Below are 457,092 nucleotides of genomic sequence, written 5' to 3'. Positions count from 1 at the left end.
ACGTGCGCAAGCTCTACTACCGCACGGGCGAGGGCGCGCAGTGGGAACTCGCTGGCATCGAAACGGACGGCCGCTTCGATTCCCCGGTTGGTTTTTCCGCCGACAACAAGATCGCGTACCTGCAGAGCGAACAGCCGGACGGTCCCGACGCGATCGTCGCCATGGACTTGGCCACGCGTGAGCGCAAGGTGGTCCTGCGCGATGACGACACCGATCCGTCCGGCGTGATCTATCGCAACGGGACCCGGACGCCGGTGGGCTTCTTCTTCCACGACGGGAAGCTGCGCACCCAGTTCCTGGACGAGCAGTCAGCGGATGCGAAGCTGTACCACAGCCTGGAAGCAGCCTTCGCCGGCGAGGCCGTTGTGATCACGTCGAAAACGGCCGACGGACGGCTCGCCCTGGTGCAGACCTACAGCGACCGCAACCCGGGCGACTTCTATCTCTTCGATACCGTCGCCAAGAAGGCGTCGCATGTGCTCGCGCGCCGCGAATGGTTCGATCCGGAGCAGCAGCACGCGGAACAGCCGATCATGCTGAAGGCGCGCGACGGGCTGGCCCTTCACGGCTACCTGACCGTGCCGAAGGGCAGCAGCGGAAAGGGTTTGCCGCTGGTGGTGCTCCCGCATGGCGGTCCGTATGGCATCCGTGACATCTGGGGCTTCGATGACGAAGCGCAGTTGCTGGCCCAGGCCGGCTACGCGGTGCTGCAGCTCAACTACCGCGGTTCCGGTGGCTACGGGCGTGCATTCGAGCAGGCCGGCGTCCAGCAATGGGGCGGCACGATGCAGGATGACCTGACCGATGCGACGCGCTGGGCGATCGACCAGGGAATCGCCGACCGGAACCGCATCTGCCTGTATGGCGCCAGCTATGGCGGCTATGCGGCACTGATGGGCGCGGCCAAGGAGCCGACGTTGTACAAGTGTGCGGCGGGCTACGTCGGCGTGTACGACTTGCCTAAGATGCAGGCGGACACAAATCGCGATAGCGCGCGCCTGGGCAACTGGTCCAAGGAATGGGTGGGCAAGCCCGAGAACCTGGCCAGCGTGTCTCCCAACCGTTTCGCGGATCGGATCAAGATCCCCGTGTTCCTGGCTGCGGGTGGCGAAGACGAAACGGCACCCATCGAACACTCGAAGATGATGGAAGCAGCCCTGCGCAAGGCGGGCACGCCTGTGGAGACCCTCTACTACGACAACGAGGGGCACGGCTTCTACCTGGAGGAACACCGTCGCGAGTTCTACTCGCGCCTGCTGGCGTTCCTCAACCGGCACCTCGGGGGAGAAGTGGCGGCCGCCGCTCCGGCGCCCGCGACGGGAACCGCAGGCAAGAAGTAAACAAGCGTCAGACGAGAAACGGCACCGCAAGGTGCCGTTTCCATGTGTGCCGGCGGACATTCCCGGCCCGATGGGCATCCGTTCGCGAGCCAGCCGTGCTGCCCGCTACGTCGCCTGCGCCTGTCAACGGCGATCCCTGCGTGCGATCACTTCACGCCATGCATCATGCGGCGCAGCAGCGGCGAGGCCAGCAGCGCCGCGATGGCACAACCGACGCCCAGCCACATCAGGAAGTTGAACAGGTCCGCGTACTTCGCCGCGGCCTCGGCGACGTTCATGGTTTCACCTTCCGGCACCTCGATTGCCGCGAGCTTGCCGAAAAGTGCCGCCAGCGTTTCCGAGAACGCGGTGGCGAGGAACCACGTGCCCATCATCAGGCTCATCACGCGCGGCACCGACAGCTGGGTCACCGCCGAAAGGCCGACCGGGTACAGGCACATTTCCCCGAGTTCGAGCAGCAGATACGCGAGCACCAGCCACCACACGCTCGCCAGTTCGCCGGTGCTGCCGGCGTGTTGCGCGGCCCATACCAGGGGCAGGAAGCTCAGTCCGCCAAACAGCAGCCCCAAGGCGGATTTCGTCGGCTTGGACGGATCCAGCCCGCGCCTGTCCAGCCAGGCCCAGACCACTGCGAACAGCGGGGCGAGCAGGACGATGAACAAGGCGCCGAGGTAGGTCAGCGAACCGGCGGTCTGCGGCAACACCACCGCGTCGCGCAGCAGTGCGACCAGCATCGCCACTACCGTGGTGCCGAACAGCAGGCGCGGCAACGACGACGCCGGGTTGCGGTCCGACACGGAGGCGGCGATCACGAACGACACCGGCCCCAGCAGCAACGAATACGTCGACCAGGGCGCCGACGCCAGGAACAGTTGCAGGTTCCGCAGCCAGTCGGCGCTCCACCGGATCGTGGGCTGCGCCTGCACCAGCGATGGCGCGACGTCCTTGGTGAGCAGCCGGTCGGTGAAGGTGACCCACGAGCCGTAGGTCTGTTCGTACAGGGTGTAGAACACCAGCGCGGCGAAGATCAGCACCATCATCGCGCCCATGCGCTGCGCTTCGACCCGGGTGCAGCCGCGGGTGACGAAACCGACGTACCAGAAGCCGACGGCCAGGAACACCACCGACATCAGGACCAGGGCGAGGGTGGACTCGGCAATGAAGAAATCCACCACGCCGTAGCGGGCGGACAACCAGATCACGCCGAGTCCGACCAGCGCGAAGGCCAGCAGCGACGGCGCGTAGTCGCGCAACGGGGCCGCCGCGTCGCGGCGCCGCCACGAATGCCACATCGACCAGACGATCCCGGCCAGCGCCATCACCACGATCCAGTAGGTCCAGCGCACTACGTCGGCGCCGAGCTGGATCGAAGTGACCGCGTGCATCAGCCACGCGACCGGCAGCAGGCCGAGCACGGCTCCGCCGTAGATCATCCACTCGCGCGAGCGCGGCAGCGGCGCGGGCGGTTCGCCGATGCCGCGCAGGTACTTGCGGCCCCAGATGAATTGCGCGAGGCCGAGCAGCATGCCGATGCCGGCGGCGCCGAACCCGTAGCGCCAGCCCAGCGTCTGGCCGAGGTAGCCGCACACGATCGATGCGAACAGCGCGCCAAGGTTGATGCCGGCGACGAACAGCGAGAAGCCGGAATCACGGCGCGGATCGTTTTCCGGGTAGAGCTGGCCGACGATCGTCGACACGTTGGGCTTGAGGAAGCCCACGCCCATGATGATCAGCGACAGCGACAGGTAGAAGACGCGCAGCGCGCCTTCGTCGCGCACGACCACGCCGTTGACCACGGTTGCGGCGTGGCCCTCGACGGCCATGCCTGCATGGCCCGCCACCAGCAACAGCCCGCCGAAGATCACGGCCTTGCGCATGCCCAGGAAGCGGTCGGCAAGCAGGCCGCCGATCACCGGCACGCAGTAAACCAGCCCGCCATAGGCGCCGAGCACGTCCAGTCCCGCGCGGTCGCCGAACTTATGGTGCTGCAGCAGGTACAGCAGCAGCAGCGCCTTCATCCCGTAGAAGGAGAAGCGCTCCCACATCTCGGTGAAGAAACAGACGTACACGCCCTTGGGATGGCCAAGGAATTCGTCCGCGGCAGTGGCGGCCGGGCGGCCAGCGGCGGCGGTGGACAGGACTGACAAGCGGAACCCCCGGATCGATGTGCGCGCCGTCCCTGCGCAAAGTCGGGGCGAGTATAGCCACCCACTGCCAAGCCGGGCCGTGGCCGCATCGCGATCGGGTCTGCGATACTGCGGCGACCATCCTTGGGGGAATTCCACCCGTGAACCGACCAGACTCCCTGGCGACTCCGCGCACCGAGGTGACCATCCGCGGCCTGATCCTCGGCGTGATCATCACCGTGGCGTTCACCGCGGCGAACGTGTTCTTCGGCCTCAAGGCCGGCCTGACCTTTGCCACCTCGATCCCGGCGGCCGTCATCTCGATGGCGCTGCTGCGCAACTTCAAGAATTCGACGGTGCAGGAAAACAACATCGTGCAGACGGTGGCCTCGGCCGCCGGCACGCTGTCCTCGGTGATCTTCGTCCTGCCCGGCCTGATCATCATCGGCTGGTGGACGGGCTTTCCCTACTGGGTGTCGTTCGCGATCTGCGCCCTCGGCGGCATCCTCGGCGTGATGTATTCGATCCCGCTGCGCCGCGCGCTGGTCACCAACTCGGAACTGCCGTATCCCGAAGGCGTCGCCTGCGCCGAAGTGCTGAAAGTGGGCAGCCCCGGCGCGGAAGGCACCGCGCACGGCGCCGAGGAGAGCCGCGCCGGCCTGCTCGCGGTGATCTGGGGCGCGATCGTCGCCGCGGTATTCGCGGTGGTGGTCGCCACGCGCGTGTTTGCCAGCGACGTGGCCAGCTATTTCCGCGTCGGCGACCGTGGCGGCGTCACCGGTTTCGACTTCGCGCTGTCGATGGCGCTGTTCGCGGTGGGACACCTGGTCGGCCTGTGGGTCGGCATCGCGATGCTGCTCGGCGCGCTGATCGGTTGGGGCTGGGGCGTGCCGCACTTCTCCGAGATCGCCGCCGCGACCACGCAGGCCGGCACCGCCGTCGCCGACCTGGCCCAGCAGACCTGGAGCAAGCAGGTGCGCTTCGTCGGCGCCGGCACCATCGGCGTCGCCGCGATCTGGACCTTGGGCAAGCTGGTGAAGCCGGTGATCACCGGCCTGAACTCGGCGATGGCCGCCGCGAAGGTGCGCGCCGCCGGCAACATCGCCTCGCTGCCGCGCACCGAGCACGACATCCCGATCGGCGTGGTCGGCATGGTCATGGTCGCGTGCTTCATCCCGCTCGCGTTCCTGCTGGTGCAGTTCAGCAACGAAACCGGCCTGGGCGCGCACACCACCTCGCTGGTGATCGGCGGACTGATCTACATCGTGGTGATGAGCTTCCTGGTCTCGACCGTATGCGGCTACATGGCCGGCCTCATCGGTTCGTCCAACAGTCCGTTGTCGGGCATCGGCATCCTGGTGGTCATCGGTGCGGCACTGCTGCTGGTGTTCGGCATCAAGCCGATGCTCGAGCCCGGGCACGAAAAGGGCCTGGTCGCGTTCGCGCTGCTGGTCACCGCGGTGGTGTTCACCGTCGCCGCGATCGCCAACAACAACCTGCAGGACCTCAAGACCGGCCAGCTGGTCGACGCCACGCCTTCGAAGCAGCAGTGGGCGCTGGTGATCGGCGTCATCGCCGGCGCCGCGATCATCCCGGTGATCCTGGACATCGTGAACAAGGCCTACGGCTTCACCGGCGCGCCCGGCGTGGACCCGAAGCTGGCCTTGGCCGCGCCGCAGGCGGGGCTGATCTCCGCGCTGGCACAGGGCGTGATCGAGAACAACATCGACTGGAGCCTGATCCTGATCGGCGCCGGCATCGGCGTCGTGCTGATCGTCGTGGACGAGGTGCTGCGCCGCACGACCAAGGGCGCGCACCTCTCCCCGCTCGCGGTCGGCCTGGGCATCTACCTGCCGACCTCGGCGACGCTGATGGTGGTGGTCGGCGCGATCGTCGGCTGGATCTACGACAAGCGCGCCGAGCGCAGCGCCAATCCCGAGTCCACCAAGCAGCTCGGCGTGCTGCTCGCCTCGGGCATGATCGTCGGCGAAGGCCTGGTGGGCGTGGTGATCGCCGGCATCGTCGCCTTCAACCTGTTCCCGCTGGCGCTGGTCGGCGACGACTTTGCCGGCCCGGCCAAGTGGATCGGCGGCATCGCGTTCGTGGTCGCGGTATTCGCGCTGTACCGCTGGATCGAGGGCGTGGCCCGGCGTACCGCCGCAACCTGAGCGCGGACTTTGCAGGTCTGGGCCCTGTGACCGCCGGCCTTTGCGGCAGGCAGGGCCCACCGCCTACCATCGGGACTTTCGCACTTCCGTTCCGGAGTCCCGATGAACCTGCGCCACGCCGTCCTGCCGCTGCTCCTGGCGGCGGCCCTGCCTTCGTTCGATGCCGCCGCCGCCCGCGGCTTCGAGGTCCGCGACCTCGCCACGCTCGACCGCGTCTCGGCGCCCACGCTCTCGCCCAACGGCCGCCAGCTGGTGTTCGCCAAGCGCGTGGTCGATTTCGCCGCCAACAAGTCGGCGACGTCGCTGTGGATCGAGGACCTGTTCGCGCGCGACTCCGCGCCGCCGAAGCGCCTGACGCCGGAAGGCTGGAACGTGAATTCGCCGTCCTTCTCCCGCGACGGCAGCAGCGTGTACTTCCTCAGCGCGAAGTCCGGCTCGATGCAGCTGTACTCGATCCCGGCGCGCGGCGGTGAACCCGTCCGGCTCACCGATCTTCCCGGCGACATCGGCAGCTACAAGTTCTCGCCCGACGGCAAGCGCCTGGCCTTCAGCACCGATGCCTTCGTCGACTGCGGCAGCGACCTCGCCTGCAGCCCGAAGCGGATGGAGGAACGCGGCAAGCAGAAGAACAGCGGCGTGCTGTTCGAGCGGATGTTCATCCGCCACTGGGATGCCTGGAACGACGGGCGCCTGAACCGCCTGTTCGTGACCGACGTGCTCGCGGCGCCATCGATGGCGAAGTCGGCGACGCTGGTGGGCGCCGACGTGATCGGCGACGTGCCGTCCAAGCCGTTCGGCGACCAGACCGAATACGAGTGGTCCCCCGACGGCAAGCAGCTGGTGCTCAGCGCACGCAAGGCCGATGCCCAGGAACCGTGGTCGACCAACTTCGACCTGTACCTCGTCAATGCCGACGGTAGCGGCACGGCGAAGAACCTGACCGCATCGAACCCGGCCTGGGACACCACGCCGGTGTTCAGCGCGGACGGCAAGACGCTGTACTACCGCGCGATGAAGCGCCCCGGCTTCGAGGCCGACCGCTTCGCGCTGATGGCGATGGACCTGGCCTCGGGCAAGTCGCGCGAGATCGCCTCGCGCTGGGACGCATCGGCCAATGGCATCACCCTGTCCGCCGACGGCAAGCGCATCTACACCACGGCGCAGGAACTGGGCCAGGATCCGTTGTTCGCCGTGGCGGTCGCCAATGGCGAAGTCACCAACGTCTCCGGTCCGCAGGGATCGGTATCGGCGTTCGCACTCGCCGGGCCGACGCTGGCCTTCACCCGCGCCACGATCAAGAGCGGCGACCAGGTGTTCGTCACCAGCCCGGATGGGCACGCGCCCCAGCGCGCGATCACGCTCAGCGCCGGCGAGATGCTGCCGGACGTGCGTTTCGGCGACTACGAGCAGTTCAAGTTCGCCGGCTGGAACAACGAAACCGTGCACGGCTACGTGGTCAAGCCGTGGAACTACGAGAAGGGCAAGAAGTACCCGGTCGCGTTCCTGATCCACGGCGGCCCGCAGGGCAGCTTCGGCAACGGCTGGAGCTATCGCTGGAACCCGCAGACCTACGCGGGCCAGGGCTATGCGGTGGTGATGATCGACTTCCACGGTTCCACCGGCTACGGGCAGGCCTTCACCGATGCGATCAGCCAGCACTGGGGCGACCGTCCGCTAGAGGATCTGCAGAAGGGCTGGGCCGCGGCGCAGAAGCAGTATCCGTTCCTGGATGGCGAAAAGGCCTGCGCGCTCGGCGCCAGCTACGGCGGCTTCATGGTCAACTGGATCGCCGGCAACTGGAACCAGCCATGGAAGTGTCTGGTGAGCCATGACGGCGTGTTCGAGAACCAGGCGATGGGCTACGGGACCGAAGAACTGTGGTTCAGCGAGTGGGAGAACGGCGGCACGCCGTTCGAAAACCCGCAGGGCTACCAGAAATTCAACCCCGCCAACCACGTCGACAAGTTCCGCGTGCCGATGCTGGTGATCCACGGGCAGCAGGATTTCCGCATTCCGGCGGAGCAGGGCATCGCGTTGTTCGGCGCGTTGCAGCGCAAGGGCGTCGAGTCGAAGTTCCTCTACTTCCCCGACGAGAACCACTGGGTGCTCAAGCCGCAGAATTCCGTGCAGTGGCACGACACCGTGAATGCGTGGCTGAAGCAGCACATCGGCCAGTAAGGCGATCGGCTTCGGGTGTCAGAAAAGGCGGAGCGATGCTCCGCCTTTTCCCTTTCATGCCGACCTGGTCGCCGCGACTGCGGCGGCTAGCCTAAGCCCGCTGGTCAAGGCGCCAGCACGCTGCGCCGATGAACCTCTATCGCCGGCGCGGCGGCAGCGGCCCCGCGCTGGGCTTCGATCGCGACGTTCGAACTCGATTCCAAGGGTTGCGCCGCTGCCTGCGTCCTGTCGACGCCGGCGATGCGATGGCGGGCATCGTCCAGCGGCCCCTCGACGGCGAAGAGCGCGCCGTTCGCACCGATCACGACGTGGTCGATGCGCTGCATCCCGCCCTCGCGTGCCTTGGCGACGAGACTGCCTGCCGCGTTGCGGTACTGGTCCTCGCTCGCATAGCCCAGGGCCGCCGGCTGGATGCCATGCAATCCGTCCAGGGCTGCGGTGAACATTCGGTTGGCCGGGTGGGCGGGGTGGGCCAGGGAGGTGCGTGCCGCGAGCTGCTGCGATGCCAGCACCGCATCCATCCCGTGGACGTCGAGCCCGTGCTTGAGCGAACTGCCGGGGACCAGCCTCTTCCAGCCATGCAGCGGCTCCGGATCGGGCAGCTCGATCTTGTGGCCGATGGCGTCGGGCAACAGGCCGCGCGTAAGCAGGTTCTTCTCCTGCAGCGTCGTCAGGATTTCGTGGTCGACGGCGTAGCGGCGGATGAGGCCGCGCTCCGCGGCCTGCTGCGTAGCTTCCGGATCACGGTGGACGCGGCGGATCGTGGCGTCGTTCAGGCCGGAGGAGTTGAAGGTCACCGCGGGAGCCCCGGATGTCACGGCACCCAACGTTGCCAGGCCTCCCCCGAGTGAATGACCCGTGATTACCAAGTCTTGCTGGAATGCGTCGAAGGCCTTTCGCGACAGCCGTTCGGCCGCGGCGTACTGGGCATCTTCCAGCCCGATTCCTTGCCTTAGGTTATGGGTCCAGTCTTTTCCTTCATTCGTTCCGCGGAACGCCAGGACATAGCCCCCCTTGTCGTCCGCATAGACCCTGGCCATGAAGCCGGCGCGATCGTCGCGCAGCATCTCCTTCTTGATGCCGGCAGCTGCCAACTCCTGCTCGCTCAAAGGACGCCACCCCTGCACGCCTAGGCTGGTGTCGTTGTAGGAATCAGCCGCAATGTGGGCCAGGGCAATATCGATTTCGCGGGCATCTGTACCGCGAACTCGAGACGAAAACGAATCTTGCTGCGTCTGCAGTTCGGTCATGGTTGCGATCCTTCGCCTGTTCCGGCCGTATTAGGGAGTTCCGACGGCCTAGTTGTGTGACTTCACTTCGATTCCATTCGCGCGTAACCATTGCTCGATGCTCGACAGATCCGAGCGAGCGTCGGAACTCAGCAGCCGCTGGTCTCCCATGAACAGGTAATCCTGGAACGTTGATTTTCGCCCGTTCACGGCACGCGGGTCGGCGCCCGCATTCAAGAGCGCCAGCACCTTTCTGTAATTGCTGGTTTGTGCGGCGACATGCAGCGGTGTGTCACCCGTCGCATCGGAGGTGTTCGTATTCGCTCCCGCAGCAAGCAGTCGATTGAACTGCGCATCGCGATCACCCATCAGCGTGGCGCTCAGTAACGATTGCCCGGTGGCCTTGTCCTGAAGATCCGGGTCAACGCCAACCTTCAACAGAACGTCGAAGTAGGACGAATCATTCGCCATCGCAGCCAAGTGCGCAGCGGTGCTTCCGTCCATCCCTTGCAAGGCAGGATCTGCGCCCTCCTGAAGAAGAGCCTCGAAGGCGCGCTTGCTTTGATTGAAGATCGCCCACTCGAGCAGGGTTATGTTCTTGTCCCCGTGTGCCCGTAAGTCGGTGGACTTCGCAAGCGCATGCACGCGCTTGGCATCATTGTCGGCTATGGCGTCCGCCATCTCGGCAACGCGGCTATCGGCAAATACTTCGTGCACATCAACCTTGTGCATCAGCAGGTCCTCCTTGGCGCATCCAGGGCCGGCCAGGCCGGCGAGTACGACGAGCAACATCTGGCGCAATGCGGGTATTCGCATGGTGTCGTCCGATGACAGTGATCCCTTTTCAGACTACCGGACTGCCCCGGCGAATCAACCCCGGGCAGGTGCCGGATTTTGGGGGTATGCTCCGCGCCAGGGGCAGTCGAGGGGGCTGAGATGACCGACGATTTCCGCAAACCGCCGGAGCCGCACAAGGGGCCGGAGCGCCGCAAGGGCGTCGACCGGCGACAGGGCCATGACCGGCGCGAAATGATCCGCTTCGAGCCGGACAAGGACGACCGCCGCAGTGGCAAGGACCGCCGCAAGCGCACCGGGTGGGACACGGTTCGCTAGACGCGTCGCCGCTCGATCCTGGTCAACAGCAACGCGATCGGCCCTTGCCGTAACGGGCGTCCATGCGCTCGCGGAAGAAGGCTGCGCGGTCCATGGGCGCATCCAGCGGATGCCGCTCGCGCATGTGGGCGGCATACGCATCGTAGTCGGGGATGCCGATCGCCAGCCGCGCGGCGCGCGCCGCGTTGGACCAGATACCCCGGAACAATGCCCGCGTGGCGGCGATCATGACGCCGGCCTCGCCGCGACGCTATCCAGCGCCACGTAGTCGCTTTCGCGGGTCGTCGGGGCTCCGGCCCGCCGCGCGGCCAGTGCCGATCGGAAGCCGAAGAACACCGTCGCCAGCACCACCACGATGAACAGTGCGCACAGCACCGCATCGACGTGGTAATTGAACACCAGGCGCTGCATTTCCCCGGCCGACTTGGCCGGAGCCACCAGCTCGCCGCGGGCCATCGCATCGGAGAACTTGCGGGCGGCGGCCAGGAAGCCGATCTTGGCGTCGTCGTGGAAGATCTTCTGGGCGCTGGCCGTCAACGTGCACAGCAGCAGCCAGGCGGTGGGCAACAGCGGGATCCACAGGTACTTCTCGCGCTTCATCTTCACCATGACCACGCAGCAGAAGACCAGCGCAATGCCGGCGAGCATCTGGTTGGCGATGCCGAACAACGGCCACAGCGTGTTGATGCCGCCCAGCGGGTCGACGACCCCCTGGTAGAGGAACCAGCCCCAGCCCGCCACCGCGAGCCCGGTGCACAGGACGTTGGCCAGCCAGTTCTCGGTATGCGCCAGCGCGGGATGGGCCACGCCCAGCAGGTCCTGGATCATGAAACGCGCGACGCGGGTGCCTGCGTCCAGCGTGGTCAGGATGAAGAGCGCCTCGAACAGGATCGCGTAGTGGTACCAGAACGCCATCATGCCGGTGCCGCCCGCGATGCCGTGCAGGATCTGCGCCATGCCGACCGCGAGCGTCGGCGCGCCACCGGTTCGCGACAGCAGTGTTTCCTCGCCGATTTCTTTCGCCGTCGCGGCAAGCAGGTCGGGCGTGATCACGAAGCCCCAGTTGGAGATCGTCGCGGCCGCGGAGTCGACCGTGCTGCCGATCAGGGAGGCAGGGGCGTTCATTGCGAAATACACGCCCGGCTGCAACACGCAGGCCGCCACCAGCGCCATCACCGCGACGAAGGCTTCCATCAGCATGCCGCCGTAGCCGATGGGCCGGATGTGCGCTTCGCTGGACAGCATCTTCGGTGTGGTGCCCGAGCTGATCAGCGCATGGAAGCCGGACACCGCGCCGCAGGCGATGGTGATGAACAGGAAGGGGAACAGCTTGCCGGCGAACACCGGGCCGGTGCCATCGACGAAGCGCGAGACCGCGGGCATCTGCAGCTCGGGCATGGCGACGAAGATCGCCACCGCAAGCAGCACCACCGTGCCGATCTTGAGGAAGGTGCTGAGGTAGTCGCGCGGAGCCAGCAGCAGCCACACCGGAAGCACGGACGCGATGAAGCCATAGCCGATCAGCAGCCACGCCAGGGTGGTCGCCTCGAGCCGGAACAACGACGACCAGTGCGGATCAGCGGCGACCTTGCCGCCCAGCCAGATCGTGAGCAGCAGCAGGGCGAGGCCGACGACGGACACCTCGAGGATGCGCCCCGGCCGGAATAAGCGCAGGTACAGGCCCATCAGCACCGCGATCGGGATGGTCATCGCTACCGTGAACGTGCCCCACGGGCTCTGCGCCAGCGCCTTCACCACCACCAGCGCCAGCACCGCCAGCAGGATCACCATGATGAAGAGGATGCCGATCATCGCCGTGACGCCGGCGGCACCACCCATCTCGGTGCGGATCATCTCCCCGAGCGAGCGGCCATCGCGGCGCGTGGAGAAGAACAGCACGAGCACGTCCTGCACCGCACCGGCGAACACGACGCCGGCCAGGATCCACAGGGTTCCGGGCAGGTAGCCCATCTGCGCGGCGAGCACCGGGCCCACCAGCGGGCCGGCGCCGGCGATCGCGGCGAAGTGGTGTCCGAACAGCACCGACCGCTCGGTCGGCACGTAGTCCAGTCCGTCGTTGCGCCGCCACGCCGGCGTCGCGCGCGTGGCATCCACGCCCAGGGCGACCTGGGCGATGTAGCGGGAATAGAACCGGTATGCGATGGCGAATACTGAAATTGCCGCGGCCACCAGCCACATGGCGCTGATGGTTTCGCCCCGGTGCAGGGCCAGGGTGCCGAGGCTTGCGACGGCGACCACGGTCGCAAGGAGCCAGATGATCCAGGAAAAGCGCTGCATGACGTCCCTCCGGAGGAGGCCGCAGCGTCGCGCGTGGGACCGCCCCAGGTCAATCGGCGGGAAGTCCGCCTACTGGAACCGACGGACCGCTATCCGTGATTCAGAGCCACTTCGCCCGCTTGAACATGCCGTACAGCACCACGCAGATCACGACCATCGCGCCGATCAGGATCCAGTAGCTGTAGCGGCCCGCGAGCTCGGGCATGTGGGTGAAGTTCATCCCGTACCAGCTCGCGATCAGCGTCGGGGCGGCCAGCAGCGCCGCCCAGGCGCCCAGGCGCTTCACGGTTTCGCCCTGCTGCACGGCGACCAGCGACAGGTTCACCGTCATTGCCGCGGTCAGCATCTCGCGCAGGGTGTCGGTGCTCTCGTTGAGGCGCACGGTGTGGTCGTGCACGTCGCGGAAGTACAGCTGGATCTCCTCGTCGATCAGCGGCGTCCGCGCGCGCGCGAGCTGGCCGAGGATGTCCTGCAGCGGCGATACGGCCAGGCGCAACCGGGTCAGTTCGCGCTTGAGGTCGTACAGCTTGTGCACGGTGTTCTTGCTGAACTCCTCGACGAAGATGTCCTGCTCCAGTTCGTTGAGCTCGTGGCTGAACTCGTCGACGATGGGCATGTAGTTGTCCACGATCATGTCGAGGACGGAGTAGAGGGCGGCGCTGGGGCCGTGCGCGAACATGTCCGCCTCGCGCTCCATGCGTGCGCGGGCGGGGGCGTAGCTGCTGGATGCGCCGTGGCGCACCGTCACCAGGTAACGCGGGCCGATGAAGATATGGGTTTCGCCGAAGCGGATGTGGCTGTCGATCGTCTGCGCGGTGTGGACGGCGATGAACAGCGAATTGCCGTAGGTTTCCAGCTTGGGCCGCTGGTGCGCGTTGTGCGCGTCTTCCACCGCGAGGTCGTGCAGCCCGAACTCTTCCTGCAGCTTGTCGAGGATGCCTTCGTCCGGCTCGTACAGGCCGACCCAGACGAAACTGCCGTCGTCGACGGCGAGGACGTCACTGATGGCGTCGAGGCTGATGTCGCGCCTCTCGCCATCGCGGCCGTAGGCCACGCAGTTGACGACGCATTGGGGCAGGGTCGGATCCTTCATGCGCGGCATCGTGCCCCTTGCCGGCGATCCGGCGCAATACACGGCCGGCCGCGCGTCAGCCCCGGTTGCGCCGTGCGATTACCCAGGCGATGGCGACATGCACGGGCAGCAGCAGTGCGATCCAGTGCATGTTGGCCTGCGGCTGCGCGCTGACCCACCGCAGCAGCAGGCCGGCGCCGGCGCACAGCGCGATCAGCAGCGTAATGGCTGCGGCCCAGCGCCCGGGCACGCGTCCGCGCAGCAGGTGCCATGCGCCCGGAAGCGCGAGCCAGGCGAGCGGATTGAGCAGGAAGAGGTTGTGGTTGGCCCAGCCCATCACGTGGGCCGTCCCGAACCACAGGAACAGCAGCAGGGAGCCGATCGCTCCCGACAACACCCAGAACGGCATCACGGCCGCCGCGAACGCGCGCGGCCAGCGTAGGCCGAGCCGGGCGATGGCAAAGGCAGCGGCGATGCCCCACAGCCCCCACAGCCACCAGCGCAGGGGATTGGCTTGCGGTTCGGGGGCAATGCGGTGCGACAGGATGTCCTCGCGCCCGCGCACCAGCGGGCGGCCCGCGTCGTTCCTTGCCTCGAGCAGGATGTCGGCAAGTCGCCGCGGCACGAAGGCCTGTTCCCACAGCGTCATCGGCTGGTCCGCCGCCGGCCCGAGGCCCAGGTCGAACCCCAGCCACATCCAGGTCGCAGGGGACGCCAGCCGCAGCGCTTCGTCGCGCCAGGTCAGGCCCTGCGACCGGCCCTGGACCTGCTGCTGCAGGCGGCCGGCCAAGGCGCGGTCGACCGCGTCGCGAACGCGCGTGGAGCAGTTGTCCTTGAAATAGTCGTAGCGGTAGAAGGCATTTTCCGGGCGCGCGTTCTCGGCCAGTGCGGCGGCGACTTCGCGCGCCTGCGTGTCCTCGAGGTCGAGCCAGAGGACCTGCACGCCGCGGCCTTCCTCGCGGTACAGCACCAGGTCGTCCGCATACGGAACCGCAGCGAGCCGGTAGCGCATGTCGCCGCGGACGAAACGCGCGATGAAGTCCGGTTCGCTCGGGTCGAAGAATCCGAAGTTGTACGAGATCGCATCGCCGCTGCGCGGGTCGACCACCAGCACCGAGTCGTGGCCGAAGCGCTCCCAGAAGATCTCGCCGGGTTGCATCATCATGATGCCGACGCGCGGGACGGGATCACCAGTCGCCGCGGGAGCGGATGTGGGTACTCCGGCTTGCGACGCCGCGCCCTGCGCGAGCGCGCCGAGGGACAGCAGGTACAGCAAGGCCAGCAGCAGCCAGCGGGCGAGGCGGCTCACCCTTCCGTGCACGGCACGGAAGGGGACGTCGGCGTCATGCATTGCTGAGGACGTCGACGTGGAAGGCGTGCACGCGGCGCACGTCGGCGGAGGCGACGCGGAACACGAAGCGGCCCAGGGACAGTTCCTCTCCAGCTTCGGGCAGATGGCCGATCGCCGCGGTGACCAGGCCGCCGATGGTGTCGTACTCGTCGTCGTCGAAGTCGGCGTCGAAGCGCTCGTTGAAGTCCGAGATCGGCGTCAGCGCATCGACCACGAACAGGCCGTCGGCCTGCGCGCGCATCAGCGCCTGCGGGTCCTCGGCCTCGTCGTGCTCGTCGTCGATGTCGCCGACGATCTGCTCGAGCACGTCCTCGATCGTGACCAGGCCGGCGACCCCGCCGTGCTCGTCGATCACGATCGCCATGTGGTTGCGCGACTGGCGGAACTCGCGCAGCAGCACGTTCAGCCTCTTGGATTCGGGGATCAGCACCGCCGGGCGCAGCAGGGCATGGATGCTGCCCGGGCCGTTGTCGGCCACCACCCCGCGGAGCAGGTCCTTGGCCAGCAGGATGCCGAGGATCTCGTCCTTGTCCTCGCCATGGACCGGAAAGCGCGAGTGGCCGGACTCGACCACCTGCTTCATCAGTTCGAGGAGCGAGGCTTCGGCGGGCAGGGCGACCATCTGCGCGCGCGGGATCATCACGTCGCCAACCGTCAGGTCGGATACCGCGATGGCGCCTTCCATCATTCGCAGGGTGTCGGCCGCAATCAGGCCGTCGGCCTGGGCATCGCGCAGTAGTTCGACCAGGTCCTCGCGGGTGCTGGGCTCGCCGGAGAGCATCGTGCTGATGCGTTCCAGCCAGCCGCGGCGTCGTTCCTGGTTTTCCTGCGGGGTACTACTGTCGTCCTCGGACATGGGGTTTCGGCAACGCCCGGGGGATGGGCGGACCGGGAAAGTCTAGCGCGGATGGGCGCGACGGCGGCTACACGCTCGGGGAAGGCTGGTTCACGGCAGCGTGCCGGGGACGGCTCGATAATCGCCGGCGGGCCCCACGCGGAGGATTGCGAGATGCCTGAGAAACGTACGATCAGACGCGCACGGCAGGACCGGCGCGAGGGCAAGTCGGCCAGCACCCAGGCCGGCGAATTCGTCCACGAGGAAATCGCGCACATTCGCGAGGGCAAGCACGGCGCCCGTTCGGCCAAGCAGGCGATCGCGATCGGCCTGTCCAAGGCCCGGCGTGCCGGCGTGGACCTGCCGCCACCCAAGAAGGGCGAGGCGTCCGAGGAAACGCGCCGGAATGCGCGCCGCGACGTGGCCGCGGGCACCCGCACGGCTGCGGCCAGCAAGACGGCCAGGAAGGCCGCGAAAACGACCGCCAGGAAGACGGCTACGAAGACGGCCGTGGCAAAGCGTGGCGCCGCGAAGAAGACGGCGGTGAAGCGGCCTGCCGCGCGCAAGGCCAGCGCGGGGGCGAGCACTGCAACGCCATCGCGGAGCCGCTCCCGCGCCACGACCCAGGCCCTGAAACGCGAGGACCGCGCCGCCGCAAGCCCGCTGGCGTTGTCGCGGCAGGCGAAGAAGGCGGCGCGCAAGCGCACCACGGACGAGCGCTCCGCGGCCGCGAAGAAAGCCGCGCGCACCAAGGGCGCCGAAGGCCGTTCGGAAGCCGCGCGGAAGGCTGCACGGACACGCGCGCGCCACGACGGCAGGCGCCGGCACAACGGTGCGAGCGCGCACGCCTAGCGGTACGAAACGGCGATTCCTGGCGGGCGTGGCGCCTCAGGCGATGACGTAGGGATCCTCGATCCCCATGCCGGCCAGGATTTCCCGCTCCAGCTGCTCCATGCAGATCGCGTCGGCTTCGTTCTCGTGGTCCCAGCCGAGCAGGTGCAGCGCGCCGTGGACGGTCAGGTGGGCGTAATGCTCGACGAGCTGCTTCTTCTGCTCCTTGGCCTCACGCGCCACGACCGGTGCGCAGATCACCAGGTCGCCCAGCAGCGGCATCTTGACGCCCTTGGGCAAGCCTTCCGGCATCTCTGCCGGGAAGCTGAGCACGTTGGTCGCGTAGTCCTTGCCGCGGAAGTGGCGGTTGAGCGAACGCGCCTCCTTGGTGCCGACGATGCGGATGGCCAGGTCGGCTTCGCGGATGCGGTTTTCCAGGGCCGCGGCCACCCATTTGCGGAAGCTCACGGCTGACGGAACGCCATTGCGTGGAACGGCATAGCTGACGCTGACATCGAGACGAACCGGGCCTACGGTCATGCGTGTTGATCCTTGGCGAGGTGGAAGGGGAACCGTTGGCTCATCAGGCCGGCCCGGTCTGCGCGTCCGTTGCGTCGCGCGCGTCGTAGGCATTGACGATGCGCGCGACCAGCGGATGGCGGACCACGTCGCGCGATTCGAAGAAGGTGAAGCTGATCCCGTTGACGTTGCGCAGCACTTCCAGCGCATCCTTCAGCCCCGACTTCTGGTGCTTGGGCAGGTCGATCTGGGTCATGTCGCCGGTCACCACGGCCGTGCTGCCGAAGCCGATGCGGGTCAGGAACATCTTCATCTGCTCGATCGTGGTGTTCTGCGCTTCGTCGAGGATCACATACGCGTCGTTAAGCGTGCGTCCGCGCATGTAGGCAAGCGGGGCGATCTCGATGACGTTCCTTTCCAGCAGCTTGACCACCTTTTCCACGCCCAGCATTTCGTACAGGGCGTCGTACAGCGGGCGCAGGTAGGGATCGACCTTCTGGGTGAGGTCGCCCGGCAGGAAGCCGAGCTTCTCGCCCGCTTCCACCGCCGGCCGCACCAGGATCAGGCGCTGCACGCGGGACTCGTTCAGTGCCTCCACCGCCATGGCCACGGCCAGGAACGTCTTGCCGGTGCCGGCCGGGCCGATGCCGAAGTTGATGTCGTGGGTGGCGATGGCATGCAGGTACTTGGCCTGGTTGGCGCCGCGGGCGCGCAGGGTGCCGCGCTTGACGCGGATGACTACTTCCTGCGGCTCGATGTCGCCGGCGATGGTTTCGTCCGCTTCGTATTCGGTCAGGTGCAGGTGGATGTCCGGTTCCGTGAGCGTGCTGTTGGCCGCTTCATCCCACAGTTCGCGCAGCAGCTTTTCCGTCTTGTGCACGGAGGCTTCCGGGCCGTCCACGCGGAACACGTTGCCGCGGTTGGCGATCTCCACGCCCAGGCGCAATTCGATCATGCGCAAGTGGCTGTCGAAGGGGCCGCTGACATTGGCCAGGCGCTCGGCTTCGGCCGGATCGAGGGCGAATTCGGAAACGGTGCGTGAAGCCATCGTGATCGGTCGGAAGGGGGCGCCGAGGTGGAAGGAAAGCTTGCGCCTGCGCCGGACTTTTCGCAAAGCCGATCGGGCAGGTGGAGTGCACGCGAGCACGCCGCAGACTGCCGCGGGAATGCATCACGAAGCGGTGAATCGTGCACCGCGTCGGCGCGACAGTTCGCATCGACCGGCAGAGCGCCCACTCATCGTGCCTGCCGCCGCCGTGTTGGCGGCGTCATGTGCGGAGGCGAAGCGGGTTGCCGTTCGTCAGTTGCGCGTTGCAAATAATTGAGTGCTGAATTAATTATATGCCATGGCCGTCCGCTCCCGCCCTGCATCCGCCGCTGCCGCCGCAAAGGCCCCGAAGGCGGCGAAGTCCGTGCGCAAGCGCACGCCGGGCCGCCCCAGCGGCGATGCCCCTGACCTGCGCGCGCACCTGCTCGATGCCGCCATCGCCTGTTTCACCCGGGAGGGCATCGCGGCGACCTCGCTGCGCGCCATCGCCAGCGAAGCGGCCGTGACCCCGGCGCTGCTGCACTACTACTTTGGCGACAAGAGCCAGCTGGTCGACGCGCTCGTGGCCGAGCGCCTGCTGCCGGTGTTGGCGGAGATGCGCGGGGAGCTGGACGGCGCCGGGGACGATGTCGCGATGCTCATCGCGAGCTTCGTGCGCAAGATGAGCGAGCTGGTGGTGCGCTATCCCTGGTGGCCGGCCTTGTGGGTGCGGGAGGTGCTCTGCGAAGGCGGCATGCTCCGCGAACTGATCGTCTCCCAGGTTGCGCCGCAGCTGCCGCAATTGCTGGCGAAGCGCTTCGCCGCCGCGCAGCGCGCAGGGCGGCTCAACCCGGACCTGGATCCCCGCCTGCTCGTCGTTTCCCTGGTCGGGCTGACCTTGTTCCCGGCCGCGGGCGCGCCGATCTGGCGGGGCATCTTTGGCGCAGCCGACATCGATGCCACGAGCATCCGCGACCACGCGATCGCGCTGCTTGAGCATGGCCTGCAGACAGGGGAGGACCACCGATGACCACGTTGCGAACCGCGCTGCTGGCGATCTCGATCGCGCTGGCCGCGTGCGGGAAGCCACCTCCGCAGGCGCTGGGCACGCTGGAATACGACCGGATCACGCTGCCGGCGCCCGCGGCCGAGCGCATCGTGGAGATCAGTGTGCGCGAAGGCCAGCAAGTGCGGGCCGGGCAATCGTTGTTGAAGCTCGATCCCACGCGGATCGAATCGGCGACCATCGCGGCACAGCAGGAAGCGCAGCGGCAACGCGAGGCCCTGCGCGAACTCGAGGCCGGAGCCCGCGACGAAACCATCGCCCAGGCGCGCGCGCAGCTGGTCGCGGCGCAGGCGCAGGCGCGCGATGCGCGTGCGTACTACGCGCGGGTGCAGCCCTTGGGCGCGCGCAAGCTGATTGCGGCCGCGGAGGTCGATCGCGCCCGTGCGGCGGCCGGCAGCGCCGATGCGCAGGTGCGGGCGGCACAGGCGACGTTGCTCGAACTCGAGCACGGCACGCGCCGCGAACGCGTCGCCCAGGGCGAAGCCGCGCTGCGCGCGGCGGAGGCCCAGGCGAACGCACAGCAGGTCAGCCTCGACAAGCTCAATATCGTCGCGCCACGCGCCGGCCGCATCGATGCGCTGCCTTACCGGCTCGGTGACCAGGCGCCGGTCGGGGCGCCACTGGCGATCCTGCTGGCCGGCGATGCCCCGTATGCGCGGGTTTACGTGCCCGAGCCGATCCGCGCAAACGTGAAGGTGGGGCAGGTGGCGCGCGTCTACATCGACGGTCGAAACGGCTCCATTCCCGGCACGGTGCGCATGATCCGCAGCGAACCCAGCTTCACGCCGTACTACGCGCTCATCGGCGACGACGCGGCGCGACTGAGCTACCTCGCCGAGATCCTGCTCGACCCCGGCGCGCGCGAGTTGCCGGCGGGCATGCCGGTGCGGGTGGAATTCCAGCCATGAGCGCGCCAGCCGCTTCGTTCGGGGAGGCGATCCGTGCGCGTGGCCTGACCAAGCGCTTCGGCGCGCTCACGGCGGTCGACGCCGTCGACCTCAGCGTGCCCAAGGCCAGCGTCTACGGCTTCCTCGGTCCGAACGGTTCCGGCAAAACCACCACGATCCGCATGCTCTGCGGCCTGCTTGCGCCTTCGGCCGGCGAGATCGAAGTGCTGGGCCTGCGCATTCCGGAGCAATCCGAGGAATTGCGCCGGCGCATCGGCTACATGACGCAGAAGTTCTCGTTGTTCGAGGACCTGAGCGTGCGCGAGAACCTGGAGTTCCTCGCCGCCGTGCAGGACATCCCGAAGGCCGCGGCCGCGCGCCGCATCGACGAACTGGTGCAGCACTACCACTTCGAGGATCGCCAGAAGCAACTGGCCGGGACGATGAGCGGCGGCCAGAAGCAGCGCCTGGCGCTGGCCGGGGCGGTGATCCATCGCCCCGAACTGCTGTTTCTTGACGAGCCCACCAGCGCGGTTGATCCCGAGTCGCGCCGCGACTTCTGGGAGAAGTTGTTCGAACTCGCGGACGCGGGCACCACCATCCTCGTGTCCACGCACTACATGGACGAGGCAGAGCGCTGCCATCGCCTCGCCATTCTCGACCGCGGCGCGCTGGTCGCGGACGGGACTCCGGGGGATCTGGCGGCCCAGTTGGCGGGCAGGACGCTGGCGGTGCATGCCGAGCAACCGCGCCGTGCGCAGGCCGCGCTGCTGGCCGTGCCAGGGGTGATCAGCGTCGCGCAGATCGGCAACATGCAGCGCGTGCTGATGGCCGAGAACGGTGACGCCGCCGAGCGCTTGCGCGCGGCGCTGGCGCAGGCCGGTCTGCATGGCGAAGTGGATGCCATCGCGCCGAATCTCGAGGACGTGTTCGTCGTTGCCACCCGCGGCCGCGGCGATGACCAGGAGCGCGCCGCATGAACTGGCGCCGCCTGTTCGCCATCGTGCTGAAGGAGCTGCGGCAGATGCGCCGCGACCGCATCACCCTGGCGATGATCATCGGCATCCCGGTGATGCAGCTGGTGCTGTTCGGCTACGCGATCAACCTCAACCTGCGCGGGCTCGATGCCGCCATCGTCGACCAGGCCGGCACCAGCGCATCGCGCGCGCTGGTGATGGACATGCTCGCCACGGGCGTCATCGCGCCCGCCGTCCAGGCCAATACGCCGCAGGAGGCGATGGAGCTGCTGCGGCGCGGACGCATCAGCGTGGGCGTGGTGATCCCCCCGGATTTCGAACGTCGCCGCGCCGAAGGTCGCGAAGCCGTGCAGGTTCTGGTCGACGGCAGCGATACGGTCGTGCAGAGCGCGGCGATCCAGCTGGCGCAGCTGCCGCTGGACAGCGCCGCGTACGTGACCCACGTGACGGGCGCTCGCGAGACGTCGCGCCAGCAGATCGGCGTCGTCAGTTTCTACAACCCGGAGCGCCGTTCCGCCGTCAACATCGTTCCCGGCCTGATCGGGGTGATCCTGACCATGACCATGGTCCTGTTCACCGGCGTCGCCATCGTGCGCGAACGCGAGCGGGGCAACATGGAGTTGCTGATCGCCACGCCGGTCAGCCGCAGCGAGCTGATGGTGGGCAAGGTGCTGCCGTACGCGGTGATCGGGCTGGTGCAGACGACCGTGGTGCTCGCCCTCGGACTGACCCTCTTCCGGGTGCCGATCCGCGGCAGCGCGGTCGACGTCTATCTCGCGTCGGTGCTGTTGATCTTCGCCAACCTGACCCTGGGCCTGCTGATCTCGACCAAGGCGAAGTCGCAGTTCCAGGCGATGCAGATGACGTTCTTCGTGTTCCTGCCGTCGATCCTGCTGTCCGGCTTCATGTTCCCGTTCGCCGGCATGCCGCGCGTCATCCAGTGGGTCGCCGAGCTCCTGCCGTTGACGCATTTCCTGCGCCTGATCCGCGGCATCATGCTGCGTGGGGCAGGGTTGCTGGAATTGTGGCCCGATGTCCTCGCGCTGGCCGCCTTCACCGCCGTGATGATGACCCTGGCGATTTCCCGCTTCCGCAAACGGCTGGATTAGCCGCGCCGCGACCGCAGCGCGCGATGGCGCGAGTACGCCGCCACCGCTGACAGTAGGAACAATGCCGCCGCAACGGGCCACACCCAGGAAGGAACGCGGTCCTGCATGGGCACCTGGAACACGCCCTGCCAGATGCAGCCGGCCGCGATGCCGAGCCCCAGGTCCGCCAACGCAATGTGCAGGTGGCGGTTCGGGGTGCCCCGCGCCAGCAGCGGATTGCTCATGCCGCGGCGGGCGCCTCGATGGTCGCCACCCGGGCGCGCAGCGAGTTGCTCATCGCTTCGGTGATGACGACGTCGACGAACTGGCCGACCAGGCGCGCGTGGCCCGGGAAATTCACCGAGCGCATGTTCTCGGTCTTGCCGGTGAGTTCGTTGGGGTTCTTCTTCGACGGACCCTCGACCAGGACCTTCTGCACGCTGCCGACCATGGCGTCGCTGATCTCGCGCGCCTTGGCATTGATGGTGGCCTGCAGGCGCGAGAGTCGGGCGTGCTTCTCGTCGCTGCTGACCGTGTCTTCGAGGTCGGCGGCGGGGGTACCCGGTCGGCGCGAATAGATGAAGGAAAACGACTGGTCGAAGCCGATGTCCTCGATCAGCTTCATCGTCTTCTCGAAGTCCGCGTCGGACTCGCCCGGGAATCCGACGATGAAGTCCGAGGAAATCGAGATGTCCGGGCGCACTGCGCGCAGCTTGCGGATCTTCTGCTTGAACTCCAGCGCGGTGTATCCGCGCTTCATCGCCGCCAGTACGCGGTCGCTGCCGGCCTGGACGGGCAGGTGCAGGAAGTTGGCGAGCTTGGGCACGTCGCGATAGGCCTCGACCAGCGAATCGGAGAATTCGAGCGGGTGCGAGGTGGTGAAGCGGATGCGGCCGATGCCGTCGATCTCGGCGATCGCGCGGATCAGCAGGCCGAGGTCGGCGATTTCGCCGTCACCGTACGGGCCGCGATAGGCGTTGACGTTCTGCCCGAGCAGGGTGACTTCGCGCACGCCCTGCGAGGCGAGGTCGGCGACCTCGACCAGCACGTCCTCGAACGGACGGCTGATCTCCTCGCCGCGGGTGTAGGGCACCACGCAGAACGAGCAGTACTTGCTGCAGCCTTCCATGATCGAGACGAAGGCCGAGGGACCTTCGGCGCGCGGCTCCGGCAGGCGGTCGAACTTCTCGATTTCGGGAAAGCTGATGTCGACCTGCGGCAGGCCGGTCTCGCGCTTGGCCTGGATCAGCTCCGGCAGCCGGTGCAGGGTCTGCGGACCGAAGACCAGGTCGACGTAGGGCGCGCGCCTGATGATCGCGTCGCCTTCCTGCGAGGCCACGCAGCCGCCGACACCGATGACCACCGGCCTGCCACCCTGCTTCAGGGACTTCCAGCGGCCGAGCTGGCTGAAGACCTTTTCCTGCGCTTTTTCACGGATCGAGCAGGTATTGATCAGGATGACGTCGGCTTCCTCGACATTCGAGGTGAGTTCGAGGCCGTCGCTGGCGGCCAGCACGTCGGCCATCTTGGCCGAGTCGTACTCGTTCATCTGGCAGCCGTGGGTCTCGATGAAGAGCTTGCCCTTGGCCCGGGGGGCGGACGCCGCTGCAGCGTCGAGGATCGGATCGGTCATATGGGTTCTGAGGCCGGGAGGGCGGCGGTTATTCCGCACCGGGGCGCGCATTGTAGCGGCGGGTCCGCCCACCCGCAGGAAGGGGTGTCTGGCCGAAACGCGATCGTCGTCGCGTTCATATAAATCAAAGACTTGTCAAGCCTTCCGAATCCTAGGATAGTCCGCGACATGAAGGGGGCACGGGGAATTCTGGTCGCTTTGGCCGCGCTGGCGTCTACGCCCGCGTGGGCGGGCACGCTTTACCGGTGCGACGGTCCCGATGGCGCGCGAGCTTATGCGAGCAAGCGGGTCCCGGGCACCAAGTGCAAGGTGATCAGCTACACGGCCGACAAGCCTCGCGCGGCCAATGCCGCGCCGGTTGCGCCGCCCGCCCCCGCGAACGCAGGCAGCGCGGCCCCGGCCATGAATGTCGCCGGCTCGCCGGCCACCGTCGGCGCCAAGCCGCTGGGCAGCGAGACGGGCATGAAGGCCCGCTTCCTGCGCATGGGCTCGACGGTGACCTACTCGTACATCGATGCCAACGGCGTGCGCAACTACAGCAATCGCCGGCCGCAGGGCGTCGCCAACGTCAAGGTAACTCGGGTGCAGTTCCCGATCTTCCAGATCGAAAACTGCTACGCCTGTGGCGCCCTGCCGGGCGTCAACTTCGGCCGGATCCGGCTCAACACGGCGGCCTACGGCTCGGAGATTTCCAGCGCGGCCGCGCAGTTCGGCGTCGAAGAGGCGATCGTCCGCGCCATCATCCATGCCGAATCGTCCTACAACCCCGGCGCGCTTTCCCGCGTTGGCGCGCAGGGCCTGATGCAGCTGATGCCGGCGACGGCGCGCCGATTCGGCGTCAGCAATGCGTTCGACCCGGCGCAGAACATCCGCGGCGGCGTGCAGTACCTGGGCTGGTTGCTCAAGCGCTTCAACGGCGACCTCAAGCTGGCGGCGGCCGGCTACAACGCCGGCGAGGGCGCGGTCGCCAAGTACAAGGGCGTGCCGCCCTACGCCGAAACCCAGCGCTACGTGCAACGCGTGTCCCAGTTGGCCGATCGCTACCGCAGCGCGGGCAGCCAGGTGGCCTCGGCGGGATCGGCCGGTTCGCGCTGACCCTGCGCCCGGCGAAAAGGCGCCCGTCGTAGCGGTTCTGCAGCGCTGAGGTCCTGCCCGATTGTCGGGTCATTCACCGTTCCGTTACACTTCGCCGTCTTTTTAGCCGCGAGCCGTCGCCAGTGGCGGCGGCCGCGTGAACTTCCGTTTTTTAGTGCTTTGCGGAGTGCCGGATGGCCAACCAAGGGGACAGCCCCGTCAACCAGGGCCGCCGCCGTTTCCTGACAGCGACTACAGCCGTGGTCGGCGCAGTCGGGGCGGGATTTGTGGCGGTACCGTTCATCAAGTCGTGGAATCCGAGTGCCCGAGCCAAGCTCGCTGGCGCTCCGGTGACCGCCGACATCACCGGTCTGCAGGAAGGCCAGCGTCTGATCCTCGAATGGCGCGGTCAGCCGATCTGGATCGTCAAGCGCTCCAAGGCGATCCTGCAGGCGCTGCCGACCCTGGACGATCGCCTGCGCGATCCCAAGTCAGAGAATGCGGACCAGCAGCCCGAATACATCAAGAAGGCCAATCCTGAGCTGCGCTCGCTGAAGCCGGAAATCTCCGTGCTGGTCGGCCTGTGCACGCACTTGGGTTGCTCGCCGGAACTGAAGGCTGAGATCCGTCCCGAGCCGTTCGATCCGGAGTGGAAGGGCGGCTACTTCTGCCCGTGCCACAAGTCGCGCTTCGACATGGCCGGCCGCGTGTTCCAGGGCGTGCCTGCGCCGACCAACCTCAAGGTCCCGCCGCACTACTACGAAAACGACACGACGATCATCATCGGCGTCGATCCGAAGGGAGCCGCGTAAGCCATGGCGAACATCTTCACCCGTACTGCCAATGGCGTATGGAACTGGGTCAACGAGCGCGCGCCGGCGATGATGCCTGCGTACCGCAAGCACATGACCGAGTACTACGCGCCGAAGAACTTCAACATCTGGTACTACTTCGGCTCGCTCGCGCTGCTGGTGCTGGTCAACCAGATCGTCACGGGCATCTTCCTCACGATGCACTTCAAGCCGAGCGCGGCGGAAGCCTTCGCCTCGGTCGAGTACATCATGCGCGACGTGGAATGGGGCTGGCTGATCCGGTACATGCATTCGACCGGCGCCTCGCTGTTCTTCATCGTCGTCTACATCCACATGTTCCGTGGCCTGATGTACGGCTCGTACAAGAAGCCGCGGGAACTAGTGTGGATCCTGGGCATGCTCATCTACCTCGTGCTGATGGCCGAAGCCTTCATGGGCTACGTCCTGCCGTGGGGCCAGATGTCGTTCTGGGGCGCGAAGGTGATCATCTCGCTGTTCGGTGCGATCCCCGTGATCGGCAACGGTCTGACCGAGTGGATCATGGGCGACTACCTGCCGTCCGACGCCACCCTAAACCGCTTCTTCGCCCTGCACGTGATCGCGATGCCGCTGGTGCTGCTGCTGCTGGTCGTGCTGCACCTGGGTGCGCTGCATGAAGTGGGTTCGAACAATCCGGATGGCGTCGAGATCAAGTACGGCCCCAAGGGCAACCGCTGGGATGCGACCAAGCCGGCCGACGGCATTCCCTTCCACCCGTACTACACGGTGAAGGACATCTTCGGCACCGGCTTCTTCCTGATCCTCGCGGCGTTCATCATCTTCTTCGCGCCTGCGTTCGGCGGCTGGTTCCTCGAGCACGACAACTTCACCGAAGCCAACCGCCTGGTGACGCCGGCGCACATCAAGCCGGTGTGGTACTACACGCCGTACTACGCGATGCTCCGCGTCATCCCGCACAAGTTGTCTGGCGTGCTGGTGATGTTCGGCGCCATCTCGGTGCTGTTCTTCGTGCCGTGGCTGGACCGCTCCAAGGTCAAGTCCGTCCGCTACCGCGGCATCCTGACCAAGGTCATGCTGGCGCTGCTGGCCGTGTGCTTCGTGTGGCTTGGCAAGATCGGCGCGGGCCCGGGTACCGACCCTGTCGAAACGCAGATCGGCCGCGTGCTGACCTTCCTGTATTTCGCCTTCTTCATCACCATGCCGGTGTGGAGCAAGCTCGATAAGACCAAGCCGGTGCCGGAACGGGTGACGACGCATGACTAAGAAGAATTTCGTCCGCGCCCTCGCCGGTTTCGCCGCGGGCCTGTTGGTCTCCGCCACCGCGCTGGCAAGCGAAGGCGGCGACCTGATGCAGTCAGGCACCGACCTGGGTGATCGCGCATCGCTGCAGCGCGGCGCCGCGCTGTACATGAACTACTGCTCTGGCTGCCATTCGCTCAAGTACCTGCGCTATTCGCGCCTGGGCGAGGACCTGGGGCTCACCGAAGACGAGGTGATGCAGAACCTCAACTTCACCGGCGCCAAGTTCGGTGAGCAGATCCAGGTCAGCCTCAACGAGGCGGATGCCAACAAGTGGTTCGGCAAGATGCCGCCGGATCTCAGCCTGATCGCGCGCGTCCGCGGCAGCGACTGGATCTATACGTACCTGAAGTCGTTCTACCTGGACGAGTCGCGCCCGCTGGGCTGGAACAACAAGCTGTTCCCGAACGCGTCGATGCCCAACCCGCTGTGGCAGATGCAGGGCCTGCAGCACGCCGAATTCGGTGAGCCCGACAAGGCCACCGGCGACCGTCCGGTGCACGGCCTGAAGATCACCCAGCCAGGCACGCAGACCCCACAGCAGTTCGACCAGTCGGTCCGTGACATCACGGCCTTCCTCGAGTACGCGGGCGAGCCGGCGGCCCTCAAGCGCGAGAAGCTCGGCGTGTGGGTGGTCCTGTTCCTTGCCTTCTTCACCTTCCTGGCCTACCTGCTGAAGCACGAGTATTGGAAGGACGTGCACCACTAAGCGGTTTGTTCCCGAAACGCCCGGCCCCGCGCCGGGCGTTTCGCATCTGGTGGCCGGGGGGCGACTTTTTCAGGCAGTAACGCTAGTCTCGGAAAACTGGGCGACCGACCGCAGGGGGCGGGCGGCGCCATGGCCGGCGGGTAGGGCCGGTCGAATCCGAATGCAGGAGCAATCGATGATGGCGGCTAGTCCACGTATGCGTAATGCCCTGACCTTGTTTTCGTCCACCGACTGCGTGCTGTGCCACCGCGTGCGGCTGGTGCTGGCGGCCAAGGGCGTCACCTACGACCTGATTCCGGTCGACCCACAGAACCCACCCGAGGATCTGGTCGACCTCAACCCGTATCACTCCGTTCCGACCCTGGTCGAGCGCGACCTGGTTCTCTACGCGGCCAGCGTCGTCAGCGAATACCTGGACGAGCGTTATCCGCATCCGCCGCTGATGCCGGTCGACCCGCTCTCGCGTGCACGCCTGCGCCTGGCCATGCTGCGCCTGGAGCACGACTGGGTGCCGCAGGTGCAGGCGATCCAGTTGGGCAACAAGGTCCAGGCGGAGGCGGGGCGCAAGCGCCTGAAGGAACTGCTCACCGCTTCGGTGCCGCTGTTCAAGGCGAGCAAGTTCTTCCTCAATCCGGAAATGAGCCTGGCAGACTGCGCCATGGCCCCGATCATCTGGCGCCTGCCGGCGCTCGGCGTACCCCTGCCCAAGGATGGCAAGGTGATCGAGGACTACGGCAACCGCATCTTCCGGAACCCGGGCTTCACCCGCAGCCTCACGGATGCGGAGCGCAAGCTGCGCGACGTCCCGACCTGATCGGCGGGCGGTCGAGGCACAGGGCCCGGAATTCCGGGCCCTACCGCGTTCTGTGGCTGGCGCGCGGCGCTACACTTCCGCCATGAGTGAAGACAGCACCACCATGACCAGTCATCGCCCGTACCTGTTGCGGGCGCTGTACGAGTGGATCGCCGACAACGGAATGACGCCGCACCTGCTGGTCGATGCCACGCGACCGCACGTGCAGGTGCCCGTGCATGCGGTCAAGGATGGGCGGATCGTGCTCAACGTTGCTGAGCGGGCGGTGGCCGGCCTGCAGATGACCAACGACGTGATTCGTTTCAGCGCCCGATTCGGCGGCGTGAGCCATGCGGTATCGGTGCCGGTTTCCGCGGTGCTGGCGATTTACGCGCGCGAGACCGGGCAGGGCATGGCACTACCCGAGGAGTCGCTGGCAGGCGGCTCCGAGGAAGCGGAACTGGAGATCGAGAGTGACGGCGAAGAGACCGCGCACGTACCGCTCAGCGTGGTGCCGGACGACGGATCGCCGGACGATGGCGATGAGCCGCCCACCCCGACGCCGCGCCGCAGTGGACATCTTCGAATCGTGAAATGACCGGCTTCGCCGGTCGTTCCCTGTTCCGCCGCGGCACTAGTGCAGTTGCGCCACCGAGGGCATCACCGGGCCGCTGAACGACACCAGCCGGTCGCCGCGCAACACGAGGCGGCCGACATGGCGGTCCTCCCCGTTATGCGAATAGTCGAAGCGGAAGGTGCGCTCGAAACCGAGCCGGCCGTTGTCCTGCCGGCAGACCCGCAGGCCGACGGCGTGGACGCTGTGGTCCAGCCACTGCACGCCGGCAATGCGACAGGCGTCACGGCCCAGGGATTCAGCTCGTTCAGCTGCGGCGCGGCTCGCGTTCCAGAACGCGAACACCATCGCAGACACGATCATCAGGATGATTAGAGTCGGCATCGGTTCAAGGTAGTGGCGCAAAATGCGCGCTACAAGTCTACGTTCGCCGGGGAGGGGCGGCGTGCCGATGAAACTGGTTTTTCCGGGTGGGGAACACCCTCAGGTCCTGCTCGGTCCCGGCGTCAATCGCGTCGGCTCCGATCCGCAATCGAACATCGTCCTCGATACGCCGGGCGTGCTACCGCAGCATTGCCAGCTTCACGTCAGCGCAACCGGCGTCATGCTGGAAGTGCCCCCGGGGACGACCGTCAGCGTCAACGGCCGCCATGTCGATGGCCTGATTGCGCTGCGGCCCGGCGACAGCGTTACCTTCGATCACGTGCTCGCCCGGCTTGCCGCTGTCGAAAGCGTCGCGCGTGGGGGCAGCAGCTCGCCTGCTGGCTACCCGCGTGCGGCGAACGACGACCCGGGCGTGACCGCAGTGCGGCAGGCGACGCCGATGTACGTACTGCGCGGCCTCACCGGTGGCGCTTTCGGCCGCAGCTACCCGTTGCAGGGGCCGGTCACGATCGGTCGTTCTCCGGAATGCGACATCCACATCAACGACCTGGGGCTGTCGCGCGTACACGCACGACTCGTGCCGGGCGAGGATGGGGTCCATATCGAAGACCTGGATTCGACCAACGGCACGTTCCTCAACGACCGCCGCGTGATGAAGGAACGCGCGCGCAAGGGCGACGAGATTGGATTCGACAAGCTGCGCTTCCGCTTGTCAGGCGCGGCGGGGCAGGAACCGGTCCACGTCGTGGCGACCAAGTCGGCGCAGGCACCTGCCCGCAACGGGAACTGGCTCTGGATCGGTCTGATCGTGGCGGTCGCGGCCGCTTTGATCACCGTCGTCCTCGGAAACGGCTGATCGCCCCGGGGCGGGCCGCGCGGCCTGTCCCGTTGCAACTGCTTGGGGCCCTCAACCGGCGGGCGGCGGTCCCAGCTTCAACGACAGGTCGATGGCGCGGACGTGCTTGGTGAGTCCGCCGATTGAAATGCAGTCGACGCCGTCCTCGGCGATCGAACGCAACGTGCTCATGTCCACGCCGCCGGAGACCTCCAGCGGAATCGCCCCGTTGAACGGCGCGGAATGGGCGATGCGGACGGCTTGCCTGCGCGTGGCGGCATCGAAGTCGTCGATCAGGATGCGGTCGCAACCTTCGCGCAGGGCTTCTTCGAGCTGCGCCAGCGATTCGACCTCGACGATCAACGGAAGCGAGGGGTGCATTGCGCGCGCCGCGCGGATGGCCGCCGTGAGCGAGCCCGCGGCTCGCACGTGGTTTTCCTTGAGCATCACCGCGTCGTAGAGCCCCATGCGGTGGTTCACGCCCCCGCCCACGCGTACCGCGTATTTCTGCGCCAGGCGCAGGCCCGGAATGGTCTTGCGCGTATCGAGGATGCGCGCCCCGGTTCCGCGTACCGCTTCCACGTAGGTGGCGGTGACGGTGGCGATGCCGGACAGCGTCTGCAGGAAGTTGAGCGAAGCGCGCTCGGCACTGACCAGCGAACGCGCACGGCCCTGCAGGGTCGCGAGCACGGTGCCCTTGCGCACGCGATCGCCCTCGCGCACGCGCCAGTCGATGCGAACGTCCGGGTCGAGTGCCTGGTGGCAGGCGTCGAACCACGGCCGGCCGCACACGATGCTGTCTTCCTTGCACAGAACGTAAGCGCTATCGGCGACGTCCGGCAGCAACGCCGCGGTCACGTCGCCGCTGCCCAGGTCCTCGGCCAGCGCCCGCGCGACGTCGGCTTCGATCGCGTCGGCCGGCGGTGGCAGGACGTCCGCGTTCATGCCGCGGGGAATCCTTCGACCTGGGCCGAGGCAAGGGCCTCCTCGGCCAACAGCACCGGGATGCCGTCGTCGACGCGATAGATGGTCTTGCGGTCGCGCGTCACCAGCGCTTCGCGCAGGGCTTCGGTCTGGGCACTGCCGTCGCCGCGCAGCACGCTGCCGGCGGCGATGGCGGCGTTCAGGGCCTGGAGGCCGCGGCCGTCGAGCAACGCCAGCGGCTGGCGGGTGGTGGGGCACACGAGCAGGTCCAGCAGTTTGCGGTCCATGGCGATGAAGGCGCGGCGGAAGGCCGGTAGAATACCGTTTTGACGCCTGGAACCGTCATGGCAGCAAACGAACAAAGCCCGCTGGTCGGCATCGTCATGGGCTCACGCTCCGACTGGGAGACCATGCAGCACGCGGCAGCGAGGCTCGAGGCGCTCGGCGTCCCGCACGAAGTCCGCGTCGTTTCCGCGCACCGCACGCCCGACGTCCTCTTCTCCTACGCCGAAGCCGCTGCCGCACGCGGCCTGCGCGCGATCATCGCCGGCGCCGGCGGTGCGGCCCACCTCCCGGGCATGCTCGCCTCGAAGACCGCGGTGCCGGTGTTGGGCGTGCCCGTGCAGAGCAAGGCGCTCAACGGGATGGATTCGCTGCTGTCGATCGTGCAGATGCCCGCGGGCATACCGGTGGCGACGTTCGCGATCGGCAATGCAGGAGCCGCGAATGCCGGACTGTTTGCCGCGGCGATCCTCGCCCACGAGTTCCCGGCGATCGGTTCCGCGCTCGATGCCTTCCGCAGCAAGCAGACCGACGACGTGATCGCCAACGACGATCCGCGCAAGTGACGCCATGACGACGGTCGGAATCCTGGGCGGCGGCCAGCTCGCCCGCATGATGGCCCTGTCAGGTGCGCCGCTGGGCCTGCGCTTCCTGGTGATGGACACCGTGGCCGATGCGTGCGCGGGGCAGTTCGCTCCCCTGATCGTGGGTGACTGGCGCGACGAGAAGGCGTTGGGCGAGTTCGCCTCGAAGGTCGATGTCGCCACGTTCGATTTCGAGAACGTGCCGGCCGAGTCCGCGCAGTGGCTGGCGGAACGGGTTCCGGTATTCCCGCAGCCGCGCGCGCTCGCCGTGGCGCAGGATCGCCTCGCCGAGAAGACCCTGTTCCGCGAGCTGGGCATCCCGGTGCCCGAATTCGCGGCGATCGCTTCGCGCGAGGAACTCGACGCCGCAATCGCGCAGCTCGGCACGCCGTGCATCCTCAAGACCCGCCGCCTCGGCTACGACGGCAAGGGGCAGTTCCGCATCAAGACGCCGGCCGACGCCGCGGCGGCATGGGGAGCGCTGGGCGCGCAGGCCACGACGGTCGGCCTGATTCTCGAGGGTTTCATCGCTTTCGACCGCGAACTCAGCGTGGTCGCCGTGCGTGGTCGCGATGGGGAATTCCGCACCTGGCCGCTGACCGAGAACTGGCATGTCGACGGCGTGCTGTCCGCCAGCCTTGCACCGGCCAGGGTCGACGCGGCGATGACGCAGGCCGCCTTCGCGCACGCCCGGAAACTGGCGGAAGCGCTCGACTACGTCGGTGTCTTCGCCCTGGAGCTGTTCTGCCGCGATGGCGTGCTGCTCGCCAACGAACTCGCGCCGCGCGTGCACAACTCCGGCCACTGGACGATCGAGGGCAGCGAGACGTCGCAGTTCCAGAACCACCTGCGTGCCGTGCTCGGTCTGCCGCTGGGCGATACGCGCATGGTCGGCACGGCTTGCATGCTCAACTGGATCGGCGCGATGCCGGACGCCAACGCCGTGCTGCGCGAGGCCGGCGGCCATTGGCACGATTACGGCAAGGAACCCCGCGCGGGCCGCAAGGTCGGACATGCGACGCTGCGCGCGGACGCGGCGGTCGAACTCGCGGCCACCTTGCAGCGCGTGGGCGTTGCGCTGGGCCGCGAGGCGCAGGTAGCGCCGGTCGTGGCCTCGCTGGGCGGCTGAGCGGGATCGCTGGGAGTAGTGACAAGCGGCCGGGGTCTCCCGGTCGTCCTCTGTTGCGGGGTCAGCGCGCCAGTTGCCGCATGCGCAGGGTCAGTGCGATCGAATAGGTCAGGTAGTAGCCGATCAGTGCGGCGGCGAAGCCCAGCGTGAGCGGGCTGGCGGCGGCATTCGGCTGCGCCTGCATGAAGCCGCCGTGCATGAATCGCCATGCAAGGCGGCCGATCAGCAGCAGCGACAGGACGCCGCCGATCCACGGATTGGGCACGTAGCTGCGTTCGCCATCGACCAGGTCGATCCGCGTCAACGAGATCCCATACAGGCCCAGAAGCAGGCCGATACCCAATCCCGAAGCGACTGCCCAGCCAGCGCCAGGCACGAAGATGCCCGCCGCCACCAGCATCGCGATCACCAGCGCCAGCAGCGCCATGCGCGCAAGCGTGCGGCGCGGCTGCCACGGCTGGCGGCCGAATTGGCGGCGGATGCGCCGGTAATACATCAGGCCGATGCCGGCCGTCATCGCATAAGGGAGAAGAGCGGGTAATGCCGATGCGGCCATGGCCATGTCCTTGGAACGTCTGGGGAGCTTAGGGATTCCCGCACCATGCGCTAGGTGCCAAAGGTCAGATCCGGCAAAGAAAACGGCCGGGTTGCCCCGGCCGTTCGGTCTCGCTTGCGCCGCGTGGCGCCGATCAACGCAGGTTCGATGCCACGAAGTCCCAGTTGACCAGGTTCCAGAACGCCTCGAGGTATTTCGGGCGGGCGTTGCGGTAGTCGATGTAGTACGCGTGCTCCCACACGTCGCAGGTCAGCAGCGGCTTGTCCTCGCCCGTGAGTGGCGTGGCGGCGTTGGAGGTGCTGACCAGTGCCAGCGAACCGTCCGGGCGCTGCACCAGCCAGCCCCAGCCTGAGCCGAAAGTGCCGACCGACACCTTGGTGAATTCTTCCTTGAACTTGGCGAAATCACCGAAGGCCTTGTTGATCGCCTCGGCCAGCTTGCCGCTCGGCTCGCCGCCGCCGTTGGGCTTCAGGCAGTTCCAGTAGAAGGTGTGGTTCCACACCTGCGCCGCGTTGTTGAACATGCCGCCCTGCGACTTGCGGATGATGTCCTCGAGCGACATGTCGGCGAACTCGGTGCCCGCGATCATGTTGTTGAGGTTGGTCACGTAGGTCTGGTGGTGCTTGCCGTAGTGGTAGTCGATCGTCTCGGCCGAAATGTGCGGTTCGAGCGCGGCGCGGTCGTAGGGGAGGGCGGGCAGTTCGATGGCCATTGGCTGGCTCCTTGCTGGCGAGTGGAAGAGGGGGGCGCCCGGGCCGGCGGTCGGGGGCGGGGCGAAAGCTTTTACAATAGACATTGTATCCCCACGTTCAGCTGCCCGGTCCTCACGCACCGGGGACGCGTCATTCCACCCGCGTCGCCGCAGCCACCAAGCAGGAGTAGTCCATGTCTGTCATTGAGCGGATCCAGGCCGAAGTCGAAGGCCATCCGATCGTCCTCTTCATGAAGGGCACCGCACAGTTCCCCATGTGCGGGTTTTCCAGCCGTACCGTGCAGGCGCTCAAGGCCGCCGGCGCAAGCCAGCTGCACACCATCAACGTGCTCGAGGATCCGGAAGTGCGGGCCAACCTGCCGCGCTATTCCAACTGGCCGACGTTCCCGCAGCTCTTCATCAATGGCGAGCTGATCGGCGGCTGCGACATCACGCTCGAACTGTTCGAGTCGGGCGAGCTGGCCCGCATGATCAGCGAAGCCCAGCAGCAGTGAGCGCGGCTGCCTCTCCGGCTTCCGAGCTGGTCCTCAAGGATCGCGTCGTACTGGTAACCGGTGCGCACGGCGGTCTCGGCAGCGCCGCGAGCATCGCCTGCGCGCGAGCGGGTGCCACTGTCGTGCTGCTCGGCCGCAAGGTCCCCCGGTTGAACCGCGTGTACGACGCCATCGCCGCGGCGGGTTCCGAGCCGCTGCTGTATCCGCTCGATCTCGAAGGCGCTTCGGCCGACGATTACGCTGAGATGGCGCAACGCATCGAAGCGGAGCTGGGCCGTCTCGACGGCGTCCTGCACTGCGCGGCCAATTTTTCCGGACTGACGCCGCTGCTGCAGACCGATCCGGCGGCGTTCGCACGTGCCATCCACGTAAACCTGACCGCGCGCTGGTGGCTCACCCAGGCCTGTCTGCCGTTGCTCGCCAAGGCGGAGGACGCGGGCGTCGTGTTCGTGCTGGACGACCTGGCGCGCGTAGGTCAGGCGTTCTGGGGCGGCTACGGGCTGGCCCAGCACGCGCTCGCCGGGTTGGTCGGCATGCTGCAGACGGAACTGGCGAACTCGGCTATCCGCATCTGTGGCCTGCAGCCCGGCCCGATGCGCAGCCCGCTGCGGGCGAAAGCGTACGTGGAGGAGAGCGACAAGACCGCCCGCGATCCCGAAGCCTATGCGGAGGCCTGCGTTACCCTGCTGTCCGCAGCCGGCGCCGCGCACCGGGGTCGGATCTGGGTCCCCGACAATGCCTGACCGCCCGCGCCGATGACGATCGCCTCCGCCGCGCTACTTTTGTTCCTGATCCTGGATCCGCTGGGGAACATCCCGGTATTCCTCAGCCTGTTGCGCGGACTGCCGGCGCAGCGGCAGCGGATCGTGCTCGCGCGTGAGCTCACGATCGCCCTGGGCGTGCTGATGGTGTTCCTGTGGGGCGGCAAGTACGCACTAGAGCTCATGCACCTGCGGCAGGAGTCGGTATCGATCGCCGGCGGCATCGTCCTTTTCCTGATCGGCATCCGCATGATCTTTCCGCCGCCCGAGGGGCTGATGGGCGAATTGCCCGACGGCGAGCCCTTCATCGTGCCCATGGCCATCCCCTTGGTCGCCGGTCCCTCGGGCATGGCGGCGGTGATGCTCATGGGCAGCAACGATCCGGGCCGGCTGGCGGACTGGAGCCTCGCGCTCCTGCTCGCCTGGAGCGCGACGGCCGCGATCCTCTTCAGCGCGACCTACCTCTACAAGTGGCTGGGCACCCGGGTCCTGACAGCCGTCGAGCGCCTCATGGGCATGCTGCTGGTGGCGATTTCCGTGCAGATGTTCCTGGACGGGCTCGGGACCTACCTCCGCATCGTGCCGGGTCCCTGACCCCTCCCACTCCGGCTCAGGCCGCTGCGAGACTCGCGTAACCGGTCAAGAAATTGACATCGGTCCGCCATAGTATGGGTTAAACTGGCGTTAACCCGGCCGGGGTCGGCGGGTCACAGGGGCTCCAAATAAGTTTTCGCCATGAGGCCGGCTGGATGCGGGCCCGTCGCCGTTTGTCACCGATTTCTTCATTTTTCCGAGGCATCCGATCAATGACTCATTCGAACCGCGTCCGCATGTCGAAGCTTACGCTCGGCCTGCTTGCCGTCCTTGCAACCGCACCTGCATTCGCGCAGAGCACCTCCGCCGGCGTCGGCGGTATGGTCACCGACGCTAACGGCGCACCCGTCGTCGGCGCTGAAGTCACCATCACCCACGTCGAGTCCGGCACGGTCAGCCGCGCCATCACCGATGCCAGCGGTCGCTACAACGCCCGTGGCCTGCGCGTCGGCGGCCCGTACACCATCACCGTGACCAAGTCGGGTGCCGGCACGGACACCGAAGACGGCGTGTACCTGCCGCTCAACCAGATCGCCACGGTGGATGCGCACCTGTCGGCCGATGTCACCACGCTCGAGGCGGTCAAGGCCGTCGCCGTCACCGGCGCCAGCGTGTTCAGTGCCAACAAGATGGGTTCGGGTACCAGCGTCACCCAGCAGGAAATCGAAGCGCTGCCGTCGATGAACGGCAACATCCAGGATTTCGTGCGCCTGGATCCGCGCGTGGCCTTCACCGACCGCGCTTCGGGCAGCATCACCGCCGGCGGCCAGAACCCGCGTTTCAACAAGATCACGATCGACGGCGTTTCCGCGAGCGACACGTTCGGCCTGGAAGGCAACAACATGCCGACCATGCGCCAGCCGGTTTCGATGGAAGCGATCGAAGCGATCGACATCGACCTGTCGAACTACGACGTCACTGTCGCCGGCGCCGCCGGTGCCAACGTCAATGCCGTCACCAAGTCCGGTACCAACGATTTCCACGGCTCGATCTACGGCACGTACCGTGATGGCGACTGGTTCGGCGACTACCCGGCCCGCGTGGCGGGCAGCACGCTCGATGTCAGCGGCCTCGCATTCGACGAATACGAGAAGGAAGAGACCTGGGGTGCGACCTTCGGTGGTCCCATCCTCAAGGACAAGCTGTTCTTCTTCGCCAACTACGAGAAGTTCAAGCAGACCCACATCGGCCCGGCCGGCGGCAGCCAGGGCACCAACCCGCTCGACGCAGGCGCCGACTTCGACGCCGCGGACGTGGCTGAAGTACAGCGCATCGCTCGTGACGTCTGGGGCTTCGAGCCCGGCAGCCTGGCCGGTGGCGACACCGAGCTGGAAGAAAAGGCGCTGAAGGTCGACTGGAACATCAACGAGAACCACCGCGCCAGCCTGCGTTACAGCAAGCTCGACCAGACCCGCGTGCGTCCGGAAGCCTCCAGCGCCAGCGCTCTGTCGCTCAGCTCCAACTGGTACAACCACGAGAAGACCGTGGAAAGCTACGTCGGCCAGATCTTCAGCGACTGGTCCGACAACTTCTCCACCGAGTTCAAGGTTTCGCATCGCGACTACTCCGCGGTCCGCGTCAACCCGACGACCGCGCCGACCATCCAGGTCTACTTCGACGACGGCATCGCCGGCAACGGCAACGACGCTCCGATCGGCACCAACAACAACAGCACCAGCGGCCTCGACCTGATCCGCCTGGGCACCGAGCGCAGCTCGATGGGCAACGCCCTGCTGACCAAGACCTGGAATTACTTCGGTTCTGCCACCTGGACGTTGGGCGACCACGACGTCAAGTTCGGCGGCGAGTACAGCGACAGCGAGATCTACAACTTCTTCCTGCAGGACGCTTGGGGCAACTACAGCTTCTACGTCCCGAACACCCCGGCAGGCACGCCCAATTTCAGCAACCTGCTGAACGGCCGGTATTTCGACTACGACCTGCAGACCAACCCGACCGACCCCGCAGCGATCGCGGCACGGTACGACAACAAGAGCGTCGGCGTGTTCCTGCAGGACACCTGGTTTGCCACGTCGAACCTCACGCTGACCTTCGGCGTGCGCGCCGATCGTCCTGAAGCCAGCCCCAATCCGCCTTTCAACCAGTGCTTCGCGGCGGCCCCGGGCACGGCGAATGCCGCGTGCGGCGCCGGTTACACCGGCGGCTTTGGCATCGACAACTCGCAGACCTACAACGGCGACTTCATCATCCAGCCGCGCTTCGGCTTCAACTACACCTTCGACAGCGAGCGTTCCACGCAGCTGCGTGGTGGCGTCGGCCTGTTCCAGGGTGATGCGCCGCAGGTGTGGGTCGGCAATGCGTACAGCAGCACGGGCATGAACTACACCTCGTTCCAGAACCTGGTGTGCGTGGACGCGAATGCCGACGGCCGTTGCGACAACGGCGTGCAGTTCACCGCCGATGGCCTGAACCCGTCGGTCCCGGCAGCGGGCACCGGCGTGCGCAACGTCAATGCGATCGCCGAGGACTTCGAGCTGCCGTCGGTGTGGAAGGGCAACCTGGCGTTTGACCACGAGCTGCCGTGGTACGGCATCGTCGCCTCCGCCGAACTGCTGCTCACCGACGTCAAGAACGGCCTGTTCTACCGCACGCTCAACGTGGGCCCGGGCTACACCGACCCGTACGGCCGCACCCTGTACTGGAATCCCGCCAGCCCGAGGCCGTTCGGCAACACGGCCACCACGGGCGGCATTCCCGCCAATGGTGCGCGTTTTGGCCGCAACACCTACTTCGGCGACGTGTTCCTGATCGAGAACACCAACAAGGGCAAGGGCCAGCAGTTCACGGTCTCGCTGACCAAGCCGTTCGGCAGGGACAGCGACTGGTCGTGGTCGTTGGGCTACACCTATACCAATGCAGAGGAAGTGGCCGCGCTGACCAGCTCGACCGCCGGCTCGGGCTTCGGTTCGCAGTTGGGCTTCAACATCAACGAGCCGTCCACCAGCACCGCGCGCTACGAGATCAAGGACCGTTTCAGCGGCTCGCTGAACTGGAACCACGCGTTCTTCGGTGATCACGCCACCCAGGTCGGCCTGTTCTACGAAGGCCGCAGCGGCCGTCCGTACAGCTACATCTTCAATGGCGACGCCAACGGCGACAACCGCACCTTCAACGACCTGTTCTACGTGCCGGCCGGCCCGGGCGATGTGAAGTTCGGCTCGCTCAGCGCGACCGGCGTATTCACCCCGAACCCGACCATGGAAGCGGACTTCTGGCGCTTCATGGACGCCCATCCGGAACTGCAGCGCTACCGCGGCCAGGTGGCACCGGAAAATGCCTTCCGCGCCGGCTGGGTCAATACGTTCGACCTGCGCATCAGCCAGGAACTGCCGGGCTTCTTCGATGGACACAAGTCGAAGATCTGGCTGGACATCCAGAACGTCGGCAACCTGATCAACAAGGACTGGGGCCACATCATCGACTACGGCTTCAATTCCAATAACGCAGTTGCCACGCTGGTGGGCATCCACCAGGGCCAGTACGTGTACGGCTATCGCGGCGGTACCGAGTTCGGCCAGGCCACTGCGCTGGGCATCCCCACCAACGCGGACAGCCAGACCAACGGCGTCTCGCAGTGGTCGCTGCAGGTTGGCTTCAAGTACGAGTTCTGATCCGACCCACTGGATCACGCTTCAGGAAACGGCCGGGGAAACCCGGCCGTTTTTTTGTGGGCCCCGCTGCGTTAGAGTCATTGCGGAAACCGACGAAGAAGAATGAGCAGGGAAATGAAGGCCAGCATCGAATCCATCGACACCCGTCTGCCAACGGTGAACACCCACATCTATCCGCGCGGAGGGCTGGACGTGCTCTCCCGCACGGAAGTCGCCCGGCTGCGGGATGCCTCGGTCGGAGGCATGCACGACCTGTTGCGCCGCTGCGCACTCGCGGTGTTGACCAGCGGCAGCGCCTCGGACGATCCGCGCGCGGCGCGGGAGCTCTATCCCGATTTCGACATCGAAGTGCAGCAGCAGGATCGCGGCGTTCGCATCGACCTGCGCAATGCCCCCGCCATGGCGTTCGTCGACGGCGAAATCATCCATGGCGTTGCGGAGCTTCTGTTCGCGGCCGTGCGTGACCTTGCCTACATCGCCATCGAGTTGGGAGAGGAGGCCGGCCGCGACCTGGACAGCAGCGAAGGCATCACCGACTCGGTGTTCGGGTTGCTGCGAAACGCACGCCTGCTGCGTCCAGCCGATCCCAACCTGGTCGTGTGCTGGGGCGGTCACTCGATTTCGCGCGAAGAGTACGTATTCACCAAGCAGGTCGGCTACGAGCTGGGTTTGCGCGGGCTCGACATCTGCACGGGATGCGGGCCGGGTGCGATGAAGGGGCCGATGAAGGGGGCGACGATCGCCCACGCGAAGCAGCGCAAGCGCAACACGCGTTACATCGGCATCACCGAGCCGGGCATCATCGCGGCTGAATCGCCGAATCCGATCGTCAATCACCTGGTGATCATGCCGGACATCGAGAAGCGCCTCGAGGCCTTCGTGCGCCTCGGTCACGGAATCATCGTTTTCCCGGGAGGCGTGGGCACGGCGGAGGAGATCCTCTACCTGCTGGGTATCCTTCTACGCGAGGAAAATGCCGGCCTGCCGTTCCCGTTGATCTTCGCCGGTCCGACCACGTCGGCGCCTTACTTCGAGCAAATCGATCGCTTCATCAGGTTGACCCTCGGAGAGGAGGCGACGCGCCGCTACCAGATCATCACCGGCGACAGCGCCGAAGTCGCCAAGCGCATGACCGCCGGCATCCGCAAGGTCCGGGAACATCGCATCGCGCAGAAGGATTCGTTCTTCTTCAACTGGTCGGTGGAAATCCCCGAGGCATTCCAGCGTCCTTTCGTTCCGACCCACGAGGCGATGTCGGCGCTCAACCTTCATCATGGCCGCAAGCCACATGAACTTGCCGCGGACCTGCGCCGCGCGTTTTCGGGCATCGTTGCCGGCAACGTCAAGGAAGATGGAATGCGCCGTATCGAAGAGCGCGGACCGTTCGAAATCCACGGTGCGCCGGACATCATGCATTCGCTGGATGCGCTGCTGCGCGCGTTCGTCGAGCAGCGCCGGATGAAGATCGCAGGGGAGTACAAACCGTGCTACAGGGTTGTGGCCTGATCAGTTGCAGCTGGCCGTCGCCCACTGTGGCTTGACGGAAAGGTCGCCGGTGAAAGTGTAGGTCAGCGTCCCGCATCGATCGTCGGACTGCGCTCCGGTGCGCGTCGCCGTCACGACGTATCCATTCGCTCCTTGGCCGGAAAGCGCGAAGGTGTAGAAGGAACTGGTCGGCAATGCATCCCCAGGGTACTGGCCCGATGGGGCCGCGCCCTTCGCATACGAGGGATTGTCGGCGCGCCAGCGTTCCATCGCGAGCTGCATGCGGCCCATCGCGCTCATGGCATCGGAACGCCGGCTCTTCTGCACATATTCCTTGTACGAGGGCAGGGCGATCGCGGCCAGGATGGCGATTGCCGCCACGACGATCATGAGTTCGATCAAGGTGAACCCGTAGGACTTACCGCGCATGGCCTTTTCCCCAATGATTGGCTGCGTGAGTGTACATCCTAGGGACCAACCCGCCCTACCAGAAGCCGCTTGTCCCAGATGACCGCCCGATCATCGGTGCCATGCCCCCGGCGCCTCGATTCATGTCTAGGATGCGCCATGGAAAAGGGGAGATGCGCCGTGCAAAGGTCGCGAGGCTTCACGCTAATTGAGCTCATGGTCACAGTTGCGGTCCTGGCTATCCTGCTGGCGCTGGCATCGCCCTCGTTCTCCGATTTCTTCCAGCGCTATCGGCTGCGTGGCGCGGCCGACAAAGTCGTGAACACCCTGGCGAGTGCGCGTGCCGAAGCCGTCATGCGGAACCGTGACGTGTCCGTGGTTTTCAAGGGCAGTGCCGGAGCGTGGTGCATGGGTGCCAATGCCGCCGCTGACCCCACGACCCTTGGGGAAATGGTCGGCAATGCGGCCCCGTGCGACTGTACCGTAGCCAATAGCTGCAAAGTCTCCGATGGCAGGCAGCTCGTCGTAACGACCTCCGAGGTCAACGGCGTCACGCTTTCCCCCAACCCAGGCGCTTTGATGTTCAGCAAGGCCACGGGCGGCACATCGCCGGTGGGGACGATCGCAAATACCACCCTCGCGTCGCCCAACGGGAAGTTCAAACTGCGGCTCGATGTCTCCCCTCTCGGCAGGACGACGCTCTGCGTGCCCTCGGGCGAGCCGGCGATGGCGGGGTTCCAATCATGCTGAAACGGCAGATCCTCATGAATCGTCAATCAGGTGTGACGCTCGTCGAACTGATGATCGGCCTGGTGCTTGGTCTGATCGTGACCGGCGCTGCCATTTCGTTGGTGGCTTCCATTTCCCAATCCAACAGCGAAACCATCCGCGCGACCAGGCTTACGCAGGAACTCCGCTCCTTGTCCGACATCATTGCGCTGGAAACCCGACGCGCCCGCGGCGTCAAGGATCCATTGGCAAACGTCGGCACGGGTGGGGCAGGACCAGCGTCGGCGTGTGACATCGTGCCGGTGCCCAGCTCCACGTGTCTGCGCATCGGGTATGACTGCGATCCAGCCGCGGCTACGGGCAAGTTCCGGACTTTCACCTTCGCCAACGGTCAGATGCTTCTGGCAACCGACACCGCCGCGGCCCCCGCTTGCGGTGCCGGCAGCAAGTTGAACAGCAACGACCTGGCACTGGACGCGGTGAACATCTCCAGCGCAGCCGACGGTTCAATCAATGTCGTCCTCACCGGCCACTTGACGTCAGGTGCCAACTCTCCCTCCCGCACGCTGAAGCGGACGATCTGGCCGCGTTCGGCCGCCGTCGGTCCCTGATTAAGGACATGGCCATGTTCAAACGAACCCAGCAAACCGGCAATGTGCTGCTCGTCGTCGTCCTGCTGCTGCTGCTTGTCAGCGTGATGACGCTGTTCGCCCTCAATGTCGGCCTCTTCGAACAGCGCAGTTCCGGCAATGACCTGAGGTCCAAGCTGGTCACGGAGGTCTCCGAAGCCGGCCTGTCCGAAGGCATCGAATACCTGCGTCAGAACGCCGCGTCGGTCAGTGACATGACCAAGTGGGTGGCTTGCACGGATGCCGACACGACCCTTCCCTGTGGGGCGATCCAGCCCAACGCGCAGGTGCAGACGGTGGATGCCGGTGGCAATCCCATCACCGTGACGGTGACTCGTCGCTCCACCATGTATTACTGGAATGGCGGCGGCTTCGACTTCGACGGCGACGGTGCTGTAAGCGGCTGGGAAACCAAGATGCTGCCGTTCAACCATGCGATCGCCACGACTGGCAGCGGATTCGCCACCCGGTACGGCTCCGCCCCGGTCCTGTGCCGTGTCGCCTACAAGGAAAAGGACACCGACCCCACGGTCTGCACGAGCGATCCGGCGAAAATGTCGCCGACCAGCGTGCTCACGTTCGTGAGCGTGGGCAGCCTGCCAGATGAGGGCGCGCGATCCACCCTGGTGCAGACGGTGGGCAGCTACAACATCCTCAACAATCCGCCGGGCAAGCCGCCGGTGGTCGCGTCGGGTAGCGTGGACGTCACCGGTAGCCTGAATATCGTGACCAATCCCAATGCGGCAGGCGCCGGCGTGCCGGTATCGGTCTGGACCCGCAAGGACATGACCAAGACTGGTACGCCGAACACCTGTTACTACGACGAATTCACCCGTTTCACGAAGGGGAGCGTTACCCCGACGATCGAAGACAACGTCGTCGTTTGCGACGACTGCCAGTGCGACACCGAGCACACGATCTCCTACGACAAGTCCGGCAATGCCCAGGACGAGGACATCGACATTCTCGACATCGACGGGAATAGCGGCGTCAATCTGGACGTTCGTCCGCAGGATTTCCCCTGCGACCTGTTCGAGTTCGTTTTCGGCGTCAAGTCCTGGCAGGACACGGACGGGGACTACTTCTGCGAAACCAAGCTGATGACGCAGTACAAGAACCCCAACACCGGTGCCATGGTGACAATGGGTGCCGATGAGGCGTTCCTGTTCAAGAACGCTACGCATGTCATCCCCTCCGCGCAGACGACAGCGGCCAACCTGCTCATGCCGGGGCAAGGCGTTGCCGCCACCTACCTCAACGCCAACGCCTCTGGCCTGATCTGGTGCCAGACCACTTGTGACATCGGTTCGAATCAGCAAGTCGGTACGCCAGGCCATCCGGTGCTTTTGGTAGTGGACGGCTCGACAAAAATCCAGGGCCGCGTATTCGGGCTGATCCTGCTGCGTTCGCTGGCCGGCGGCCAAACTCTTACGCCGGCAGCGGGATTCAAGATGTCGGCGGCCGAAGTCCAGGCAGGCGGCAATGCCGTTCTCGACATGAACGCCGGTGCCGCGGTGTACGGTTCGGTTGTCGTCCAGGGCCAGATCAACAAGGCCAACGGCACGGCGGCGATCATCTACAACTCTGACGTCCTCGTTAACCTCGCCAACGATCCATCCAACCAGAAATTCTCGGGTGTCCCGGGTGGCTGGACGGACGACCGCGTCAGCTACTGACCACGGAGCAGGAAAATGGTTACCAAAGCCAATCGTTTGATCCGTGCCGTCCGTGGCTTCTCCCTGATCGAAGTCATGATCGCGGTCGTGGTCCTGTCCACGGGCCTCCTCGCACTGGCGGCACTTCAGGCCAACCTCGTGCGCAGCGCGGCCGACAGCAAGGCCAGGTCGCGCGTGGCCGCGCTCGTTAGCAGCCACCTCGATGCGATGCGGGCAGGGGGCTATAGCGGTGCGGCTACCATGGCCAAGCTGACTTGCGCCGGTGGCAATGACGTCTGCCAAGCGGAGACCGAAGGCGCGGTGGGAGGGCTCTCCATCGAGCACACGGTCAACGAAGTCGTGTTGGGCCCGAACGCACGCTACAAGACGGTTCGAATGGAGGCGCAATGGACCGACGCCGGCGGGCAAACCCGTAGCCTCTCCATGAACACTGTGCTGAGTCCCACCGCCCTCGACGCATCCGCGACACTGGTCGACAAGGACCTCTCGGGTGACAGTGCCAAGCAGCCCATCGTACGCACGACCAACCCTGCCACGCCGGGCATGATTCCGATCGCGGTCAGCGCGACGGACTCGACCGCGGCCACCAACCCGCGGCCGGAGCTGCTTTCCCAAGGCAACAACTCGTCGATCACGGGTACCAAGTTCGACGTCCTGACTTACACCAACGAAACCGGCGGCAACGCGCAGATCCAGCGCCGCGTGGAAACCACCGTGATCGCCTGTACCTGCCAGTACGGCGCCGGTGGCACCAACCTGCCGCTCATCTACCAAAAGGCGCAATGGCCGGCGGTCTGGACTGGTGAGCGCTATGACGTTTACAAGCCGGAGTCCACGACACTGCAAGCCCCGGGCTCGGCGATCAATTCGGGCCCGGCGTCGGGCGTCGAGCAGAGTCCGCTGTGCACGGAATGCTGCCGTGACCACCACGACACGGCGCGCACCGACGTAGCCAAGTTCGACCCCGAGCGCGTGCTGCAGCAGGGCGAGGCAGTGGATTCGCACTACGCCCGAGACAGCAATGGCAGCCTCGTGCTGGCGGACGCGGCAAAGAAGGGAACCTACGAGGAATCCTGCCGCATGATCCGCGTGGACGGTCTGTGGCGGACGGCGGCGGATATGTACAGCCGATACACCGGCCTGATTGCGACCGGTGTGGCTTCTGGCAAGACGGCCCCCGCGACTACAGGCGTCCCCGATGCGACCGCGGCTGACAACTACGGCGGCAGTCCGAGCAAGGGCATCACCGGCTTCGTGAAGGATTATCTCGCCGAGTTGATGAAGACGGCCTCGACCTACGTCGGCCCTACGGCGCTTTACGACAAGTACAAGCTCAACGACCCCGCAGAGCTGAGTATCAAGCGGCCGACCAAGACCGAAACCGACGAACGCTATCTCCACTTGCGCGGACTGTACGTCGATTACCTTGAAGACAAGGCGAAAGAGCGCATAAAGACCGCGTTGCTTCCGGCCAACTGCCCCGGCGGCAACAAGACCGAGTGCATCCTGCCGTACGTGCCGTTCACCACGGTCAACCTGACCGAACTCGCCTACTGGAAGTCGCAAGTGCTGAAGGGGAGTGACTACCTGGACGACACGTCGATCCTGAAGGTCGAGACGGCCAGTGCCCTCACCTACAACATCAACCAGCCTTATCGCGGTCGTACCAACGCGTTGAGCAACGCCAATAACACCGATACGGCGCATGCGGTCGCAACGATATCGAAGTCGAATTCGGGCGTGGCCGTGCTGCAGCAGGGTGTTGACCCCGATGACGAGTTGCTCGCTTCCGAGATACCCGACCGCCAGCAGTTCCGGGTGAGCGCCAGTGGATCAGGCTCGGGTGTGGACAAGTTCACCGTTCGCCTGGTCAGCCTGCCGCAGACGAGCGACAAGAATACTACGAACGATCCGAGTGTTGATTGGGCCACCGCAGCGGGAGGCGGCTCGTGCGGCGGAACACTCACCAGCAACAACGACAACGACCCCAACGACTACGCATGTGCGAACGTGCCGTCGCTTGGCATTGACGGTTCCGCGATCTTCTCCGGTTACCGCATCCTTGGCGACGAGTCCGTCACCATCACGGCTACCTGCAGTTACGTTGATGACAAAGGCAACGCGACGACCAAAACGATCACCGACAGCGCGCAACGCCCGTTCTACCGCAATTTCTCCGTGGTGAGCGCAACCGCCAATGGCGTCCCGGCCACCAAGATTACCGAGACCCTCAATGGTAAGCTGACGGAAAAGACTCAAGCGGACTTCTCGCCGCTGCCTAAAGATGCGCTCGTGATTGCCACGTTCCAAGAGGATGCCAAGATCCCGGCTACGGTTGGTTCGTGCACCGCCAAGAAACAGGGCCAAAGCTTCATCTTCGCCTCGATTACCTGGGTGAAGAGCTGGGAGTGACGGGTTGACGCCCAACGGGCGGGGCGGCATCATATGCGGCCTCGCCCGAATAGCTCAGCCGGTTAGAGCACTTGACTGTTAATCAGGGGGTCGTTGGTTCGAGTCCAACTTCGGGCGCCAGATTCAAAGCAGAAACCCGCCGAAAGGCGGGTTTCTGCTTTTTGGCACCGCTTCACTGGCGGCTGTACACGCAATTCCACGCGGCAGAGGCGGTCGGTTTGGCGGTGCGCAGGTTGCCTGCATTGGACAGAACCAGGGAAACGGCGCTGTCGATCCCCCGCGCGTCGCACAGGGTGAAGGTGACGTTGGATCCCGCGTTTCCGCCGTTGGGCTGGAAGACCAGTGCGGTGCGTCCCGCGGTCGTGCGCAGCTTCACCTGGTCTGGCAGGGGACGATGTTCCGATACGCGCGTTTCGTAGGCGTCGGCGATCCGATTGCGGTTGATGTCCGCGAACACCATCCAGCCGCGGTCCCAATTGGCAGAGCCGCTGCATTGACCGGGCACCGATACGGGGCACACCACCACCTCGCTGCCGGCATTGGCGGCGTGCCGAACGGCATCCAAGATGCTGGCCACCAAGTCCGAGCGGACGGCGCCGGAACTGGCGGCGGCCCTTGCTTGCGACCACGCGGGAACGGCGATCGCGAGCAGGACGGCTGCCACTGCCATCGCCACCAGCGCTTCGATCAGGGTGAATCCTTTCGTGGGGCGGGGCATTCGGGTACTCCGGTCGCGGAATGCCGGCATGCTGGCTGACCTGTTCACGACCGGCAGTCGGTGCGCGGCCCCGGATCCGGTAGGAAAAGTCCGCTTCCGCCCTCATAACCGGGACTGGCTAAACTCAACGATTGCCTTCTCCCCCGCAGGCTCATGAACGAACTCATCCATCCCGCAGGCTTCCAGCTGGTCGCCCCGTACCAGCCTGCCGGCGACCAGCCGCAGGCGATCGACAAACTCGCGGCCGGGTTCGAAGACGGGCTGGCACACCAGACCCTGCTGGGGGTGACCGGCTCCGGCAAGACCTACACCATCGCCAACGTCATCCAGCGGGTGCAGAAGCCGACGATCGTGATGGCGCCGAACAAGACGCTGGCGGCGCAGCTGTACGGGGAATTCCGGGCGTTCTTCCCGCACAACGCGGTCGAGTATTTCGTCAGCTATTACGACTACTACCAGCCGGAAGCCTACGTCCCGTCCTCCGATACCTACATCGAAAAGGACAGCTCGGTGAACGAACACATCGAGCAGATGCGCCTGTCCGCGACCAAGGCACTGCTGGAACGCAAGGACGCGATCATCGTCTGCACGGTTTCGGCGATCTACGGACTGGGCGACCCCAACGAATACTTCAAGATGGTCCTGCACATGGTGCGCGGCGAGCGCATCGAGCAGCGGGAGCTGATCCGGCGGCTCACCGAGATGCAGTACACCCGCAACGACACCGAACTGCGCCGCGCCACCTACCGCGTCCGCGGCGAGGTGATCGACGTGCATCCGGCCGAAAGCGACTCAGAGGCGCTGCGCATCGAGCTGTTCGACGGCGAGATCGAGAACCTCACCATGTTCGACCCGCTGACCGGGGAAACGCTGCGCAAGCTGCCGCGTTACACGATCTATCCCGGGTCGCACTACGTCACCTCGCGCCGCACCGTCCTGGACGCGATCACCGCGATCAAGGAGGAACTGCGGGAGCGCCTCGAGCAGCTGTATGCCCAGAACAAGCTGGTGGAAGCCCAGCGCCTGGCCCAGCGCACCCAGTTCGACCTGGAGATGCTGGCCGAAGTGGGCTACTGCAACGGCATCGAGAACTACAGCCGCCACCTCACCGGGCACATGCCCGGCGAGCCGCCGCCGTGCCTGTTCGACTACCTGCCGCCCGACGCATTGCTGGTGGTGGACGAATCCCACGTCACCGTCCCGCAGGTCGGCGCCATGTACAAGGGCGACCGCTCGCGCAAGGAGACGCTCGTGGAATTCGGCTTCCGCCTGCCGTCGGCGCTGGACAACCGGCCGCTGAAGTTCGAGGAATGGGAGGGGCGCTCGCCGCGCGCGATCTTCGTGTCGGCGACGCCGGGCCCGTACGAGCTGCGGCATTCCGAAGGGCAGGTGACGGAGCTGGTCGTGCGCCCCACCGGCCTGGTCGATCCCGAAGTCGAGATCCGCCCGGTCGGCACCCAGGTCGACGACGTGCTGGGCGAGATCAACGCCCGCGTCGCGATGGGCGACCGCGTGCTGATCACCACCCTGACCAAGCGCATGGCCGAGAACCTGACCGAATACCTGGGCGAGCACGGCATCCGGGTTCGCTACCTGCATTCCGACGTGGATACCGTGGAACGCGTCGAGATCATCCGCGACCTGCGCAAGGGCGTGTTCGATGTCCTCGTGGGCATCAACCTGCTGCGCGAGGGCCTGGACATGCCGGAGGTTTCGCTGGTGGCGATCCTCGATGCCGACAAGGAAGGCTTCCTGCGCTCGACCGGCTCGCTGATCCAGACCATCGGCCGCGCCGCGCGCAACCTGCGCGGCAAGGCGATCCTTTACGCCGACCGGGTCACGAAATCGATGCAGGCCGCGATCGACGAAACCGACCGCCGCCGCCACCGGCAAGTCGAATTCAACGCGGAACACGGCATCACTCCGCGCTCGGTCGCCAAGCCCATCGTCGACATCATGGAAGGTGCGCGGGTCGATCCGGACGCCCTCAAGGCGAAGGGGCGGGCGCGCAAGGTCGCGGACGAAGCCGCCGAATACGCGGCCCTCAGCCCCTCCCAGTTCGCAGCCCGGATCAAGGCGCTGGAGCAGAAGATGTACAAGCACGCCCGCGACCTGGAGTTCGAGGAGGCCGCCGCCGTGCGCGACCAGTTGCGGCGGCTGCGGGAGGCCGGGTTCGCGGCCTGATCCCAGGCGGGAGCAGAGTTGTCCGCCAGCAGCCGGAAGGAGGCAAAAAGTCTTGCCGCGGAGGGAGCTGCCGGGCTACACTGCGCGCCCCTTGCAGCAGGGTTCCAGCGCTGCAATGGGCGGTTAGCTCAGCGGTAGAGCACTACCTTGACATGGTAGGGGTCACAGGTTCGAACCCTGTACCGCCCACCAATTTAATCAATGGGTTAGGTTGGAAATCCCGGTCCGTCCGGGAGTAGTACGACAAAAGTACGACAAGAGGGCTCCTTGCGAAAGGGGCCCTTTTTGTTTTTTCCGGCTGCATCCTTCCCGCCAATGACTCCGTGGGGATCAAGGCTGACGCCAAGGCGTGGCTGCTCCGGCCGTGACCGGTGACTTATGCCCGGCCTGCAGGGAGTTTGTCCTAGCCGAGAGCACGGCGACCGCTTCAGCGAACTGATCAGCCGGTTCCAGCGTCAGGTCAATTCCGCCTCCGTCGATCCAGGCTACATCGTCGTGTACGTAGGAAGCTCAACCTGGATCAACGGGAGGCTGCGGAACTCTTCGGCGGTGGGATCAACGCCTTCTCCCGCTACGAGAACGGTAAGACCAAGCCGCCGCTGGCACAGGTGAAGTTGCTGCGCATATTGGCTGTCACCCCGAACCGCTCGATGAGATCTACTAGTAGTATTCGGGGATGTTTCGAAGGCTCGGTTGCGGCTTGATTCGATCGCCTCATACGACGGCCGAGACAATTTGGGGAGAACAAACTTGACCAAAATTTCTTGTGTCGACCTGTTCTGCGGAGCAGGCGGCTTGACCCATGGCTTCATGTTGGAGGGGCTGCCTGTTGTCGCGGGCATTGATCTAGACCCCGCGTGCCGTTTTCCATACGAGGCTAACAATCAGGCCCGATTCGTCGAACGTGACATCAGCAAGGTCACCACGGCTGAACTGAAAGCGCTATTTGACGATGCCGATCTAACGATCCTCGCGGGCTGCGCCCCGTGCCAGCCCTTCTCGACCTACGCACAGCGCTATGAGCTGGACGGGGAGGATGGCAAGTGGGGCCTGCTCTATCAGTTCGCGCGTCTCGCCAAAGGCTCCACGCCGGACGTCATCACGATGGAAAACGTGCCGAGCGTTGCCAAACACGAGGTTTTCCACGACTTCGTGGATACGCTGAAGCGGCTCGGGTACAGGGTTTGGTTCGATGTTGTCGACAGCTCTCGTTATGGCGTCCCGCAGATGCGGCGGCGGATGGTGTTGCTCGCTTCCAAGCATGGCGACATTGAGATGGTCGCACCGACCCACGAGAAGCCTAAAACCGTGAAACAGGCCATCGGTCGCTTGCGCCCTCTCAGCGCCGGTGAGTCCGCGCCCAGAGACAAACTGCACGTTACCTCGACGCTGTCCGAAACGAATCTCAAACGGATTAAGGTCTCCAAGCCCGGTGGCACGTGGCGTGATTGGCCCAAGCATTTGATTGCCGATTGTCACCGCGCGGAAAGCGGACGCACATATCCAGGCGTCTATGGGCGCATGGAATGGGACAAGCCTGCGCCGACGATGACGACCCAGTGCTATGGGTTCGGAAACGGGCGTTTCGGTCACCCCGAACAGGACCGGGCTATCTCCCTGCGGGAAGCCGCGATCCTGCAGAGCTTTCCGCGCGACTACGCATTCATCCCGTCAGGTGGCGAAGTGAGTTTCAAGGTACTCGGACGGCTCATCGGCAACGCGGTTCCCGTCGACCTTGGCCGCGCCATCGCCCGCAGCATCACCCATCACCTAGCGTCGGTTGCGGCCCGGTGATGGACTGATGGGGGAGCGCCCGATGCCCCGACTCGTGCCTTCGTCATCCGACGCTAGTCGCCGCATGGCGAAAGTTCGGCAGAAAGGGACGGATGCGGAGGTGGCATTGCGGCAAGAGATGCATCGCATCGGGCTGCGCTACAGGATCGACTACGAGGTTCTGAGGAAGCCCCGCCGTGTCGCGGACGTGGCGTTCCCCGGTCGAAAGATCGCCATCTTCGTCGACGGCTGCTTCTGGCATGGTTGTCCCGAGCATGCCACCTGGCCTAAGCGGAACGCGGAGTTCTGGCGAGAGAAGATCGAAGCGAATCGGCGGCGGGACGCGGACACAAACGACCGTTTGCGATCGATGGGCTGGACGGTGCTCCGGTTCTGGTCGCACGAGTCACCGACCGAGGCTGCCAGAACCGTCGCGCACATGGTCGCCAAGGCCGATACGAAGCATCCCGCTTCGTCGCCCGGCGCAAACAAGAAGAACTGAAAAGGAAGATCGCCACCACATGCCCACCCAGAACGAACGGCAACCTCAGGCATATCGCGCTCGCCCCGAACCAGGGCAGCTCGTCGAGGTGCGTCGTCGTCAGTGGGTGGTGGCCGACGTAGATGCCGCTGGACTGGAAACCGGAACCCCCCAACATTGCGTGACGCTCTCGTCGATCGACGAGGACGGTCTCGGCGAGGAACTGGAAGTCGTCTGGGAGATCGAGCCGGGCGCTCAGGTCATCGAGCGCGCGGGTCTGCCTTCGGTCACGGGGCAGGATGATTCGGGGATGCTCGACGCCTTCCTCGACGCCGTGCGGTGGGGCGCAGCCACCAACGCCGATCGCGGGTTCCTCCAGGCTCCGTTCCGCAGCGGCGTCAGCATCGAGGACTTCCAACTCGATCCACTGGTGCGAGCCATCGACATGGCTCGCGTCAATTTGCTCATTGCCGATGACGTTGGCCTTGGCAAGACCATCGAAGCTGGTTTGGTCATTCAGGAGTTACTGCTGCGGCATCGCGCACGCACCGTCCTGATCGTTTGCCCCGCGTCGCTTCAAGAAAAATGGCGCGTCGAGATGCTGGAGAAGTTCGGCCTCGATTTTCGCGTGGTGGACACCGACTTCATCAAGCAGCTGCGGCGAGAGCGAGGGATCCACGCCAACCCCTGGACGTCCCATCCGCGCCTCATCACGTCGATGGATTGGGCCAAGGGCGGCGAAGGCTTACGCGCGATGCGCGACGTCATTCCTCCGCACGTCGGCCATCCCCGCAAGTTCGATCTGCTGGTCGTGGACGAAGCACACAACGTCGCTCCCTCTGCAGGCGCGCACTACGCACTGGAAAGCCAGCGCACGCGTTTTGTCCGCGCCATCGGCCCACACTTCCAGCATCGCCTGTTCCTGACCGCAACGCCCCACAACGGCTACACCGAATCGTTCACTTCGCTGTTGGAATTGCTCGACGACCAACGCTTCGCCCGCAACATTATCCCCGACGAGAAGCGGTTGAGCCAGGTGATGATTCGTCGCCTGAAGAGCGATCTGGTCGACGCACAGGGTAATCCGCTGTATGCCCGGCGCACCTTGCATGCACTAACGGTTCCGTACTCTGCGGAAGAACGCGAGATACATCGCAAGCTGAACGACTACTGCGCCAGCCGTGAGAAGGACGCCGAGAGGACCGGCACCGGCTTCGGAACGGCTTTCGTCAATCGGCTCCTCAAGAAGCGTCTGCTCTCGTCGCCTGCCGCGTTCGCGTCCACACTCGAAAAGCACGCCGCTTCAATGTCGGGCGCGGCTCCCGTCTCGAAGCCGGATGCCATGACCGAACGCATCCTACGCAAGGCCATCCTGAAGGTCGACGAGGACTACGCCGACGATCGTGAAGTCGAGAACGCCCAAGCCGAAGCCATTGAGGAAGCGACACGCCGTGCGCCGCCGCTGACGCCAGAGCAGCGCGCGATGCTGGACGATTTGAGGGCATGGGCACAGCGCGCCCGAAATCAGGCCGACTCCAAGGCCAAGGCCATCCTCGACTGGCTCACGGCCAACCTCAAGCCGGGCGGCCAGTGGAGCGACCGCCGGGTGATCCTGTTCACCGAGTACCGCACTACGCACCAGTGGATACATCAAATCCTCGCCAGCCACGATTTCGGCGGTGAACGCCTAGCCCAGCTCCATGGCGGACTCTCTCAAGAAGAGCGGGAACCGATCAAGGCGGCGTTCCAGGCATCACCACAAGATTCACCGGTACGCATCCTGCTCGCCACGGACGCTGCGTCCGAGGGCATCGACTTGCAGAACCACTGCAATTTGCTCATCCACTTGGAGATCCCCTACAACCCCAACGTGATGGAGCAGCGCAACGGTCGCATCGACCGCCACGGCCAACGCGAGAAGGAAGTGCTGATCTGGCATCCGGTCGATGGCGGCGACACCAACGATGCATCGGTTGGCGGCCACGGCGAGGACATCCTGCGCGCCTTGCGGAAGCTGGACTCGATGCGCGCCGACATGGGAAGCGTCAACCCGGTGATCGCGCCGCAGATGTCCGGCCTCATCGAAGGCTCGCTGAGGGACTTGGACACCCGCCTCGCCGAAGCTCGGATTGCCCGAGCCAAGAACTTTGTCCGTGCCGAACGCGAGTTGAAGGAGCGCGTCGCCAAGCTGCACGAGCGACTGCTCTCCACCCAGGAGGACTTCCATCTCACGCCCGACCACGTCCTGATGGCTGTAAAGACCGGTCTCGCGCTGGCGGGCCGTCCGCCGCTGGAACCCGTCGCACTGGCGGGCGTACCCTCGGGCAGCGTCTTCCGGATGCCCGCGCTGTCCGGGTCCTGGGCGCGCTGTCTGGAGGGGCTGCGCCACCCACACACTCAGCGGATACGACCCATCACCTTCGACCACGCCGTTGCCAGTGGCCGTGACGACGTCGTGCTTGTCCATTTGAACCATCGCTTGGTGCAGATGTGTCTGCGGCTGCTGCGTGCAGAGATCTGGGCGCAGGACGACGTGAAGAAATTGCATCGTGTCGCCGTCCGCACGGTCCCTGACGGACACATCGACGGCCCTGCCGTGATCGTCGTCTCGCGGCTGGTCGTAACCGGCGGCAACCACCATCGGCTGCACGAGGAACTCACGGTGTCGGGCGGCTACCTCCGCGACCAATCCTTCCGCCGCGAGGAAGGCGTCACCCGCATCCAGCAATGGCTGGATGAGGCGAAGCCCATCACCGCAGCCCCCTCCTTATTCGATGCACTTCGCACCCGCTTCGACCGCCAGCAGGAAGCCATCCTGAAAACCGTCGATGCCCGTTCGAAGGAACGTCTCCGCTTCCTGACCGGCACCCTCCAGACCCGCAAGCAACAGGAAATCGACGACATAGGCACCGTGCTCGACGAACTCGAACGGGCAATTTCGGCGGAGTTGAGCCGAGACAAGGAGCCGGAACAGAGGGACTTCTTCGAAAACGAACGAGAGCAGGTCAGGCGTGACTCCGCCGCGCTGGAGGCTCGCCTAGCGCGCATCCCAGACGAACGCCGAATGGAAACGCAGGCCATCGAAGCCCGCTACGCCAAGCTCGACGACCGCACCTTTCCGGTCGCCTTGATCTTCGTCATTCCCGAATCCGCCGGAGGCTCCGTATGAGCATCCGCGATGTCCACCACGACTGGCTCTCGCTCATCGAGATTTCCGGCCCGTTCCTCGCCGTTCCCGTCCTGAAGGAAGCCTTTCCCCAGGGGCTGGAAGAACTTGATGCAACCAAGCGCAAACGGCTGCGCCAAGCCTACGACGAATGGCGTGAGGCGTTGGAAACCGACGATCCCCGCTTCGCCGATCTGCACGCGGCGTGGATCGACGAGGTCTTGTCGCGCGGGCTGGAACTCGACGAGGATGGTCGGGGCGACGTGCTCAAGCGCAATGACTGGTGCGCCGCCCACCTGAACGTCGCTCTGCCCGAACACGGTGTGAGCCTGTCGCCGGACTTCGCCGTCGTCTGCAACGGCGACCAGCCACTGATGCTCGTCCACGCCTACGGGCCGGACGTTGATCTCGATGCCACCCAGAAGCTGGACGGTTGGGCCAGCACACCGGCGGAACGCATGGTGACGCTCTGCCGCGCTACGGGGTGCCGTCTCGGGCTGGTGACCAACGGCGAACGCTGGATGCTGGTCGATGCGCCAGTGGGCGCGGTCACTACCTTCGCCAGTTGGTATGCGCGGATCTGGGCGCAGGAGCCCATCACCCTCCAAGCTTTCGTCCACCTCTTGGGAATGCGGCGCTTCTTCGTCGATGAGTCGGAGCGACTACCCGTGCTGTTCGATCGCTCGCTGAAGTTCCAGGACGAAGTGACCGACGCCCTAGGCGAGCAGGTGCGGCGCGCGGTCGAAGTGCTCATCCAATCGCTCGACAAGGCCGATCAGGACCGCGACCGCGAGCTGCTGCGCGACGTGAAGGAATCCGAACTCTACGAAGCCGCGTTGACGGTGATGATGCGGCTGGTCTTCTTGCTTTCCGCCGAAGAGCGCGGTCTGCTGCTCTTGGGCGACGAACGCTACGAGGCCAATTACGCGCTCTCGACGATGCGCATGCAATTGCGCGCCGAATCCGACGAGATTCTGGAGCGCCGCTGGGATGCGTGGTCGCGCCTGCTGGCCGTCTTCCGCGCCGTGTACGGTGGCATCGAACACGAAAACCTGCGCCTGCCCGCGCTGGGCGGCTCTCTGTTCGATCCGGATCGCTTCCCTTTCCTCGAAGGCCGCGCCCGTGGTTCCGATTGGCGTACCGACGTCGCCGAGCCGCTGCCGATCGACAACCGCACCGTCTTGTTGCTGCTCGAAGCCATCCAGCAATTCCAAGGGCGCACGCTGTCGTATCGGGCGCTAGACGTCGAGCAGATCGGCTACGTCTATGAAGGTCTGCTGGAGCGCACTGTCAAGCGCACCGCCGAGTTCACGCTGGAACTCGATGCCACGAAGAGCGCCCAGTCGCCTTGGGTCACCCTAGCCGAACTCGAATCCGCCCGGCTAGGCGGTGTCGCTCGCTTGGCCGCACTGCTTCAGGAGCGTTCCGGCAGTTCCGCCAGTCGCGTGCGCAACGATCTGGCCCGTCCCGTGGACGATGCACTCGCCGATCGCGTGCTGACAGCCTGCCAAGGAGACACGGCGCTACGCGACCGCATCAAACCCTTCGCCCACTTGGTGCGCACCGATCCTTGGGGTTACCCGCTGATCTATCCCGCCGGAGCCTTCATCGTCACCACCGGCTCCGACCGCCGCGAGACCGGCACCCACTACACGCCGAAGTCGCTCACCGAGACCATCGTCGCCGAGACGCTCACGCCCATCGCCTACGTCGGCCCGGCACAGGGCACGCCGCGTGCGGACTGGGCGCTGAAATCGCCCGCCGAAGTGCTCGACCTGAAGGTCTGCGACCCGGCGATGGGTTCGGGCGCATTCCTCGTGCAAGCCTGCCGGTGGCTCGCCGACCGGCTGGTGGAAGCATGGGCGCAGGCCGAGGCCCGGGGTCACACCGTCGGCGTCGATGGGCGAGTGGCGGATGCCGACGCCAACGTCGAGGCGCTGCCGCGCGACACCGAGGCGCGCACCATCGTCGCCCGCCGCCTCATCGCCGAACGCTGCCTCTACGGCGTCGATCTGAACCCGCTGGCGGTCGAACTGGCCAAGCTCTCCATCTGGCTGGTGACGCTGGCCAAGGGCCGTCCCTTTGGCTTCCTCGACCACAACCTACGCTGCGGCGACAGCCTGCTCGGCATCCATCGGCTGGATCAGCTCACCCAGCTTTCGATGAACCCCACGGGTCAAGGCCAGCTACGCCTGTTCGGCCAGAACGTCGAGCAGGCCGTGCGCGAAGCCATCGAGCTACGCTCACGCCTGCGCGAGATGCCCATCCGCGACATCCGCGACGTGGAAGCGATGGCGCATCTGGACTCTGACGCGCGCCGCAGGCTCGAAGTGCCGGAAAGCATCGCCGACGCCTTCATCGGGGAGGTGTTCGCATCGGGCGGCAATGGCGCGGGGCTGGAGAACACGCTGGCCTCGTTGACCATCCAAGCCGGCCAGGCCATCGACGGCGACCGAGACCTGCTCGCCTCAATGCACCGGAGAGCGATCGCCGCGCTCTCGACCGATTTGCCAGGCGACAAGCCAGCCCGTCGGCCTTTCCATTGGCCACTGGAGTTTCCTGAGGTGTTCGCGCGGGAGCGCGCTGGCTTCGACGGCATGGTTGGCAATCCGCCCTTTCTGGGCGGGCAACGCATCACCGGCGTCGCGGGTACGGCTTTCCGCGACTGGTTGGTCTCGCACATCGCCGAAGGGCGGCGCGGTTCGGCGGATCTGGTCGCCTATTTCTTCCTGCGGGGTTGGAGCCTGCTGCGCGAAGGTGGCGGCTTCGGGCTTCTCGCGGTCAACACCATCGCCGAGGGCGACACGCGGCAGGTCGGGCTGGAAGCGATGGTCGGCGCAGGCGCCGTCATCCATGCCGCCTACCCGAACGAACCCTGGCCCGGAAAGGCGGCGGTCGTCACCAGTCGGGTACATGTCCACAAGGGTGAGTGGCGGGGCGAGCGGTCGCTGCTCGGGCGGCCAGCTCCCTTCATCTCGGCCTTCCTGTCCGATCGTGAGGAATGGAGTCCGAAGCGGCTGAAAGCCAACGAAGGCATCGCGTACCAAGGATCGATCGTGCTGGGCATGGGCTTTGTGCTGTCGCCAGATGAGGCGCGTCAAATGCTGGATGCCGATACAAGAAACGCGGAAGTGATCTTTCCGTACATCAACGGTGATGACCTCAATTCAGATCCAGGGCAGAAGCCGACCCGTTGGGTGATCAACTTCTGGGATTGGCCCGAGGAACGAGCACGGAGCTATCGATTGCCCTTTGAACGGGTTGAGGAGCGCGTTAAGCCAGAGCGAAGCAAGAACAAGCGAAAAGAGCGCCGTGAACGATGGTGGCATTTCGCCGAAAAGACACCGGCGCTATACCACGCCATCGGTCGTGGGCACAATTTCGAGCGTCACCCGGTGGACTGGAATCCGCACCACCATCAGCGGAAGGTACTCGCGTGCTCTCTGGTGTCGAAGTACCTCGCCTTCGCTACAGTCGATACGCAGTGGATTTATGCGCACAGGCTTGCCATTTTCGCCACAGAGTCGATGTCCGCCTTCGCCCTTCTTGCTTCATCGATCAATGACGCATGGGCACGCAAGAACTCGTCGTCTCTAGAAACGAGGCTCAACTACTCTCCGAGCGATGCCTTCGAGACACTGCCTCTGTGCAATCTCGCAGATACGAGCCTTGAAGAGGTGGGGAAAAGTTACGAGGCTGAGCGACGGCAGTGCTCGCGAGCGCTGGGAGTCGGTTTGACTGATATCTATAACCGTTTCCACGCCGCCAACGATCAAGCACTTGACCTTGTGAGGCTGCGCGAGCTTCACCGAGAAGTCGACCTCGCTCTTGCGCGCGCCTACGGCTGGGACGACCTCGAACTCGGTCATGACTTCCACGAAGTACCGTACCTGTCGGAGAACGACTGCGTTCGCTTCACCATCTCGGAGACGGCGCGCGTCGAAGTGCTGCGGCGGCTTTCGGCGTTGAACCGTCAGCGATACGAGGAAGAAGATGCGCAAGGTCTGCACGGCAGCGCCACGCCACGCACTTCGACACGTGCCTCGCGTGCCAGTCGCACCGCCAGCGGTGAACCCCCGCTCGACTTCAACGCCACCTCTGCCAACGAGGGGCAGTATCTCAAAGTCGCCGAGCCCCGCGCCGACTACCGATCAGGGCCAGCCCACGCCATCCTCAAATATCTGAGCGCCGGTCCCGGCTGGCACGCTAAGTCCGACGTCCTTGCCGCAACCGGCATCACGGACGGCCAGTGGAACGCCGCGATCGCCGACCTGATCGCGGGTGGCAAGGTCGAACGCCAGGGCGAGCGGCGTGGAACTCGATACCGATTGATCGAATAGCGGAGTGATACGTATGCCATGGAGTCCAGGACAACTCGTCCGCCATATCGATGACCCGGCCAAGATCGGCACGGTCACCGATCAGACCCGTGCGCGTGCATCCGGCTCTCAGCATCGAGTGAACTGGAATGGCCGCCTGGACTGGCATTACGAGGAGGAGTTAGTTGAGGCTGACGCGGGCGGTGATGATCCTCTGGAACTGATTCGTGAGGAGCGTTACGGACGAGTGGACGATCTTCGCCAATTGCTGACGCATATCCATCTGGCAGGGCGTCTGTCGAACGTCGTCTACGCCATGGGTCTGACCCAGACCGACTTCTACCCGCATCAATACAAGCCGTTGCTGACACTGCTGGATTCACCCGTCAACGGCCTGCTGATTGCGGACGAAGTGGGTCTAGGGAAAACGATCGAAGCGGGATTGATCTGGACTGAACTGCGCGCCCGCTACGACATGCGCCGGCTGTTGGTGGTGTGTCCCGCGATGCTTCGGGAGAAGTGGCGGTTCGAGCTTTCGTCACGCTTCGGTCTGGATGCTCGCATCGTCGATGCGGAAACGTTGCGTCAAGAACTGGATTCGGCAGAGCATCGGGAACGCGCATGGATTGTCAGCTACCAAGGCATCCGGGTTCCGAGTGATTGGGATTCGACCAAGAGCGATACGCCCAAGCGGTCGGTTCGCGCCCGACTTGCCGATTTGCTCTACTTCCATGCCGATCAAGAACCGCTGCTCGACTTGGTGATCTTCGATGAAGCGCACTACATGCGCAACGAAGAAACGGGCGCATGGCGGACGGGTAGCTTGCTTAGAGATGTCAGCACGCACCAATTGATGCTTTCGGCTACGCCGATCAATCTTGGCTCGGACGACTTGTTCAACGTATTGCGATTGCTCGACCCAGATCATTTCGAGCATCCAGATGATTTCCGAAACGTCGTCAACGCCAACCGCCCGGTGATTGCCGCGAGTGACGTCGTGCGTGATCCGGCGAGCGATGCCGACAAGATCATGGCGGCAATCCGCGAAATCGAGTCGTCACGATGGTTCGAGAGATCCGAGCGCGTCGATCGTTTGATTGAGGAAGCCGAGTCGATCAAGGACTGGACGAACGCCAGGCGCATCGACATCGCTGCCAAACTCGAACGGCTCAACTTGCTTGCGCACATCGTCAGCCGCACGCGCAAACGGGAAGTGCAGGCCGATCGGGTGTTGCGTGACCCGACCGTGTTCGAGGCGGAAATGTCGCCAGTGGAGGGGGAGCTTTATCAGGCGATCACCGAAGGAACGCGGGAGTATGCGCTGGCCAATGGCATCGAGCACGGCTTCTTGCTCTCCACGCCACAGCGGATGGTCGCGTCCTGTCCGGCTGCCTTGTTGCGGACTTGGCGCGACGACGAACTCGACGCCGATGCCATGGCGGCGGTGATGGACGAGGTCGACGAAGACGAGGAGAAGCTGGCCGAAAGGACATCGGGCCTCAAACGCTGGCTGGCTACCAGAACGCTGCCAAAGTTCGGGTTTTCCGATCTGAGCAGAAACGACTCGAAGTTCGCCGAGCTTTCCAAAGCATTCAAGCGATTCATGGCCGAGGACCGGGATTCCAAGGCGATCGTGTTCACTACCTTTCGCGGCACGGCACGCTATCTCGTCGAGCGACTTTCCGCCGAGAACGTGGAGGCCGGATTGTTGATGGGTGGCGCAGACTTCGACAAGGAAGCCGTGATCTCTGCTTTCCGCGAGGATCGGAATTGCCGTGTATTGGTCTGCACGGACGTCGCTGCCGAGGGCGTGGATTTGCAGTTCTGCCGTCTCGTCGTCAACTACGATCTGCCATGGAACCCGATGCGCATCGAGCAGCGGATTGGGCGCATTGATCGCATCGGGCAACTGTCCAAGCGCATCTTGGTGTGGAACTTCGTTCACAAGGACACTATCGATGCGCTCATTCTTGGGAGATTGGCCAAGCGCATCGGTGTTTTCGAGAGCACCCTGGGGGAAACGGAGGAAATCATCGGTCAAGTCAGAAAGCTCGAAGACGTTTTATTGTCGAAACATCTGACCGTCGAAGAAGAAGCGCGCTTGATCGAGGAAGTGGCGCTGGCGATCGAGAATGCCAAGCGCAAACAGGAGGAACTGGAGCGAGAGGCGATCCAACTGGTGGCTCACGGTCAGCAGTTGCTGGGGCAGATCGAAGCGGCACGCGGCGATGGAAAGATTGTCACCCGTCATGATTTGATCCGATACGTCGATGGCTGCCTCCGGAACGTTCCCGGTTGTCGGCTCGGGGCGGCACATGGTGATCCCGACACGTTCGACATCGGCTTGAGTCCCGGCTTTGCTGCGGAGTTGGATGAGTTCGTGAGGCGGGAGAATCTGGTCGGGAAGACTGGTCTTGCTTCTGGCCAGACGAAGCGTTGTCGTTTCACCGACAGGATCACCGACAAGCCCAAACCCGGCGAGGAGATCGTTCATCGCTTCCACCCGATCGTTCGCTTCCTGTCGCGCAAGGCCGAAGGGGGCGGGGATCCCTTTCCGCTCTACGCGGCCAGAGTTGCCACCGAAGGCGTCGACGTGGGTCAATATGCGCTGATGACCCGATTGGCAAGTTTTTCCGGCGTGAAGGAGGAGGAGCATCTATTGGTCGCCGCCATACCGCTCGACCGTGAGCCGCCCCTCGACGATCGGTTGGCGGAAGCCTTGCTCGACTCGGTCAGGAAATCGGGCGACGACTGGCCGACGGTGGCGGTCGATGTCGCTCCGGAAGCAGGGGTGACCGCCGCAGAGCGATGCGAGGAACTGCTGAGGGATCGGTACAAGGCGATCAAGGATGAAAAATGGCGCGAGAACCGAGACCGCACCGACGTGCTTTCGCAGCTACTGGACGACCACATTCGCAAGAAACGTGAGGGCTTCGAGAAGCGGATCAGTAGCCACGAATACTATGCATCGCAGTATGGAAGTAGCCCGGATGGCAAACGACGCAAGGGTTTGGCGAATGCGGAGCGCAAGAAGATGGAAGATTTTCTGGCCCGAATGGAAACCCGCCGAGCGACGCTGGCACGCAAGAGCCAAGCCTTTTCAGCTGAAACGCGCGATATCTGCGTCTTGCTTGTGGATGTGGTGCCTGCGGGAGGTCGTCCTTGAAGGGCTGGAAAGAGCAACTGAGAGATCTCAAAACCGAGTTGCGCGAGTCGGGACGTGGTAAAGAGCGAGGTGATGAGCCACCCAAGATTGATTTCGAGCCACCACCGTCTTGGCTGGCCGGGGACCGTTCGATCCCGAAGAGCCAGCCTGCCCGAGATCCCGTTCGGCAGTCCGCCCCGTTAGACACAGTCGAGGTGCCTGCCGATAGGCCCACGGCACGACCCAGCAGGCCGATACCGCCGCCCTTCAGACCTCGCATGGATGGTGGATGTTCTTTGGTCATGCCGGTATGGAGTGACGCCGGTAGATCGTTGCAGCATCCCGAGCACCAGGGCGAAAGATCGACACCCATGGTCGTCAGGATCGGGGTGGATTTTGGAACCGCTTTTACGAAAGTAGCGATTCGAGCGGGCGTCGATCTGGTGCCCATCGAATGGCCTGCTGTCACGGGGGACGATTCGGAGACGGGGCGCTATGTGGTGCCCGGTTTCGTCGTTCGCGCGCCGGATGGCGAGTACTGTTGGCAGCGGCTCACCGAGGCCGATATCGAAGGGAATCTCAAGCTCCCGGTCATCGAGATGGCTGGAACGGATGAGTGTCCCATACCCAGCGTGGCGTATCTGGCGTTGGTCATCCGCTACGCAAGAGCATTCTTGTACCGGAACACGGAGATTGGACGAAAACTTGCAGGGCGATCGCTGCGCTGGGAACTGAATATCGGTTGCCCCACCGAACCGCATGAGAACCCCAAGGTCGTTCAAGTGTTTCGGCGAATTGCTCGAACCGCTTGGCAATTGGCGACTCGGGAACATCTCTGCGATTCCGACATCCAGGCCGCGTGGAAGGACGACGACACGGACATTGGTCTGGAGGTAGAACCGGGTGTTGTACCGGAGTTCGTCGCTCAAATCGCCGGGTATCTGGGGTCGCCGCAGCTGAAGGAAGGGCTGCACGCACTGATTGACATCGGTGCTGCCACCCTCGACGTAGCGACGTTCAATGTCGTCATGCGAAATGATCGGGCATCACTGCCAATTATCCCAATCTTCTTTTCAGCGGTTCGCCCCCTCGGAACTCACTATCTGCGCCACAACCGTCATTCCAGACTCGACCTCGATCTTTCGTGGAACGACGCATCGTCCGTTGAATCTGCCGATGAATTTGGGCATCGAAATGGCAAACCTCTGGATGAGGTCGTTGCGGTCGATGAGGTGTTCGTAGGCCAAGTCGCGCACAGCATTTTCGGAGTAATCGATGGGACTCGCACCAACGCACGGGGAGACCCGCGTAGTGCGGCTTGGCGAGATGGCTTGCCAGTATTCGTCACTGGCGGTGGGTCGAATTGCGTCCAGTATCGCCAAGCCATCGAGGTGGTGGAAAGCGAAGTGAGGTTGCGAGTGGAGCGGCAACTGGGTTCTACGAAGCACTTCCGACTCATCGAATTGACTCCAACTTCTGGAAATGTGAGACATATCGAAGCAGGCGGCAGGCTGACCGTGGCGTTCGGGTTGACGGAGGATGCCGAGAACATCGCTCGTGTCGTCCCACATCGTGACATCGAGCCAATCACCCAGGGCACGAAGGAACGTGTCGATCACGCGGATCTGTATGGAGACCGATGATGAATAATGATTCCAACACGGGGACGGCCAGCCATCCCAACGCATGGATCGCCGTCGATCATGGACTCGGCACCGATCGTTGGCTCGCGCCTAACACCCTCGTCTTGAAAGGCGAGCGTTCCCTTTACCAAGCCATCGCCGAGGACGATTGGGTGCTCGTGCTGAACCCCGCCGGGGAGATCGTCCGCGCCGGGCGTGTGCTACGGCTCCGCTCCGACCTCGAAACAACCATGATCTTCTTCGACCGGCTGTCCGCCACCGATGCCCCGCTGTCGGTCGCCAGTGTTTCGTTAGCCTCGTCGTCGGGAAACGTGGGGCGCATCCAGTGGGAAGAGTTCGTCGCGGCCTTGTCCACGGCGCTGCATCAGACCGTCGGCGGCGTGCCGCCGGTCGAGGATCGGGCCTACGTCCGCGAACTGCTGCAACTGGCCGTGGTGGACGACCTGCTCGGCCCGGCGGGCGGCCCGCACGAGCGCATCGTGGACATGAGCGTGCGCGACCGCTATCTGGTTGGCAAGCTGGCACCGCGTGAGGATGCCGCAGGTGGCATCGAAGGGCTGGAAGGTCCGTTGGCCGAGGACGAGGTCGAGGAGCCCACCGACCCCATCGTGCCCGGCCAGCACGAACCCGGTGCCGAGTTCGGCACGGCGACCGGACGGGTGGAACCCGAATCGGACAGTTCGGACGAGATCGACGCCGCCAGCAATCAGTCGCTGGTGCCTAGCAGCTTCGGCATGACCTTCTGCGTGGATGGCGACGCCGAGCGCATCGAGGTCGAGGCGCAATGGGGCAGCTACGAGCGCGTGCCCAACGAGGAACACGAGCTGACCAGGCCCAATGGGCAGAAGGTCAAGGTCTGGCGGCGCATTCCCTGCGGCGGAAAGCTGGTGCTACCGCTCACCGAAGGCGTGATTCCTCATCAGGCACCAGACGCGAGCCGTCCGGCGGTGCGCATACAGGGTTCTGTCCGCGCCAAGAACGCCAACGGCGATCGCTTGGTGACGCTGTTCCTGATCAACGCGCAAGAGGAACCCGACAGCAACCGCGACACGGCGTGGCTGTTCCAGCCGGAGTTGATCGTGCGCGCGGAGGCCGAGGCTTCCAAGCGCGCCATCTTCCGCCGCCGCCCCGTGCTGGACGCCGACGGGAACGATCCGGAGCGCGAATCGCTGGAGATGATCTATCGCAACCGCGTGGAGTTCGCGGTCGGGCATGGCGTCGCCGTCCACGCCGAGACGGCGGACGATGTGACGCTGGCCACCGAGGTCCGCACTGCCGTGTTGCCGCAGTACGAAGTGCAGGTCACGGAAACGCCGGGCCTCGACCCCGCTGACCGTCCGGCGATGAAGGAGATGGTGGCGAGTGGTCTGCTCGACATGCAGCGACTCGCCACGCTGGGCGTCACTGAATTGGTCGATGCCCTGAACGTGCTGACGAAGGACTACGCGGCGTGGATCGCGGAGCAGCGCGAGCGCATCGGCGAGGACGTAGTCGGATATGACGTGCAGGCCGCGCAGGCGCTGGATCGGTGTAAGGAAATCCAGACGCGCTTGCAGCAGGGCATCGACACGCTGAAGAACGACGAAAAGGCGCTGTCCGCGTTCCGCTTCGCCAATCGGGCGATGGCGATCCAGCGCGTGCGGAGTCAGTACGCGCTCGAAGTGCGGCGTGGACGTGACGTGACGGTCGATCAGTTCGACCAGCCAAAGAACCGGAGCTGGCGTCCGTTTCAGTTGGCGTTCCTGCTGCTGTCGATCCCATCGCTGGCCGACCCCACGCATCCGGATCGCGTGCAACCGATGGAAGCTCACGCCGATCTGCTGTGGTTTCCCACCGGCGGCGGCAAGACCGAAGCCTATCTGGGCGTGGCGGCGTTCACGATGGCGATCCGCCGTCTGCAAGGCAAGCTCGGCGGCTACGACGGCTCGCGCGGTCTGGCCGTGATCATGCGCTACACGCTGCGCCTGCTGACCTTGCAGCAGTTCCAGCGAGCCACCGCGCTGATCTGCGCGATGGAAAAGCTTCGGCGAGATTCTCGCGTTCAAGGTGATGAGTCACTTGGCAAGGAGCCTTTCACCATCGGACTGTGGGTCGGCAACAAGGTGACGCCGGGCACGACCGAGGAAAGTCACTACGCCATTCAAGCTCTACGTGATTCAGGAAAGAACAAAGCAGGACGTACTTCACCACTTCAGCTAACCAGTTGTCCTTGGTGTGGCTCCGCAATTGATCCCGGTAAAGATGTCGTTGTAGATAAGGATCGCGGTAGAACAGTGGTTTACTGCGGTGACAAAAAGAGCAGTTGCACGTTCTCTCGCGGCAGGTCGAGCAATCTGCCGCACCCCGGCATCCCTGTGCTGACGGTAGACGAGGAGATCTACCACCGCCCGCCGACGATGATGATCGCCACCGTGGACAAGTTCGCCATGATGGCGTGGCGCGGTCAGGTTCGCACGCTGTTCGGTCGCGTGAGTCAGGAATGCGATCGCCACGGTCTGCTGTGGCCTGGCTGCGATTGCACGGGCACTCACACCGCATCGAAGAATTCGCCAGCGGTCAAGGTCAAGAACATCGCGCCAATCCGGCCGCCCGATCTGATCATCCAAGACGAGTTCCACCTCATCAGCGGCCCGCTGGGCACGATGGTCGGGCTGTACGAATCCGCTGTCGATGAACTGAGTGGCTGGACGCTCGATGGCAAAACGGTCAAGCCGAAGATCGTCGCGTCCACGGCGACGGTGCGCAAAGCCAAGGAACAGGTGAACAACGTGTTCATGCGGCGCGTGTCGGTGTTCCCGCCGCACGGCTTGGACGTGGAGGACAACTACTTCTCGGTGCAGCGTCCGATCGAGGACCGGCCCGGACGGCGCTATCTTGGCGTGTGCTCGCCCGGCAGCTCGCGGCCCGCGATGCTGATCCGCGTCTATACCGCCTTCCTCACCGCCGCCCAAGCCCTGTTCGATCGCTTCGGCGAACCCGCCGATCCATACATGACGATGGTCGGCTACTTCAATTCGCTGCGCGAGTTGGGCGGGATGCGGCGTTTGGCCGAGGACGATGTGCAGACTCGTTCCTATCGCGTGCAGATGAGCATGGTCGATCGCCCCGCGCTAGCGCAGCGCAGCGTCAACAACATCCGTGAGCTGACCTCGCGCGTCTCCAGCCAGGACATCCCAAAGTACCTCGACGATCTGGAGATCAAGTTCAAGGTCGCGCTCGATGCAGCCGCCGGGAAGTACGTAACGAAATGGAGCGAGGGCGACACGCGCGCCATCGACGTGGTGCTGGCGACCAACATGCTGTCGGTCGGCGTGGACGTGAATCGCTTGGGCCTGATGGCGGTGAACGGTCAGCCCAAGGGCACGGCGGAATACATCCAAGCCACCAGCCGCGTGGGCCGTTCTTTCCCCGGTTTGGTCTGCACCGTGCTCACATGGGCGCGTCCGCGCGACCTCTCGCACTACGAGACCTTCGAGCATTACCACGCGACCTTCTACAAGCATGTGGAAGCGCAGTCGGTGACGCCTTTCTCGCCGCGCGCGATGGATCGCGGCCTGACCGGCGCGCTCCTCTCCTTGATGCGTCTGGAGAACGACGCCTTCAGCCCGAACGTGGGGGCAGGTGAGCTGGACAAGTCCGACAAGGCCGAAATCACCGAAGCCATCGACGTGCTGGTGAGGCGGGCATGGAACGTCAGCGAGACGCCCGCCATCAAGAATCTGGCCGAGCGCGAGCTGAAGGAACGTGCGGACGAATGGGCGAAGGAAGTTGGCGTGCCAGGTCGCACGCTGGCCTACGAGAAGCGAGGGGCGCAGGCCGCGACGATGGTCGGGCTGGTCAAGTCGCCGGGCATCCATGCGTGGGACAACTGGACGGTACCGATGTCGATGCGCGAGGTGGAGCCGGGCGTGCGCCTGATCATGAACACGGGACACATCTCGGACGACCACGACTGGAAGCCGCGGCCGGTGCCGAAGGACGAGGACTGACCATGACCACCAATAGAACACCCGTCGGGGAAGTCCGCCCCAGTCAACTGCTCTGGACATACGGGCCGGGAGCGTTGATTGATCTGCCGAGCCTCTCGGTGGTGACGCTGGGCATCGACCAGTGGGAGAAGGATCGCTGCCAGCCCATCGCAGAGCCACGCTTGCTTGCCGCCGTCCGCAAAGTTCTCGGCCCGCAGGTAGAGAACCTGCGCGTGCCGCCGTTCCAGAAGAGCGAACTCGTTGATCCGTGGTCGGCGGAGGCGAACATCGGTGTCCCCGTTCGTCCGTTCCCGCGCTGGATGCGGTGCGTCAAGTGCGGGCTGCTGTCGGCCTTCGACGCGGGGCTGTTCGAGATCAAGGAAAACCGCTTCCGTCCGGAGCGAACCCGCTTCGTCCACAAAGGATGCCGTGGCTCCAAGGGCGACCAGCCCGCGAAGGATGCAGATGCCGTTCCGGCGCGTTTCCTCTTGGCCTGCCGCGACGGCCACCTCGACGACTTCCCTTGGCGCTACTTCGTCCACGGGGGCAACAGTTCATGCATGGCTACGCTGCGTTTCTTCGAGAGCGGTGCCTCGTTGCAGACCGAGAATCTGTGGGTGAAATGTGATGGATGCGGCGCGTCGCGCAGCATGGCGCACGCCTTCGGCAAGGCCGGGAAGGAAAACCTGCCGAGTTGCCGAGGCAGGCATCCCCACCTTGATCATTTCGACGAGGAGTGCGATGAGGAGGCGCGGGCCGTCCTGCTGGGTTCGACGAACAGTTGGTTCCCGATCACGTTGTCTGCGCTCGCCATTCCGCAGGCGAAAGACCCGCTCGGCCAGTTGATTCAGGACGGCTGGGAGTTCTTCGACGATCTGGATTCCGAGGCTGCGGTCGCCGTGACGGTGAAGGCGTTGAAGAAGACTGGAGCCTTGCCGGGCATCGACAAGTACCCGGCATCGGACATCTGGGCGGCCATCGAAGCTCATCGCAAGGGAGGTGGACTGGAGATCGTCGGCGAGACCGACATCAAGGGGCCGGAGTGGGAAGTGCTGACGGCGGCCAATCCGCCTGCCGACTACCCGCACTTCATGAGCAAGAAGGTGGCTACGCCACCCGGCTTCGAGGACCGAATCGGTAGAGTGCTACTGCTGGAGAGGCTGCGCGAGGTCAATGCCTTGCTGGGCTTCACCCGTGTTGAAGCGCCCGAGGAGTCAAGCGATCCGAACGAGCGCCCGCAGATGGCGGGCCTCGCGCGCCGTAAGCCGGATTGGGTTCCGGCGAATCAGGTTCACGGCGAGGGCATCTTCATCCAGTTCGACGAAGCGGCGCTCCGGTCATGGGAAGCCAGCAATGGCGTTAAGCACGTCGATCGAATGCTAGAAGGCGGCCATCGTGGATGGCGAAACTCGCGCCACCTCGACCCGAACGGGGGCTACCCCGGCATCCGGTACGCCATGCTCCACACGTTGTCCCACCTGCTCATCCGCGAACTCGCACTGGAATGCGGCTACAACGCTGCGAGCATCCGCGAACGGATTTACGCCGACGCATCGAGCGCAAATCCTCAGGCTGGCATCCTCATCTATACGGCGGCCGCCGATTCCGATGGCACGCTGGGTGGCCTCGTCGATCTGGGCAAGCCGGAAAACCTCGGCCGACTGCTCCGGCAGGCGCTGAACCGATCGAAGATCTGTTCGTCCGATCCACTCTGCTCGGAGCATGACCCTGCAAAGGATCGCTCGCTCCATGCTGCGGCCTGCCATGCATGCAGCTTGGTGGCCGAGACCTCCTGCGAGCGGGGCAATCGTTACCTCGACAGATCGTTGTTGGTGCAGACCCTCGAACGAGGGGATGCCGAGTTCTTCGCGGGGCTGTGACATGGAAAAGCTGCTGGAAGCTGTCACAGCTGTGGCCTGCCTAGTGCCTCCAGAAAAGATCCGGGCCGTCGCATCGCGGATTCGTCAAACCGAATCTAGTCAGGCCACGACAGCACTGTCGGGGCTCGTCGGTACGCCCACGGCTTCGGCATTGTTGGATCAGCTTATCGCCGCCTGGCGAGCCACCACGATCAGTGCCGATGAACTCGCGTCGATGCTGCTAGCAGCCAGCCACGTATTCGCCAAGACCGCTTCCCAGCAGTCCACCGAGCTTGTCTGGACCGGTCCGACGACACCGTTCGTCTCGGCGCGTCGAACGGAACAGGCTCTCCTTCAGGTCCTCAACGCCGCCGAGCGAAGTTTGTTCATCACCAGCTTTGTGGCCTATGACGTCGCTGCCGTCGTGAAAGCATTGAATGCCGCGATCAATCGTGGGGTCGCCATCTCGATGTTGCTTGAGTTGTCCCAGGACCACGGGGGTAGTATCGGCTTCGATGTGATAGGCAAGATGAGAGTGCTGGTTCCTTACGCCCGACTATATGCTTGGCGCGACAAAGCGATCCCTTTCGCCGACGGGCGCGTCCACGCCAAAGTCGCCGTTGCCGACGGTATGGTTTGTTTCATAACCAGTGCGAACCTTACTGGGCATGCGATGGAAAAGAACATGGAGGCTGGAGTGCTAATCTCGGGTGGACACATCCCTAAGCTTCTGGATGACCATCTGCGATCACTGGTCGACACGAAGATAGTTCTTCCCGTATGAGTTTGAGTGAAGTTGAGGGCCCTGCTGTTTGCAGTGATGCTTCTCGTCCCCGCTTTCAGGGCTTTTCATTTCAGGGCGAGCGACGAGGACGGTTGTTGTAGGCTTCGGCCAAGAGCGGCACAAGCTTCAACAGTGCCACATGCGCGGCGAAGGCATCCTCGCGCGTTGCCTCTACATCGCCGTAGCGAACATCCGCCTTGCAGTCGATGGCTTGCAGGAGATCGGCAGGGAGCGTGACTGCGAAGTGGTCGCCGAAGGCCCTTCCAACGTAAGGGATGATGTGCCCCTTTTTTCTGTCCAGGTCTGGATGGTTCTCCATCTTCAGAAGACATTTCATGATCTTCTCGGCCGTCTGTGCCGTTTCCCACCAAGCCTTGCTCCACGCGATGCCCGAAATCAGGGCATCGACGCTGTGTGCGAAATCGAGCCTAGCCAGATCGAACATCGTATGCCCAGTGAAATCATCCATCGCATTGAGCGCGGGGACTCCGAGGCGAATTGAGGCGTCAATTGCATCGAACTCGGCTAACGACAGGCTCGCGGCAGAAGCCGGAGTGAAATCCTCGATGCCGTGGATCAGATTCAATGACCTCTTTATGGGTTGGCCGCCCGTATTGCTCCAATCCTTGTCCAAAAAGATCGGCGGGGCGCCAAAGATGACGCCGACATTCATGCGCCAGAGCGTGCCGCGGAGATCGAACGCAAAGGATCGGGCGTCGAAGTGAGGGTTGAAACGCTTCTTGTAAACGGCCTGAAACCACTCCGAGACGCGTTTCAAGGTTGGGTCGGACTCATCGGCGCCAATGCCGAGGATCGAGCCCATGAGAGGGGCCGAGAGGTGGAGCGTCCTGGCGACAAGCGCCTTGCCGGCGAAGGAGCGCTGGTGCGGCAGCACTTCGCGCGCGGCAAGGAATGCATCCAGCGAGACCATCATGGCTTCGAACTCGGCGTCGGTGGTGGGCCGGGTCTTCCAGTCCCACAAGTTGGCGTCCAGCGTGTGCATATCAGTTGAGGTTGTAGCCAGTAGTGCGGGTCATGAGGATCCTCTTCCAGTGGCTTTCGCGCGCATCGATCTCGCCGGGCGAGGACTGCAGGTCCGCAATCTCCAACAGGGAGAACCGCAAGTACTCATGGCGCTCGTTGGCCTTCAAACCCAACTCTTTAACCAATGCCTTGTTGCCGCCGTGACCGGTGGACGAATACATGCACCAGCGGCCCCAAATACCGCCCTCGCCATCGGCCTTGCCGACATAGAGCTTGCCGGTCTTCGTGTCAGTGATCAGGTAGATCCCCTTGACGCTCGAAAGTGCCGTGCGCCAGGACTCCGTGCCGGTGCGAAGGAGGATGTCCAGTTCGTCTTTGCTGATATCCACCCGCTTGTAGCCGGGGAAGGTGCCGACGCTTACCCTCTCGGCCAGGAGTTCGACAGCGGTTATATCGGCAACAGTTCGGCAGAGCACATACGACTGGCGGGCGTTGTAATCCGTGGTGCAGAAAAGTCGGCCTTCGAGAGCTTGAGTGCTCGCGATGCGTTCAAGGTCGTAGAAGAAGTGCGGCTTGTCTCCGGTCTTGTAGGTGTGGCCCGTTGGCCGAAACAGGCCGGCGAACAGCCAGAGCGAGCGAGGCAGGTCATGGACCAGGCTCACGACGACATCGCAGTTGAAGTTGTGGTGCTTCTGCCACCGCTGCCACTCGTCGAATTCACCGCGCTTGTAGACATCCATCGGGTGATCGATCCCGTTCCACCGGGCCAGATGAACCTTGGCCTTGCTGGGATCGAACGTGGGCTCTTGAAGCCGTAGCAGGTCGAACAGGCGCATGTGCCTTCCGGGGCTTTGGTGCGGGCCACCATTTTCCCTTCGCTACATGCCGCTGCACCAGCGCTTTATATGCCTCGGGTGAAGGCGGGTTCTTTCGCTTGTGCCGGCGGACATTACACAGCCAGCAGGCGGCAACGACATTGCTGGCCACATCGCGTCCGCCGTCCTGACGCGCGAGCAGGTGTTCTGCCGTGCAGCGGTGCGGTGCAGCAGAGCGTGGTCGCAATCCGAGCTCGGAAGGACAGGAGAGCCACATCGGGCGCTGGCAGTAATAGCAGCGGCCTGATTGAGAGTGGAAGGCGAGGGTGCGTAGGCGCGCGAGTTTCGGCATAGGGGCTCCAGGGAAGGGTTCCCGTCGCCTCGACAGAGGACGAAACGGGCACCTGGAGCCGACAGGCTATGCAGGCAAAACACCGGGGCTTAGAAGCCGAGCCGGCAGGAAGGTTATAGCTTCGGTCTAATCTCGACGCAACAACGAGGAGTCTTCCTACCGATCGTCGGGCGCTTGTCCTCTAATCAGATCGGAGCAACGCCCAGCCGTCATCACCGGCCGGCGCCGTGAAGGGGGTTCGGGGAGCTAACACACCCCACACAAGCGCTCGACGACATGGAGCCCCGGGACCACGGCGGGCAGGCCGTGGGGCCTCTGAGGTCACGCCACAGTGCGCTCGTCCGCTACGCTATTGCCATGGAACCCACCCTGCGCGCCGATCGCTTCGCTATTCTGACGGCACGCGCTGTCTGTCACGCCTGTAATGCACCAATGGCTGTGTCGGCGCTGCTCGTGCCTGCCTACCTCCAGCGCGACGAGGACGGCGACGAGTGGGTCGCGGTCGACGAGAGCGCACTGCTGACCTACGTAGAGGCCGTAGACGAAGCAACGCAGTCGGCCTGGAACGCTCGTGCGCCGCAGATCCTGCCAGCAGCGTCTAAGACTGCTGGTCTGACGTACCTGGCGAATGTTTGCGCCTGTGGCGCGTTGCAGGGTGACTGGTATCTCACGGAGCCCGACGGTCCCTTCTTCCCCTTGGACGACGCCGGCATCGCCGCCATCGACGTGGATTGGCTCGAAGCGCCAATCGAGGCGCGGGCGGGAGCATCGATGAGTAGCTGGACGGATGCGCTAATTGCTCGATCCCCTTTTCCGGATGGGTGTCACCCCCACCGCCCAAGACGCGCCGTCGGCGTCGCTAGGGTCTAGGCCGGCTCGATAACCTATCGTCGTGACAAGAGCGATGGCGAGGCGCCGACGCCGGTCTTAGCTCCTCCAGGTGCCACATCGGGCGGGTTGCTGCGATTGAGCAAGTCCGCTTTCCGCCATCCAGCGGCCCCCTGAATTGATTCGACCCGGAAGCCCGTAAGTTCGACGGCTAGCGTCCGAGTTGGGCGACCAAAGCCCGAATGTCCTCCACGCGCCACATAGCTATCCCGCCGTGCTTGATGGGCTTCGGGAAGCGTCCCGATTTAACTCCGGCGTACCAAGTGGCGCTACTGACGGGGATCATTCCAGTTATAGCTGGCCGCCCGTTGGCGGCTTTTCGGCCAATGATGTCCCAGATGCGTACATAGCCTTCCGTGGGCAAGCCGCTGGTGACCGGGGCGGTGGGAACAGGGGCGGCCGCTTGCGGAGAGTCTGCTGGCTGTAGCTGATTCGCCTGCAGCCGTGTGCCGGCCAGCTGCAGGGCGGTGCCGAAGGCTACTAGGGTCGTTCCTAGGTCAATCAGGACGTCCCCGGGAGTGTTCATGGCTGCCTCCGTGGGCATGCTTGGACTCAGTCGCGCGTTCCGCATCAGCATTCCCTTTTCGTGTCCAGTTTTTCTAATGGGAACCAAACTCCCTTGCTGACACAAGGCGCGCACTCGCTAAACTTGTCGCGCGGGCCTATAGCTCAATGGTTAGAGCAGAGGACTCATAATCCTTTGGTTCCAGGTTCGAGTCCTGGTGGGCCCACCATCTGCACCCGCCGCGAAGTGTGCTCGAGCCTTCCGAGCCGCTCTCCGCGACTGGCTGTTCGACGAGGCAAGGAAGTAGCCCCCTGCGATCGAGTTTGGCGGGCGCGTTGGATACGGGAGCACTGCCCTGTCAAAGCGCCATCCCGGCACCTGCGTTGCCAGGCTCCGCTTTGGGTCGATCTACCGGCGGACGAAGAACCTTAGAGCGGTGCAGCTACTCCTCGGCCACAGCAAGCTCGAGGGCACTGTCCGCTACCTTGGAATCGAGGTCGACGACGCGCTCGAGATTTCTGAGCAGACCGAGGCTTGAAGGTCCGGCTAGAAGCGGACGGACGCCAACGCCTGAATTAAGCCGAGCCGCGAAGCGACTTCGGCTTGGATGAATTGTTAGCCGCCAGCGACCGCCGTTGGACAACCTTGGACTGAAGCTCTTGGGCCCTCGTCAGAAAGCTTTCCCACTCCGCGACAAGGGCGTTGTATTGAGCCAGTTCTTCGGGGGTAAGGGATGACTCCGGACTACGCGGTGCGTAGCTGTGTACAGCGATATATTGCTCTATGCGCTGGATCCGGCTGGCCGCATCTGCCGGGAATCGGTTGACCAGGAACGTGCGCCAAGGTTTGTTGCCGCGAGAGTCATTGCAAGTCTGGCAGGCGGGCACGATGTTACCTGGCACCAGCTCTCCAAAATCAGTCACAGCCACAAGATGATCAGGGACTATGCCCCGATTCTCCGCCGACGCAGCGGCGCCGCAGTAGGCGCAAGTGCTGCCGAACTCGGCGAGGACCAATGCCCACTCCTGCTTTGAAACGCGGTGATCTGGAGCCACGATCTGGCGAAGACCCCGGCGAATGTTGTAGTTCATGCGCGAGAAGTGCTGAGTTCCTTTCATGGCAGCTTGAATTAAGCCGAGCCGCGAAGCGGCTTCGGCTTGAATGAATTGTTAGATGACTTAGCCGGCACGTCCCAACTCCCGCTCTGCCAGTCTTATTGCGGCCGCGATACGACGAAGAACCCGATCGCGATGAATGCTAGATGGCGCAATAAAAATATCTCCGAGGTTTCCGTACCGAAGCATATGCTTGGAGTACGGCTTGCTCACGCCTTCAAGTTCGATTCTTAGGACCGACTGCATGGGCCTTAAACCAAAAGCACTTATAGCCGCCTCCGCCGTTGCTACGAGGTTGTGACCCAGCGGTTTACGCAATTGGACAACGTACCTGTCGTAATCGGCAAGCAGTAGAAAGGCTTTTAGGGTTACTTCGACGCCTTGCCCAAGTAGATGCAAAGCGACGTACTCGGTTGGCTCTGAAGCGGGTTGGCGAGCGACGAGTAAATGCGAGCCAATAAATGCCTTGCCCTTTCCGTACATGGATAAGGCAGCGAGCTTCTTGCCGTACTTGGTGTTTGTCACAGCGGCCGTCGCGGGAATAATCTGAGTCATCTAACGCCTGAATTAAGCCGAGCCGCGAAGCGGCTTCGGCTTGAATGAATTGTTAGGCTGCTGTGTGGGAGCGAACGAACTCCCTGCCGAGCGGAGTTACCGAAAGCTTCTCGATGTCGCCAGTGACGAATTTGGCGTTTAGGGCCTTGGCGACGCAGTCTTCCAGATTGCAGTCGACGTTCTGCGGCCAGCTATTTGCCAGTAGGCGCGGTCCCAATTCTATGAGGCCGCTAGCATCAAGTGCTGACACAAGGCCACGCATGAAAAACAACAGGCATTGGTCTACTTTCGGCGTGGCAGGCTGCACCACCGGGCCGTCTGAAAGGAACTTGGTGTGGTCTCTGAGAATCATGAAAGCTCCTTGCGGCCGAACGCCTGAATTAAGCCGAGCCGCGAAGCGGCTTCGGCTTGAATGAATTGTTAGGGGGCAGCTGACCGCTCCAGTACGCTTACCATGCCAATGCGGTTCATTACGTGGTTGTAGCACTCTTTCATCCGCTCGTAATGCTCCTTGCTGAAGCGCATTACAGACCCTGGAAAGCCGCGAGATTCCACAAAAGCCCTCTGTGCCGTGTTCCATTCGCCATGTACATATGCGTTGCGGATGTACTTGACTGCGAGGAAGTCTTGAAACAACTCCGAGTCAACCGGCATGCGCCTATCTCTAAAAGCGTTCTCCAGTCGCTGAATTCGGCCCTCGTTGGGCCCTTGATCAAAGTATGCGTAGATGTCCTGCAGTCGGGGATTGTTAGTAGCCCACTCCTTAATCATGCACTCCACTCCGCCGATCATCATTACAGCCCACAGCCTTGCGAAGGATGAGTACTTGATGCTGTCTGGCACAACGGACTCGACAGGACTTGAGTTAACCAAGCCTTCAAGCATGTGGATGTAGATCTGATCGTCTGAGTACGCATCAATAAACTCTGGAACCATGACTGCCCCCTAACTAACTAATAGACGGACCCCGGGGTCCGGTTATACATCCGTGGCAGCGCAACAACCGACCCGCGGCAACCTCTTGATCCGGCGGCAGATTAGCGGCGCGACATCCGACTAACAAGCCGACGTATAAGCGGACCGACCGCGTCGGCAGGTCGAATGTCCGCTACGGGTCGTAAGTCGCCACTCGTCGCGCTCCGAAGCCTTTGGGAAATCTCGGAACCGGAAGCCGCTGGAATCGATGGGGATTCGCCTCACCGCCGGGCCGTGGAGATTCTAATTCGATTCGCCGGCCAGCCCGTCCGGCTTGGTGAAGGTGCGCATATGGTCCTGCCCCATGAGAACTTGACGGTATGCGTTCGCCGACACCTGCCATGCGGCGTCAGCGACTACTTGCTTGCAGCAACGATGTTTCCCCTGTCGGTACCCACTACCAAGGCTCAGCAACTTCAGCGATTGAACCACCGCGGGATCAGCGGATCGTGACCAAAGCGGCGTTCAGTTCCCTGAGTTGTCTGGAGAAGGCTCGCAGCTGTGGACGCTCGCCGCCCTTCCAGGCATTACGGGCAACCTTCGCCTTGCCGTTGGCGCTGCGAGGGCCGGTGGATTGCGACCACGGTTTCCAGCGGCGGATGGCCTCGGCCTGCTTTGACCTTCGTTCCGGTGTCCAGCAACTCATTCGTCGAATGCTCCAATACTTTGTTTGGCTGGTTCCTAGATTCACTACGCGCGAGGGCTTCGTCTTGCGGCGCGGAGCCGTTGTTCACCTGCTGCGGGCCGTGAGCGATATTGGCCTGCTTGGCGAACACGATGGGCGGGTTCTTCAGGTTGACCAGCGCTTCAATCGTCGCCCGTGATTGATTCTGCGCGCGCAGGGCCATGCGCATGTTGGCCTCGAATCCGGGGATCTGCGCGTGAGCCATCGCCCGTTCGGCCAGGTGAGTGAAAAGGCTTTCCAACGCAATCGCCTGCGAAACCAGCATGCCCTCGAGCCGATGCATCTCCCCGGCGTTGACGAGTTCTGTGTGCAGTTCGATATTGCGGACCAATTCACCCATGTCGGGCTCGCCGTAAATGCTCTTGGCATCCGTTGCGGAGATGACGCGGGCCGCCTTGCCCTCCGGATACGTGCAAGCGAAGGCCATGCTTTTCGCAAGGCTGTTCGACTCGGTTGCCGGTCCCGGCGTGGACTGCTCGGGCGGGGGGAGAGACTTCTGGTTGGAGCTACGGGTCATCAGTGGCGGTTCCTGTGCCATCGCTGCAACGGGACGTGGTACAGGATGCAGCCGCCGGGGAGCAGGGTTCGGCGCATTTGTCCCGAAGTTGGAAGGCGAGTCAGGCCAAGTGCGCGTTCCATGGCTTCCGCGTAACGGTCGCTGATCGTGCAGCCACGCCTCCGATTCTTCGGTTGAACTCCCATTCTCTCCACTCCCGGTGCGTGCGCGTGAATCCGAAGAGTCTCCCTCGGCCATGTAGTGAACGACTCCGAGCCGCTCAAGGGTGTAGAGAAAAGTCCACGACGGATATTCGCCCCCAGGCTCCTTCGGCGGCCGCGCTCGCCACGCGGTCGTAGATTTCGAGCATCGTGGCTTCACGGGTGAGGTACTCGAAGGTCGGCACCCAGTTCCCGTGTTCCTTGCCGCCGCCGGCGCGGCCGGACTTGTGCTCGTCATCGTGGCAGGCGGCCCAGTAGTCCACCCAGAACTCGCGGACGATCAGTTCGCTTTCGTAGTCCTTCCGGCAAATGTCGCGCGCGACGGCGAGGGACTTGGCGACCTGCTTCTGGCGCTTGTCGGCGCCGATGTCGGGATCGACGTTCGGCACGAGCCCGCCGTTGGCCTTGGTCAGTGGCGATGCGTTGAGGGTTTCGATGGCGTCACGGGTGACTTGCGCCAGATGGGCAGCGCGTGCAGCGACCGATGTCTTCCTGCGCTCGGTTTCGGATTCACCTCCTGCATTCGCTTCGCCCGCGGCAGCGGTCAGCGGCGCAGCCGTTGACGAACCTTTGGTGGATTCATTGGGAAGGTTCACTGGGAAGATTACGTAGGCAGGTTCGCCCATAGCCTCCGGACGAGTTCGCCCATACCCCGCGACAGGTTCGCCCGTACGGGTGGCTTTGCCGGTAGGGGCGGGTTCGCCCACACCCAGCCGGTACTCGTTCGCGGTCGTGAAGCCACCGCTCTTGCGGAGCAGGTAGCCGCAGTCACACAGGCGATTGATCGAGCGGGTGACAGTACGCGGGTCCGCGCTTGCGTCATCTGCGATCCGCCGGACGCTGGGCCACGCCGTTCCGGTGTCGCCGATCCTGTTGGTGATGACATACAGGACAGCGATATCGCTGCGCGAGAGGCGTGCATCGCACGCTGCTCGGCCAATCAGCTTCCAGCGCGGGAGCAGTTTGCTGGGCGTCGCTGTCCCGCTCTTGATGGCGACCACGTTCGTGTGCGGTTCGGAAACCACGGCAGCGACAGCCTTGCTCGCTGCGCCACCATTGACCGGCACAACGTCCCCCGACCCGTGCGAAGTGAGGCCCGCCAAGTCCATCGGCGGGCCTTCTTTTTCTTCAGTCGCCAGCATCGCTCGCCTCCAGCATCAAGGCTTCACGGAGGCGCAGCACCGCGCGTCGGTCGGCAATGTTGGCGGCTGTGGCGGGATCGGGACGGTCGGCCAGAGCGTGCAACTGGTGGCGGATGGCATCGCCGATTTCGGTCATGAGGGCCGCTATTAGGACAGCGCTCACTCGGAACGCTCCACGGACTGCGGAGCCAATGCGCGATAGATGGTTTCAATGCCCCACACGAAGTCGCACAAATCCTCGCCGTTCAGCTCGGGCCCAACGACGAGGCGGCCGTCAACAATCTGGCGGCAAAGGTCAGTAAGCACGAACGTTGCAAGGGAGTGATCGCCTTGGCCCGACTTGACCTCACCCTCCGTCTGCGGGCGCATTTGCCACTCCCGCATGAGCGGTAGGTGGTAGTAGTCAGCCATCAGACCACCTCCTGCAGCGCGGCAGCGGCGAGGCGCTCGGGCAGGGTGTCGAGGCTTTCCAGATAGACATAGCGGCGTCGTCCGATAAGAAACGTGCGAAGCAGGTTCTTACGGGCCAGTTCGAATGCGACGCTGCGCGAGATGCCGCGTTCGATTGCGGCGTCAACGAGAGGCTTGTAGTTCATGCGGTCTCCAAATTGATTTTCATGGGCTTCCGTGGATGTGACACGGTCCATGCGATCAACTTAAACAACGCTGTTTATTGAGGCAATAACCCTAGGGTATCGTTCTCCACGTTTCACAAACGTGGAACAGAGGAGTTTATTTCTGCGCGTTCGCCATAGTGGAAATTCATGCATCTACGCCAAAAACAGTGGCACTGCGAATGCATTTATTACCTGCGGGTAACCAAATTCCTGAAACGATTACCCGCAGGTAATTTTTCTTGTTAGGGAAATATTCATCCTCATGTTGGCGCAGATTGAAATTCTTTCTATCGGGTAAGTCGCCCATTTTGATGAGCGACTAAGCAACTGGCGGATTACAGAGCCAACCCGGCCAATGCCTTGGCGGCATGTTCACCACGCAGGTGGCCGTAGTGCTTTTCGATCATGCGAACAGAGGTGCCTGCCAGTTTGGCCACGGTCAGCAAGTCGAGGCCATCAACAACGAGGTCCGTAATGGTGCTGTGGCGCAGCGTGTACGCCGATGCGCCAGCGGGAAGTCCTGCAGCGCGTGCGGCCTCGTTAATCGGCGACCACCAAGAATCCTTGTCCCATGCCTTGCCTTCGATCCGCGCGAACAGCGGAGCCAGCGGCAGCTTCCCTTCGATCTGCTTCTTAAAAAACGCCACGTGTCCTTCGGGCAGCTTCAAATAGCGGCCTGCGCCAGCTTTGTCCTTACCGATCTTCAATGATCCAGTGCGGGCTTCAAAGTCCCTTGTCACGAACGCCGCCAGGGCGCCGGGACGCAACGGCAGCATAGAAAGACCACGACAGAATGCGGCGGCATCCTCCGGGAGCTTTTCAAGCAACGCGCGCCGCTGGTTCCTGTCGAGGTAAAGCTCACGGCGCCCGTCGGCCTCGGCCGGCTTCAGTGAATTCCGCCATGCGAGCGTCGTCTGTACCTCGCCGCGACCAAAGGCCGCATTGAGCGCTGCCCGAAACGGAACCATGTCGCGATTCACGGTTGCCGCAGAACGTTCGCGCGTTTTCTTCGGGCCTTCCTTATTCCGGGTTACCAGCGCCGGCAATTTTTCAAGCCGCGTCCGCCACTCCTTGACGTGATGTTCCCGAAGCCTCTGCAGCTTGATCGTGGCGATGGGGTCGTTGTAGACGTACTGAGCAAAGCGGCGCTTCACCTCAGCGTTGTCGCCAGCGTATTTTTCGCAGACCTCCTTCACGGTGGGGTCTTCGGTAGAACCGCCATGAGAGAGGTGACGGAACCATTCTTCGGCATTGCGCTTCGCAGCACTGAATCGCTCCTTCGCGAGCAGCGTGCCGTAGTCCCCGAGCGACTTGAACGAGCGCTTCCGAGTGTCAGGGTCGTAGAAGCGGCAAATCCAGCTTCCGGGCTTGCCCTTCAAGGAGGGGCGATAACCAAGGTCATGCCCCGTGGAGAGGTCATGCCAGTGCGGCTCTTTCTGCGGCTTCAGCTTTTCACGTTCTTCGACTTTGGAGAGATTGGGCATTGTCGCCTCGGATGGTTAGTGACCACCCTTGCTTTAAAAAGTACGACAAAAGTACGACAACACTCAGGGGATTCCCGCGCACTTTTCCGTACTCAAAACAAGGACTTCACTACTCCGCGGACTTCCATGGACCCCAATTCACACCCTTGACATGGTAGGGGTCACAGGTTCGAACCCTGTACCGCCCACCAGATTCACGCAACGGCGCGATCCCAGGATCGCGCCGTTTGCTTTTGGGCAGGCGAGTTGCTTTTGGGCTCAGGCGAGGGCTTCTTCTTCCGCCGGCTCCGCGTCCGCGCTGGCAGTCGTGGCGACCGCGCTGCGCTTCTTCTTCGGCTTGCCCTCGGCGGTCGCCATGGCCTGCTCCTGCTGGCGCTTGAAGATGGGGCAGAGCTCTTCCATGTAGTTGGCGTCGAAGTTCAGGCGTTCGACCAGGAAGTCGACGAAAGCGCGCACCTTGGGCGACTGCACCATGCCGCGGGGGAAGACCGCATTGAATTCGTACTCCGGACCGGTCCAGCCCGCGAGCACGCGTTGCACGAACCCATGTTCGGCCAGCGGTTTCATCATCACGTCGGCCGCCAGCACCAGTCCCTCGCCGCACAGCAGGGCGCCCTTGAGCGCGCCATAGTCGTTCGCGACGAACACCGGGTCGATGCGGAAGTCGGTGGTGCGCTCGCCGTCGCTCAGTCCCCAGACGAATCCGCTGCCGTTGCGCCGCGCCTTGTTCATCGCCAGCGTGGCGTGGTGCACCAGGTCGTCGGGATGCAGGGGCTCGCCATGGCGCTCGATGTACTGCGGGCTGGCGAACACCTGGGTGCGGAACACGGCGAGCCGCCGCGCGACGAGATTCGAATCGGGCAGGTTGCCCACGCGCAGGGCGACGTCGATTTCCTTGTCGATCAGGTCGAGCGGTTCGTTGCTGAGCAGCATCTCCACGCGCACTTCGGGATGGCGCGTGCGGAATTCGCCCAGCAGCGGCGCGATCTTGTCGATGCCGAGCGAGTAGGGGGCGGTGAAGCGCAGCCAGCCGCGCGGGCCACTTTGCAGCTGGCCGACGGCGCTTTCCGCCTCGTCGAGTTCGCGGGCGATGCGCTGGCAGTGTTCGAAGTACACGTTGCCCGCTTCGGTCAGCCCGAGCTTGCGCGTGGTCCGGTGCAGCAACTGCGCGCCCAGGCGCGTTTCCAGTTCCTGCACCTTGCGGCTGACGGTGGTCTTGGGAAGGCGCAGCGAGCGCGCTGCGGAAATGAAACTGCCGTGCTCGACGACCTTGACGAAGACCAAGGTGTCGTTGAGATCGCGGGTCATGGGAGGCGACTCCGGTGGGGACGGGCCGATTGGACCGATTTCGGGACAATTATTCCCTTAATCGGCGGCTAATCAAGTGCCTTCGGCGGGACTAATCTGCCCGCCAGTTCCCACTGGTAGTGCCGCCGTGCTGTCTTCGCCCCGCGCCCGTTTCACCTATGTGCTGGCCATGCTGGTGGCGTTCGCCGGCGTGCTGGGACTGGCTGGAATAGCCCTCAAGCAGGCGATTTCTGCCGGTGCCGCGGAAGCGTGGATGATGGCCGGCGTGTTGTCGGTGGTCGTCGCGCTGCCGCTGGCGCTGGTTCTGCTGCCAGTGGCCAGCTGGCTGCAGCAGCGCGCGCGCCGGACCCGAATCGTCCCGAATGCGGGAGAAAATGTCCCAGGAGTGGGACGGTGAAGCCCGCCGTCCTGATTCTGGGCGCGACCGGCGTCGTCGGCAGCGGCGCGGTCAAGGCGACCGTTGAAGCCGGCTGGCCCGTGGTTGCGGTGGCCCGCGATTCCGATGCCCTGGAGGCGCTTCGGCTCCGCTACCCGGCGGCCAAGTTGCAGACAGTGGTCGGTTCGGTGGGCGATGACGCCAGCGCGTCCGCCCTGGTGGCGGAGCTGCAGCGGAGCGCCCGGCCTTACCTGGGCGTCGTCGCGGCCTTGGGCATGGGTGAGGAGCGCGGCCGGCTGCTCGACCAGTCGTCGGACCAGCTTCGCCGCAGCTTCGATGAGGCCGTTCTGCCGCACCTGATCGCCGCGCGCCACCTGCTGCCATGGCTGGCCGACTCCGGGCGCAACTGCGGGTATGTCGTGATCGGTGGGCCAGGCGGCCGCAATCCCTGGGCCGGCTACGGCCACCGGTCCATCGCGGCAGCGGCCATTCGGATGCTAGCGCGCGTGCTGCACAGCGAGGCGCAGGCCTACGCGGTGCGCCTGCAACTGCTGGAGGTCGAATCGCCGGTGCGCACCGACGACAACGAAAAGCACGCCTGCGAGCAGTGGCCCTGCGTGGAACAGATCGGCCGCAAGGCACTGGCGCTGCTCAAGCACCGCAACGACGCCAGCTGCAACGACGCGGTCATCGACTACCGCGACTGCAAAGGCAGCGTGTCCGACGACCGCGACTCGCAGTCCCGGGCCGACCGTGTCGAAACCGCGCAGCCCCATTCGTCACCTTCACAGCACGCGGACTTGACCTTCCCATCGGGTCAAGCCCGATCGTCGGCGTCCACATCGCCGACATCCGCCGGATCGTCACCGCAAGAAATGGATAGCGACGCATCCCTGCTGCCAGCACGCTGTCTGCAGGACGTGCGCAAGCTGCTCGCAAAGATCACCCCCCCGAATACCCCCACGAACAAGAACCAGGAGCGTACGAAATGAGCCGCAGGAAACTCTCCCGCTCAGGACTGTTCCGGCCAGAAGCCGGATTGCCATGGCTGGCACTCGCGGCCGGCCTCACGATCATCCTCGCCCTGGCCGGTTGCAGCAGCGAAGCCGCGCCCAATGCCGGCATGCCGCCGCCGCCCGAGGTCAGCGTCGCCAATGTGCTGTCCAAGAACGTGCACCAGTGGGACGAATTCACCGGCCGCGTCGCGGCGGTGGAAACAGTCGAGTTGCGTCCGCGCGTGAGCGGGTACGTGCAGCGCGTGGCGTATGCCGAAGGCCAGGAAGTGCACAAGGGCGACCTGCTCTTCGTGATCGACCAGCGCCCGTACCGCGCGGCCCTGGATCGGGCCCAGGCCGACCTGGAGCGCGCGCGCGCCGAGTCGCGGCTGGCACAGGCGCAGGACGCGCGTGCGCAGACCCTGATCGAAGCCAAGGCGATCTCGCGCGAGGAGTTCGAGCAGCGCAAGGCCAACACGTCCGGCACGAATGCCGCCGTCCGCGCCGCGGAAGCGGCGGTCACGGCCGCGCAGCTCGACCTGCAGTTCACCCAGGTGCGTTCCCCGATCGAAGGTCGCGCCGGCCGCGCGCTGGTGACCGAGGGCAACCTGGCCCAGGCCGATACGACAGTGCTGACCACAGTGGTGTCGCAGGATCCGGTGTTCGTCTACTTCGAAAGCGACGAGCAGAGTTTCCTGCGTTATGCGGAGCTGGCGCGCAAGGGTGAACGCAGCGACACCAGGAACCCGGTCCGCGTCGGCCTGGCCAGCGAAAGCGGCTATCCGCACGAAGGCACGGTCGACTTCGTCGACAACCAGGTCGATCCGCGCACCGGCACCATCCGTGCCCGCGCGGTGCTCAAGAATCCCGATCGCCTGTTCACGCCGGGCCTGTTCGCCCGTGTGCAGCTGCAGGGCACCGGCGAGTTCAAGGCGCTGCTGATCGACGACAAGGCCGTGCTCACCGACCAGGACCGCAAGTACGTCTACGTGCTCGGGCCGAAGAACGCGGCGATGCGCAAGGACGTGGTCCTCGGACGCAGCATCGACGGCCTGCGGGTGGTCGAGTCCGGGCTGACGCCGGCGGACAAGGTGATCGTCCACGGCGTGCAGAAGGTCTTCTTCCCGGGCATGCCGGTCTCGCCCAAGGTCATCGCCATGGGCGCGCCGCCGCCGCAACTGATGGCGAGCGCCGCAGGCTCCAAGTAACACGCTCCACCCGCGGCGGTCGCCCGGTGCGACCGCTGCCGGATGCTTTCAGGCCACCGATCCTCCCCGTGTCCCCTCCCCCTCGCGGGGAGGGTCGGCCGGCCTTTTCCCTTCGCTTGCGCAGGCAAGGCCCAAGGAACTCACCATGGACTTCTCCAAATTCTTCATCGACCGGCCGATCTTCGCCGCGGTGCTGTCGATCGTGATCTTCGCCGCCGGCCTGATCGCCATCCCGCTGCTGCCCATCAGCGAATACCCCGAAGTCGTGCCGCCGTCGGTGGTGGTGCGCACCGTGTATCCGGGCGCGAACCCGAAGGTGATCGCCGAGACGGTCGCCACGCCGCTTGAAGAGGCGATCAACGGCGTCGAGCACCTGATGTACATGAAGTCGGTTGCCGGTTCCGACGGCGTGTTGCAGCTGACGGTGACGTTCAAGCCCGGCACCGATGCCGATGACGCCGCGGTGCGCGTGCAGAACCGCGTGGCCCAGGCCCTGGCCCGCCTGCCCGAGGACGTGCGGCGCCAGGGCGTGACCACGCAGAAGCAATCGCCCGTGTTCCTGATGGTCGTGCACCTGGTTTCGACCAACGGCAAGTACGACACGCTGTACCTGCGCAACTTCATGCGCCTGCACGTCAAGGACGAAATTGCGAAGATTCCCGGCGTCGGCGACGCGCAGCAGTTCGGCGGCGGCGACTACGCCATGCGCCTCTGGCTCGATCCCGACCGCATCGCGGCGCAGGGCATGACCGCCGGCGACGTCCTGCGCGCCGTGCGCGAGCAGAACATCCAGGTATCCGCCGGCCAGCTCGGCGCCGAGCCGATGCCCAACGGCAGCGACTTCCTCACGCCGATCAATGCCCAGGGCCGGCTGCGCTCGGTCGAGGAATTCCGCGACGTGGTGCTGAAGAGCGGGGCCAACGGCGAAGTCGTGCGCCTGGGCGACGTGGCGCGCGTCGAGCTCGCCGCGGGCGACTACACCCTGCGTGCGCGCCTGGATGGCCAGAACGCGGCGGCGATGGGCGTGTTCCAGTCGCCCGGCGCGAACGCGCTGCAGATCCGCGACTCGGTAGTGGCGAAGATGGAAGAACTCAAGAAGACATTCCCGCCGGGCGTGGAGTACCGCACGGTCTACGACACCACGATCTTCGTGCGCGACTCGATCAAGGCCGTGGTGAGCACGCTGCTGGAAGCCACGCTGCTGGTCGTGCTCGTCGTCATCCTGTTCCTGCAGACCTGGCGGGCGTCGATCATCCCGCTGATCGCGGTGCCTGTTTCCGTGGTCGGTACCTTCGCCGCCCTGTACCTGCTGGGCTTCTCGATCAATACGCTGTCCCTGTTTGGGCTCGTGCTCGCCATCGGCATCGTGGTGGACGACGCCATCGTGGTGGTGGAGAACGTCGAGCGCCACATCGAGCACGGCGCCACCCCGCTGGAGGCCGCGCACCTGGCGATGAAGGAAGTGTCCGGGCCGATCATCGCCATCGCGCTGGTGCTGTGCGCGGTGTTCGTGCCGATGGCCTTCCTCTCGGGCGTCACCGGCCAGTTCTACAAGCAGTTCGCGGTGACCATCGCGATCTCCACGGTGATCTCGGCGATCAACTCGCTGACGCTGTCGCCGGCCCTCGCCGCCAAGCTGCTGCGCAGCCACGACGCGCCCAAGGATGCGCTCTCGCGCTTGATCGAACGCGCGTTCGGCTGGGTGTTCCGTCCGTTCAACCGCTTCTTCAACCGCAAGTCGTCGCAGTACCAGGTCGGCGTGGGCCGGATCCTCGGTCACCGCGGACGCGTGTTCGGCGTCTATGCCGTGCTCCTGCTGGCCGCCGCGGCCGTCTTCCAGTGGGTGCCAGCCGGGTTCATTCCGACCCAGGACAAGCTGTACCTGATCGCCGGCGTACGCCTGCCGGAAGGCGCGTCGATCGAACGCACCGACGCCGCGCTGAAGAAGGTCGCCGCCGCGGCGATGAGCATCGACGGCGTCGCCCATGAAGTCGCGTTCCCGGGCCTGAATCCGCTGCAGTTCACCAACACCCCGAACAGCGGCGTGGTGTTCTTCCCGCTCAAGCCGTTCAACGAGCGCCACAAGTCCGCCAAGGAGATCAACGACGAGCTCAACGCCAAGATCGCCGGGATCCAGGAAGGCTTCGCCTTCTCGCTGATGCCGCCGCCGATCCTCGGCCTCGGCAACGGCCAGGGTTATTCGTTGTTCGTCGAGGACCGCGCCAACCTCGGCTACGGCGCGCTGCAGAGCGCGGTGCAGGCGGTGCAGGGCACGGCCGCGCAGACTCCGGGCATGCAGTTCCCGATCTCGAGCTACCAGGCCAACGTGCCCCAGCTCGACGCCGAAGTCGATCGCGTGAAGGCGAAGGCGCAGGGCGTGCCGCTGACCGAACTGTTCGACACGCTGCAGACCTACCTGGGCTCGGCCTACGTCAACGACTTCAACATGTTCGGTCGCACCTGGCAGGTCATCGCGCAGGCCGACGGCCAGTACCGCGGCCGCGTCGAGGACATCACCAAGCTGCGCACGCGCAACGTCAACGGCGAGATGGTGCCGATCGGCTCGATGGTCACCATCAAGCAGACCTTCGGCCCGGACCCGGTGCTGCGCTTCAACGGCTACCCGGCGGCCGACCTGCTCGGCGGCTACGACCCGCGCCTGATGTCCTCCGGCGAAGCCATGGAGAAGGTCACCGAGATCGCCGGCAAGGTGCTGCCCAACGGCATGGGCTTCGACTGGAGCGACCTGAGCTACCAGCAGGCCACGCAGGGCAACGCGTCGCTGGTCGTGTTCCCGCTCGCGATCCTGCTGGCGTTCCTGGTGCTGGCCGCGTTGTACGAGAGCTGGACGCTGCCGCTGGCGGTGATCCTGATCGTGCCGATGACGCTGCTGTCCGCGCTGTTGGGCGTGAAGCTCACCGGCGGCGACAACAACGTGTTCGTGCAGGTGGGCCTGGTGGTGCTGATGGGCCTGGCGTGCAAGAACGCGATCCTGATCGTCGAGTTCGCCCGCGAACTGGAACTGCAGGGCAAGGGCATCGTGGAAGCCGCGCTGGAGGCCTGCCGCCTGCGCCTGCGCCCGATCGTGATGACCTCGATCGCGTTCATCGCCGGCACGATCCCGCTGGTGCTGTCGCATGGCGCCGGTGCGGAAGTCCGCTCGGTCACCGGCATCACCGTGTTTTCCGGCATGTTGGGCGTGACCCTGTTCGGCCTGTTCCTCACCCCGGTGTTCTACGTCGCGCTGCGCAAGCTCGCCGGCCGGCCGCTGGTGCGCCATGACCACCCGGCATCGCTCGCGGCGCATTCGGTGACCGCGTCGTCCGTGCTGTAGGGCGGGCCCCGGCCCGCCATTCCGGAATCATTCGAAACCCCACACGGCGGGCCCCGGCCCGCCCTACGAAGGAATCCCCCATGTCTGCCCAGAACACTTCCAGGATCGCCCTGGTCACCGGCGCCACCCGCGGCATCGGTTTCGAAACCGTGCGCCAGCTCGCCAGCCAGGGCGTGCACGTGCTGCTCGCCGGCCGCGATCGCAGCAAGGCCGTGGAAGCCTCGCTGAAACTGCAGTCCGAAGGCCTGCCGGTCGAAGCCGTCGTGCTCGACGTGACCGATTCGGCCAGCATCGCCGCCGCCGCGCAGGAGGTCGAGCGCAAGTACGGCCACCTCGACATCCTCGTCAACAACGCCGGGATCATCCGCGACGACGCCAGCAAGCCGCGCTCGGCACAGTCGCTGCAGGCCTGGCGCGAAACGTTCGACACCAACGTGTTCGGCCTGATCGAAACCACGCAGGCGTTCCTGCCGCTGCTGCGCAAGTCCGCGGCCGGACGCATCGTCAACGTGTCCAGCGCGCTCGGCTCCCTGGCGCTGACCAGCGATACCTCCACGCCGTACAGCACGTTCCCGATTCCCGCCTACAACGTGTCCAAGAGCGCGGTGAACGCATGGACCGTGCAGCTCGCGCACGACCTGCGCGACAGCGGCATCAAGGTCAACACCATCCACCCCGGCTACGTCCGCACCGACATGAACAAGGGTGAGGGCGAACTCGAAGTGACGCAGGGTGCGGAGACCAGCGTGCAGATGGCGCTGCTCGACGCGGATGGGCCCAGTGGCACGTTCCAGTACCGCGGCGAGGTGCTGCCATGGTGAGCACGTCCGTCTCGTTGCGCGTCCTGTCGGTCGGCATCGCCGCGGCGCTGCTGGCGGCCTGCACGGTGGGGCCGGATTTCGTCCGCCCCGACCTGCCGGTGCCGGAGCATTTCGCTCAGGCGGCCGGCGATGCCCAGGCCGATTCGCAACTGGCCGCAGCGGCCACGCCCACCGCGAGTGTCGATCTCGTGACTGACCACGAGTTCTGGCGCGGCTTCAACGATCCGCTGCTGACGCGCCTGGTCGAGGAATCGCTGTCGGCGAACCACGACCTGCGCATTGCGCTCGCCACCTACGACCGCGCCAACGCGCTGCTGCGCGGGGCGAAGTTCGACTACTTCCCCACCATCACCGCCCATGCCGAGGCGTCCGACGGCCGTGCCAGCGCCGACCAGGCGCCGGGCGTATCGCGCGCCGATCGGGACGCGGAGAGCTACTCGGCCAGCGCGCAGGCATCGTGGGAACTCGACCTGTGGGGCCGCGTGCGTCGTGGCGTGGAGGCGCAGCGCGCCGGGGCGCAGGCCTCGGCCGCGGACCTGCAGGCGCTGCAGGTGGCGATCGTCGGCGAGGTCGTGCGCAGCTACGTCGACCTGCGCGGATTGCAGGAGCGGCTGCGCGTCGCCCGCGAGAACGCCGACAACCAGGCCGAAACGCTGCACCTGGTCGAGGCCCGCTTCAATGCCGGGCGCGGCACCGAATTCGATACCTCGCGGGCTCGCGCGCAGCTGGAAGCGACGCGCGCGCGGGTGCCGGCGCTGGAGGCGCAGGTCGCAGTGACCATGCATCGCCTGGCCGTGCTCACCGGCCGCACGCCGGATGCACTGATCGGCGCCCTCACGCCGCAGCAGGCCCTGCCGGCGCTGCCCGCGCGCATCGATCCGGCCACGCCGGGCGACCTGCTGCGCAACCGGCCCGACGTGGCGGCGGCCGAACAGCGGCTGCACGCCGCGACCGCCCGCATCGGCGTGGCAACGGCCGATCTGTTTCCGCGCTTCACCCTTGGCGGCCTGATCGGCTCGCAGGCGGTGGACAGCAGCGCCCTGTTCGAACGCGACAGCGAGACACGGCTGGTTGCGCTGGGCATCGACTGGTCGTTCCTCGACATTGGCCGCGTGCGCGCGCGCATCAAGGCCGCCGACGCGGACGCCGAAGGCGGGCTCGCGCAGTACGAGAAGACCGTGCTGCTGGCGCTGGAGGACACCGAGAACGCGCTGGTGCGCCACGCGCGTGCGCGAGTGGAGGACCAGCACCTGGAACAGGCGGCGCTGGACAGCGCGAAGGCCGCGCAACTGGCACGGGTGCGCTTCGAAGCCGGCGCCGCGGACCTGTTCGAAGTGCTCGATGCCGAACGCACGCAGCTGCAGGCGCAGGACGCCTTCGCCGACGGCCGCACGCGCAGCGTCAACAGTGCGGTCGCGCTGTACAAGGCCTTGGCCGGCGGCTGGCCGGAACGGATGCCGGAGCGGAAGAAGCTGGCGGACCGTTGAGCTCCAGGCCGACGCTGCAATCCTTCTCCCCGCTTGCGGGGAGAAGCGGGTGCCTAGCGGCGGAGATGGCGGGGGATGCAGGCCGGGCTGGCGTCCCGGCCAGGGAGGGCGCGCCAGTTCGGCGGAGGCGGGCCGCAGGAGCCGACCGCGCCAGGCACTCCCCGGTTAGCCAGAGTGTCTCCGCCTAAGAAGCAATTTGCCGCGCCGGAGCAGATAGGTCCATTCGGCAGGGAGATTTCCCTATCGCAAGAGCTCAAAGCTGCTTGGCTGGACAAAATCTGTCCATCGGAAGAGCAAATTGCTCCAACGCAAGGACTCGAGGCTGCTCGGTTGGACAAAATGTGTCCATCGGAAGGGCAATTTGCTCCATCGGAGGGACTCGAAGCTGCTTGGTTGGACAAAATATGTCCATCGGAAGAGCAATTTGCTCCGTCGGAAGGACTCGAAGCTGCTCAGTTGGACAAAATATGTCCATCGGAAGGGCAAATTCGCTCCGGCGGAAGAGCTCGAAGCTGCTCGCTCGGGCAAATCTTCTTCAGCGAAGGAGCGATTTGCTTCATTGAAGGATTGATTTGTCCCGCCGCCGTAGCCCGAAAGCTGTTCGCTTGGACAAAATATGTTCATTGACGGAGCGGCTTGCCTTCATCGAAAGAGCAGTTTGCTCCGCCGCAGCAGCCCAAGGCTCCTCGCTCGGACAAATTGCCTCCGTCGAGGCGGGTTCTTCGCTGCCGGACCCGGCGAGGCTCACTGGCGCAACGAGATATCCCGCATGGGCGGACAACCGGCCAACCCGGCGCCCACATTGCAGCCGGGCGCCGGCCGCCCGGAAACAGCGTCACCAGCCCGGTCCGGGTTGACTTGCCCGGGTCTGTCGCCAACCATTGACGCCCGTTTGGCGCGCGTCGCGTCCGACCGACACAGGATCCAGGTGGCCCGCGGCAATCCGCCGGTCGAGCGTGTGACATGAGCACTACCACCGCCCAGCGCTGAATCGCCCCCGAGGTCCCGGACACGGCGCCTCGCGGCGCCGTTTTCATTTGTACGTTTCGATTCCGCGGCCGCCGCCGCCGACCTTAAATGCAAAGACCCGCAAGCCGGGTACCCGAGTTCCCATGATCGCAATCACGCTCCCCGACGGCAGCCGCCGTGAGTTCGACAACCCCGTGACCGTAGGCGATGTCGCCGCCTCCATCGGCGCCGGCCTGGCCAAGGCCGCACTGGCCGGCAAGGTCGACGGCAAGCTCGTCGATACCAGCTTCCGCATCGACCAGGACGCCTCGCTCGAGATCGTCACCGACAAGCACCCCGACGCGCTCGAGGTGCTGCGCCATTCGACCGCGCACCTGCTGGCGCAGGCCGTGCAGCGCCTGTATCCGGGCGCGCAGGTGACGATCGGTCCCGTGATCGACAACGGCTTCTACTACGACTTCGCCTACGAACGGCCGTTCACGCCGGAAGATCTCCCGGCGATCGAGGCGGAGATGCAGAAAATCGTCAAGGAATCGCTGCCGGTCTCGCGCAGCGTGAAGTCGCGCGACGACGCCGTCGCCTTCTTCAAGGGCATGGGCGAGGCCTACAAGGCCGAGATCATCGAGTCGATCCCGGCCAACGAGGACCTCTCGCTGTATTCGCAGGGCGAGTTCACCGACCTGTGCCGCGGCCCGCACGTGCCCGGCACCGACAAGCTGCGCGCGTTCAAGCTGATGAAGGTCGCCGGCGCCTACTGGCGCGGCGATTCCAACAACCAGATGCTCAGCCGCATCTACGGCACCGCCTGGTTGAACGACAAGGACCTCAAGGCCTACCTGCACCAGCTGGAGGAAGCCGAGAAGCGCGACCACCGCAAGATCGCCAAGCAGCAGGACCTGTTCCACCTGCAGGAAGAAGCGCCCGGCCTGATCTTCTGGCACCCGAAGGGCTGGTCGGTGTGGCAGGTCGTGGAGCAGCACATGCGGCGGGTCTACCGCGAGACGGGCTATGGCGAAGTGCGCTGCCCGCAGATCCTCGACGTGTCGCTGTGGAAGTCCTCGGGCCACTGGGACAACTACAAGGACAACATGTTCTTCACCGAGTCGGAGAAGCGCACCTACGCGCTCAAGCCGATGAACTGCCCGGGCCACGTGCAGGTCTTCAAGCAGGGCCTGCACAGCTACCGCGACCTGCCGATCCGCTACGGCGAGTTCGGTGCCTGCCACCGCAACGAGCCGTCCGGCGCGCTGCACGGCATCCTGCGCGTGCGCGGGTTCACCCAGGACGACGGCCACATCTTTTGCACCGAGGACCAGATCGAGGCCGAGGTGACCGCCTTCCACCAGCAGGCGATGAAGGTCTATTCCGACTTCGGCTTCAGCGATGTCCAGCTCAAGATCGCCCTGCGCCCGGAACCGCGCCTGGGCGACGACGCCACCTGGGACAAGGCCGAGGGCGCCTTGCGCTCGGCGCTGCGCGCGGCCGGAGTCGAGTGGGAGGAGCTGCCGGGCGAGGGCGCCTTCTATGGCCCCAAGATCGAATACCACCTCAAGGACGCCATCGGCCGCACCTGGCAGCTGGGCACCATGCAAGTCGATTTCATGATGCCGGGCCGCCTGGGCGCCGAATATGTCGACGAACACAGCCAGAAGCGCCACCCGGTCATGCTGCACCGGGCCATCGTCGGCTCGATGGAGCGCTTCATCGGCATCCTGATCGAGCACCATGCGGGCCATTTCCCGTCCTGGCTGGCGCCGGTGCAGGCCGTGGTGGCCAATATCACCGACGCGCAGGCCGATTGGGTCGAGGAAGTTCGGAAAACCCTTACGAATCAAGGCTTCCGGGTTCAATCCGATTTGCGGAACGAGAAGATCGGCTATAAGATCCGCGAGCACACGCTGCAGCGCGTGCCGTACCTGCTGGTGGTCGGAGACCGCGAAAAGGAAAACGGCATGGTCGCGGTGCGTTCGCGGGGAGGGGAAGATCTCGGCACAATGTCCGTCGCCGATTTCGCCTCGCGTTTACGCAGTGAGAGCGTCCAGTAGCATTAAACCCCGGCCGCTCGGACGGCCGGCATCCGCCCCTCTAGCGACGGGCGACTTCTTGGAGATTGCAACATCAGTACCCCCGAAAAGCCGAATCGAAAGAACCAGGAAATCCGTGTACCGCGCGTACGCGTGATCGGTAGCGATGGCGAGATGGTCGGCGTGCTCACGCGCGACGAAGCCCTGCGCATGGCCGAGGACGAAGGCCTCGACCTCGTGGAAATCCAGCCGAACGCCGATCCGCCGGTCTGCAAGGTCATGGATTTCGGCAAGTTCAAGTTCGAGATGCAGAAGAAGGCGAACGAGGCCAAGAAGAAGACCAAGCAGGTCGAGATCAAGGAACTCAAGTTCCGGCCGGTCACCGACGAGGGTGACTACCAGATCAAGATGCGCAACATCCGCCGCTTCCTCGAGGAAGGCGACAAGGTCAAGATCAACATCCGCTTCCGTGGCCGCGAGATGAGCCACCAGGAGCTGGGGCGCGCCATGGCCGAGCGCATCGAGGCGGACCTGGGCGACGAGATCGTGATCGAGTCGCGCCCGCGCCTGGAAGGGCGGCAGATGGTGATGATGATCGCGCCGAAGAAGAAGTAAGGCCGGCGGCAGTCATCCGGTTCGAAGGGGCGCCTCCGGCGCCCTTTCCATTTCCTGGCGGGGTACCGCCGGATCCGCTCGCCCGGGCGCCCGTAAGCCCCGGAATTGCAAGGAAAACCATCTCCCTGCATAATGCGCGGCCCGGTTCGCCGGGTTTGCAGTTCGCAGTATCACGGAACCTGTCGGGATCCTTTTTGGATCAACGACTTACAAGCCGGCACGGGCAGGACGGAAAGACCGGATTCGGGGTCACAGACCCGGAATCGGCGCCCAGGCCAGTCATCGAAATCCGAAAGGACATCGCAATGCCCAAGATCAAGACCAATCGGGCGGCGGCCAAGCGCTTCCGGAAGACCGCTTCCGGCAAGTACAAGTGCGGCCACGCCAACAAGAGCCACATCCTCACCAAGAAGGCGACCAAGCGGAAGCGCAACCTGCGGCAGACGAACCATGTTCGTGCCGAGGACGCGGGCCGTCTGGACCGCATGCTTCCGTATCTCTGAGGAGGGCTAGAAAATGGCACGAGTTAAGCGTGGTGTGACGGCACGAGCCCGCCACAAGAAAATCCTGAAGCAGGCCAAGGGCTACTACAACGCCCGTCGCAAGGTCTTCCGCGTCGCCAAGCAGGCGGTGACGAAGGCCCTGCAGTACGCCTACATCGGTCGCAAGCAGAAGAAGCGCAACTTCCGTTCGCTGTGGATCACCCGCATCAACGCGGCGGCCCGCATCAACGGCATGAGCTACAGCCGTTTCATCAACGGCCTGCTGAAGGCCGGCATCACCCTCGACCGCAAGGTGCTGGCGGACATCGCCGTGCACGACGCGAAGGGTTTTGCGGCGCTGGCAGAGAAGGCGAAGAGCGCACTCGCAGCGTAAGTTGAGCGGCCGGTCTCCGCGTTCGCGGATCGCCGGGCGTACAACGCAATACACGCATGGGGAAGGGCGCAAGTCCTTCCCCATGTTTTGTTTTGGATTGCCATTTTTCCGGATCGCTCACGAATGAGTGGAATCGATTCCCTGACCCAGCAGGCCCTGGCCGACATCGCTTCGGCCGGAACGCCCGATGCGATCGAGGCCCTGCGCGTCGCGCTGCTCGGCAAGCACGGCAGCGTCACCGCGCAGCTCAAGCAGCTGGGCGCGCTGCCGCCCGACCAGCGCAAGACCGCCGGCGAAGCCATCAACCAGGCGCGCGACGCGCTCACTTCCGCGCTGCACGAACGCAAGGCCGTGCTGGAGGATGCCGCGCTCGACGCGCGGCTCGCGTCCGAATCCATCGATGTCACCCTGCCGGGCCTCGATGCCGGCCGCGGTGGGCTGCATCCGGTCAGCCGCACGATCGAGCGCATCGCCGACATCTTCGGCCGCCTCGGCTATGAATTGAGCACTGGCCCCGAAATCGAGGACGACTGGCACAACTTCGAGGCGCTGAACTTCCCCCCGCACCATCCGGCGCGGGCGATGCACGACACCTTCTACTTCGGCGACGGCCGCCTGCTGCGCACCCATACCTCGGGCGTGCAGGTGCGCTACATGCTCGATGCGGTCGCCAGCAAGAGCGGGCCGCCGCTGCGCATGATCGCGCTGGGCAAGGTCTATCGCTCCGACAGCGACCAGACGCATACGCCGATGTTCCACCAGTGCGAGGGCCTGCTGGTCGACGAGCACGCGAGCTTCGCCGACCTGAAGGGCACGCTGGCCGAGTTCGTGCGCGCCTTCTTCGAGCGCGATTTCGAGATGCGCTTCCGTCCGAGCTACTTCCCCTTCACCGAACCCTCCGCGGAAGTCGACATCGCCTGGCAGCAGCCGGATGGGTCGACGCGCTGGCTGGAAGTACTCGGCTGCGGCATGGTCCATCCGAACGTGCTGCGCAACGTGGGCATCGACCCCGAGAAGTACACCGGCTATGCGTTCGGCATGGGCGTGGAGCGCTTTGCGATGCTCCGTTACGGCGTCGACGACCTGCGCAGCTTCTTCGAGAACGACGTGCGCTTCCTCAGGCAGTTCGCGTGATCGCAACTGAGGTCTGAGCGAACGCAGGTTCCTTCAGATTGACAGCGACCCAAGGGCGGGCCCGGGCCCGCCCCACGGATAGAAACGATGAAATTTTCCGAAAACTGGCTGCGCCACCACGTCCCCACGAACGCCACGCGCGATGAACTCGCCGCCACGCTGACTGCGATCGGCCTGGAAGTCGAAGACATGACCGTGCTCGGGGAATCGCTCGACGGCGTGGTCGTCGCGCAGATCGTCAGCGCCGAAAAGCATCCCGAAGCCGACCGCCTGCAGGTCTGCCAGGTCGATACCGGCAGCGGCACCGTGCAGATCGTATGCGGCGCGCCGAACGCGCGCGCCGGCCTGAAGGCGCCACTTGCGAGCGTTGGCGCCAACCTGCCGGGGGGCATCGCGATCAAGGCCGCGAAGCTGCGCGGCGTCGAGTCCTTCGGCATGTTGTGTTCGGCCAAGGAACTGGGCGTCGATCCGGATGCCTCGGGCCTGCTCGAATTGCCGGCCGATGCAGGCGTCGGCATGCCGCTGGCCGACTATCTCGGCCTCCCGGACGCGACCATCGAACTCAAGCTCACGCCCAATCGGGCGGACTGCTTCAGCGTGCGCGGCATCGCCTTCGACGTCGCCGCGGCACTCGACAGTGAAGTCAGGCCGCTGGAAGCCGCAACCGTGCCGGCGGGCAGCGACAGCGCCATGGCCGTCGAACTGGCCGCCGGCGCCAGGGTGCCGCGTTTCGCCGGGCGCGTGATCGAAGGCATCGATCCGTCCATTGCCACGCCATCGTGGATGGCCGAACGCCTGCGCCGCAGCGGCGTGCGTCCGATCAGCTTCCTGGTCGACGTCACCCAGTACGTGATGCTCGAGCTCGGCCAGCCGATGCACGCGTTCGACCGGGACACACTGGAGGGCGCAGTCGTGGTGCGTCCGGCGCGCGCGGGCGAGGAGCTCAAGTTGCTCGACGGCCGCACCGTGGCGCTCGACGACGATTTCCTGGTGGTCTCCGACAGCCGTGGTGGCCATGCCGCACGCGCGGTTGCGCTCGGCGGAATCATGGGTGGATTCGATACGCGCGTGACCGACCAGACGCGCAATGTCTTCCTCGAAGCCGCGCACTGGGTGCCAGCGGCGATCATCGGCCGCAGCCGCAAGCTCGGCATGCACACCGACGCCGGCCACCGCTTCGAGCGTGGCGTAGATCCGGAACTGCCGCCGATCGCGGTCGAATACGCGACCAGGTTGATCGTCGAGATCGCCGGCGGCGTGCCGAGCCCGATGATCGACGTGGTCAACGCCGCCGACATGCCCAAGCCGCAGACCGTGGTCCTGCGCCGCGAGCGCCTGGCGCGCGTACTTGGGGTGCGCGTGGCCGATGCCGAAGTCGAGCGCATCCTGCGTGCGCTGGGCCTGGGGGTCGAGGCGGCCGGCGATGGCTGGCGCGTGACCGCGCCCACGCGCCGCTTCGACCTGGCGATCGAGGAAGACCTCATCGAGGAAATCGCCCGCATCCACGGCTACGACCGGATCCCGACGACATTGCCTGCCGGGGCAGCGCGCCTGGTCGCGCCGTCCGAGACCCGTGTCGACGAAGCCACGGCGCGCCGCCAGCTCGCCGCCCGCGACTACCTGGAGGCCGTGAGCTACGCCTTCGTGGACGCGGACCTGCTGGAGAAATGGGGCGTCGCCGACGGCGCCGTGCCGCTGGCCAACCCGCTCAGCGCCGAGCTCGGGGTCATGCGTACCTTCCTGCTGCCGGGCCTCGTCTCCGCGCTCGCGCGCAATGCCGCGCGCCAGCAGTCGCGGGTGCGGCTGTTCGAACTCGGCAACGTGTTCGCCGCCAACGGCGCGGACGCCCCGCTGGAGACCCAGCGCATTGCCGCCGCTGCATGCGGCAACGTGCGGGGTGAGCAGTGGTCGGAAAAATCGCGCCCGGTCGGCTTCCAGGACCTCAAGGGCGACCTCGAGAGCCTGGCCGCTGCAGCGGGGGCGGTGCTCGAGTTCCGTCCGTCGCGGCCGGCCTGGGCCCACCCCGGCCGCTCCGCCGATGTGTACCGCGACGGCGTGAAGCTGGGCTGGATCGGCCAGTTGCACCCGCGCCTGCAGCGCGCGCTGGACCTGGACGCCGATGTCGTCGCCTTCGAGGTGGAGCTGGCTGGCCTGCTGGCCCGCGCAGTTCCACGCGCGGGGGCGCTGTCGCGCTATCCGTCCGTCCGCCGCGACCTGGCGTTCGTCGTCGCCGAGGCAACCCCCTGGGCGGCCGTATCCGCGACCGTGAGACAGGCGGCGGGGCCATCGCTGCGGGAACTGGTGCTATTCGACCGGTACGCCGGCAAGGGTGTGGAAACCGGATTCAAGAGTCTGGCTATGGGCTTGATTCTGCAGGAAGAATCCCGCACGCTGACCGAGCGCGACGTGGATGCGGCGGTGGCGGCGGTGACCGCGGCCCTGCAGCACGAACATGGCGCGGTAATACGCGGCTGAAGCAGTTGAGGGTTTGCACCGATGGCATTGACCAAGGCTGAAATGGCCGAACGCCTGTTCGACGAAGTCGGGCTGAACAAGCGCGAGGCCAAGGAATTCGTCGACGCGTTCTTCGACGCGTTGCGTGAAGCCCTGGAGCAGGGCCGCCAGGTCAAGTTGTCGGGCTTCGGCAATTTCGACCTGCGTCGCAAGAACCAGCGGCCGGGCCGTAATCCCAAGACCGGCGAGGAGATTCCGATCTCCGCCCGGACCGTGGTGACCTTCCGTACGGGCCAGAAGCTCAAGGAACGCGTCGAGGCCTACACCGGAGCCGAGAATGCTTGACCCCGGCAGCAATCGCGAACTTCCCCCCATTCCCGCCAAGCGCTACTTCACCATTGGTGAGGTCAGCGAGCTGTGCGACGTGAAGCCGCACGTGCTGCGGTACTGGGAAACGGAATTCCCGATGCTCAGCCCGGTCAAGCGCCGCGGCAACCGCCGTTACTACCAGCGCCACGAAGTGCTGATGGTCCGGCAGATCCGTGGACTGCTGTACGAACAGGGCTACACCATCGGTGGCGCCCGCCTGCGCCTCGAGGGCGAGAACGCGAAGGAAGAGTCCGCGTTGAGCTCGCAGATCATCCGCCAGGTCCGGATGGAGCTTGAGGAAGTGCTCCAGCTGCTGCGCCGCTGAGCGACCGCCTCCGGCGCATCGCGGCGGAATCCAACTATCGCGGGGCTGTTGGCTGCGGCTATACTTGCCGCCCCGCTTCATCTACAACGCAACGCGATTTTCGGGGTATAGCGCAGCCTGGTAGCGCATCTGCCTGGGGGGCAGAGGGTCGTCGGTTCGAATCCGGCTACCCCGACCAATTCGATGAAGTGCAATGCCCGGCCAGCGCCGGGCATTGTCATTTTGGACGTCGTCGTCCCATGTCCGGCCATGGCATGTGAACTCGGACGACGTCGCGGTGTCAGTCCTTCACCGCCTCGGTGAGGCCACAAGGAGAGCAGTGGATGCGTGCGACCGTTCTGGGATGCCTGTTGTTGGCGTGCGTGGCTGGTCCGGCAGCGGCGCAGGAGGGGGCGCCGCCATCATCGGCTCCGATCCGCGATGAATCACCGGTAATCGTCTCGGGCGTGTTGCCGGGACCCGGAATGTGGAAGGTCACGCGCGGCGGGCACGTGATGTACGTGCTCGGCACCGTGTCGCCGCTGCCCAAGCGGATGGAATGGATCTCCCGCGATGTCGAGCAGGTTCTCGCGCAGGCGGGCGAGGTCGTAATCGCCCCCAGCTACATGGTCGACGCCGACGTCGGGTTTTTTGGCAAGCTCGCCTTGCTGCCTTCGCTGATCGGCGTGCGCAGGAACCCCGGTGACAAGAAGCTGCAGGACGTCGTACCGGCCGCATCGTACGCGCGCTGGCTGGTGCTCAAGCAGCGCTACATCGGACGCGACGGCGATGTGGAGAAGATGCGGCCGATCTTCGCGGCGAACGAGCTCTACCAGGCGGCGATCGAGGACAGCGGCCTGACCGGCAAGCGCATTGTCTGGCCGGTCGTCGAGGACGCGATCGACAGGCACGACATCAAGCTCACCAAGCCCCAGGTGAAAGTCACTCTCAAGGATCCCAAGGCGGCGCTCAAGGAGTTCCGTTCGGAATCGCTGGGCGACCTCGATTGCTTCGACAAGATGCTCGCGAACCTGGAGACCGACGTAAGCCGCATGGCCGAGCGCGCCAACGCCTGGGCGGGCGGCGACATCGCGGCACTGCGCGCCCTGCCGTTGGGCGAGCAGTACCAGATGTGCCAGGACGCGCTGCTGCAGGCATCGGTTGCGCAGAAGCGAGGCATCGGCAAAGCCGAAGCCGAAGTGCGGCAAGCGTGGATCGCGGCCGCGGAATCGGCGATCGCCAACAATCCTGTGAGTTTCGCGATGCTGCCGATGTCGGAACTGCTGAAGGCCGATGGTTACCTGGCGTCGCTGCAGGCGAAGGGATACGTCATCGAATCCCCCGACGCGCCCACCGCAACCGAATAGGGCGGCAGCTCAGGCGGCCACGATCTGCAGCTGGAGGCCGAGCCCGGCCATGTCTTCGGGCTCGCCACTGAGGTCGGCCTTCACCAGCGGACGGGCCTCCAGCCAGCGCTTGGACACCGTGAGCGTCAGCTGGCTGCCCTCGGCCTTCAGCTCGAGGCGCGGGATCTCGCCGTTCTCGTGCGAGCGGTGCAGCAACACTGCCAGGCGCAACAACGCCGCACTGCGCCGCGCGACCGCAAGCAGTCGGTCGGGCAGGGCATCGAACGCCGACTTGGGGATGCTGCGGCGATGGGTGCGGATCAGCGCGGCCAGGAAACGCTGTTGCTGTTGCGAGAAGCCCGCGATGTCGGAGTGTTCGACGACGTAGGAACCGTGCACGTGGTACTGGCTGTGCGCGATCACCAGGCCCAGTTCGTGCAACCGGGCCGCGCGCGCGAGCATCAGTCGATCGTCGGCGTCCATCGACCAGCTCCTGGCAACCTGGTCGAACAGGTCCATCAGCGTCTCCTCGACGCGCCGGGCCTGCTTCTGGTCGATCGCGTAGCGGACCATCAACGCCTCGACCGCGGAATCGCGCGGATCGTGTTCGCCGCCGCGGCCGAGCATGTCGTAGAGCACGCCTTCGCGCATCGCCGCCTTGCTGACCGCCATGCGTTGCAGGTTGAGCGCGGCGAAGGCGGCTTCGAGCACCAGCACGCCGCCGGCAATGACGGGGCGCCGTTCGGAGGAAAGCCCGGGCAGGTCGATGTCGTCGATGTGGTCCGCCTGCAGCAGGCGGTCGCGGACCTGCGGCAAGGCCTCGGCGGTGACCGCGCCCTTGGTGAGCTTCATCGCCGCGCAGATCTCGCCGATCGCCTTGTTCGTGCCCGAGGACCCGATCACCTCGTGCCAGCCCAGCGCGCGGTAGGTGCCGGTGAACTGCTGGAATTCCGCCGTCGCTTCCGTGAGTCCGTCGCGCCATTTCTTCTTCGACAGCTTGCCGCTCGGAAAGAAGCGGCGCGTGCTGGCGACGCAGCCCAGCTGCAGGCTTTCGCGCTCGATCGCCTCGAACCCGGTGCCGATGATGCATTCGGTCGAACCACCGCCGATGTCGATGACCAGCCGCAGCTCCCCCGGCTTGGACGGCTGGGCGTGCGCGACGCCCAGATACACCAGGCGCGCCTCTTCGCGGCCCGACACCACTTCGATGGCATGCCCCAGCGCGGCTTCGGCCGGGACCAGGAACGACTGCGGCGCGGACAGGCTGCGGACGGTGTTGGTCGCGATCGCGCGGATGCGCTGGGGCGGGATGTCCTGCACGCGCTGGCCAAAGCGCGACAGGCAATCGATCGCCCGCTGGCGCACCGCCGCATCGAGGCCGCCCTTGCCGTCGAGACCCTCCGCCAGCCGCACCGTCTCGCGGAGCCGGTCGACGATGCGCAGCTGCCCCAGCAGGTAGCGTGCGACCACCATGTGGAAACTGTTGGAGCCGAGATCGACGGCCGCGAGCATGTCGCCGTCTTCAAGGGGAAGGCGGGTGCTCGGGTAGAGGTCATTCATGTGTACATGATCCCATGTTCATGGAGACCGTCCCACCTCAGTCGATGCCGAAGAAGTGTGCGGCGCCCCATCCCGCGCCGCGCACTCGCCTTCAATCCTTGGTCAACTGCAGATCTTCGCCAGCAGTGCCCCCTGCGCGGAATGCGGAGGCTCGCCTTCCGCCGGCTGTCGGCGCTCGTAGCCGCCATCGGGCTGCAGTTCCCACGCGCTGACGTTGTCTAGCAGGTAGTTCGCCAGGGCCTCGTCGAACACGCGCCTGGAGAGGTCGGGGTCGACCAGCGGGAATGCGGTCTCGACGCGACGCAGGAGGTTGCGTTCCAACCAGTCGGCGCTGGAGCAGAACAGATCAGGCGCGCCGTCGTTGGCGAACCAATAGACGCGGTGATGCTCGAGGAAGCGCCCCACGATCGAGCGGATGCGGATGTTGTCGGAAATGCCCGGGACCCCCGGCCTTAGCGTGCAGGCGCCGCGCACCACCAGGTCGATCTGCACTCCGGCCTGCGAAGCCTGGTAGAGCGCACGGATCACCTGCGGTTCGTTGAGGGCATTCATCTTGGCGACGATGCGCGCGGGCTTGCCGGCCTTGGCGTTCCTGGTTTCGCGGTCGATGCGCTTGAGCACGCCGGCATGCAGGGTGAAGGGCGATTGCAGCAGGCGCTTGAGCTTGATCGCCGGAGCGAGGCCCGAGATCTGCTGGAAGATCTGGTGCACGTCGCTGCCAATGTCGGGATCGGAGGTGATCAGCCCGAAGTCGGTGTAAACCCGCGCCGTGCCGCTGTGGTAGTTGCCGGTCCCCAGGTGCACGTAGCGGCGCAGCTTGCGGCCTTCGCGTCGCACGATCAGCAGCATCTTTGCGTGCGTCTTGTAGTTGACGACGCCATAGACCACCTGCACGCCAGCGTCCTGCAGCCGGTCGGCCAGGCCGAGGTTGGCTTCCTCGTCGAAGCGCGCCCGCAGTTCGACCACCACGGTGACGTCCTTGCCGTTGCGCGCGGCCTGGACGAGGTGGTCGACGATGGGCGAATCCTTGCCGGTGCGGTACAGCGTCTGCTTGATCGCCAGGACGTTCGGGTCTTCGGCCGCCTGCTTGATCAGTTCGAGCACCGGCGCGAACGACTCGAAGGGATGGTGGAGGAGGATGTCGCGCTCGCCGACCATGTCGAACATGCCCTCCAGGCCATGCAGGACGCGCGGCTGGAACGGGGGGAACTTCAGGTCCGGCCGCTGCACCAGGTCATACACCTGGATGACGCGGTTGAGGTTGACCGGGCCGTTGATGCGGTACACGGCATTCTCCGGCAGGTCGAAGTTCTCCAGCAGCGTGCGCACGATGGGTTTGGGACACTGCTCGGCGATCTCCAGCCGCACGGCGCGCAGGTAGCCGCGCCCGGCGAGTTCGTCCCGCAATGCCAGCGCGATGTTGTCGACTTCTTCCTCGTCGACCACCAGTTCGGAATTGCGGGTGACCCGGAACTGGTACGCGCCCTCGACCTTCATGCCGGGGAAGAGCTCGTCGACGAAGCTGGACAGCACTGCCGACAGGAAGACGAAATCGGTCGGACCGCCGGAAACGTCCTCGGGCAACTGGATGATGCGCGGAAGCGAGCGCGGCGCGCGCACGATGGCCAGGTGTCCGGCGCGACCGAAGGCATCGCGGCCCTTGAGCACGACGACGATGTTTAGTGACTTGTTGAGGATCTTCGGGAACGGGTGCGCCGGATCCAGGCCGAGCGGCGAGAGGACCGGCATGATCTCCTCGCGGAAGTACGTGCGCAGCCATTCGGTCTGCCGGTCGGTCCAGCTGTCGCGGTGGAGCACGCGCACGCCGGCATCGGACAGGGCGGGCCGCAGCAGGTTGTTCCAGCATTCGTATTGCGCCTTGACCAGGTCGGCGGCGCGGTCGTGGATGCGGGCAAGCACGGCGGCCGGCGGCAGGCCGTCCGCCCCCGGCGCCAGGCCAAGGTCCTGGGCATGGCGCAGCGTGCCGGCGCGGATCTCGAAGAACTCGTCCAGGTTCGTGCACGAGATGCACAGGTAGCGCAGGCGTTCCAGCAACGGCATGCCGGGGTCCTGCGCCTGCGCCAGCACGCGGAAGTTGAAATCCAGCTGCGACAGTTCGCGGTTGAAGTACAGCGCGGGATCGCGCAGGCGGTCGGTTTCGCCGCCACCGTCGTAGCTGCCTGCCACTGCGGTGCTGATGGTCTGGTCGGTGGCGGACATCATGGCAGGGCGGCTCTCACGTCGATGGCATCCAGGGTATCGCGCGGGCGCACGCGCTCGGCGCCGAAATGGCAGGAAAACGTGCTGCCGCGGCCGACTTCGCTGCTGATCTCCAGCCGGCCCTGGTGCAGGTTCAACACGTGTTTGACGATCGACAGGCCCAGGCCGGTCCCGCCGCTTTCGCGCGACCGGCTATTGGACACGCGATAGAAGCGCTCGGTGATGCGCGGCAGGTGGCTGGCAGGAATCCCATAGCCGGTATCGCTCACTTCCAGCACGACGCCGGTGTTCTTGGCGAGCGCGCCACTGGCGAGTCGTTCGGGCCGGTCGTTGCGGAAGCGGATGGTGATGTGCCCGCCGGCAGGCGTGTAGCGGATGGCGTTGCTCACTAGGTTGGAGAACGCACTGTGCAGTTCCTTGCTGGAGCCGAACAGGTCCACGCCCGCGCTGTCCTCCACGCTGATCCCGTGCCGGTTCTGGCTCAACGCCATGGCTTCCCGGCGCAGCGTGTTGAGCATGCCCGGCATGGCGATCGTTTCCTCGTTCGCCAGGTGGTCGGCGGATTCCAAGCGTGAGAGCGTCAGCAGGTCCTCGACCAGCTGGGTCATGCGCTGGGACTGGCGCTGCATCTCGGCGAGCATCGGCGCCCAATCCGGATGCTCGGCAGGATCGAGCATGTCGAGGTAGCCGTGGACCACGGTCAACGGCGTGCGCAGTTCATGCGAGACATTGGCGACGAAGTCGCGACGCATCTGCTCCAGCTGCAGCAGCCGGGTTACATCGCGCGCGACCAGCAGCCACAGGTTCTCGGAATAAGGGATCAGGCGCAGGCTGAGCGTGACCGCAGAGTTCCACGGTGAGGTGACTTCGAGCGGATCGGCATTGCGTCCAGCCGCGAGCCAGTGCGCGAGCTGGAGGGGCTGCAGCCGGTTCGCGATCGGAGCGCCGATGTCCTGCGGGTAGCTCAGATGGAGCAGACCCAAGGCGGCTTCGTTGAACCACTGGATGCGCTGGCTGTTGCGCTCGACGACCACGATCGCATCGGGCAGCGCGGCCGCGGCCGCCCGGTAGGCGCGCAGCATTTCGATGAGGCGGCGCTTGCGCCCGCGCATTTCCTGCTGGCCACGGTGGAGCAGGCGGTCGAGCTCGTTCCAGGTGCCTTCGCCCAGCGGCGGCGTGTGGCGCTGCCGCGCCGTGAGGCGCATGAGCAGTTTGCGCAGCCGCCAGTAGTGCCAGGCCACCACGCCCAGGGCCGCCGTCGTGATCACCTGCCACGGATGGCCGATCAGCAGGCCGATCAACGCCGCCGCCGCCAGGACCAGGGCAAGCTGACCCAGGGTGCGGAACCAGGCGGAACGGGCGCGGGGTGGCATGGGCGGGTGAGTCCGTTCGGTCGGAGCGATTGAACGATTGTCAGGGAAAGGCGGTGCGCGGTATCGCGTGCGCATCGCATTTTGCCCCTGTTTGCCTGACGGCGGCGCGCTCCGCCACGGCCCCGCCTACGCCTCCACGGAGGCGGAAAAGCGGTAGCCGGCGCCCCGCACCGTCTGCACCATGCCGTCCAATTGATGCGGTTCCAGCGTCTTGCGCAGGCGGCGGATGTGTACGTCGACGGTGCGTTCCTCGACGTACACGCTGCCACCCCACACATGGTCCAGCAGCTGCGTGCGCGAGTAGACGCGTTCGGGATGGGTCATGAAGAAGTGCAGCAGGCGGTACTCGGTCGGGCCGATCTGCACCGGCTGCTCGCTGCCGTCGGTGTTGGCGAACACGCGATGCGCGGCGCCGTCGATGCGCAGCGGGCCAATACCGACGCTGCCATCCTCGTCGTCCTCGCGCGAACGGCGCAGCACGGCGCGAATGCGCGCAAGCAGTTCACGGGCGGAGAAGGGCTTGACCACGTAGTCGTCGACCCCGGCTTCGAGGCCGCCGACGCGGTCGTTTTCCTCGCCGCGCGCCGTGAGCATGATGATCGGGACTTCCCGGGTGAGCTGTTCCTTGCGCCAGCGGCGGGCGAGCTCGAGTCCACTGGTGCCGGGCAGCATCCAGTCGAGCAGGATCAGATCGGGAACGCGGTCGGCGATGGCCGCCTGCGCTTCGCGGGCGTCGCCCGCGTGGACCGGGTCGTACTCGCCCTTGCGCAGGGCGAAGGACACCATGTCGCGGATGGCGGGTTCGTCTTCAACGATGAGAATGCGCTTCTGCACGGGTCACCGGCGGGGGAAAGGGAGCCTGAAGCCGCCCCAGTACACTACCGTTTTGTGACCGCCCCATGACACCGTTTGGTCCGAGCGCGCGCCAGCACGCACGTCTCAACGACGTTTCAGGTCCTCGTCTTCGATGCCCTGCCGCTTGAGTTCGAGCACGGTGGGCGTGATCGCCGCGATGCGGGCATCGATCCGGGCGCGGGCGTAGTAGTCGAGGTCGGTGCGCCGCTTGAGCGTGTTGAGCTGGACCAGCGCGGCTTCGGCACGTCCGTTCAGGTACGCGGCTTCCGCATAGGCCTCGCCGGCGCGGACGGAGTCGCCGGCGATCTCGCTTGCCCGTGCGAAAACCTGCTGGAACTCCGGGTCTTCCGCCGACTGGCCCAGCAGGGGGCGCAGTACGGCCTGGGCGCGCTTGCCCGCCGCGACGGAGTTCCTTTCGGCCAGCACGCGGGCATAGGTCAGGGCCGCGGGCCGGTTTTGCGGCATCGCCCTGAGGATGGTCTCGAAGCGGTTGTCGGCCGCATCCGCCTTCCCGGCGCGGGCTTCCGCCTCGCCCAGCGCGAGCGTGATCCACTGGTCTCCCGGATGCCGCTCGAGCAGTTCCGCCAACGCGGTGGCCGCAGCCCCTTCCTGGTTGGCGCGCAGTTTCGCGACGGCCAGGCCATAACGCTGCGCATCGGTAAGCGGCTTGGCCTTGGCCAGACGCTCGTACTCGCGGATGGCGTCGCTCGGACTTTCCGCGCTCAGCACGCGCAGGCGTTCGCGGGCGTAGTCGAACTGGCCCGTCCCGCCTGCGAGGCCCGTCGAGCCCACTGTCAATCCGCCGGGCAGAAGCGGGTTGTCGCTACGGATATCCGCGTTGAAGCGCGCCGGCGCACGCGCCATCTTCGCCGCGAGATCCTTGGCTTCGCTGATGCGGGTCGTGGTGACCGGGTGGGTCATCAAGTAGCTGGGGGTCTCGCCGTAGTAGCCCGCCCGATTCGCACGCGAACGCGCATTGAGCGTGCCGAAGAAGCCGGCCATCGCGCCTGTGTCGTACTGGCTGCGGGACAGGGTCTGGATGCCGATGCGGTCCGCCTCGGCTTCATTCGAGCGGGTGTAGTCGATCTGGCGCTGGTACATGAGGCCCTGCGCACCGACCACCGCCGCCTGGATGGCGTCGTCCGAGGAATTGCCGCCCGCCGCCTGGGCCGCTACCACGGCCCCCAGCATCGCCAACAGGATCGGGATGCTGTCGCGCTGGGCGCGCTCGACGCTGCGCAGCACATGCTGTTGGGTGACGTGGGCGATTTCGTGCGACAGCACCGCGGCGACCTCGTCCTCGCGTTCTGCCGCCAGCACCAGGCCCGAATTGACGCCGACATAGCCGCCCAGCGTCGCGAACGCGTTGATCTGCCGCTCGCGCAGCATGAAGAACGTGAAAGGCTGCTGCGGCCTGTCGCTGTTGGCCGCGAGGCGCGTGCCCAGCGTGTCGAGCCAGCTGGAAACCAGCGGATCTTCCAGCGTGTAGTCGTAGTGGCGGAGCTGCGCCAGCATCATGCTGCCGTACTCCTGCTGCTTGCGCGGCGTCAGCAGTTCGCCGGCGGACGATCCGATGTCGGGCAAGCGCGATTCCTGCGCGCTCGCGCACATCGTGCCGAGGGCGAAAACGATCGCAGCGGAGAGCAGGGCGATGCGACGCAAGCGTTGATCCTCATGAATTGCCGGACTTGGGCAGGATGCGGTGGGGCAGGCCAGGCGGTGTGAATCCGGGGTTAATTGGTAGGAGCGGTCGGCGCTGGATTCCCATCACGCAAGTCACTGTTCCGCAAGCAGGGTGGAAAACGGGGGGCGCGGAGCCCATATTTCCGACCAGCCAAACTAACGCAAGTTTCCAGGAGACGGCTTTGAGTCACGCGCCTCGCATTCGAATCTACAGCACCGCGGTCTGCCCCTATTGCGTGGCCGCGAAGAATTTCCTCAAGAGCAAGGGCGTGGAATGGACCGAGGTCCGCGTCGATACGGACCCCGCCGAGCGCGAGAAGATGGTTGCGCTGACCCGCCGCACCAGCGTCCCGCAGATCTTTGTCGGCGATACCCACGTGGGCGGCTACGACGACATGATGGCCCTGCACCGTGCGGGTGGCCTCGAACCCCTGCTGGCAGGTGCGGCATGAGCGCCGGCAACGAAAAGGACCGGGTCGCCGAGTTCACCGCGTTCCGCAAGCGCATGAACGAACGCATCCTGGCCGAGCCCAACCAGGTGGTGCGGCGCTTCTTCGCGCTCGACACCCAGACCTATCAAGCAGGCGCCCTGGATGTGAAGACCAAGGAGCTGCTGGGGCTAGTCGCGTCCCTGGTCCTTCGCTGCGACGACTGCATCAGCTACCACGTCGCGCAGTGCAAGGAGGCTGGAGTCAACCGCGACGAGATGTTCGAGGCCTTCTCGGTCGGCCTCGTGGTTGGCGGCTCGATCGTCATCCCCCACCTGCGCAGGGCTGTGGATTTCCTCGACCAGTTGGAGTCCGGCAGCGCCGGCACCCCCGCCGCCCACGACCATGGTTGAAGGTGCGCGGGCGTACGGTCCTGCCTCGATCTGTCATAATTCCAAGTTCTAAGCCCCCTTACGGCGCCACGCCCCGAGCGTGGCGTCGGCCTGTCTGGAACTTCAAATGACGACGACAATCACGGTCATCCGCGGCGACGGCATCGGCCCGGAAATCATGGACGCTACGCTGCACGTGCTCGACGCGATGGACGTCGGCCTGCAGTATGAATTCGCCGACGCGGGCCTGGTCGCGCTCGAGAAGCATGGCGAGCTGCTGCCGGCCGCGACCATGGATTCCATCCGCAAGAACCGCATCGCGCTGAAGTCGCCGTTGACGACGCCGGTGGGCGAGGGCTTCTCCTCGATCAACGTCGAACTGCGCAAGCGTTTCGATCTCTACGCCAACGTGCGTCCGGCCAAGTCGTTCCCGAATACCAAGTCGCGCTTCCCGTCGGGCGTGGACCTGATCACCGTACGTGAGAACACCGAAGGCGCGTACATCGGTGAGGGCCAGTCGCTGTCCGAGGACGGCGAGACTGCGCTGCTCACGCAGAAGGTCACCCGCCGCGGTTCCGAGCGCATCGTGCGCTACGCCTTCGAGCTGGCGCGCAAGACCGGTCGCAAGAAGGTGACGGTGGTGCACAAGGCCAACATCCTCAAGTCGACCTCGGGCCTGTTCCTCAAGACCGCGCGCGCGGTGGCGGCGGAATATCCCGACATCCAGTGCAACGAGATGATCGTCGACAACACCTGCATGCAGCTGGTGATGAAGCCGGAGCAATTCGACATCATCGTGACCACGAACCTGTTCGGCGACATCATTTCCGACCTGTGTGCGGGCCTGGTCGGCGGCCTCGGCCTGGCGCCCGGCGCGAACATCGGCACCGACGCCGCGATCTTCGAAGCCGTGCACGGCTCGGCGCCGGACATCGCCGGCAAGGGCATCGCCAACCCGTGCGCACTGCTGCTCGGCGCGGCGCAGATGCTTGACCACCTGGGCCAGGTGGACAAGGCCGAGCGCCTGCGCGCCGCGATCATCGCGACGCTGGAAGCCAAGGATTCGCTGACCCCCGACCTGGGCGGGGAGGGCACGACCATGAGTTTTGCCCAGGCCATCGCCAGCCGGGTCTGAAGCGGACTTGCGGGGCTGAACGGGGCGCCATTGGCGCCCCGTTTCGTTTGGGCCCCGGCGGCAAGGGTGTACGCAGCGGAATTGCTGCATTCCGCGCGCGTTCTCGACAACCGTGTTGCTGCGCTGCAAAATCAGCACTTATATTTCTTCATCCAGATGAAAAGATGAATGACCATGCCGTGGCGGTTGCGCCGAATCCGCTCGCGCTGACGCCGCTGCTCCTGTTCTTGGCGCTGTTCTTTGGTGCTGGCGTGTACTTCACGGCCCACGGCGACGTCATGGGCTTCTACCAGATGCGGGCGCCGGTCGCGATCCTGCCCGCGCTGGCATTGGCCGCCTTCATTGCGTGGCGCCGGAAATTGAAGCCGCTGGAGACGCTGTTGCAGGGAATGGGAGACCAGAACATCGCCCTGATGTGCCTGATCTTCCTCCTCACCGGCGGGTTCGTCGAAGTTTCCAAGGCGATCGGCGCAGTCGATGCGATCGTCTCCCTGGGCATCGGCAACGTGCATCCGGCCCTGCTGCTGCCGGCCCTTTTCGTGGTGGCAGGTTTCATTTCGCTGTCGCTCGGCACCTCCATGGGCACCATCGCTGCAGTCGCGCCGATTGCGATCGGCATTTCGGACGCCTCCGGCCTGGATCGGGCGCTGGTGTTGGGGGCGGTAATCGGCGGCGCGACCTTCGGCGACAACCTCTCGGTAATTTCCGACACCGCGATCGTCGCCAGTCGCACCCAGGGCTGCGCCATGCGCGACAAATTCCGCGAAAACCTGAAGCTGGCCTTGCCGGCTGCAATTCTTACGCTGGTGGTGCTGGGCGTGGTCGGCGAAACCGCCCCGGTGCAGCCCCTCGAGCCGGCTTCGCCCTGGCTCGTCCTGCCGTACGTGGTGGTGCTGGCGCTCGCCGTGCTGGGGCTCGACGTGCTCCTCGTCCTGGGGATCGGCCTCGTGCTTGCGGGCGTGATCGGCGCCTTGCTGGCGGACGACTTCGGACTCGCGTCTTACGCCGCGCACATCTGGGATGGCTTCGAAAGCATGGTCGAAATCATCCTGTTGTCGCTGCTGGTTGGAGGCCTAGGTGCGCTCATGAAGGCTACTGGCGGCCTGGCGTGGCTGGCCCGGGTGATCGGCCGTTTCGCGCGCGGACACAAGAGCCGACGTGCCGGCGAGATCAGCATCGCGGCGCTATCGGCGACGACCGACGCATTCACTGCAAACAACACCGTCGCGATCCTCATCAGTGGCGGATTGGCGCGCGACATCGCGATGGAACATGGCGTGCCGCCGGCGCGCGCCGCGAGCGTGCTCGACATCTATGCCTGTGTCACGCAGGGATTGCTGCCCTATGGCGCCCAGATCCTGCTCGCGGCATCGCTTGGCGCGGTCTCGCCGCTGGCGCTGGTCGGCAACGTCCATTACGCGTGGCTGCTGGGGGCAGCGGCGATCGGTTTCATGTTGTGGCCGTCGCGGCAGCCCGTCCGGACTGCCGCAGCGCAAGCCGCGGCCGCCGAAACCTGAGCTCCGCTTCCTGGCGGCACGAGTTCTCGCCTACGGCAAGGACGCAGTCAATGACATTGACACTGCGGGCGCCGGACACCAAAATGTCCGACCTTTCGCGGCGTTAGGCGCGCACGAGAGTACCGGCTTCGGGGTATAGCTCAGCCTGGTAGAGCGCCAGCTTTGGGAGCTGGATGTCGTGGGTTCGAATCCCTCTGCCCCGACCATCCGCCCAACTGGTAGAAATCGCGGGTCAGCTAAGATTGGAATCTGGCGCCCGTAGCTCAACCGGATAGAGCACCGGCCTTCTAAGCCGGTGGTTGTGGGTTCGAGTCCCGCCGGGCGCGCCAGATTGCAGTGAAAAACAGGCTTTATGGTGGCTGTAGCTCAGTTGGTTAGAGTACTGGATTGTGATTCCAGTTGTCGGGGGTTCGAGTCCCCTCAGCCACCCCAGTTTTGCGAAGTTGGATTTGCTAATCGGAAACGGTTTGCTTACAATTTCGCTCCCGTTGTTCGGGGCCGTTAGCTCAGTTGGTAGAGCAGTTGACTCTTAATCAATAGGTCCAAGGTTCGAATCCTTGACGGCCCACCAAACACAAAACGCCCGGCCAAAAGCCGGGCGTTTTGCTTTGCGGGGGGGCGCCGGCTCCCGGCTAGAATGCGAACCACGCGAAAGTGGCGGAATTGGTAGACGCACTGGATTTAGGTTCCAGCGGGTAACCCCCGTGAGGGTTCGAGTCCCTCCTTTCGCACCATGCTTCAATCTCGAGCGACTCGACTCTCTTCTTCGGGCGAGGCGATCCCTCGGCGATGGCAGCTACAGAGCCTGGGCAGGAGCACCACCCGGCCCGCGCCAGACAGCCCAGGAAACCGATGCCGAACTGGCACCCGGCCCGGTTATCGGCGAAACTAGCAAGTTCCGCTGACGGCCGGTTCAGGCCTCGCCGCCGGCAGCAAACCGCCAACCAGCCTTCAAATATCGCCCGCGGGGAGACCGCGCGGCAGCAGGAGTCGTCAGCAATGCAAGCTTCGGTCGAAACCCTGGGCAATCTCGAACGCCGCGTCACCTTCACGCTTCCGGCCGACCGCCTCGAGAGCGTGGTGGACGGCCGCCTGCGCGAGATCGCGCGCGGCGCCAAGATCAAGGGCTTCCGCCCGGGCAAAGTGCCTGCCAAGGTGATCGAACAGCGCTTCGGCCAACAGGTGCGGGCCGAAGCCCTTGATGCGCTGCTGCGTGAAGGCTTCGGCAATGCGGTGCGCGAGCATTCGTTGCAGATCGCCGGCAGCCCGCGCATCGAGCCCAAGGAGGGCGATGAGCTGGCCTATGTCGCCACCTTCGAGGTGGTGCCGGACTTCGGCGCCGTCGACGTCACCAAGCTCAATGTGATCCGCCACACCGCCGAGGTGCTCGATAGCGACATCGACACGATGATCGACAACCTGCGCCTGCAGCGCCGTACCTGGAATCCGGTCGAGCGTGCCGCCCAGGAAGGCGATGCGGTCGAAATCGAAACCTGGTCGCAGGCGGGCGATGAGCGCGTGCCGGCCGAGGGCGTCGAGCGCGGCGCGACGGTGCTGGGCTCCGGCACCATGTTCGGCGCAATCGAGTCGGCGCTTGTCGGCATGAAGGCCGGTGAGGAAAAGACCGTCGACGTGGAGTTCCCCGCCGACTGGCGCGTTCCGCAGTTCGCCGGCCGCACGGTCAAGGTGCATTTGACTGCCACCAAGGTTTCCGAGCCGGTCCTGCCGCAAGTCGATGCGGGCTTCATCAAGAGCTTCGGCATCAAGAGCGGCGATGCGGACCAGTTCCGCGCTGACATCCGCAGCAACCTCGAGCGCGAGCTGAAGGGCGCGCTGATGACCCGCCTGCGCCGTGAAGTCGGCGAACAGCTGATCGCGGCCTACGCGCATGTCGAAATGCCGCCGCGCCTGGTCGAAGCCGAGGCCCGCAACATGGCGTTCCAGGCGGTGGAGCAGGCCCGTCGCCAGGGGCAGTACGTCCCCGAGGTCCCGGCCGATGCGTACCTGGGCTTCATGGAGCCGGCGCGCAAGCGCGTCCTGGTTGGCCTGCTGGTGGGCGAGATCGCCCGCAGCAACGATCTGCGCCTGGATCCGCGTCGCGTCACCGAGACCCTGAAGCTGATCGCGTCCACCTACGAGGAGCCGCAGCAGGTCGTCGACCTCTACCGCAACGACGCCCAGTTGATGTCGGGCCTGCAGGCGCGGGTGATGGAGGAGCAGGTGATCGACTGGATCGCCGAGCGCGCCCAGCACACGGAGCAGCCGCTGTCCTTCAGCGAAGCGATCCGCCAGTAAAGGCTGGACCTCGGGAGCCCAGGGCTCCGACTTTCGGGCGCGGCTCCAGCCGCGCCCGAATCGTTTGCAGTGGCCCGAAATCGCGGCTCCCGAAGATTGAACAAAGCTGGCGCGCGGCCACTTGCGCTGGCGCATCATTGGCCCCAACTTGCTGACATCCCAGACCCGCCAGGTGCCTTTCCAGATGGACAACCGAACCCGAGCCCTGAACCTCGTCCCGATGGTGGTCGAACAGACCAGCCGCGGCGAGCGCGCGTACGACATCTATTCGCGCCTGCTGAAGGAGCGGGTGATCTTCCTGGTGGGTGGCATCGACGACCACGTTGCGAACGTGATCGTGGCGCAGATGCTCTTCCTGGAGGCCGAGAATCCCGAGAAGGACATCAGCCTCTACATCAACTCGCCGGGCGGGATCGTCACGGCGGGCATGGCCATCTACGACACCATGCAGTACATCAAGCCGGACGTGAGCACGATCTGCGTCGGCCAGGCCGCCTCGATGGGGGCGCTCCTGCTGGCCGCCGGGGCCAAGGGCAAGCGCTACGCCCTGCCCAACTCGCGGGTGATGATCCACCAGCCGCTGGGCGGGTTCCAGGGGCAGGCCACGGACATCGACATTCACGCCCGGGAGATCCTGACCCTTCGCCAGAGGCTGAACGAGGTCCTGTCCAAGCACACCGGCCAGGCGCTGGAGACCATCGCCCGGGACACCGAGCGCGACAACTTCAAGAGCGCGGAAGCCGCCCGCGAATACGGCTTGGTCGACCAGGTGCTGGAACGGCGTCCGGACGAATCGATCCAGGCGGGCTGACACGCTGACAGCCGGCCATCCGAAATTATTGATTTCGAACACAAATACACATGAAATCCGGGCTGCAGGCGGCCCGGAACGCTGTGGTATTCTCGGGCTGCCGGTCAATCGGCAGCCAGTAGCACGCAAGGCAGGGGCATGAGCGACGAACGACAAGGCCGCGGAGACAGCAACAAGATTCTTTATTGCTCCTTCTGCGGCAAAAGCCAGCACGAAGTACGCAAGCTGATCGCAGGCCCCAGTGTCTTCATCTGCGACGAGTGCGTAGAGCTGTGCAACGACATCATCCGCGAGGAACTCGAGGAGAAGGCGCAGTCGGCGCGCAGCCACCTGCCCAAGCCGCGCGAGATCCTGGACGTCCTCGACCAGTACGTGATCGGCCAGCAGCGCGCGAAGAAGACGCTCGCGGTGGCCGTGTACAACCACTACAAGCGCATCGAGAGCCGGCAGAAGAACGACGACGTCGAACTTGCGAAGTCAAACATCCTTCTGGTCGGCCCGACAGGTTCGGGCAAGACGCTGCTGGCCGAGACGCTGGCGCGCCTTCTCAACGTGCCGTTCACGATGGCCGACGCCACCACGCTGACCGAAGCCGGCTACGTCGGCGAGGACGTGGAAAACATCATCCAGAAGCTGCTGCAGAAGTGCGACTACGATGTCGAGAAGGCGCAGCAGGGCATCGTCTATATCGACGAGATCGACAAGATCTCCCGCAAGAGCGACAACCCGTCGATCACCCGTGACGTGTCGGGCGAGGGCGTGCAGCAGGCGCTGCTGAAGCTGATCGAAGGCACGATCGCCAGCGTGCCGCCGCAGGGCGGGCGCAAGCATCCGCAGCAGGAATTCCTGCAGGTCGATACGCGCAACATCCTCTTCATCGTAGGCGGTGCCTTCGCCGGCCTGGACAAGATCATCCAGCAGCGTTCCACAGAAGCCGGTGGCATCGGTTTCGGCGCCAAGGTGAAGAGCACCACGCGCAAGACCGACACCAGCAAGGTCCTAGCCGACGTCGAGCCCGAGGATCTGATCAAGTTCGGCCTGATCCCGGAATTCGTCGGCCGCCTGCCGGTGGTCGCTACGCTCGAGGAACTCGATGAGTCGGCTCTGGTGACCATTCTCACCGAGCCCAAGAACGCGATCACCAAGCAGTTCAAGAAGCTGTTCGACATGGAAGGCGTCGAGCTCGAGTTCCGTCCCGATGCGCTCACGGCAATCGCCAAGAAGGCGCTCAAGCGCAAGACCGGCGCCCGCGGCCTGCGCACGATCGTCGAGAGTGTCCTGCTGGACACGATGTATGACCTGCCTTCCCTGGAGAACGTCAGCAAGGTTGTGGTGGACGAGTCGGTCGTCGAACACAAGTCCGACCCGTACCTCATCTACCAGACGCCGCCGGCGGCTCCAAAGCTCGCTTCGGCGGAATGAACACGAGGGCGGCGCAAGCCGCCCTTGTTGTTTTTGGGGTCATCCCCGGAACGGGAGCGTCGCCCGGCCCTTCAACGCCAGGCCAGACCCCGCCGCCGCCATTTGATCTGCGGCCCGCTCGTCGGCAACTTACTGATTCCCGGCGACTTTCCAGGCAAAAAGACAATCGGTGAACGCGGTCGCTTGCATCCTATGGCGGACAGCCCCATAACCGTCCGAAGTGCGGCGCCTTTCCCTGAATCGCGGCCGTTCTACGTATCCGCCTGATTGCCTGGAGTTGCCATGACCGTCTCTTCCGACCGCGAAACGATGAACCTGCCAGTGCTGCCGCTGCGGGATGTCGTCGTGTTCCCGCACATGGTGATTCCCCTCTTCGTCGGCCGCGACAAGTCCATCCGTGCGCTCGACCTGGCCATGGAATCCGATAAGCGCATCCTGCTCGTTGCCCAGCGTTCGGCCGAGACCGACGATCCAACTGGCAAGGACCTGTACGAGACCGGCACCCTTGCCCACGTATTGCAGTTGCTGAAGCTGCCCGATGGCACCATCAAGGTGCTCGTGGAAGGCGTGTCTCGTGTCATGGTCGACCAGGTCGGCGAGAGCAATGGCGCGCTGGCCGGGCGGGCGCAGGTCGTGGACCCGATCCTCGATCGCGATGAGCGCGAACTCGACGCAATCACCAGGTCGCTGATGGGTTTGTTCGAACAGTACGTGAAGACCAACCGCAAGCTGCCGCCGGAGTTGATGCAAACCCTCGCAGGCATCGATGAGGCCGGCCGCCTGGCCGACACCATCGCGGCGCACCTCGGCGTGCGTCTGGGCGACAAGCAGAAGCTGCTCGAAACGCATGCCGTCGGGGCGCGCCTGGAACAACTGGTCGGCCTCGTCGATGGCGAGATCGACGTGCAGCAGCTGGAAAAGCGCATCCGCGGCCGCGTCAAGTCGCAGATGGAGAAGAGCCAGCGCGAGTACTACCTCAACGAGCAGATGAAGGCGATCCAGAAGGAACTCGGTGAGATCGACGAGGCGCCCAATGACATCGACGAATTGGCCCGCAAGATCGCCGAAGCTGGCATGCCCAAGCCGGTCGAGACCAAGGCTCGCAACGAGCTCAACAAGCTCAAGCAGATGTCGCCGATGTCCGCCGAGGCAGCGGTGGTGCGCAATTACCTTGAGTGGCTGCTCGGCGTGCCGTGGAAGAAGCGCACAAAGATCCGCAAGGATCTCAAGGCGGCGCAGGACGTGCTCGATGCCGACCACTTCGGCTTGGAGAAGGTCAAGGACCGCATCCTCGAATACCTCGCCGTGCAGTCGCGCGTGGCAAAGATGAAGGGCGCGATCCTGTGCCTGGTCGGCCCGCCCGGCGTGGGCAAGACCTCGTTGGGCCAGTCGATCGCCAAGGCGACCAATCGTAAGTTCGTGCGCATGTCCCTGGGCGGCGTGCGCGACGAGGCGGAGATTCGCGGCCATCGCCGGACGTATGTCGGTTCGATGCCGGGCCGCATCGTCCAGAACCTCAACAAGGTCGGCAGCAAGAATCCGCTGTTCGTGCTCGACGAGATCGACAAGATGTCGATGGACTTCCGCGGCGATCCGTCCTCGGCATTGCTGGAAGTGCTTGATCCCGAGCAGAACACCGCCTTCAACGATCACTACCTGGAGGTCGATCTCGACCTGTCCGAAGTGATGTTCGTGGCGACCTCGAACTCCTTGAACATTCCCGGGCCGTTGCTCGACCGCATGGAAGTGATCCGGATCCCGGGTTACACGGAGGAGGAAAAGCTCAACATCGCCATGCGCTACCTGTTGCCCAAGCAGATCAAGGCAAACGGACTCAAGCCGGACGAGATCAAGGTTTCGGAAGACGTGGTGCAGGATGTCGTGCGCTACTACACGCGCGAGTCCGGCGTGCGCAACCTGGAACGCGAGTTGTCCAAGATCTGCCGCAAGGTGGTCAAGGAAATCGCGTTGGCTGGCCCGGCGAAGGCGAAGAAGGGCGGCAAGCCCAAGCCTGTCAGCGTCACTTCGAAGAACCTCGACAAGTACCTGGGCGTGCGCCGCTATGACTTCGGCCGCGCAGAAGAGCAGAGCGAGATCGGCCTGGTCACGGGCCTGGCGTGGACCGAGGTCGGCGGCGACCTGTTGCAGGTCGAAGCCACGCTGGTTCCGGGCAAGGGCCAGTTGCTGCTGACCGGTCAGCTCGGCGATGTGATGAAGGAATCCGCTTCCGCGGCGCTGTCGGTAGTGCGGGCGCGGACGGACCGTCTAGGAATTGATCTGGACTTCCTGCAGAAGCACGACATCCACGTGCACGTACCGGAAGGCGCGACGCCGAAGGATGGACCCAGCGCCGGCATTGCGATGGCGACCGCGCTGGTGTCGATGCTGACCAAGAATCCGGTCAAGGCCGATGTCGCCATGACGGGCGAGATAACGCTGCGGGGCAAAGTACTCGCCATCGGTGGCCTGAAGGAAAAACTTCTGGCGGCGCTGCGAGGCGGCATCCGGACGGTAGTCATTCCGGACGAGAACAAGAAGGATCTGGCCGACCTGCCCAAGGCGGTAACCCAAGGCATGAAGATCGTCACGGCGAAATGGATCGACGAGGTGCTCGACGTCGCGCTGGAACGACCCGTCACGCCAACGCCGGCTATTCCTCCCGGCGAACTGCCGGTGCCGGACGGCGTGCAATCCAGCGCTTCGCAGGTCGACGTCAAGCACTGAGGCCTTGCGGGCGAGGCGCCTCAGGCTTCCACATAGGTCCCTGGAAGCCGCGTCATTGCTGGCTTTCAGGGTTGCGGGTTGCGTAATCGCGCTGGTATAACGACGCCAGCCGCGTTGCCGCTGTCCAGCGCACCATGCGGTCCACTCGATCGGAGAGTTGCCTGCAAGCTTGGGGCTGTCCGGTTATCTGCATACCCGCGGCGTTCTGCCGCACATGGAGTCCATACGAATGAACAAGGGCGAATTTGTTAGCGCCGTCGCTGACGCTGCCGAACTTTCCAAGGCCGACGCCGCCAAGGCCGTCGATGCCGCTATCAGCGTCATCACCAAGGCGTTGAAGAAGGGCGATGCGGTCACCCTCGTGGGCTTCGGTACCTTCCAGGTGCGCGAGCGCGCCGCGCGTGAGGGCCGCAACCCGAAGACCGGTGAAACGATCAAGATCAAGAAATCGAAGAATCCGTCGTTCAAGGCCGGCAAGGCGCTCAAGGATGCGGTGAACTGATCGTTCGGTTCGATGCTTGTCAAGAAAAGCCCGGCTCTCGCCGGGCTTTTTGCTTTTGGGCGACGGCGGCAGCAGGAGCCACGGTGCGGTTGAGCGCGCGAGGCGCGGGGACGGATCGCCACGGCTGCGCTATCATTCGCGCCCTCGGGTGCTTAGCTCAGCGGTAGAGCGTCTCCTTTACACGGAGAGGGTCGGGGGTTCGAAACCCTCAGCACCCACCAGGCAGAAAAAAGTGCGGGTCGGGTGTTGCGCGGAATGATTCCGGCCTGTATTATTTTTGGCTCAGCGCGGAGTGGTAGTTCAGTCGGTTAGAATGCTGGCCTGTCACGCCGGAGGTCGCGGGTTCGAGTCCCGTCCACTCCGCCATCTTTCGAAACGCCCGCAGCGATGCGGGCGTTTCCTTTTTCCGGGCCAGCGTACCGGTACCAGCGCTCGACGGCGGGTCGAGACCGGCCCTACACTGCGCGGCTACGTCACAGAACCCGTCTCCCATGTTGCAAGCCATTCGCGAAAAGACTTCGGGCTGGATCGCCACCGTGATCCTTGGCTTCCTTGCGTTGCTCCTGGTGCCCTTCGGGATCAGCCAGTACGAGGTCCAGCGCACAGAGGACTATGCCGCGCGCATCGATGCGCCGCCGGCCTGGTGGCCGACCGCTCCCTCCTGGTGGCCCGTGTCGGCCCTGTGGGAGCACGAGGAAGTGACCCGCGACCAGTTCCGCAATGCGTTCGAGCGTGCCCGCCAGCAACAACGCGCGCAGCAGGGCGAAGCGTTCGATGCGAAGGCGTTCGAGAGCGCGGAGAACAAGTTGCGCATCCTCGATCAACTCGTGAACCAGCGCGTGCAGAAGCTCGCCGCCCACGCCGCAGGCGTGAGCGTCAGCGATGCGATGGTGAAGAAGGAGATCATGGGGATTCCGGCGTTCCAGGCCGACGGCAAGTTCGATTACCAGCGCTACCGCCTGGCGCTTGCGTCGCAGATCCCGCCGCAGACCGAGAAGCAGTTCGAAGCACTGGTGCGCGAAGGCCTCGAGGGATCGCTTATCAACGCCGCCGTGGGCGACAGCAGCTTCTACACGGCAGCGGAAACCGATCGCCTGCTCAAGCTCATGTATGAGACCCGTGATGCGAGCCTGCTGGTGCTGCCGCCTCCCGCCGCGGATACCGCGCCGGTCAGCGACGCGGAGGCGAAGAGCTGGTACGACGCGCACGCGGCGGCTTATCGGGCGCCCGAGACGGTGTCGATCGAGTACGTCGAGTTGAATGCTGCGGACCTCCAGGTGCCCGCGCCTGACGAAGCGGCACTGCTTGCGCGTTACGAACAGGAGAAGAAGCAATTCGTGGAGCAGGAGCAGCGCCTGGCATCGCACATCCTGGTCCAGGTTGCCCCCAATGCCGACCCGGCTGCGCAGAAGGCTGCTGAGGCGAAGGCCAAGCAGATCTACGCCCAGGCAAAGGCACCCGGCGCGGACTTCGCCGCACTGGCCCGCGCCAACAGCGATGACCCCGGTTCGAAGGATGCTGGCGGCGATCTCGGCTGGAATGCCAAGGGTGTGATGGATCCCGAGTTCGACAAGGTCATGTTTGCCCTCAAGCCGGGCGAGATCAGCGCGCCGGTGAAGACGAGCTTCGGCTGGCACGTCATCCAGTTGCGCGAGGTGAAGAGCGCCCAGCAGCAGGACTTCGCGCTGGTCCGCGAACGCCTGTTGCGTGAAGAGAGCGAGACCGCACGGGAGCGTGCGTTCAATGACCTGAGCGGCAAACTGGTCGATCAGGTCCTGAAGAACCCGTCTTCCCTGGCCCCGGCTGCGGCCGCGATGAACCTGCCGGTGCGGACCCTGGGGCCGGTGGCGCGCAACGCCAATGAAGGCATCCTCGCCACGCCGGCGGTCAAGCGCCAGGCTTTCGACGAGGCGCGCATCCAGGACGGCACCGTCAGCGATCCGATCGAGATTGGTCCCAACCACAGCGTGCTGCTGCGGGTGACGGCGCATACGCCGGAGCGGGCGCAGCCACTTGCTGCAGTGCGCGACCAAGTTCTGGCGGCGGTACATGCCGATCGCACGCGTAAGGCCGCGGAGAAGGAAGCAGACGCACTGCTGGCGCGCCTGCGCGCGGGCGAGACGCTGGCCCAGATAGCCGCCTCGAAGAACCTGCCGCCGCCGAACGTGCTGCCTGGCCTCCGTCGCGGAATGCCCGTGCCGGATCCCGCAGTGTCCGAGGCGATCTTTGCCGCTGCGGTTCCCGCCGCGGGCAAGGTCACTCCTGGCAAGAGCTCCCTGCCGGGCGGCAATGCCGTGCTGTTCACGGTCGACAAAGTGACGCCGGGCGACCTTGCCGGGATGCCGCAGGCGCAGCGCGACGGCATGCGCGACCAGCTGGCGAACGTCGCTGCCGAAGAAGAGCTCGAGGCGCTGGTGACTTCGCTGCGCAAGGGCATGAAGGTGAAGGTGGTCGAGCAGAACCTCTGACCGACGCGCACGAGATGAAACGAAGGCCCGGCTACGCCGGGCCTCTTCTTTTGGCAACTCCTGCATATCTGCCGATTGGCTCATCGATTCGAGCGAAAGCGGCCCATTCAATGTGCCGCCGGCGAACCTATCGTCGCCTCGGGAATTGCCCCAAAGGAGAGAGAAGATGAAGACGAAATCGCTCGTTGGTATGCGCCTGCCGCAACTGGTCGTGGCAGGAGCCCTGATGGCGGCGGCGTTGCCTGCGCTGGCGGAGGACGCGGCCGGCTGTGCGCGGCAGTTCGAGGTGGCCCAGCGGGTGGACATGGAGTCCTTCCGCGATTTCGACAAGGAAACCTGGCTTGCGAGCCACGACGAGCGCGCGGTGACCGTGTTCGCCAGCGGTGCGAAGCGGATCGGCATCGATGCCATCGCACAGACCATGGCCTCGCATTTCGCCAACCGGGAAGCGGTATGGACCTGGACCGAGCTGTATCGCGTCGTGGATGGCTGCCGCGCCGCCACCATCCTCTACGACACCGTCTACGAGATCCCGCGCATCGGTTTTCGCCAGCACGCACTGACGAGCGTTACCTACACGCACAACGGCAGCCAGTGGCTGTCGATCGCCGACCAGGGCACCCTGCTGCCTCCGTGAGGCAATGCGGAGCCGCAACCAGTCTTGGCTGGTTGCGGCCGTTGCTTTAGTTCAAGTCGAAATCGAACCGGCGCGATGGGCCATCTTCGATGGAAACGATGATGGTGTAGCGTCCTGCCGGGTCACCCGGTTCCACTTGCCACGCGTTGAAGATGTAGCCGCTGCGGGCGTCGACCTCGCGCTCGGTGACGATGGCGCGGTTGTCGCCCGAAACGGCACGCGCGCCGACGCGTTCGGTTCCCCACGTGCGCGGTGGCGCGGGAAGGCGCAGGTCTTCGCGCCAACGGATTCGAGAGCGGTTGGTCTTCAGGCGGATCAACCACCCGTATTGCTGGCCTGGTGCCAGGGGAACGTGGCGGGTGGACTGCAGTGCCACCTGTCCCGCCACTTGCGTGCGATAGACGCCGAACGTCGCCTGGGTGATGACGACCGGGGCCGCATTGTTCCGGCAGGACCCCACCGCGAGGCACGCCATCGCCACGAGGAAGGCGGCGGCGGTGAGGGGTTTGGCCTTCATCCGGGTGGAAGCGCGCGCAGGACGCGCGCCCCTGTCACGCCATCACTCGACGTCGAGTCCGGTCATCCCGAGGATGTTGTAGCCCGAGTCGACGTAGGTGACTTCGCCGGTGACGCCGGAAGCCAGGTCCGAGCACAGGAATGCGGCGACGTTGCCCACCTGTTCGATGGTGACCGTGCGGCGCAGCGGCGCGTTCTCCTCGACGTGGCCGAGGATCTTGCGGAAGCCGGCGATACCGGCGGCTGCCAGCGTCTTGATCGGACCAGCCGAGATCGCATTGACGCGCGTGCCTTCCGGGCCCAGGTTGTAGGCGAGGTAACGCACGGTTGCTTCCAGGCTTGCCTTGGCCACGCCCATCACGTTGTAGCCGGCCAGGGCGCGTTCGGCGCCGAGGTAGCTCAGGGTGACGATCGAGCCGTTGCGGCCCTGCATCTGCGGACGCGCGGCCTTGGCCATGGCGGCAAGCGAATACGCGGAAATGTCGTGCGCGACGGCGAAATTCTCGCGGGTCAGCCCGTCGAGGAATTGGCCGGCGATGGCTTCGCGGGGGGCATAGGCAATGGCGTGGACGAGGATGTCGAAACCGTCCGTCCACTGCTTGCCCAGTTCGGCGAAGCAGTTGGCGATCTGCTCGTCACTGGTTACGTCGAGCGGGATCACGATGTTGCTGCCGAATTCTTCGGCGGCCTTCTCGACGCGGGACTTGAGCTTGTCGGTCTGGTAGGTGAAAGCCAGCTGTGCACCTTCGCGATGCATGGCTTCGGCGATGCCGCTGGCGATGGAGCGTTCGCTGGCGATGCCGGTGATGAGAGCGCGCTTGCCTTGCAGGAAACCCATGACTCGTCCTCTTCTGTGGCCGCGTGGGGCGGCTGAGCAAAGGCTCTAGTGTAGCGGAGGTGGAGCGGGAGCCTCAGCCTGCGCGCCGCGTGTCAGGGAGTGCCGGCGCTGGCCGCTGGGGTATCGCCCGCGGCGATTTCCGCGTCGAGGAGCAGGACTGTCCCCGGTCGCAACACGTTGCCGCTGTGAAGGCCGTTGCGTTGGAGCAGATCCGCCACGCGTACGCCGTACCGTGCCGCGATCTTCGATGGGTTGTCACCGCGAACGACGGTATGCCGGCGGGCTGTGGTCGCCGGCGTTTGTGGCGTGCCCTCCGCCGGGAGCGGGCCTGCGGCCGGCATTGTCGGGGAGCCGGCGACGGCCATGGCGTCTGGGGTGCGCTCCGGCGCCACCATATCGACGGCGCCCGTGGCGGCTGGAGTCGTGTCCATCGCAACGGCAAGCAATCGCGCCGGCTTCCCGTTGCCACGGGTGATACGGCCTCCGGCAAAGGCCGGATTGAGTCTCCGCAATCGATCGGCATCCTGGCCGCTCTGTCGCGCCCACGCGGCGATGTCCGGGATATCGGCGGGAAGTGCGATCGCCGTCAGCGCAGGCACGGGGCGGTCCAGTGCCTGGAGCCACTCGTCGCGATCGTCGGCCTGCTCCAGCAGGCACGACAGCGCATGCAGCTTGCGCACGTAGGCGTGGGTGATCGGAGACAGTCCCGGCAGGGTTTCCGGCCGGGCGTTGCGAGCGGTCTGCCCGGCGCGCTTGAGCGCCCCGAGTACCCGGTATTCACCGGCGTTGTAGGCCATCACCGCGAGGCGCCAATCACCCGCGAACATCCCGTACAGGGTCTTGAGGTAACGCACGGCGGCGGCGGTCGAGTCCACCGGGGAAAGGCGGCCGTCATACCCCGCCCGCATCGGCACGTTATGGTTGCGGGCGGTGATCGCGATCATCTGCCAGAGGCCCGCCGGCCCCTGGGTACTGCGCGCCCCTGGCTTGTAGCCGCTCTCGACGAAGGGAATGAGTGCGAATTCGGTGGGGAGGTTGGCGGCGCGGACCGCGTCAACGACGTAGCCGAACAGCGGCAGCACATCGTCGTTGCGCGTCGCCAGCTGCCTGGGGGCGTGGGCGAAGTGGGCCTGCCAGCGGGCGCTGGCGTCGGCCTTGCAATTGGGATCGGCCAAACCGGCCCGGAAGCTCTGGTAGATCTCCCGTCCGTTGCGCGTGCCGCCTTGGGCCTGAAGGGCATCGGGAGCTGCTTCGGCTGCGGATGCGCACAGAGGGGCGGCCAGCAGCAATGCCAGCACGGGTGCCACGAGCCGATTGGTCATGACGCGAACCCGTCCTTCCAGCGGCGCAATTCGGCGAAGGCTTCAACGCTGTCCGCCGGCTCCCGGCCCAGGCGCCCGCGCAGTGACTGGCGAACTTCGGGCGCGTCGACGCGCAGGAATGGGTTGGCGGCCAGTTCGTCGGCCAGCGTGGTGGGCACGGTGGGCAGTCCGCGTTCGCGCATGGTCCGGGCCTCCTCGGAAAGGCGCCGCAGCGCCAGGTTGCCGGGTTCTACCACGCAGGCAAAGCGGCTGTTGTTAACCGTGTACTCATGTCCGCAGCAGACCCGGGTTTCCGGGGGCAGGGTTGCCAGTTTTGTGAGCGAAGCCCACATCTGCGCCGGGGTTCCCTCGAACAAGCGGCCGCAGCCGAGGCTGAACAGGGTGTCTCCGCAGAACAGCAGGCCGTGGCCATGGAAGGCGACATGGGTGAGCGTATGGCCGGGAATCTCGATGACCTCGAAGCGCCAGCCTGCGACTTCCACACAATCGCCTTCGCGCACCGTCCGGGTAGAGCGGGGAATCCGGGCGTCTTCCGGCCCGATCACCGCCAGGTCGGGCCAGGTCCGGAGCAGTTCCTCCACCCCGCCGATGTGGTCCGGGTGGTGATGGGTGAGCAGGACCGCCGAAGGACGCAGGCCGCTGTCCCGCGCCGCAGCGAGCACCGGGGCTGCCTCCCCCGGGTCGACGACCAGCATCGTCGTCCGGTCCTGGTCGGCCAGCGTCCAGATGTAGTTGTCCGCAAAGGCGGGCAGGGCGTGCAGGTGCATGTCGGCTCCTTGGACCATCCGGGCGGTGATCCCGCACAATCCGACCATGTCCCCGCCGCCCGCCAGCCGTCAATCCGAAGGGCCCTTGTCCTGGTTCGCGAGCACCGCGGGCCAGGGACTCCTTGCCGTGGAAACCGCGGCGATCTCCCGCGTGCTCGCGGGCATCCCGGCCTTGCCGTGGTGCTGGCTTGGCGTGCCGGGAGCGGCGCCGCCGGACGTCCCGGGCGGCCGTGGCGTGCTGTTGCGCCGCGAGGCGGCTAGCGCCGAGCTGCGCTTCGGAGGCGCGGTTCGCTGCGAGGTGCCATTGCCCATGGCCAACGAGAGTTTCGGCGCCGTGCTCCTGCAGCATGCCCTGGACGACGGCGTGGATCGGGATGAACTGCTGGGCGAGTGCGAACGCATCCTCGTCCCGGGGGGCACCTTGTGGCTCGCCGCACTGAACTCCTGGAGCCCGTATCGCGCGCGCTGGGGGCGCACCGGCCTGCATGCCCACGTCACTGGCGCGTGGCAGGCCTCGCTGCGGAGGGCCGGATTCGCGCTGGATTCGGTCAACCTGCAATGGCTGGGCCCGCGCTGGCGCATGGACCAAGGCGATATCGGCGTCGGCATGAACGACTGGCTGCGTGCGGGGATTGCCCTGAGTGTCAGCAAGCGCGTGCATGCGCTGATACCTCCGGCGCGCAAACACAGCTTCCGCCTGCAGGGCGCAGCGCATTCGCGCGTGACCTGGCGCTTCGAGGAGCTGCGATCCGAACAACTGCGACGGCAGGCGGCGACTCCCGACAGGCGATAATCCGCGAATGACTCAAGAAAAACGAAAAGCAGTCGAGGTCCACACCGACGGCGCCTGCCTCGGCAACCCAGGACCCGGCGGCTGGGCCGCACTGCTGCGATACGGCCGCCACGAACGCGAACTGGTCGGTGGCGAAGCGGCCACCACCAACAACCGGATGGAACTGATGGCCGCGATCTCCGGACTCGAGGCACTGACCGAAGGCTGCGACATCGTCCTGTTCACCGATTCGCAGTACGTGCGCCAGGGGATCACCGAATGGATGCCGGGATGGATCCGCCGCGGCTGGAAGACGGCCGGTGGCGACCCGGTCAAGAACCGCGAGCTGTGGGAACGCCTGCATGCCGCGACGGGGCGCCATCGCATCGAGTGGCGATGGGTGAAGGGACACTCGGGCGATCCGGACAACGAACGCGTCGACACGCTGGCGCGCAACGAGGCGGTGCGCTTCAAGCAGGTCGTGCCGGTGTCCTGAACACGCCGGCGCCTTCCAGGCCCAAAGGCTTTAAGCTCTTCCCGCACCTAACGGATTCCGCATGCGCCAGATCATCCTCGACACCGAAACCACCGGCCTGAGCTGGGCCAGCGGCAACCGCGTGGTGGAAATCGGGTGCGTCGAGCTCGTGGAGCGCCGCCCGACCGGGCGCACCTTCCACTGCTATCTCAACCCGGAGCGCGAATTCGAGGCAGGCGCCCAGGAAGTAACCGGGCTGACCCTCGACTTCCTCGCCGACAAGCCCTTGTTCGCCGCGATCGCCGAAGAGTTCCTCGCTTTCATCGAGGGCGCCGAACTGGTGATCCACAACGCCGCGTTCGACGTCGGCTTCCTCGACCATGAATTGAGTCGGCTGGGTCCGCAGTACGGCCGGATTTCCGACCGGTGCACCATCGAGGACACGCTGCTGCTTGCACGCCAGCGCTTTCCCGGCCAGCGCAATTCACTGGACGCGCTGTGCAAGCGGTTCGACGTCGACAACACCCATCGCCAGTTGCACGGCGCGCTGCTCGACGCCCAACTGCTCGCCGAGGTCTACATCGGGCTGACGTCCGGGCAGAGCGAAATCGGCTTCGAAGCCGGCGTCGAGTCGGCAGCCGCCGCTGCGGCCGCGGCAGTCATGTTCGAGGTCGACCTGCAGGCGCCGCGACCCCGCGTGACCGTCGCTGCTGACGAACTCGAGGCGCATGAGGCGCGCCTGGCGCAACTGCGGAAGAAAGCCGGCAAGGCCTTGTGGGATGCGTGGGTGGAAGTGGAAGCCGAGGCCGTGGCCGCGCCGGCGTTGGAAGCAGTCCCCGCCTGAGCAGCGGGCCCGGCATTGCCGGGTCAGTGGTTGCGCACCAGCACCACGGTGACGTTGTCGGAACCGCCGCCATCCAGGGCGGCGGCCACCAGTTCGTCCACGCACTCCTGCGCGCTGCAGTCGTCATGCGACAGCACGCTGGCGATGCTGCGGTCGTCGACTTCCTCGGTCAGGCCGTCGCTGCAAAGGAGCAACTGCATGCCGGGCCGGAGTTCGCCGGTCATGGTTTCCACGTTCAGGTTGCGTGGATCGGTCACACCCAGCGCCTGCGTCACCACGTTGCGGTGCGGATGGCTGCGCGCCTGCTCATGGGTAATAGCGCCGTTGGCGATCAGCTCCTGCACGTAACTATGGTCCTGGGACAACTGGACCAGTTGGTTGTCGCGCCACAGGTACACGCGACTGTCCCCGACCCAGGCTACTTCGAAGCGATTGCCGGCAACCTTGGCGGCCACGACCGTCGTACCCATCGGCAGCGCGTCGTTACGGCGGCGGGAGATGCGGATGATTTCCTCGTCGGCGATGCGGATCGCGGTGGCCAGTGGCGTGCCGTCGCGGATCTCGCGCACGATGGTCTCGCGGGCGAGGGCGCTGGCGACTTCGCCGTATTCATGCCCGCCCATCCCGTCAGCGACAAGCCACAGGCCCAGTTCGCTGTCCCCGTAATACGTGTCCTCGTTGAGTTCCCGCCGCAGTCCGACGTGCGTCAGGTGTCCGAATTCGATCATCTGGAGGAGTACCGCGCGCGGGAGGGGGTTTCGGATGGGTTAACGCGATAATCATGGCCGAGCGGCCGTGAGGCAAGCGCCCCGGACGTGGCACTTGGCCCTGAAAAAGCAAAACGCCCCTTGCAAGGGGCGTCGGCTTGAATCTGGCGGAGAGGGAGGGATTCGAACCCTCGGTGCGCTATAAACGCACGCCTGATTTCGAGTCAGGTACATTCAACCACTCTGCCACCTCTCCTGAAGTGGGCCGCGAATGATACGTGGCGGACCCACCCGGAGCAAGTTTCCGGCCGCGGCCGCTACACTGTGCGCTTCGTTGGCCGGCCCCAAGTCCGGCCGCTCACCAAGCCGCGGCGACTCGCCCGGCCCCAAGCACGGCCCTTCCCATGTCCGAAATCCAGGTTCCGGTGTCCTTTGGCGAACTGCTCGACAAGATCGCCATCCTGCAGATCAAGTCCGAACGCATGACCGATCCGGCCAAGCTGGCCAACGTCCGCAACGAGCTGTCGGCACTGGAGCAGACCTGGATGGCGCATCCCGCCGCCGGCAGGGACATCGTCGAGCTGCGCGCGGCGCTCAAGGCCGTCAACGAGCGCCTGTGGGTGATCGAGGACGACATCCGCATCAAGGAAAAGGCGCAGGAGTTCGATGCCGGGTTCATCCGCCTCGCGCGCGCCGTCTATTTCGAGAACGACGAGCGCGCGCGCATCAAGAAGGACATCAACCTCGCGCTGGGCTCGACGTATGTCGAAGAGAAGTCCTACCAGGACTACGGTAACGGCGAGGGCAGCACCGGGAACGCCGGATAAGACGGGTCCGTCGTTCGTTTCCAGCCGCAGGTAGCCAGCAGGTGCTTGCGGTGCAGCGGACCATGGTGATCCGCCGGGGGGCGTCCATCAGCCTCAAGGCATGGTCGCTGTCGCCAACGGCGCGTCGCGCCCGACGGCCCTGAGTGGCCTCACTCTGAATGGTCGGCGACATAGCGTTCGAACGCGCCGATCGCGTCGTCCACGGTCACCAGGTCCATCACGCCGTCGTGTTCGATCTTGGTGCCCCACTTCAGCTCCGAAGCGGGCTTGCCCAGGTACTTGCGGGCCGCAGCGTCGTAGCGGTCGACGCAATAACTGCGGTCCGAATACGGCCCGCTCCGCGCGGGGTTGCTGGCCGCATGCAGCCCCAGCACCTTGACGCCCATGGCGTTGGCGATATGCATCGGCCCGGAATCGGGCGTCATCACCAGGTCGGCGCGCTCGAGCAGGGCCGGCAATTGCTTCAGCGTGTCCTTGCCGACCAGGTCGAGCGCCGGGTGGGCCATGGCCGCGAGGATGGCATCGGCCGTTTCGCGTTCCAACTGGCTGCGCCCTCCACACAGGACCACGCGCCAGCCGCGCCTTGCTACGTGGTCCGCGACGGCCGCGTACCGGTCGGCACGCCAGTTGCGCAGGACGTGGCTGGAGCAGGGCGAGATGAGCAGTGTCGGCCGCCCCTCGTCGATCCATTGCGCATCGGCCCACTCGCGCGCCGCGTCCGGTACCGGCAGGTCCCAGCGGACCTGGGTCTGCTTGAGGCCGAGTGGTTCGCAGAAACTGCCGATGGCATCCAGGACGTGGATGCCGGGGCGGTCGGCGATGCGCTCGTTGATGAAGAGTCCGTGCAGGTCCTTGGCCCGCGAGCGGTCGTAGCCGATGCGCCGGGCCGCCGGAATGAAGGCCGACAGCAGGTTGGCGCGTGCGGCCACCTGCATCTGCAGCAGGGCGTCGAACCGGCTGCGGCGCTCGAGCAGCTGCATGCGCAGTGCGCGCATGCCGGCGAAGCCGCTCTTCTTGTCGTATTCGACGAAGTCCACGCCGGGCAGGCCTTCGAGCAATCGGTGCTCGCCCTTGCCGATGACCCAGGTGAGCGCGACCTGCGGCCAGGCCGCCTGCAGGGTCCGCACCAGTGGCACGACATGGGTCACATCGCCGAGCGCGGACAGGCGCAACAGGCAGATCGACAGGGGTGTTTGCGGCATGGGTCTTGCTAGACTCGCTGGATGACCGGCTATGACGCTGCCGAAGGATTGACGCCGTTCCGCGACGAGCGCGGCTACGGCGCGATTCTGTTCGACAACACGCGCGTGCGACAAGCCAAGGCCGAATGGTTTTCGCCGAGCTTCTGGGGCGAGCATGCGCGGCCGGTGGCCAGCGGCGGCCGTGGCGGCGCGTGGTTCGTGGACGCTCCGTTCGGGGCTTGCGTGTTGCGTTGCTACCTGCGCGGCGGGTTGGCCGCGAACTTCAGCCGCGACCGCTACTGGTGGCGCGGCGCGAATCGCACGCGCAGCTTCGCCGAATTCCGCCTGACCCGCGAAATGGCGGCCAAGGGCGTGCCGGTGCCAAAGCCAATCGCGGCGTTCTACCGGCGCGAAGGCCATTTCTACAGCGCCGCCATCCTCATCGAGCGCATCGACGACGTACGCACGCTCGCCGATCGCGCCGCCGTGGCAGGCGATGGTGCGCCGTGGGAGGAGGCGGGCCGGCTGGTGGCCCGGGTCCATCGCGCAGGCCTCGACCATGCCGACCTCAATGCCCACAACCTCCTGTTCGATCCCACCGGCCGTGGCTGGGTGATCGACCTGGACCGCGGCGAGCAGCGCATTCCTGCCACCGGGTGGCGCGAGGGCAACCTGTCCCGGCTCAAGCGCTCGCTGTTGAAACTGCGCGGGGATCGCCCCATCGAGGACGTGGAGCGGGACTTCGCCCGGTTGCGCGCGGCCTACGACCGCGTCTGGGCACGAGGCACCTGATGGTCTGGAGTCTGCGGTTGCAGGGCGTCGGCAATGCGTCGGCGGTCCAGCTGGGTTCGGCGATGGCCACCATCGAGCGCGACGGCAGGCCGTGGCTCACGGTCGACTGCGGCAACGAAGGCCTCAGCCATTACCTGGCCCAGTACGGCGAGGCCCCGCGCGCGCTGTTCATCACCCATACCCACCTCGACCATGTCGCGGGTTTCGAACGGCTGTTCGTATCGAGCTACTTCGACGAGGCGCGTCGCGGCCGCGTGCGCGTCTACGTGCCGGCCGCCCTCGTGCCGCTGCTGCACCAGCGCGTGGGCGACTATCCCAACCCGCTGGCCGAGGGCGGCGCCAACTTCTGGGATGCCTTCCAGGTCATCCCGGTCGGTGCTTCCTTCTGGCACGACGGCGTGCGCCTGGAGGTCTTCGCCACGCGCCACCATTGGCCCGAGACTTCCTTCGGTCTGCGCCTGCAGGGCAGCGTGGTCTGGACCGGCGACACGCGCCCGATCCCGGAGCAACTCGCGAAGTTCGCCGCCGACGGCGAACTTGTCGCCCACGATTGCGCGCTGCACGGCAATCCCTCGCACAGCGGTATCGACGAACTCGAGCGCGAATATCCGGCCGCGTTGCTGGCACGTTGCGTCCTGTACCACTACGCCAGCCGCGAGGAAGGGGAAATCCTCGCCGCACGCGGCCATCGCGTGGCGAAGGCGGGCGAAGTGATCGAACTGGCGGAACCGAGCGCGGCGCGGGCAGAGTCGTGAACGCATTGGGCAGTCAGGATCCTCGCGTCGTGGCGGATCCCCGCGACACGTTGGGACGGCCGTTGCGCGACCTGCGCCTGTCGGTGATCGAGGCCTGCAATTTCCGTTGTCCGTATTGCATGCCGGCGGATCGGGTACCGGACGACCACGGCTTCGACGCGGCAACGCGCCTGACGTTCGACGAGATCGATACCCTGGTGCGCGGGTTCGCGCGCAATGGCGTGAGCAAGCTGCGCATCACCGGCGGCGAACCCCTGCTGCGCAAGCGCCTTCCCGATCTCATCGCGCGCCTTGCCCGCATCGAGGGCCTCACAGACATCGCACTGACCACCAACGGGTCGCTGCTCGCCGCGCAAGCGGCCTCCTTGCGCGAAGCGGGATTGCACCGCATCACCGTCAGCCTGGACGCGCTGGACCCGGACTTGTTCCATTCGCTTTCGGGCGGACGGGGCAGGATTGCGGACGTGCTGGCCGGGATAGATGCGGCCACGGCGGCGGGGTTCGCCCCGATCAAGCTCAACTGCGTCGTGGAACGCGGCATCAACGAAGGCGAGGTCCTGCCGCTGGTGGAGTTCGCACGCGCACGCGGCCACGTCATGCGCTTCATCGAATACATGGATGTGGGCACCTGCAACGGCTGGCGCCGCGAGCGGGTCGTGCCGTCGGCGGAACTGCGCGATCGCATCCACGCGCGTTGGCCGCTGCGCGGGCTGGAGGCGCAGTACCGCGGCGAAGTGGCGTCCCGCTACGGTTTCGCCGATGGCAGGGGCGAAGTGGGTTTCGTCAGTTCGGTAAGCGAGCCGTTCTGCGGCGATTGCCACCGCGCGCGCGTGTCGGCCGATGGCCGCCTCTACACCTGCCTGTTCGCGGCCGAGGGCGACGATCTGCGTCCGGCAGTGGCGGCCGGGGAAGAGGCAGTCGCGCGGCACGTGGCCGCGCGCTGGGCGCGGCGCGACGACCGGTACAGCGAGCTGCGCGGCAGCGCCGGCGCGGCGCGCAAGCACGTCGAGATGTACCTCGTCGGTGGTTGACCTTGGCGCGGCTTCCGCTGTCCGCGTGATCGGCGCAGAATTCCCCGGTGAAGAAGCCAATCCGCAAGCCATTGACGCACATCGATCCGGCCGGACGTCCGGCGATGGTCGACGTCTCCGCCAAACCCATCACGGCGCGTGAAGCCGTGGCCGAGTGCCGGGTTCGTTTTCCCGTGGAAGTCGCGGCGCAACTGCGCACGAGCGGGCTCAAGAGCGCCAAGGGCGGCATCGTCGAAACCGCGATCGTGGCGGGCACCATGGCGGTCAAGCGCACGCACGAGCTGATTCCGTTCTGCCATCCGCTTCCGATCGACGGCTGCCGCATCGGCATCGAGTGGAGCGGGGAGCGCGAGCTGCGCATCGAATGCGCGGTCAGGACCACCCACCGGACCGGCGTGGAGATGGAAGCGTTGACCGGCGCCGCCATCGCGGCGCTGACCGTCTACGACATGTGCAAGGCCCTGTCGCATCGCATCGTCGTGGGTCCGGCCAAGGTGCTGGGCAAGCGTGGCGGTCGCCACGATTTCGGGGCGATGGGATGAGCGCCAAAGTCACCGTGCTGTACTTCGCCGCGCTGCGCGATGCCTCGGGGACCGCAAGCGAGCTGGTGGACACCGCCGCGACGGACCTGCGTGGGCTCTACAACGAATTGCAGGCCCGCCATTCGCTGCCGTTTCCGGCGCGCCAGTTGCGCGTGGCGGTCGACGGCGAGTTCGCGCGCTGGGAAGACGCGCCGCGGGAAGGCAGCGAGATCGCCTTCATTCCGCCGGTCAGCGGGGGGTGATGGGTCGATGAAGCGTTTTTCCCTCTCCGCCACCCCGTTCGATACCGCGACGTTGCGTGCGGAATTGCTGGACGACCGCGTGGGTGGCTACGCCAGTTTCGAGGGCTGGGTGCGCAACCACAATGCCGATCGCGCGGTGAAGGGCCTGCGCTATGAGGCGTACTCCGCGCTTGCCGATAGCGAGGGCGAGAAGATCATGGCCGAAGCGCTGGAACGATTCGCCGTGGTCGATGCGCGTTGCGTCCACCGTGTCGGCGACCTGGCGATCGGCGAACTGGCGGTCTGGGTCGGCGTGAGCGCCGCGCATCGCGATGCCGCGTTTGCCGCGTGCCGTTACATCATCGACGAGGTCAAGTCGCGGGTCCCGATCTGGAAGCATGAACGCTACGCGCAAGGCGATGCGGGCTGGCTGCACCCGGACCGGGCCGCTAATTCCTAGCCCAAGGGGCGAGGCGGACATCCGCCCGCCCCGTCCTTGCCCAGGTCTTCGCAGCTACGGTGCGTAGAGCGGATACAGGTTGCCTTCTTCGCGTTCGATGCGCATCACCAGCAACTTGCCTACGTCATCGTATTCCCGCATGAAGTCGTGCGCGTTGGCCGACGTGACGCGCGTCTGCTGGTAACGCCTGACGAAATCCACCACCCCGCGTGCGATGCCGTTCATCTCACGACGGAAATCGCGGATGAGCGCCATGTTCTCGCTGTCGTTGGACAACGCCTGTTCCAGGAACACGTAGAAGCGCACGTTCTCGATCAATAGATGCGCTTCCAGCCTCGTCTTGAACGCGAGCAGCGCATTCGGGATGCGCTGGTAGTGACCATCGCGCACGTCCTGCCCCAGTTGCCCGTACATGGCCACCAGTTCTGCGTGATCGTTCGTCAGGTTTGCGACCAGGCCAGGGTCGTAGCGGATGGACCGCTCCGGTGGCTTGAGGTATTCCAGCGTGCTTGCTGCGGGTCGCGTGTGTTGCGGTTGCGGTTTTCCCTTGAACCAGTTGCCAAACAATCCCATGTGGCGCTCCCTTGCTTCCTTCCTTGGCCGGTCCCCCATGACCAGCCTGCCGGCGGCACTGTGGAGGGGCTGCCGGGGAATGGCAAGCGGAACAGCGGCGAATTGTGGGCGCGTCTGCACACTTGGATGAGCGATGATTCCGCAGCGCTGGAACACGGTCGGGGCCTGGCGGCTTGCGCAGCCGATGTGGGGAACTGCCCAGCGCGCGAAGTCCGGAGCAAGGGTCGGACCCTGGGTCTGGGCGGAGTCCAGAACGGGTGATGACCCCGCCGGCTGACCTCGGCGCCCGCGTCGATCGATACCGTTGCTGCCTTCCGGCCCTGGCGGGGTTTTCGACCTAGCGTCGCGAGGGGCCGACGGGGCCACCATAGAGACTTGCTACTACTGCCAAAGCCACGCGTTGCACGCGACCTTGTTGCTCATGCGGCTGGCGGAGAGAGGGGGATTCGAACCCCCGAAGCGCGGTTTAGACGCTTACACACTTTCCAGGCGTGCTCCTTCAACCACTCGGACACCTCTCCGCACCTGGCACCGCAGGCCTGAATGCGGCGTCCGGCCGACTTCAGGGGCGCAGATTCTAACCGTTGGCGGGCTGGCACCACAACAAAAGCCCCCAACAAGCGTGCGTGCGCTCGCACCACGGCAAGCCACCGGGTCCGGGCGGGTGAAAATACCCGCGGCGCGGGCAAAGTTCGTCGCGGCGCGGCAGAATGGCGCCATGTCCTACCTCGTCCTCGCCCGCAAGTGGCGTCCCAAGCGTTTTGCCGAACTGGTCGGGCAGGAGCACGTGGTCCGCGCGCTCACCAACGCGCTGGATTCGGGTCGCGTGCACCACGCCTTCCTGTTCACCGGCACCCGCGGCGTGGGCAAGACCACGATCGCGCGCATCTTCGCGAAATCGCTCAACTGCGAGCGAGGTACCTCGGCGGATCCTTGCGGCGAGTGCGAGACCTGCCGCGCGATCGATGCCGGCCGCTACATCGACCTGCTCGAGATCGACGCGGCCAGCAACACCGGCGTCGACAACGTCCGCGAACTGATCGAGAACGCGCAGTACCTGCCTTCGCGCGGCCGCTACAAGGTCTACCTGATCGACGAAGTGCACATGCTGTCCAAGGCGGCGTTCAATGCACTGCTGAAGACTCTGGAAGAGCCGCCGGAACACGTGAAGTTCCTGTTCGCCACGACCGACCCGGAAAAATTGCTGGTCACCGTGCTGTCGCGCTGCCTGCAGTTCAACCTCAAGCGCCTGGACGAACAGCAGATCGGCGGCCAGATCACCCGCATCCTCGAGGCCGAGGGCATCCCGGCCGAACCCGGGGCGATCCGCCAGTTGGCGCGCGCCGCCGATGGCAGCCTGCGCGACGGGTTGTCACTGCTGGACCAGGCCATCGCCTACACCGGCGGCCGGCTCGAAGACGCGGCGGTAGCCACCATGCTGGGCACGGTGGATCGCACGCGGGTCGGTGCCCTGCTGGAGGCGTTGTCGCGCGGCGACGGTGCCGCGCTGCTGGCCGAAGTCGGCATCCTCGCCGAGTTCTCGCCCGACTGGAGCGGCGTGCTCGATGCGCTCGCCGATGCACTGCACCGCGTGCAGGTGCGGCAGCTGGTGTCCGATGCGCCGGTGCAGGGCGAAGGAGTGGACATCGATGCGCTCGCCGCTGCACTGCGGCCCGAAGTCGTGCAGCTCTGGTACCAGATGGCGCTCAACGGTCGCCGCGACCTGCCGCTGGCACCGAGTCCCCGTGCTGGCTTCGAAATGAGCGTGCTGCGGATGCTGGCGTTCCGTCCCGCGGAGGGCGAGGGCGCCCGCACACCGGCGGTACCCGCATCCGCGCGCGGCGAACCCACGCCGGCGCGCGCGCCCGCTGCCGCAGCACCCACGAACATGTCTGCCGCCAATGCGGCGCGCGAGGCGCTGGTCCGCGAGACCGCGCCGCGCCAACCGGAGCGCATGCCCGTTGCGGCGCCGGCACCTGCTGCCCCCATGCCGCGTGTCCCCGAAGCCGCGACCATTCCCGCTCCACCCATCGCCGAACCGGCGCCAGTCACCTCGGCTGCCATCGCGGATGCGGATGCCTGGCTTGCCCTGGTCGCCAATAGCGGGCTGCGCGGGCCGGCGCGCATCCTCGCCGAGCACGCCGCCTTCGTCGGTTTCGACGGCAGCGTATTGCGCCTCGCCCTGCCCGCATCCGACGAACACCTGAAGTCCAGCGCGCTGATCACGATGGTGTCGAACGGGCTGGCGCCGGCCTTGGGGAGCGCGCCGCAGATCCGCTTCGAGAGCGCCACCGCCCAGGGCGAGTCGCTGCGCGAGCGCAACGAGCGCGCGCGCGACGAGCGCCAGAGTGCCGCGGAAGCGGCCTTCATGAACGATCCCGACGTGCAGCGGTTGATCACGCAGCATGGCGCGAAGCTGGTGCCGGATTCCATCCGCCCGTTCGACGAGAACTGACCATTCACCCCACGCCGTCCGCGCAGGGCGGTGCACCTTCAAGAGAGCAAGACTATGCGTGGCAACATCGCCCAAATGATGCAGCAGGCACAGCGCATGCAGGAAAACCTGCAGCGCGCGCAGGAAGAGATCGCCAAGATCGAAGCCACCGGTTCGGCCGGGGGCGGCATGGTCACCGTGACGCTGACCGGCCGCAAGGAATGCCGCAAGGTGCGCATCGATCCGAGCGTGCTGTCCGACCAGGAGATGGTCGAGGACCTGATCGCCGCCGCCTTCAACGACGCATCCAACAAGATCGATGCCGAGTCGCAGGCGAAGATGTCGGCTGCTACCGCCGGCATGCCGCTGCCGCCGGGAATGAAGCTGCCGTTCTGAGCGACTTCTCCGCGTGAGCGCACTGCTCGAACAACTGATCGAAGCGCTGCGGGTGCTGCCGGGCGTCGGCCCGAAGTCGGCGCAGCGCATGGCCTATCACGTGCTCGAACGCGATCGCGACGGCGGTCAGCGCCTGGCCGAAGCCTTGTCCACCGCAGTCGAGAAGATCGGCCACTGCGCGCGCTGCCGCGACTTCAGCGAAACCGAGGTGTGCGCCACCTGCGCCAGTGCATCGCGCGATGCGTATCTCCTGTGCGCCGTCGAATCGCCGGCCGACCGGCTGGCGATCGAACAGGCTACGGGCTACCGCGGGCTGTACTTCATCCTGCAGGGCCGGCTTTCGCCGCTCGACGGCATCGGGCCGCGCGAACTCGGGCTCGACCGGCTGGCCGCGCGCCTTGCCGAAGGCGAAGTGCAGGAGCTCATCATCGCCACCAACCCCACTGTCGAGGGCGAGGCAACCGCGCACTACCTGGCCCAGCTCGCACGCCAGCACAAGGTGCGTCCGAGCCGTCTGGCGCACGGCGTGCCGCTCGGAGGGGAACTGGAATACGTTGATCGCGGCACGCTGTCGCACGCGTTCGGCAGCCGCAGCGAAATGCCTTGAACGAACAGGGAAAGCCGATGCCAGACACCATCTTCCACAAGATCATCCGCCGCGAGATTCCGGCCACGATCGTCTATGAAGACGATCACGTGATCGCCTTCAAGGACATCGCGCCGCAGGCGCCGGTGCATGTGCTGTTCGTGCCCAAGGTCGACATCGCCACGCTGAACGACGTGCAGCCGTCGCAGGCGGAGGTCATCGGACGCCTGCACATCGCTGCGGCCGACTACGCCAAGCAGCAGGGATTTGCCGAGGACGGGTATCGCGCGGTAATGAACTGCAACGACCACGGCGGGCAGACGGTTTTCCAGTTGCATCTGCATCTCTTGGCGGGAGCGCCGCTGGGGCGCTTCGGCACGCCGAAATAGAAGGCGCCCGGAAAGCCCGGGCGCCAGGGACGCAGCCAGGGCTCAGCGGCCGGAACGACCTGGTTCTCGAGCAGCGGATTGCGCGCGGGCTGCCCCTTCCGGTTGCACACGGCGTCGGACACGGTACGTCCCATGATGCTGACGGTGCCCTGCACGTAGCAGCGGTATTCCTGGCCTTTCTTCGTCTTCACGATGTAGTTGGTGTCGACGCCGCTGTCCGTGCGGTTGCTGATCGCGAAATCGCCCTTCTCCAGGCCCAGCGCGAACGCGGTCTTGTCTTCGAGGCTTGCATCGGTCACTGCCATCGACGCGCAGCCGGTGACGATGGTGGCGACGAGGAATCCAGCGGTGATATTTGACGTGCGGAACATTTGAATCTCCTTATCCATGCGCCCATTCTCCTGGTGCGTCGCCGGGCGCTTCAACGACGGCGGGATTCCATGCGCGCGGTGAAACAAAAACGCCCGGCGTTGCCGGGCGTTCGCGCAAATCGGATTTCTCCTACCACCAGCCCCACCACGGCCACGGCGCGGGGCGGGTCACGACATCGACGCGCTCGCGGACGGGCCACAGGTAGACGACATCGGCTTCCACCCGCGGGAACCGGTAGTCGTAACCGCCGATGTGCCGGTTCTCGTAGCCATCGATGCGGCCCGTGAAAGTGACCTCGCGATTCCTTTCGAACAACGCAGGGTCATAGAAGCCGGTCTTGCAGGCGATGAAGCGGCCGCCGACGTCGTCGGTTGCCCAATATGGACGGCCATAGGCCGACAGCCGCGTCGAGATCATCTGGAAGCAGGTGCGATTGGTCTGCGGTTCGACCTCCACGATGCGTCCGCCCCATCGCACGGTGGCGCCGGTGGAATCCGCCGCCGCGGCTTGCTGCGGGGTGATCTCGGTGAAGGTGCCCTGCAACGGTCGGGGTTGCGAGGCGCAGGCCGCAAGCACGAGTGCGGCCAGCGTGGGGAGAACGATTCGGGCCTTCATTTCCTTGTCTCCTTTGGGCGGATCCCTCGCGGGTTCCCGTTCGTCCTTGTGCGGGTCAGGTCACGATTGCGGGCGATGCCTACGCAGTGCACGGACCAGGTCCGCGGCGGCACGGCTGCCGCGCATCCCGGGCTGGAGCTGAGCGTAGCGCCAAATGGCGAAACGGTGGCTGAGTTCCTGCAGTCCGGGCGCCAGCTCTGGGCGGACGCGGGCGACGCGGTCGACCCATTCGCTGGCCGGTTCGTGCGGTTGGCGTTCCAGGCCGTACTTGCGGTAGCGGGTGCCGAGCCGATGCCATGCACGCAGCACCGGGTCCGGCTCCCGCTGGCCGCGAGCGCTGAGCCAGATCATCCAGAGCAGCGCCAGCATGGCCGCAAGCGCGAAGAGGGTGGACAGCTGCCGGGTACTCACCCTGTCCAGCCCGACCAGGCTGAACATCTGCGACTGGCGGTTGGCGTCGAAGCCAAGGACCACGTCGTTCCAGTTGCGTCGCAGCCAGTCGCGCACGTTCCACAATGGCATGCCGAAGTCGCCGAGCAGTCCTTGCGCCCCAGGGGTGCGATCGGCAACCGTGTCGTAGATCCGTTCGGGCGCTACCGCGGCCGTGGGGTCGACCCGTATCCATCCGCGTCGGGGCAACCAGACTTCCGCCCAGGCATGGGCATCGGACCTCCGCACGATCCAGTAATCGCCGATCGGGTTGCGGAAGCCCCCCGCATAGCCCGTCACGACGCGGGCGGGGATGCCGGCACCGCGCATCAGCACAACGAACGATGAGCTGAAGTGCTGGCAGAAGCCGGCTTTGGTATCGAACAGGAATTCATCGACGGCGTTGCGGCCCCACGGCGGGGTGACCACGGTGTAGGCGAATTCGCGTCCGATCCAATCCAGGGCCCGGCGCACGATCGCCGCGTCGTCGTCACCGGCTTCCAGTCGCCACTGCCGGGACAGCGCGAGGGTGCGCGGGTTGAATCCGGGCGGAAGCTGGAGGGCCGCCTGGCGCAGGGCAGCATTCAATTGCGGTTCGTGGTCGACGGCCGCGGCGGATGTCATCCGCCAGCGTGTCAGCGAAGTCAGCGTGCGGTCTACGCGCAATGAGTGGTCGCTGGCCAGACGGCTGCCGGGCGGCGCCGACAACGGCAGGTCGAGCGGGGTCAGCTGCCGGCGGTCGGTTGGCTCCACTTCCAGCTCATAGTTCCAGCGCCGCGGTGCGAAGCGTGCTGGTGGCGCCGACAGGCCACGCATCCACCGTGGTTGCGTCCATTCCTCGCCATCGAACTGCGACAGTGTGAGGTTGCGCCAGTACATCTGGTCGGGAGCCGGCGTGGCCCCGAAGAACCGCACGCGCAGCACGGGCGTGTCATCGCCCATCATGTCGAGCCAGTCACTTGGCCGCATCGAATCCGAGAGGCCGGGTCGGGCGAGGGCGCGCTCCGGAACGCCCCACATTGGCGTCGCAAGGCGCGGAAACAGCCAGAACGTCGCCAATGCCAGCGGCAACCCGATCATCAGCAGGTTGAGCACGCCACGCACGCGGCTGCGCCACGGGAGATTGAAGGCGGCATCACCCGACTCCAGGTCGGTGAGCCGCTGGAGCGCGGCAAGCGAGCCGCTTGCGGCGACCAGCCCCAGCAGCAGCGACAGCGGTCCCTGGTCGAGCAGGAAGGTCGCGAACGGCGCGAACAGCGCGAAGCCGATGAGACTGCGCGCGTCGCGCAGCTTGACGGTCTCCGCCGGCTTGATCGCGAGCATCGCCGCCAACAGGGCGCACCCGGTGTCGCGGCCGAAACGAAAACCCGAGACGCCCAGCACCGCGCCCACCACCAGCAGTGTCAGCAACAGGCGAAGCGCGGCTGGAAGCGGCTTGCGCCACGCGAGCGCGGTGGTCAGCGTTCCTGCGGCGGCAATCGGCCACGCGAGTTGCCCCGGGAGCTGCAGCAGGAGCGGAACCACGCACGCGATCGCGGCCAGCAATGCCCAATGGCGACTGCTGGGGTCGAGGAGCAGGGGCGGGGAGGGCGTCGTCACCGGACCGCCCCGGAAGCCTGCGGCAACAGCGCCAGCGCGCGCTGGCAGGCATGGCGGTGCAACGGTCCACGGTCAGGCCCGATGTCCGCATGGCCCGGCAGGCACAACCGATAGCGGCGACCATCGCGTTCGGCTTCATCCACCCAGCGGGCCAGTCGCGAGATGCGCGCCTCGTAGGCAAGGTTGCCGAGCGCGCGCCAGTCGAGCACCACGTCGGCGCCCAGGGGTTGTTCGTACTCGCGCACCAGCAGCGAATCGCGACGCGCGGAGGGCTTCCACGCGATCGCGCGCCGCGCGTCGCCCGGACGATAGCCACGCAGGTGATGCACGTCATCGCCCGCTGGATGCAGTCGCGTCTGCGCCTGTTCGCCGGAACCCAAGGGCAAGGCTGGGCCAGCAGGCTCGGGAGCGGCGTACACCAGCAACGGCGCGTCGCTCCAGACGTAGGTCCATGCACGCGCGAGGCCGAGTGGGCGCGTCGTGAACACGCACAGGCGGGGTGGGTCGATCCAGCCGCGACTGTGCGTCTCCAGCGAGATCTCCGCCTCGCCATGCCCCTGGTCGAGATTCAGCAATGATGACCCCGCCCCCTGCTCGTCGTCGACGCGAAGCCCGCGCCTGAGGCGCGAGGGGTCCGCCTGGGCATGGATCCGCAAGAGCAACGGCTGACCCGCCGCCACCGGTTCGGCATCGATCGCCGCGATGGTCAGGCCAGTCAGCTGCATCTGCGCGGCGATCAGGCTGGCCAGGGCCGCGCCGCCGAGTAGCAGGCAGAGGAGGAGCGCGGGATTGTTGTTGTAGTTCAGCGCACCCGCCGCCATGCCCAGCAGCAGGGTGGTGTAGAACAAGCCAAAACGCGTGGGCAGCACGTACACGCGTCGCGAATCGATGGCGACGGGCAGGGATTCTGACCTGCGCGGCCGCGCCAGCCTGGATGCGAATGCACGAAACCTTCGCCACCACATGGCAGCGTTCAGTCCACCGGCACCGAATGCAGGATCGCCTTCGCCAACGATGCGTCGCTGCCCGCCTGCGCATCGGCGACCAGGCGATGCGCCGCCACCGGTCCGAACAAGGCCTGCACGTCTTCGGGCAGGACATGCGTGCGTCCCAGCAGCAGCGCGTACGCCCGCGCGGCGCGCAGCAGCGCGAGCCCCGCGCGCGGGGACAGGCCGACGCGCACGCCCGGATGCTTGCGGCTGCGCGCGAGCAGCGCCTGCACGTAGGCGATCAGCGCCTCGCTCGCATGCACGTCCTGCACGGCGCGCCGGGCCGCCAGCACGTCCGCGGTGCCGAGCAGGGGCATCGTCTGTGCGATCAAGTCGCGGCGGTCGACGCCGGCAAGCAGGTCGCGCTCCGCCGCTTCACCTGGATAGCCCAGGGCCAGCCGCAGCAGGAAACGATCCAGTTGCGAATCGGGGAGGGGATAGGTGCCGGCCAGGTCCACCGGATTCTGGGTGGCGATGACGAAGAACGGATCCGGCAAAGTGTGCGTGGTTCCGTCGATCGTGACCTGGTGTTCGGCCATCGCTTCGAGCAATGCGCTTTGCGTACGCGGCGGCGCGCGGTTGATCTCGTCGGCCAACAAGACCTGGGCGAACACCGGGCCGGGGTGGAACTGGAAACCGCGTGTTTGCGGGTCGAACACGGAAACGCCCACCACGTCGGCGGGCAGCAGGTCGGAAGTGAACTGCACGCGCTGGAAGTCCAGCCCCAAGGTCGTCGCCATCGCCCGGGCCAGGGTTGTCTTGCCGAGGCCGGGCAGGTCTTCGATCAACAGGTGGCCGCCGGCAAGCAGCGCGACGAAGGAAAGGCGCACTTCATGCGCCTTGCCCAGGACGAGTGCATTGACCTGCGATTGCGCGCGTTCGAGGGTGGTGCGCAAGGCATCGGTTAGCATGTTCGCCGCGGTCGGGGATGCCGCCATTTCGAAGTCTCCTCACCAGTGTCGGCAGTGTAGCGGGGTTGTTCTCCTTCCATGCGTGTTGAAGCGATGCAAGCCGGGCCAGGTCCTGGGCCGGTACGAAGCGGCTTCTGGCTGCTGTGGGCAGTCATCCTCCTGGCGAAGCTGGCGATTGCCGCGCGACTGCCGCTGTTCGTCGATGAAGCCTTCTACTGGCAGGAAGGACACCACATCGCCGCCGCGTATTCGGATCTGCCCGGGATGACGGCTTGGCTGGCGCGTCTGGGCGTGGCCCTCGGCGGCGAGCATTCGTTTGCATTGCGTGCGCCGTTCCTTTTCATCGCCGCGCTGGTGCCGCTGCTGGTGGTGCGGATCGCGACCAGGGAGTTCGGCGAACGCTCGGGCTGGCAGGCAGGATGCTTTGCGTTGTTGCTGCCGCTCGCAGGCACGCTGGGGCTGCTCGCGTTGCCCGATGCCATGATGGCGCTGGCGACCCTGCTTTGCATCGATGCGGGCGCGCGCCTGTTGCGCCAAGTGGATGCGAGCGCCGCGCTGGAACTCGCGCTGGGGCTGATGTTGGGGGCGTTGAGCCACTACCGTTTCATAGCCGTGATCGGCGTGGGATTTCTCGCGTTGCTGCTCTTGCCCGACGGGCGCCGTCTCCTGCGCGACGTGCGTGTATGGACGGCGATCGCGCTTGGCGCCTCGGCATGGGTGCCGCTGCTCGCCTGGAACCTCGACAACGCCGACGCCGGGCTCCGCTTCCAGTTGGTCGACCGGCATCCCTGGGCATTCCATGCCGATGGAATCCTGTTCCTCGCGGTGCAGGCGCTCTTGGTGACGCCGCTGTTGTTCGCCGCGTTGCTGCTTTCAGGCTGGCGCGGACGCCAGGGCGCGTTGCCGGCGGCCCGGTACTTCGCCTACCTGGGCGGATTCGTCGTGCTCGGCTTCTTCGTGCTTGGCTTTTTTGCCGACACCGAGCGTGTCAGCTTCCACTGGCCCCTGCCGGGGTATCTCGCGCTGCTGCCGCTGTTGCCGTCCGTGCTGTCACGCTGGCCGCGCTGGCTGCGCCTGGCCACGTGGGGCCTGGCTGGTGTCGGACTCGCTGCGATGCTGGCGTTCTATGCAGCCGTCTCAATGCCGCAGGTGCGCGTGCTGAGCGCCGCCGAGAAGTTCTATCCCGCGAACTTCGCCGGGTGGGGCGACCTGGCCGATGCAACGCGCCTGCGGCTCGAACGAATGCCAGGTGGCACGGCGATCCTGGCTGACAGCTTCAAGGTGGGCGCGGAACTGGGCTTCGCGCTTGGCAACCCGGACATTGCGGTGCTGGACCATCCGGTCAACCACAAGCACGGTCGGGCGCCGCAACTGCGCTTGTGGGGACTGCAGCACGCAGCACCACGCGACTGGTCCAGGCATCCCGCCCTGCTGGTCGTGGGCATCAGCGAGGTTCCTTACAAGGACCTGCTGCGTCGTTACCACGCACTGTGCGACATGGTCGGGCCGCTTCCGCCGCCGCAGGTCCTGAACGTCGACCACGGCCGCCAGCGCTTCGCGTTGTTTGCGCTCGATGCGCGGCGCACGGGGCCCTGCACCACCCCGGCGATGGCCTGGATCGATGCGCCTTCCGCCAATGCCGAAGTCGGTGGCGTGTTCGAGTTGCGCGGCTGGGCGTTCAAGGACGGCGTCGGGCTGGCGCGGGTCGAGATCCTGTTCGATGGGCACCGGGTCGCAGACGCGGACTACGGCCTGCCTTACGAGGGGCTGCAGACCAACTGGCCGGGCAGCAACGATCCACAGCATCCCAATGTAGGTTTCCGCGCCCACGTCGATCTGCGCGCGTTGGGTCCGGCGTCCGGCCGCCACTGGCTCGGGTTGCGGCTGCACGGCCTGGATGGAAGCGTGGAGGACTGGTCCGATCAGCCCATCCGGATCCGCTAGACGTCGTGGTCTTCGACGCCTGTTCTTCAGGGCAGGGTGAACCCAGCTTCGCGTAGCAGGCGCGCCGTGGCGATCAACGGCAGGCCGATCAGGCCCGTAGGGTCGGTCGATCGAATGGCATCGAACAGGGTGATGCCCAGTCCTTCCGACTTGAAACTTCCGGCGCAGTCCATCGGCTGTTCTGCATCGACGTAGCGTTCGATTTCGGCCAGGGAAAGCCCGCGGAACTGCACCGTCGTCGTATCCATGGCAATGCGCGGCATCTCGCCATGGCGCTGGACGCAGACCGCGGTCCGGAAGTGTACTTCCCGTCCGGACATGGCCCCCAGCTGCGCGATTGCGCCCTCGCGCGTGCCTGGTTTACCCAGTGCCCGGTCCCCCAGTTCGGCTACCTGGTCGGACCCGATCACGAATGCGCCCGGTTCGCGCGCGGCGATGGCCCGGGCCTTGCTGATCGCCAGGCGTTCGGCGAGGTAGGTCGGGATCTCTCCCGGCAGGGGCTTTTCATCGACTTCCGGGCGGGCGACGTCGAATGGCAGCCTCAGCCGCCCCAGCAACTCCCGCCGGTAGACCGAGGTGGACGCAAGAATCAGGCGCTGCATGGGGTCAGATCTGGGCCGCGCGGGCGCGGGCAATCTTGGCGAGCTGGGCTTCGATCCGGCCCCGGGCGGCGTCGATCGAACTGCGGACCTCGGCCAGTTGGGTAAGGCTGGCCTCGCGGCCGTGGTCGCGCAGCCACAGGCGCTGGCGCAGCATCTCCCGCATTGCCTCCCCGACCGGGTCCGGGCCCTGTTCACCCGCGACGGCTTCGATTTCGGCCCGCGCGGCGCGCAGCTTGGCCTCGAGGGCGTCGGCGGCGTCGAGCAACTCACGGACCGCGCGGGCGCGCCGGCCGGGCCCCAGTTGCCGGAGCAGGACGGCTACCAGAATCGCGGCGCCTGCCGCGACCAGGATCCAGATCAGTACGGGCAGAGTCACGGCACCGGCTGCGAAACAAGGGGGTTGCAGTCTGAACCGCCGGGCCCGGTCCGCACAATCGCCTCCGTTCGGTCTGCAAAACCCCGCCGCCACAAGGACTTGCGGTTTGACACGAGGGTGCCGCGACCTCTAACATCCCGCGTCTTATGTCAGCTGGCACGCCATCCGAACGGGTTCCCGAGTTTCTGGACGCCTGGCGAATGGTGGCGGCGCGGCGCGGAGTCCAAGGACGCCTGCCGCTGTCGGCGCTGACACGGCTGGAGGGCAGCCTGCTCGACACCCAAGGTGACGTGCGATTCGCGCTCGATTTCGATCGCGATTCGTTGCAGGTCCCTTATGTCGAACTGCGCATCGACGCCGAGCTGCCGCTGGAATGCCAGCGCAGCCTGGAGCGGTTCATCCTGCCGGTGACGATCGTGCAGCGGCTCGGTCTCATCCGCGACGAAGCGGAGGAAGCCGCGCTGCCGCCAGGTTACGAACCGCTGCTGGTGCCAGAAGGTGGCGAGCTGCGGACGGCCGAGCTGGTGGAGGATGAACTCATCCTCGCCGTGCCGGTGGTGCCGGTGAAGCCCGGCGGCGAGGCGGTGGAGCGCGACTGGCCCGCCACGCAGGTTGAACAAGAGCGCGCAAATCCATTTGCCGCGCTGTCGGCATTGAAGTCGAAACCGAACAAATAACCAGCTTTATCTAGCAAATTTTTCTGGAGCAAGACCATGGCAGTTCAGAAGTCCCGCGTCACCCCGTCCAAGCGTGGCATGCGCCGTGCGCACGACGCGCTGTCGCCCAAGCAGCTGGCCACCGACCCGACCACGGGCGAGACCCATCTGCGCCACCACGTCACCGCCGACGGCTACTATCGCGGCAAGAAGGTGATCGACACCAAGTCGAAGGTCGCCGACGAAGAATGATCATCCCGGCGCCTCGCGCCGGAGTGATTGCCGCAGTTGGAACGGCCGCTGTGCGGCCGTACGACGCCGGCGGCGAGGCGGGCGCGTAGGCGCCCGTTCGCGTTCGTGCAGATGGTTGTGAAACGGGCGCTCTGTGCGCCCGTTTGCATTTGTGCAATGCGCCAAGGGTCGCCCAAGCGAGTAGCATTCAGCCTTTGCCGTCCGGTCGCCCGGGCGGCCAGCTTCCGCCGGCCGACATGGACTCCGTTCCGTCGCCACCCCACGATGAGAAAGGCATGACCCAGCAAGTGTTCTCGCGTATCGCAGGAACCGGCAGCTATCTGCCGGAAAAGGTGCTCACCAATGACGACCTGTCGAAGATCGTCGACACCAGCGACGAGTGGATCGCCGCCCGAACCGGGATCCGCGAGCGCCACATCGCTGCGGAGGGCGAAACCACCAGCGACCTGGGCTTCCATGCCGCGACGCGCGCGCTCGAGGCCGCTGGGGTGGATGCCAAGGAACTCGACCTCATCGTGGTCGGTACCACGACGCCGGACCTGATCTTTCCCTCCACCGCCTGCCTGATCCAGCACCGTCTCGGCGCCGATGGCTGCCCGGCGTTCGACGTCAACGCCGCGTGCTCGGGGTTTGTCTATGCGCTCACGGTAGCCGACAAGTTCATCCGTTCCGGCGCGGCCAGGACCGCGCTGGTCATCGGCGCGGAAACCCTCACCCGCATGGTCGACTGGAGCGACCGCACCACGTGCGTGCTGTTCGGCGACGGTGCCGGTGCGGTAGTGCTCAAGGCCGACACCGAGACCGGCATCCTCAGCACGCACATGCACGCCGACGGCGGCAAGAAGGAACTGCTGTGGAATCCGGTCGGCGTGTCGGTCGGCTTCAAGCCCGGCGAGGACAACGCAGGCGTGCGCATCCACATGAGCGGCAACGATGTCTTCAAGCACGCCGTGAAGGCGCTCGACTCGGTGGTCGAGGAAACCCTGGATGCCAACGGGCTGGATCGCCACGACATCGACTGGCTGATCCCGCACCAGGCCAATCTGCGCATCATCGAGGCCACCGCCAAGCGCCTGGACATGCCGATGGACCGGGTGATCGTCACCGTCGACAAGCATGGCAACACGTCATCGGGTTCGGTGCCGCTGGCGCTTGATGAAGCCGTACGTTCGGGCAAGGTCCAGCGCGGCCAACTGGTGCTCCTGGAAGCCTTCGGCGGCGGCTTCACCTGGGGCTCGGCGCTGCTTCGCTACTGAGTAACGGCCGCGGAGTAGACTCCGCGGCCGCCGCTGCATACGCACTGGTACAGACGGATGATCAGGTTCGCCCGTATCATGCCGCCTCTTTTTTGAAGGGAACCCGCCGTGACGGAGCCTTCTGTGCAACTCGCATTCGTGTTTCCCGGCCAGGGATCGCAGTCGCTGGGCATGCTCGGCGACTTCGCCGGGGCGCACGCCGTGGTCCGCGAAACGTTCGCCGAAGCCAGCGAAGGCGCCGGTGTCGACCTGTGGACGCTGTCCCAGGACGGACCCGAAGAACAGCTCAACCGCACCGAGTTCACCCAGCCGGTGCTTTTGGCTGCCGGCGTGGCGGTATGGCGTGCCTGGCAGAAGCAGGGCGGCGCACAACCGTCGGTGCTGGCGGGTCACAGCCTGGGTGAATACACCGCGCTCGTCGCTGCCGGGGCGCTGTCGCTGAGCGACGGCGCGCGCCTGGTGCGACTGCGCGGCCAGTTGATGCAGGACGCGGCGCCGGCGGGTACCGGCGCCATGGCGGCCGTTCTCGGCGCCGACGACGAGCTCGTGCTGGAAGTGTGCAAGGCCGCTTCCGCCGACGAGATCGTCGTGCCCGCCAACTTCAATTCGCCCGGCCAGATCGTCATCGGCGGCCACGCCGCCGCCGTCGACAAGGCCCTCGCCATGCTAGGCGAGCGCGGCGTGCGCAAGGCAGTCAAGCTTGCGGTGAGCGTACCGTCGCACACGCCCATGATGCGCGAAGCCGCGAACCGCCTGGCCGAGGCCATGAACGACCTGCGCTGGCACGAGCCAAGGCTCCCGGTCGTGCAGAACGTCGACGCCGAAGTGCACCAGGGCATCGAATCGATCCGCGGCGCGCTCGTGCGCCAGTTGTATCTGCCCGTGCAGTGGACCGGTTGCGTGCACGCGCTCGCGGCGCGCGGCATCATCCGCATTGCCGAGTGCGGCCCCGGCAAGGTGCTCGCCGGACTGGTCAAGCGCATCGAAAAGTCGATCGACGCACGTGCGATTGGCGCCACCGCAGAATTCGAATCGGCCCTCACGGAGTGGAAGGCATGAGCAATCTCCCCTTGTCTGGTGAAATCGCATTGGTCACCGGCGCCAGCCGGGGCATCGGCGCGGCGATCGCCGACGAACTCGCGGCGCTGGGCGCGACGGTCATCGGTACCGCGACGTCGGAGTCCGGCGCCAAGGCGATCGGCGATCGCCTTGCCGCGCACGGCGGCCACGGCCGCGTACTGAACGTGAGCGAGGCCGAATCGATCGATGCCCTGATCGAAGGCATCGCCAAGGAAATCGGCGCGATCTCGATCCTGGTCAACAACGCCGGCATCACCCGCGACAACCTGCTGATGCGCATGAAGGACGAGGACTGGCAGGCCATCCTCGATACCAATCTCACCAGCGTCTACCGGACCTCGAAGGCGGTGATGCGTTCGATGATGAAGGCGCGCAAGGGCCGCATCATCAACATTGCTTCGGTCGTCGGCGTTACCGGCAACGCCGGACAGACCAACTACGCCGCGGCCAAGGCCGGCATCATCGCCTTCAGCAAGTCGCTGGCGAAGGAAATTGGCTCCCGCGGCGTGACGGTGAATGTCGTGGCGCCGGGCTACATCGCCACCGACATGACCAAGGATCTGCCGGAGGACGCCAAGCAGGCGCTGATGGGACAGATCGCCCTCGGACGCCTCGGCGAACCCGCCGACATCGCCCGCGCGGTCGCCTTCCTCGCGAGCCCGGCGGCCGCGTACATCACCGGTGAGACCCTGCACGTGAACGGCGGCATGTACATGCCTTGAGATTGGCTTCCACCGGTTACCAGTGCGTCCGTAACCGGTTGAAGCGAAAGGGTTTTCGTGACTTCCGCGAATGCCCGTGATTCCTTTAGACTATTCCATCGAATTTCCCGATCCCGGGAGGAGTGAGACCCAATGAGCAGCATCGAAGAGCGCGTCAAGAAGATCGTCGTCGAACAACTCGGCGTGAAGGAAGAGGAAGTCACCAACAACGCTTCGTTCGTCGACGACCTCGGCGCGGACTCGCTCGACACCGTCGAGCTGGTGATGGCCCTCGAAGAAGAGTTCGAGTGCGAAATCCCGGACGAGGAAGCCGAGAAGATCACCTCGGTGCAGCAGGCCATCGACTACATCAAGGCGCACGTCAAGGCCTGATGTGTCGCGGGGCCCGGTCATCCGGGCTCCAGCGGCGAGTCGCATCGATCCTCGATGGCGAGCCGCGAAATCCATGCCGGGGCCGCTTCTGCGGCCCCGTGTTTTTGGTAGCAGGTTCCAACAGGATCCTGCGCGGCGGATTTCACGATCCGCGGCGCTTGTATCCGCCATTCTGCCGGCGTAGGTCCGGTGCAGCGTTCGGAGTGTTTCATGTCGAAAAGGCGCGTAGTTGTCACTGGTCTGGGCACCGTTTCGCCGCTGGGTAACGACCTGGCGACGACGTGGGACGGCATCGTCAATGGCCGTTCCGGCATTGGCCCGATCACCCACTTCGATCCGGCGCCGTTCACCACGCGCATCGCCGGCTTGGTGAAGGACTTCGACGTCACCAAGTGGGTCAATCCGAAGGACGCCCGCAAGATGGATGAGTTCATCCACTACGGTGTCGCGGCATCGCTGATGGCGCTCGAGGATGCGGGCTTCAAGATCGACGACTCGAATGCCGAGCGCACCGGTGCGCTGATCGGATCGGGCATCGGCGGGCTGCTCGGGATCGAGGAGCAGACGATCAAGTACCACGAAGGCGGCGTGCGCAAGATTTCGCCGTTCTACGTGCCCAGCACCATCATCAACATGCTGCCCGGCCAGGTGTCGTTGCTCACCGGCGCCAAGGGCCCGAATTTCTCCGCCGTGTCGGCCTGCGCCACATCGAACCATTCGATCGGCATGGCCATGCGCATGATCCAGTACGGCGACGCCGACGTGATGATCGCCGGCGGTGCCGAGCGCGGTTCCTCGCCGACATCGGTGGGCGGCTTCTGCTCGATGAAGGCCATGTCCACGCGCAACGACGAGCCGACCAAGGCGTCGCGCCCGTGGGACCAGGATCGTGACGGTTTCGTGCTGGGCGACGGCGCCGGCATCCTGATCCTGGAAGAGTACGAATACGCCAAGGCCCGCGGCGCGCGCATCTATTGCGAACTGGCCGGCTTCGGCGCGTCGTCGGACGCCTTCCATATGACCGCGCCGAGCGAAAACGGCGAAGGTCCGGCGCGCTGCATGGTCGCGGCGATGAAGGACGCGGGCGTGAGCCCGGAACAGATCGGTTACCTCAACGCGCACGGCACTTCCACGCCGCTGGGCGATCTCGCCGAGACCCTGTCGATCAAGCGAGCCCTCGGCGACCATGCCTACAAGACGATGATTTCCTCCACCAAGTCGATGACCGGCCACCTGCTGGGCGCCGCAGGCGGTGTCGAGGCGATCTTCACTGTGCTGGCCCTGCACCACGGCATCATCCCGCCCACGATCAACCTCGATAACCCGGGCGAGGGCTGCGATCTCGACTACGTGCCGCATACGGCGCGACAGGCGAAAGTCGACGTCGCGGTGTCGAACGGCTTCGGCTTCGGCGGCACCAACGGCAGCCTCGTGTTCAAGCGCCTCTGAGGCGCCGGTCCCCCGCCAAGGCAAGTCGCGATCCCCGCCACGGCGGGGATCTTTTTTTGGGTACTTCCGTTCCAGACGCTGTCTAATACCGCCATGTTGCTGACCCGCTCCCTGACGCAGCCGATCGACCTGCTGGCGCTGCAGCGCCTCGCGCCATTGCGCTACCCGCTGCTGCTTGAATCCAGTGCCCATGGCACCGCACAGGGGCGCTGGGACCTGCTGCTGGCGGCCAACGGCGAATGCCTACGCCTGGATCGCGATGGCGCCACCCGCGATCAGGATGGCCGTGAAAGAGGGCGCGATTTCCTGGCCGCGCTCGATGCCGAGTGGACATCGCAACGCATCGGCCGCGACGAGCCCCGGTGGCCGTTCCGTGGTGGCTGGGCGCTGCTGCTGGGCTACGAACTGGCGGCGCAGATCGAGCCGGTACTGCACTTGCCGCCTGCGCCCGGTGGGTTGCCGGTCGCGTTGGCGCTGCGCTGTCCCGCGGCAGTGCTGCGCGATCACGCTACGGGCGAGTGCGTCGTCGTGGCCGAGCCATCGGCGGCGTCGATGTTCGATGCCATCACGGGCGACATCGAGAAGGCCCGGGAGCTGTCGGCGCTGCCGAACTGGGAGGCGCCATCGATGGTCGAGGAAGACGAGCCGCGCCGCTACGTCGACGGCGTCCGCCGCGTGCTCGACTACCTGGCCGCGGGCGACGTCTTCCAGGTGAATCTGTCGCGCGGCTGGCGGGCGCGATTCCAGCGCCCGCTGGACCCTGCGGCCTTGTTCCAGCGCTTGCGCGAGAACAATCCCGCGCCCTTCGCCGGCGTATTCGCGCAGGCCGATTGGGCGGTCGTGAGTTCTTCGCCCGAACGCCTGGTGTCCGTGCGGGGCGAGCTTGTCGAAACCCGTCCCATCGCCGGGACACGCGCAAGGTTCGATGGGGACGATGATGCCGAACGCATCCGCGAACTGGTCGGACACCCGAAAGAGCGCGCCGAACACGTGATGCTCATTGACCTGGAGCGCAACGACCTTGGACGCGTGTGCGCGGCTGGCAGCGTCGAAGTCGATGAGCTGATGACCGTGGAGAGCTACGCGCACGTGCACCACATCGTCAGCAACGTGCGCGGCCGGCTGCGTGCGGATGTGACTCCGGGCGACGTCATCCGGGCCGTCTTTCCCGGTGGCACGATCACCGGCTGCCCGAAGGTGCGTTGCATGCAGATCATCGCGGAGCTGGAAAGCGTCGGTCGCGGCGCCTACACCGGAGCGATGGGCTGGTTGAACCGCGACGGCGACCTCGACCTCAACATCCTGATCCGCAGCGCGGAGGTGGAGGGCCACGAGGTGCGCTTCCGCACCGGGGCGGGCATCGTCGCCGATTCGGACGCGCAGCGCGAGCTGGAAGAGACCCGCGCCAAGGCCCGCGGGATGGCGCGCGCACTGGGGACCGACGGGTGAATGCTCGGATCTTCTCCGGCGATACCCAAGTCGACAACGTCGCGGCGGATGATCGCGGCCTCGCCTACGGCGACGGCCTGTTCGAAACCATGCGCGCCGCGCGTGGCGACGTTCCGTGGTGGAAACTGCACTGGCGTCGGCTGCAGGAAGGCGCGCGGCGGCTGGGGATCGCGTTGCCGGACATCGAGCACGCCCGTAGGGAAGCGCAGGCGCTCCTCGCCGGCGATGACGCCGTGCTCAAGCTACTCGTCACCCGGGGACGCGGAGGGCGCGGCTATGCACCGCAGGCCGACGCCAAACCGACCTGGGTGCTGTCCCGGCATCCGCTTCCGCCCAAGGTGCCCGAGGAAGGCATCGCGGTGCGCTGGTGCGGGACCCGGCTGTCCGTGCAGCCGGCGCTGGCGGGCCTCAAACACTGCAATCGCCTCGAGCAGGTGTTGGCGCGCGGCGAGTGGTACGACCCGCAGGCCGTCGATCGCGATGCTTTCGAAGGTTTGATGTGCAGCACCGAAGGTGATGTGGTCTGCGCCACCGCGGCGAACCTGTTCGTGCTGCAGCAGGGCCGCTGGCGCACGCCGCGCGTCGACCGCTGCGGCGTGGCGGGCATTTGCCGGGAGTGGCTGCTGGACGAACTCGGCGCAGACACGTGCCGGCTCGATGTGACCGATGTCGAAGCCGCCGATGCGGTTTTCCTGTGCAATGCGGTGCGCGGTATCCTGCCGGTGACCAGGCTTGGCGAGCGGCGGTGGGCGGCGGATCCGCGGATCACCGCGATTCGAGAACGCCTGCGAGCAGCCAATCCGGCCTTCAATCCCAACCCGGAGTCGACGTGAGTCGCAAGCCCAAGCGCCGCTTTGGCGGATTGTTCCTCCTGTTGCTTCTCGTGGCTGCCGGCACCGGTTACTGGGCCTGGCAGCGCTATGCCGGGTTTGCTTACCGGCCCATGCCGGGCATCGCGGAGGGTGCTTCGGTCATCGTCGAATCGGGCGACTCGCTCCCGATCGTCCTGCGCAAGCTCCGCGATACGGGCGTCGATACCGGTGATTCGCTGCAATGGCGGGTCCTCGCCCGGCAGTTGCATGCGGCGGGCAAGCTGCAGGTCGGGGAATATCCGCTCGACCCGAACACCACGCCTCGCGAGTTGCTGATCGCCATGCGCGACGGCAAGGTCACCCAGCGCCGCTTCACCATCGTCGAGGGCTGGAACATCCGCGAGCTGCGCGCGGCCCTCGCGCGGGCCAAACCGCTCCGGCAGGAAGCAGCGCAGTTGGACGATACGGCACTGATGAAGGCGCTCGACCATCCCGGGGAGCATCCGGAGGGACGGTTCCTGCCCGAGACCTACTTGTACACGGCCGGCGACAGCGACCTCGACATCTTGCGCCGCGCGCACGAGGCGATGGACAAGGCGCTGGCGGAGGCATGGGAGCAACGGCACAAGGACAGCATGCTGAAGACGCCGGATGAAATGCTCACGCTGGCCTCGATCGTGGAGAAGGAAACCGGCATCGCCTCGGAGCGCCCGCAGATCGCGGGACTGTTCGAGCGCCGGCTCAGGATCGGCATGCGCCTGCAGACCGATCCCACGGTGATCTATGGCATGGGCTCGGCCTACAACGGCAATATCCGCAAGAGTGACCTGCTCGCCGACACGCCGTACAACACCTACACGCGCGCCGGCTTGCCGCCCACCCCGATCGCGATGCCGGGCAAGGATGCGCTGGCGGCGGTGGCGAATCCCGCGGCGGGCGATGCCTTGTATTTCGTGGCGGTCGGCGATGGCAGCGGACGGCACCTCTTCGCGCGCACGCTCGACGAGCACCAGGCGAACGTCGGTCGTTACCTGAAGAATTACCGCGCGCAGCAGGGCGTTTCCGCGCCCGCGACGGAGAAGCAATGACGTTGCAGACCCAGGCCCGCTTCATCACGATCGAGGGCGGCGAGGGGGCCGGCAAGTCCACTGTGCTGTCGGCGCTGCGCGAATTCCTGCTGGCGCGCGGATATGAAGTGGTCTCCACGCGCGAACCTGGCGGTACGCCGTTGGCGGAACAGATCCGCGGCCTGCTCCTGGACACGCACCACGAACCACCGGCTGCGGAAACGGAGCTGCTGCTGGTGTTCGCCGCACGCGCCCAGCACGTGCGCGAAGTGATCCTGCCGGCGCTGCAGCGTGGTGCCTGGGTCATCAGCGATCGCTTCACCGACTCGAGCTATGCCTACCAGGGCGCCGGCCGTGCGCTCGATCCCGCGTTCATCGCCGAACTCGAGCGCCGCGTGGTCGGCATCGCGCCGGCCATGACCTTGCTGCTGGACATCGGCGTGGCGCACGGACGCGATCGGGCGCGCAGTCGTGATCTGCAGCCGGACCGGATCGAACGCGAGCAGGACCAGTTCTTCGAGCGCGTGCGCGAAGGCTTTCTTGCCCGCGCCAAGTCGGAGCCCCAGCGGTTTCGCATCGTCGACGCCACCCAGTCCGCGCAAGCGGTCGCGCGGCAGGCGGTGTCGCACCTGCACGCTCTGGTGGATGCATGAGCACGCGGGCCTCCGACCGCTTCGCGCCCTGGCAGCAGCAGATCTATGCCCAGGCGGCGGCCGCGCTGGATGCGGGGCGCCTGGGCCATGCGTTGTTGTTCGCCGGCCCGGCCCGGCTCGGCAAGCGCGCGGTCGCCCAGCGACTCGCACAACGACTGCTGTGCCAACAGCGCCTCGCCGACGGCGAACCCTGCGGTCACTGCCGTGGCTGCCATCTGCTGGAAGCAGGTACGCACCCGGACTTCCAGTTGATCTCCTTCGTACCGAACAAAGAAGGCACGCGGCTCCGGACTGAAATCGTCATCGAACAGATCCGGGAACTGTCCGGTCGCCTGGCGCTCACGCCGCAGTACGGCGGGGCGCAGATCGCCATCATCGATCCGGCGGAGGCGATCAACCATGCCGCCAGCAATGCCCTGCTCAAGACCTTGGAGGAACCGGTTGCGGGCCGCTACCTGTGGCTGGTGAGTGCGCATCCCGCGCGCCTGTCGGCGACGATCCGCAGCCGCTGCCAGAAGCTCGAGTTCCGCCTGCCTCCGGCAGAGGACGCCTTCGCCTGGCTGCGCCAGCAGGGCCACACGGATGCTGCCGCGCGCGAGGCCCTGGAAGCGGCTCGCGGCCATCCTGGCCTCGCGCACGAGTGGCTCCAGGGCAATGGGCTGGCCCTGCGGCGTGAAGTCGCGGGAGATCTGGCCAAGCTGGCGCGGGGTGACGCGAATGTCGCCGAGACCGCGCAGCGCTGGGTTGCCGACGACGATCTCGACCTGAGGCTGCGCCATGCCGCGGACCTGGCCTTGGCCGAGGCCGGGCGCTTGACCGAGCCGGCCCAAGCGCGCAGGCTGGCCGAGTGGTTCGATCGGGCCAACCTGGTGCGCGACCTGACGCGAACCACGGTGCGCGCCGATCTGGCCGTAGTCGAATTGTTGCTCGCCTGGCGCGGTAGTGCAGTCGCCGCCAAGGCAGCCGGAGGTGCCGGGAGATGAGTGGTATGACAGGAGCAGGTGGTGCGCGGCAGGGCATCCTCTCGCACGCGATCAAGGACAAGGCGGCGCTCTACAGCGCCTACATGCCGTTCCTGAAATCCGGGGGCATCTTCGTCACTACGACCAAGCGCTACTTCCTCGGCGACGAGGTCTTCCTGCTTCTCACCCTGCCTGAATCCAGCGAGCGCCTGCCCGTGGCGGGCAAGGTCGTGTGGGTGACGCCGCCCGGGGCGCAGGGCAACCGGCCGGCAGGTATCGGGGTGCAGTTCCCGGAGACCGCCGAAGGCGAAACCGTCAAGGGCAAGATCGAGGCCCTGTTGGCCGGCACGCTGACCGCGGAGCGGCCCACCCACACCATGTGAGGTGCGTGGAGCCTCGTTCGGGCTCGGCGAAAAACCCATTCAGCATGCAGGGCCGACGCTGGTGTCGGCCCTTTTGATGTGCGCGTTCCAACCTGGTCAGAGGCTTTCCCAACCCGGTCGCGGCGCAAATCGATCGCCATGCCGGGCCTGCAAGGCCTTGAGCTTCTCCAGCAGCCTCTGTGCACCTGATTCGCGGATGTACTGGATGGGGCCGCCACGGAATGGCGCGAAGCCGGTGCCGAAGATCACGCCGGCATCAAGCAGGTCGGCGTCGGTCACGACGCCGTCGTGCAGGCAGGCGACGGCTTCGTTGAGCAGGGGCAGGATCAGGCGGTCCTCGAGATCCTCGGGCGCCCTGTAATCCTTGGGCAATTCGGGCTTCTGGGGCTTGCCGTCTACCCACTTGTACAGGCCCTGGCCGTCCTTCTTGCCGCGCTTGCCGGCTTCCGGTGGCGCGGAGAGCGCAGCGGGAATCGGCAGTCCGAGGAACGGCGCGAGTTCGGCGCCGACGCCGGCGGCAACGTCGAGCCCAACCGTGTCGATCAGCTCGATCGGGCCCATCGGCATGCCGAATTTCACCGCCGCCTTGTCGATGGCTGCGCCGGGAATGCCTTCGGCAAACGCGGTGGCGGCTTCAAGCATGTACGGGAACAGCACGCGGTTGACGAGGAAGCCCGGCGTACCCGCAACCGGCACCGGCAACTTGTCGATCGCCTTGCAGAACGCGGCCAGGCGCTGGCCGGTCTCCGGCGCCATTCGGTCGTGGTGGATGATTTCCACCAGCGGCATCAGGGCCACGGGATTGAAGTAGTGCAGGCCGGCGAACTGCGCGGGGCGTGCAATGTGTTCGCGCAGTTCCGACAGCGGTATCGACGAGGTGTTGGTGGTCAACAGCGCATCGGGCTTCATGCGTGGTTCGACGGCGGCATAGAGGTCCCGCTTGGCTTCGGGCTTTTCGATGATCGCCTCGATCACCAGGTCGGCCTGGGCCGCGCCATCGCCGGCGAGATCCCCTCTGAGACGGGCCGCCACGGTGGCGCGCTTGGCTTCCTCCTTCACCTTCTTGCTGAACAGCTCGGCCGAGCGGGTGAGTGCGGCATCGATGAAGCGCTGCTCGCGATCGCTCAACGTCACCTCGAAGCCGCGATAGGCAGACCACGCGGCGATGTCGCCGCCCATCACGCCCGCCCCGACCACGTGCACGTGCCGGATGCCGTGGTCCTTGCCGCCGCTGGCCTTCAGGCGCTCCTGCAGGAAGAAGACGCGGATCAGGTTGCGCGCGGTCGGCGTGGACGACAGTTTCACCACCGCCTTGCGCTCGGCCGAAAGCAGCGATTGCACGCCACCGCCGGCGCGCTGCCAGCTGGAAATCAGCGCGTAGGGCGCGGGGTAGTGCTCCTTGCGGGCCTTGCGCGCGACCTGCTTGACCAGCATCGGCGCCAGCAATTGGCGTGCCGGCCAGGTGTTGGTCGCCCAGGCCATCAAGCGCTGCTTGAACGGCCGCTGCGTGCCACGCAGCGCGAGCCTGGCCGCTTCTTCAACCAGCGACGCCGGATCGACCACTTTGTCGACCAGCCCAATCGCGCGCGCGGCCGACGCCGACAGCGAACGCCCCGTCAGCATCATGTCGAACGCCGCAGGCGCGCCGACCAGGCGCGGCAGGCGCACGCTACCGCCCCAGCCCGGGAAAATGCCCAGCTTCACTTCGGGCAGGCCGATGCGCGTGGAGGGGTCGCTGCTGGCGACGCGATAGCGACAGGCGAGCGAAAGTTCGGTGCCGCCGCCCATGCAGAAGCCGTGGATAGTGGCGACGGTGGGGAAGGGCAGCTCGGCGACGCGCTGGAAGACCTGCTGGCCGCGGCGGATGGCGTCGTTGACGTTGCCCTTGGCGTCGAACTCGGCGAATTCCTTGATGTCGGCGCCAGCGATGAAGCCGGAAGTCTTGGCGGAGCGGATCACCATGCCCTTTGGCGGATCCAGCGCCAGGCGCTCGAGTACGCCGTCGAGCTCGATCAGCACTTCCTGCGCGAACGTGTTCACGGAGGTTCCGGCGCGATCGAACGACAGGACCACGACGCCGTCGTCGCGCTGTTCCAGTTTCCAGTGCTGCAAGCGAAGACCGTCGAGGCCAGCGATCATGCGGGACCATCCTTTCCAGATGAGGGGGGCGGTGGGTTGCACCGGACTGCCGGCGCCGCGGCCGGTCGATGGCCCTATGATCCAGAGCTTGTTTCGACGCCGTCAAACCGTATGGTCGAACCATGACAGATGGCGCTTGCAGCGTATGGTCTGTATCCCCACCAATGTAGCCATGAATGAACTTTCGCCCGGAAGGGCTGTCCCACGGTTCGGCCTCGCCGAGCTGACAGGAGTGCCGGCGCAGTGATGGCCGAAAAATCGTTGACCCCGGAAACCGACCTGGACCAGGAGCTGGTCCGGCGCGTGCAGCGTGGCGACGGTGCTGCGTTCGATGCCTTGGTGCGCAAGTACCAGCACCGGATCGTGGCGCTGATCGGGCGCTACGTCGCCGATTGGAGCGAATGCCAGGACGTGGCGCAGGAGACATTCATCCGTGCCTACCGCGCGCTGCCCAACTTCCGTGGCGACTCACAGTTTTATACGTGGCTGCACCGGATCGCCGTGAACACCGCCAAGAACCATCTTGTCGCCCAGAACCGCAGGCCGCCCACCGACGATGTCGACGCGGGTGATGCCGAGCAGTACGACTCCGGCACGCGCCTGCGCGAAACGGCGACGCCGGAGCATGAACTGTTACGCCAGGAAATCGAACTTACCGTGATGCGCGCGGTCGAAGCCCTGCCCGAGGAGCTCCGCACGGCGATCAACCTGCGCGAGGTCGAGGGACTGAGTTACGAGGAGATTGCGGCCAGGATGGATTGCCCGATAGGCACCGTGCGTTCCCGGATCTTCCGGGCGCGCGAGGCCATCGACACCGAATTGCGACCCTTGCTGGACCACGACGCGAACCTTCGGGAGCGTGCGCACCGATGACGACCGGTTCTTCCAAATCCAACCACCATTCGCTGCACCCTCGCGACGACCGCGAGGCACTGAGTGCGCTCTTCGATGGAGCGTTGCCTGCCGATGCCGCGCGCTTCGCGCTCAAGCGCCTCGACCACGACGTCGAGTGGCGGGAAGCCTGCGGTCGATGGCAAATGATCGGCGATACCCTTCGCGGCGAAAGGGCAGTGCTTGCGCCAGCGCATTTCGCAGCGGGCGTGCGGCATGCATTGGCGTCGCAGATGCAGGCAGCAGGCGCAGTTGCGCCAGCCGCGTCGACCATGGCGTCGGTACCGCCGGATCGTTCGCGCCGTCGCTGGCTCGGTGGCGCCGCGCTGGCGGCGTCGGTCGCCGTCGCCGCGGTGCTCGTGGTGCGTCCCATTTCCCAATCTCCGACATCGACGCCGGATGGCCGTATCGCCACGGAAGTCGCGTCGCCTTCTTCCACGCCGGGCGCCGCCGCGGTGCCTGCTGCAGCGACGGCCGTCGCAACGGCGCCGGCGTCGGCGTCGGCCGGCGCCGCGGATGCCACGCCTAGGGGTAGTGACGCCCCTGCGGAGCGCATCGCGCGTGCCGCACCGCGAGCCGCGCGTGGCCCGGCATCGACGCGCACGACCGGGGGCGCGCTGCCGACCGCGGTGGCGTCCGTGGCGCCGTCTGGCGCCACCCGACAGCCCTTCCATCCGCCCGCGGACGACGTAGTAACGCGCCCATGGCCCCGTTCGGTGTTGTCCGGCGAGGCGGGAGGGGGCGCGCTCACGGTGGGTTTCTCGCCCGAGTCGGCGGCCGCCTCCCCGTTGTACCCCTTCGAACCGCGCCTGCAGGAAAGCCCGCCGACCAGGCCGCAACCGGCCGACCCGCAGCGCTGACCGCTGGCATCGTCCGATCCGGAGCGCGGCCCGGCCGCGCCCCAGTCCCACCGCAACCAAGACACCATGCCCATGAACCGACCGCTTCGCTCCCTGGCTGTGCTCGGCGTCATCGCCGCCACGCTCCCTGCTGCCTGTACCGCCCAGCCCCCCGCGGCAGGCGGGTCGATCGCCCCCGCGGCCGCACAGACCGTGCCCGCGGCGCCCATCGTCACGGGGCTGCCGGATTTCACCAATCTGGTCCAGCAAGTCGGGCCGGCTGTGGTCAACGTCAGTGCCGAAGTCGGCTCGAGGCGGGTCGCGCGTACGCAGAACGGTCCGGATGACGACCAGATCCCCGAATTCTTCCGTCGCATGTTGCCGCCGGGAATGTTCGAGGGTCCGGAAGGCCCGCAGATGCCGCAGGCGCCGCGAGGCTTCTCGATGGGGACCGGCTTCCTGATCTCCAACGACGGTTACGTGCTGACCAACCACCACGTGGTGGAGGGCGCGGATACGGTTACGGTGAAGCTGTCCGACCGCCGTGAATTCAAGGCCAAGGTCGTCGGCAGCGACCAGCAGTCGGACGTCGCCCTGCTCAAGATCGAAGGCCGCGACCTGCCCGCGCTGCGGGTCGGCGATTCCGCGCACCTCAAGCCGGGCCAGTGGGTGGTCGCGATCGGGTCGCCATTCGGGCTCGACCAGTCTGTGACCGCCGGCATCGTGAGCGCCGTGGGCCGGGCAAATCCTTATGCCGACCAGCGCTACGTACCTTTCATCCAGACCGACGTGGCGATCAACCGCGGTAATTCCGGGGGGCCGCTGCTCAACACCTCCGGCGAGGTGGTGGGGATCAATTCGCAGATCTTCAGCAACTCCGGCGGCTACATGGGCGTCAGCTTCGCCATTCCGATCGACGTGGCGATGAGCGCAGCCGAACAGATCAAGAAGAACGGCAAGGTCAGCCGCGGCCAGCTGGGTGTGCAGGTACAGGCGATTTCCGCGGACGACGCGCGCGGTCTCGGGCTGCCCGACTCCAGCGGCGCGCTGGTGTCCGTGGTGATGCCCGGCAGCGCGGCAGCCAGGGCGGGCATCGAGCGCGCCGACGTGATCCGCTCGGTCAACGGGCGTCCGGTCAATGTTTCCAGCGACCTGCCGCCGCTGATCGGTGGACTCGCGCCCGGGTCGAAGGTGCGCCTCGGAATCCTGCGGGAGGGCAAGTCGCGCCAGGTCGAGGTCACCCTGGACACGCTCAACGAAAGCCTGGCCGGCGGTGCAATCGACCAGTCGGGCGGGGACGACGAGGCGGAGGCGCCCGCCGCTTCCAGCCGAGGAAACCCGCTGGGCTTGGTGGGGCGCGACCTGGCGTCGGCCGAACGCCAGCAGCTTGGGCTGCAGGCCAACGAAGGCGTGCGCCTGGCAAGGGTGGGCAATGCCGCGGCCGAGGCCGGGCTGCAAGCGGGCGATGTGATCCTGTCCGTGGGCCGCACGAGCGTGGGCACGGCAGCCGCGCTGGACCGTGCCCTGGCCGGTGTGAAGGACGGCCAGACCGTGATGCTGCTGGTCCGTCGCGGCAACGCTACCCAGTTCATCGCGGTAACCGCGGGCGAAGGCTCCGAAGCGGGCTGAGCCAGGCCGGGCGCGGTTTCGTCTGCGCCCGCCCGCAGGGCGGGCGCAGTCGCGTATGCGATAATCGCGCGTTAATTTCTTCGAGACGGCACGAAGCCGCCCGCATGCAGCTCATCCGCAATTTCTCCATCATCGCCCACGTCGACCACGGCAAGTCGACGCTGGCCGATCGCATCATCCAGCTCTGCGGTGGCCTCGAAGCCCGCGAAATGGAAGCGCAGGTGCTCGACTCCAATCCGATCGAGCGCGAGCGCGGCATCACCATCAAGGCCCAGTCCGTTTCGCTGCCGTACAAGGCGAAGGACGGCAATACCTACCAGCTCAACTTCATCGATACCCCTGGCCACGTCGACTTCAGCTATGAAGTCAGCCGCTCCCTGGCAGCCTGCGAAGGCGCCTTGCTGGTGGTCGACGCAGCCCAGGGCGTGGAAGCCCAGTCCGTCGCCAACTGCTACACCGCGGTGGAGCAGGGCCTGGAAGTCGTTCCGGTGCTTAACAAGATCGACCTGCCCACCGCCGACGTCGAGCGCGCCAAGGCCGAGATCGAAGCAGTGATCGGGATCGACGCGGAGGACGCGGTCGCCATCAGCGCCAAGACCGGCCTCAACGTCGAGCTGGTACTGGAAGCCATCGTCCATCGCATCCCGCCGCCGAAGCCGCGCGACACCGACAAGCTGCAGGCGCTGATCATCGACTCGTGGTTCGACAACTACCTCGGCGTGGTCTCGCTGGTGCGCGTCATGCAAGGCGAGATCACCCCGGGCAGCAAGATCCTGGTGATGTCGACCGGGCGTACCCACCAGGTCGACCAGGTCGGCGTCTTCACCCCCAAGCGCAAGGTGCTTGCCAAGCTCGGCGCCGGCGAGGTGGGCTGGATCAACGCCTCGATCAAGGACGTGCATGGCGCGCCCGTTGGCGACACGCTGACGCTCGCAAGCGATCCGGCGCCCAAGCCCCTGCCGGGCTTCCAGGAAATGCAGCCGCGCGTGTTCGCCGGCCTGTTCCCGGTCGATGCCGAGGACTATCCGGCCCTACGCGAAGCGCTGGAAAAGCTGCGCCTAAACGATGCCGCGCTGCGATTCGAGCCGGAAAGCTCCGAGGCGATGGGCTTCGGTTTCCGCTGCGGCTTCCTCGGCATGCTGCACATGGAGATCGTGCAAGAGCGCCTGGAGCGGGAGTACAACCTCAATTTGATCTCCACCGCGCCCACGGTGGTCTACGAAGTCCTCAAGACCGACGGCACCATCATCCCGATGGACAACCCGGCCAAGCTGCCGCCGGTGAACATGGTCGAAGAGGTCCGCGAGCCGATCATCCGCGCGAACATCCTCACTCCGCCGGACTACATCGGCAACGTCATCAAGCTGTGCGAGGAAAAGCGCGGCGTGCAGATCGGCATCCAGTACCTGGCCAGCCAGGTGCAGATCAGCTACGAGCTGCCGATGGCCGAAGTGGTGCTGGACTTCTTCGACAAGCTCAAGTCGGTGTCGCGCGGTTATGCCTCGCTCGATTACCACTTCCTGCGCTTCGAGCCGGGACCGTTCGTGCGCGTGGACACGCTCATCAACGGCGACAAGGTCGACGCGCTGAGCATCATCGTCCACCGCAGCCACGCGGATCGTCGCGGCCGCGAACTGTGCGAGAAGATGAAGGACCTGATCCCGCGCCAGATGTTCGACGTGGCGATCCAGGCCGCGATCGGCTCGCAGATCATCGCCCGCAGCACGGTCAAGGCCATGCGCAAGAACGTGCTCGCCAAGTGCTACGGCGGCGACATCAGCCGCAAGAAGAAGCTCCTCGAGAAGCAGAAGGAAGGCAAGAAGCGGATGAAGCAGGTGGGCCGCGTCGAGATCCCGCAGGAAGCCTTCCTCGCCGTGCTGCAGGTGGACAGCAAGTGACCCGGTCGTCCGCGCGGAACGGAATCCGCCGCGTCGCCGATCGTTTGTCGTGACGACGGGTCCTTCGCTACGCTCGGCCTTCGTCGCGTACCCCGGGGCCAGCCCCGAACTCCCAACCCGGCTCCGAAGGAGCAAGCATGAAGTGGTTTGAGATCATCCTCGTCATCCTGACCCTGTTCACGGGCGTGGTCTGGTTGCTGGACAAGCTGTTCCTCGCCAAGCGCCGCGCTTCTGCAGCGGGGTTGCTGGACGAGGGGGAAGAACCCGTCGTGGTCGACTACTCGAAGGCGTTCTTCCCGGTGCTGGCGGTGGTGTTGATCCTGCGCAGCTTCGTCGCCGAACCGTTCCGGATCCCCTCGAATTCGATGATGCCCACGCTGTTGACCGGCGACTTCATCCTGGTCAACAAGTTCGCCTACGGCTTGCGCCTGCCGATCACCAACAAGAAGTTCTTCGACGTTGGCGAGCCCAAGCGCGGCGACGTGGTCGTGTTCCATTTCCCGGGCCATACGCCTGACGATCCCAACAAGGGCGTCGACTTCATCAAGCGGGTGATTGGCCTTCCCGGCGACCGCATCGGTTACCACGACAACCAGGTCACGGTGAACGGCACGCCCTTGAGCTACGAGGAGATCGGTACCTACCAGGGCACCGGCCAAGGGGCGGAGATGACGGGCTTCCTCGAGTTGCGTGAGAATCTCCCAGGCCGGCCCCACGCCGTCCTGGAATCCGCGGCTTCGCCGTTCGTCAATCCAGGGGAGGGCGACTGGGAAGTGCCGCAGGGGCATTATTTCGTGATGGGAGACAACCGCAAGAACAGCGACGACAGCCGATACTGGGGCGTCCTGCCGGAGAGTCAGCTGCGCGGCAAGGCATTCCTGATCTGGATGAGCTGGGATGGCGGCCTCGAATATCGGCGAATCGGCACCAGCATCCGTTGAAGTCGCGTTATCGATAACTGGGGAGAGTCGGATGAAGCGCAAGCAGCAAGGCATGACCCTGATCGGGTTCATCATTTCAATGGCCGTGGCCGGTGTGTTCATTTACGTGGGCATGCAGCTGTTCCCGATGTACAGCGAGTTTTTCTCGGTCAAGAAGTCGCTGGCGAGCCTGGCCAACGAGCCGGGTATCGCCGAGGAAAGCCCCGAGAAGATCAAGGACAAGTTCTTCAAGCGCATGTACATCAACTACTCCGAAGAGCACGTAAAGCCGGAGCACGTGAAGATCGTCCGTCGCGAAAGCGGCTGGATGATGACCGTTGATTACGAGGTCCGCCGGCCGGTGATCGCCAACCTCGACGTCGTCGGCAAGTTCCATGCGCAGCAGGAGCTCAGCCGCCACCTCGCGGGCGACTGATTGAGCATCGGAATCACCCACCGCTTCTCGCATCAGGAGCTGTTGACCCAGTCCCTGACCCACAGAAGTGCAGGCGCTCCCCACAACGAGCGCCTGGAATTCCTCGGCGACGCCCTGGTCAACCTGATCGTTGCCGAGGCGCTGTACCAGCATTGGCCGCAGGCCGACGAAGGCGCCCTGACCCGCGCACGCGCCGAATTGGTGCGCGAATCCGCGCTTGCGACGATCGCCAGGCAGTTGGACCTGGGCTCGAAACTCATCCTCGGTCCGGGTGAGATGAAATCCGGTGGGCATCGCCGCGATTCGATACTCGCCGACGCTCTGGAGGCCCTGGTCGCGGCGATCTACGTCGACGCCGGCTTCGAGACCTGTCGTTCCGTGGTGATGCCGTGGTTCCAGGCGCCGATGGAAGCCCTGCCGCCGCCGCACAAGGTCGGCAAGGATGCAAAGACGCGCCTGCAGGAATGGCTGCAAGGCAAGCAGAAGCCACTGCCGGTCTACGTCCTGGTCTCCGAGAGCGGCGAGGAGCACGCCAAGACCTTCCACGTCACCTGCACGCTGCAGCATCCGGAGCTGGTGACGGATGGTGCGGGCGCGTCGCGTCGCGCGGCCGAGCAGATTGCGGCCGAAGCGGCCTTGCAGGCGTTGGGCGCCGGCTGATTCCGCTTCGAGCGCTGCGTGCCTGGCGGTTTGCCCTCCGGCATCGCGGGGCGGACAATCCACCCCATGACTGATTCCACGCATCGCGCCGGCCACGTCGCCGTCATCGGCCGGCCCAATGTCGGCAAATCCACGCTGGTCAACGCCCTCGTCGGCGCCAAGGTGAGCATCGTCTCGCCGCGCCCCCAGACCACCCGCCACCGCCTGCTCGGCATCGCGACGTTTCCGGAAGGCCAACTCCTGCTGGTCGATACGCCCGGCATCCATCGCGAGCAGAAGCGGGCGATGAACCGGCTCATGAACCGCGCCGCGCGCGGCGCACTGGAGGGCGTCGATGCCGCGATGCTGGTGGTGCGCGCCGGGCAATGGGACGACGAGGACACCCTGGCTTACGACGCCCTGCGCAACGCGGGCCTGCCTGTGATCCTGGTCGTCAACCAGGTCGATCGGATCACCGACAAGACCAAGCTGTTGCCCTACCTCGCGAAGGTCAGCGAAGGTCGTGACTTCGCCGGCGTGCATCCCATCTCCGCGCTCAAGCGCAGCGGGCTGGAGGCCCTGGTGAAGTCGGTGCTGGCCCAGCTCCCCGAACAGCCCGCGTTGTACGGTGAGGACGAGATCACCGACAAGAGCCAGCGCTTCCTCGCCGGTGAACTGGTGCGCGAGCAACTCATGCGCCAGCTGGGCGAAGAGCTGCCTTACGCGACCACGGTGGAAATCGAGCGCTTCGTCGAGGAGCCTTCGCCCAAGGGCGTGCTGTTGCGCATCGGTGCCGTGATCTGGGTGGAACGCGACGGCCAGAAGAAGATCGTGATCGGCAAGGGTGGGGAACGCCTGCGCGAGATCGGCACGAGGTCGCGCCAGCAGATGGAGCGCCTGTTCGATGCCAAGGTCTTCCTCGAAACCTGGGTGCGGGTGCGCGAAGGCTGGTCGGACGACGAAGCGGCCCTGCGCGCGTTCGGCTACAACGACTGACCGCCCGCGCCGACGCAATGCGGCTCTCCGCCGAACCCGCGTTCGTGCTGCATACCCGGCCGTGGCGCGAGAGCAGCCTGCTCGTCGAAGTGCTGACGGCCGAGCACGGCCGGCTCGGACTGGTGGCGCGTGGCGTGCAGGGCCCCAAGCGGCAGCCGTTGCGCGCCGCGCTGCAGCCGCTGCAGTTCATCCGCTTCGACGCCGTGCAACGCGGCGAACTGGCCACGCTGCGCGCGGCCGAGGCGCTGGATGCCGCGCCCCGGCTGGCCGGCGACGCGATGCTTGCCGGGTTCTATCTCAACGAACTGACGCTTCGCCTCGCGCCACGCGGCGATCCGCAGCCCGAGCTGTTCGAGGCTTATCGGATCGCGCGCCAGCGCCTGGGCCAGGGCGAGGGTCTGGCCTGGTCGTTGCGGCGTTACGAGCGCGACCTGCTGGGCGCGCTCGGGTTCGGTTTCGACTGGACCGAGGATGGCGAGGGCACGCCGATCGACCCGGCATCGCGCTACCGCCTCGATCCGGAGTACGGGCCTCGGCGCCTGCTTGCCGATCGTGGCCATGAAGACCGGCGCAGCGCGGCGACCGGCCGCGCCTTGCTTGCCCTGGCCGCGGACGACGTCCCCGGCGTCGAGGATCTCGCCAGCCTGCGCCGGCCCATGCGTGAGGTGCTTTCCTTCCACCTGGGGCCGCGAGGCCTGAAATCGTGGGAAATGCTGGGCGAACTCGCCCGCATGTCGTCCGGCGACTGAGCCGTGCGCGGATCAGTCCGGAAGGGCCCGGGAAACGTCCGCCGGCTCCAGTAGTTCGCACGCCGCGACGGTGAAATCCCGCAGGCGCTCCGGTGCCCGGTCGTCTTGGTCCAGCCCCTGCACCGCGAACTGGAGCCGGGACGCGCCGACGAAGCCACAACTGGCGCGCAGCCGATGCAGTTCCGAATGCAGGCCCTGGAAATCCTCGTTGCGGAACGCATTGCGTACCCGTTCCAGTACCGCCGGGAGTTCGGCGATGAAGAGCTTGCGCAACGCGGAAATGTGTTCGCGGTTGCCGTTGAGCGCGCGCGCCGCGGTCTCGTCGTCCCAGGGCGGAGGCTCGCCCGCGCTCGGCCGGGGCGTCATTCCGAGCGCCTCACGCACGGCCACGTGGACGGCGGACGATGGCACGGGCTTGACCAGCACGCCCTGGAAACCCGCGCCGAGCAGGGCCTGCCTGAGCGTGTCGTCGGGCGCGGCGGTGTGTGCGAGCGCGGGCGTGGTGCGATCGCGCGTACGCAGGCGGGCCAGCAGCTGCCCGCCGCTGCCGTCAGGCAGGTGGGCGTCGATCAGCCACAGGTCGTAACGCGCGGCGACAGTGAGGGCGATGGCGGCCGCCATGCTGTCGGCCGCGTCAACGGTGGCGGGCAGTGCCTGGACGGCGGCCGAGAGGAACGCGCGGCTGACCGGGTCGTCCTCGACGAGCAGCACACGGGGCGGCGGCGGTGTCATGGTGTTCGCACTCCTGTCGGTATCCTTTCCCGAAATGCCCGGTCGGATGGTACGCCTGCTGTGTGGTCTCGGCCTTGTCGCAGTCGCGGCAATGCCAGCCCATGCACGATCGCTGAGCGCGCGCATCGCCCGGGTGACGACGCCGGTGGCGACGATGCAGGGCGTGCGGGTGCGGCTGGACTGGGCCGCGACCGCGCCCCAAGGCGTGCTGCGCCTGCAGGCCGCGCGCGTGGATGCCCCGGACCTTGGCTACGTCTTCCGCGAGGTCGACTGGCAGTGCCCGCTCCTCCGCGACGGGGAGGGCGGCTGGCGTTGCGACGGCAACCTGCGCGGCGGTCGGGGCGCGCCGTTGCGACTTTCGCTCGAGCTCGGCGTCGCCAGCACCGACGCACGCCTCTCGCGCGGCGCCGGCGCGCTGTCGCTGCACCGGGATGCCGCGACGCCGGACCGCAGCGACATCGACCTGGTGAGCGTGCCGCTGGCATGGGCCCAGGCCTTGCTCGCCAACGCATGGAGCGACGGGCGCCTCACCAGGGGCACGCTGGACGGACACCTGGCGGTCGTCGCCGCGCCGAAGCAACCGCTGCTGGTCAGCGGGCCGCTGCGCATCCACGGGGGCGCCTTCGATACGCCCGACGGCACGATCGCCGCGGAGAATCTCGGCGCCGATCTCGCGCTGGACCTGTCGTTCGCGACCCGCAGCAGCGCGCGCGTGCGGGGCCAGCTGCGAGGTGGCGAGCTGCTTTTCGGCAACGCCTACGTCGCGCTACAGCAGCGGGCGGTGGATCTCGACATCCTCGCCACCCGGCAGGGGGAGCAGGGCTGGCGCCTGCCGCAGGTGCGCTGGTCGGATCCGGGCGTCCTGGACGCGCAGGGCAGTGCGGCGTTCACGCCGGCAGGTGAGTTGGACGCGCTCGACCTGCGCTTGCAGGGTCCCGACCTCGCCCCGCTGCGCGACGCCTACCTGTCCGGCTGGCTTGGCGTCGCGGGCCTGGCGCAACTGCAGCTCACCGGCGCGGCGGACGCGACGCTGCGGCTTGGCGGCGGCGGGGTGCAGGATTTCCTGGTGTCGGTGCACCAGGCATCGATCGTCGATCCCGCGCAGCGTTTCGGTTTCGAACGCCTCGATGGCGACGTGGCGCTTTCCTCCAACGCGCCCGTGCAGTCAGCGTTGGCCTGGCAGGGCGGTCAGCTCTATGGCCTGCGTTTCGGCGCCGCGCGCCTGCCGTTCTCCAGCCGCGACGGCGAGCTGCAGTTCCGTGAGCCGGTGTCCGTGCCCATGCTCGGCGGACAGCTCCGCTTCGATCATCTCGCGCTACGGCCGCCCGCAGGCGGGCAAGGGCTGGACGTCCGCTTCGGCATGACCCTGCAGGAGCTGGACGTGGGACAGCTGGCGAAAGCGCTAGGCTGGCCGGCCTTCACCGGCGAACTCAGCGGCGAAATCCCGCAGGCGCATTACGCGCGCGAACGGCTCGACTTCGACGGCGGCCTGCGCATGCACGTGTTCGATGGCGAGGTCGCGGTGTCCGCGCTGTCGATGGAGCGCCCGTTCGGGGTCGCGCCCACCCTCTCCGCCGACATCGCCCTGGACGAGCTGGACCTCGAATCGCTGACCGGCGTATTCGGCTTCGGCAGCATCACCGGGCGCCTGGACGGCAGCATCGATGCCTTGCGCATGGTGGACTGGCAGCCCGTCGCGTTCGACGCCAGCCTGCGTACGCAGCGCAAGCCGGGCGTGCGCCAGCGGATCAGCCAGCGCGCGGTGCAGGACCTGTCGAGCGTCGGCGATGCGTCCTTCGTCGGCAGCCTGCAATCGCGGCTGATCGGCCTGTTCGACGATTTCGGCTACGCCCGCATCGGCATCTCGTGCCGGCTCGCCGACGACGTCTGCAACATGGACGGACTGGGTTCAGCCGGGCGGGGATTTATTATCGTGCAGGGTGCGGGACTGCCGCGTCTGACCGTAGTCGGCTTCAACCACCGGGTCGACTGGCCGACGCTGGTGGAGCGGCTCGGCGCGATCGGCAAGGGCGATGTGAAACCGATAGTCGAATGAACCGCGCCAACTGCATTGCGAACGGCGGATCGCGATCCGCCCTACAGGAGAGGGAATCATGCGTCGTCTGATGGGAATACCGGTCGCCGCCGTGCTGCTGACGGCCTGCGTCACGATCAATGTCTACTTCCCCGCCGCCGAAGCGAAGGAAGCCGCGAAGGAGTTCGTCGAGAAGGTCATCGGCGACGAAGCCAAGGATGCGCAGCCCAAGCCCGATGGCGGTGGCATGGCCTATCGCGCCGCCGCCGGCCGCAGCCACCTGCTCGCCCGCGTCGACCTGCTGAGCCTGGTGGGCATCGGTACCGCCTACGCGCAGTCGCAGCCCGACATCACCATCAAGACGCCGGCGATCCAGGCGATCCAGGCGCGCATGGCGGAGCGGTTTGATGCGCAGCTGCGCGAGGGCTTCGACGCCGGGGCGCTGGGTTTCGCCGGCGACGGCACCATCGTCGTGCGCGATGCCTCCAAGCTCGCGCTCAAGGACCGCGTCGCGGTGAACCAGGCGGTGGCCGACGACAACCGCGACCGCAAGGCGGTCTACCGCGAAGTCGCCGTCGCCAACGGCCACCCCGAGTGGGAGACGCAGATCCGCGACGTGTTCGCCAAGCAGTGGATCGCCAGCGCGCACGCGGGCTGGTGGTACCAGAGCGGCGGGGCGTGGAAGCAGAAGTGACTTCCCGCCCTCGACGGTGATGCCTGGAAAAGCCCGCTCCGGCGGGCTTTTCCGCGCTTGTGGGAATCCTTGCCGCCGGTTTCGAGCGCATCTTCGGCCGCTGGCGCGCCAGCGGCTGCCGGGTGCATCAAGTCGTCCGCGGGCCGGCCCCTCTGCGACAATGCGCGGCCCGAAGTAGCGGTTTTCCCCGTGGCACGCATCGACCAGACCCCGTTCGAAGTAGACATCACCGATCTCAGCCACGATGGCCGCGGCGTCGCCCGTCGCGACGGGGAGGGAGGCAAGGTGACCTTCATCGCCGGCGCATTGCCGGGCGAGCGGGTGGTGGCGAAGCAGACCTCGCGCTCGCGCCACTTCGACGAGGCCACGACGCTGGAAGTGCTGCGCGCTTCGGACGACCGCGTGCCGGCGCGCTGCCCGCACTTCGGTACCTGCGGCGGCTGCGCGTTGCAGCACCTCGACGAGGGCAAGCAGATCCTGGCAAAGCAGCGCGTGCTGCTGGAGAACCTCGAGCGCATCGGCCACGTCACCCCGGAGCGCGTGCTGCCGCCGCTGGTGGACGCGGCCTGGGGTTATCGCCGCAAGGGCCGCTTCTCGGTGCGCCGCGTCGAGAAGAAAGACAAGACCCTGGTCGGCTTCCGCGAGCAGGATCCGCGCTTCGTCGCCGACCTGTCCGAATGCCATACCGTGATTCCCGAAATCGGCAGCAAGGTGTCCGCGCTCGCCGCGCTGGTCGATGGCCTGCAGGCGCGCCGCGACATCCCGCAGATCGAGTTCATCGCCGGTGACCGCACCGACGAGTTCAGCGGCATCGCACTGACCATCCGCCACCTCGCGCCGTTGTCCGACGCCGACCAGGCCGCGTTGGTCGCCTTTGGACAGCAGCATGGATTCGCCATCTTCCTGCAGCCCGGCGGCGTCGACAGCGTGCATCCGCTGTGGCCGGCGGAACCGAAGCTGGCGTTTGCATTGCCGCAGTGGAACATCGAGTTCGTGTTCCGTCCGCTCGACTTCATCCAGGTCAACGCCGGCCTCAACGGCAAGATGATCCAGTCCGCGCTGGACCTGCTCGATCCGCAGCCGCAGGACCGCGTGCTCGACCTGTTCTGCGGCCTGGGCAATTTCACCCTGCCGCTGGCGCGCCGCGTGCGCGAAGTGGTCGGGGTCGAAGGCGAGGCCGGGCTGGTCCGGCGCGCGCGGGAAAATGCCGCGCACAACGGCATCGCCAACGCCGAGTTCCACGCCGCCGACCTCGGCAAGGACCTCAGCGACCACACCTGGATGCGCGAAGGCTTCGATCGCCTGCTGCTGGACCCGCCGCGCTCGGGCGCGGACTTCGCGCTGACCCAGCTGAAGCTCAAGCAGTTCAAGCGCATCGTCTACGTCAGTTGCCATCCCGGCTCGCTCGCGCGCGATGCGGGTTACCTGGTCAACGAGAAGGGCTGGAAGCTGCGCGCGGCGGGCGTGATGGACATGTTCCCGCACACCGCGCATGTCGAGTCCATCGCCATGTTCGAGCCGCGCCGCGACTGAGTTCAACCATACATCCGGACGCGCCGCGGCGCGCCTGGAACCCGGCCACGAGCATTTCGGAGCACAAGTCCCATGCCCCTGGAAATCGAACGCAAATTCCTCGTCACCAGCGGCGCCTGGCGTGCCGCCGCGCATGAGGTCGTGCCGATGGCGCAGGGCTACCTCAACGATGCCGCCGCCCTGGATGCGGGAGCGATGAAGGCCTCGGTGCGCGTGCGCATCCAGGGCGACATGGCCTACCTCAACCTCAAGTCGCGCGAGCTCGGCCACACCCGGCAGGAGTTCGACTACGCCATTCCCGTCGCGGACGCGCGCGAGCTGCTGGCGCTGAGCGTAGGCGGTCTGGTCGACAAGCGCCGGCACTACGTCGACGTTGGCGGCCACCTGTGGGAGGTGGACGAGTTCCTGGGCGAGAACGCGGGGCTGGTGGTGGCCGAGATCGAGCTGGACTCGGCCGACGAAGCCTTCGAGAAGCCCGCCTGGATCGGGCGTGAAGTGACCGACAGCAAGCGCTACTACAATCTGGCCCTGGCCACCCGGCCGTATTCGCAGTGGAGCGAAGCGGAGCGGGCCGGCAAGGACTGAGGCCGGATCCCCGCGGGATCGCGTGCCCCCACGAACTCATCTGGAATCGCAAACATGTTGGTAATCGGCGTCGCCGGCAAGGAACTCACCGCGCAGGAGCGCGACTGGCTGCAGCACGATGCCTGCGCCGGGGTAATCCTGTTCAGCCGCAACTTCGCCTCCAAGGCGCAGGTGGCGGAGCTCTCGCAGGCGATCCGCGAAGCCGCGCCGCGCCCGCAGCTGGTCTGCGTCGACCAGGAGGGCGGGCGCGTGCAGCGCTTCCGCGAAGGCTACAGTGCGCTGCCGCCGCTGGAGGGCTTCGGCCGGCTGTACGCGCAGGACCGCGCATCCGCGCTGCAGCTCGCCGAGGAGCACGCCTGGCTGATGGCGAGCGAAATCCGCGCCACCGGCGTGGATCTCAGTTTCGCGCCGGTGGTCGACCTGGGCCGCGGCAACCTCGCGATCGGCAATCGCGCGTTTTCCGCCGACCCCGAGGTCGTCGCCGACTTCACCCGCGCCTACGTGCGCGGCATGCACGCCGCCGGCATGGCGGCGACGCTGAAGCATTTCCCGGGCCACGGCTCGGTGCTGGAAGACACGCATTTCAACGATGCCGTCGACCCGCGGCCGCTGGAGGAGATCCGCGCGCTCGACCTGGTGCCGTTCGTTGCCGGCATCGAGGCCAAGGCCGACGCGGTGATGATGGCGCACGTGGTCTATCCGGCCGTCGCGCCGGAACCGGCGGGTTATTCGAAGCGCTGGATGGAGGAGATCCTGCGCGCCGAGATGGGCTTCCGCGGCGTGGTCTTCAGCGACGACATCGGCATGGCCGCGGCGTTCTCCGCCGGCGGCATCAAGCAGCGCGTCGACCTGCACCTGGATGCGGGCTGCGACGTCGTGCTGGTCTGCCATCCGGAACTGGTCGAGGAATCGCTCGCGGCGGTCAAGGACCGCAAGCTCAACACCTCCGCCCTGATCGGCCTGATCGGCCGCGGCGCGATGGGCTGGGACGGGCTCATCGCGGACGCACGCTACGGGCAGGCGCGCGGTCGCCAGGAAGGACTGGCGTAATGGCCGACCTGCAGAGCGCGCTGGCCAACAGCGACCTGATCCACGACCGCGTCACGCTGGAAGCGGCGATCGTGCGTATGTCCGCGAAGATCCATGCCGATTACGTCGGCAGCGTGCCGCTGTACATCACCGTGATGCACGGCGGCCTGCCGTTCGCCGGACAGCTGGCGCTGGAACTGGGTGCGCGCGGCCTCGATGTCGAATTCGAATACCTGCACGCCACGCGCTACCGCGGCGCGACCTCGGGTGGCGAGCTCGCCTGGAAGCACCGTCCGACCACGTCGCTGCAAGGGCGGCGCGTACTGCTGGTCGACGACATCGTGGACGAGGGGCACACGCTGGCGGCGATCCGCGAGTGGTGCCACGAGCAGGGTGCCGCCGAGATCCGCATCGCCGCGCTCGCGGTCAAGGTGCACGACCGCTGCGTGCCGGGATTGACCGCCGATTACATGGGCGTCGAAGTGCCGGACCGCTACGTCTACGGCTACGGCATGGACTACCACGAGCAGGGCCGGGGACTGCCCGCGATCTACGCACTGCGGGATTGAGCCGATGGCGACGCGCAGGAGCACCACTGGCTGTCATGGGTGTCGACCTGCCGCTCAGGCGCGGCTTCCTCTTTCGCATCGCCGCCTGCTGGCGGCAAATCCCACTTCCGTTGCAGAGAGCGCATCGCCATGAGCGAGATCGAACTGGCCATCATCGGCGGCACCGGCCTGTACAAGCTGGCCGAGCTGCAGGATGCGGAGGCACACCAGCCCGTCACCCATTACGGCGCGCTGTCTGGCCCCGTCCGCGTCGGCACGCTGGACGGCCACCGTGTCGCGTTCCTCGCGCGCCACGGCGAAGGCCACTCGCTGCCGCCGCACCAGGTCAACTACCGCGCCAACCTCGCCGCACTAAAGGCGTTGGGCGCGCAACGGGTGCTCGCCCTCAACACCGTGGGCGGCATCACCGAGCGCTTCGGTCCGCGCGTGCTGGCATGCCCGGACCAGCTGATCGATTACACGTGGGGCCGGATCTCCACGATCTGCGAGGAACCCGGCACCGACGTGCTGCACGTCGACTTCGGCGAGCCGTACACGCGGGCGCTTCGGCAGGCCGTCGTCGCTGCTGCCGCCGGCGCGGGCGTGGCGCTGGTCGATGGCGGTTGCTACGGGGCGACGCAGGGACCGCGCCTGGAAACACGCGCCGAAATCGCGCGCATGCGCCGCGATGGCTGCGACCTGGTCGGCATGACCGGCATGCCGGAAGCGGGCCTCGCCCGCGAGATGGGGTTGGATTACGCCTGCCTCGCCATCGTCGCCAACTGGGCGGCAGGCGCGGGTCCGGATCCGGACGAGGTCATCACCCTGCAGGACGTGCTCGACAACGTCGCGGCCGCATCTTCGGGACTGCCCGCGCTGCTGCGCGCCCTGCTGGCGGCCTGAAACCGGTTTCGATTGGCGGACCGCACCTCGCGCGGCGAGACGGGTTGCGCTCGTTCAGCAAGTTGGCATACTCGCCTGGCGCCGCCAGGGCCGGCGCTCGTCATCGCATCCAGCAGAGGTCAACAAGGACATGCAGTACGGTACCGTGAAGTGGTTCAACGACGCCAAGGGATTTGGCTTCATCTCGCCCGAAGACGGCAGCGCCGATGTTTTCGTGCATTTCTCCGCCATCAATGCCAAGGGCTTCCGCAGCCTGCAGGAAGGCCAGCGCGTCAGCTACCAGCTGACCCAGGGCCCGAAGGGCGCGCAGGCGTCCGAAGTCGCACCGGTCTGAGACCGCGAGGCGACTCGAGCCGCGAGGCTCGATCAGCATGACTTTCAAGGCCCCGCTCCGGCGGGGCCTTTTCTTTGCAGGCGGCTCTGGGGTGCTGTGGTACCAGCCCGCGGAACCACGCTGCGCTACAGTCAGGCCTCACCGGGAGGCGGCAGTGACTGCATCGGCTTTCGAAACGCATGTCGTCGACAACCAGCCGCCGGAATTCGCCGGGCGCGACCTGTGGACCGACGATGCCGCCCTGCGCGAGGCGGTCCAACGCGAAGGCGCGGCCGCATTCGACGAGCGCCTGCACGCCTACGGCCGGCTGGCCGGCGGCGACCTGCTGCAGCTGAGCTTCGATGCGCATCGCGACCGGCCCCGGTTGCGCACGCATGACCGCTTCGGCCACCGGATCGACGTCGTCGAATTCCACCCGAGCTACCACGCGGTGATGGCGGCGGCGATCGGGCATGGCGTGGCGGGACTGTCCTGGCGGGAGCCGGGCCGCGGCAGCCACGTCGCACGCGCCGCGCTGAGTTACCTGCACGGACAAGTGGAACCGGGCAGCAGTTGTCCGCTGACGATGACGCATGCCGCGGTACCGGTGCTGCGCCGCGAGCCGAAATTGCAGGCCTGGGCCGACAAGGCCGCCGCGCCGGTTTACGACCCGCGCAATGTCGCCAGCGACGACAAGGCCGGCGTCACACTCGGCATGGGCATGACCGAGAAGCAGGGCGGCAGCGATGTCCGCTCCAACGCCACGCGCGCGGTGCCTTCGTCGGCCGAGGGTGAGTACGCGCTCAGCGGGCACAAGTGGTTCTTCTCCGCGCCGATGTCGGATGGTTTCCTCGTGCTGGCGCAGGCGCCGGCCGGACTGAGCTGCTTCCTGATGCCGCGCTGGCGGCCGGACGGCGCGCGCAACGCATTCCGCCTGATGCGGCTGAAGGACAAGCTCGGCGACTGGTCCAATGCGTCGTCCGAAGTTGAATTCGACGGCGCCTGGGCGCAGCGCATCGGCGACGAAGGGCGCGGCGTGGTCACGATCATCGAGATGGTCATGCTCACCCGCCTGGACTGCATGCTCGGCTCGTCCGCGCTGATGCGCATGGCGCTGGCGCAGGCGCTGCACCACGCACGGCATCGGCGCGCCTTCGGCAAGCGCGTGGTCGAACACGCGCTGATGCAGAACGTGCTTGCCGACCTTGCCATCGAGGCGGAAGCGGCAATGGCCTTCTCGCTGCGCGTCGCGGGGGCCGTCGATCGCGCCGGGGACGATGCGCGCGAGGCCGCTTTCGCCCGCGTCGCCACGGCCATCGGCAAGTTCTTCGTCTGCAAGCGCGCGCCGGCATTCGTCAACGAGGCGCAGGAGTGCCTGGGCGGGGCGGGCTATGTCGAGGAGTCGCTGTTGCCGCGGCTGTACCGGCAGGCGCCGTTGAACTCGATCTGGGAGGGCAGCGGCAATATCCAGTGCCTCGACGTGTTGCGGGCACTCGCGCGCGAACCGGAGGCCGCCGCGGCGCTGCTGCACGAACTGCAGTCGGCCGCCGGCCTGCATCCCGCGATGGACCGCGAAGCCGCTGCACTGCGCGCCGTGCTGGCTCACCAGGCGGGCGAAGCCGATGCGCGTCGGCTGGTCGAACGGATGGCGCTGGCGCTGCAAGGCGCCATCCTGCTGCGGGCGGGCAGTCCCGTGGCGGATGCGTTCTGCCGCTCGCGCTTAGGTGGCGAGCACGGCCTGGTGTTCGGGACCTTGCCGGCCGGCGTGCCGCTGGCGCCGATCCTCGAGCGTGCCTTGCCCGCCTGACGCCAACCGGTCAGTCGAGGAACTGCAACCGCGCCAGTTCGGCGTACAGGCCTCCCTGCGCGAGCAACTGCTCGTGCGTGCCCTCGGCGATGACGCGGCCGTGGTCCATCACCACGATGCGGTCGGCCTTGAGCACGGTGGCGAGGCGATGGGCGATGACGATCGAAGTGCGCCCGTGCATCAGCGTTTCCAGGGCCTGCTGCACCGCGCGCTCGCTCTGCGCATCCAGGGCACTGGTCGCTTCGTCGAGCAGCAGGATCGGGGCGTCCTTCAGCAGGGCGCGGGCGATGGCGATGCGCTGTTGCTGGCCGCCGGACAGGCGCGCGCCGCGTTCGCCCAGTTCCGTGTCCAGGCCCTCCGGCAGCGCATGGATGAAATCGCTGGCGTGGGCATTGCGCACCGCAGCGTCGATCTGTCCTTCGTCGGCTTCCAGCCGGCCGTAGCGGATGTTCTCGCGCGCGCTGGTCGCGAAGATCGTGGGTTGCTGCGGTACCAGGGCGATGGCTTCGCGCAGCTTGGCCGGATCGAGGGTGCGGACGTCCGCGCCGTCGATGCCGACCGTGCCGGCGTCCGGGTCGTGGAAGCGCAGCAGCAGGGAGAACACCGTGCTTTTCCCGGCGCCCGACGGCCCCACCAGCGCCACGGTCTCGCCGGGGCGGACACGCAGGCTGAAATGCACCAGTGCCGCCTGGTCGGGGCGCTGCGGGTAGTGGAAGGTGACGTCATCGAAGACCACGTCGCCCTGCACGGGCGAGGGCAACGCACGGGGCGAGGCGGGCGGGGTGATCGCCGGCGCCTCCTGCAGCAGTTCGCTGATGCGGCCCATGCCGGCCGCCGCGCGTTGCACTTCGTTCCAGACTTCGGCCAGCGCACCGATCGAGCCCCCGCCGATCACGGCGTAGAAGACGAACTGCAGCAGCACGCCGGCCTTCATCCGGCCGGCGACGACGTCGTGCGCGCCCGACCACAGCACCAGCGTGATCGCACCGAACACCAGGGTGATGGCGACCGCAGTGACGATGGCCTGTGCGCCGATGCGCTTGCGCGCGGTGTTGACCGCGGTCCTGAGCGCGTCGGTGAAGCGGCCGCGCTCGTACGGCTCGCGCGCGTGCGCCTGCACGGTGCGCACGGCGCCCAGGGTTTCCGATGCGAGCGCGTTGGCGTCGGCGATGCGGTCCTGGCTCGCGCGCGAGATCTTCCGCAGCCGGCGCCCGCCGACCACGATCGGCAGCACGGTCAGCGGGATGCCCACCAGCGCGAACGCCGCAAGCCGCGGACTGGTCACGAACAGCATCACGATCGAGCCGATCACGGTGACCACGCTGCGCAGGGCCACCGACATCGTCGACCCCACGGTGCTGCGCAGCAGTTCGGCATCGGCGGTCAGGCGCGATACCAACTCGCCACTGCGGTTGCGGTCGTGGAAGCTGGCGTCCAGCGCCAGCAGGTGCGAGTACAGGTTCGCGCGCAGGTCGGCGACGACGCGTTCGCCCAGCAGTGAGACGAAGAAGAAGCGCGCCGCGGTCGCAAAGGCGAGCACGAGCGCGACGCCGAACAGCAGCAGGAAGGCGCGATCGATCGCGGCGCCGCCGCCGCCGGCGAATCCCTGGTCGATCATCACCCGCGACGCGGCGGGGAGCGCCAGCGTCGCCGCGCTCGAGCAGGCCAGCGCGAGCAGCCAGGCGACGAACAGGGCCCGGTGGCGATGGACGAAGGGCCACAGCCCACGGAGGCTGCCGAGGGGGGCTTTGCTTTGGAGGTCGGGCATGGGCGGCAGTCTGGGTCCTGGTGCTGACAGGCTTGCGCCGGGTCGCGCCATCGTGCGTGCGAAAAATCGGGAGGGGTGCGACGGGCGGGGTTCAATCCATTCCGAACCGCACCCTGTCCCGGGTGGCGTCCCGCAGCTGGATTTTCAAGGCTTCCACGCGATCGGCGGGGAGCCGCAGGCGCAACGCGACGCCCTCGGCGAGGAAGTCCTCGGCTAGTTTTTCGCCGCCGAACGCCCCCAATGCCGCGTGGACCGCGCCGGTGAGGTCGAACGGATACTCGAGGCGCACCTCGCGGTAGGCGATCAGCGCCTGGCGCGGTGCGGTGCGCAGGCACTCGGCCGCCGCGCCGCCATATGCCCGCACCAGGCCACCCGCGCCGAGCTTGATGCCGCCATACCAGCGCGTCACGACCGCCATGACCTGGTCGTAGCCCTGGCCATCGATCGCCGCGAGGATCGGCCGGCCGGCCGTGCCCGCGGGCTCGCCGTCGTCGCTGAAGCGATATTGCGATCCGATCCGGTAGGCCCAGCAGTTGTGCGTCGCCGCCGCATCGGCGACATCGGCGAGGAAGGCGAGGGCGGCATCCGGCGTGGTGACCGGCGCCGCATGGACGATGAAGCGGCTGTGCTTTACCTCGAGCACGTGCGCCGCCGGCGCGGCCAGGGTGTCGCTCATCGCCGGGCGTCGGTGGCCAGCAGTGCGCGCAGATCGTCGGGAAGACGCGTGCGGGGATAGTCGCGGCGGAACAGCCTGAGGCTGGCGCGCGCATGGTCGAGGTCGTCGGCGTCGCGGCGGTCGCGGATGCGTGCGAGCCACTCGGCGGCGGGCAGATGCGTGTCCTCGCTGACCGGAACCTGCGACCAGTCGACATCGGTTTGCCGGATGCGCGAGCCGGTCACCTCGATGCGGTCGAGCGCGGCGGCTTCGGCTTCGGCGGGCGGCTCCGCCGGTGCGGGTGCCGGTGGTGCAGCGGGCGCGACGGGTGCGGCGGGTGCGGCTGCCGCGGCGCGTGCCTGCTCGCGCCGCTCGGCCGTGGCGCGCGCGGCGGTCGTGTAGGTCGCGTGACTCTTGCGTGCGGGGGCCGGTGCAGCCTGCGCGGCCGGTTCGGGGACGAAGCGGTTGTCGGCGACGGCGGCGCTGGCGGCGGCATCCGCCTCGCGTTTCGCCTCGCTCGATGCCGCCTGCGCGGCCAGCATTCCGGCTTCATCGGCGGCGGGCGCGGGTTTCGCGCTCGCGGCGTTGGCGTGTGCCGGGGCCGCGGCCCCGGATGCCGCGCTGGCCACGTTCGACCCGGCCCGCGCCGCCGGCGCCGGCGTGGCGGGCTGGTCGGGCAGCGGCGGGGGATTGGCCACCGGGGCGCGCGCTGCGCCCAGGGGCTCGGCCATGATGATCACTTCCTCGTCGGCGCCAGCCTCCGGACGCGTGGCGATGCCGCCGTACTGGGGCCGCAACTGCCAGACGAGTCCCAGCGCCAGCACGGCCGCTGCGGCCACCCCGACACCGGTCACGAGGGCGGGAGGCAGGCCGAGCCACGCCAGGCGGCCGTGCCGGCGCGGCTTGCGACTCGCGGCCGCTGCATGCGCGGCTGCGAGGATGCGGGCGTCCAGCGCCGGCGACGGCCCGTCGAACGGGCCGACACGACCGAGCCGCGCGGCGAGATCGCGTTCCTCCGCGTCCAGGGGTTCGTGCTGGTCGGGCCGGGTGGTCATTCGTTCAATCTCTGGCGCAGCTTGTCCATGGCGTAACGAAGCCGCGATTTCACCGTTTCCCTGCCTACGCCGGTAATGGCGCCGATTTCCTCGAGACTCAACTCCTGTTCGAGCCGTAGCACGAGTACTTCTCGCTGCTCGTCCGGCAGCTCCTCCATCGCCCGCTGCAGGCGCCGGCGTTGCTCGAACCCGGACAGTTCGCGCTCGGGCGTGCTCGGATCCGGGACCCGGGCGGCGCGCTCGTCGCCGTCCTCCGGCGCCGTGGGGCGATGCCTGGCCGCACGCCAATGATCGTTGAGGCGGTTGTGCGCGATCCTGAACAGCCACGTGGAGAAGGCCGCGTCCGGCTTCCAGCCCGCGCGTGCGGCGATCACGCGTTGCCAGACGTCCTGGAAGCATTCGTCCGCCAGCGCCTGGTTGCGCAGCTGGCGGAGCAGGAAACGGTACAGCGGGCCGCGGTGGCGGGCGTACAGGATCTCGAATGCCGCGACGTCGCCGCCCACCCAGGCCAGCATCAACAGGTCGTCATTGGCGTCCGCGCCCGGATTCATCGGCGGCAGGTTACGGGCTGTCGCCGGGTACGTGAAGCCGTCGGCAGTGGCTTCGCCACGATCCGGCATGGAGCGGACGGGCTCCCGGGATCGCTTGGAAGGCGTGCAGGCGAGGATCGGATGAGGGGCAAGAGCGAGCTCCATATGCGCTAGGAACGTCCGGGACGTGCCGGCGGGGTTCGGGGCTTCCATGGGCTCCTGCTAGAGGTATGCTCCAACCTGACCGTCGGGGGACGGCTGGTGCCGAGGGGCGAGTGCAGCGATTGCGGGCGATGATGGCCAGGCCGGCGGAACCGGCGGATAGCGCTGCGCAGGCATTGGCGGGCGTGCTCCAGGAAGGGCTCCCGGCCGGGGCGCAGGTGCTCGTGCGCTGGCGCGACGAAATCGGTGTCCCCGGCTTCTCGATGTCGGAGCAGGTTCCGGACCGGCTGCACCAGGCGGCGGAACAGCAGATGGCCTCGGGCAAGGCGCTCGAGGACGCCCAGACCCTGGCTGAAGTCTGGGACGGCGACGGCGAGATGCGCGTCACCATCGTGGCCCATGTCCCGGAGACGATGCCGCAGGCGGCGCGCCGCGGCTGGCTCGCGATGGCGAAGATGGTCGTGGCGGCCCACCTGGTCGCGAGGGAGGCGCAAGCGCGCGCGCAGCTGCTGGAGAAATCCGAACGGCTGCAACAGGCGCTGTACGAGATCGCCGATCTGGCCGGGTCCGACCTGGAAATGGCGGACATGCTGCGTCGCATCCACGCGATCGTCGCCGGCCTGATGTATGCGGAGAACTTCTACATCGTCCTCTACGACGATGCCCGCGATTCGATCCGCTTCCTGTACTTCGCCGATCGCCAGGACCCGTACGTCGCCGATCCGTCGCTCGACATCCCGGCCATCGACATGCCCAACAGCATGACCCTGGCGTTGTTGCGCCACGGCGAGCCCCTGCGTGGTCCGTCCGATCACCTGCGCGCCCAGTTCGGCGTGGCGCGCGACGTGGTCCACGGTCCGGACAGCGCCGACTGGCTGGGCGTGCCGATGCGGCGCGAGGACCGCGTCTGCGGCGCCGTGGTCGTGCAGAGCTACGACCGGCCCGAGGTCTACCGCGACGAGGAGCGCGCGCTGCTCAGCTACGTCGCCCAGCACATCCTCACCGCGCTCGACCGGCGCCAGGCCCGCGAGGATCTGGAACGCCGCGTGGAGGAACGCACGCGCGCCCTGCAGCACAGCAACCGCGACCTCCAGGCGGAGATCGTCGAACGCCAGCGCGGCGAGCGGCTGCAGCGGGCGCTGTTCCGCATTGCCGAACTGTCGATCACCTCGGAAACGCTGGAGCGCTTCTACGCCCAGGTGCACGACGTGGTCGGCGAACTGCTGTACGCGCGCAACTTCTACATCGCCCAGGTGTCCGAGGACGGCACCATGATCGAGTTCCCGTACTCGATCGACGAGCGCGACTCCGTGCGCCAGGCGCGCCAGTTCGCGCGCGGCCTCACCGAATACGTGATCCGGGAAGGACGGGCCCTGCTCGCCGACCGTCCCCTGATCGAGGAGCTGCAGCGCGTCGGCAAGGTGCGCAGCCTGGGCACGCTCGCGCATTGCTGGCTGGGCGTGCCCTTGTTCCGCGAGGAAGTGGTGGTGGGCGTGATCGCGGTGCAGAGCTACTCGCCGGCGATCAGCTTCACCGGACGCGACCAGGAACTGCTCACCTTCGTCGCCCACCACATCGGCATCGGCCTGGCGCGCAAGCAGGCGCAGGACCGGCTGCTGCTCGCGCACGGCGAACTGGAGCAGCGGGTGACATCGCGCACGCGCGAGCTCGCGGAAGCCAACGCCGAACTGCTGTCGCAGATCGGCGAGCGCCTGCGCGCCGAGCAGCAGCTGACCTACCAGGCGCGCCATGACGCGCTCACCGGGCTGCCCAATCGCAGCCAGTTGCTGGAACGGCTCGCGGCAGCCATTGCCCGCGCCCAGGCCGAGGCCGCCCAGGGCGGCCCCGCACCGGCGCGGCATTTCGCCGTGCTGTTCCTCGACCTCGACCGCTTCAAGCTGGTCAACGACAGCGTCGGACACTCCGCCGGCGACGAACTGCTGATCGAAGCGGGGCGCCGCATCGTCGCCACGGTGCGCGGCGGCGACGTGGTCGCGCGCCTGGGCGGCGACGAGTTCGCCATCCTGATTGGCGACATCGACAACATCGCCATTGCCGAGGAACTGGCGCGCCGCGTGCTCGTGGCGTTGGGCGAGCCGTTCTGGGTCGCGGGACGCGAAGTCTTCCCGTCCGCCAGCGTCGGCATCGCCGCCTGGCATCCGCGCTACCAGACCGGTGCCGAACTGCTGCGCGACGCCGACGCCGCGATGTACCGCGCCAAGGCCAGCGGCCGCAATGGCTGCGCGGTGTTCGACGAGGTGATGCGCGAGGAGGCCATGCGCATCCTGGACCTCGAAGCCGACCTGCGGCGTGCGATCAACGGCGACAACTTCGTCGCCTACTACCAGCCGATCGTGCGCCTGAGCGACCGCCGCGTGATCGGCCACGAGGCGCTGTTGCGCTGGCGGCACGAGCGCCGCGGCCTGCTGGCGCCCGGCGAATTCATCGGCCTGGGCGAGGACAGCGGCCTGATCGAGGAAGTCGACTGGCTGATGTACGCGCAGGTGGCCAAGCGCCTGGCGCGCGAGGAATACGGCTACATCTCGGTGAACGTCTCGCCGCGGCATTTCCTCTCCGCGGATTTCGCCGATCGCCTGCTGCGCCTGCTGGACGAGGCCGGCGCGGACCCGCACCGGCTGCGCATCGAGATCACCGAGGGCGCGCTGCTCGACGACACCGCGCGCGCGCTGCGGATGTTGCGCACGCTGCGCAGCAACGGCGTGCTGGCCCAACTCGACGACTTCGGCACCGGGTTCTCGGCGCTGTCGTACCTGCATCGCTTCCCGCTCGAGTGCCTGAAGATCGACCGCAGCTTCGTTGCCGGCCTCGTCGGCGACACGCGGCCGGAGAGCATGGCCGTGGTGCGTGCGATCCAGGCCCTGGCCGGATCGCTGGGCATCCACACCATCGCCGAGGGCGTCGAGAGCGAATCCCAGCGCATCATCCTGCGCGAACTGGGCTGCCAGCACGGGCAGGGCTTCCTGTTCGGCAAGCCGACGGAACAGTTGTTGCCGCTGGCTTCGTTACCGCGCTGAGCTTTCGAAAGCAGACGGCCCCGGGAATCCCGGGGCCGTCTTGTTGGTGCGGTCGAGAACTACTCGCTGACCTCCACCGCGACCCCTTCGGCCGAGGTCAACGCGCGCGCCCGCTCGACCAGCCCGACGAACTCCTTGCGTTGCCCCCACGGGTCGCTGCCGATGGAACGCTGCGCGGATGCGGCGATGTCCTTCCAGCTCCACTGGCCGATCTGCTTGCCGCCGCGCAGCGCATCGGCGAAGGCGGCGACCGCGGTGGCGAAGCGCAGCGACTCGCTGGGAGCAGCGACCAGCTGCGAGCGCAGGATCGGCGTTTCGATCAGGCGGCTGGTGTCCTCGCCCGGGCGCTTGTAGCGCAGGCGCAGATGGGCGAGTTCCTTCGTATTGGCGGCGGCCTTGGCGGCGTCGCCGTAACGCAGCGGCGGCAGACGGTCGGCGCCGGAACCGGCCGGGGTGATCTCGTACAGCGCGGTCACTTCGTGCCCGGCGCCGATGTCGCCCGCGTCGACCTTGTCGTTGGCGAAGTCCTCGCGGTTGAGCACGCGATTCTCGTAGCCGATAAGGCGGTACTCCGCGGCGACCGCCGGGTTGAACTCGATCTGGATCTTCACGTCCTTGGCGATCGTGAGCAGGGTCGAGCCCATTTCCTGCACCAGCACCTTGCGCGCTTCCATCGGCGTGTCGATGTAGGCGTGGTTGCCGTCGCCGACATCGGCGAGCTTCTCGGCCAGTTCGTCGTTGTAGTTGCCCTGGCCGAAGCCGAGCGTGGTCAGCGCGATGCCGCTCTTGCGCTGGTCGGCGACCAGCGTTTCCAGCGCGTTCTGGTCGACGGTGCCGACGTTGAAGTCGCCATCGGTGGCGAGGATGACGCGGTTCACGCCGCCCTTGATGTAGGCCTGCCTGGCCATCGCATAAGCGAGGCGGATGCCGTCGCCGCCGTTGGTGCTGCCGCCGGCTTCGAGGCGGTCGAGCGCCTCGAGGATGTCGTCGCGGTTGGCGCCCGATGTCGGCGGCAGCACCAGTCCCGCCGAGCCGGCGTACACCACCATCGATACCCGGTCCTGCGGACGCAGCTGCCTGACCAGCTGGCGCAGTGCGTCCTTCACCAATGGCAGCTTGTCCGCGTCCTGCATCGAGCCGGAGGTATCGATCAGGAACACGAGGTTGGCCGGCGGCAGCGCCGCCTTGGGCACGTCGTAACCCTTGATGCCGATCATCAGCAACTGGCGCTTGCCGTTCCAGGGCGCCGGCGCGAGTTCCGTGGTGACCCGGAAGGGCGTCTCGCGCGAGGCCGGCGCGGGATGGCCGTAGTCGAAGTAGTTGAGGAATTCCTCGGCGCGCACCGCGTCGCTGGGCGGGCGCACGCCCTCGGCAAGCATGCGCCGCACGTTGCTGTAGCTGCCGGTGTCGACGTCGATGGAGAAGGTGGAAACGGGTTGCTCGGATGTCCGGTGCACCGGGTTGTCGTCGTTGTGCGCGTACTTCTCGGTGTTGGCCGGCTGCGGCATCGGCTGGGCCATGAGTACCGCCGCCGGCGCCACGGAGACCTGGTTGGCGGCGATGCGCGAGCCGGTGACTTCGATCCGGTCCAGCGATGCCGCGGGATAGGCGGTGCGCGGCGATGCAGGCGGGGGTGGCGGCGCATAAGCGACGGAGGCCTTGCGTTCGGCTTCGCCTTGAATCCGTTGGCGTTGCTCCTGCAGCGTTCCGCTCGCGGCCGCCGCGGCATCGGCCGCTTGGGCTGCTGCCTCCGCCGCGGCGACCGCATTGCCGGCAGCCGCGGCCTCGTCGCTCTCGCGGGCGTCGGCCAGGTTGTGGTTGGCGGTGCTGCAGGCGCTCAGGGCAACGACGAGAGCGAGGGCGAGGGTCGAACGGTGCGGCTGGGGCGTGCGTTGCATGGTGCGTCTCCGCGGCTGGGTTGCCGGTGGAAACGCATGGCTTGCGCGAACGGGGTTACACGGAATGCAGGATGAGGCCTCAGCCCCGGATCACCAGCAGCCGCTGCTCGGTCATGTCCTCGATGGCGTAGCGCACACCCTCGCGCCCGAGGCCTGAGTGCTTCACCCCGCCGTACGGCATGTTGTCGACGCGGAAGCTGGGGACGTCGCCGACGATCACGCCGCCGACGTCGAGCCGGTCCCACGCGCTCATGGCATGGGCGAGGTTGCCGGTGAACACGCCGGCCTGCAGGCCGAAGTCGCTGTCGTTGACGCGGTCGAGCGCGTCGTCGAAATCGTCGAACGGTTCGAGCATCGCCACCGGGCCGAAGACCTCCCTCCGGTACAGGTCACTGTCGTGCGGCACCTTCTCCAGCAGCGCGGCCGGCAGCATGTTGCGCGTGCGCGGACCGCCGGCCAGCACCTTCGCCCCGGCCTTGCGCGCGGCGGCGATCCAGTCCTCCACGCGCTGTGCCGCTTCTTCGTTGACCATCGGGCCGATGAAGGTCTTCTCGTCGCGCGGATCGCCCGTACGCAGCTTGGCCACGGCGGCCTTCAGCTTGCGCCGCAGCTTGTCGTGGATCTCGGCGTGCGCGTAGATGCGCTGCACGCTGATGCAGCTCTGCCCGGACTGGTAATACGCACCGAAGACCAGGCGTTCGACCACCTGGTCGAGTGGCGCGCCCGGGTCGGCGTCGACGATGCAGGCGGCGTTGCCGCCCAGTTCCAGGGTGACCTTCTTGCGCCCGGCGCGTGCCTTGAGGTCCCAGCCGACCAGGCCGCCGGTGAAGCTCAGCAAGGCGATGCGTTCGTCCTCGACCAGCGCGGCGGCATCGTCGGTCGAGCACACCACAACCGAGAACGCGCCCCTGGGCAGGTCGGTCTCGGCGAGGATCTCGGCGATGATCAGCGCGCCGATCGGCGTCTTCTCCGCGGGCTTGAGCACGAAGGGACAACCGGCCGCGATGGCGGGTGCAACCTTGTGCGCAACCAGGTTGAGCGGGAAATTGAACGGCGTGATGAAGCTGCAAACGCCGATCGGCACCCGCTTGACCATGCCGCGATAGCCGCGGGCGCGCGGCGACACCTGCAGTTCGAGCAGTTCGCCGCCGCTGCGCGTGGCTTCGCCCGCCGCGATGCGGAAGGTGTCGATGAGGCGCGTGACTTCGCCGCGCGCATCCTTGATCGGCTTGCCGGCTTCGATGCACAGCGCCTGTGCCAACTCCTCGAATCGCTCGTTGAAACGGCGCACGCAATGCTCGAGCACGTCGCGACGGGCATCGGGCGGGAACGCCGCCATCGCCTCGCGCGCCTTGTGCGCCGCGACGATGGCCTTGCGCACCGCGGCGGCGTCGGCCAGCGCCACCCGCGTGGCGCGCTTGCCGGTGTATTTGTCGAGGACGTCCAGTTCCTGCTTCGCACTCACCGGCTGGTTGGCGAGGTAGTAGGGGTAGTGCGGCTTGAGCGCAGGCTTGGCCATGAAACCCTCCTTGTCTCCGGAGCCTAGATGATGCCGCGTAAATGCGGCATGCGCCCCGGGCGGCGCCGCGGCTACGCCTCGCCGGGATCGACGACCCGGAGCGGGAGATTGCCGTCGGCCAGGCGGGCGTCGAGACGATCGCCCGGGGCCGCGTCCAGCACGCTGCGCACCACGCGTCCGTCGGGATGGCGCAGGATCGTGTAGCCGCGGGCGACCGTGGCGAGCGGGCTGACCGCTTCCAGCGATCGCGCGAGTCCACGCAGCCGCAGCATCTCGTTGCCGAGCCGGCGCACGATCGCGCCCTGCGGCCGCGACGACAGCGCCGCGAGCCGCTCGCGCAGGCGCGCGATGCGACGTTGCGGGTGTCCCGCGCGCAGGACCGCATTCGCGTGGCGCACGCGGGCGTGTTCGCGATCCAGGCGCCGTTGCCATGCGGCGGAAAGCCGGCGCAACGCGTCGGCCTGGCGGCGGCAGAGGGCATCGAGCCGGGCGCGCGGGCGCAACGCGTTCAGGCGCAAGGCCGCGCGGTCGGCGCGCTGCATCGCCGCACGCAGGCGCTGGGCCTGCAGGTTGCGCAGGCGTGCTTCCAGTGCACGCAGCCGCCGCTGCAGGTCGTCGCGATTGGGCACCAGCAGTTCCGCCGCCACCGATGGCGTCGGCGCGCGCAGGTCCGCGGCGAAATCGGAAAGGCTGAAGTCGGTTTCGTGTCCGACCGCGGACACCACCGGGACCGGCGAGGCGGAGATGGCGCGTGCCAGGCGCTCGTCGTTGAACGACCACAGGTCTTCCAGCGAGCCGCCACCGCGCGTGAGCAGCAGGACGTCGTAGCGGCCGGAGGATGCCGCACGCTGGAGCATGCGCACGATCTGCGGCGCCGCCGCCGCGCCCTGCACCTGCACCGGCAGCACATCGGCCTCGGCCAGCGGGAAACGCCGCGCCAATACGCTGAGCACGTCGCGCACGGCCGCGCCGCTGGGCGAGGTGATGACGCCGATGCGCCGGGCGAAGTGGGGCAGGGGACGCTTGCGGTCGCTGTCGAACAGGCCTTCGGCGGCCAGCTTCGCCTTCAGCTCCTCGAACGCGCGCCGCAGTGCGCCTTCGCCTGCTTCCTCCATGTGGTCGAGGACCAGCTGGTATTCGCCGCGGGCCTCGTACAGCGTCAGCCGCCCGCGCGCGAGTACGTGCACGCCCTCGCGCGGCACGAACTTCAGCCAGCTGCTCTTGGGCCTGAACATCGCGCAGCGCACCTGCGCGCGCTCGTCCTTGAGGACGAAGTACAGGTGGCCGGAGGAGGGTCGCGAGACGTTGCCAAGCTCGCCCTCGACCCAGATCAGGGGGAACGATCCCTCCAGCAGGTCCCTGGCCAGCGTGTTGAGCTGGGACGGCGTCAGGACGTCGCTGGGGTCGTCGAGGTTCATGAATTTGGGCGTGGCGCCCTGCCGACTGCACGGCGGCCCACGGTACCGCAGCCCGGCCGCCGGGTCACGGCGTCGCTACAATATGCGCATGAATTCAGAGATCGACCTGACTCCCGCCGCGCCCTGCGCCGGCATGGCCTTCGGCCCCGGCCCGCGCCGCCACACCCGTGCCGTAACCATCGGCGGCGTCCAGGTCGGCGGCAGCGCGCCCGTGGTGGTGCAGTCGATGACCAACACCGACACCGCCGATGTCGCCTCGACCACGAAGCAGGTCGCCGAACTGTGGCGCGCCGGTTCCGAACTCGTGCGCGTCACGGTGAACACGCCCGAAGCCGCTGCCGCCGTGCCGCGTATCGTCGACAAGCTGGCGATGATGGGCCTGAGCGTGCCGATCATCGGGGACTTCCACTACAACGGCCACCAGCTCCTCACCAACGAGCCGGCGTGCGCGGAAGCCCTGGCGAAGTACCGCATCAATCCCGGCAACGTCGGTTTCGGCAAGAAGAAGGACACGCAGTTCGCCACCTTGGTCGAGTTCGCGATCCGCTACGGCAAGCCGGTGCGCATCGGCGCCAACTGGGGTTCGCTCGACCAGGCGTTGGCCGCGCAGCTGATGGACGAGAACCACAGGCTCGCCCAGCCGCTGGACGCGGCCGAAGTGCTGCGCGAGGCGTTGATCCGCTCCGCGCTGGATTCGGCCGCCCGCGCCGTCGAACTGGGCTTGCCGGCCGAGCGCATCGTCCTGAGCGCCAAGGTCAGCGGCGTGCAGGAGTTGATCGCCGTGTACCGCGAAATGGCGCGCCGCAGCGACTTCGCCCTGCACCTGGGCCTGACCGAGGCCGGTATCGGCAGCAAGGGCATCGTCGCCTCCAGCGCCGCGCTGGGCGTGCTGCTGCAGGAAGGCATCGGCGACACCATCCGCATCTCGCTCACGCCCGAGCCGGGCCAGTCGCGCACCACCGAGGTCATCGTCGCGCAGGAACTGCTGCAGACCATGGGCCTGCGGGCGTTCACGCCGATGGTGACGGCGTGCCCCGGGTGCGGCCGCACCACCAGCACGTTCTTCCAGGAATTGGCCAAGACCGTGCAGGAACACGTGCGCGCGAAGATGCCGGAATGGAAGATCACGCATCCCGGCGCGGAGAACCTGACCCTCGCGGTGATGGGCTGCGTGGTGAACGGTCCGGGCGAGTCGCGCCACGCCAACATCGGCATCTCCCTGCCGGGCACCGGGGAGGCGCCATCCGCCCCCGTATTCGAGGACGGCGAGAAGACCGTGACGCTGCGCGGCGAGAACATCGCCCACGAGTTCGTCGCGCTGATCGACCGGTATGTCGAGCGCCGTTACGGCGCGCGTTGAGGCAACCGCTCCGTCCCGGCTCGCAATGCCGCCGCGGATTCCTCCAGCCCCAAGGTAAATCCCCGCTTGCGCCGCGGCGCGGCATGGGCGCGCGGATTTTTTGACGTACTATGCAGTTTGCGTGCAATGGCAGACCTTCGAAGGGGTTCGAAGGCCTGCTGCCGCTACTTGAGTCCTCGGCAGCAATTAGGGGTTTGCCGAGGAGTAATCAGTACCGCCTCTGGGGAAAACCATGTCGAACCTGAAGAAGTGGGGAGGCGTTCTCGCGCTTTGCATGCTGGTAGCCGTGGCGTTGGCCGCGACCTACCGGATCCGCGAGCAACGTGAAGTGACAGGCAGGATGGCCGCAACGCGCAAAGCCAGCACGGCCAGCACGTTGCCGGCAACGAGTACCGCGAGCGCCACCAACATCGATGCATTCAATGCAGGCAGCGACGTCAAGACGCCGGCCCGCAATTCCGCCGACGCCAGCGATGGCCGCGGCACGTATATCGTGGTCTTCGGCGATGAACCGCTGGCGACCTACAAGGGCAGCCTGGCGGGCTTTTCCGCTCCGCCGCGCCGCATGGGCGCGTACGGCAAGTACAAGCTGGATACACGCAGCAACGAATCGCTCCGCTACCTGAGCTACCTGCAGCGTCGCCAGGGCCAGATGGAGCAGCAGATGTCCTCGGCGCTGCTGCGTTCGCTGCCGGTGCGCCGTCGCATGCAGCACGCGATCAACGCCATCGTGACCGACCTGACGCCCACCGAAGCCGGCGTGGTATCCCGGCTGGGCGGCGTCCGCCTGGTCGAGCAGTACCGCGAATACGCCCTCGACACCGACGTCGGTCCCACGCTGATCGGAGCGCCGGTCGCCTGGGCGGGCAGTGTCGGCGAGTACTACAACTCGGCCAGCCCGGTGAAGGGCGAAGGCATCGTCGTCGGCATCATCGACTCGGGCATCAACTTCGGCAGCCCGTCGTTTGCGGCCACCGATCCGATCGACGGCTACGTCCATGTCAACCCGTTGGGCGCCGGCGTCTACCTGGGCACCTGTGCCGCGGGCGGCGTCGACGAAGGCCGCTGCAACAGCAAGCTGATCGGCGGCTACGACTTCGTCTGCAACGCGCCTGGCAACACCTGCGGCACCGCCAACGTCCGTGAGGAGCCCGGCTTCGGCGACACCAACGGCCATGGCAGCCACACCGCCTCGACCGTCGCCGGCAACCGCCGCGACGTTGTGTTCAGCGGTGCGCCGCTGCGCATCTCGGGCGTGGCGCCGCGCGCCAACATCATCGCGTACGACGCCTGCTACACGAACACGAGCACGTCGCAGGGCCTGTGCCCGAACGTGTCGACTGTCGCCGCCATCAACCAGGCGATCGCCGATGGCGTGGACGTCATCAACTACTCGATCGGCGGTGGCGCGGAGCCCTGGGCCGAGTCGACGTCGCTGGCGTTCCTCAACGCCGTCGACGCCGGCGTGTACGTCGCTGCCTCGGCCGGCAACAGTGGTCCGGCCCCGAACACCCTCGGCCACCTGGAACCGTGGGTGGCATCGACCGCTGCCGCGCAGCACGGCCGCGGCGACTTCGCCCTCCTGATGCAGGTGACCGGCCCGGCACCGGTGCCGCCGGCCCTGCAGCCGCTGGTGCTCACCAATGGCAACAGCGGTGTCGAGCTGACCGCGACCATCCCTGGCACGACGCCGCTGCGCGTCAGCGCGGGCATCGACGCGGCCGACGACGGCTGCAACGCCTATGCGCCGGACACCTTCGCCGGTGCGATCGCGGTGATCCGCCGCGGATCCTGTTCTTTCAGCATCAAGGTCAACAATGCTTCGGCTGCCGGCGCCTTGGCGGTGGTGATCGCCAACAACCAGGCTGGCTTGATCTCGCCCACCGTGCCGGGCACCACCATCCCGGTGTTCGCGGTCCTGCAGACCGAGGGCAATGCGCTGCGCGACTTCGTCGCCGCCCACCCGACTGCGACCGCGCAGATCAGCTTCCCGGCGGTGGGCCTGCCGAATGTGGCCGACGCGCTCGGTTCGTTCAGTTCGCGCGGCCCGGCCGGCCGCTTCTCGCTGGTGAAGCCTGACCTCACCGCGCCAGGCGTCAACATCCTGGCGACGATCGCCGGCACCACGATCACCGGTTCCGAGAACCTGATCGGGCTGATGAGCGGTACCTCGATGGCGTCGCCGCACCACGCCGGCGCCGCCGCGCTGGTGCGCCAGGCGCGTCCGGGCTGGACGATGCCCGAGATCAAGTCCGCGCTGATGATGACCGCGACCCCGACCGTGTACAAGGAAGACCAGGTCACGCTCGCCGATCCGTTCGCGCGCGGTGCGGGTCGCATCCGCGTCGATCGCGCCATCCGCGCCGGGCTCGTCCTGGGCGAGACGACCGCGAACTTCCAGGCGGCCAACCCGGACAACGGCGGCAACCCGACCACGCTGAACGTCGCGAGCCTGGGCAACGCCAAGTGCTTCCCGACCTGCTCGTTCACCCGCACCTTCCGCAACCCGGGCACCAGCATCGGCCTGTGGCGGATCAGCATCAGCGGCGTTCCCGGCACGGCCAATCCGTCGTTGATGTGGGTGCTGCCTGGCGCCACCCGCAGCGTGACCTTCACCATCAACTCCGCCACGCTTCCCGGCGATGGCAGCTGGAACTTCGGCCAGGTGCTGATGGAGTACCGCGAGAGCGGCGGCGGCGTGAACGACTACGCCTCGTTGCGCATGCCGATCGCCGTGTCCGTGCCGCCGCCGGTGGTGTCGGTGCCCGCATCGGTGAGCGCCAGCACGACCGCCGGCAACAACGGCAGCGCCAACTTCAATATCGGCAACGTCGGCGGTTCGACGCTGAACTACACCGCCAGTGGCACCGGTAACGGCGTGGTCACGCCGTACCTGGCGCAGCGCGGCGCGGTCAATTCGGGCTTCCGCAACACCAGCTACAACCCGGCCCAGCCCACCAGCCAGGGCGAGTTCGCCGCCGACGACTTCAATGTCCTGGAATCGACCAGGATCACCTCGCTGACGACCGAAGGCTTCGTGGTCAGCGGCGTGGCATTGACCTCGGCGGCCACCAGCATCACCTGGAGCCTCTATCCGGATGCGAGCGGCGTCCCCGCCGGCAATCCGCAGACGGGCGCGGCGGCGGCGGTGTGGACCTACACGGCGACCCCCACGGCCGCCGGTGTATCCACGTCGACCAACGCGATCACGCTGAACCTGGTCGCGGCCGGCCAGAACGTGACGCTGACCCCCGGCAAGTACTGGCTGGTGGTGAACACGCGCGGCACCTTCGCCAACCGCTGGGCGCAGTTCGGCTCGGCGACCGGCAGCGGTTCGTTCGCGTCGATCATCATCGACCAGAACGGCGCCGGCAACTGGGCGAGCAACGCCGCCTTCGCCGGCCTGTCGATGGTCGTGAAGGGCACGGTCGCGTGCGGCGCGCCGTGGTTCGGCGCACTGACGCCGGCCTCCGGCGCGGTCGCGCCGGGCGCGTCGCAGCCGACGACGCTCGCGCTCAACAGCAGCGCCCTGGCTGCCGCGAGCTACCGCGCCAACGTGTGCGTGAGCAGCAACGATCCGGTCAGCCCGGTCGTGGCGGTGCCGATCGTGCTGACGGTGTCGCCGGCTCCGTAAGCGATCGATCCAGATGTGCAGAAGGCCCGGCACTCCCGGGCCTTTTGTTTTCCGGTCGCGCGCTGCCGCATCATGCCGCGATGCAACCTCACGTTCCCGCCCATGTGCCGCCTGGCGCGAGCCGACGCTGGCCCTTGCTGGTTGCGGGCCTGCTGCTGCCTTCGACCGTACTCGCGGCACTGGGGGCACGAGTCGCTGCGCGGCGTGCCCTGCCTTTAGACGACGCGACCCTGCTGGCCGCGCATGCGTGGTCGGGCCCACTGCTGGACCGCGTGTTCCAGGTGGTGTCGCTGCTGGGCTATGGCTACGGCGTCGTGCCGTTCGAGATCGTGTTCGTGCTGGTGCTCGCAGTCCGGCGCCACGCGCGCGAGGCCTGGTTCGGGGGCTTGGCCCTGTGGGGTTCTCTGCTGCTCAATACGCCGTTGAAGCTGGTCTTCGAACGCGCGCGTCCCGCGTTATGGGATCCGCTCGAACGCCATGCTACCTACAGCTTTCCAAGCGGCCACGCGATGGCCACCGCGACCCTGGCCAGCGTGCTGATCCTGCTGTACTGGCGCACACGTTGGCGCTGGCGCGTCGTTGCCGCCTCGCTGGCCCTGGTGGCGCTGGTCGGACTCTCGCGCGTCTACCTCGGCGTGCATTACCCATCGGACGTGATCGGCGGGTGGGCATTCGGGGTGCTGTGGACCGTGGCGTGCTTCTGCGCCGTGTTTCGCCAGCACCGGCGCCCATGGCAGGCGTTCGCGAAACCACCGCGTGCGCGGGACCTCGCCTGACGCAAGCGTTGCGCCTTATTCGCCCGGCTTGGCCGCTTCCACCGGCGCAGTCGTCGCATGCCGGCGGGCCAGCTGCGCCTCGCGGTGGGCGATGTAGGCATTGGCGATGAAGATGATGGCCGCGCCCAGCACCGTCCAGCGGTCGAGCCTCTCGCCGAACAGCAAATAACCCGCGACGGCCACCACCGGCAGCTGCATGAAGCTGATCGGCGTGAGCGCGGACACGTCGCCCATGCGCAGGGCCCGCGTCCACAACAACTGGGCGATGGTGCCGAACAGGCCCGTCGCCACCAGCCACCACCAGGTGAGGCCCTGCGGCCACTGCCACACGAACAGCGCCGGCAGCAGCGACAGCGGCACCCAGAACACGTACGTGTAGAACACGATGGTGTCGGCCGGATCGATGCGCGAGAGCTGCTTGATCTGGATCGCGACGACGGCGCTGAAGACCGCCGCCATCACCGCCACCAGCGAGCCGGAAGTGAAGCCGGTCGTGCCGGGGCGCACGATCACCAGCACGCCGAGGAAGCCGATCACCACCGCGGCCCAGCGCCGCATGCGCACGTGCTCGCCGAGCCAGAACACCGCCAGCACGGTGACGAACAACGGGGTGGAATACGACAGCGAAATCGCCTGCGAGAGCGGCAGGTGGCCGATCGCCCAGAAGCCGCACAGCATCGAGCCGATGCCGATCGTGCTGCGCAGCAGGTAGCGCGGCAGCTGCTGGGTGCGGAACACCGAGCGGTTCCCGCCGCGCAGCAGCATCGGCATCAGCGCCAGCAGGCCGAACGCGTTGCGGAAGAACGCGATTTCGAACGTCGGCAGCGACTGCGACGCATAGCGGATGGTGATCGCCATCAGCCCGAAGAACATCGTGCTGACGACCATCAGCATCGCCGCACGCAGGAACCGGTGCGGTTGCGCCGTCACCAGGCGGCGCCGATCACGCGGGGTTCGGGTTCGATCGCCACGCCGAAGCGCTCGTGCACCGATGCGGCGATACGCCGGGCCAGGGCCAGCAGTTGCGCGCCGCTGGCCTGGCCGTGGTTCACCAACACGAGCGCATGCGATGCGGCGACGCCGGCGTCGCCATCGCGGTGGCCCTTCCACCCGCACTGGTCGATCAGCCAGGCCGCGGACAGCTTGCGCGACTCGTCGTCGTTGCCACGGAAGACCGGCAGGGCTTCGTGCCGCGCCTTCAACGCATCGGCCTGCGCCGCCGGCACGATCGGATTCTTGAAGAAGCTGCCCGCATTGCCGAGCACGGCGGGGTCCGGCAGCTTGCGCCGCCGGATCGCGATCACCGCATCGGCCACGTGCTGCGGCGTGGGTGCATCGACGCCCATCGCGGCGAGCTCCTCGCGGATGCCGGCGTAATCCAGCTTCAACGCTGCCTGCCGCGACAGCGCGAACTCCACGGCGGTGACGATGTAACGGTCGGGCTGGCGCTTGAACAGGCTGTCGCGGTAGGCAAAGGCGCAGCCGGCTGCATCGAAGCGGCGCACCTGGCCCGTGGCCGGCTCGAACGCCTCGACGGCGTGGATGCACTCGCGCACTTCCGCGCCGTAGGCGCCGATGTTCTGGATCGGCGCCGCACCGACGGTGCCGGGAATCAGGGCGAGGTTCTCGAGCCCCGCGAACCCCTGGCGCAGCGTACGCATGACGAAGTCGTGCCATTCCACGCCGGCGTCGGCGCGGATGACCGTGCGATCGCCGGTCTCACCCTCGTCCAGCTGCGCCACGCGCTTGCCTGTGAGCGCCAGGACCACGCCTTCCGGATCGCCTGCGAACAGCAGGTTGCTGCCGCCGCCGAGCACCAGGGACAGGCGCTCGCCGAAACCGGGATCCGCGAACAGCGCGGGCAGGGCGCTCGCGTCGGAGACCTCCACCAGCACCGGCGCGGTCGCCTCGACGCCGAAGGTATTGCGGGATTTGAGCGAAGCGTCGCGGGCGATGCGGATCGAGTCGGTCATGGATGCGGCTGCGCGCTCAGACTTCGGGCGGCAGGTGGCCGCGGCTGGGAGCTTCCTTGCGACGGCGCAGCGCCTCCACGCATTCGCGCACCAGCTCGGGTCCGCGATAGACCAGGCCGGTGTAGAGCTGGACCAGCGTCGCACCTGCCGCCTGCTTGGTCGCGGCGTCGGCCCCGGAAAGGATGCCGCCCACGCCTATGAGCGGGATGGATTCGGGCAGGCGCGTACGCAGCATGCGCAGGATCGTGGTGGATGCACCCATCAGCGGCCTGCCGGACAGGCCGCCGGCTTCGTGGGCGAATTCGGAGCCTTCGACCATGGTGCGCGAGATGGTGGTGTTGGTGGCGATCACGCCGTCCACTTCCAGGTCGGCTAGCACGCGCGCGGCCGCGTCGACGTCGCTCTCGCTGAGGTCCGGGGCGATCTTCACCAGCATCGGCACGCGCTTGCCGTGCTTGGCGCCCAGGCGCTCCTGCTCCTCGCGCAGGGTGCCGACCAGGCGGCGCAGTGCCTGTTCTTCCTGCAGTTCGCGCAGCCCGGCGGTGTTGGGCGAGGAGATGTTGACGGTGACGTAGTCGGCGAGCGGGTACACGCGCGACAGGCAGTACATGTAGTCGCCCTCGGCCGCTTCGTTGGGCGTGTCCTTGTTCTTGCCGATGTTGATGCCGAGCAGGCCGCCGCGGCGCTGCGCGCGCTCGACGTTGCGGACCAGCACCTCGATGCCTTCGTTGTTGAAGCCCAGGCGGTTGATCACCGCGCGGTGCTCCGGCAGGCGGAACATGCGCGGCTTGGGATTGCCCGCCTGCGGCTTCGGCGTGACGGTGCCGACTTCGATGAAACCGAACCCCAGCGACAGCAGCGCATCGATGTGCGCGCCGTTCTTGTCGAGGCCGGCGGCCAGGCCGACCGGGTTGGGGAAGGTCAGGCCAAAGGCCTTGGTCGGCAGCGGATCGGGCTTGCGCGCGAGCAACGGGTTGAGGCCCGTGCGGTACGCGGCCTCGAGCGCGTCGAGCGTGAGCGAATGCGCACGCTCGGCGTCGAGGCCGAACAGGAAGGGACGCGCGAGTCCGTACATCGCCGGGGCCGTCGCTTACAGGTCGAACTTGATGCCCTGCGCGAGCGGCAGCGAGTCGGAGTAGTTGATGGTGTTGGTCTGGCGGCGCATGTAGGCCTTCCACGCGTCCGAACCCGACTCGCGACCACCGCCGGTTTCCTTCTCGCCGCCGAAGGCGCCGCCGATTTCCGCGCCCGAGGTGCCGATGTTGACGTTGGCGATGCCGCAGTCCGAACCCGATGCGGCCAGGAATGCTTCGGCCGCCTTGAGGTTGGTGGTGAAGATCGCCGACGACAGGCCCTGCGGCACCGCGTTCTGCATGTCGATGGCCTCGTCGATCGTCTTGAACTTCATGACGTACAGGATCGGGGCGAAGGTCTCGTGCTGGACGATCTGCGCGTCGTTGGTGAGGCCGGTGACGATCGTCGGCAGGACGAAGTTGCCCTTGCCCTCGATCGCGGCGCCGCCGGTTTCGATCTTGCCGCCGGCGGCCTTGGCCTTCTCGACGGCATCCAGGTAGGCGTCGACGCCGTCCTTGCTGTTGAGCGGGCCCATCAGGTTCTTCGGGTCGGTCGGATCGCCGATCTTGCCTTCGACCTGCTTGTAGGCGGTGACCAGCTTGCCCAGCACTTCGTCATACATCGACTCGTGCACGAACAGGCGGCGCGTGGTGGTGCAGCGTTGGCCGGCGGTGCCGACGGCGCCGAACACGATCGCCGGGATCGCCAGCTTCAGGTCGGCGGTCTGGTCGACGATGATCGCGTTGTTGCCGCCGAGCTCGAGCAGCGAGCGGCCCATGCGCTGGGCGACGCGCTCACCGACCATGCGGCCGACCTTGGTCGAACCGGTGAAGCTGATCAGCGGCACGCGCCTGTCGTCGACGAACTGCTGCGCCAGCTCGCTGCCGGCGTCGTTGAACAGGAAGAAGATGTCGGGGAAGCCGCCCTTCTTCAGCGCCTCGTTGCAGATCTTCATCGCGGCGATGGCCGAGAGCGGGGTCTTGGGCGACGGCTTCCACACGGTGATGTCGCCGCAGATCGCCGCGACGAACGAGTTCCAGGCCCACACCGCAACCGGGAAGTTGAAGGCGGAGATCACGCCGACGATGCCGATCGGGTGCCACTGCTCGTACATGCGGTGGCCCGGGCGCTCGGAGTGCATGGTCAGGCCGTACAGCTGGCGCGACAGGCCGACGGCGAATTCGCCGATGTCGATCATTTCCTGCACTTCGCCATCGCCTTCGGGCTTGGACTTGCCCATCTCCAGGGCCACCAGCGAACCCAGCGCGTCCTTGTGCGTGCGCAGCGCGTCGGCGCACAGGCGGATGGCTTCGCCGCGGCGCGGGGCGGGAGTGGTGCGCCAGACTTTGTACACGGCCTGGGCGCGCTCGATGATCGTGTCGTAATCGGCCTTTGACGAAGCCTGCACGCGACCCAGCACCTCGCCCGTGGTCGGGTTGACCGGCTCCAGCACGCCCGCGTCCCTGGTGGCCGACCACTGGCCGCTGCCGAGGTAGGTGCCGGATTCGTTGTCGGTCAGGCCGAGCGCGGTGAGTACGGTGTGGGTCATGGGGGAACTCCAAATGGCAATGGGACGCGGCCGGAGCAGGCGTCCGGCGGGCAATGCGGGAACTGGCGGCCCCGACACGATTCGAACGTGCGACCTTCCCCTTAGGAGGGGGACGCTCTATCCAGCTGAGCTACGGGGCCTTGAGGCGCCGAATTATCGCAGAGATCGGTGGGACGCCGTACCCCGCAGCCGCGTTACCGCGGGTTGCCGCCACGCGGCCATGCCGAAGCCTTCTTGTCACTTCGACGGCGTCGCGCCACCGGTTCCGCCGAATCCTCCAGCAAAACGACAGAACGCCCGGATTTCTCCGGGCGTTCTGCTGATCCGAACGGTTGCAGGCGGGCCGCTTACTTCTTGCCCGGCTTGCCCTTGCCGCTGTCGGCCGGCGGGGTGACATCGTCGGCCTTGGGCGGTTCGACCAGGCCACGGCGCACCAGCAGCGGTTCGATGTACGGATCGCGGCCGGTGAAGTCGTGGAACAGCGCCAGCGCGTCCTTGCTGCCGCCGCGCGAGAGCAGGGTGTCGCGGAAGTGGTCGCCGTTGGCGCGGGTCAGGCCACCGTTCTGCTTCATCCATTCCACGCTGTCGGCGTCGAGCACTTCCGACCAGATGTAGGCGTAGTAGCCCGCTGCGTAGCCGCCCATGATGTGGCTGAAGTACGGCGTGCGGTAGCGCGGCGGCACCGGCGCGAAGTCGAGGCCGTCCTTCTTCAGCGCCGCGGCTTCGAAGCCCATCACGCCGTCGGCGTTGGGCACTTCGTCGGCCGACTTCACCTGGTGCCAGCGCTGGTCGAGCATGGCCGCGCCGAGGTATTCGGTGGTGGTGAAGCCCTGGTTGAACTTCGAGCTCGCCAGCACCTTGTCCAGCAGTTCCTTCGGCATCGGGGCGCCGGTCTGGTAGTGCTTGGCGTAGTTGGCCAGCACTTCCGGCCAGTCGGCCCACATCTCGTTGACCTGCGACGGGTATTCGACGAAGTCGCGCGGCACGCTGGTGCCGGAGAAGTACGGGTACTTCACGTTCGAGAACATGCCGTGCAGCGCATGGCCGAACTCATGGAACATCGTGGTCACCTCATCCCAGGTCAGCAGCGTCGGCTGGCCGGCCGGCGGCTTGGGGATGTTGAGGTGGTTGGCGACCACCGGCAGGAAGCCGGTCATCGCGGACTGGTCGACGTACGAGTTCATCCACGCGCCGCCCTGCTTGGACGAACGGGCGTACATGTCGGAGATGAAGATCGCCAGCTGCTTGCCGTCCTTGTCGAAGACGTCGAACACGCGCACGTCGTCGTGGTAGACCGGCAGGTCCTTGCGCTCCTTGAAAGTCAGGCCGTACAGCTTGCCGGCAGCGTAGAAGACGCCGTCGCGCTGCACGCGATCGAGTTCGAGGTAGGGCTTGAGCTGCGATTCGTCGAAGTTGTACTTGGCCTGGCGCACCTTCTCGGCGTAGTAGGCCCAGTCCCAGGACTGCAGCTGGAACTTGCCGCCTTCCTTGTCGATGATCGCCTGCATGTCGGCCGCTTCCTTGCGCGCGTTGGCGACGGCGGCCGGGGCGAGCTTGCCGAGCATGGCGTTGACCGCTTCCGGGTTCTTCGCCGTCTCGTTGGCCAGCGCGTAGGCGGCGTAGGTCGGGTAACCCAGCATCTGCGCGCGTTCGGTGCGCAGCTTGACGACCTTGGAGACGATCTCGCGGTTGTCGAACTTGTTGCCACGCGCGTTGCGGGACAGTGACGCTTCCTGCAGCTTCTGGCGCAGGGCGCGGTTCTGCAGGTAGGTCTCCTGCGGCTGCTGGCTGAAGTTCATCAGCGGCAGCACGTACTTGCCTTCCAGCTTGCGCGCCTTGGCGGCCTCGGCGGCGGCGGCGATCTGGTCTTCCGGCAGGCCGGCCAGTTCCGCCTTGGTGTCGACCACCACGGCGAGGTCGTTCTTCTCGCCCAGCACGTTCTGGCTGAACTGCGTGCCCAGCGAAGCCAGTTCTGCGTTGATCGCCTTCAGGCGCGCCTGCTGCTCGGGGCTGAGGTTGGCGCCGGCGCGGACGAAGTCGTTGTAGTAGCGCTCGACCAGGCGCACGCCTTCGGCGTCGAGGCCGAGCTTCTCGCGGGTGTCGTACAGCGCCTTGACGCGCGCGAACAGCTTGGGATTGAGGTAGATCGCGTCGCGGTGCGCGGCGAATTTGGGCGAGTACTCGGCATCGAGCTTGTCGCGGGTGTCGTTGGTGTCGGCGCCGACGAGGTTGCCGAACACGGTCGCCGCGCGGGTCAGGATGCGGCCGGACTTCTCCATCGCGAGGATGGTGTTGTCGAAGGTCGGCTTCGCCTTGTTGTTGGCGATCGCGTCGATTTCCTTGCGGTTATCCGCCATGCCGCGATCGAAGGCCGGCGCGAAGTCGCTGTCCTTGATCTTGTCGAACTGCGGGTAGTGCAGCGGCAGCGGGCTTTCGCTGAAGAAGGGATTGGCCTGGGCGTTCACGGCGCTGGGTGCGGTCTTGGAGGACGGTGCCTTGGGAGTCTGGGCGGCGAGGGCCGGGACGGTGGCCGAGGCCAGGGCGATGGCGACGGCCAGCGCGAGACGGTGCTTCATCGGGCGATCTCAGTGGAGCGGGAGCCGGAGGGTAACCGATGGGGGGTGAGCGGGACCCATGACGAAAGGCAGGGGCGGGGGCTCGCTGCAGCCCGCACCGGAGCTGTCACGCCGCGAAAACCCGGCGTTGCCCATGCTGGACGCCTGCTTCAGCAAAGTTCCCACGTGGAGGTCCACCATGAACGTCCAATCCGTGATGACGCCCAATCCCGCCTGCTGCATGGCCACCACGCCGCTGCGCGACGTGGCGCGGATGATGCTCGACCACGACTGCGGCCAGATCCCGGTGGTGGACGAGTCGCAGCGACCGATCGGCGTCGTCACCGACCGCGACATCGCCGTCCGCATCGTCGCCGAGGGACGCAACGGCAACGAGGCCACGGCCGCCGACGCCATGAGCATGCCGGTGCGCACGGTCACCACCGAAACCAGCCTGGCCGATTGCGTTTGCCTGATGGAGGCCGACCAGATCCGGCGCGTGCCCGTGGTCGACACCAGCGGCAAGCTCGCCGGCATCGTGTCGATCGCGGACCTGGCCTTGGCCGGCAAGCAGGAAGCGACCGCCGAGGTGGTGAAGGAAGTTTCCGAGCCAGCCCGGCACTGAATTGCACCCGCCGGCTGCCGTGTGGATGGCACGCGACCGCCGCCCTCCGTCGCTCAGGAATGCCGGGCGGCGTTAGCGCGGATCGCTGCCACCAGGTAGGCGGCCAGCCCCGGCGCCCGGCGCTCGTAGAAGTCGCGGAAGCGCGGGTCGGTCTCGTACAGGTCGGCCAGGCCGCACTGCATGGCGTGGCTGCAGGGGTAGTAGCTCCGGTCGATGTGCAGCCGGTGGCGTTCGGCCACGTCCATCGCCTCGGGACTGTCGCCGGCATGGCCGCGGTCGCGCACCGCGAGCAGGTCGTCGATCAGTTGCAGGTGCCGGGCCTGCGCAGATTCCCAGTCGGCGCGCGACTGCCCGCCGATGCGGCGGCGCGATTCCCTCCACGCGTCGGTATGGCCCCAGCGCTGCTCCGCCTCGCGCGCGTACTCGCCGTTCTCGAACTGCTCGAAACCTTCGAAAAGCTTGCCGGTGGTCATGGGTCGTTGCTCCGTCAATGAGTCCAGGGTCGCATCGACCGCATGCAGCACGGCTTCGGTGTGGCGTCGCTGCTGTTCGACCAGGGCGCGCCGCGCCAGCAGCGCCTCGCGCTGCCGCGCGAGCGTCGCGTCGACCAGCTCACCGACTTCGTCCAGCCCGAAGCCCAGTTCGCGGAACAGCAGCACCTGGCGCAGGCGGCGCAGGTCGTCTTCGTCGTACAGCCGGTAACCCGCGGCGCTGCGCTGCGATGGCTTCAGCAGGCCAATGGCGTCGTAGTGGTGCAGCGCGCGCACCGTGAGGTGGGTGAGGGCGGCGACCTGGCTGACGGTGAGATGCTGGCGTTTCATGGGGCTTGCGAGGGGATGCGGCGTGCAGGCTGGGGCCTGACGCCGCGTCAGGGTCAAGCCCGCATCGCGGCGGCCGGCGCCGCGATTCAGCAAGGCGCCAGCACTCCCGTGGGGCGAGGCACGGCAAAAACCAACCTTCGGCCTAGGCAGCGCCTGCGGTTTGCGGCCATGCTGCTGCCTCCACACGCACCTGACAAGGAACCGGGAATGAAACGTGCACTGGCCCTCTCCCTGGCGATGATCCTCGCCGGTCCCGCCTTCGCGGCCGAAACGCTGCGCTACGTCGCCCTCGTCGACAACGGCAAGGAAGCCGGCCACCAGGTCGTCACCACCGGCGACGACGGCGTGACCCATGTCGATTTCGTCTTCAAGGACAACGGCCGCGGGCCCGAGCTCAAGGAGGAGTTCAAGCTCGCGCCCGACGGCACCTTTACCCGCTACCACGTCACCGGCAGCACCACGTTCGGTGCGCCGGTGGACGAATCCTTCGGGCGCGACGGCAACAAGGCGTGGTGGAAGTCCACCTCCGACCAGGGCGAGCAGAGCGTCGAAGGCACCGCGCAGTACTCGCCGCTGGGCGGGACGCCCGCGGGTTTCTCCGTCGCCTTCGCCGCGCTCGCCAAGCGCCCCGACGGCAAGCTGCCGCTGATTCCCAGCGGCACCCTGAGCACGCGCAAGGTCGCCGAGGCCGAGGTCAGCAACGGCAAGGAAAAGCGCAAGGTTCAGCTGGTCGCGATCACCGGCGTCGGGCTGACGCCCACGTTCGCATGGGCGACCGAAGGCGACGCGCCGCGCCTGTTCGCCTTCATCGTGCCGGGCTTCCTGCAACTGATCGAGGAAGGCTGGGCGGGCAACGGCGCTGCCCTGGAAAACCGGCAGAAGCAGGCCGAGAGCGAAACGCTGGTGGCGTTCCAGCAGCGGCTCGCGCACCCGCTCAAGGGCAGCACCCTGATCCGCAACGCGCGGGTGTTCGACAGCGAGCACGCGAAGCTCGGGCCGGCCTCCGACGTGCTGGTGCGCGACGGCCGCATCGTGTCGGTGGGCAAGACCGGCGCGCCCGCCAAGGCCGACAACGTCATCGATGCCGGCGGCCGCGTGCTGCTGCCGGGGCTGTTCGACATGCACGGCCACCTGGGCCGCTGGGACGGCGGGCTGAACATCGCCTCCGGCGTCACCACCGTGCGCGACATGGGCAACGACAACGCCACGCTGCAGCAGATCATCGCCGAGGAGAAGGCGGGCACGCTGCTGTCCACGCGCATCGTGCCGGCCGGCTTCATCGAGGGCGAGAGCCAGATGTCGGCGCGCAACGGCTTCGTGATCAAGAACCTGGACGAGGCGAAGAAGGCCGTCGACTGGTACGCCGAACACGGCTACCCGCAGGTGAAGATCTACAACTCGTTCCCGAAGGCGCTCCTGCGCGACACCGCCGCGTACGCGCACAGCAAGGGCATGCGCGTGAGCGGGCACGTGCCGGCGTTCATGCGTGCGCAGGACGTGGTGGACCAGGGCTACGATGAGATCCAGCACATCAACCAGGTGCTGCTCAACTTCCTGGTCGACGACAAGACCGACACGCGCACGCTGACGCGCTTCTACCTGCCGGCCGAGAAGGTCGCCGACCTGGATTTCGACAGCAAGCCGGTGCAGGACTTCATCGCGATGCTGGCGAAGAAGCAGATCGCGATCGATCCCACCCTGTCCACGTTCGAGTTCATCCGCCAGCGCGCCGGCCAGGTCGCGCAGAGCTATGCGCCAGTCGCCGACCACATGCCCCCGGACATCCAGCGCGGCCTGAAGGTCGCCGAGATGAAGATCCCCGACGATGCGACGGCCGCGCGCTACAACAAGTCGTACCTGAAGATGGTCGAGTTCGTCGGCCGCATGTACAAGGCGGGCGTGCCGATCGTGGCCGGCACCGATGCGATTCCGGGCTTCACCGTGCAGAGCGAGCTGGAGTGGTACGTGCGCGCCGGCCTGACCCCGTCGCAGGTGCTGCAGATCGCGACCTGGAACGGCGCGAAGTACTCCCGCACGCTCAACGACCGCGGTTCGATCACCCCGGGCAAGCTGTCCGACCTGGTGCTGGTGGACGGCGATCCCACGGCCGACATCTCGGACATCCGCAAGGTGGCCCTGGTCGTGAAGGGCGACACGGCGTACTACCCGAGCGAGATCTTCGACGCCATGGGCATCAAGCCCTTCGCCTCGCCGGTCAAGGTCGGCGCCGGCCATTGACCGCCCCGCGTGGCGCCCGCCGCCGGGCGGGCGCCACGCCATCGCATACTTCGCGGTACGGGGGCTTTAACCATGCGGTAACATTCGCCGGCCTGAACGAAGCGACAGGCGGGAGCGGTCCCGCGCCGACCATCACGGGATGGTCCAGTCCGCCGCCGACTGTGCCCAGACGCAGCGGCATCCTCGAATCCGGTGGCCTGCGGCCACCTTTCCTGTGAGACCGACCATGTCATCCAAGCCGCTGCACGCTCGCCAGCTGTCCCGCCATGCGCTGGCCACCGCCATCGCCCTGCTGCTGCCCGCGCATGCGGTGCTCGCCCAGGACGACACCACCACAGCCGCGCAGAAAGCCACCACCCTGGACACCGTGCAGGTCACCGCCCAGCGCAAGGTCGAGAACATCCAGGACGTGCCGGTGTCCGTCAGCACGGTCAGCGGCGAGAAGCTCGATGCCCTGGCCTCCGGCGGTACCGACGTGCGCTTCCTCTCGGGACGCGTGCCCAGCCTGAACATCGAGTCGTCGTTCGGCCGCGCGTTCCCGCGCTTCTACATCCGCGGCTACGGCAACACCGACTTCCGCCTCAACACCTCGCAGCCGGTGTCGCTGGTCTATGACGACGTCGTGCAGGAGAACCCGATCCTGAAGGGCTTCCCGGTGTTCGACGTCGACCAGGTCGAAGTGCTGCGCGGTCCCCAGGGTTCCCTGTTCGGCCGCAACAGTCCGGCGGGCGTGGTCAAGTTCGAGTCCGTGCGTCCGTCGCAGGACCTCAGTGGTTACGGCAAGGTCGGCTACGGCAGCGACAACATGTGGAACTTCGAAGGCGCGGTCGGTGGCGGCCTGACCGAGAACTGGTCGGCGCGCGCGTCGGCGCTGTTCCAGCGTCGCGACGACTGGGTAAAGAACACCTTCCCGGGCCCGAACGACGGCTTCGAGGGCTACGACGAATCCGCGGCCCGCGTGCAGTTCCTGTATGAAGGCGACGGTTTCGAGGCACTGCTGGGTGCGCACGCGCGCCATCTCAACGGCACGGCCCGCCTGTTCCGCGCCAACATCATCAAGCCCGGCACCAACGACCTGGCCGACGGCTTCGACGAAGATGAAGTCTCGCTCGACGGCTACAACCATTCCGAGCTCGACAGCAAGGGCGCCAGCGCGCGCCTGAGCTGGGACCTGGGCTCGTACAAGCTGCATTCGATCACCGGCTACGAGTCGGTGGAGACCTACAGCCGCGGCGACATCGATGGCGGCTTCGGCGCGGCGTTCCTCGGCCCGGGCAACTCCGGTCCCGGCGTGATCCCGTTCGCATCGGAAACGGCCGACGGCATTCCCGAGCACTCGCAGTGGACGCAGGAATTCCGCATCGAGTCGAATACGGGCACGGCGTTCGACTGGCAGGCGGGCCTGTTCTATTTCAAGGAAGACTACGACGTCGAGAGCTTCAGCTACGACTCGTTGAACGGCGGCGCGCAGGACGGCTACGAACGCATCAACCAGACCAACGACTCGTGGGCGGTGTTCGGTGCGGCCACGTGGAAGGTCACGCCGGCATTCGAGTTGCGCGCGGGCGCGCGCTACACCGTGGACAAGAAGGACCTGACCGTCGAGGCGTACACGAACAGCGGCTTCGTCCCGTGCGTGCTGCAGGGCAAGTGCACGCTGGCGCAGCTGGCCGCCCAGGAGCCCGACGGCGACCTGTCGGCCCATCCGGAAGACAAGAAGTTCAGTTGGGACCTGTCGGCCACCTACGCCATCAACGACGACATGAAGCTCTACGCCCGCGCCGCCACCGGCTATCGCGGCAGCAGCGTCCAGGCGGCCGGTGCGTTCAATGGAAAGTCGGTCGCGGACCCGGAAACTTCGACCTCGATCGAGGCGGGCATCAAGGCCGACTTCTGGGACAAGCGCGCCCGCCTCAACGCCGGCGTCTTCTATTACCAGGTCAAGGACCAGCAGCTGACCGCGGTGGGCGGGTCCTCCGGCAACGCCAACATCCTGCTCAATGCCGACAAGACCGTCGGCAAGGGCTTCGAGATGGACTTCCAGGCGTACCTGACCGACCACCTGCTGGTGACCCTGGGCAGCAGCTACAACGACACCGAGATCCAGGACGCCAACCTCAACGTCTTCGGCTGCGCCGCTTGCACGGTCACGGACGACCCGGTGCTCGACCCCGTCACCCAGTTGCCGACTGGCCGCTACCTGATCGACGGCAACCCGCTGCCGCAGTCGCCCAAGTGGACCCACAACCTGACCGCGCGCTGGGGCATGCCGGTCGGCAATGACGGCGAGTTCTATGTGTTCACCGACTGGGCCTACCGCAGCGAAGTGAATTTCTTCCTGTACGAGTCGAGGGAATTCACCGGCCAGTCGCTGGTCGAGGGCGGCCTGCGCATCGGTTACAACTGGGGCGCCGGCAGGTATGACCTCGCGGTGTTCGGACGCAACATCACCGACGAGGTGAAGGTGACCGGCGGCATCGACTTCAACAACCTGACCGGCTTCATCAACGAGCCGCGCACGGTAGGCGTGGAGTTCAAGGCTGCGTTCTGAGTCACGCGAACACGATGCACGACGAAACGCCGGGCCCGTCCCGGCGTTTCTTTTTTTCCTTCGCGCGCCGGGGGTATGCTGGCGAACACCCCATTCCGGAAGCCGCCATGACGACCGCCTACGACTTCGACGCCAGCGACATCGACGGCCAGGCGCGATCGCTCGCCGACTACCGCGGCAAGGTGCTGCTGATCGTCAACGTCGCCTCGCAGTGCGGCTTCACCCCGCAGTACACGGGGCTGGAAAAGCTGTGGCGCGACTACGCCGACCGCGGCCTGGTGGTGATGGGCTTTCCCTGCGACCAGTTCGGCCACCAGGAACCGGGCGACGAGGCCGAAATCAAGAATTTCTGCTCGCTCAACTACGACGTCACGTTCCCGATGTTCGCCAAGGTCGACGTCAACGGCGACAAGGCGCATCCGCTGTGGAAGTGGCTGAAGGACGAGAAGGGCGGGTTCCTTGGCATCGATGCGATCAAATGGAACTTCAGCAAATTCCTGGTTGGTCGCGATGGCACGGTGCTCAAGCGCTACGCGCCCACCGACAAGCCCGAGTCCATCGCCAAGGACATCGAGAAGGCCCTTGGGTGACGCCATGGCGGCGCCGGGACCGAGCGTTCCGCTGCAGGTCGGATTCAACCGCCGGCCATCGCTCCTGCGCGTGCACGTGACTGGTGCGAGCACGCTGGACAACACGTTGGCCTACTGGCAGGCGATCGTCGCGGAGGTCGCCCGCGCGCCGACCGACGCAATCCTGGTGGTCGACCAGCTGGCCGGGGTGCCGTTGACCCAGGGCGAGTGGCTCAGCCTGGTGCGGCACATGGCGGGACACGGGCTGGAGCGCGTCCGCATCGCCCACGTCCGGCCCGCGGGGCTGCAAGAGATGGAGTACTGCGAGATCTTCGCCCGCGACGCCGGATTCCATGCCCGCGTCTTCGACGATGAACGCGCGGCAGAGCTGTGGTTGCGCTACGGCGAACCCTTGGGCGACTGAGGGAAGGGTTAACCCGCCGGAGGGGGGCTGGCCCGCAGCCGCTTGCGCGTCGGCGCCGCGGCGGGGGGTACACTGCCCCGCTATGGCCACGCTAGCCCCGGATATCGGGCAGGGCGGCGGAGCCGGCGCAAAGAGGGCAGGGATGGCACCGACGGCCGACTTCGTGTCCGCGCTGTTCGCAGCTTCCAGCCTCGAGGAAATCGCGGCTGTGGCGGAGCGTCGGGTGGAAGCCGCGTTCGGCGCGCGCGATGCCCGCCTGTACCGCGCCCCAGCCCCGGCGCATGCAGTCCCCCGGATGTCCGCTTCCGAGGCGTTGCGCCACGCGTCGCACGAGCGCGATGGCGAGCTGCCGGCGCCAGGCTGGCGGCGCGTCGTGGTCGATCTGGACGTCCGCGATGCCGAACACCCCCTGTGGCTGGCCGCCAACTGGCCCGCGTCCCACTGCCTGCCGGAACTCGGCGATGCTGCCTGGAACGAGTTCGCCAGCGTCCTCAAGGCGCGCCTGGACGCCGCCCTGGAGTTAGCCGAACAACGCCTCGCCGCGCAGCGCCTGGAGAAGAACGCCAAGCTGCAGACGGCCCTCTTCGCCATCGCCGACCTCGCCAGCAGCCAGCTGGACATGCCCGAGATGCTGGCGCGGGTGCACGGCGTCGTGGGCGAGCTGATGTACGCGAAGAACTTCTACATCGCGCTCTACGACCAGGCGCGGGACAGCGTGCGCTTCATCTATTTCGCCGACGAGCACGACTCGATGGTGATCGACCCGAGGGAGGAAATCCCCGCGTCGGAAATGCGCAGCAGCCTGACCCTGTCGATCATCCGCAATGGCCGGCCGGCCATGGGGCCTTCGCGCTCGCTGCTCGTGGAGTTCGGCCTCGACTATCCCGACGACACGGACAAGTACGGCCCAGACAGCGCCGACTGGCTCGGCGTGCCGATGGTCTCCGATGGCGCCGTGCGCGGCGCGGTGGTCGTGCAGAGCTACGACGAGCGTTCGCGCTATACGGAGGAGGACCGCGCGCTGCTGGCGTTCGTCGCCCAGCACATCCTCACCGCGCTGATGCGCAAGCAGGCGCACGAGGAGCTGGAGCGCCGGGTGGAGGAGCGCACGCGCGAGCTGACCAAGGAGGTGCGTGAGCGCCAGCGCGGCGAGAAGCTGCAGACCGCGCTGTACAGCATCGCCGACCTCGCCAGCAGCGAGCTCGACATGAGCGAGATGCTCCACCGCATCCACGCGATCGTCGGCGAGCTGATGTACGCGAAGAACTTCTACATCGCCCTGTACAACGCCGAGCAGGACACGCTGCGGTTCCCGTATCGCGCCGACGAGATGGATCCGGGGCTGGTGCAGCCCGACGAGGAAATCCCGGTGGAGAAGCTGCGCAGCAGCCTGACCCTGGGCCTGATCCGGCACGGCCGCACCGCGATGGGGCCAGCCCGCGAAGTGGCGAAACTGCTCGACGTGCCGGGCGGCATCGGCCTGGGCACGCCCGCGGCCGACTTCCTCGGCGTGCCCATGGTCGGGCAGGGCGAGGTGCGCGGCGTCGTGGTGGTGCAGAGCTACGACACCTCGGTGCATTACACCGAGGAGGACCGTGCACTGCTCTCCTACGTCGCCCAGCACATCCTCACCGCGCTGGCGCGCAAGAAGGTGCAGGGCGAGCTGGAGCGACGGGTCGAGGACCGCACCCGTGAGCTCGCCGCCGCCGTGAGCGAGCTGCGCGAGCAGATCGAGGTGCGCGAACGCGCCGAGCAGCAGCTGGTGCACGAGACCCTGCACGATTCGCTGACCGGGCTGCCCAACCGCACCTTCCTGTACGGGGCGATCGAGCGCGCGCTCGCACGGCTGCAGCGCGATCCGGAGCATCGCTTCGCGGTGCTGTTCCTCGACCTGGACCGTTTCAAGATCATCAACGACAGCGTCGGCCACCTGTCCGGCGACCAGATGCTGCGCCAGGCCAGCGAACGCCTGGCCGCGTGCGTGCGCGAGTCCGACGTCGTGGCGCGCCTGGGCGGCGACGAGTTCGCGCTGCTGATGGAGGACGTGCAACTGCCGGAAGACGCCTGCCACACCGCGCAGCGGGTGATCCAGGCCTTGAGCGAGCCGATGTACATCGGCGGCAAGGAGCTCTTCACCTCGGCCAGCATCGGCATCACCCTGGGCAGCCCGCGCTACCACAAGGCCGAGGAACTGCTGCGCGACGCCGACGTCGCCATGTACCGCGCCAAGGCGCACGGCCGCCAGCGCTTCGAGATCTTCGACGAACGCCTGCACCAGGAGGCGTTGCAACTGCTCGACCTGGAAGTCGACCTGCGCCGCGCGATCCTGCGCGACGAGTTCGAGCCGCACTACCAGCCGATCGTCGACCTGCGCACCGGCAAGGTCGCCGGCTACGAGGCGCTGTTGCGCTGGCGCCGCCCGGGCAGTCCGCTGATGCTTCCGGGCGAGTTCCTCAAGGTCGCCGAGGACAGCGGCAGCGTCGAGCAGATCGACTGGCGCCTGTTCGAGCACGCCTGCCGCGAGATCGACTCGCTGGTCGACGATAACGGCTACGTCACCATCAATGTCTCGCCGCGCCATTTCCGTTCGCCCGCGCTCGCAAGGCAGCTGCTGGACCTGCTCGCCGCCTACCAGGTGCCGCCGCAGCGGTTGCGCGTGGAGGTCACCGAGGGCGCGCTGCTGGAGAACCCCGACCAGGTCTTCGCCACCCTCGATGCATTGCGCCGCGGCGGCGTGCTGGCGGCATTGGACGATTTCGGCACCGGATACTCCTCGCTGAGCTACCTGCACCGCTTCCCGCTGCATGCGCTGAAGATCGACCGCTCCTTCGTCAGCGCGCTGGTGCCCGGCGAACGCGGCGGCAGCGTGGCGGTGGTGCGCGCGGTGCTTGCCCTGGCCAACACGCTGGGCATGGAAGTGATCGCCGAAGGCATCGAGACCGAAGCCCAGCGCGATTGCCTGCTGTCGATCGGCTGCGAGCAGGGACAGGGCTTCCTGTTCTCGCGCGCGCGGCCCGCCACCGACTGGGTCGCGCGCGCGGCGTCGTTGCCGCACTAGGCCGGCCTTGACGGTTAGGCGGCGGCCATCTCCGGCTGCATCGCGGCCGCTCGCACCACCGGCTTCAACCCGAAGCACGGCCGCAGCCAGCGCACGCGGCGGATCACCAACTCGTGCAGCGCCCAGCAGGCGACGACCGTGCCGCCAATGAGCAGCAGCGGTTCCGCCACCGGACCCAGGTGCAGCGGCAGCAACCAGTAGCCGATCAGCAGGATCACGCTCTGGTGCAGCACGTACCACGGATACACCGCCTCGTTTGCCCATGGCAGCCAGCGGAACGGACGGTCCAGGCAGGCCTTGGCCCAGCCGAGGATCGCGCACAGCGCCATCCAGATGTACAGGTTGCGTAGCGTGCGGCCGACCACCAGCACCCATTCCGGCAGGTCGTCGGGCAGGCCGAACACCATCGCGAGATAGGCCGTCACCAGCGCCAGCGCGGCGGCGAGTGCGTGCCGGCGCAGGCGCACCAGCTCGTCCCACACCCCGGCGCTGCCGCCCAGCCACCAGCCGTAGAGGAAGACGGTGAAATAGATCGCGTGGCGGTACCAGTCGTGGATCAGGTCGCCGGTGTCCTCGAACAGCGGTTGCAGAACCAGGGTGAACAGCAGCAGCGGCAGGGCCGGCAGCACCAGCAGCCAGCCACCGCGCAGGCGGGCGAACGGGTTCGGCAGCCGGCGCAGCAGCGGCAGCAGCGCTGCGAACACCATCGTGTAGCACCACAGGTAAACCAGGTACCACAGGTGGTTCCAGGTGAAGCCGTGCTCCCAGCCGTCGAAGGCGTCCGCAGGCCACTGCCGCCCGCCGAAGTAGTCGCCCAGGAAGTGCAGGTAGCCCGGCTCGACCGCGCCATTGGCGATGCCCTGCACGTACGGCTGCACGGGCACCACCACCAGGCAGCCGAACACCAGCGGTAGCAGCAGCCGCCAGCTGCGCTGGGCGATGAAGCGCCCGGCCGACGTGCCGCGCAACAGGAAGTGCACCGACAGGCCCGAGATCAGGAAGATCAGGTCCATCCGCCAGCGGTTCACGACCAGCATCGGCAGCTGCAGCCACTCGGCGAGGTGGGTGCTCTTGAGGTGCCAGCCCCAGTCCTCGCCGGCGACGTAGAACATGCCGCAGTGGTAGAGGATGAGCAGGGCGAAGGCGAGGGCGCGCAGGGCGTCGATGTCGTGACGGCGCTGTTGCATGGGGGGCTCCGTGGCGGGAATGGCGCCACGATCGATCGGGCATCCGGCCCGCACCACCGGCAAGTGATTGGTCGAGCGGCCCAGGGGACGAACCGCGGAGCTCCGGGACGAGCCGGGGCGGTTTTCGCGCCTGCCTGGGCGAGAATGCGGCGATGAATCCGACCACGTCCGCTGCAGCCCCTTCCACCGACAACCTCTGGGAGCGCTACCAGCCCTGGCGCCGGACGATGGAGTGGGGCTTCTGGATCGTCAGCTACGTGATTGGCGCGCTGTCCAACAGCGTGACCGTGCTGATGGACGTTCGTCGCCTGCACCTGGACTTCGCCAGCTGGGAGCCGGCGGTGTGGGAATGGAGCAGCCACCTGGTCTCGCTGGCGCTGGTGCCGGCCGTGCTGTGGTTCACCCGCCGCTTCCCGCTGCACTTCGATACCTGGCGCCGCAACCTGCCGTGGCTGGCGCTGGGCAGCGTGGCGTGGTCGGCGTTGCACGTGGGCGGCATGGTGGCGCTGCGCAAGCTGGCCTACGCCGCCCAGGGCGGCCAGTACGACTTCAGCCCGTGGCTGACCGAGTTCTTCTACGAATACCTGAAGGACGCGCGCCACTTCGCCGGGCTGGTCGTGTTCATCGAGCTCTACCGCCTGCTGGTCCGCCGCCTGCAGGGCGAGGCCAGCGTGCTGGCCGCGCCGGACGACGCGCCGCTGCCGGAGCAGCCCGAACGCCCGGAGCGCTTCCTCGTGCGCAAGCTGGGCAAGGAGTTCCTGGTCGCCGCCGCCGAGGTGGAATGGCTGCAGGCCTCCGGCAACTACGTGAACCTGCACGTGCGCGGCCGCGACTATCCGCTGCGCACCACGATGGCCGCGATCGAGGCGCAGCTGGATCCGGCGCGCTTCGTGCGCGTGCATCGCAGCTTCATCGTCAACCTGGATTGCGTGGGCGAGATCGAGCCGCTGGATACCGGCGACGCGCGCATCGCGATGCGCGATGGCACGACGGTGCCGTGCAGCCGGACCTATCGCGATGCGTTGCGGCCCGAACGCCGCGCGGCGTAGCGGGCGTTCCGCCCGGAGCAGTGCGCGGCGTTCACGGAGTCGTTTCGATGCGCGACGAGTGCGAGGCGACCATGATCCAGCCGCCGCCGCGCCGCACCCAGACACGGGTGAAGCGGAAGCGCCCGCTCCACGGCTGGCCGTTGCTGACCGCCGACTGCACACTGGTGCCGGTGACGACGACGGTATTGCCATAGCGGCGCAGCCGCACGTCTTCGTTGTCGATTGCCTGGTTGCGGCGCGTGCGCGTGCGCAGTTCGTCCAGGTACTCGGACTTCGTCTGCACGCGGCCATCGGAGTGCGTGAGCAGCCAGTCGTCAGCCAGAAGGCGATCCAGGCCTTCGACATCCGGCTGCAGGCGCAACGCATTCCAGCGGGCATCGATCGCGAGCAGCTCCGCGTCGCTCGTGGCGTGCGCGAGAACGGGCACCGACAGGCACAGCGCCAGCAGCAGTACGACGATCCGGTTCATGCATTCCTCCGTTGCTCGTACAACGATGAAGGCCGCCGGTCCCGGCGGCGGACGGAATCACTTCTCGACGAACGCCCGCTCGAACACGTACTGCCCCAGCGAGCCGATGCGCGGCGCCGCGGTGAAGCCGCGGCCATCGAGCAGGGTGCGGAAGTCCGCCAGCATCTGCGGGCTGCCGCAGATCATCGCGCGGTCGTGCTGCGCGTCGAGCGGCTCGATGCCGAGCTGGTCCATCATCCGGCCGCTCGCCATCAGGTCGGTGAGGCGGCCGCGCTGGTCGTGGCCGGCGAACACGAAATCCTCGCGCGACACCGCCGGGTAGTACTTCAGCTTGGCGCTGATCTGCTCGCCGAGGAACTCGTGGCGCGGCAATTCGTTGACGATGTAGTCGCGGTACGCCAGGTCCTGCGCATTGCGCACGCCGTGGCAGAGCACGACCTTGTCGAAGCGCTCGTAGGTTTCCGGATCCTTGATCACCGCCAGCCACGGCGCGAAGCCGGTGCCCGTGCCCAGCAGGTACAGGTTGCGGCCCGGATGCAGGTCGGAGATCAGCAGCGTGCCGGTGGGCTTGCGGCCGATCAGCACGGTGTCGCCCGGCTGGATGTCCTTCAGCCGCGAGGTCAGCGGGCCGTTGGGCACCTTGATGCTGAAGAACTCCAGCTGCTCTTCCCAGTTCGCGCTGGCGATCGAATACGCGCGCAGCAGCGGCTTGCTGCTGCCGTCCGCCTGCGGGACCTGCAGGCCGATCATGACGAACTGGCCGTTGTCGAAACGGAAGCCGTCGTCGCGGGTGGTGGTGAAGCTGAAGTAGGCGTCCGTCCAGTGACGGACATCCAGCACGGTTTCGGTGCCGAAAGCGGAAGACATGGGGGGAGGGATCGGCGTTGCGGACCGCCATTTTAGCCGACGGGGTCGTCCGGTTTGCCCTCGATCGCCGCGTCCAGGGCTGCTTCGCCCAGGGTCGGCCGCTGCCGGTCGCGCTGGACTTCGGCCGCGATCGCGGGCAGCGCGACCGCATCGATCAGGCCCAGGGACGCCGCGTGCCGGGCCATCACCAGGCTGTCGGCGGCGCCTGCGTTCCGGCGATGCGCTCGATGTGCGCGTCGGTCGCGGTGTCGAATGGCGAATCGATTCCCGGATCGACATCGCGGATGTAGATCGCGGCGATGCGCTCGCCGAACTCGCCCGCGGCTTCGGCGTACAGCTCGGCGTCGTCCTGCCCGGAATCGCCCAGCAGCACCCAGCGCAGGCCCGGGAAGCGATGGATCAGCGTGCGGACCTGCCCCAGCTTGTGGCCATGGCCGGGCGTCTGGATGAACTTGCCGGTGTCGGTGCCGAGGTCGCGCAGGAAGACCGGTCCGTGCGGAATGCGGTTGAGCTCCATGAAATCCTCCAGCAGGTCGTAGAGGTTCCAGGGCGAGCTCGAGACATAGAACAGCGGCTGCGCCGCCGTGCCGCCGCTGCCGGCCTGCAGCGCCTGGTAGAATCGGGCCACGCCGTCCAGCGGCTTGCGCGTGCGCGCATTGCCGAGGAAGGTCAGCTGCGCGGCGGTCTTCCAGTGGGTGATGCCGCTGTGCAGGACCGTGTCGTCGATGTCGGAAATCACGCCGATGCGGGCCTGCGGCAGCACCTGCAGCACCGGTTGGCGCGCGGTGAGCGTGCCATCGGCGAGCGACACGGTGGCGTCATCCCACAGCGAGTTGCCGTGTGCCGGGGGCACCTCCATCGCCACGCGGTAATAGCCCTCGTGGTCGGTGGTCGCCTGCGCCGTCGTGCCGCGGAATTGCACCTTGATGCCCACGCCCGGCACTTCGTCGCTGGCGAAGCGGCGGTAAGTGTTGAGCAGGTTGTCCCACCAGTCGTCCTCCTCCATCGGCCCGCCGAGCGGGCGGTTGGCGAGCACGCGCCCGCCCAGTTCGACCTGCGTGCTGTCGGCAAAGCCGCGATACGCGGCGATGTGGTGCGGCCGGTTGCGGTGGAAGCGCGTGTTGTAGCGCAGCCGCAAGGCATCCAGCGCGTCGTCGCCGGCGATGATCGAGTCCTGCAGCCGCCGCGTGAGGCGTCCGCGCCAGCCTGGGGGAGGGGAGGCAGCCATGCCTACGCGCGTGGGCCCGATTCCTCGCGCGGGCGCGCCCGGCGATCGCGCAGCAGCGCGCTGACCACGATGCCGACGCCCAGCGCCGCGGCCAGCAGGAACATCACCAGCGCCAGCGCGGGATAGCCAAACAACCGCACCTTGGTCTCGATGCGCATGATCATCGCCGCCGCGACGATCAGCGCCGCGACGATCAGGCCGGTGGTGATGCGGTTGGCAATCTTCTGCAGGTTCTCCATCAGCCGCGATTCCTCCAGCCCGGTCACGCGGATCTGGAAGCGGTTGTCGGCCAGCAGCGACAGCATGTCGGACAGCTTCCTCGGCGCGTCGCGCGCCAGCGTCTGCAGGTCGAGAAGTTCGCTCGCCACCCGGTGCGGCGACAGCGAGCGGCGCAGCCGGTCGGTCATGACGCTCTGCAGGTGCTGCTTGACCACGTCCTTCATGTCGACGCGGGGGTCGAGTGCGCGGCACACGGTCTCCAGGTGCGCCAGGGTCTTGCCCAGCAGGCTCAGTTCGGACGGCGAGCGCAAACCGCACGCGGTGCTGATGCGCACGATGTCGAACAGCAGGCGGCTCTCGCTCGCCGACTGGCCCGAATGCGCCGCGTAGCGCGCGACCAGCTGGCCGACTTCGCGCAGGAAGCGTTCTTCCTCGAAATCCTCCAGGCGCGTGCCCATGCCGATCGTTTCGTGCGCCGCGTCTTCGCCGCGCCCGTCCACGGCTGCGAACAGCAACCGGAACAGGCGGTCGCGCTGCCGCGGCGGCACGTGCACGACCATGCCCAGGTCGAACAGGGCCAGCCTCCCGTCCTCCATCACCAGCAGGTTGCCCGGGTGCGGGTCGGCATGGATGTCGCCGTGCACGAGCACCTGGTCGAGGTAGCCCGCGAGCAGCGCCTCGGCCAGGTCGCGGACGTCGTGTTCGGCACGGAACAGCCCGGTGAGGTCGGTGACCTTGCGTCCGGTCACCAGCTCCATGGTCAGCACGTGGCGGGTAGAAAAGTCCCAGATCGGCGCGGGAACGAAAATCTCCGGGTAATCGCGGAAATGCTCGCGGAAGCGGCTGAGGTTCTCCGCTTCGCAGACGTAGTCCATCTCCAGCAGCAGGGCCTTGCGGAACTCGTGGACCCAGTCGGCGAAGTGGACGCGGCGCCCGACCCGGGTGGCCGAGTCCGCTCCGCTGGCGATGGCGGCGAGCGCGTCGAGGTCAGACTGGATCACCTTGGCGATGTCCGGGCGCTGCACCTTGACCGCTACGGGCCGGCCGTCGCGCAGGATCGCGCGATGGACCTGCGCCAGCGAGGCACTGCCCAGCGGCACGTCGTCGAATTCCGCGAAGACATGGGTGTGGCGCACGCCGAGCTCGGCTTCGATCGCGGCGTGGATCTGTTGCGCCGGCAATGGCGCGATGTTGTCCTGCGTACGCTCCAGCGCCGCCAGGTAGGCCGGGGGCACCAGGTCCGGGCGCGTGGAGAGCGCCTGGCCGAACTTGATGAAGGTGGGGCCGAGCGCCTCGAGGTCGGCGACGAATTCCTCAGGCTTGCCACCCATCTCGGGCGTGGCGCCGTCATTCACGCTGTCCAGGTCGAGTCCGGTGAACACCCCGGCGCTCCGGTACTTGAGCAGGAAACGCAGGATGCGTGCGGTACGCGCAAGCCCGGCGGTGGCATCACCCATGGATATCGGCTCCGTTGCTGGCTGGCAGCCTAGCCGGGTCGATGTAAAGGCCGGCTCAGCGCGGCGGACGCAGCCGCAGCAGGCGCCCATTTTCCTCGTCGGTCAGCACGTAGACGCTGCCGTCATTGCCGACGCGTACGTCGCGGATGCGCGCGCCGAGCTCCTTGAGCAGGCGTTCCTCGCCGACGACGCGATCGCCGGACAGCGACAGGCGGATCAGGCTGCCGTCCGCGAGAGCGCCGACAAACAGGCTGTCGTTCCATTTCGACGTCGGCTGCCCGACCAGGAAGGCCAGCCCGGAGATCGCCGGCGACTTGGCCCAGACGTAGTGCGGGGATTCCATGCCGGGTGCCGTCGTGCCCACGGCTTCCGGGATCGGGAAGCCGGAATAGTTGATGCCATTGGTGATGATCGGCCAGCCGTAGTTCCGGCCCGCCTGCGGCAGGTTGATCTCGTCGCCGCCGCGCGGCCCGTGCTCGCTTTCCCACAGCGTGCCGGTGCGCGGATCGACCGCCAGCCCCTGCATGTTGCGGTGGCCGTAGCTCCAGATCTCCGGGCGCGCGTCGCTGCGGCCGACGAAGGGATTGTCGCTGGGCACGCTCCCGTCGAGGTTGAGGCGTACCAGCTTGCCCTGCAGCACGTCCAACTGTTGCGCGCGCGGACGTTCGCCGCGCTCGCCCTGGCTGATGAAGACGTGGCCAGTCTTGTCGAAGGCCAGGCGCGAGCCGAAGTGGATGGAACTGTCGAGCTTCGGCTCCTGCCGGTAGATCACTTTCAGTCCATCGAGCGAGGTGTCGCCGAGGATCGCCGTGGCGGCGGCGGTGCCTGCGGTGCCGTTGTCGCCGGGTTCGGCGAAGGTCAGGTAGATGCGCTTGCTGCGGGCGAAATCCGGCGCAAGCGCGACGTCGAGCAGGCCGCCTTGTCCCTGTGCATAGACCGCGGGCACGCCGCGCAACGGCGCCGACACCGCCCCCGCCGCGCTGACGCGCCGCAGGCGTCCCGGGCGCTCGGTCACCAGGAAGCTGCCATCGGGCAACAGCGCGACCGACCACGGATGCTCGAGTCCGCTGGCAATGGTGGTGACTTCCACGCCACCGAGCCTGCTTGCGACCGTGCGTGCCGGCGTTGCCTTCGCAGGTGCGGCGACGGCCGCGCCGCCGGTATCGGGCGTGCGGCGCGCCTCGCAACCGGTCATCGGCAGGGTCAACGCGAGGGCAGTGCAGAGCAGCAGGCGGCGCATGGGACCTCCTCGAAGCAACGGCCTGGATTGAAGGCGAGCCCATGATGCATGAGCGCAGTGAAGGAGGCGCGGGCTAGCGATATCCCGCAGCCTGCAATTCGAACAGCTCCGCGTAGCGTCCACCCTGCGCCATCAACTCGTGGTGCGTGCCGCTGGCCTCCAGCCGTCCCTCGTTCAACACCAGGATCCGGTCCGCCATGCGCACGCTGCTGAAGCGATGCGAGATCAAAACCGCGGTGCGCTGCTCCGACAGCTCCTTGAAGCGCTGGAACACCTCGAACTCGCTGCGCGCATCCAGTGCCGCCGTCGGCTCGTCGAGGATCATCACCTGCGCGTCGCGCATGTAGGCGCGCGCGATGGCGATCTTCTGCCACTGGCCGCCGGACAGGTCGACGCCGCTCTTGAAGCGGCGGCCGATCAGCTGGTCGTAGCCATGGGGCAGGGGCTCGATGACCTGGTCCGCCAGCGCGCGCCGCGCGGCTTCGCGGATGCGGTCGCGGTCGTACATGGCGTCGATCTGGCCGACGCCGATGTTCTCGCCGGCGGTGAGGTGGTAACGCACGAAGTCCTGGAAGATCACCCCGATGTTCGCGCGCAGGTCGTCGAGGTCGTACTCGCGCAGGTCGCGGCCGTCGAGCAGGATGCGACCCTCGTCGGGGTCGTACAGGCGCGCGAGCAGCTTGACCAGCGTGGTCTTGCCCGCGCCGTTCTCGCCGACCAGGGCGAGCACTTCGCCCGCGCGCAGTTCGAAGTCGAGCGTACGCAGCGCCCAGCGCTCCGCGTCGGGATATCGGAAGCCGACGTTCTCGAACACGAAGCCCTTCGCGATCGGTTGCGGCACCGCGACTGGATGCGCCGGCGAGCGGATTTCCGCCTGGATCTCGAAGAACGAGAACAGGTCGTCCAGGTACAGGGCCTGCCCGGCGACCTGGGAAAAGCCGATCAGCAGCCCTTCCAGCAACTGGCGCAGGCGCAGGAAGCTGCCTGCGAGGAAGGTCAGGTCGCCGATGCTGAAATCTCCCTTGACCGTGCGCCAGGCGATGTAGGCATAGGCGACGTAGTAGCCCAGCGTGCCCAGCGCGGCGAGCACGGTGCCCCAGAACGCGCGCCGCCGCGCCAGCCGGCGGTTGGCGAGGAAGAACTTGTTGGACAGTTCGCGGAAGCGGGTGATGAAGAAGCGGTTGAGGTTGAAGATCTTCACCTCCTTCGCCGTCTCCACGCTCGCACCCATCTGGCGGATGTATTCGAGCTGGCGCCGCTCCGGCGTCCACTGGAAGTTGAGCGAGTAGCCGAGCGCGTTGAAGTGCGCCTCGCCCACGAACGCCGGCACCAGGGCGATCGCGAGCAGCACGATCAGCCAGGGCGCGTAGACCAGCAGTCCGGTGCCGAAGGTCACCACGGTGATGGCGTCCTGCACCTGGCCGAACAGCTGGCTCATCAGGTTCATGCGCCCCATCGTCTGCCGGCGCGCGCGGTCGAGCTTGTCCTGCAGGTCGGGGTCTTCGAAGTCCTCCAGGTCCAGCGTCGCCGCATGCTCCATCAGGCGCACGCTGGTCGCGTTGGTGAACAGCTCCGACAGCAGTGCGTCGCCGTAGCTGATCAGGCGTCCCAGCAGGTCCGAGCCGATCGCCAGCGCGAATTCCGCGGCGAGCAGCCACAGCAGGTGGTCGAGCTGGCCGCCTTGCCAGGCGGAGGGGAGCGATTCGAACGACGCACCGGCGCCGACCAGACGCACGGCCTCATCGATGATCAGCTTGCCGACATAGAGCGTGGCGACCGGCAGGAACGCGCGGATGAGCCGCAGGCCCAGCGTGGTCAGCGTGAGCCCGGGGCTGGTGGTCCAGATCTGCCGCAGGAAGGGCGGCAGGTTGCGCAACGCGTTGAAGCGTTCGCGCAGGCTGGGCTGGCCCGCGGGCCGGGAGGCGCGCGCGCGCGGGGTGGAGTCGGGGGAGGCGGCCATGCAGCAAGTGTGCCCTGCCGATTGCCACGGCGGCGAAAACGCGGACGTCCACGCGTGTGTTCATCGCGGCGCGTGGGCCGCAGTCGCCGCGGTCCGGCGCGCGGACTCGCGGCGACAGGCCTGCGGTCAGGCGGCGACCGGCAAGGGCTTGTGCAGGCCGACGTTGAGCATGTTCCAGGCGGTGATCATCGCCACGGTGAAGCTCAGCTCGGAAATCTCGCGCTCGTCGAAATGCGGCCGCAACGCGTCGAGCGCGCCTTCCGGGATCGGCGTGCTGCCGATGCGGTTGAGGGTTTCGGCCCAACCCAATGCGGCCCGTTCGCGCGCGTCGAACAGCGGGCTCTCGCGCCAGGCCGGCACCGTATCGAGCTTGCGCTGGTCCATGCCGGCCTTGCGCAGGGCGGTGCTGTGCATGTCGAGGCAGTACACGCAGCCGTTGAGCTGCGAGACGCGCAGCGAGACCAGTTCGACCAGCTGGTGGCCGAGCGGACCCTTGTGCAGGCCCATGCTCAGTTGCAGCAGGTGCTGGTACGACTGCGGTGCGTGGACGGTGTAATCGATGGGGGAAGCGTTCATTGCGGTCTTCTCGTGGCGGCCACCGTGGCCGTGTCATCAGGAAGACGGGCGAGGGTGGACTGGCGTGACACGTCGCCGCGAAATTCCTTCAGTGGTAGGCGTGCAACTTGTCCGGATTCAGCACGGAAAGCACGCGGGTGATGCGGTCGCCGTCGATGGCGATCGTGGTGATCGAATGCAGGCGGCCCTGGTACCAGCGCAGGATGGCCGGCTCGCCGTTGACGTAGCCGATCCGGCATTGCGTCTGCGCGCCGATCCGGTTGGCGACGGCGCCGTACAGGCGCGCGATGCGCGCGGCGCCCTCCAGCGGACGGATGACCGCGGTCACCTTGCCGCCGCCGTCGGAGACCAGGCGCGCATTGGTGTCGAGCAGGGCGACGATCGCCGCCTCGTCGCCCGCTTCGGCGGCGTGCATGAAGCGTTCCAGCAGGCGGCGATGCTTGTCCGGCGCGACTTCGAACCGGGGCCGCTCCGCCTGCAGGCGCTGCCGCGCCCGATGCACCATCTGCCGGCAGTTGGCCTCGCTGTGGCCGATGAGCTGCGCGACCTGCGCGTAGTCGTAGTCGAAGACTTCCTTGAGCAGGAACGCCGCGCGTTCCTCCGGGCCCAGGCGCTCCAGCAGCGAGAGGAAGGCGAGCGAGACCTGGCTGCCGATGTCAGCCCGGGACTCCGGGGTCGGCGATTCGTCGACCGTCAGCGGTTCCGGCAGCCACGGCCCGGGATAGTGCTCGCGCTCGGTCCGGGCCAGCCGAAGGCGGTCGATGCCCAGCCGCGTGGTTGCCGTGACCAGCCAGGCCTCGACGTCGCGGATCGCGGAACGGTCGGCCTGGTGCCAGCGCAGCCAGGCGTCCTGGACCACGTCCTCGGCGTCGCTGCGGCTGCCCAGCAGCCGGTAGGCCAGCCCGAACAGGCGGGAACGGTAGCTTTCGAAGAGCGATTCGGTGGTCATGCAGCCAGGACGGGGCAGGGGGCGCCCGTGTGACAGTCAGGCCCGGGCCGGCCCGGTGGCCTAAAATAGCCGACTTCGTCCGCTACCCCACCGGCCGCCCGTGACCGCCAGCAAGCCCGCTTCCTCGACTCCTGTCTCCATCAAGCAGGAAGACCTGATCCAGTCGGTCGCCGACGCCCTGCAGTACATCTCGTACTATCACCCGGTCGACTACATCCGGAGCCTCGCTTCCGCCTACGAGCGCGAGGAATCGCCGGCCGCGAAGGACGCGATCGCGCAGATCCTGATCAACTCGCGCATGTGCGCGGAAGGCCATCGCCCGATCTGCCAGGACACCGGCATCGTCACCGTGTTCCTCGAGATCGGCATGAACGTGCGCTGGGACGACGCGACCATGGGCGTGGAAGACATGGTCCATGAGGGCGTGCGCCGCGCCTACAACCACCCGGACAACAAGCTGCGCGCCTCGGTGCTGGCCGACCCGGCCGGCAAGCGCATCAACACGAAGGACAACACGCCGGGCGTCGTGAACGTCAAGGTCGTGCCGGGCAACACCGTCGAGGTGATCGTCGCCGCCAAGGGCGGTGGTTCCGAGGCGAAGTCGAAGTTCGCGATTCTCAACCCGTCCGACTCCATCGTCGACTGGGTGCTCAAGACCGTGCCGACCATGGGCGCGGGCTGGTGCCCGCCGGGCATGCTCGGCATCGGCATCGGCGGCACCGCCGAGAAGGCGATGCTGCTGGCGAAGGAAGCGCTGATGGAGCCGATCGACATCACCGAGCTGCAGCAGCGCGGTGCGTCCAACCGCGCCGAGGAACTGCGCCTGGAGCTGTACGAAAAGGTCAACGCGCTGGGCATCGGCGCGCAGGGCCTGGGCGGCCTGACCACGGTGCTCGACATCAAGGTCAAGGATTACCCGACGCATGCGGCGAACCTGCCGGTGGCGCTGATCCCGAACTGCGCGGCGACGCGCCACGCGCACTTCACCCTCGATGGTTCCGGTCCGGTGATGCTCGATCCGCCGTCGCTGGCCGACTGGCCGGAGCTGACCTACGACGCCTCGAAGGGCCGTCGCGTCAACCTGGATACGGTGACCAGGGAAGAAGTCGCCTCGTGGAAACCGGGCGAGGTCCTGCTGCTCAACGGCAAGCTGCTCACCGGCCGCGACGCCGCGCACAAGCGCATGGTCGACATGCTCAACAAGGGCGAGCAACTGCCGGTCGACCTCAAGGGCCGTTTCATCTATTACGTCGGCCCGGTCGATCCGGTCCGTGACGAAGTCGTCGGCCCGGCCGGTCCGACCACTGCCACGCGCATGGACAAGTTCACCGAACAGGTGCTCGCGCAGACCGGCCTGATGGGCATGGTCGGCAAGGCCGAGCGCGGCCCCGCGGCGATCGAGGCGATCAGGAAGCACCAGTCCGCCTATCTCATGGCCGTGGGTGGCGCGGCGTACCTCGTGTCGAAGGCGATCAAGGCCGCCAAGGTCGTCGGCTTCGCCGACCTCGGCATGGAAGCGATCTACGAGTTCGAAGTGCAGGACATGCCGGTCACCGTCGCGGTCGATTCGCAGGGCACTTCGGTGCACAACACCGGGCCGAGGGAATGGCAGGCGAAGATCGGCAAGATTCCGGTGGTCGTGGCCTGACGGCGATCAGCGTCTCCCGCGCGGGGCGTGGGAGTCGCATGCGCGCAGCGTTGGACGTGCGCAGGGCGCGTGTGGGGAGCGACCTCGTTGGCGCCCGGCGCAGCGCCCGCTACAGCTGCGACTTGATCGGCAGGATGAATTTCTCGACCAGCTTTTCCTTGAGCGGCCGGTCCTGCCAGGTCTGGTAGGTGTAGCGCTTGGTCGGCTTGAGGTCGGCTTCGAACACCTCGGTCATGCGCGCGGCAAATGCCGGGTCGTACACGTTGAGGCTGGCCTCGTCGTTGAGCCGGAACGAGCGCAGGTCGAAATTGGTGGATCCCACCGACACCATTTCGCCATCCACGATCAGCACCTTGTTGTGGAACATGGTCGGCTCGTATTCGTAGATCTCGATGCCGGCCAGCAGCAGCGGTCCCCAGCCTTCTTTCGAGGCGAACCGCGCCGCGTCCGAGTCGGTGTTCTTGCCGGGGACGATGACGCGGATGCGCACGCCGCGATGGCGCGCGGCGATCAGCGCCTTGGTGATGAGTTCGTCCGGTATGAAATAGGCCGCTTCCAGGTCGATGGTGTGCTCCGAGGCCGCGATCGCCATCAGGTACATCAGGTGCATGCTCTCGCTGCCGCCCGCCGGCGAACTGATGAACATGTGCGCGTCCATGTCGCCGCCGCGCTCCAGTGGCGGGAAGTAGTCGGCGCCATTGAGCACCTCGCCGGTGGTCTTGATCCAGTTGTCGTTGAAGGCCGACTGAAATTGCGCGACCACCGGGCCTTCGATGCGGAAATGCACGTCGCGCCAGTGGTCGGGATCCTGGGCGTGGCCGTTCCACGGGTCGCCGATGCCGACTCCGCCGGTGAAACCGACGCGACCATCGACCACCAGCAGCTTGCGGTGGGTGCGGTTGTTGATCCGGCCCAGGTTGTACCAATGCAGCGGGCGATAGCGTTCGACATGCACGCCTGAGTCCTGCATCTGCTTCAGCTGGGCCTCGTCCATGGTGATGCTGCCGGCCCAGTCGATGGTGACGTTGACGGCAACGCCGGCGCGCGCGCGCTCGGACAGGGCATCGGCGAAGTCCTTGCCGACCTGGCCTTCCCAGTAGATGTACGTTTCGAAGGTGACCGTCTTGCGCGCGCCGCGGATGGCGGCGAGCATCGCCGGGAAGATCTCGTCGCCATTCTCGAGGTCGGCGACGTGGTTGCCGGGCACGATGGCCGGGCCCAGCAGCACGCCCATCTCGCGGCGGAACTGCGGGTCGGAGACGGCGTAGCGGTGTTCTATCTTGCGCTCGAGCTTCTTCTCGGGAACGGCGAAGTTGAGCGACAGGACGACCACCAACAAGGTCGCCAGGGCGGTGAGTGCGATCGTCCAGAGCATGCGCTTGCGGGTCCAGGGCATGCGGGCACTCTGGGGCCGCGTTCAGCAATGCGCCGTGAAAACGCCGCCGGTCAGTACCACTCGAGCAGCGAGATTCCCAAGCCGAGGTACCAGGCGCGGTGGTCGTAGTCGATCAGGCTCTCGCCATACCCGTCGAACACCTGCACATGCCCGCGCAAGGTCCGGTTGATCGGAAAACCCCAGTCGAACTGCAGCGCGCCGCGCGAGTCGTCCCCGGTGCGCAAGGAATGGCGGGCCATGAGTGCGAGCTCATGGTCGTTGCGGCGGTGCACCAGGGTGATGTCGCCACGGCCGATGTAATTCTCGATCCCGGGGTTCTCGTCGGCACGGCGGCCATCGGGAATCCGCCACCAGGGCCGGATCATCACCGCCCAGTCATCGCGGTCGAGGCCGATGTTGGCGACGACGCGGTTCCAGCTGCGCGATATCGGATCGGCGCGACCGTTCGACTGGTGGTTGATGCCCATCCCGACCATCCGGCCGTGCCAGCTGCCGAGCGAGTAGCTGTTGCGGAACACCAGCAGGACTTCGGGTTCGTAGTTCGTTTCGCGGAACGGCCGCGATTCACCGCCGTTGTAGACCTGCCAGCGCGAGCTCTGGGTGTAAGCCGCCCACAGGTCGCCGTTGTCGCCGAACAGGTTCTCGGCGACCTTGGTCTTGAAGCTGAGCTGGAACTTGGCTTCCACCTGGTCCAGCGCCTGTTGCTGGGGCGGCACCCGCGAGGGATTGGACGAGGTCGGGAGCGCATTGGGGTCGCTGCTCCAGAAGGCCGGCAGGAGGTACACGGGCTTGTAGGCGCGGAAATTGAAAGCTCCCAGCTTCGAATCCCTTGCCAGTTCCCAACGGCTGTCGAGCAGCGAGCCCTTGCCGGCATTGGCGATGCGTTGGTCGAAGACCGAGCCCCCTTCCTTCTTGAACAGATCGCTGACCACCCGGCGCGTGCGTTCCTTGGGCGGGAGCGTGTCGCGTTCGAGGCGCTCGTACTGCTGGATGACCTGCTTGGTGGCCTTGGCGGCGCTGGCTGCCTCGTCAGCGGCGGTGGTGTCGGCCGCGCCGCGCCTCATCGCCGCGTCGTAGCAGGCTAGGCGATCGGCATCGATGTTGATGGCCACGCAGGCCTGTGGATTGGAGCCCGGTTCCGGCGGGGTCTCGGCGAGGACAGGTGCAGCAATGACCAGCAGCAGGGCCGCGGCCCTCATTGGACGAACCACGCAATGGCGAACAGTCCGACCATCACGAACGCCAGTCCCAGCTTCAGGATCGTTCCGACCACGATGCCCAGCCAGGTACCCAGGCCGACCTTGGTCGCCTTGCCCAGTTCGCGGCCACCGACGCCGCGCAGCCACGCCAGTTCGCCGAGCAGCGCGCCCACGAACGGGCCGACGAACACCCCGACGATTCCGAACAGCAGTCCGGCGAAGGTCCCCAGGACCGCGCCGATCAGGGCGGGCTTGCTCGCCCCGACCCGCTTGGCGCCCAGGGCGGTGGCCATGAAGTCGATGCCCAGGGACAGCAGCGTCAGTAGTGCCAGGACCACCATGGTCCAGCCGCCCACCTGCTCGAAGTCGCCTGCCCATGCCGCCAGCAGCATCCCGGCGAAGACCAGTGGCAGCCCAGGCAGGGCGGGGAGCACGGTGCCGGCGACACCCACCAGCATCAGCACCACGGCGAGCACGTAATAAAGAGTCTGAAATTCCATTGCGATCCTTGTTCCAGCCTGCGTCATTTGGCCGGTCGCTGGGGGATTTTGCCGCCGGGCCGGCGTCGTTGCATTTTCACCATTCCCGGGGTACCGTGCGGGCGCTGTGTTTGCCAGGGTCACCGTGAACCGTGGCCCGATGCGGTTGATCCATCGATCCGCTACATCGTTGCACCTCGCTTCCTCCTTGCGAACCAGCACACGACACCTGTCGTGCTCAACCAGCAAACGTTCCAAGGAGCAAGTAAATGTCCCGCGAAACCGGTACCGTCAAGTGGTTCAACGATGCCAAGGGCTTCGGCTTCATCAGCCGTGAAAACGGCGAAGACGTGTTCGTCCACTTCCGCGCCATCCAGACCCAGGGCTTCAAGAGCCTGAAGGAAGGCCAGAAGGTTTCGTTCACCGTCGTCCAGGGCCAGAAGGGCCTGCAGGCTGACGCCGTCGAACCGATGTAATTCGTCCCGGCGCGGTACTCCCGCGTAACAGGATTTTTTGGAACCCGGCCCCGGCCGGGTTTCTTTTGTCCGGTTGCCCGCTTTTGGCCGGGCCCCGCACCCCGCAGCTCATCGGTCGTCGGGAGGACGAACGGTCGGTCCTGTGCCAAGGGCGGGCGTGCGAAGAGCGGCACGTCGGGATGCAGAAGCGGGGAACTGCGCGGCTGCCCGACGGGTGACCAGCCGTTGCGGTGTGCCCACGTGGCGTCACTCCCGGATTGAGTGGAGAGTTCGCCACGTACTAGGCGTTCGAAGCCGGCGTAGCGGATGCCGAGACCGCGACTCGCTGCTGGGCGCCATCGTCAATGCAGCGTCGATGTACGTGGAGGCGCCAAAACCTCTTCGCCGGCGCCAACGACGGCATGCTGCATGCAATCGATGCAGTGCATGACCAACGACCAGGACTGAAGGCAGCACTGCGCGACGTCGGGTGCTGTTAAGCAGGCCGGTCGCGAACGTATCGAAGAAGAAGGGCCCGCGCTGCGGGCCCTTCGCGTTCGTGTTGCGAGTGCAGGTGATCAGCGCAGCGTCGCGCGACCGTTGATGATGCGGACGTACGAGCCCTCGCGCACGCCATTGAGGTCGGCCTGCGTGACCGTGACCGTACGGCCATCGTCCATGCGCACGTAGACGTTGTAGTGCGGACCCCTGACGTTGCGCTCGATGGCGCTGCCGGCGACCGCGCCGGCGACCGCGCCGGCAGCCGTTGCCGTGTTCTGGCGGCCCTTGCTCTTGTCGTCGGCGATTTCACGTCCCGCGGCTGCGCCCACGATGCCGCCCAGAACGGCGCCGGTCACGCCGCTGGTGGACTGGCCGACCTGTTCGATACGGGTGACGGTGCCGCAGTCGTAGCAACTGGCTTGGCCATAGCCGCTGCTGTAGCCGCTGTCGCGATAGCTGGGCGACGAAGCGCAGCCGGCCATCGCCATCGAGGCCGCAGCGACGCAGATCAGAAGGGGATTGCGGATGTTCATGCGACGCTCCTGTTGGTGACGGTGGTCTGGTTGGACCACGTGTCGCCAACCTAGGCGCGAGGGCGTGAACCGGTCATCAACTTTGGCCCCGTCCCGCTGCCGTGTTCAGCGTGCAGCGGGACAGGTGATGCGATCAGCGGAAATCCTGGTGGCAGGCCTTGCAGCCGGCGCCGATGTCCTTGTTCAAGGCGGCCACGCCCGCGCAGTTCAAGGGCGGCGAGGACAAGCCCGCATCGAGCGTGCCGCGGAACTTGCTGGCCGCATCGGAGAAGCGTTGATCGTCCGCAAGGCCGGGGAAGGCCCGCTCGAGGTCGTCGGCGGTCGTGCGCAGTGCCTTGAGGTGCGGCAGCGTATCGGTGGCTGCGCAGCGGTTCTGCTCGATCGCCTTGCCCAACTGGTCCATGTGCCAGCCCTGGACATGCATCAGGCTTTCGGGGAAATGATTCTTGCGGGCATCCCAGGCGCGCAGCGCCATCACCACGCCCACCGCGCCGACCACCAGTCCAAGCAGGAAGAGGAACAGGTACCGGGAGCCATTGCCCTTGCGGACAACCGTACCGGGATTGGGATCGCTCATGCCGACTCCTTCGCTTAAAGAGGCCGCGTCCGCGGCGAGTTGCCGGCACCATAGCAAGGCCGAGGCCCGATCCGCCACCGGCCTCCCGCATACAATGAGTGCATGACCACGCATGCATTGGATCCCCGCTGGCAGGAACGTTTCGGCGGCATCGACCGTCTCTACGGCAAGGGCGCGCTGCAACGATTCGCGCGCGCCCGCATCGCCGTGATCGGCATGGGCGGCGTCGGTTCCTGGATTGTGGAAGCGCTGGCGCGCAGCGGCATCGGCCACCTGTGCCTGATCGACGCCGACGACCTGTGCGTATCCAACACCAATCGCCAGTTGCCAGCGCTGCAGGGGCAGTATGGGCGGAGCAAGGTGGAAGCGATGGCGGAGCGGTGCCGCGCCATCAACCCCGGAATCGAGGTGGAGGCAATTCCGAGCTTCCTCACCGCGGGGAACGTGGAGACACTGCTGGACCGTGGTTTCGACCTTGTGCTCGACGCTTGCGACAGCTTTCGCAGCAAGGTCGAACTGATCGCGTGGTGCCGCCGGCGCAAACTGCCGCTGATCGTCTGCGGTTCGGCCGGCGGGCGCACGGACCCGACGCTGGTTCGCGTGCGGGATCTGTCCCGGACCGAGCACGATGCGATGCTGGCGCTGGTCCGCAAGAAGCTGCGCAGCGAGTTCAACTTTCCGAAGAACAAGGACCGTTACTTCGGCATCTCGGCAATCTATTCGCTGGAAAACGTGCAGTACCCGCAGCCCGACGGCAGCGTCTGCGGCGTCAGGCCGCAGGTCAGTGGCGACGCGGCCCTGAAGCTGGATTGCGGTGCCGGGCTGGGAGCGGCGACGCACATTACGGGAACCTTCGCGTTTGCCGCGGTGGGGCGCGCCCTGGAACTGCTGCTGAAACCCAAAAAGCCGGGCTAGACCGTCGGCAGGCGGAACAGCCGTTCCGCATTCGCGGTCGTGGCGATTGCGACTTCGGCGGGATCAACGCCGCGAAGCAGCGCGATCGTCGACAGCACGCTCGTGAGGTGCGCGGGTTCATTGCGCTGGCCGCGAATGCTGGCGTCGGGCTGGTCGGGCGCGTCGGTTTCGAGCAGCAGGTGTTCCAGCGGCATCGCTGCGGCCAGCCTGCGCAGGCGGTTGGCGCGGTCGTAGGTCACCGGGCCGCCCAAGCCGATCATGAAGCCCAGGTCCCATAGCTGCCGCGCCTGCTCCTCGCTGCCGGAAAAGCTGTGGACGACGCCTCGCAGTTTTCCCACCCTCCGAATGGCGGTGATCACGGCATCCACGGCGCGCCGCGCATGCACGACGACCGGCAGGTCGAATTCGCGCGCCAGCTCGAGTTGGCCATCGAAATAGTGGGACTGCTGGTCGCGGTCGAGACCGTCGACGAAATAGTCCAGCCCGCATTCGCCCACTGCCACGGGCTGCTCGCGTTCGAGCCACTCGCGCAGTTGCGTCAGGTGTTCGACGCGATGGGCATCGAGGTACATCGGGTGCAACCCGTACGCGGGGAACAAACCGGCATCGTGCGCGCAGACGTCCCTCAGCCTGGGCCAGCCGGCGGCGTCGATGGCGGGGACGATCTGTCGGGTGACGCCCGCATCCCGGGCGCGCGCCACTACGGCATCGCGATCGGCATCGAACTCGGCTACGTCGAGGTGGCAATGGCTGTCGACCAATTGCATGGCGTCAGCGGCGCGACTCGCCTTCAATCACCTTGTTTTCGGGCGGAGTCTTGCGGGTTCTGAAGTTCGCCAGCAGCAGACTGCCCAGGCCGAGCAGGATCTCGTCCGCCAGGGGAATGAAGTCGGGAATGATCAGATCGATCACAAACAACGTGGCCGTGATCACGAACAACCGCGGATAGCTCAAACGGCCCAGGAAGCCGAGCACCGGAGCCAGCAGAGGATTGGCCATGGCGGAAATATCCCAGTGACGTTGGATGTGTGCACGCTATCACGCTGTGAACAACTGGTTCAGTTCCGTTAGGTTTTCGTTGCTGTGGATATGCACTTGTTCAGGTTCGCGGTGATGGAATGCAGCCGTCCAACCAACACGCGGGCAGATTCCCGCAGCAGGAGGCTTCTAATGAACAAGAACATGCTCGCCGTCGCGCTGGCTTCGCTGCTGGTCGGCGGTGTCGCCGTGGCGGCCTACAACAGCTTCCGCAGCAACGACAACGCGGCGGGCGATTTCGCCACGGCCAACCCGGCCGCAGCGGCTGGGGCCGAAGGTGACATTGCCGCCGGCAATGCGATCGAGGGCAGCAAGCTCGAGTACGCCGACGTGGTCAACGTCAAGGAACTGACGGAGAAGAAGCCGCTCTACGCGACCGTGATCGGCACCGAGCCGGTGAAGGAAACCAGCACTACTTCGGCTCCGCGCGAAGTCTGCGAGGACGTTGTCGTGCAGGAACGTGCCCCGGAACGCGACGGAAACGTCGGTGGCACCGTGGCCGGTGCGATCATCGGTGGCCTGGTCGGCAACCAGGTCGGCAGCGGCAACGGCCGCAAGGCCGCGACCGTCGCTGGCGCCGCCGCCGGTGGGTACATCGGCAACCGCGTCGACCGCAACCATGTCGGCGGCAAGGTTGTGAGCCGCACCGAGCGCCAGTGCCACACCGTGTCCGACACCCGCAGCTCGAGCAAGACCGTGGCCTACAACGTCACCTACCGCAATGCTGACGGCACCACCGGCACCATGCGTACCGGCAGCAAGCCGGGCAGCCAGATCCGCATGGGCAGCGAAAACGAAGTGACCGGCTACGATGTGACGTACCGCTACAACGGCCAGGAGCAGACCATTCGCATGGATGAGAAGCCCGGCGCGAAGCTGCCGGTCGTCAACGGCGAAGTGGTGACCCAGACCGCCTCGGCCGGCTCGGACAAGACCCAGGGCTGAGTCGCCAAGCCCGGAGCAGTACACCCGACGGGGCCGGTTCATCCGGCCCCGTTCTTTTGTGCGGGCCGGGGGAGGGGACTTCGACCGGCCTGCGCAATCCGCAGGATTCCGTCGTCGCTTTGCGTCCGCGCGCGCCCGTCCCTCGGCCATTCCACGGCTGCCGCGCCGCAACACCCGCCGATACAATGGGGGTCTTTCTTCGCGCCCGAGCTATCAGATATGGCTGCCCTGAATCCCTACGATCTGTACGACGTCCGTTCCCTCCTGAGCGAGGAAGAACAGGCGGTCCAGGACACGGTCGCGCGCTTCACCAACGAACGCGTCCTGCCGATCATCGGCGATGCCTTCGACCAAGGGCGCTTTCCGAAGGAACTGATCCCGGAAATCGCCGAACTGGGCCTGCTCGGCTCATCGCTGCCCGAGAAGTACGGCTGCGCCGGCCTCAATGCCGTCAGCTATGGCCTGATCTGCCAGGAGCTGGAGCGTGGCGACAGTGGCATCCGCAGCTTCGTCAGCGTGCAGTCCTCGCTGTGCATGTACCCGATCTACGCCTACGGCACCGAAGAGCAGCGCATGCGCTGGCTGCCGGGCATGGCCCGCGGCGAGATCATCGGTTGCTTCGGCCTGACCGAGCCGCATGGCGGCTCCGATCCGGCCAACATGAAGACCAACGCGCGCAAGGACGGCGGCGACTGGGTCCTCAACGGCTCCAAGATGTGGATCACCAACGGCAACCTCGCCGATATCGCCATCGTCTGGGCGCAGACCGACGACGGCATCCAGGGGTTCGTGGTTGAAAAGGGCATGGCCGGCTTCGCCGCGCAGGAAATCAAGCACAAGATGAGCCTGCGCGCGTCGGTGACCAGCGCGCTGTACTTCGACAACGTGCGCGTGCCCGAAGCGAATCGCCTGCCGAACGTGAAAGGCCTGAAGGGCCCGCTGGGCTGCCTCACGCAGGCCCGTTACGGCATCACCTGGGGCCCGATCGGTGCCGCCATCGCGTGCCTCGATGAGGCGCTGAACTACACGAAGGAACGCATCCTGTTCGATCGCCCGGTAGCGGCAACGCAGAGCGCCCAGATCAAGATGGCCGAGATGGCCCGTCGCATCACCCTGGCGCAGCTGCTGGTCCTGCAGCTTGGCCGCCTCAAGGATGCCGGCACGATGCAGCCGGCGCAGGTCTCGCTGGCGAAGTGGAACAACTGCCGCATTGCCATCGACATCGCGCGTGAATGCCGCGACCTGCTCGGCGGGGCGGGCATCACCACCGAGCACGCAGCGATCCGCCATGCGCTCAACCTCGAATCCGTGATTACCTACGAAGGCACCGAGACCGTGCACCAGCTGGTGATCGGTCGCGAGCTGACGGGCATCAACGCGTTCTGACCATTGCCCCCATCGCCGTCCGCGTCGAGCGGTGGCGATGCGCGTCCGCAACGTCCTGGAGGATCCGGTCTTGGCTGCTCCCGATGTCCAGCTTGAAACGCCGCGACTGGTGCTGCGCGTGCCACGCGTTGAAGACTTCGAACGCTACGCCGAAATGCTGGCGGACGAGAGTTCGTACCACATCGGCGGCCCGCTGTTGCGCCACGATGCATGGCGGCGCTTCCTGCAGATGCCGGGCGCTTGGATGCTGCAGGGTTTCGCGATGTTCTCGGTGATCGAAAAGGCCAACGGTCGCTGGATGGGCCAGGCGGGGCCATGGCAGCCGGACGGTTGGCCCGGCACCGAGGTCGGCTACTCCTTCCATCCGGACGCGCGCGGCAAGGGCTATGCGACCGAAGCCTGCGCCGCCGCGATGGACTGGGCCTTCGACGTGCTCGGCTGGAGCGAGGTGATCCACTCCATCGCGCCCACCAACACCGCGTCGCAGGCGGTCGCGCGGCGGCTCGGTTCGCGCAATCGGGGCCCTGGCAAGCTGCCGGCGCCGCTGGATGCGCATCCGATCGAGATCTGGGGCCAGACGCGCGAGGAATGGTCCGCTCGCCGCAAGGAGGCCGTGGCGTGATCACGGTCTACGGGTTCTCGCCCTCGGGCAATTGCCACAAGGTGCGCCTGTTGCTGGAGCAGCTCGACCGCGATTACCGCTGGATCGAGAAGCGCAGCGACGACGCCTCCACGCGCACGCCGGAAATGCTGGCGAAGAATCCGAATGGCAAGGTGCCTTTCATCGAGCTCGACGACGGCCGCGTCCTCACCGAATCCAACGCGATCCTGCACTGGCTGGCCGAGGGCACGCCATTCCTGCCAGTGGACTCATGGCAGAAGGCGCAGGCTCTCAGTTGGATGTTCTTCGAGCAGTACAGCCACGAACCCTACATCGCCGTTGCGCGCTTCATCTGCGGCTGGACCCCGCTCGATTCGCCACGCCGCGCGGACCTGCCGCGGCTACGCGAGCGTGGACGCCAGGCGCTGGCGGTCATGGAGCGCCATCTCGCTTCCCACGCCTGGTTTACCGGCGATTTCTATGGCATCGCCGACATCGCGCTGCATGCGTATACCTGCGTCGCCGAACACGGTGGCATCGGACTGGCCGGGTATCCGGCGGTCCGCGACTGGCTGGCTCGGGTCGAGGCCACGCCCGGCTTCGTGGCTATGCCGGCGCCCGACGATGACGCCCAGGCGCTGATCGACCAATCCGAATAGGCCGGGCCCAGGCCTGCCTGTGAACTCCTAACAGCGGCCGGTTGAAGCCGCGTCCCGAGAAACTGCCACCATGTTCGCCACCATTCCCAATCCCGTTCCCGCCCGCATGAAAGGCCTCAACCGGGCCGAGATCTGCGACGTCAACTTCAGCGAGTTCGTGAAGGCCTGGAACGGACGCAGCGACGCGAAGCCGGCCGCGCACGAGGCCATCCTCGATGGCAGTGCGCTCGATGCGCAGGGTTTTCGCGAGCTGTTCGAATCGCAGCTGGTCAGTCGCCACCTCGACCTGATGGCGCGCGTGCTGCGCGTGCAGAACAAGGTCTTCTACACCATCGGTTCCAGTGGCCACGAAGGCAACGCGATGGTCGCGCGCCTGACCCGGCACACCGATCCGGCCTTCCTGCATTACCGTTCCGGCGGGTTCATGGCCGAACGCTTCCGCAAGCTGCCGGGCATGGATCCGATCATGGATTCGGCCTTGTCCTTCGCCGCCAGCAAGGACGATCCCGCCTCGGGCGGCCGCCACAAGGTGTGGGGTAGCAAGCCGTTGTGGGTGCTGCCGCAGACCTCGACCATCGCATCGCACCTGCCCAAGGCGCTGGGCACCGCGGTCGCCATCGAAACCGGCAAGCGCTTGGGCCATGCGCTGCCGATCCCGGACGACAGCATCGCCATCTGCTCCTTCGGCGACGCCTCGTCCAACCACGCCACCGCGCAGACCGCGTTCAATGCCGCGGCCTGGACCGCCTACCAGAAGCTGCCGGCGCCCGTGCTTTTCGTGTGCGAGGACAACGGCATCGGCATCTCGGTGAAGACGCCGACGGGGTGGGTCGCCAACCGCTTCCAGCACATGGACGGCCTCGACTACTTCTTCGCCGACGGCCTGGACCTGGCGAGCGGCTATGGCGACGTGAAGAAGGCGGTCGAACACTGCCGCCGCACGCGGCGTCCGACGTTCCTGCACCTCAAGACCAACCGCATCATGGGTCATGCGGGCACCGACTTCGAGATCGAGTGGCGTTCAATCGACGAGCTGTGCGCGGTGGAAGCGGCCGATCCGCTGCTGCGTTCGGCCGCGATCGCGCTGGAATCCGGCCTGATGTCGAAGGACGAAGTGCTCGAGCTGTACGAGGCCACGCGCAAGAAGTGCTTCGCGGCGGCCGAGGAAGCCGATCGCCGTCCCAAGCTGGAGAGGCTGGAGGACGTGATCGCGCCGCTGGCGCCGTATACGCCGGCCAAGGTCGCGCAGGAAGCGAAGCGTGCCGACTACGCCGAGCGCCGCCTCGAGGTCTTCGGGGGCGAAGCCAAGCTGCCGGAAAACCAGGCCCCGCGCCACCTCGCCATCCAGATCAACAACGCCCTGCACGACATCTTCGCAAAGTACCCGGACACGCTGCTGTTCGGCGAGGACGTGGCGCAGAAGGGCGGCGTGTACACCGTCACCAAGGGGCTGCAGAAGGCGTTTGGCCCGCGCCGCGTGTTCAATACCTTGCTGGACGAGACCATGATCCTGGGCATGGCCCAGGGCTTCGCCAACATGGGCATGTTGCCGATTCCCGAGATCCAGTACCTGGCGTATTTCCACAACGCCTGCGACCAGATCCGCGGCGAAGCGGCGTCGCTGCAGTTCTTCAGCAACAACCAGTACGCCAACCCGATGGTGGTGCGCATCGCCGGCCTGGGATACCAGCGCGGTTTCGGCGGGCATTTCCACAATGACAACTCGATCACCGCGCTGCGCGACATCCCGGGCCTGGTCGTGGGATGTCCCTCGCGCGGCGACGACGCGGCAACCATGCTGCGCACGCTGACCGCGCTGGCGAAGGTGGACGGCCGCGTGAGCGTGTTTCTGGAACCGATCGCGCTGTACATGGCCAAGGACCTGTACGAGCCCGGCGACGGCCAGTGGCTGACGAGTTACCCGAAGCCCGACGAAGCGATGCCGCTGGGCGAGGGCCGCGTTTACGGCGAGGGCAACGACGACCTGGTCATCTTCACCTACGGAAACGGCGTGCCGATGAGCCTGCGTGCCGCGCGCGCCATCGAAGCCAAGCACGGCTGGAACACGCGGGTCGTCGACCTGCGCTGGCTGGTGCCGCTCAACGAGGCCTACATCGTCGAACAGGCCAAGTCGGCCAAGCGCATCATCATCGTCGACGAAGGCCGCCACAGCGCCGGCGTGGGCGAGGGCGTGATCACGGCAATCGCCGAAGGAGGTTTCGGCGCGCGTCCGTTCCAGCGCGTGGTCGGCACCGATACCTACACGCCACTCGCGGGCGCGGCCTTCCTGGTGATACCGGGAGACGACGACATCGTCGCGGCGGCCGAACGCTTGGCTTGAGCAGCAGGGCGGCGGGCGACTAGCGCGCCAGCCCTTCCATCAGCGGTAACTCGCGGGCATCCACGGCGCCCACCTGGAGGGCCGTGGCGTCCCGTTCGAGCGGGACCACGGCCAAGGCCAGGTGGCGCTCGGCGTTGTCGGCAGCCGTGACGACATGCCCCATCGGCTCGCCGCCATTCTTCAGGTCGTCCCCCGCGTGCAGCGCGGCAGGCGCCTCGACCAAGGCGAGTCCGCGCTTCACCTTTCCGAGGAAATGCGTGCGCGCCACGATCTCCTGCCCGGGATAGCAGCCCTTCTTCACGCTGAAGGCGTTGAGGCGCTCCAGCGAGAGCTGTTGCGGCGTCCAGTGGTCCGTCTGCGAGGACGGCAGGCGGGGCAGGCCGTGTTCCAGGTCGAAGGCGGCCCAGCGCCCCTTCCAGGCCGGATCGTGCGTGGCGGTCGAGGCCGACAGGATGCGCAAGGTCCGGGCGCCGCCGTCCGCACCCATGTCGAGCTCGACGACCGATCCTGCATCGCCGGAGAACTCGTTCCCGCGCGCCTGCGCCGGAGGGGCGAACGCGCCTTCCACGCGCAGGTCATCGCGCACGGCGATCGTCACCTTGCTGCGGAACACGAAGCGCTGCAGCGCCGCGGCGAACGTCACCGGGTCGGCATCCGGCACCAGCAGCCACAAGGTTTCCTCGTCGAATTTCAGCAGCGCGAACAGCGCGATGAGGCGTCCCTTGGGCGTCAGCCAGCCGCTCCATTGCCAGCGTCCCGGCGCCAACACCTTGAGATCGTTCATGAATTGCGCCTGCGCGAACGTCGCCGCGTCGCGCCCGGAAAGCGCGATCACGCGGTGGTCGGGAAGGCTGAAAGCCACGGTGGAATCGGCTTGCGGGTTGTCATGCATGGGGGCGGGATTTAAGCTTTTGCGCCGTGATGATAGGCCAATCCCCCCAGGAAGCCCCGGAAGAGGACGTCAAGGACGCAGCCGCCGAGGCAGGTTCCACGCCGGCGCCGGGCCAATCGACGGCAACGCAGTCCCCAAGGGAATGGGGCGGACGCGAAGGTCCCGAACCGACGCGCTACGGAGACTGGGAAAAGAACGGCCGTTGCATCGACTTCTAGGTTTCCGCTCCACGCTCACCGCTCCTCCCTTCCGCCACGCGGCCTGACGCCGCCCCGCCGAGACACCGCACGCCCATGGCTGCCCCAGAACCGCGTGTTCGCGAACGTCCCTTGTCGCCCCACCTCCAGGTTTACCGCTGGCAGGTGCAGATGGTGACTTCGATCCTGCACCGCGCGACCGGCGTCGTCCTCGCCCTGGGCAGCCTGCTGATGGTTTGCGCGTTCCTCTCGCTCGCCGCGGGACCGGAACAGTGGGGGCACTTCAGCGCCTTCGCGCGCTCGCCGCTGGGTTTCATGATCCTGTTCGGCTGGAGTTGGGCGCTGGCGTTCCATCTGGTCAACGGCATCCGCCACCTGATCCAGGATGCGGGCTACGGTTATGCGATCGATTCCTTCGTGCGCAGCAGCTGGATCTCGGTATTCGGCAGCCTGCTGCTGACCATGCTGGTCTGGGTGCTGGCGATGATGCAGCGGGGTGGCGCATGAGCAATTCCAACAAGCGCCTGCGCACGCCGCTGAAGACCGCGCGCGGACTCGGTTCGGCGAAGGATGGCACGCACCACTTCGTCGTGCAGCGCATCACCGCGGTCGCGCTGGTCTTCCTGTCGCTGTACGTGGTCTGGCTGATCCTGTCGCTGGTCGGCGACGATTACCTGGCGGTGCTCACCACCGTCGGCAAGCCGTGGAACGCGACGCTGCTGATCGCCTTCGTGGTGGCCACGTTCTGGCACGCCAAGCTCGGTCTGCAGGTCATCATCGAGGACTACGTGCACACGCCGTGGTCGGCGACGGTGCTGCACCTGGCCAACATCTTCATCTGCGTTCTCGCGGCCCTTGCCAGCGTGCTCGCCATCATCCGCATCGCGCTGGGAGTTTGAGTCGTGGCGGCTTATCAGATCCAGGAACACAAGTTCGACATGGTCGTGGTCGGCGCCGGCGGCGCGGGCCTGCGCGCCACCTTCGGCCTGGCCCAGAAGGGCCTCAAGACCGCCTGCATCACCAAGGTCTTCCCGACCCGTTCGCATACCGTGGCGGCGCAGGGCGGCGTGGCCGCGGCGCTCGCCAACATGGGCGAGGACGACTGGCGCTACCACTTCTTCGACACCGTGAAGGGTTCGGACTGGCTGGGCGACCAGGACGCGATCGAGTACATGTGCAAGGAAGCGATTCCGGCGATCGTGGAGCTCGAGCACTACGGCGTGCCGTTCTCGCGCACCGACGACGGCCGGATCTACCAGCGCCCGTTCGGCGGCATGACCACGCGCTTCGGCGAAGGCCCGCCGGCGCAGCGCACCTGCGCCGCAGCCGACCGTACCGGCCACGCGATCCTGCACACGCTGTACCAGCAGTCGCTGGCGCATGACGCGCAGTTCTTCATCGAATACTTCGCCCTCGACCTGATCATGGACCAGCACGGCGCCTGCCGCGGCGTGCTCGCCCTGGACATGGCCGAAGGCACGCTGCACCTGTTCCGGGCGCAGGGCACCGTGCTCGCGACCGGCGGTTACGGCCGGGCCTACTTCAGCGCGACCTCCGCGCACACCTGCACCGGCGACGGTGGCGGCATGGCGCTGCGCGCGGGACTGGGCATGCAGGACATGGAGTTCGTGCAGTTCCACCCGACCGGCATCTACGGCGCCGGCTGCCTGATCACCGAGGGCGTGCGCGGCGAAGGCGGCATCCTGCGGAATTCCAACGGCGAGCGCTTCATGGAGCGCTACGCGCCGAGCGTTAAGGACCTGGCGCCGCGCGACATGGTCAGCCGCGCGATGACCATCGAGATCCGCGAAGGCCGCGGCGTCGGCGAGCACAAGGACCACATCCTGCTCGACCTGACCCACCTCGGCCCCGAAGTCATCCACGAGAAGCTGCCGGGCATCGCCGAATCCGCGCGCATCTTCGCCGGCGTCGACGTCGAGAAGCAGCCGATCCCGGTGTTGCCGACCGTGCACTACAACATGGGCGGCATCCCGACCAACTACCACGGCGAAGTGGTGCAGCTGCGCGATGGCAACCCCGACGCCGTCGTCCCGGGCCTGTACGCGATCGGCGAAGCCGCGTGCGTGTCGGTGCACGGCGCCAACCGCCTGGGTTCCAACTCGCTGCTCGACCTGGTCGTGTTCGGCCGTGCCGTCGCCAACCGCGCCGCCGAGACCGTCAAGCCCAACGGCGACCACGCCAAGCTTGCATCCGACGCCTGCGATGCGTCGCTCGCACGCCTGGACAGGCTGCGCAACGCCAGCGGCGGCACGCCGACGTCTGTCATCCGCGACAAGATGCAGCGCACGATGCAGGCCGATGCGGCCGTGTTCCGCACCGGCGAGACCCTGGCCGACGGCGTGCGCAAGATGCGCGAGATCCACGCGTCCTTCGCCGACGTCAGGGTCAGCGACCGCTCGCTGGTCTGGAACTCGGACCTGATCGAGACCTTCGAGCTGTCGAACCTGCTCGATCAGGCGCTGGTCACGATCGTGTCGGCCGAGAACCGCACCGAGTCGCGCGGCGCCCATGCCCGCGAGGACTTCCCGGAGCGCGACGACGCCAACTGGCAGAAGCACACCCTGTGCTGGATCGATGGCGCCGGCAACACCGCAATCGACTACCGCCCGGTGCACATGTACACGCTGACGGACGACGTCGCCGTGGTGCCGCCGAAGAAGCGCGTCTACTGATCCGGAGCGAGAAAAAGTGGCTGAATTCACTCTCCCCAAGAACTCGCAGATCCAGAAGGGTCGTCACTGGGCCTCGCCGGGCGCCAAGCAGCCGCGCACCTTCAAGGTCTACCGCTGGAACCCCGACGACGGCATGAATCCGCGCGTGGACACCTACGAGGTGGACATGGCGACCTGCGGCCCGATGGTTCTGGACGCGCTGATCAAGATCAAGAATGAGATCGATCCGACGCTGACGTTCCGCCGCTCGTGCCGCGAAGGCATCTGTGGTTCGTGCGCGATGAACATCGACGGCACCAACACGCTGGCCTGCACCAAGGCGATCAGCGATTGCAGCAGCAAGGGCGAAGTACCGATCTATCCGCTGCCGCACATGCCGGTGGTGAAGGATCTGGTGCCGGACATGACGCATTTCTATGCGCAGTACGCGTCGATCAAGCCATGGCTGCGCACGCAGAGCCCGACCCCGTCCGATCGCGAACGCCTGCAGTCTCCGGCCGACCGCAAGAAGCTCGACGGCCTGTACGAATGCATCCTTTGCGCCTGCTGCTCGACCAGTTGCCCCAGCTACTGGTGGAACGGCGAGCGCTACCTGGGTCCGGCGATCCTGCTGCAGGCGTACCGCTGGATCATCGACTCCCGCGACGAGGACACCGGCGCTCGCCTGGACGACCTGGAAGACCCGTTCAAGCTGTATCGCTGCCACACCATCATGAACTGTGCACGGACCTGCCCGAAGGGCCTGAACCCGGCGCTGGCGATCGCCGAGATCAAGAAGTTGATGCTGGCGCGTCGCGTCTGAGTTCGCGCCGAAACGGATCGAAACAACGAAAGGCGTGCATTGCACGCCTTTCGCCTTAGGAGAGCAGGGATGGGTACGAACGCGATCTTCCTTCCCGGATTGGCGATGGCGCTGCTGACGTTCGCAGTGTGGTGGCGCATGTACTTCACCCGGATCGGGCAGATGAAGCGTGAGCGCATCCATCCCCAATCCGTCGCGCTGTCGTCCCAGGCCGCGACCAGGCTCACGGACAGCCGGGCCGCGGACAATTTCCGCAATCTCTTCGAGTTGCCGGTTCTTTTCTATCTCGCCGTGGTGGTGGCTGCCCAGGCTGGCCTCGCGACCACGCCAATCCTGTTGCTGGCCTGGTTGTTCGTCCTGCTGCGCTTCGCGCACAGTTGGATCCAGTGCACCTACAACAAGGTGATGCACCGCTTCTACGTATACGTTGCCGGCGGCATGGTGCTGTGGGCGATGTGGGGCGTGCTCGGATACGGATTGCTGCGCGCATGAGCGAGGCCGACGAAGCCGAACTGCGTCGCCTGCGCTGGAAGTGCCGGCGCGGGATGCGCGAGCTGGACCAACTGCTCGGCCGCTACCTCGACCGCGAATGGCGGCAATCCTTGCAAGCCGAGCGCGGCGTTTTCCTACGCCTGCTGGAAACCGAGGACGATAGGCTGTGGCACTGGTTCATGGGCCACGAAAGCTCCAACGATGTCGAAATCCAGACCCTGGTCGAACGCATCCGCTCCCTGCCGCCTTGAGTGGAGGGCGTCACCCTTGCTCGCATCCGCCCTGCTCGCGCTGGGCGCGCTTGCGGCGTTCGCGCTGGTGGCATCGGAGCTGGCATGGTTCGTCGCGTTTCCGCTCGCAGCCGGCGTGCTGTTTCGTGCCGGCGTCCTGGCGATGCGGGAGCTTCGCCGGCCCGTCGCCAGCGTCGTGATTCCCGGCCCGGGATCGGCCGCGACCCTCGATGGCGAACTTCTGGAGGAGCTGGCGCTGCAATGGCGCGGGCCATTGGCCTTCCTCAGTTTTCGGGACGTCCGCGGCCGGCGGCGCCACCTGCAGGGTTGGCCCGACAACCTCGACGCCGCCGGGCGCCGTGAACTGCGGCTGGCCATGGCGGCTCGCGCCCCGGCGCGTGCGCCGCGTTCGATGGCACCATAGCGGCTTCGCGTCACGGCCTCGATTCGATCCGGCATGTTCAAACCCGTCCCCGTAGCCATCGGCCTGCGCTACCTGCGCGCCAAACGCCGCAATGGCTTCATTTCCTTCATCTCGTTCGCATCGATCGTGGGCATTGCTCTGGGTGTCGCCATCCTGATCACCACCATGGCGGTCATGGGCGGGTTCCAGCGCGAGATCCGCGACCGCATGCTGCAGATGACCGCGCACGCCACCGTGAGCGGCTACGGCGAACCGGTCCAGGATTGGCCGCATGCCGTGGAAGTCGCGCTGGTCGACAAGCGCATCGTCGGTGCCGCACCGTACGTGGAGAAGGAGGCGCTGATTTCGGGAGCGCGCAACCAGCCCGCGCTGATCCGCGGCGTGCTCCCGGCGGAAGAGGGCAAGGTGTCGGTGCTCGCCGACAAGATGGTCGAAGGCAAGCTCGAGCAGCTGACCCCGGGTAGTTTCAACATCGTCCTTGGCCGCGAACTCGCGCTATGGCTGGGCGTGGGCGTCGGCGACAGCGTGATCGTGACGACCTCCGACTTCCGCAGCACGCCAATGGGGGCCGTCGCCACGCAGAAGCGTTTCCTGGTCAGCGGCATCTTCGAGGCGGGCTACAACGACTTCGACAAGGGGCTGGCCGTCGTCAACATGCAGGACCTGCAGCGCGTGCTGCGCATGGGCGAAGGTGTCACTGGGGTGCGCCTGAAGCTGCGCGACATGGACCTAGCCTTCGACGTCGCCCGCGAGCTCGCCCTGCACCTTGGCGGCCCCTACAGCGTCAGCGACTGGAGCAGCGAGAACGCCAACCTGTTCCGGGCGCTGAAGATGGAAAAGACCATCATGGCCATCCTGCTGGCCTTCATCATCGGCATGGGGGCGTTCAACCTGGTCAATTCGCAGGTGATGCTGGTGACCGACAAGCAGGCGGACATCGCGATCCTGCGCACGCTGGGGCTGACGCCACGCGGCGTGATGAAGGTGTTCATGGTGCAGGGCACGCTGATCGGCGTGATCGGCACGACCATCGGCGTGATCGGCGGGATCCTGTTGACGCTCAACCTGGAGCACATCCTGCGCGGGATCGAACGCGTCTTCGGCGTGCAATTGTTGCCCGAGGATGTGTACTACATCACCGGCCTTCCCACAGACCTGCAGGCCAGCGACGTGGTGCTCACGGCCGCCGCTGCCCTGACCATGGCGTTCCTCGCCACCGTCTATCCCGCCTGGCGCGCCGCGCGCACGGCGCCCGCGGAGGCCCTGCGCTATGAATGAGCTTCCCGTCACCGCCGCCGTCATCCATGCCGAGGATCTCGGCAAGACCTATTCCGAGGGCAAGCTCCGAACGCCCGTGTTCGACGGCCTGTCGCTGTCGGTCGCCAAGGGCGAAACGGTCGCCATCCTCGGCGCGTCCGGTGCGGGCAAGAGCACGCTGCTGCACCTGCTGGGGGGGCTCGACACGCCTACGGCAGGCGAGGTCTACGTCGCCGGACAGAAGATGAGCGCGCTGTCCGATGCCGCGCGCGGAGCGCTGCGCAACAAGTCGCTGGGCTTCGTCTACCAGTTCCACCACCTGCTGCCCGAGTTCACGGCACTGGAGAACGTAATGTTGCCGGTGCTGCTCAATGGCACCGGTGTGCAGGAGGCATCACGGCACGCGCAGGCGCTGCTCGAATCGGTCGGCCTGGGCCATCGCCTGGAACACAAGCCGGGCGAACTCTCCGGCGGCGAGCGCCAACGCGCCGCGGTCGCGCGTGCGCTGGTGAACCGTCCGGCCTGCGTATTGGGCGACGAACCCACCGGCAACCTCGATGAGAAGACGGCGGCAACCGTGTTCGAGCTGATGCTCGCGCTCAACCGCGAGCACCACACCAGCCTGGTCCTGGTGACCCATGCGCGTGCGCTGGCGCGGCGGATGGATCGCGTGCTGGAGCTGCACGAAGGCAAGCTGCGCGAGCTGCGACGCGACGAGGTGTAGCGCGCATGAGCCACGTGGCAAGGACGCCACCCAGCCCTCCGACGTTCGGAACGTCCGCCGCCCTGGCCTTGCTGGCTGGCGTGGTCGGCTGCCTCTGCCTGCCATGGCTGAGCCCATGGTGGCTGTCGGTGGGGTTTGCAGTGCTTGGGCTGTGGGGCTGGGTGCCGTGGGGTAGGGGCAATGGTGCGTCCGCGACCGAACGGTGGATGCACCGCGGTCGTCTGCGCATCCTCGGCGCCTTCGTGTTCGGTTTCGGGCTCACCGGGCTGCACGGCGCCCATGCGCTTGCGGTGCAGCTGCCCGCGCCATTGGAGAAGAAGGAAGCGATCCTCCGCGGCCGCGTGATCGACCTGCCGCGGCACGAACCGCGGCGGACGCAGTTCCTGTTCGTGGTCGATATGGATGGCACGAGTGTCCCAGAACTGCGCGGCCGCACGCTGAGGCTCTCGTGGTACGACGAGGATCATCGGGACCCCACGGCACGCCGGCCGCGTTTCGACGTGAAGGCCGGCGAGCGCTGGTCGCTGCCGGTCCGCGTGCGCGCACCGCGAGGGTTGCGCAACCCCGGCGGCGCCGACGCGGAGAAGTTCGCGGTGGCCGACCGCTTGGCGGCGACGGGTCACGTGTATGCGCCGGAGATGGCGCGCCGCGTCGCGCCGGCGCGGGGTCTGCAGGCGTGGCGCGAAGCGATGTCTGGCCGGATCGCAACACAGGTGCGCGCACCATCGGCGCGCTTCGTGCAAGCGTTGGCCTTGGGGGACACGCGCGCGCTCAGCGACGTCGACTGGGAAGTGCTGCGCGCCAATGGGCTCACCCATCTGATCGCGATTTCCGGCTTCCACGTGGGGCTGGTTGCAGGTTTCGCCGCGTTGCTGGCGCGCGGTGTCTACTGGCCTTGGCCTGCGCTGGCCCGGCGCTGGCCCACCCCGGTCGTGGCCGCCTTGGCGGCGATGCTGGGCGCGGCACTCTACGCCGCAGCGGCCGGATTCGCGTTGCCCACGTTGCGGACCGTGATGATGATCGGCGTCGTCGCCGCGGCCCGCGCATGGCGCCGGCCGGTTCGCGCGCCGCAGGCGCTCGGGCTGGCGGCGATCGCGGTGGTCCTGGTCGATCCCTTGTCGCTGCTCGGCGCAGGGTTCTGGCTCAGCTTCCTGGGCGTCGCATGGTTGCTGTGGTGCCTGCCCGACAACGGCGGCGGCACGGTCCGCCAGTTCCTGGCCGCGCAGGGGGTGGCGACCCTGGGATTGTTGCCGCCCAGCGTCGTGCTCTTCGGCCAGGCCTCGCTGGCGGGGCCGCTGGCGAACCTTGTGGCGGTGCCCTGGTGGAGCCTGGTGGTGGTGCCACTGGCGCTTGTGGGCCTGTTGCTGGAAACGATCTGCCCGGGCGCGGGCGGCGGGACCTGGCGCGCGGCCGCCTGGTGCTTCGAGCTGAGCTGGCCGCTGTTCGAATGGCTGGCGCACAGTGGCCTGGCCTTGTGCTGGCTGCCCGAGGCGCGCTGGTTCGCCTTGCCCGTGGCGATGTGTGGCGCGTTCTGGCTGCTGTTGCCGCGCGGCATGCCGGGCAAGTGGCTGGCGTTGTTCCTGTGGTTGCCCTTGCTGCTGCCGGAGCGTGACATCCCCACGTCAGGTGATGCCGAACTGCTGGTGATCGACGTGGGGCAGGGGCTGTCGGTCCTGGTGCGGACGCACGGGCACGCCTTGCTCTACGACATGGGGCCCGCGATACGTGATGGTTTCGATGCCGGCGACCGTGCCGTCGTCCCGGCGCTGCACGCGCTGGGGGTGCGCCGCCTGGACCGCGCGGTGGTCAGCCACGGCGACAACGACCACGCCGGAGGTTTCGCGGCGGTGCGCGCGGAATTCCCGGTCAACTCGGCGTATGCGCCGGAAGGGGTCGGACTGCCTTTCGCAACGTCGCCGTGTCGCGCCGGCCAGCGCTGGGACTGGGATGGCGTCGAGTTCGAGTTCCTGCATCCGCCGCCGCATTTCCCCTACCTGGCCAATGAGTCCAGCTGCGTACTGCGGATCCGCAGCCGGCATGGATCGGCGCTGCTGACCGGCGACATCGGCGAGGTGATCGAGCGCGACCTGGTGCGCCTGCATGCCCAGGCGCTCCACGCCGACGTGGTGGTGGTTGCCCATCACGGCAGCGCGGGATCCTCCGATCCGACCTTCGTCGAGGCGACCTGGCCTCGCTTCGCGCTGGTGTCGTCCGGGCACGGCAACCGCTTTGGTCATCCCAAGCCCGAGGTGCTGCAGCGATGGCGGCACGGCGGCGCGCAAACCTTCGAGACTTCGGTGGGTGGTGCCCTGCGCGTTGGCTTGCGCGCCCGTGGCATCGATGTGGAAACGCGACGCGGCGCACAGCCCCGCTGGTGGGATGCCGCCCGCAGGCCTTGACGTCCCCGCCGCAAAGCCTTGATAGGGCTGGTTTTGCCCCGAAATATCGCCACCGTCCGGTCCGCTCCGTATGCTAGCGGCCTGATTGTCCCGGACGATGTCCCCCGAGCGGCCCAAGGCCGGAGGTTTGCGAGTGCTGGAACTGGTGAAGGCCGGCGGTTGGCCGATGATTCCGCTGATCCTGCTGTCCGTGTTGGCGCTGACCATCATCGTCGAGCGCGCCTGGACGCTGCGCCGCCGATCGGTGCTGCCGCCGGGCTTGGGCAAGGAAGTGCGGACGTGGGCCGCGGGCGGCAAGCTGGATCCGGCGCATATCGAATCGCTGCGCGCGAATTCGCCGCTGGGCGCACTGCTGGCCGCCGCGCTCGACGTGCGCAACCGCCCGCGCGACCAGATCCGCGAGCGCATCGAGGACGTAGGCCGCCACCTCGTGCACCGGATGGAGCGCTACCTCAACACCCTCGGCACGATTTCGGCCGCCGGCCCGCTGCTGGGCCTGTTCGGCACCGTGGTCGGCATGATCCAGATGTTCCTGGGCATCCTCGACCACGGCATCGGCGACGTGAACCAGCTCGCCGGCGGCATCGGCAAGGCGCTGGTCTGCACCGCCACCGGCATGATCGTCGCGATTCCCGCGCTGATCGCCCATCGCTGGTTCCGCGGCCGCATCGCCGAATACATCGTCGACATGGAGCACGAGGCGATCCAGCTGCTCGACACCATCGAGCCGCGTGCGGCGTCCGCCCGCGTGGCCCCAGGGACCCACGGCATCACGCCGCCGGTAGGCACGCCCTGAGCCCCCGCACGCCGGCCCGCCAATGAGAATCCGCGACCACCGCAAGGACGACGAGCCCGAGATTAACCTGATCCCGCTGATCGACGTCATCCTCACGCTGATCATCTTCTTCGTCGTCACCACCACCTTCGACGCGCGCTCGGTGCTCAAGCTGCAACTGCCCAAGGCCACCGGCGAAGCGGCAACCGACACCACCCGCGCGCTCAGCGTGCTGGTGAACGCCGACGGCCGCTACTTCGTCGACGACCGCGAGGTGCTGCGCGACGACGTCGAATCGCTCAAGGCCACGCTGGCCGAAGTCGCCGGCCCGGACCGCGACCGCAAGGTGTTGCTGCGCGCCGACGCACGCACGCCGCACCAAGCCGTGGTCACCGCCTACGACGCGCTCGGCCAGCTCGGCTTCCGCCAGGTGATGATCGCCACGGCGCCGGAAGTGCGCGCCCAAGGGAAGGCGCAGTGACCCAGGCAGCCTCGCGCTGGCAGATCTACCACCGCCTGAGCGGCTTCACGCGGTCCTACCGTGGCCTGCTGGCACTGGCCTTCGTTGGCATGGTGGTCGAAGCCGCCGCTGGCGGTGCCTTCACCAAGCTGATGGAGCCGGTGGTCAACATCACCTTCATCGACAAGCAGGAACGGCTGAGCCTGTTCCTGCCGTTGGCGATCGTGGGCATCTTCGTCATTCGTGGTATGGCCGGCTACCTCACCGACATGTGCATGGGGCGCTCCGGCCGCGGCATCGCCCGCGACATGCGCGTGCGCGTGCTCGACAAGTACCTGCGCCTGCCCGGGTCGCGCTTCGACAGCGAGCCGGTGCCGTCGATGCTGGTCCGCCTCGGTTCGGACAGCGACCAGGTGGCGCAGGCCGCCATCGACGCGATGAAGGTGATGCTGCAGCAGTCGTTCCAGGTGATCGCCGCACTGGTGGTCATGGTGTGGACCAGCTGGCAGGTGACGGTCGCCATCCTGCTGATGGCGCCCCCGCTGGCCTGGATGATGGACAAGGTTGGAAAACGCTACCGCCGCATCAGCCATCGCATCCAGGAAAGCGGCGGCAAGCTGATGCAGGCGGCCGACCAGGCGCTCTCCAACCAGCAGGAAGTCAAGGTCTACGGGGCGCAGGCGGTCGAGATGCAGCGCTATGCCGCGCAGGCCGATACGCACCTGAGGCTCAGCCTCAAGGTCGAGTCGACTCGCAGCATTTCCTCCGCGGTCGTCCAGCTGATGGGATCGGTCGGGCTGGCGCTGCTGCTGTTCTTCGCCGGCCGCGAAGCGATGGCGGGCCGCTTGTCCGCGGGCGGCTTCGTGACTTTGATGATGTCGATGATGGCGATCATCCCCGCGCTCAAGCAGCTGACCAACGTGCAGAACATGCTGCAGAAGGGCATCGCCTCGGCTGAGCGTCTGTTCAACGTGCTGGATGCCCCTGACGAGGCCGACACGGGCACGCGCCCGCTGTCGCGCGCGCAGGGCGTGATCGAGTTCCGCGACGTCACCGCGCGGTATCCGGGACAGGCGACGCCGGCGCTGCAGGACGTCAGTTTCGTGGCGCGCCCCGGCAGCGTGACCGCGATCGTCGGCCGCTCGGGCAGCGGCAAGTCTTCGCTGATCAAGTTGCTCCCGCGCTTCTACGAGCCGGAAAGCGGCAGTGTGCTGCTCGATGGACATCCGCTGTCCGAATACCGCCTCGGCGATTTGCGCCGCCAGGTCGCGCTGGTGGGCCAGCAGGTGATGCTGTTCGACGGCACCATCGCCGACAACGTCGCTTACGGCGAAATGCAGGATGCAGGTAGTTCGCGCCTCGAACAGGCGATCCGGGGCGCCAACGCGATGGAGTTCGTCGAGCGCCTGCCCGAGGGCGTGCAGACCCACATCGGTGCGAAGGGCAACAAGCTGTCCGGCGGCCAGCGGCAGCGCGTCGCGATCGCGCGCGCGATGCTCAAGGACGCCCCGATCCTGATCCTGGACGAAGCGACGGCTGCGCTCGACACCGAGTCCGAGCGGCTCGTGCAGGATGCGCTCAACCACCTGATGCCGAACCGCACCACGCTGGTGATCGCGCACCGCCTCTCCACCATCGAGCACGCCGACCAGGTACTGGTGATGGACCAGGGCCGCATCGTCGAGCGCGGCACGCATGCCGAATTGCTGGCGCAGGGCGGCCTGTACGCGCACCTGCACCGCATGCAGTTCCGCGAGGGCGAATAGCCATGCCAGGCGGACAGCGACCCCGTTACTGGTATGGCGATGCGAGCGTGCCCTGGGGGCCGCGCATGCTGTCGGCAGCCTACGCGGGACTCACCGGGCTCCGGCGCCGCCTGTATGAGAAGGGACTGCTGCGGAGCCAGCGCAGCGATGTGCCCGTGATCGTGGTGGGCAACATCAGCGTCGGCGGGACCGGCAAGACTCCGTTGACGATCGCCCTTGTGCAGCGCCTGCAGGCGGAGGGATTCAAGCCCGGGGTCGCCAGCCGCGGCTATGGCCGCGAAGAGCCAGCGCAGCCGCGCTGGGTCGACCGGGAAAGCAATCCTTCGAAGGTCGGCGACGAGCCCGCGTTGATCGCGCACCACACCAGCGCGAAGGTGCGCGTCGATCGCGACCGCGCGGCCGCCGCCAAGGCGCTGGTGAAGGCCGGTTGCGACGTGGTCGTCTGCGACGATGGCCTGCAGCACTACCGGCTGGCCCGCGACATCGAGATCGAGGTCATCGACGGCCGGCTTCGTTACGGCAACGCCCAGCGCCTCCCTGCGGGTCCGCTGCGCGAACCGGTGGAGCGCGCGCAACGCTGCGACTTCCGCGTGGTCAACCTCGGCAGCAATGCGGCCCAGGCGAGCAATGTCGGCGCGGGCTTCGGCGAGTGGCCGATGAAACTGCTCGCCGAGCACGTGACCCCGATCACCGGCGGGCGTGCGCGGCCGCTGGTCTCGTTCGCCGGCCAGCGCGTGCACGCCGTGGCCGGGATCGGCGATCCCGAGCGATTCTTCGCCATGCTGCGCGCGTTCGGCATCGCGGTGGTGCCGCATGCGTTCGGCGACCATCACCGTTACACCGCCGCGGACTTCGAGTTCGGCAGCCGGCTTCCCGTGCTGATGACCGAGAAGGACGCGGTGAAGTGCGTCGACATCGCCCGCGACGACTGGTTCAGCACCCCCGTGCGTGCGGAGTTGCCCGAGGCCTTCTGGGTCGCGCTGCTGGACAAGCTGCGCGCTGCCATGGGCTGAGCCGGCACACGTCGCATTGAAGAAGATCCGCTCATGACCGCATCCGATTTCGTCGTCGCCATCCCCGCGCGCTACGCCGCCTCGCGCCTGCCGGGCAAGCCGCTGCGCCTGCTCGCGGGTGAGCCTCTGGTGCTGCACGTCGCGCGACGCGCGCTGTCCGCCGGCGCGCGCGAAGTCTGGGTCGCGGCCGACGACCAGCGCATCGCCGACGCGCTGGCCGGCAGCGGCGTGCGCGTCGCCATGACCTCGAGCACGCACCCCTCCGGGACCGACCGCCTGGCCGAATGCGCGCGCATCGCCGGCTGGAGCGACGACACCATCGTGGTCAACCTGCAGGGCGACGAGCCGTTCGCACCGGCAGAAGGCATCCGGGCCGTGGCCGCGCTGTTGCGCAAGAGCGGGGCGGAGATGGCGACCCTGGCAGCGCGCGTAACCGATGTGGAAACGCTGTTCGACCCCAATGCCGTCAAGCTGGTGCAGGCGGCGAGCGGCGACGCGTTGTACTTCAGCCGCGCCCCGCTGCCGTGGCCGCGCGACGCCTTCGCCCGCGACCGCAGCCGGCTGCCCGATGGTGGCCATTGGCTGCGGCATATCGGCATCTATGCCTATCGGGCCGGGTTCCTGCAGCGCTTCGCCGCCATGCCGCCCGGGCGGCTCGAGCAGATCGAATCGCTGGAGCAACTGCGGGTGCTCGAAGCCGGCTTCCGGATCGCCGCCGCGGTCACGCCGGCGCCGTTCCCGCCGGGTGTCGATACGCCCGAGGATCTGGAGCGTGCCCAGGCGCGCATGGCCGGGCAGGGCTGACACGCGATGGACACGCCGGCGCGCGTGCTGCTCGTGTGCCTGGGCAACATCTGCCGCTCGCCGATGGCCGAGGGCATGCTGCGCGCGCGGATCGAAGCCTCGGCGCTCGCGGGTCGGGTGGTCGTGGATTCCGCGGGCACTGGTGCGTGGCACGTGGGCCGGCCCCCGGATCCGCGCGCGATCGCAACGGCGGCGCGCCATGGCGTCGACATCTCCGGCCTGCGCGCGCGCCAGCTGGCGCGCGACGACTTCGATCGCTACGACTGGCTGCTCTGCGCGGACGCCGGCAACCTGCGCGATGTCCGTGCCCGCGGTCCCGCGGAGGCGCATTCACGTTGTGCGCTGCTGCTGGAGTGGGCGGGCTTGGCGGCCGCGGCCGACGTGCCCGACCCGTACTCCGGCGCGGTCGAGCAATTCGAGGCGGTCTGGTCGCTGCTCGACCGCGCCGCGCTTGGCGTCATGACGCGCCTGGAAGCCGGATTGCGCAACCGCGCCGACGCTTGAGCTAACGCATAATCGGCCCAACATCAGCGAGCCGATGCCAGCAGATCCGATGACTTCCCCCCCGCCGGCCTTCGACGGCAAGGCCTTCGTGAAAGGGCTGAGCACCGCGCCGGGCGTCTACCGCATGATCGCCGCCGACGAGGCGGTGCTGTACGTCGGCAAGGCCAGCGCGCTGCGGAACCGGGTCGCGAGCTACTTCAACGCCTCGCCGAAGTCGCCCCGCATCGCCACGATGCTGGCGCAGGTCGCGCGCATGGAGGTCACGGTCACGCGCACCGAGGCCGAGGCGCTGCTGCTGGAAAACCAGCTGATCAAGTCGCTCAAGCCGCGCTACAACGTGCAGCTGCGCGACGACAAGAGCTACCCGTACGTCCTGCTGACCACGGAGAACTGGCCGCGCATCGGCCTGCACCGCGGCCCACGCGCCGTGCCCGGGCGCTATTTCGGCCCGTATGCCAGCGTCGGTGCGGTGCGCGAGACCCTCAACCTCATGCACAAGCTGTTCCGGCTGCGCAGCTGCGAGGACAGCGTGTTCCGCAACCGCTCGCGTCCGTGCCTGCAGCACCAGATCGGGCGTTGCAGCGCGCCCTGCGTTGGCCTGGTGCCGGCGGAGGAATACGCCGAGAGCGTGCGTCGCGCCGGCCTGTTCCTCGATGGCCGCAGCGACGAGCTCAGCAACGAGCTGGGCAAGTCGATGGAAGCCGCGAGCGAACGGCTCGAGTTCGAGGAGGCCGCTCGCCTGCGCGACCTGATGCAGTCGATCCGCAGCCTGCAGGCGCGCCAGTACGTCGACGGCCGCGCGGCCGAACTCGACGTGCTGGCCGTCGCGCTGCAGGATTCCGCTGCCTGCGTGCTGCTGCTGTCCTTCCGCGACGGCCGCAATCTCGGCACGCGCGCCTTCTTTCCCAAGACCGGCGGCAGCACTGATTCGGGCGAAGTCCTGGCCGCCTTTGTGTCGCAGTACTACGCCGAACAGGCGCCGCCGCGGGAAATCGTGCTGGATCGCGACATTCCCGATCGCGAGCTGATCCAGGAAGCGCTGTCGCTCACTGGCGATCGCAAGGTGCAGATCAAGGCCGCCGTGCGCGGCGAGCGGGCTGGCTACGTCGACCTGGCGCGGCGCAATGCCGAACTGTCGCTGGCCAGCGAGCGGACCAGCCACGCCGCGCAGCGTGCGCGTGCCGAGGCGCTGCGCGACCTGCTCGTGCTGCCCGCGCTGCCCGCCCGCATCGAATGCTTCGACATCAGCCACACGATGGGCGAAGCCACGGTGGCGTCGTGCGTCGTCTTCGACAGTGAAGGCCCGGTGCGTGGCCAGTACCGCCGCTACAACATCACGGGCATCGAACCCGGCGACGACTATGCCGCCATGCACCAGGCCATCGAGCGGCGTTTCCGGCGCGCGGTGGAGGAGCAGGGAGTGATGCCGGACGTGCTGTTGATCGACGGCGGGGCGGGGCAGGTCGCGCAGGCGCGAGCCGCCCTGGATGACCTGGGCGTGGAGGGGGTTGCCCTGGTCGGCGTGGCCAAGGGGCCAGCGCGCCGCCCCGGCGACGAGGAACTGCTGCTGCCCGACGGCCGCATCGTGCATCCGGGCGCCGAATCACCCGCGCTGCAGCTGGTCCAGCAGGTGCGCGACGAAGCGCACCGTTTCGCCATCACCGGCCATCGCGGCCGCCGCCAGAAGGCGCGTAGCACCAGCCGCCTGGAGGACATCCCGGGCATCGGTCCGCGCCGGCGCGCCGCGCTGCTAAAGCATTTCGGCGGCTTGGGCGGGTTGAAGGCCGCCGGGGTCGAGGAAATCGCCCGCGTCGCCGGCGTCAATGCGGCGCTCGCCGAACGCATCTATGCCGCGCTCCACGGCGTGGCCTCGTGAGCCGCTGGCCATCCCCGCGCGAATTGCCCATAAACTGCCCCCAGACCCGAACCGCCCCGTCCTGATGAAGTTGACCGTTCCCACCATCCTGACCCTGCTGAGGATCGTCCTGATCCCGGTGCTGGTCCTGGTGTTCTACCTGCCCTACAAGTGGACCAACTTCGCCGCCGCTTTCGTGTTCATCCTGGCCTCGGTCACGGACTGGCTGGATGGCTGGATCGCGCGGGCCTATAACCAGTCGTCCGCGTTCGGTGCGTTCCTCGATCCGGTGGCCGACAAGCTGATGGTGGCGGTCGCCCTGCTGCTGATCGTGCAGAAGCATCCGACGCCTTGGATGGCGCTGTGGGCGGCGGTGATCGTTGGGCGCGAGATCGCGGTTTCCGCGCTGCGCGAGTGGATGGCCGAACTGGGCCAGCGCGCCCGGGTGAAAGTCGCGAGCATCGGCAAGATCAAGACCATCGTGCAGATGGTCGCGCTCACGTTCCTCCTCTATTTCGAGCCAATCCAGTTGACGGTCTCCGGCCGCACGCTGACGGTGCCGGTATTCACCATCGGCGACTGGATGCTGGCGGTCGCGGCGCTGCTGACCCTGTGGTCGGGGCTGGCCTACCTGCGCGCGGCTTGGCCGACGTTGCGGCAAGACGGCCGCAGTTCCTGAAGGGCGCCGTCGCGAGCAAACGGATCGCAACAAATCTGCATTCAGGTGTTGACACGTCCGTTTCCATGCCTAAAATGGCGCTTCCTCTGCGGGAATAGCTCAGTTGGTAGAGCACGACCTTGCCAAGGTCGGGGTCGCGAGTTCGAGTCTCGTTTCCCGCTCCAGTTTCTACGAAGCCCCGTTCGCGGGGCTTCGTCTTTTTCGGATCAGCAATACCGCCGCATTCGTGAAACACGTTTGCGAAACACCGGCGGTGTGACAGAATCCGAAGCGTTCAAATCGTCATCCGGCCGGGTGGCAGAGTGGTTATGCAGCGGACTGCAAATCCGCGTACGCCGGTTCAATTCCGACCTCGGCCTCCAGTTACAGATCATTGCCCCGCTTGGCTCGCGCCAGGCGGGGCAATTTTTTAGCTCATGCGATGTGCTGGCGTTGTCCGGCAATTGCCCGGCCCGTGCCCGCCGACGGATCTTGGGGTCGGGCAGTCCCGACCCCCTGTCGCGCAAGCCCGTCAGGCCTTCTTCGTCGCGATCCAGCGATCGATCTTGGCCGCAAGCACCTCGAGCGGTACCGCGCCGTCCTTGAGCACTTCGGCATGGAACTCGCGCGCATCGAACCTTGGCCCGAGCTCGGCCTGCGCACGGTGGCGCAGTTCCTGGATCTTCAGTTCGCCGATCTTGTACGCGAGCGCCTGGCCCGGAACCGCCATGTAGCGCTCGGCCTCGGCCGTGGACTGCGTCTCCGACTCGGCCGAATTGTCGAGCATGTACTTGATCACCTGCTCGCGCGACCAGCCTTTGCTGTGCAGGCCGGTATCGACGACCAGGCGGATGGCGCGCCATAGCTCGTTCTGCAGGTAGCCGAAGTAGTCGTACGGATCGGTGTAGACGCCGAGGTCCCGGCCGAGCGATTCGGCATACAGGCCCCAACCCTCGGCGAAAGCGGTCTCGCCGCCGAAGCGGCGGAACTTCGGCATCGTGGCCAGCTCCTGCTGCAGCGAGAACTGGAAGTGGTGGCCGGGAATCGCTTCATGCAGGAAAAGGTCTTCGGCGAGCCAGGTCCTGCGCGTCGGCAGGTTGTACGTGCTGACGTAGAAGATCGCCGGGCGACTGCCATCCTCGCTGGATGGGTAGAACTCGCCGGCTGCGGCCGACTGCGCGCGGAAAGGCTCGACCGGACGAATCTCGAACGGGGCCTTCGGAACGAGCAGGAATTGCTCCGGGATCTTGCGTTGGACCCTTGCCTCCACCGCGCGGTAGTGCGCCAGCAACGCATCCTCGCTTTCAAAGCTGAAGCGCTTGTCGGTCTGCATGAAGTGGAAGAAATCCTGCAGCGAGCCCTTGAAGCCGACCTGCTGCATCACCTCGCGCATTTCGCCGTGGATGCGTGCCACCTCGTCCAGGCCGATCTGGTGGATCTCGGCCGGCGACTTGTCGGTGGTCGTGTACTGGCGTGCGGCGAAGGCATACCAGGCCTGGCCATTCGGCAGCGCGTCCAGGCCGGGCGCGGTGCGTGTCTTCGGCATGTATTCGTTGGCGATGAAGTCGCGCAGTTCCTTGTACGCCGGAATCATCCGCTGCCCGATCATCTCGCTGTACGCGGCGGTCAGTCGCGCCTTGTCCGCGTCGGAGAAGTCGGCCGGCATGTTCTTGATCGGCCCCCAGAAGATCGTGTCCTCGGGCCGGTCCTTGATGACCATCGCGAGTTGGGGAACCACCTTCACCATCAGCGCCTTGGGCTGCACTACGCCCGCGGAAATGCCCTGGCGCATGTTGCCGATGGCGCTGTCGAACAGCACCGGCACGCGGTTCGCGCGCGCGAGCCAGTCGTCGTAGTCCTTGACCGTGCGGAACGGCTGGGTGCCGCTGCCCGAGCCGAACTGCACGGCGAGGCTGGCGATGCTGCCCATCTGGTTGATCGGCAGCATCCAACTTGGGAACTGTTCGGATTCCAGCGACAGCTTCGCGTCGCGCACGAATATCTGGTAGCTCAGCAGGTCCTGTCCCTGCAGGCCTTCCGGACCGACTGCCTCGACGGCATCCAGCCAGCGCCGGGTGAAGGCATGGACCTGCTGACGGTATTCAGCGGACAGGAAGTCGGGCAACTGGTCGTTGTAGCGCGGGTCGCCCTGGAACGTGGCCTGGATCGGGTTGAGTTTCAGGCTTTCTTCCCAGTACGCCTCGTACAGCTTGGCCAGGCGCTCGCCCTTGCTTTCGGAAACCTGCACCGCGGCCGTGGTCGAAGTGGTGCCCGGCGCACTGGCGCAGCCAGCGAGCGCTGCTCCAATGGCTAGGGCGAGCAGGGCGGGCAAACGTGCGCTCATCGGGAACTCCGGGTCAGTGGGTCATTCGGGACGCGCAAGCCTCGACGGCACGGCCCGAGGTCACATGGGCCGAAGGTCACTGGCGTGGCGAGCCGCCAACAAAAGCGCTGGCGCGGACATCCGCGCCGACTGCTCTGGACCATCGGGCGCGGCGTCTGGGTAGCTTCGTATGCGGAGCAGCCCTCCATGTGGACCCTGTTCGTGCCAGCATTCGAGCTAGGGGGCGATGACGATTCGAGCAACAACACTTCGTTCCGCTGGATGTCCAGGTAGCGCAATGTCCTTGTCGCGCTCGAATAGCAGCGCGATGCGCAAGCCGGCGCCGTATTCCGTGGTTCGATTCCGTGCTTGGGGTTGTGCAGGTAAGCTAGTCGAATGCCTGGGTGGCGAAACCGGTATACGCAGCGGACTTAAAATCCGCCGGCCGCGAGGCCATGCGGGTTCGAGTCCCGCCCCAGGCACCATCGCATCCGCGGCCGCAGTGTCCGGCCGATCCCACGCAGGACGAACAGGGCAGGTCGAATGCTGGATCCCCGCAACGCACGGATCGCCGTGATCGGCCTCGGCTACGTCGGCCTGCCGCTGGCCATCGAATTCGGCAGGCAGCACGACACGCTCGGGTTCGACATCGACGCGCAGCGCGTGGCCGGACTGCGCGCGGGGCGGGATGACAACCACGAAAGCAGCGCCGAAGAAATTTCCTCGGCGCCGAAGCTGCGATTCAGTGCCGACGCCGCCGACCTGCGCGGACGCAACGTCTATGTCGTGACCGTTCCCACCCCGGTCGACGTGCACAAGCGTCCCGACTTCACGCCGCTCATCCAAGCCAGTCGCAACATTGGTGCCGTCCTGGCGGCAGGCGACGTGGTGATCTACGAATCCACCGTGTACCCCGGCGCGACAGAGGAGATCTGCGTGCCGCAGCTGGAAGCGACGTCGGGGCTGCGCTTCAACGTCGACTTCTTCGTCGGCTACAGCCCGGAACGCATCAATCCCGGCGATCGCCAGCGCCGCCTCGTCGACATTCCCAAAGTCACCTCGGGTTCGACGCCCGAGGCGGCCGAGTTCGTCGATGCGCTCTACCGCAGCATCATTGCCGCAGGCACGCACAAGGCATCGAGCCTGCGCGTGGCCGAAGCCGCCAAGGTGATCGAGAACACGCAGCGCGATGCGAACATCGCCTTCATCAACGAATTCGCGCTGATCTGCCAGCGCCTGGGACTGGATACCACCGAGGTGCTGGAGGCGGCCGGCACGAAATGGAACTTCCTGCCATTCCGGCCAGGCCTGGTCGGCGGGCATTGCATCGGTGTCGACCCGTACTACCTGATCCAGAAGGCGCAAGCGACGGGCTACTACCCTGACATCCTCCTGGCCTGCCGTCGCATCAACGACGCCATGGGCGAGCATGTCGCCAACGAGGTCATCAAGCTGATGATCCAGCGCGACATCCCGGTCGCGGGTTCGCGCATCCTCATCCTCGGCATGGCGTTCAAGGAGAACTGCCCGGACCTGCGCAATACGCGCGTGGTGGAACTCGCCCAGCGGTTCCGCGAGTACCGGGCCCTCGTGGATATCCACGATCCCTGGGTCGATCCGGCTGTCGCCGCGCAGGAGTACGGCGTGGAACTGCTCACCTCCGCACCGCAGCCGGGCCGCTACGATGCGATCGTGCTTGCCGTGGCGCATGACCAGTACCGCCACCTCGGCCCGGACGGCGCGCGCGCGTTCGGCCGCAGCGGTGCGCTGCTCTACGACATCAAGAGCCTGTACCCGCGCGACAAGGTCGACGCGCGACTCTAGCCGCCCCGGAGAGCAGCACATGCGCTACGCCGCCTACGCCGCCAGCCTCGCGCTCCTCGCTGTCTCCTTGGTAATGGCCGCCTGGCATGGTGGGTCCTGGTGGAGCGGTGTGGCCGTATTCGGAGTGCTGGCCGTGCTTGGCACCATCGACCTGCTGCAGAAGCGCAGCACGCTGCGGCGCAACTATCCGGTGCTCGCGCACTTCCGCTACGGGCTGGAATCCATCGGCCCCGAGATGCGCCAGTACTTCATCGAATCCGACACCGCGGAGACGCCGTTCTCGCGCCAGCAGCGCGCGCTGGTCTACCAGCGCTCCAAGTCGGTCAACGACACGCGCCCGTTCGGCACGCTGCAGGACGTGTATGGCCTCGACTACGAATGGATCAACCATTCGCTGACGCCGGCCCATCCGGAATCGTTCGACTTCCGCCTGGTCGTCGGCGAGAACAGCACGCAACCGTACTCGGCCAGTGTGTTCAACATCTCGGCGATGAGCTTCGGTTCGCTTTCGGCGAATGCGATCCGCGCGTTGAACCGCGGGGCAAAGGCCGGCGGCTTTTACCACGACACCGGAGAGGGCTCGATCTCGCCGTACCACCGTGAAAACGGCGGCGACCTGGTGTGGGAAATCGGCTCGGGCTATTTCGGCTGCCGCGACGAGCAGGGCCGATTCGACATCGATCGCTTCATGCGCGCCGCCCGCCACCCGCAGGTCAGGATGATCGAGATCAAGCTGTCCCAGGGAGCCAAGCCGGGCCACGGCGGCGTGCTGCCGGCGGCCAAGGTCAGCGCGGAAATTTCCGCCACCCGCGGCGTGCCCATGGGCGTGGATTGCGTGTCGCCGGCGCAGCACAGCGCCTTCCGCACGCCGGTGGAACTGCTCGAATTCGTGATGCGCCTGCGCGACGCCGCCGGCGGCAAGCCGACGGGATTCAAGCTGGCGATCGGGCATCCGTGGGAATGGTTCGGGATCGCCAAGGCGATGCGCGAAACCGGACTGCTGCCGGACTTCATCGTGGTCGACGGCGCGGAAGGCGGCACCGGCGCGGCGCCGGCGGAATTCATCGACCACGTGGGCGTGCCCCTGCAGGAGGCGCTGATGCTGGTGCACAACACGCTGGTCGGCCTGGACCTTCGCGGCGGCATCCGCATCGGCGCGGCCGGCCGCATCACCAGCGCCTTCGATATCGCCCGGACCATGGCCCTGGGAGCGGATTGGTGCAACGCCGCGCGCGGCTTCATGTTCGCGCTGGGCTGCATCCAGTCGCTCAGTTGCCACACCGATCGCTGTCCCACCGGCGTGGCGACGCAAGACCCGACGCGATGGAGGCACCTGGACGTCCCGGACAAGGCCACGCGCGTCTTCAACTTCCACCAGAACACGCTGAAGGCGCTGCGCGACCTGCTGGCGGCGGCAGGACTGGACCATCCCGGCCAGCTCGGCCCCGAACATATCCTGCGCCGCGTGTCCCCGACCGAAGTGCGCTCGCTCGCGGCCCTGTACCACTTCCTGGAGCCCGGCGAACTGTTGCTGCGCGTGCCGGACCACGCCGTCTTCAAGGCGTTCTGGGCCGAAGCCCGCAGCGATTCCTTCTCTCCGCCCGAGCGGGTGCGGCGCATGCGCGACAGCAAGTCACGCTAGCGGTTGTCCGCGTTCACAGCAGGGTGAGGACCTGTTCCGGCGGCCTGCCGATCACGGCGCGACCGTTGTGGACGAAGATCGGGCGTTCGATCAGGCGTGGGTGCCGTGCCATCGCGGCAACCAGCGCTTCCTCGGACAGCGACGGATCGTCCAGCCCCAGGGCGGCGTATTCGTCCTCGCCGGTGCGCAGCAGCGCGCGGGCCGGCAGCGCCAGCATCTTCAGGAGCTCGGCCAATTCGTCCGCCGTTGGCGGCGTGTCCAGATAGGTGACCACGCGGGGCTGGATGCCCTGTTCGTGCAGGATCTCGAGGGCGCCACGTGACTTGGAGCAGCGAGGGTTGTGGTACAGGCGGGTGTCGTCCATCGTGGGCTCCGGGTGTGGGGCGCGAAAAGCAAAAAAGCCGGCTTGCGCCGGCTTTTTGCGTCCTGCTGGCCAGAAGCCGGCAGTGGTCGATCTGGTGGGCGGTGCAGGGTTCGAACCTGCGACCCTTGCCGTGTGAAGGCAATGCTCTACCGCTGAGCTAACCGCCCGTCGCATCGCTCGGGAGCGGTGCTGGGCCGCGCATTTTAGGGGCTATGGGCTTCGGGATCAACCGGGTTTGCCCGGATTTGCGCCTGCAGGCCCGAGTGCCCGGATTTACTCGATCTGTTCCCGCGCGTACGCCGCATCCAGGGCCTCCATGGCATCGGCGGGTTTGACCTTGGCGGCCTTTTCGTAGGCCGCGGCCGCGTCGTCCTCCTTCTTGTCGCCGTACAGGAGCATCAGCACGTTGCCGTGCTCGATATGGGCGATGGGCGAAGTGGGCGTGAGTTTGAGCGCGGTCTTGATGTGCTTTTCCGCCTCGGCCGGCTTGGCGCCGTAGGTCATGCCGCCGATCAGGGCGCCGATCTTGTTGACGATCTCGGCGTGGTACACGGCCATCGCCGTATGGGCTTCGGCGTGCTTGGGCGCGAGCTCGAGCGTTGCATCGAGCGCGGCGCGGACCTTGGTGGCGATCCCTTCCTTCAGCGCCTTCACGATCGAAAGGCCCTGGCTGTAGCGGCCCAGGGCGAAGGCGAGGCGGTAGTGGCTGTTGGCTTGGTCCGGCAGCGCCTTGACCGCGGCTTCGGCGAGCTTGGCGGCCTGCTCGAAGCGCTTGAGCTTTTCGGCCTCGCCGTCGACCAGGTAGGTGGCGTGGATGCCAATCGCCTTGACCGCGACCGATGCGCCGACCGGCCCGAGTTTTTCGCCGGCGTCGAATGCCGCCTTGAAGTCCCCGCGATGGAACGCGCGCCACGCGTCCTGGAGCGCGGAAGCCAGCATTTCGGCATCGAGCTTCGGCGCGGCCTTGCCGGCCGCCTTCAGCAGCGCGGCTGCGTGCTTGGCATCGGGGAAGGGCTCGCAATCGCCCGCATGCAGCTGCGGCCAGGCCTTCTTCAACGCGTCGCCGGCGAAGGCGAAACCCTTGGCATCGTGCGGGAAAGCGGCCCATTTGGCGGCGGCCATGGCGAACTCCTGTCAGGGCCCGTCGCGCGCACGCGCGGGCGTGGCGGGGCGGAAAGTCAGTCGATGTAAGCGCGGGTCAGGTTGTTGAGGTGCAACCGCTCGGCGTCGCGGAGGAATGGCGCGAGCAGCATCATGACCTGCACGATGCCGGCGCGGATGGCTTCGTGTTCGTCCTTGTCACCACGCGCCGATGCGTAGTTGAGCCAGAAGGTGGCGATAACCAGCACGTTGGTCGCGGTCGCCGCGAGCTCGTCGCCGGAGGCGCGCATCACTCCGGCCTGGGAGAGGCCGCGCATCACCGCATGGGCCTGTTCGTCGGCGCGCTTGAGGATCCGGGCAAAGCGAAGGCGCAGTCGGCGGTTGCGGCTGAGGATCTCGACCAGGTCGCGGTACAGGAAGCGGTAGTCCCAGATCGACTCGAACACCAGGTGCAGCTGCAGCCAGATGTCCTCGAGCCCGGGCAGGCGGCCTTCCGGCGCGGCCAGCGCGGCGTCCATGCGCTCCTCGAAGCGCGCGAACAGCTGCTCGATGATGTCGTCCTTGTTGCGGAAGTGGTAGTACAGGTTGCCGGGGCTGATCTCCAGCTCGTCGGCGATGTGGTTGGTGGTGACGTTGGGTTCGCCCTGCGCGTTGAACATGGCCAGGCTGGCATCGAGGATGCGCTGGCGGGTCTGCCGGGCCATCGATCGCGGATCCTTCTCAGCCGCGCAGCTTCTTGACCAGGTCGACGTACTTCTTCATCGCGTCGTCCTGGGCCGTTCCCTGCAGCTTGGCCCACGCCTCGTACTTGGCCGTGCCGACGAAATCGAAGAAGCCCGGCTTCGGACCGGAGACGTCGCCCTCGGAACCCTGCTTGTACAGCGCATACAGGCGCAGCAGCGTGTCGTTGTCGGGGCGCTCGGCCAGCGAGTGGACGTCCTTCGCGGCCTGCTCGAATTGGGTCTTCAGATCGGCCATGGCGGCGACTCCTTGCAGGTGAGGCGGCATCACAGCATGGGCCTATTGCACGGTCAATACGGCAGGGCATTGTGGGCTGCGGCAGGCCATGGCAACGTTAGCCCCAGCCGGCATTCGCTACGCAAACCACCACGCCGGTGATCTCGGGAGAGCAGGGGCATGAGCTACTTCGTCACCGGTGCCACCGGTTTCATCGGTCGCTATCTGGTCAGCAAGCTGCTGGAGCGCAAGGGTACGGTGCACGTCCTGGTGCGGAAGGATTCGCAGAAGAAGTTCGATGCCATCGCCAGGAAGATGGGCTGGGACCTGAAGCGGGTCGTGGCCGTCCATGGCGACATGACCGCGGCCCGGTGCGGGGTCAGCGCCGCGCAGGTCAAGGCGCTGTCCGGCAAGGTGAAGCATTTCTTCCACCTCGCCGCGATCTACGACCTCACCGCGGATGCGGCCTCGCAGCGTACGTCCAATATCGAGGGAACCCGTAACGCCCTCGACCTCGCCGCCGCCATCGGCGCGGGCTGCTTCCACCACACCAGTTCCATCGCGGCTGCCGGCCTGTATCCGGGCGTGTTTCGCGAGGACATGTTCGACGAAGCCGAAGGTCTCGACGACCCGTACCTGGCCACCAAGCACGAATCCGAGGGGCTGGTGCGCAAGGAAAAGCGCATCAAATGGCGCATCTACCGCCCCGGCATGGTGGTCGGCCATTCGCAGACCGGCGAGATCGACAAGATCGACGGCCCGTACTACTTCTTCACCCTGATCAAGAAGCTGCGCGAGATGCTGCCGCAGTGGATGCCGACGCTGGGCATCGAGGGTGGCCGCATCAACATCGTGCCCGTCGATTACGTGGTCGATGCAATGGACCACATCGCGCACAAGCCGAAACTGGACGGCCACTGCTTCCACCTGACCGACCCCGAGCCGATGCGCGTGGGCGAGGTGCTCAATTGCTTCGCCCGCGCCGGCCATGCGCCGGAGATGACCATGCGCATCGATGCGCGCATGTTCGCCTTCGTCCCGGGTGGCATCCGCTCGGCGGTGGGCAACCTGCCGCCGGTCAAGCGCTTCATCGGCATGCTGCTGCGCGACTTCAAGATTCCGAAGGAAACGCTGAAGTTCATTACCTATCCGACGCGCTTCGACAACCGCGAGGCCGAGCGCGCGCTGCGCGGCAGCGGTATCAGGGTGCCCGAGCTGGAGAGCTACGCGTGGCGCCTGTGGGACTACTGGGAGCGCCACCTGGACCCGGACCTGTTCGTCGACCGATCGCTCAAGGGCAAGGTCAAGGGCAAGGTCGTCGTGATCACGGGTGGCTCCTCCGGTATCGGCCTTTCGACCGCGCAACGCGTGGCCGAAGCCGGTGCGATCACGGTGATCGTCGCGCGCGGCGAGGAGGAGTTGTTCAAGGCGCGCGACGAGATGAAGAAGGCCGGCGGCAAGGTCTTCGCATACACCGCGGACCTTTCCGACATGGCCGACTGCGACCGTCTGGTGGGGACGGTGCTGAAGGAGCACGGGCACGTCGACGTGCTGATCAACAACGCGGGCCGCTCCATCCGCCGCTCCATCGAGTTGAGCTACGACCGCTTCCACGATTTCGAGCGCACCATGCAGCTCAACTACTTCGGCAGCCTGCGCCTCATCATGGGGTTCATGCCGTCGATGACCCAGCGCCGCCGTGGCCACATCATCAATATCTCCTCGATCGGCGTGCTGGCCAATTCACCGCGCTTCTCGGCGTACGTGGCGTCGAAGGCCGCGTTGGACGCATTCAGCCGCTGCGCGCAGGGCGAGTTGTCCGGCAAGGGCATCAGCTTCACCACCATCAACATGCCGCTGGTGAAGACCCCGATGATCGCGCCGACCAAGATGTACGAGAGCGTGCCGACGCTAACGCCCGATGAAGCCGCGGACCTGGTGGTCAAGGGCATCATCGAGCGACCCAGCCGCATCGCTACCCGCCTGGGCATCTTCGCGTCGGTGGTAAACGCGGTGGCGCCGAAGGCCTATGAAGTCGTCATGAGCACCGCGTTCGAACTCTTCCCCGACTCGGCCGCGGCGAAGGGCGACAAGGCGGCATTGCGCGGCGAGTCGCAGCCAAGCAATGAGCAGATCGCCTTTGCGGCACTGATGCGGGGCGTGCACTGGTAGCGGGTTCGCCCGTGGCGCCACAAAAAAACGCGGCAGAAGCCGCGTTTTTTGTTAGTCGGACCTGGCTGGCGTCAGTACGTAGCGCATTGGACAAAGCGGGCCGGACGCGCTGCTCCCGCCGGAGGTTGCAGATGCAGGCGCGAGGTGCGCAGCGTTTCGTACTTCCTCATCACTTGGCAAATGCCGCCCAGCGGGTCCGCGTTTTCGTCGGTCAGGTAGATCAGCAGCGTGGATCGTGTGCTCCACATTGCACGTTCGACGCCGGGCAGCGTGGTAACCATCCGGATCACATCGTCGCGCTGCTCGTCGTCGCTGACGGGAGCCGGGGCGATCGGCGCGGCGGCCACCGGCTCCGGTGGCCGGATTGCGGCCGGCGCAGCAGTTGCCGGCGCGCTGGCGGGGGCGTCCGCCTCCGCGGTGGGTTCGCTCCTGGGCAGGATCATCGCCGTCACCAGCCCGAGGGTGAGCGCGGCGGCCCACGCGATCAGGATCTGGCGCTTGATCGCCCCATGCGCCTTGCCGGAAAGCTCGTCCTGCACGCCACGCGACAGTTGCGCGTGCACCATGGGCCACAAGCGGGTTCCGTCGTAAAGCTCAACCTGGCCGGCCGCGACCCTGCGGGCATCCGCATCAAGTTCGCCCAGCGTGGCCACCACGCCACCCGCGGCACCGTGGAACCGGACCGCGTCGGCGACGTCGCCAACCATTGACTGGGTGATGTGGTAGTTCAACCCCTGCTTGCACGCCAACAGCCATTCCTGGTTGTCGCGCTTGAGATGGATGACGGAATCCTGGCCGCGTTCGGCGGTATCTTCGGCCGCCTCGGGTTCGAATCCGCGATTGCGCAATCCATCCACGACCAGCCTGGAGAATTCGCGCCAGCGCATCGCCGCCAGCAACTTGAAGCCTTCGGCGCGCTCGGCCCGGGGACGTTGCACCAGCCACAGCCATGCGGTGGCGGCGCCACCGAGGGCAATGGCCACGGCCGTTGCGAGTAGGAGCGACGAAGCCGGCATGAGTCCTTCCGAAGAAACCGAGGCCGAGACTATACGTCAGGGCGCCGAAGGCGAAAACGTGAAGGAGGTCGGGCAATAAAAAGCCCGCCAGTCCGAGTCGCAAGGGGAGGGGAGCTGCGCTGGAAGGACTGGCGGGCAGAAGCTTGAAACGAGCGGGTCGCTTCGGAATCCGGTTGGATCAGTTCGAGGTGGTGCTGGTGCGGGTCTTGCGCGCGGCCGGCTTCTTCGCGGCCTTCGCCGCCTTCTTCGCGGCGGGCTTGCCGTTCTGCTTGCGCAGTTCGGCAGTGAGGGAGTCGACCTTGCGGCTCAGGTCGGCGAGGTCATCGCGGCCAGGCACGCCAAGCTTGGTGAGCGCGCGCTGCACGCGGTCCTCGAAAACCCTTTCCAGACGGTCCCAGGTATCGGTCGCGCGTTCGCGGGCCTGGCCCACCTTGTTTTCCACGGCACCACGCACGGCATCCGCCTGGCCGCCGGCGAACCTGAGGGCGTTCTTCTCCAGCTTCAGGCCTTCCTTGATCAGCGATTCGAACAGCTTGGTGCCTTCGGTCTGGGCGCGGCTGAAGGCGCCGACGCCAGCCAGCCACACCTGCTGGGCGGACTCGCTCAAGGTCTTCGACAACTGCTCGGCCTGTTGGGCGCTGGCCTTGGTGGACGCGCTCCTGGTGGAGCCGGCGGTCTTCTTAGCGGTCTTCTTGAACTTGGCCATGGTCTGCCCCGGATGGGAGGTGGGTGATGGCTGCAAGATCGCGGCGTTGTCTAGAGCTTTCACACCAAGGTCGCGTATCGCGACCCGCACGAATCAGTGGGCGTGGCGCGTAGCGATCAACGCATCGACGTCGTCGAGCGCACGGTGCAGGCGCGCCGTCGTCTCGGTCTTGCGCGGCCGCCGCTTGAGGCCATCGAGGATGGATCGTTCGACGTCGCCGGCGATCTCCTCCCGCACCCGGAGTCCATGCGCGGCCAGTACCGGCGCCAGCGTGTCAGCACGCTGGCGCAGATCGGCCATCACGTTGCGATAGGCGATTTCCGCGATGCGCTGGCGGTTGGCGAAGCTGAAGGCATTGGTGAAGAAGAGCTCGCCGTCTTCCGCGTTCGGTTCAAAGATCAACTGGTCGATGTCGGGGAACTGCTGCTGGTGCTTGACCAGGCCGATCTGCATCCGCGACTGCAGCAGTGTGCGGAAGGTTTGCGAAAGCACCGCCGGCAGGCCGCCGGCCGCGAGGCGCCCGGGGCTGGTCGGCGCGACTGCGGCGTCCACCCCCGTGTTGAACGCCACGAGCGGATTCACCCCGAGCATCAGGTCGATGCCGCGCTCGAGCACGACGGACGCATGCATGGTGCGGCGCAAGGCGCCGTCGACGAAGTGGCGGCCGCGGACTTCCACCGGTGGATACAGGCCGGGCAGGGCGGCGCTGGCCTGGATGGCCTGCGAGATGGGCACGTCGTTCCATTGTTCGCCGCCGAAGCGGACGGTTTCTCCGCTGTCCAGATCGACCGAGATGACGAACAGGGGCGATTCGAGTTCGCGGAAATCGTTGGTGCGACCGCGGCGGGTGAACACATCGCGGAGGAAGCGTTCGACCTCGCCGTTGTCGAACAGCCCGGTCGGCACCAGGCCGCCGAAGCGGGTCAGGAAGTCCGGCCAGCGCAGGTCCCCGGGCGAGAACAGCAGCTCGCGCCACCAGTCCGTGGCCAGGCGCGGCAGCGCAGCGGCACGACGCATGTACTCGAAGAACGCCGGACGCATGAAGGTTTCCGGCCGGAACTGCACGTCGTCGCTGTCGCCGGTCAGGAAGATGCGGCACAGCTCTTCGGTGCCCATGCGGTTGGCGAGGCCCGCCGCGAGGAAGGCACCGCTGCTGACGCCGACGTAGCAATCCAGCCGCGACAGGTCGAGGCCCTCGATGGCTTCGTCCAGCGCGCGCAGGGCGCCGAGTTCGTACATGGCGCCGATGGGGCCACCGCCGGCGACGGCCAGGCCAATGCGCGGGGGGGTCTTGTCGGAGGCTTTGCGCGCCCTCTGGCGGGCGGTGTGGAAAGACAGCATGCGCGCGGGTACGGATCAGGTGGATCGAGTGTAGCCCAGGGGGCGTGGGCGGATTGGGACGCCAGTAGGCCCTTCCGGTTGCCACCTGGCAGCCCGGTGCGGATCATCGTGCCGATGTCACGTGACCACGACCTGTCCAAGCGCCTGGGCTGCCTGCTGGCCAGGCACCAGGCGGTGCACGATCCCGTCCGCGAACCGCGCAACCAGTTGCGCTGGCTGCCGGAGGTCCGGCGCTGGCAGGCCGAGCGACTCGAAGCCAGCTTCGACCGCTTCCTGCGCGACCCGACCCGAAGGCCCGCGGCGCAGTTCTTCCTGAGCGACGTCTACAACGACCGCGATTTCAGCCGGCGCGATGCAGACATTGCGCGCGTGCTGCCCACGATGCAGCGGTTGCTGCCGTCGTCACTGCTGAAGACGCTGTCGGACGCAATCGAGCTGGGATTGCTGACGCATGCATTCGACCTGCGCGTGGCCGGAGTGCTCGAGGGCACGGCGCCCCGTCGCCGCCGGCTGGATGCGCCGCTGTATGCGCAGGCCTACCGTGTCTCGGGACTGCCGCGCCTGCGTCGCCACCAGATCGACCTGATCGCCCATGTGGGCAGCGGACTGGCCGGCGCCTTGCGCGCGCCGGGCGTTTCCACGTTGCTGAAGCTGTCGCGCGGGCCGGCGCGCGCCGCGGGCCTGGCGGAATTGCAGGGTTTCCTGGAGCGCGGGTTTACCGCCTTCGCGCAACTGGGCGACGCGCGCGGCTTCATCGGCGAGATCGAGGCCGACGAGCGCGAGGTAGCGCGCCGCCTGTTCGCGAACGACCCGGATCCGTTCCGGGGCCGAATGGGTTAGCGCGCCGCCGCGCTGTCACGCACCTTCAGGCATTCGACCGTCGGCTGGCCCACCAGGGTCAGGTTGACCTTGCCGGGACGACTCCAGAACTCATTGCCGGCTGCGTCGGCGAAGCGTGCCCCGTCCTCGTTCGCCATCGACTTCAGCGTCAACATGCGTTCTGGTGTTTCCAGGGTGATGGACTCCAGCGATTCGTCGTCGAAGTGGGTGGCGACGGTCAGCTTGTCGCACTGCCACCGCGTGACCGCGCTCGCCGCCTTGTGCGAGGCGGTTGCGGCCGGAGTGGCCGCGGCATCCGGCGCTGCCGCCGGCTGGGCGGAGCCGGTGGGCTTGCAGGCGATCAGCGACAACGCGAGGGCAAGCAGGAAAGTGCAGCGGCAAGCGGTCATGGCATGTTCCCGAGACGCAATCCCCGCAGGCTACACCGGCGCCGGTTCCGGCCGCGGGGCCGTTGCGTGAGCGGAATCACATTGCCGCAATGACGAGTCCGGATCAGGGCGCGCGATCCACGCGCAGGACCGGATAGACGTTGTATGCCCGGTCCCAGGAGGGGTGCAGCCTGGCGAAGTACTCCAGCCGCGCGGAGGGACTGCCGGCGAATGCGGCGTCGTCCCTGAGGCGTTGCTCGAAGCGCGCCTTCAGCTCCGGATCCTTAGCCAGCATTTCGCGCGCAACTTCCTCGGCGACGTAGTCCTCCATGTATTCCTTGCGTTCGAAAGCGGTGTTGAATTCGCCCCAGGCCAGCAGCGAATCGCCGGACTGCGGTTCCAGCAGCGTCATGACCAGTCGGGCCTTGGGCTGCGCGATCGGAACGAACAGTGCGCCGGCGGTGAGATCGCGGCGTTCGGGTTTCCAGTTTCCGGTCGCCTCCAGTGTCTGGTGGCCTTCGAAGGATTGCGCGCCGAACTTCGTCGCGTCGGCGTGGAAGGCGCGGACGTCGGCGCCGGCGAGCGGCGCGTCCAGGCGGCGGAATTCGACGCCATGCTGCCGCAGCTTGGCCCCCACCCACGCCGCATGCGCCGCCGGCACGATGTAGCCCGCACCCGGCGCATCGACGGTGTGTCCCGGCACGATCTCGTCGCGGAGGGGAATGTTCCAGACCTGCGGCTTGCTCTCGTCGTAGCGCGTCATCAGCGCGCCGGAGATATCCGAGGGCGTGCGCGTGTAGGCGTAGCCCTGGAACGCGATCGTGCGCGACCTGGCCGTCGCCTTGTAATCAAGGGCCACGGGACGCCCCGCCAGCGCCGACGCGCGTTCGTCGGCGGCGTGTTCCTGCTGCAGCCAGTCCTGGCCATGGGCTGCGACCAGTTCGGCGGCAGCAAGCACGGTGTTGCGGGTGATGCGCACGCGCGTCGGGTAGTCCTTCCATGAGTGCGTTTCCACCAGCATGCCCAGGCGGTTGCGCTGGGCGAAATAGCTCTGTGAGAAGCGGGGCGGGGCCACGCCATGCTCGAAGCCGGAGGCCGGATTGTCGGTTTCGACGAAGGAGGGATAGAAGGGCAGCGGCAGCGATCCCTGCTTCTCCAGGCGTGCGATCACGCCATCGCGCCACGCCGTGCCGACCTTGCGCAGCGGTTCGTCGCCGCCGGCCGCCGGTTCGACCATGATCGACACGTCGTGCTGGAACTTCGCGCCGTCGGTCACGTGCAGGTCCATCATCGCCACTGGATCCCACTCGTTCGCCAAGCGCAGCATCGCCTGCATCTCGGGACTGCCGGCCTTCACGTAGTCGCGGTTGAGGTTGAGGTTCTGCGCGGTGGTGCGCCAGCCCATTTCCTCCGGGCCGCGCTGGTTGGGCCGGTTCCACGCGGCGAAGCGCTCGTGCCCATCGACGTTGAACACGGGTACGAACAGCAGCACGAGCTTGTCCAGCGGGTTGCCCCTGCGCTTGCCTTCGAGCAGTTCCCGCAGCAGCAGGAAGCCCGCGTCCTTGCCGTCGATCTCGCCCGCATGGATGCCGCCCTGCACCAGCAGCACCGGCAGTCCGGCCTCCCGCGCCGCCTGCGGCTGCAGTTTGCCGGTGGTGCTGACCGCCAGCGCCTTCATCGGCCGGCCTTCCGGGGTGGCGCCGAAATCGAAGCACCGCACCGCCTCGGGATAACGCTCCTGGAAGCCATCGCACAGCGCGATCACTTCGTCATAGCGTCCGGTTTTCTGGAAGCCGCTGCGTTCGGCAACGGTGGTCAGTCCTTGCGGCGCGGCCTGGGCGGCCGTGGCGACAGCCATGGCCAGGCTGGCGGAGAACAGGAAGGTGCGGTGCATGGTCGATTCGGCTTGTTGGGGTCGGCGGTCGAGGAGGGGATGGTAACGGCGTCGTGGCAGCCGGGGTGCGCGGCCGCGGCCAATGGACGCAGGCTGCTGTCGGCGTGCTGTCAGCAGGGCAGCGGCTGCATGCGATCATCGACAGCCCATCCCGGAGGAGTCGCTGCATGTATTCGCTCTACTACGCCCCTGGTGCCGCGAGCATGGTGGTCCATTGGCTCCTGATCGAACTTGGCGTGCCGCATGAATTGCGCCTGGTCGACACCAAGGCGGGTCAACAGAGGTCGCCGGAATACCTCGCCCTCAATCCCAACGGCGTGGTGCCGACGCTGATCGTCGATGGCGCGGCGCGCTTCGAGTGCAGCGCATTGACGATGATGCTGGCCGACCGCCATGCCGGGGCAGGCCTCGCGCCCGCGCTCGACAGCCCGTTGCGTCCGCAGTACCTGCAATGGATGTTCCACCTTGCCAATGCGGTGCAGCCGCTGTTCCGCATCTGGTGGTATCCGCACGAACCCGCGGGTGCGGCCAACGAAACGCTGGTGCGCGATTCCGTGCGTCCGCGCATCGAGGCGGCCTGGGACCGCCTGGACGCGCACCTCGGCGCGCATGGCCCCTACCTGCTGGGCGACCACGTCAGCGCCGCGGACTTCTACCTCGCGATGCTGATGCGCTGGTCGCGCAACATGCCGCAGCCAGCCACTACCTGGCCGCACCTGGCGGCGCTGGCGCAGCGGATGAAGGCCCGCCCTTCGTTCAACACGCTGTACGAGCGCGAAGGGCTCACCGAGTGGGCATGAATGCCTGAACCAGCGCGGCCTTCCGGCGTCTGGCCGGGGGGCACCGCGCCAGTGTTACCCTGCCGCGGGCCGGCGGGCACTGTCCGCCGTTTTTCATGCTTCCGCGGACGGGCACTGCCGTCGGCACGAACGTAGACCTACATGACAGCCAGCACCCAGACCGCCGCCGCCACCGGCAAGCTGCCCCGGCAGATCCCCTACATCATCGGCAACGAAGCCTGCGAGCGCTTCGGCTTCTACGGGATGCGCAACATCCTGACGCCGTTCCTGGTTTCGTCGCTGCTGATGTACATCGCCTCGCAGGCCGAGCGCGAGCACATGGCCAAGGACGTGTTCCACACGTTCGTGATCGGCGTCTACTTCTTCCCGCTGCTGGGCGGCTGGATTTCCGACCGCTACTTCGGCAAGTACAACACCATCCTCTGGCTGTCGCTGGTGTACGTGCTGGGCTTCGTCTGCCTGTCGATGTTCGTGCACAACCCGACCGGCTTCTACGCGGGCATGTTCCTGATCGCACTGGGGTCGGGCGGCATCAAACCGCTGGTGTCTGCGTTCGTGGGCGACCAGTTCGACCAGAGCAACAAGGCCAAGGCCAAAGTCGTCTACGACGCGTTCTACTGGACGATCAATTTCGGCAGCTTCTTCGCCTCGCTGCTGATGCCGATCTTCCTGCGCGGCTACGGTCCGGCAGTGGCGTTCGGCATCCCCGGCGCGCTGATGTTCCTGGCGGTGGTCATCTTCTGGGCGGGACGCAGGAAATACACCCACGTGCCGGCGTCGCCGCCGAACCCGCATTCCTTCCTCAACGTGGTGCGCTCCGCGCTGCTGGCCAGGTCGCCGGGACAGGGCCGGGGCGGGCTGACGATCGCCGTGCTGGGCATGGTGCTGGCGGTAGCCGCGATCGGGTTGTGGCTGGCCGGCTCGCTCGAGTTCGTGCCCGCGTTCTGCCTGGCGCTGGTGCTGGTGATGGCGTTCGGCGGCGTGGGCGCTTCGCTGCAACTGGAACGCGCCCGCGGCGCGCACCCGGACGACGCGGTCGACGGCGTGCGCGCGGTGCTGCGCATCCTGATCGTGTTCGCGCTGGTGACGCCGTTCTGGTCGCTGTTCGACCAGAAGGCATCCACCTGGGTGATCCAGGGCGAGCTGATGACCAAGCCGGCGTGGTTCCAGGCCGCACAGATGCAGGCGCTCAACCCGGCGCTGGTGATGCTGATCATTCCGTTCAACAACCTGGTGCTGTACCCGCTGCTGCGCAGCCTGGGTGTCGAGCCGACCCCGCTGCGGCGCATGGGGTCGGGCATCGCCTTCTCGGCGCTGGCGTGGATCGTCGCCGGCAGCCTGCAGCTGGCCATCGATGGCGGCAATCCGGTCTCGATCGTGTGGCAGGTGCTGCCGTATGCGCTGCTGACGATGGGCGAAGTGCTGGTCTCGGCGACCGGCCTTGAGTTCGCCTACAGCCAGGCGCCCTCGTCGATGAAGGGCACGATCATGAGCTTCTGGATGCTCTCGGTGACCGTCGGCAACCTGTGGGTGCTGCTCAGCAACGCAGCCGTCCGCAACGAGGGCGTCACCTCGCAGATCGCCCAGACCGGCTTGAGCGAGACCGCGTTCCTCATGTTCTTCTTCGCGGGGTTCGCGCTGCTGGCGGCACTGGCGTTCGCGCTGTACGCACGCCATTACCCGATGCAGGACCACTACCGCGCCTGACGCGGCCAATCGCCGGGACCGACACGCAATGCTGACCTATCTGCTGATCGCCGTAACCGTGGTGGTTTCGTGGCTCGCCTTCGAGCGGCCGCCACTGCTGCAGCGCCTGATCCTGTGGCCGCCGGCGATCGACCGGTACCGGCAGTTCGACCGCCTGCTGACGCATGGTTTCATCCATGCCGACTGGTCGCACCTGCTGTTCAACATGATCACGCTGTTCTTCTTCGGCCGGGTGGTCGAGCGGGTGATGTCCAGCTACATCGGCCCGGTCGGCTACGGTCTGTTCTACCTGTCGGCGATAGTGGTCGCGATCCTCCCGACCTACATGCGCCATCGCCACGATGCGCGCTACAGCAGCCTGGGGGCCTCCGGCGGGGTGTCCGCGGTGCTGTTCGCGTCGATCCTGCTCGATCCGTGGATGTGGATCATGGCGCCGCTGCCGGTGCCGGGGTTCCTGTACGGAATCGGCTATGTCGCGTATTCGTTCTGGAAGGACCGGCAGGGCGGCGGCAACGTGAACCACAGCGCGCACCTGTCGGGCGCGGCCTACGGCGTGATGTTCATGCTGCTGATGGAACCGGGCGTGCTGCGCCACTTCATCGAGAGCCTGCAGGCCCCGCGGTTCCCCTGAGATCGGCGTGCGTCAAGCCGCGTAGCGGATCCGCGGCGACGAGCCGGGCTCGTTCGCACCATAAGTGGCGAACAGGCGGGCCTGGATGGCGGCGTCGATCGCGGCCAGTTCGTCGGCATGCGTGTCGGGATGGTCGGACAGTTCGAAGTAGCGGTGCATCAGCGCTTCGTCGCTGAACTGTTCGTAGTTGCCGAGATCGGGCTGGGCCATGGCGGTTCTCCCCTGCGGTGGTTGGACGAAAGCAGCTTCCATGCCAGTCGCAGGTGAGGGCGGAGGCCGTCCTTGGTGCCTGCCCGACACACCTGCATGCGATCGAACGCAGTGAGGCGGCGCACTCGGTCACGACCATCGCTCACCCCGCGTGAATGCCGCGCGTGCTACTCCGTCCCCAGCCGGTGCGAGCAGCGCCGGATGCGGACCAATGACCACGGAGGCGAGCATGGCAACCCGCAAGACCGCGAAAACCGCCCGCAAGGCGGTGAAAAAGGCCGCGACGCGCAAGGCGCCGGCCCGCAAGCTGGCCGGCAAAAGCACAGGGAAGACCGCGAAGAAGGCGGCAAGGAAGGTCGTGAAGAAGGCGGTGAAGAAGACCGCCGCCAAGAAGGTGGCCCGTAAGACCGTGGCCGCCCGCAGCGGTACGACCCAACCGGCGCGCAAGGCGGCGAAGAAAGTGGTCGCCAAGAAGGCGGCGAAGAAGGTTGCCAAGAAGGTCGCAGCGGCCGCCCGCACCCCGGCAAGGCCTGCGGCGACGAAGGCCGCAACGAACAAGGCCGCGGCAAGGAAGGCGGTCACGGGCCCGATGGACAGCGCAGCGGCCAAGCCGGCGCGGAAGAGCGCCAAGCCCGCCAGGGCCGAGCGGTCCTCCGAGGCCCGCGGCATGGCCCCGGCTGAGCAGGCCGCGACTACCCGCGGCCGCGCGCGCGGCTCGTCGCGCACGCGCAAGCCGCACCACATCACCCCCGAGGAAGCCTTGGCCAATACGCGCGAACTGCTGGAGGCCAAGCACGCGCGCGACCGTGAGCCGCCGCCCTGGCGCCAGTTCGATTCCGAGCACGGCTCGCCGCACCCGCAGGCAATGCCGCCGCGTGACGCGGAGCAGCAGGCCGAGGCGCACGCCCAGGCATTGCACCAGGCCGAGACTCGCCTGGATGCGATCCAGGGCAGTGTCAGCACGCAGGATCGCCATCGGCAGGGGCGTCGCGATGCCGGGGGCTAGACTCCCGCTCGATGTCCATCCACCGTCCTCGGAGCGCTTCCCCTGAACGCCATGCAGCCGTACGAAATCCACCATGATCCGGTCGCCCATCGCTTCAGCACCGTAGTGGACGGTGTCGAGGCCGAGGTCGACTACCACTACGACGGCGAGGTCCTGGTGATCAACCACACCGGGGTGCCCCGACCGATCGAAGGGCGGGGCATCGCCTCCGAGCTGGTGCGCGCGGCTTTCGAATTCGCCCGCGGGGCGGGGGTCAAGGTCCGGCCGGCCTGCTCGTACGCCGCCGGCTGGGTGCAGAAGCACAGGCAGTACGCGGACCTGCTGGCCTAGGTCCCCGCGGAAGCGGGAACGGGCGGCGTATCATTCCCCGCCCCCCGACTCCCGCGGTTCCATGCGTCTCAACAAGCACATCAGCGACACCGGCCATTGCTCGCGCCGCGAAGCCGATCGCCTCATCGCCGAAGGCCGCGTCACCATCAACGGGTTGCGCGCGCGCGTGGGCACCGAGGTGGGCAGGGGCGACCACGTCCTGGTCGACGGGCAGAAGCTGCAGGCGCGCACGGCCGCCAAGGGGCAGCGGCGCCATGTCTACATCGCGCTGAACAAGCCGGTCGGCATCACCTCGACCACCGAGTCCACGGTCAAGGACAACATCGTCGACTTCGTCGGTCACGAGAAGCGGATCTTCCCGATCGGACGCTTGGACAAGGACTCGGAAGGCCTGATCCTGCTGACCAGCAACGGCGACATCGTCAACGAGATCCTGCGCGCCGAGAACAAGCTGGAGAAGGAATACCTGGTGGCGGTCAACCACCCGGTCACGGACGAATTCCTGCGTGGCATGAGCCGCGGCGTGCCGCTGCACGGCGAGGTCACGCTGCCCTGCAAGACGGGCAGGCTCGGCAAGTTCGGCTTCCGCATCGTGCTGGTGCAGGGCCTCAACCGGCAGATCCGCCTGATGGCCGCCCATTTCGGCTTCCGGGTGAAACAGCTGCTGCGCGTGCGCATCGGCAACGTCAAGCTCGGGCACCTCAAGCCCGGGCAGTGGCGCAACCTGACCGACGCCGAACTGCGCGGCCTGCTGCCCCAGCGCACCGAATGGTGACGCTCGACTGACCTTCGCGGTGCCGGTTCGCCCGGCATTACGCGTAATTGTGAATACGGAAATCACGTTCTCGGCGATACTGTCGCCGGGATTACAAGGACTTGCCCATGCGCATGAATGTTTCGCGCACTTCGTTCGCGCTGGCGCTGCTCGTCGCCGCAATGCTGGCGGCCTGCAAGCGCGAGCAACCTGCGCCGGCGACCGCGCCGGCGGCGACGGCCCCCGCACCTGCGCCCGTGGCGGCGGTCGATGCCTCGCTGCAGGACGTCACCGAGCACACCGCCGACTACATCATCGGCATCAGCTATCCGCCGGTGGCGGGCAAGTATCCGGCGTTGGCCACGGAGCTCAAGCGGTATGCCCAGGGCGCACGCGCGGAACTCGTTGAAGCCGCCAAGGGACGCGCGAAAGGCGAGGGCAGCGCGCCCTACGAGCTGGTGCTGCCGTTCACCGAGCTTCATGTCTCGCCCACCCTGGTTTCGGTCGGAGTGGATGGCAGCAGCTACACCGGCGGAGCGCATGGCGCGCCGCTGATCGCGCGCTGGGTCTGGCTGCCCCAGCAGGACCGGCTCCTCCGCGCGAGCGACCTGGTCACCGACACCAAGGGCTGGGAAGCCGTCTCGATGCTCGTGCGCGAGCAACTGCACACCGCGCTGTCACAGCGCGTCGACGCCGATGAGCTGCCGCCTTCCGAGCGCGTGGAAGTGCTCAAGGGCGCCAACAAGATGATCGAGGACGGGACCGAGCCGGATCCGGAGCATTTCAGCCAGTTCGAGCCCATCGTCGGCAGCGACGGTCGCATCCGCGCGGTGCGCTTCGTGTTCCCGCCATACCAGGTCGGTCCGTATTCGGACGGCACCCAGACGGTCGAGGTGCCTTCCGCTTCGCTGCTGCCCTACATCGCCCCTGCCTACCGGAGTCTGTTCGAAGGCGGGTAATCCCATGCGTACAGCCACCTTGAGCTGACCGCCATGTTCGCCACGCACTCGCCCACCGCCGCGATGCGGACACACCCGCTCCGGCAACGACTGGAACGGCTGCTCGCGCCTGCCGATGTCCGCATCGACGGCGAGCGCGAGTGGGATCTGCAGATGCACGATCCGCGGCTACCCATGCAGCTGCTGGCGCAGGGATCGCTCGGCCTGGGCGAGTCTTACATGGACGGGTGGTGGGACACCGGCTCACTGGACGGGCTGTTGTACCGGCTGCTGGATGCACGCATCGACGAGCGCGTGCGCGGGATCGCCGCCGTGCTGGACGGCCTGCGCGCACAACTGTTCAACCTGCAGACGCGCAGCCGCAGCTTCACCGTGGGCGAACGCCACTACGACCTGGGCAACGATCTCTACGCCGCGATGCTCGGCAAGCGGCTGGTCTACAGCTGCGGTTACTGGCGCCGGGCGGGCACGCTGGACCAGGCCCAGGAGGCGAAGCTCGACCTGGTCTGCCGCAAGCTCGGACTGCAGCCCGGCATGCGCGTGCTGGACATCGGCTGCGGCTGGGGCGAGGCGCTGAAATTCGCGGCCGAGCGCTACGGCGTCGCAGGCGTCGGGGTCACCGTCTCGCACGAGCAGGCCGAGTTCGCCCGTCGCCTGTGCGCCGGCCTCCCCATCGAGATCCGCGTGCAGGATTACCGCGAGCTCGATGGGAAATTCGACCGCGCCTTCTCGATCGGGATGTTCGAACACGTCGGGGTGAAGAACTACCGCCGCTACTTCGAGGTGGCACGCGCCTGCCTGCCCGACGACGGCCTGTTCCTGCTGCACAGCATCGGCAGCAATGTCTCGCAGCACCACACCGATCCCTGGATCGCGCGCTACATCTTCCCCAACTCGATGCTGCCCTCCGCGGCCCAGATCGCGCGGGCGGTCGAAGGCCGGTTCGTGGTCGAGGACTGGCACGGCTTCGGCCCCGACTACGACCGTACGCTGCAGGCGTGGCGCACGAACATCGAGGCCGCGTGGCAACAGCTCCCGGACTACGACGAGCGCTTCCGCCGGATGTGGCGTTTCTACCTGGCCGGGTCGATGGCCAGCTTCCGCGCGCGACGCATCCAGCTGTGGCAGCTGGTGCTGTCGCCGCGCGGCCTGCGCGGCGGTTACGACGCGCCGCGCTGAAGTTGATGCCGGGCAGTCAGTCCTTCGCTGCCAGCTTGCTGTGGCGCATGCCGTAGCCGAAGTACACCAGCAAGCCGATCGCCATCCAGATCAGGAAGCGCTCCCAGGTGATCCAGGGCAATTGGGACACCAGCCAGATCGAGAAGGCAATACCGATCAGCGGGACGACCGGTACCCACGGGGTGCGGAACGCGCGCGGAATCTCGGGACGGCGCCGGCGCAGCACGATGACCGAGCTGCAGATGACGATGAAGGCCGACAGCGTGCCGATGTTGACCAGCTCGGCGACTTCGCCGATCGGCAGCAGCCCCGCGACCACCGCGCTCACTGCGCCCAGCAGCAGCGTCGGCCGGTGCGGAGTGCCGTAGCGCGGATGGACCTTGGCGAACCACGCGGGCAGCAGCCCGTCGCGCGCCAGCGAAAACCAGATGCGCGCCGCCGCGAGCAGGAAGGCGAACATCACGCTGATGATGCCGGTGACCGCGGCGATCGAGATGGCCACGCTGATCCAGGGCATGCCCAGGTTCTTGAACGCGTCGGCGACGGGCGCATCCGTGCCCAGGGTGCTGTAGTGGGCGATGCCGGTCAGCACCAGCGAGATCGCGATGTACAGCACCATCGACACGCCCAGCGACAGCAGCACGGCGCGCGGCAGGTCGCGTTGCGGATTCTTCGACTCTTCAGCTGCGGTGGTAAGCGTGTCGTAGCCGAACACCGCGAAGAACACCACCGCGGCGGCCGTCACTACGCCGGAGAAGCCGAAGTGGCCCTTGCCGTCGGCGCCGATCACGCGTTCGGGGATGAACGGCGACCAGTTGGCGGGATCGATGTAGAAGACGCCCACGCCGATCACCAGGATGACGGCGATGACCTTGATCGCCACGATGACGGTGTTGAAGCGCGCGCCCCATTCGGTACGGATGGTGAGCAGGCCCGCGATCAGCAGCGACACCGCCGCGGCGATCACGTTGAAGACGCGGCCTTCGCCGGTGCCCATCGCGCCCTGCGCCCAGACGGGGAGATGCACGCCCATGAAATCGAGGATGGACATCACGTATCCGGACCAGCCGCTGGCCACGGCGGCCACGATCAGCGCGTACTCGAGCAGCAGGTCCCAGCCGATCAGCCAGGCGGCGAATTCTCCCAGCACGGCATAGCCGTAGGTGTAGGCGCTGCCGGTGACCGGGATCATGCCCGCGAACTCCGCGTAGCACAGCGCGGCGGCCGCGCTGGCGATGCCGGCGATGATGAAGGCCAGCGCCACCGCCGGCCCGGCGTTGGCCGCGGCCTGCTGTCCCGCCAGCACGAAGATGCCCACGCCGATGATCCCGCCCAGGCCGATGCCGGTGAGTTGCCACAGGCCCAGCACGCGGCGGAAATCCCCGCGCGATCCGGCTTCGGCCTGCAACTGTTCGATGGACTTGTGGCGCGTGAGTGCAGCGGCGAGAGCGCCGTTGGGCTTGCTCATCGAAATGTTCCCCTGGGACGGTCCGCCGCGATCATAGCGAATGCACGGCCCGCGACGGGCGGCACCGTTCGGGGTGTGTCGCGCCACGGCGCCTCCACGCCGAGCGGCCGAAAATGCCGCCATGGCCAGCAAGCGTCCCCGTCGCCCGCCCAACGCGCGGGCCGTGCCCGAGGGCAGTGCGCCCGAGCCGGTCGACAACAGCCTCGCGGCGCTGCGCGATGCCGCGCTTGCCTGCAAGCGCTGCGACTTGTGGAAGCCGGCGACGCAGACGGTGTTCGGCGAAGGTCCGGCGCGTGCGCGCATCGTGGTGATCGGCGAGCAGCCGGGCGACCAGGAAGACCTCAGCGGACGGCCATTCGTCGGTCCGGCCGGCAAACTCTTCGACCGTGCGCTCGAGGAGCTGGGCATCGATCGCGGCGCGATGTATGTCACGAATGCGGTGAAGCATTTCCGCTTCGAGCAGCGCGGCAAGGTGCGCCTGCACCGCAGTCCCGACCCCGGGCAGCAGAAGGCCTGTCGCGCATGGCTGGAGGGCGAGCTGGCGCGCATCCGTCCGCAGGTGATCGTCTGCCTGGGAGCGATCGCCGCCAAGGCGATCCTCGGCAGCAGGTTCGGCCTCATGCGCCAGCGCGGGCAGTGGCAGGAACTGGCGAATGGAGTGCGGGTGCTGGCCACCGTGCATCCGTCGTATGTGCTGCGCCAGCGCGACGCGGAGTCGCGCCGTGCCGCGTACGCGTCCTTCGTGCGCGACCTGCAGGCGCTGGCCGATTCATGACGGCGCTGCACTTGCCGCGGCATCACTCGCCGCGGCCGGCCTCCCGCAACCTACGCCATCGACGATCTGCCTCCGACGGGGAAGCCGGCATTCCCGCGGCTTGCGAAAGAGGTTCATCATGCGCGGCAAGCTGCTTGCCGCCTGCGTGGCCCGCGCCGTCATGGCGCTTGCTCCGGCGGCGTTCGCCAGGGACGCCCATGCCGTGACGCCAGTTCATCGCACCGACCACCAGGGCCTGATCGTGATCGGCCATCGCGGCGCGAGCGGTTACCGGCCCGAGCACACGCTGGAGTCGTATCGCCTCGCGATCCGCCAGGGTGCCGACTTCATCGAGCCGGACCTGGTGGCGACAAAGGACGGCGTGCTGGTCGCGCGCCACGAGAACGAGATCTCGGGCACCACCGATGTCGCCTTGCATCCCGAGTTCGCCAACCGGCGCGCCACCAAACTCGTCGACGGTGCGGCGATGACAGGCTGGTTCACCGAAGACTTCACCCTGGCCGAGTTGAAGACCTTGCGGGCCAGGGAGCGCATTCCCGCGGTGCGGCCGGCCAACACCCGCTTCGACGGCTTGTACCAGATCCCGACGTTCGCGGAGGTCGTGCGCCTGGCCAAGGCCGAAAGCCGCGAGGGCCACGTGGTCGGCGTGTACCCGGAGACCAAGCATCCAACCTACTTCGCCAGCGAGGGCCGGCGCCTGGACGGCAATCCGATCGGGGTCCCGCTCGGACGCAAGCTCGTGGACACGCTGGTCGCCGAGGGCTTCACGGATCCGCGGCGCGTCTTCATCCAGAGCTTCGAAGTCGCCAACCTGATCGAACTGAGAAAGTCGATCATGCCTGCGGCGGGAGTGGACTTCCCGCTGGTGCAGCTGTTCGGCGAGATCCACTCGACCGGTCCGTACGATTTCCGCTGGAACATCGCCAATCACGCCGACCTCGCGGCCGTGTATGGCGAACTGCCCGCGGCAATCGGCGGCATCGATGCGGGCACGCTTTACCAGGCGCTGGCCACCGAGGCTGGCCTGCGATGGATGAAGGCGAACTACGCCAGCGGCATCGGTCCCTCGAAAGCGAACCTGCTGCCGCGCGGTGGACCCACGCCGAAGGCCGATGCCGATGGCCACGGCGACCCGCAGCGGACGCGCAATGCCGGACTGAGGCCCCCGTTACTGGCGCATGCGCTCGAGGCTGGGCTGGTGGTCCATCCCTACACCCTGCGCGCGGAAGAGCCTTGCCTGGCGCAGGCGCCAACAGGGATCAAGCAGCCGGTGATTGACGAAGCCGTGCAGCTCTACGGGCTCGGGGTGCAAGGCTTCTTCATCGACCAACCCGACCTCGGCGTTGCGGCGCGCGACATCTTCCTGGAAGGCAGGCTGCGCTGAACGGCGGCGACGCCGGACGATCCTGCCCAGCGCCCGTTCTTGACGGGCGTTTCGCATTCCTGGACTAGCCCTAACGTCACATGCGTGTCCGGGAGCGCAGCTGCTAGGTTCCAGGCGCACCGCATGGCCTGCCACAGGGCCTCGAGCCCTGCGGCAGGCGCACCGCATGGCCTGCCACAGGGCCTCGAGCCCTGCGGCCTACCGGACCATCCACGGAGAACTTCATGGCCGTTCCCCCGCTCAAACCACTGGTCGCCGGCTGCGTCGCCGGCGTCCTTGCCCTGGCCGGTTGCGATGCCGGCAGGCATGCCGCATCCGAAGCGCAGGCATCCACCCGCGTGCCTGCGTTCAAGCTCGACGAAAGCAGGTTGCCGCAGGTGCCGGGCTTCGCCGCCAGCGACCTCGATCCCGGCAAGGGCGCATGCGCCGACCTCGACGCGTACGTCAACGGCAAGTGGAAGGCGGCCAATCCGATCCCCGCCGATCGCACCGACTGGGGCCTGTACGAGGCCATGAGCGAACGCTCGCTCGCGGTCCAGCACCAACTGGCCGAACACGCCGCGAGCAGCAGCGGCAGCGACGCCGAGAAAATCGTGGGCGACCTGTGGGCGACCGGCATGGATGCCGGCAAGCGCAACGCGCAGGGCATCGGGCCGCTGCAGGCGCGGCTCGCCGCGGTCGATGCGCTGGCCGATGGCGCGGACGTGGCCGAGTTCCTGCGGCAGTCGTTCGCCAAGGGCGAGGGCTACGTCTTCAGCTTCGGTCCCAGCCCGGATTTCAAGGATTCCAGCGTCAACATCGCCTACGTCACCCAGGATGGCCTGGGCCTGCCCGATCGCAGCTACTACTTCGATGCCGACAAGAAGCAGGCGCGCGCCGCCTACCAGGCGCATGTCGCCAGGTTGCTGGAGCTGTCGGGCGTGACCGCCGCCGACGCGGCCACGCAGGCCAAGGACGTGCTCGCGTTCGAGACGCGCCTGGCCAAGGTGTCGAAGTCGAGCGAGGAACTCTCGCGCGACACCGCGCTGTATTACCACCCGGTCTCGGTCGCCGAGGCCGACAAGCTCACCCCGCATTTCGCGTGGAGCGAATTCTTCGCCGCCCAGGACGTGGAGGCGCCGGAGATGTTCTCGCTGGCGATGCCGGCGTTCCAGCAGGAGTTCGACCGCATGCTGGCCGACGTGCCGGTCGCGACGTGGAAGAGCTATCTGCGCTTCCACATGGTCGACGACGCCGCGCGTTTCCTCAGCGACGATTTCGCCCGGCAGTACTTCGAATTCCACAACAAGGCGCTCAACGGGCAGAAGGAAATCCAGGAGCCGTGGAAGCGCGTGCTCGGCACCATCAACCGCCAGGCCGGCGAGGCAATGGGCCAGCTCTACGTGCAGGCGACGTTCCCGCCCGAATCCAAGGCCAAGGTGCTGGACATGGTCCAGAACATGCGCGACGTGCTGAAGGCGCGCCTGGAGAAGCTGGAGTGGATGGGCGATGCCACGCGGCAGAAGGCGCTGGCGAAGTGGGCGACGTTCACGCCCAAGATCGGCTATCCGGACCGCTGGCGCGACTGGTCGGGACTGGAGACCAGCCGCGACAGCTACATCGGCAACGTGCTGGCCGCCAACGAGTTCAACTATCGCTGGAACCTCGCCAAGATCGGCAAGCCGGTGGACCGCAGCGAGTGGGGGATGAGCCCGCAGACTGTGAATGCCTACTACAACCCGCAGCTCAACGAGGTCGTGTTCCCGGCGGCGATCCTGCAGCCGCCGCTGTTCGACCCCAAGTCGGACGACGCGCTCAATTACGGCAACACCGGCGCCACGATCGGCCACGAGCTGATGCACGGCTACGACGACCAGGGCAGCCGTTTCGGCCCCAGCGGCAATTTCGAGAACTGGTGGACGCCAGCCGATGCCAAGGGCTTCGCGGACCGCAGCGAGAAGCTGGTGCAGCAGTTCAATGGCTACGAGGCGCTGCCGGGCACGAAGGTCAACGGCCGCCTGACCCTGGGCGAGAACATCGCCGACCTGGGCGGCATCGAGATCGCCTACGACGCGATGAAGAAGGCTGCCGGCAACACGCCCGATCCGATGGTCGAAGGCATGACGCGCGACCAGCGCTTCTTCGCCAGCTACGCCCTGAGCTGGCGCAGCACGATGACGCCGGAATCGCTGAAGGTGCTGGTGGCGTCCAACCCGCACGCGCCGGCGAACTTCCGCGCGGTGGCGCCGCCGTCCAACATGCCGGAGTACGCGGCGGCATTCCGCTGCAAGGAAGGCGACCCGATGGTGCGCACGGGCGACAAGCGCGTCGTCATCTGGTGACGCCGGCGCGACCCAGGGCGTCGTCCTTCCTGTCGATTGCGCGGAGGAGGACGCCGCCCGCGGCGGCATCAGCCGAACAGGTCGTCCTGCGCCGCCGCGCTGTCCTGCTGGATGAACCCCGAGAGTCCGACACCTACCAGCCGGTAGCGCGTCCGGCTCGGCAGCTCGACGCGTGCGCGCAGGTCACACGCGATATCGGCGAGGTCCTGCAGCGATCCGGGGCGCGAAGCCGGCGTCAGGCTGCGGGTCAGGGTGCGGAAGTCCGAGGTCTTGAGCTTGAGCACGACGGTGCGCGCGAGGCGGCCGTGATCCGACGCGCGCTCGCGTTCGTAGCCGGCCCAGGTCTTTTCGGCGAGCCGGCGGATGTGCGGTTCCAGTTCCTCCAGCAGCAGGTCGTGCTCGAACGTGTCCTCCGCCGAGATCTGCATCGTCGGCCGTTCGCTCTGGACCGGGTAGTCGTCGATGCCCAGCGAGAGGTCGTGCAGGCGGTGTCCCCAGCGGCCGAAGCGCCGTTCCAGTTCTTCCACCCGCAACGCGCGCAGGTCGCCGACGGTGGTCACGCCCAGTTGGGCGAGCTTGGCTTCCATCACCTTGCCCACGCCCGGCAGGCGGCCCACCGGCAGCGGTTCCAGGAAGGCGAGCACCTGGTGCGGGCGAATCACGAACTGCCCGTCCGGCTTGCGCCAGTCGCTGGCGATCTTGGCGAGGAACTTGTTCGGGGCGATCCCGGCCGAAGCGGTGAGCAGCGTCTCGTCGCGGATCGCCGCGCGGATCGCCTCGGCTGTGGCGGTGGCGGTCGGCAAGCCGGTCTTGGTCGTGGTGACGTCCAGGTAGGCCTCGTCCAGCGACAGCGGCTCGATCAGGTCCGTGTGGCGCGCGAAGATCTCGCGCACCTGCCTCGACACGGCCTTGTAGCGGGTGAAGTCCGGCGGCACGAAGATCGCCTGCGGGCACAGGCGTTCCGCGCGCACCGCCGGCATCGCCGAGCGCACGCCGAACCTGCGCGCCTCGTAGCTTGCCGCGCACACCACCGAGCGCGCGCCGCGCCAGGCCACGACGACGGGCTTGCCGCGCAGGGATGGGTCGTCGCGCTGCTCGACGGAGGCGTAGAACGCATCCATGTCGACGTGCACGATTTTCCGGGGAGCGGGGGGCTGTGAAGGCACGGCGGAAGTGTAGCGGCGTACCCTTGCCGGGTTCGCGTTCCTGCGCCGCTTGCCGCGGCGGCGCGCGCTTGGCAGCATCGTCCCCATGAGCAACCCCAATTCCCAGCGCCGCCACTTCTCCATGATCCGCGGCTTCCACCTGGCCGACTGGTTCACCTTGGCCAACGCCTTCTGTGGCACCGGCGCGATTTTCGCGGCGATGCGCTTCCTGCAGGACGGCGTGGTCCGCGACCTGCTGGTCGGGATGGCGCTGATCCCGGTGGCATTCGTTTTCGACGCGGTTGACGGACGCGTGGCGCGCTGGCGGCAGTCTTCCTCCACGCTCGGGCGCGAGCTGGATTCGCTGGCGGATGTCATTTCCTTCGGGGTCGCGCCTGCCGCGCTCGCCTACGCCTGCGGGCTGCAGGGCGGCTGGGACTGGGCGGTGCTGAGCTATTTCGTCGGTTGCGGCGTCAGCCGCCTGGCGCGCTACAACGTCACCGCCGAGCAATTGTCGGGCGGCGGCGACAAGGTCAAGTATTTCGAGGGCACGCCGATTCCGACCAGCCTGCTGCTGGTCGTGGTGCTGGCCGTCGCCGCGTGGCAGGGCGCCATCGGCGAGAACCTGTGGCTGGGCATGGTCCAGCTGGGCCCGTGGCAGTTCCATCCGCTGGTGCTGCTGTTCGCGCTGTCGGGCTCGCTGATGATCAGCAAGACGCTGCGGATTCCCAAGCCGTAAGCGTCCTCGCTGCGCAGTTGCAACAACCACGGCGTTATCATCCGTCGCCCTGACGGAGGAACGTGGAATGGCCAGCGGATTCGACGAGTTTGAGCAGCTCGCGCGCCAGTATTGGGGCGCGTGGGGCGAGGCGATGCGGACTGGCGGCAAGCCGTCCCAGCCGGCCGTTCCCAACTGGAACGATGCGCTGGGCTGGTGGTCGCAGCTCGCCAAGGGCGCGACGCAACCGGCCAGCGGCGCCGACGATGCGGTCAACCGCCTCAACTCGCAGGCCCAGCAGTGGCTGGGACAGATGCAGCAACTGGCCGCGCAGTTCGCCGGAACCAGCGCGCAGCCCACCGATATCGTTGCGGCCTGGCAGCGCATGCTCGGCGCGAACGGCGCCAATGCGTTCGCCGACATGTTCAGGGGCATGCCGGGCCCGGGCCAGCATGGCGTCGACCAATGGATGGAGCAGATGGCGCCGATGCTGCAGGCCATGCAGCGCGATGGTCGCAGCTGGCTGGGCCTGCCGGCGTTCGGCTTCGCCCGTGAGCACCAGGAGCGCTGGCAGGCGCTCGCGCAGGCGCAGCTGGACTACCAGGAAAAGAGCAACGCCTACAACGCGCTGATGGCCGAGGCCACGCAACTCGCGTTCCGCCGCTTCGAGGACAAGCTGGCCGAACGCAGCGAGCCCGGCCGCCAGCTCACCTCGGCGCGCGCGCTGTTCGACCTGTGGATCGACGCCGCCGAAGATGCGTACGCCGAGATCGCGCTGTCGCCGCGCTTCCGCGAGGTGTATGGCGAATTCCTCAATGCGCAGATGAAGGTCCGCGCCGGCCTGCAGCGCGAGGTCGAGCAGTACTGCAACCAGCTCGGCATCCCGACCCGCACCGAGATCGACGCCGCGCACCGCAAGATCGTGCAGCTCGAGCGCGAGCTGCGGCGCCTGCGCGATGCGATGCAGGAGCACAGCTCCGCTTCGCGCACCGCGGATGAGCCGGTTGCTGCCGCCACGCCGAAGGCGGCCAAATCCTCCGCGGGCAAGGCCCCGGCGAAGAAGAAGGGAGCACGCGCATGAATCGTCCCGATCTGCACGGTCCTTTCAACTTCACCCCGGATGCGCTGGCGCAGGAAGCGATGCAGATGCAGGCCAAGCTGCGCTCCGGCCTGGACACGCTGCACGAAGTCGAGGACGTGAGCTACGGCGCGACCGCGCGCGAGGAAGTCTGGCGCGATGGCAAGGTGGCGCTGTACCGCTTCAAGGGCGAGAAGGCGCCGACCGCCAAGGTCCCGCTGCTGATCAGCTACGCGCTGGTGAACCGGCCGTACATGGTCGACCTGCAGAACGACAAGTCGATCGTGCGCGGCCTGCTCGAGCGCGGCGAGGACGTGTTCGTGCTCGACTGGGGCTACCCGGACCGGTCCGACCGCTACCTGGACCTGGAGGATTACATCCAGCGTTTCCTCGGCGGGGCGGTCGACCATCTGCGGCGCGAATACCGCATGGACGCGATCAACCTGCTCGGCATCTGCCAGGGTGGCGCGTTCTCGCTGTGTTACGCCGCGCTCAATCCGAACAAGGTCCGCAACCTCGTCACCATGGTGACGCCGGTGGACTTCCACAGCAGCGACAACATGCTGTCGAACTGGGTCCGCGGCCTCGACGTCGATGCCTTCGTCGACACGCTCGGCAACGTGCCGGCCGACCTGATGAACTGGACCTACCTCACGCTCAAGCCGTGGCGGCTGTTCGTGCAGAAGTACGTGGGCATGGTCGACATCCTCGACAACAAACAGGCGCTCGAAGACTTCCTGCGCATGGAGAAGTGGATCTTCGACTCGCCCGACCAGGCGGGCGAGGCCTTCCGCCAGTTCGTGACGCAGTTCTACCAGCGCAACGGCTTCGTCAAGGGCGGCATCGAGATCGGCGGACGCCCGGTGGACCTGGGGCATGTCGACATGCCGGTACTGAACATCTATGCCGAGCAGGATCACCTGGTCCCGCCGGCCGCATCGAAGGCGCTCAAGGAACTCGTCGGCACCGACGACTACAGCGAGCTGTCGTTCAAGGGCGGCCACATCGGCATCTACGTCAGCAGCCGTGCCCAGCGCGAAGTGCCGACCGCCATCCACGACTGGCTGGCGCAGCGGTCGCGATAGGACGGATTCAGCGGGCGCACGCCAGGCTTCGCACATGAACCGGCTTCCTGCAATGGTCCTTGGCCTGCTGCTGGCGCTTCCGGCGGCCGCCGCGCCGCCTCCGCGCGCGGCACGCGAGATCGACGGCCTGATCGGCGCCTTGGGCGCCTCGGGTTGCGAGTTCCAGCGCAACGGCAGCTGGTACCCCGCGAAGAAGGCGCAGGATCACCTGCGCCGCAAGTACGACTGGTTGCGCAAGCGCGACATGGTCGCCAGCGCCGAGCAGTTCATCGAGCGCGCGGGCACGCAAAGCAGCCTGAGCGGGCGCGCCTACGAGGTCCGCTGTCCAGGACGACCGGTCGTATCGTCGGCGCAATGGCTGCGCGCCCGGCTGCTGGAACTGCGAAGGCGTGATCGCAACGCGCACTGACCGCGCGCTAGACTCGCCGCAGGCATTTGGAGGAGGGATCGGATGAACGCCCCACGCACGCTTTCCCGCTCCCGCGACGACCGCATCCTCGCCGGCGTGATGGGCGGCATCGCCAAGCGCTTCGGCTGGAACCCCACGCTGGTGCGCGTGCTGTACGTGCTGCTCTCGATCGCATCGGCGGCATTCCCCGGCATCATCGTCTACCTCATCCTCTGGCTGCTGATCCCGGAAGAGGGCAGTTGAACCCAGTTCTGCGCGGCGTGCTGGTGTCGATCGGCATGGCATGGGCGTTGCCCAACACCGTGCTCGGGCTCGTGGCCGGCCTGGCGGGGCTGGCGTTCGGCGCGCATGCGCACTGGCGTCCGCGTGACCTCGCCGTCGTATTCCATCGCTGGCCCTGGGGGCCGGGCGGTGCGCTTACTCTCGGCAATGTCATCCTGCATACGGGCGACACGCTCGATTCGACCTGCGTGACCTACGCGCACCGCGCCGGCCATCGCCACGAAGCGCCGATCCTGCTGGTCGACCATGAGCGCGCCCACGTCTACCAATACATGGCCCTCGGCGTGCTGTTCCTGCCGCTTTACCTGCTTTGCGGCGGAATCAGCGTACGCAATCGCTTCGAGCGCGCGGCCGACCGTTACGCACAGACGGGCCGCGGCTGGTGGCCCTGGGCGTGATCGCGGGAACGTTGTTCCAGCAGCCCGCATGGGTGCACTGGGTGCTCGAGATGCTGGCCTACGCGATCGGTTTCCGCGTGTACCTGGCGCTGCGCGGGCAAAGGTCTGATTACGCGCTCGCCGACCGCGACAGCAACCTCATTGTCATCGTCTTCGCGGCAGTGGGAGCGGCGCTGGGTTCAAAGCTGGCGTACTGGCTGTACGACCCAGGCACGGCGTTCGCGCACTTCCCTGACTGGCGCGCGTTGCTGGGCGGGAAATCGATCGTGGGTGCGTTGCTGGGCGGACTCGTCGGTGTCGAAACGGGCAAGCTGGCTGCAGGCGTGCGCCGTTCGACCGGCGACCTGATGTGGCCTGCGTTGCTCGTGGCGATGGTGATCGGCCGCATCGGGTGCGCGCTGACCGCACTGTCCGACGGGACCGCGGGCGCGCCGACGTCGCTGCCGTGGGGTGTCGACTTCGGCGACGGCGTGGCCCGGCATCCGTCGCCGCTCTACGAGATCGTTTTTCTTGCGGGCCTCGGCGCCGTCCTGTGGCGGCATCGAGGCAGGTTCGAGCGCGAGGGCGATGCGTTCCGCGTCTTCCTCGCTTGTTACCTCGTGTTCCGGCTTGCACTGGACTTCCTCAAGCCGATGCCCGCGGTCTACTTCGGCGCGCTCTCAGGCCTGCAATTGCTGTGCGTTGCCGGCCTGCTGTATTACGCTCGCGACATTCCACGCCTGGGGAGGGCGGTGCTGCGATGACAGGGAAGGTGCGACCGTATCTGTTCTACGACAGCGCGGTATCGGTGTGCGCAACCTGCCTGCGCCGCGTGGAGGCGAAGATCCTGATCAAGGGCGACGACGTGTTCCTGGAAAAGTGGTGCCCTGAGCACGGCCGGGAACGCGTGCTCGTAGCCGACGACGCGGCGTACTACCGCAAGGCGCGCGAGGTCTTCATCAAGCCGCCGGAAATGCCGCTGCGCTTCAACACGCCGCAGCACTGGGGCTGTCCCTACGACTGTGGCCTGTGCCCCGAGCACATGCAGCACAGCTGCCTGACGCTGGTCGAGCTGACCGATCACTGCAACCTGAAATGTCCCGTCTGCTACGCGGGGTCGGGTCCGCACCGGACCGGTTTCCGCGACCTCGCCACGATCGAGCGCATGCTCGACGCCGTGGTCGCGAACGAAGGCGAGCCCGACGTCGTGCAACTCTCCGGCGGCGAACCGACGCTGCACCCGCAGTTCTTCGAGGTGCTCGATGCGGCCCGGCGGCGTCCGATCCGCCACCTCATGGTCAACACCAACGGCCTGCGCATCGCCAAGGAGCCGGAATTCGCCGCGCGGCTTGCCCAGTACCAGCCTGGATTCGAGCTGTACCTGCAGTTCGATTCGCTGCGTGACGAAGTGCACCAGGAACTGCGGGGCGCGCGCCTGCGCGACATCCGCCTGCGGGCCCTGGAGCACCTCAACCGCCACGACATCTCGACCACGCTGGTGGTCACGGTGAAGAAGGGCCTCAACGACGGCGAACTCGGCGAGATCATCGACTTCGCCCTGCAGCAGCCGTGCGTGCGTGGCGTGACCTTCCAGCCGATCCAGGATGCGGGCCGCAACGAGAACTTCGACCCCGCCCGGCATCGCCTGACCCTGACCGAAGTGCGCCGGCGCATCCTCGAGCAGACGCCGCGATTCACCGCCGACGACCTGATCCCGGTGCCGTGCAACCCGGACTGCCTGGCGATGGCGTACGCGCTCAAGCTCGGGAACGAAATCGTGCCGCTGACCCGCTTCGTGAGCCCGCAGACCCTGGTCGAGGCGGGGCGCAACACGATCGTGGTCGAACGCGACGAAGGCCTGCGCGCCAAGGTGTTCGAGCTTTTCGCCACCAACCACTCACCCGAATCCCAGGCCTGCTCGCTGTCGGACCTGTTGTGCTGCCTGCCGCAGGTGCAGGCGCCGCAGGACTGGACCTACCGCAACGTGTTCCGCGTGCTGATCATGCAGTTCATCGATGCGCACAGTTTCGACCTGCGCGCGGTGAAGAAAAGCTGCGTGCACATCGCGCAACCGGATGGACGCATCATTCCGTTCGACACCTTCAATCTTTTCTATCGCGACGAGCAGGCGCAACGCCTGCAGCAGCTTCGCGATGAGATCCGCCCGGCGACCACGCCCGCGGGCAAGCGCGTGGTGGAGGCCGACGCATGAATTCGCCGTACGAACCGCCGTCGTCGCGCCCTGGCAATGGAGGCATCGCCCGCGTGCCAAGGAGCCGCTTGTGGCTGGGCTTCGGTTGGGGCTGGGCGGCGATCGCTTTCACCTTCCTGTGGGCGGGAGTCGCGTTTCCGCTGTTCGCGGGCTTCGCGTCCATCGGCAATCCGGTGCTGGAAGGCATCGTGTCGCTGGTGCTGCTGTTCGCGCCGACCCTGGCACTGATGGCTTACTTCGCGTTGCGCCGGGAATGGAAGGGCGTCCTGGGTGTCCTGCTGGCCTGGGCCAGCGCCATCGCGTTGGTGCTGCTGCTGGTGGCGGCCTGCCTCGGGATCATGGGCGCGGGCCGCTTCGCCGGCTGAATGCGCCCGTGGCGGCATGGAGGCCGTGCGGCGTGGGTTGCGGAGGATTCCTCGCCTAATTCCTGAGCTTGTCTTGATCCTGCAATAACAGGCGAAGGGATAACCTCGCAGGCGTCGGAGAACAAGTAACGAGCCTCAAAAACTCGATGCAACCGCTCCGGCAACGGAAGGCTCAGCCACTAGAGGCTCAACCCTCGAAGACTGGGCCTTCTCTATGTCCGAAGGATTTTCAGCAGCACGACAAGAGGGCCGCGCACGCGGCCCTTTGCATGTCCGGATTGCAGGCCGTCAGTGCGCCCGTGACGCCGCCCGCTGTGGCAGCACGAGGATTCCGCACAGGATCAGAAGCAGCAGCACGCCGGTGGCGGAATAGCGGCTCAGTTCCAGGCCACCCTTCGCCAGCGGCTTGTCGAGCAAATCGCCCACGGCGGCGCCCAGCGGGCGGGTCAGGATGAAAGCGGTCCAGAACAGGGCCGTGTGCGAAAGCCGGGTCCATGCATAGGCGGCAGCGACCAGCAGTAGCAATCCGGAGAAGATCGCGGCTGCCCCGGTGTAGCCCAGGCCCGCGGTGTCGGCCGTCCAGTCTCCCAACGCCGTACCCAGCGTCTGCGAGAACATGATGGTCACCCAGTAGAAGATTTCCGAGCCGGTGCCGCGGATCGATGCCGGATCGATCGCGCCCAGGGTTCGATACCACGCGAACAACGACGCCAGCAGCAAGGCCAGAAGCAGCAGCGACCCGCCCTGGTAGCCGATGCCCAGCGAACGGGTGGCGTAGTCCGCCAGCGTGGTGCCCACCGTGGTCGACGCAATGATCGTGAACCAGTACAGGAACGGCCGGAAGCGCTCGGTCGCGACCTGCGCGCCCACGGCCAGCACAAAAACCACCATGAAGATGCCGGTGCCGACCAGGTAGCCGAGATCCATGGACATCGAGACCGCATCACCGCCGGTTTCGCCGACAGTGGTGGCTAGCACCTTGAGCACCCAGAAGCCCAGGGTCACCTCGGGCACCTTGCTCGTCGCGTAGCGCAGCTCCGTAGTCATGGCCGGCTCCAGAAGGTCTGGTCGCCGATGGTCAGGGCGTGCCTGTCGGAAATCGGTCAAAGGCCGGCGGCAGGTGGGAAGCCGCCGCAAGGCAACAAAAAACCCGCGGCATGCGCGGGTGTTCGGGAGCGATCCCCGGGCTGGGTGCCCTGTGGGACGACGTTGGTGCCGGAAGTGGGACTCGAACCCACACGCTTTTAAGGGCGGCGGATTTTGAGTCCGCTGCGTCTACCGATTCCGCCATTCCGGCGCGGCCGCGCAGTATAGCCGAGCGGAGCGGGATTGGGCCTCAGAACCCGCCGTAGCGGGCCATCATTGCGGCGAAAACGAGGATTGCCGGGACGAGCGCAAGCTCGAACCGGACGATGCGCGCCATGCCGGCCACTTCGCCCGCATCGGGTACGAAGCCGGGATTCGCAGCCGCCGCCCTGCGCCAGTGCAGGAAGCGGATCGTCGGCAGGATCGACAGCAGGCCCACGAGCACGAAACAGCCCAGCTTGGCGTGGAACCAGGGGTTGTGCAGGTAGAAGTCGTAGCCCTTTACGCCCTGGAAGACGCGCAGCAGGCCCACCGCGAGCAGCAATCCCGCGCTCATGCCGTAGCCGGCATCCAGGCGCGACAGGCGACGCACCACCGTGGCATCGACCGGTCCGCGCAGCAGCACCGATTCGGCCACCAGCATGGTGATCAACGCGAAGAACAGCAGGTGGTGCAGCGCGGCGAGCAGCAGGTCGATCAGCATGGAATCCCTTCGCTATGCATCAGGGCCGTCGCCCGGTCGAAGCAGGCATACAGAAAGCGATGCCGGGCGGGCCCGGCATCATCGCGCAATCATTCGGTGGCGTCGGTGGCCAAGGTCTTGTCCTGGCGGACGAACCATTCGCCCTCGCGCGGGACGAACATCGAGCAGCATTCCATCGGCGCCTTGTAGATATGCAGGGAGATCGCGACGTTGCGATCGCTGGCATTGCGGATGGTGTGGTACTCGTGGGGCGGGATCAGGCTGCCCGCGCTGCCGGGGCCGGCATGCATGCCGCCCGCGGCGCGGAAGTGGAAGCGGTCGCCGTCGCGTTCCAGCAGCTCGTACTGGACGATCTCCAGTTCGCCGTCCCACACGCCTTCCACGCACCACAGGCCGGAGTGATCGTGCACGGGCGTGCCCTGGCCAGGACCCCAGGTCATGGCGACGACACTGTAGCCGTGCCGCGGGCTGCGATAGAGCTCGCGGCGCGCGTAATGGTCCGGGATCGACTCGTGCACGCAGGCGGGCAGTTCAACGTCGCGGTCGCGGATCATGCGGCACAGCGCATTGCGCAACGCGGCGGTCACGGCGTGCTCGTCGCCCGCGCCTACGGCGGCGTCGATGGCGGCGACCAGCTTGTCGTGCCCCCGGAAGTCGAGGTCCGGCAGCGCGTCGGGCTGATGATCATGCGTCATGTCCATATAACCCATTCTAGCGGGTGGCCGGGTCCGGGCATGGGGCGCCGGTCCAGAAATTTCCGCGCGGATCCGCCGGAAGCGCCCCGTTCGCGGCCGGCGCTCAGAGCCGGTCTAGGAAGCCGCGCACGGCCGGGCCGAAGCGCTCGATGTCGACCAGGAAGGCGTCGTGCCCTTGCGGCGACTCCAGCGGGAGGAAGTCCGCGTCCGCGCCGCCTGCGCGCAGTCCGTTGGCGATCTCCTCCTGCTGCTGCAGGGGGAAGAGGATGTCGGTGTGCACGCCGATCGCCAGCGCCTTCTCGAGGCGGATGCCGGAGAGCGCCGCCATCACGTCACCGCCCGCGTACTCGCCCAGGTCGAACCAGTCCATCGAGCGGCTCAGGTACAGGTAGCAATTCGGGTCGTAGCGGCGCACGAAGCGGCGCGCGTGGCCTTCGAGGTAGCTTTCGACCTGGAATTCCAGGCCGAAGGGGTCTTCGTCGGGGCGATCGGACTCCAGCCGGACGCGGCCGAAGCGGCCGTCCCACTCCAGCGCCGAGCGATAGGTCACCACGCCCAGCTTGCGCGCCATGCGCATGCCCGACTCCGGGTAGTGCGCGTCGGTGTAGTTGCCGTGGTTCCATTCGGGATCCAGGCGGATGGCTTCGCGCTGCAGCGAGCGGATCGCGATCGAGAACGGCAGCGCGCGGGTCGCGCCGGAAATGTTGATGTGCGAACGGGCGATGCCGGGATGCAGCTGCAGCAGCGCCAGCGCGGTCATGCCGCCCATGGAGTTGCCGATCACGCAGGCAAGCCGCTCGATGCCGAGCGCGTGCACGACATGCGCCGCGGCGTTGGCGCCGTCTTCCACCGACAGGTCCGGGAAGGACAACCGGTACACCTCGCCGGTGGCGGGATCGATCGAGGCCGGCCCGGTCGAGCCCTTGCAGCTGCCGAGCGAGTTGACGCAGACCACGAACCAGCGATCGCTGTCGATCGGCTTGCCCGGGCCGAGCATCGCTTCCCACCAGCCGGCCTCGGGATTGGCGGCGTTGGCGGCGGCATGCGCGTCGGGCGACAGGCCGGTGACGATCAGGATCGCGTTGTTGCGGGCGGCATTGAGCTCGCCCCAGGTTTCATAGGCGACGCGTGCGTTCCGGAGTTCGCCGCCGCGTTTCATCGCGAACGGGGAGGGCAGGTCGACATAGCGGGTGCCGACGGGGATGAATTCGGTCATGCGGCAAAGTCTACCAACCGCTGCCCCGATCGCCGCGGCATGTCCGCAGCGCCGGTGCGCATCGCATGGAACGCACGCGCGTTCCATGCGATGCCGTGGGCTCAGACGACGGTCAGGGTGACGTCGATGTTGCCGCGGGTGGCGTTGGAGTACGGGCACACCTGGTGGGCCTGGGCGACCAGCGCTTCGGCGCTGTCACGGGGCATGCCCGGGATCGAAACCTGCAGTTCGGCCTGGATGCCGAAGCCGTTCGCGATCGGACCGATCCCGACGCGGCCGGTGATCGACGTGTCCGCCGGCAAGGCGACCTTCTCGCGCGCGGCCACGACCTTCAACGCGCCGATGAAGCAGGCGGAGTAACCGGCCGCGAACAACTGCTCCGGGTTGGTGCCGGGGCCGCCCGCGCCGCCCAGCTCGCGCGGCGTGGAGAGCTGGATGTCCAGCGCGCTGTCGGAGGAAGTGGCGCGGCCTTCGCGGCCGCCGGTGGAAGTGGCGGTGGCGGTGTAGAGGACTTTGTCGAGGGGCATGGTGGGGTTCCTAATGGGGTGGGTGAGGTGGCGAAGGGGGATCGGTCGCCGGGTTCCGATGTGGCTATTGGCTATTGAATAGCGCACTACTTAAATGGGCGGAAGGCTGGCCTGGCATGCGGCGGGATGTCAGTCCGCTGCGTTGGCGTGGAGGTTGGCGCGCAGGGCTTCCAGCTGCGCCTTGAGCGGTACGAGCTGTTCCTTTGACAGGCCTGCGGAGCAGAAGATGCCTTCCGGCACTTCGGCGGCTTTCGCCTGCAGGGCCTTGCCGGCGCGGGTGAGGCGGATGACGACCTGGCGCTCGTCCTGCGCGGAGCGTTCGCGCGTGACCAGGCCGGCGGCTTCAAGGCGCTTGAGCAATGGCGTCAGCGTGGCCGAGTCCAGGAACAGGCGCTCGCCGATCGCCGACACGGTCAGCTCGTCGTTCTCCCACAGGACCAGCATCACCAGATACTGCGGATAGGTCAGTTCCAGTTCGGCCAGCAGCGCGCGGTAGATCTTGGTCATCGCCAGCGAAGTCGAGTACAGGGCGAAGCACAGCTGGTTGCCGAGCTTGAGGGCGCGGGCGGTTTTGGTTTCGCTGGTGGACTTGGTGGCCATGGCCGTGCAAATTACATAGCGCGCTATGTAATTGCAAGCGATCAGTAGCGACGCCCATGCAACGCTGCGATCCGCGAAAGCGGCGGGCTATCGGGCGACGTGGTCGACGCGCAGGGTGTAGGTGGCGCCGGCCTTGGGCTGCGCGGGCAGCGGAGCGGACTCCAGGTCGCCGGCAGTGCGGCTGGCCGTGCCCTGGCGCGACACACGGGCGAGGATCTCGACCGTGGCTACCTGCGACAGCTTCATCGTCGGCATCGGGCTGTCGCCGTCGCCGAGCTCCACCGTCACCGGGAAGCCGGTAGCCGGCACGCGCTTCGCCGCGATCGGCATCGGCGGCCCGTGGGGTTGCCGGGCGATCACGAACAGCACGTCGTTGGCGCCCAGCCGCGCCTGCATCTCCGGCCCCAGTTCGACGGTGACGCGCAGCAGCGAAGGTGCCTGCGCGGCCGCAGGCGGCAGCGGCGCCATGCCGGCCTCCGCCCGTGCCGCATTGATCTGCGCGCGCAGGCTCTCAGCGGTGCCTGCTTCGACGACGCCAAGCAGCGGCTCCCAGGTCTTCGCTGCTTCCGCCGGCTGCTTCGCCTGGCGTTGGGCGATGCCCAGGAACCAGCGCGCACGCTGGTGCATCGGCTGCTTTTCCAGGGCGCGGCGCAGCAGGGCGACCGCTGCGTCGTCGAAGCGACGGTTCGGATCTGCGAGCGCACGCGCCTCGGCGGCTTCCGCCAGCAGATCGGGCTCGTCGGGCGCGAGCTTCACGGCCTGGGTGTACGCATCGCGCGCTTCCTGCACGCGCCCCTGGGCGGCCTGCGCACGGGCGAGCAGGCGCCAGCCTTCGGGCTGGTTGGGGTTGCGCTGCAATTCGGCCTGGAGCTGGCCGATGGCGTCGGCCAGCGTGTCCGGGGCGCGGCGCTGCGCCGGATCGAGCGCACGCGGCGTGCCGACGAGCAGGTACAGCAGGCCGGCGACGACGGCGAGCGACGCCATCATGGCCGTCGCCGCGCCGCGATTGCCCAGCCAGAACGGACGCAATACCAGGCCAAGCACGACTACGGCCAGCACGGCCGCGGCGATCACGAATGCCGTCACCTCACCACTCCTGGTCTTCGTCGCTTGCGATGGCGGTGCTGCCGGCGCGCCTGCGCACGATGCCCACCACGATGAAACCGCCGGCCAACAGCACCAGCGCAGGGCCGAACCACAGCAGCCAGGTCTTGGATTCAACCTGCGGCCGGTACAGCACGAATTCGCCGTAGCGGGCGACCAGGAAGTCCTTGATCTCGCGATCCGACTTGCCCTGGCGCATCAGATCCAGCACCTCGCCGCGCAGGTCGCGGGCGATCTGTGCACTGGAATCGGCCAGCGACTGGTTCTGGCACATCACGCAGCGCAGCTCCGACACCAGGGCGTGGAAGCGCGCTTCCTCCGCGCTGCTGGTGAACTGCGGCGGCGCCTCTGGCCTGGCAGGCTGGGCCATGGCCAGCGACGCGGCCAGGACGAGGCACGCGCCGAGCAACGCGATTCGCAGCCGCTGCAGATGCATGCCCGTCATTGCCCGCGCTCGATTTCGTCCAGCTTCGGCAGCAGCTGCCCGGCGATCACCTCGTCGGTGAGCGGACCCACGAACTTCCAGCGCACCACGCCCTTGCCATCGACCAGGAAGGTTTCCGGCGCGCCGTAGATGCCCCAGTCGATCGCGGTCTTGCCCTCGCGATCGGCCACCACGATCCAGTACGGGTTGCCGAACTGTTCCAGCCACGCCAGCGCATCGGCGTGCTCGTCGTTCCAGTTGAAGCCGACCACGCGCACCCGCTTGGTCTCCGCGAAACGCGTCAGCACCGGATGCTCGTCGCGGCACGCCGGGCACCAGCTGCCCCAGACATTGAGCAGGTACGGCGCGCCCTGCAGGTCCTTGGTGCCGAACAGGCGGCCGGCTTCGTGCAGCACCGGCAATGCGAATTCCGGCGCGGCCTTGCCGATCAGCGGCGAGGGCAGCGCTTCGCGGTTGGGATTGCGGCTCATCCACACGCCCGCGGCGAGCAGCACGCCCAGCACGCCCATTACCAGCAGCGGCATCCAGCGCATGATTGGCTTGCGTTCGCTCACGCGGCGTTCTCCGAGGGTTTGCGGGCTTCCGTGCGGGCGAAGCGGCGATCGGTCGCCGTCACCAGTCCGCCGAGCATCATCAGCAGCGCGCCCGCCCAGATCCAGCGCACGAACGGCTTCACGTGCACGCGCAGCGCCCAGGTGTCGCCGCCCAGCGACTCGCCCATCGCCACGTACAGGTCGCGGCTGAAGCCGGGGTCGATTGCCGCTTCGGTCATCACCTGGCCGCCGCTCGCGTACGCGCGCTTTTCCGGATGCAGCACGGTGACCGGCGCATCGTCGCGGAGCACGGTCACCGTGCCGCGGTCGCCGACGTAATTCGGGCCCTGGTAGCGCTCGTTGCCGTCGAAGCGGAACGCGTAGCGGCCGAGCTCGATGCTCTGGCCCCGGGCCACGGCGACTTCGCGCTGCTGGCTCAGGCCTTCGGTCAGCAACGCGCCGATCAGGAACACGGCGATGCCGGCGTGGGCCAGCGTCATGCCCAGCATTTCCGCGGTGAACTGCCGGCCGGACTGGGCGAAGCGCGACCACACGAAGCGCAGCGTGCCGACGGCGATCCACACCGAGGCGAGCACGCCTGCCAGCACCTTCCACGACGCCTGCGCGGTCATGAAATAGGCGGCGGTGCCCGCGAGCAGCGCCAGCACGCCCCAGGGCAGCAGCATCGCCAGCGGCCTGGAGGCCTGCTCGCGCTGCCAGCGCGTCACCGGCCCGAACGGCAGCAGCAGGATCAGCGGCGCCATCAGCACCATGAACATCAGGGCGAAGTAGGGCGGGCCGACCGAGATCTTGCCCAGGTCCAGCGCGTCGGCGAGCAGCGGGTACAGCGTGCCCAGCAGCACCATCGCGCAGGCGGTGGACAGCAGCAGATTGTTGGCCAGCAGCAGCGTCTCGCGCGAGGCGGTGCCGAACGCCGCGCCGCCTTCATCGGACGGCGCCCGCATCGCGTACAGCACCAGCGAGCCGCCGATCACGATGCCGAGGAAGATCAGGATGAAGACCCCGCGCGCGGGGTCGGCGGCGAACGCGTGCACCGAGGTCAGCACGCCCGAGCGCACCAGGAAGGTGCCCAGCAGCGACAGCGAGAACGTCGCGATCGCCAGCAGCAGGGTCCAGCCGCGGAAGCTGCCGCGCTTCTCGGTCACCGCCTGCGAGTGCAGCAGCGCCGCGCCGGCGAGCCACGGCATGAACGACGCGTTCTCGACCGGATCCCAGAACCACCAGCCGCCCCAGCCCAGTTCGTAGTACGCCCACCACGAGCCCAGCGCGATGCCGAGGGTGAGGAACGCCCACGCGACGTTGGTCCACGGCCGCGTCCAGCGCAGCCAGCGCGCGTCGATGCGCCCGTCGAGCAGCGCGGCGATGGCGAACGCGAACGGCACCGAGAAACCGACGTACCCCAGGTACAGCATCGGCGGATGGATGATCATCCCCGGGTCCTGCAGCAGCGGGTTGAGGTCGCGGCCTTCGGCGACGGCCGGCAGCAGGCGCTCGAACGGATTGCTGGTGAAGATCAGGAACGCGAGGAAGCCGAACGCCACCGCGCCCATCACCCCGAGCACGCGCGCGATCACCTCGGCGGGCAGGCGCTGCGAGAAGCGCGCCACCGCCGCCGTCCACACCGACAGGATCAGCGCCCACAGCAGCAGCGAGCCTTCGTGCGAACCCCACACCGCGGTGTAGCGGTACATCATCGGCAGCAGCGAGTTGCTGTTGGTGGCGACGTACTTGATCGAGAAATCCATGCTGACGAAGCCGTACGTCAGCACCCCGAACGCGAAGGCCACCAGCGCGAACTGCGCGAACGCGGCGGGACGGGCGACCGCCATCCAGGCGCCGATGCCGCGCTGTGCGCCGGCCAGCGGCAATACCGCCTGCAGCGCCGCGACCAGCAGCGCCAGGACGAGGGCGAATTGGCCAAGCTCGGGCAGCACGGCTTACTTCGCTTCCGCGGTGGGCATGGACGCGCCGTCCGCGGCCTTGACGTCGTGCTTGCGGTGCGCCGCGCCCATCTTGTCGGCGACTTCCTTGGGCATGTAGGTCTCGTCGTGCTTGGCGAGCACCTGCTCGGCGACGAAATGGTCGCCCTGCATGCGGCCGGTGGCGATGACCGCCTGCTTCTCGCGGAACAGGTCGGGCAGGATGCCGGTGTAGACCACGGGCATCTCCGCATCGCCGTCGGTCACGCGGAAGTGCGCTTCCAGCGAACCCTGCGCGCGCTGGAACGAGTCGGCCGCGACCATGCCGCCGAGGCGGAAGCGCGCGTTGGATCCGGTCTCGCCGCGCAGCACTTCGCTGGGCGTGTAGAGGTAGGTGATGTTGCGCTGGATCGCGTAGGTGATCATCGCGGCGGCGATGCCGGCGGCGGCGACCAGCGCGGCGATCCAGATCAGGCGGTTGCGGCGAATCGGATTCATCGGCTCAGTTCGTTGTTCGTGGCGCGGGCGGCGGTGCGCACGGCGCGCTGGCGCGCATTGCGCAGTTGGCGGCGGATCTGCAGGCGCGTGGCGACGTAGTCCCAGCCCAGCACGACGGCGAACACCGCATACGCGGCGATCAGGTAGTTGAGGTAGCTCATGCGCGCGGCTCCGCGGCCTGCGCGACCCAGGCCTTGCCGGCTTCGCGGCGCAGGTTGTCGGCGCGCGCGCGGGCGAGCAGGGCGCCGATGAACCACAGCTTGGTGCCGACGATCATCAGCACCAGCGGCGGGATCATGCTGGCGTCCATGGTCGACTCGCCGATCAGCTTGATGGTCTGGCCCTGGTGCAGCGAGTTCCACCACACCACCGAGTAGCGGATCACCGGCAGCAGCGCGACGCCGACGATGGCGAGGAAGCCGGCCGCACGCGCCGCGGCGCGGCGGTCGTCGATGGCGTTGTAGAGGCCGATCACGCCCAGGTACATGAAGAGCAGGATCAGTTCGGTGGTCAGGCGCGGGTCCCAGTCCCACCAGGTGCCCCACATCGGCTTGCCCCAGATCGAGCCGGTGAGCAGGGTGATCAGGGTGAAGGCGGCGCCGATCGGCGCGCAGGCCATCGCCAGGATCTCGCACAGCTTGATCCGCCACACCTGCGCGATCACCGCATACACGGCCATCAGCGCATAGATCGCCATGCTCATCCACGCGCTGGGCACGTGGATGTAGAGGATGCGGAAGCTGTCGCCCTGCTGGTAGTCGGCCGGCGTGTGGAACAGGCCCCAATACCCCCCCACCGCCATCACCAGCAGGCCCAGGCCATAGCCCCACGGCGCCCAACGCGCCGCGAAGCGGTCGAAGTAGGGCGGCGAGCCAAGTTGGTGGAACCAGCGCAGGATCGGATTCATCGTTTCTCGGGCCGCCCGAATCGGGGCGGGCGGCGATATTGTCGTTGAGCGCTGGGCCCCGTGGCTTGATCGGGCTCAACCGGAACGCCCTGAACGGGGCGGGCCGGGTGGCGTTGTCAGTTCGAGGCGATCCTGATCGCGGCGGCGGCTGCCAGCGGCGCCAGCACCAGCGCCAGGACGAGTCCGGCCCCCAGCATCAGCAGCGCACCGGCCACGTCCAGTCCCTGTGCCGCCTGGACGACGCTGCCCGCTCCGAACACCAGCACCGGCACGTAAAGCGGCAGCGCCAGCAGGGCCACGAGTATACCGGAGCGTCGCATCCCGACCGTCAGCGCAGCCACCACCGCACCCAGCAGACTCAGCAAAGGCGTGCCCAGCGCGAGCGAGGCCAGCAGCACGCCCAGTTGACCGTGCGGGAGGTGCAGGAGTTCCGCCAGCAGCGGCGCGGCGACCAGCAGCGGCAGCGCGGTCGTGGCCCAGTGCATGAAGGTCCGCACCAGCACCAGCCACGCCAGCGGCACCGGCGCCAGCATCCATTGTTCGAGCGAACCGTCCTCGGCATCGCCGCGGAACAGCGAATCCAGCGCCAGCAGCCCTGCCAGCAGCGACGCCAGCCACAACACCGCGCCGGCCGACTTCGCCAGCGTCGCGCGGTCGTTGCCCAGCGCCAGCGCGAACAGGGTCACCACCAGCAGGGCGAACAACGCCGGCTGCAGCGCGTCGCCGCGGCGGCGCCACAACAGGCGCAGGTCGCGCAGCAGCAGCGCGCGTGCGGACGCGGCCAGCCCGGGCGCGATCGCACCGGCGGAATTGGCATTGGCATTGGCATCGGCAAGCGCGCGGGTCATGCCGGCTTCCTCATCACCAGCATGCGCGTGCGCACTGGCGGCGCCGCGTACGCGCCGTGGGTCGTCACCAGCGTGGCGCCGCCATCGCCCAGGTGCGCCTGGACCATGCGGTTGACCAGTTCGATGCCGTCCAGGTCCAGGTTGGCGTAGGGCTCGTCCAGCAGCCACAGCGGCGCCGGCGACAGCCACAGCCGCGCCAGCGAGAGCCGCTTCTTCTGCCCGGCCGAGAGTTGCCGCGCCAGCGCGTCCTCGTAACCGCCCAGCCCGACCATCGCCATCGCCTGCTCGGGCGCGAGGTTGCCGCGCCGGCCGTGCAGGCCGCAGAGGAAGTCGAGGTTCTCCAGCGCGCTCAGGTCCGCCTTCAGTGCGGACAGGTGCCCCAGGTAGGCGATGGCATGCGAGCGCTGGTAGGGGTCGGCGACGTGGCCGTCAATCAGCACCTCGCCCGCGTCCAGCTTCAGCAGGCCCGCCAGCACGCGCAGCAGCGTGGTCTTGCCCGCGCCGTTGTCGCCCTGGACCAGCAACGCCTCGTTGGGCTCCACCGCAAAATCCAGCGGCCCGAACACCGGCTCGTCGTTGCGCGAGAAGGAAAGCCCGCGAGCCTCCAGCAGCGGAGGCAGGGCAGTCTTGGGAGGCGTGCTTTCCAGGAGGGCGACCGGCAGGGGCGGCCGAGGCCGCGAAGCCGCGATTTTATGCGATCGGCCGCAGGCACGTTCCGTTGCTGGGCGCGACCCAGTCGATGTGCTCGACGCTGGCGGCGTTCCCCGGCCGGGGCATCAGCATGCGCAGCCGCACCGGTTCGCCGGCTTCCCACGCCAGCACCCCGGCCTGGCCGAACTCGCGGCCCAGCAGTTCGAGCATGGCCCGCTCGATGTTGCCCACCAGCCAGCCCGCCTCGCGCCAGCCTCCGCGCGCGTCGTAGGCGTGCGCCGGCTGTCGCGCCAGGCCCATGGCATCGACCCGGGCGACGAGCAGGGCATTGGCGGTCTCGTTGGCCGCGTCCGAGTGCGGCATCGACGCCGGGTTCCAGGCGGTGATGAAGCCGTAGCGCGGCTGCGGCCAGTAGGCCTCCACGTCGACCGCGCGCTCGCCCACCCGCATCGCCAGTGCGTCGCCATCCAGCACCACGGCGTAGTGCGCCTGGGCATAGGCCATGGCCAGCTCGGCGGCGTTGACGATCGTCAGCTCGCGCATGCGACCAGTCTTCCTGCTTTCCGTGTCAGGTGTATCCATCACATGGGTGTCCATGATCGTCCTCCCCCAAGGCTATCCGGTTTGTGATTAGGACGCAGCCGGGGCATTCCTTACACTCCGGACTTTCACCCAGACGCACGGCCTGCAATGACCCCGGAAACCAAGCTGCCCAAGGTCGGTACCACCATCTTCACCGTGATGTCGCAGCTCGCCGTCGAGCACGGCGCCGTCAACCTGGGCCAGGGCTTCCCGGACTTCAACGTGCCCGAGCGCCTGATCGAGTCCCTCGACCGCGCCATGCGCGCCGGCCACAACCAGTACGCGCCGATGACCGGCATCCCGGCGCTGCGCCAGGCCATCGCCGCCAAGACCGAGCGCTGCTACGGCTACCGCCCCAACGCCGACACCGAGATCACCGTGACCTCGGGCGCCTCCGAGGCGATCTTCGACGCCGTGCTCGCCGTGGTCCGCCCGGGCGACGAGGTCATCGTCCTCGACCCCTGCTACGACTGCTACGAGCCCGCCATCGACCTGGCCGGCGGCAAGGCCGTGCACGTGCCGCTGGACCCGGTGACCTTCGCGGTGCCGTGGGACAAGGTGCGCGCCGCGGTCAGTCCGCGCACGCGCCTGCTGATGGTCAACTCCCCGCACAACCCGTCCGGCGCGATGTTCAGCGCCGACGACATGGCGCAGCTGTTCGACCTGCTCGACGGCACCCACATGTACCTGCTGTCGGACGAGGTCTACGAGCACATCGTCTTCGACGGCGCCCTGCACGAGTCCGTGCTGCGCTACCCGCAGCTGCGCGAGCGCGCCTTCGTCATCTCCAGCTTCGGCAAGACCTACCACTGCACCGGCTGGAAGCTCGGCTACTGCATCGCGCCGCCCGCGCTGTCGGCGGAGTTCCGCAAGGTGCACCAGTACAACACCTTCTGCACCTTCGCCCCCGCGCAGTGGGCCTTCGCCGAGATGATCGAGGCCGAGCCGGAGCACTACGAGCAGCTCGGCGCCTTCTACCAGGCCAAGCGCGACCGCTTCCGCGAGCAACTGCTGACCACGAAGCTCAAGCCGCTGCCCGTCCCGGGCGGCTACTTCCAGCTGGTCGACTACTCCGCCGTCAGCGACCTCGACGACGCCGCCTTCTGCCGTTGGCTCACCACCGAGAAGGGCGTGGCGGCGATCCCGCTGTCGCCGTTCTACGAGACCGCACCGAAGGGGCAGCGGCTGGCGCGGCTGTGCTTCGCGAAGAACGAGGCGACGTTGGATGCGGCGATTGGGCGGCTGCAAAAGCTATAGGTGCGATCGTCGGGAAGCATGGAGAGCGGGGAGTCTTCTTACCCATGGCCGGAAAAATTCCCCACTTGCCGTTTTCGCAAAGTTCGTTCTACTCTTCGTGACGGGCGTCCCTTGACGCCCGTCGAGTAGGATGCCGACGTTGGAAGGGGGAGTTCAGGGATAGAACTAGCACCGCTGGTAGAGCACGGGTCGCGATTGCGATCGTGAAGTGGTGTGTACAGGGATCGTACGCGCGCGCCGTCAACACGGCCGCCGGGCTTGCTGCCCTGGCATTGATCTGTCCGCTTATCTCACGACCACGGCGAGGACCGACCGGTTCCGCATGGCCACGCCATGCCATCGGTACGGCCTCCGGTGTGCTGCGCGTCGATTCAACGCGGGCATTTCTTGGAGCACGGATAGCGTGAGCACTACAACTGCATTTGGCATTCGCGGCGGGGCAGCGGCCCTGTTGGTGGTACTGATCGGGGCAATCGCCGGTTGCGCAACCAGGCCCGCACCGGAATACGGCGGCCGCTGGAAGGAAGTCAACCACTATGCGGAGGTCCCACAGGAACTCCCGCTCTATCAGGCCTACCAGTTCTATCCGTCGCCAATGGACGGAACGCTCAAGACCATGCTCGAGCGTTGGGCGCGCGATTCAAAGATGACCCTGTCCTACATGCATGCGTCCGATTTCACCCTGCATGCAGCCGTGGCCCAGATCCGTACCAACGACCTCGCGGAAGCCGCGTCACAGCTGTCCATCGCCTATGCCCCGCAGGGCGTTTCGGTCACCACCGAAGGCAACCAGATCGTCGTGCGCAGCGCCGCGCCCGCTTCGAACGCGCTGACTAGCCGCAGCGGCTCCAACGCCATCACGCACTAACCGCCGTCGACCCGACAAGGATGCGAAAGAAATGCTCGGAAAGAAAACGCATACACCTCAAGTCGAGGCGGCAATTGCCAAGGCTGCCAACTTCGAAGTGACCATCGCCGACATGGCGCGGCGCAGTGAACGTCGTGCCTGGATGGTCGCGTGGTCGGCGATCGTGATGGCGCTGATTCTTGCAGGCGGCTACTTTTTCTTTCTTCCGTTGAAGGAGAAGGTGCCGTACCTGGTCATGGCCGACGCGTACACCGGTACCAGCACGGTGGCGCGCCTCACCGGAGATTTCGGTGAGCATGGGATCACTACGAGTGAGGCGCTCAACAAGAGCAACATCGCGCACTTCATCTTGGCGCGCGAGTCTTACGACTACTCGCAGTTCGGCCAGCGCGACTGGAACACGGTCCATGCGATGGCAACCCAGGCCGTGACCTCCGGCTACGCCCAGTTGTACACCAAGACCAACCCTTCGAATCCTCAGACGCTGTTCGGCAAGAACAAGGCGATCAGGATTAAGATCCTCAGTCTGCAGCTGAACGATCCAGCCGAAGTTGGTGGAACGCCGAAGGCGGCAACGGTTCGATTCCAGCGCAGTCTGTACGACAAGGGCTCGGGCGGCGTCACGCCGCTGGACAGCAAGATCGCCTCGCTGGAGTTCAGCTACAACGCCCACCTGAAGATGGATGAGCCGAACCGGATCCTCAATCCGCTTGGCTTCCAGGTAACCAGCTATCGCGTCGACAATGACTACGCCGCATCTCCGCCGGCGGAGGCGGAGTTCCCGGCGCAGGCCATGCATCCGGCGCCGATTCCCGGCATGCCGCCTTCGGACGTGCCAGGCCAGGTTGCTCCGACGATGCCCGCCGGAATGACCGAGCCGACTTCCGCAGTATCCGCGGCTGCGACCGGCGCCCCTCCGGCTGCCCCGGCAATGCCCAGCACCGCGAACGGAGCCAGCACCCCATGAAGTTTCTGAGCAAACACCGCTTCGCCGTCGTGCTGCTCTTGGCGATATCGATCAGTGCCGCGCTGCCCGCGGCGGCGCAGGTCGTCCAGGAATACGAGTACGAGCCCAATCGCATCTACCAGGTGCGAGCCGGTCTCGGCATCACCACGCAGATCGAATTGAGCCCGAACGAGCAGATCCTCGATTACAGCACCGGCTTCAGCAATGGCTGGGACATGAGCAGGCGCGACAACGTCTTCTATCTCAAGCCGAAGAACGTCGACGTCGACACCAACATGATGGTGCGGACGGCCACGCATTCCTACATCTTCGAGCTGAAGGTCGTGGCGACAGACTGGCGCGCGCTGGAGCAGGCGAAGAGCGCCGGCGTGCAGTACAAGATCAAGTTCGTATATCCGAGCGACACCGAGTTCGACGCTAGGAAGAAGGACGACGACGCGCCCCAGCCGGAACTGAGCGCCCAGTTGGACAAGAGCCGCCAGTACAACTTCGATTACCTGTACGCTACGAAGACGAAGCAGCGATGGCTCGTTCCCATCAACGTCTATGACGATGGCCGCTTCACCTACGTGCGCATGAGCGACCTCAAAAACATTCCGACCGGGAATTTCCCCGCCGTGTTTGCGCGTGAGCGCGAGGATAGCGAGGACTTCGTGGTGAATACGACGGTGGAAGGAAACACCATCATCGTCCACGGAACCTACCCCTACTTGGTCATCCGGCACGGCAAGAACGTGGTCGGCCTGCGCAGGAACATGCGGAAATGAACCACAACATGCCGAATGAACATGGACATATAGACGGCCCGGCCGGCGAGTTCCAGGACAGCCGCGTCGGCGTGAATCCGTATTACGCGCAACAACAGGCGGCTGTGGACGCTCCCGATTTGGATGCCAACGCGCCGATGTTGCGATCGAGCGAGGTGCAACGGCTCAACCGCAAGGCGCTGGTCTTTCTCGCGGGTATTGTTGCGCTGCTGGTCATCGCGGCCATCTGGATGTTCAGGAGTGCTACGGCAGGCAGCGGCGACAGCAAGCCGCGGATCGCCGACCAGGAAGTGAGCATCCCCGAACTGCCGAAGGGAAGCGAAAGCGATGCTCCGCCGCTGCCGGAAGCTGCCGAACTTCCGCCTTTGCCGGTAGCGGATGCTGCCGCGGCACCCGTCCCCATGCAGCCCTTGCCGCCGCCCATGCCCGAACCCTATCCAGGTGCCTCCGACGAAGCGCGGGGGCCTTCGCTGATGGAGCGTCGAATGGCGAACCTCGCGGGTGGCGAAGCCGCGCCATCTGCCGGCGCAGCAGGCGTGGCCGGCATGATGCCGCCCGACCAATACGCGCAGGCGATGTTGAATCTGGCGACGCAGAACGGGCAGGGGCAACAGCAGGCTGCCAAGCCCATGCGCACCATGCCGACAAGTGCGCAGCCGCTGACCAATCCGGACACGCTGCTGGTACGCGGTACCTACATCCGCTGCGTGATGGAAACCCACATCGTGACCGATGTGCCCGGTTTCACCTCCTGCGTCGTTACCGAACCCGTCTATTCGGTCAACGGACGCCGGCTTCTGCTGCCGAAAGGCTCGAAGATTTCCGGGACGTACGAGAGCGACAACGTCACTGGCCCGCGCGTCGCGGTGGTCTGGGACCGGATCATCACCCCCACCGGCATCGACGTGAACATGGCGAGCCCCGGCGTGGACAATCTGGGTGGCGCCGGCCATCCGGGTGACTACAACGCACACTGGGCCAGCCGGATCAGCTCTGCGTTGTTCATCAGCCTGATCAGCGATGCGTTCAAGTACGCCGGTGCCAAGCACGGGCCGATTTCATCGACCGTGACGAACTCGGGTAACGAGATCATCCAGCCCTACGAGAGCAACACCGCGCGGACAATGGAGCGTATGGCCAACGAGGCGGTCAGCCGGGCCATGAGCCGGCCGCCGACGGTAACCATCAACCAGGGCACCATCGTGAATGTCTACGTCGCCAAGGACGTGGACTTCTCCTCGGTGCTGCGCTGACGGCGGAGCAGGGCGCATGGAAGCGGAAAACTCACCCATCGCCAGGGTCTCCAGCGACTTCCTCGATTACCAGTACCAAGTGCTGGGAATCGACGAGCACATGAGCTCGCCGGAGGTCACCGAGATCTGCATCAACCGGCCGGGCGAGCTTTACCTTGAAACCCGCGCGGGCTGGCAACGCATGGCCGTACCCAGCCTGACCTTCGAACGCGCCCGGCAGTTCTGCACGGCCGTGGTCAACGAGTCGAATACGGGCCAGCGCATTACCGATGCCGACCCAGTGGTATCCCTGACGTTTCCGACCGGGCAACGCGCGCAGTTCGTGATTCCACCAGCCTGCGATGCCGGGAAGGTTTCGATCACGATCCGTCTGCCTTCCAAGCACAGCAAGACGCTCCAGCAGTACCAGGAGGATGGGTTCTTCGATCAGGTGCTCGAACAGGGCCATGCGCTCAGCGATCACGACCAGGAATTGCTGGACCTGCGCGCTGCACGCAACTACGCGGAGTTCTTCAAGAAGGCGGTCCAGTACAAGAAGAACATCGTGGTGGCCGGGGCGACGGGTAGCGGCAAGACCACGTTCATGAAATCGCTGGTCAACCATATCCCCGAGAGCGAGCGTCTGGTGACCATCGAGGATGCGCGCGAGCTGTTCATCACCCAGCCCAATGTCGTGCATCTGCTGTACTCGAAGGGCGGGCAGAGCACCAGCAGCGTGACCGCGAAGAGCTGCATGGAAGCATGCCTGCGCATGAAGCCGGATCGCATCATCCTGGCGGAACTGCGCGGCGACGAGTCCTTCTATTTCATTCGCAACTGCGCCTCCGGCCATCCGGGATCCATCACCAGTTGCCACGCCGGCAGCACGACCCAGACTTGGGATCAGCTGGCCCTGATGGTGAAGGCGTCCGCGGAAGGTTCCGGTCTCGAATTCGCTGTAATCAAGCGGCTGTTGATGATGACGATAGATATCGTCGTGCACATCAAGGCTCATGCGGGACAACGCCACATCACCGGTATCGATTTCGATCCGGCGAGGGCGCAGAGTTGAGGAAGTGAGATCCATGGGGTACGTGTTTTCGGATCTGTGACGGGGTTTGCACCCATTGACAGTCCAAGCAGTGGCATGAATCATGGCGATGCCGACCCTTCATGGGCCGGAACGCACAAGGACAGACTGCGTTGGGTGCCGAAAATGGCACAGGGGGATTAGGGATGATGCCTGGCATGGAACTGATGAGTTGCCCGAATCTGGCAGTTCCCAACGACGTCATGCAGCACGTCGTACATGTCGAATCCGCATTCAATCCCTTCGCCATCGGCGTAGTGGGCGGGCGTCTCGTTCGTCAGCCTCGCAACCTCGCGGAGGCCGTGTCGACGGCGCGGATGCTCGAGTTGCGTGGTTTCAACTACTCGGTCGGTCTCGCACAAGTCAACAAGCACAACTTCGATCGCTATGGGCTCGACTCGTATGAGCGCGCGTTCCAGGCGTGTCCGAATCTGCAGGCTGGATCGCGCATCCTTGCCGAGTGCTACGGGCGGTCTGGCGGCAGCTGGGGCAAGTCTTTCAGTTGCTACTACTCGGGCAATTTCACGACGGGTTACCGCCATGGCTACGTGCAGAAGATCTTTGCGTCCATGCGCGGCGGCACCGCAGATGGGTCCGTGGGGCCCATTGCGGTGATAGCGGAGCCTGCGCGCAGTCGGACTGCCGCAACGCCGTCGCGTAGGACAGGCGGCAGTGCGACATGGCAACGGCGCGTGGATGCAGCGGCCACGCGCCAGGCCACCGCCCACTCCGCGTCTCCATCCGCACCAATGGTGGATGCCGCAATGCAAACGGGCGCGGTCGTGCTGCAGCCCACAAATGCGCCCACGGTAACGTCCACGTCCGCGCTCCCGGGCACGACGATGCAATCGCCCCCGACTGAATCTGGAGACAAGGCCTTCGTTTTCTAGAGGCAGGAGATGCCGAACGAACACCCTGCTGTACTGCTGCCGCAACAACCCATGTCAATAATGAAGAGGGATCTATCCATGCGTTTCAACCCGCAAGTCAAGAACACCGCATCGGCCTTCGTCGCCGCCCTGGTTTTCGTTGCTCTTCTGGCCCTGCCGGAAATGGCCTTCGCTCAGACGACCGCAGCCGATGCGGAAGGCCGCGTCACCGGATTCATCGGGAAGATCAATAGCATTCTCAACGTGGCTTCGGTGGCCATCGTGACCATCGCGGTCATCTTCGCCGGCTATCAGATCGCCTTTGCGCACAAGCGTATTTCGGACGTCGCCCCGGTGCTCATCGGTGGCTTCCTGATTGGTGCTGCCGCGCAGCTGGCGAAGATGGTGATTCCCGAAGACGTGGGCTCCTCGGTGAGCGCCGTGCTGTCCGCGCTTCCGGTCTATGCATAAGAACGTGCTGTTTCGCGGCTGCACGCGCCCGGCGATGTTTCTGGGGGTGCCATATGTCCCGTTCGCCGTCGGCGCGGGCGGCTGCTTGCTGCTTACGTTCTACATCAACATGTTCTGCCTGCTCCTTCTGCCGATCGTGATCTTCGTGATGCGGCAGATGGCACGGCGCGACGAGATGATCTTCCGTTTGCTGGGGTTGCGCCTCCGGTTCCGGACCAAGGTCCGGAACCCCCAACACCACTCCGGCATGTGGGTGTTCTCGCCGAATCTCTACCGCGACCCGTCCGGTCGGGCGCGGGACTGAAGGAACCAGTCGAGTCGTACCACGGCTCGACGATCTGCAGGGGAAGCTGTCCATCCATGTTTAGCCCAGATACTCCCATCAGCGAATTCATTCCGCTTTCCACCCATGTCTCGCCCACCGTACTGAAGACGACCGGCGGAGACTTCCTGCTGGCATGGCGTCTGGGCGGGCTTCCGTTCGTCGGCAGGGAGGAGTGGGAGATCGAGCACCGGCACAACGTCTTCAACCGCATGCTGCAGACGCTGCGCGCACCTGACTTCGTCAATGTTGCATTTTGGGTTCATGACATCCGTCGTCGCGGCAGCATCAGCTCGCAGGCTCGGTTCGAACAGAAGTTCAACCAAAGCCTGTCCGAAGGCTATTTCTCCAGCCTTTCAGCACAGAAGATCATGCAGAACGAGCTCTATCTGACAATGCTCTATCGTCCGGTCGTGTCCGGTAAGCGCTTTGCGGAAAAGGCGACCGATATCGGAAAGCTGCAGGCAGAGCAGGACCAGGCGATCGGTCAGATCCTGGAGTTGGCAGGTAATGTCGAAGCTGTGCTCAAGGATTACGCACCCGTCCGGCTGGGGATGTATGAGGCCAGCAATGGCATCGTGTTCTCGGAAGCGCTCGAATTTCTCGGGTATATCCTGAATCGAATCGACGAGCCCGTGCCGGTGCTGCAGGCACCGGTCTACAACTACCTGCCGGTAAGTCGACACATGTTTTCTGCGAAGTCAGGTGACTTCGTCGTCAACACGCCCAATGGCATCAACCACTTCGGCGCCATTCTCAATGTCAAGGAATACACGGATGCCACGTATCCCGGCATCCTCAATGGGCTCAAGTATCTCGATTTCGAGTATGTGCTGACCCATTCCTTCAGCCCGATGGGGCGCCAGGACGCGCTCAAGGTCCTAGATCGCACCAAGGGCATGATGATTTCATCCGGGGACAAGGCGGTGAGCCAGATCGTGGAGCTGGATCACGCCATGGACCAGCTCGCTTCCGGCAACTTCGTGCTGGGCGAATACCACTTCACGTTGACGCTGTACGCCGAGTCGCAGGAGCGGCTGGCGCAGAACGTGGCCACGGCACGAGCAGAGTTGTCGAACGCCGGCTTCGTCTCTGCAAAGGAAGATCTTGCGGTCACGGCTTCGTTCTACTCGCAACTTCCCGGCAACTGGAAGTACCGCACCCGGCTGGCGAACGTCAGCTCCCTGAACTTCCTGGGACTGTCGCCTCTGCACAATTTCGCCACCGGGAAAAAGGAAAACAATCCCTGGGGCGAATGTGTCACGACGCTGCAGACGACCAACGGACAACCGTACTACTTCAATTTCCACGCGACGCATCCGGCCGAGAATTCGTTGGGAGAAAAGGCCATCGCCAATACGATGGTCATCGGCAAATCCGGTACCGGCAAGACGGCATTGATCAACTTCCTGTTGAGCCAGGTACAGAAGCTCAAGCCGTCGCCGACGATCTTCTTCTTCGACAAGGATCGTGGCGCCGAGATCTTCGTGCGTGCCTGCGGCGGCAACTATCTTGCCCTGGAGAATGGACAGCCAACCGGCTTCAACCCCTTCCATTGCGAACGCAACGAGGCAAACGTCCAGTTCCTCGCCGATCTGATCAAGGTGCTGGCCGCCAAGGCGATCTACTCCGCGCGGGAGGATGAGGACATCTATCGCGCTGTTGAGAACATGCTCGATACGCCGAGGCACCTCCGCAACATGACCAATTTGCAGAAGAGTCTGCCCAACATGGGCGATGACGGCCTCTATGCGCGCCTGCGCAAGTGGACCACCGGTAACTCGCTGGGCTGGGTGTTCGACAACCCGGTTGACACCATCGATTTGCAGAAGGCGAACATCATCGGCTTCGATTACACCGATGTGATCGATAACCCGGAGGTTCGTGTTCCGGTAATCAACTATCTTCTGCACAGGCTGGAGTCGCTGATCGACGGCCGGCCCCTCATCTACGTGATGGACGAATTCTGGAAGATCCTGGACGGCGGCGGCGCGTTGAAGGAATTCGCCAAGAACAAGCAAAAGACCATTCGAAAGCAGAATGGCCTGGGGATTTTCGCCACCCAGAGTCCCGAGGACGCGCTGGCGAGCGATATTTCCGCGGCCCTTATCGAGCAGACGGCGACGCTGATCCTGTTGCCCAATCCCAATGCCAGCCGCGAGGACTACATCGACGGGCTCAAGCTCACCGATGCCGAGTATCAGGTCGTCAAGAGCCTGGACGAGCGTTCGCGCTGCTTCCTGGTCAAGCAGGGGCACGCGGCAACCGTTTGCCAGCTGAATCTACGCGGCCTGGATGATTCCCTCGCGGTCATTTCCGCCTCGACCGACAACATCGACATCATGCATCGCGTGATCGAAGAAGAGGCGTGCCGGGCGGGCATCAGAGTCAGTGAGCTTCGGCCCGAGGACTGGCTGGAGCGCTTTTATGCGGAGCGAAAAGGGTCTGGCAAGGACCGGCGGGAATCCGGTGAGCGCGAGAGTGGTTCGCGCGAAAGCGTGCGTGCCGTTGGATGAGGTCCCGCGGCGATCATCAACAGTCGTTAGACAAGGATGGACTAAATGAGCAGGAGCACAAAGAGGTTAGTTGCAACCACCTCGCTATTGGTCACACTGGTGATCGGCTCTCCCAGCATCGACGCTACGGGAATGCCGGTCGTCGACATCGCCAATATCATCCAGGCGACGTTGAACCAGATCAACACGTACTCGGCGCGGTATCAGGACGTTGCTGAATACAGTGAGCAACTGATGCGGTGGAAGCGCACGCTGGAGCAGTATCAGAACCAGCTCATCCAGATCCAGGGGGTCGTGATGGCTTTCGGCTTGCCCGAGGGGAAGCCGGTTACCAGGGTTCCTGACAACTATATGGTTGTGGAGCGCTGCGGTGGTGGCTTCAGCCTGAGTAGCCTGACCCAGGTTTTCCAGATCAATCCGACCGGGAACATCATCGAGCAGCAAAAGCAGCTTTGCGCGAACATTCAGCGCATGCAGAACACCAAGTTTAACTACACGGTCGATTTCTTCACGCAATACGCGCCAAAGCTTCAAGACGAACTGAAACAATCGGAAACGCGCAGGAATTCGAGCAACACACAAGGCAACGTTGCAGCCGCGGATAATGACGCGTTGCGTATCGGCAATACCGCCGATGCAAATTTCCAGACGTGGCAGGCAAACATCCAGGCCTATGACTCCTATATCGCGTCCATGGAGAACAATCAGCGCATCCTGGCCAAGGCTGCGATGAAGGGTAAGGAAAGCTTGCTAGGCACGATGATCAAGACGGGTGCCCTGAAGGGCGCGCTTGAAGTCGGGAACTAAGCTCGAATGGATCCGGGAGCGGTATCGTGAGTAACTGGCTGGATCTTGGCTGGAGCCGTTGGCTCCAGCTCCGTGTCGACTCGATCGGCGACTTCGTCTTCTTCCGGCTCATCATGAGCTATCTGCGGAAGGAGATTCAGGGCTTCGGCCTTGGCATCATGCATAACGCCATGACGTGGGCGGGCGGCATTGCGCTGACCCTGCTTACGTTGTGGATCATGATCCAGGGGTATCGGATCGTTACGGGTCAGTCCCGCGATTCGATGATGCTTCTGGTGACCAATTCGCTGCGCGCCACCCTGATTGTCGGGGCGGCGACCACGATGGCGGCGTTCGGAACGAATCTGCACGATTTCCTCACGAATGACGTCAATCGCGAAATCAACTGGATTGTGACGGGCGACAACTCACTGCCCGAGGATCGGATCGACAAGAACCTGGGTTGGATGCAGGTAGCGCTTTCCAGCATCGACGCGCTCGATGTAGTCAGCGATCCCACGCTCGACGACGACAAGACGCGAGCTATGTGGTTCGTGGGACTGGGAACCGGCGGCCCTGCGCTCGTTGGCGGGACCATGCTCTTGCTTTACCAGATAGCGCTGGCGCTTTTCGTGGGGCTGGGGCCGATATTCATCCTCTGTCTGCTCTTTGACCAGACAAAATCGATGTTCGGGCGATGGCTCCAGTACGGCTTAGGCACCATGTTCTCCATGGCCGTGCTCAGCGCGATGGTTTCCATTTCTCTTGAGATGGTTGCGCGAGTAGCTGCGGCGTTCTGGGCTTCAGCCGCAGCAGGAGCTTTGCTGGGGCAGGAGGATGGCATGACCAGCCAGGCAATGCAGCAGGGCGGGATGGGGTTGATCCTGACCACGTTGATCGTCAGCGCGCCTCCGATGGCGGCGATGTTCTTCCAGGGAACTCTGGGGCAATTCAGTGCGTATAACGCGTTTGCAAATCAGGGCAATCGACAAGTGCCTGGATTGCCAGCGGGGCAGTCGCAGACCTATTCCTTGGGTCAGCAAGCTCAGCACAATATTCCTGCGTCCAACGAAACCATGGGAAGTCCAGCACGCCACATGATTTCCGGCACGGCCGCCCAAAGCTCGCAGGCTCAGGATGCGATCAAAATCACAACCCGATAGGCAGATCACATGAAGCGCCATCCACTAATCCTTGTGGCTCTGTTGCTGCCTGTGGCCGCACTGGCCGAACAAGGCTGCCCTGACGGAATGTATCCCGGCGGAATGCAACCGAACGGCCCCATCTGCGTGCCCATGCCCGGTGTAGGGGGAGGGGGGCAGGGACAGGTCTCGCAATGGGAGGATCGCTGGGGAGCCATCGCTACCGATGCTAAGAACGGCTATATGGGAGTAGCCGTAGGTCAGCGGTCCCGGTACATCGCGGAAGCAACGGCACTAACTCAATGTCGCGCCTCTGGCGGCACCGAGTGCATCATCTCGGCCACTTATGCCAATGAGTGCGCCGTAATGGCGACAGGCAAAGACTCGTACCTAATTAAGGCCGCACCAACGATTGCCCAAGCGACAGCGCTCGCCTACAGCGCATGCGAGAACTCGGGCATGGAATGCACGATTCCGTATTCAGCGTGCAGCCTGTCCGAGCGTGTTCGTTAACCCTTAATCCGTCGATCGATGCGGGTGGTGGCGTGTAGTGCTTTCGACTGCAGCGCTTGCCACAACTAGAAGCAGTTTGCGTTCTACGTGCCAGCGTCTTGGAATAGTGGTGCGGCTTGTGGAGTTGGAGATTGAATGAAAGGGAAGTTCATTGCACTAGCTTCGGTTGCGTTGTTGATCCTGATAGCGGGCACTTATGCTTCGGGGTACCTGGCATTGGTTTTTATCAAGGCCGACACCGGGCTCCTCAAGTTCAGCACCTATCTGGACTACCTGCGCGTCCTCGATCATCCCCAATACCATCGATTCGCTGACGAGATCCGGCTGAGCGGTTACCTGGGCTTCGGTGTGTCGACCCTCGCTTTCCTCGCCCTGGTCGCGGCGATCGTCAAGCCGGCGAAGAAGTCCATTCACGGAGATGCCCGATTCGCCAACGGCCTCGATCTGCAGCAGAAGGGCATGTTCAAGACGTCCGGGAACGGCGTCGTGGTAGGCAAGTTCGGGGGCAAGCTGCTGAGGCTGGGAGGACAGCAGTTCGTCATCCTCGCGGCGCCGACCCGCTCGGGCAAGGGTGTCGGAGTGGTGATTCCGAACCTGCTCGATTACCAGGAGTCCGTGGTTGTCCTGGACATCAAGCAGGAGAACTTCGATCTCACGAGCGGCTGGCGAGCGCAGCAGGGGCAGGACGTCTATCTGTTCAATCCGTTTGCCGAGGATCGGCGCACCCATCGCTGGAACCCACTCACTTACGTGTCATCGGATCCGGCGTTCCGCGTTTCCGACCTGATGAGCATTGCCGCAATGCTCTACCCGGACGGCGCGGACGAACAGAAGTTCTGGGTGAGCCAGGCGCGCAACGCATTCATGGCGTTCACGCTGTATTTGTTCGAGGCATGGGAAGAAGAGAGGCGCGCAGGGTTTCCGTTCGCCAAGCCGCCGACACTGGGTGCGGTATATCGACTTTCCTCTGGCGATGGAGAGTCGGAACTCAAACCCTATTTGCAGGAACTGGCAAGGCGCCAATTCCTCGGCAATAACACGCGTTCGGCATTCGCGAATCTGCTGTCCCAGGCCGACGAGACCTTCGCCTCGATCCTGGGCACCTTCAAGGAGCCCCTCAATCCCTGGCTCAATCCGGTTCTGGATGCGGCGACCAGCGACGACGATTTCCGGCTCACCGATCTCCGCAAGAAGCGGATGACGATCTATGTGGGCATCCAGCCAAACAAACTGGCAGAAAGCCGGTTGATTGTGAATCTGTTCTTCAGCCAGATCATCAATCTGAACACCCGGGAGTTGCCCCAGAGCAACCCCGAACTCAAGCATCAATGCCTGCTGTTGATGGACGAATTCACGTCCATCGGCAAGGTGGACATCATTGCCTCGGCGGTTGCCTACATGGCGGGCTATAACCTCCGCCTCCTGCCCATCATCCAGAGCATGGCCCAACTGGATGCCACCTATGGCAAGGAAGTGTCGCGCACAATCATCACCAATCATGCCCTGCAGATCATCTATGCCCCGCGTGAGCAGCAGGACGCCAACGACTATTCCGAAATGCTCGGCTATACCACGGTGCGCAAGCAGAACCTGACGCGGGGGCGCGAGGTATCGCGCAGCGAGAGCGAGGAGCGGCGAGCCTTGATGCTTCCGCAGGAGCTGAAGGCCATGGGGTTCGACAAGGAAGTCTTCCTCTACGAAGGACTCCCGCATCCGGTGCTATGCGAGAAGATCAAGTATCACCAGGAGCGTTATTTTACGTCTCGGCTATTGCCGAAGATCTTCATTCCTTCTCTGGATATAAGGATCTAGGGTTCCAAGCGCTTGGCGCGCCAATTGCGGCTCTCTGCGTAGGTCAGTCTCACGTTGTAGAGCCCGACCGGGGCTGGCGGGAGTTGCAGGGCATACCTGTACCTCTGCTACCCAGCGGCGGTAAAGTGCCCCCTATGAAAAACCTCCGCGTATCCCTAATCCAGGGCGAAACCCGCTGGCATGACCCGGCCGGCAACCGCGACTACTACGCGGACCTGATCGAGCCCCTGCACAACACCACCGACCTGGTGATCCTGCCCGAGACCTTCACCAGCGGTTTCAGCAACGACGCCATCACCGATGCCGAGACCATGGACGGGCCGACGGTGGAGTGGATGCGCCAGCAGGCGGACAGCATCGATGCCGCGGTCTGCGGCAGCGTGCAGATCCGCACGGGGGAGGGGGTGTTCAACCGCATGCTGTTCGTGACGCCGGATGGCGAGGTGCAGACCTACGACAAGCGCCACCTGTTCCGCTACGCCAAGGAACACGAGCGCTATGCCGCCGGGCGCGAGCGGCTGACGGTGGAGTGGAAGGGCTGGCGCATCTGCCCGCTGGTCTGCTACGACCTGCGCTTCCCGGTGTACTCGCGCAACCGCTTCAACGTCGAGCGCGAGAACGGGCTCGACTACGACCTGCTGATCTACGTCGCCAACTGGCCGTCGGCGCGCAACTACCCGTGGAAGACCCTGCTGCGGGCGCGCGCGATCGAGAACCTGTGCTACGTGGCCGGGGTCAACCGCGTCGGCACCGACGGCAACGGCCTGCATTACTCCGGCGACAGCGCGATCATCGACTTCCTCGGCCATCCGCTGACCGAGGCCGCCGGCGAGGAAGTGGTGTCCACGATGCTGCTGCAGGCGGCGCCGCTGCTGGAGCACCGCGAGCGGTTCCCCGCGATGCTGGACGGCGACAGCTTCCAGATCACCTGAGTACGCAGTCCGCGCGCAAGGCGCGGGTCAGGTCACGTTGATCGCCCAGTGGTACCGCGCCGGGTCGTTGCCGAAGCGTTCCATGCAGCGCAGCGAGCAGAAGTAGTAATCCTGGTCGCCATGGCACGAGTGGTACGGGATTGGGATGGGGCCGATCTGGCGGCCGCATACGGGATCGACGGGCGCATGCCATTGCGGATGCGGCATGGCCAGCAGCAGGGAATGTTCCACGGTGCTCCTCCGGGGGAAGGCAGCAATGTCGGGGCCGTCCCGTCCGTGAGCCGGCTGTGCGCGTCCTGGGGGCGGTGAAGACCGCATGACGGTGATGGAGTGTGCGCCCGGCAGCGCACGCGGGGTCAATCCCTCCATCAGGTGACACCGGGTGATCCGGCCGGCTGCGTTGACACTGACTGCGCCTACTGGGGATGCTGCGCCCGCCGGGGATGGATGCAGGGCTCAGGGGATGCGCGCATGAGGCCAGGGCGGCATGAGCGGCCGGTAGCCGCAGGCGCTACGCGCGCCGCACGGCCGGGGGGCGATGGCCAGCGCGGCTGATCAATGGAGGATGCAATGGCGCTTTTCATGTTCCTGCTGGTCCACATGCTGGTGACTTCTTGGCTCGCGAGCGCCGCCAGGCTCAACATCGGCGCCTTCCTCCTGTCCACCGAGTCGATCCGCAGCCCCAGGCGCGCGACGCGGTACTACTACCGCTACGTGCTCTTCAATTTCCACTACTTCATTTCCCTGCTGGTCATGCCGGTGGCGGTCGCACCCTTTCTGGACTGGGTGCGCGCCCATCCCGAGCACCGTACCGTCTTGGTCGTGTCGTACTTTGTGATCTGCCTGCTTCCTGCGTCGCTGCTGTTCTACCTCGAGTGGCGTTCGATCGTGTGGCACGACGAGATCAAGCTCGCCGCCCGCGCGTCGGCCACGGAGTATTTTGCGACGCGGCGGGTGCGTCGTTGGTAGCACGCCAGTCCGCTATGCCCTCTCCCCGCCACCGCGGACAATGAATTCATGCATCGCGGCCACGCCGCAGCCATCCGGCTGCGGCTCATGACGTCAGCGGTTGTCGCGGCCTACCCGTAGCAGGCCGGTTGGGCGCGGGGACACCGTGGCGCGGATGGAAGGCGCGCTATCGAGCTTCCCCCGCAGGCGCCTGGTCGCCACGTTGTTGTCGCCGCGCAGTTCGACCGTGAGCGTGCTCGCCCGCGCCGTCGCGGTGATCGAATTGCGCGAATTCCCGCCGCTCACCGACAGCGACAGCACGCGCGTGCGACTGCTGCCCGCGGCGAGGGAGGCGTCAACGCAGCGCACGTCGGCGCGCAGGGGCGTCTGCGCGAGCAGGCTGCAGCCTGCAGGCAGCGCGCCCAGGGTCAGGGTGCCGTTGGCCACGGCGAGCGTGACGTCGACCTGCGGAGTGGCGGCGGCGCCGGTGCCCACGTTGTCCAGTCGCAGCGCCAGGCGGTTGGTCGTCAGGCCCACGCCCGGCATCAGGTCGGGCGCCGCGGTGCAGTCGGCGCCGGGATGCACCAACAGCCCATATTCGAAGTTGGCCAGCACGATGTCGTCGCAACGGTCGCCATTGACGTCGCCGACGGCCAGCCCCTGCGTGTTGAACGGGCTGCCGCTGGACGGCCCCGGAATCCATTGTTCGTTGGGGCTGACACTGACATCGAGGTAGAACCCGACGCGGCCGTCGCCATGGGCGACAACAAGGTCGTCGCGTCCATCGCGGTCGAGGTCGCGCAGCACCATGGCGTTGGCATTGGGTCCGGCGTTGATCGAGAGGGGCGGGTACATGCCGCCCGCAACGTCCTGCTGGTAGAGGGCCAGCGTGTTCGCGCCGTTCTTGACGACAAAGTCGTCGCGTCCGTCGTTATTGAAATCGCCCGCCGCGGCGACGCCGAGGGAATAGGTGGGCATCGGGTCTACCTTCAGCACCGGGGCCAGGTCGTCGCTGCCATCGTTGGCGTACACGTAGACGAAGGCATTGCTGCCGGCGGACGACAGCAGGATGTCTTCGTAGCCATCGTGGTTGAAGTCGCCCGATTCCATGTCGTTGGACCCCTGCGCGGGGGTGGGCAGCTTGATCTTGCGGCTGATCGAGCCGTGGCCGTCGCCGATGTAGACGGTGGCGCCATCGGCATGGCTCTGGCTGACGATGTCGAGGTGGCCGTCGCGATTGACGTCCAGGACGACCACGGTGTCGCCGCCCTGCGGCGCGAAGGACACGTGCAGGCGCGACGCGGTCACGCCGTTGCGGAACGGGCCCCATCTGGTGATGGTGATCCCGCCGCTGTGGCCGACGATGATCTCGTCGCGGCCGTCATGGTCCAGGTCCGCCAGCGCCAGGCCGCTCTTCATGTTGATGTAGCTGGCGAGGTAGGACACCTTCACCGGAGCGGCGAGGGTACCGTCCGCGTTCTGCAGGAAGATGAATGTCTTGAAGTCGTTGGCTTCGCTGCCGTACCACTTCGTGGTCAGAACGACATCGTTGCGACCGTCGCCGTTGACGTCGCCGATCGCCACGGCATCGGGCCAGCTGAGCGTCGTGTAGGTCGTGTAGGGCTGGACCGAGTAGCCAGCGAGCGCGGAACGCGATGCGAGAGCCGCGACGACGAGCGCCGAACGAAGCAGTGTCCAGGTCATTGCGAATCTTCTGGTGTTTCCCCGGCGGCGATTCTACCCGCGATGGCACCCGCCAGAGGCCGGCCCGAGCCGCCGCCGGCGTGACGCGGTGGCGCAGGAAGCCCTGTCGCGTGTTTCCATGCAGCCACTTGCTGCACGCAGGCTGGTCAGCAGCGCCGCTTGTGGAAGTACACCTGCTCCGCCGCCCACCGTAGCGGCGGCGAGTGCAGCAGCAGGTCGAAGGGCCAGTCGAACTGCAGGCGGTCGTAGGCCCAGCGCAGCGCGCGCTTGGTGCGGAAGCGCGGTGCCGTCTCGACGGCGATCGGTTCCGGCGGCGGGCCGCCGTCGCGCAGGTGCGCGGCGATCGCGCGGCCGACGGCCCAGCCGTGTTCCCACGCGGAATGGATGCCGCCTGCGGTTACCGGCGAGACGATGCCGGCGGCATCGCCGGTCAGGATCACCCGATCGCCCGCCATCGTGCTGACCGGTCCGCTGCACGGAATCAGGCCCGCGCGCGTGTGCCCCGGGCTGAGGTGCCGCGGCAGTCCACCGGCGACGCCGACGCGCAGCAGGAAGCCGTCGATGTCGGGCACGCGCGCGCGCTCGGGATCGTGGCGCAACGCCAGGCCGGCCTGCACGCCGGTGGGGCTCTGCGCGATCCAGCCGATGTAGCCGGGTGCGTAGCGCTTGCTGATGAAGCAGTGCAGGGCATCGTCGTGGGCGAGGCGCGCGCCGGGGAATTCGTACTCGATGCCGTAGAGGAACTGCCGCACCTGGCCCAGGCCGCAGCGCTCGGCCACGCGCGAGCGCGCGCCGTCGGCGCCGACCAGGTAGCGCGTACGGCCCGCGCCTTCGACATGCCAGCCGCCGTCGATGCGCTGGCAGCTGGTGAAGGCCGTGCCCAGGCGCAGGTCGACGCCATTCGCGCGCAGTTCCTGCGCCAGCCAGCGCATCACGCCGGGCGTGTCGGTGGTGAGGAAGTAATAGCCCGGCGCCGCCAGCGCGACCTGCTTGAGGCTGGGCGCGTACAGGCGCACCTGTTCGACGCGGCGGGTGAGGTGCGCCGGCACCTGGTTGAGCAGGGTCTGTTCCGCGGCTTCCTTGACGATGATGCCGGTGGTGCGCAGCTTGTCGCCGGGATCGCGCTTGCGCTCGAGCACGCACACGCGCAGGCCGCGCTGGGCCGCCGCCAGTGCGGTGGCGGCGCCGGCGAAACTGGCGCCGACGATGGTGACGTCGAAGTCGAAGGATTCCGCAACTGCCATTTCCGCGCGCCGCAGGGAGACGGTGCGCAGCATCGCGCCGCGCCGCGAAGCGGCGAGGTCGCGGGTGTGAAGCGGGTGCGAAGTCGGACGCCGGCCGGGCTTGCTTACGGCAGGTCGATCTCGATCGGCTCGGCGACCGTGGTCTTGCCGTGGAATTCGTGCACGAGCACCAGGCCCACGTTCGGGCAGTAGTACTTGTGTTCGACCGCGCCGCGGTCCAGCGGCGACCATTCCTTGGTGACCAGGCAGCCCTCGAACGTGCCCAAGCTTGTCTCAACCTTGCGGTCGACGCCGATCACCTTCGCCCAGTCCTCGGCGACGCCGGCGAGGAACTCCTGCTGGTAGAAGTCGCCGGCAGAAGGCGCCGCCAGCATGATCAGCCCGGCAACCGCGCCATCGGTGCCGGCCTGCCAGGAGCCTTCCGCGCTCGAGCCGGTGAGGTTGCCTTCGTCGTCGTATTCGAAGGCGGTCGTGTCCTCGCCGACGTACCAGATGTTGCCGTCGTCGTCCTGCGCGTACCAGTCGAAGGTGTCTTCCAGCAACTGGTCGCGGCCGCCGTCGCAGTCCTCGTCCAGCCACGCGTGGTCGAGCACGACGCGCGCGGTGAGGCCCGCGTACGCGCCGGGGAAATCGTTCTTGCTGTCGTGGGTGACTTCCACTTCGTTGGTGACGCACTCGTCGGCCGACACCTCGGTGTAGACGACCCGCAGCCCCGGCAGCAGCGGCCAGTTGGGGTTGTCGATCAGCAACGGGTTGCTGAAGTTCGCCAGCTCGAACGGCTGCTCGACCAGCCCGCCGCTGTGCGCGGTGCGCGCGAGCAGCAGGGCCATCACGCCGACGAGGATGGCAACCACTTTTGGCAGGATGCGCATGGGGTTCTCCGCGACGTATGCGGGTCCCGCATAGCGCGCGGGCGGGGAACGCAGCGCGAAGCTGCTGTTATCGCGGCTTAATCTTCGTCGTCATGCCAGGTGGCCGGGCACGCATCGGGCGTGCCAGCGCTACCCGATCACGCCGCTGCGCGGCCGAAGCGCGTGCGCTCGAACCACCACAGCGCCGCCGATGCCAGCAGCCAGGCCAGGAACCAAGGCCAGCGCCGGCCGGATGCCGTCGCCTTTGCCGTGGCGTTGCGCGGCGGTTGCAGCGCCAGGCGTTCAGTGGCCTCGCGCATTTCGCGTGCGGCGATGCCGGGCAGCGCCTGCGCATCCCTGACGTGGAAGGCAACGCTCGTATTCGCGCTGCGCAGCACGTGCCAGCCCGCCGCCTGCGGCCAGAAGCCGGCGCAGCGCGCCGCGCCGGTGGCGGGGTCGAGCAGCAGCGCCGTGGGCTCCGCACCCAATGGCGTCACCGTGGCGTCCGCGGCCAGGCCGCACAGCGCCATGCGCGTGCCCACGCGGCCGTCGGCAGGCACGGGCAATGCCGTGCTGGTGATGGGACGCGCCACCTCGGCGACGGCCTCGCTCCACAGTTGCGCATGCCGGTCGTCGCGGCCGAGCAGCACGAGATGGAAGGTGTCCAGCGGCAGCCAGACGCCCACCCGGCCCTGGCCCAGCGGACGCCAGGCGGCAAGCGCGCGGCCGGCGTCGTCGCGCAGCCAGGCGTGCGCGCCCGCGGCATCGATGCGCAGCGGCTGGCGCGAGAGTTCGGGTGGCTCGGACGTGGCCACGGTGGTGGCCGTGGGCGCGTCGACGGAGCCCGGGCCCAGGCGCGTCGCGGCGAATTCGCCGCTCTCCGGCAGCGGCAGGGCAAAGGTCGGCGGCACGGTCGCGGGCGTCACCCGCAGGCCGAACGCGGCCAGGCTGTTGCGTGCGCTGGCAGGCAGCGGGCCGCTGGCGCGCACCAGCAGGCCCAGTCCGTTGCGCACGGCCTCGATCAGTGCACGGCGGCGTGCGTCGCCGAGGCCATCCCACGCGCGCTCGTCCACGATCACCGCATCGAAGCCCTTGAGCGTGGCGGCGTTGAAGGCGATCGGCGCGTCGCCCAGCTGCATGCCGCCGCCCAGCTGGATCTGCGTGGTCAGGCGCACGCCGCTGTCGAGCGCCCAGCGACGCAGGTATTTGACTTCGGCTTCAGGGGCGCCGGCGAGCACCAGCACGCGCGTGGCCGCGGGTGCGAACACTTCGACCGGCAATGCGGCTTCCTCGACGGTCTGGTCGCGCGCGTCGGCAATGCGCACGCGGAAATCGACCAGTCCTGCGCTGCGGGTGGCGCCGGTCACGCGGAAGCGGCCATCGGCGGCGAGCGGTTGCCGATCGACGCGCTGGCCGGAAGGGTCCAGCAATTCCACGCGCCCGCCCGCCACGCCGTTGACGCGTCCGCGCACCTGGAAATCCGCGCCGGCCTGCGCGCGCACCCAGCCGGGCAGTTCGACCAGCCCGCGCGGCAGCGGCGCGGCGACGAACGAATACGGCAGGCCATCGACGCTGTCGCGATCGCGCGCGGTGAGGCCGCGGCCGAGGATGCGCAGTCGCGCGGTTTCGGGATGGCGGCGCAGTGCCGTGGCGAGGTCGGGGACGGCTTCGGCATCGCGGATGTTGCCGGCTTCGGGCAGCGCGATCAGGCGCTCGTTGCCGGCGATGCGCAGCGTGGAGGGGGCATCCGCCGTGGCGACCACGAGCGTGTCGGTACCCAGCGCCACCACCGGTGGGAACAGGGTGCGATAGAGCAGGGCCGCGGACGCGAGTTGCAGCAGCAGGAGCAGGGCGGTGCGCCACGCGCGCGGACGTGGCGAGCGACGCCACGCGAACCACAGCGTGCGCGCGCTGCCGACGAGCACCGCGAGTGCGACGAGGACGAGGGCCGTGCGCTGCATGTCCATCACGGCCGCTCCGCCTGCAAGGCATCGAGATAGGCCTGGCCCGTGCGGTCCGGCTTCGTTCGCGCCGCAGGATGTGCAGGCGGACGCCGCAGCAATGGCCACAGGCGGCTGCGCAGCAGCTGGCGGCACGCGGCGCACGCTGGATCGCTGCGCACGCCGTCGAGCGCGGCGATCACGCCGAGCGCGTCGGGCACGCGGCGCTCGTTGGCGCGCAGCCAGCGTTCCGCGCCGTCGAGATCGAGCGCAGACGATCCGCGCCCGGGTGGCACTTCGAGCGCACGCCACAGCGATTCCAGCAACGGTGAAGCGGGCGTCGCGGCGACCAGCGGTTCGCTGCGCGGCGCCAGTCCCTTGCGATCGCCGCTCATGCGCCGCGCCGGATCGATCGGCGGCAGTTCCGAGCCCACGCGCGCGAGGTAGATGCGCCCGGCCTGCTGCACCTGCTTGATGAAGTCGAGCGCCTTGTATTCGAAGGGCAGGGCGAGGTCGGGCCGGCCTTGGCGCAGGTGCAGCTCCGCCTGCCACATCTGGTCGAGGGCCGACTTGAGCGTGCGGCGCGTTTCCGGATCCAGCAAGGTCGCCGCTTCGGCGTCGTCGTGGGTGTGGCCGTATTCGCTGAGGACGTCGCCGGCTTCGCCGAATGCCGCGGGTGCGCTGGCGTTGGCATCGGCATGGTCGTGCGTGTCCGCCGCTTCTGCGTGCGGTGCTTCGGCACGCGGTGCGTCCGCCTCGTCCTCGGCATCGGCCGTGGGCAGCAGCGGACGCGCGGGTGCAGCGGGTTCTTCCTCGGCGATGGGCAGCGCACGCCTGGGCGCGCCTTCGGATTCCTCGCCGAGGAACTGGCCGTAGCGCAAGCGCAGCAGGCGCTGGTCGACACCGATGCCGTCGGAACGCCCGAGGTACTGCTCCGCGTCGAGCTTGCGGCGCTGCGCGAGCAGGGCCTCGCTGTCGATGATGATCTGGCGCTGGCTGCGGAAGTACGCGGGCAGCGCCTTCTTCACCATGCCGTCGAGGCCGGTGGTTTCGGTCGCGTCTTCTGGTGGCCAGCGCAGGATGTAGCTGGCGCTGCGGGTGCTCTGCGGACCGGCGGCGCGGTTGTCGGTGACGGCCAGCTGGACGACGAAGTCGCTGCCCGGCGCCAGGCCCAATGCCGCGAGATCGAAGCTGTGCGCGTAGCGCTTGCGCGTCGCGCTGCCGCGTCCGGCCAGCGTGAGGCTGCGTTCCTCGAAGCGGATGTTCTCGCCTTCGCCCTGCGCGAGCGTGATCCGCAGCGGCGCCGACGAGGCCAGGCCGTAGTCGTCCTGCGCCTCGAAGGTCACGGCCCAGGTGCGCTGGCCATCGCGGCGCAAGGTGAGCGTGTCTTCCGGCGCGACGGCTTTGACCTGCGGCGGCTGGTCGAGGGCGACGTCGAGGCGGTAGAGGCGATCGGCCTGCAGCGGCGGCGCGTCCTGCAACTGCACGCGGTAGAGCAGCGGCTTGTCGATGCGGCGGGTGGCGATCCAGTCGTCGCCTTCGCGCACCAGCGGAACGCGCAGGCCATCGTGGAAGGCCAGCGCGGCGCCGGCCGGCATGGGATCGAACCGCAGTGCCCAGCGGACCTGCGACCGCTCGGGCACCTTCGCTTCGAACGTGGCTTCGCTGCGCGGCGGCAGTCGCGTGTAAGCGGGCGGGGTGACCTGCAGTTGCAGCCGCGAGATGCGGGTCTGCCCAGGGCGGGCGGGCGCGGCGGATGGATTCGCCGCTTGCGTATGGGCTGCGGGCGACGCCGTCCGCTCCGGCCACATCAGGGCCGTCGTGATCAGCACGGCCGCCAGCAGCCAGCAGGCCGCCAGGGTGCGCACGGGCCACGCTGGACGCAGGTCCGGCGGGGACGCCTGCGCCAATCGATCGCGCAGGCGCGCTTGCTGCAGCTGCTGCAGCGGCGTTGCCCGTGTGGAATCCGCGAAGAGCAGCGCGGCGCTGTCGTCCATGCGCGGGTCGCGTTCGTCCAGCCGTCGCGCGAGCCAGTGCGAGTCGATCCGCCGCAGCAGCGACCATGCCGTCGCGCCGACGGCGGCGATGCACAGCGCGAGCGCCCACGGCCAGTGGCCTTCGCCGAAGCGCACGGACGCGGCCAGGATGACGGCGGCAACAGGAACCGCGAACGCGACGATGCGCGCCAGCGACCGCAGGCGCGCGGCGCGAAGCAGCCTGGCCAGGGTCGTGTTCATGCGCGCACCACTTCGCGGCGTCCGCTGGCGAGGAAGCGCTCGAGCAGGAACAACGCCGCGATGAGCAATAGCAGCCATGGCTGCAGGTCATTCGGTCGCACCGGCCAGGCGCGGCCACCGGTGCGCGGTGCGTAGTCGGCTGCGGCGATGCGCGCGGGCGCGGCCGTGGGCGGCGCGAACAGCGACCACAGGTGGTCGGGGAAGTCGGGTTGGAGCAGTTGCGGCACCGCCTCCGGCGTCAGCGGTCGCGTCCACTGCAGGATGCGGCCGCGGCCCTGGCGGATGCCACGCACCAGCACGGCGCCATCCTCGTCCTGCCACAGCGGTACGCCGTCGCGCGGCATGTGCGCGATGCTCGCTTGCGCGTCGACGAGGACGCTGCCGCCGTTCTCGACCCAGCCCAGCAACGCGGACGGCGGCGGGCCCGGCGCCAGCCAGGCGAGCGGCTTGCCGGTCGCGGGCAACGGCCGATCGATCGAAGCGACGTCGGCGGGCATTGCCGCCTTGCCGGACGCCGGAGTCGCCGCTTGCCAGGCGATGGCTGCGGCACGCAGGTAGCGCAGTCCGGCCACCCCCTCGGCATGGCGGATGACGAGCGGAGGGCGCGGTGTCGCGCGGTCGCTGCCCTTTGCCGATACGGACTTCGCGTTCGCCACCACCTGCCAGTGCACGGGGCGATGGAGCACCGGCGCTACGGCATCGGCGCCATCGAGTTGTGCGGGAACCACCACGGTGAGCTGCGTATCGGCAGGCAACGTCGCGTCGAGTTCGCGCAGCAGGCTGGCGACCGGTTGCGGCTGCGTGGGCGGGACTTCCTCGAGCGACGGGAAGCCGGGCGCCAGCCAACGCCGTTCGCGCTCGTCCTTGCCACGCGGTTGCAGGTGGGAGGTGTCCGCGCCGGGCACGACGACCAGCCATTGCCTCGCGTGCGGGCCACCGAACGACACCGGCTGTGCAAGCAGCAACGCCAGCGCAACGAGCAGCAGCAGGCGCACCAGCAGCAGCGGCCATTCCTCGAAGCGCAGCCGGGTGCGGGGCCGTGCGCGCGACGGCAGCCAGCGCAAGGCGGCAAACGCGGTACGGTGCTGTTCGCTGCGCCGGCGCAGGTGGATCAACAGCGGCACCAGCATCGCCGCGAGCGCGGCCAACCCCAGCGGCCACAGGAACTCCAGGCTCATGCCGACTCCGTGTCCCCGTGCATTGCGAACAGTCGCCGCAGCGGCGAATCCAGCGCCTCGTCGAGAACGTATTCGACCTGGCGGATGCCGTTGGCGGCGAGCTGCGAGGTGAGGGCACGGCGTGCGGCCGTGAAGCGCGCGAGGAATTCGCCGCGCACGGCGGCGGCATCGGCGAGCAGTTCCTCGCCGCTTTCGGCATCGACGAAGCGATGCCCGCCGCGGAACGGGAAGTCGCGTTCCTCCGCGGTAAGGATGCGGATCGACAGCACCTCACGCCTCGCGGCGGACAGGCGCTGCGCGAACGCGGTGGCGTTGTCGTCGAAGCCGTCGCCCAGCATCACCACCAGCGCCCCGGGTGCGATGCGCTCCCACAACGGCCGCAGCGTGGTTTCCAGCGGCCACGCGCCTTCCGCGTGGATGTCACGCAGCGCCAGCAGACAGCGGTCGCGATGGCGCAGCCCGGCGGCGGCGGGGACGGCATCGAGCCCGCGCCCGCCCAGCGTGGCGATGCCGAAGCGGTCGCCCTGGCGCAGCGCGACTTCGATCAGGCAGGCCGCGAGCCCGCGCGCGGCATCCAGCCGGGTCCAGTGCTTGCGCGCCGCATCGCCCTGGGTCATCGACGCGGTGGCATCGATGAGCAGCCAGACGTCGACCGGACTTTCGCGTTCGGATTCGCGCACGAAGAAGCGGTCGGAGCGTGCGTACAGCTTCCAGTCGATCTGGCGCAGCTCGTCGCCGGGTTCGTAGGCGCGGTATTGCGCGAACTCGAGTCCGGCACCGCGGCTGACGCTGCGATGCAGGCCGAAGCCGTGCGACCCGGTGGCGCGACGCGGCACCAGGCGCACGTCCTTCAGGCGGGCGCGCACTTCGCGCGGGATGAAATCCGGGGCCGACATCGCGGGTGGCTCGGCAGCGCTACGGCGCCGTCAGGCGCCGAACGGAACGCTGCGCAGCAGGGCGGCGACCACGTCGTCGGTGCTCTTCTGCTCCGCTTCGGCCGCGAACGACAGCAGGATGCGATGGCGCAGCACCGGTGCGGCGAGCGCCATCACGTCCTCGCGCGTGGCGGCGAGGCGGCCGTGGAGCAGAGCGCGCGCCTTCGACGCGAGGACCAGCGACTGGCCCGCGCGCGGGCCGGCGCCCCATTTCACCCACTGGCGGATGTCCGCGGGCGCATCCGGGCCCGGACGCGTGGCGCGCACCAGCCGCGTGATCCATGCAAGCAGGTCGTCGCCGAGATGGATGTGGCGCACCAGCACCTGCAGGTCGAGGATGTCGCCGCCCGACATCACCCGCGGCACGTCGGCGCTGCGGGTGCCGGTGGTCTGCGTGATGATGCTGCGTTCCTCGGCTTCGTCCGGATAGTCGACGCGCACGTGCAGCAGGAAGCGGTCGAGCTGCGCTTCCGGCAGCGGATAGGTGCCGGCCTGTTCGATCGGATTCTGGGTGGCGAGCACGAAGAACGGCGCGGGCAGGGTATGGGTGACGCCGGCGTAACTCACCGTGCGCTCCTGCATCGCCTCGAGCAGCGCGGCCTGGGTCTTCGGCGGCGTGCGGTTGAGTTCGTCGGCGAGCAGCAGGTTGGTGAAGATCGGACCGGGCTGGAATTTGAACAGCCGCCGGCCGGTGCCGTGGTCCTCCTCCAGGATCTCGGTGCCGAGGATGTCGCTGGGCATCAGGTCGGGCGTGAACTGCACGCGGCGGAACTGCAGGTCCAGTGCCTGCCCGAGCGAGCGCACCAGCAGGGTCTTGCCCAGCCCGGGCACGCCTTCGAGCAGGCAGTGGCCACCGGCGAGCAGGCCGATGAGCAACTGCTCGACCACCGCTTCCTGGCCGACGATGGCCTGCGCGATCGCCTGGCGCAGCGTGGTGATCTGCGCGAGGCGGGCGCTGATCGCGGCTTCGGTGATGTCCGTCGCGCGTGGCGTGTGGGAGTTGTCGGCGCTCATGTCGGCGGTATTCGCAGTGGAAGGTGGGTCAGGCGGTGAGGGCGTAGATCGCGATGTTCACCGCGAACTTGGTGTTGTCTTCGGCCAGGAAGCGCTTGTTGCGCCAGTCGTAGTCCCACTCGCAACCGTAGTCCTTGTTGCTGTAGAGCACGCCCAGGCGGCCGTCGATCTCGATGCCCTTGAGGTATTCGTGGACGATGTCGTCGCCCCAGCCGTTGAGCTCCAGCGCGGTCGGCGGCGGGCCGTCGAACTTGAAGAAGCTGCGGTACAGCGCATGGTTGTTGGGCAGCTTGCGCAGCGCCGCGTCGCCGAAGATCGAGGCCATCTGCGCCTCGAACGAGCGCGCGAACATCCCGTCGATGTCGTGGTTGCAGTCGTCGACGAAAACGAAGCCGCCATTGCGCACGTAGCGTTCGAAGTTGCGGCGTTCGGCGGGATTGAACTCGACCAGCTTGTGGCCGGCGAGGTAGCAGAACGGCGCGGCGAAGATCTTCGGATCCGACAGCGCGACCACGTGTTCCTTGGGATCCACGCGCAGGTTGGTGTAGTCGATCAGCGCGGTGACCATGTTCGAGGGCATGCGCTGGTCGACGTCCCAGTCGCCCGATTCGTACTTGAGGCGGGTGAACCAGAAATCGTAGGCCCCAGCCGCGCGCGCGGGGCGGGGCACTTGCGCCAGGACGGCGCCGGCGACGCCGCCGGCGAGGAGCCTGAGGAACGCGGCCCGGTTCATGGCCGCGTCCAGGGGCGCGGGGACGCCGGATGCGACGTGACGTCCCCGCGTACTGCCATCGTCACACCGCGTCGGACAGCGAGGTGAAGGTGAAGTCGCGCAGCTTCATCGGCGGGATCATCATCACGAACGGCGATTCGTCGTCGCCCACGCGCACCGGCTTGCCCAGCTCTTCGATGTTGTTGAGCATGATCACCGGGGATTCGTTGAAGCGCATGTTCTTGATCGGATGCTTGATCTCGCCGTTCTCGATGTAGAACGTGCCGTCGCGGGTGAGGCCGGTGAGCAGCACGGTTTGCGGATCGACCATGCGGATGTACCAGGTGCGCGTGACCAGGATGCCCTTCTCGGTGCCGCGGATCAGGTCGGCCGTCGACTTGTCGCCGCCCGCCATGATCAGGTTGCCCGGCTGGCCAACGGCGCGCTTGCCCTTCTGCTGCGCCCAGTAGCGCGAGTACTGCAGGTAGGACACCTTGCCGTCCTGGATGATCGGCGTCTTCTCGCGCGGCAGGCCGTCCTCGTCCCACGGATAGACCGCGGCGTCGGCATCCCACGGATCGGCCCAGATGTTGACGCGCTTGTCGTAGACCTGCTCGCCGAGCTTGTTGCCGCCACCCTTCTTGGCGAGGAAGCTGCGGCCCTCGTCGGCCTGGCGCGCGTCGAACGAGAACATCATGAAGGAGATCAGCCCCGCGGACGCCGCCGGTTCGAGGATCACCGTGTACTTGCCGGGCTCCAGCGCCTTGGCCTCGGCCGAGTCCTTGGCCTTGCGGATCGCGGTGCGGATCTCGCGGCTGGCGTCGAAGCGTTCGACGTCGCGCAGGTTGCGGGCGACCCAGCCCGAGCCGCGGCCGTCGTCGGTGCGCACGGTGCAGGTGTAGTCGACGCCGGTCGCCTTCTGGTAGCAGAAGTTGCCGTTGCTGTTGGCGGAGGCGAAGAAGTTGACGTTGTCGCTGAGGAAGCCGGCCGCGACCAGCTTGTCGGCCTTGCACGGCGCGATCGAGTCGGCCGCGACCTTGGCCCGGTACTCCGGCGTGATGCCGGCGGTGCCTTCGCCAAAGGTCGGCGTGGGCTTGTAGGTCTGCTTCGGGATGGCCGGCATGAATTCCGGGTTCTCCGGGGCGAGGCGCGCGAGGTCCTCGGCGCGGCGCACCACGCGTTCGAGCGAGGCGTCATCGAACGAATTGATCGTCGCGACGCCCACGCGCTTGCCGAACGCGACCTGGACCGCCAGGTCGACGTTGTCGACGATGCCGCTGGTGGTGACGTTGTTGAGGGCGAAACGCACGTTGCCGTTGGTCGAGCCGGTCAGCGTGGCGGTGCACTCGTCGGCCTTGGACAGCTTGACGACCTTCTCGAGGATGGCCTTGGCTTCGGCTTCGGTGAAGATGCTCATCGGGTTCTCCTGGTCGATCAGCCGAGCGAACGGGCCGTGTTGATGACGTTGATGCCGTTGAAGCGGGCCGTGGCCGAGCCATGCGACACCGCCGACACCTGGCCGGGCTGGCCCTTGCCGTCGAAGAACGAACCGCCGAGGCGGTAGTCGCTTTCGTCGCAGACCGCCGCACAGGCATTCCAGAATTCAGGCGTGCGGATCTGGTAGGCGACGTCCTCGATCTGCTGGGTGATCTTGCCGTCCTTGATCTCGTAGAAGAGCTGGCCGCCGAACTGCGCGTTGTAGCGCTGCTGGTCGATCGAGAACGAACCGTCGCCGACGATGTAGATGCCGTTTTCCACGTCCTTGATCATGTCGGCGACGCTGAGCTTGTTCTTGCCCGGGGCGAGGGAGACGTTGGCCATGCGCTGGAACTGCACGCTCGACCACGAGTCGGCGTAGCAGCAGCCGTCGGATTCGGTCTTGCCCAGGATGTGGGCCTGGTCGCGGATGGCCTGGTAGTCGACCAGGGTGCCGTCCTTGATCAGGTCCCAACGCTTGGTCTTGACGCCTTCGTCGTCGTAGCCGACCGCGCCGAGGCTGCCCGGCTGCACCTTGTCGGCGAAGATGTTGACCTTGTCGCTGCCGTACTTGAACTTGTCCTTGACCTTGTCGAGGGTCGCGAAGCTGGTCCCGGCGTAGTTCGCCTCGTAGCCGAGCACGCGATCGAGTTCCAGCGGATGGCCGATCGACTCGTGGATCGTGAGCCAGGTGTGCGACGGGTCGAGCACCAGGTCGTACTTGCCCGGCTTGACCGAAGGTGCCTTGAGCTTGGCGCGCGCCTGCTTGGCGGCGGCGACGATGTCCTCGCGCAGATCGTAGGACTTGCCGTAGTTGACCACGCCGTTGGGCGAGACGAACTTCTGCGAGGGATCGGCATCGAGGTATTCGAAGCCCATGCCCATCGGCGAGGACAGTTCCGAGCGGGTGCGGAACTTGCCGCTCTCCTTGTCGATGGCCGTGACGGTGAACGGCGCCCAGATGCGGTGCACGTCCTGGTCGATGTAGGAGCCGTCGGTCGATGCGAAGTACTTCTGCTCGTTGACGAGGAACAGCATCGAATTGACGAAATCGGCGCCGGCCTTGGTCGCGTCGGCGTTGGCGCCGAGCAGCAGGTCGACTTTCTCCTTGAGCGGAACCGCCATCGAGTTCTTCCTGATCGGCGTCTTCCACGACACTTCGCCGACGCCCGGGGCCTTGGCCAGGCGCACTGGCTCGGTGCGCGTGCGCGCATTGGCCTTGGCGATCGCGGCCGCCTGTTGCGCGGCCTTGACCACGCTCTTGGGCGAGAGGTCGTTGGTGGCGGCGAAGCCCCAGGAGCCGTTGGCGATCACGCGGATGCCGACACCGGTGGATTCGGTGTTGACGACGTTCTGGACCTTGTTCTCGCGCGTGATGACGAACTGGCGCAGGTAACGGCCCACGCGTACATCGCAGTAGCTGGCGCCGGCGTCGCGCGCCGCCTGCATGGCGGCATCGGAGATCGACTTCTTCATGCCCACGTCGAGGCTGCTGAGGAGGTCTTCGGCGGCGATGGCATTGCCGTAGAACGGAAGCGACAGGCTTGCGAGGCCGAAGCCCGAAGCCTTGAGGAAATCACGTCTTTGCATCGCGATGCTCCGCTGTTGTGGGCCCGATGGCGTCATGCCGGCGGGCGCGCAGAAAGAAGGGTGCTGCGCGACTTTGCTGGCCGCTGCGCAAATGCGTCAAGGGTGACTAATGGGCTATCGCGTCAGCGGTGAGCACGAAGCAGCTATTGCTGCAAACGAATACGTGACTGCTCGCAGGAAAAAGCGAAGGGCGCCATCGGCGCCCTTCGTAGCGAACACTATCGACGTCGCCGTCGGCCATCAGCCGCCGGAATGACGACCGCCGCCAGGACGTCCGCCGCCCCGCGGACCGCCGGGACGCGGACCGCTCGGACGCGGGCCACCGGGACCGCGATTGCCGCCCGGGCGATTGCCGCCGGGAGCGCCAGCGGGTCGACCGCCTGCAGGACGCGGACCACCGGGGCGTCCGCCCGGACGCGGTCCGCGCGGCTTGTCGCCGTACGGGTTGAACGCGCCGGGGTTGGCGTGATCGGACGGGAAGTTGGGGGCGTTGCCGGGATGGCCATAGGGCTTGGGCGCGCGGCCCTGTCCCTGGCCACCGCCGCCGGGGCCACGGCGTTCGCCGCCGTAACCACCGCGTCCGCCTTCACCCTGGCCCTGGCCGCCGAAGCCGCCCTCGCGACGCGGGCCGCGTTCGCCATAACCGCCGCCACCGCCGCCGGGACGGCCGCCGCCCTTGTTGCCATAGGGCTTCTTCGGGCCGCGGTTTTCCGGATTGCGGTGGCCGGACGGGCCGGTCTCCACGCCTTCGGGCACGTACCAGGTGCGGAAGGCCGCGGGGTTGCCTTCCGGCAGCGGCCTCGGGCCCTTTTCCTTGCGCTGCTTGAACGGCTTCTGCGATTGCTTGGCCGCCATCTCGCCGCTGACGGTGAGGCCGCCGTGCGGCTTCTTGCCGCCGCGGCCGCCGCGGCGGTCTTCGCGCACGTGGTCGAAGCGGCGCAGCTCGCGGCCTTCATCGGCGGTGTTGTGGCCGCCGACGTAACCGTGCGAGCGGCTCTTGCCGGTCAGGTCGATGGTCGACTTCGCCGCCTTGCGCTGGCCGATCACCGGCTGCAGGGTCAGGGCGGAGGGCGTGTCGCTGTCCAGGCCGAGTTCGTTGCGCAGCGCTTCGACCTTGTCGGACGCGAGTTCCTGCGACTGCCCGCGCAGCAGTTCGCGCGGCAGCGCGACCTTGCCGTAGCGCACGCGCTTGAGGCGGCTGACCTGGCAGCCCTGCGATTCCCACAGGCGGCGCACTTCGCGGTTGCGGCCTTCCTTCACCACGACGCGGAACCAGTCGTGCGAGTCGCTGCCGCCGATGCGTTCGATCTCGTCGAACTTGGCGGGGCCGTCCTCGAGCGCGACGCCGCGGGCGAGGCGGTCGACGAGGTTGTCGGGAACCACTTCCTGGCCTTCCGGTGCGCGCACGCGGCAGACGTATTCGCGCTCGACCTCGAACGACGGATGCATCAGCGCATTGGCGAGCTCGCCGTCGGTGGTAAGCAGGAGCAGGCCGGTGGTGTTGATGTCGAGGCGGCCGATCGCGATCCAGCGCGCGCCCTTGAGCATCGGCAGCGCCTCGAACACGGTCGGGCGGCCTTCGGGGTCTTCACGCGTGGTGACTTCGCCTTCGGGCTTGTTGTACATCAGCACGCGCGCGGGTTCGGTCAGCGCGGTGGCGACGAACGTCCTGCCGTCGATCTCGATCTTGTCGCCGCCGGTGACGCTCTGGCCGACCGTGGCGGTCTCGCCGTTGATCTTCACCAGGCCGTCGGCGATGCGCTGTTCCAGCGCGCGGCGCGACCCGAGGCCGGCCTGGGCGAGCACCTTGTGCAGGCGTTCTTCCAGCTTGGGGGCGTCGGCGGCTTCGGCGCCGGGACGCTTGAGGGTGAGCTTGCGGCTCTTTTCTTCAGTCATTTTTCTCTTGCTCCGACGATGCCTGCTCCGCATGGGAGGGTTCGGCGTCGTCATCGGTCATGGGAACGGTCGTCGTCTCGACGGCGTTGTCCGGCACGTCTTCGCTTTCGTCGTGCAGGCTTTCATCGTTCTCGTCTGCCGCGGACTCGCCCGTCGCGGCTTCGGGTTCGCCATCGCTGGCGGTGTCTTCATCTGCATCGGCGGCGTCGAAGCCCTCGATGCGGTCGTCTTCGGATTCGCTGGAGTCGAGGTCGTCGGCCTCATCGTCGTCGGCCGCGATGTCACCGGCGTCGTCGCCGTTCGCCGCATCGGCCTCGACCCCGGGGGCGCCCAGGCCGCCGGCTTCGATCGGCGTGGCATCCATCACGTTGTCGAACTGCAACTGCGGTTCCAGCTCGCCGATGTCCTTGAGCTCCGACAGCGGCGGCAGCTCGTCCAGACGCTTGAGGCCGAAGTAGTCGAGGAAGGCCTTGGTCGTGCCGAACAGCGCCGGCTTGCCGGGCACGTCGCGATGGCCGACGACGCGGATCCATTCGCGTTCTTCCAGCGCCTGGATGATGTTGCTGCTGACCGCGACGCCGCGTACCTGTTCGATCTCGCCGCGCGTGATCGGCTGGCGATAGGCGATCAGGGCGAGGGTTTCCAGCGTGGCGCGGGTGTACTTGGTCTTGCGCTCGGTCCACAGGCGCGACACCCAGGCATGCACGTCGGCCTTGACCTGGTACCGGAACCCGGAGGCCAGTTCGACCAGTTCGACGCCACGGTCGGCGCAGTCTTCGCGCAGGAATTCCAGCGCCTGTTCGACGCTGTCGTTCGGCGCGGGCTGGTCTTCCGGGAACAGGGCGTGCAGTTGCGCCAGCGTCAGCGGCTGGTTGGCCGCGAGCAGGGCGCCTTCGACGATGCGGTTGATGAGGTCTTGTTCCATCAGGTTTGGTTTGCGCTGGTTCGTTGGCTGGAGTTCGAAATCGGGAACCGCGGGGTCCATAAGGATTTCAGTCATTGCCATGGCTCATGGGTTCGTGGGGGCGAGCCGGCGGCGGTGCATCACGCGCGCGAGTCGTCGTTGGCCGCGGGTTCGTCGAACTCGCTGCTCAGCTCGATCTCCTCCCCGTCCTTCATCAGCGCCAGCGACTTCACGTAGATCGGCTGCAGCGGGCCTTCCTGGACGATTTCCACGAGCTGTTCCTTGGCCAGCGTGAGCAGGCCGAGGAAGGTCACCACCACGCCGAGCTTGCCTTCCTCGGCCGTGAACAGCGACTCGAAGCGGTGGAAGACGCCGTCCTTGAGCGACTCGAGCAGTTCGCCCATGCGCTGGCGGACGCTGAGGGCGTCGCGCTTGATCGCGTGCTGGGTGAACAGCTCGGCGCGCTTGAGCACGTCGTGCAGCGCCAGCAGCATTTCCTTGAGCTCGACCGGCGGCGGCAGCTTGACGCTGGCGCGGTCGGGCACGAAGGCGGCGGCCGGCGTGGTGTCGCGGTCCTGCCGGGGCAGGGCATCGATGTCCTCGGCGGCCTTCTTGAAGCGCTCGTATTCCTGCAGGCGGCGGACGAGTTCGGCGCGGGGATCGTCTTCCTCGCCTTCCTCGGTCGCCGCGCGCGGCAGGAGCATGCGCGACTTGATCTCGGCCAGCATCGCGGCCATCACCAGGTACTCGGCCGCCAGCTCGAAGCGCATCTCGTGCATCGTCTGGATGTACTCGACGTACTGGCGGGTGATCTCCGCGACCGGGATGTCGAGGATGTCCAGGTTTTGCCGGCGGATCAGGTACAGCAGCAGGTCCAGCGGGCCTTCGAAGGCCTCGAGGATGACCTCCAGGGCGTCCGGCGGGATGTACAGGTCCTGCGGGATCTGCAGCACCGGCTGGCCGAGCACCATCGCCAGCGGCATTTCCTGCTGCTGCGGACGATTGTTGCCGTTGTGGTTGTTCTGCGGCGCGGCGGGCGCGCTGCCACCACTATTTATGTCGCCGCTGTTTACGTCGTCGGTCATTCGGAGCCGGCCCCTCCGGGCCCTGGCATTGTCTACGGCATAGGCGGTGCAGGCAGCGGGCAAGCCCGGGTCTGCGAACACACGACCGCAAGGTGCTACGGACAGCAAAGGCGCAAGCTGCTGGAAAATTCGACCCCGGTGCCCGAATGGACTCCAGCCTGCGCGCCCGCTTGGGCGGGGGCGGTGAGGTGAAGTGGATTGCGGGCTCGGGCCGGTAGGGCGCAGCGACGCACGTCGATGTGCGTGTGCGACGGCGTGGGGAGGCCTGTCGCGACGGCCGCTGCTTCCGGCCTAGGTAGTTGTGCCAAGGGTACGGGGTGGGCATGGGCGTGTCCAGCCGGTTTTCGTGACGGAGCCGGGGCAAAAGCCCACGCGGCTACAATTCACGCTCCAGCGCACGGGAAGAACAACGGCATGTGGTACGTGATCGAAGGCCATGACGGCCCGGATGTCCTCTCCAGGCGGGTCGCCGCGCGCCCGTCGCACCTGGCCAGGCTCACTGCCCTGCGCGACGAGGGCCGCCTGATGCTGGCGGGGCCGTGCCCGGCCATCGATGCGGAGGATCCGGGTCCGGCCGGCTTCAGCGGCAGCCTGGTCGTCGCCGAATTCGGTTCACTGGAAGAGGCCCGCGCCTGGGCCGACGCGGATCCATACGTTGCTGCCGGCGTGTACGCCCGCGTCGACGTGCGCCCGTTCAAGCGGGTGCTGCCGTGACCGCTTCATCCGCTACCGGCCTGCCACGCGGGCAACGGGTGGATGCCATCCGTGCCGCGATCGAATCGGTGCTGATGCCGGTCTCGCTGGAGATCGAGGACGAAAGCCACAGGCACGCCGGTCATGCCGGTGCCCGTGACGGCCGCGGCCATTTCCGGGTCGACGTGGTGAGCGATGCCTTCGCGGGAATGACCCCGATCGCGCGGCATCGGGCCGTGTACGCCGCCGTCGGCGAGTTGATGACCACCGACATCCATGCTTTGGCCATCCGCGCCCGCACCCCGGCCGAGGCCCAGCGGGACTGATACGGCGGGAAGGCGGTCCACGGCATCGTGCGGGCGTCCGGCAGACGCGGGGCCCGCTGACGGCAGGCGATCCCCCGGTCGCATGGAGAGCGGGCGTTTCGTGTCCTGGAGGGGCCGCAAAGGCCACCGCTTGTGCGCCGCGGCAGCCGGTATACTCCCGGGAACCTTGCGCCTGAAGGCGCAAGACTGCCTAGTCGAATCAAAAGGTTAGGCACTACTTCTAACTGGCTTTGTCACTTAGCGGCGCTGCCTCCGGGGCAGCGTCAGGGGCTGTTCTGCCGCATGCGTCTTTCCACCATCAAGCTGTCCGGCTTCAAGTCCTTCGTCGATCCGACCACGCTGCACCTGCCGACCAACATGACCGGCGTCGTTGGTCCGAACGGCTGCGGCAAGTCCAACATCATCGATGCCGTGCGCTGGGTGATGGGCGAAAGCTCGGCCAGTCGCCTGCGCGGCGACTCGCTTACCGACGTGATCTTCGCCGGCTCCTCGGCGCGCAAGCCGGTGTCGCAGGCCCAGGTCGAGCTGATCTTCGACAACTCCGACCACACCATCACCGGCGAATTCGCCGCGTTCAATGAAATCTCGGTCAAGCGCGTGGTTTCCCGCGACGGCCAGAGCCAGTACTACCTCAACGGCGCCAAGTGCCGCCGCCGCGACATCACCGACCTGTTCCTCGGCACCGGCCTGGGTCCGCGCAGCTACTCGATCATCGAGCAGGGCATGATCTCGCAGGTCATCGAGGCCAAGCCGGAAGAACTGCGCGTCTACCTGGAAGAAGCCGCCGGCATCTCCAAGTACAAGGAGCGGCGCAAGGAAACCGAAACCCGCATCCGCCACACCCGCGAGAACCTGGACCGCCTCAAGGACCTGCGCGAGGAAGTGGGCAAGCAGCTCGAACACCTCAAGCGCCAGGCGCGCCAGGCCGAGCAGTACCAGGCCATCCAGGCCGAGCGCAAGGTGAAGGACGCCGAATGGAAGGCGCTCGAACACCGCGTGCTCGACCAGAAGCTGCAGACCCAGCGCGAGAAGCTCAGCCAGCAGGAAACCCGCCTGCAGCAGCTGATCGCGGAGCAGCGCGAGGCCGAGCGCCTGATCGAGACCGGCCGCGTCCGCCGCGAGGAAGCCGCCGAGCATCTCAACAAGGCCCAGGCCGCCAGCTACGAGGTCGGCGGCGCGCTCGCGCGCATCGAGCAGCAGATCCAGCACCAGCGCGAGATGTCCACGCGCCTGCAGCGCGCGCGCGACGAGGCCATGAGCCAGCTCGCCGAGATCGCCCAGCACATCGGCAGCGACCAGTCCAAGCTGGACGTGCTGCGCAGTGCCATCGAGGACGCCGAGCCGCGCCTGGAGCAGTTGCGCGAGGAAGACGTCGCCCGCCAGGAGGCACTGCGCGACGCCGAATCCAGGCTCAACGACTGGCAGCAGCGCTGGGATGCGCACACCCGCGCCCAGTCGGAAGCCGCGCGCGCCGCCGACGTCGAACGCACCCGCATCGAACACCTGGACCGGCAGTCGCTCGACGCCGACCGCCGTCGCGAAGCGCTGACCTCCGAGCGCACGGGCCTGGACCTCACCGCGCTGGCCGACGCCTTCGCCGGCATCCAGGAAACGCACGACGTCCAGAAGGCCTCGCTGGAGACGCTGACCAGCGAGCTGGAACAGCGCAAGCACAACCTCACCGAACTGCAGGACCAGCAGCGCGCCGCGCAGACCGAGCTCGCTGAAGTCCGCAAGCAGGCGCAGACCTCGCGTGGCCGCTTGTCGTCGCTGGAGACCCTGCAGCACGCCGCACTCGGCCAGGAGCAGGGCGCAGCGACCGAATGGTTGCGCCAGCGCGGCCTCGACAACGCCGCGCGCGTCGGCGAGAAGCTCGTGGTCGAGCAGGGCTGGGAAAACGCCGTCGAAAGCGCGCTGGGCCAGCTGATCGAAGGCGTGCTGGTCGAGGCGCCGGAAGCACTGGTCGATGCCATCGACGATCTCGGCGAAGGCCGACTCGCGCTGGTGGATCCGCACAACGACGCCATCGCCTTCGCACCGACGTCGCTGGCCTCGAAGGTCACTGGCCCGATCGCGATCCGCCGCATCCTTGCCAAGCTGCACACCGCGGAAACCCTGGCCGACGCCCGTGCGCTGCTGCCGCGCCTGGGCGAGGGCGAATCCATCATCACCCGCAACGGCGAGCGCCTCGGCGCCGGCTGGGTGCGGGTGCTGCGCTCCGGCGCGGCCAAGCAGGGCGCGCTGCTGCGCGAACGCGAGATCCAGGAGCTACGCGCGCAGATCGAGGAACTCCAGCACCGAGAGCACGAACTCGAGCGTGGCATCACCGCCTGGCGCGATCGCCTGCTCGCTGCCGAGCAGCAGCGCGAAGACGCGCAGCGCGCGCTGTACATGGCCCACCGCGGCGTGTCCGAGCTCGCCGGCCAGCTGCAGAGCCAGCAGGGCCGCCTCGACAGCGCCCGCAACCGCATCGAGAAGATCGACGCGGAACTTGCCCAGCTGGTCGCCACGCTGGAAGGTGCGCGCGAGCAGGCCACCGAAGCGCGCGCCCGCCAGGAAGAGGCGGTCATGCGCATGGCGGAGCTGGAAGATGCCCGCCTGCAGCTCGACGCTGAACGCCGCGCGCTGTTCGAGGCGCGCGAGCAGGCCCGCACCATGGCCCGCGAATCGCGCGACGCCGCGCAGGCCTTGCTGCTCAGTGTAGAAACGCAGCGCGCCCAGATCGCCGGCCTGATGCAGGCGCTGGACCGCATGGGCGGCCAGCGCGGCCAGCTCGACTCGCGCTTGGGTGAACTGGCCGAACAGCTTGCCGAAGGCGACGAGCCGGTGCACCACCTGGAAGAACAGCGGCAGGTCGCGCTCGAGCAGCGCGTCACCGTCGAGCAGAACCTCACCGCCGCGCGCACCGCGCTCGACGGCATCGATAACGAATTGCGCCAGTTCGAGCAGACCCGCCACGCCCGCGACGAGCAGGCCATCTCGCAGCGCGAAGCCATCGGCCAGCGCCGCCTGGAGCAGCAGGCACTGGTGCTGAAGGCCGAGACGCTCAGCGCCGCGATAGTCGAAGCCGGCTTCGTGATCGAGGACGTGGTCAACACGCTGCCCGACGACGCCGATCCCTCGGCGTGGGAAAAGGTGGTCACCGACCTCGACGGCAAACTGCGCCGCCTCGAGCCGGTCAACCTCGCCGCCATCGCCGAACATGCCGAGCAGGCGCAGCGCAAGGAATACCTCGACGCGCAGGACGCCGACCTCACCGCGGCGCTGGAGACGCTGGAAGAAGCCATCCGCAAGATCGACCGCGAGACCCGCGGCCGTTTCAAGGACACCTTCGACCGCGTCAACTCGGGCGTGCAGGAGCTGTACCCGCGCCTGTTCGGTGGCGGCCATGCCTACCTGGAACTCACCGGCGAAGACCTGCTCGACACCGGCGTCGCGATCATGGCGCGCCCGCCGGGCAAGCGTGTGTCGAATATCTCGCTGCTCTCCGGTGGCGAGAAGGCGATGACCGCCGTGGCGCTGGTATTCGCGATTTTCCGCCTCAATCCCGCGCCGTTCTGCCTCCTGGACGAAGTCGACGCACCGCTCGACGAAGCCAACGTCGGCCGTTTCACGGCGATGGTCAGCGAGATGAGCGAGCAGGTACAGTTCCTGTTCGTCACCCACAACAAGGCGACGATGGAAGCGGCGCAACAGCTTTCCGGCGTGACCATGCGCGAACCGGGCGTCAGCCGCCTGGTGTCCGTGGACCTCGCCGAAGCCACGCGCCTGGCCGGCGCCGCGTAAGAGCGCGAAGACAGAAGGGAGACCACGCACGATGTCCGACACGACCCTGCTGCGCATGGCCATCGCCATGGCCGGATTGATCCTGATCGGCGCGATCATCTTCTTCGGCAGGCCGCGCAAGCAGGAGCAGGGCAAGCGGGTGCCGCGGCCGAGCATTGCCGATGCGTTCGCACCCCGGATGGAGCCCACGCTGGGCGCTGCCGGCGACGAGGCGCCCGTCGACAACTACGACGAACGCGCGACCCAGCCGGAGCTCGGCCTGGACGCAGCCCCGGTAGCGCCGGCTGCCGCTTCCAACGACCTCGGAAAGCGCAAAGAGGAATCGTTCGAGAAGATCGTCACGCTGTACCTCGCGGCGCGCGCGGGCGCCAGGTTGCATGGTCCGGACATCGTCGTCGCCGCGGAGAAGGCGGGACTGACGTACGGCCACATGGGCGTGTTCCACCGCCTGATCGACAATCACTCCGAGCGCGGCCCGGTCTTCAGCGTCGCCAACATCATGAAGCCGGGCAGCTTCGACATGGCCAACATCCAGGCCATGGAAACGCCGGCCATCGCCTTCTTCCTGACCCTGCCCGCATCGGTGCCGGCCCTCGATGCATGGGAGACCATGCTGCCGACCGCGCAGCGCATGGCGGAGCTGCTCGATGGCGTGGTGCTGGACGAATCGCGCAACGCCTTGGGCCGCCAGCGCATCGCCCACATCCGCGACGAACTGCGTGCCTACGACCGCCAGCGCGAAGCGCCGCCGCTGACCAAGCCGGGACGCTGGTAACGCGCCACACGCGAATGTCCGGGGCGGAGTGTCCCGCTTGTCTTCGACGCGCGAAGCCTGCGGCGCGGGCACGGCACTACAATTGCGACATCGTCCGACCCTGAGCGCAGTCCGCACGTGACCCCACGCGCCTCCCATCCCGCCGATCGCATCGCCGACCTGCGCCAGCAGCTCGAAGACGCCAACTACCGCTACTACGTCCTCGACGATCCCAACATCCCGGACATCGAGTACGACCGCCTGCTGCGCGAGCTGCAGGCGCTGGAAGCCGTGCACCCGGAACTGGCCTCGCCCGATTCGCCAACCCAGCGCGTGGGCAATGCGCCCTCGGCGAAATTCGCCGAGGTTCGCCATGCGGTGCCGATGCTCTCGCTGGCCAACGCCTTCAGTCCGGAGGAAATCCACGAGTTCGTCGCGCGCATCGGCAAGGAAACCGGCGACTTCGAGCCGGTGTTTTCCGCGGAGCCCAAGCTCGACGGCCTGGCCATCAGCCTGCGCTATGAGGACGGCCGGTTCGTACGGGGAGCGACGCGCGGCGACGGCGCCACGGGCGAGGACGTGACCGCCAACCTGCGCACGGTGCGGGCGATTCCCTTGAAACTGCGCGGCAAGGCGCCCGCCGTGCTCGAGGTGCGCGGCGAGGTCTACATGCCGAAGGCGGCCTTCGAGCGCTACAACGAATGGGCGCGCGAAAACGGCGAGAAGACGCTGGCCAATCCGCGCAACGGCGCGGCCGGTTCGCTGCGCCAGCTCGATCCGCGTGTCACTGCGCAGCGTCCCCTGAGCTTCTTCGCGTACTCACTGGGGGAGGCGGAGGGATTGCAACTGCCGGCGACGCACTCGCAGACGCTGGCCCTGCTGCGCGACTTCGGCCTGCCGGTGTCCCCGCAGGTCACTACCGCGCGCGGCGCCGAAGGCCTGCTGGAATACTTCGGGCATATCGGCCAACAACGCGATGCCTTGCCGTACGACATCGATGGCGTCGTCTACAAGCTCGACCGTTACGACCAGCAGCGCGCGATGGGTTTCGTGTCGCGCGCGCCGCGCTGGGCGATCGCGCACAAGTATCCGGCGCAGGAGGAGGCCACCACGGTCGAATCGATCGAAGTCAGCGTCGGCCGCACCGGCGCGGTGACGCCGTTTGCCGTGTTCACCCCCACGCACGTGGGCGGCGTAGTCGTCACCAAGGCGACGCTGCACAACGCCGACCAGGTGGCGCGCCTGGACGTGCGCCAGGGCGACGTGGTCATCATCCGCCGCGCCGGCGACGTGATCCCGGAAGTCGTGCGCGTCATCGAGGAGCGCCGCCCGACCGATGCCAAAGGCAGGCCGATGCACGCGCCGTTCGTGATGCCGACGCACTGTCCCGCCTGTGGTTCGGCGGTCGAGCGCGAGGAGGGTGAGGTCGTGGCCCGCTGCACCGGCGGCCTGTACTGCCCGGCCCAGCGGGTGCAGGCGCTGTTTCATTTCGCCTCGCGCCGGGCAATGGACATCGAAGGACTCGGCGAGCAGTTCATCGCCGCCCTGGTTGAGTTCGAGTACGTCCATACCGTCGCCGATCTCTACAGGCTGACCCTGGATGACTTCCTGGAAATGAAGCGCCGCGCCGACGCCGCGGCCGGAGCAACGCCAGCAACGGTGAAGTCGGGCAAGATCGCCACGCGCTGGGCGGAGAATCTGATCGCCGCCATCGACGCCAGTCGCGGCACCACGCTGGAGCGCCTGCTGTATGCGCTGGGCATCCGTGATGTCGGCGAATCCACGGCGAAAACGCTGGCCAAGCACTTCGGTGCGCTCGACCCGATCATGGCCGCCGATGTCGACACGCTCAAAACCGTGCCGGACATCGGCCCGATCGTGGCGTCGCGGATCGCGCACTTCTTCGCCGAGCCGCACAACCGCGAGGTGATCGGCGCGCTGCGCGCCAATGGCGTGCATTGGATGGAGGGGGCCCCGCAACGCGCCAGCGAGGGGCCGCTGTCCGGGCAGACCGTCGTCCTGACCGGCGGACTCGCCGCGATGTCGCGCGATGAGGCCGGCGCCAAGCTGGAAGCCCTCGGCGCCAAGGTCTCGGGCAGCGTGTCGAAGAAGACCTCGTTCGTCGTCGCCGGTGAGGCGGCCGGTTCCAAGCTGGCCAAGGCGCAGGAATTGGGTGTCGAGATCTGGGATGAAGCGAAGCTGTTGGCCTTCCTTACCGGGCACGGACAGTGATCCCGGACTGGCAACCGTCGGCGAGCTTCGACGCGCTACGGCTGCGCGCGCGGCTCAATGGTGCCATCCGCGCGTTCTTCGCCGAGCGTGGCGTGGTCGAAGTGGAAACGCCGGTGCTCTCGCGCGCCGGCAACACCGATCCGAACATTGCTTCGTTCTCGCTGGAGTTCAGCGGACGTACCGATGGTGCGCCGCGCACGCGCTGGTTGCGTACCTCGCCCGAGTATCCGCTCAAGCGGCTGCTCGCCGCGGGTTTTGGCGACTGTTACGAACTGGGGCGCGTGTTCCGCGATGGCGAAGCCGGCGGCCGCCACAACCCCGAATTCACCATGCTGGAGTGGTACCGGACGGGCTGGGACCATCGCCGGCTTATCCGCGAAACCGCGGAACTGGTGAATGCCGCGCTCGCACTGTTCGGGCGTTCCGCGCAGCTGGTTGAAGTGGGTTACCACGAGCTGTACCGGCAGCAGCTGGGCATCGATCCGGCGAGCGCGAGTGAAGCGCAACTGCGCGCGGCCCTTGGCGACGTCGTGATCGATCCGACCGGCCTGACGCGCGACGACTGGCTGGACTTGTTGATGACCCATCGCCTGCAGCCTGCGTTTCCGGCCGACCAGCTGCTCGCCCTCTACGACTATCCCGCTTCGCAGTGTGCGCTCGCTCGCATCCGCGAGAACGGTGATCTCCCGGTCGCCGAGCGTTTCGAGCTGTACCTGGGGCCGCTGGAACTTGCCAACGGCTACCACGAGCTGGCGGATGCAGGAGAGCAGGGCGCCCGCTTCGACACCGATCTGCAGCGCCGCAAGGAGCGCGGCGACATTACGCCACCGCGGGACGAATGCCTGCTGGCGGCGCTGGCGGCGGGTTTCCCGGCCTGTGCCGGCGTCGCCATGGGCGTGGATCGGCTGGTGATGGCGATGCTCGGCACGCCGCGGATCGCCGACGTGCTGGCCTTCGACTTCGCCCGGGCCTAGGTCGTCGGGGCGGACTACAATCCGCGTATGAACGACACCTTCGATTTCGACCGCTACGACCGCATCCGTCCCATCCGCTGGACCGGCGATGCCCTGGAACTGCTCGACCAGCGCAAGCTGCCGTTCGAGGTCGAATACGTGCGCTGCAACACCAGCGACGACGTGGCGGCAGCGATCCATTCGCTGACCGTGCGTGGCGCGCCGGCCATCGGAATTGCGGCTGCCTGGGGCGTGGTGCTCGCGGGCAAGGAGGTCGAAGCGGCCGACGGCGCCGAAGCCGCGCGCAAGCTCGAGCCGCCGATGCAGCGTCTCAATGACGCGCGCCCGACCGCGGTCAACCTCGCTTGGGCGCTGGCGCGCATGCGCCGGGCGCTCGGCGCCGCCGGGCCTGACTGGCGCGACGTGATCGTGCGCGAGGCGCAGGCGATTGCCGATGAGGACCTCGCCGCCAATCGCCGCATGGGCGCGCTCGGCGCGGCGCTGATCGCACCGGAGAGCGGCGTGCTGACCCACTGCAATACCGGTTCGCTCGCGACCGCCGGCTTCGGCACTGCACTGGGGGTGATCCGTGCCGGCGTGGCGCAGGGTCGCATCGACAAGGTTTTCGCCGGTGAGACCCGGCCGTGGCTGCAGGGCGCACGCCTGACCGTGTGGGAACTGCAGCAGGACGGCATCCAGCCGACCCTGATCGCCGACTCGGCCGCGTCGCACCTGATGAAGACCGGCGCCGTGCAATGGGTGGTAGTGGGCGCCGACCGCATCTGTGCCAATGGCGACACCGCCAACAAGATCGGCACCTACCAGCTGGCGATCGCCGCCCGCCATCACGGCGTGAAGTTCATGGTTGCCGCGCCGTCCTCCACGGTCGACATGGAAACACCCAACGGCGCCGCCATCCACATCGAGGAGCGAGACCCGGGCGAGATGTTCGCCATCGGGGGCGTGCGTACCGCGGCGCCCGACATCGGCGCGTGGAACCCGGTGTTCGACGTCACGCCGCATGAACTGATCGACGCGATCGTGACCGAGAAGGGCGTGATCGAGCGGCCGGACGAGGCTGCAATGAAGCTCGCGTTCGGCCCCTGAAGCGCCGGCTGGGCCCGACGCCGTGGCAGGCCGTCTTGCCCGCTTTTGGCCGGGGGTTACAAGAAGCACCCAAAAAGCCCCGTAAGTGCTTGTTTCAGTATGGGAATCGGGGTGCTTTACGCCCCCGTTTCGTGGTACGATTTCACGTCTTTTGAAGCCGCCCTGAGCGAGCCGCAAAGCACGCCCGCTCGGGCATGCCTTTGCCCCGCCTCCGGGCCCGATGCGAACGCACAGAAACGGAACCCGAATGGCAGAACTCGCCAAGGAAATCATCCCGGTCAACCTCGAAGACGAGATGCGCCGCAGCTACCTCGATTACGCCATGAGCGTGATCGTGGGACGCGCGCTGCCGGATGTCCGCGATGGCCTGAAGCCCGTGCATCGCCGCGTGCTGTATGCGATGAACGAGCTTGGTGCCCACAGCAACAAGCCGTACTACAAGTCGGCGCGCATCGTCGGTGACGTCATCGGTAAGTACCACCCGCACGGCGACACCGCGGTGTACGACACCCTGGTGCGCATGGCGCAGCCGTTCTCGCTGCGCTACATGCTGGTCGACGGGCAGGGCAACTTCGGTTCGATCGACGGCGACTCCGCCGCGGCGATGCGTTACACCGAAGCACGCATGTCGCGCCTCTCGCACGAACTGATGGCGGACATCGACAAGGAAACCGTCGACTTCCAGCCCAACTACGACGAAAAGGAACTCGAACCCACGGTCATGCCGACCCGGGTGCCGAACCTGCTCGTCAACGGCTCCGCCGGCATCGCGGTCGGCATGGCGACCAACATCCCGCCGCACAATTTGGGCGAAGTGGTGGATGCCACGATCGCGCTGATCGACGATCCCGCGATCGACATCGACGGCCTGATGCACTACATCCCCGGCCCGGACTTCCCGACCGCGGGCATCATCAACGGCGTCGGCGGCATCCAGCTCGCCTACCGCACCGGCCGTGGCCGCGTGCGCATGCGCGCCAAGGCCGAGATCGAAGTGAACGAGGACACCGGCCGCGAAGCCATCGCGGTGACCGAGATCCCGTACATGGTCAACAAGGCGCGGCTGATCGAGAAGATCGCCGAGCTGGTCAAGGAAAAGAAGCTCGAGGGCATCAGCGAGCTGCGCGATGAGTCCGACAAGGACGGCATGCGCATCTACATCGAGGTCAAGCGCGGCGAATCGGCCGAAGTGGTGCTCAACAACCTCTATCAGCAGACGCAGATGGAGTCGGTGTTCGGCATCAACATGGTGGCGCTGGTCGATGGCCGCCCGCAGCTGCTGAATCTCAAGCAGATCCTCGAAGCCTTCGTGCGCCACCGCCGCGAAGTCGTCACCCGCCGCACCATCTTCGAACTGCGCAAGGCACGCGCCCGCGCGCACATCCTGGAAGGCCTGACGGTGGCGCTCGCGAACATCGACGAGATGATCGAGCTGATCAAGACCTCGGCGAACCCGAACGAAGCGCGCGACCGCATGCTCGCGCGCACCTGGGAGCCGGGCCTGGTCGCCTCGCTGCTCGCGGCGACCGGGGCCGACGCGTCGCGTCCGGAAGACCTGCCGCAGGGCGTGGGCCTGATCGACGGTCGCTACCAGCTCACCGAGACCCAGGCCCAGCAGATCCTGGAAATGCGCCTGCACCGCCTGACCGGTCTGGAGCAGGACAAGCTCACCGACGAATACAAGGAACTGCTCAAGACCATCGCCGGCCTGATCGAGATCCTCGAGAACCCGGCCGTGCTGCTCGAGGTCATCCGCACCGAGCTGCGCAACCTCAAGGAAGAATTCAACGACGCCCGTCGTTCCGAAATCCGCGCCAGCGAAGAGGACCTCGACATCCTCGACCTGATCGCGCCGGAAGACGTGGTCGTGACGCTGTCGCACTCCGGTTACGCCAAGCGCCAGCCGGTCAGCGCCTACCGCGCGCAGAAGCGCGGCGGCAGGGGCCGCAGCGCCGCGTCGACCAAGGACGAGGATTTCATCGACAAGCTGTGGCTGGTCAACACGCATGACACCCTGCTGACCTTCACCAGCGCCGGCCGGGTGTTCTGGTTGTCCGTGCACCAGCTGCCGGATGCCGGCCCGAACGCGCGCGGCCGCCCGATCATCAACTGGATCCCGCTGGAAGCCGGCGAACAGGTCCAGGCGGTGGTGCCGGTGCGCGAGTACGCGGAAGGCAAGTTCGTCTTCTTCGCCACCCGCAACGGCACGGTCAAGAAGACCCCGCTCACCGAGTTCGCCTTCCGCCTGCAGAAGGGCAAGATCGCGATCAACCTCGACGAGGGCGACGCGCTGGTCAACGCCGAGCTGACCGACGGCAGCCGCGACATCATGCTGTTCGCCAGCAATGGCAAGGCCGTGCGCTTCGCCGAAAGCGAAGTCCGCTCGATGGGTCGTACCGCCACCGGCGTGCGCGGCATCCGCCTGGCGGCGGGTGACGTCGAGGGCGATGGCGAAGGCGAGGGTGGCGAGGAAACGGTGGCCACCGGCGGTGCCAAGGTCGTCAGCCTGATCGTGATCGACGGCGACGGCGACATCCTGACCGCCAGCGAACGCGGCTACGGCAAGCGCACCCCGGTCGCGGAGTACCCGCGCAAGGGCCGTGGCACCCAGGGCGTGATCGCGCTCAAGACCACCGAACGCAACGGTTGCCTGGTCGGCGCGGTGCAGCTGTCCGACCACCACGAGGTGCTGCTGATTTCCGACGGCGGCACCCTGGTACGGACCCGTGCCGCGGAAATCTCCCAGGTCAGCCGCAATACCCAGGGCGTCACCCTGATGCGCCTGGCGGCGGACGAATCGCTGCAGGCGATCGAACGCCTGGATGCATCGCTGGACGACGAGGGCGACGGCGACGTCGAGGCGGTCCACGGCGTGGCGCCGGTGGCTTCGATCGAGGCGCTTCCGTCGGAATCGGCGGACTGATTCCTCGCTCTTCCAGCCAAAGTGAAACGCCGCCTCCGGGCGGCGTTTTCTTTTCCGGGAAGGCCAAATGCAACCCGCGAAAGAGCGCTGGCCGCCGTCGCCACGAAACCACGTAAGGCTGCATTTTCCAGGCGCCGCGTTTCCCATCGGAGCGATGCTAAACGCCAGTTCACTGGCGCACTTCCTGCAATCGCCCGGCGCCATTGTGTGACGCCGCTCCGGTTCTATACGCTTGCGCAAACCTGGGGAGAGTCGCATGAAGCGCGTTACGTGTTCGGAGGGATCCGTGCAGTCCCGTCTGCTGTCCGGTCGCTTGGCATCCAACCGCATGCTGAGGAAGGGCGTGGTGGTATTCGCCCTGTCGGTGCTGCTGGCGCTGGGCGGCTGCAAGCGCGATGCCGACGGGCAGTTGCCGGAAGTCAGTGGCGAAAAGATCGCGGCCAAGCGCGAGGCGGTGAAGGGCTTCGGGCTCGTCGCGGCCTATCCCGACCAGGCCGGCGACGACGAACTCGCCCTCGCCCTGGAATTCAGCCGACCGATCGTGGGCACGCAGGAATTCGATTCGCTGATCGCCGTGACCGACAAGGAAGGCGCAGCGATCAAGGGCAGCTGGGTGCTGGACGACGATGGCGAGGACGAAGCCAAGGTGCTGCGCTTCCCGCACGTGGAGGCGAGCAAGGAATACCTCGTCACCATCCGCGCCGGCCTGACCGCCGCCGATGGCAACCGCCTGGGCAAGGAAGAGAAGCGCACCGTCTACACCGGCCCGCTCGAGCCCGTCGTCGGCTTCGCCTCGCAGGGCAGCGTGCTGCCGGCGCGGGAGAGCCGCGGCCTGCCGGTGGTGTCGGTCAACGTGCCGGAAGTCGACGTCGAGTTCCTGCGGATCAAGGAAAAGGAACTGCCGCGGTTCTTCGCCGAGTTCCAGCGCGGTGGCCGCCGCAGCGCGTGGGACCTGGAGCGCGAGTATTCCTACGACGACGACGAGGGCATCAGCCATGGCCGCTCGCCGCTGTCGTCGATGGCCGAGCCGGTCTACGTCAACCGCTTCGTCCTCGGCGGCAAGAAGAACGAGCGCGTGCTGACCTACCTGCCGTTGCAGGACATCGAAGAGCTGCAGGAACCCGGCCTGTACTTCGCGGTGATGAAGCGGACCGGCACGTTCAAGGAAGAATTCGACACCGCCTTCTTCACCGTCAGCGACCTGGGCCTGCACACCCGCGCCTACAAGGACCGGCTGTTCGTGCATGCCGCCTCGCTGGAAACGGGGGGCGCCCTCGCGGGCGTCGAGCTGAAGGTCCTCAACGGTGCTGGCGAGCCCGTGCTGAAGTCGGTCACCGACCGCAACGGCAACGCCATGCTCGACTACAAGCTGGACGCCGCGCACGTGCTGATCGCGCAGCGCGGCAGCGACGTGTCGATGCTGCCGTTCAACCAGCCCGCGCTCGACCTGTCCGAATTCGCCGTCGCCGGGCGCGAGCAGGCCTGGTTCGACGTGTTCGCCTGGTCCGGTCGCGACCTCTACCGCCCCGGCGAAACCGTGCGCCTGTCGGCGCTGCTGCGCGACCAGGATGGCCAGCCGCTTGCGGCCAAGGCGAAGGGCAAGGGACTACAGCCGGTGTTCGTCCGTTACGTGCAGCCCGATGGCAAGACGTTCCTCGAAACCAGCCTGCAACCCGACGCGCAGGGTTACGTCCGCCATACCCAGGTAATCCCGGTCGATGCGGCCACCGGCCGCTGGCGCGTCGAGTTCCGCACCGATCCCGCCAGCAAGGAGGCCGTGCAGGGCATGACCCTGCGGGTGGAGGAATTCCTGCCCGAACGCATGAAGCTGGACCTGAGCGCGCAGGACGTGATCAAGCCCGGCGAACCGCTGCGGCTGCAGGCGACCGGCGCCTACCTCTACGGTGCACCGGCGGCGTCCAACCGCTTCACCGCCAAACTCACCGTGGCCGTCGAGCAGCATCCGCTCGAGCAGCTGCCCGGCTGGTTCTTCGGCGATCCGACCCTGAACCTGCCGAAGGAAGCCAAGGATGTCATCGACGCCACGCTCGACGCCGACGGCAAGTTGCAGGAGGACATCGCGCTGCCGGCCGAAGCCAAGCCGGTGAGCACGATTGCGGCGATGGTGACCGGCAGCGTGTTCGAGACCGGCGGCCGCAGCGTCAACCGCAGCCTCAAGCGCGTGCTGTGGCCGGCCGACGCACTGGTCGGCGTGCGGCCACTGTTCGATGACAAGGAAGGCACGGACGCCAACGCCAACGCGGCCTTCCAGATCAGCCGCTTCGGCTCCGACGGCAGGCCGCGGCCGGGCAACGGCCTGCGGGTCACGCTGGTGCGCGAGCACCGCGACTATCACTGGAACTGGGACGACGACGGCTGGGATTACGACTTCACCCGCCGCTACGAGGACATCACCGTACGCACGGTGAACGCCGGTGCGTCGCCGGTGAAGATCGACTTCCCGGTGGAATGGGGCGACTACCGGCTCGACGTGTTCGATCCGGCCACCAAGCTCACCACGCGCTATCCGTTCAAGGCCGGCTGGAGCTGGAGCGACGAGAACCGCGGCCTGGATGCGCGCCCGGACAAGGTCAAGCTCGCACTCGACAAGACCGCGTACAAGACCGGCGACCTGCTCAAGGTGACGCTGACGCCCCCGCACGAAGGCAAGGGCCTGCTGATGGTCGAAAGCGACCACATGCTCTACGTGCAGGACATCGAAGCGAAGGCGGGCAGCACCTTCGAGATTCCCGTGACCAAGGAGTGGGAACGCCATGACGTCTACGTCACCGCGCTGGTCTTCCGCGGCGGCACCGCGACCGACAAGATCACGCCCGCCCGCGCCGTCGGCATCGCGCACGTGCCGATGGATCGCCGCGACCGTACCGTGGCGGTCGGCTTGGCGGTGCCCAAGCAGATGCGTCCGGAGCGCGACCTGGCCGTCACCGTGAGCGTGCCGCAACTGGCGGGGCAGGAGGCCTTCGTCACCCTGTCGGCCGTGGACGTGGGCATCCTCAACATCACCCGCTTCCCGGTGCCCGATGCCAGCAAGCACTTCTTCGCCCAGCGCCGACTCGGCGTGGACGCGTATGACGTGTACGGCCGCGTGATCGAGAGCTTCGAAGGCGGCACGGCGAGGATCCGTTTCGGCGGCGACATGGCACCGCTGGCGTTGCCGCAGGCGCGCCGGCCGACCGCGCATGTGCAGACCGTGGATCTCTTCAGCGGCCCGGTGAAGCTGGATGCAAAGGGCCTGGTCCGGGTGAAGCTGCCGGTGCCCGATTTCAACGGCACGCTGCGTGTGTCCGCGATGGTGTATGCGGGCAACCGTTACGGCAGCAAGGACAACGAAACCATCGTGCGCGCGCCCGTGCTGGCCGAGGCCAGCCTGCCGCGCGTGCTCGCACCGGGCGACCGCAGCAGCGTGACCCTGGACGTGCAGAACTTCACCGGCAAGCCGGGCGAGTTCAAGGTGCAGCTCGACGGCATCGGCCCGCTCACGCTTTCGGACGGTTCGCGCATGGCCAAGCTCGGCGTCGATGGCAAGACGACCTACACCTTCCCGGTGGTCGCCCGCGAGGGCTACACGACCGCGCAGGTGCGCGTGCGGGTGGACGGCAACGGCTACAGCGTCGACCGCAAGTACGACGTACCGGTGCGGCCGGCCTGGTCGGCGGTGATGCGCTCGCGCACGCGCGTGCTCAACGAGCTGGGGCCGGTGCCGTTGGGCACCGACATCGCCGACGGACTGATGCCCGGCTCCGTGCAGGCACGCATGGTCGTGAGCGCGCTGCCGCCGATCCCGTTCGCCGCGGCGCTCGAGGATGCCTTGAAGTATCCGTACGGCTGCGCCGAGCAGACCACCAGCAAGGGCTACGCCGCGCTGGAGCTCGACGAGGACACGGCAAAGATGCTCGGCGTCGCCGGCCTCAGCGCCAAGCAGCGGCGCGAACGGATGGAGGGCGCCTTCGGCCGCCTTGCTTCCATGCAGATCAGCTCCGGCCATTTCTCGATGTGGGGCGATGGCGATTACGTCAACCAGACGCTGACGCCGTACATCGTCGAGTTCCTGCTGGATGCGCGCGAAGCCGGCTTCGCGGTTCCGGAAAACATGCTGCAGAAGGCGCTGAAGGCGCTCAATGAGGACCTGCTCGCCGGCGGCACGCCGTTCTACGGCTACGACAACCGCGACCACCTCAAGTTCGCCTACCAGGCCCACGCCGGTTACGTCCTGGCCCGCGTCAATCGCGCGCCGCTGGGGACGCTGCGGGCGCTGTACGACAACAATCGCAAGCAGAGCATGACCGGGCTGCCGCTGGTGCACCTGGGCCTGGCGCTGTCGCTGCAGGGCGACAAGGCGCGCGGGGCAAAGGCGATCGCCGCGGGCTTCGCCAAGGACCCCAAGGAACGGCCGGTGTACCTGGCGGACTATGGCAGCCGCCTGCGCGACGATGCACTGATGATCGCCCTGCTGCACGAGCGCGGCTACGCCAGGCCCGAGTACGACGCGCGCGCGGTATCGCTCGGACGCGAACTCGATGCGCGCCGCAACATGCGCTGGTTCTGGCTGAGCACGCAGGAGCAGGTAGCGCTGGCACGACTCGGCAAGGCGCTGATGGCTGACCAGAAGAAGACCATCACCGGCCAGTGGAAGGTGGCGGGCGAGGCGATCGATGTCGCGGCAACGCGCATCACCGGCCGCACGTTCGACTACGAAACCCTGGCGCGCGGCGTGAGCTTCGTACCGCAGGGCCAGCCGCCGTTGTTCGCCAGCCTGGAAGTCGCCGGCGTGCCGCGCTCGGCTCCGGAGCCCGATGCCAGCATCGTCTCGGTGACGCGCAAGTACTACAACACCGACGGCACCGAGTGGAGCGGCGGCACCCTGGAGGAGGGCGACAGCCTGATCGTGCAGTTGACGATCAAGAGCAGCGTCAACATGCCCGACGCGCTGGTGACCGACCTGCTGCCGGCCGGGCTGGAGATCGAGAACTTCAACCTCGGCGACGCCAAGCAGTGGGCAGGCGTCGTGGTGGACGGCATCGAGATTGCCGACCGCGACGAAGCGGCCGAGGTGCGGCATGAGGAATACCGCGATGACCGCTACGTCGCCGCGCTCAAGCTCAGCACCTACGACACGGCGAAGCTGTTCTACCTGGTGCGCGCGGTGACGCCGGGCACCTACACCGTGCCGCCATCGCTGGTCGAGGACATGTATCGGCCCGACATGCGCGGCGTGGGCAAGGCCAGTCCGGCGATGCTGACGGTGAAGCAGCCGGGCAAGTAACGGCGATGCGGGTGCCGGGATGGCCGGCACCCGCGATGAGTTCCAGCAGCGAAGCAGCTTTGGGTTTCCTTGAACGCAGCGCACGACAACGAGAGCAGACCGCAAGCCCGCACCCATGCGACCGATCGGGCAGACGCGCAAGGCCTGCAGGCGGCTCCGGCGTATCGGCAGCTGGGGCGGCTGCGCCTGCATCACCGGTTCCCGCTGCAGGCGCTGCTCGTCACGCTGCTGTTGCTGATCGCGGCGATGCTGCTGGACCTCGCGTTTCCGCTGCCGCTGCCGGAGGATCGCGATGCCGGCGCCGTCGTGCTGTCGCGCGATGCGACGCCGCTGCGCGCCTTCGCCGATCGCGGCGGCATCTGGCGCTATCCCGTCACGGCCGAGCAGGTGTCGCCGCTGTACCTGCAGGCACTCCTCAACTACGAGGACCGCTGGTTCTGGCGCCATGGCGGGGTCAACCCGATCGCGCTGGCGCGTGCCGGCGGACAATGGCTGCGCCACGGCCGGGTGGTGTCCGGCGGCTCGACGCTCACCATGCAGGTCGCGCGCATCCTCGACATGCCCGCGGAGCGTCGCCACACCCGCACACCATGGGCGAAGGCGAAGCAGCTGGCGCGCGCGATCCAGCTCGAGGTGCACCTGAGCAAGCGCGAGATCCTGGCCCTGTACCTCAACCGTGCGCCGTTCGGGGGCACGATCGAGGGCATCGAAGCCGCAAGCTGGGCCTATCTCGGCAAGCCCGCGGCCCGACTGTCGCATGCGGAGGCGGCGCTGCTGGCGGTGTTGCCGCAATCGCCCAGTCGCCTGCGGCCCGACCGCGAGGCCGGACGCGCGCGCATCGCACGCGACAAGGTGCTTGCACGCATGCGCACGCTCGGCGCGTGGTCGGCGCAAGACGTGCGCGATGCCCGGATGGAGCCGGTCGTGGCACGCTCGCTGCAGCCGCCGCAGCATGCGTCGCTGCTGGCACAGCGCCTGCGGTTCGCCGACCCGAAGTCGTCGCGCATCGAATCGACCATCGACATCGACCTGCAGCGCACGCTTGAAGCCCGCGTCGCCGCGTACTTCTCCGATCTGCCCGAACGCACGTCCGCCGCGCTGCTGGTGGTCGACAACACCACGCTGGAGGCGCGCGCCTATGTCGGTTCGGTCGAATTCGGCGACAAGGCGCGGCTCGGCCATGTCGACATGGTCAAGGCCTGGCGTTCGCCCGGTTCCACGCTGAAACCGTTCCTGTATGGCCTGGCCCTCGACGACGGCCTGATCCATTCCGAGAGCCTGCTCGTCGACGCACCGCAGGCGTTCGGCGACTACCGGCCCGGCAATTTCGACATGGCCTTCAACGGGCCCGTCGGCGCGGCCGAGGCGCTGCGCCTGTCGTTGAACGTGCCCGCGGTGGACCTGCTCGATCGCGTGGGGCCCTCGCGCTTCGCGGCGCGCCTGGCCAATGCCGGCATCGACCTGAAATGGCCCAACGGCGCCAAGCCGAACCTGGCCATGATCCTGGGCGGCACCGGTGCGCGGCTCGAGGATCTCGTCGGCGCGTACGCGGCGTTGAACCGCGACGGCGTCGCGGGTCGCGTGCGCTACCAGCCGACCGCGCCGCGCGTGGAGCGACGCCTGCTGTCGCCGGGCGCCGCCTGGATCATCCGCGACACGCTGGAAGCGAACCCACGCCCCGGCAGCATCGCCGATACCTTCGAGCAGGGCGGGCGGCCGCGCGTGGCCTGGAAGACCGGCACCAGTTACGGCTTCCGCGATGCGTGGGCGCTGGGCAGCACGCGGCGCTACACCGTGGGCGTGTGGGTGGGGCGGCCCGATGGCACGCCGTTGCCCGGGCAGTACGGCGTGGTCACGGCGCTGCCGCTGCTGTTCGAAGTGGTCGACAGCCTGCCGACCCAGCGCGGCGATGGCGCGCCGCGGCCGCCGCCGCGCGACGTCGCCCAGGTCGAAATCTGCTGGCCGCTCGGCGTGCAACCCGATCCGCAGGCGCCGCAGTTGTGCCGGCGCCGGATGAAGGCCTGGTCGCTGGGTGGTGCCGTGCCGCCGACGTTCGCCGAACGCGATGCGCGACTGTGGAACGCGGGACGCGAACGCTTCGACGTCGACGCGCGCAGCGGACTTCGCTTGTCGGCCGATTGCACGCAGCCGCACGAGCGTCGCGGCGGAGAAATCGCGCGTTGGCCGGCCCTGGCCTCACCCTGGCTGTCGCTGGAGGCCCGCGCGGCGGCGCGCCTTCCCGCGCTGTCGCCCGATTGCATCGCCGATGGCCGCGACGCGACCGAAGAGCTGCGTATCGAGGGCATCAACGACCAGGCCACGCTGGCCCGCGCCTCCAACAGCACCGGGCCGCTGCGTTTGTCGGTGCGCGCCATCGGCAGTGAGTCGCGCGTACGCTGGCTGCTGGACGGGCGCCTGATCGGCGAATCCCAGGGCGCCGCCAACCTGCTGCACGACTTCGGCGAACCCGGTTCGCACACGCTCACCGCACTCGCCGACAGCGGGGCGTGGTCGCACGTGAATTTCCGCGTACTGCGCTGACGCAGGACGTCACAGACACTCGCGATTTGATTGCCCGCGACCCGCGGCCCGCGCGATCAGCCTTCCGAAACGACGACGCCCGCCGAAGCGGGCGTCTCCGGGCAGAGCCTGATTCAACCGGGCTTGGCCAGCTCGTCCAGCATGTGCTCCGCCGATGACACCTTGAACTCGCCCGGTGCCTCCACGAACAGCTTCTTCACCACGCCATTGTCGGCATACAGCGCATAGCGCCGCGAACGCGTGCCCATGCCGTAGGCGCTGGCGTCGAGCTCAAGCCCCAGGGCGCGGGTAAAGTCGGCGTTGCCGTCGGCGAGCATCAACAGTCCGTCCGGTACGTGCTGGCTCTGGCCCCAGGCCTGCATCACGAATGGGTCGTTGACCGACACGCACAGCACCTCCATGCCGCGGGCATTGAACTGGTCGAAATGCTGCACGAAGCCGGGCAGGTGCCGTTCCGAGCAGGTGGGGGTAAAGGCGCCCGGCACCGCGAACAGCACCACCTTCTTGCCGTCGAACAGGGTCGGCGTGTCGACGACTTCGACTCCGTTGCGGATGCGTTGCAGGGTTACTTCGGGAATGCGGTCGCCTACCTGGATGGTCATTGCGGAATCTCGTGGAGGAGTCTTCACGCAGTGTAGATCGCCGCGAGGAAGGAGGCGTCAACGTTCTTGAAAGGCCGCATTCCACGCCCATGTGCAAGGAGGCGTCATGCCCGGTACGCGCCGCCGCAGGCGCCGCCGTACCAAGCGCAATGCGTTAACCTCGACTGCCTCGGCGGACCGCCGCCTGGCTTCTGATGAGACCTTATGCAATTCAAGGACTATTACGAAACGCTGGGCGTGGAACCCGGGGCGGGCGACGCCGAGATCAAGGGCGCGTACCGGCGCCTTGCGCGCAAATACCATCCCGACGTCAGCAAGGAGGCCGGGGCGGAGGAAAAATTCAAGGCTGTCAACGAGGCGTACGAGGCCTTGCGCGATCCGCAGAAGCGGGCGGCCTACGACCAGCTGCGTGCGCGCGGCTATCGCCCGGGCGACGACGTGCAGCCGCCGCCGGGTGGGTTCGCCGGCGGCTATGGCGGGGTGGACTTCGACGAGATCTTCGCCGGCGGCGGTGCTGGCGGTGGCTTCAGCGACTTCTTCGAGAACCTGTTCGGTCACGGCCGCGCGGGTGGCTTCGGCGGTGGTGGCGCGCCGCAGGCGCGTGGCGATACCCGCGCCAAGCTCGCGGTCGCGCTGGAGTCGGTCTACACCGGCAGCGCCGCGCGCATCACCGTCGGCAAGCGCACGCTGGACGTCCGCATTCCCAAGGGCATCAAGCCGGGACAGGTGATCCGGTTGTCGGGGCAGGGCAACGCCGGTCGCGACCTGCTGCTGGAGATCGAATACGCCGCGCATCCGCAGTTCGAGGTCGACGGGCGCAACATCATCCACGTGCTGCCGGTGGCGCCCTGGGAGGCGGCCCTGGGTGCGACGGTCAGCGTGCCCACCTTGGGCGGCCCTGTCGAACTAAAGATCCCGCCTCGTTCCGAGAGCGGCCGCAAGTTGCGCCTGCGCGGCCGCGGGCTACCCGGCACGCCGCCCGGGGACCAGATCGTCGAGCTGGAAATCCTGGCGCCGAAGCCGGAAACGCCGGAGCAGCAGGCCGCCTACGAAGCGATGCGGGACGCCTTCCGCGACGATGGGCGGCGCGGCTGAGGCATCGCCAAAAGAAAAGGCGGGCCGGGCCCGCCTTTTTCCTACTTGATCACCTGGGTGATGATGTCGGCGAGGTCGCTCTCGCTGAAAGGTTTGGTGATGTAGGCCTTGGCGCCCTGGCGCATGCCCCAGACGCGGTCGGTGTCCTGGTCCTTGGTGGTGACCAGGATCACGGGGATATGCGCGGTTGCAGGGTTCTTGCTGATCGAGCGGGTGGCCTGGAAGCCGTTGAGGTTCGGCATCACCACGTCCATCAGCACCAGGTCCGGAAGCTCGCGCGTGCACACTTCCACGCCCGCGGCGCCGTCTTCGGCGGTGATGGCCTCGTGGCCCAGCTTTTCCACGATACGGCGGATGCCCATCAGCTGCGAAGGCGAATCGTCGACGATCAGGATGCGGGCCATCAGGTGTTCCCCAGTAAGTCTGGCCGATTGTAACGGCGCGGAGTGACGCCGCAAGCCGCTACAGGACCACCAGCGTGCGGCCGAACGAGCCACCTGTGAGCATCGTCGCAAACACCTCCGGCAGCTGCGACAGCGAGACTTCGCGGGTGCAGATGCGATCCAGGTGGCGCGGCTTCCAGTCGCTGGCGAGGTGCTGCCACACGGCTTCGCGGATGTCGCGCGCCGTACCGGCCGAAGCCACGCCGACCAGCGACACGCCGCGGATGATGAACGGCATGACCGTGGTCGGCAGGTCGGCGGTCGCGGCCAGTCCTGCGCTGGCCACATTGCCGTAAGGGGCCGTCTGCGCCAGCAGGCTGGCGAGCATCGTGCCGCCGACGTTGTCCAGGCCGCCGCCGAAACGCGCCGATTCCATTGGACGCGTGGTCGCGAGCGCATCGCGACCGAGCACCTGGCTGGCGCCGATCGAGGTGAGGTAGTCGGCATGCTCGGGCTTGCCGCTGACGGCGTGTACCTCGAAGCCGGCGCGACTGAAGATGTCGACCGCCAGCGATCCCACGCCGCCGGTGGCGCCGGTGACGGCGAGCGGCCCCAGGTCCGGCGTCTGCCTGTTGTCCTTCATCCGGTACAGCGCCAGCGCGGCGGTGAACCCGGCGGTGCCCAGGACCATGCTTTCGCGCAGGCTCAGTCCACCGGGCAACGGGATCACCCATTGCGATTCCAGGCGCGCGTAGTCGCCGTAGCCGCCGTCGCGGGTCTCGCTGAGGCCGCAGCCGGTGAGCAGCACTGCATCGCCTTCCTTGAATTTCGGGTCGGTCGAAGCAACCACGTGTCCGGCCACGTCGATGCCGCCGACCAGCGGGAAGCGGCGCAGGATCTTGCCCTGGCCGGTGCCGGCGAGCGCGTCCTTGAAGTTGACCGAGGAATAGGCGGTCTTGATGACCACTTCGCCGGTAGCAAGGTCGTCAAGCGTGACCTGCTCGATGCCGCTGCGGTATCCGCTGGCGTCGTTGTGGATGCGGAATGCGTTGAAGCGGTTGCTCATGTCAATGTCCATTTGCGCTGTCGCTGTGGCCGTTCCCGGAGTGCCCCCGATCATCCGCATCCTGCTCGACCAGGAAGACCTGCCCCTTCTCGACCCGCCACAGCAGCTTGTTCTGCGTCGTCGCCACGTACAACGGCTTGCGGTATTGCAGGCTCATGAAGACATGGAACATGGTCGGGGTAGCCGAGGTCATGTGGCTGACCATCAAGGCGGCGGTCGACTGGAGCGATTTCGCATCGGCCATGGGACAGGCCTTGGTCTGCGAGAAGTGATCCAGGAGGGTGCCCCCGTCCCGGCTCACGCGGTACATGTGGTAACCGCCGAGCGGCGCGGCGTTGTCGTCCCAGGCCGACATCACGAAGACCAGGATCTCCTGGCGTCCGTCCTCCTCGAGCTCGAACACCACCGTATTCGGCGCGTGCCGGGTGCACAGCGTGTTGTCGCCCTCGGACAGCGCCAGCATCTTCGCGCGCATGAGGCGCTGTTCGCGATCGCTCACGGGTTCAGGGGGCGCGAGTTTCCTCGCATCGAAGGCCTTGACCGAATCCACGTCGAGCTTCGCGGTGGCGATGGCCTCGGTGCGGCCGTCATTTTCGACGAAATAGCGGACTTCGATGTCCTCGCCGTCGTCCAGGGTCAGCCAGCCCCGGCCGGTGCCGCTGACGCGTTCAAACGCCTTTATCTCGTTCAGCGCATCGGTAGTGAGCCAAGCCGCGGTGTCGTGCAGGCGGATCATCCGGCCGGTGAATTCGGCCATGCCCACGTCGTGCTGGTACTTGGGCGGGATCTCGCACGCGATCCGGCGCGATTCCGGATCGGCGTCCGCCGGGAGCGCCTTCGCGGCATCGCACTGGTAGTTCTTCGAGGCTTCGTCGGCGCGTGCCTGCGGTATCGCCATTGCGAGGAGCAGGGCCGCCATGCCGGCAAGACGGATCGGGCTCACGCGCATCAGCGCAGCTCCTTGCGCCGCTTCTCATCCATCCACTTGGTGGCATCGGCGGGGCGGTAGGCGCGCATCCAGCCGATCATCGATTCGATGTCGTCGCCATGCCACAGGTCGCGGCGCTGGTCCGGGTGCAGGAAGCGCTCGTCGACCATACGATCGAGCATCGTCATGAGCGGCGTGTAGAAGCCGTCCACGTCGAGGAAGGCGCAGGGCTTGTCGCCGATGCCGAGCTGGCGCCAGGTGAGCATCTCGAACATCTCGTCCAGGGTGCCAAAGCCGCCGGGCAGGGCGACGAAGCCGTCGGCGAGGTCGAACATGCGCGCCTTGCGCTCGTGCATGTTGGCGACCACCTCGAGCCGGGTCAGGCCCCTGTGCGCAACTTCCCAATCGACCAGTTGCGACGGAATGACGCCGACCACTTCGCCGCCGCCCTCGAGCACGGCATCGGCGACGATGCCCATCAACCCGACGTTGCCGCCGCCGTAGACCAGCGCCAGTCCTTCCTTGGCAATCCGGTTGCCCAACGCGATGGCGCGTTCGGCGTAGATGGGTTTGTTGCCGGCATTGGAGCCGCAGTAGACGCAGATCGAACGCATGTTGCCCAAGGAAATATCAGGTGGATTCAAGCAGCATGATGCCGGAAAAGCGCTTCATCGCCTCGCGCTTCCTCGCCGGCTGCAGCCAGCGCAGCAGGTTCCAAAGCCAGGCGTTGGGCATGGTGCGCTTCAGGCGCAGCGATTCGTCCCAATGCGGCCGGAATTCCGCCTCGCGCCAGCCAAACGGGGCGAAGAAGGCCGTGTTCTCCGCCGGGCCGAAGCGGAAGGGTGCGTTGCCCCGCTCAAGCATCGGCTGCCACTGTCGTTCCAGGTACTTCAGGAGCATCGGAGAGGCCAGGTCGGAGAGCCACCATTCCGCCTTCGCGACGTCGTGCAGGTCGCGCGCGAGGTTGGCGACGTCATCGCTTTCAAGGTAGATCAGCAGGCCCTCGGTGATCGCCAGCACCGGTCCGTTCGCCGCAGCCCTGGCGAACACCGCGCGCCGGGCATCGGCGTCGCGCAGGTCGGCGGCGACGAACTCCAGCTCGCAGCGCGGGGTTTCACCGGACATGTGCGAACGGAAGTACTCGATCATGTCGGGCAGGTCGACATGCAGCCAGCGCAGCGAGGCGGGCAGCCGCAGGCGATAGGGGCGCGCGTCGAGGCCGGCGGCCAGGTTGAGCACGGTGCGCGCGCCCTGCTGCACGCAACGCAGCACGATCTCGTCCATGACCGCGGTGCGCACCACCATCGGCCAGCTCATCGAACGGCCGCGTGGCATCGCGTCGACGATCGCCTGGCCGCGCTCGCCACCGAGGCGGCGGGCATAGGGGTCGTGGAAGATCGCATCCGGGCGTTCGCTTTCCATCGCCCGGTAGATCGCAACCCAGAGCGCAGTGTCGGAGACGTTGCGGATGGGATTCTCGGAAGACATCGGGCCTCCTCCTTGCCGGAAAGCAGAACGGCGCACCGAAGTGCGCCGTTCCAATGTACCGCAGTCGATCGATGGGGCCTTAATTCGCCTTGTGGATCGAGCGCTTATGCACGGCCATGGCGGCGTCGTGCACCGCTTCGGACAGCGACGGATGCGCATGGCAGATGCGGGCTAGGTCGTCGGCGGAGCCCTTGAACTCCATGGTCAGCACGCCTTCGTGCACCAGTTCGGAGACGTTGGCGCCGACCAGGTGCATGCCGAGCACGGTGTCGGTTTCGGCGTGCGCCAGGACCTTCACGAAGCCCGCCGGCTCGGCCATCGCCACCGCGCGGCCCACCGCGGCGAACGGGAAGCTGCCGGCCTTGTACGGAATGCCCTCGGCCTTGAGCTGCTCTTCGGTCTTGCCGACCCAGGCGATTTCCGGCTCGGTGTAGATCACCCACGGAATCGTGTCGAGGTTGACGTGGCCCGGCAGCCCCGCGATCAGTTCGGCCACGGCGATGCCTTCCTCGAAACCCTTGTGCGCCAGCATCGGGCCGCGCACGCAGTCGCCAACGGCCCACACGCCGTCGACGCCGGTGTGGCAATGCTCGTCGACCTCGATCATGCCGCGCTCGTTGACCTTCACCCCGGTGCCGTCGGCCAGCAGGCCCTTGGTCGCGGCGCGGCGGCCCACGGCCACCAGCAGCTTGTCGACGACGATCGTCTGCTCGCCCTTGTCGTCCGTGTAGGTGAAGTGGACGCCATCCTTCTTGACCTCGGTCTTGCTGACCTTGGCGCCAAGGCGGATGTCGAGGCCCTGCTTCTTGAACTCGCGCGCGGAGACCTTGGCCACTTCGGCGTCGGCGGCGGCGAGGAAGTTCGGCAGCGCTTCGAGCACGACGACTTCCGAACCCAGGCGATTCCACACGCTGCCCAGTTCGAGGCCGATGACGCCGGCGCCGATCACGCCCAGGCGCTTGGGCACCTTGTCGAAGTCGAGCGCACCGACGTTGTCGACGATGTGCTCGCCGAACTTCGCGAAGGGAAGTTCGATCGAATCCGAACCCGCTGCGATCACGACGTTGGTGCCCTTGAGTTCGACCTCGGTGCCGTCGTGCTGCTTCACCTTGACGACGTTGCCCGGCTGCAGCTGGCCGAAGCCGTAGAACGCGGTGACCTTGTTGGCCTTGAACAACATCGCGATGCCGCCGGTGAACTGCTTAACGATCTTGTCCTTGCGGCCGATCATCGTCGGGATATCGATCTTGTTTTCCTTCGTCGAGATGCCGTGCTCGCCGAAGATGTGGTGCAGGTTGTAGAACTGGCGCGAGCTGTCGAGCAGCGCCTTGGACGGGATGCAGCCCACGCGCAGGCAGGTGCCGCCGAGGGCCGGCTTGCCGTCCTTGCCCAGCGCGGCGTCGATGCACGCGGTCTTCAGGCCGAGCTGCGCGGCGCGGATGGCGGCGTGGTAACCGGCCGGGCCGGCGCCGATGACGACTACGTCGAAGTTCTGCTGTTCGCTCATTTCTCTATATCCCTGGTTCGAAGCAAAAAGCCCCTCGCGCGGGCGAGGGGCTTCAAGGCGGGCATTACATGCCCAGCAGCATGCGGTGCGGGTTCTCGAGCTGGTTCTTGATGTCCACCAGGAAGAGGACCGCGTCCTTGCCGTCGATGATGCGGTGGTCGTAGGACAGCGCGATGTACATCATCGGCGCGGCGACGACCTGGCCGTTCTCGACGATCGCGCGTTCCTTGATGGCGTGCATGCCCAGGATCGCCGACTGCGGCGGATTGACGATCGGCGTCGACATCAGCGAGCCGAAGGTGCCGCCGTTGGTGATGGTGAAGGTGCCGCCCTGCAGGTCGTCCAGGCCGAGCTTGCCGTCGCGCGCCTTCTTGGCGTACTCGGCGATCTGGCCCTCGATGTCGGCGAACGACAGGCGCTCGACGTTGCGCACCACCGGCGTGACCAGGCCCTTGTCGGTGGACACGGCGATCGAGATGTCGGCGTAGCCGTGATAGATGATGTCGTTGCCGTCGACCGAGGCATTGACCACCGGGTACTTCTGCAGCGCATTGGCGGCGGCCTTGGCGAAGAAGCTCATGAAGCCGAGCTTGATGCCGTTGGCCTTCTCGAAGGCCTCGCCCAGCTCCTTGCGCATGGCCATGACCTTGCCCAGGTTCACTTCGTTGAACGAGGTGAGCATGGCGATCGAGTTCTTCGACTGCATCAGGCGCTCGGCGATGCGGGCGCGCATGCGGGTCATCGGCACGCGTTCTTCCGGGCGCGCGCCGCCGCCGACGCCGGCGGTCTTGCCGCTGGCGTAGTTGACGATGTCTTCCTTGGTGACCGCGCCGCGGCGGCCGGTGCCTTCGACCTGCGAGGCGTCGACGCCCGCGGTGGCGGCGGCGAAGCGCGCGCCCGGCGGCAGCTCGACGCCGGCGGCCTTGGCGGCGGCGGGCGCGGCGGCCGCGGCGGTCTTGGTCATGACCGGCTGCGCTTCGGCCGTGGTCGCGGCCTTGTTCTTGGCATCGTCGGAGGCGGCGGCCTTCGGGGCTTCGGCCTTCGGCGCTTCCGCGGCGGCGCCGGCTTCGACCACGCCGATCACCTGCTGGCTGTTGACCGTCGCGCCTTCGGCGAACTTGATTTCCTTGAGCACGCCATCGACCGGCGAGGGCACTTCCAGCACGACCTTGTCGGTTTCCAGGTCGACCAGGTTCTCGTCACGCTTGACCGCGTCGCCGACCTTCTTGTGCCAGGTGGCGATGGTGGCGTCGGAAACCGACTCAGGCAGGACGGGGACTTTGATTTCGGTGCTCATGGATGAGTCCTTGGATAAGGGAGTGCGTGTCGAGTGGAGCTCGTGCCGTTATTCGGGGCTGGCCTCGCCGAGCAGCGGATTGACCAGCGCATCGGCGACCAGGGCGTTCTGCTCGATCACGTGATCGGCGAAGTGCCCGGCGGCCGGCGACGGCGAACGCTTGCGTCCGGCGTAGTGCAGCGACTGCTTCGGGGTCAGGCAGGCGCGCAGGTGGTGCGCGATCTGGTACCACGCGCCCTGGTTCTGCGGTTCTTCCTGGCACCACACCACGTCGGTGGCGGCGCCGAAGCGCTTGAGTTCGGCAGCCAATTCGGTGCGCGGGAACGGGTACAGCTGCTCGACGCGCACGATGGCGACATCGGTAAGGCCCTGCTTCTGCGCCTCTTCCAGCAGGTCGTAGTAGACCTTGCCGCCGCAGACGACGACGCGCTTGACCTTCTTGGCATCGCCGGCGTTGTTGGCGGGAATCAGCGTCTGGAAGCCGCCCTTGGACAGTTCGTCCAGCGTCGACACCGCGAGCTTGTGGCGCAACAGCGACTTCGGCGTCATCACGATCAGCGGCTTGCGCGTGGTCATGCGCATCTGCCGGCGGATCATGTGGTAGGCCTGCGCCGGCGTGGTCGGCGTACAGACGATCATGTTGTCGAGCGCGCACAGCTGCAGGAAGCGCTCCAGGCGCGCGGAGCTGTGCTCCGGGCCCTGGCCTTCGTAGCCGTGCGGCAGGAACAGCGCCAGGCCGCACAGACGGCCCCACTTGGCCTCGCCCGACGACAGGAACTGGTCGATCACCACCTGCGCACCGTTGGCGAAGTCCCCGAACTGCGCTTCCCAGATGTCGAGCGTCATCGGATCGGCGGTCGAGTAGCCGTATTCGAACGCCATCACCGCTTCCTCGCTGAGCAGCGAGTCGATGATGGTGACGTCGGCCGGATTCTTCACCAGGCGGCGCAGCGGCAGCACGTATTCGTCCGTGCTCTGCTCGTGCAGGATCGCGTGGCGATGGAAGAAAGTGCCACGGCCGCAGTCCTGCCCGACGAGGCGCAGCTTGTAGCCTTCCTCCATCAGCGTCGCGTAGGCGAGGTTCTCGGCGAAGCCCCAGTCGCCGGGCTGCTCGCCGGCGGCCATCTTGCGGCGGTCCTCGTAGATCTTGGCGACTCGCGGGTGCAGCTTGAGCGTGTCGGGGATCTCGTTGATCGTATCGGCGAGCTTCTTCAGCTTCTTGCCGTCGTACGTGGTGTCGACCTTGTCGCCGAGCTTGCCCTTCAGGAACGGGGACCAGTCGATGGCGAACTCGTCGGGCGTCACCGAAACCAGTTCGGTCGTGACCACGCCGTCATCGAGCTTCTGGCGGTAGCCGTCGACCAGCGCCTGCGCCTCGGCGTCCTGGATCACGCCCTCGGCGACCAGCTGCGCGGCGTACAGCTCGCGCGGCGTCTTGTGCTTGCGGATCACCTGGTACATCAGCGGCTGCGTTGCCGCCGGCTCGTCCGCCTCGTTGTGGCCGTGGCGGCGGTAGCAGACGAGGTCGATGACCACGTCCTTGTCGAAGCGGTTGCGGAAGTCGAGCGCCAGTTCGGCGCAGAACACCACCGCTTCCGGATCGTCGCCGTTTACGTGCAGCACCGGCGCGCCGACCATCTTCGCCACGTCGGTGCAGTACAGCGTCGAGCGCGCGTCCTGGCGCTCGCTGGTGGTGAAGCCGACCTGGTTGTTGATGACGATGTGCAGCGTGCCGCCGACCGCGAAGCCGCGGGCCTGCGACATCTGGAACAGTTCCATCACCACGCCCTGGCCCGCGAAGGCGGCATCGCCATGAATCAGCACCGGCAGCACCTGCCGGCGGCCCTTGTCGCCGCGGCGGGCCTGGCGCGAGCGCACGGAACCGGCGACCACGGGGTCGACGATTTCCAGGTGCGAGGGATTGAACGCCAGCGCGAGGTGCACCGGGCCGCCCGGTGTGGCCACGTCGGCACTGAAGCCCATGTGGTACTTCACGTCGCCCTGGTGGGCGAGGTCGTTGTGGACGTGCTCGAACTTGCCTTCGAACTCGTCGAACAACTGGCGCGGCGGCTTGCCCAGGGTGTTGACCAGGACGTTGAGGCGGCCGCGGTGGGCCATGCCGATGATCACGTCCTTGGTGCCCTGTTCGCCGGCGCGGCGGATGGTCGTATCCATCAGCGGGATGAGGGCGTCGCCGCCTTCGAGCGAGAAGCGCTTCTGGCCGACGTACTTGGTGCCGAGGTAGCGCTCCAGGCCATCGGCAGCGATCAGGCGCTCGAGGATCCGCTTCTTGTCGTCCGCGGTGCGGCCGAACTTGCCCGCCGCCGATTCCAGGCGCTCCTGCATCCAGCGGCGCTGCTCGACGTCGGTGATGTGCATGTACTCGGCGCCGATCGGGCCGGTGTAGGTCGCCTTGAGCAGGGCGACCAGGTCGCCGAGCTTCATCCGGTCCTTGCCGCCGACGCCGGCGGTGCTGAATTCGGCCGACAGGTCGCTTTCGGACAGATGATGGAAACCGATGGCCAGGTCCGGGGCCTCGGTCTTGGCCATCATGCCCAGCGGGTCGATGTTGGCCGCGAGGTGGCCGCGCGAGCGGTACGCGGTAATCAGCTTGCCGACGGCGCGCTCGCGTTCGTCGCCACCGCCTGAAGTCGTTGCCAGCTTGCCGGACGCGGCGAGCTTGCCGGCCACGGCGATCTGCTCGATGACGGCGGAGTGGGGGACGTCACCGGCTTCGCGGCCTTTCAGCCCGTCGAAATAGGTCTTCCACTTGGCCCCGACGCTGTCGGGGTCGACCAGGTACTGCTCGTACAGGTCTTCGATGAAGGCGGCGTTGGCGCCGAGCTGCGAGGACTGGGCAAACTGCTTGAGAAGACTGTCCACGATGATGTCGGGGAGATCCGAGTTGGAGGCAAGCGGTTGATCCGGCGGGCTTTTTGGGGGAGCGCCGGTGCGTCGGGCTGCGGGTGACGCGAAAGGGCCAAAATTATAGCCGTAGCCAATGTCGCGCTGCATCAAGCGGTTACGGAATAAGCGTCCAGTCGCCATGCGTTCGAGGTGGGGGCTCCGCATGGCGCGACGAAGCCCATGCGCGGAAACGATGCGTTTTCGCCATGACGTCACGACTGAAACGGGTATCGCCGAGGTGAGCCAGGCGCGTCGGCCCGCGGCTGGCCGGCCGCCTGTTGCGGCGCCCTTAGACCAAAGTCGCAGCCCCGGCCCTGTGCCGGGGGACGGGCCGGTCAGATGCCCAGTGCGCGGTATTCGCTGCAGGGGCGGGCCCGCTCCCAGACCGGCTCGAACACGTTCTGCAGCTGCCGGGCCCGGGCCGGCTGGTCGATCCGGGTTTCGCCTTCAGGCCGATGGCCCAAGGTCCGGAAGTACCAGCCGCCACGGTCGTTCGCGATGAATGCCGACGCATATGCGCGATCCACCGGCTCCTCGATCACCCGGAACAGGATCGCGCTCGGGAGCCGCTGCGCCAGTCCGAGCAGCGGCGCGTGCGCCAGCTGCGGCGTGATGGCGTCCTGCAGCAGGATGTGGGCGACGCCGCGGTGGGTGCCGAAGCGGCGCAGCGCGGCCACGACTTCGGGGTGGTCGAGCAGCCCCGGGTCCAACTCGCGGCTGTAGATCCACAGCTCCCGGCGGGCAGTGCCGATGACGCCCACCAGCGCGGCGATCGCGGCCTCGTGGGTCTCTACCGGGTTGGCCGCGTCGAGCAGGCGACGCATCGACTGGTGGTCGATGCCCGCCTCGACGAAGCGCTCGCCGTACGGCAGGAACCCATGCCGCGCGTAGAACCCGATCGCAGACACCTGCGCGTGCAGGGAAACGTCATGCCAGCCCAGTTTCCGTGCCTTGTCGAGGAGGGCCAACAGCAACGCGTCGCCGACACCACGGCCGCGCCAGTCGGCCAGTACCGCCATCCGGCCGATCTTGTGCTCGGGAGTCAGCCGGCCCGTGCCGATTGGCTGGCCCTGGGCATCGAAGGCGATCACGTGGTGGCATTGCGGGTCGAGTTCGTCCCATTCCAGCTCGACCGGGACGCCCTGTTCGTGCACGAAGACCGGCTCGCGAACCGCGCGCAGTTGCGGCAAAGCGGCCTCGTACTCGACGGCCTGGACCGTGAAGGCCGGTTCCGGAGCGGTGACGACGCTCATTCTTCTTCCTCGCCTTCGGTGGACAGGCTGTAGTGCCCGGCCTGCATCAGTTCGTGGACGCGATCGCGGCCCGTCTCGCTGAGCGCCGCATACGCCGCGCCATCGATCCCCTTTGCATTGGCAACGGATTTGGCATCGCGGACCGGCAAGTCGTAGCCCTGGCCGTTGACGTACAGCCGTGCGCCCCGGCCCGCCTTGCGCCACGCCATCCGCGAATACGGGTGCCGTTGCAGCGTCGCGCCGTGCTGCAGGTCCCATTCGATCTCGATGCGCGAGCGTGCGGTCGCATCCTCGGGTGCGGCCATCACTTCGCCGGCGTTGCGATACAGGGTGACGAAACGGCCGAACCAGTCGCCGAGGCGATCCGGATCGTTCATGCGCAGCGCGTTCAAGGCCTCGACCGCCCGTCGCATCGCGTCGGCGTCAATCTCCGCCGCGTCGCGGGCCGGTGCGAGGTCGGGATCGGCATAGCGCACGCCTTCATCCGCATCGGCGGCGAGGGTGTCGACGAAGTCGCCGAGCAATTCCGCCGCGCTCGGCGCGCGCATGCCGACCGAGAAGGTCAGGCATGCATCCTCGGCCACGCCATGGTGCGGGACGCCGGGCGGGAGGTAGAGCATGTCGCCGGGGCGCAGCAGCCATTCGTGGGTGGGGTGGAACTCGCGCAGCAGCTTCAGGTCGACGTCGTTGCGGAACTCGGTCGAAGGATTCACGGACGCATCGATCTGCCAGCGCCGGTGGCCGAGCGCCTGCAACAGGAACACGTCGTATTGGTCGACATGCGCGCCGACCGATCCGCCGGGGGCGGCGAACGACACCATGATGTCGTCGATGCGCCAGCGCGGCAGGAAATCGAAGGCATCGAGCAATGCGGCGATGTCGCTGTCCCACTTGTCCACGTCCTGGACCAGCAGGGTCCAGTCGTGGTGCGGCATGCCGGGGAAGAGCGATTCCTCGAACGGACCGTGGCGCAGCATCCAGGCATCGCGCGCGCGGTCGTGGGCGACGATGCGCGCGAGCGTGCCTTCCTCGCAGGCGAGGCCGGCGAGGTCCTCGGGCTGGATGGGCGATTCGAAATCGGGAAAGGCATTGCGGATCAACAGCGGCTTCTTCTGCCAGTAATCGCGCAGGAACTGCGCCGCCGGCATGCCGAGCGGGGGCAGTGCGGCCGCGTCCACTTCGATCGGCCGGGCCGGATGCTTCGTCGCGACGGCGCGCGCGGGTTGCTTGGATTTGGGTCGGGCCATGGAGGTTCGTCGGGAGGGAGGGGCGCGCTCAGTTCGTCGCGATTTCATCGTAGCCGCGGTCGCGGAACTGGATCAGGCACCAGCCGTGGCCATAGGGATCCGCCAATTGCACGATCCGGCCCCACTTGGCGTCGCGGGTGGGGCCTTCCTGCACGGCGCCGGCCGCGATGGCCCGGGCCACGGCGATGTCGAGATCGTCCACGACCAGGTCGCAATGCACAGGGGTCCAGTGCCGCGCATAAGTGCGCGGCGATTCGCCTGCGCCGGGGCTACCCTCCGGCTTGGCCAGCAGGTACACCGGCGCTTCGAGTCCGTGCAGTTCCAGCGCGTCGGCGCCAAAGCGCCGCCCGGCATGCAGGCCGAAGGCCGCGGTGTAGAACGCTTCCGCGGTGGCGATCTCGGGCACGTCGATGTTGACAAGCAGTTTCACGATACGAACCCCTGCCATGCGGGGCGCGCATTCTACTTGGCTGCGGGTTTGCGCCGTGTTGCGATGGCCGGCTTGGCCGGCACGAGTGTCAGATCTCGCCGGCGAGGCGTTCGGCCAGGCCGGTGTAGGTGGCGGGGGTCATTGCCATCAGCTGCTGCTTCGCATCGGCCGGCAGGTCCAGCGAGCCGATGAACTCGCGCATCGAGGCCTCGGTGATGCCCTGTCCACGGGTCAACGCCTTCAGTTGCTCGTACGGATTGGGCAGCCCATGGCGGCGCATCACCGTCTGCACGGCTTCGGCGAGCACTTCCCACGCGGCGTCGAGGTCCGCAGCCAGGCGCTCCGGATTGACGCTGAGCTTGTCGAGGCCGCGTTGCAGCGATTCGAAGCCGATGAGCATGTGGCCGAAGGCCGTACCCAGGGCACGCAGCACGGTGGAGTCGGTGAGGTCGCGCTGCCAGCGGCTGATCGGCAGCTTGGCGGCGAAATGCTCGAACAGCGCGCTGGCGATGCCGAAGTTGCCTTCCGCGTTCTCGAAGTCGATCGGGTTGACCTTGTGCGGCATGGTCGAACTGCCCACTTCGCCGGCCTTCACCGCCTGCTTGAAGTAGCCCTGAGAGATGTAGCCCCAGATGTCGCGGCACAGGTCGATCGCGATCGTGTCGATGCGCTTGGCGACATCGCACAGCTCGGCGACGCCGTCGTGCGGCTCGATCTGGGTGGTGTAGGGCTGCCAGGTCAGGTCGAGGGATTCGACGAAGCGGCGCGAGAACATGGTCCAGTCGACATCGGGATACGCGGCGACGTGAGCGTTGTAGTTGCCGACCGCGCCGTTGATCTTGCCCGGCATTGGCAGGCCGGCGAGCACTTCGCCCTGGCGCTGCAGGCGGGCGACGACATTGGCGAGTTCCTTGCCGACGGTGGTCGGCGAGGCGGTCTGGCCGTGGGTGCGCGACAGCATGGGCACCGCGGCGTGCTCCCGCGCCATCGCGCGCAGCTTCTCGATCAGCACGTCGAGTTTCGGCAGCAGCACGTCCTGGCGGGCCTCGTTGAGCATCAGCGCATAGCTGAGGTTGTTGATGTCCTCGCTGGTGCAGGCGAAGTGCACGAATTCCAGCGCCGGGCCGAGCTCGGCGTCGTCCTTCAGCTTTTCCTTGATCAGGTACTCGACCGCCTTGACGTCGTGGTTGGTGGTGCGCTCGATTTCCTTCACGCGGGCGGCATCCGCGACGGAGAGGTTGTCGGCCAGGGCGCGCAGGCGGGCGACGGCGGCCTCGGAGAACGGCTCGAGTTCGACGATGCCCGGCTCGTGCGCCAGGGCCAGCAGCCACTCCACCTCGACCTTCACGCGCGCCTTGACCAGGCCGAACTCGGAGAAGATCGGGCGCAGGGCGTCGACCTTGCCGGCGTAGCGGCCATCGAGCGGGGAGAGGGCGAGGAGTTGGGTTTCGACGGACATGGCGGCGCGGGCAGCGAAGGCAAACCGCAATTCTACAGGCATGGCCGGAGTCGGCCGGCAGCCCGCGGGGCGAGTATCCGGCGCTTCGCGCCCGACGAGGCGATCGCTGTTCCAGCCGTGCCGTGGCGCGGCGTAAGCTGCGGGCAGCCCGGAACAAGGAGAGCACGATGGCGAAGAAGGCCGCAGGTTTCCGCGTCGAGCACGACAGCATGGGGGAACTGCGCGTCCCCGCCGAGGCCTTGTGGGGCGCCCAGACCCAGCGCGCACTGCAGAACTTCCCGGTGTCCGGGGCGCCGATGCCGCGCGAATTCATTCGTGCACTGGGATTGATCAAGGCCGCGGCGGCGGAGGCCAACGGCGGATTCGGCCTGCTCGGCAAGGGCGCGGCCGCGGCCATACGAACCGCAGCCCTCGAGGTGGCGGAAGGCCGCTACGACGCGCAATTCCCGATCGACGTGTTCCAGACCGGCTCGGGCACGTCGAGCAACATGAATGCCAACGAGGTCATTGCCGCGTTGGCGACGCGAAACGGTCGCGGCAAGGTACATCCCAACGACCACGTCAACCTGGGACAGAGTTCGAACGACGTGATCCCCACGGCGATCCGGGTCTCCGCGCAACTGGCGACCGCCGAACAACTCCTGCCCGCGCTCAAGCACCTGCGCAAGACCATCGAGCGCCGCGCGAAGTCGCTGGGCAAGGTGACCAAGACCGGCCGCACGCACCTGATGGATGCGATGCCGCTGACCTTCGCGCAGGAATTCGGCGCCTGGGCCGCGCAGCTGGCGTCGGCGCAGGGCCGGATCGAGGATGCGCTCAAACGCCTGCGGCGGCTGCCGATCGGCGGCACCGCGATCGGCACCGGCATCAACGCCGATCCGCGCTTCGGCCGGGCGATGGCGCGCGCCCTGTCCGCGCTGAGCGGAACGCGCTTCGAATCGGCGACCGACAAGTTCGAGGGCCTGGCTGCGCAGGACGATGCGGTCGAATTGTCCGGCCAGCTCAATGCCCTGGCGGTGGCGCTGATGAAGATCGCCAACGACCTGCGCTGGATGAATTCCGGTCCATTGGCGGGATTGGGCGAAATCGAACTGCCGGCGCTGCAGCCGGGCAGCTCGATCATGCCCGGCAAGGTCAACCCGGTGATTCCCGAATCGATGGCGATGGTGTGCGCGCAGGTGATGGGTCACCACACCGCGATCACGATCGCCGGACAAAGCGGCAACTTCCAGCTCAACGTGATGCTGCCGCTGATCGCCTACGACCTGCTGGACTCGATCCGGCTGTTGTCAGCCTCGATGCAGCTGCTCGCCGACTCGGCCATCGCCGGCCTGCGGGTGCGCGAGGAGCGCGTTCGCGAGGCGCTGGACCGCAATCCAATCCTGGTGACGGCCCTCAATCCGCTCATCGGCTACGAGAAGGCCGCGGCGATCGCCAAGCAGGCGTACAAGGAAGGCCGTCCGGTCCTGGACGTGGCGATGGAGCTGAGCGGTCTGCCCGCCGGCGAACTGCGCAGGCTGCTCGACGCCCGGACGCTGACAAAGGGCGGAATTCATGGGAAAGGATCGGGCGGCGGCTAGCCGCGAAAGAGACGGGGTTGGACCCGCCGACACCGGCATGCGGTGGGTCCAACCCGCCTTGCAACCTCGTTGATGGCCCGCTCAGCGGGTCTTTTCGGCCTGGGTCTCTGCTTCTTTCGGGGCGGTAGTGGCGTCGCCGGCGACCTGCTTGGTTTCGTTGCGAACCGATTCGCGGATCGCCGAGCGGATCTCGCTGCGGATCTCCGAGCGCAGCTGCGCATGGTGCGAGGCACTCTCGTCCTTGCTGTCCTTCATGCACTCGTCGATGTCGTCCTGGGTCATCCGGGCGTAGGGCTTGAACTCCGGCAAGGCGGCGGCGAGCTTCTGCTGCGAGGCCATCATGGCCGGCAGGCGGCCGCACAACTTGGCCGCCGACATCTTGATGTTGGAGGCTTCGGCCTCGACGGTCTTCTCGATGTCCTGCTCGGACTTGCCCGAGAAGATGCCCTTGAAGGCCTCGCCCATGGCCTTGGCGGCGAGGTCGGCGCCCTGGACGCCGATCTCCATGCCGCTCTCGGCAATGCCGATGATGTGGGCGCGGTATTCCAGCAGGAGTGCGCGCTGGTCGGCGTTGATCGCCACGGCCTTGCCGTCGATCAGCAGGTCGCCCTTCGGCGTGATCTCGGCCTTCGGACGAGCATCCTTGCCATCATCGTGGCTGAAAACACTGACGCCGCCGCCCTTGCCCGCGTTGACGCGCACGCCGTCGTTGAGACTGATGTTTTCGGTGGCGAGCTTCTTGCGGGCTTCCTGGATTTCCTTGTTCACCAGGCGGCCGAGGGCGCTGTCGGGCTCCTGGGGGGAGGCTGCCGGCTTGGACGCGGTCGACGTCGAAGGCGCATTGCCGTGGCATGCGGCCAGCGACAGAAACAGTGCGGTGCAGGCGAAAGCGTGGATCCTGTTCATTGCCATCTTCCTCGGTATTGGTGGCTCAGCGCGCCGCCAGGTCTTTGCGGATGTCGCGTTCGCAATTCTCGACGTCGTCTGCATCGAGCGTGGCGTAGGGCCGGAACTCGGGCACGCTCGCGGCCAATGCCTGCTGCGAATCCCGCAGTTGCGGCAGGCGGTGGCAGATCTGCAGCACCAGCGGCTGGATTTCCCGCTGCACCGTCGCCTCCACCCGGCGCTCGAGGCTGCCGGTGAGCCCGCCGACGATCAGGCGGAATACCGATACGTCGGCGGCCTCGATCGCAAGCAGCGCCGCGTGTTCGCCGGCATCGATCCCGGTCCTGGCGATGTCGATCACCTGCGCGCGGTAGCCCAGCAGTTGCCGGCGTTGGCCGGCGTCGATCGCGACCGCCTTGCCGTCGATCAACAGGTCGCCGCGCGGGGTGATTTCGCCTTTCGGCAGGGAACGACGCTTCGTGGCTTCTTCCTTGTCGTCCTTGCCGAAATGCAGGCCGTCGCCGAGGGTCAGGTTTTCGCTCTCCAGCCTGGCGCGCTCCTGCGCCATTTCGGTGCGCAGTTCCTGCCGCGCCTCGTCGAGATCCTTCGCGACTTCGGTGCGTACCGTTCCGGCCTGCGCGACCAGGGGCGACAGGGCAATGAACAGTGCAGCGATATGCATGCGTTTCATGGTCATCCTCGAATGGTGGGGCGGGGCATCAGCCTTCGTCGCGCCAGCGACGCAGGCGGATGGCGCCGACGATCATCACCAGGCCCACGATCGCGCCGATCCACAGTTCGGGCATCGCCAGGCTCTGCATCGCGGTGGCCGCGGAGATCTGGTGCAGCGTCCCGTCGAGGTCGCTCGCTGTCTTGCCGAAATTCTCGTGGTAGAGCATGTCCGAGCCCGGGAAGGTGCCCAGCAGCAGGCGGCCGACGATGTTCGCCCAGTACCAGGATGAGTCCAGGTTGAACAGCTTGGTCAGGTCGAACCAGCTGACGAAGATGCCGGAGAACACGGGGATCATGATCGCCCACAGGAAGGGCTTGCTACGCGCCCAGGCCGAGCAGAGCAGCAGCCAGCCCACGGTCGGCAATGCCCACAGTGCATACACGGGCAGTCCGATCAGGAACGCGGCCACCACCGAGAGCGGGTTGCCCGGACCCCACAGCAGGGTGATCGGGTTGCCGCCGTGCAGCAGCACGACCACGCTCAGGATCAGCATGAAGCCGATCATCGTCACCAGCGACGCGCCCAGCGCCAGGATCGGAGCGACCAGCAGGGCGCTGATGCCCTTGGAGGCCACGGTATCGCGGTCGGAAATCGGCAGCGACTTCCAGAACAGGACGCTGCGGTCCTTGCGATCGTCGTACAGCGCGCCGAGGCAGTAGAAGAACACCACGAAGCCGAGCACGATGAAGGGCCAGGACGACGCGACGAAGAGGCTCAGGTCGATTCCCTTGCCGAGGTTCGCCATTTCCGCGGGACCGAGGCGGCCGGTGAGGGCGCCCAGGTCCAGGCCGTTGATGATGACCTCGCCGTCGATCTGGAGCTTGCCGTCGGCCATGGCGCGCCGCGCGGCGATCTCACCGAAGATGATGCCGAGCACCGTCAGCAGCAGGGAAATGCCGCCGGCCACGAGGGGCGCCCAGAAGAATCCGCCCTTGTGCTCCCAGAACTCGCGCTTGAGCAGCAGCTTCAGCTTGTGCGTGGGATGCGGTGCGGCCACGACGTGGCTGCGGGTTTCTGCAATGGCATTCATGCGTAGGTCCCCTTCATGGTGGCGACGAACAGGTCGGCCAGGCCCGGGATCCGGGTCTCGCCGAGCGGCACGAGCCGCTCCTGGTCGATGCCGTCGAACAACATCACGGTCTTGCCGAACGGGAGCGCGCGCTCGTCGATGGGCTTGAGGCCGCGGGCCTCATCGGCCCGGTCCGCGCTGACCAGCACTTCCACGTAGCGCTCGCCGATCGCTTCCATCGGCGCGTCGAGCACGATCTTGCCGTCGCGGATGAACATGACGTCGGTGAGGATGTGCTCGATCTCCTCCACCTGGTGGGTGGTGACGATGATCGTCTTCTCCTCGTCGAAGTAGTCCTCCAGCAGGCGCTGGTAGAACTGCTTGCGGTAGAGGATGTCCAGGCCGAGCGTGGGCTCGTCGAGCACCAGCAGCTTGGCGTCGATGGCCATGACCAGGGCGAGGTGCAGTTGCACGATCATGCCCTTGGACAGTTCGCGCACGCGCAGCTCCGGCTTGAGCTGGGTGTGGGCGAGGAAGCGCTCGCACTTGGCGCGATCGAAGCGCGGGTGCACGCCGGCGACGAACTCGATCGCTTCCTTCACCTTGATCCAGCGCGGCAGCACGGCCACGTCGGCGATGAAGCAGACATCGCGCATCAGGTCGTCGCGCTGGGTGCGGGGGTCGCGGCCGAGGACGGAGAGTTCGCCCTCGAACGGGATCAGGCCGAGCATCGCCTTGAGCGCGGTGGTCTTGCCGGCGCCGTTGGGACCGATCAGGCCGATGATGCGGCCGGTCGGGATCTCGAAATTGGTGCCGTCGAGCGCGAGCTTGTTCTTGTAATGCTTGCGCAGGCCGCGCGCGGTGACGACCGGACGGCTGTCGGAGGCGAGGGCGTTCATTGCACACCGCCCTTGCCGTCGGCGGCGAGCAGTTCCTCGATCTTCAGGCCCAGGCGCTTGATGCGTTCGACAACCTGCGGCCACTCCTCGCGCAGGAACCGATCGCGCTCGTTGAACAGCAACTTCCTTGCGGCTTCTTCTGTGACGTACATGCCCAGACCCCTGCGTTTTTCGACGAGTGCCTCGTCCGCCAGTTCCTGGTAGGCGCGCGAGACGGTGATTGGATTGAGCTGATACTCGGCTGCGACCTGCCGTACGGAGGGCAGGGCGTCGCCGGGCTTGAGCAGGCCATCGAGCATCATCGCGATGACGCGCTCCTTCAGCTGGCGATAGATGGGAGCGCTGTCGCTCCATTGGATTGCGGTCATATCAGCCCCGCGGCAGGAAGGAGAAATACGGCATGACGATGGTCTGCCGGCGGTGGCGCAGGCCCTTGCGGGGCGCGCGCTGCGTGGTTTGGGCATCAATGTCCCGGTCCGCCTCAAGCGCCAGCGCGGATGCGGCAGCGATTTCGGCGGACAGGGCGACGGCCTTGGCGAGCGAGTCGATGTTCTCGACGCGCTGGCCGGCCGCGGCCGGGAGGGGGAGGTCTTGCGACGCGAAGCCCTGCACGGGCGTCGTGTCGGCGGGCACCGCGACCATCAGGGCGATGGCCAGGGCAGCGCCGGAAGCCGTGAAGGCGGAGAGCGAGTTGCGGAGCTTGCGGTTCATGGCGAACGTCCTGCTCGTTGGTAGACCGGTGTTGTATGCAACTATAACACCTAAACACAGGCCGTCAACAACCCAGGCCCCCAACTAACGGCATACCGGCGCAATCGCAGGCCGCCACGGAGGAAACGCTTTCGTTTCAATGGGGTATCTATTTCAGCGCACGCCGATAAACGGACGGGCGGTGCGCGCGAGGGGGAATCGGGCGCTTGGGCATGGCCGGGAATGCGCAAAAAAGAGAGGAAGCGGCTTCCGAGGGCGCCCGGGACGAAGCGGTCGCTCTCGTAAGGGCCCTTGCCTGCGTCCGCCCTGCAGATGCAATCGGACCTCGGATCGGCTCTTGTTGACGCTGACGCGTTCTGACGGCGGCCCAACCCCCGCATTGCCCATGCTGCAAGGGCCCGCGACAATAGCCGCTTCGCGCCGCGATCGCGGTGCGTTCCACCAGGAGCCTTCATGAAGCCCTTTCTGCGCGGCATCGTCGCGCTGTTGACCACTGCGGCCGTGCTGTCCGGCACTGCTGCACTAGCCCAGGAAAAAAGAGTGCTGACGACCGATCGCGAAAAAGCCAGCTACATGGTCGGTTCCGACATCGGTCATTCGATCGCGCCGGTGGGCCCGGATCTCGACATGGCTGCGTTCGAGAAGGCCATCCGCAATGCGTTCGCCGGCGGAAAGCCGTTGCTGTCGCCGGAGGAGGCCAAGGCCACCGGCCAGGCGCTGATGGCGCGCATCGCCGCGCGCAATGGCCAGCCCGCCGCCGGCGGCGCCGCGCCGGGAGTGGCGAAGGACAAGGTAGGCCTGCTCGTGGGCAGCGACGTGGGCCGCTCCCTGGCGCAGATCCAGGACGAGATCGACATGCCGGTGTTCCTGCAGTCCGTGCGCACGACCATCGCCAAGGGCGACTCGCTGCTCAGCGACGAAGAGCTCAATGCGGTCCGCCAGGCGTTCTCGCAGAAGGTCCAGGGCAAGCTGCAGGCCAAGGCCGCCGCCGCCGCCGACAAGAACAAGGCCGAAGGCGATGCGTTCCTGGCCAAGAACAAGTCAACCAAGGGCGTCTTCACCACCGCGTCCGGCCTGCAGTACATGGTGCTGCGCCAGGGTGCTGGCCAGCGTCCGCGCGCCACTGACCGTGTCCGCGTCAACTACCACGGCACGCTGCTCAACGGAACCGTGTTCGACAGTTCCTACGACCGCGGCGGGCAGCCGGTCGAGTTCGGATTGAACCAGGTGATCGCGGGCTGGACCGAGGGCCTGACGCTGATGCCCGTGGGCGCCAAGTACCGCTTCTGGATTCCCGGCGATCTCGCCTATGGCAACAAGGGAACGCCGGACGGCAGCATCGGCCCGAACTCCACGCTGGTTTTCGATGTCGAATTGCTGGCGATCCTGCCCCAGTAACCCCCACACAACGAGTAGTCACGCGCTGACGTGATGTTCAGCCGGGCGCATGCACCGTGCCCGGCCTCGCCCTTCGATCTACCAGGAGTTCCTGATGACCCGTTTCCCGCGCCATGTTTCCGTGGCTTTCACCGCCGCCGCACTTGCCCTGACCATCGCCGCCTGCAATCCGTCCGCAGACAAGGCCAAGACCGATGCGAAGACGGAGGAATCCTCGAAGGATTCCGGCCCGCAGATCGCCGGCCTGCCGACCAAGAAGGACAAGGTCAGCTACATGATCGGCATGCAGATGGGCAAGTCGCTCGAGCAGGTGAAGGATGAAGTCGACGTCGACGTCATCGCCAAGGCGATCAAGTCCTCCGTCGCCGGCGAGAAGATGCTGATGGACGACAAGCAGGCCCAGCAGATCGCGGAAGCCTTCGGCCAGGAAATGCAGGCCAAGCAGATCGCCAAGATGATGGCCGAGGCGAAGAAGAACAAGGAAGAAGGCGCGAAGTTCCTCGCCGAGAATGCCAAGAAGCCAGGCGTCAAGACGACCCCGTCGGGCCTGCAGTACCAGGTCATGACCGAAGGCACCGGCCCGAAGCCGAAGGACAGCGAAGTGGTGAAGGTGCACTACAAGGGCACCCTGCTCGACGGCAAGACCTTCGACAGCTCCTACGATCGCGGCACGCCGGCGACCTTCCCGCTCGCCGCGGTGATCCCGGGCTGGCGCGAAGGTCTGGCGCTGATGCCGGTGGGCAGCAAGTACAAGCTGTGGATCCCGGCTTCGATCGGATACGGCGAAGCGGGCACCCAGGGCGGCCCGATCGGCCCGAACGCCACGCTGGTGTTCGAAGTCGAGCTGCTTGAAATCGTCAAGCCCGACGCCAAGTAAGCGGGTCATCAAAGGCAGCGGCTTCACCCGTAGTGAAACCATTGCTGCGTAAGGTCGCGGGCTGCGATTGCAGCCCGCGATGCGGCGTCCGCCGCGAACGCCGTCCGGCAAGGTAAGGAAACAACTCCATGCGCGTCACCATCTTCGGCACCGGCTATGTCGGCCTCGTCACCGGAACCTGCCTGGCCGAAGTCGGCCACGACGTGGTCTGCGTCGACATCGATGCGGCCAAGGTGGACGGCCTCAACAACGGCGTCATTCCGATCTACGAGCCCGGCCTGGAACCGATGGTCAAGGCCAACCACGCCGCCGGCCGCCTGAATTTCACCACCGACGCTGCGACCGCGATCCAGCACGGCAATACGATCTTCATCGCCGTGGGCACGCCCCCGGACGAGGACGGCAGCGCCGACCTCAAGTACGTACTCGCCGTGGCGCGGACCATCGGCCAGAACCTGTCGCGACCGGCCGTGATCGTCGACAAGTCCACGGTGCCGGTCGGCACCGCCGACAAGGTCCGCGCGGTGATCGCCGCGGAACTCGCCGAGCGCGGCGCGCAGATCGAATTCGACGTCGCCTCCAACCCCGAATTCCTCAAGGAAGGCGATGCGGTCAAGGACTGCATGCGCCCGGACCGCATCGTGATCGGCGCCAGCAACCCGGCGTCGATCGAGCAGCTCAAGCGCCTGTACGCGCCGTTCAACCGCAACCACGAGCGCATCGTCGCCATGGACGTGCGTTCGGCCGAACTGACCAAGTACGCCGCGAACGCCATGCTGGCGACGAAGATCAGTTTCATGAACGAGATGGCGAACATCGCCGAACGCGTCGGCGCGGACATCGAGCACGTGCGCCACGGCATCGGCTCTGACCCGCGCATCGGCTACAGCTTCATCTACCCGGGGGCCGGCTACGGCGGGTCCTGCTTTCCCAAGGACGTGCAGGCGCTCGAGCGCACCGCGAGGCAGTACGGTTACGAGGCGCAGATCCTGGGCGCGGTGGAAGCGGTCAACGCACGCCAGAAGCACCGCCTGTTCGAACTGATGAGCGAGCATTACGGCGGCAACCTGGCCGGCAAGACGGTCGCCGTGTGGGGCCTGGCGTTCAAGCCCAACACCGATGACATGCGCGAGGCGTCCAGCCGCACGCTGCTGGCACGCCTGTGGGAAGCGGGAGCGAAGGTCCGCGCCTACGACCCCGAAGCGCGCCACGAGGCCGAACGCATCTTCGGCCAGCGCGACGACCTGCTCCTGTGCGATTCCGCGCGCCAGGCGCTGGAAGGGGCCGATGCCCTGGCGGTCGTCACCGAGTGGAAGCAGTTCCGCAGTCCCGACTTCGGTCGCCTCGAAGCGGCGCTGACCGACAAGGTGGTCTTCGACGGACGCAATCTTTACGAGCCGCATGAAGTCGAGCAGGCAGGGCTGGCCTATTACGGCATCGGCCGCGGCCGTTCCATCAAGGGCCAGTGAGCCGATCGCCGCGATGACTCCCGAGGAACTCCAGCACCGCCTGGCCGATCTGGAAACGCGTATCGCCTTCCAGGAACAGGCCCTGCTCGAGCTCAGCGACGCGCTCGCCGCGGCGCGCGACGACGAGGCGCGGACCGCGCTCCTGCTTCATCGCGCGCTCGAAGAGCTCAAGACGATACGCAGTACGCTTTCTTCGGCCCCGGTTACCGGCGATGCTTCGCAGGAACCGCCGCCTCCGCATTACTGAACCCCGCACGCAGCCGTATTCCGCAATGAGCGACAGCCTCCGCGATCAGCTGCTTGGCCTCGGCTTCAAGCCGGCAGCCAAGCCCGAACGTCCCCAGCGAGACAAGCCGGCACCCGGGCAGGGCAGGCCGCCGCAGGGCAAGCCGGATGCGCGCCGTGGCGGGGCGGCATCCCGCAATCCGCAACAGCGGCCAGGGCAGCGGCCCGGACCGAAACCGGCGTCGCGCGGGCGCGAAGAAATGGATCTGGCCAAGGCGTACGCCCTGCGTGCGCAGCGCGAGAAGGACGAACGCATCGCGGCCGAGGCCGCCAAGCAGGAAGAAGCGCGCAAGCGCCGCGAAGCGCGCGCGAAGCTGACCGAACTGGTGAAGGACAAGGCGCTCAACGTCGCCGACGCGGACATCGCCCGCCACTTCCCGTACGGCGGCAAGATCAAGCGCATCTATGTCACCGCCGACCAGCTCAAGGCGCTCAATGCCGGCGGGTTGGGGGTGTTGCAGCTCGACGGGCGCTATCTGCTCGTGCCGGCCGACCTGGTCGCGCAGGCGGAGAAAATCTTTCCGCCGGCTGTCGCACTCAAGGTGGACCCGGATGCACCCGCGGGCGACGATCCGTACGCCGACCCGATGTACCAGGTGCCCGACGACCTCGTCTGGTAGGCATGCGGGGTCAGGGCGCCAGCGCCTTGATCGCCGCCGCAGCCTGGAAACGCCCAGGTCGCGGATCAGCCGATGCGAAGCGTGGGGCAGGGGCGACGCATCGATATCATGCGGGGCCACGTTCTTTCCATGCACGCCGGGCAGGAATTCGATGCCTGCGGCGGCATAGCAGTGCTGGACCATTGCCGAGCAATACAGCGCACCTTCCTGGGCCAGCAGGTTGCCGCGACCACGCAGGCGCGTGCTGTGCATCGCCAGCAGCGTGCCCGCCAGTTCCCGCAGCGAATAGCTCGACAACCCTGACAGCAGGTCGAGCGCCGCGACCTGCACCTTGCGCGCCTGGTGCTCGTCGAGGTGGAAGTCGAGGATGGCAAGGTTCGGGAACGCCTCGGCATCGTGGTAGCGCGACGCGCGGTTCTCCTGCACGCCCAGGCGTACCTGGCGATAGCGCACGTCGAGGTCGGATTCGATCACCCACCAGTGGCCGTCGCTGCGGCGTTCGCTGAAGACGAACGCATGCGACCACAGGCTGCGATGCCCATCCGGAGTGAGCGGAGCCTGCGCCTTGCGGATCAGCTTGTTGACCAGGTCGCGTCCGCCGCACAGGCCGATGCGGCCTGGCGCGGCGTGCTGCTCGATGAAGGCGGCGTTGGATAGTCCGGTCATGCGGGTTGTTTCGAGCTGCGCGCGGGAAGGCGGTACTACTCCGGATCGTAATCCAGGTTAGATGCGAGCCAGCGTGCGGTCTGCGCCAGCGTTGCGCCTTGCGCTTGGCATAATCCTCGACCGCGCCGCCCCAGCACATGCATGCGGCAACGCTTGCCGCGCCGCGGCGCGCGGGGTTCGTTCCCCCGCTACTCCGGGTCGTAATCCAGATTGGAAGCCAGCCAGCGCTCGGCTTGCGCCAGGCTGACGCCCTTGCGCTTGGCATAGTCTTCCACTTGTTCCTTCGACACCCGACCGACCACGAAGTACTGGCTTTGCGGATGGCTGAAGTAATAGCCGGACACGGCGGCGGCCGGGTACATGGCGAAGCTCTCGGTCAGCTGCACGCCGGCGTGGCGTTCGGCATCAAGCAGGCGGAACAGCGTTGCCTTCTCGCTGTGCTCGGGACAGGCCGGATAGCCGGGCGCCGGGCGGATGCCGCGGTACGCTTCGTCGATCAGGGCATCGTTGTCGAGCGCTTCGTGCGTCGCGTAACCCCAGAACTCGCGGCGCACGCGCTGGTGCAGGCGTTCGGCGAAAGCTTCGGCGAGCCGATCCGCCAGGGACTTGAGCAGGATCGCGTTGTAGTCGTCATGGTCCGCTTCGAAGCGGGCGACGTGTTCCTCGATGCCGATGCCGGCGGTGACGGCGAAGCCGCCGATCCAGTCCTGGCGTCCGGAAGCCTTCGGGGCGATGAAGTCCGCAAGGCAGAAGTCCGGACGGTCGACCGGCTTGTCGGCCTGCTGGCGCAGGAAGCAGAAGGTTTCGGCGCCGGCACCGGCTTCAACGGTGACGTCGTCGCCGACCGAGTTCGCCGGCCACAGCGCAAAGACCGCCCGTGCCCTCAGCCATTTCTCCGCGACGATCCGCTTGAGCATCGCCTGTGCATCGCGGTACAGCTCGCTGGCCTGCGCGCCGACGACCGCGTCGGTGAGGATGGCGGGGAATTTCCCGGCCAGTTCCCAGGTATTGAAGAATGGCGTCCAGTCGATGTATTCGACCAGTTCCGCCAACGGATAGTCGTCGAACACGTGAAGGCCCGGCTGCTTCGGCGCCGGCGGTGCGTAATCGCTCCAGCCGCCATCGAACTTCTGTCCGCGCGCCTTCTCCAGCGACACCAGGCGCTTGCCGTCGCCGCGATTCCTGTGGCGCTCGCGGATTTCCGCGTAGTCGGCGTCGTTGGCCGCGACGAACGGAGTGCGCAGGTCGGCGCTGATCAACGACTGCGCCACGCCCACGGCGCGCGAGGCATCCTTCACCCACACCGTCGGCGCCTTGTAGTGCGGGTCGATCTTCAGCGCGGTGTGCGCGCGCGAAGTGGTCGCGCCGCCGATCAGCAACGGCATCTGGAAGCCCTGGCGCTGCATCTCGCGCGCGACGTGGCTCATTTCCTCCAGCGATGGCGTGATCAGGCCGGACAGGCCGATCAGGTCGGCGTTCTCGGCCTTGGCGCGGTCGAGGATGGTCTGCGCCGGTACCATCACCCCGAGGTCGATCACCTCGAAGTTGTTGCAGGCCAGCACCACGCCGACGATGTTCTTGCCGATGTCGTGCACGTCGCCCTTGACCGTGGCCATCACGATCTTGCCGTTGGACTTGCCGACGTCGCCGGTGCGCAGCTTCTCGGCTTCGATGTAGGGCAGCAGGTAGGCCACCGCCTTCTTCATCACGCGCGCGGACTTCACCACCTGCGGCAGGAACATCTTGCCGGCGCCGAACAGGTCGCCAACCACGTTCATGCCGTCCATCAGCGGACCCTCGATCACGTCGAGCGGGCGCGTGGACTGTGCGCGTGCCTCTTCCGTATCGGCCTCGATGTACTGGTCGATTCCGTGCACCAGCGAGTGCGACAGGCGGTCGCGCACCGGTTTCTCGCGCCAGGCGAGGTCTTCGGCCTTCCTTTCGCCCTTCTTTCCCTTGAAGCGGTCGGCTATCTCCAGCAGGCGTTCGGTTGCGTCGGCGCGACGGTTCAGCACCACGTCCTCGACGCGCTCGCGCAGCTGCGGATCCAGGTCGTCGTACAGGGGCAGTGCGCCGGCATTGACGATGCCCATGTCCATGCCCGCCCTGATCGCGTGGTACAGGAAGACCACGTGGATGGCCTGGCGTACCGGCTCGTTGCCGCGGAAGGAGAACGAAACGTTCGAGACGCCGCCCGAGATGTGGCTGAAGGGATGGCGGCGCTTGAGCTCGCGGCAGGCCTCGATGAAGGCAACCGCGTAATCGTTGTGTTCTTCGATGCCGGTGGCGATCGCGAACACGTTGGGGTCGAAGATGATGTCTTCCGGCGGGAAGCCGATCTGTTCGGTCAGCAGCCGGTAGGCACGCGAACAGATCTCGACCTTGCGCTCGATGGTGTCGGCCTGGCCGGCCTCGTCGAAGGCCATGACCACGACCGCCGCGCCGTAGCGGCGCACGAGCCGGGCCTGGCGCAGGAATTCGGCCTCGCCTTCCTTCATCGAGATCGAGTTGACGATGCCCTTGCCTTGCAGGCACTTGAGCCCGGCCTCGATCACGCTCCACTTGGAGCTGTCGACCATCACCGGGATCCGGGCGATGTCGGGCTCGGCGGCGATCAGGTTGAGGTAGGTGACCATCGCCTGCTCGGAATCGAGCAGGCCTTCGTCCATGTTGACGTCGATGACCTGAGCGCCGTTCTCGACCTGCTGGCGGGCGACGACGACGGCCTCGTCATAGCGGCCCTCGAGGATGAGCTTCTTGAACTGCGCCGAGCCGGTGACGTTGGTTCGTTCTCCGACGTTGACAAAATTGCTCTGCGGCGTGATCTGCAGTGGCTCGAGACCGCTGAGCCGGGTCTGGCGGGGTAGTGCTTGCGACATCAGGCGGCGTCCACGAGTTGCGGGACCTGCCGTGGCGCGACATCGGACACGGCTTCGGCGATCGCGGCGATATGCGCCGGCGTCGTGCCGCAGCAACCGCCGACGAGGTTGAGCAGGCCGGCCTGGGCGAATTCGCGCAGGACCGCTGCCATGTCTTCGGGGGTCTCGTCGTACCCGCCGAACGCGTTGGGCAGGCCCGCGTTCGGATGCGTGCTGACGTACGCATCGGCCACCTGGGCCAGAACGTCCACGTGCGCGCGCAGGTCCTTGGCGCCCAGCGCGCAGTTCAGGCCGATCGAGAGCGGCTGCGCATGGCGTAGCGAATACCAGAAGGCCTCCGCGGTCTGCCCGGAGAGCGTGCGACCGGAGGCGTCGGTGATCGTGCCGGAGATCATCACCGGGAGGCGTGCGCCGCGCGCATCGAAGGCTTCCTCGACCGCGAACAGCGCCGCCTTGGCGTTGAGCGTGTCGAAGATGGTCTCGACCATGATCACGTCGGCGCCGCCGTCGATCAGCCCGTCGGTGGCCTGGCGGTAGGCCACGCGCAGCTCATCGAAGCTGATGGCGCGGAAGCCCGGGCGGTTCACGTCCGGGCTCAGCGAGGCGGTGCGGCTGGTCGGGCCGAGGACGCCGATCACGAAACGCGGCCGGGAAGGATCCTTCGCTTCGATCGCATCGCAGGCCTCGCGGGCCAGGCGCGCGCCGGTTTCGTTGAGCTCGCGGGCCAGGTGCTGCAACCCGTAGTCCTCGAGCGAGATCGTGGTCGAGTTGAACGTGTTGGTCTCGATCAGGTCGGCGCCCGCTTCGAGGTACTGCGTGTGGATCTCGCGGATGATTTCGGGGCGCGTCAGGCTCAGCAGGTCGTTGTTGCCGCGCTGGTCGCGGGCGCAGCCGCAGCCCTCGCCGTGGGCGTGTCCATCCGCCGCGTGCAGGCCGTCGTAGCCCTGCGCGAAACGGGTGCCGCGGTAGTCGGCTTCCTGCAACTGGTATTGCTGGATCATCGTGCCCATCGCGCCGTCGATCACCAGGATGCGCTGCCCGAGCAGGCGTTGCAGCGTTTCGACGCGCTCGGGATGGAGCCAGGGGAGAATTTGCATGTCAGTTCTTCTTCGTGGCCTTGCGTGCAGCGGTGTTGTCGGTGGGCTTGCGGGCCATCAGCGCAATGACCTCGAAATGCGGGGGGCGTCGTTCGCGGGTCACGGCTTCGCTGCTGATGATGTCGAGCCCGGCCTTGGCCACGAACTTCTGCAGCTCCTTCTCCGCGAAGCCGAGGTTGACGTGGCCGTAGGCCTCCACGACCTGGCGGTGCTCGTGCTTGGCGAGACTGGTCAGCAGCAGGCGGCCGCCCGGCCGCAGGACGCGCGCGGCCTCGCTGACGGCCTGGCCCGGGTGTTCCGAGTAGGTGAGCGCGTGCATCAGCACGACCAGGTCGAATTGCGCGGCGGCGAAGGGCAGGTTGTGCATGTCGCCCTCGCGGACTTCGACGTTCTCGAGCTTGCGCAGGCGTTCGGACGCGGCCAGCACCACCTTGGTGCTGGAGTCGAGGCAGACGTAGCGGTTGGCATGCGGCGCCAGCAGTTCGGCGAGCACGCCGTCGCCGGACGCGATGTCGAGCACGTCGCCCGGCTGCAGCAGGGGAACGGCGGAACGGGCCAATGCTTCCCAGGTGCGCCCCGGTGAGTAGTGGCGCTCCATGTCCCCGGCCACCGCATCGGCCCAGTTCTGTTCGCTGGCGCGCGCCGCGAGCACGCTGGCGACGCGGTCGCGGTCCTGGCGCAGGAGCGGATCGTCGCTGCCCTCGCGCAGGGTCTGCCAAAGGGCCAATTGCGCGGCGTCGAGGGCGGCTTCGTCGAAGCGGTAGTAGGCGGACACGCCCGAACGGCGGTCCTTCACGAGGCCCGCCTCCTTCAGCTTGGACAGGTGCGTGGACACGCGCGGCTGCGCGAGGCGCGTGATCGCGGACAGCTCAGCGACGGTGAGTTCCTCGCGCTCGAGCAGGGCCAACAGCCGCACGCGGGTGGCGTCGGCGAAAACTTTCAGACGTGAAGACCAGCCTTCGAGATCCATATGCCTGCTTTGGCCCTTTATCAACCTATCGCGATATAGCGATAAGTGTGGGCCGGCAGCCACGGCGGGTCAAGCAATGCTGGCCGCAAAGGTGGGGTTATTTCGCGCCGAAGGCTACAATTCGCGTCTTCGCCGAGTGACAAAAGGGTACCGACGTGGATTTCCGCTTCACCGAAGAGCAGTTGATGATCCAGGACGTGGCGCGCCGCATCGCGCAGGAGAAGATCGCGCCGAGCGCCGAGCACCACGACCAGACCGGCGAGTTCCCGCTGGAGAACATCCGCACCCTCGGTGAAAACGGCCTGATGGGCATCGAAGTGCCGGCCGAGTACGGCGGTGCGGGCATGGATCCGATCAGCTACGTGCTGGCCATGATCGAGATCGCCGCCGGCGACGCCGCGCACTCGACCATCGTGTCGGTGAACAACTCGCTGTTCTGCAACGGCATCCTCAAGTTCGGCACCGAGGCGCAGAAGCAGCTGTACGTCCGCGCCATCGCCGAGGGCCGCGAGATCGGCGCGTTCGCGCTGACCGAGCCGCAATCGGGTTCCGACGCCACCGCGATGCGCTGCAAGGCGGTCAAGCAGGCGGACGGCAGCTACATCGTGAACGGCAAGAAGAGCTGGATCACCTCCGGCCCGGTCGCCAGGTACATCGTCCTGTTCGCGATGACCGATCCGGACAAGGGCGCACGCGGCATCACCGCATTCATGATCGACACCGCCAAGCCGGGCTTCCATCGCGGCAAGACCGAGCCCAAGCTCGGCATCCGCGCCTCGGCGACCTGCGAGATCGAGTTTGCCGACTATGTCGTCCAGCCCGACGAGGTGCTGGGCCAGGAAGGCGAGGGCTTCAAGATCGCCATGGGAGTGCTCGATGCAGGCCGCATCGGCATCGCCTCGCAGGCCATCGGCATCGCCCGCGCCGCCTACGAGAAGACCATCGAATACGTGAAGGAGCGCAAGGCCTTCGGCGCGCCGATCGGCACCTTCCAGATGACCCAGGCCAAGATTGCCGACATGAGGTGCAAGCTGGACGCGGCCACGCTGCTGACGCTGCGCGCGGCCTGGCAGAAGGGCGAGTTCGAAAAGGGCGGCGCCCGCTTCAGCAACGAAGCCGCGATCGCCAAGCTGACGGCCTCGGAAGCCGCGATGTGGATCACCCACCAGGCCGTGCAGATCCACGGCGGCATGGGCTATTCCAAGGAAATGCCGCTGGAACGCTATTTCCGCGACGCCAAGATCACCGAAATCTACGAAGGCACCAGCGAGATCCAGCGCCTGGTCATCGCGCGCAACGAGACCGGATTGCGCTGAAGCAGTTTCCCCCAGGGCCCGCGGCGACACCGCGGGCCTGATTGCTTTGCCCCGCCACTTACGTATTTGCACTAACCCATCTTCAGGACGGATTCCCACGTTCCCATGAGCACCGCACCCAAAGCTCCGCGCAAGGCCGCCAGCAAGGCGACCGCCAACCCTGTCGCCGCCAAGCAGGCGCCCGCCAACGAGAGCCAGGCCGTTTCGCTCGAGCCCATCCTTGCCGCCATGCGCAAGCGCCTGCCCAAGGCGCGCCATGCCGAGGGCGAGGCCTTCATCAACGCGTTCTACCGCCGCATGAGCGAGGACGAATTGCCCCAGCACAGCGCCGACGGCTGGGCCGCGCTGGCGGTGGACTTCCTCGACTTCGCCCGCGCGCGCAAGCCGGGTACGGCGCTGGTGCGCTTGTTCAATTCGACGATCAAGAGCCACGGCTGGGAATCGGCGCACACGGTGCTGCAGATCGCCAACGACGACATGCCGTTCCTGGTCGACACCGTGACCATGGCGCTGGCCGAGCAGGGCATCGGCGTGCACGTGCTGGGCCATCCGGTCGTGACCTTCCTGCGCGACAAGGGCGGCAAGCTCGTGGCCGTGGGCGATGGCACGCCCGAGTCGCTCATGCACCTGGAGATCGATCGCCAGGCCACGGACGCGATGCCCCGGATCAAGAAGGCGATCGAGTCCGCGCTGGCCGACGTGCGCGCGATCGTGCGTGACTGGGCGCAGATGCGCGAGCGCATGCAGCAGGTCGCGGACGACATGGGCACGCGCAAGTTCCCGGCGGACGAGGATGCCCGCCACGAGTCGCAGGAGTTCCTGCGCTGGGCCGCGGACAACCACTTCACCTTCCTCGGCTACCGCGAGTACGAAGTGGTGAAGCAGGGGGACGACGAAGTCCTGCGCGCAGTGGACGGCACCGGCCTGGGGCTGATGCGCGGCCACGACGCGGGCCGTCCGCGTTCGGTGAAGTCGCTGCCGGCGCACAGCGTCAACCGCAAGGTCGGCGCGGAGGCGCTGATCCTGACCAAGACCAATGCCCGCTCGACGGTGCACCGCCCGGGTTACATGGATTACATCGGCGTGCTGGATTTCGACGCCAAGGGCAAGGCCGTGGGCGAGAAGCGCTTCGTCGGCCTGTACACCTCCAGTGCCTACAACCGCCGCCCGTGGGACATCCCGCTGGTGCGCCAGCGCCATGACTTCGTGATGCAGCAGTCGGGCCTCGCGCCCAACAGCCACAGCGGCAAGGCGCTGCGCCACATCCTGGAAACCCTGCCGCGCGACGAGCTGTTCCAGGCCACCGGTCCCGAGCTGCTGCGCACCACGACCGGGATCCTCGGCCTGCAGGAGCGCGTGCGCAGCAAGCTGTTCCTGCGCCGCGACCGCTACGGCCGCTTCTTCTCCGGCCTGGTCTACATCCCGCGCGACCGGTTCAACACCGACGTGCGCCTGCGCATCGAGGCGATGCTCAAGGACATGCTGCACGGCGAGTTCGTCGACACCAATGTCCAGCTGAGCGAATCGCCGCTGGCGCAACTGCACCTGGTCATCCGCCCCAAGTCGGGCGACGTGGTCGAGGTCGACAACGCCGCCATCGAAACGGCGTTGGCCCAGATCATCCGCAACCGCCAGGACGACCTGCGCGAACAGCTGGTGGCGCGCCACGGCGAGCACGAAGGCCTCGTCCTGTCGAACCTATACGGCCGCGCCCTGCCGGCGGGTTACATCGAGGAGGTCGGCGCCGAAGTCGCCGCGCAGGACATCGCCAACCTCGCCGCGCTGACCGGCCCGGACGACCTGCGCCTGAGCCTGCACCGCACCCATAAGGGCACCGGCGGCCTGCGCTTCAAGTTCTACCGCCAGAACGACGACATCCCGCTGTCGGATGCGCTGCCGATGATGGAGAACATGGGCCTGCGCGTGATTTCCGAGCATCCCTACCGGATGACCGTCGACGGCCAGGTGCTCTACGTCCAGGACTTCGAGGTCGAGACCACCGGTACCGAGCTCGACCTGGCCAACCTCGACGCGAACTTCGAGGACGCCTTCGCGCACATCTGGCGCGGCAATGCCGAGAACGACGGCTTCAACCGCCTGATTCTCGGCGCCAGCCTGTCGTGGCGCCAGGTCGCGATGCTGCGCGGCTACTGCAAGTACCTGCTGCAGGTTGGCGTGCCGTTCTCGCAGAGCTATGTCGAAGCGACGTTCGCGCGCTACCCGATCCTGGCGCGCCTGCTGGTGGAAGTCTTCGAAGCCAAGTTCGATCCGTGCACCGGCAGCGAGAGCAAGGCCGAGATCAAGGCAGGCATGGAGCGTTTCCAGGCCCAGCTGGCCGCGCTCGCCGGCGACGATGCCGCGCTGATGGCCGCGGTTTCCCCGGTGGTCGAAGCGCGCACCGGCAAGCGCGATGCGCAGGTCGACATCACCCGCGCCGCGTTCAAGGCGCTGCTCGACCGCGTCGCCAGCCTCGACGAGGACCGCATCTTCCGCAGCTTCCTCGGCGTCATCGACGCGACGCTGCGTACCAGCTACTACATCCAGTACGCCGACGGCCTGCGCAAGGACGGCGGTCCGGCCGACTACGTCAGCTTCAAGTTCGATTCCAGCAAGGTGCCGGACCTGCCCAAGCCGCGCCCGTACCGCGAGATCTTCGTGTACGGGCCGCGCGTGGAAGGCGTGCACCTGCGCTTCGGCCCGGTCGCGCGTGGTGGCCTGCGCTGGTCGGACCGCCGCGAGGACTTCCGCACCGAAGTGCTGGGTCTGGTGAAGGCGCAGATGGTGAAGAACACCGTCATCGTGCCGGTCGGCTCGAAGGGCGGCTTCTACTGCAAGCAGCTGCCGAACCCGGGCGTCGACCGCGACGCGTGGTTCAACGAGGGCGTGGCCTGCTACAAGCGCTTCATCAACGGTCTGCTCGACATCACCGACAACATCGCGCCCGACGGCAAGATCGTCCATCCGGCCAATGTCGTGCGCCATGACGGCGACGATCCGTACCTGGTCGTTGCGGCCGACAAGGGCACGGCGACGTTCTCCGACATCGCCAACGGCATCGCCGCCGCGCACAAGTTCTGGCTCGACGACGCGTTCGCCTCGGGCGGCTCGGTCGGTTACGACCACAAGGGCATGGGCATCACCGCGCGCGGTGGCTGGGAGTCGGTCAAGCGCCACTTCCGCGCCATGGGCCGCGACTGCCAGAAGGAGGACTTCACCTGCGTCGGCGTCGGCGACATGTCGGGCGACGTGTTCGGCAATGGCATGCTGCTGTCGAAGCACATCCGCCTGCTGGCGGCGTTCGACCATCGCCACATCTTCCTCGACCCGAACCCGGACGCCGCGGTCTCGTTCAAGGAACGCGACCGCATGTTCAAGCTGCCGCGCTCGTCGTGGGAGGACTACGACAAGAAGCTGATCAGCAAGGGCGGCGGCGTGTACCCGCGCTCGGCCAAGTCGATCCCGGTCTCGGCCGAGGTGCGCGTGGCCCTGGGCCTCGAGGCCGGCGTGACCGCGCTCAGCCCGAACGAGCTGATGAACGCGATCCTCAAGGCGCCAGTCGACCTGCTGTGGAACGGCGGCATCGGTACCTACGTCAAGGCCACCAGCGAGACCCACCAGCAGGTCGGCGACCGCGCCAACAACGCCCTGCGCGTCGACGGTCGCGAACTGCGCTGCAAGGTGGTGGGCGAGGGCGGCAATCTCGGCCTGACCCAGTTGGGCCGCGTCGAGGCCGCCATGCACGGCGTGCTGCTCAACACCGACTTCATCGACAACTCCGCCGGCGTGGACACCTCGGACCACGAGGTCAACATCAAGATCCTGCTCAACGGCGAGGTGCAGAAGAAGAAGCTGACCTTCGACGCCCGCAACAAGCTGCTGGCCTCGATGACCGATGAGGTCGCCCAGCTCGTGCTCGCCGACAACTACCGCCAGAACCAGGCGATCAGCCTGATGGAGCGGATGAGCGTGTCGCGCATGGGCTCCAAGCGCCACTTCATCACCACGCTGGAATCCCAAGGCCTGCTCGATCGCCAGATCGAATACCTGCCGACCGACGCCGAACTGGTCGATCGCAAGTCGCGCGGCCTCGGCCTGACCCGTCCGGAACTGGCGATCCTGCTGTCGTACTCGAAGATCGTGCTGTTCCAGCAGCTGGCCGAGTCCGACGTGCCGGAAGACCCGTACCTGTCGAAGGAACTGGTCCGTTACTTCCCCAAGCCGCTGCAGGAGAAGTACGCCAAGGCGATGGAAGGCCACCGCCTGAAGCGCGAGATCATCGCCACCGCGGTGACCAACTCGATGGTCAACCGCATGGGCGCCACCTTCACCCTGCGCATGACCGAGGACAGCGGCCGCACGCCGGGCGAAGTGGCCAAGGCCTTCACCATCACCCGCGAGACGCTCGATGCACGCGCACTGTGGGCACAGATCGACGCCCTCGACGGCAAGGTGCACGAGTCGGTGCAGATCGATGCCCTGCAGGTGATCTGGAACCTGCAGCGCTCGTTCACCCGCTGGCTGCTGTCGCGCCCCGGTGCGATCCCCGACATCGCCACCGCGGTGAACCGCTACTTCGACGGCTACAAGGACATCCGCGCCGGCGAGAACATCCTCGGTCCGCTGCAGCGTCCCGGCTACGAGGCGGCGTTGCGCGAATGGAAGGCGAAGGGCGTTCCCAACGATCTCGCCCTGCAGCTTGCCGCGTTGCCGCACATGGAACCGGCCTGCGACGTCATCGAAATCGCCCGCGAGCGCAAGCTCAAGGTCGTCGACGTCGCCAAGGTCCACTTCCGTCTCGGCGAAGCGCTTAACCTGCCGTGGCTGAGCGCGCAGATCGACAACCTCGCCGTCGACGGCCGCTGGCATGCGGTCGCGCGTGGCGTCCTGCGCGAAGAGCTGGCCACGCAGCAGCGTGCGCTGGTGCAGCAGGTACTGTCGATGCCGGGCGCCAACGCCGAGGCCAAGGTGCAGGCCTGGTTGCAGCGCGACGATGCCTCGCTGCGGTTCACCCTGTCGATGCTCAATGAGCTGGCCGCGCAGAAGACGCTGGACTACCCGACGGTATCTGTGGCCGTGCAACGGCTCTCGCAGTTGGCCTCGCGGGGATGAACCGACACGCCTAGCCGATGCCGCCTTTCGGCATCGGCTGGGTTCGCGAACGCCCGGCCGTGGATGGCCGGGCAGGGCGAAGCCCAGTCTGGCTCGCCACGGATGGCAGCGGCTTGGTGCGGACGAATGGTTGCCTCGTCACGCCTGCGCGTTATCCTCCGGTACATCGCAACGGAGCCGCCGATGACCGCGACGCCACGCCTTGCCTTCCTCGCCAGTCCCGCCGAAGAGGCGCAACGCGCGCTGGCGCAGATGACCGCGCGCTACGGCGACCATGCGCCGGACGAAGCCGATGTCCTGGTCGCCCTCGGTGGCGACGGGTTCATGCTGCAGACGCTGCATCGGCATGCCGGGCTGGCCAAGCCCGTGTACGGCATGAAGCTGGGTACGGTGGGCTTCATGATGAACCACCAGCGCAGCGAGGACCTGATCGAACGCATCCACGCCGCCGAGCCCGCGATGTTGCGGCCGCTGGAGATGGTCGCGCAGACCGAGTCCGGCGCCACCGTGGGATCGTTGGCCTACAACGAAGTGTCGCTGCTGCGGCAGACGCGGCAGGCTGCGCATCTGTCCATCGACCTCAATGGGCAGACGCGCCTGGACGAACTCATCTGCGACGGCGTTCTGGTCGCCACCCCCGCGGGCAGCACCGCCTACAACTTCTCCGCGCACGGCCCGATCCTGCCGCTGGGCGCCAACGTGATCGCGCTGACGCCGATCGCGGCATTCCGGCCGCGACGCTGGCGCGGGGCGGTACTGAAGGCCGATACGGAGGTGCGCTTCCGCGTGGTCGATCCGTTCAAGCGGCCGGTCAGCGCCACCGCCGATTCGCATGAGGTGCGCGACATCGTCGAGGTCACCATCCGTGAGTCCCGCGATCGCACGGTGACCCTGCTGTTCGATCCCGAACACAACCTCGAGGAGCGGATCCTCGCGGAGCAGTTCACCAGCGGGTGAGCGAGCGCGTTGAGCCGATGCCCTATCGGCATCGGCTGCGCTCGCGAACGCCCGGCCATGGATGGCCGGGCCGGGCGATCCGGAGTTGATGAATTGGCGCCATGGACGGCACGGCTCACCCTGGGAGACGGCATCGGGGCACAATGGCGGCATGCCCGACCGTGACGCCAATCCGCTGATCGTAGCGATCTCCTCGCGCACCCTGTTCGACATGGAGGACAGCCACGCGCTGTTCGAGCGCGAGGGAATCGACGCCTACGCCGACTTCCAGCGCACGCACGAGGACGACATCCTCGAACCCGGCATCGCCTTCCCGCTGGTGCGCAAGCTGCTCGCGTTGAACGAGGGCGCTCCGGCCGAGGCGCCGCGGGTGGAAGTCATCCTGATTTCGCGGAATTCCGCCGACACCGGCCTGCGCATCTTCAACTCGATCGCGCACCATGGCCTGGCGATCAGGCGCGCGGCCTTCAGCAATGGCGCGGCGCCGTTTCCCTACATCCGCCCGTTCGGCGCCGACCTGTTCTTGTCGACCCACGCCGAGGACGTGCGCAACGCGCTCGCCGCCGGTGTGGCCGCGGCCACGTTGCTGCCGGCCAAGGCACCGCAGCAGCGCCATGATCAACTGCGCATCGCGTTCGACGGGGACGCGGTGATCTTCGACGACGAGGGCGAACGGGTCTCGCGCGCAGGTGGACTGGCGGCGTTCGCCGCGCACGAACGCGCGCATGCGGGCGAGCCGCTCTCGGGCGGTCCGTTCCGCGGCTTTCTCGACGCGCTGCACCGGTTGCAGGCCGCATTCCCGACCGGACCCGCCTCGCCGATCCGCACCGCACTGGTGACGGCGCGGTCGGTGCCCGCGCACGAGCGCGTCATCCGCACCCTGCGCGACTGGGGCGTCCGCCTGGACGAGGCGCTGTTCCTGGGCGGGCGCGCCAAGGGGCCGTTCCTGGAGGCGTTCGGCGCCGACATCTTCTTTGACGACTCCGAGCACAACATCGTCTCGGCGCGCGACCACGTCGCCGCCGGACATGTGCCCCACGGCGTCGCCAATCCCTAGCGATGCCGAGGGGAGCTGCCTGATGCCGGACCTTCGCCTCGCGCGGCATGCCGACATCCCCGAGCTGCAGGCGCTCATCGCGGTTTCGGGCCGGAGCTTGAGCGAGGGCTTCTACACGCCCGCACAGGCGGACGCGATCACGCGCCACGTGTTCGGCGTCGACACGCAGCTGATCGATGACCAGACCTATTTCGTCGTCGACGACGGCCAGCGCATCGTCGCCTGCGGCGGCTGGAGCATGCGGCGCACGCTGTTCGGCGGCGACCAGGCGAAGTCGGGTCCCGATCCGCTGCTGGATCCGCGCGGGGAATCGGCGCGCATCCGCGCGTTCTTCGTGGATCCGGGCATGGCGCGACGGGGCCTGGGGCGCCAGCTCATGGACGCGTGCATCGCGGCAGCGCGTCGCGCCGGCTTCGGCACGCTGGAGTTGGTTTCGACCTTGGCCGGAGAGCCCTTGTACCTCGCCTGTGGCTTCGCTGTATCGCAGCGGTTCGAACTCGATCTGCCAGAGGGCATCACGGTTCCGGTCGCGCGCATGACGATGCAGATCTGACGAGACGCTCGACGCCGCGCCAGCGCCTGCAAGCTTGCGCTGCGACGACCGCGGGCCGGATCAACCCACGAATCGCAGTGGCACCACCGCCGCGTCGCGGCCCTCCAGGTGCGTGGCGACGCGGTCGCCCTGGCGTTGGAACACCACGTCGACGCGGTGGTCGCCCACCGCGATGCGGCGTACCGTCACGTGATCGATTCCCGGCGGCAGCATCGGCCGCTCCACCCGGATCTCGCCGCGCCAGCCGTCGATTTCCAGCCCCAGGCACGCCTGCAGCAGCATGAAGGCCGATCCGGCCGCCCACGCCTGCGGCAGGCAGGCCACCGGGTAGGCCACCGGCGTCGAGCCCTGCGCGCGCGGGAACCCGCAGAACAGCTCCGGCAACCGCAGGTCGAAATGCACGGCCGCCTCGAACATCCCGCGCAGCAGCCGCACCGCCGCCGCGCGATCGCCGTAGCGCGCGATGCCCGCGGCGCACAGCGCGGTATCGTGCGGCCACACCGAGCCGTTGTGGTACGACATCGGGTTGTAGCGCACCTCGTCGGAGGCGAGCGTGCGCAGGCCCCAGCCGGTATGGAACGCCGGCGTCAGCAGGTTGGCCGCCACGTGCGCGGCACGTTCCGGGTCGGGCAGGCCGGCGAAGAGCAGGTGGCCGGGATTGCTGGCACGCACGCGGCACAGTTCGCCGTCGCCGTCCACGGCGATCCCGTAGTAGCCGGCATCGCTCATCCAGAAGCGTTCCTCGACTGCTGCGCGGATGCGCTCGGAACGCTCCTGCCAGTGCATCGCGGCGTCGACGTCGTTGCGACGCTTGGCCAGCACCGCCATCGCGCGGAACGCGGCGAACGCATAGCCCTGCACCTCGACCAATGCGATGGGACCGGGCGGGAAGCGACCATCGGCGTGGAAGACCGAGTCCTCGCTGTCCTTCCAGCCCTGGTTCGCCAGTCCGGTCGAGGAGGCCCGTGCGTAGTCGAGGAAGCCCGCGGCGTTCGCGTCGCAGACGCGCTCGATCCAGGCCGTCGCGGCGTGCAGGGCGGGCCAGAGGCGTTCGATGAAGGCGAGGTCGCCGCTGCGGTCGGCGTAGGCGCCGGCCAGGGTGACGAACAGCGGCGTGGTGTCGACGCCGCCGTAATAGCGCCCGAACGGCAACTCGCGCATCGCGGCCATTTCGCCCTTGCGCGTCTCGTGCATGATCTTGCCGGGGGCCGCGTCGAGGAAGGCCGATTCCTCCTGCGCCTGGTGATGCGCCAGGAAGGCCAGCACGCCGCGGGCGATGCTGGGGTCCAGCCACAACGTCTGCAACGCCGTGATCACCGCGTCGCGGCCGAACGGCGTCGAGAACCACGGAATGCCGGCGTAGGGATAAGGGCCGGTTTCCAGCTCGCTGGTCAGCAACGCGAGGTCGGCGCGCGACTTGTCCATCCACGCATCGAACAGCGGGCCACCGCTGTGGATCTGTCCGCTGCGCCGCTGCCGGCTGCGCATCGTCGCGCGGGCCTGCACCGCACCGTCGCGGAAGCGCTGCGGTGAGGGCGCCTCCGCCGCCGCGATGCCGCATTCCAGGTACAGCTCCTCGCGCATGCCCGGGCGCAGGTCGAGCAGGAATTCCGCGCCGCCGTCCACGTGCGAAGGCTCGCGCGAGAACGACAGCACCGAATTCCGGGTGGTCTGGTCGAGGCCCTGGTAGCGGAACTGCACCGCGCTGGCCTCAGCCTGCGGTGCGAGCAATTCGCCGCGTGCCGGGCGCACGCTGCCGCGGACCTCGAACATGTCGCGGAAATCGGCGGCGAACGTCAGGCGCAGGGGCAGCCGGACCGGCGCCTGTCCGTAGTTCACGCAGAGGATGCGTTCGTACAGGCGGTCGTTGCGCAGGAAGCGTTCGCGCTGGATGTGGATCACGCCCTGGGCCGCCGGACTGCCGCCGAGCGGGGGCAGCGGCCGGTTGGTGAGGTGGGCGACGAACATGACGTTGTCGCGACTGACGTTGGCGCTCAGCAGCGCGGGTTGCGACTCGCCCAGGCGCAGGCAGAAGCGCGAGAGCAGGCGCGTGTCGTTGTGGAAGAAGCCGTCGCTGCCGCCTTCGATGTCACCGGCGGCATCGGCGACGATGAAGCTGTCGCCATCCTTGAGGACATAGGTCGTGGACAGCGTGTTGCTGGCGATGGGCTCCATGCTCAGGCCGTCAGCAGTTCGCCGGCGTCGCGTTCGCGCAACAGCCGGTGGTACAGGTCGACGTAGTGGTGGGCCATCGCTTCCGCGGAGAAGCGCCGTTCGAACACGTTGCGGATCCGCCGCCGGTCGTACGTGGCGACTTCCGCTACTGCGGCCGCCGCTTCCTCCTCGTCCTGCACGACCCGTCCGGTGATGCCTTCGTCGAGCACCTCCGGAACCGAGCCGCAGGGCCACGCGATGACCGGCGTGCCGCAGGCCATGGCCTCGATCATCACCAGGCCGAAGGGTTCGGGCCAGTCGATCGGGAACAGCAATGCGCGCGCATTGCCGAGGAAGCGCGCCTTGTCGGCATCGTTGATCTCGCCGATGTATTCGACCAGCGGATCGTCGAGCAGCGGACGGATCTCATGGGTGAAATAGGCGCGATCGGCGGGATCGACCTTGGCCGCGATCTTCAGCGGAATGCCGCTGCGCTTGGCGATCGCGATGGCGCGGTCCGGGCGCTTTTCCGGCGATATGCGCCCCAGGAAGGCCAGGTAACCGCCTCCCTCGGGCGCGGCGGAATAGGGCAGCAGCGAGGTGGGCAATCCATGCGGCACCGTGCCCAGCCACCGCGCGAACCGCAGCGGGCGGCGCTGGTGGTCGGAGATCGATACCAGCGGGAACTGCGGCCAGCGCCAGTACGCCTCCGGCAGGTCCTTGAGGTCGAGGCGGCCGTGCAAGGTGGTGACGGTGCGATCGGCCATGTCCTCGAACATTGGAAAATGCAGCAGGTCGACATGGAAGTGCAGTACGTCGAATTCGTGCGCCCGCCGCCGCACTTCATGCAGCATCGCCAGGTGCGCGGCGAGATCCGATTTCAATGGCGCCGGATCGAGCCGGATGGCCTGGTCGCGCACCGGCACCAGCGTGGCGCGGGTAATCGCGTCGGCGGTGGCGAACAGCGTGGTGTCATGGCCCAGGTCCGCGAGCGAGTCGGCCAGGTAGGCGACGATGCGTTCGGTACCCCCGTACAGCTTCGGCGGAACGGCTTCGTAGAGGGGAGCGACGAGAGCGATTTTCATGATGCGTCGATGGCAGCATTCCTGCAGCTGCAGCGTGCCTCCTGGCCCGTGCATGCCGCGTGTCGGATGGAGGCATGAGGCGCGTCAGCGCTTCTCGCCATCGGGGCATCCCGCCCGGGGCGTGCCTGCGTGTGCCTGGGGCGGATCCCGCCACGGGCGCCTCGCGGAAAATGCGCCAGAGGCGATTACGCGGGCGTAAAGATCACGGCCCGCCCGTCGGTTGCGGCGCGAAGGGCAGGCGCACTTCGGTGACCTTCCACGCGATGCCTTGCCGGCTGAGTACGAAAACCACGGGCTCCCCGTCGGCGTTGCGCACCGTGGCGGTGAAACGGGACAGGGATTCGTAGCGGTATTTCGCGCCTTCGAGCGGATCGCGTGGCGGCGCCGTGGCGTAGCTGTCATCGCCATTGGACCGGCTCCCGCCCAGGCGATGCCAGAAGTTGCGGCCTTCCATGACCGCCGCGAGTCCTGCGGGCGTCGCCATCGCATCGACGATTCCGTCGGTGGCGCCGCTGGCCAGCCGCAACGCGATCGCGCCGAGCAGGTTCGATTGCACGTCCGCGCCGGCGCGGCGCACCACGTAGTCGTCGACCTGCTGTTTCAGGCTGGTGCGCACCGCGGCGAAGTCGACGTACTCCGACAGCTTGGCGGCATCCTGCTGCTGCACCGCGCCGCGGATGCCATTGATGGCGATGAAGGGGCCCGCTGCCAGCCAGCCGAGCGACAGCACCAGCGCGACGACGATCAGGGCCAGCCACTTCTTCATGCACCTGCTCCGCGGGGACGTGCCTCCAGCATACCCGTCAGCGAAAAGGGGCCGGATCACTCCGGCCCCGCTTGGTCTTCCGCACGGATTCGCAATCCGGAACAGTTTGCCTAGAAGCGCGCAGCGCGAGCGCGGCTTTCGAGCGGCGCCAGGCGGCTCTGGTCGTTCAACTCCAGTTGCCTGACCTCGTACGGCGCGCCATAGCCAAACGGCACGTGCGCGGGATCGAACGCGAGCACCAGCGTGCCCTTGCCGCGTTCGAACCACGCCGCCGAATGGGCCTGGGACACCGGCGCCATCGAGCCGTCCGCCGCCGTCGCATAGAGAGTGCCGCGTACCTCGTAGCGACCCGGTGACGCGGTCTCCATCGGTATGTCCACGCGCAGCCGCGAAGCATCGACGGTGAGGTCCTCGCCGAGCCTCGCGGTGGGAGCGGCAACGCCAAACGCGGTGCGTGCGTCCCGCGACGTGCCCTCGCCGCTGGCGAATACCTGCAGCTCCCACAGCCCGGGCGATGCGCTCGCCTGCGTGGGCAACCGCACCCTGGCGGTGAGCGCTCCGTCCTGCCCGCGCACCACGGCGATGTGCCGGCTGCTGCCATCGGGCGCCACCAGCAGGCCCTCGGCCTGGACCGGTACGGAGCGGCCGCCGCGCGACAGGTCCACCGCAAGGGTGATGGTTTCGCCGCCCAGCACGTGCGGGCGATCGGTGCTTGCCGTCAGCACCAGGTCGCTCTCGGGTTCGAACACGTGGACGACGTAGCGGCCGCGCGCAGTGGGAACGCTCAGCGAATACGCGCCCGCTCCGTTCTCGCGCGCCAGCTTGACCACGGCGGTGCCGGCGTCGACGTCCATGCCGGCGGCCTGCAGCGCCGCCGCGTCGGCGGCCTGTTCCAGGCGCGCAGCCCTGCCTTTGCCGACCATGCGGACCGCACTGGCGTCGATCGCTGCGGAGCCGCGTGCCGGACTGATGCGGATCACGGCGCCGGGTGCGGACGTGGTCACCTGCACGCCGGAGCGCAGCTCGGCGTCGTCGACGGTCTGCCAGTACTCGCGACTCTCGGCGACATGGGGGGGCGGCGGCTCGAGTGGCGCGGCCGGATCCAGCGCCCAGGAGTACGACACCGGCGCCCGTTCGATCTGGCCCGCGGGTGCTGGCAAGGAAACCAGCTGCGCCGGCACCTGGTCGTTGCGGCCGGGCGGGAGCAGGGGTTGCGCCGCGGGGGCGGCCATCGGAAGCGTGGCGAAACAGGCCGCGACCAGCGCGGCATTGATGTTCATGCGCATGGCTGGGCCTCAGAGCTTGAGATCGTTGCGGAGGATGGTGTCGAGCGTGAAGCACGCGCGGCGGCTCTGGTTGTGGCTCAGCGGCTCGGCCCCGGCGGTGCGGCTCTTGTCCTGGAACCACACGCTGCCCGCGGCCGACTGGCTGCTGCAGTTGAGGAATCCATCGGAGCAGCTGTCGAGCCAGTTCTGCGTCGTTTCCAGCCCGACGTTCTCCGTGTAGCCGCCGCAGTAGCTGTCCGGGTCCCAGATCGCCGAATCCACGTCCGTGCCGACCACGCTGCGGAAGAGCTTCGGCAGGGCAGGACGGCCGCTGGTGCCGTAGAGGTTGTTGGCGTTGTAGTAGGCCATCCAGCTGACCTGCTGCTGGCGCACCGCATCGGACTTGTAGCCGAGCAGCCAGCCCAGCGAGGTTTCGAACACGTTGCCGTTGATCACCGCATCGGCCAGCGGCGTGCCGGCGGAGGAGGGCGCCAGCGCGTTGACGCGGACGATCTTGTTGATGATGTTGGGGTAGCGGCTGTCGTAGGTCGGGTTCGACAGGATCCAGCGCATCACGTTGCCGCCGTTGGAATGCGTGATGACGATGAGTCGGGTGATGCCCTTGCTGCTGATGAAGGTGCCCAGCTGGCCCGCCAGGCAGCCGGCGGCGCGGCTGTCCCACATGTACTGGGTGAAGTCGCAGTTGATGACGACGTAGTTGCCGGTGTTGGCCAGGCCCTGGCGGACCGAGTCGACCATCGCCGGTTGCCAGTAGTCCTGGTAGGCGTTGGTCTGGGAGCCGGTTCCATGGACGAAGGCCACGCCGGTGACATCGGCGGCGGACGCGCACGGTACCGCGGCGGCCAGGAGCAGGCCGCAAAGCAGATTTCGCATGTTCATTCCCTCGACTGCAGCGGCTCGGCCGTCGGCGTCACCGCGGAAGGTCCTGCTTCTGCGCCAGTCCGGGGTGCCGGGTGGGGGGCGTGCGCATCGCGGGCGAGCATACCCGTACGTACGGGTATGTCTTGCGGCGACGCGGCATCCCGCGCGCGCCGCGTCACAGTTTGGAAGGCGGGGGAATCAGAACTCGAGGTCGAGCGCCGCGCAGAGGTAATCGACGAAGGGACCCAGCCCCGCGATATCGCCCTCGAGCGTCTTGCGCAGCCTGGGCCCGGTCATGGTCGCGTCATCGATCGGACGGAACGCGGCGAAGTTGCGCCGCCGCAGGTCGTCGGCGAACTCGAAGTCGGCGGGAAAGCCGCGCGGCATGCGCGTCAGCATTTCGTCGTCGTCGAGGTCGAAGCGCTTGCGGAAGGCGGCGGCATGCGCGGCGGACTTCCAGCTGCCGGGGTTGTCGACGATGAAGTGGCGGATGCGCCGCAGCGTCTCCGGCTGCGGATGCCACACGCCCGCCGCGACGAAGCAGTTGCCCGGCTGCAGGTGCAGGTAGAACGCCGGCGCTTCCACCTGCTTGCTGCGCGCGTGGAACAGGCGCGCGCCCTGCCAGTTCTTGTACGGCGCCTTGTCGTTGGAGAAACGGGTGTCGCGATGGATGCGGAACAATGAGCCGCCATTGCCCTTGGGTTCGGAACGGTAATGCTCGCTCACCCCAAGCAATGCAGGCTGTAAGTCCGCCAGCAGGCGCTGGAACGGTTCGCGCACATGCGCGTCGTAGTCGGCCTTGTGCGCGTGGAACCACTCGCGCTCGTTGTGGCGCGCAAGGGCGCGCAGGAACTTGAAGCTGGCGTCGGAGAAGTAGGTGCTCATGGCGCCAGTTTACGGGGGCGGCGGTCGCGGCCGGTTCAAGGCTTCTGCAGGGTCGAGCGGATTTCCGCGATGGTGCGGTCCGGCGCCTGGAGGTGCGGGAAATGCCCGATCCCCGGAAGCACGGTGATCTCCGCATGGGCCTTGGCGGCCAACTCGATCCCCATCTGCTTGTCGATGTACAGGTCCTTGTCGCCCCAGACGATCCGGACCGGGGTGGCCAGCCGATCCAGGTGGGCCTCGAAGTACTTCTGGTCGCGGGTGAACTTCGCGTAGTAGTGGTAGAACGCGTCCGCGGATGTCATTCCGCCGTGCGACCAGCCGCGGGCCATGTCGTCCTTGAGCCCCCGGGAAACGTCGAACTGCGCTTCCGGCGGCAGGCCCCGGCCGAAGATGTTCTCGAGGATGTCGTCCCGATTCTGGTTGAGGTACGCACGCGCTGCCGTCGAGGTCGCCGGGTCCTTCAGCATGCGCAGGCTTTCGTACATGTAGCCGGGGCGGTCCAATGGCGCGAAGTCACCGACGATGATGGTCCTGGCGATACCCGGATCCTCCAGGGCCGCTAGTAGGGCGGGTAGCGCGCCGATGTCCGTCGCGTAGATGGTCAATGCGGAAGGGTCGATCCCGCTCTTGTCGATGTAGGCCTTCAGTACGCGCGCGTAGTCCGCGGGGGCGTAGCCGAACACGCCGGCGCTCGGTCGCGAGGAGAGGCCGAAGCCAGGCCAGTCGAATGCATGCACCTCGTAGTCGCGCGCCAGCGCCGGCGCGATGTCCTGCCAGGCCTGCAAGGTCTCGGGGAAGCCATGCAGCAGCAGCACCGTGCCCTGTGCGTGGGGATTGCGCAGCACCATCCTCCGCAGCGCGAGCTGCGGGTCGATCTGCACGAATCCGACCTCCGCTCGCGGTGCCCGCGGGGTAGGCTCGTGGGCGCATGCGCTCATGGCGGTTGTCGCGGCGAGGGAGAGTGCCAGGGCAATTTGCTTCAGGGATTTCATCGGACCTCCGATAGAGCAGGCGACTGCTTGCAGTCAGGCGGTGTGCTCGGGCTGGAATGCGGTTGCCAGCAGCACTGCATCACCGGCGCAGGGACGTCGCGGCGAGCGCAGCGGGCGCCGGCGCTCATGACGCCTCGGGCAATCACGCTCCCTGCGCGGTGCTTGCGGCATAGCGCGCTGCAGGTGTCGCGAGCGACAGCTTCGGCGTGAGGCCACGGCGCGCGTTTTCGAACGCGTCCCAATCGGCGACCTCGGGCAGCGACGGGATCGTGACGACTTCGCCCTGGGCGAGGCCGGCGAGCGCCGCATCGACCATGTCCTCGGCGGACATGACGATTTCCCGCGGCAGGTGCTCCACCGGCGTGCCCGCGTGGTCCCAGAAGTCGGTGGCGGTCGCGCCGGGCAGCACGGCCTGCACGCGCACGCCCTTTCCTGCGAGTTCGTGCTGCAGCGACTGCGAGAACGCGAGGACGAACGCCTTGCTGCCGCCATACACGCCGTTGAGGACCTCCGGCGCGATCGCGACGATCGAGGCGATGTTGACGATGGTGCCGGCGCCGCGGGCCACGAATGCGGGTGCGGCGGCGTACGCCAGGCGCATCGGCACGTTCACGTTGAGCGCGACCATGCGCTCCATCTCGGCGACGTCGGACAGCAGCAGTGGGGCGGTGGCGCCGACGCCGGCGCTGTTGATTAGCACGGTGATGCTGGCGTCGCCGCGCAACACGGCCTCGACGCGGGCGAGGTCGGATGGATCTGTCAGGTCGGCGGCAATGGTCTCGACCGAACGGCCGGTGCGGGTGGTTAGCTCCGTGGCGAGCTGGCGCAGCTTGTCGGCGCGGCGGGCGACCAGGATGAGGTCATGACCCGAACGGGCGAGGCGGTCCGCATAGACGGCGCCGATGCCCGAGGATGCGCCGGTGACCAGGGCAGTGCCCTTATGAAGGCGGGTGTTCATTTGGTGGGTTCCGATAGCCGGCGGGTGCCGGTGGCGGGACGCAATGTAGGCCTCCTTGCGGATGGCCGAAATGTCGTATATACCTCGATTACGGACATGCCCAGGAGCGGCCATGCTCATTGTCGGCTTCACCCTGCCACCCGGCTTCCAGATCATGGCGCTCGCGGCGGCCTCGGCCTTCGAATTCGCCAATGTCGTCGCGGGCGAAGCCCTGTACGGCATCAAGCTGTTGTCGGAGCAGGGCGGTCCGGTGCCCGCTTCCTTCGGCGTTCCGCTGGAAACGCGCGCATTGCCGCGCCAGCGCGTCGACACGCTGATCGTCGCCGGATTGCTCCGTCCGGCGCCGACCTCGCCGGGCCTGCTGAAGCAGTTGCGCAAGGCCGCCGACACCAGCCGGCGCATCGCGTCGGTCTGCACCGGGGCCTTCCTGCTGGGTGAAGCCGGACTGCTTGATGGCCGACGGGTCACGACGCACTGGTTCTACGCGCGGGAACTGCAGAAGCGCTTCCCCGATTCGCATGTGGAAGAGGACCGCATCTTCATCATCGACGGCAACGTGTGGACGTCGGCGGGCATGAGCGCGGGCGTGGACTTGGCGCTGGGGATGATCGAGAAGGACTTCGGCGCCGAGCTATCGCGCGGCGTCGCGCGGCAGCTGGTCGTGCATCATCGCCGCGCCGGTGGGCAATCGCAGCACTCGGCGCTGCTGGAACTGGATCCGAAGTCCGATCGCATCCAGGGCGCGCTCGCCTATGCGCGCAAGAACCTGCGATCGCCGCTCACCGTCGAGGCGCTGGCGGAGGCTGCCCATCTGAGCCCGCGCCAGTTCAGCCGCGCGTTCCGCTCGGAGACCGGGCAGTCGCCCGCGAAGGCGGTCGAACAACTCCGCGTGGAGGCGGCGCGCGTGATGATCGAGCAGAGCCGCAACACGATGGACGAGGTGGCCGTCGAAACCGGCTTCGCCGATCCCGAGCGCATGCGGCGCGCGTTCCTGCGCGCCTTCGGGCAGCCGCCGCAAATGATCCGCCGCAATGCGCGGCGGACCGGGTAAGCGCATCGGAGTACGATCCACGCGTGCCTTCGCCTGTGCTTGCCAGCGTGCATCCGCACGTTTTCCCAACAACGAAACGAAGGAATGTACCCATGGCCATTCTCACCATCGACATGCGCCGAGGCCGCTCGGACGAACTGAAGCGGGCGTATGCCGCGGCAGTGCTCGACGTCGTCAGCGAGGCGACCGGCGAGCCGCGCGAGAACATCCACCTGATCCTGCACGAGAACCCCGGCATCAACCTGGTCGAGAACGCGCAGCACCTGCCGGAATTCGGCGTAGCTGCCCCGGAATCCTGAGGAGCGTCGGCATGCCACTGATCCAATGCCATCTGTCCAGGCCGCTGTCGCCCGAAGGCAAGCGGCGACTGATCGATGGGCTCGTCGAGGCGACCACCCGCACGCTCGGTGCGGACCCGGCCACCATCAGCATCGTGCTGCACGAGCACGACGCCGCGAACGTACGCGAACTCGCCTTCGTCGCCGCGGAAACAGCCAAGCCCGGCAGCTAGTCCGATGGACCGCTTCGAGGCCATGAAGATCTTCATCGCCGCGCTCGATGAGGGCAGCCTTGCCGGCGCGAGCCGGCGCACCGGCCGCTCCGCGGCGGCGGTGAGTCGCGCCGTGGCGTTCCTCGAAGACCGCGTCGGGGTGCCGTTGCTTCACCGTACGACGCGTTCGATCAAGTTGAGCGAGGCAGGCGAGCGCTATGCCGCCGCCGCGCGCCGCGTGCTGGCGGAACTCGAGCAGGCCGAACGCGAGGCGGCCGGTGAACGCTCCGTGCCGCGCGGCACGCTGACCATCACCTCCACGGTGTACGCGGGCGTGGAGGTGTTGCGGCCGATCGTCGATGCCTTCATGGACGAGCATCCGACCGTGCACGTGCGCATGCACCTGCTCGAGCGCGCGGTGAACCTGATCGACGAGGGCATGGACCTGGCCCTGCGCATCACCCATCTCGCCGATTCCACCCTGGTCGCGCACGCGGTGGGGGAAGTGCGGCGCATCGTCGTCGCCGCGCCGCGCTACCTGGCGACGCATCCGCGCATCGACGATATCGGCGACCTCGCCAAGCACCAGATCGTCACCACCGCGCACATGGGCATGGAGTCGTGGAGCTTCCCGCCCGCCGACGACGGCGCGCAGATTCCCAGGACGGTGGCGTTCACGCCACGCCTGGTGGTGAACAACGTGCACGCCGCAATCGCCTCGGTCGTGGAAGGCCACGGTGTCGCGCGCATGCTGTCGTACCACGTCGCGTCGCAGCTCGAACAGGATGCGTTGCGCATCGTGCTTGCGCATGCCGAGCCCAAGCCGATTCCCGTGCACCTGGTCTCGCCGCAGGGGCGTCTGGCGGTGCCGAAGGTGCGAGCGTTCGTCGACTTCGCCCTGCCGCGGCTGCGGGCCGTGTTCGCCCGCCTGCGCGCCTAGGCCAAGGGCAGATTCCACCGCTTTGCGGAAGAATGTCTGCCTGACGGCGTGGATTCGCAAGCCGTCCATGGGCTCCTAGATTGGTCCGCGTCGGGATCGCCCGACGCTTCCCCCCCAATCCTTCGAGCCTATCCATGAACACTTCCAGCAAAGTCGCCATCGTCACCGGCGCGTCCCAGGGCATCGGCGCCGGCCTCGTGCAGGCCTTCCGCGATCGCGGTTACCGCGTGGTCGCCAATTCGCGTTCGATCAAGCCGTCGAACGATCCCGATGTCCTCGCCGTGGCCGGCGACATCGCCGATCCGGCTGTCGCCGCGCGCATCGTCCGCGAGGGCGTGGCCAAGTTCGGCCGCATCGATACCCTCGTCAACAACGCCGGCGTCTTCATCGCCAAGCCGTTCACCCAGTACACCGCCGACGACTACGCCAGCGCCATCGCCGTCAACGTCGGCGGCTTCTTCAACGTCACCCAGGCCGCGCTGGCGGAGATGGAGAAGCAGGGCAGCGGCCACGTGGTGAGCATCACCACCACGCTGGCCGACCACGCGGTCGACGGCGTGCCCTCCGTGCTCGCCAACCTCACCAAGGGCGGGATCAATTCCGCCACCAAGTCCCTGGCCATCGAATACGCCAAGCGCGGCATCCGCGTGAACGCGGTCTCCCCCGGCATCGTCAAGACGCCGATGCATCCGCCGGAAACCCATGACTTCCTCGCCGCGCTGCACCCGGTGGCCCGGATGGGTGATATCGCCGACATCGTCCAGGCCGTCCTGTACCTCGACACGGCCGGCTTCGTCACCGGCGAGATCCTGCACGTCGACGGCGGCCAGAGCGCCGGTCATTGATGCGGCGGCCATGCCGCTCCCGAGGAGTACTCCCATGCCCATCGTCACCATCCAATTCACCCGCGAGGGAACCGCGCCCGGCCGTGACCGCGTCACCGACGAGGAGAAGGCCGAACTGATCAAGGGCGCGAGCGAACTGATGCTGCGCGTCCTCAACAAGCCGCTGGAATCGACCTTCGTCGTGCTCGAGGAGGTCGCCACCGAGAACTGGGGTTGGGGCGGCCTGCCCGCGCTGGAATTCCGACGACGGCGCGCCGAAGGCAACAGCTAGCCCCGGCTTTTCCTGATCCATCCATCCAACACCCGACGCGCAGCCCCGCGCTGCGCGAAGGGATCGCTCGTCCTTTTGAAGCCCCATCCTGGAGAACTGCCATGAAGTTCAAACGCCTTGCCGCGGAACTGATCGCCGCCGGCATGTTGCTGGCCACCGGCGCGCAGGCCGCGAAGCCCGCGCCGGTGACGCCCGAAACCCAACAGAACGCCGTGCGCCAGCAGATCCTGGTCACGCGCGTCACCCCGGAATACTGGCGCGTCACCGTCGACAATCCGCCGTACAACATCTTCGGCCCGGACACCATCCCGCAACTGAATGCGGTGATCGCGCAGATCGAAAAGGATCCCAGGCTCAAGGTCGTCGTGTTCGACAGCGCCGTGCCTGGCTTCTTCCTCACGCACTACGACTTCGTCCCGCCGCTGGAAGCCACGACGAGTCTGCCCAATGGACCGACGGGCCTGCCGCCGCTTCCCGACATGCTGGTCCGCCTGAGCCGCGCACCGGTCGTGTCGATCGCTTCGATCCGCGGCCGCGCCACTGGCGTTGGCAGCGAGCTTGCCCTGGCCAGCGACATGCGTTTCGCCAGCCGTGAAAGAGCGGTGCTGTCGCAGTGGGAGATCGGCGCCGCGCTGGTCCCCGGTGGCGGGCCGATGTCGCGCCTGCCGCGACTGATGGGGCGCGGTCGTGCGCTCGAGGTGCTGCTCAGCGGCAACGACATCAATGGCGACCTTGCCGAACGCTACGGCTACGTCAACCGATCCTTCCCGGACGCCGAGCTCGACGGCTTCGTCGACACGCTCGCGCGCCGCATCGCCAGGTTCGACAAACAGGCGATCACCGACATCAAGCGGCTGGTGGGCGTGGCCAGCCTGCCGTCCGATGCCGAGATCGGCGCCGAATGGGAAGGCTTCATCCGCTCGGTCGGCCGCCCCGCGGCGCAGCAGCGCATCAAGCAGCTGATGCAGGCAGGCCTGCAGGAGAAGCGCGACGTAGAAGTGCGCCTGCCGGTTTACACCGGACAACTCGGCGGGGAGTCGCAGTGATGCGCCGCACGCTGCGTCTGCAGGTCGTCATCGACCTGATCTGCCCCTGGTGTTTCATCGGCAAGCACAGTCTCGACCAGGCGCTGCTGCGCCTGGCCGGGCAGGGCCTGGACGTCGAGATCGACTGGCTGCCGTACCTGCTCAATCCCGACCTGCCAGACGCGGGCATGGACCGCCGTCAGTTCCGCACGATGCGCTTCGGCTGGGACAACGCACTCGCGATGGATGCGCGCGCGGTGGAAGCCGGCCGGCGTTTCGGCGCGAAGTTCGACTACGCGCGGCAATCCCGCACGTCCAGCACCATCGCCGCGCACGCGTTGGTGCGGCTGGCGCGCGAGGAGGGCGGGGCCGAGTTGCAGGAGCGGCTCGTCGATGCGCTGTTCGTCGCCTACTTCGAGCAGGGCCAGGACATCGGCGACCACGCGGCACTCGAGCGCGTCGCCGAGGCCGTCGGCCTGCGTGACGGCGCGCTGCAGCGGGCATTGCCCGGTCGCGACGCCGTGCGTGCGCGCGCGCTGGCGGTGCTCGCCAGCGGCCTGAACGGCGTGCCCAGCTACCTCTTCGACGGGCAGCTGCTCTGGAGCGGCTCGCAGGACATCGAAGGCTACGAGCAGCGCCTGCTGCGCTCTGCCGAGCTGCTGGCTTCGTAACGAACTGTATCCGGCCGGCCCGCAGCCACGTTCCACGACAAATCCGAGGGTCGCGCGACACCCGCGCGATACCTCCACGGGGCGAAATGGCGCCCATCGAAACGACAGGGGGCTCCGGCCCCGGGAGATCCAGATGGACCGCTTCACCCTGACAACCCGTCTTCGTCCCGCCTTGCTGGCGCGCCTGGATGGCGCCGGGCAGTGGCTGGCGCCGCTGGGCCTGCGCGTGCTGCTGGCCTACGAATACTTCGACGCCGGCCGCGAGAAGCTGCAGGGCGAGAACTGGTTCGCCGAGATCGCCGACAAGTTCCCGCTGCCGTTCTCGCTGTTGCCCGCGAACGCCAACTGGGCGATGGCGACCTGGATCGAACTGGTCGCCGGCATCGCGCTGCTGGTCGGGCTGGGCACGCGCTACGCCGCCGCGGCGCTGTTCGTACTCACGATCGTGGCGATCCAGGCCGTGCACTGGCCGGTGCAATGGTCGAGCTTCGCGGAGTTGTGGCAGGGCTATTCGATCACCGACCACGGCTTCGGTAATTACAAGCTGCCGTTGATCTACCTGGTGATGCTGCTGCCGCTGATGTTCAACGGGGCCGGTCGCTTCAGCCTCGATCACGCCCTCGGCCGGCGTGCCCTGTTTCCCAATCGCCTTGCGCTGCAGTCGTAGCGCGACTTCCACACGGCCTCCACCGTGTTCCCACCCCCAGGAGTAACAGCAATGACCCGTTCCAATACCCTCAAGACCGCCGGACTGCTTGGCGTCGCCCTGGCCGGCCTCGCCCTCGGCAGCTCGGCATTCGCGATGCAGCCGCTGGCGCAGGGCTACATGCTCGCCGCGGCCCATGCCGGCGACGAAGGCAAGTGTGGTGAAGGCAAGTGCGGCGCCGACAGCAAGCCGGCCAAGCCCACCGCCGCGAAGAAGACCGCCGAAGGCAAGTGCGGCGAAGGCCAGTGCGGCGACGCGCGCTTCAACAAGACCGATACGAACGACGACGGCCTGGTGTCGAAGGCCGAGTACCTCGTCGTGGTGCCGACCGGCACTGCCTGGGCGGACAAGGATACGAACCGCGACGGCTTCATCTCCGAGCGCGAGGCCTACGACTACACCAAGGCCCGCTACGAAGCCAACGGCCGGCAGATCCCGAAGGGTCGCTTCGCCGCCTTCCCCGAGTAATTCCCCTAGCACCCCTTGCGCCCCCCGGCTTCCACCGCGGGGGCGCTTACCGAGACCCTCGTCATGCGCCTGCTCGATTCCTCCACTACCGCCGGCCTGGGCCTGCGCCGCGGCCTGCTTCCGTCGCTGCTTGCGATGGACCGCGGCGCAGTGGATTTCCTGGAACTCGCGCCCGACAACTGGATCGGCGTGGGTGGCCAGCTCGGCGAGCAACTGGCGCAGCTGTCCACGCGTTTCCCGCTCACCGCGCATGGCCTGTCGCTGTCGCTGGGCGGCACGGAGCCGCTGGACCTGGAACTGCTGCGCAGGACGCGTGAGTTCAACGACCGCTTCGATGTCGCGCTCTACAGCGAGCACCTGAGCTACACCGCCGACGACGGCCAGCTCTATGACCTGATGCCGATCCCCTTCACCGAGGAAGCCGTTCACCACGTGGCCGCGCGCATCCGCCAGGTGCAGGACGTGCTGGGTCGCCGCATCGCGGTGGAAAACGTCTCCTACTACGCCGCGCCGTACCAGGCGCTGAGCGAGGTGGACTTCATCCGCGCGGTGCTGGCCGAAGCCGACACCGACCTGCTGCTCGACGTCAACAACGTCTACGTCAACGCGATCAACCACGGCTACGACGCGGAAGCCTTCATCGCGCGCATGCCGGGCGAGCGCATCGTTTCCTACCACATCGCCGGCCACTTCGACGAAGACGTCGACCTGAAGATCGATACGCACGGCGCACCGGTGAAGGCGGACGTGTGGGACCTGCTCGAAAGCGCCTACCGCCGCTTCGGCGTACGGCCGACGCTGCTCGAGCGCGACTTCAACTTCCCGCCGCTTGCGGAACTGCTGGAGGAGACCGGCCGCATCCGCCGCCTGCAGCTGGCGTATGCCGATCGCCGACGGCTCCTGGAGCAGGTCCGTGGCTGACCTCCTGCGCCACCAGCAGTTCACGATGGCGCGCCATCTGCGCGATCCGTCGCGCCATGCACCGCCGCCCGGTATCGAAGCGCGCCGGCTGCGCGTATATCGCGAGCTGTTCTTCAACGCGATCGAGGGCCTGCTTGCCAGCGGCTTCCCGGTGATCCACGCGACGCTGGGCGACAACCGCTGGAAGTCGCTGGTGCAGGCCTTCTATGCAACCCACCGCAGCCGTACGCCGCTGTTCCCGCAGGTCGCCGGCGAGTTCGTCGACTACCTGGAGGCGCGCGCCGACGACCGCACGTTGCCGCCCTGGCTGCACGAACTCGCGCACTACGAATGGGTCGAGCAGGCGCTGTGGACCAGCGATGCGGCCATGCCGCTGCACGATCGCGAAGGCGACCTGCTGGACGGCGTGCTGGTGCTGTCGCCGCTGGCGATGCCGCTGGCGTATCGCTGGCCGGTCACGGACATCGGCCCCGGCCACGTGCCGAAGTCGGCACCCGAGGCGCCAACCACGTTGCTGGTCCACCGCGACGAACGCCACGAAGTGCATTTCACCCGCATCGCGCCTCTCGTCTACCAGTTGCTCGCCTCGTTGCAGTCGCAACGGCGCACCGGTCGGGAACACCTTGCCGCGCTTGCGCGCGAGATCGGCGCCGACCAAGCGCAGTTGCAGCTCCACGCGCTGCCGTTGTTGCGGCAGTTGCATGACCAGGGCGTGGTGCTCGGCACCGCGCCTTCCCCGAATCCTGTGTCCCCCACAGGCCTCCCTGCGCCATCCGGCGCTGCTTCCAAGTAGTACCTCCACGTCTACCACCACAGGAAATCGCAGTAATGACCACCAACGTTCCCCTCGAAACCGTGATCTACACCGGCTACACCCATGTCACCGGCGGCCGCAACGGCGCCGGCAAGTCCAGCGACGGCGCGCTCGACGTCCAGCTGGGTTTTCCCGGCTCCGGCAATCCGGGCACCAATCCGGAGCAGCTGTATGGCGTCGGCTATTCGGCGTGCTTCCTCGGCGCCATCGGCATCGCCGCGCAGTCGCTGAAGATCCGCCTGTCGGAAGAGACTTCGGTGGACGCCGAGGTATCGCTCGGCAAGATCGCCGCAGGCGACTACCAGCTGGCGGTCAAGCTCAACATCAATATCCCCGGCGTCGACGACGAGACCAAGCGCAAGCTGGTCGAGATCGCCCATCAGACCTGCCCGTACTCGCGCGCCACGCGTGGCGACATCAACGTGGAACTGGCGATCGCCTGATGGCCCGCGCGACCTCCCCATGGTCGAACCTGCTCCGCGCCGCCGAGCCACGATCGGCGGCCCGGCGCACCCTGCAGCTGCTCACCGCAGTGTTGTGCCTGGCTGTCGCCAGCGCGGGCTGCACCGCCGGAACGGGGGCGATGCCGGCACGGCCGGCGCCCGAGTTCGTCGGCACCGGCGCCTGGTTCAACAGCCCGCCGCTGAAGATGGCCGGCCTGCGCGGCAAGATCGTGCTGGTCGAGTTCTGGACGTTCGCGTGCATCAATTGCCTGCATGTCACGCCGCACCTGAAGCAGTGGCACGCCCGATACGCGAGCCAGGGACTGGTGATCGTGGGCGTGCACACCCCGGAACTGGACGAGGAATACGCCCCGGAAAACGTCGAAGCGGCGGTGCGCCGCCTGGGCATCGGGTATCCCGTGGTGCTCGACAACGCCTACCGGACCTGGAATGCCTACCGCAACCAGTACTGGCCGGCCTTGTACCTGGTCGATCGGGAGGGCAATGTGGTGTACCGCCATTATGGCGAAGGCGATTACGACGCCACCGAAGGCGAGATACGACGCCTGCTCGCGAGGCCGTGACATGGAACAGCCGGACCACATTCTCGTCGTCGACGACGATGCCGAGATCCGCAAGATGGTCGCCGACTATCTGCTCAAGAACGGCCTGCGCGCGACCGCCGTCGCCGACGGCCGCGAGATGCGCGCGGTGCTCGATACGGGCGCGGTCGACCTGATCGTGCTCGACGTGATGATGCCGGGCGAGGACGGGCTGACGATCGCGCGCAACCTGCGCGCCGGCAAGCACCGCGCGATTCCGGTGGTGATGCTCACCGCGCGCGACGACGCAACCGACCGCATCCTCGGGCTGGAGATGGGTGCGGACGACTACGTGGTCAAGCCGTTCGCGGCGCGCGAGCTGTTGGCCCGCATCAAGGCCGTGATCCGCCGCACCCGGATGCTGCCGCCCAATCTCCAGGTGACCGACGCCGGCCGGCTGCTGGCATTTGGCCAGTGGCGGCTCGACACCACCGCACGGCACCTGCTGGCGCCGGACGACACGATCGTCGCGCTCAGCGGCGCGGAGTTCCGCCTGCTGCGGGTGTTCCTGGATCACCCCAACCGCGTCCTCAACCGCGACCAGTTGCTCAACCTCACCCAGGGGCGCGACGCCGAGATGTTCGAGCGATCGATCGACCTGCTGGTTAGCCGGCTGCGCCAGCGGCTGCAGGATGACGCGCGCGAGCAGTCGTACATCAAGACGGTGCGCAGCGAGGGTTACGTGTTCAGCATGCCGGTCACCGTCGTGGACGAAGACGGATGAGCGTGACCCGCGCCATCGCCTGGTGGCCGCGGACCATTGCGGCGCGACTGTCGCTGATCGTGTTCGGTGGACTGCTGGTCGCGCATGGGCTGTCGTTCGGCCTGCTGTTCTACGAGCGCTACGAGTCCGCGCGTTCAATGCTCATGAGCAACGTCGAGCAGGACGTGGTCGTGGCCGTGAACATGCTCGACCGCCTGTCGCCTGCCGAACGCACGGGGATGTTGCCGCTGTTGCGGCGGCGCACCTTCGGCTATCGGCTGGGTGCCGGCGCAGGCGGACCGCCGCTGGCCGACGCGTCGGCACGCGAGCTGGTGCAGCGCATCGGCGCCGCGCTCGGGCCGCGATACCCCCTGTCGGCCAATGCGGTGGGCGGGGATCCGGCGCGATTCGAGATGCACGCGCGCCTGCGCGACGGCACCGTCGTCACCGTGGACGTGCGCCCGTCGGTCATGCCGATCGCACGCTGGCTGCCGTACGTGCTCGTCGCGCAGCTGGCGCTGTTGCTGCTGTGCACCTGGGCCGCGGTACGGCTGGCGACGCGGCCGCTCGTGCGCCTGGCCAATGCCGCGCAGGCATTGCACCCGACCGGCGAAGGGCAACGCCTGCAGCCGGGCGGGCCGAGGGAAGTCGCCAATGCCGTGGCGGCCTTCAATGCGATGCAGGACCGCATCGCCCGCTACATGCGCGAGCGCCTGCAGATCCTCGCGTCGATCTCGCACGACCTGCAGACGCCGATCACGCGGATGGGCCTGCGCGTGGAAGCGATGGACGCGGCCCCCGAGCGCGACCGGATGCTCGAGGACCTCGGCCAGATGCAGCACCTGGTGCGCGAGGGCATCGCCTATGCGCGCAGCGCGCACGGCGGCGAGGAGGCCGTGGTGCGCCTGGATGTGGAGGCATTCCTTGAAAGCCTCGTGTCCGACTATCGCGATACCGGAAAGCCGGTAATGCTCACCGGACGCGCGCCTGCGCAGGTGAAAACCCGGTTGCACGCCCTGCGACGCATCGTCGCGAACCTGGTCGACAACGCGCTCAAGTACGCGGGCGCAGCCGAAGTGCACGTCGAGCTCGATGCGGCCAAGCGGGTGCGCATCTGGATTCGCGATCGCGGGCCCGGCATCCCGGACGACGAGCTCGCCCGCGTGCTCGAGCCCTTCTACCGGCTCGAAGCCTCGCGCAACCGCGATACCGGCGGCACCGGCCTCGGCCTCGCGATCGCGCAACAGCTCGCCGACGCCATCGGGGCCACGCTCACCCTGCGCAACCGCGAGGGTGGAGGCCTGGATGCCGTGCTCGAACTTCCCGCCGACGCCGTCGTGGAGATGCGCTGACTCAGTGCAGGACGCCCAGTAGCGCCTTCGCCGTGGCTTCCGACGACGACGGGTTCTGCCCGGTGACCAGGCGGCCGTCCACGATCGCCAGGCTCTGCCAGTCGTCGACTTTCTCGAACTTGCCGCCCAGCCGCTTGAGTTCATCCTCGACCAGGAAGGGCACCACGTTGGTCAGGTGCACGGCTTCCTCTTCGCTGTTGGTGAAGCCGGTGACGCGCTTGCCCTTGACGATGGGCTCGCCCTTGAACTCCACATGGCGCAGTACCGCCGGCGCGTGGCAGACCGCGGCGACGGGCTTGCCGCTGTCGTAGAAGTTCTCGATCAGCTTGATCGAGGCGGGGTCTTCGGCCAGGTCCCACAACGGTCCATGGCCGCCGGGATAGAACACGGCGTCGTAGTCCGCGGCGTTCACGCCCTTCAGCTGGATGGTATTGGCCAGGACCGACTGCGCCTTGGGATCGGCCTTGAAGCGGTCCTGCGCCTCGGTCTGGTTGGCGGGATCGTCGCTCTTGGGATCGATTGGCGGCTGACCGCCTTTCGGCGATGCCACGGTGACGTCCACCCCCGCATCCTTGAACACGTAGTAGGGCGAGGCGAATTCTTCCAGCCAGAATCCGGTCTTGTCGCCGGTGTTGCCCAGTTTGTCGTGCGAAGTCAGGACCATGAGGATCTTCACGTGCGTTCTCCGGATGCGTGCCCGTGCAATTCTCGGCGCGTCCGGTTATCGCGTGGTGACGTGCAAGTTGCATGCCGGAGGGCAGGCTGCTACGCCGTGATGCGGTTGCGCCTGCTTTGCGACACATCGTGGATACATGCCTGGTGTCCAATGCAGGCTCCATTCCATCGGTTGATCACTGCCATGAAGAAGTCCCGCATCGTCCTGGCGCTCGCGCTGGCCGGCGTCTCCGCGGCTGCGGCGTGGGCGCAGCAGCCCGGCATTTCGCGCACCGACCTGCTCAAGCGTGAGCTGTCCGTGCCAGGCAGGGATGTCGTGCAGGTGCGCGTCGACTTCGCGTCGGGCGCATTGGCGGCGGAACACCGCCACCCGGGCGAGGAAGTCGCCTACGTGCTGAAAGGCACGCTGGAGTATCGACTGGATGGCGGCGCGCCGATCGTCCTGCACGCAGGCCAGTCGCTGTTCATCCCGGCCGGGGTGCTCCACAGCGCGCGCAATGCAGGCGACGGCGAAGCCTCCGAGCTGGCCACCTATGTCGTCGACCCGGACAAGCCCTTGGTCGAACGGCCGTAGCCACAAGGTACAAGGCCCGTCGGCGCGGATGCGCCGTCAGGCCAAGCTGGCCTCGACTTCCCGGCCCCAGGCTTCCAACTGGTCCAGCAATACCTGCCGGGCCCCGTCGGCCGCGTGCGCGGCGCGCAGCGCGGCGATCTCGGCGCGGAAGGTGTCGAAGCTGTATTCGGACAGGCCGCGCTCGTCGCGCAGGCGCGCGCGGCGGTACTCGCTCCAGCGCGCCTGTTCGCTGAGCGACAGCGTTTCCGGCCAGTTGCGCGCGCGGTAGCGGAACAGCAGTTCGGGGAGGCGTGGATCGCGGAAGCCGAATGCCTTCGCGCCCAGCGCCTGCGGTCGCGTCGCCCGCACTTCCGCGAACACGCGCTTGTCGCCGTCACCGATGAAGCCGTCGTACAGCGAGGCGTCGACGTCCGCCGGAGCGCGATCGCGTTCGGTGGAGAAGACCTGGCGGACCTTTTCGGCCAATGCCGGACCGGCTTCGCGCAGCAGTGCCGCGCGTTCCGCCATCTGCTGCGGATCGATCGCCAGGCGCTGGAAGTCGGCGGCGCGCAGGTGGTCCCACGCGACCAGGGCCGGGCAACGGTTGAGGTGGATTTCCTTGAGTGCGATGCGTTCCTCGCCCTCGGGCAGGTCGGCCGCCGGCGTGTACAGGCGGTCGGCGATCTCGGCGGGCGTCATCCGCAGCAGCGCGGCGGGATCCTGGCCCAGGTCGAACACGATCACGCGGTTGTCGATGCGCGGGTGCCGTGCCAACGGCAGCACCGGCGCCGAGCACAGGCGGCTGGCGGGGAAGCGCTGCGACACGTGCAGCAGCGGCGTCATCGCCACCACGTCGACCAGGCTGGCGACGAAGCGCTTGTCGCGCAGCTTCAGCGCGTAGTCCCACAGCCGCGGTTGCGCCTGTTTCAGCTTGCGCGCCAACCCGATCAGCGCGCGGACGTCGGACAGCGCTTCATGCGCGTCGCCGACGCGCACGTCGTTGGCGTGGGCCAGATGTTCCAGCTTGAACGAGGTCGCGCCGTCCTCGCGTTGCGGCCAGACCAGTCCTTCCGGTCGCAGGGCATGCGCCAGCCGCAGCACGTCGAGCAGGTCCCAGCGGCAGTTGCCGCCGCGCCATTCGCGTTCGTAGGCGTCGTAGAAGTTGCGGAACAGCCCATAGCGGACGAATTCATCGTCGAAGCGCAGCGAGTTGTAACCGAGCGTGCAGGTCTCCGGCCGCGCCATCTCGTCGAAGATCAGCGAGAACGCCTGCGCCTCGTTCATGCCGTCGCGCAGCGCCGCCTGCGGCGCGATGCCGGTGATCAGCGTGGCCGTGGGCGAGGGCAGCAGGTCGTCGGCCGGGCGGACGAAGATGCTGATCGGTTCGTCGACTTCGTTGAGCTCGGTGTCGGTGCGGATCGCCGCGAACTGGGCGATGCGGCTGGTGCGCGGATCGGCGCCGAAGGTCTCGAGGTCGTAGAACAGGAAGCTGGCGGGCATTGGCAACCGTATAGCGCGGCGCGGTCTCAGCCGCTGAGAGCGGTTCGGAAAGAAGTGGGGCCAGCCAGCCGATCGAGCCGGCCGGACCGCAGGTTCACGCTTCCACCGGCAGCGGCGACAGGCGCGCGCGGACCGCCGCGTCGACGGCGTCCCAGTCGAGCGTGTCCAGCGACGCATGGCCGCGGGTCAGTTCGACCAGCAATTCGCGTTGCGCCTGGCCGCGTTCGAATGCCACCGCATAGGGCAGGCGGCGGAACGTGACCATGGCGTAGCGCGGCACGAAGCGGTCGGGATGGCGATCGGCCAGCTGGCGCTCGAGCGCGCGCTGGAGCAGGTAGTCGTCGTCGTCGACGCGATCGCGCATCTCCAGGTAATTCTCGAGCGCCATCTGCTGGATCGCCCGCGCATTGGGCAGGCGCTCGGCCTGGAACGCGGCGAATGCGGCGGCGCGGTCGGCATGGCGCGCCAGGTGTTCGGCAAGGGCGACGCAGTCCTCAAAGGCGCAGTTCATGCCCTGGCCATGGAACGGCACCATTGCGTGGGCGGCATCGCCCAGCAGCACGGCGCGCCCGTCGATGTGCCAGTTGTCGAGGTACAGCGTCGCCAGCAGCCCGGTGGGGTTCTGCTCGAAGTCGCGTTCAAGCTTGGGAATCAGCGGCACCGCATCGGCGAAATCGCGTTCGAACAGCGCACGCGCGTCCGCGCCGTTCTTCACGGTTGCGAAGCTCGGCTCGCCCTCGTTGGGCAGGAACAGGGTGACGGTGAAGGTGTGCTCGTCGTTGGGCAGGGCGATGCACATGTAGCGGCCGCGCGGCCAGATGTGCAGGGCATTGGGCTCGATGCTGAAGCCACCTTCGGGCGAGGGCGGAATTTCCAGTTCCTTGTAGGAATGCCCCAGGAATTCGGTGCGTTCGCCCAGGTCCTGCATGCCCATCATGGCGGCGCGCAGCGCGGAACCGGCGCCATCGGCGCCGACCAGCGACTCGAACGCGACGTCGTGCAGGCTGCCGTCGCGATCGTCCTTGAAGCGCGCATTGCGGTTGGCGAAATCGACGCTCGCCAGGCCGCGGTGGAAGTGCAGCCTCGCGCCGGCCTGCTGGGCGATTTCGAGCAGGATCAGGTTGAGCTCGCCGCGGTGCACCGACCAGATGACTTCGCTGTCGTCCTTGCCGTAGCGCTGCAGGTCGGTGCGCCCGTCGAGGAAGTGGACCATGCGGCCGCGCATCATCACCGCCTGCGCCATCACTTCGTCGTCGCCGCCGGCCAGGCGCAGCGCGTGGCGGCCGCGCTCGGCCAGCGCGAGATTGATCGAGCGTCCGCCGGCATAGCCCTGGACGCGCGGATCGCCGCGCTTCTCGTACACGTCCACCGACCAGCCGCGCTGCGCGAGCAGGGTGGCAAGCAGGGCGCCCGCGAGGCCCGCACCGACGATGGTGATGTGACGGTGCTCAGCCATTGCGCCGGCTCTCATGAGTCCAGTTCTCCACGGCCTGCGCGAAACGCAGCACGTCGTTGTGGGTGTTGTAGAGCGGGGCGGGGGAGATGCGGATCACGTCGGGCTCGCGCCAGTCGCCGAGCACGCCGTTCGCCTGCAGGTAGTCGAACAGGGCGCGGCCGCGCTCGCGTCCCCCGGCCACGCGAATGGACAGCTGGCAACCGCGCTGCACGGGATCGGTCGGCGTGACCACCTGCAGCGTGTCGCCCAGGCGCGTGTTGATCAGCTTCTCGAGATAGCCGGTCAGCCGGCGCGAGCGTTCGCGCAGACGCTGCATGCCGACGCGGTCGTACAGTTCGAGCGAGGCGCGCAGCGGCGCCAGGCCGAGGATCGGCGGATTGCTCAGCTGCCAGCCGTCCGCGCCCGGCGTGGGCACGAATTGCGGGCCCATGCGGAACCGCGTCGACACGTCGTGGCCCCACCAGCCGGCGAAGCGCGGCCGATCGGTGTTGGCGTGGCGTTCGTGCACGAAGCAGCCGGCGACCGCGCCGGGCCCGGAGTTCATGTACTTGTAGTGGCACCACACCGCGAAGTCGGCGTCGCTGTCGTGCAGTTCGAGCTGCAGGTTGCCCACGCCGTGGGCGAGGTCGAAGCCGCACATCGCGCCCTGCGCATGGGCGAGCCGCGCGATTTCCTTCAGGTCGAACGCCTGCCCGGTGCGGTATTGCACGCCCGGCCACAGCACCAGCGCGAGGCGTCGGCCGTGCTGCGCGATGGCGCGCTCGATCGCGCCCATCGAGAAGGTGCCATTGGCCTCGTCGGGTTCCAGTTCGATCAGGTCGACTTCCGGGTCGAAGCCGTGGAAGCGCAGCTGCGAGGCGACGGCGTGCCGGTCCGACGGGAACGCGCCGGCTTCGATCAGGATCGCGGGGCGCTCGCGCGTGGGCCGGTAGAAGCTGACCATCATCAGGTGCAGGTTGACCGTGAGCGTGTTCATCGCCACCACTTCCGTCGGCAATGCCCCGACCACGCGCGCCAGTGGTTCGCGTACCAGTTCGTGGTACGGGAGCCACTGCGCGCTGCCGGTGAAATGGCCTTCCACGGCTTCCGTGGCCCACTTGTCCAGCACTTCCTCGACGTGCGCGCGCGCGCCGCGCGGCTGCAGGCCGAGCGAGTTGCCGACGAAATACGCCTGCTCATGGCCGCCGTGCTTCGGGATGTGGAACTCGCCGCGCAAGGCGGTCAGCGGGTCCGCGGCATCGAGCGCATCGGCGTGCGCGAAGGAAAACAGATCGGAGGTCATCGCTGCTTCACGAAAAACGGGATTTGGAGAGCCCCAGCCATTCCAGCGCGGTGCCGTGGTACAGGCGCGCCTGGTCGGCCTCGCTCATCTGCAGCGCTTCGATGCCCGCGCCCGGCGTCTGTTCGCCGAGCGGGAAGGGGTAGTCGGTGCCGAGCATCACCCTCGACACGCCGCAGGTGTCGAGCAGGTAGCGCAGGGCGCGCGGATCGGCGACCCACGAGTCGAAGTAGAAGCGCTCGATGTAGTCGCGCGGGTTGCGCGGATTGTCGGTGGCGACCAGGTCCGGGCGCATGTTGAAGCCGTGTTCGATGCGCCCGATCGTGTAGGGGAAGCTGCCGCCGCCGTGGGCGAGGCAGATCTTCAGCTTCGGCAAGCGCTCGAGCACGCCACCGAAGATCAGGCAGCACGCGGCGCGCGACTGCTCCGCCGGCATGCCCACCAGCCACGGCAGCCAGTACTTCGGCATCGAGGGCGTACCCATCATGTCCCACGGATGCACCAGGATCGCGGCGCCCAGTTCGCTCGCGGCCTGGAAGAACTCGAACAGCTCGGGCGCGTCGAGGTTCCAGTCGTTGATGTGCGAACCGATCTGCACGCCCTGCAGGCCGAGCTGGTCCATGCAGCGCTCCAGCTCCTGCACGGCGAGGCTGGGAGACTGCAAAGGCACGGTGCCGATGCCCGCGTAATGGCGCGGATAGGCGCGGCACGTCTCGGCCATGTGGTCGTTGAGCGCCCGGTGCAGTTCCAGCGCGTGGTGCGGCTTGGCCCAGTAACTGAACATCACCGGCACGGTGCTGATCACCTGCACCTGCACGCCGAAGCGGGCGTAGTCGTCGATGCGCTCCTGCGCATCCCAGGTCTTGGACCAGATCTCGCGGAAGAACTTGCCGTCCTTGTAGATGCGATGGCGGCCGTCGTCGGTGTGGTGGATGACCGGGAAGCGGTCGTCGCCGTACTTGCGCGCGAGGTCCGGCCAATCGCGTGGCAGGTAGTGGGCGTGGGTGTCTATCTTCAGCATCGGAATGGTGCGTCAGGTATCCGGCATCACGTACTTCGCCGGCGCCGGATTGACGTGGCCGCACTTACGGCAGGTCCGGTGTTCGCGCGAGGAGTAGAAGCGGTCGAACACGGCGGGGAAGTCGGTTTCGATGTTCTGCAACGGGAAGAACTCTTCGTACAGCTTGTCGTTGCACTGCTCGCAGAACCACAGCAGGCCGTCGAGTTCGTGCGGCAGGCGCTTGCGTTCGATCACCAGGCCGATCGAGTCCGGCATGCGCTGCGGCGAGTGCGGCACGCGCGGCGGGAGCAGGAAGGTCTCGCCCGCCCTGATCGGGATGTCGCGTACGGCGCTGCTTCCATCGGGCATCGTTTCCTGGATCCGCAGCACCATCTCGCCCTCGAGCTGGTAGAACCACTCGGCGCCCTCGTCCCAGTGGTAGTCGGTGCGTTGGTTGGGGCCGCCCACGACCATGACGATGAAGTCGCCGTCGTAGACGCACTTGTTGCCGACCGGCGGCTTGAGCAGGTGGCGGTGTTCGTCGATCCAGGCTTGCAGGTTCAGCGGGGCGGGCAGCATGGCGTCAGTCCTGGCCGGGGCCGGAAGGAATCACGGCGGTGCACTTGAGTTCGATCGCGATCGGCGTCGGCAGCGCGGTGATGCCCAGGGTGGTGCGACAGGGCGCGGTGTCGATGTCGGGAAAATGCTCGGCCCAGATCGCGTTGTAGGCCTTGAAATCGCGCGCCATGTCGGTGAGGTACACGGTCACGTCGACCAGGTCCTCCCAGCGCGCGCCGCTGGCTTCCAGCACGGCGCGGACGTTGGCGAACACCGAGCGGGTCTGCGCGGCGATGTCGTACTTGCGCACGCGGCCGTCGGCGAAATACTCGTTGCCGGCGATCTCGTTCGTGGCCGGATCGCGCGGACCGATGCCCGACAGGAACAGCAGGTCGCCGACGCGGCGCGCGTGCGGATACGTGCCGACCGGCTTGGGCGCGGCGCTGGCCTTGATCGCGTCGCTCATGCCGCCGTGTCCTCGGTGCGGGGTCGCAGCCTGGAGAGCGCGCGCTCGTGCGACGACGCCAGTTCGTCCGTGGAGCTCACGTCCATGCCCAGCTCGCGCACGCGGCCGTCGAGCAGGCTGTACACCCAGCCGTGGACCGACAGGGCCTGGCCCCGCGCCCACGCGTCTTGGACGATCGTGGTCAGGCAGACGTTCGCCGCCTGTTCGATCGCATTGAGTTCGCACAGGCGCGCATGGCGCAGCGACTCCAGGTCGATCCCGTCCAGCAGCGGCGCATGCTTGAGCGCGACGTCGCCGACGTGGCGGATCCAGTTGTCCGCCAGTCCCACGCGGGTGCCGGTCAGCGCCGCGTGCACGCCGCCGCAGCCGTAATGGCCCACGATCAGGATGTGTTCGACCTTGAGCACGTCGACCGCGAACTGGATCACCGACAGGCAGTTCAGGTCGGTATGCACCATCACGTTGGCGATGTTGCGGTGGACGAAGACCTCACCCGGCGCCAGGCCGAGGATCTGGTTTGCGGGCACGCGCGAATCGGAGCAGCCGATCCACAGGTACTTGGGTGCCTGCTGCTGCGACAGGCGCTTGAAGAAGCCGGGATCCTCGCGGCGCACGTTTTCCGCCCATTCGCGGTTGTTGCGCAGCAGTTCGTCGAGTGTCGTCATCGGGGGGTAGCTCCGGCCGGCGCCGCGCCGATGGCGATGCCGACGTTCTTGGGTTCGGTGAAGAAACGCATGGCTTCCATGCCGCCCTCGCGACCAAGCCCGGACGCACCGGTGCCGCCGAAGGGCGTGCGCAGGTCGCGCATCAGCCAGGTGTTGATCCAGACCATGCCGATGCGCAGCTGCGCGGCGACGCGGTGGGCGCGGTCGAGGTCGCGCGTCCACACCGAGGCCGCGAGGCCGTAGTCGCCGGCGTTGGCCAGCCGCACCGCCTCGTCATCGGAATCGAAGGGCTGCAGCGTGGCCACCGGGCCGAAGATTTCCTCGCGGTTGCTCGCGCAGTCCGGGCCGAGGCCCTCGATCACGGTGGGCGCGACGAACCAGCCGGGCCGGTCGAGCGCATTGCCGCCGCACAGGACGTGGCCGCCTTCCTCGCGCGCCCGGGCGAGCGCGGCGGTGACCTTGTCGAAGTGCGCCTGCGACACCAGCGGCCCGAGGTTGTTGTCCTCGTCGATGGGATCGCCCACGCGCAGGGCGAGGGCACGCTCGACCAGTGCATCGCGGAATTCGTTGTAGATGCGCCGCTCGACCAGGATGCGCGAGCCGCACAGGCAGATCTGCCCGCTGTTCTGGAACGCCGAACGCACGATGGTGTCGAGCTGCGCGCGCCAGTCGCTGTCGGCGAAGACCAGGGTCGGGTTCTTGCCGCCGAGCTCCAGCGAGACCTTCTTCAGCAGCGGCGCGGCGAGCGTGGCGATGCGCTTGCCGACCGCGGTGCTGCCGGTGAAGGAGATCGCCTTGACCTCGGGGTGCGTCACCAGCGGCTCGCCGATCTCCGGTCCCAGCCCGTGCACGATGTTGAGCACGCCCTTGGGGAAGCCGATCTGCGCCGCGAGCTCGCCCAGCATCGTCGCCGTCACCGGCGTCACTTCCGAGGGCTTGGCCACCACGGTGTTGCCCGCGGCCAGTGCCGGCGCGATCTTCCAGGTGAACAGGTACAGCGGCAGGTTCCAGGGCGAGATGGTCGCGACCACGCCCAAGGGGGCGCGCAGCGTGTAATTCAGCCCGGCCTGGCCGTGGTGCGATTCGCTGGCGAACTGGGTGGCCGCGTGCGCGAAGAAGCGCAGGTTGGAAATGGCGCGCGGAATCTCGACCTCGCGCGCGAGCCGGATCGGCTTGCCGCCGTCGCGCGATTCGGCGTGGGCGAAGTCGTCGAGCCTGGCTTCCAGCGCATCGGCCAGCTTTTCCAGCCAGCGTGCGCGCTCGGTGGTGGGCAATCCCGACCACGCGGGCAAGGCCTTCTGCGCGGCGGCAATGGCGGCGTCCACGTCGCTGGCGTCGCCGCGGGCGACTTCCGCGAAGGCGCGGCCCGTCGCCGGGTCGAATACGTCGAGCCAGCGGCCACTGGCCGCTTCGCGTGCTTCGCCGTCGATCCAATGAGTCAGACGCATCCGCAAAGCTTAACCGGCGGGGCGTCCATACGGCACCTCATTGTTGGGATGGGTGCGCGGGGGGAACCGCCTGGAGGTCGTGGTATTCGAATCCCACCTGGTCCGCCGTGACGCGCGCGACGCGCGCATCGACGATGACGACGGCGGGTTCCTCGGCTTCGTGGAAGAACAGGCGCACCACGTCATCGGGGACGAGTTCGAAATCCGCGGGCCGGACGATGCCGCAACCGCCTTCCGACAGGTCGAGCAGGCGCGCGAACCAGGCGGTCTCGCGGCGCAGGACCATGACCCGCGAGGCACAGGTGACGCGATCAGCGCTGCGGCGTTCATCCGGGACGACGGCATTCATGGCGATGTTCCTCGGGAGATTGCGAACGGCAGTTGGACTCAAAGCGAACGGGTGCGGCCGCCATCCACCGGCACGTTGATCCCGGTGATGTACGAGGCCGCCGGCGAGCACAGGAAGGCGATGGCCGCGGCGGTTTCCTCGGGCCGCGCGAAGCGGCCCATCGGGATTTCCGCCGCCATCTTCGCGTAGACCGTGTCGCGATCCTGGCCGGTCTTGGCCATGGTGGATTCGATGATCTGCTCGATGCGCGGGGTTTCGGTCGAGCCCGGCAGCACGTTGTTGACGGTGATGCCCTTGGCTGCGACTTCGGTCGCCAGCGTCTTGGCCCAGCTCGCCACCGCCCAGCGCGTGGAGTTGGACACGCCCAGGCCGCGCAGCGGTTCCTTCACCGAGGTCGAGATGACGTTGACGATGCGGCCGTAGCCGTCGCGTTCCATGCCGGGCAGCACCGCTTCGGCCAGCACGTGGTTGGCCAGCAGGTGCTGGCGGTAGGCCGCTTCGAAAGAGGCGATGGCCGCGCCGTGGATCGGGCCGGGCGGCGGGCCGCCGCTGTTGTTGACCAGGATGTGCACCGGCTTGCCCGCGCACAGCGCTTCGACCTGGGCACGCAGGCGATCCAGGTCGGCGGTGTCGGCGGCGATCCAGCCGTGGACCTGCGAGGCGCGCGGGCGCGGCAACTGCGTTGCCACGTCCTCCAGCACGTCGGCGCGGCGCGCGAGCAGGGTGACGTCGGCGCCGAGTTCGGCCAGCGCCTTGCCTGCGGCCAGGCCGATGCCCTGGCTGCCACCGCAGACCAGCGCGTGCTTGCCGTTGAGGTCGAGATCCATGGGCTCAGCTTTCCGGTTGCGTGCGGGCGCGCATCAGGGCGGCGACCGCCCGGCTGTCTTCGCGCGCCTGCTGTTCGAGTTGGGTGGCGACCGCATCGCGGTTGGCCGTGGGATGGTTCTGGTTGAGCTTGAACTTGAGGGTGGCGCTGTCGACGCGGAAGCGGAAGCCGACGATGCCCCGCAGTTGCACGCGATGGTCGTCGCGTTCGATCTCGAAGCGCCAGTCGCGGCCGACCGTGGCCTCGTGCTGGCGGCTGAGGTCATCCACCAGCTGCGCCAGCGATGCCTCGTCCTCGAAGGTCTCCAGCGTGCCGGCGAGGTGGGCGACGGCGTAGTTCCAGGTCGGCACGCGCGCCGCCGCTTCCTTGTCCGGATACCAGGACGGCGAAACGTAGGCGTGTGGACCGTGCACGATGACGGTGGCCGGGCCGGCGTGCTTAGCCTGTGGGTTCGGGCGCGCCCAGTGGCCGCGCAGTTCGATGGACTCGCCGTCGCGGCGGTAGAGCACGGGCAGGTGGCTGACCGTCGGCAGGTCGTCGCGCACCGTGATCACGGTGACGAAGTTGTCGCGTTCGAGCAGCGCGTCGAGCGCCGCCAGGTCGGTCTCCACGAACGCGGCCGCCCGGTGCATGTCAGTGCCGCGGCGGCAGTTTCTGGATCATCAGGCCGCGCAGGCGCTCGTCGTCGTCGGCCTGCGGCGGCACCAGTTCGGCCAGCGCGAAGCCGCGATCGGCCGCATCGTCGGCGTCGAGGCCGTCCAGCGCGACGAACTCGGCGTCCATGAGCGCCGCGCGCGCGGTGTCTTCGCTGTCGTAGGGCAGGGTGGCGCCGTCGCTGTCGAACACCTCGGCAGTGCCGGCGTCGAGCACGCGCAGGCGCGCCCACACCACCGTGCGGCCGAGCGTGGCCAGCCACCATTCGTCGTGCGCTACGTCGTTCATGCGGTCACCACCGTCGACAGGGCCCACAGCAGGGCGGCCAGGACCAGGGCAATGATGATCGTCAGCAGCGAGAGCCGCGCGGGCGAGGCCAGGCCGGTGAGGTTGCGGTCGTTCGCCGCCACGTAGCCGCGGCGCAGCAACCAGCCCAGCGCGGTCGGATTGAGGAAAGCGCCGGCGCCCAGTTGCGCGCCGATCTCCGGATGGCGGTCGCGGATGTGCACCAGCGACAGCGGCCAGAAGATCACGAACGCGCACGCGCCGGCGATGGCGGCGGCGACGAAGAGCAGGGCGAAGAACAGGATCATCGTTGGGGTTCTACCGGTGCGTCGCGGCCGCCGCAGCCACCGCGACGGAAATCAGAATTCCGCGCTGCCCGGCGCACGCGGATACGGGATCGCGTCGCGGATGTTGCCCAGGCCGCACACGTACACCACCAGGCGCTCGAAGCCGAGGCCGAAGCCCGCGTGCGGCACCGTGCCGTAGCGGCGGAAGTCGCGGTACCAGCCGTAATGCGCCGGATCCAGGCCGAACTGCGCCATGCGCGCATCGAGCAGGTCCAGGCGCTCCTCGCGCTGGCTGCCGCCGATGATCTCGCCGATGCCCGGGGCGAGCACGTCCATCGCCGCGACGGTCTTGCCGTCGTCGTTGAGACGCATGTAGAAGGCCTTGATGTGCTCGGGGTAGTTCATCACCACCACCGGGCGGCCGACGTGTTCCTCGGTCAGCCAGCGCTCGTGCTCGGTCTGCAGGTCCAGGCCCCATTCGACCGGGAATTCGAACTTCCTGCCCGACTTCTGCAGCAGCGAGATCGCATCGGTGTAGTCGATGCGCTCGAACGGCGCGTTGATGAACTTCTCCAGGCGCGTGATCGCGTCGGGCTGCACGCGCTCGGCGATGAACGCCATGTCGTCCATGCGCTCGTTGAGCACGGCGCGGAACAGATACTTGAGGAAGGCCTCCGCCAGGTTCGCGTCCTCGTTGAGGTCGGCGAAGGCGATTTCCGGCTCGATCATCCAGAACTCGGCCAGGTGGCGCGTGGTGTTGCTGTTCTCGGCGCGGAAGGTCGGGCCGAAGGTGTAGACCTTGCTCAGCGCCAGGCAATAGCCCTCGACGTTGAGCTGGCCGGACACCGACAGGAAGGTCTCCTTGCCGAAGAAGTCGCGGCCGAAGTCGACCTCGCCCTTGCCGTTGCGCGGCAGGTTGGCCATGTCCAGGGTGGACACGCGGAACATCTGCCCGGCGCCTTCGGCGTCGGACGTGGTGATGATCGGCGTGGAGATCCAGTAGAAGCCCTGCTCGTGGAAGAAGCGGTGCACGGCCTTGGCCAGGCAGTCGCGGATGCGGGTGACCGCGCCAAACAGGTTGGTGCGCGGGCGCAGGTGGGCGACTTCGCGCAGGAATTCCAGCGAGTGGGCCTTGGGCTGGATCGGATAGGTCTCCGGATCCTCGACCCAGCCGACCACTTCCAGCTTCGAGGCCTGGATCTCGAACGCCTGGCCCTGGCCCTGCGAGGCCACCAGCGTGCCGGTCGCCACCACCGCGCAGCCGGCGGTGAGGTGTTTCACTTCGGATTCGTAGTTGGCCAGGCTGGCCGGCGCCACGACCTGGATCGGCGCGAAGCAGGAGCCGTCGCTGACATTGACGAAGCTCAGGCCGGCCTTGGAGTCGCGCCGGGTGCGCACCCAGCCCCGGACGGTGACTTCGCCGCCCGCGGGCAGCTTGCCTGCGAGCGCATGTTCGACGCTGACGACCGTCATGCCTTGAATCCTGGCCGCTGCGGGCCGATATGGGGAAAGGCGGCAAGTTTACCCAATCGTTCAGGCCACGGCCCAAGCGCCCGTACCGCAGAGCCTATAATTCCAGCATCACTTCGGAGTTCCGCATGGCAGTCACCCTCGCTCCCGCCGCTCTCGCCCGCGTCCAGCGCTACCTCGCCGAGACGCCGGATGCGATTGGCCTGCGCTTTGGCGTGACCCGCACCGGTTGCTCGGGCTGGCAGCACTTCGCCGACCTCGCCAGGGACCAGCGCGAAGGCGATACGGTGTTCGAGCAGGAAGGCGTCCGCATCTACGTCGATGCGCCGAGCCTGGCGCTGGTGGATGGCACCCAGATCGACCTGGTCAAGCAGCGGCTGGGCGAGCAGTTCCTCTTCCGCAATCCCAACGCGAGCGCGGAATGCGGCTGCGGCGAGAGCTTCACCACGGACGCCGACGCGGCCTGAGCCCGCGACACAGGGCGCGCACCCGATGCCGATGCGTGACGGCAGGCGCGATGCCATGCCGGTAACCCGCCGTATGCTGCGTGCCGCTTCCGCGCCGGCCTCTTCGCGATGATCGACCTGCACTGCCACCTCCTGCCCGGCATCGACGACGGTGCCGTCGACCTGGCCATGGCGCTGCAGATGGCGCGGATCGCGGCCGGCGACGGCATCACCGCGATCGCGTGCACGCCGCACATCTACCCCGGCATGTACGAGAACGACGCCGCCGGCATCCGCGCCGCCGTGACCGCATTCCAGGCCGAGCTCGATGCTGCCGGCATCGCCCTGCGCCTGCACGCCGGCGCCGATGTCCACCTCGATCCGCAGCTGGTCGCGCGGATCCGCGACGGCGAGGTGCCGACGCTGGCCGGTTCGCGCTACCTGCTGCTCGAGCCGCCGCACCACGTCGCGCCGCCGCGCTTCGAGGAAGCGGTGTTCGAGCTGATGGCCGCGGGGATCGTCCCCGTCGTGACCCATCCCGAGCGCCTGAGCTGGATCGAGGACCACTACGACGTCTTTACCCGCCTCAGCCAGCGTGGCGCCTGGATGCAGGTCACCGCGGGCGCGCTGACGGGCCGCTTCGGGCGCCGCGTGCAGTACTGGGGCGAGCGTTTCGTCGACGAGGGCCATTGCGCCGTGCTCGCCACCGATGCCCACCACCCGACGCGCCGACCGCCGTTGCTGCGCGAGGCCTGCGAGGCCGCGGCGCGATTCGTCGGCGAGGTCGAGGCCGGGCACATGGTCCGGACCCGGCCGGCGGGAATCGTCGAAAACCTGGCGCCCGAGGCTTTGCCGGAACTGCTGTTCCGCCGCGCGGAGTTCCGCGGACCATCGCGCGCCGCGCCGGCGCAACCGCTGCTGGGCCGGCTGTTGCGCTCGCTGCGCGGACCGGCGCGCCGCGAATGAGCGGGTCGGGACGCGTCTAAGAAAAAGTCTCGGGTCGCCGCGGAGTTCCGCCTTCCGCGCGGACGTTAGAATTCGCGCCCTTTGGCAGGACGGGCCCGCGCCCGGCGCCTGCGTCGCCGTGTTCAGTTGGGGAAGTCCGTTGCCGTACCGGAATCGAGTGGTCGTGCTGCTGTGCGCGATCCTGCTATTAGCCTGCGCGTTGTCAGCCTGTGCCAGTGGGCGCGGCGTGGGAGGCACGGCCGTCGCCGATCTGCCGCCCGTTGACCCCGTGGCCGAAGCCACCGGCCGCCCCGAGTACCGCATCGGCCCCAACGACCTGCTCAAGGTCACCGTCTTCCGCGTGCCCGAACTCGACCGCCAGGTCCGCGTCAGCAACGACGGCCGCATCAGCCTGCCGCTGGTTGGCGCCCTCGCCGTGGCGGGCCGCACCACCGCACAGGTCGAGGCCGACATCGCCGCCGGCTACGCCGCCGGTTACCTGCGCGACCCGCAGGTCAGCGTGTTCGTGGACGAATTCGCCAGCCAGCGCATCACCGTCGGCGGCGAGGTGAAGAAGCCGGGCATCTACCCGATCACCTCGCACCTGACCCTGCTCCAGGCCCTCTCTCTGGCCGAGGGCACCAACGACATCGCCAGCCTGCACAACGTGCTCGTGTTCCGCACCGTCGGCGGCCAGCGCCAGTACGCGCGCTTCGACGTCAAGGACATCCAGGCCGGCAAGGCCGCCGATCCCGAGCTGATGGGCGAGGACGTGGTCGTGGTCGATACCTCAGGCGGCAAGGTCGCGCTGAAGACCCTGATCCAGCTGACGCCGCTCGTGGCCGTATGGCGGGCTTACCGATGAGTCCGGCGACGACGCGCGAACCCGCGCACGACAACGCGGCCGACGACGAGATCGACCTGCTCGAGTACTGGCAGGTCCTGCGCGACCGCTGGCTGGTGGTGGCGGTGGTCGCGGCCGCGATCTTCCTGCTGGCGCTGGTGCTGACCCTGCTGGCGACGCCGGTGTTCCGCGCCTCGTCGACCCTGCAGATCGAGCGCGAGTCGATGAAGATCGTCAACGTCGAGGGGCTCACGCCCACCGAGTCGCCGATGGACCGCGACTTCTACCAGACCCAGTACGAGCTGCTGCAGAGCCGTTCGCTCGCGCTGCGCGTCGTGCAGGACCTGCGCCTGACCGGGCACGAGCAGTACGCCAAGACCATCGCCAAGGTCGACGCGGAACTCGCCGCAAAGACCGGCGCCACCCCCGCCTCGCGCAACGCGCAGCAGAAGCGCGAACAGGCCCTGGTCGAGCCCGTGCTCAAGGCGCTCACCATCGAGCCGGTGCGCAATTCGCGCCTGGTGCGGGTGAACTTCGACTCGCCCGATCCGGCGCTGGCCGCGCGCGTGGCCAACGCCTACGCCGACGCCTTCATCGCCAGCAACCTCGAGCGCCGCTTCGACGCGTCCTCGTACGCGCGCAAGTACCTCGAGGAGCGCCTGGCGCAGGTCAAGGGCCGGCTCGAGGATTCGGAGAAGGCGCTGGTCGATTTCGCCACGCGCAGCCAGATCGTTTCGGTCGGCGACGACAAGCCCTCGCTCAGCGCGCAGAACCTGTCAGACCTCAACGCCGCGCTCGCCGAAGCGCAGGACAAGCGCATCGACGCCGAAGCCGCCTGGAACCAGGCCAGCCTCGGCGACGGCCTGGGCCTGCCGCAGGTGGTGTCGAGCGACCTGATCCAGAAGCTGCGCGAATCGCGCTCGCTGCTCGCCGCCGAGTACCAGCAGAAGCTCGGCACCTTCGGCGCCGACTACCCCGCGATGAAGGAACTGGCCGGGCGCATCGCCGAGACCGACCGCCAGATCGCGGTCGAGGTCGCCAACATCCGCAGCTCGATCCGCACCGAGTACGACGCCGCGCGCCAGCGCGAGGAACTGCTGGAGCAGCGCCTGGGCGGGCTCAAGGGCGACGTGCTCGACCTGCAGGGCCGCAGCATCCAGTACAACATCCTCAAGCGCGAAGCCGAGACCAACCGCCAGCTCTACGACGGCCTGCTGCAGCGCTACAAGGAAATCGGCATCGTCGGCAACGTCGGCACCAACAACATCTCGGTGGTCGACCGCGCCGAGGTGCCGGAGAAGAAGCACTCGCCGCGCCTGACGCTGAACCTCGCGATCGGCCTGCTGCTGGGCGGTTTCGCCGGCGTGCTCGCCGCGTTCGTGCTGCACCACCTCGACCGCACCGTGCACTCGCCCAAGGCGCTGGCCGCGGCCACGCACCTGCCGGTGCTGGGCGGGATCCCCAAGCTGCCCGCCGGCACTACGCCCGCAGCCGCGGCGGCGGACCTGCGCTCGGCGTTCGCCGAAAGCTACCGCTCGGTGCGCACCGCGCTGCAGTTCGCCACCCCGCACGGCCTGCCGCGCAGCCTGCTCGTCACCAGTGCCAGCGCGTCGGAAGGCAAGACCACCACCGCGATGGAACTGGCGCGCAACATCGCCCAGCTCGGCCAGCGCGTGCTGCTGGTCGATGCCGACCTGCGCAATCCGTCGGTGCACCGCATGGCCGGGCTCAGCAACGGCAAGGGCCTGTCCAACCTGCTCGCCGGTGGCGCGCAGGCCGGCGACGTGATCCAGGCCGGCAGCGAGTCGACGCTGCGCGTGATCACCTCCGGCCCGCTGCCGCCGAACCCGCCGGAGCTGCTCGCCGGCCCACGCCTGGCGGAACTGCTGCAGCAGCTGCAGGCGGAGTTCGACGTCATCGTGCTCGACGGTCCGCCGGTGCTCGGCCTGGCCGACGCGCCGCTGCTGTCGCACCAGGCCGAAGCGACGATCCTCGTCGCCACCGCCGAACGCACCCGCAAGGATGCGTTGCAGGGCGCGCAGCAGCGCCTGCACGGCGCGCGTGGCCACGTGATCGGCACGCTGCTGACCCAGTTCGACCTGTCGCGCAAGGGCGAGGCCTACGGTGGCTACACCTATTACAGCTACGGCGGCGAAAACGCCTGATGCGCGCCGCGCGGTGCGCTGGCTGCTGGCCGGCGTGCCCGCACTGGCGCTCGCCGTCGCGGCCGCACTGCTGCTGCGCGTCGACGCCGACGTCGGCGCGCCGCTGGGCCCGGACCGCTGGCTGCAAGCGGCCGATACCGATCACGGCAACGCGGCCGCAAACGCGCAGCGCGCCCGGGCGATGCTCGCCACGCGCCCCATCGACGGCCGCGCCTTCCGCCTGCTCGCGCAGGACACGGTCGCGTCGCCGGGGCGCAGCGACGCCCTGTACGCCATCGCCGCGCGGCGCGCGCCGCGCGATGTCGCCACCCGCGCCGCGCTTGCCGATCGCGCCTTCGCCGCGGGCGACATCGGGCAGGGGATCGAGCACATCGACGCGCTGCTGCGCGTGGCGCCGCAACTGGGCGATGAACTGCTCGGCCAGCTCGCACCGCACCTGGGCGACCCACGCCTGCGCGAGGCCCTGGCCGTGCGCGTCGCGCGTTCGCCCAACTGGCGGCCGGCGCTTGCCGGCGCGCTGCTGGCAAATACCGATCCGCAGGCGGCCGTCGACCTGCTAGCCGCGATCGCCCGCGCCGACGCGCTGACGCCGGCCGAGTCCAGCACCCGCATCACCCTGCTGCAGCGCCTGCATCGCGATGGCGACGCGCGCGCCCTGTGGCTCGCCGCCTTGCCCGCGCACGACCGGGCAGGGGCCACGGCCACCGTGTTCGACGGGGGCTTCGAGCATCCCGACGTCGCCGACGGCTACGGCTGGCGCATCGGCCAGGCGCCCGGCGTGGCGATCGCGTTCGAGCCTGGCGACGCCGCGCAGGGCGCAAGCGCGCTGTGGCTGCAGTTCGAAGGCCGCGCCGTGCAGTGGCTGCCGGTCGAACAGATGCTGGTGCTGGCGCCCGGCGCCTATCGCCTGACGCTGGCCGCTAACAACACCACCGACAGCGCGCGTCCGTTCGCGCTCGACGTCGTCTGCCGCGAAGGCGGCAGCGTGCTCGCGACCCTGCCACTGCCGGCGGCGGCCACGCGTCCGCGCTGGAACACGACGGATCTCGCGTTCACCGTGCCCGCCGGATGCGACGCGCAGCTCGTGCGCCTGCGCCACCTCGCGCGTTCGCTCGCAGAACGCCGCATCACCGGTGCGCTCGGCCTCGACGCGGTGGGCATCACTGCCCTGTAGTTTGCCGATTGCCAACGTTCGCACGCGCGCAGAGTCACCACCGCCACGAAACCCGGCGTCGCGTCCATAAGACTTGTTCTGATATGGCCACGCGGAGGCGTGCCGTATCCTTCCGGCATCCATGCGCGCCCGACACGCGCGCATCAACTTGAGGGGAAGTGATGAAGCAGCGTTTCCTGGGTCTGTCGACCCTTGCCATGGCCCTGACGCTCGTCAGCGGCGCCGCCCTGGCCGAAGCGCCGTCCGCGCTGGTGAGCGTGCGCGCCGGCTCCGGCGAAGTGCAGATCGGCAGCACCACGCTGGGAGCCGGGCAGAGCGCCGGCGCCAACGCGGGCGATGCGATCACCGTGACCAACGGCAGCGCCGTGGTCACCTTCGCCAACGGCTGCACCGTGCCAGTGACCGGCAGCTACACCGTTCCGGCGCAGGCGCCGACGACCTGCGCCAACGACGCCAAGCCGCGCAAGCACGTCCCGACCAGCTCGATCGTGGTGGGCGTGGGCGTTGCGGCCGCCGTGGCCGGCGCCGCGAGTGGCGGTGGTGGCGGCAGCGATAAGCCGTCCAGCCCGTAAGACACGCCAACAAGCGACATCCGACGGGCCGCCCAGTGCGGCCCGTTTTTTTCCGCGATGTCGCGCCCGGTCCCTGATGATTCCGACCCCAGCCCTTTCGCGCACCGCCACTGCCGGTGATCGCGTCGCCGAAGCCGTCGCCGCGGCGCTGCTCGTGGCCGCGTTGCTGTTTGGCGGCGGCCCGCGCGGCATGGGCGATTTCGTCGTGCAGTTGCTGGCCGCGCCCGCGTTGCTGCTGGGCCTGGCGCGCTGGCAGCGGGGCACCGCCAACCGCTGGCAGAAGCTGTTCCTCGGCTTGAGCGCGGCCGCCGTCGCGCTGGGCCTGCTGCAGTTGCTGCCGCTGCCGGCGGCCTGGTTCGCGCACCTGCCGCAGCGCGCGGCGATCCTCGCCGAGCTGCGCAGCGCCGGCGTCGACGCCGGCTGGCAGGCGATGACGCTGGATGCCTGGGGCAGCGTGCGCTCGGTCGCGGCCTTTGTGGTGTTCGTGGCGATGTGGCTGCTGGCCAGCACGCTGCCGTGGGCCGCACGCCTGCGCCTGCTGCAGCTGTGCCTGCTGGTCGCGGTGATGGAGGCGCTGCTCGGTTTCGCCCAGGCTGCCGCGGGCACGCACGCGCCGATCCGCTTCTACGACTACCACCATGCGACAGGCGCCATCGGCACCTTCGCCAACCGCAACCACTACGCCATCCTGATGGCGATGCTGGCGCCACTGGCGATGGCCTTCGGTGTGGCCGCGTCACGCCGTGCAGCCGAGTCCGCGGTGCAGGGCAGGGGCGTGCACCGTGCGGTGAGCGCCGGCTGGTACGCGATCGCCCTGCTGCTGGTGCTGGCGTCGGCCCTGTCGTATTCGCGCGCCGGCTTCGCGCTGACCCTGCTCGCCGGTGGCGCGGCGCTGGTCGCACTGCTGGTCACCTCGGGCCTGCGCCCGCGCCGCGGCTGGCTGCTGCCGGTTGCGTTCATCGCCATCGCGGCACTCGCCGTCGGCGTGTATGCGTGGGACGGACTGGCCCAGCGCCTCACCCAGGACCCGCTCGAGGACCTGCGCTGGCAGTACCTGCACTACGGCCTCGGCGTCGCCCGCGACTACCTGCCGTGGGGCAGCGGGTTCGGCAGCTTCCGCTGGGTGTATGCAAGCGCTGAACCTGTCAGCGCCATGACCTACGTGTATGCCGACCGCGCGCACAACGACGTGCTGCAGGTCGCCGTCGAAGCCGGAGTTCCGGGCTTGTTGTTGCTGGGCGCATTCGTGGCACTGCTGGTCACTGTCTGCCTGAGAACTTTTCCCATGGGGCGTGCCCGTGCGCTCGCGGATCATGCATTCACCAGTGTGATCTGTGTCGCAATCTGGGCGCCACTTGCGCATTCGCTCGTGGACTATCCATTGCGCACCCACGCGGTCGCCCTGGTACTGGCCCTGATGCTCGCCTGCCTCCTGGATTCCAACCGGGACGCCGACCGTCGCGCCGGTCCGCCGTAACCCAGGGGATGACCATGTTCTTTGCATCGATGCCGCACGAGCTGCGGCGCGCCAGCGCGAGTCCCGACAAGTACACGGCCCTGTTCTCGTGGGGGCTGCGCCTGGCCGATGTCGCCGGCATCACGCTGGCGGGATGGCTGGCCTACTGGCTGCGATTCGACGCCATCAACGTCGATCTCGAATACCAGCGCCATCTCGCCCGCGGCGTGCTGTTCGCGCTGCTGGTCTTCAGCATGTCGCCGCTCTATCGCAGTTGGCGCGGCCGCGGCCTGGCCGGCGAGTTGTGGACGATGCTCGGCGCCTATGCCGCCGCGTTCGTCGTCGCCTTGCTGTACGCCACCGCATTCAAGCTCACCTCGGACATCTCGCGCCTGTGGTGGGGCAGCTGGTTCCTCGCCGCCGTCGGTCTGGGCACCGCTTCGCGCTTCGTGTTCCGCGGCGCCGCCGCGTGGACGCGCCAGCGTGGCATCGACCTGCGCAATGCCGTGATCATCGGTGCGGGTGACGACGCGGCGCGCATCGCCGACCACCTGCAGCGCCAGCCCTGGGCCGGCATCCGCGTGCTCGGCTGGTTCCAGACCCAGGCCGAATTCGGCGCGCGTCCCGCGCTGCCGCGCCTGGGCGACATAGACCAACTCGCCGACTGGGTCGACGCCCACCACGTCAACCAGGTCTGGATCGCGCTGCCGATGAGCGAGCAGGCGCGGATCGAACGCATCCTCGCCGCGCTCGAGCACTCCACCGCCGACATCAAGTTCGTGCCGGACCTGCTCGGGCTGCAGCTGATCAACCATTCCGTCGAGCAGGTGGCCGGCCTGCCGGTGATCAACCTGCGCGCCAGCCCGTTTGACGGCGATGCCCGACTGCTCAAGGCGATCGAGGACCGAGTGCTCGCCGCGCTGATCCTGCTGCTGATCGCGCCGCTGCTCGCCGCCATCGCCATCGGCGTCAAGCTCAGCTCCAGGGGCCCGGTGCTGTTCCGCCAGCCGCGCCACGGCCGCGACGGCCGCGTCATCGAGGTGTGGAAGTTCCGCAGCATGTGCGTGCATGCCGAAGCGCAGGGACAGGTGACCCAGGCGACCAGGCACGACAGCCGCGTCACCCCGTTCGGCCGCTTCCTGCGCAGCTCCAGCCTCGACGAGCTGCCGCAGTTCATCAATGTCCTGCAGGGCACGATGTCGATCGTCGGCCCGCGCCCGCACGCCGTCGCGCACAACCACCACTACAAGGACGTGGTCGACAACTACATGCAGCGCCACCGGGTGAAGCCCGGCATCACCGGCTGGGCCCAGGTCAACGGCCTGCGCGGCGAGACCGACACGCTCGACAAGATGGCCGCGCGCGTGGAGTACGACCTGTACTACCTGCAGAACTGGTCGCTGTCCTTCGACCTCAAGATCATCGCGATGACCGTCCTCAAGGGCTTCATCGGCAAGAACGCGTATTGAAGAGCGCGAGATGCAGGTCCGGATCCCCATGGTTCGCCTCAAGTCCGCGGCTAGCGAAGCGCGACGAACGAGCGTTTGATTATGAAAATTCTATTTCTCAACACGTTCTATGCCCCCGACATCGGAGGGGGTGCTGAAGTCACCCTTCAGGAGCAGGTTCAGCAGATGCGCGACAAAGGCCACACCGTCGCGGTGGCATGCCTTTCGTCTCGAAAAAGAAAAACCTTCGAAGACGTTGATGGCGTAAAGGTGTGGCGCGTTCCATGTCGAAACGTATTTCTCCCCTTGCGCCTCTATCCAAACAAATGGCTTCGTTACCTCTGGCAGGTCTTTGACTACTACAACGTTCGCGCCCGACTTGATGCGCGGAAGATACTCAAAGAATTTCAGCCGGATGTGGTGAGTTGCCACAACTTGGCCGGATGGTCGATTTCTGTATGGAGTGAAATCCGCAGGGCGGGTGTTCCCATCGTGCAGGTATTGCACGATCAGTACCTAATGTGCCCACGATCAGCGATGTACAAGAACAATGCTCGGTGCGCCACGCCGTGCATAACCTGTCGGGCCTTTCGCGCCCAGCATAAGAGGAGCTCACGCCAGGTTTCTGCCGTGGTCGGTGTAAGTGATTTCGTTCTGAACAAGTTTCTAAAGAACGGGTACTTCTCCGGCTCGAAGAGGCGGCTTGCAATTCGAAACGCACGTAAGCCAGGAGTCCTGCCTGCTGCACAAGTTGAAACAGGCGAGGTTCGATTTGGCTTCATTGGATCGATCATTCCACCGAAAGGGCTGGAACAACTAATCCGGGCGTTCATTCGCGTGGCGGATGCGCACTGGCGACTCTTCGTTGCGGGGCGCGATGACACACCGCACGCGGCTTTCCTCAAGGAGGAGCTGGTCGATGAGCGAATCATTTGGCTCGGGCATCAGAAGCCCGCTGACTTCTTTTCAAGTATCGATGTAACCGTCGTGCCATCAGTTTGGGATGAGCCGCTGGGTATGGTCGCGGTTGAATCAATCATGGCAGGGCGGCCTGCCATTGTGAGTACTAGAGGCGGGTTGCCAGAAATAGTCACGGCTGGGAAAAACGGACTCATCTTTTCTCCCGATATTGACGGGGATCTCGACCGCGCGTTGCTCAGCTATGCAGCTAATCGCCAATGGTGGAAGGACAGAGCGGAGAGCATTTCTGATTCGGTCACCACGATAAAAACCGTCGATACATGGGCTGGCGAATGGCACCGACTGTACCTAGAAGTGGCAAAGGGCGGTTGAGTCGTGCGTAAGTCCACAGCCGTTCGGGTCCAAATTCTCGCAATTTTGTCATTCACCCTGTTTAGCGGGATAAGTTTCTCGCTGGCGAACTTGACGATTAATCCCGAACGGGTGGGGGTGGTACTGGCACTGCCGCTCCTAGGCGCGCTTTGGTTTCAGTCCGTTTACGTTAGAGACCTGCGCCTTGCCATCGTTCTGTCCCTATTCTTTCTACTGGCACTCGCCAGTGCGGGGGACGGATGGGGTCAGAGGTATCTGATCTATGCGGGGCCGATGGTCTATTGCGCAGTCGCCTCTCGGCTGAAGTGTGACAGTGCCGAATTTGAATCAGGCACGAAAGGATTCGCCTTCGGCTTCTTCGGTTTGTCTGTTCTTCTCTATCTGCTCGGGCCGAACGTTTTCCCCTCTTGTTTCGAAGGAAGCAGGTTCAGATTGTTGCTATTCGAACCAAATATTTATGGGGCGTTTGCAGGGTATCTCCTGCTGGTCTGTTATCCGTTTCTCCGAGCGAATTGGTCGAGCATCGTTCTTGGGGCGCTCGGACTCGCAAGTCTGACGATTGCGTTTTCGAAAGGACCGTTCATTGGCTTTGCCTTGGGGCTCGTATTCCAGGTCGGGTCAGACAACCGTCTCACACGCTTCCGTCGCGTGCTTGCTGTGCTGACTGCTGCATCTGCAGCTGCTGTCGCCGCTTGGCTTGCGACAAATAGCACGACCTATCAGGAGCTCTTTGCGCGCCAGTCCACGACGGATGTGCGCTTGGAGCTATTCAAGGACGGGTTCAAGGAATTTCTAGAGCGACCATTGCTTGGGCATGGCCCAATCAGTTTCGGAGCAAATAGCCAGGATTTGCTGATCAATCTTGGCTCCGATAATCCAAAGAATCTGTGGCTGGGCCAGCTTGAGCTCGCCTACTTGCACGACTTTGGTGTGGTGGGGTGGGTCGCCGTCAATCTGTTCCTCCTGAGCCTCATTGCGAAGGCAATGAGGGAAGGGGGCGCGATCCGAGTCGCACTAGTGGGTGGATTCCTCTCGATATACGTGGCCGCTCAATTCACTTCGACGCATACCACGGGGTTGTTCTGGGCAGCGGCTGGAATGATGGCGATATCGCTAACTCATCGAATCAAGAGTTCAAAGAATGGGGCGTAACTTGATGGTGGAGCTCATCTATTCAATCGCCGAGAAGGCTGCTGGCTTCGCAAAAGGCAGGCCTTACAAAATCGATAGAGGGATCGCGTTCGGCGATTTACTCGCCTTTTGTTCAGGAAAGGTCATTGCTTTGCTCAGGGGCGCGCTGGCTTTTCGCGTTAGAACGCCTTGCTTTGTTGGCAAAAGTGTAAGGATCACTTGCCGCAGGAAGATCCGCCTCGGCCGAGGCGTAAACATTGGCGACTATGTCTGCTTGGATGCGCTATCGAAGGACGGAATTACGCTGGCTGACGGAAGTGCGATTGGGGACTACACAATCGTCAGGGCGACCGGGGTTCTGGGGGAGATAGGTGTTGGATTCCGGTTGGGCACTGGCTCTTCCTTGGGTCCGTTTGGATATGTCGGCGCTTCAGGCGGTGTAGAAATTGGGAGCAAGGTCATTGCAGGTCAGCGAGTCAGCTTTCATTCCGAGAATCATGTCTTCAGTGACCTCCGCAAACCTATTAAGGATCAAGGGGTGACGCGGGAGGGGATATTCATTGGCGACAACTGCTGGATTGGTGCCGCCGCTACGTTTCTCGATGGCGTCAGGCTTGGAGAGGGGTGTGTGGTTGCGGCGGGAAGTGTCGTTACTAGAGGCAGCTATCCATCGAATTCAGTTATTGGCGGAGTGCCGGCAAAGATTCTTAAGAATCGAGACGAGTCCAGTTCGGGCGTCTTCGCCCGAGAGAGTGCAGTAAGCGTATGAGAATTGGCGTGGATTTTCATACCTGGGATGGGATCTATCAGGGTTCTCGCAGTCACATCCTGGGACTGTATAAGGCCGCAATCACTGCTTTTCCGGAAATCGACTTCTACTTCTTTGGTAGCAATCTCGGAACGCTTTTGAAGCAGCATCCAGAGTTTGCAGGGCGAAACGCGCACTTGGTTGAAATGCGTCGCGCGCCGGCTGTCTGGCGCCTGCTGTTTCAACTGCCATTTCTGTCGTTCAAGTTCGATCTGGATGCGCTGCATACCCAATATCGAATCCCATTCATCAGCAAGGGAATCAGCGTCTGCACGATTCACGACGTCCTAGTGGAATCGCACCCTGAGTACTTCTCTGCCAGATTCGCGATTCTTGCGCGTCGGATGTTTCGATACGCGGCTAAGCGCGCAGACGTACTGCTCACAGTTAGCGACTTCTCTAAGAGAGAGATCGCCAGGCTGTATGGGCGTCGTGCGTCCGTCACGCACAACGGCGTGGACTTTGCGCGATTCAGTCCCCGAGCTTTGGACGCAAACACGCTGAAGCGATACGGTTTGAGTGAGTTTGCCTACTGGCTGTCGGTTGGAAGGATTGAGCCTCGAAAGAACTACGTAGGAATTATCAGAGGGTGGATCTCAAGCGGTAGGACGGACTTGCCACTTGTGATTGTCGGTCAGCGGGATTTCCGATTTGACGACGTATTCGTGGAAGCTGAGAGATGCGGGCTCTCAGGGCAAATCAGATTTCTTGATGACGTCTCCGATTCGGATCTGCCTTCTCTTTATGCGGGATGTCATGCCTTCCTCTACTTGTCGCACGCGGAGGGCTTCGGTATGCCGGCTCTTGAGGCGCTAGCGTGCGGCGCCCCGGCGATTGTTTCGGATCGAACGTCCTTGCCGGAGATTGCCGGAAACGTTGCAACGGTTGTAGATCCGATGAATGTTCAGGAGGTTGGACGCGAGATGGCTCGCCTTTGCAGGAGGGATTCAGCGATTGAGTCAAACGTAGAGCACGCCAAGAGGTTTTCATGGCCTTCGTCGGCACAAACCTTGGTCATGGCAATTAGGGGTCGTTGAAGTGGCAGTGCAGAAGATGAGGATCGCTATAACCGGGATTCGCGGAGTTCCCGCGAGTCACGGCGGTTTCGAAACGTTTGCCGAGCGTCTAGCGCTCTATTTGGTCGAGACGGGTTGGGATGTGGTTGTCTACTGCCAGGTCGACGGGGCAGTCAAAGCGCATGAGGATCCTTGGAAAGGGGTCGTCCGGCGTCATATCGGTTGCGGCTCCACTTCGGCGTGGGGGACCATCGAATTTGACGCTCGATGCATCCTGGACTTGTTGCTCCGAAGATCAGAGCGAAGGTTGGTGCTTACGCTCGGATACAACACGGCAATCTTCAACGGCCTCTTGCGGTTGGCTCGCATTCCAAACGTAATAAACATGGATGGGCTGGAGTGGAAGCGCAAGAAGTGGAGGTGGTTCGAAAAGGCGTGGCTTTGGTTGAACGAACGCTGCGCCTCGCTATTCGGAAGTCACCTTATCGCGGACCATCCGGGCATTGAGCGGCACCTTCTGTCTTTCGCTCCCGCCGAGAAGGTCTCCATGATTCCGTATGGCGCCGACCGGATCCAGGCGACAAGCGATGTCGTGCTGAGTAGGTTCGGCTTGCGGCAGGACGAATATGCGCTATTGGTTGCGCGTCCTGAACCAGAAAACTCGATTTTGGAGATCGTGACTGCGTTCTCACGGAGCCGGCGGCCAGGAAAGCTAGTAGTCCTCGGGGCGTTCGATGCAAAGAAGGATTATCACGCAAAGGTGCTAAAGGCTGCGAATGAAGATGTGCTGTTCCTTGGTGCCATTTACGACAGTGGCGTGGTCAGTGCACTGCGAAAGTCTAGCCTCGTGTACGTTCACGGGCATCGAGTCGGTGGAACGAATCCGTCACTAGTCGAGGCACTGGGCTGCGGATCCGGAGTGCTTGCGCACGACAATGAGTTCAATCGGTGGGTGGCTGGGCCTTCGGCGATGTACTTTGATTCGGTGGAGTCTTGCGAGGAGGGCTTTGACAGGGTCTTTGAGAAAGAGAGGCTGAATGAGATGCGCCTCGGGAGCGAGTCCAGATTCCGGGCGGACTTCCAGTGGCCGCAGGTTCTGCTTGCGTATAGGCAATTGCTTGAGGCTGTCAGTGCAAAGCTCTGATCAAGTCTCACGTAGGCTGGTCTCAGGTGGGGTTGGCGCCGGCGTAGCCTCCATGCTCGGTAGCTTGCTTGCATTTCTAATTCCCATCTTTGTCGCCGGTTTCCTTCCCTCGGAAGGCTACGTAAGGTTTGCTTTGGCGTGGTCGCTTGGCCAAGTCTTTGTCGTCGTATTCTTCGAATGGTTGCGCTTGAGTCTCCTGCGATATGGAGGCTCCGCGAAAGACGTAACAGACAAGCTTATGCAGTGGTATCTGCAGACAAGTTTTGTCTTAGTGCTAATCGCAGGAATGGCAGTGGCAATTCCCGTTCCGATACTTGGGGGCAAGCTGCTTGCGTTGTCTATTGTGTATGCAATTGCACAAGGAATCTTCGATGGCACGCAGGCAAAAGCCAAAGCAGATTTCGACGATGCCTCCTATGCAAGGTCCTTGATTGCTCGTGCAGTTCTTTCCGTGGTTGCCGTTGTTGTGGTCGCAGCAATGACGCGAAATGCGGTGTTTGCATTTCTTGCTCTCATCGCTTCGTACTTCGCATCGTCCGCGTTCGCTGGGCGGCGCGCTCAGATGCGCTTTCGTCTCAGGTGGAGTGCAGAGGGGTTTCGTTCAATCGTCTTTCTTGGCGCGGGGCTTGCTGTTGCACAGGTGGCAACCTTGCTGGCTTTTCTCGGGGTTCGTTGGCTAATCGCACATAACGGTGGTCCCTCCGCTACAGGCGGAGCAATTCTTGCGTTGGATTTGACCCAGCGCGCGGTCAGCGTGCCTGTTTCCGCCGTGAACATTGTTCTAGTTCAGGTCGCAATCTTGAAGCGAGGCGGAGAGAGAAGCGCGTTGAATGTAACTCGTCACATTGTTGCGATGACAGCTTGCATCGTTCCGATAGTTTTTGGCCTCGTCGCGGTGTTGCCGACTCTTTTAAGAGTGCTGGTCTCTGAGGAGTACGTAGGAGCGTTCTCGGCGACGGTGATGGCCGCGAGTGTTTGCGCCGGGGTCGCCGCATTCAAGGTGTTCGCGGTCGAGTCCATGCAGCTGGTGGAGGAGGATGGGATAGGGGCCGCCAAGGGGTCCATTGCTGGCTTAATCGTGGCTGGAGTTTGTGTGCTCCTAGTCGCTAGGAGTGGGAGCCCCGCGGCATTCGTTTGGGCGCTTGCGGTCGGGCTGGCTACCAGTAGTGCCATCGGGTTGCTGCGCTTGAGTGTTTGGAGGCTGGGCGGCTGGCCAAATCAAGCTATTAAACAACTCTTGATTGCGTGCGGTCTCGCTGGCGGGTTCTTTTGCTCGTGTGAAGTCATGGGCCTTAGTCGCGTCTTGTCGGCGTCGTGTGCTGTCGCGTTGTACGGCATCGTGTTGCTGTCACTCAATTTTTTGGAGTGTCGCTTGACGTTGGAACGGTTCGGAAGGGCTTGAAAGGCGGTGGTTTTGGCGCTGGTGACATCGCTATTGATGTGATCTGGGGTGAGTGTAAGAACGGCATGAGGTGGTTATGCGAGTGAAGCAGGTGGATCAAAGTCATTACGATTTTGGTCGATACATGTCCAAGCAGCGTTGGATGAGCGTCTGGCACCAAGTAGATGAAATGCTTAAGGTGAGGCCAACGTCGATCTTGGAGGTTGGGCATGGATCGGGGGCGTTTAAGGCCATTGCCGCGCAGTTTGGATTGCCGGTTCAGACCGTTGACCTCGATCCGGATTTGCGCCCGGACTACGTAGCTGACGCCGAAGACCTTCCCTTCGAAGATTCCAGTTTCGATGTCGTTTGCGCGTTTCAGATGCTTGAGCATCTACCTTATGAGGCTGCGCTGAGCGCATTCTCCGAAATGATTCGAGTAAGCGCGAAGAACGTCGTCATTAGCTTGCCGGACGCGAAGAGGATTTACCGGTTTGCAATTCAGATTCCTAAGCTTGGTGAGCTTTCATTCTTCTATCCTCGCCCGAGGATCGGTTTGCAACGTCATCAGTTTGATGGTGAGCACTATTGGGAGATCAACAAGAGCGGCTATTCGCTTACTAGGGTCCTGTCTGATTTGTCGCGACGAGCGAATCTGGTTAAGACATTTCGAGTTCGAGAGAATACGTATCACCGCTTCTTTGTGTTCGCAAAGAATTAGGCAGGGGCGGTCGCTTCCCTGATCAGGAGAATGGAGTTCTCAGGGGCAATTCGTGGGGTGGTCGCCCTGGCGTTGCACGTTCCGCCCAAAACTTGGTCGTTTTTCTACGGAGGTGTTGGTGGCAACTTGGCTTGTGACCGGTGGCGCCGGGTTCATTGGCGGCAATTTCGTCCTGGAGGCGGTTCAGCGCGGGGTGCGCGTCATCAACCTCGACCTGCTGACCTACGCGGGCAACCGCGACACGCTGTCGCCCCTGGAGGGCAATCCGGACCACGTCTTCGTGCAGGGCGACATCGGTGATGCGCAGCTGGTCGAACGCCTGCTGCGCGAGCACCGCCCGGACGCCGTGATCAACTTCGCCGCCGAAAGCCACGTGGACCGCTCCATCGACGGTCCCGCGGCGTTCGTGCAGACCAACGTCGTGGGCACGCTCAACCTGCTGGAGAAGACGCGCGACTACTGGAAATCGCTCGACGCGCCGGCGCGCGATGCCTTCCGCTTCCTGCACGTCTCCACCGACGAGGTGTACGGCACGCTGGGCGACACCGGCAAGTTCACCGAAACGACCGCGTTCGCGCCGAATTCGCCGTACTCGGCTTCCAAGGCTGCGTCCGATCACCT

General features: G+C 66.7%; 418 protein-coding genes, 19 tRNA genes, 1 other RNA gene and 3 pseudogenes (1 of these 441 only partly in view). 262 read left to right on the top strand and 179 right to left on the bottom strand.

All coding sequences use genetic code 11. The features are described 5' to 3' along the window. Positions 1–1,340, top strand: partial view of an alpha/beta hydrolase family protein gene (locus BP05_RS10475; protein ID WP_496363108.1) — the 3' portion only. The gene continues 667 nt to the left of window position 1, outside the view; only the last 1,340 of its 2,007 coding nucleotides appear in the window; its start codon lies off the left edge, out of view; it ends in the stop codon at positions 1,338–1,340. A gap of 146 nt (positions 1,341–1,486) precedes the next feature. On the opposite strand, the gene BP05_RS10470 is transcribed toward BP05_RS10475, so the two are convergent. Continuing rightward, positions 1,487–3,478: a peptide MFS transporter gene (locus BP05_RS10470; protein ID WP_496363170.1), complete on the bottom strand. Its 1,992-nt coding sequence runs from the start codon at positions 3,476–3,478 to the stop codon at positions 1,487–1,489. Positions 3,479–3,627: 149 nt separating this feature from the next. Between BP05_RS10470 and BP05_RS10465 the strand changes: the two genes are divergently transcribed. Beyond that, positions 3,628–5,634 (top strand): OPT family oligopeptide transporter, encoded by a 2,007-nt coding sequence (locus BP05_RS10465; RefSeq protein WP_496363106.1) that lies wholly within the window; start codon positions 3,628–3,630, stop codon positions 5,632–5,634. 102 nt (positions 5,635–5,736) lie between these two features. Continuing rightward, the gene (locus tag BP05_RS10460) at positions 5,737–7,812 is read left to right on the top strand and encodes a S9 family peptidase (RefSeq protein ID WP_496363104.1); all 2,076 of its coding nucleotides are present in this window, start codon (positions 5,737–5,739) and stop codon (positions 7,810–7,812) included. A 104-nt stretch (positions 7,813–7,916) separates the two neighbouring features. Here the strand turns inward: BP05_RS10460 and BP05_RS10455 are convergent, their stop codons facing one another. Both BP05_RS10455 and BP05_RS10450 read right to left on the bottom strand, forming a co-directional pair. Beyond that, positions 7,917–9,062: a Tle-like phospholipase domain-containing protein gene (locus BP05_RS10455; protein WP_496363102.1), complete on the bottom strand. Its 1,146-nt coding sequence runs from the start codon at positions 9,060–9,062 to the stop codon at positions 7,917–7,919. Positions 9,063–9,110: 48 nt separating this feature from the next. Continuing rightward, the gene (locus BP05_RS10450) at positions 9,111–9,833 is read right to left on the bottom strand and encodes an ankyrin repeat domain-containing protein (RefSeq protein ID WP_496363100.1); all 723 of its coding nucleotides are present in this window, start codon (positions 9,831–9,833) and stop codon (positions 9,111–9,113) included. Between the two features lie 144 nt (positions 9,834–9,977). On the opposite strand from BP05_RS10450, the gene BP05_RS10445 reads away from it, so the two are divergent. Continuing rightward, the gene (locus tag BP05_RS10445; protein ID WP_496363098.1) at positions 9,978–10,154 is read left to right on the top strand and encodes a hypothetical protein; all 177 of its coding nucleotides are present in this window, start codon (positions 9,978–9,980) and stop codon (positions 10,152–10,154) included. 22 nt (positions 10,155–10,176) lie between these two features. Here the strand turns inward: BP05_RS10445 and BP05_RS10440 are convergent, their stop codons facing one another. The 5 genes from BP05_RS10440 to BP05_RS10420 form a co-directional block, all read right to left on the bottom strand. Continuing rightward, positions 10,177–10,383: a YbdD/YjiX family protein gene (locus tag BP05_RS10440; protein ID WP_496363096.1), complete on the bottom strand. Its 207-nt coding sequence runs from the start codon at positions 10,381–10,383 to the stop codon at positions 10,177–10,179. Further along, positions 10,380–12,452: a carbon starvation CstA family protein gene (locus BP05_RS10435; RefSeq protein WP_496363094.1), complete on the bottom strand. Its 2,073-nt coding sequence runs from the start codon at positions 12,450–12,452 to the stop codon at positions 10,380–10,382. Before BP05_RS10435 ends, BP05_RS10440 begins: the two co-directional genes overlap by 4 nt. Before the next feature lie 100 nt (positions 12,453–12,552). Beyond that, positions 12,553–13,554, bottom strand: coding sequence for a magnesium/cobalt transporter CorA (corA, locus tag BP05_RS10430; protein WP_496363092.1), 1,002 nt, complete (start codon positions 13,552–13,554; stop codon positions 12,553–12,555). A gap of 46 nt (positions 13,555–13,600) precedes the next feature. After that, entirely contained in the window at positions 13,601–14,833 is a 1,233-nt protein-coding gene (locus tag BP05_RS10425; RefSeq protein ID WP_496363090.1) for a lipoprotein N-acyltransferase Lnb domain-containing protein, read from the bottom strand. Positions 14,834–14,867: 34 nt separating this feature from the next. Then, positions 14,868–15,731, bottom strand: a complete 864-nt coding sequence (locus tag BP05_RS10420) for a CorC family transporter (protein ID WP_496363088.1) — start codon at positions 15,729–15,731, stop codon at positions 14,868–14,870. 153 nt (positions 15,732–15,884) lie between these two features. Here BP05_RS10420 and BP05_RS10415 point away from each other — a divergent pair, with 153 nt between their 5' ends. After that, a complete protein-coding gene (locus tag BP05_RS10415; RefSeq protein ID WP_496363086.1) occupies positions 15,885–16,562 on the top strand; it encodes a DUF6496 domain-containing protein in 678 nt (225 codons plus the stop codon). Between the two features lie 36 nt (positions 16,563–16,598). On the opposite strand, the gene ybeY is transcribed toward BP05_RS10415, so the two are convergent. Then, complete coding sequence (gene ybeY / locus BP05_RS10410) at positions 16,599–17,081, bottom strand: rRNA maturation RNase YbeY (protein WP_496363084.1); 483 nt, start codon at positions 17,079–17,081, stop codon at positions 16,599–16,601. 43 nt (positions 17,082–17,124) lie between these two features. After that, positions 17,125–18,108, bottom strand: coding sequence for a PhoH family protein (locus BP05_RS10405; protein ID WP_496363082.1), 984 nt, complete (start codon positions 18,106–18,108; stop codon positions 17,125–17,127). A gap of 298 nt (positions 18,109–18,406) precedes the next feature. Between BP05_RS10405 and BP05_RS10400 the strand changes: the two genes are divergently transcribed. Genes BP05_RS10400 through BP05_RS10385 form a run of 4 tightly spaced genes read left to right on the top strand, consistent with a single transcriptional unit; the run spans position 18,407 to position 22,126 of the window. After that, the gene (locus tag BP05_RS10400; RefSeq protein WP_496363080.1) at positions 18,407–19,117 is read left to right on the top strand and encodes a TetR/AcrR family transcriptional regulator; all 711 of its coding nucleotides are present in this window, start codon (positions 18,407–18,409) and stop codon (positions 19,115–19,117) included. Continuing rightward, complete coding sequence (locus BP05_RS10395; protein WP_496363078.1) at positions 19,114–20,061, top strand: HlyD family secretion protein; 948 nt, start codon at positions 19,114–19,116, stop codon at positions 20,059–20,061. The genes BP05_RS10400 and BP05_RS10395 overlap by 4 nt, the downstream gene beginning before the upstream one ends. A gap of 29 nt (positions 20,062–20,090) precedes the next feature. Further along, positions 20,091–21,020 (top strand): ABC transporter ATP-binding protein, encoded by a 930-nt coding sequence (locus BP05_RS10390; protein WP_496363168.1) that lies wholly within the window; start codon positions 20,091–20,093, stop codon positions 21,018–21,020. After that, entirely contained in the window at positions 21,017–22,126 is a 1,110-nt protein-coding gene (locus BP05_RS10385; protein ID WP_496363076.1) for an ABC transporter permease, read from the top strand. Before BP05_RS10390 ends, BP05_RS10385 begins: the two co-directional genes overlap by 4 nt. On the opposite strand, the gene BP05_RS10380 is transcribed toward BP05_RS10385, so the two are convergent. Beyond that, positions 22,123–22,350 (bottom strand): hypothetical protein, encoded by a 228-nt coding sequence (locus BP05_RS10380; RefSeq protein WP_496363074.1) that lies wholly within the window; start codon positions 22,348–22,350, stop codon positions 22,123–22,125. The genes BP05_RS10385 and BP05_RS10380 overlap by 4 nt on opposite strands. Further along, positions 22,347–23,738, bottom strand: a complete 1,392-nt coding sequence (gene miaB / locus BP05_RS10375; RefSeq protein WP_496363072.1) for a tRNA (N6-isopentenyl adenosine(37)-C2)-methylthiotransferase MiaB — start codon at positions 23,736–23,738, stop codon at positions 22,347–22,349. The genes BP05_RS10380 and miaB overlap by 4 nt, the downstream gene beginning before the upstream one ends. A gap of 168 nt (positions 23,739–23,906) precedes the next feature. On the opposite strand from miaB, the gene BP05_RS10370 reads away from it, so the two are divergent. The 6 genes from BP05_RS10370 to BP05_RS10345 all read left to right on the top strand — a co-directional run bounded on the left by BP05_RS10370 (position 23,907) and on the right by BP05_RS10345 (position 29,023). Beyond that, positions 23,907–24,833, top strand: a complete 927-nt coding sequence (locus BP05_RS10370; protein ID WP_496363070.1) for a lytic transglycosylase domain-containing protein — start codon at positions 23,907–23,909, stop codon at positions 24,831–24,833. Positions 24,834–25,006: 173 nt separating this feature from the next. After that, positions 25,007–25,624 carry a ubiquinol-cytochrome c reductase iron-sulfur subunit gene (gene petA, locus BP05_RS10365; RefSeq protein WP_496363068.1) on the top strand — a complete coding sequence of 206 codons (618 nt, stop codon included), beginning with the start codon at positions 25,007–25,009 and terminating at the stop codon, positions 25,622–25,624. Positions 25,625–25,627: 3 nt separating this feature from the next. Next, a complete protein-coding gene (locus tag BP05_RS10360; RefSeq protein WP_496363066.1) occupies positions 25,628–26,887 on the top strand; it encodes a cytochrome b in 1,260 nt (419 codons plus the stop codon). After that, positions 26,880–27,632 carry a cytochrome c1 gene (locus tag BP05_RS10355; RefSeq protein ID WP_496363064.1) on the top strand — a complete coding sequence of 251 codons (753 nt, stop codon included), beginning with the start codon at positions 26,880–26,882 and terminating at the stop codon, positions 27,630–27,632. Before BP05_RS10360 ends, BP05_RS10355 begins: the two co-directional genes overlap by 8 nt. A gap of 178 nt (positions 27,633–27,810) precedes the next feature. Next, positions 27,811–28,446 carry a glutathione S-transferase N-terminal domain-containing protein gene (locus BP05_RS10350; protein ID WP_496363062.1) on the top strand — a complete coding sequence of 212 codons (636 nt, stop codon included), beginning with the start codon at positions 27,811–27,813 and terminating at the stop codon, positions 28,444–28,446. A gap of 82 nt (positions 28,447–28,528) precedes the next feature. Next, positions 28,529–29,023 (top strand): ClpXP protease specificity-enhancing factor, encoded by a 495-nt coding sequence (locus BP05_RS10345; protein ID WP_496363060.1) that lies wholly within the window; start codon positions 28,529–28,531, stop codon positions 29,021–29,023. 36 nt (positions 29,024–29,059) lie between these two features. Here the strand turns inward: BP05_RS10345 and BP05_RS10340 are convergent, their stop codons facing one another. After that, on the bottom strand, positions 29,060–29,383 hold the full coding sequence (locus BP05_RS10340; RefSeq protein ID WP_496363058.1) for a DUF3301 domain-containing protein: 324 nt from the start codon (positions 29,381–29,383) through the stop codon (positions 29,060–29,062). A gap of 67 nt (positions 29,384–29,450) precedes the next feature. Between BP05_RS10340 and BP05_RS10335 the strand changes: the two genes are divergently transcribed. Next, on the top strand, positions 29,451–30,239 hold the full coding sequence (locus tag BP05_RS10335) for an FHA domain-containing protein (RefSeq protein ID WP_496363166.1): 789 nt from the start codon (positions 29,451–29,453) through the stop codon (positions 30,237–30,239). Positions 30,240–30,290: 51 nt separating this feature from the next. On the opposite strand, the gene nadC is transcribed toward BP05_RS10335, so the two are convergent. Together nadC and BP05_RS10325 are read right to left on the bottom strand one after the other, a co-directional pair. Beyond that, positions 30,291–31,163 carry a carboxylating nicotinate-nucleotide diphosphorylase gene (gene nadC, locus BP05_RS10330; protein ID WP_496363056.1) on the bottom strand — a complete coding sequence of 291 codons (873 nt, stop codon included), beginning with the start codon at positions 31,161–31,163 and terminating at the stop codon, positions 30,291–30,293. Further along, entirely contained in the window at positions 31,160–31,429 is a 270-nt protein-coding gene (locus BP05_RS10325; RefSeq protein ID WP_496363054.1) for a Trm112 family protein, read from the bottom strand. The genes nadC and BP05_RS10325 overlap by 4 nt, the downstream gene beginning before the upstream one ends. A gap of 57 nt (positions 31,430–31,486) precedes the next feature. Between BP05_RS10325 and purE the strand changes: the two genes are divergently transcribed. Next, positions 31,487–31,990 carry a 5-(carboxyamino)imidazole ribonucleotide mutase gene (purE, locus tag BP05_RS10320; protein ID WP_496363052.1) on the top strand — a complete coding sequence of 168 codons (504 nt, stop codon included), beginning with the start codon at positions 31,487–31,489 and terminating at the stop codon, positions 31,988–31,990. Between the two features lie 4 nt (positions 31,991–31,994). Continuing rightward, positions 31,995–33,137 carry a 5-(carboxyamino)imidazole ribonucleotide synthase gene (locus BP05_RS10315; protein WP_496363050.1) on the top strand — a complete coding sequence of 381 codons (1,143 nt, stop codon included), beginning with the start codon at positions 31,995–31,997 and terminating at the stop codon, positions 33,135–33,137. A gap of 61 nt (positions 33,138–33,198) precedes the next feature. Here BP05_RS10315 and BP05_RS10310 read toward each other — a convergent pair whose 3' ends face one another. Then, positions 33,199–33,693 carry a CcdC protein domain-containing protein gene (locus tag BP05_RS10310; protein ID WP_496363048.1) on the bottom strand — a complete coding sequence of 165 codons (495 nt, stop codon included), beginning with the start codon at positions 33,691–33,693 and terminating at the stop codon, positions 33,199–33,201. Positions 33,694–33,826: 133 nt separating this feature from the next. After that, a complete protein-coding gene (gene sodB, locus BP05_RS10305) occupies positions 33,827–34,405 on the bottom strand; it encodes a superoxide dismutase [Fe] (RefSeq protein WP_496363046.1) in 579 nt (192 codons plus the stop codon). 173 nt (positions 34,406–34,578) lie between these two features. Between sodB and grxD the strand changes: the two genes are divergently transcribed. The 5 genes from grxD (at position 34,579) to ppnN (ending at position 41,392) form a co-directional block, all read left to right on the top strand. Next, a complete protein-coding gene (grxD, locus tag BP05_RS10300; protein ID WP_496363044.1) occupies positions 34,579–34,899 on the top strand; it encodes a Grx4 family monothiol glutaredoxin in 321 nt (106 codons plus the stop codon). Next, a complete protein-coding gene (locus BP05_RS10295) occupies positions 34,896–35,642 on the top strand; it encodes an SDR family NAD(P)-dependent oxidoreductase (protein ID WP_496363042.1) in 747 nt (248 codons plus the stop codon). Before grxD ends, BP05_RS10295 begins: the two co-directional genes overlap by 4 nt. Positions 35,643–35,654: 12 nt before the next feature. After that, a complete protein-coding gene (locus BP05_RS10290) occupies positions 35,655–36,254 on the top strand; it encodes a MarC family protein (protein ID WP_496363040.1) in 600 nt (199 codons plus the stop codon). 236 nt (positions 36,255–36,490) lie between these two features. Beyond that, positions 36,491–39,886 (top strand): TonB-dependent receptor, encoded by a 3,396-nt coding sequence (locus BP05_RS10285; protein WP_496363038.1) that lies wholly within the window; start codon positions 36,491–36,493, stop codon positions 39,884–39,886. Positions 39,887–40,000: 114 nt separating this feature from the next. Then, on the top strand, positions 40,001–41,392 hold the full coding sequence (ppnN, locus tag BP05_RS10280) for a nucleotide 5'-monophosphate nucleosidase PpnN (protein ID WP_496363036.1): 1,392 nt from the start codon (positions 40,001–40,003) through the stop codon (positions 41,390–41,392). Here the strand turns inward: ppnN and BP05_RS10275 are convergent, their stop codons facing one another. Then, positions 41,393–41,800: a type IV pilin protein gene (locus BP05_RS10275; RefSeq protein WP_496363034.1), complete on the bottom strand. Its 408-nt coding sequence runs from the start codon at positions 41,798–41,800 to the stop codon at positions 41,393–41,395. A 78-nt stretch (positions 41,801–41,878) separates the two neighbouring features. Between BP05_RS10275 and BP05_RS10270 the strand changes: the two genes are divergently transcribed. From BP05_RS10270 to BP05_RS10250, 5 genes are all read left to right on the top strand, one after another. Next, positions 41,879–42,529, top strand: coding sequence for a GspH/FimT family pseudopilin (locus BP05_RS10270; RefSeq protein ID WP_496363164.1), 651 nt, complete (start codon positions 41,879–41,881; stop codon positions 42,527–42,529). Then, positions 42,523–43,119, top strand: a complete 597-nt coding sequence (locus tag BP05_RS10265) for a PilW family protein (RefSeq protein ID WP_496363032.1) — start codon at positions 42,523–42,525, stop codon at positions 43,117–43,119. Before BP05_RS10270 ends, BP05_RS10265 begins: the two co-directional genes overlap by 7 nt. A gap of 8 nt (positions 43,120–43,127) precedes the next feature. Then, entirely contained in the window at positions 43,128–44,813 is a 1,686-nt protein-coding gene (locus BP05_RS10260; protein ID WP_496363030.1) for a hypothetical protein, read from the top strand. Positions 44,814–44,828: 15 nt separating this feature from the next. Next, on the top strand, positions 44,829–47,225 hold the full coding sequence (locus BP05_RS10255; RefSeq protein ID WP_496363028.1) for a type IV pilus modification PilV family protein: 2,397 nt from the start codon (positions 44,829–44,831) through the stop codon (positions 47,223–47,225). Between the two features lie 43 nt (positions 47,226–47,268). Continuing rightward, a tRNA-Asn gene (locus tag BP05_RS10250) sits at positions 47,269–47,345 on the top strand. A 52-nt stretch (positions 47,346–47,397) separates the two neighbouring features. On the opposite strand, the gene BP05_RS10245 is transcribed toward BP05_RS10250, so the two are convergent. Then, entirely contained in the window at positions 47,398–47,943 is a 546-nt protein-coding gene (locus tag BP05_RS10245) for a GspH/FimT family protein (protein WP_496363026.1), read from the bottom strand. 153 nt (positions 47,944–48,096) lie between these two features. On the opposite strand from BP05_RS10245, the gene uvrB reads away from it, so the two are divergent. The 12 genes from uvrB to drmC all read left to right on the top strand — a co-directional run bounded on the left by uvrB (position 48,097) and on the right by drmC (position 71,265). After that, on the top strand, positions 48,097–50,127 hold the full coding sequence (gene uvrB, locus BP05_RS10240) for an excinuclease ABC subunit UvrB (protein WP_496363024.1): 2,031 nt from the start codon (positions 48,097–48,099) through the stop codon (positions 50,125–50,127). A 117-nt stretch (positions 50,128–50,244) separates the two neighbouring features. Beyond that, positions 50,245–50,319, top strand: a tRNA-Val gene (locus BP05_RS10235). A gap of 323 nt (positions 50,320–50,642) precedes the next feature. Beyond that, positions 50,643–50,831, top strand: coding sequence for a type II toxin-antitoxin system MqsA family antitoxin (locus BP05_RS10230; RefSeq protein WP_496363162.1), 189 nt, complete (start codon positions 50,643–50,645; stop codon positions 50,829–50,831). Positions 50,832–50,877: 46 nt separating this feature from the next. Further along, positions 50,878–51,921 carry a DNA cytosine methyltransferase gene (locus BP05_RS10225; protein ID WP_496363022.1) on the top strand — a complete coding sequence of 348 codons (1,044 nt, stop codon included), beginning with the start codon at positions 50,878–50,880 and terminating at the stop codon, positions 51,919–51,921. A 22-nt stretch (positions 51,922–51,943) separates the two neighbouring features. Next, on the top strand, positions 51,944–52,402 hold the full coding sequence (locus BP05_RS10220; RefSeq protein WP_496363020.1) for a very short patch repair endonuclease: 459 nt from the start codon (positions 51,944–51,946) through the stop codon (positions 52,400–52,402). A 19-nt stretch (positions 52,403–52,421) separates the two neighbouring features. After that, on the top strand, positions 52,422–55,550 hold the full coding sequence (gene drmD, locus BP05_RS10215) for a DISARM system SNF2-like helicase DrmD (RefSeq protein WP_496363018.1): 3,129 nt from the start codon (positions 52,422–52,424) through the stop codon (positions 55,548–55,550). Further along, positions 55,547–59,887, top strand: coding sequence for an Eco57I restriction-modification methylase domain-containing protein (locus BP05_RS10210; protein ID WP_496363016.1), 4,341 nt, complete (start codon positions 55,547–55,549; stop codon positions 59,885–59,887). The genes drmD (BP05_RS10215) and BP05_RS10210 overlap by 4 nt, the downstream gene beginning before the upstream one ends. Before the next feature lie 13 nt (positions 59,888–59,900). Next, the gene (gene drmD / locus BP05_RS10205; RefSeq protein WP_496363014.1) at positions 59,901–63,032 is read left to right on the top strand and encodes a DISARM system SNF2-like helicase DrmD; all 3,132 of its coding nucleotides are present in this window, start codon (positions 59,901–59,903) and stop codon (positions 63,030–63,032) included. 350 nt (positions 63,033–63,382) lie between these two features. Next, a complete protein-coding gene (locus tag BP05_RS10200; protein ID WP_496363012.1) occupies positions 63,383–64,654 on the top strand; it encodes a hypothetical protein in 1,272 nt (423 codons plus the stop codon). Beyond that, positions 64,654–68,643 carry a DISARM system helicase DrmA gene (gene drmA, locus BP05_RS10195; protein WP_496363010.1) on the top strand — a complete coding sequence of 1,330 codons (3,990 nt, stop codon included), beginning with the start codon at positions 64,654–64,656 and terminating at the stop codon, positions 68,641–68,643. The genes BP05_RS10200 and drmA overlap by 1 nt, the downstream gene beginning before the upstream one ends. A gap of 2 nt (positions 68,644–68,645) precedes the next feature. After that, positions 68,646–70,502 (top strand): DrmB family protein, encoded by a 1,857-nt coding sequence (gene drmB / locus BP05_RS10190; protein WP_496363008.1) that lies wholly within the window; start codon positions 68,646–68,648, stop codon positions 70,500–70,502. Position 70,503: 1 nt separating this feature from the next. Beyond that, entirely contained in the window at positions 70,504–71,265 is a 762-nt protein-coding gene (drmC, locus tag BP05_RS10185; RefSeq protein ID WP_496363006.1) for a DISARM system phospholipase D-like protein DrmC, read from the top strand. Positions 71,266–71,335: 70 nt separating this feature from the next. Here the strand turns inward: drmC and BP05_RS10180 are convergent, their stop codons facing one another. The 3 genes from BP05_RS10180 to BP05_RS10170 are packed head-to-tail and all read right to left on the bottom strand — an operon-like array spanning position 71,336 to position 73,341. Beyond that, positions 71,336–72,268 (bottom strand): hypothetical protein, encoded by a 933-nt coding sequence (locus BP05_RS10180; RefSeq protein ID WP_496363004.1) that lies wholly within the window; start codon positions 72,266–72,268, stop codon positions 71,336–71,338. A gap of 1 nt (position 72,269) precedes the next feature. Continuing rightward, entirely contained in the window at positions 72,270–73,085 is an 816-nt protein-coding gene (locus tag BP05_RS10175; protein ID WP_496363002.1) for a GIY-YIG nuclease family protein, read from the bottom strand. Next, the gene (locus BP05_RS10170) at positions 72,967–73,341 is read right to left on the bottom strand and encodes an HNH endonuclease (protein WP_496363160.1); all 375 of its coding nucleotides are present in this window, start codon (positions 73,339–73,341) and stop codon (positions 72,967–72,969) included. Before BP05_RS10170 ends, BP05_RS10175 begins: the two co-directional genes overlap by 119 nt. Before the next feature lie 432 nt (positions 73,342–73,773). On the opposite strand from BP05_RS10170, the gene BP05_RS10165 reads away from it, so the two are divergent. Beyond that, positions 73,774–74,286 (top strand): hypothetical protein, encoded by a 513-nt coding sequence (locus tag BP05_RS10165; RefSeq protein ID WP_496363000.1) that lies wholly within the window; start codon positions 73,774–73,776, stop codon positions 74,284–74,286. 676 nt (positions 74,287–74,962) lie between these two features. After that, positions 74,963–75,038: transfer RNA gene (locus BP05_RS10160), tRNA-Ile, on the top strand. A gap of 346 nt (positions 75,039–75,384) precedes the next feature. Here BP05_RS10160 and BP05_RS10155 read toward each other — a convergent pair. The 11 genes from BP05_RS10155 to BP05_RS10105 form a co-directional block, all read right to left on the bottom strand. Then, positions 75,385–75,900: an HNH endonuclease gene (locus tag BP05_RS10155; protein WP_496362998.1), complete on the bottom strand. Its 516-nt coding sequence runs from the start codon at positions 75,898–75,900 to the stop codon at positions 75,385–75,387. Between the two features lie 87 nt (positions 75,901–75,987). Then, positions 75,988–76,479: a hypothetical protein gene (locus BP05_RS10150; protein ID WP_496362996.1), complete on the bottom strand. Its 492-nt coding sequence runs from the start codon at positions 76,477–76,479 to the stop codon at positions 75,988–75,990. 52 nt (positions 76,480–76,531) lie between these two features. Beyond that, positions 76,532–76,831 (bottom strand): hypothetical protein, encoded by a 300-nt coding sequence (locus BP05_RS10145; protein ID WP_496362994.1) that lies wholly within the window; start codon positions 76,829–76,831, stop codon positions 76,532–76,534. 68 nt (positions 76,832–76,899) lie between these two features. After that, complete coding sequence (locus BP05_RS10140; RefSeq protein ID WP_496362992.1) at positions 76,900–77,415, bottom strand: hypothetical protein; 516 nt, start codon at positions 77,413–77,415, stop codon at positions 76,900–76,902. A 566-nt stretch (positions 77,416–77,981) separates the two neighbouring features. Beyond that, on the bottom strand, positions 77,982–78,656 hold the full coding sequence (locus tag BP05_RS10135) for a hypothetical protein (RefSeq protein ID WP_496362990.1): 675 nt from the start codon (positions 78,654–78,656) through the stop codon (positions 77,982–77,984). 259 nt (positions 78,657–78,915) lie between these two features. Continuing rightward, positions 78,916–79,998, bottom strand: coding sequence for a helix-turn-helix domain-containing protein (locus BP05_RS10130; RefSeq protein WP_496362988.1), 1,083 nt, complete (start codon positions 79,996–79,998; stop codon positions 78,916–78,918). Further along, positions 79,985–80,134, bottom strand: coding sequence for a hypothetical protein (locus BP05_RS10125; RefSeq protein WP_496362986.1), 150 nt, complete (start codon positions 80,132–80,134; stop codon positions 79,985–79,987). The genes BP05_RS10130 and BP05_RS10125 overlap by 14 nt, the downstream gene beginning before the upstream one ends. A gap of 23 nt (positions 80,135–80,157) precedes the next feature. After that, positions 80,158–80,409 (bottom strand): hypothetical protein, encoded by a 252-nt coding sequence (locus BP05_RS10120; RefSeq protein ID WP_496362984.1) that lies wholly within the window; start codon positions 80,407–80,409, stop codon positions 80,158–80,160. Beyond that, entirely contained in the window at positions 80,409–80,594 is a 186-nt protein-coding gene (locus BP05_RS10115) for a hypothetical protein (protein WP_496362983.1), read from the bottom strand. Before BP05_RS10115 ends, BP05_RS10120 begins: the two co-directional genes overlap by 1 nt. A 356-nt stretch (positions 80,595–80,950) precedes the next feature. Next, complete coding sequence (locus tag BP05_RS10110) at positions 80,951–82,099, bottom strand: tyrosine-type recombinase/integrase (RefSeq protein WP_496362981.1); 1,149 nt, start codon at positions 82,097–82,099, stop codon at positions 80,951–80,953. 258 nt (positions 82,100–82,357) lie between these two features. After that, complete coding sequence (locus tag BP05_RS10105) at positions 82,358–83,407, bottom strand: LysR family transcriptional regulator (RefSeq protein WP_496362979.1); 1,050 nt, start codon at positions 83,405–83,407, stop codon at positions 82,358–82,360. Positions 83,408–83,534: 127 nt separating this feature from the next. Between BP05_RS10105 and BP05_RS10100 the strand changes: the two genes are divergently transcribed. From BP05_RS10100 to BP05_RS10020, 17 genes are all read left to right on the top strand, one after another. Continuing rightward, positions 83,535–83,804: a hypothetical protein gene (locus BP05_RS10100; RefSeq protein WP_496362977.1), complete on the top strand. Its 270-nt coding sequence runs from the start codon at positions 83,535–83,537 to the stop codon at positions 83,802–83,804. Further along, positions 83,801–84,775 (top strand): SDR family NAD(P)-dependent oxidoreductase, encoded by a 975-nt coding sequence (locus BP05_RS10095; RefSeq protein ID WP_496362975.1) that lies wholly within the window; start codon positions 83,801–83,803, stop codon positions 84,773–84,775. Before BP05_RS10100 ends, BP05_RS10095 begins: the two co-directional genes overlap by 4 nt. Further along, positions 84,772–85,986 (top strand): efflux RND transporter periplasmic adaptor subunit, encoded by a 1,215-nt coding sequence (locus BP05_RS10090; RefSeq protein WP_496362973.1) that lies wholly within the window; start codon positions 84,772–84,774, stop codon positions 85,984–85,986. Before BP05_RS10095 ends, BP05_RS10090 begins: the two co-directional genes overlap by 4 nt. 145 nt (positions 85,987–86,131) lie before the next feature. After that, positions 86,132–89,320: an efflux RND transporter permease subunit gene (locus tag BP05_RS10085; protein WP_496362971.1), complete on the top strand. Its 3,189-nt coding sequence runs from the start codon at positions 86,132–86,134 to the stop codon at positions 89,318–89,320. 80 nt (positions 89,321–89,400) lie between these two features. Further along, a complete protein-coding gene (locus tag BP05_RS10080) occupies positions 89,401–90,141 on the top strand; it encodes an SDR family oxidoreductase (protein ID WP_496362969.1) in 741 nt (246 codons plus the stop codon). Then, complete coding sequence (locus tag BP05_RS10075) at positions 90,138–91,628, top strand: efflux transporter outer membrane subunit (RefSeq protein WP_496362967.1); 1,491 nt, start codon at positions 90,138–90,140, stop codon at positions 91,626–91,628. The genes BP05_RS10080 and BP05_RS10075 overlap by 4 nt, the downstream gene beginning before the upstream one ends. A 174-nt stretch (positions 91,629–91,802) precedes the next feature. Then, a complete protein-coding gene (locus tag BP05_RS10070; RefSeq protein ID WP_496362965.1) occupies positions 91,803–92,255 on the top strand; it encodes a hypothetical protein in 453 nt (150 codons plus the stop codon). 485 nt (positions 92,256–92,740) lie between these two features. Next, positions 92,741–94,642: a threonine--tRNA ligase gene (gene thrS, locus BP05_RS10065; RefSeq protein ID WP_496362963.1), complete on the top strand. Its 1,902-nt coding sequence runs from the start codon at positions 92,741–92,743 to the stop codon at positions 94,640–94,642. Positions 94,643–94,714: 72 nt separating this feature from the next. Then, positions 94,715–95,236, top strand: coding sequence for a translation initiation factor IF-3 (gene infC / locus BP05_RS10060; RefSeq protein ID WP_496363158.1), 522 nt, complete (start codon positions 94,715–94,717; stop codon positions 95,234–95,236). Between the two features lie 305 nt (positions 95,237–95,541). Beyond that, positions 95,542–95,739 (top strand): 50S ribosomal protein L35, encoded by a 198-nt coding sequence (gene rpmI / locus BP05_RS10055; RefSeq protein ID WP_027083463.1) that lies wholly within the window; start codon positions 95,542–95,544, stop codon positions 95,737–95,739. A 13-nt stretch (positions 95,740–95,752) separates the two neighbouring features. After that, positions 95,753–96,112 carry a 50S ribosomal protein L20 gene (gene rplT / locus BP05_RS10050; protein ID WP_207525558.1) on the top strand — a complete coding sequence of 120 codons (360 nt, stop codon included), beginning with the start codon at positions 95,753–95,755 and terminating at the stop codon, positions 96,110–96,112. Between the two features lie 123 nt (positions 96,113–96,235). Beyond that, a complete protein-coding gene (gene pheS / locus BP05_RS10045) occupies positions 96,236–97,246 on the top strand; it encodes a phenylalanine--tRNA ligase subunit alpha (RefSeq protein WP_496362958.1) in 1,011 nt (336 codons plus the stop codon). A gap of 87 nt (positions 97,247–97,333) precedes the next feature. Continuing rightward, positions 97,334–99,721 carry a phenylalanine--tRNA ligase subunit beta gene (pheT, locus tag BP05_RS10040; RefSeq protein ID WP_496362956.1) on the top strand — a complete coding sequence of 796 codons (2,388 nt, stop codon included), beginning with the start codon at positions 97,334–97,336 and terminating at the stop codon, positions 99,719–99,721. 21 nt (positions 99,722–99,742) lie between these two features. Next, the gene (locus BP05_RS10035) at positions 99,743–100,045 is read left to right on the top strand and encodes an integration host factor subunit alpha (protein WP_386753711.1); all 303 of its coding nucleotides are present in this window, start codon (positions 99,743–99,745) and stop codon (positions 100,043–100,045) included. After that, the gene (locus tag BP05_RS10030) at positions 100,038–100,394 is read left to right on the top strand and encodes a MerR family transcriptional regulator (RefSeq protein ID WP_496362954.1); all 357 of its coding nucleotides are present in this window, start codon (positions 100,038–100,040) and stop codon (positions 100,392–100,394) included. Before BP05_RS10035 ends, BP05_RS10030 begins: the two co-directional genes overlap by 8 nt. 101 nt (positions 100,395–100,495) lie before the next feature. Next, positions 100,496–100,572: transfer RNA gene (locus tag BP05_RS10025), tRNA-Pro, on the top strand. Positions 100,573–100,858: 286 nt separating this feature from the next. Continuing rightward, positions 100,859–101,740 (top strand): TraB/GumN family protein, encoded by an 882-nt coding sequence (locus tag BP05_RS10020; protein WP_496362952.1) that lies wholly within the window; start codon positions 100,859–100,861, stop codon positions 101,738–101,740. 9 nt (positions 101,741–101,749) lie between these two features. Here the strand turns inward: BP05_RS10020 and ppx are convergent, their stop codons facing one another. The 5 genes from ppx to BP05_RS09995 form a co-directional block, all read right to left on the bottom strand. Further along, complete coding sequence (ppx, locus tag BP05_RS10015) at positions 101,750–103,279, bottom strand: exopolyphosphatase (protein ID WP_496362950.1); 1,530 nt, start codon at positions 103,277–103,279, stop codon at positions 101,750–101,752. 102 nt (positions 103,280–103,381) lie between these two features. After that, positions 103,382–105,499 (bottom strand): polyphosphate kinase 1, encoded by a 2,118-nt coding sequence (gene ppk1, locus BP05_RS10010; RefSeq protein WP_496362948.1) that lies wholly within the window; start codon positions 105,497–105,499, stop codon positions 103,382–103,384. After that, complete coding sequence (phoR, locus tag BP05_RS10005; protein WP_496362946.1) at positions 105,499–106,872, bottom strand: phosphate regulon sensor histidine kinase PhoR; 1,374 nt, start codon at positions 106,870–106,872, stop codon at positions 105,499–105,501. Before phoR ends, ppk1 begins: the two co-directional genes overlap by 1 nt. A gap of 126 nt (positions 106,873–106,998) precedes the next feature. Next, positions 106,999–107,706, bottom strand: coding sequence for a phosphate regulon transcriptional regulator PhoB (phoB, locus tag BP05_RS10000; protein ID WP_496362944.1), 708 nt, complete (start codon positions 107,704–107,706; stop codon positions 106,999–107,001). 105 nt (positions 107,707–107,811) lie between these two features. After that, positions 107,812–109,338: a M48 family metalloprotease gene (locus BP05_RS09995; protein WP_496363156.1), complete on the bottom strand. Its 1,527-nt coding sequence runs from the start codon at positions 109,336–109,338 to the stop codon at positions 107,812–107,814. 254 nt (positions 109,339–109,592) lie between these two features. Between BP05_RS09995 and grxC the strand changes: the two genes are divergently transcribed. From grxC to BP05_RS09905, 18 genes are all read left to right on the top strand, one after another. Continuing rightward, positions 109,593–109,862, top strand: coding sequence for a glutaredoxin 3 (grxC, locus tag BP05_RS09990; RefSeq protein WP_496362942.1), 270 nt, complete (start codon positions 109,593–109,595; stop codon positions 109,860–109,862). Then, entirely contained in the window at positions 109,859–110,251 is a 393-nt protein-coding gene (locus BP05_RS09985) for a carboxymuconolactone decarboxylase family protein (RefSeq protein WP_496362940.1), read from the top strand. Before grxC ends, BP05_RS09985 begins: the two co-directional genes overlap by 4 nt. Positions 110,252–110,357: 106 nt before the next feature. Next, positions 110,358–111,365: an isocitrate dehydrogenase gene (locus BP05_RS09980; protein ID WP_496362938.1), complete on the top strand. Its 1,008-nt coding sequence runs from the start codon at positions 110,358–110,360 to the stop codon at positions 111,363–111,365. Positions 111,366–111,412: 47 nt separating this feature from the next. Continuing rightward, positions 111,413–112,882, top strand: coding sequence for a Na+/H+ antiporter NhaC family protein (locus tag BP05_RS09975; protein WP_496362936.1), 1,470 nt, complete (start codon positions 111,413–111,415; stop codon positions 112,880–112,882). Between the two features lie 129 nt (positions 112,883–113,011). Beyond that, positions 113,012–113,088, top strand: a tRNA-Pro gene (locus BP05_RS09970). Positions 113,089–113,134: 46 nt separating this feature from the next. After that, positions 113,135–113,211 (top strand) — tRNA-Arg (locus BP05_RS09965). 26 nt (positions 113,212–113,237) lie between these two features. Beyond that, positions 113,238–113,314, top strand: a tRNA-His gene (locus tag BP05_RS09960). A gap of 63 nt (positions 113,315–113,377) precedes the next feature. After that, positions 113,378–113,453, top strand: a tRNA-Lys gene (locus BP05_RS09955). Between the two features lie 77 nt (positions 113,454–113,530). Continuing rightward, a tRNA-Leu gene (locus BP05_RS09950) sits at positions 113,531–113,616 on the top strand. Positions 113,617–113,881: 265 nt separating this feature from the next. Next, positions 113,882–115,177: a trigger factor gene (tig, locus tag BP05_RS09945; protein WP_496362934.1), complete on the top strand. Its 1,296-nt coding sequence runs from the start codon at positions 113,882–113,884 to the stop codon at positions 115,175–115,177. Positions 115,178–115,361: 184 nt separating this feature from the next. Then, positions 115,362–115,988 (top strand): ATP-dependent Clp endopeptidase proteolytic subunit ClpP, encoded by a 627-nt coding sequence (clpP, locus tag BP05_RS09940; protein ID WP_496362932.1) that lies wholly within the window; start codon positions 115,362–115,364, stop codon positions 115,986–115,988. 138 nt (positions 115,989–116,126) lie between these two features. After that, a complete protein-coding gene (gene clpX, locus BP05_RS09935; RefSeq protein ID WP_496362930.1) occupies positions 116,127–117,410 on the top strand; it encodes an ATP-dependent Clp protease ATP-binding subunit ClpX in 1,284 nt (427 codons plus the stop codon). A gap of 282 nt (positions 117,411–117,692) precedes the next feature. Continuing rightward, complete coding sequence (gene lon, locus BP05_RS09930; RefSeq protein WP_496362928.1) at positions 117,693–120,134, top strand: endopeptidase La; 2,442 nt, start codon at positions 117,693–117,695, stop codon at positions 120,132–120,134. Between the two features lie 229 nt (positions 120,135–120,363). Further along, positions 120,364–120,636: an HU family DNA-binding protein gene (locus BP05_RS09925; RefSeq protein ID WP_460713922.1), complete on the top strand. Its 273-nt coding sequence runs from the start codon at positions 120,364–120,366 to the stop codon at positions 120,634–120,636. A gap of 146 nt (positions 120,637–120,782) precedes the next feature. Beyond that, a tRNA-Val gene (locus BP05_RS09920) sits at positions 120,783–120,857 on the top strand. Positions 120,858–120,925: 68 nt separating this feature from the next. Then, positions 120,926–121,002, top strand: a tRNA-Asp gene (locus BP05_RS09915). Between the two features lie 125 nt (positions 121,003–121,127). Next, the gene (locus BP05_RS09910; protein ID WP_496362926.1) at positions 121,128–123,104 is read left to right on the top strand and encodes a SurA N-terminal domain-containing protein; all 1,977 of its coding nucleotides are present in this window, start codon (positions 121,128–121,130) and stop codon (positions 123,102–123,104) included. Positions 123,105–123,270: 166 nt separating this feature from the next. After that, positions 123,271–123,741: a hypothetical protein gene (locus BP05_RS09905; RefSeq protein WP_496362924.1), complete on the top strand. Its 471-nt coding sequence runs from the start codon at positions 123,271–123,273 to the stop codon at positions 123,739–123,741. Positions 123,742–123,787: 46 nt separating this feature from the next. On the opposite strand, the gene BP05_RS09900 is transcribed toward BP05_RS09905, so the two are convergent. The 4 genes from BP05_RS09900 to gloB form a co-directional block, all read right to left on the bottom strand. After that, positions 123,788–124,258, bottom strand: a complete 471-nt coding sequence (locus tag BP05_RS09900; RefSeq protein WP_496362922.1) for a PM0630 family protein — start codon at positions 124,256–124,258, stop codon at positions 123,788–123,790. 42 nt (positions 124,259–124,300) lie between these two features. Continuing rightward, positions 124,301–125,095: an enoyl-ACP reductase FabI gene (locus BP05_RS09895; protein WP_496362920.1), complete on the bottom strand. Its 795-nt coding sequence runs from the start codon at positions 125,093–125,095 to the stop codon at positions 124,301–124,303. A gap of 92 nt (positions 125,096–125,187) precedes the next feature. Next, positions 125,188–126,417, bottom strand: coding sequence for a lytic transglycosylase domain-containing protein (locus BP05_RS09890; protein ID WP_496362918.1), 1,230 nt, complete (start codon positions 126,415–126,417; stop codon positions 125,188–125,190). Then, positions 126,414–127,184 carry a hydroxyacylglutathione hydrolase gene (gene gloB, locus BP05_RS09885; protein ID WP_496362916.1) on the bottom strand — a complete coding sequence of 257 codons (771 nt, stop codon included), beginning with the start codon at positions 127,182–127,184 and terminating at the stop codon, positions 126,414–126,416. The genes BP05_RS09890 and gloB overlap by 4 nt, the downstream gene beginning before the upstream one ends. Before the next feature lie 46 nt (positions 127,185–127,230). Between gloB and BP05_RS09880 the strand changes: the two genes are divergently transcribed. The 3 genes from BP05_RS09880 to dnaQ all read left to right on the top strand — a co-directional run bounded on the left by BP05_RS09880 (position 127,231) and on the right by dnaQ (position 129,275). After that, a complete protein-coding gene (locus BP05_RS09880) occupies positions 127,231–127,977 on the top strand; it encodes a methyltransferase domain-containing protein (RefSeq protein WP_496362914.1) in 747 nt (248 codons plus the stop codon). Positions 127,978–127,984: 7 nt separating this feature from the next. Continuing rightward, positions 127,985–128,452, top strand: a complete 468-nt coding sequence (gene rnhA / locus BP05_RS09875; RefSeq protein WP_496362912.1) for a ribonuclease HI — start codon at positions 127,985–127,987, stop codon at positions 128,450–128,452. A 61-nt stretch (positions 128,453–128,513) separates the two neighbouring features. Then, positions 128,514–129,275: a DNA polymerase III subunit epsilon gene (gene dnaQ / locus BP05_RS09870; RefSeq protein WP_496362910.1), complete on the top strand. Its 762-nt coding sequence runs from the start codon at positions 128,514–128,516 to the stop codon at positions 129,273–129,275. Between the two features lie 23 nt (positions 129,276–129,298). Here dnaQ and BP05_RS09865 read toward each other — a convergent pair whose 3' ends face one another. Both BP05_RS09865 and BP05_RS09860 read right to left on the bottom strand, forming a co-directional pair. Then, a complete protein-coding gene (locus tag BP05_RS09865) occupies positions 129,299–130,003 on the bottom strand; it encodes a PP2C family protein-serine/threonine phosphatase (RefSeq protein WP_496362908.1) in 705 nt (234 codons plus the stop codon). A gap of 144 nt (positions 130,004–130,147) precedes the next feature. After that, positions 130,148–130,238 (bottom strand) — tRNA-Ser (locus BP05_RS09860). Between the two features lie 148 nt (positions 130,239–130,386). Here BP05_RS09860 and BP05_RS09855 point away from each other — a divergent pair. Next, the gene (locus BP05_RS09855; protein WP_496362906.1) at positions 130,387–130,809 is read left to right on the top strand and encodes a DUF6165 family protein; all 423 of its coding nucleotides are present in this window, start codon (positions 130,387–130,389) and stop codon (positions 130,807–130,809) included. Positions 130,810–130,958: 149 nt separating this feature from the next. Here the strand turns inward: BP05_RS09855 and BP05_RS09850 are convergent, their stop codons facing one another. After that, the gene (locus BP05_RS09850) at positions 130,959–132,011 is read right to left on the bottom strand and encodes a glycosyltransferase family 9 protein (RefSeq protein ID WP_496362904.1); all 1,053 of its coding nucleotides are present in this window, start codon (positions 132,009–132,011) and stop codon (positions 130,959–130,961) included. A 21-nt stretch (positions 132,012–132,032) separates the two neighbouring features. Here BP05_RS09850 and BP05_RS09845 point away from each other — a divergent pair, with 21 nt between their 5' ends. Genes BP05_RS09845 through BP05_RS09820 form a run of 6 tightly spaced genes read left to right on the top strand, consistent with a single transcriptional unit; the run spans position 132,033 to position 135,791 of the window. Beyond that, positions 132,033–132,782 carry a 3-deoxy-D-manno-octulosonic acid kinase gene (locus BP05_RS09845; RefSeq protein WP_496362902.1) on the top strand — a complete coding sequence of 250 codons (750 nt, stop codon included), beginning with the start codon at positions 132,033–132,035 and terminating at the stop codon, positions 132,780–132,782. Beyond that, positions 132,782–133,537, top strand: a complete 756-nt coding sequence (locus BP05_RS09840) for an MBL fold metallo-hydrolase (RefSeq protein WP_496362900.1) — start codon at positions 132,782–132,784, stop codon at positions 133,535–133,537. Before BP05_RS09845 ends, BP05_RS09840 begins: the two co-directional genes overlap by 1 nt. Positions 133,538–133,566: 29 nt before the next feature. Next, positions 133,567–134,568 (top strand): GTP 3',8-cyclase MoaA, encoded by a 1,002-nt coding sequence (gene moaA / locus BP05_RS09835; RefSeq protein ID WP_496362898.1) that lies wholly within the window; start codon positions 133,567–133,569, stop codon positions 134,566–134,568. A gap of 47 nt (positions 134,569–134,615) precedes the next feature. Further along, positions 134,616–135,110 carry a cyclic pyranopterin monophosphate synthase MoaC gene (gene moaC / locus BP05_RS09830; RefSeq protein WP_496362896.1) on the top strand — a complete coding sequence of 165 codons (495 nt, stop codon included), beginning with the start codon at positions 134,616–134,618 and terminating at the stop codon, positions 135,108–135,110. Continuing rightward, positions 135,107–135,352 (top strand): MoaD/ThiS family protein, encoded by a 246-nt coding sequence (locus BP05_RS09825; protein ID WP_496362894.1) that lies wholly within the window; start codon positions 135,107–135,109, stop codon positions 135,350–135,352. Before moaC ends, BP05_RS09825 begins: the two co-directional genes overlap by 4 nt. A gap of 7 nt (positions 135,353–135,359) precedes the next feature. After that, the gene (locus tag BP05_RS09820; protein WP_496362892.1) at positions 135,360–135,791 is read left to right on the top strand and encodes a molybdenum cofactor biosynthesis protein MoaE; all 432 of its coding nucleotides are present in this window, start codon (positions 135,360–135,362) and stop codon (positions 135,789–135,791) included. A gap of 54 nt (positions 135,792–135,845) precedes the next feature. On the opposite strand, the gene BP05_RS09815 is transcribed toward BP05_RS09820, so the two are convergent. The 3 genes from BP05_RS09815 to BP05_RS09805 all read right to left on the bottom strand — a co-directional run bounded on the left by BP05_RS09815 (position 135,846) and on the right by BP05_RS09805 (position 136,885). Next, the gene (locus BP05_RS09815; RefSeq protein ID WP_496362890.1) at positions 135,846–136,364 is read right to left on the bottom strand and encodes a hemerythrin domain-containing protein; all 519 of its coding nucleotides are present in this window, start codon (positions 136,362–136,364) and stop codon (positions 135,846–135,848) included. Positions 136,365–136,627: 263 nt separating this feature from the next. Then, an RNA gene (gene ffs / locus BP05_RS09810) (signal recognition particle sRNA small type) lies at positions 136,628–136,724 on the bottom strand. A 68-nt stretch (positions 136,725–136,792) separates the two neighbouring features. Continuing rightward, positions 136,793–136,885 (bottom strand) — tRNA-Ser (locus tag BP05_RS09805). 197 nt (positions 136,886–137,082) lie between these two features. Here BP05_RS09805 and dnaX point away from each other — a divergent pair. The 5 genes from dnaX (at position 137,083) to BP05_RS09780 (ending at position 140,544) form a co-directional block, all read left to right on the top strand. Beyond that, positions 137,083–138,819: a DNA polymerase III subunit gamma/tau gene (gene dnaX, locus BP05_RS09800; RefSeq protein ID WP_496362888.1), complete on the top strand. Its 1,737-nt coding sequence runs from the start codon at positions 137,083–137,085 to the stop codon at positions 138,817–138,819. Between the two features lie 54 nt (positions 138,820–138,873). After that, positions 138,874–139,194: a YbaB/EbfC family nucleoid-associated protein gene (locus BP05_RS09795; RefSeq protein WP_386753652.1), complete on the top strand. Its 321-nt coding sequence runs from the start codon at positions 138,874–138,876 to the stop codon at positions 139,192–139,194. Between the two features lie 13 nt (positions 139,195–139,207). Then, positions 139,208–139,801: a recombination mediator RecR gene (gene recR / locus BP05_RS09790; RefSeq protein WP_496362886.1), complete on the top strand. Its 594-nt coding sequence runs from the start codon at positions 139,208–139,210 to the stop codon at positions 139,799–139,801. A gap of 17 nt (positions 139,802–139,818) precedes the next feature. Next, positions 139,819–140,169, top strand: coding sequence for a histidine triad nucleotide-binding protein (locus BP05_RS09785; protein ID WP_496362884.1), 351 nt, complete (start codon positions 139,819–139,821; stop codon positions 140,167–140,169). Between the two features lie 201 nt (positions 140,170–140,370). Continuing rightward, positions 140,371–140,544 (top strand): hypothetical protein, encoded by a 174-nt coding sequence (locus BP05_RS09780; protein ID WP_496362883.1) that lies wholly within the window; start codon positions 140,371–140,373, stop codon positions 140,542–140,544. A 126-nt stretch (positions 140,545–140,670) separates the two neighbouring features. On the opposite strand, the gene BP05_RS09775 is transcribed toward BP05_RS09780, so the two are convergent. The 4 genes from BP05_RS09775 to BP05_RS09760 are packed head-to-tail and all read right to left on the bottom strand — an operon-like array spanning position 140,671 to position 145,111. Then, positions 140,671–141,156 carry a Slp family lipoprotein gene (locus BP05_RS09775; RefSeq protein WP_496362881.1) on the bottom strand — a complete coding sequence of 162 codons (486 nt, stop codon included), beginning with the start codon at positions 141,154–141,156 and terminating at the stop codon, positions 140,671–140,673. 60 nt (positions 141,157–141,216) lie between these two features. Beyond that, entirely contained in the window at positions 141,217–143,184 is a 1,968-nt protein-coding gene (locus tag BP05_RS09770; protein ID WP_496362879.1) for a transglutaminase TgpA family protein, read from the bottom strand. Continuing rightward, a complete protein-coding gene (locus BP05_RS09765; RefSeq protein WP_496362877.1) occupies positions 143,181–144,149 on the bottom strand; it encodes a DUF58 domain-containing protein in 969 nt (322 codons plus the stop codon). The genes BP05_RS09770 and BP05_RS09765 overlap by 4 nt, the downstream gene beginning before the upstream one ends. 8 nt (positions 144,150–144,157) lie before the next feature. Then, a complete protein-coding gene (locus BP05_RS09760) occupies positions 144,158–145,111 on the bottom strand; it encodes an AAA family ATPase (protein WP_496362875.1) in 954 nt (317 codons plus the stop codon). Between the two features lie 66 nt (positions 145,112–145,177). On the opposite strand from BP05_RS09760, the gene BP05_RS09755 reads away from it, so the two are divergent. After that, the gene (locus tag BP05_RS09755; RefSeq protein ID WP_496362873.1) at positions 145,178–147,028 is read left to right on the top strand and encodes an ArnT family glycosyltransferase; all 1,851 of its coding nucleotides are present in this window, start codon (positions 145,178–145,180) and stop codon (positions 147,026–147,028) included. 26 nt (positions 147,029–147,054) lie between these two features. Here the strand turns inward: BP05_RS09755 and BP05_RS09750 are convergent, their stop codons facing one another. Both BP05_RS09750 and BP05_RS09745 read right to left on the bottom strand, forming a co-directional pair. Continuing rightward, positions 147,055–147,630, bottom strand: coding sequence for a Maf family protein (locus BP05_RS09750; RefSeq protein WP_496362871.1), 576 nt, complete (start codon positions 147,628–147,630; stop codon positions 147,055–147,057). Between the two features lie 4 nt (positions 147,631–147,634). Next, on the bottom strand, positions 147,635–148,006 hold the full coding sequence (locus BP05_RS09745) for a hypothetical protein (protein WP_496362869.1): 372 nt from the start codon (positions 148,004–148,006) through the stop codon (positions 147,635–147,637). Between the two features lie 146 nt (positions 148,007–148,152). On the opposite strand from BP05_RS09745, the gene BP05_RS09740 reads away from it, so the two are divergent. The 13 genes from BP05_RS09740 to BP05_RS09680 all read left to right on the top strand — a co-directional run bounded on the left by BP05_RS09740 (position 148,153) and on the right by BP05_RS09680 (position 159,119). Beyond that, the gene (locus tag BP05_RS09740) at positions 148,153–148,683 is read left to right on the top strand and encodes a YceD family protein (protein WP_496362867.1); all 531 of its coding nucleotides are present in this window, start codon (positions 148,153–148,155) and stop codon (positions 148,681–148,683) included. 36 nt (positions 148,684–148,719) lie between these two features. Then, positions 148,720–148,914 (top strand): 50S ribosomal protein L32, encoded by a 195-nt coding sequence (gene rpmF / locus BP05_RS09735; protein WP_496362865.1) that lies wholly within the window; start codon positions 148,720–148,722, stop codon positions 148,912–148,914. A gap of 275 nt (positions 148,915–149,189) precedes the next feature. Next, positions 149,190–150,170 carry a beta-ketoacyl-ACP synthase III gene (locus tag BP05_RS09730; protein WP_496362863.1) on the top strand — a complete coding sequence of 327 codons (981 nt, stop codon included), beginning with the start codon at positions 149,190–149,192 and terminating at the stop codon, positions 150,168–150,170. 123 nt (positions 150,171–150,293) lie between these two features. Beyond that, positions 150,294–151,229 carry an ACP S-malonyltransferase gene (fabD, locus tag BP05_RS09725; RefSeq protein WP_496363154.1) on the top strand — a complete coding sequence of 312 codons (936 nt, stop codon included), beginning with the start codon at positions 150,294–150,296 and terminating at the stop codon, positions 151,227–151,229. Beyond that, positions 151,226–151,972: a 3-oxoacyl-ACP reductase FabG gene (gene fabG, locus BP05_RS09720; RefSeq protein ID WP_496362861.1), complete on the top strand. Its 747-nt coding sequence runs from the start codon at positions 151,226–151,228 to the stop codon at positions 151,970–151,972. Before fabD ends, fabG begins: the two co-directional genes overlap by 4 nt. A 132-nt stretch (positions 151,973–152,104) precedes the next feature. Further along, positions 152,105–152,344, top strand: coding sequence for an acyl carrier protein (gene acpP, locus BP05_RS09715; protein WP_200613703.1), 240 nt, complete (start codon positions 152,105–152,107; stop codon positions 152,342–152,344). A 210-nt stretch (positions 152,345–152,554) separates the two neighbouring features. Further along, positions 152,555–153,793, top strand: coding sequence for a beta-ketoacyl-ACP synthase II (gene fabF / locus BP05_RS09710; protein WP_496362858.1), 1,239 nt, complete (start codon positions 152,555–152,557; stop codon positions 153,791–153,793). Positions 153,794–153,886: 93 nt separating this feature from the next. Beyond that, positions 153,887–155,242: an aminodeoxychorismate synthase component I gene (locus tag BP05_RS09705; RefSeq protein ID WP_496362856.1), complete on the top strand. Its 1,356-nt coding sequence runs from the start codon at positions 153,887–153,889 to the stop codon at positions 155,240–155,242. Beyond that, complete coding sequence (gene pabC, locus BP05_RS09700) at positions 155,239–156,075, top strand: aminodeoxychorismate lyase (protein ID WP_496362854.1); 837 nt, start codon at positions 155,239–155,241, stop codon at positions 156,073–156,075. Before BP05_RS09705 ends, pabC begins: the two co-directional genes overlap by 4 nt. Continuing rightward, a complete protein-coding gene (gene mltG / locus BP05_RS09695) occupies positions 156,072–157,142 on the top strand; it encodes an endolytic transglycosylase MltG (protein WP_496362852.1) in 1,071 nt (356 codons plus the stop codon). Before pabC ends, mltG begins: the two co-directional genes overlap by 4 nt. Beyond that, positions 157,139–157,774, top strand: coding sequence for a dTMP kinase (tmk, locus tag BP05_RS09690; protein WP_496362850.1), 636 nt, complete (start codon positions 157,139–157,141; stop codon positions 157,772–157,774). Before mltG ends, tmk begins: the two co-directional genes overlap by 4 nt. Further along, entirely contained in the window at positions 157,771–158,757 is a 987-nt protein-coding gene (locus tag BP05_RS09685; RefSeq protein ID WP_496362848.1) for a DNA polymerase III subunit delta', read from the top strand. Before tmk ends, BP05_RS09685 begins: the two co-directional genes overlap by 4 nt. Then, the gene (locus tag BP05_RS09680; protein WP_496362846.1) at positions 158,754–159,119 is read left to right on the top strand and encodes a PilZ domain-containing protein; all 366 of its coding nucleotides are present in this window, start codon (positions 158,754–158,756) and stop codon (positions 159,117–159,119) included. Before BP05_RS09685 ends, BP05_RS09680 begins: the two co-directional genes overlap by 4 nt. Positions 159,120–159,215: 96 nt before the next feature. Here BP05_RS09680 and BP05_RS09675 read toward each other — a convergent pair whose 3' ends face one another. Continuing rightward, positions 159,216–161,258, bottom strand: a complete 2,043-nt coding sequence (locus tag BP05_RS09675; RefSeq protein ID WP_496362844.1) for a 3-hydroxyacyl-CoA dehydrogenase NAD-binding domain-containing protein — start codon at positions 161,256–161,258, stop codon at positions 159,216–159,218. Positions 161,259–161,504: 246 nt separating this feature from the next. On the opposite strand from BP05_RS09675, the gene rpoE reads away from it, so the two are divergent. The 9 genes from rpoE to recO all read left to right on the top strand — a co-directional run bounded on the left by rpoE (position 161,505) and on the right by recO (position 170,255). Further along, positions 161,505–162,131, top strand: coding sequence for an RNA polymerase sigma factor RpoE (gene rpoE, locus BP05_RS09670; RefSeq protein ID WP_496362842.1), 627 nt, complete (start codon positions 161,505–161,507; stop codon positions 162,129–162,131). Next, positions 162,128–163,009: a sigma-E factor negative regulatory protein gene (locus BP05_RS09665; RefSeq protein ID WP_496362840.1), complete on the top strand. Its 882-nt coding sequence runs from the start codon at positions 162,128–162,130 to the stop codon at positions 163,007–163,009. The genes rpoE and BP05_RS09665 overlap by 4 nt, the downstream gene beginning before the upstream one ends. Positions 163,010–163,081: 72 nt before the next feature. Further along, positions 163,082–164,617: a DegQ family serine endoprotease gene (locus BP05_RS09660; RefSeq protein WP_496362838.1), complete on the top strand. Its 1,536-nt coding sequence runs from the start codon at positions 163,082–163,084 to the stop codon at positions 164,615–164,617. Positions 164,618–164,721: 104 nt separating this feature from the next. Further along, positions 164,722–166,515 carry a translation elongation factor 4 gene (gene lepA, locus BP05_RS09655; RefSeq protein WP_496362836.1) on the top strand — a complete coding sequence of 598 codons (1,794 nt, stop codon included), beginning with the start codon at positions 164,722–164,724 and terminating at the stop codon, positions 166,513–166,515. A gap of 137 nt (positions 166,516–166,652) precedes the next feature. After that, a complete protein-coding gene (lepB, locus tag BP05_RS09650) occupies positions 166,653–167,456 on the top strand; it encodes a signal peptidase I (protein WP_496362834.1) in 804 nt (267 codons plus the stop codon). Positions 167,457–167,487: 31 nt separating this feature from the next. After that, complete coding sequence (locus BP05_RS09645; RefSeq protein WP_496362832.1) at positions 167,488–167,871, top strand: DUF4845 domain-containing protein; 384 nt, start codon at positions 167,488–167,490, stop codon at positions 167,869–167,871. Beyond that, complete coding sequence (rnc, locus tag BP05_RS09640; protein WP_496362830.1) at positions 167,872–168,531, top strand: ribonuclease III; 660 nt, start codon at positions 167,872–167,874, stop codon at positions 168,529–168,531. A gap of 66 nt (positions 168,532–168,597) precedes the next feature. Continuing rightward, the gene (gene era, locus BP05_RS09635) at positions 168,598–169,506 is read left to right on the top strand and encodes a GTPase Era (RefSeq protein ID WP_496362828.1); all 909 of its coding nucleotides are present in this window, start codon (positions 168,598–168,600) and stop codon (positions 169,504–169,506) included. A gap of 17 nt (positions 169,507–169,523) precedes the next feature. Continuing rightward, a complete protein-coding gene (recO, locus tag BP05_RS09630) occupies positions 169,524–170,255 on the top strand; it encodes a DNA repair protein RecO (RefSeq protein WP_496362826.1) in 732 nt (243 codons plus the stop codon). A 12-nt stretch (positions 170,256–170,267) separates the two neighbouring features. Here recO and BP05_RS09625 read toward each other — a convergent pair whose 3' ends face one another. After that, positions 170,268–170,966, bottom strand: coding sequence for a response regulator (locus BP05_RS09625; protein ID WP_496362824.1), 699 nt, complete (start codon positions 170,964–170,966; stop codon positions 170,268–170,270). A gap of 112 nt (positions 170,967–171,078) precedes the next feature. Here BP05_RS09625 and BP05_RS09620 point away from each other — a divergent pair, with 112 nt between their 5' ends. The 9 genes from BP05_RS09620 (at position 171,079) to BP05_RS09580 (ending at position 180,434) form a co-directional block, all read left to right on the top strand. Beyond that, positions 171,079–173,043 (top strand): hypothetical protein, encoded by a 1,965-nt coding sequence (locus BP05_RS09620; protein WP_496362822.1) that lies wholly within the window; start codon positions 171,079–171,081, stop codon positions 173,041–173,043. A gap of 58 nt (positions 173,044–173,101) precedes the next feature. Next, a complete protein-coding gene (locus BP05_RS09615; RefSeq protein WP_496362820.1) occupies positions 173,102–173,716 on the top strand; it encodes a DUF1318 domain-containing protein in 615 nt (204 codons plus the stop codon). A 189-nt stretch (positions 173,717–173,905) separates the two neighbouring features. Continuing rightward, positions 173,906–175,249, top strand: coding sequence for a 23S rRNA (uracil(1939)-C(5))-methyltransferase RlmD (gene rlmD, locus BP05_RS09610; RefSeq protein WP_496362818.1), 1,344 nt, complete (start codon positions 173,906–173,908; stop codon positions 175,247–175,249). 72 nt (positions 175,250–175,321) lie between these two features. Next, a complete protein-coding gene (locus BP05_RS09605; protein ID WP_496362816.1) occupies positions 175,322–175,834 on the top strand; it encodes a CYTH domain-containing protein in 513 nt (170 codons plus the stop codon). A 54-nt stretch (positions 175,835–175,888) separates the two neighbouring features. Beyond that, on the top strand, positions 175,889–176,884 hold the full coding sequence (gene nagZ, locus BP05_RS09600; protein WP_496362814.1) for a beta-N-acetylhexosaminidase: 996 nt from the start codon (positions 175,889–175,891) through the stop codon (positions 176,882–176,884). Beyond that, a complete protein-coding gene (locus BP05_RS09595; protein ID WP_496362812.1) occupies positions 176,884–177,432 on the top strand; it encodes a hypoxanthine-guanine phosphoribosyltransferase in 549 nt (182 codons plus the stop codon). The genes nagZ and BP05_RS09595 overlap by 1 nt, the downstream gene beginning before the upstream one ends. A 129-nt stretch (positions 177,433–177,561) precedes the next feature. Next, a complete protein-coding gene (locus BP05_RS09590; protein ID WP_496362810.1) occupies positions 177,562–178,314 on the top strand; it encodes an S-methyl-5'-thioinosine phosphorylase in 753 nt (250 codons plus the stop codon). A gap of 130 nt (positions 178,315–178,444) precedes the next feature. Continuing rightward, positions 178,445–178,648, top strand: coding sequence for a cold-shock protein (locus BP05_RS09585; RefSeq protein ID WP_056133187.1), 204 nt, complete (start codon positions 178,445–178,447; stop codon positions 178,646–178,648). A 154-nt stretch (positions 178,649–178,802) separates the two neighbouring features. Beyond that, complete coding sequence (locus BP05_RS09580; RefSeq protein WP_496362807.1) at positions 178,803–180,434, top strand: acyl-CoA dehydrogenase family protein; 1,632 nt, start codon at positions 178,803–178,805, stop codon at positions 180,432–180,434. A 10-nt stretch (positions 180,435–180,444) separates the two neighbouring features. Here BP05_RS09580 and BP05_RS09575 read toward each other — a convergent pair whose 3' ends face one another. The 4 genes from BP05_RS09575 to BP05_RS09560 form a co-directional block, all read right to left on the bottom strand. Then, complete coding sequence (locus BP05_RS09575) at positions 180,445–182,202, bottom strand: ABC transporter transmembrane domain-containing protein (protein ID WP_496362805.1); 1,758 nt, start codon at positions 182,200–182,202, stop codon at positions 180,445–180,447. Between the two features lie 91 nt (positions 182,203–182,293). Beyond that, positions 182,294–182,878, bottom strand: a complete 585-nt coding sequence (locus tag BP05_RS09570; protein ID WP_496362803.1) for an IMPACT family protein — start codon at positions 182,876–182,878, stop codon at positions 182,294–182,296. Continuing rightward, entirely contained in the window at positions 182,875–183,912 is a 1,038-nt protein-coding gene (locus BP05_RS09565; protein ID WP_496362801.1) for a hypothetical protein, read from the bottom strand. Before BP05_RS09565 ends, BP05_RS09570 begins: the two co-directional genes overlap by 4 nt. Further along, positions 183,909–184,463: an RNA polymerase sigma factor gene (locus tag BP05_RS09560; RefSeq protein WP_496363152.1), complete on the bottom strand. Its 555-nt coding sequence runs from the start codon at positions 184,461–184,463 to the stop codon at positions 183,909–183,911. The genes BP05_RS09565 and BP05_RS09560 overlap by 4 nt, the downstream gene beginning before the upstream one ends. Before the next feature lie 272 nt (positions 184,464–184,735). Here BP05_RS09560 and BP05_RS09555 point away from each other — a divergent pair, with 272 nt between their 5' ends. Next, a complete protein-coding gene (locus BP05_RS09555; protein ID WP_496363150.1) occupies positions 184,736–187,639 on the top strand; it encodes a bifunctional diguanylate cyclase/phosphodiesterase in 2,904 nt (967 codons plus the stop codon). Between the two features lie 59 nt (positions 187,640–187,698). Here BP05_RS09555 and BP05_RS09550 read toward each other — a convergent pair whose 3' ends face one another. From BP05_RS09550 to xseA, 3 genes are all read right to left on the bottom strand, one after another. Further along, positions 187,699–189,537 carry a vWA domain-containing protein gene (locus tag BP05_RS09550; protein ID WP_496362799.1) on the bottom strand — a complete coding sequence of 613 codons (1,839 nt, stop codon included), beginning with the start codon at positions 189,535–189,537 and terminating at the stop codon, positions 187,699–187,701. Positions 189,538–189,616: 79 nt separating this feature from the next. Further along, positions 189,617–191,056: an aldehyde dehydrogenase family protein gene (locus BP05_RS09545; protein WP_496362797.1), complete on the bottom strand. Its 1,440-nt coding sequence runs from the start codon at positions 191,054–191,056 to the stop codon at positions 189,617–189,619. Positions 191,057–191,127: 71 nt separating this feature from the next. Then, on the bottom strand, positions 191,128–192,474 hold the full coding sequence (gene xseA / locus BP05_RS09540; protein ID WP_496362795.1) for an exodeoxyribonuclease VII large subunit: 1,347 nt from the start codon (positions 192,472–192,474) through the stop codon (positions 191,128–191,130). A 133-nt stretch (positions 192,475–192,607) separates the two neighbouring features. On the opposite strand from xseA, the gene ispG reads away from it, so the two are divergent. The 3 genes from ispG to BP05_RS09525 all read left to right on the top strand — a co-directional run bounded on the left by ispG (position 192,608) and on the right by BP05_RS09525 (position 198,244). After that, entirely contained in the window at positions 192,608–193,834 is a 1,227-nt protein-coding gene (gene ispG, locus BP05_RS09535) for a flavodoxin-dependent (E)-4-hydroxy-3-methylbut-2-enyl-diphosphate synthase (protein ID WP_496363148.1), read from the top strand. Positions 193,835–194,066: 232 nt separating this feature from the next. Continuing rightward, positions 194,067–197,468: a S8 family serine peptidase gene (locus BP05_RS09530; RefSeq protein ID WP_496362793.1), complete on the top strand. Its 3,402-nt coding sequence runs from the start codon at positions 194,067–194,069 to the stop codon at positions 197,466–197,468. A gap of 80 nt (positions 197,469–197,548) precedes the next feature. Next, positions 197,549–198,244 (top strand): phosphatase PAP2 family protein, encoded by a 696-nt coding sequence (locus tag BP05_RS09525; RefSeq protein WP_496362791.1) that lies wholly within the window; start codon positions 197,549–197,551, stop codon positions 198,242–198,244. Positions 198,245–198,259: 15 nt separating this feature from the next. Here the strand turns inward: BP05_RS09525 and BP05_RS09520 are convergent, their stop codons facing one another. From BP05_RS09520 to BP05_RS09495, 6 genes are all read right to left on the bottom strand, one after another. Beyond that, positions 198,260–199,132, bottom strand: a complete 873-nt coding sequence (locus tag BP05_RS09520; RefSeq protein ID WP_496363146.1) for a DMT family transporter — start codon at positions 199,130–199,132, stop codon at positions 198,260–198,262. Between the two features lie 38 nt (positions 199,133–199,170). Then, a complete protein-coding gene (murB, locus tag BP05_RS09515; protein ID WP_496362789.1) occupies positions 199,171–200,217 on the bottom strand; it encodes a UDP-N-acetylmuramate dehydrogenase in 1,047 nt (348 codons plus the stop codon). 16 nt (positions 200,218–200,233) lie between these two features. Then, complete coding sequence (locus BP05_RS09510; protein ID WP_496362787.1) at positions 200,234–201,292, bottom strand: quinone-dependent dihydroorotate dehydrogenase; 1,059 nt, start codon at positions 201,290–201,292, stop codon at positions 200,234–200,236. A 15-nt stretch (positions 201,293–201,307) separates the two neighbouring features. Next, positions 201,308–202,840 carry an L-piperidine-6-carboxylate dehydrogenase gene (gene amaB, locus BP05_RS09505; protein WP_496362785.1) on the bottom strand — a complete coding sequence of 511 codons (1,533 nt, stop codon included), beginning with the start codon at positions 202,838–202,840 and terminating at the stop codon, positions 201,308–201,310. A 63-nt stretch (positions 202,841–202,903) separates the two neighbouring features. Further along, positions 202,904–202,980 (bottom strand) — tRNA-Arg (locus BP05_RS09500). Positions 202,981–203,187: 207 nt separating this feature from the next. Continuing rightward, a complete protein-coding gene (locus tag BP05_RS09495; RefSeq protein ID WP_496362783.1) occupies positions 203,188–205,416 on the bottom strand; it encodes a M3 family metallopeptidase in 2,229 nt (742 codons plus the stop codon). A 178-nt stretch (positions 205,417–205,594) separates the two neighbouring features. Between BP05_RS09495 and BP05_RS09490 the strand changes: the two genes are divergently transcribed. Then, on the top strand, positions 205,595–206,020 hold the full coding sequence (locus BP05_RS09490; protein ID WP_496362781.1) for a CBS domain-containing protein: 426 nt from the start codon (positions 205,595–205,597) through the stop codon (positions 206,018–206,020). A 53-nt stretch (positions 206,021–206,073) separates the two neighbouring features. Here the strand turns inward: BP05_RS09490 and BP05_RS09485 are convergent, their stop codons facing one another. Then, positions 206,074–206,841 carry a MerR family transcriptional regulator gene (locus BP05_RS09485; protein WP_496362779.1) on the bottom strand — a complete coding sequence of 256 codons (768 nt, stop codon included), beginning with the start codon at positions 206,839–206,841 and terminating at the stop codon, positions 206,074–206,076. A gap of 207 nt (positions 206,842–207,048) precedes the next feature. On the opposite strand from BP05_RS09485, the gene BP05_RS09480 reads away from it, so the two are divergent. The 5 genes from BP05_RS09480 to BP05_RS09460 all read left to right on the top strand — a co-directional run bounded on the left by BP05_RS09480 (position 207,049) and on the right by BP05_RS09460 (position 215,681). Further along, the gene (locus BP05_RS09480) at positions 207,049–209,079 is read left to right on the top strand and encodes an amidohydrolase family protein (RefSeq protein WP_496362777.1); all 2,031 of its coding nucleotides are present in this window, start codon (positions 207,049–207,051) and stop codon (positions 209,077–209,079) included. A 226-nt stretch (positions 209,080–209,305) separates the two neighbouring features. Next, positions 209,306–211,630, top strand: a complete 2,325-nt coding sequence (locus BP05_RS09475; RefSeq protein WP_496362775.1) for a TonB-dependent receptor — start codon at positions 209,306–209,308, stop codon at positions 211,628–211,630. Positions 211,631–211,737: 107 nt separating this feature from the next. Further along, positions 211,738–212,220, top strand: coding sequence for a glutathione peroxidase (locus BP05_RS09470; protein WP_496362773.1), 483 nt, complete (start codon positions 211,738–211,740; stop codon positions 212,218–212,220). After that, on the top strand, positions 212,213–212,623 hold the full coding sequence (locus BP05_RS09465; protein ID WP_496362771.1) for a hypothetical protein: 411 nt from the start codon (positions 212,213–212,215) through the stop codon (positions 212,621–212,623). Before BP05_RS09470 ends, BP05_RS09465 begins: the two co-directional genes overlap by 8 nt. A gap of 142 nt (positions 212,624–212,765) precedes the next feature. Further along, on the top strand, positions 212,766–215,681 hold the full coding sequence (locus tag BP05_RS09460; protein WP_496362769.1) for a bifunctional diguanylate cyclase/phosphodiesterase: 2,916 nt from the start codon (positions 212,766–212,768) through the stop codon (positions 215,679–215,681). A 14-nt stretch (positions 215,682–215,695) separates the two neighbouring features. Here BP05_RS09460 and BP05_RS09455 read toward each other — a convergent pair whose 3' ends face one another. After that, a complete protein-coding gene (locus BP05_RS09455; protein WP_496362767.1) occupies positions 215,696–216,868 on the bottom strand; it encodes an acyltransferase family protein in 1,173 nt (390 codons plus the stop codon). 152 nt (positions 216,869–217,020) lie between these two features. On the opposite strand from BP05_RS09455, the gene BP05_RS09450 reads away from it, so the two are divergent. Continuing rightward, positions 217,021–217,917, top strand: a complete 897-nt coding sequence (locus BP05_RS09450) for a LytTR family DNA-binding domain-containing protein (protein WP_496362765.1) — start codon at positions 217,021–217,023, stop codon at positions 217,915–217,917. 31 nt (positions 217,918–217,948) lie between these two features. On the opposite strand, the gene BP05_RS09445 is transcribed toward BP05_RS09450, so the two are convergent. From BP05_RS09445 to BP05_RS09405, 9 genes are all read right to left on the bottom strand, one after another. Further along, positions 217,949–218,386, bottom strand: a complete 438-nt coding sequence (locus BP05_RS09445) for a nuclear transport factor 2 family protein (protein WP_496362763.1) — start codon at positions 218,384–218,386, stop codon at positions 217,949–217,951. 57 nt (positions 218,387–218,443) lie between these two features. Then, positions 218,444–219,253: a ferredoxin--NADP reductase gene (locus tag BP05_RS09440; protein WP_496362761.1), complete on the bottom strand. Its 810-nt coding sequence runs from the start codon at positions 219,251–219,253 to the stop codon at positions 218,444–218,446. A 32-nt stretch (positions 219,254–219,285) separates the two neighbouring features. Further along, the gene (locus BP05_RS09435) at positions 219,286–219,438 is read right to left on the bottom strand and encodes a hypothetical protein (RefSeq protein WP_496362759.1); all 153 of its coding nucleotides are present in this window, start codon (positions 219,436–219,438) and stop codon (positions 219,286–219,288) included. Continuing rightward, a complete protein-coding gene (locus tag BP05_RS09430; RefSeq protein WP_496362757.1) occupies positions 219,438–220,481 on the bottom strand; it encodes an App1 family protein phosphatidate phosphatase in 1,044 nt (347 codons plus the stop codon). The genes BP05_RS09435 and BP05_RS09430 overlap by 1 nt, the downstream gene beginning before the upstream one ends. Before the next feature lie 2 nt (positions 220,482–220,483). After that, complete coding sequence (locus tag BP05_RS09425; RefSeq protein WP_496362755.1) at positions 220,484–222,157, bottom strand: ABC1 kinase family protein; 1,674 nt, start codon at positions 222,155–222,157, stop codon at positions 220,484–220,486. 55 nt (positions 222,158–222,212) lie between these two features. Beyond that, positions 222,213–223,397, bottom strand: coding sequence for a PQQ-dependent sugar dehydrogenase (locus BP05_RS09420; RefSeq protein WP_496362754.1), 1,185 nt, complete (start codon positions 223,395–223,397; stop codon positions 222,213–222,215). Between the two features lie 73 nt (positions 223,398–223,470). Then, positions 223,471–225,357 carry an ABC transporter ATP-binding protein gene (locus tag BP05_RS09415; protein WP_496362752.1) on the bottom strand — a complete coding sequence of 629 codons (1,887 nt, stop codon included), beginning with the start codon at positions 225,355–225,357 and terminating at the stop codon, positions 223,471–223,473. Between the two features lie 126 nt (positions 225,358–225,483). Continuing rightward, a complete protein-coding gene (locus BP05_RS09410; RefSeq protein ID WP_496362750.1) occupies positions 225,484–225,933 on the bottom strand; it encodes a carboxymuconolactone decarboxylase family protein in 450 nt (149 codons plus the stop codon). A gap of 88 nt (positions 225,934–226,021) precedes the next feature. Next, positions 226,022–226,882, bottom strand: a complete 861-nt coding sequence (locus BP05_RS09405; RefSeq protein ID WP_496362748.1) for an RNA polymerase sigma-70 factor — start codon at positions 226,880–226,882, stop codon at positions 226,022–226,024. 100 nt (positions 226,883–226,982) lie between these two features. Here BP05_RS09405 and BP05_RS09400 point away from each other — a divergent pair, with 100 nt between their 5' ends. Next, on the top strand, positions 226,983–228,530 hold the full coding sequence (locus BP05_RS09400; protein WP_496362746.1) for a fumarate hydratase: 1,548 nt from the start codon (positions 226,983–226,985) through the stop codon (positions 228,528–228,530). Positions 228,531–228,639: 109 nt separating this feature from the next. Here the strand turns inward: BP05_RS09400 and BP05_RS09395 are convergent, their stop codons facing one another. The 3 genes from BP05_RS09395 to BP05_RS09385 form a co-directional block, all read right to left on the bottom strand. Beyond that, positions 228,640–229,905, bottom strand: coding sequence for a phospholipase D-like domain-containing protein (locus tag BP05_RS09395; RefSeq protein ID WP_496363144.1), 1,266 nt, complete (start codon positions 229,903–229,905; stop codon positions 228,640–228,642). 71 nt (positions 229,906–229,976) lie between these two features. Next, entirely contained in the window at positions 229,977–231,125 is a 1,149-nt protein-coding gene (locus BP05_RS09390; RefSeq protein ID WP_496362744.1) for a phospholipase A, read from the bottom strand. Further along, a complete protein-coding gene (locus tag BP05_RS09385) occupies positions 231,122–231,625 on the bottom strand; it encodes a DUF456 domain-containing protein (RefSeq protein ID WP_496362742.1) in 504 nt (167 codons plus the stop codon). Before BP05_RS09385 ends, BP05_RS09390 begins: the two co-directional genes overlap by 4 nt. Before the next feature lie 248 nt (positions 231,626–231,873). Between BP05_RS09385 and BP05_RS09380 the strand changes: the two genes are divergently transcribed. Beyond that, the gene (locus BP05_RS09380) at positions 231,874–232,080 is read left to right on the top strand and encodes a cold-shock protein (RefSeq protein ID WP_386747494.1); all 207 of its coding nucleotides are present in this window, start codon (positions 231,874–231,876) and stop codon (positions 232,078–232,080) included. A gap of 557 nt (positions 232,081–232,637) precedes the next feature. Here the strand turns inward: BP05_RS09380 and BP05_RS09375 are convergent. Both BP05_RS09375 and BP05_RS09370 read right to left on the bottom strand, forming a co-directional pair. Next, positions 232,638–233,087, bottom strand: coding sequence for an outer membrane lipoprotein (locus tag BP05_RS09375; RefSeq protein WP_496363142.1), 450 nt, complete (start codon positions 233,085–233,087; stop codon positions 232,638–232,640). Between the two features lie 139 nt (positions 233,088–233,226). Then, positions 233,227–233,670, bottom strand: coding sequence for a hypothetical protein (locus BP05_RS09370; protein WP_496362739.1), 444 nt, complete (start codon positions 233,668–233,670; stop codon positions 233,227–233,229). A gap of 102 nt (positions 233,671–233,772) precedes the next feature. Here BP05_RS09370 and tcdA point away from each other — a divergent pair, with 102 nt between their 5' ends. Next, positions 233,773–234,585 carry a tRNA cyclic N6-threonylcarbamoyladenosine(37) synthase TcdA gene (gene tcdA / locus BP05_RS09365; protein ID WP_496362737.1) on the top strand — a complete coding sequence of 271 codons (813 nt, stop codon included), beginning with the start codon at positions 233,773–233,775 and terminating at the stop codon, positions 234,583–234,585. Here tcdA and BP05_RS09360 read toward each other — a convergent pair. Beyond that, positions 234,582–235,352, bottom strand: coding sequence for a TatD family hydrolase (locus BP05_RS09360; protein ID WP_496362735.1), 771 nt, complete (start codon positions 235,350–235,352; stop codon positions 234,582–234,584). The genes tcdA and BP05_RS09360 overlap by 4 nt on opposite strands. A 4-nt stretch (positions 235,353–235,356) precedes the next feature. Continuing rightward, positions 235,357–235,584 carry a DUF6116 family protein gene (locus tag BP05_RS09355; protein WP_496362733.1) on the bottom strand — a complete coding sequence of 76 codons (228 nt, stop codon included), beginning with the start codon at positions 235,582–235,584 and terminating at the stop codon, positions 235,357–235,359. A gap of 171 nt (positions 235,585–235,755) precedes the next feature. Between BP05_RS09355 and BP05_RS09350 the strand changes: the two genes are divergently transcribed. The 5 genes from BP05_RS09350 (at position 235,756) to BP05_RS09330 (ending at position 241,555) form a co-directional block, all read left to right on the top strand. Beyond that, the gene (locus BP05_RS09350; RefSeq protein ID WP_496362731.1) at positions 235,756–236,568 is read left to right on the top strand and encodes a glycine zipper 2TM domain-containing protein; all 813 of its coding nucleotides are present in this window, start codon (positions 235,756–235,758) and stop codon (positions 236,566–236,568) included. A gap of 219 nt (positions 236,569–236,787) precedes the next feature. After that, entirely contained in the window at positions 236,788–237,954 is a 1,167-nt protein-coding gene (locus tag BP05_RS09345; protein WP_496362729.1) for an acyl-CoA dehydrogenase family protein, read from the top strand. 70 nt (positions 237,955–238,024) lie between these two features. Continuing rightward, entirely contained in the window at positions 238,025–238,576 is a 552-nt protein-coding gene (locus tag BP05_RS09340; protein WP_496362727.1) for a GNAT family N-acetyltransferase, read from the top strand. Further along, positions 238,543–239,214 (top strand): glutathione S-transferase family protein, encoded by a 672-nt coding sequence (locus BP05_RS09335; RefSeq protein ID WP_496362725.1) that lies wholly within the window; start codon positions 238,543–238,545, stop codon positions 239,212–239,214. Before BP05_RS09340 ends, BP05_RS09335 begins: the two co-directional genes overlap by 34 nt. Before the next feature lie 70 nt (positions 239,215–239,284). Continuing rightward, positions 239,285–241,555 carry a thiamine pyrophosphate-dependent enzyme gene (locus tag BP05_RS09330; RefSeq protein ID WP_496362723.1) on the top strand — a complete coding sequence of 757 codons (2,271 nt, stop codon included), beginning with the start codon at positions 239,285–239,287 and terminating at the stop codon, positions 241,553–241,555. A gap of 19 nt (positions 241,556–241,574) precedes the next feature. Here BP05_RS09330 and ygfZ read toward each other — a convergent pair whose 3' ends face one another. Continuing rightward, entirely contained in the window at positions 241,575–242,447 is an 873-nt protein-coding gene (gene ygfZ, locus BP05_RS09325; RefSeq protein ID WP_496362721.1) for a CAF17-like 4Fe-4S cluster assembly/insertion protein YgfZ, read from the bottom strand. Between the two features lie 29 nt (positions 242,448–242,476). Here ygfZ and BP05_RS09320 point away from each other — a divergent pair, with 29 nt between their 5' ends. The 21 genes from BP05_RS09320 (at position 242,477) to BP05_RS09220 (ending at position 259,883) form a co-directional block, all read left to right on the top strand. Further along, a complete protein-coding gene (locus tag BP05_RS09320) occupies positions 242,477–242,665 on the top strand; it encodes a DUF1674 domain-containing protein (RefSeq protein ID WP_496362719.1) in 189 nt (62 codons plus the stop codon). A 75-nt stretch (positions 242,666–242,740) separates the two neighbouring features. Further along, positions 242,741–243,151 carry a succinate dehydrogenase, cytochrome b556 subunit gene (sdhC, locus tag BP05_RS09315; RefSeq protein ID WP_496362717.1) on the top strand — a complete coding sequence of 137 codons (411 nt, stop codon included), beginning with the start codon at positions 242,741–242,743 and terminating at the stop codon, positions 243,149–243,151. Beyond that, positions 243,148–243,543, top strand: a complete 396-nt coding sequence (sdhD, locus tag BP05_RS09310) for a succinate dehydrogenase, hydrophobic membrane anchor protein (RefSeq protein ID WP_496362715.1) — start codon at positions 243,148–243,150, stop codon at positions 243,541–243,543. The genes sdhC and sdhD overlap by 4 nt, the downstream gene beginning before the upstream one ends. Before the next feature lie 3 nt (positions 243,544–243,546). Next, positions 243,547–245,337, top strand: a complete 1,791-nt coding sequence (gene sdhA / locus BP05_RS09305; protein WP_496362713.1) for a succinate dehydrogenase flavoprotein subunit — start codon at positions 243,547–243,549, stop codon at positions 245,335–245,337. Between the two features lie 16 nt (positions 245,338–245,353). Then, complete coding sequence (locus tag BP05_RS09300) at positions 245,354–246,139, top strand: succinate dehydrogenase iron-sulfur subunit (RefSeq protein ID WP_496362711.1); 786 nt, start codon at positions 245,354–245,356, stop codon at positions 246,137–246,139. Between the two features lie 69 nt (positions 246,140–246,208). Further along, the gene (locus tag BP05_RS09295; RefSeq protein ID WP_496362709.1) at positions 246,209–246,631 is read left to right on the top strand and encodes an MAPEG family protein; all 423 of its coding nucleotides are present in this window, start codon (positions 246,209–246,211) and stop codon (positions 246,629–246,631) included. After that, complete coding sequence (locus BP05_RS09290; protein WP_496362707.1) at positions 246,628–246,882, top strand: FAD assembly factor SdhE; 255 nt, start codon at positions 246,628–246,630, stop codon at positions 246,880–246,882. Before BP05_RS09295 ends, BP05_RS09290 begins: the two co-directional genes overlap by 4 nt. Positions 246,883–246,898: 16 nt before the next feature. Further along, positions 246,899–247,285, top strand: a complete 387-nt coding sequence (locus BP05_RS09285) for a hypothetical protein (RefSeq protein ID WP_496362705.1) — start codon at positions 246,899–246,901, stop codon at positions 247,283–247,285. A gap of 33 nt (positions 247,286–247,318) precedes the next feature. Continuing rightward, positions 247,319–248,563, top strand: a complete 1,245-nt coding sequence (locus tag BP05_RS09280) for a lipoprotein-releasing ABC transporter permease subunit (protein ID WP_496362703.1) — start codon at positions 247,319–247,321, stop codon at positions 248,561–248,563. Further along, positions 248,556–249,266, top strand: coding sequence for a lipoprotein-releasing ABC transporter ATP-binding protein LolD (lolD, locus tag BP05_RS09275; protein ID WP_496362701.1), 711 nt, complete (start codon positions 248,556–248,558; stop codon positions 249,264–249,266). Before BP05_RS09280 ends, lolD begins: the two co-directional genes overlap by 8 nt. Before the next feature lie 5 nt (positions 249,267–249,271). Further along, positions 249,272–251,665, top strand: a complete 2,394-nt coding sequence (locus tag BP05_RS09270) for a DNA internalization-related competence protein ComEC/Rec2 (RefSeq protein WP_496362699.1) — start codon at positions 249,272–249,274, stop codon at positions 251,663–251,665. 133 nt (positions 251,666–251,798) lie between these two features. Beyond that, positions 251,799–252,461, top strand: a complete 663-nt coding sequence (locus BP05_RS09265; protein ID WP_496362697.1) for a MotA/TolQ/ExbB proton channel family protein — start codon at positions 251,799–251,801, stop codon at positions 252,459–252,461. A 22-nt stretch (positions 252,462–252,483) separates the two neighbouring features. Further along, entirely contained in the window at positions 252,484–252,921 is a 438-nt protein-coding gene (locus tag BP05_RS09260; RefSeq protein WP_496362695.1) for an ExbD/TolR family protein, read from the top strand. After that, on the top strand, positions 252,918–254,666 hold the full coding sequence (gene msbA / locus BP05_RS09255; RefSeq protein WP_496362693.1) for a lipid A export permease/ATP-binding protein MsbA: 1,749 nt from the start codon (positions 252,918–252,920) through the stop codon (positions 254,664–254,666). Before BP05_RS09260 ends, msbA begins: the two co-directional genes overlap by 4 nt. After that, positions 254,663–255,679, top strand: a complete 1,017-nt coding sequence (lpxK, locus tag BP05_RS09250; protein WP_496363140.1) for a tetraacyldisaccharide 4'-kinase — start codon at positions 254,663–254,665, stop codon at positions 255,677–255,679. The genes msbA and lpxK overlap by 4 nt, the downstream gene beginning before the upstream one ends. A gap of 33 nt (positions 255,680–255,712) precedes the next feature. Continuing rightward, positions 255,713–256,483, top strand: a complete 771-nt coding sequence (gene kdsB / locus BP05_RS09245; protein ID WP_496362691.1) for a 3-deoxy-manno-octulosonate cytidylyltransferase — start codon at positions 255,713–255,715, stop codon at positions 256,481–256,483. 6 nt (positions 256,484–256,489) lie between these two features. After that, on the top strand, positions 256,490–256,987 hold the full coding sequence (locus BP05_RS09240; protein ID WP_496362689.1) for a low molecular weight protein-tyrosine-phosphatase: 498 nt from the start codon (positions 256,490–256,492) through the stop codon (positions 256,985–256,987). A gap of 49 nt (positions 256,988–257,036) precedes the next feature. Next, positions 257,037–258,863, top strand: a complete 1,827-nt coding sequence (uvrC, locus tag BP05_RS09235; RefSeq protein ID WP_496362687.1) for an excinuclease ABC subunit UvrC — start codon at positions 257,037–257,039, stop codon at positions 258,861–258,863. 64 nt (positions 258,864–258,927) lie between these two features. Next, positions 258,928–259,521: a CDP-diacylglycerol--glycerol-3-phosphate 3-phosphatidyltransferase gene (gene pgsA / locus BP05_RS09230; RefSeq protein ID WP_496362685.1), complete on the top strand. Its 594-nt coding sequence runs from the start codon at positions 258,928–258,930 to the stop codon at positions 259,519–259,521. An 88-nt stretch (positions 259,522–259,609) separates the two neighbouring features. Beyond that, positions 259,610–259,685, top strand: a tRNA-Gly gene (locus BP05_RS09225). A 124-nt stretch (positions 259,686–259,809) separates the two neighbouring features. Beyond that, positions 259,810–259,883: transfer RNA gene (locus BP05_RS09220), tRNA-Cys, on the top strand. A gap of 149 nt (positions 259,884–260,032) precedes the next feature. Here BP05_RS09220 and BP05_RS09215 read toward each other — a convergent pair. Then, a complete protein-coding gene (locus BP05_RS09215; protein WP_496362683.1) occupies positions 260,033–261,844 on the bottom strand; it encodes a DUF885 domain-containing protein in 1,812 nt (603 codons plus the stop codon). Between the two features lie 377 nt (positions 261,845–262,221). Here BP05_RS09215 and BP05_RS09210 point away from each other — a divergent pair. The 3 genes from BP05_RS09210 to BP05_RS09200 all read left to right on the top strand — a co-directional run bounded on the left by BP05_RS09210 (position 262,222) and on the right by BP05_RS09200 (position 265,289). Then, positions 262,222–262,308: transfer RNA gene (locus tag BP05_RS09210), tRNA-Leu, on the top strand. Between the two features lie 58 nt (positions 262,309–262,366). After that, on the top strand, positions 262,367–263,647 hold the full coding sequence (locus tag BP05_RS09205) for a nucleotide sugar dehydrogenase (RefSeq protein WP_496362681.1): 1,281 nt from the start codon (positions 262,367–262,369) through the stop codon (positions 263,645–263,647). 19 nt (positions 263,648–263,666) lie between these two features. Then, on the top strand, positions 263,667–265,289 hold the full coding sequence (locus tag BP05_RS09200) for an FMN-binding glutamate synthase family protein (protein WP_496362679.1): 1,623 nt from the start codon (positions 263,667–263,669) through the stop codon (positions 265,287–265,289). A 13-nt stretch (positions 265,290–265,302) separates the two neighbouring features. Here BP05_RS09200 and arsC read toward each other — a convergent pair whose 3' ends face one another. From arsC to BP05_RS09175, 5 genes are all read right to left on the bottom strand, one after another. Next, complete coding sequence (gene arsC / locus BP05_RS09195; RefSeq protein WP_496362677.1) at positions 265,303–265,653, bottom strand: arsenate reductase (glutaredoxin); 351 nt, start codon at positions 265,651–265,653, stop codon at positions 265,303–265,305. Positions 265,654–265,745: 92 nt separating this feature from the next. Beyond that, positions 265,746–265,820: transfer RNA gene (locus BP05_RS09190), tRNA-Val, on the bottom strand. Between the two features lie 106 nt (positions 265,821–265,926). Further along, the gene (locus BP05_RS09185; protein ID WP_496362675.1) at positions 265,927–266,775 is read right to left on the bottom strand and encodes a hypothetical protein; all 849 of its coding nucleotides are present in this window, start codon (positions 266,773–266,775) and stop codon (positions 265,927–265,929) included. Between the two features lie 56 nt (positions 266,776–266,831). Next, the gene (locus tag BP05_RS09180; protein WP_496362673.1) at positions 266,832–267,458 is read right to left on the bottom strand and encodes a TetR/AcrR family transcriptional regulator; all 627 of its coding nucleotides are present in this window, start codon (positions 267,456–267,458) and stop codon (positions 266,832–266,834) included. 16 nt (positions 267,459–267,474) lie between these two features. Continuing rightward, positions 267,475–267,732 carry an acyl-CoA-binding protein gene (locus tag BP05_RS09175; RefSeq protein ID WP_496362671.1) on the bottom strand — a complete coding sequence of 86 codons (258 nt, stop codon included), beginning with the start codon at positions 267,730–267,732 and terminating at the stop codon, positions 267,475–267,477. Positions 267,733–267,891: 159 nt separating this feature from the next. Between BP05_RS09175 and BP05_RS09170 the strand changes: the two genes are divergently transcribed. Next, positions 267,892–269,883, top strand: a complete 1,992-nt coding sequence (locus BP05_RS09170) for an SDR family oxidoreductase (RefSeq protein WP_496362669.1) — start codon at positions 267,892–267,894, stop codon at positions 269,881–269,883. A gap of 71 nt (positions 269,884–269,954) precedes the next feature. Here the strand turns inward: BP05_RS09170 and BP05_RS09165 are convergent, their stop codons facing one another. From BP05_RS09165 to BP05_RS09155, 3 genes are all read right to left on the bottom strand, one after another. Then, entirely contained in the window at positions 269,955–270,782 is an 828-nt protein-coding gene (locus tag BP05_RS09165; RefSeq protein WP_496362667.1) for a restriction endonuclease, read from the bottom strand. 295 nt (positions 270,783–271,077) lie between these two features. Next, the gene (locus BP05_RS09160) at positions 271,078–271,605 is read right to left on the bottom strand and encodes a phasin family protein (protein WP_496362665.1); all 528 of its coding nucleotides are present in this window, start codon (positions 271,603–271,605) and stop codon (positions 271,078–271,080) included. 93 nt (positions 271,606–271,698) lie between these two features. After that, on the bottom strand, positions 271,699–272,946 hold the full coding sequence (locus BP05_RS09155; protein WP_496362663.1) for a patatin-like phospholipase family protein: 1,248 nt from the start codon (positions 272,944–272,946) through the stop codon (positions 271,699–271,701). A 114-nt stretch (positions 272,947–273,060) separates the two neighbouring features. Between BP05_RS09155 and BP05_RS09150 the strand changes: the two genes are divergently transcribed. Beyond that, positions 273,061–273,786, top strand: a complete 726-nt coding sequence (locus tag BP05_RS09150) for a DUF8198 family protein (protein ID WP_496362662.1) — start codon at positions 273,061–273,063, stop codon at positions 273,784–273,786. On the opposite strand, the gene BP05_RS09145 is transcribed toward BP05_RS09150, so the two are convergent. Then, positions 273,783–274,175: an MliC family protein gene (locus BP05_RS09145; RefSeq protein ID WP_496362660.1), complete on the bottom strand. Its 393-nt coding sequence runs from the start codon at positions 274,173–274,175 to the stop codon at positions 273,783–273,785. The two genes, BP05_RS09150 and BP05_RS09145, sit on opposite strands and share 4 nt — an antisense overlap. Before the next feature lie 103 nt (positions 274,176–274,278). Further along, on the bottom strand, positions 274,279–276,048 hold the full coding sequence (locus BP05_RS09140; protein WP_496362658.1) for a M14 family metallopeptidase: 1,770 nt from the start codon (positions 276,046–276,048) through the stop codon (positions 274,279–274,281). Positions 276,049–276,215: 167 nt separating this feature from the next. On the opposite strand from BP05_RS09140, the gene BP05_RS09135 reads away from it, so the two are divergent. The 3 genes from BP05_RS09135 (at position 276,216) to BP05_RS09125 (ending at position 279,186) form a co-directional block, all read left to right on the top strand. Next, positions 276,216–276,848, top strand: coding sequence for a glutathione S-transferase family protein (locus BP05_RS09135; RefSeq protein WP_496362656.1), 633 nt, complete (start codon positions 276,216–276,218; stop codon positions 276,846–276,848). A 141-nt stretch (positions 276,849–276,989) separates the two neighbouring features. Then, a complete protein-coding gene (locus BP05_RS09130) occupies positions 276,990–278,555 on the top strand; it encodes a POT-type proton-dependent oligopeptide transporter (RefSeq protein ID WP_496362654.1) in 1,566 nt (521 codons plus the stop codon). A gap of 28 nt (positions 278,556–278,583) precedes the next feature. Continuing rightward, positions 278,584–279,186: a rhomboid family intramembrane serine protease gene (locus tag BP05_RS09125; protein WP_496362652.1), complete on the top strand. Its 603-nt coding sequence runs from the start codon at positions 278,584–278,586 to the stop codon at positions 279,184–279,186. 12 nt (positions 279,187–279,198) lie between these two features. Here BP05_RS09125 and BP05_RS09120 read toward each other — a convergent pair whose 3' ends face one another. Continuing rightward, on the bottom strand, positions 279,199–279,396 hold the full coding sequence (locus BP05_RS09120) for a hypothetical protein (RefSeq protein WP_496362650.1): 198 nt from the start codon (positions 279,394–279,396) through the stop codon (positions 279,199–279,201). A gap of 229 nt (positions 279,397–279,625) precedes the next feature. Here BP05_RS09120 and BP05_RS09115 point away from each other — a divergent pair, with 229 nt between their 5' ends. The 5 genes from BP05_RS09115 to cfa all read left to right on the top strand — a co-directional run bounded on the left by BP05_RS09115 (position 279,626) and on the right by cfa (position 283,624). Continuing rightward, complete coding sequence (locus BP05_RS09115; RefSeq protein WP_496362648.1) at positions 279,626–280,402, top strand: hypothetical protein; 777 nt, start codon at positions 279,626–279,628, stop codon at positions 280,400–280,402. Between the two features lie 51 nt (positions 280,403–280,453). Beyond that, positions 280,454–280,732 carry a GNAT family N-acetyltransferase gene (locus BP05_RS09110; RefSeq protein WP_496362646.1) on the top strand — a complete coding sequence of 93 codons (279 nt, stop codon included), beginning with the start codon at positions 280,454–280,456 and terminating at the stop codon, positions 280,730–280,732. Positions 280,733–280,793: 61 nt separating this feature from the next. Then, positions 280,794–281,507 (top strand): 23S rRNA pseudouridine(2604) synthase RluF, encoded by a 714-nt coding sequence (rluF, locus tag BP05_RS09105; RefSeq protein WP_496362644.1) that lies wholly within the window; start codon positions 280,794–280,796, stop codon positions 281,505–281,507. Between the two features lie 107 nt (positions 281,508–281,614). Beyond that, positions 281,615–282,445, top strand: coding sequence for a DUF3298 and DUF4163 domain-containing protein (locus tag BP05_RS09100; protein ID WP_496362642.1), 831 nt, complete (start codon positions 281,615–281,617; stop codon positions 282,443–282,445). A 63-nt stretch (positions 282,446–282,508) separates the two neighbouring features. After that, positions 282,509–283,624 carry a cyclopropane fatty acyl phospholipid synthase gene (gene cfa, locus BP05_RS09095; RefSeq protein ID WP_496362640.1) on the top strand — a complete coding sequence of 372 codons (1,116 nt, stop codon included), beginning with the start codon at positions 282,509–282,511 and terminating at the stop codon, positions 283,622–283,624. A gap of 16 nt (positions 283,625–283,640) precedes the next feature. Here the strand turns inward: cfa and BP05_RS09090 are convergent, their stop codons facing one another. After that, the gene (locus BP05_RS09090) at positions 283,641–285,092 is read right to left on the bottom strand and encodes an amino acid permease (RefSeq protein ID WP_496362638.1); all 1,452 of its coding nucleotides are present in this window, start codon (positions 285,090–285,092) and stop codon (positions 283,641–283,643) included. 121 nt (positions 285,093–285,213) lie between these two features. Here BP05_RS09090 and BP05_RS09085 point away from each other — a divergent pair. The 3 genes and pseudogenes from BP05_RS09085 to BP05_RS09075 form a co-directional block, all read left to right on the top strand. Then, positions 285,214–285,867, top strand: a pseudogene (locus BP05_RS09085) (UdgX family uracil-DNA binding protein); the annotation flags it as partial. A gap of 118 nt (positions 285,868–285,985) precedes the next feature. Next, complete coding sequence (locus BP05_RS09080) at positions 285,986–287,251, top strand: glycerophosphodiester phosphodiesterase family protein (protein WP_496362636.1); 1,266 nt, start codon at positions 285,986–285,988, stop codon at positions 287,249–287,251. Between the two features lie 224 nt (positions 287,252–287,475). Beyond that, entirely contained in the window at positions 287,476–289,572 is a 2,097-nt protein-coding gene (locus BP05_RS09075; protein ID WP_496362634.1) for a M13 family metallopeptidase, read from the top strand. A gap of 68 nt (positions 289,573–289,640) precedes the next feature. Here the strand turns inward: BP05_RS09075 and dinB are convergent, their stop codons facing one another. Then, positions 289,641–290,738: a DNA polymerase IV gene (dinB, locus tag BP05_RS09070; RefSeq protein WP_496362632.1), complete on the bottom strand. Its 1,098-nt coding sequence runs from the start codon at positions 290,736–290,738 to the stop codon at positions 289,641–289,643. An 85-nt stretch (positions 290,739–290,823) separates the two neighbouring features. Between dinB and BP05_RS09065 the strand changes: the two genes are divergently transcribed. The 9 genes from BP05_RS09065 (at position 290,824) to BP05_RS09025 (ending at position 297,243) form a co-directional block, all read left to right on the top strand. Continuing rightward, positions 290,824–291,456 (top strand): CDP-alcohol phosphatidyltransferase family protein, encoded by a 633-nt coding sequence (locus BP05_RS09065; RefSeq protein ID WP_496362630.1) that lies wholly within the window; start codon positions 290,824–290,826, stop codon positions 291,454–291,456. A 67-nt stretch (positions 291,457–291,523) separates the two neighbouring features. Continuing rightward, positions 291,524–292,516, top strand: coding sequence for a class III poly(R)-hydroxyalkanoic acid synthase subunit PhaE (gene phaE / locus BP05_RS09060; protein ID WP_496362628.1), 993 nt, complete (start codon positions 291,524–291,526; stop codon positions 292,514–292,516). Beyond that, positions 292,513–293,598: a class III poly(R)-hydroxyalkanoic acid synthase subunit PhaC gene (locus BP05_RS09055; RefSeq protein ID WP_496362626.1), complete on the top strand. Its 1,086-nt coding sequence runs from the start codon at positions 292,513–292,515 to the stop codon at positions 293,596–293,598. The genes phaE and BP05_RS09055 overlap by 4 nt, the downstream gene beginning before the upstream one ends. Before the next feature lie 34 nt (positions 293,599–293,632). Further along, on the top strand, positions 293,633–294,007 hold the full coding sequence (locus BP05_RS09050) for a YfeK family protein (protein WP_496362624.1): 375 nt from the start codon (positions 293,633–293,635) through the stop codon (positions 294,005–294,007). A gap of 42 nt (positions 294,008–294,049) precedes the next feature. Beyond that, positions 294,050–294,250: a PspC domain-containing protein gene (locus BP05_RS09045; RefSeq protein ID WP_496362622.1), complete on the top strand. Its 201-nt coding sequence runs from the start codon at positions 294,050–294,052 to the stop codon at positions 294,248–294,250. A gap of 35 nt (positions 294,251–294,285) precedes the next feature. Continuing rightward, positions 294,286–294,687 carry a hypothetical protein gene (locus BP05_RS09040; RefSeq protein ID WP_496363138.1) on the top strand — a complete coding sequence of 134 codons (402 nt, stop codon included), beginning with the start codon at positions 294,286–294,288 and terminating at the stop codon, positions 294,685–294,687. Next, positions 294,684–295,430, top strand: a complete 747-nt coding sequence (locus tag BP05_RS09035; RefSeq protein ID WP_496362620.1) for a prolipoprotein diacylglyceryl transferase — start codon at positions 294,684–294,686, stop codon at positions 295,428–295,430. Before BP05_RS09040 ends, BP05_RS09035 begins: the two co-directional genes overlap by 4 nt. Next, complete coding sequence (locus BP05_RS09030; RefSeq protein ID WP_496362618.1) at positions 295,427–296,878, top strand: radical SAM protein; 1,452 nt, start codon at positions 295,427–295,429, stop codon at positions 296,876–296,878. Before BP05_RS09035 ends, BP05_RS09030 begins: the two co-directional genes overlap by 4 nt. Beyond that, positions 296,875–297,243 (top strand): hypothetical protein, encoded by a 369-nt coding sequence (locus BP05_RS09025; RefSeq protein ID WP_496362617.1) that lies wholly within the window; start codon positions 296,875–296,877, stop codon positions 297,241–297,243. Before BP05_RS09030 ends, BP05_RS09025 begins: the two co-directional genes overlap by 4 nt. A 288-nt stretch (positions 297,244–297,531) precedes the next feature. Here BP05_RS09025 and BP05_RS09020 read toward each other — a convergent pair whose 3' ends face one another. From BP05_RS09020 to BP05_RS08940, 17 genes are all read right to left on the bottom strand, one after another. Beyond that, on the bottom strand, positions 297,532–298,290 hold the full coding sequence (locus BP05_RS09020) for a COG4705 family protein (protein WP_496362616.1): 759 nt from the start codon (positions 298,288–298,290) through the stop codon (positions 297,532–297,534). Between the two features lie 163 nt (positions 298,291–298,453). Then, positions 298,454–298,540 (bottom strand) — tRNA-Leu (locus BP05_RS09015). A gap of 39 nt (positions 298,541–298,579) precedes the next feature. Next, complete coding sequence (locus tag BP05_RS09010; RefSeq protein ID WP_496362614.1) at positions 298,580–299,032, bottom strand: DUF2214 family protein; 453 nt, start codon at positions 299,030–299,032, stop codon at positions 298,580–298,582. 89 nt (positions 299,033–299,121) lie between these two features. Then, positions 299,122–299,727, bottom strand: a complete 606-nt coding sequence (locus tag BP05_RS09005; protein WP_496362612.1) for a cysteine dioxygenase family protein — start codon at positions 299,725–299,727, stop codon at positions 299,122–299,124. A 103-nt stretch (positions 299,728–299,830) separates the two neighbouring features. Beyond that, positions 299,831–300,943, bottom strand: a complete 1,113-nt coding sequence (gene metX, locus BP05_RS09000) for a homoserine O-acetyltransferase MetX (protein ID WP_496362610.1) — start codon at positions 300,941–300,943, stop codon at positions 299,831–299,833. A gap of 101 nt (positions 300,944–301,044) precedes the next feature. Further along, entirely contained in the window at positions 301,045–301,470 is a 426-nt protein-coding gene (locus BP05_RS08995; RefSeq protein ID WP_496362608.1) for an organic hydroperoxide resistance protein, read from the bottom strand. 129 nt (positions 301,471–301,599) lie between these two features. Then, positions 301,600–302,070: a MarR family winged helix-turn-helix transcriptional regulator gene (locus tag BP05_RS08990; protein WP_496362606.1), complete on the bottom strand. Its 471-nt coding sequence runs from the start codon at positions 302,068–302,070 to the stop codon at positions 301,600–301,602. An 87-nt stretch (positions 302,071–302,157) separates the two neighbouring features. Continuing rightward, on the bottom strand, positions 302,158–303,156 hold the full coding sequence (locus tag BP05_RS08985; RefSeq protein ID WP_496362604.1) for a tetratricopeptide repeat protein: 999 nt from the start codon (positions 303,154–303,156) through the stop codon (positions 302,158–302,160). Between the two features lies 1 nt (position 303,157). Then, positions 303,158–303,610: a cytochrome c-type biogenesis protein gene (locus BP05_RS08980; RefSeq protein WP_496363136.1), complete on the bottom strand. Its 453-nt coding sequence runs from the start codon at positions 303,608–303,610 to the stop codon at positions 303,158–303,160. Between the two features lie 5 nt (positions 303,611–303,615). After that, complete coding sequence (locus tag BP05_RS08975) at positions 303,616–304,152, bottom strand: DsbE family thiol:disulfide interchange protein (RefSeq protein ID WP_496363134.1); 537 nt, start codon at positions 304,150–304,152, stop codon at positions 303,616–303,618. A 17-nt stretch (positions 304,153–304,169) separates the two neighbouring features. Beyond that, the gene (locus tag BP05_RS08970) at positions 304,170–306,107 is read right to left on the bottom strand and encodes a heme lyase CcmF/NrfE family subunit (RefSeq protein WP_496362602.1); all 1,938 of its coding nucleotides are present in this window, start codon (positions 306,105–306,107) and stop codon (positions 304,170–304,172) included. A gap of 3 nt (positions 306,108–306,110) precedes the next feature. Next, the gene (ccmE, locus tag BP05_RS08965; RefSeq protein WP_496362601.1) at positions 306,111–306,590 is read right to left on the bottom strand and encodes a cytochrome c maturation protein CcmE; all 480 of its coding nucleotides are present in this window, start codon (positions 306,588–306,590) and stop codon (positions 306,111–306,113) included. Further along, positions 306,587–306,751, bottom strand: coding sequence for a heme exporter protein CcmD (ccmD, locus tag BP05_RS08960; protein ID WP_496362599.1), 165 nt, complete (start codon positions 306,749–306,751; stop codon positions 306,587–306,589). The genes ccmE and ccmD overlap by 4 nt, the downstream gene beginning before the upstream one ends. Then, positions 306,748–307,497 (bottom strand): heme ABC transporter permease, encoded by a 750-nt coding sequence (locus BP05_RS08955; RefSeq protein ID WP_496362597.1) that lies wholly within the window; start codon positions 307,495–307,497, stop codon positions 306,748–306,750. Before BP05_RS08955 ends, ccmD begins: the two co-directional genes overlap by 4 nt. A gap of 116 nt (positions 307,498–307,613) precedes the next feature. Beyond that, entirely contained in the window at positions 307,614–308,345 is a 732-nt protein-coding gene (gene ccmB / locus BP05_RS08950; protein ID WP_496362596.1) for a heme exporter protein CcmB, read from the bottom strand. Next, the gene (gene ccmA, locus BP05_RS08945; RefSeq protein ID WP_496363132.1) at positions 308,342–308,992 is read right to left on the bottom strand and encodes a heme ABC exporter ATP-binding protein CcmA; all 651 of its coding nucleotides are present in this window, start codon (positions 308,990–308,992) and stop codon (positions 308,342–308,344) included. The genes ccmB and ccmA overlap by 4 nt, the downstream gene beginning before the upstream one ends. A 43-nt stretch (positions 308,993–309,035) precedes the next feature. Continuing rightward, positions 309,036–309,539: a DUF3293 domain-containing protein gene (locus BP05_RS08940; RefSeq protein ID WP_496362594.1), complete on the bottom strand. Its 504-nt coding sequence runs from the start codon at positions 309,537–309,539 to the stop codon at positions 309,036–309,038. 147 nt (positions 309,540–309,686) lie between these two features. On the opposite strand from BP05_RS08940, the gene BP05_RS08935 reads away from it, so the two are divergent. The 15 genes from BP05_RS08935 (at position 309,687) to BP05_RS08865 (ending at position 325,122) form a co-directional block, all read left to right on the top strand. Then, complete coding sequence (locus BP05_RS08935) at positions 309,687–310,835, top strand: pyridoxal phosphate-dependent aminotransferase (protein ID WP_496362592.1); 1,149 nt, start codon at positions 309,687–309,689, stop codon at positions 310,833–310,835. A 448-nt stretch (positions 310,836–311,283) separates the two neighbouring features. Further along, positions 311,284–311,703 (top strand): hypothetical protein, encoded by a 420-nt coding sequence (locus BP05_RS08930; RefSeq protein WP_496363130.1) that lies wholly within the window; start codon positions 311,284–311,286, stop codon positions 311,701–311,703. 31 nt (positions 311,704–311,734) lie between these two features. Beyond that, positions 311,735–312,670: a VirB8 family type IV secretion system protein gene (locus BP05_RS08925; RefSeq protein WP_496362590.1), complete on the top strand. Its 936-nt coding sequence runs from the start codon at positions 311,735–311,737 to the stop codon at positions 312,668–312,670. After that, a complete protein-coding gene (locus BP05_RS08920; protein ID WP_496362588.1) occupies positions 312,667–313,437 on the top strand; it encodes a TrbG/VirB9 family P-type conjugative transfer protein in 771 nt (256 codons plus the stop codon). The genes BP05_RS08925 and BP05_RS08920 overlap by 4 nt, the downstream gene beginning before the upstream one ends. Then, positions 313,434–314,690, top strand: a complete 1,257-nt coding sequence (locus BP05_RS08915; protein ID WP_496362586.1) for a TrbI/VirB10 family protein — start codon at positions 313,434–313,436, stop codon at positions 314,688–314,690. The genes BP05_RS08920 and BP05_RS08915 overlap by 4 nt, the downstream gene beginning before the upstream one ends. Before the next feature lie 16 nt (positions 314,691–314,706). Next, the gene (virB11, locus tag BP05_RS08910; protein ID WP_496362584.1) at positions 314,707–315,741 is read left to right on the top strand and encodes a P-type DNA transfer ATPase VirB11; all 1,035 of its coding nucleotides are present in this window, start codon (positions 314,707–314,709) and stop codon (positions 315,739–315,741) included. A 164-nt stretch (positions 315,742–315,905) separates the two neighbouring features. Then, entirely contained in the window at positions 315,906–316,649 is a 744-nt protein-coding gene (locus BP05_RS08905; RefSeq protein ID WP_496363128.1) for a lytic transglycosylase domain-containing protein, read from the top strand. A 78-nt stretch (positions 316,650–316,727) separates the two neighbouring features. Beyond that, entirely contained in the window at positions 316,728–317,099 is a 372-nt protein-coding gene (locus BP05_RS08900; RefSeq protein WP_496362582.1) for a TrbC/VirB2 family protein, read from the top strand. Then, positions 317,092–317,403, top strand: a complete 312-nt coding sequence (locus BP05_RS08895) for a VirB3 family type IV secretion system protein (protein ID WP_496362580.1) — start codon at positions 317,092–317,094, stop codon at positions 317,401–317,403. The genes BP05_RS08900 and BP05_RS08895 overlap by 8 nt, the downstream gene beginning before the upstream one ends. A 56-nt stretch (positions 317,404–317,459) precedes the next feature. Further along, positions 317,460–319,937 carry a VirB4 family type IV secretion/conjugal transfer ATPase gene (locus BP05_RS08890; RefSeq protein WP_496362578.1) on the top strand — a complete coding sequence of 826 codons (2,478 nt, stop codon included), beginning with the start codon at positions 317,460–317,462 and terminating at the stop codon, positions 319,935–319,937. A 45-nt stretch (positions 319,938–319,982) separates the two neighbouring features. After that, positions 319,983–320,744 carry a hypothetical protein gene (locus BP05_RS08885; protein ID WP_496362576.1) on the top strand — a complete coding sequence of 254 codons (762 nt, stop codon included), beginning with the start codon at positions 319,983–319,985 and terminating at the stop codon, positions 320,742–320,744. 26 nt (positions 320,745–320,770) lie between these two features. After that, on the top strand, positions 320,771–321,886 hold the full coding sequence (locus tag BP05_RS08880; RefSeq protein WP_496362574.1) for a TrbL/VirB6 family protein: 1,116 nt from the start codon (positions 320,771–320,773) through the stop codon (positions 321,884–321,886). A gap of 9 nt (positions 321,887–321,895) precedes the next feature. Continuing rightward, the gene (locus BP05_RS08875; protein WP_496362572.1) at positions 321,896–322,378 is read left to right on the top strand and encodes a DUF4189 domain-containing protein; all 483 of its coding nucleotides are present in this window, start codon (positions 321,896–321,898) and stop codon (positions 322,376–322,378) included. 135 nt (positions 322,379–322,513) lie between these two features. Continuing rightward, positions 322,514–324,190: a type IV secretory system conjugative DNA transfer family protein gene (locus BP05_RS08870; protein WP_496362570.1), complete on the top strand. Its 1,677-nt coding sequence runs from the start codon at positions 322,514–322,516 to the stop codon at positions 324,188–324,190. 134 nt (positions 324,191–324,324) lie between these two features. Beyond that, entirely contained in the window at positions 324,325–325,122 is a 798-nt protein-coding gene (locus tag BP05_RS08865; RefSeq protein ID WP_496362568.1) for an amidohydrolase, read from the top strand. A 27-nt stretch (positions 325,123–325,149) separates the two neighbouring features. On the opposite strand, the gene BP05_RS08860 is transcribed toward BP05_RS08865, so the two are convergent. Beyond that, positions 325,150–325,353 carry a YHS domain-containing protein gene (locus BP05_RS08860; protein WP_496362566.1) on the bottom strand — a complete coding sequence of 68 codons (204 nt, stop codon included), beginning with the start codon at positions 325,351–325,353 and terminating at the stop codon, positions 325,150–325,152. A gap of 339 nt (positions 325,354–325,692) precedes the next feature. Between BP05_RS08860 and BP05_RS08855 the strand changes: the two genes are divergently transcribed. Then, a complete protein-coding gene (locus BP05_RS08855; protein WP_496362564.1) occupies positions 325,693–326,091 on the top strand; it encodes a hypothetical protein in 399 nt (132 codons plus the stop codon). A gap of 93 nt (positions 326,092–326,184) precedes the next feature. Here the strand turns inward: BP05_RS08855 and BP05_RS08850 are convergent, their stop codons facing one another. From BP05_RS08850 to BP05_RS08785, 14 genes are all read right to left on the bottom strand, one after another. Next, positions 326,185–327,774 (bottom strand): FG-GAP repeat domain-containing protein, encoded by a 1,590-nt coding sequence (locus BP05_RS08850; RefSeq protein ID WP_496362562.1) that lies wholly within the window; start codon positions 327,772–327,774, stop codon positions 326,185–326,187. A 146-nt stretch (positions 327,775–327,920) separates the two neighbouring features. After that, the gene (locus tag BP05_RS08845) at positions 327,921–329,051 is read right to left on the bottom strand and encodes an NAD(P)/FAD-dependent oxidoreductase (RefSeq protein ID WP_496362560.1); all 1,131 of its coding nucleotides are present in this window, start codon (positions 329,049–329,051) and stop codon (positions 327,921–327,923) included. A 71-nt stretch (positions 329,052–329,122) separates the two neighbouring features. Next, positions 329,123–329,890, bottom strand: a complete 768-nt coding sequence (locus BP05_RS08840; RefSeq protein ID WP_496362558.1) for a hypothetical protein — start codon at positions 329,888–329,890, stop codon at positions 329,123–329,125. Positions 329,891–330,027: 137 nt separating this feature from the next. Then, positions 330,028–331,836, bottom strand: a complete 1,809-nt coding sequence (locus BP05_RS08835) for a carboxypeptidase regulatory-like domain-containing protein (protein WP_496362556.1) — start codon at positions 331,834–331,836, stop codon at positions 330,028–330,030. Beyond that, entirely contained in the window at positions 331,836–334,046 is a 2,211-nt protein-coding gene (locus tag BP05_RS08830) for a hypothetical protein (protein ID WP_496362554.1), read from the bottom strand. The genes BP05_RS08835 and BP05_RS08830 overlap by 1 nt, the downstream gene beginning before the upstream one ends. Beyond that, complete coding sequence (locus tag BP05_RS08825) at positions 334,043–335,224, bottom strand: BatA domain-containing protein (RefSeq protein WP_496362552.1); 1,182 nt, start codon at positions 335,222–335,224, stop codon at positions 334,043–334,045. The genes BP05_RS08830 and BP05_RS08825 overlap by 4 nt, the downstream gene beginning before the upstream one ends. Then, positions 335,221–336,120, bottom strand: a complete 900-nt coding sequence (locus BP05_RS08820) for a DUF58 domain-containing protein (protein ID WP_496362550.1) — start codon at positions 336,118–336,120, stop codon at positions 335,221–335,223. Before BP05_RS08820 ends, BP05_RS08825 begins: the two co-directional genes overlap by 4 nt. 30 nt (positions 336,121–336,150) lie before the next feature. Further along, a complete protein-coding gene (locus BP05_RS08815; RefSeq protein WP_496362548.1) occupies positions 336,151–337,173 on the bottom strand; it encodes an AAA family ATPase in 1,023 nt (340 codons plus the stop codon). A gap of 28 nt (positions 337,174–337,201) precedes the next feature. Then, a complete protein-coding gene (locus BP05_RS08810) occupies positions 337,202–337,906 on the bottom strand; it encodes a DUF4159 domain-containing protein (protein WP_496362546.1) in 705 nt (234 codons plus the stop codon). A gap of 61 nt (positions 337,907–337,967) precedes the next feature. Beyond that, positions 337,968–339,302, bottom strand: a complete 1,335-nt coding sequence (locus BP05_RS08805; protein WP_496362544.1) for a TldD/PmbA family protein — start codon at positions 339,300–339,302, stop codon at positions 337,968–337,970. 17 nt (positions 339,303–339,319) lie between these two features. Next, positions 339,320–340,951, bottom strand: coding sequence for a TldD/PmbA family protein (locus tag BP05_RS08800; protein WP_496362542.1), 1,632 nt, complete (start codon positions 340,949–340,951; stop codon positions 339,320–339,322). Positions 340,952–341,191: 240 nt separating this feature from the next. Beyond that, entirely contained in the window at positions 341,192–342,847 is a 1,656-nt protein-coding gene (gene rluB, locus BP05_RS08795) for a 23S rRNA pseudouridine(2605) synthase RluB (protein WP_496362540.1), read from the bottom strand. Next, positions 342,840–343,772, bottom strand: coding sequence for an SMC-Scp complex subunit ScpB (gene scpB, locus BP05_RS08790; RefSeq protein ID WP_496363126.1), 933 nt, complete (start codon positions 343,770–343,772; stop codon positions 342,840–342,842). The genes rluB and scpB overlap by 8 nt, the downstream gene beginning before the upstream one ends. 119 nt (positions 343,773–343,891) lie before the next feature. After that, the gene (locus tag BP05_RS08785; RefSeq protein WP_496362532.1) at positions 343,892–344,836 is read right to left on the bottom strand and encodes a segregation and condensation protein A; all 945 of its coding nucleotides are present in this window, start codon (positions 344,834–344,836) and stop codon (positions 343,892–343,894) included. A 414-nt stretch (positions 344,837–345,250) separates the two neighbouring features. On the opposite strand from BP05_RS08785, the gene BP05_RS08780 reads away from it, so the two are divergent. From BP05_RS08780 to pbpC, 10 genes are all read left to right on the top strand, one after another. Further along, positions 345,251–345,550 carry a YciI family protein gene (locus BP05_RS08780; RefSeq protein ID WP_496362530.1) on the top strand — a complete coding sequence of 100 codons (300 nt, stop codon included), beginning with the start codon at positions 345,251–345,253 and terminating at the stop codon, positions 345,548–345,550. Between the two features lie 74 nt (positions 345,551–345,624). Next, entirely contained in the window at positions 345,625–345,855 is a 231-nt protein-coding gene (locus BP05_RS08775; protein WP_496363124.1) for a BolA family protein, read from the top strand. A gap of 282 nt (positions 345,856–346,137) precedes the next feature. Beyond that, positions 346,138–349,641, top strand: a complete 3,504-nt coding sequence (gene smc / locus BP05_RS08770) for a chromosome segregation protein SMC (protein WP_496362528.1) — start codon at positions 346,138–346,140, stop codon at positions 349,639–349,641. Between the two features lie 31 nt (positions 349,642–349,672). Next, positions 349,673–350,416 (top strand): cell division protein ZipA, encoded by a 744-nt coding sequence (gene zipA, locus BP05_RS08765; protein WP_496362526.1) that lies wholly within the window; start codon positions 349,673–349,675, stop codon positions 350,414–350,416. 117 nt (positions 350,417–350,533) lie between these two features. Beyond that, positions 350,534–352,627, top strand: coding sequence for an NAD-dependent DNA ligase LigA (gene ligA, locus BP05_RS08760; protein WP_496362524.1), 2,094 nt, complete (start codon positions 350,534–350,536; stop codon positions 352,625–352,627). After that, positions 352,627–353,601, top strand: a complete 975-nt coding sequence (epmA, locus tag BP05_RS08755) for an EF-P lysine aminoacylase EpmA (RefSeq protein WP_496363122.1) — start codon at positions 352,627–352,629, stop codon at positions 353,599–353,601. Before ligA ends, epmA begins: the two co-directional genes overlap by 1 nt. Before the next feature lie 27 nt (positions 353,602–353,628). After that, entirely contained in the window at positions 353,629–354,687 is a 1,059-nt protein-coding gene (mtnA, locus tag BP05_RS08750; RefSeq protein ID WP_496362522.1) for an S-methyl-5-thioribose-1-phosphate isomerase, read from the top strand. Between the two features lie 247 nt (positions 354,688–354,934). Beyond that, on the top strand, positions 354,935–357,610 hold the full coding sequence (gene gyrA / locus BP05_RS08745) for a DNA gyrase subunit A (protein ID WP_496362520.1): 2,676 nt from the start codon (positions 354,935–354,937) through the stop codon (positions 357,608–357,610). 328 nt (positions 357,611–357,938) lie between these two features. Beyond that, positions 357,939–362,894, top strand: coding sequence for an alpha-2-macroglobulin family protein (locus BP05_RS08740; protein ID WP_496363120.1), 4,956 nt, complete (start codon positions 357,939–357,941; stop codon positions 362,892–362,894). A gap of 180 nt (positions 362,895–363,074) precedes the next feature. Continuing rightward, complete coding sequence (gene pbpC / locus BP05_RS08735; RefSeq protein WP_496363118.1) at positions 363,075–365,435, top strand: penicillin-binding protein 1C; 2,361 nt, start codon at positions 363,075–363,077, stop codon at positions 365,433–365,435. Positions 365,436–365,548: 113 nt separating this feature from the next. Here pbpC and BP05_RS08730 read toward each other — a convergent pair whose 3' ends face one another. Next, positions 365,549–366,037 (bottom strand): peroxiredoxin, encoded by a 489-nt coding sequence (locus tag BP05_RS08730; RefSeq protein ID WP_496362518.1) that lies wholly within the window; start codon positions 366,035–366,037, stop codon positions 365,549–365,551. Positions 366,038–366,241: 204 nt separating this feature from the next. Between BP05_RS08730 and BP05_RS08725 the strand changes: the two genes are divergently transcribed. Beyond that, positions 366,242–367,132, top strand: coding sequence for a DnaJ C-terminal domain-containing protein (locus BP05_RS08725; protein WP_496362516.1), 891 nt, complete (start codon positions 366,242–366,244; stop codon positions 367,130–367,132). 41 nt (positions 367,133–367,173) lie between these two features. Here BP05_RS08725 and pilH read toward each other — a convergent pair whose 3' ends face one another. The 12 genes from pilH to purB form a co-directional block, all read right to left on the bottom strand. Beyond that, the gene (gene pilH, locus BP05_RS08720; protein WP_496362514.1) at positions 367,174–367,536 is read right to left on the bottom strand and encodes a twitching motility response regulator PilH; all 363 of its coding nucleotides are present in this window, start codon (positions 367,534–367,536) and stop codon (positions 367,174–367,176) included. A 58-nt stretch (positions 367,537–367,594) separates the two neighbouring features. Continuing rightward, positions 367,595–368,581, bottom strand: a complete 987-nt coding sequence (locus BP05_RS08715; protein ID WP_496362512.1) for a YhdH/YhfP family quinone oxidoreductase — start codon at positions 368,579–368,581, stop codon at positions 367,595–367,597. Position 368,582: 1 nt separating this feature from the next. Further along, positions 368,583–369,530, bottom strand: coding sequence for a hypothetical protein (locus tag BP05_RS08710; RefSeq protein ID WP_496362510.1), 948 nt, complete (start codon positions 369,528–369,530; stop codon positions 368,583–368,585). Next, positions 369,530–370,123 carry an LOG family protein gene (locus BP05_RS08705; protein WP_496362508.1) on the bottom strand — a complete coding sequence of 198 codons (594 nt, stop codon included), beginning with the start codon at positions 370,121–370,123 and terminating at the stop codon, positions 369,530–369,532. Before BP05_RS08705 ends, BP05_RS08710 begins: the two co-directional genes overlap by 1 nt. A gap of 16 nt (positions 370,124–370,139) precedes the next feature. Then, entirely contained in the window at positions 370,140–370,997 is an 858-nt protein-coding gene (locus BP05_RS08700; protein WP_496362506.1) for a class I SAM-dependent methyltransferase, read from the bottom strand. A 79-nt stretch (positions 370,998–371,076) separates the two neighbouring features. Continuing rightward, positions 371,077–372,504, bottom strand: coding sequence for a dihydrolipoyl dehydrogenase (gene lpdA / locus BP05_RS08695; RefSeq protein ID WP_496362504.1), 1,428 nt, complete (start codon positions 372,502–372,504; stop codon positions 371,077–371,079). A 64-nt stretch (positions 372,505–372,568) separates the two neighbouring features. Next, positions 372,569–373,801, bottom strand: a complete 1,233-nt coding sequence (gene sucB / locus BP05_RS08690) for a dihydrolipoyllysine-residue succinyltransferase (RefSeq protein WP_496362502.1) — start codon at positions 373,799–373,801, stop codon at positions 372,569–372,571. A gap of 48 nt (positions 373,802–373,849) precedes the next feature. Then, positions 373,850–376,684, bottom strand: coding sequence for a 2-oxoglutarate dehydrogenase E1 component (locus tag BP05_RS08685; RefSeq protein WP_496362500.1), 2,835 nt, complete (start codon positions 376,682–376,684; stop codon positions 373,850–373,852). 359 nt (positions 376,685–377,043) lie between these two features. Then, positions 377,044–377,961 (bottom strand): GNAT family N-acetyltransferase, encoded by a 918-nt coding sequence (locus BP05_RS08680; protein WP_496362498.1) that lies wholly within the window; start codon positions 377,959–377,961, stop codon positions 377,044–377,046. Next, positions 377,958–379,208 (bottom strand): JmjC domain-containing protein, encoded by a 1,251-nt coding sequence (locus BP05_RS08675; protein WP_496362496.1) that lies wholly within the window; start codon positions 379,206–379,208, stop codon positions 377,958–377,960. The genes BP05_RS08680 and BP05_RS08675 overlap by 4 nt, the downstream gene beginning before the upstream one ends. A gap of 28 nt (positions 379,209–379,236) precedes the next feature. Continuing rightward, the gene (locus tag BP05_RS08670; RefSeq protein ID WP_496362494.1) at positions 379,237–379,638 is read right to left on the bottom strand and encodes a VOC family protein; all 402 of its coding nucleotides are present in this window, start codon (positions 379,636–379,638) and stop codon (positions 379,237–379,239) included. Between the two features lie 88 nt (positions 379,639–379,726). Further along, positions 379,727–381,097, bottom strand: coding sequence for an adenylosuccinate lyase (gene purB / locus BP05_RS08665; RefSeq protein WP_496362492.1), 1,371 nt, complete (start codon positions 381,095–381,097; stop codon positions 379,727–379,729). Positions 381,098–381,264: 167 nt separating this feature from the next. On the opposite strand from purB, the gene BP05_RS08660 reads away from it, so the two are divergent. Continuing rightward, a complete protein-coding gene (locus tag BP05_RS08660; protein WP_496362490.1) occupies positions 381,265–382,677 on the top strand; it encodes a class II fumarate hydratase in 1,413 nt (470 codons plus the stop codon). Between the two features lie 81 nt (positions 382,678–382,758). Here BP05_RS08660 and BP05_RS08655 read toward each other — a convergent pair whose 3' ends face one another. Genes BP05_RS08655 through BP05_RS08630 form a run of 6 tightly spaced genes read right to left on the bottom strand, consistent with a single transcriptional unit; the run spans position 382,759 to position 386,914 of the window. After that, positions 382,759–383,583: a YggN family protein gene (locus tag BP05_RS08655; protein ID WP_496362488.1), complete on the bottom strand. Its 825-nt coding sequence runs from the start codon at positions 383,581–383,583 to the stop codon at positions 382,759–382,761. Positions 383,584–383,608: 25 nt separating this feature from the next. Further along, entirely contained in the window at positions 383,609–384,253 is a 645-nt protein-coding gene (locus BP05_RS08650) for a hypothetical protein (protein WP_496362486.1), read from the bottom strand. A gap of 28 nt (positions 384,254–384,281) precedes the next feature. After that, positions 384,282–385,325, bottom strand: coding sequence for an ABC-2 transporter permease (locus BP05_RS08645; RefSeq protein ID WP_496362484.1), 1,044 nt, complete (start codon positions 385,323–385,325; stop codon positions 384,282–384,284). Beyond that, on the bottom strand, positions 385,322–386,203 hold the full coding sequence (locus tag BP05_RS08640) for an ABC transporter ATP-binding protein (RefSeq protein ID WP_496362482.1): 882 nt from the start codon (positions 386,201–386,203) through the stop codon (positions 385,322–385,324). Before BP05_RS08640 ends, BP05_RS08645 begins: the two co-directional genes overlap by 4 nt. Then, positions 386,200–386,571, bottom strand: coding sequence for a GntR family transcriptional regulator (locus BP05_RS08635; protein WP_496362480.1), 372 nt, complete (start codon positions 386,569–386,571; stop codon positions 386,200–386,202). The genes BP05_RS08640 and BP05_RS08635 overlap by 4 nt, the downstream gene beginning before the upstream one ends. A 1-nt stretch (position 386,572) precedes the next feature. Continuing rightward, the gene (locus BP05_RS08630; protein WP_496362478.1) at positions 386,573–386,914 is read right to left on the bottom strand and encodes a hypothetical protein; all 342 of its coding nucleotides are present in this window, start codon (positions 386,912–386,914) and stop codon (positions 386,573–386,575) included. A 453-nt stretch (positions 386,915–387,367) separates the two neighbouring features. Here BP05_RS08630 and bamJ point away from each other — a divergent pair, with 453 nt between their 5' ends. The 6 genes from bamJ (at position 387,368) to BP05_RS08600 (ending at position 392,220) form a co-directional block, all read left to right on the top strand. Then, the gene (bamJ, locus tag BP05_RS08625; RefSeq protein ID WP_496362476.1) at positions 387,368–388,312 is read left to right on the top strand and encodes a BamJ family beta-barrel-assembly machinery protein; all 945 of its coding nucleotides are present in this window, start codon (positions 387,368–387,370) and stop codon (positions 388,310–388,312) included. A 94-nt stretch (positions 388,313–388,406) separates the two neighbouring features. Then, positions 388,407–389,189 (top strand): FKBP-type peptidyl-prolyl cis-trans isomerase N-terminal domain-containing protein, encoded by a 783-nt coding sequence (locus BP05_RS08620; protein WP_496362474.1) that lies wholly within the window; start codon positions 388,407–388,409, stop codon positions 389,187–389,189. Positions 389,190–389,317: 128 nt separating this feature from the next. After that, the gene (locus BP05_RS08615; protein ID WP_496362472.1) at positions 389,318–390,658 is read left to right on the top strand and encodes a UDP-glucose dehydrogenase family protein; all 1,341 of its coding nucleotides are present in this window, start codon (positions 389,318–389,320) and stop codon (positions 390,656–390,658) included. Positions 390,659–390,671: 13 nt separating this feature from the next. Beyond that, positions 390,672–390,905 carry a SlyX family protein gene (locus BP05_RS08610; RefSeq protein WP_496362470.1) on the top strand — a complete coding sequence of 78 codons (234 nt, stop codon included), beginning with the start codon at positions 390,672–390,674 and terminating at the stop codon, positions 390,903–390,905. Between the two features lie 25 nt (positions 390,906–390,930). Continuing rightward, positions 390,931–391,563, top strand: a complete 633-nt coding sequence (locus BP05_RS08605; protein WP_496362468.1) for a DUF2058 domain-containing protein — start codon at positions 390,931–390,933, stop codon at positions 391,561–391,563. A 342-nt stretch (positions 391,564–391,905) separates the two neighbouring features. Next, positions 391,906–392,220: a hypothetical protein gene (locus BP05_RS08600; protein ID WP_496362466.1), complete on the top strand. Its 315-nt coding sequence runs from the start codon at positions 391,906–391,908 to the stop codon at positions 392,218–392,220. A 197-nt stretch (positions 392,221–392,417) separates the two neighbouring features. On the opposite strand, the gene metH is transcribed toward BP05_RS08600, so the two are convergent. From metH to BP05_RS08585, 3 genes and pseudogenes are all read right to left on the bottom strand, one after another. Further along, positions 392,418–395,108 carry a methionine synthase gene (metH, locus tag BP05_RS08595; RefSeq protein ID WP_496362464.1) on the bottom strand — a complete coding sequence of 897 codons (2,691 nt, stop codon included), beginning with the start codon at positions 395,106–395,108 and terminating at the stop codon, positions 392,418–392,420. Further along, a complete protein-coding gene (locus BP05_RS08590; protein ID WP_496362462.1) occupies positions 395,108–396,205 on the bottom strand; it encodes a homocysteine S-methyltransferase family protein in 1,098 nt (365 codons plus the stop codon). Before BP05_RS08590 ends, metH begins: the two co-directional genes overlap by 1 nt. A gap of 43 nt (positions 396,206–396,248) precedes the next feature. Then, positions 396,249–397,175 (bottom strand): annotated as a pseudogene (locus BP05_RS08585) (ArsR/SmtB family transcription factor); the annotation flags it as partial. A 155-nt stretch (positions 397,176–397,330) separates the two neighbouring features. Here BP05_RS08585 and BP05_RS08580 point away from each other — a divergent pair. From BP05_RS08580 to BP05_RS08560, 5 genes are all read left to right on the top strand, one after another. Then, on the top strand, positions 397,331–398,491 hold the full coding sequence (locus BP05_RS08580; RefSeq protein ID WP_496362460.1) for an acyl-CoA dehydrogenase family protein: 1,161 nt from the start codon (positions 397,331–397,333) through the stop codon (positions 398,489–398,491). A gap of 105 nt (positions 398,492–398,596) precedes the next feature. Next, on the top strand, positions 398,597–403,600 hold the full coding sequence (locus tag BP05_RS08575; RefSeq protein ID WP_496362458.1) for an NAD-glutamate dehydrogenase: 5,004 nt from the start codon (positions 398,597–398,599) through the stop codon (positions 403,598–403,600). 183 nt (positions 403,601–403,783) lie between these two features. Next, entirely contained in the window at positions 403,784–404,557 is a 774-nt protein-coding gene (locus BP05_RS08570; RefSeq protein WP_496362456.1) for an NAD kinase, read from the top strand. A 151-nt stretch (positions 404,558–404,708) separates the two neighbouring features. Further along, positions 404,709–405,614, top strand: a complete 906-nt coding sequence (locus tag BP05_RS08565) for a 5'-nucleotidase (protein WP_496362454.1) — start codon at positions 404,709–404,711, stop codon at positions 405,612–405,614. A 22-nt stretch (positions 405,615–405,636) separates the two neighbouring features. Next, complete coding sequence (locus BP05_RS08560) at positions 405,637–406,167, top strand: GNAT family N-acetyltransferase (RefSeq protein WP_496362452.1); 531 nt, start codon at positions 405,637–405,639, stop codon at positions 406,165–406,167. A gap of 60 nt (positions 406,168–406,227) precedes the next feature. Here the strand turns inward: BP05_RS08560 and BP05_RS08555 are convergent, their stop codons facing one another. The 8 genes from BP05_RS08555 to BP05_RS08520 form a co-directional block, all read right to left on the bottom strand. Beyond that, a complete protein-coding gene (locus tag BP05_RS08555) occupies positions 406,228–408,342 on the bottom strand; it encodes an amylo-alpha-1,6-glucosidase (protein WP_496362450.1) in 2,115 nt (704 codons plus the stop codon). Positions 408,343–408,344: 2 nt separating this feature from the next. Beyond that, positions 408,345–409,406: a glycosyltransferase family 4 protein gene (locus tag BP05_RS08550; RefSeq protein WP_496362448.1), complete on the bottom strand. Its 1,062-nt coding sequence runs from the start codon at positions 409,404–409,406 to the stop codon at positions 408,345–408,347. 202 nt (positions 409,407–409,608) lie between these two features. Next, complete coding sequence (locus tag BP05_RS08545) at positions 409,609–410,172, bottom strand: DUF2939 domain-containing protein (RefSeq protein WP_496362446.1); 564 nt, start codon at positions 410,170–410,172, stop codon at positions 409,609–409,611. A gap of 110 nt (positions 410,173–410,282) precedes the next feature. Next, positions 410,283–411,452 (bottom strand): DUF4785 domain-containing protein, encoded by a 1,170-nt coding sequence (locus tag BP05_RS08540; RefSeq protein WP_496362444.1) that lies wholly within the window; start codon positions 411,450–411,452, stop codon positions 410,283–410,285. 15 nt (positions 411,453–411,467) lie between these two features. After that, positions 411,468–412,331, bottom strand: a complete 864-nt coding sequence (locus BP05_RS08535) for a hypothetical protein (RefSeq protein ID WP_496362442.1) — start codon at positions 412,329–412,331, stop codon at positions 411,468–411,470. A gap of 186 nt (positions 412,332–412,517) precedes the next feature. After that, positions 412,518–413,204, bottom strand: a complete 687-nt coding sequence (locus tag BP05_RS08530) for a DUF2461 domain-containing protein (protein ID WP_496362440.1) — start codon at positions 413,202–413,204, stop codon at positions 412,518–412,520. A gap of 35 nt (positions 413,205–413,239) precedes the next feature. Beyond that, a complete protein-coding gene (locus BP05_RS08525; RefSeq protein WP_496362438.1) occupies positions 413,240–414,085 on the bottom strand; it encodes an alpha/beta fold hydrolase in 846 nt (281 codons plus the stop codon). A gap of 253 nt (positions 414,086–414,338) precedes the next feature. Continuing rightward, positions 414,339–415,154 (bottom strand): SDR family NAD(P)-dependent oxidoreductase, encoded by an 816-nt coding sequence (locus tag BP05_RS08520; RefSeq protein WP_496362436.1) that lies wholly within the window; start codon positions 415,152–415,154, stop codon positions 414,339–414,341. 112 nt (positions 415,155–415,266) lie between these two features. On the opposite strand from BP05_RS08520, the gene BP05_RS08515 reads away from it, so the two are divergent. From BP05_RS08515 to BP05_RS08440, 16 genes are all read left to right on the top strand, one after another. Continuing rightward, positions 415,267–416,205 (top strand): GlxA family transcriptional regulator, encoded by a 939-nt coding sequence (locus BP05_RS08515; protein WP_496362434.1) that lies wholly within the window; start codon positions 415,267–415,269, stop codon positions 416,203–416,205. A 92-nt stretch (positions 416,206–416,297) separates the two neighbouring features. Beyond that, positions 416,298–416,504: a tautomerase family protein gene (locus BP05_RS08510; RefSeq protein ID WP_496362432.1), complete on the top strand. Its 207-nt coding sequence runs from the start codon at positions 416,298–416,300 to the stop codon at positions 416,502–416,504. A gap of 11 nt (positions 416,505–416,515) precedes the next feature. Further along, positions 416,516–416,716, top strand: coding sequence for a tautomerase family protein (locus BP05_RS08505; protein ID WP_496362430.1), 201 nt, complete (start codon positions 416,516–416,518; stop codon positions 416,714–416,716). Positions 416,717–416,720: 4 nt separating this feature from the next. After that, a complete protein-coding gene (locus BP05_RS08500; protein ID WP_496362428.1) occupies positions 416,721–417,635 on the top strand; it encodes a LysR family transcriptional regulator in 915 nt (304 codons plus the stop codon). 134 nt (positions 417,636–417,769) lie between these two features. After that, the gene (locus tag BP05_RS08495) at positions 417,770–418,480 is read left to right on the top strand and encodes an SDR family NAD(P)-dependent oxidoreductase (protein WP_496362426.1); all 711 of its coding nucleotides are present in this window, start codon (positions 417,770–417,772) and stop codon (positions 418,478–418,480) included. A 34-nt stretch (positions 418,481–418,514) separates the two neighbouring features. After that, on the top strand, positions 418,515–418,751 hold the full coding sequence (locus BP05_RS08490; RefSeq protein ID WP_496362424.1) for a tautomerase family protein: 237 nt from the start codon (positions 418,515–418,517) through the stop codon (positions 418,749–418,751). A gap of 101 nt (positions 418,752–418,852) precedes the next feature. Next, positions 418,853–419,797 carry an enoyl-CoA hydratase/isomerase family protein gene (locus BP05_RS08485; protein ID WP_496362422.1) on the top strand — a complete coding sequence of 315 codons (945 nt, stop codon included), beginning with the start codon at positions 418,853–418,855 and terminating at the stop codon, positions 419,795–419,797. After that, entirely contained in the window at positions 419,797–420,447 is a 651-nt protein-coding gene (locus BP05_RS08480) for a DsbA family oxidoreductase (RefSeq protein WP_496362420.1), read from the top strand. The genes BP05_RS08485 and BP05_RS08480 overlap by 1 nt, the downstream gene beginning before the upstream one ends. A gap of 133 nt (positions 420,448–420,580) precedes the next feature. Continuing rightward, the gene (locus BP05_RS08475) at positions 420,581–421,114 is read left to right on the top strand and encodes an HvfX family Cu-binding RiPP maturation protein (protein WP_496362418.1); all 534 of its coding nucleotides are present in this window, start codon (positions 420,581–420,583) and stop codon (positions 421,112–421,114) included. Between the two features lie 51 nt (positions 421,115–421,165). Next, complete coding sequence (locus tag BP05_RS08470) at positions 421,166–421,621, top strand: HvfA family oxazolone/thioamide-modified RiPP metallophore (RefSeq protein ID WP_496362416.1); 456 nt, start codon at positions 421,166–421,168, stop codon at positions 421,619–421,621. A 63-nt stretch (positions 421,622–421,684) separates the two neighbouring features. Beyond that, a complete protein-coding gene (locus BP05_RS08465; RefSeq protein ID WP_496362414.1) occupies positions 421,685–422,542 on the top strand; it encodes an HvfB family MNIO-type RiPP peptide maturase in 858 nt (285 codons plus the stop codon). Continuing rightward, positions 422,535–423,335: an HvfC family RiPP maturation protein gene (locus BP05_RS08460; RefSeq protein WP_496362412.1), complete on the top strand. Its 801-nt coding sequence runs from the start codon at positions 422,535–422,537 to the stop codon at positions 423,333–423,335. The genes BP05_RS08465 and BP05_RS08460 overlap by 8 nt, the downstream gene beginning before the upstream one ends. Positions 423,336–423,370: 35 nt before the next feature. Next, a complete protein-coding gene (locus BP05_RS08455) occupies positions 423,371–423,799 on the top strand; it encodes an organic hydroperoxide resistance protein (protein WP_496362410.1) in 429 nt (142 codons plus the stop codon). Then, on the top strand, positions 423,799–424,383 hold the full coding sequence (locus BP05_RS08450; protein ID WP_496362408.1) for a redoxin domain-containing protein: 585 nt from the start codon (positions 423,799–423,801) through the stop codon (positions 424,381–424,383). The genes BP05_RS08455 and BP05_RS08450 overlap by 1 nt, the downstream gene beginning before the upstream one ends. A 1-nt stretch (position 424,384) precedes the next feature. After that, positions 424,385–425,125, top strand: a complete 741-nt coding sequence (locus BP05_RS08445) for a response regulator (protein ID WP_496362406.1) — start codon at positions 424,385–424,387, stop codon at positions 425,123–425,125. Beyond that, positions 425,122–426,456, top strand: a complete 1,335-nt coding sequence (locus tag BP05_RS08440; RefSeq protein WP_496362404.1) for a sensor histidine kinase — start codon at positions 425,122–425,124, stop codon at positions 426,454–426,456. The genes BP05_RS08445 and BP05_RS08440 overlap by 4 nt, the downstream gene beginning before the upstream one ends. Position 426,457: 1 nt before the next feature. On the opposite strand, the gene BP05_RS08435 is transcribed toward BP05_RS08440, so the two are convergent. Beyond that, complete coding sequence (locus BP05_RS08435; protein WP_496362402.1) at positions 426,458–427,132, bottom strand: type 1 glutamine amidotransferase domain-containing protein; 675 nt, start codon at positions 427,130–427,132, stop codon at positions 426,458–426,460. A gap of 183 nt (positions 427,133–427,315) precedes the next feature. On the opposite strand from BP05_RS08435, the gene BP05_RS08430 reads away from it, so the two are divergent. Further along, entirely contained in the window at positions 427,316–427,705 is a 390-nt protein-coding gene (locus tag BP05_RS08430; RefSeq protein WP_496362400.1) for a cupin domain-containing protein, read from the top strand. Between the two features lie 36 nt (positions 427,706–427,741). Here BP05_RS08430 and sbcB read toward each other — a convergent pair whose 3' ends face one another. The 14 genes from sbcB to asnS all read right to left on the bottom strand — a co-directional run bounded on the left by sbcB (position 427,742) and on the right by asnS (position 439,930). Then, the gene (sbcB, locus tag BP05_RS08425) at positions 427,742–429,184 is read right to left on the bottom strand and encodes an exodeoxyribonuclease I (protein ID WP_496362398.1); all 1,443 of its coding nucleotides are present in this window, start codon (positions 429,182–429,184) and stop codon (positions 427,742–427,744) included. Positions 429,185–429,278: 94 nt separating this feature from the next. Beyond that, positions 429,279–430,640 (bottom strand): FAD-dependent oxidoreductase, encoded by a 1,362-nt coding sequence (locus tag BP05_RS08420; RefSeq protein ID WP_496362396.1) that lies wholly within the window; start codon positions 430,638–430,640, stop codon positions 429,279–429,281. Then, positions 430,633–431,922: a kynureninase gene (gene kynU, locus BP05_RS08415; RefSeq protein WP_496362394.1), complete on the bottom strand. Its 1,290-nt coding sequence runs from the start codon at positions 431,920–431,922 to the stop codon at positions 430,633–430,635. The genes BP05_RS08420 and kynU overlap by 8 nt, the downstream gene beginning before the upstream one ends. 7 nt (positions 431,923–431,929) lie before the next feature. After that, positions 431,930–432,940 (bottom strand): amidohydrolase family protein, encoded by a 1,011-nt coding sequence (locus BP05_RS08410; protein ID WP_496362393.1) that lies wholly within the window; start codon positions 432,938–432,940, stop codon positions 431,930–431,932. A gap of 12 nt (positions 432,941–432,952) precedes the next feature. Continuing rightward, on the bottom strand, positions 432,953–433,498 hold the full coding sequence (locus BP05_RS08405) for a 3-hydroxyanthranilate 3,4-dioxygenase (RefSeq protein ID WP_496362391.1): 546 nt from the start codon (positions 433,496–433,498) through the stop codon (positions 432,953–432,955). A gap of 4 nt (positions 433,499–433,502) precedes the next feature. After that, a complete protein-coding gene (locus BP05_RS08400; protein WP_496362389.1) occupies positions 433,503–433,943 on the bottom strand; it encodes a RidA family protein in 441 nt (146 codons plus the stop codon). Beyond that, positions 433,940–434,608, bottom strand: coding sequence for a carbonate dehydratase (gene can, locus BP05_RS08395; protein ID WP_496362387.1), 669 nt, complete (start codon positions 434,606–434,608; stop codon positions 433,940–433,942). The genes BP05_RS08400 and can overlap by 4 nt, the downstream gene beginning before the upstream one ends. Continuing rightward, positions 434,605–436,056 (bottom strand): aldehyde dehydrogenase, encoded by a 1,452-nt coding sequence (locus tag BP05_RS08390; RefSeq protein ID WP_496362385.1) that lies wholly within the window; start codon positions 436,054–436,056, stop codon positions 434,605–434,607. The genes can and BP05_RS08390 overlap by 4 nt, the downstream gene beginning before the upstream one ends. Before the next feature lie 37 nt (positions 436,057–436,093). Then, positions 436,094–436,405, bottom strand: coding sequence for a PilZ domain-containing protein (locus BP05_RS08385; protein ID WP_496362383.1), 312 nt, complete (start codon positions 436,403–436,405; stop codon positions 436,094–436,096). A gap of 38 nt (positions 436,406–436,443) precedes the next feature. Next, the gene (locus BP05_RS08380; RefSeq protein ID WP_496362381.1) at positions 436,444–437,232 is read right to left on the bottom strand and encodes an SDR family oxidoreductase; all 789 of its coding nucleotides are present in this window, start codon (positions 437,230–437,232) and stop codon (positions 436,444–436,446) included. A 4-nt stretch (positions 437,233–437,236) separates the two neighbouring features. Beyond that, complete coding sequence (locus BP05_RS08375) at positions 437,237–437,863, bottom strand: FMN-binding negative transcriptional regulator (protein WP_496362379.1); 627 nt, start codon at positions 437,861–437,863, stop codon at positions 437,237–437,239. A gap of 1 nt (position 437,864) precedes the next feature. Continuing rightward, positions 437,865–438,173 (bottom strand): hypothetical protein, encoded by a 309-nt coding sequence (locus BP05_RS08370; RefSeq protein ID WP_496362377.1) that lies wholly within the window; start codon positions 438,171–438,173, stop codon positions 437,865–437,867. Then, the gene (locus BP05_RS08365) at positions 438,170–438,478 is read right to left on the bottom strand and encodes a hypothetical protein (RefSeq protein WP_496362375.1); all 309 of its coding nucleotides are present in this window, start codon (positions 438,476–438,478) and stop codon (positions 438,170–438,172) included. The genes BP05_RS08370 and BP05_RS08365 overlap by 4 nt, the downstream gene beginning before the upstream one ends. Before the next feature lie 51 nt (positions 438,479–438,529). Next, the gene (gene asnS, locus BP05_RS08360; RefSeq protein ID WP_496362373.1) at positions 438,530–439,930 is read right to left on the bottom strand and encodes an asparagine--tRNA ligase; all 1,401 of its coding nucleotides are present in this window, start codon (positions 439,928–439,930) and stop codon (positions 438,530–438,532) included. Positions 439,931–440,055: 125 nt separating this feature from the next. Between asnS and BP05_RS08355 the strand changes: the two genes are divergently transcribed. The 17 genes and pseudogenes from BP05_RS08355 to BP05_RS08275 form a co-directional block, all read left to right on the top strand. Next, positions 440,056–440,394, top strand: coding sequence for a HesB/IscA family protein (locus tag BP05_RS08355; RefSeq protein WP_496362371.1), 339 nt, complete (start codon positions 440,056–440,058; stop codon positions 440,392–440,394). 108 nt (positions 440,395–440,502) lie between these two features. Continuing rightward, positions 440,503–441,339: a tyrosine-protein phosphatase gene (locus BP05_RS08350; RefSeq protein ID WP_496362369.1), complete on the top strand. Its 837-nt coding sequence runs from the start codon at positions 440,503–440,505 to the stop codon at positions 441,337–441,339. Between the two features lie 268 nt (positions 441,340–441,607). Further along, entirely contained in the window at positions 441,608–442,183 is a 576-nt protein-coding gene (locus BP05_RS08345) for a polysaccharide biosynthesis/export family protein (RefSeq protein ID WP_496362367.1), read from the top strand. Beyond that, positions 442,165–443,556: pseudogene (locus tag BP05_RS08340) on the top strand (GumC family protein); the annotation flags it as partial. The gene BP05_RS08345 and the pseudogene BP05_RS08340, both read left to right, overlap by 19 nt. Beyond that, positions 443,542–444,327, top strand: coding sequence for a CpsD/CapB family tyrosine-protein kinase (locus BP05_RS08335; protein WP_496363116.1), 786 nt, complete (start codon positions 443,542–443,544; stop codon positions 444,325–444,327). The pseudogene BP05_RS08340 and the gene BP05_RS08335, both read left to right, overlap by 15 nt. A 13-nt stretch (positions 444,328–444,340) precedes the next feature. After that, positions 444,341–445,501, top strand: a complete 1,161-nt coding sequence (locus BP05_RS08330) for a hypothetical protein (RefSeq protein ID WP_496362365.1) — start codon at positions 444,341–444,343, stop codon at positions 445,499–445,501. 161 nt (positions 445,502–445,662) lie between these two features. Next, complete coding sequence (locus BP05_RS08325) at positions 445,663–446,073, top strand: hypothetical protein (protein ID WP_496362363.1); 411 nt, start codon at positions 445,663–445,665, stop codon at positions 446,071–446,073. Between the two features lie 76 nt (positions 446,074–446,149). Further along, on the top strand, positions 446,150–447,550 hold the full coding sequence (locus BP05_RS08320) for an O-antigen ligase family protein (protein WP_496362361.1): 1,401 nt from the start codon (positions 446,150–446,152) through the stop codon (positions 447,548–447,550). 14 nt (positions 447,551–447,564) lie between these two features. Next, positions 447,565–448,998, top strand: coding sequence for an undecaprenyl-phosphate glucose phosphotransferase (locus BP05_RS08315; RefSeq protein ID WP_496362359.1), 1,434 nt, complete (start codon positions 447,565–447,567; stop codon positions 448,996–448,998). A gap of 81 nt (positions 448,999–449,079) precedes the next feature. Beyond that, a complete protein-coding gene (locus tag BP05_RS08310) occupies positions 449,080–450,270 on the top strand; it encodes a glycosyltransferase family 4 protein (protein WP_496362357.1) in 1,191 nt (396 codons plus the stop codon). A 3-nt stretch (positions 450,271–450,273) separates the two neighbouring features. Next, the gene (locus tag BP05_RS08305; protein ID WP_496362355.1) at positions 450,274–451,422 is read left to right on the top strand and encodes an O-antigen ligase family protein; all 1,149 of its coding nucleotides are present in this window, start codon (positions 450,274–450,276) and stop codon (positions 451,420–451,422) included. After that, positions 451,412–452,170, top strand: a complete 759-nt coding sequence (locus tag BP05_RS08300; protein ID WP_496362353.1) for an acyltransferase — start codon at positions 451,412–451,414, stop codon at positions 452,168–452,170. Before BP05_RS08305 ends, BP05_RS08300 begins: the two co-directional genes overlap by 11 nt. Positions 452,171–452,178: 8 nt before the next feature. After that, positions 452,179–453,246 (top strand): glycosyltransferase family 4 protein, encoded by a 1,068-nt coding sequence (locus BP05_RS08295; protein WP_496362351.1) that lies wholly within the window; start codon positions 452,179–452,181, stop codon positions 453,244–453,246. A 1-nt stretch (position 453,247) separates the two neighbouring features. Beyond that, positions 453,248–454,369: a DUF1972 domain-containing protein gene (locus tag BP05_RS08290; RefSeq protein ID WP_496362349.1), complete on the top strand. Its 1,122-nt coding sequence runs from the start codon at positions 453,248–453,250 to the stop codon at positions 454,367–454,369. A gap of 52 nt (positions 454,370–454,421) precedes the next feature. Then, positions 454,422–455,771 carry an oligosaccharide flippase family protein gene (locus BP05_RS08285; protein WP_496362347.1) on the top strand — a complete coding sequence of 450 codons (1,350 nt, stop codon included), beginning with the start codon at positions 454,422–454,424 and terminating at the stop codon, positions 455,769–455,771. 82 nt (positions 455,772–455,853) lie between these two features. Continuing rightward, positions 455,854–456,471: a class I SAM-dependent methyltransferase gene (locus BP05_RS08280; protein ID WP_496362345.1), complete on the top strand. Its 618-nt coding sequence runs from the start codon at positions 455,854–455,856 to the stop codon at positions 456,469–456,471. A 118-nt stretch (positions 456,472–456,589) separates the two neighbouring features. Continuing rightward, the coding region (locus BP05_RS08275) for a dTDP-glucose 4,6-dehydratase (RefSeq protein WP_496362343.1) at positions 456,590–457,092 on the top strand (503 nt) is incomplete at its 3' end.

The organism is Lysobacter oryzae DSM 21044 (genome assembly GCF_059568595.1).
The sequence above is the reverse complement of the archived record's forward strand: the minus strand, read 5'-3'. Positions and strand labels throughout refer to the sequence as shown.

Excerpts from the sequence above, each read along its gene's own strand:
- BP05_RS10460 (WP_496363104.1), top strand. The coding sequence starts at position 5,737 with ATGAACCTGCGCCACGCCGTCCTGCCGCTGCTCCTGGCGGCGGCCCTG.
- BP05_RS10455 (WP_496363102.1), bottom strand. The coding sequence starts at position 9,062 with ATGACCGAACTGCAGACGCAGCAAGATTCGTTTTCGTCTCGAGTTCGC.
- BP05_RS10450 (WP_496363100.1), bottom strand. The coding sequence starts at position 9,833 with ATGTTGCTCGTCGTACTCGCCGGCCTGGCCGGCCCTGGATGCGCCAAG.
- BP05_RS10445 (WP_496363098.1), top strand. The coding sequence starts at position 9,978 with ATGACCGACGATTTCCGCAAACCGCCGGAGCCGCACAAGGGGCCGGAG.
- BP05_RS10440 (WP_496363096.1), bottom strand. The coding sequence starts at position 10,383 with ATGATCGCCGCCACGCGGGCATTGTTCCGGGGTATCTGGTCCAACGCG.
- BP05_RS10435 (WP_496363094.1), bottom strand. The coding sequence starts at position 12,452 with ATGCAGCGCTTTTCCTGGATCATCTGGCTCCTTGCGACCGTGGTCGCC.
- corA (WP_496363092.1), bottom strand. The coding sequence starts at position 13,554 with ATGCCGCGCATGAAGGATCCGACCCTGCCCCAATGCGTCGTCAACTGC.
- BP05_RS10420 (WP_496363088.1), bottom strand. The coding sequence starts at position 15,731 with ATGTCCGAGGACGACAGTAGTACCCCGCAGGAAAACCAGGAACGACGC.
- BP05_RS10415 (WP_496363086.1), top strand. The coding sequence starts at position 15,885 with ATGCCTGAGAAACGTACGATCAGACGCGCACGGCAGGACCGGCGCGAG.
- ybeY (WP_496363084.1), bottom strand. The coding sequence starts at position 17,081 with ATGACCGTAGGCCCGGTTCGTCTCGATGTCAGCGTCAGCTATGCCGTT.
- BP05_RS10405 (WP_496363082.1), bottom strand. The coding sequence starts at position 18,108 with ATGGCTTCACGCACCGTTTCCGAATTCGCCCTCGATCCGGCCGAAGCC.
- BP05_RS10400 (WP_496363080.1), top strand. The coding sequence starts at position 18,407 with ATGGCCGTCCGCTCCCGCCCTGCATCCGCCGCTGCCGCCGCAAAGGCC.
- BP05_RS10395 (WP_496363078.1), top strand. The coding sequence starts at position 19,114 with ATGACCACGTTGCGAACCGCGCTGCTGGCGATCTCGATCGCGCTGGCC.
- BP05_RS10385 (WP_496363076.1), top strand. The coding sequence starts at position 21,017 with ATGAACTGGCGCCGCCTGTTCGCCATCGTGCTGAAGGAGCTGCGGCAG.
- BP05_RS10380 (WP_496363074.1), bottom strand. The coding sequence starts at position 22,350 with ATGAGCAATCCGCTGCTGGCGCGGGGCACCCCGAACCGCCACCTGCAC.
- miaB (WP_496363072.1), bottom strand. The coding sequence starts at position 23,738 with ATGACCGATCCGATCCTCGACGCTGCAGCGGCGTCCGCCCCCCGGGCC.
- BP05_RS10370 (WP_496363070.1), top strand. The coding sequence starts at position 23,907 with ATGAAGGGGGCACGGGGAATTCTGGTCGCTTTGGCCGCGCTGGCGTCT.
- petA (WP_496363068.1), top strand. The coding sequence starts at position 25,007 with ATGGCCAACCAAGGGGACAGCCCCGTCAACCAGGGCCGCCGCCGTTTC.
- BP05_RS10360 (WP_496363066.1), top strand. The coding sequence starts at position 25,628 with ATGGCGAACATCTTCACCCGTACTGCCAATGGCGTATGGAACTGGGTC.
- BP05_RS10355 (WP_496363064.1), top strand. The coding sequence starts at position 26,880 with ATGACTAAGAAGAATTTCGTCCGCGCCCTCGCCGGTTTCGCCGCGGGC.
- BP05_RS10350 (WP_496363062.1), top strand. The coding sequence starts at position 27,811 with ATGGCGGCTAGTCCACGTATGCGTAATGCCCTGACCTTGTTTTCGTCC.
- BP05_RS10345 (WP_496363060.1), top strand. The coding sequence starts at position 28,529 with ATGAGTGAAGACAGCACCACCATGACCAGTCATCGCCCGTACCTGTTG.
- BP05_RS10340 (WP_496363058.1), bottom strand. The coding sequence starts at position 29,383 with ATGCCGACTCTAATCATCCTGATGATCGTGTCTGCGATGGTGTTCGCG.
- BP05_RS10335 (WP_496363166.1), top strand. The coding sequence starts at position 29,451 with ATGAAACTGGTTTTTCCGGGTGGGGAACACCCTCAGGTCCTGCTCGGT.
- nadC (WP_496363056.1), bottom strand. The coding sequence starts at position 31,163 with ATGAACGCGGACGTCCTGCCACCGCCGGCCGACGCGATCGAAGCCGAC.
- BP05_RS10325 (WP_496363054.1), bottom strand. The coding sequence starts at position 31,429 with ATGGACCGCAAACTGCTGGACCTGCTCGTGTGCCCCACCACCCGCCAG.
- purE (WP_496363052.1), top strand. The coding sequence starts at position 31,487 with ATGGCAGCAAACGAACAAAGCCCGCTGGTCGGCATCGTCATGGGCTCA.
- BP05_RS10315 (WP_496363050.1), top strand. The coding sequence starts at position 31,995 with ATGACGACGGTCGGAATCCTGGGCGGCGGCCAGCTCGCCCGCATGATG.
- BP05_RS10310 (WP_496363048.1), bottom strand. The coding sequence starts at position 33,693 with ATGGCCGCATCGGCATTACCCGCTCTTCTCCCTTATGCGATGACGGCC.
- sodB (WP_496363046.1), bottom strand. The coding sequence starts at position 34,405 with ATGGCCATCGAACTGCCCGCCCTCCCCTACGACCGCGCCGCGCTCGAA.
- grxD (WP_496363044.1), top strand. The coding sequence starts at position 34,579 with ATGTCTGTCATTGAGCGGATCCAGGCCGAAGTCGAAGGCCATCCGATC.
- BP05_RS10290 (WP_496363040.1), top strand. The coding sequence starts at position 35,655 with ATGACGATCGCCTCCGCCGCGCTACTTTTGTTCCTGATCCTGGATCCG.
- BP05_RS10285 (WP_496363038.1), top strand. The coding sequence starts at position 36,491 with ATGTCGAAGCTTACGCTCGGCCTGCTTGCCGTCCTTGCAACCGCACCT.
- ppnN (WP_496363036.1), top strand. The coding sequence starts at position 40,001 with ATGAAGGCCAGCATCGAATCCATCGACACCCGTCTGCCAACGGTGAAC.
- BP05_RS10275 (WP_496363034.1), bottom strand. The coding sequence starts at position 41,800 with ATGCGCGGTAAGTCCTACGGGTTCACCTTGATCGAACTCATGATCGTC.
- BP05_RS10270 (WP_496363164.1), top strand. The coding sequence starts at position 41,879 with ATGACCGCCCGATCATCGGTGCCATGCCCCCGGCGCCTCGATTCATGT.
- BP05_RS10265 (WP_496363032.1), top strand. The coding sequence starts at position 42,523 with ATGCTGAAACGGCAGATCCTCATGAATCGTCAATCAGGTGTGACGCTC.
- BP05_RS10260 (WP_496363030.1), top strand. The coding sequence starts at position 43,128 with ATGGCCATGTTCAAACGAACCCAGCAAACCGGCAATGTGCTGCTCGTC.
- BP05_RS10255 (WP_496363028.1), top strand. The coding sequence starts at position 44,829 with ATGGTTACCAAAGCCAATCGTTTGATCCGTGCCGTCCGTGGCTTCTCC.
- BP05_RS10245 (WP_496363026.1), bottom strand. The coding sequence starts at position 47,943 with ATGCCCCGCCCCACGAAAGGATTCACCCTGATCGAAGCGCTGGTGGCG.
- uvrB (WP_496363024.1), top strand. The coding sequence starts at position 48,097 with ATGAACGAACTCATCCATCCCGCAGGCTTCCAGCTGGTCGCCCCGTAC.
- BP05_RS10220 (WP_496363020.1), top strand. The coding sequence starts at position 51,944 with ATGCCCCGACTCGTGCCTTCGTCATCCGACGCTAGTCGCCGCATGGCG.
- drmD (WP_496363018.1), top strand. The coding sequence starts at position 52,422 with ATGCCCACCCAGAACGAACGGCAACCTCAGGCATATCGCGCTCGCCCC.
- BP05_RS10210 (WP_496363016.1), top strand. The coding sequence starts at position 55,547 with ATGAGCATCCGCGATGTCCACCACGACTGGCTCTCGCTCATCGAGATT.
- drmD (WP_496363014.1), top strand. The coding sequence starts at position 59,901 with ATGCCATGGAGTCCAGGACAACTCGTCCGCCATATCGATGACCCGGCC.
- BP05_RS10200 (WP_496363012.1), top strand. The coding sequence starts at position 63,383 with ATGGTCGTCAGGATCGGGGTGGATTTTGGAACCGCTTTTACGAAAGTA.
- drmA (WP_496363010.1), top strand. The coding sequence starts at position 64,654 with ATGAATAATGATTCCAACACGGGGACGGCCAGCCATCCCAACGCATGG.
- drmB (WP_496363008.1), top strand. The coding sequence starts at position 68,646 with ATGACCACCAATAGAACACCCGTCGGGGAAGTCCGCCCCAGTCAACTG.
- drmC (WP_496363006.1), top strand. The coding sequence starts at position 70,504 with ATGGAAAAGCTGCTGGAAGCTGTCACAGCTGTGGCCTGCCTAGTGCCT.
- BP05_RS10180 (WP_496363004.1), bottom strand. The coding sequence starts at position 72,268 with ATGCACACGCTGGACGCCAACTTGTGGGACTGGAAGACCCGGCCCACC.
- BP05_RS10175 (WP_496363002.1), bottom strand. The coding sequence starts at position 73,085 with ATGCGCCTGTTCGACCTGCTACGGCTTCAAGAGCCCACGTTCGATCCC.
- BP05_RS10170 (WP_496363160.1), bottom strand. The coding sequence starts at position 73,341 with ATGTGGCTCTCCTGTCCTTCCGAGCTCGGATTGCGACCACGCTCTGCT.
- BP05_RS10165 (WP_496363000.1), top strand. The coding sequence starts at position 73,774 with ATGGAACCCACCCTGCGCGCCGATCGCTTCGCTATTCTGACGGCACGC.
- BP05_RS10155 (WP_496362998.1), bottom strand. The coding sequence starts at position 75,900 with ATGAACTACAACATTCGCCGGGGTCTTCGCCAGATCGTGGCTCCAGAT.
- BP05_RS10150 (WP_496362996.1), bottom strand. The coding sequence starts at position 76,479 with ATGACTCAGATTATTCCCGCGACGGCCGCTGTGACAAACACCAAGTAC.
- BP05_RS10145 (WP_496362994.1), bottom strand. The coding sequence starts at position 76,831 with ATGATTCTCAGAGACCACACCAAGTTCCTTTCAGACGGCCCGGTGGTG.
- BP05_RS10140 (WP_496362992.1), bottom strand. The coding sequence starts at position 77,415 with ATGGTTCCAGAGTTTATTGATGCGTACTCAGACGATCAGATCTACATC.
- BP05_RS10135 (WP_496362990.1), bottom strand. The coding sequence starts at position 78,656 with ATGACCCGTAGCTCCAACCAGAAGTCTCTCCCCCCGCCCGAGCAGTCC.
- BP05_RS10130 (WP_496362988.1), bottom strand. The coding sequence starts at position 79,998 with ATGCTGGCGACTGAAGAAAAAGAAGGCCCGCCGATGGACTTGGCGGGC.
- BP05_RS10125 (WP_496362986.1), bottom strand. The coding sequence starts at position 80,134 with ATGACCGAAATCGGCGATGCCATCCGCCACCAGTTGCACGCTCTGGCC.
- BP05_RS10120 (WP_496362984.1), bottom strand. The coding sequence starts at position 80,409 with ATGGCTGACTACTACCACCTACCGCTCATGCGGGAGTGGCAAATGCGC.
- BP05_RS10115 (WP_496362983.1), bottom strand. The coding sequence starts at position 80,594 with ATGAACTACAAGCCTCTCGTTGACGCCGCAATCGAACGCGGCATCTCG.
- BP05_RS10110 (WP_496362981.1), bottom strand. The coding sequence starts at position 82,099 with ATGCCCAATCTCTCCAAAGTCGAAGAACGTGAAAAGCTGAAGCCGCAG.
- BP05_RS10105 (WP_496362979.1), bottom strand. The coding sequence starts at position 83,407 with ATGACCCGCGATCTCAACGACACCTTGGTCTTCGTCAAGGTCGTCGAG.
- BP05_RS10090 (WP_496362973.1), top strand. The coding sequence starts at position 84,772 with ATGAGCCGCAGGAAACTCTCCCGCTCAGGACTGTTCCGGCCAGAAGCC.
- BP05_RS10085 (WP_496362971.1), top strand. The coding sequence starts at position 86,132 with ATGGACTTCTCCAAATTCTTCATCGACCGGCCGATCTTCGCCGCGGTG.
- BP05_RS10080 (WP_496362969.1), top strand. The coding sequence starts at position 89,401 with ATGTCTGCCCAGAACACTTCCAGGATCGCCCTGGTCACCGGCGCCACC.
- thrS (WP_496362963.1), top strand. The coding sequence starts at position 92,741 with ATGATCGCAATCACGCTCCCCGACGGCAGCCGCCGTGAGTTCGACAAC.
- rpmI (WP_027083463.1), top strand. The coding sequence starts at position 95,542 with ATGCCCAAGATCAAGACCAATCGGGCGGCGGCCAAGCGCTTCCGGAAG.
- rplT (WP_207525558.1), top strand. The coding sequence starts at position 95,753 with ATGGCACGAGTTAAGCGTGGTGTGACGGCACGAGCCCGCCACAAGAAA.
- pheS (WP_496362958.1), top strand. The coding sequence starts at position 96,236 with ATGAGTGGAATCGATTCCCTGACCCAGCAGGCCCTGGCCGACATCGCT.
- pheT (WP_496362956.1), top strand. The coding sequence starts at position 97,334 with ATGAAATTTTCCGAAAACTGGCTGCGCCACCACGTCCCCACGAACGCC.
- BP05_RS10035 (WP_386753711.1), top strand. The coding sequence starts at position 99,743 with ATGGCATTGACCAAGGCTGAAATGGCCGAACGCCTGTTCGACGAAGTC.
- BP05_RS10030 (WP_496362954.1), top strand. The coding sequence starts at position 100,038 with ATGCTTGACCCCGGCAGCAATCGCGAACTTCCCCCCATTCCCGCCAAG.
- BP05_RS10020 (WP_496362952.1), top strand. The coding sequence starts at position 100,859 with ATGTGGAAGGTCACGCGCGGCGGGCACGTGATGTACGTGCTCGGCACC.
- ppx (WP_496362950.1), bottom strand. The coding sequence starts at position 103,279 with ATGAATGACCTCTACCCGAGCACCCGCCTTCCCCTTGAAGACGGCGAC.
- ppk1 (WP_496362948.1), bottom strand. The coding sequence starts at position 105,499 with ATGTCCGCCACCGACCAGACCATCAGCACCGCAGTGGCAGGCAGCTAC.
- phoR (WP_496362946.1), bottom strand. The coding sequence starts at position 106,872 with ATGCCACCCCGCGCCCGTTCCGCCTGGTTCCGCACCCTGGGTCAGCTT.
- BP05_RS09995 (WP_496363156.1), bottom strand. The coding sequence starts at position 109,338 with ATGTGCGCGAGCGCGCAGGAATCGCGCTTGCCCGACATCGGATCGTCC.
- BP05_RS09985 (WP_496362940.1), top strand. The coding sequence starts at position 109,859 with ATGAGCGCCGGCAACGAAAAGGACCGGGTCGCCGAGTTCACCGCGTTC.
- BP05_RS09980 (WP_496362938.1), top strand. The coding sequence starts at position 110,358 with ATGACGACGACAATCACGGTCATCCGCGGCGACGGCATCGGCCCGGAA.
- tig (WP_496362934.1), top strand. The coding sequence starts at position 113,882 with ATGCAAGCTTCGGTCGAAACCCTGGGCAATCTCGAACGCCGCGTCACC.
- clpP (WP_496362932.1), top strand. The coding sequence starts at position 115,362 with ATGGACAACCGAACCCGAGCCCTGAACCTCGTCCCGATGGTGGTCGAA.
- clpX (WP_496362930.1), top strand. The coding sequence starts at position 116,127 with ATGAGCGACGAACGACAAGGCCGCGGAGACAGCAACAAGATTCTTTAT.
- lon (WP_496362928.1), top strand. The coding sequence starts at position 117,693 with ATGACCGTCTCTTCCGACCGCGAAACGATGAACCTGCCAGTGCTGCCG.
- BP05_RS09925 (WP_460713922.1), top strand. The coding sequence starts at position 120,364 with ATGAACAAGGGCGAATTTGTTAGCGCCGTCGCTGACGCTGCCGAACTT.
- BP05_RS09910 (WP_496362926.1), top strand. The coding sequence starts at position 121,128 with ATGTTGCAAGCCATTCGCGAAAAGACTTCGGGCTGGATCGCCACCGTG.
- BP05_RS09905 (WP_496362924.1), top strand. The coding sequence starts at position 123,271 with ATGAAGACGAAATCGCTCGTTGGTATGCGCCTGCCGCAACTGGTCGTG.
- BP05_RS09900 (WP_496362922.1), bottom strand. The coding sequence starts at position 124,258 with ATGAAGGCCAAACCCCTCACCGCCGCCGCCTTCCTCGTGGCGATGGCG.
- BP05_RS09895 (WP_496362920.1), bottom strand. The coding sequence starts at position 125,095 with ATGGGTTTCCTGCAAGGCAAGCGCGCTCTCATCACCGGCATCGCCAGC.
- BP05_RS09890 (WP_496362918.1), bottom strand. The coding sequence starts at position 126,417 with ATGACCAATCGGCTCGTGGCACCCGTGCTGGCATTGCTGCTGGCCGCC.
- gloB (WP_496362916.1), bottom strand. The coding sequence starts at position 127,184 with ATGCACCTGCACGCCCTGCCCGCCTTTGCGGACAACTACATCTGGACG.
- BP05_RS09880 (WP_496362914.1), top strand. The coding sequence starts at position 127,231 with ATGTCCCCGCCGCCCGCCAGCCGTCAATCCGAAGGGCCCTTGTCCTGG.
- rnhA (WP_496362912.1), top strand. The coding sequence starts at position 127,985 with ATGACTCAAGAAAAACGAAAAGCAGTCGAGGTCCACACCGACGGCGCC.
- dnaQ (WP_496362910.1), top strand. The coding sequence starts at position 128,514 with ATGCGCCAGATCATCCTCGACACCGAAACCACCGGCCTGAGCTGGGCC.
- BP05_RS09865 (WP_496362908.1), bottom strand. The coding sequence starts at position 130,003 with ATGATCGAATTCGGACACCTGACGCACGTCGGACTGCGGCGGGAACTC.
- BP05_RS09855 (WP_496362906.1), top strand. The coding sequence starts at position 130,387 with ATGTCCGAAATCCAGGTTCCGGTGTCCTTTGGCGAACTGCTCGACAAG.
- BP05_RS09850 (WP_496362904.1), bottom strand. The coding sequence starts at position 132,011 with ATGCCGCAAACACCCCTGTCGATCTGCCTGTTGCGCCTGTCCGCGCTC.
- BP05_RS09845 (WP_496362902.1), top strand. The coding sequence starts at position 132,033 with ATGACCGGCTATGACGCTGCCGAAGGATTGACGCCGTTCCGCGACGAG.
- BP05_RS09840 (WP_496362900.1), top strand. The coding sequence starts at position 132,782 with ATGGTCTGGAGTCTGCGGTTGCAGGGCGTCGGCAATGCGTCGGCGGTC.
- BP05_RS09825 (WP_496362894.1), top strand. The coding sequence starts at position 135,107 with ATGAGCGCCAAAGTCACCGTGCTGTACTTCGCCGCGCTGCGCGATGCC.
- BP05_RS09820 (WP_496362892.1), top strand. The coding sequence starts at position 135,360 with ATGAAGCGTTTTTCCCTCTCCGCCACCCCGTTCGATACCGCGACGTTG.
- BP05_RS09815 (WP_496362890.1), bottom strand. The coding sequence starts at position 136,364 with ATGGGATTGTTTGGCAACTGGTTCAAGGGAAAACCGCAACCGCAACAC.
- dnaX (WP_496362888.1), top strand. The coding sequence starts at position 137,083 with ATGTCCTACCTCGTCCTCGCCCGCAAGTGGCGTCCCAAGCGTTTTGCC.
- BP05_RS09795 (WP_386753652.1), top strand. The coding sequence starts at position 138,874 with ATGCGTGGCAACATCGCCCAAATGATGCAGCAGGCACAGCGCATGCAG.
- BP05_RS09785 (WP_496362884.1), top strand. The coding sequence starts at position 139,819 with ATGCCAGACACCATCTTCCACAAGATCATCCGCCGCGAGATTCCGGCC.
- BP05_RS09775 (WP_496362881.1), bottom strand. The coding sequence starts at position 141,156 with ATGAAGGCCCGAATCGTTCTCCCCACGCTGGCCGCACTCGTGCTTGCG.
- BP05_RS09765 (WP_496362877.1), bottom strand. The coding sequence starts at position 144,149 with ATGTGGTGGCGAAGGTTTCGTGCATTCGCATCCAGGCTGGCGCGGCCG.
- BP05_RS09760 (WP_496362875.1), bottom strand. The coding sequence starts at position 145,111 with ATGGCGGCATCCCCGACCGCGGCGAACATGCTAACCGATGCCTTGCGC.
- BP05_RS09755 (WP_496362873.1), top strand. The coding sequence starts at position 145,178 with ATGCAAGCCGGGCCAGGTCCTGGGCCGGTACGAAGCGGCTTCTGGCTG.
- BP05_RS09750 (WP_496362871.1), bottom strand. The coding sequence starts at position 147,630 with ATGCAGCGCCTGATTCTTGCGTCCACCTCGGTCTACCGGCGGGAGTTG.
- BP05_RS09740 (WP_496362867.1), top strand. The coding sequence starts at position 148,153 with ATGTCAGCTGGCACGCCATCCGAACGGGTTCCCGAGTTTCTGGACGCC.
- rpmF (WP_496362865.1), top strand. The coding sequence starts at position 148,720 with ATGGCAGTTCAGAAGTCCCGCGTCACCCCGTCCAAGCGTGGCATGCGC.
- BP05_RS09730 (WP_496362863.1), top strand. The coding sequence starts at position 149,190 with ATGACCCAGCAAGTGTTCTCGCGTATCGCAGGAACCGGCAGCTATCTG.
- fabG (WP_496362861.1), top strand. The coding sequence starts at position 151,226 with ATGAGCAATCTCCCCTTGTCTGGTGAAATCGCATTGGTCACCGGCGCC.
- acpP (WP_200613703.1), top strand. The coding sequence starts at position 152,105 with ATGAGCAGCATCGAAGAGCGCGTCAAGAAGATCGTCGTCGAACAACTC.
- fabF (WP_496362858.1), top strand. The coding sequence starts at position 152,555 with ATGTCGAAAAGGCGCGTAGTTGTCACTGGTCTGGGCACCGTTTCGCCG.
- BP05_RS09705 (WP_496362856.1), top strand. The coding sequence starts at position 153,887 with ATGTTGCTGACCCGCTCCCTGACGCAGCCGATCGACCTGCTGGCGCTG.
- tmk (WP_496362850.1), top strand. The coding sequence starts at position 157,139 with ATGACGTTGCAGACCCAGGCCCGCTTCATCACGATCGAGGGCGGCGAG.
- BP05_RS09685 (WP_496362848.1), top strand. The coding sequence starts at position 157,771 with ATGAGCACGCGGGCCTCCGACCGCTTCGCGCCCTGGCAGCAGCAGATC.
- BP05_RS09680 (WP_496362846.1), top strand. The coding sequence starts at position 158,754 with ATGAGTGGTATGACAGGAGCAGGTGGTGCGCGGCAGGGCATCCTCTCG.
- BP05_RS09675 (WP_496362844.1), bottom strand. The coding sequence starts at position 161,258 with ATGATCGCTGGCCTCGACGGTCTTCGCTTGCAGCACTGGAAACTGGAA.
- rpoE (WP_496362842.1), top strand. The coding sequence starts at position 161,505 with ATGGCCGAAAAATCGTTGACCCCGGAAACCGACCTGGACCAGGAGCTG.
- BP05_RS09665 (WP_496362840.1), top strand. The coding sequence starts at position 162,128 with ATGACGACCGGTTCTTCCAAATCCAACCACCATTCGCTGCACCCTCGC.
- BP05_RS09660 (WP_496362838.1), top strand. The coding sequence starts at position 163,082 with ATGAACCGACCGCTTCGCTCCCTGGCTGTGCTCGGCGTCATCGCCGCC.
- lepA (WP_496362836.1), top strand. The coding sequence starts at position 164,722 with ATGCAGCTCATCCGCAATTTCTCCATCATCGCCCACGTCGACCACGGC.
- lepB (WP_496362834.1), top strand. The coding sequence starts at position 166,653 with ATGAAGTGGTTTGAGATCATCCTCGTCATCCTGACCCTGTTCACGGGC.
- BP05_RS09645 (WP_496362832.1), top strand. The coding sequence starts at position 167,488 with ATGAAGCGCAAGCAGCAAGGCATGACCCTGATCGGGTTCATCATTTCA.
- era (WP_496362828.1), top strand. The coding sequence starts at position 168,598 with ATGACTGATTCCACGCATCGCGCCGGCCACGTCGCCGTCATCGGCCGG.
- recO (WP_496362826.1), top strand. The coding sequence starts at position 169,524 with ATGCGGCTCTCCGCCGAACCCGCGTTCGTGCTGCATACCCGGCCGTGG.
- BP05_RS09620 (WP_496362822.1), top strand. The coding sequence starts at position 171,079 with ATGCCAGCCCATGCACGATCGCTGAGCGCGCGCATCGCCCGGGTGACG.
- BP05_RS09615 (WP_496362820.1), top strand. The coding sequence starts at position 173,102 with ATGCGTCGTCTGATGGGAATACCGGTCGCCGCCGTGCTGCTGACGGCC.
- BP05_RS09605 (WP_496362816.1), top strand. The coding sequence starts at position 175,322 with ATGCCCCTGGAAATCGAACGCAAATTCCTCGTCACCAGCGGCGCCTGG.
- nagZ (WP_496362814.1), top strand. The coding sequence starts at position 175,889 with ATGTTGGTAATCGGCGTCGCCGGCAAGGAACTCACCGCGCAGGAGCGC.
- BP05_RS09595 (WP_496362812.1), top strand. The coding sequence starts at position 176,884 with ATGGCCGACCTGCAGAGCGCGCTGGCCAACAGCGACCTGATCCACGAC.
- BP05_RS09590 (WP_496362810.1), top strand. The coding sequence starts at position 177,562 with ATGAGCGAGATCGAACTGGCCATCATCGGCGGCACCGGCCTGTACAAG.
- BP05_RS09585 (WP_056133187.1), top strand. The coding sequence starts at position 178,445 with ATGCAGTACGGTACCGTGAAGTGGTTCAACGACGCCAAGGGATTTGGC.
- BP05_RS09575 (WP_496362805.1), bottom strand. The coding sequence starts at position 182,202 with ATGCCCGACCTCCAAAGCAAAGCCCCCCTCGGCAGCCTCCGTGGGCTG.
- BP05_RS09570 (WP_496362803.1), bottom strand. The coding sequence starts at position 182,878 with ATGAGCGACACCCTGGCCGCGCCGGCGGCGCACGTGCTCGAGGTAAAG.
- BP05_RS09565 (WP_496362801.1), bottom strand. The coding sequence starts at position 183,912 with ATGACCACCCGGCCCGACCAGCACGAACCCCTGGACGCGGAGGAACGC.
- BP05_RS09560 (WP_496363152.1), bottom strand. The coding sequence starts at position 184,463 with ATGAATCCGGGCGCGGACGCCAATGACGACCTGTTGATGCTGGCCTGG.
- BP05_RS09555 (WP_496363150.1), top strand. The coding sequence starts at position 184,736 with ATGATGGCCAGGCCGGCGGAACCGGCGGATAGCGCTGCGCAGGCATTG.
- BP05_RS09550 (WP_496362799.1), bottom strand. The coding sequence starts at position 189,537 with ATGCAACGCACGCCCCAGCCGCACCGTTCGACCCTCGCCCTCGCTCTC.
- BP05_RS09545 (WP_496362797.1), bottom strand. The coding sequence starts at position 191,056 with ATGGCCAAGCCTGCGCTCAAGCCGCACTACCCCTACTACCTCGCCAAC.
- xseA (WP_496362795.1), bottom strand. The coding sequence starts at position 192,474 with ATGAACCTCGACGACCCCAGCGACGTCCTGACGCCGTCCCAGCTCAAC.
- ispG (WP_496363148.1), top strand. The coding sequence starts at position 192,608 with ATGGCCTTCGGCCCCGGCCCGCGCCGCCACACCCGTGCCGTAACCATC.
- BP05_RS09530 (WP_496362793.1), top strand. The coding sequence starts at position 194,067 with ATGTCGAACCTGAAGAAGTGGGGAGGCGTTCTCGCGCTTTGCATGCTG.
- BP05_RS09525 (WP_496362791.1), top strand. The coding sequence starts at position 197,549 with ATGCAACCTCACGTTCCCGCCCATGTGCCGCCTGGCGCGAGCCGACGC.
- BP05_RS09520 (WP_496363146.1), bottom strand. The coding sequence starts at position 199,132 with ATGGTCGTCAGCACGATGTTCTTCGGGCTGATGGCGATCACCATCCGC.
- murB (WP_496362789.1), bottom strand. The coding sequence starts at position 200,217 with ATGACCGACTCGATCCGCATCGCCCGCGACGCTTCGCTCAAATCCCGC.
- BP05_RS09510 (WP_496362787.1), bottom strand. The coding sequence starts at position 201,292 with ATGTACGGACTCGCGCGTCCCTTCCTGTTCGGCCTCGACGCCGAGCGT.
- amaB (WP_496362785.1), bottom strand. The coding sequence starts at position 202,840 with ATGACCCACACCGTACTCACCGCGCTCGGCCTGACCGACAACGAATCC.
- BP05_RS09495 (WP_496362783.1), bottom strand. The coding sequence starts at position 205,416 with ATGAAGCACCGTCTCGCGCTGGCCGTCGCCATCGCCCTGGCCTCGGCC.
- BP05_RS09490 (WP_496362781.1), top strand. The coding sequence starts at position 205,595 with ATGAACGTCCAATCCGTGATGACGCCCAATCCCGCCTGCTGCATGGCC.
- BP05_RS09485 (WP_496362779.1), bottom strand. The coding sequence starts at position 206,841 with ATGAAACGCCAGCATCTCACCGTCAGCCAGGTCGCCGCCCTCACCCAC.
- BP05_RS09480 (WP_496362777.1), top strand. The coding sequence starts at position 207,049 with ATGAAACGTGCACTGGCCCTCTCCCTGGCGATGATCCTCGCCGGTCCC.
- BP05_RS09475 (WP_496362775.1), top strand. The coding sequence starts at position 209,306 with ATGTCATCCAAGCCGCTGCACGCTCGCCAGCTGTCCCGCCATGCGCTG.
- BP05_RS09470 (WP_496362773.1), top strand. The coding sequence starts at position 211,738 with ATGACGACCGCCTACGACTTCGACGCCAGCGACATCGACGGCCAGGCG.
- BP05_RS09460 (WP_496362769.1), top strand. The coding sequence starts at position 212,766 with ATGGCACCGACGGCCGACTTCGTGTCCGCGCTGTTCGCAGCTTCCAGC.
- BP05_RS09455 (WP_496362767.1), bottom strand. The coding sequence starts at position 216,868 with ATGCAACAGCGCCGTCACGACATCGACGCCCTGCGCGCCCTCGCCTTC.
- BP05_RS09450 (WP_496362765.1), top strand. The coding sequence starts at position 217,021 with ATGAATCCGACCACGTCCGCTGCAGCCCCTTCCACCGACAACCTCTGG.
- BP05_RS09445 (WP_496362763.1), bottom strand. The coding sequence starts at position 218,386 with ATGAACCGGATCGTCGTACTGCTGCTGGCGCTGTGCCTGTCGGTGCCC.
- BP05_RS09440 (WP_496362761.1), bottom strand. The coding sequence starts at position 219,253 with ATGTCTTCCGCTTTCGGCACCGAAACCGTGCTGGATGTCCGTCACTGG.
- BP05_RS09435 (WP_496362759.1), bottom strand. The coding sequence starts at position 219,438 with ATGGCCCGGCACGCGGCGTCCCTGGGCCTGATCGATGCGGTCGCGCTG.
- BP05_RS09430 (WP_496362757.1), bottom strand. The coding sequence starts at position 220,481 with ATGGCTGCCTCCCCTCCCCCAGGCTGGCGCGGACGCCTCACGCGGCGG.
- BP05_RS09425 (WP_496362755.1), bottom strand. The coding sequence starts at position 222,157 with ATGGGTGATGCCACCGCCGGGCTTGCGCGTACCGCACGCATCCTGCGT.
- BP05_RS09420 (WP_496362754.1), bottom strand. The coding sequence starts at position 223,397 with ATGCGCCGCCTGCTGCTCTGCACTGCCCTCGCGTTGACCCTGCCGATG.
- BP05_RS09415 (WP_496362752.1), bottom strand. The coding sequence starts at position 225,357 with ATGGCCGCCTCCCCCGACTCCACCCCGCGCGCGCGCGCCTCCCGGCCC.
- BP05_RS09410 (WP_496362750.1), bottom strand. The coding sequence starts at position 225,933 with ATGAACGCTTCCCCCATCGATTACACCGTCCACGCACCGCAGTCGTAC.
- BP05_RS09405 (WP_496362748.1), bottom strand. The coding sequence starts at position 226,882 with ATGACCACCGAATCGCTCTTCGAAAGCTACCGTTCCCGCCTGTTCGGG.
- BP05_RS09395 (WP_496363144.1), bottom strand. The coding sequence starts at position 229,905 with ATGCTCTGGACGATCGCACTCACCGCCCTGGCGACCTTGTTGGTGGTC.
- BP05_RS09390 (WP_496362744.1), bottom strand. The coding sequence starts at position 231,125 with ATGAGGGCCGCGGCCCTGCTGCTGGTCATTGCTGCACCTGTCCTCGCC.
- BP05_RS09385 (WP_496362742.1), bottom strand. The coding sequence starts at position 231,625 with ATGGAATTTCAGACTCTTTATTACGTGCTCGCCGTGGTGCTGATGCTG.
- BP05_RS09380 (WP_386747494.1), top strand. The coding sequence starts at position 231,874 with ATGTCCCGCGAAACCGGTACCGTCAAGTGGTTCAACGATGCCAAGGGC.
- BP05_RS09370 (WP_496362739.1), bottom strand. The coding sequence starts at position 233,670 with ATGAGCGATCCCAATCCCGGTACGGTTGTCCGCAAGGGCAATGGCTCC.
- tcdA (WP_496362737.1), top strand. The coding sequence starts at position 233,773 with ATGACCACGCATGCATTGGATCCCCGCTGGCAGGAACGTTTCGGCGGC.
- BP05_RS09360 (WP_496362735.1), bottom strand. The coding sequence starts at position 235,352 with ATGCAATTGGTCGACAGCCATTGCCACCTCGACGTAGCCGAGTTCGAT.
- BP05_RS09355 (WP_496362733.1), bottom strand. The coding sequence starts at position 235,584 with ATGGCCAATCCTCTGCTGGCTCCGGTGCTCGGCTTCCTGGGCCGTTTG.
- BP05_RS09350 (WP_496362731.1), top strand. The coding sequence starts at position 235,756 with ATGAACAAGAACATGCTCGCCGTCGCGCTGGCTTCGCTGCTGGTCGGC.
- BP05_RS09345 (WP_496362729.1), top strand. The coding sequence starts at position 236,788 with ATGGCTGCCCTGAATCCCTACGATCTGTACGACGTCCGTTCCCTCCTG.
- BP05_RS09335 (WP_496362725.1), top strand. The coding sequence starts at position 238,543 with ATGGTCCGCTCGCCGCAAGGAGGCCGTGGCGTGATCACGGTCTACGGG.
- BP05_RS09330 (WP_496362723.1), top strand. The coding sequence starts at position 239,285 with ATGTTCGCCACCATTCCCAATCCCGTTCCCGCCCGCATGAAAGGCCTC.
- ygfZ (WP_496362721.1), bottom strand. The coding sequence starts at position 242,447 with ATGCATGACAACCCGCAAGCCGATTCCACCGTGGCTTTCAGCCTTCCC.
- BP05_RS09320 (WP_496362719.1), top strand. The coding sequence starts at position 242,477 with ATGATAGGCCAATCCCCCCAGGAAGCCCCGGAAGAGGACGTCAAGGAC.
- sdhC (WP_496362717.1), top strand. The coding sequence starts at position 242,741 with ATGGCTGCCCCAGAACCGCGTGTTCGCGAACGTCCCTTGTCGCCCCAC.
- sdhD (WP_496362715.1), top strand. The coding sequence starts at position 243,148 with ATGAGCAATTCCAACAAGCGCCTGCGCACGCCGCTGAAGACCGCGCGC.
- BP05_RS09295 (WP_496362709.1), top strand. The coding sequence starts at position 246,209 with ATGGGTACGAACGCGATCTTCCTTCCCGGATTGGCGATGGCGCTGCTG.
- BP05_RS09290 (WP_496362707.1), top strand. The coding sequence starts at position 246,628 with ATGAGCGAGGCCGACGAAGCCGAACTGCGTCGCCTGCGCTGGAAGTGC.
- BP05_RS09280 (WP_496362703.1), top strand. The coding sequence starts at position 247,319 with ATGTTCAAACCCGTCCCCGTAGCCATCGGCCTGCGCTACCTGCGCGCC.
- lolD (WP_496362701.1), top strand. The coding sequence starts at position 248,556 with ATGAATGAGCTTCCCGTCACCGCCGCCGTCATCCATGCCGAGGATCTC.
- BP05_RS09270 (WP_496362699.1), top strand. The coding sequence starts at position 249,272 with ATGAGCCACGTGGCAAGGACGCCACCCAGCCCTCCGACGTTCGGAACG.
- BP05_RS09260 (WP_496362695.1), top strand. The coding sequence starts at position 252,484 with ATGAGAATCCGCGACCACCGCAAGGACGACGAGCCCGAGATTAACCTG.
- kdsB (WP_496362691.1), top strand. The coding sequence starts at position 255,713 with ATGACCGCATCCGATTTCGTCGTCGCCATCCCCGCGCGCTACGCCGCC.
- BP05_RS09240 (WP_496362689.1), top strand. The coding sequence starts at position 256,490 with ATGGACACGCCGGCGCGCGTGCTGCTCGTGTGCCTGGGCAACATCTGC.
- uvrC (WP_496362687.1), top strand. The coding sequence starts at position 257,037 with ATGACTTCCCCCCCGCCGGCCTTCGACGGCAAGGCCTTCGTGAAAGGG.
- pgsA (WP_496362685.1), top strand. The coding sequence starts at position 258,928 with ATGAAGTTGACCGTTCCCACCATCCTGACCCTGCTGAGGATCGTCCTG.
- BP05_RS09215 (WP_496362683.1), bottom strand. The coding sequence starts at position 261,844 with ATGAGCGCACGTTTGCCCGCCCTGCTCGCCCTAGCCATTGGAGCAGCG.
- BP05_RS09205 (WP_496362681.1), top strand. The coding sequence starts at position 262,367 with ATGCTGGATCCCCGCAACGCACGGATCGCCGTGATCGGCCTCGGCTAC.
- BP05_RS09200 (WP_496362679.1), top strand. The coding sequence starts at position 263,667 with ATGCGCTACGCCGCCTACGCCGCCAGCCTCGCGCTCCTCGCTGTCTCC.
- arsC (WP_496362677.1), bottom strand. The coding sequence starts at position 265,653 with ATGGACGACACCCGCCTGTACCACAACCCTCGCTGCTCCAAGTCACGT.
- BP05_RS09185 (WP_496362675.1), bottom strand. The coding sequence starts at position 266,775 with ATGGCCGCCGCCAAATGGGCCGCTTTCCCGCACGATGCCAAGGGTTTC.
- BP05_RS09180 (WP_496362673.1), bottom strand. The coding sequence starts at position 267,458 with ATGGCCCGGCAGACCCGCCAGCGCATCCTCGATGCCAGCCTGGCCATG.
- BP05_RS09175 (WP_496362671.1), bottom strand. The coding sequence starts at position 267,732 with ATGGCCGATCTGAAGACCCAATTCGAGCAGGCCGCGAAGGACGTCCAC.
- BP05_RS09170 (WP_496362669.1), top strand. The coding sequence starts at position 267,892 with ATGAGCTACTTCGTCACCGGTGCCACCGGTTTCATCGGTCGCTATCTG.
- BP05_RS09160 (WP_496362665.1), bottom strand. The coding sequence starts at position 271,605 with ATGGCCAAGTTCAAGAAGACCGCTAAGAAGACCGCCGGCTCCACCAGG.
- BP05_RS09155 (WP_496362663.1), bottom strand. The coding sequence starts at position 272,946 with ATGCTGTCTTTCCACACCGCCCGCCAGAGGGCGCGCAAAGCCTCCGAC.
- BP05_RS09150 (WP_496362662.1), top strand. The coding sequence starts at position 273,061 with ATGTCACGTGACCACGACCTGTCCAAGCGCCTGGGCTGCCTGCTGGCC.
- BP05_RS09145 (WP_496362660.1), bottom strand. The coding sequence starts at position 274,175 with ATGACCGCTTGCCGCTGCACTTTCCTGCTTGCCCTCGCGTTGTCGCTG.
- BP05_RS09140 (WP_496362658.1), bottom strand. The coding sequence starts at position 276,048 with ATGCACCGCACCTTCCTGTTCTCCGCCAGCCTGGCCATGGCTGTCGCC.
- BP05_RS09135 (WP_496362656.1), top strand. The coding sequence starts at position 276,216 with ATGTATTCGCTCTACTACGCCCCTGGTGCCGCGAGCATGGTGGTCCAT.
- BP05_RS09130 (WP_496362654.1), top strand. The coding sequence starts at position 276,990 with ATGACAGCCAGCACCCAGACCGCCGCCGCCACCGGCAAGCTGCCCCGG.
- BP05_RS09125 (WP_496362652.1), top strand. The coding sequence starts at position 278,584 with ATGCTGACCTATCTGCTGATCGCCGTAACCGTGGTGGTTTCGTGGCTC.
- BP05_RS09120 (WP_496362650.1), bottom strand. The coding sequence starts at position 279,396 with ATGGCCCAGCCCGATCTCGGCAACTACGAACAGTTCAGCGACGAAGCG.
- BP05_RS09115 (WP_496362648.1), top strand. The coding sequence starts at position 279,626 with ATGGCAACCCGCAAGACCGCGAAAACCGCCCGCAAGGCGGTGAAAAAG.
- BP05_RS09110 (WP_496362646.1), top strand. The coding sequence starts at position 280,454 with ATGCAGCCGTACGAAATCCACCATGATCCGGTCGCCCATCGCTTCAGC.
- rluF (WP_496362644.1), top strand. The coding sequence starts at position 280,794 with ATGCGTCTCAACAAGCACATCAGCGACACCGGCCATTGCTCGCGCCGC.
- BP05_RS09100 (WP_496362642.1), top strand. The coding sequence starts at position 281,615 with ATGCGCATGAATGTTTCGCGCACTTCGTTCGCGCTGGCGCTGCTCGTC.
- cfa (WP_496362640.1), top strand. The coding sequence starts at position 282,509 with ATGCGGACACACCCGCTCCGGCAACGACTGGAACGGCTGCTCGCGCCT.
- BP05_RS09090 (WP_496362638.1), bottom strand. The coding sequence starts at position 285,092 with ATGAGCAAGCCCAACGGCGCTCTCGCCGCTGCACTCACGCGCCACAAG.
- BP05_RS09080 (WP_496362636.1), top strand. The coding sequence starts at position 285,986 with ATGCGCGGCAAGCTGCTTGCCGCCTGCGTGGCCCGCGCCGTCATGGCG.
- BP05_RS09075 (WP_496362634.1), top strand. The coding sequence starts at position 287,476 with ATGGCCGTTCCCCCGCTCAAACCACTGGTCGCCGGCTGCGTCGCCGGC.
- BP05_RS09065 (WP_496362630.1), top strand. The coding sequence starts at position 290,824 with ATGAGCAACCCCAATTCCCAGCGCCGCCACTTCTCCATGATCCGCGGC.
- phaE (WP_496362628.1), top strand. The coding sequence starts at position 291,524 with ATGGCCAGCGGATTCGACGAGTTTGAGCAGCTCGCGCGCCAGTATTGG.
- BP05_RS09055 (WP_496362626.1), top strand. The coding sequence starts at position 292,513 with ATGAATCGTCCCGATCTGCACGGTCCTTTCAACTTCACCCCGGATGCG.
- BP05_RS09050 (WP_496362624.1), top strand. The coding sequence starts at position 293,633 with ATGAACCGGCTTCCTGCAATGGTCCTTGGCCTGCTGCTGGCGCTTCCG.
- BP05_RS09045 (WP_496362622.1), top strand. The coding sequence starts at position 294,050 with ATGAACGCCCCACGCACGCTTTCCCGCTCCCGCGACGACCGCATCCTC.
- BP05_RS09040 (WP_496363138.1), top strand. The coding sequence starts at position 294,286 with ATGGCATGGGCGTTGCCCAACACCGTGCTCGGGCTCGTGGCCGGCCTG.
- BP05_RS09030 (WP_496362618.1), top strand. The coding sequence starts at position 295,427 with ATGACAGGGAAGGTGCGACCGTATCTGTTCTACGACAGCGCGGTATCG.
- BP05_RS09025 (WP_496362617.1), top strand. The coding sequence starts at position 296,875 with ATGAATTCGCCGTACGAACCGCCGTCGTCGCGCCCTGGCAATGGAGGC.
- BP05_RS09020 (WP_496362616.1), bottom strand. The coding sequence starts at position 298,290 with ATGACTACGGAGCTGCGCTACGCGACGAGCAAGGTGCCCGAGGTGACC.
- BP05_RS09010 (WP_496362614.1), bottom strand. The coding sequence starts at position 299,032 with ATGCTGATCGACCTGCTGCTCGCCGCGCTGCACCACCTGCTGTTCTTC.
- BP05_RS09005 (WP_496362612.1), bottom strand. The coding sequence starts at position 299,727 with ATGACGCATGATCATCAGCCCGACGCGCTGCCGGACCTCGACTTCCGG.
- metX (WP_496362610.1), bottom strand. The coding sequence starts at position 300,943 with ATGACCGAATTCATCCCCGTCGGCACCCGCTATGTCGACCTGCCCTCC.
- BP05_RS08995 (WP_496362608.1), bottom strand. The coding sequence starts at position 301,470 with ATGCCCCTCGACAAAGTCCTCTACACCGCCACCGCCACTTCCACCGGC.
- BP05_RS08990 (WP_496362606.1), bottom strand. The coding sequence starts at position 302,070 with ATGGCCACCAAGTCCACCAGCGAAACCAAAACCGCCCGCGCCCTCAAG.
- BP05_RS08980 (WP_496363136.1), bottom strand. The coding sequence starts at position 303,610 with ATGCATCTGCAGCGGCTGCGAATCGCGTTGCTCGGCGCGTGCCTCGTC.
- BP05_RS08975 (WP_496363134.1), bottom strand. The coding sequence starts at position 304,152 with ATGCGCTGGATGCCGCTGCTGGTAATGGGCGTGCTGGGCGTGCTGCTC.
- ccmE (WP_496362601.1), bottom strand. The coding sequence starts at position 306,590 with ATGAATCCGATTCGCCGCAACCGCCTGATCTGGATCGCCGCGCTGGTC.
- ccmD (WP_496362599.1), bottom strand. The coding sequence starts at position 306,751 with ATGAGCTACCTCAACTACCTGATCGCCGCGTATGCGGTGTTCGCCGTC.
- BP05_RS08955 (WP_496362597.1), bottom strand. The coding sequence starts at position 307,497 with ATGAATCCGATCCTGCGCTGGTTCCACCAACTTGGCTCGCCGCCCTAC.
- ccmB (WP_496362596.1), bottom strand. The coding sequence starts at position 308,345 with ATGACCCGCGCGCTTGCCGATGCCAATGCCAATGCCAATTCCGCCGGT.
- BP05_RS08940 (WP_496362594.1), bottom strand. The coding sequence starts at position 309,539 with ATGCGCGAGCTGACGATCGTCAACGCCGCCGAGCTGGCCATGGCCTAT.
- BP05_RS08935 (WP_496362592.1), top strand. The coding sequence starts at position 309,687 with ATGACCCCGGAAACCAAGCTGCCCAAGGTCGGTACCACCATCTTCACC.
- BP05_RS08925 (WP_496362590.1), top strand. The coding sequence starts at position 311,735 with ATGCTCGGAAAGAAAACGCATACACCTCAAGTCGAGGCGGCAATTGCC.
- BP05_RS08920 (WP_496362588.1), top strand. The coding sequence starts at position 312,667 with ATGAAGTTTCTGAGCAAACACCGCTTCGCCGTCGTGCTGCTCTTGGCG.
- BP05_RS08915 (WP_496362586.1), top strand. The coding sequence starts at position 313,434 with ATGAACCACAACATGCCGAATGAACATGGACATATAGACGGCCCGGCC.
- virB11 (WP_496362584.1), top strand. The coding sequence starts at position 314,707 with ATGGAAGCGGAAAACTCACCCATCGCCAGGGTCTCCAGCGACTTCCTC.
- BP05_RS08905 (WP_496363128.1), top strand. The coding sequence starts at position 315,906 with ATGATGCCTGGCATGGAACTGATGAGTTGCCCGAATCTGGCAGTTCCC.
- BP05_RS08900 (WP_496362582.1), top strand. The coding sequence starts at position 316,728 with ATGCGTTTCAACCCGCAAGTCAAGAACACCGCATCGGCCTTCGTCGCC.
- BP05_RS08895 (WP_496362580.1), top strand. The coding sequence starts at position 317,092 with ATGCATAAGAACGTGCTGTTTCGCGGCTGCACGCGCCCGGCGATGTTT.
- BP05_RS08890 (WP_496362578.1), top strand. The coding sequence starts at position 317,460 with ATGTTTAGCCCAGATACTCCCATCAGCGAATTCATTCCGCTTTCCACC.
- BP05_RS08885 (WP_496362576.1), top strand. The coding sequence starts at position 319,983 with ATGAGCAGGAGCACAAAGAGGTTAGTTGCAACCACCTCGCTATTGGTC.
- BP05_RS08875 (WP_496362572.1), top strand. The coding sequence starts at position 321,896 with ATGAAGCGCCATCCACTAATCCTTGTGGCTCTGTTGCTGCCTGTGGCC.
- BP05_RS08870 (WP_496362570.1), top strand. The coding sequence starts at position 322,514 with ATGAAAGGGAAGTTCATTGCACTAGCTTCGGTTGCGTTGTTGATCCTG.
- BP05_RS08865 (WP_496362568.1), top strand. The coding sequence starts at position 324,325 with ATGAAAAACCTCCGCGTATCCCTAATCCAGGGCGAAACCCGCTGGCAT.
- BP05_RS08855 (WP_496362564.1), top strand. The coding sequence starts at position 325,693 with ATGGCGCTTTTCATGTTCCTGCTGGTCCACATGCTGGTGACTTCTTGG.
- BP05_RS08850 (WP_496362562.1), bottom strand. The coding sequence starts at position 327,774 with ATGACCTGGACACTGCTTCGTTCGGCGCTCGTCGTCGCGGCTCTCGCA.
- BP05_RS08845 (WP_496362560.1), bottom strand. The coding sequence starts at position 329,051 with ATGCTGCGCACCGTCTCCCTGCGGCGCGCGGAAATGGCAGTTGCGGAA.
- BP05_RS08840 (WP_496362558.1), bottom strand. The coding sequence starts at position 329,890 with ATGCGCATCCTGCCAAAAGTGGTTGCCATCCTCGTCGGCGTGATGGCC.
- BP05_RS08835 (WP_496362556.1), bottom strand. The coding sequence starts at position 331,836 with ATGGACATGCAGCGCACGGCCCTCGTCCTCGTCGCACTCGCGGTGCTC.
- BP05_RS08830 (WP_496362554.1), bottom strand. The coding sequence starts at position 334,046 with ATGAACACGACCCTGGCCAGGCTGCTTCGCGCCGCGCGCCTGCGGTCG.
- BP05_RS08825 (WP_496362552.1), bottom strand. The coding sequence starts at position 335,224 with ATGAGCCTGGAGTTCCTGTGGCCGCTGGGGTTGGCCGCGCTCGCGGCG.
- BP05_RS08820 (WP_496362550.1), bottom strand. The coding sequence starts at position 336,120 with ATGTCGGCCCCGGATTTCATCCCGCGCGAAGTGCGCGCCCGCCTGAAG.
- BP05_RS08815 (WP_496362548.1), bottom strand. The coding sequence starts at position 337,173 with ATGAGCGCCGACAACTCCCACACGCCACGCGCGACGGACATCACCGAA.
- BP05_RS08810 (WP_496362546.1), bottom strand. The coding sequence starts at position 337,906 with ATGAACCGGGCCGCGTTCCTCAGGCTCCTCGCCGGCGGCGTCGCCGGC.
- BP05_RS08805 (WP_496362544.1), bottom strand. The coding sequence starts at position 339,302 with ATGAGCATCTTCACCGAAGCCGAAGCCAAGGCCATCCTCGAGAAGGTC.
- BP05_RS08800 (WP_496362542.1), bottom strand. The coding sequence starts at position 340,951 with ATGCAAAGACGTGATTTCCTCAAGGCTTCGGGCTTCGGCCTCGCAAGC.
- rluB (WP_496362540.1), bottom strand. The coding sequence starts at position 342,847 with ATGACTGAAGAAAAGAGCCGCAAGCTCACCCTCAAGCGTCCCGGCGCC.
- scpB (WP_496363126.1), bottom strand. The coding sequence starts at position 343,772 with ATGGAACAAGACCTCATCAACCGCATCGTCGAAGGCGCCCTGCTCGCG.
- BP05_RS08785 (WP_496362532.1), bottom strand. The coding sequence starts at position 344,836 with ATGACCGACGACGTAAACAGCGGCGACATAAATAGTGGTGGCAGCGCG.
- BP05_RS08780 (WP_496362530.1), top strand. The coding sequence starts at position 345,251 with ATGTGGTACGTGATCGAAGGCCATGACGGCCCGGATGTCCTCTCCAGG.
- BP05_RS08775 (WP_496363124.1), top strand. The coding sequence starts at position 345,625 with ATGCCGGTCTCGCTGGAGATCGAGGACGAAAGCCACAGGCACGCCGGT.
- smc (WP_496362528.1), top strand. The coding sequence starts at position 346,138 with ATGCGTCTTTCCACCATCAAGCTGTCCGGCTTCAAGTCCTTCGTCGAT.
- zipA (WP_496362526.1), top strand. The coding sequence starts at position 349,673 with ATGTCCGACACGACCCTGCTGCGCATGGCCATCGCCATGGCCGGATTG.
- mtnA (WP_496362522.1), top strand. The coding sequence starts at position 353,629 with ATGAACGACACCTTCGATTTCGACCGCTACGACCGCATCCGTCCCATC.
- gyrA (WP_496362520.1), top strand. The coding sequence starts at position 354,935 with ATGGCAGAACTCGCCAAGGAAATCATCCCGGTCAACCTCGAAGACGAG.
- BP05_RS08740 (WP_496363120.1), top strand. The coding sequence starts at position 357,939 with ATGCTGAGGAAGGGCGTGGTGGTATTCGCCCTGTCGGTGCTGCTGGCG.
- BP05_RS08730 (WP_496362518.1), bottom strand. The coding sequence starts at position 366,037 with ATGACCATCCAGGTAGGCGACCGCATTCCCGAAGTAACCCTGCAACGC.
- BP05_RS08725 (WP_496362516.1), top strand. The coding sequence starts at position 366,242 with ATGCAATTCAAGGACTATTACGAAACGCTGGGCGTGGAACCCGGGGCG.
- pilH (WP_496362514.1), bottom strand. The coding sequence starts at position 367,536 with ATGGCCCGCATCCTGATCGTCGACGATTCGCCTTCGCAGCTGATGGGC.
- BP05_RS08715 (WP_496362512.1), bottom strand. The coding sequence starts at position 368,581 with ATGAGCAACCGCTTCAACGCATTCCGCATCCACAACGACGCCAGCGGA.
- BP05_RS08710 (WP_496362510.1), bottom strand. The coding sequence starts at position 369,530 with ATGCGCGTGAGCCCGATCCGTCTTGCCGGCATGGCGGCCCTGCTCCTC.
- BP05_RS08705 (WP_496362508.1), bottom strand. The coding sequence starts at position 370,123 with ATGCGTTCGATCTGCGTCTACTGCGGCTCCAATGCCGGCAACAAACCC.
- BP05_RS08700 (WP_496362506.1), bottom strand. The coding sequence starts at position 370,997 with ATGTCTTCCGAGAATCCCATCCGCAACGTCTCCGACACTGCGCTCTGG.
- lpdA (WP_496362504.1), bottom strand. The coding sequence starts at position 372,504 with ATGAGCGAACAGCAGAACTTCGACGTAGTCGTCATCGGCGCCGGCCCG.
- sucB (WP_496362502.1), bottom strand. The coding sequence starts at position 373,801 with ATGAGCACCGAAATCAAAGTCCCCGTCCTGCCTGAGTCGGTTTCCGAC.
- BP05_RS08680 (WP_496362498.1), bottom strand. The coding sequence starts at position 377,961 with ATGAGCGTCGTCACCGCTCCGGAACCGGCCTTCACGGTCCAGGCCGTC.
- BP05_RS08675 (WP_496362496.1), bottom strand. The coding sequence starts at position 379,208 with ATGGCCCGACCCAAATCCAAGCAACCCGCGCGCGCCGTCGCGACGAAG.
- purB (WP_496362492.1), bottom strand. The coding sequence starts at position 381,097 with ATGTCCGTCGAAACCCAACTCCTCGCCCTCTCCCCGCTCGATGGCCGC.
- BP05_RS08660 (WP_496362490.1), top strand. The coding sequence starts at position 381,265 with ATGGCGAAGAAGGCCGCAGGTTTCCGCGTCGAGCACGACAGCATGGGG.
- BP05_RS08655 (WP_496362488.1), bottom strand. The coding sequence starts at position 383,583 with ATGAACAGGATCCACGCTTTCGCCTGCACCGCACTGTTTCTGTCGCTG.
- BP05_RS08650 (WP_496362486.1), bottom strand. The coding sequence starts at position 384,253 with ATGAAACGCATGCATATCGCTGCACTGTTCATTGCCCTGTCGCCCCTG.
- BP05_RS08645 (WP_496362484.1), bottom strand. The coding sequence starts at position 385,325 with ATGAATGCCATTGCAGAAACCCGCAGCCACGTCGTGGCCGCACCGCAT.
- BP05_RS08640 (WP_496362482.1), bottom strand. The coding sequence starts at position 386,203 with ATGAACGCCCTCGCCTCCGACAGCCGTCCGGTCGTCACCGCGCGCGGC.
- BP05_RS08635 (WP_496362480.1), bottom strand. The coding sequence starts at position 386,571 with ATGACCGCAATCCAATGGAGCGACAGCGCTCCCATCTATCGCCAGCTG.
- BP05_RS08630 (WP_496362478.1), bottom strand. The coding sequence starts at position 386,914 with ATGAACCGCAAGCTCCGCAACTCGCTCTCCGCCTTCACGGCTTCCGGC.
- bamJ (WP_496362476.1), top strand. The coding sequence starts at position 387,368 with ATGAAGCCCTTTCTGCGCGGCATCGTCGCGCTGTTGACCACTGCGGCC.
- BP05_RS08620 (WP_496362474.1), top strand. The coding sequence starts at position 388,407 with ATGACCCGTTTCCCGCGCCATGTTTCCGTGGCTTTCACCGCCGCCGCA.
- BP05_RS08615 (WP_496362472.1), top strand. The coding sequence starts at position 389,318 with ATGCGCGTCACCATCTTCGGCACCGGCTATGTCGGCCTCGTCACCGGA.
- BP05_RS08610 (WP_496362470.1), top strand. The coding sequence starts at position 390,672 with ATGACTCCCGAGGAACTCCAGCACCGCCTGGCCGATCTGGAAACGCGT.
- BP05_RS08605 (WP_496362468.1), top strand. The coding sequence starts at position 390,931 with ATGAGCGACAGCCTCCGCGATCAGCTGCTTGGCCTCGGCTTCAAGCCG.
- metH (WP_496362464.1), bottom strand. The coding sequence starts at position 395,108 with ATGTCGCAAGCACTACCCCGCCAGACCCGGCTCAGCGGTCTCGAGCCA.
- BP05_RS08590 (WP_496362462.1), bottom strand. The coding sequence starts at position 396,205 with ATGCAAATTCTCCCCTGGCTCCATCCCGAGCGCGTCGAAACGCTGCAA.
- BP05_RS08575 (WP_496362458.1), top strand. The coding sequence starts at position 398,597 with ATGAGCACCGCACCCAAAGCTCCGCGCAAGGCCGCCAGCAAGGCGACC.
- BP05_RS08570 (WP_496362456.1), top strand. The coding sequence starts at position 403,784 with ATGACCGCGACGCCACGCCTTGCCTTCCTCGCCAGTCCCGCCGAAGAG.
- BP05_RS08565 (WP_496362454.1), top strand. The coding sequence starts at position 404,709 with ATGCCCGACCGTGACGCCAATCCGCTGATCGTAGCGATCTCCTCGCGC.
- BP05_RS08560 (WP_496362452.1), top strand. The coding sequence starts at position 405,637 with ATGCCGGACCTTCGCCTCGCGCGGCATGCCGACATCCCCGAGCTGCAG.
- BP05_RS08555 (WP_496362450.1), bottom strand. The coding sequence starts at position 408,342 with ATGGAGCCCATCGCCAGCAACACGCTGTCCACGACCTATGTCCTCAAG.
- BP05_RS08550 (WP_496362448.1), bottom strand. The coding sequence starts at position 409,406 with ATGAAAATCGCTCTCGTCGCTCCCCTCTACGAAGCCGTTCCGCCGAAG.
- BP05_RS08545 (WP_496362446.1), bottom strand. The coding sequence starts at position 410,172 with ATGAAGAAGTGGCTGGCCCTGATCGTCGTCGCGCTGGTGCTGTCGCTC.
- BP05_RS08540 (WP_496362444.1), bottom strand. The coding sequence starts at position 411,452 with ATGAACATCAATGCCGCGCTGGTCGCGGCCTGTTTCGCCACGCTTCCG.
- BP05_RS08535 (WP_496362442.1), bottom strand. The coding sequence starts at position 412,331 with ATGCGAAATCTGCTTTGCGGCCTGCTCCTGGCCGCCGCGGTACCGTGC.
- BP05_RS08530 (WP_496362440.1), bottom strand. The coding sequence starts at position 413,204 with ATGAGCACCTACTTCTCCGACGCCAGCTTCAAGTTCCTGCGCGCCCTT.
- BP05_RS08520 (WP_496362436.1), bottom strand. The coding sequence starts at position 415,154 with ATGAACACCCGCCTTCATAAGGGCACTGCCCTGGTCACCGGCGCATCC.
- BP05_RS08515 (WP_496362434.1), top strand. The coding sequence starts at position 415,267 with ATGCTCATTGTCGGCTTCACCCTGCCACCCGGCTTCCAGATCATGGCG.
- BP05_RS08510 (WP_496362432.1), top strand. The coding sequence starts at position 416,298 with ATGGCCATTCTCACCATCGACATGCGCCGAGGCCGCTCGGACGAACTG.
- BP05_RS08505 (WP_496362430.1), top strand. The coding sequence starts at position 416,516 with ATGCCACTGATCCAATGCCATCTGTCCAGGCCGCTGTCGCCCGAAGGC.
- BP05_RS08500 (WP_496362428.1), top strand. The coding sequence starts at position 416,721 with ATGGACCGCTTCGAGGCCATGAAGATCTTCATCGCCGCGCTCGATGAG.
- BP05_RS08495 (WP_496362426.1), top strand. The coding sequence starts at position 417,770 with ATGAACACTTCCAGCAAAGTCGCCATCGTCACCGGCGCGTCCCAGGGC.
- BP05_RS08490 (WP_496362424.1), top strand. The coding sequence starts at position 418,515 with ATGCCCATCGTCACCATCCAATTCACCCGCGAGGGAACCGCGCCCGGC.
- BP05_RS08485 (WP_496362422.1), top strand. The coding sequence starts at position 418,853 with ATGAAGTTCAAACGCCTTGCCGCGGAACTGATCGCCGCCGGCATGTTG.
- BP05_RS08480 (WP_496362420.1), top strand. The coding sequence starts at position 419,797 with ATGCGCCGCACGCTGCGTCTGCAGGTCGTCATCGACCTGATCTGCCCC.
- BP05_RS08475 (WP_496362418.1), top strand. The coding sequence starts at position 420,581 with ATGGACCGCTTCACCCTGACAACCCGTCTTCGTCCCGCCTTGCTGGCG.
- BP05_RS08470 (WP_496362416.1), top strand. The coding sequence starts at position 421,166 with ATGACCCGTTCCAATACCCTCAAGACCGCCGGACTGCTTGGCGTCGCC.
- BP05_RS08465 (WP_496362414.1), top strand. The coding sequence starts at position 421,685 with ATGCGCCTGCTCGATTCCTCCACTACCGCCGGCCTGGGCCTGCGCCGC.
- BP05_RS08455 (WP_496362410.1), top strand. The coding sequence starts at position 423,371 with ATGACCACCAACGTTCCCCTCGAAACCGTGATCTACACCGGCTACACC.
- BP05_RS08450 (WP_496362408.1), top strand. The coding sequence starts at position 423,799 with ATGGCCCGCGCGACCTCCCCATGGTCGAACCTGCTCCGCGCCGCCGAG.
- BP05_RS08445 (WP_496362406.1), top strand. The coding sequence starts at position 424,385 with ATGGAACAGCCGGACCACATTCTCGTCGTCGACGACGATGCCGAGATC.
- BP05_RS08440 (WP_496362404.1), top strand. The coding sequence starts at position 425,122 with ATGAGCGTGACCCGCGCCATCGCCTGGTGGCCGCGGACCATTGCGGCG.
- BP05_RS08430 (WP_496362400.1), top strand. The coding sequence starts at position 427,316 with ATGAAGAAGTCCCGCATCGTCCTGGCGCTCGCGCTGGCCGGCGTCTCC.
- sbcB (WP_496362398.1), bottom strand. The coding sequence starts at position 429,184 with ATGCCCGCCAGCTTCCTGTTCTACGACCTCGAGACCTTCGGCGCCGAT.
- BP05_RS08420 (WP_496362396.1), bottom strand. The coding sequence starts at position 430,640 with ATGGCTGAGCACCGTCACATCACCATCGTCGGTGCGGGCCTCGCGGGC.
- kynU (WP_496362394.1), bottom strand. The coding sequence starts at position 431,922 with ATGACCTCCGATCTGTTTTCCTTCGCGCACGCCGATGCGCTCGATGCC.
- BP05_RS08410 (WP_496362393.1), bottom strand. The coding sequence starts at position 432,940 with ATGCTGAAGATAGACACCCACGCCCACTACCTGCCACGCGATTGGCCG.
- BP05_RS08405 (WP_496362391.1), bottom strand. The coding sequence starts at position 433,498 with ATGCTGCCCGCCCCGCTGAACCTGCAAGCCTGGATCGACGAACACCGC.
- BP05_RS08400 (WP_496362389.1), bottom strand. The coding sequence starts at position 433,943 with ATGAGCGACGCGATCAAGGCCAGCGCCGCGCCCAAGCCGGTCGGCACG.
- can (WP_496362387.1), bottom strand. The coding sequence starts at position 434,608 with ATGACGACACTCGACGAACTGCTGCGCAACAACCGCGAATGGGCGGAA.
- BP05_RS08390 (WP_496362385.1), bottom strand. The coding sequence starts at position 436,056 with ATGCGTCTGACTCATTGGATCGACGGCGAAGCACGCGAAGCGGCCAGT.
- BP05_RS08385 (WP_496362383.1), bottom strand. The coding sequence starts at position 436,405 with ATGAATGCCGTCGTCCCGGATGAACGCCGCAGCGCTGATCGCGTCACC.
- BP05_RS08380 (WP_496362381.1), bottom strand. The coding sequence starts at position 437,232 with ATGGATCTCGACCTCAACGGCAAGCACGCGCTGGTCTGCGGTGGCAGC.
- BP05_RS08375 (WP_496362379.1), bottom strand. The coding sequence starts at position 437,863 with ATGCACCGGGCGGCCGCGTTCGTGGAGACCGACCTGGCGGCGCTCGAC.
- BP05_RS08370 (WP_496362377.1), bottom strand. The coding sequence starts at position 438,173 with ATGAACGACGTAGCGCACGACGAATGGTGGCTGGCCACGCTCGGCCGC.
- BP05_RS08365 (WP_496362375.1), bottom strand. The coding sequence starts at position 438,478 with ATGATCCTGTTCTTCGCCCTGCTCTTCGTCGCCGCCGCCATCGCCGGC.
- asnS (WP_496362373.1), bottom strand. The coding sequence starts at position 439,930 with ATGACGGTCGTCAGCGTCGAACATGCGCTCGCAGGCAAGCTGCCCGCG.
- BP05_RS08355 (WP_496362371.1), top strand. The coding sequence starts at position 440,056 with ATGGCAGTCACCCTCGCTCCCGCCGCTCTCGCCCGCGTCCAGCGCTAC.
- BP05_RS08350 (WP_496362369.1), top strand. The coding sequence starts at position 440,503 with ATGATCGACCTGCACTGCCACCTCCTGCCCGGCATCGACGACGGTGCC.
- BP05_RS08325 (WP_496362363.1), top strand. The coding sequence starts at position 445,663 with ATGAAGCAGCGTTTCCTGGGTCTGTCGACCCTTGCCATGGCCCTGACG.
- BP05_RS08320 (WP_496362361.1), top strand. The coding sequence starts at position 446,150 with ATGATTCCGACCCCAGCCCTTTCGCGCACCGCCACTGCCGGTGATCGC.
- BP05_RS08315 (WP_496362359.1), top strand. The coding sequence starts at position 447,565 with ATGTTCTTTGCATCGATGCCGCACGAGCTGCGGCGCGCCAGCGCGAGT.
- BP05_RS08310 (WP_496362357.1), top strand. The coding sequence starts at position 449,080 with ATGAAAATTCTATTTCTCAACACGTTCTATGCCCCCGACATCGGAGGG.
- BP05_RS08300 (WP_496362353.1), top strand. The coding sequence starts at position 451,412 with ATGGGGCGTAACTTGATGGTGGAGCTCATCTATTCAATCGCCGAGAAG.
- BP05_RS08285 (WP_496362347.1), top strand. The coding sequence starts at position 454,422 with ATGCTCGGTAGCTTGCTTGCATTTCTAATTCCCATCTTTGTCGCCGGT.